Genomic DNA, 440,153 nt, shown 5'->3' with positions numbered 1-440,153 from the left:
GGTGCCCTGTTCCCTGATCAACGCGTCCAGGGACTCAACCCACTCGGCAGTCTCTTCCGGATCACGATCAGGCAGCTGGTTAGTCAACCCGCTGAGGATATGGGAGGTATCTTCTCCTGCAGCCACGTCCAACCTCTCTTTGCGCGCATGAATCGGCGCACTCAGGCCAGGCAGGGTGACTGCCCGGCGTATATACGCCGTGTGCGACGTATCGGTTACAACAGCCCGGTCATGTGTGCCGGGCAGCTTCCTAGCGCTCCTATGTCTGCACGGAGTCACAAGGTCGTCGTCCGCAGGCATAGTTGTCATCAGCCACTCTAGCCGTCACGGCAAGACGATGCGTAGCTGCGGTCCGGGTGCTGCAGTTGTATTTCGTTCGTCATACTGGTTGTGTGACGAAAAGCCCCTGTGCCGGGGCCGCTGTGGCCCGATGTGACGCAGAATATGCGCAGTCCAGGGGGCGGCAGCTTGAAGCGCAGGCACAAAGGGTGTTGGCTTGGGAGTAATGGAAATCACTATGCACACCGCATATATGAGGTATTGGAGGAACACGTGAGCGAGGCCGACGCCGCCACTTCGGTAAATGTGGCGGAAAAATTGGGTTTCAAAAATGGGGATCTGATTCAGGAGTTCGGTTACGACGACGATGTCGATTTCGACTTGCGTGACGATATTGAGGACCTCACCGGGTCCGAAATGCTTGACGAGGACGACCATGAGGTGGCGGACGCCGTCATCCTTTGGTGGCGCGACGGCGACGGGGACCTGGTGGACAGCCTGATGGATTCCCTCACCACCCTGAGCGAAAACGGCGTTGTCTGGGTGCTCACCCCCAAGTCGGGCCGGGACGGCTACGTTTCGCCGGCGGAAATCCAGGAGGCTGCTCCCACGGCGGGCCTGCATGTCACCACCTCAGCCGGGGTCTCAAAGGACTGGAGCGCCGTCCGCCTGGTCAGCAGGAAGAACAAGTGACGGCAGCGGTTGAGGCCGCGTCTGCAGCTGTTCCTTCGCTGGGCGCCGCAGCTCCCGATTTTGAGCTGGCCAACCAATACGGCGAGCCGGTGAAGCTCTCCTCTTTCCGGGGGCAAAACGTGGCGCTGGTCTTTTACCCCTTTGCGTTTTCGGGTATCTGTACCGGTGAACTTTGCGAAATCCGGGACAACCTGGGCATGTTCGAGTATTCGAATGCGGTTGTCCTGGCCGTGTCCGTGGACAGCAAGTTCAGCCTCCGGGCCTACGCGGCGCAGGAGGGCTACACCTTCGACCTTCTGGCTGATTTCTGGCCCCACGGCGCCGTGGCGAATGCCTACGGCGTGTTCGACGCCGGCAGCGGCATGGCGAAGCGGGCCACCTTCATCATTGATGGTGACGGGAGGGTCCGCTACAGCGTGGTGAACCCCCGCGGCCAGGCCCGCGACTTCAGCGAATACCGCGCCGCGCTGGCGGATCTTAAGCAGGCCTGAGGCAGCATGGCTGGGGAACGGCGGGGGACGGGCCTTACCGGCTTCGCCAGCATGCCGCCGGTAGCCCCGGCCCCGCCTTCCGGCAATGACCTCGCGGTTCTGGCACGGATCCGGGACCTTCTCGCGGGCGCCCCCTTCGCCCTGCTGACGGGCGCCGGCCTCAGTACCGACTCCGGCATTCCGGATTACCGCGGTCCGGATTCGCCGCCCCGTTCGCCCATGACGTACCAGGAATTCGTCCGGGACGCGGCCAACCGGCAGCGGTACTGGGCCAGGAACCACATCGGCTGGTCCCACATGCGGCATGCAGACCCGAACCAGGGCCACTATTCCGCCGCGGCGCTGGAGCGGCGCGGCTACCTCACCGGGCTGATAACCCAGAACGTCGACCGCCTGCACCAGGACGCCGGCAGCTCCAACGTGGTGGATCTCCACGGAAGGTATGACCAGGTGGTTTGCCTGGACTGCCGGCGCACATACTCCCGTCGCCTGCTGGCCGGTGTCTTTGAGGAACTCAACCCCGGCTTCCTGGAGCGGGCAGCGGCCGGCGGACTCGTGGAAATGGCCCCCGACGCTGACGCCACCGTGGAGGACCAGGCCCTCATCAGCAGCTTTGTGGTGGCGGTGTGTCCCGCATGCGGCGGTACCCTTAAGCCGGATTTCGTCTACTTCGGCGAGAACGTGCCCAAGGACCGCGTGGAGCGCTCGTACGCAATGGTGGACCAGGCTGCGGCGCTGGTGGTCGCCGGGTCGTCGCTGACTGTCATGAGCGGCCTGCGGTTCGTCAGGCACGCCGCCAAGGAATCCAAGCCCGTCGTCATCATCAACCGGGGCGCCACCCGTGGCGATGACAAGGCAACCATCAAGCTGGAAACCGGTGTCAGCCAGGCACTGGATTACCTGGCCGCGGAACTTCCTTCGCTGTAGGCGGGACGCTTCTTCCATGGATTCGCGTTTCCGGCCCCCAGTCGGGTAGAGTCTATGTTCGTTGGTTACGGCGGAACGGCCGGAAACCACGCAATTTGGGTCTTTAGCTCAGCTGGTAGAGCGCCACGTTTACACCGTGGATGTCATCGGTTCGATCCCGGTAGGACCCACCAGCAAAACCCCGTTGCCCCTGCCTGATGGCGGAGGCAGCGGGGTTTTTTTGTTGCGCCGCCCTCCCAGCGCCATTGTCAGTGCCTTGCCATAGCTTGCAGGAATGGAACACGTCATAGTGCACACAGACAGCGATGGAATGCCGACGGCGGTGCTGAGCCGGGGCAGGGAATGGGCCGTGGGTGCCGAGCCGGTGAGGTGGTTCGAGCGCGTCAACTGGTGGGAAACCAGCCGCCGGATGCCCAAAGGCAGCAGCGGTGTGGACGTCGAAGTCCTGCAGGTACAGGTCAGGCTGGGAAACAACTCCAGGTCGGCCCTGACCACCATGCATCTTCAGCGGGACGGGCTGGGCGGCGGCTGGCGGCTGAGGGAACCGGTGGCCGGCGCAGCGTAGGAGGTCAGGCTCCGCGCCTTTGTCCGGGCATTGGAAAACCCTCCACCGCGACTATTGGGGGATGCCGCGGTGGAGGGCCTGGGATGAATATACCGTGAACTCCCGGAAACAAAAAGTCACATGTCGCGGGTATTACACGTCTCTTCCCGGTTCCCGCTCATGCTTACTGCCGAACAGGAATAAAGACCCGCGGCTGTTCCGTCCAGGTATCGGCCATTTGGGACATCGTGCGCCGCATGATCCGGTCCGAGGCCTCACGCGCGGACACAGCGTCGCCACGGGCGATCGCTTCCGCCACATCCTCATGCCACTGCAGGGCTGCCTGGTGCGGGTGGTCGGGCATCAGTCCGTGGACGGTGCGGCCTGTCAGGGTTTCCGCCACCTGGCCCATAAGGTTGGCGAACATCTCGTTTCCTGAGCCTGAGAGCAGGAGCGAATGGAAGCGGATGTCCAGTTCCAGGAACCGGGCCACCTCGCCGTTGTTGCCGGCCTCCCGCATGGCCCGGGCCACGTCCACGAGTTCCATCCGCAGCGCTGCCGGAGCGTTCTGCGCGGCCAGTTCGGCAGCCGCAGGCTCCACTGCTGCCCGCAGTTCGGCAAGGGAGCGCAGCTGGGCGCCGCGTGCATCGCTGGCCAGTCGCCACCGGATGACCTGCGGATCAAAGGGATTCCACCGGCTGGCCGGCAGCACCCGGATACCCACCCGCTTGGTGGTTTCCACCAGGCCCAGGGACTGCAGGACCCGTACCGCTTCCCGGATCACGGACCGGGAAACCTTCAGTTCAACCTCAAGCTGCTCCGCGAGCATGACATGGCCGGCAGGAAGATCCCCCGAGATGATCCGCGTGCCCAGGTTGTCGATGGCGCGGTGGTGGAGGCTGCTGGTCATGAAGCTAAGCCTAGTTGTTGGCAGGCGTCCGGAGCTCAGGCAAGCCCACGGCCCAGGACACTGCAAGGCAGCAGCCCTAGACTGGCACCGACACAAAGGGTTCCATGACGCGGACGTTACTTTCGCGTCACCGCCAGAATATATATGCTTTATTCCGACCCCCTGATCTGGCCCGGTGACTTCCCGCCTGCGGAAGCCGGCAGCCGAGGCCACCAATGAATTGGAGTTATTGATGTCTGCACACATCGGTGTCACCGGACTCGCCGTCATGGGCGCCAACCTCGCCCGGAACCTGGCCCGCAACGGCTTCACTGTTGCGCTGCACAACAGGTCCGTGGAGAAGACGGATGCGCTGCTGGAAAAGCACGGCTCGGAGGGTGACTTCGTCCGCACCGAGACCCTGCAGGAACTGGTGGACTCCCTGGAGAAGCCCCGCCGCGTCCTCATCATGGTCAAGGCCGGCAAGCCCGTCGACTCGGTCATCGAACAGCTGGAGCCGCTGCTGGAGCCGGGCGACATCATTATCGACGCCGGCAACTCCCACTACGAGGACACCCGCCGCCGGGAAGCGGCCTTGGCCAAGAAGGACCTGCACTTCGTGGGCGTCGGCGTGTCCGGCGGCGAGGAAGGTGCGCTGAACGGGCCGTCCATCATGCCCGGCGGTTCCAAAGAGTCCTACAAGGCACTTGGCCCGCTGCTGGAAAAGATCTCCGCAAAGGTCGACGGCGAGCCCTGCTGCGCCTGGATCGGCACTGACGGCGCCGGTCACTTCGTCAAAATGGTCCACAACGGCATCGAATACGCCGACATGCAGGTCATCGGCGAGGCTTTCGACCTGCTGCGCTCCGGCGCGGGCATCGAGCCGGCCGAGCAGGCAAAGATCTTCTCCGAGTGGAACCAGGGCGAGCTGTCCTCCTTCCTGATCGAGATCTCGGCCGAAGTGCTGGGCCACGTTGACGCCAAGACCGGCAAGCCGTTCGTGGACGTCGTCGTCGACGCCGCAGGCCAAAAGGGCACCGGCCGCTGGACTGTCATCTCCGCCCTGGAACTGGGCTCGCCGGTGTCGGGGATCGCTGAGTCGGTCTTTGCCCGTGCACTGTCCTCCCAGGCCGCGCAGCGCAAGCTGGGCCAGGAACTGCTGGCCGGCAACGAGGTCACAGTGGAGATCCCGGAGACGTTCGTCGAGGACGTCCGCCAGGCGCTCTACGCCTCCAAGCTGGTCTCCTACGCCCAGGGCCTGGACATGCTCACCTCCGCGGCCAAGGAATACGGCTGGGACCTGAAGCTGGACGAAATCGCGTCCCTGTGGCGCGCTGGTTGCATCATCCGCGCCGAGCTCCTCAAGGACATCACCAAGGCGTACGCCGCCGACGAGAAGCCGGCCAACCTGCTGTTCGCGCCGGCGTTCACCAAGGCCATCGCAGACGCCCTGCCGGCCTGGCGCCGCGTTGTTGCCACCGCCGTCCAGCTCGGCATTCCGGTGCCGGTGTTCTCGTCGTCCCTGGCGTACTACGACGGCCTGCGGCGCAAGCGCGTGGCTGCCGCCCTGATCCAGGGCCAGCGCGACCTGTTCGGCGCCCACACCTACGGCCGCGTCGACGCCGAGGGGACCTTCCACACCCTCTGGGGCGAAGACAAGTCCGAGGTCGAAGCGGTGGACACGCACTAGTCCGCACCGTTTCCGGCCCGGCGGCCGGCGCTACCCGATACTCTGGGGGCGCCGGCCGCTGGTGTTTCCTGCCGGAACGACCGTCGATCCGCGCTGCCTGCCCGTCCCGCCGCACCGTCCCAAGGAGTCCCGCCCATGAGCCAGCCTGTCGTTTTTGTCACCGGCGCGTCCACGGGAATCGGCTTTGAAGCCGCAAAAAAGCTCGCGGCCCACGGTTTCACCGTCTACGCCGGCGCCCGCCGGGTGGAGAAAATGGAACCGCTCAGGGCTGACGGCGTTCGGATCCTGCCGCTGGATGTGACAGACGAGGAGTCCATGGGTGCGGCCGTGGGGGAGGTTCTCGCAGCCCACGGCAGGATCGACGTGCTGGTCAACAACGCCGGGTACGGGTCCTACGGGTCGCTGGAGGAAGTGGAGCTGGCCGAAGGCCGGCGGCAGTTTGAGGTCAACCTTTTCGGGCTGGCCCGGATGACGCAGCTCGTCCTGCCGGCCATGCGCGCCGCCGGCAGGGGCCGGATCATCAATATCTCATCGATCGGCGGAAAGATGTACGAGCCGCTGGGCGCCTGGTACCACGCCACGAAGTTCGCGGTGGAGGGCCTCAGCGATTCGCTCCGGGTGGAGCTCAAGCCGCACGGAATCGAGGTGGCCATTATCGAACCGGGCGGTACCCAGTCTGAATGGGGGGCCATCTCCTCCGAGGGCCTGTTGGCCAATTCGGGCTCGGGACCTTATGCGGTGCAGGCCAAGGTCGTGGCAGCCGCGCTGGCCTCCACCGACGGTTCGGCTATGTCCTCGCGCCCGGAGGTTATTGCGGAGGCGATTGTCCATGCCGCCACTTCGCCGCGGCCCAGGACCCGGTATCCGGTGGGTAAGGGCGCGCGGGCCATCCTGCTGTTGCGCCGGCTGCTCCCGGACCGTGCCTTCGATGCCGTTTTGTGGGCCATCTACAGGCGTTTCCCCGGTTAGCAACGCAGCGGGCCGGGCCCGAACTGCGTCCGCTAGATCCGGTACTCGATGTCGTATTCGGCCGGATCCACCGCGGGCTTGGTCTCCCGCTGGGCATCCCGGTGCCGCCACTTGGCGGGAACTCCGGTGATGATGGACTCCGGCGGCGCGTCCTTGACCACCACGGCGTTGGCTCCCACGGCACTGTCCCGGCCAATGGTGATGGGCCCCAGGATCTTGGCGCCCGCACCGATGGTCACGCGGTCGCCAATCGTGGGGTGCCGCTTGATCCTGGCCAGCGAACGGCCGCCCAGCGTCACACCGTGATAGATCATCACGTCCTCGCCGATCTCGGCAGTCTCGCCGATCACCACCCCCATGCCGTGGTCGATGAAGAAGCGGCGGCCAATGGTGGCGCCTGGATGGATCTCGATCCCGGTCCAGGACCTGCCCAGCTGCGACAGGAGCCGGGCCGGGAAACGCAGCTCCGGCTTCTGCCACATGCGGTGGGTCAGCCGGTGGATCCAGATGGCATGCAGCCCGGAATAGGCGAAAAAGTTCTCAAAAGAACCTCGAGCCGCCGGGTCGTGGGACCGGGCGGCGTCGAGGTCTTCCTTTAGTCTTGCGAAAAAGCCCACAAAGTTCTTTCTACAGGAATCGGGCGGAGAGCGGACTGATCAGCCGCGGATGTCGTCATAGAGCACGGTGGAGATGTAACGCTCACCGAAGTCGCACACCACGGCCACGATCAGCTTGCCGGCGTTTTCCGGCCGCTTGGCCAGTTCCAGGGCAGCCCAGACGATGGCTCCGGAGGAGATGCCGCCGAGGATGCCCTCCTTGATGCCCAGGTCGCGGGCGACGCGGACCGAATCTTCGAGGGTGGCGTCGATGACCTCATCGTAGACATTGGTGTCCAGCAGTTCCGGGATGAAGTTGGCGCCCAGGCCCTGGATCTTGTGCGGGCCGGGGGCGCCGCCGTTCAGGATGGGGGAGTCCTTGGGTTCCACGGCCACGATCTGCACGCCGGGCTTGCGCTCCTTCAGGACCTGTCCGACGCCGGTGATGGTTCCGCCGGTGCCGATGCCTGCCACGAAGATGTCAACGGCGCCGTCGGTGTCGGCCCAGACCTCTTCTGCCGTGGTCTTGCGGTGGATCTCCGGGTTGGCTTCGTTGGCGAACTGCTGTGCCCAGATGGAGTTCTCGGTGTTGGCCACGATTTCCTGGGCCTTCTCCACGGCGCCGCGCATACCCTCTGATCCCGGAGTCAGCACAATCTCGGCGCCGAAGGCACGCAGCATGACCCGGCGCTCTGTGGACATGGTCTCGGGCATGGTGAGGATGACCTTGTACCCGCGTGCGGCACCCACCATGGCCAGGGCAATGCCCGTGTTGCCGGAGGTGCCTTCAACGATGGTGCCGCCGGGCTTCAGGGCGCCCGACTTTTCCGCGGCGTCGATGATGGCGACACCGATGCGGTCCTTGACGCTGTTGGCCGGGTTGTAGAACTCCAGCTTCACGGCAACGGTGGCGTCCAGCCCTTCGCTGAGCCGGTTCAACCGAACCAGCGGGGTCCCGCCGACCAGCTGCGTTACATCGTCATAGATCCGTGCCATGTACATACGCCTATCTCTAAGGGGTGGATACTGAGGTCAGCCTAACGAGGCCGCGTAACGCCGGGCTAAGCGTTAAGCCATGCAGAGTAATATTTCCTGGCCTTGGCCAGCTTGGGGTTGATGATCACCTGGCAGTACCCCTGTTCCGGGTGCTTTGCGTAGTAATCCTGGTGGAATTCCTCCGCCACGTGGAACCGCGGCAGCCGGCTGACCTCGGTAACGATGGGGTGGGACCACAGGGCCTGGTTGCGGTCGATGGCTTCCTCGAACAGGATCTTTTCCTCGTCGGTTTCGTAGAACATCGAGGAGCGGTACTGGGTGCCGACGTCGTATCCCTGGCGGTTCAGCGTGGTGGGGTCATGCAGGGCGAAGAACATGTCCAGGACCACCTCCGCCGGGATGATGTCCTCATCGAACGTCACCGCCACAACTTCGGCGTGCCCGGTGGTCCCGCTGCAGACCGAGTAGTAGTCCGGGTGGGGGTCGTGCCCGCCGGTGTAGCCGGATACAACGGAGGTGACGCCCCTGGTCTTCTGGTAGACGGCGTCAAGGCACCAGAAGCACCCTCCGCCAAGAACAAAAGTTTTCATGACCTCTTCAATGGTTGACAGCGCCGGAAGATTCCCCGGGTACCCCGGCACAGCGCCGTAAACTGCGGCGGCGGGAAGCCCATGGGGTAAAACTAAGACTATGGAACCTGTGGACACCGACGTTACCGGCCAGGCAGATCACGACGGCGAGGCCTCCTCCGACACGCCGCCCGCGGCCGGTTCCGCGGACGCCCCGACTTTGGCTGAGCTGCTGCTTGCGGTTGAGGAGCTGTGGCCGGAATCCCTGGCGGAGACCTGGGATGAGGTAGGGCTCGTCGCGGGCCACCCGTCCGCCCCCGTCACAAAGGTGATGTTCGCGGTCGATCCCACCCTGGAAGTCATTGAGGAAGCGGTTGAGTGGGGAGCGGAGCTGCTCATCACCCACCACCCCCTGCTGTTGAAGGGCGTCACGTCCGTGGCAGCCACGTCGGCAAAGGGGCGGGCGGTGCACCGGCTTATTGAGTCGGGGACGGCACTGCTGACCGTGCACACCAACGGCGACTCCGCCGTCGGAGGTGTCTCCGATGTCCTGGCTGACGCCCTGGGACTCCAGGACGTCGCCCCGTTGACCGTGGCGGCCAACGGGCTGCCGGAGGAAGGCATCGGGCGCGTGGGCGACCTCGCGGATGCCATGAGCCTGGGCGACTTCGCCGCCCGCGTATTCGGGATCCTTCCCTCCGTGGCCGGGGGAGTGCGTGTTTCCGGCGATAAGGACGGGCTGGTTCGGCGCATCGCGGTGTGCGGCGGTGCCGGCGATTCGTTGTTCAACGAAGTGCGGGCCAGCAATGCCGACGTCTACGTCACCGCCGACCTTCGCCACCACCCGGCGTCGGAGGCGCGCGAGGCCGCCCTCAATGGACGGCCGTACCTGGTGGACGTGTCGCACTTTGCCAGCGAATGGCTGTGGCTGCCTGCCGCCGCCGCGGCCCTGGGCAACGTCCTGTCCGACCAGGGCCATGACGTTGAGATCCTGGTCAGCACCACCAACAGCGATCCGTGGGACTTCATCCTCACTCCCGGCTAGAGTCTAGGAAGCGCCGGTTCGGTGCCCGGCCCCGGCCGGAAGGGATCTAGCGGAGGTAAACGTGGCTAAGGCAGCACCGGCGGAACAGTTGAAGTTGCTCGAACTGCAGGGGCTTGATGCCCGGCTGAAGGGCCTCGCCAACCGCCGCCGCACGCTGGAAAACGATCCCCGGATTAAGGACCTCGAGGCCGCCCTGTCCGTCGCCAACGGTGAACTGGGCGCAGCCAAGGTGGCCGTGCACGACGCCGAGGCCGCGCTGAAGCGGGCAGAGGCCGACGTCGAACAGGTTGCCTCGCGCATCGAACGCGACGAAGCCAGGCTCAACAGCGGCACCGGCCTGTCCAAGGACCTGGTGGCACTTCAAAAGGACATCGCGTCGCTGAACAAGCGGCGCTCGGACCTTGAAGACGTGGAACTGGAAGTCATGGAGCGGCTCGACTCGCTGCGGGAGCGGCAGGCAGCCCAGCAGCAGATCGTCGATGACATCCAGGGGTCCTTTGGAACCATCAGGGCCGAGCTCGATGCGGCCCTGGCCGAAGTGGAAACGGAAGCGGCGGGCCTGCGTGCCCAGCGCGGCGAATTTGCCCAAGGCCTGGACGCGGGCCTGGTGGCGGTCTACGAGAAGACGCTGGCCAAGCGGGGAGTGGGTGCGGCCAGGCTCTTCCACGGAACGTCGGAAGCCTCGGGCATGAAGCTCAGCCCCGGCGACCTCGCCGAGATCAAGGCAGCTGCTGCCGACGACATCGTTTTCTGCCCGGACTCCGGCGCCATCCTGGTCCGTTCGGACGAGTGGTCCTAAGCAGCCCACAGGCACCCTGCCGGGCGGTCAGCCCGGCAGGATGATGTTCAGGGCGTGCGGCTTGCGTGCGGTCCCGGGCACCAGTTCGGCGTCCCACTGTTCGCGGGCAGCTCTCAGGAGGTCCGACGGCGTGGCCGGGGCTTTGCCGCGGCGCACCAGCAGGTGCCGCGCCAGTTCGCCGCGCGTGTGCTTGGCGAAGTGGCTCACTACCTTGCGGACTCCTGCACTCTCGGTGAAGACATTCACGGAGACGGTCTGTTCCGCCGGGGGCGCCCACGCCGCTGCGTACGTGCTGGACCGGCAGTCCACCACAAGGTGTCCCTGGGCTGCTGCGCCCAGGGTGTCGGCAAGCTGCGCCTTCCAGAAGGGAGCCAGCCGGCCGACGTCGGGCAAGGACGTGCCCATGGACAACCGGTAGGCAGGAACGCTGTCGCCAAAGCGCAGGGCCCCCCACAGCGCCGAGATCACCAGGACGGACTCATCGGCCTTCCGGCGCTGAACCGGCGTCAGCGTCCGGTAGCCCAGGGCGTCATACAGGACGCCCGAATAAATGCTGTGCGCCGGCGCCGCCGGTTCGGCATGCAGTCGCGTATTGCGTTCGACGTCGTCCCGCAGGGATGCTCCGACGCCCAGCAGGGCGAGGGCATCCTGATGGGCGCTGACTGTTCCCAGCGCCTCAAGGACCTTGGCGCGGTACGGGTTGAGCTCCGGGAAGCCCAGGGCGGTCCAGTCGACGGCGGGGCCGCGGAGCGCGGGTGTCTTGCCTTCGGAAGGGGGAAGCAGAATCAGCACCGTCCGATCCTACCGGCGGCAAAAGGCGGCCGGCGGCGCCGGTAGACTGGGACCCGGATGGGACAGCCAGACGGCCGCGCGCCACGCAAGTGGCTCGAGGAACGTCCGGGCTCCGCAGGGCAGGGTGGTGGGTAACGCCCACTCGGGGTAACCCGCAGGCCAGTGCCACAGAAAACAGACCGCCTGCATTTCCGGCTCCGGCCGGGGAGGGCAGGTAAGGGTGAAACGGTGGTGTAAGAGACCACCAGCTTCCCGGGTGACCGGGAAGGCTAGGTAAACCCCACCCGGAGCAAGGCCAGACAGGACACGTTCGAGGGCTGCCCGCCCGAGTGTCCGGGTAGGCCGCTGGAGGGTGCCGGCAACGGTACTCGTAGATGGATGGCCGTCGCTCCCTTTCCGGTAACGGCAGGGGAGAACAGAACCCGGCGTATCGGCTGTCCCATCCTTAAACCGCGTTTGACCACGGGCTATGCGTCGGGGATCCTGAACCGTGCCCGTAATTCCTGAAACCCGTCCCGCACCCGCAGCGGGCATTCCCGGCGTCCGTTCACAGGGTGTTGCCCTCGCCGGTTTCCTGGCCCTTTCCGCGCTGGCCTGGGTACTCGCCTCAGTTCCCATCATCCTTAACTCCAACGGCTGGTACGCGGGCTCGCTGAAAGCTCCGTGGATGCCGCCGTCGTGGATGTTCCGCACCACCTGGATGGTGCTCTATGCCGGCGTGGCGGCAGCGGCCTGGCTGGTCTGGCGCAAAGGGCGCCTGTCCGGGGGCACCCTTGCCGGCTATGTGGGGCAACTGCTGCTCAACACTGCGTGGCCGGTGACGTTCTTCGCGATGTATCCCATGCTTGGAGTGGTGGCCCTGTGGGCAGCCTTTGCTGTCATCTGCGCGCTGACCGCAACCCTGGCGTTCCTGATCCTGCGCTTCGGACCGGTGGACGCCACCGCCGGGTACCTGGTGCTGCCGTACTTTTCCTGGCTCGTGTTCTCCGCCAGCCTGAACCTGTACTCTGCCATCCACAACTGAAGGCCGGCAGTCTGCGTTGTGCGGTCCGCCCCGGGCGTGTGAGTGATTTCACGCATCCCGAGCGTGTTCCGTGGACCGTGCCAAATTAGAATGGATTCCGGACGCAGGAGTTCTACCGCCGAAAGTTGCGTCCGCAACCGGCGGTTTTTCTTTGCACGCGATCCAGGCGCCTGGGGACCATCCCCTGCGGGCGCCGGTGCCCCTGGACATCATCAGGTGGCCTACATCTGTGTACGACGACGTACACGGCTGAACCGAGGAAGGTATTTCTGTGAGCCAGACGTCTGATTCTTGTCTTGATACGTGGATGGGCCGGGAGGCCCTCGCCGAGGCCATGATCCCGGTGATCGGCAGGCTGTACCGCGAAAACAACGTGGTGACCAGCATCCACGGCCGGAGCCTGATCAACAAGTCCACCATGAACATCCTCAAGGCGCACCGCTTCGCGCGCCGGATGAGCAAGGACGAACTGCTCCTGGAGGACACGGCGCCCCTGCTGAACACGCTGGCCGGACTCGAACTGGGTGCCGCCGCGATCGACATCGCCCGCCTGAACCAGAAGTTCAAGGAAGAAGGCAACGGCGCCACGCTGGAGGAATTCCTCCGCGAAGAGCTCGCCGAAATCGTGGGCAAGCGGGGCGGCGATGACCGCACCAGCACCGACGTCGTGCTCTATGGCTTTGGCCGCATCGGCCGCCTCCTGGCCCGCCTCCTCATCGAAAAGGCCGGCGGTGGCCACGGACTGCGCCTGCGCGCCATTGTGGTGCGCCGCGGATCCGACAACGACCTCTCCAAGCGGGCCAGCCTGCTGCGCCGCGACTCCGTCCACGGGTCCTTCGAAGGCACCATCCGGATCGACGAGGCGGCCAACACCATCACTGCCAACGGTGTCCAGATCCAGGTCATCTACTCGAACGACCCCGCCACCATCGACTACACCGCCTACGGCATCAACAACGCCCTGGTGGTGGACAACACCGGCCGCTGGCGCGACGCCGAAGGCCTGTCCCAGCACCTGCAGAGCAAGGGCGTCGCGCGGGTCCTGCTGACCGCGCCGGGCAAGGGTGAACTGAAGAACATCGTCCACGGCATCAACCACCGGGACATCACCGACTCGGACAAGATCGTTTCCGCGGCGTCCTGCACCACCAACGCCATCACCCCGGTCCTGAAGGCCATCAACGACAAGTTCGGCGTGGTCCACGGCCACGTGGAAACCGTCCACTCCTTCACCAACGACCAGAACCTGATCGACAACTTCCACAAGGGCGACCGCCGCGGCCGTTCCGCTGCGCTGAACATGGTCATCACCGAAACCGGTGCGGCCAAGGCAGTGGCGAAGGCCCTGCCCGAACTCCTGGGCAAGCTCACCGGCAGCTCCATCCGGGTCCCCACCCCGGACGTTTCGCTGGCCATCCTGAACCTCACCCTTGAAAACGGCACCACCAAGGACGAGGTCAACAACTACCTGCGTGAAATGTCGCTCCACTCGGACCTGCGCAAGCAGATCGACTACATCGACTCGCCCGAGGTTGTCTCCACCGACTTCGTCGGATCCCGCCGCGCCGGGATCGTGGACGGCCTGGCGACCGTGTCCACGGACAAGAACCTGGTCCTCTACGTCTGGTACGACAACGAGTTCGGTTACAGCTGCCAGGTGGTCCGCGTCATGGAAGAGATGGCAGGCGTGAACCCGCCGTCCTTCCCTGCCAAGGAAAGCGCTGCCGCCCTGGCCGCGATCGCCGTCTAGCCACCTTCGCCCGCGTCCTGCGAATTCCCGGCTGATTCTCTGGAATCAGCCGGGAAACGGGACCACACTGGTGGCATGGACAACGAATCGACACTTCAGCACGAAACCACCCTCGAGCACGCACTGGACGTGGCCAAAGCCAACCATAAGGAAGCCGTGCGGCTCCTGGAACGCGCCCGTGCCGCCCAGAGGACCGGCGACGTCACCGACGAGCGGGTGCGCCAGCTCGAGGACCTGCTGTCCATCGCGGAAGAAGACCTGCGTAGGGTCACCAGGGAACAATAACCCGGCGGCCACCACCGGGCGCTGTGACCCATCACTCGTCCTCAACAGTGTGGATATCAGCGGACGGCCGGCCCCATTGTCCTAGGCTCTTGGGGTGCCCGACTTTCCCCTCCCGGCGTCAACCCCGTGACCGTCAGCTGGTCCGCCTACCGCCGCGCACGCCGCCGTTCCCGGCAGGCCTGGGCGCTTCTGGTGACGGCCGCGGTCTCCGTCCTTGCCGCACTGTTCTGGTTCTTCACCGCCGGACAGTTCGCGGCAGCCGGGCCCGCCACGGAGGGGCCCACGGAGGCGCCGGTCTTCGACCCCGCCTGGATGAAGCCGGTCCAGGAACCCAACCCTGTGCCGGCCGGCAGCGCCCTCGCAGCCCTTGACGGCCTGGCTGTCAAAGGGCGGGCGCCCAGCACCGATTACAGCCGGGAGGCCTTTGGCCAGGCCTGGCTCGATGTGGACCGCAACGGCTGCGACACCCGCAATGACATTCTTCGCCGGGACCTCGCCGATGTTGTGTTCTCAGAGGGTTCCTCCTGCAAGGTGACGGCCGGGCACTTCCGGGAACCCTACACGGGGCAGGATATTGATTTCCGGCGCGGTTCGGACAGCAGCCGCGCGGTCCAGATCGACCACGTCGTCGCCCTGGGTGATGCCTGGCAAAAGGGCGCCCAGCGTTTGGCGCCGAAGGAACGCCAGAGCCTGGCAAACGATCCCCTGAACCTCATCGCGGCGGACGGCGCCGCCAATCAGCAAAAAAGCGCGGGGGACGCCGCTACCTGGCTGCCCAAAAACACGGCAATCCGCTGCCATTACGTGGCCCGGCAGATTTCCGTGAAGGCCGCGTACGGGCTGTGGGTAACGGCAGCGGAAAAGGTCGCCATGAAGCGGGTCCTGGCCTCCTGCCCCCAGCAGCAGACCATTACGGCAGGCTGACCGGCATCCGCAGGGCCGGCTCGGTGGCCGGCGGCCCCGTGGCTGGACCGGTCAGTGTCCGAAGGGATCCGGGTCAACGCCGGGCATCCAGGTCAGCCCCGGCACGCCCCAGCCGTTCTTCTTGGCCTGCTTCATGGCCTTGCGGGAATACCGGTCCAACAGCCGGTTGACGTACAGCTTGCCGTCCAGGTGGTCATACTCGTGCTGGATGACCCTGGCAAACCAGCCTGTGGCCTCGAAGCGGACCGGTTCCCCGAACCCGTCAAAGCCCTCCACCCGGGCCCATTCGGCCCGCTTGAGCGGATACTGTTCGCCCGGGAAGGACAGGCAGCCCTCTTCCTCTTCATCAGGATCGGGAGCAGCACCTGAGACCTTCGACAGGGTCAGGACGGGATTCACCAGGACGCCGGTTGGGGGAGCGCCGTCGTCATTGGCGTACTTGTAAACGAAGATCCGCTTGCCGACGCCGATCTGCGGGGCGGCCAGGCCCACCCCGTTGGCGGCGTCGTTGGTTTCGAACATGTCGGCAATCAGGGTGCGCAGTTCGTCGTCGAAGACCTCCACCTCGGCGGCGCGGCGGTGCAGGACAGGCTCGCCCCAGATGGTGATCGGCAGAACGGTCATATCAGTAGTCCTTCGGCTTCGCGGTGTCCCCGGCTGCAATGCGTGTGCCCGGTGGGGCACGACAAAGGAGGCCGCACCGGATATCCGGTGCGGCCTCCTTTGTTGACGGCTGCATGTGCCGCCCCGTGAGGGTGAGCGACGGGGGTTGAACCCGCGACCTCCTGGACCACAACCAGGCGCTCTGCCAACTGAGCTACGCCCACCATGTGCCTCAGGGAATTCCACCGGAGCGGCTCCCTGGAAACGCAACTCAAATAGCTTACCTGCTCGAACAGGGTGCTTTGTCCACTTTCAGCGATTTGAGCGAAATTTCCTCAAAACGTGGCGCAGATTACTCCGCGGACTGGTTCCCGGCGTCCCCGTTGGTGATTCCCCTGGCAATCTTCTGGGCGGTGGCGCTGTCCGGCCCGGGGGCGGGGACGAACACTGCCTCGCGGTAGTAGCGGAGCTCGTCGATGGAGTCCTTGATGTCTCCCAGCGCGCGGTGGCCACCCTTCTTCGCCGGCGACTGGAAGTACGCCCGGGCGTACCAACGGCGCGAGAGCTCTTTGATGGTGCTGACGTCAATGACCCGGTAATGCAGGTGCTCCACCACGGCAGGCATGTCGCGGGACAGGAACACCCGGTCGGTTCCCACGGAGTTGCCGCCCAGAGGTGCTTTGCGCGGATCCGGGACCCACGTGGAGATGTACTCCATGACCGCGGCCTCTGCTTCTGCCATCGTCTTGCCGTGCGGCAGCTCCGCCAGCAGCCCGGACTTGGTGTGCATGTCCCGGACGAAGTCGGACATCTGGGCCACTGCGGCATCGTCGGGTTTGATGACGACGTCGACGCCCTCACCAAGGATGTTGAGCTCCGAGTCGGTGACCAGTGCTGCCACCTCGATCAGGGCGTCGTTCTTGATGTCCAGGCCGGTCATTTCGCAGTCGATCCAGACGATTCGTTCGTTAGATATAGGCACCGGACCAGCCTACCGTTACACTTCCGGGCACCCTGCCGATGCTAGGATTTCGGTACGCGGCGGGTCGCCCTTCCGCCCCTTAATCGTGTCCCGGCCGGCCCGTGCGGCCCGCCGGATCAACAGCGGAAAACGCAACAAGATTGGACGATCCTGAGATGACGGCGCCTGTGCCCGCAACGGGGGAGATGGCGGCGGCCGGTATTGCCGGAACGGGCAGTGCCGAGGTGGACAATCCGCGCTCACCCCTGCTTGCCGGTTTCCTGGGCTCCATGTTCATGATGATTGGCTCCATTGGCGTCGGCTGGCTGGCCCCGGTCTCGGAGCTGCGGCGGATGCCCGTGTTCATCTGGATGCGGACGGAGGCTCCCGGCGTGGCGCTGTCCATCGTCCTGGTGGCCATCGGCGGCATGTTGCTGGTGCGTGCCTGGCTGCGGCTGGGCCAGAAAGTCCGGGTGTGGGGTGAACAGGCACGGCGGGCAACCCTGTCCGCGGTGGTGGCATGGGGACTTCCCATGATGTTCAGCGTGCCGCTGTTCAGCCGCGACGTGTATGCGTACATCGGGCAGGGGCGCCTGATGGTGGAGGGCTTCAATCCGTACGAAAACGGCATTTCCGCGCTGTCCAACTACTTCCAGCTCGGCGCCGACAAAATGTGGACCGAGGCGCCGGTTCCCTATGGCCAGCTGTTCCTGTGGATCGAGCAGTTCGTCGTCTGGGTGACCAACGTCCAGCCGGAGGCGTGCGTCATGCTCTTCCGGCTGGTGGCGCTGGCCGGTGTGGTGCTCTGCGTCGTCTACGTGCCCCGGCTCGCCGAACTGCACGGCGTGAACCCGCACCGCGCTCTCTGGCTGACCGTGGCCAACCCGCTCTTCCTGACCAATTTCATTGCCAGTGTCCACAACGACTCCCTGATGATCGGGCTCGCCCTGGCAGGCTTGTACTACTCCGCGACCCGGCGCCAGGTCCGTGGCATCGCCCTGGTGACCCTCTCCATCGCGGTGAAGCCCATCACCATTGTCTTCCTGCCCTTCATCGGCCTCCTGTGGGCAGGCCGGAACGCGGGCTGGCTCCGGAAAGTGGCGTTTTGGGCCCTGACGGCCGGCCTGAGCCTGGCGCTGTTGACCGCCTTGAGCATGGTCAACGGGTTCGGCTTCGGCTGGATCAACGGCCTGTCCGCGCCGGGCAGTATTTCGATCTGGTACGCCCCGGTGGGCTTGATTGGCATGGTGGTCGGATCCTTGGCCACCGCTTTCGGCTTTGACGGTTCGGTCCCCGCGGGCTGGGTATTCGACGCCGGCAAGCTGCTGGCCGTGGGAATCGTCGCCTGGCAGATCTTCAAGGGTGACTACGACCGCCTGATGCGCCGCCTCACGCTCGCCCTGGCGGCCGTGGTCCTGCTGGCCCCGATCATCCAGGCCTGGTACGTCGTCTGGCTCATACCGCTCTTTGCCGTGACCGGCATCAGGAACGACTGGCAGGTCAAGGCCCTGTACTTCGTGGTGTCCTTCTTCATGATCTACGCGATTTCGGACCAGTTGGACGTTTTCCCGTACCTCCAGACCCAGGACCTCGGCTTCGCCCTCGCCCTGGCCCGCGTTGCCGCGGCGCTGACCGCCCTGCTCTTTGCCCTGTACCTGATCTTCTGGGACCCCGGCACCCGCAGGCTGTTCCGCAAATCGCACCAGCCCGTCGTCGAACGTCCCGTGATCTAGCGGCGGCTATTGCTGTGCGGCCCCGGCGCTGATCCTGCGCAGGGCCTCCCGCCGCGACAACGGACTCATGGGGTCCTTGTTGCGGGAAACGAACGCCTCCACCCACTCCGGTGCGGTCTTGGCGTACTCGCGCAGCGCCCAGCCGATGGCCTTGCGGATGAAGAACTCCCGGTCCGCCAGGTTCGGCTCGATGATGGCGGCGAGCAGTCGCGTGTCGGTGGCCTTCCCGGCGCGCAGCTGCGACGTGATGGCGGCCCTGCGGATCCAAAGGTCGGGGTCCTTGCTCCACTGCAGCAGGAGACCGGACATCTCCCGGGGGTGCGACTGCAGCAGGGTGCAGATCCGGCCGGACACGCCATCGGCAAAGTCCCACCATGCACCTGTCCGGATCATTTCTGCGTACACAGGAAGCATGTCCAGGTCGGAGGCCACCAGCCGGTGTGCTGTCAGGTCGATGGCCGCGTACTTCTCCTCCCGGAACGTGGAGGTGCGCCACAGGTCCAGCACGGTGGCGCGCAGCTGCCCGGCGGAAACCGGCGGATGCTCCCGGGCAGCCCGCTTCGCGATGCGCCGCACCTCGGGAACCCGTACGCCGAGCGAGGGGAGCTCGGACTTCATGTAGGCCTGCGCTCCCGCGGCCCGGGTAGGCTCGGCCAGCCCGTGGAGTGCACCCCTGACGGTGGCGATGAGGTCCTGGTCGGCGGCCGTATCCATGGGGCAACTGTAGCCAGTGGACAGTGCCGGTGGTGCGGTAGGCTGGTGAGCGCTAACACACTACGACGCAGAGGTAGCCATGCCCGGAACTGAAGTCCACCTCGCCCACGGACCCTACTCCGCCGTCGTCACCCTCCGCGGCGGGGCGGTTAGGGAACTCCGCCACGGGGACAGGGACTTGGTGGTGGGCTTTGGCCCCGACGGACCCGTACCCGACTACCGCGGCGTGATCTGTGCGCCCTGGCCCAACCGCCTGGCGGACGGCACCTACTCCTATGGGGGCAAGTCCTATGCCGCTGCCGTCAACGAACCGGAACGCGGCGCTGCCCTGCATGGCCTTGCCATCCACAGGCCATGGAAGGTGCTGGAAGCGGCCGCGGACCGCGCCGTCCTGGGTTGCCGCATTCCGGCCGGCCCGGATTACCCGGGTGACCTGGAGTTGTCGGTGACCTATACGCTCTCCGACGACGGGCTCCAGGGCATGGTGCGGGCGGTCAACACCGGTGCCGCTGCCGCCCCGTACGGGGTGTGCCCCCATCCCTATCTGGTGGCCGGTCCGTCCCCGCTGGATGACTGGACGCTGGATCTGCCGGCCGCTGCCTACCTGGAGGTGACCCCTGACCGGCTGCTGCCGGTGGGCATGCGGCAGGTGGACGGGGATGCCTTCGACTTCCGTTCGCCGCGGCGCCTGGGGCCGGTGAAGATCGACCATGCCTTCACGGACATCGCCCGGGACGGTGCGGGCCTGGCCCGGGTGCGGGTACTGGATCCGTCAGGTACAGGTGTGGAACTCGAATGGGGCGCCGAATGGCCCTGGGTCCAGGTGCACACCGGCGACAAGCCCGCCCGCCCGGACCGGCTGGGCCTGGCTGTTGAACCAATGACGTGTCCGCCTGATGCCCTGCATTCAGGCACGGACCTGGTGCACCTGCAGCCCGGCCAGGCCCACTCGGCGGGCTGGACCATCCGCGCTCTGGGCTAGGCCGGTCCGGCCTCGGCGGGCGCGGGGCTAGGCGGGGCCGGCCGTGGCGGCTTGGTGGACGGAGTCCGTCCATCCGGCACGCTGCAGCCAGGCTGCGCACAGTGCGGTCCACTGCCGTGGTCCGGGGTGGTCCGCGGCAAGCCCCAGCCCATGCCGTCCCTGCGGGAAGACATGCAGTTCCGCCGGAACGCCGGCGGCAAAGAGCGCCCTGGCATAGTTCAGGCTGTTGCTCACCGGAACGGCGTCGTCATCGGCTGTATGCCAGAGGAAGGCCGGCGGCGTCCGGGGAGTGACGTTCAGCTCCGGCGAGAGGGCCCTGAGGAGGTCCGACGGCGGCGCGCCGCCAAGGAGGTTTGCCACCGATCCCTGGTGCGCCTCGTGGGTCAGTGATGCAACCGGATAGCAGAGCACCGAGAGGTCGGGGACGGCTGCGGGCACATCCAGGTCCGGGTTTCCGGTGGCAGCTGCCGTGCTGAGGGTGGCCGCCAGGTGGCCGCCGGCGGAGAAGCCCAGGACGCCGATGCGCTCCGGGTCGACGGCGAACCGGTGCTGTCCCTTCCTGATGTGGAGCATGGCTTCCTTTGCGTCCTCCAGGGGAGCAGGGTGCCGGTCAGGGGCCACCCTGTAGCGGAGGACGAAGGCGTGGATTCCCAGGGAGGCCAGCCACTCTGCAACGGGCTCCGCTTCGTGGTCAGCCTGGCGGGCGTATCCTCCTCCCGGCAGGACCAGGATGGCCGGCCGGGCGCCGGCAGCCCCGGGACGGGCGGGAACTGCCGTAAGCGCACGCGCCGCCATCAGGCGGCAGCTTCGGTGCTGCGCCGCAGCGTGACCTCGCCTGTGATGTCACCGGGTGAAGCGTCGTCGGCGCCGTCGCCGTCGTCGCCGTCGTCGCCGGCAAGCCTCCGCTGGGTGGCCCGGGTGGCCACGCGCCCAATGTCCTCCAGCGGCAGGCGGACCGTGGAAAGGGCCGGCCGGAAGTCGCGGAGGGTCTCAATATCGTCGAAACCGGCGATGGCGGCGTCGCGGGGGATGCGGAGCCCCTCGGACCGCAATGCTGCGGCCGCCCCGATGGCCATCACATCGTTGACGGCGAAAATGCACAGCTTGGGTGCGCCGCCCCCCTCACCGGACGGGCCCCCTTCTCCGGACGGGCCCGCGTTGGTCCGGGCTGCCTTGATCCGGGCAGCCAGTTCAAGCCCGGCGTCATATCCACCGGACCGGTTGAACGCGCTGCGGAGCACTTCCGCCGGCCGGCGCCCGGCCCGTTCCAGTCCCTCCTGGAAACCGCGGACCCGGTCATCGGAGGTCAGGAGGCCTTCGGGACCGCCGACAATGACGAAGTCCCCGTCCCAGCTGCCCGCAAGTTCGGTGGCCAGCCGGCCGGCCAGCTCCTGGTTGGGCACTTTCACCACGTGGTACCCCTCCGGAGCAGCTGCACCCACGACGGGGTGGCCCACCACGGCCACCTGGCCGCCGTTGCGGCAATACCGGTCAAGTTCGGCTGCCAGCTCGCTGTTGCCGTCCTTGTCCTCGTCGCGGCACGAGCGGGAACCGGCGATCACGATCGAGTCTGCCCGGCGCGCCGCGAACGCAGCCACCGCTTCCTTTTCCTCCGCGGGGCCGCCGCCGGTGGTGGCAAGGAGTACCATCTTCCGCTGTTCCCGGGCGGCTTCCTGCACGCCCCTGGCAATGGCCGCGAAGTAGGGATCGGCAATGTCATGGACGATCAGGCCGATCAGGCCGGAACTGGATTTCGCCAGCCCCTGTGCCTGGGCGTTGGGGATGTAGCCGAGCGACTCAGCCGCCTGCCGGACCCGTTCGGCAATGTCCTTCCCCGGTTTGCGGGCGGATCCGTTCAGCACGCGGGAGGCCGTGGCGGGTGAAACGCCGGCAAGGCGGGCCACCTCGGTAAGGGTACTTGCAGCCACTGCATCTCCTGGTCTTGTACGGGCTCGAAGGCTAAAGCACATTATGGCAGTTCAAACTACTTCCGGAAAGCGCTTGCCACGGGGAAGCGCGCCGTGCATCATGGAAGCAGTGGGAATGCGCTTTCCCAATCAGCTTGACTACCTTGCTCACTCACCGTGGAGGACACATGGGCTTCGAAACAAAGACAATCCGCATCGCCATGAACGGCATCACCGGCCGGATGGGCTACCGTCAGCACCTGCTGCGCTCAATCCTGCCCATCCGCGATGCCGGCGGCTTCACCCTCCCGGACGGCACCAGGGTCCAGGTTGAACCCATCCTGGTGGGCCGCAACGAGGCCAAGATCCGGGAACTGGCGGAAAAGCACAAGGTGTCCGAGTGGACCACGGACCTGGACGCCGTGATCAAGGACCCCACGGTGGACGTCATCTTTGACGCCTCCATGACCAGCCTGCGCGCCGCAACCCTGAAGAAGGCGATGCTGGCCGGCAAGCACATCTTCACCGAGAAGCCCACGGCCGAGACCCTCGAAGAAGCCATTGAACTGGCCCGCATCGGCAAGGAGGCGGGCGTTACTGCCGGCGTCGTCCACGACAAGCTCTACCTCCCGGGCCTGGTCAAGCTCCGCCGCCTGGTGGACGAGGGCTTCTTCGGCCGCATCCTCTCCATCCGCGGCGAGTTCGGCTACTGGGTCTTCGAAGGCGACATCCAGGCCGCGCAGCGCCCGTCCTGGAACTACCGCAAGGAAGATGGCGGCGGAATGACCACGGACATGTTCTGCCACTGGAACTACGTCCTGGAGGGCATCATCGGCCAGGTCAAGAGCGTCAACGCCAAGACCGCCACCCACATCCCGGCGCGCTGGGACGAAGCCGGCAAGGAATACAAGGCCACGGCGGATGACGCCTCCTACGGCATCTTCGAGCTCGAGACCCCGGGCGGCGACCAGGTGGTCGGCCAGATCAACTCGTCCTGGGCAGTGCGTGTCTACCGCGATGAACTGGTGGAGTTCCAGGTTGATGGGACCCATGGCTCCGCCGTCGCAGGCCTGAACAAGTGCGTCGCCCAGCAGCGCGCCCACACCCCCAAGCCGGTCTGGAACCCGGACCTGCCCGTCACCGAGTCCTTCCGCGACCAGTGGCAGGAAGTCCCGGCCAATGCCGAGCTGGACAACGGGTTCAAGCTGCAGTGGGAAGAGTTTCTGCGCGACGTTGTGGCCGGCAGGGAACACCGTTTCGGCCTGCTGTCCGCCGCCCGCGGTGTCCAGCTCGCCGAACTTGGCCTCCGGTCCAATGACGAGCGCCGCACCATTGACATCCCGGAGATCACGCTCTGATGACTTCCCTTATCCTTCCCTCCGAGGACGGCGGCACCAGGGAGTACCGCCTCCGGGGAGCCATGCCGTGGGCCCGCCCCACCGCCCCGCTTACCGCGCGGCGCGCCTACGCCGCGGCCCACGTCATCCCCGAGGTCCTCGCCGACAACACTCCCGGAGCCCCGGCGCGCCTGGACTGGGACGCCACCATGGCGTACCGCCACGAGCTCTGGTCCTATGGTCTTGGCGTGGCCGACGCCATGGACACCGCCCAGCGCGGCATGGGCCTTGACTGGGCCGCCACGCAGCAGCTCATCAAGCGCACCGGCGTCGAGGCAGCATCGGTGGTCTCGGCCAACAACCCGGCCACCGCCGGTAAATCGGTCCGTGACCTCGTGTCCTGCGGTGCCGGTACCGACCAGCTGGACCTCGACGCCCTGCCCACGGGTGAGGCCGGCCTGAAAGCCGTCCTCGGGGCATACCGTGAGCAGATTGCCGTGATCAGCGAGGCCGGCCCCAAGGTCATCATCATGGCCTCCCGGGCACTTGCCAAGGCAGCACGTGGGCCGGAAGACTACCTGAACGTCTACTCCACACTCCTGCAGGAGGTTGACCAGCCGGTCATCCTCCACTGGCTGGGCACCATGTTCGATCCCGCCCTGGCGGGCTACTGGGGCTCGGACGACGTCGCCACTGCCACTGAAACCTTCCTGGGCCTGATCAGGGACAACGCGGCCAAGGTGGACGGGGTCAAGGTCTCCCTGCTCGACGCCGGCCACGAGGTGGCCCTGCGGGCGGCGCTGCCTGAAGGCGTCCGCCTGTACACCGGGGACGACTTCAACTACCCGGAGCTCATCGACGGCGACGGCAGCCACCACTCCGACGCCCTGCTGGGCATCTTCGCGGCCATCTACCCGGCCGCTTCCGTGGCCCTGCAGAACTATGACGCCGGAAATCCGGCCAGGGCACGGGAAATTTTGGACTCCACCCGTGAACTGGGCAAGCACATTTTCAGCGCCCCGACGTTCTACTACAAGACCGGCATCGCGTTCATGTCCTGGCTCAACGGCAAGCAGCCCGGGTTCCAGATGGTCGGCGGCCTGCACTCCGGCCGCTCCGTCTGCCACCTTGCCCGGACCTTTGAGCTGGCCGACCAGGCCGGCTTGCTGAAGGACCCGGCGCTGGCCGCCTTCCGCATGTCCGATTACCTGCGGATCAACGGGGTGGGAGTATGAGCGACTTCTCCCGCCTGTCCATCAACAGCGCCACCACCAAGAAGTGGACGCTTGCCCAGGTGGTCGAGGGCTGCGTCAACGCCGGCATCCCCGCCATCGGCCCCTGGCGCGACCGGGTGGCGGAGGCCGGTCTGGACAAGGCAGCACGCCTGATCAAGGACGCGGGCCTGCGTGTGTCCTCGCTGTGCCGCGGCGGGTTCCTCACGGCGGCGGACGCGGAAGGCCAGGCAAACGCGCTCGCCGACAACCGTGCAGCGATCCTCGAAGCCGTGGCGCTGGACACCACCGAACTGTTCCTGGTGGTGGGCGGACTCGCGTCAGGGGAGAAGGACATCGTGGACGCCCGGCAGCGTGTGGCTGACCGGCTCGCGGACCTGGTCCCTTTCGCACAGGAAAACGGCGTCCGCCTGGTGCTGGAACCGCTGCACCCGATGTACGCCGCGGACCGCGCACTGATCTCCACCCTGGGGCAGGCCCTGGACCTCGCAGCGCCCTTCGACGCATCGACAGTTGGCGTCGCCGTCGATACATTCCACGTCTGGTGGGACCCGGAACTGAAGGCGCAGATCGAACGCGCCGGCCGGGAGAACCGCATCGCCTCCTACCAGGTGTGCGACTTCAACATGCCCATCGCCGCCGATCCGCTGCTCTCCCGCGGGTACATGGGCGACGGCGTGGTGGACTTTGCCACGATCGGCACCTGGGTCCGCGACGCCGGGTACACCGGCGACATCGAAGTGGAGATTTTCAATCAGGAGATCTGGGACACGGACGGCAACACCGTCCTGGCCGCGGTCAAGGAGCGGTACGCGGAGCTTGTCCTGCCGTACGCCTGACCTGGTTCAAGACCGCGGGCTCCTGCTGCGTCACGGCAGGAGCCTGCGCCCCACATGAAAGGACCCGGACCAGGGGAGGCTTTCCCACCCTGGTTCCGGGTCCTTTTTCCTGCCCGCTGCCCTGCTGCAGCCCTATGGGTAGAGCGAGGCGAACCGGCGGTACCTTGCCAACACGCCGGCGTCGTCCTTTCCCAGCGGAAGGTCGACGGCGTCTGCCGCCCACTCGGGGAAGCGTCCGGTGAGTGCCGCCGCAGCCTGGCGCGCGGCGCCGTCGGCCACGTACTCGCCCGGCTGCGGCACCGTGACGCCGGTTCCCAGCAGGCTGGCGGCCACTTCCTGCACGGCTGCTGACTGGGCCCCGCCGCCCACCAGGAGGATCCGCCGGGCGGTCACGCCCTGGTCCTGCAGTGCCGCCAGGCCGTCCGCCAGTGAGCAGACAACGCCCTCGACGGCGGCGCGCGCCACGTTGGCGGGGGTGTAGTTGGCCCGGGTGATGCCGTGCAGGGAGCCGGTGGCGTCCGGCAGGTTGGGGGTCCTTTCCCCATCGAAGTACGGGACCAGGGTGAGGCCGCCGGCACCGGGCCCGGCGGACAACGCCAGCCGGTTGAACTCGGCCAGGTCCACGTCCAGCAGGGCGGCGGTGGCATCGAAGATGCGGGTGGCATTCAAGGTGCACACCAGCGGCAGGAAATGCCCGGCGGCGTCGGCGAATCCGGCCACCAGTCCCGAGGCGTCAGCCGCCGGTGAATCCGAGACCGCGAAGACGGTCCCGGACGTGCCCAGTGACATCACCACATCGCCCAACCGGGCCCCTGCACCAAGCGCGGCCGCCGCATTGTCCCCGGCGCCTGCCGCCAGGAGGGTGCCCGCCGGCGTCTTTCCCGCCGCTTCCAGGGGCCCGAGGACCCGGGGGAGGACCGGCACGTGGCCGAGTGCCGCGGACAGGACGTCCGGCAGGTACTTGCCTTCCGCCGTCGAGTAGTAGCCCGTACCGGATGCGTCCGAGCGGTCCGTGGCCAGGGCGGCCAGCCCTTCTTTACCGCTGCCTGGCCCGTGGCCTGCGAGCCGCCAGGTGAGCCAGTCATGCGGCAGGCAGACGGCGGCCACCCCCGCGGCGTTTTCCGGTTCATTTTCCGCCAGCCAGCGCAGCTTGGTCAGCGTCAGGGATGCGACCGGCACCGTACCGGTGGCGCGCGCCCAGTACTGCGCGCCGACGGCTGGATCGCCGCCGCCGGCGGATTCGATGAGTTCCAGGGCGGCGCCGGCGCTGCGGGTATCGTTCCACAGCAGCGCCGGCCGGATCACCGCACCGTCGCTGTCCAGGCAGACCATGCCGTGCTGCTGGCCTCCGACAGACACGGCGCTGACGTCATCCAGTCCGCCGGCGTCTGCCACCGCCTTCTGCAGTGCCGTCCACCAATGGTCCGGGTGGACCTCGGTGCCCTCAGGGTGCGGGGCCCGGCCCTGGCGGACCAATGCTCCGGTATCGGCATCGCGGATCACCACCTTGCACGACTGGGTGGAGCTGTCGATGCCTGCGACGAGCCCCATGGCCTAGTGGGCGCCCAGGAGGTGCTCGATGGCGAGCTGGTTGAGCCGGACGAACGCGAAGGAGCGCTCAGCAGCCTTGTCGGCGTCGAAGTCCTCGAAGGCTGCGGCGTCGGCCAGCAGGTCTGCGGTGCTTTCGCCGGCACTGAGGGTGGGCTCGCCGAGTTCGAAGACGCCGGAGGTCTTGAGTGCTTCCTGGACCTGCGGGTCTGCGCGGAACGCCAGCGCCCGTTCCTTCAGCAGCAGGTACATGGCCATGTTGGCCTTGGCGGACTCCCACACGCCGTCGTAGCCGTCGGTGCGGGAGGGCTTGTAGTCGAAGTGGCGCGGGCCGTCGTACTTCGGGCCGCCGCCCGGGAAGCCGTTCTCCAGCAGGTCGACCGTGAAGAAGGCGCTGGTGAGGTCGCCGTGGCCGAACACCAGGTCCTGGTCGTACTTGATGCCGCGCTGGCCGTTGAGATCGATGTGGAAGAGCTTGCCGGCCCAGAGTGCCTGCGCAATGCCGTGGGTGAAGTTCAGTCCCGCCATCTGCTCGTGGCCGGTCTCGGGGTTCAGGCCCACGATGTCCCCGTGTTCGAGCTGGGCAATGAAGGCCAGGCCATGGCCGACAGTGGGCAGGAAGATATCGCCGCGGGGTTCGTTCGGCTTGGGTTCAAGGGCGATCCGCAGGTTGTAGCCCTTGTCCTTGATGTAGCCGGCCGCGGTGTCAACGCCTTCCTTCATGCGGTCCAGGGCGGCTGCCAGGTCCTTGGAGCCGTCGTATTCGCTGCCTTCGCGGCCGCCCCACATGACGAACGTTTCAGCGCCGAGCTCTGCGGCGCGGTCAATGTTGCGCAGGACCTTGGAGAGGGCAAAGCGGCGGATGGAACGGTCGTTTGAGGTGAAGCCGCCGTCCTTGAAGACCGGGTGGCTGAACAGGTTGGTGGTCACCATGGGGACCTTCAGTCCCGTCTCGGCCAGGGCTGACCGGAAGTTTTTCAGGATCAGGTCCCGCTCTGACGCGGAGGCGTCAAAGGGAACAAGGTCATTGTCGTGGAACGTGATGCCGTAGGCGCCCAGTTCTGCCAGGCGGTGGACTGCCTCCACCGGATCCAAAGCGGCACGGGTGGCCACGCCGAACGGATCGGCGCCGGTCCAGCCGACCGTCCAGAGGCCGAAGGTGAACTTGTCAGCGGGCGTGGGGGAGAGAGTCATGATGCGTCCTTGCGATCGGGTTGCGCCGCGGAATTGCGAAGCTTTAGTTCATTGCCTGAACTATATGAGCCGACGTAGGGTGGGGTCAATAGTCCAGCGTGGAGACCGCCGAAAAACTTGGCGGAAGCGTCTAACCAAGGAGCTTTGTCATGGTGATGCCGGCGCCTGCAGCGGCGGGGTCCGGATCCCCGGCCCCCGGAAACGTGGGGGACGTGAGGCGCAGCAATCTTGCCCTGGTCCTCGGCGCGATTGCCGAGTTCCCGCCCGGCACGCATCCCAGCCGTGCCCAGGTTGCCGGCGCCACCGGATTGACCAAGGCGTCGGTGTCCAGCCTGGTGCTGGACCTCCTGGACGCCGGGGTCATCCGCGAAATCGGGCTTAACCCCCAAGGCCGCGGCCGGCCGGGCGTGGGGCTGGAGCTCAGCCCCAGCCGTGCTGTCATGGGAATGGAGGTCAACGTCGACTACATTTCCGCCGCCGTGGTTGACCTGTCAGGGAAGGTGCTGCGGCGCGAGGTACGGGAGCGCGATAACCGGAACAGCCCGGACAAGCCGGTGCTGGCCGCACTCGCAGGCCTGGCGGCCAGGGTGCGGGGTGCTGCCGGTGAACAGGGCGTCGACGTCGTGGGCGGCGGGCTGGCGGTACCCGGACTGGTGGACCCGGCCAGGGCGCGCGTGCTGACCGCTCCCAACCTGGGCTGGGTCAATGTTGACCTCGACCTTTACGCCCTGCTGCCCGAAACAGCGCTGGGGGTTGCACTGTTCAACGAGGCCAATGCCGCAGCCCTGGCCGAACTGCGGCACCGGCCGGACCGCGCAGCGAACTTCCTTTTCGTCTCCGGTGAGGTGGGCGTGGGCGGCGGGATTGTCATCGGTTCCGAGCTGTTCACCGGCCCCGGAGGCCATGCCGGCGAAGTGGGACACATCGTGGTGGATCCGGACGGCGGCCATTGTTCCTGCGGGGGGACCGGCTGCCTGGAGACGGTGGCCGGCCAGGACGCCATCTTCATTGCTGCCGGCCTGGCCCCGGACGGGAGTTCACGGTCTGCCGCGATGTCAGCGCTCCTGCAGGCACTCGAGGGCGGGGCACCCAAGGCGGTATCCGCCGTCGAACGTGCGGGCCGCTGCCTGGGCATAGCGCTTGCTTCAACGGCCCGGGTGGTGGATATCGATTCGGTAGTACTGGGCGGCCATTTCGCAGTCCTTGAGCCCTGGCTGCGTGCCCCGTTGCTGGACAGCCTGCAGAAATATGCGCCCGGAAAGTATGCGTCGGAGCAGGTAACGGTGTCCGCGGTGGGGGAGTTTGGTGCCCTGCTGGGGGCTGCCGGCAGCGTGATCCGGTCCCTTGTGGACGCGCCGCACCGGCTGCAGGCATAGCGGCGGGTGCACAACGCCCCGGTCCGAAGACCGGGGCATCAGCCACCAAGGTGCCCCAGGAGGGAATCGAACCCCCGACCGGCGGATTAGAAGGCCGCTGCTCTATCCCCTGAGCTACTGAGGCATCAGCTACCGGCCTGCAGGCCGGGCGCCTCAAAAAGTTTACATTGCCCGGCATGGCGGCGGCGTCATCCGGCCTGCACTGTTCCTCCCCATGTGGCGTGGCGGGCCCTGTTGTCCACATACGGGAACCCGTGCCTCCTGCCCGCGGGCATCCGGGGCGATGCTGGTCATGCCTGCTACAGGCGCCACCATCCAGACAGGACGTAGACATGAGCGAAACGATTACCATCCGGGGCTTCGTTGCCACTGAGATCACGAGTTCCACCACGCCGGGAGGAGTGGCAACAGCCTCCTTCCGGCTCGGTTCCACCACGCGCCGCTTTGACCGGGAATCCAAAACGTGGGGCGACGGGCACACCAACTGGTTCACCGTGCAGGGCTACCGCAACCTCGCCGGGACCCTGGGCTGCAGCATCCGGAAAGGCCAGCCGGTCATCGTCGTGGGCAAGCTGAAGATCCGCACCTGGGAAAAGGAAGGCCGGGTCTACCACTCCACCATCATCGATGCCGAGGCCGTGGGGCATGACCTTACCTTCGGCTCGGCAAACTTCATCCGGACCGCTTCAAGGCCTGCGCTTTCCCTCGTGGAGCAGCCGCAGCCCCCGGAGGATGCCCCTGCCATGGACCCGGCCCTTGACGAACCGGAGGACCGTGAGGACGACCATCCCGGGGAGCTTGGCCATGCAGCGGTCGTCATTGAGGACAACGACGGCGGACTCGCTGCCCTTGACCTGGAAACCGGGGAACTCGCCGAAGTCTAGGAAACACGCATCAGCTGTCAACGTTCCCCGTTCAGTCCCGGGCGGACGGACCGGTGGCACCCCCCGCCGCCGGCCGTCCGCCCGCCTCCATCCCACCCCCGCCACCACGCGTCCGCACCAGCGCGCGGGTGGCCACTTGCAGCCGGCCATACCGGCCTGGCGTCCGGCGCATGGCACAATGACACCATGCGTCCCACCCCTTACCGCCGGCAGATAAACCGGGCCGGTGCAGCGCTGTCATGTGCTGTCCTGGCCGCTCTCGTGTCGGGGTGTGCCGCCGGTCCCGCAGCGGACAATCCGCGGGTCGAGGGCAGCGGTGACGGATCGCTGAAGGCACCGGCAACGGCAACGGCAACGGCGGCGGCAACGGCGCCGGCGGCGCAGGAAGCTGCAGCCCAGGGTGCCAATCCAGCGGCCCCAGGCAGCGCCGCCGACGGGGAAACGTTGGCCAACACGTCAGCCGGTGCCAGCACCTCGGCCGCCGCGGCCACCGAAACCGTAAAGCGGACCGTAACCGACACCCTGGCCAAACTGGCAGCAGGAACACCCAAGCCGGCCACGGCCCAGGTCAGCGACGCCCTGACGGGAGCCGGCATCGCGCCGGCAGTGCTCCAGGTCTCGCAGAGCCGGACGCCCACCGGCCTGGAGGCGGACGCCATCGAGGCTGCCGTGCTGCAGGGCAAGGACTGCGTCATTGGACAGGTGCGCGAGGGTGCAGTGACCGTCACCGTCCTTCCGGTCCTGGCCAGCGGCAAGTGCTTCGTGGGTTCCTGATCCTGCTGACTTTCCGGCTGTAAATGTGAGATCTGCCCGCCAACCCACTAGATTTGAGACCATGGCGGAATTTATCTACACAATGACCAAGGCCCGTAAGGCCGTTGGCGAAAAACTCATTCTTGATGACGTAAGCATGTCCTTCTTCCCGGGCGCCAAGATTGGTGTTGTGGGCCCGAACGGTGCCGGTAAGTCCACCATCCTCAAGATCATGGCAGGGCTGGACACGCCCTCCAACGGTGAAGCCAGGCTCAGCCCCGGCTACAGCGTGGGCATCCTTCTCCAGGAACCGCCCCTCAACGAGGAAAAGACAGTCTTGGGCAACGTCCAGGAAGGCGTGGGCGAGATCTACGGCAAGATCCAGCGCTTCAACGAGATCTCCGAGGAAATGGCCAGCCCCGATGCTGACTACGACACCCTCCTCGAAGAAATGGGCAAGCTGCAGGAAGCCATCGATGCCGCCGACGCCTGGGACCTCGACTCCCAGCTGGAGCAGGCCATGGACGCCCTCCGCTGCCCGCCGGCCGATGCCGACGTCACCAACCTCTCCGGTGGTGAGCGCCGCCGCGTAGCCCTGTGCAAGCTCCTCCTGCAGAAGCCGGACCTGCTGCTCCTCGACGAGCCCACCAACCACCTGGACGCGGAAAGTGTCCTGTGGCTCGAGCAGCACCTTTCCAGCTACCCCGGCGCCGTCCTCGCCGTCACCCACGACCGTTACTTCCTGGACCACGTGGCGGAATGGATTGCCGAAGTGGACCGCGGCCACCTGTACCCGTACGAAGGCAACTACTCCACCTACCTGGAGAAGAAGCGCGCCCGCCTCGAGATCCAGGGCAAGAAGGATGCCAAGCAGGCCAAGCGCCTCGCCGAGGAACTCGAGTGGGTCCGCTCCAACGCCAAGGGCCGCCAGACCAAATCAAAGGCCCGCCTGGCCCGGTACGAGGAAATGGCCGCAGAAGCGGACCGCACCCGCAAGCTCGACTTCGAGGAAATCCAGATCCCGCCGGGACCGCGCCTGGGTGGCCTGGTCCTGGAGGCCAAGAACCTCCAAAAGGGCTTCGACGACCGTGTCCTGATCGACGGGCTCTCATTCAGCCTGCCGCGCAACGGCATCGTGGGTGTCATCGGTCCCAACGGTGTGGGCAAGTCCACGCTCTTCAAGACCATCGTGGGCCTGGAACCGCTCGACGGCGGCGAGCTGAAGATCGGTGACTCGGTCAAGATCTCCTACGCCGACCAGAGCCGCGGCGGCATCGACCCCAACAAGACCCTGTGGGAGGTCGTCTCCGACGGACTCGACTTCATCCAGGTGGGCAACGTCGAGATGCCGTCCCGTGCCTACGTGGCAGCCTTCGGGTTCAAGGGTCCGGACCAGCAGAAGAAGGCAGGCGTGCTCTCCGGCGGTGAGCGCAACCGCCTGAACCTGGCCCTGACCCTCAAGCAGGGCGGGAACCTGCTGCTCCTCGACGAACCCACCAACGACCTCGACGTCGAAACCCTCAGCAGCCTGGAGAACGCGCTGCTCGAGTTCCCCGGCTGCGCCGTGGTGGTCTCGCACGACCGGTGGTTCCTTGACCGGGTGGCCACGCACATCCTGGCCTACGAAGGTGACGACGAGAACCCCTCCAAGTGGTACTGGTTCGAGGGTAACTTCGAATCCTACGAGGAGAACAAGGTGGAGCGTCTGGGCCCGGACGCTGCCAAGCCGCACCGCGTCACCCACCGGCGCCTGACCCGCGACTAACAGCGCGGAACCGGGCCAAAAGCCTGACAGCACAAAAGAAGGCCGGCACCCCGACAATTTTCGGGGTGCCGGCCTTCTGCGTGCCTGCGGGGTCAGCGTGCCTGCACGGATGCGGTGCCTTCGACGTCAGGCGCCCGCGGGGTCGGTGGGAATGCGCACCATCCCCTCCTGCGCAACGGTGGCGACATGCTGGCCCCCGCGGTTGAAGATCTTGCCGGTTGCCAGGCCGCGCGCGCCGTGGGCGCTGGGGGATTCCTGGACGTAGAGCAGCCACTCATCAACCCGTGCGGGCCGGTGCCACCACATCGCGTGGTCCAGGCTGGCAACATTCATTCCAGGCGTGATCCAACTCAGTCCGTGCCGCCGAAGGATGGATTCAAGCAGCGTGTAGTCGCTGGCATAGGCCAGGGCGGCCCGGTGCAGGTTGGAGTCGTCCGGCATCGGCCCGAAGGTCTTCATCCAGACAGCGTTGCGGGCTTCCCGCGGGCCGGCCGCTGAAACGTACAGCGCCGGGTTGACGTGCCTGATGTCGAAGGGCCGCTCATACGCCCAGTGCCGTGCCACCGGATGATCGAACTTGCCCAGCAGGTCCGCCGTGCTGGGCAAAGAGTCGGGGTCCGGGATTCCTTCCGGCATAACAGACGAGTGCTCGACCCCTTCGTCCTCTCCCTGGAACGAGGCGATCATGGACAGGATGGGCACGCCGTCCTGGTAGGCGTGGACCCGCCTGGCCGAAAAAGACCGGCCGTCGCGCAGCCGCTGCACCCCGAAGGTGATGGGTTTGTTGGCGTCGCCGGGCCGCAGGAAATAGCCGTGCATGGAGTGGACGAACCGTTCGGGGTCAACTGTCCGGATCGATGCCACCAGCGACTGCGCCAGCACCTGCCCGCCGAATACCCTGTGGTGCGGCTGCTGCTGGGAGGGGCCCAGGAAAATATCCTCATCCGTGCGGGCGCCCTCAAGCTCACCAAGGTCCAGCAGTTCGATCAGCGATGAGGTGGGGTCGCCAGTGGGCGGCGCCAGCAGTCCGGCTTCGGCTTCAGTCATGGTCCGACTCTAGACGGCGGCCCGCAAACCACTCAACCGGAGTGCAGCCGGTAGTGTTCTAGATGTGTCTGAACTTCTCACCTCGTCCTTCCGTTTCGCAGACCCGCGGGATCTCGCCGACCTGAAGACCTTCGCCACCCGGGCCAAAGCCATTGATGACGGTGCCATCCGCCTGCAGGCCGCCGGCTCCGTCCTGGCCGCCTACGTGTGCGTCCTGCGGCCAAGGCTCCTGGGCGAATCCACCCCGACGATCCTGGGCCTGCGCACCATGGCACTGGCGGAACCGTCCGGAACGGATGTCACCGTTGCATTGTCATCCGTCCTGGACAGGCTGGCACGGGCAGGGGAGGGCGACGTCGAATTGCCGGTTCCACCCACCACCGTCACCGAGTCCTGGACCGGGGTAGGCGCCCCCCGGGGCGGATGGGAACTGTTGGGGTCCGTCAGCGATTCCCGCCTGCGGGCGGCAGCCGAGGCGGGCATCGCCGAGGTGGCCGGCATTGTGCCGGACAAACCGGGCGCACTCATCGTGAACAACGCACGGGCCGCGGTATGGGGGCGGGAACTGGACGACGCCGGCCTGCCCGCCGGCGCTGCCTTCGCCGCCTTCGCGCTGGGGTTCCTGGGCGACGGCGACCAGAAGCTCTACCGGGCCGGCCGCTGGTTCCGGCTTACCGGACCCCGCGGCCACGTCCTGGCGCGCACCGGCAGCGGCCTGCTCTAGGCCAGACCGCAGGGCGCCGGCCGGATAAGAGACTCAGGAACCGGAGGGGCTGTTCACCATGGACAGCGCGGCCCGCTCCATGTAGTCCCACAGTGTTCCCTCGTACAGCGGCGGCAACTCCAGGGCGTCCACGGCGGTGCGCATGTGGAACAGCCACCGGTCCTTTGCCTCCGGCGTGACCTTGAAGGGCATGTGGCGCATGCGCAGGCGCGGGTGGCCGCGCTCCTCGCCATACGTTGTGGGCCCGCCCCAGTACTGCTCAAGGAACATCAGGAAGCGGCGCTTCGCGGGCGCCAGGTCCTCTTCCGGATACATCGGCCGCAGCAGGGGATCGGTGGCCACTCCGTCGTAAAAGACGTCAATGAGCTTCACGAAGGTCTCGTGGCCGCCCACGGCGTCGTAGAAGCTGTCGGTGTAATCCGGCTTGCTGAAGGGATCATTCTGCATCAACTGGGGCCGCTGCCCGGGGCGCGGCTCAATGGGAAGCGACATGCTAGTCCCCGGCTTTCTGGTCAGTCTTCTTGGTCTCAACGTGCGCCGAGCCCTGGTCGGTGGTGCCGTCGTCGGACTCATGCAGTGGAACGTACCGTCCCTGCGACCGGTTGCCCACGCGCAGGATCTCGCCGTTGCGCAGGTACCAGATGGCGCCGTCGTCCGAGCGGACGCGGGTGATCCGCAGTCCCATGGACTCCACAACGCCCACCACTTCGCTGGTTTCGATCACATCACCGATCCCGTACTGGTCTTCAATGGTAATGAAGATCCCGGCCAGGAAGTCGCGAATCAGCTGCTGGGCGCCGAAGCCGATGGCCACACCGAGGATACCCACGCTGGTCAGCAGCGGGGCGATGTTGATGTCCAGGTTCTGCAGCACGTACATGCCGGTGATGATGACCACCAGCACGCCCACCACGCTGTTGAGCAGTGAACCGATGGTTTCGGCACGCTGGACCCGGCGTTCGTGGTCAAGGGCCCTAAAGGCCGGAGCAGCCCACCTGAACGTGGGCTTCTTGAAGAAATTGCTCCCCGACGCCACCCGCTTGGTGATGCGGGAAATGATGAACGTGGCCACGAGCCAGACGGCAACGCCGACGCCGAGGCTGATCACGATGCCTGGGAGGCTCACGCCACTCGGCTGGCTGGTGGCTGGGGGAAGGATGGACAACATGCTGACCATGGGTGGAAATAGCTCCTTGGGATATTGCGCTGTTCTCTTTCAACCCTAGCGCCGTAGCGTGGAGCAATGCGCATCCTCATCCTCGGCGGAACAGCCTTCCTCTCCCGGGAAATCGCCAGGCAGGCGGTGGCCGCGGGGCACCACGTCGCGTGCCTGGCCCGGGGAGTGTCCGGTGAGCCGCCGCCCGGCGCCGAGTGGGCCAGGGCGGACCGATCGGCGGGCCCGGCAGCGTACTCCGGCGCAGCCGGCACGTGGGACGCCGTGATCGAGGTTGCCCGGGACCCTGCACCTGCCCGGGACGCCCTTGCCGCCCTCGCTCCGAAGGCCGGCCACTGGACCTTCGTTTCCAGCTGCTCAGCCTATGCGGACCATTCCGTCCCCGGAGCGGCAGAGGACGCCGCGCTCCTGCCGGCGCTTGCCCCCGGAACTCCTTCCACCCCCGGGAACTACGGCGAGTCCAAAGTGGCCATCGAGCAGGCCACCCTGGACGCCACACGCGGCAGGGCCCACATCTGCCGCGCCGGCCTGGTCAGCGGCCCTGGCGACCCCACCGACCGCTACGGCTACTGGCCGGCCCGCTTTGACCGCAAACAGGGGCCGGTGCTGGTCCCGGACATCGGGCACCAGCCCACCCAGGTCATCGACGTCCGGGACCTGGCGGCGTGGATCCTGCGTGCAGCCGAACAGGGAACCACCGGCCCGCTGAACGCCAACGGAGACCAAGTGGCCTTCGCAGAGCTCACCAGCGCCTGCGGCGAACTCTCCACCGCCGGCACGCCCGCCACCGTCACCGCCGGTGAAGAATGGCTGGTGGCGCAGGGCGTTAACTACTGGTCAGGGCCCGATTCCCTTCCGCTCTGGCTCCCGCCCCATCACGAGGGCTTCATGGCCCGCAGCAACCAGGCAGCCAAGGCTGCGGGAATGGTGCTGCGGCCCTGGCAGGAAACCCTGGCCGACACCCTGGGAGATGAACGCGTCCGCGGGCTGGACCGGTCCCGGAAGGCCGGCCTGCAACCCGCCACGGAGCATCGGCTCGCCAAACTGCTCCAGGGCAGGGAAGCCTAGGCGGCCACCGTCACCGGTTGGTGCTCCACCGGGAAGTTCACGCTCCGGGCAATGAAACAGACCTGGTTGGCCTCATGGTGCAGCGAGGCGGCCAGTTCCGCCTGCGCGGCGTCGGCCACCGTCACGTGCGGGTGCAGGGTGACCCGCTCGAACTGGCCGCTGCCGTCCCGGTTGAGCCGCATCAGTCCGGTGGCCTCATCCCGGTAATCCGTGACCAGCACGCCGTGCTTCACCGCTACGTGCAGGTAGGACAGCATGTGGCACTGGGCCAGCGCAGCCAGGAGAAGCTGCTCCGGGTTGTACCGTTCCCGGTCTCCATGGAAGGTGGGATCTGCCGAGCCCTTGAGGACCGGCAGGCCCGGAACCAGCACGTCATGGTCCCGGGTGTAGCTCCGGTAGGACGACGTGCCGCCGCCCCGGTTGCCTGTCCACTGGACGGTCAGCGAGTACCGGTGTTCGTTGAGGCTCACGCCGGGCTGCCCTCCTGCAGGACATCGGCGGCTCGGGCACGCAGGGCGCGGGCCACGCCGTCGCGGTTCTCCAGCATCATCCGCCGCAGCGCAGCGCTTTCCGCCGGCAGCGACGCCAGGAAGGCGTCCGTCCGGTCGATGGTGGCCTGCGTGGTCAGCAGCGCCGGGTAGAGGCCGACGACGATCTGCTGGGCGAGTGCGTGCGTGCGGGTTGCCACGATGCCCGGCACAGCCGCGAAGTACAGCTCCGAGAACGGCTCCAGCAGCGAACGGTCCAGCACCCGCATGAAGCCGGTCACCGCCGATCCCTGCAGCGCGTTGGACAGTTCTCCCTTGACCACAATGGATTCCCAGGCCGCGGCCTTCGCCTCCGGGGTGGGGATGGCAGCCTTGGCCAGGGCGGCCGCGTTCTGGCCGCTGGAGGTGTTGTCCCGCTCCAGTTCGGCGTCGATGCCGTCCTGCCCCATCCGGCCGCCGGAAACCAGCGAGGCCACCAGTTCCCAACGGAGGTCCTGGTCAACGCTCAGGCCTTCCAGGACCACGGACCCATCCAGGAGGCCGGACACCCGGTCCAGCTGGGACGCGCTGCGGGCCAGCAGCGCGAAGGACTTGATGAACTGCAGCTGGCCGTCGGAGCCGCCGGGAACAGTCGAAGCCAGATCCCACAACCGGTCCACGGCCGTAACGGTGGTGGCTTCGCGGTGTTCCTCGGCCACGTAGAAGTTCAGGGTGGTGGCCAGCTGCCGCAGCTGGACCAGGATCACGGAAGAATCCGTCTCCGCAGCGACGTTGGCCAGGATCAATTCCACGTACTTCCGTGCCGGACTCTCACCGTCACGGGCAGCATCCCACGCGGAGTTCCAGACGAGGGTCCGCGGCAGGCTTGCAGCGAAGTCCTTCAGGTGCGCGGTGGCGGTGGCCAGGGACGCCGGGTCCAGCCGCACCTTGGCATAGGCAAGGTCGTCGTCGTTGATGAGGATCAGGTCCGGCCTGGCCAGGCCAGCCAGCGCCGGCACCTCCGTGCGTTCGCCGTCGACGTCGAGTTCCTCGCGGTGCACCCGGGTGAGCTTGCCGGCGTCGTCCAGGTTGTAGAACCCCACGGCAAGGCGGTGCGGGCGGATGGTGGGCCACTCCGGAACCGCGGACTGCAGGATGGCAAAGGACCGCAGCTTTCCGTCGGAATCCACCTCCACTTCGGGAGCCAGCGTGTTCACTCCCGCGGTCTCCAGCCACTGCCGGCCCCAGCGGTCCAGGTCGCGGCCGCTGGCCTTCTCCAGCTCCACCAGCAGGTCCTGCAGCTCCGTGTTGTGCCAGGAGTGCTTGGCGAAGTACTCACGGACACCCGCCATGAACTGTTCCGGCCCAACCCAGGCCACCAGCTGCCGCAGCACCGAGGCGCCCTTGGCGTAGGTAATGCCGTCGAAGTTGACCTCAACATCCTGCAGGTCGTTGATCTCCGCGAAGATCGGGTGCGTGGTGGGCAGCTGGTCCTGCCGGTACGCCCAGGACTTTTCCACGGAGGCGAAGGTGGTCCAGGCGCTGGTGAAGGACGTGGCCTCCACCGCCGCCAGGTGGGACATGTACTCGGCGAAGGACTCGTTGAGCCACAGGTCGTTCCACCACCGCATGGTCACCAGGTCCCCGAACCACATGTGCGCCAGTTCGTGCAGCACAGTGATGGCGCGCCGCTCGATCTGGGCGCCAGTGACCTTGCTGCGGAACACGTAGCCTTCCAGGATGGTCACCGCCCCGGCGTTCTCCATGGCCCCGGCGTTGAACTCGGGAACGAACAGTTGGTCGTACTTCTCAAACGGGTAGGGGCAGCCGAACTGTGCTTCGAAGAATCCGAAGCCCTGCCGCGTGAGCTCGAAGATGTTGTCCGCATCGAGGTACTGCATCAGGGATTTGCGCGCGAAGACGCCCAGCGGGATGACCCGCCCGTCAGAGCTGGTGACCTCGCTGCGGACAGACTCGTACGGGCCCGCGATCAGGGCGGTGACGTAGGAGGACAGCCGGGGCGTTGGTGCGAAGGTCCACACGGACCGGGCGCCGTCGCCGGCCTCCACGGGAGCAGGTGTGGGGGAGTTGGAAATGACATCCCAGTGGGACGGCGCAGTGACGGTGAAGGCGAACGTTGCCTTCAGGTCCGGCTGCTCGAAGACGGTGAACATCCTGCGGGAATCGGGAACCTCGAACTGGGTGTACAGGTAGACCTCGTTGTCCACCGGGTCCACGAACCGGTGCAGCCCTTCGCCGGTGTTCATGTAGGGCATGTCCGCCACGACCGTCAGCTCGTTGTGCTCCGCCAGGTCCGGCAGCTGGATCCGCACGCCGTCGGCCACGGTGGCCGGATCAAGGGACCGGCCGTTGAGGGTCACGCTGTGCACGGTGCGGGTGACGGCATCGATGAAGCTCGCCGACCCCGGCGCCGCCGTGAATTTCACGGTGGTGGTGCTGCCGAAGACCTCTCCGCCCCGGGTCAGGTCCAGGCTGACATCGTAGGACTCGACGGTGATCAGTTCGGCGCGCTCACGGGCTTCGGCGCGCGTCAGGTTCATGCCTGGCAAAAGAGGGCCTCCAGAGAAGTTTCGGCTGCCGGCCGGTGGTCCCGGTTCCGGCACTGTCATGCATTCTTTCATCCCTGGGGTCCTTGGCAAGTTGCGCAGCTCACAGCCGCCTCCGCCCGGGCGGGGCGCTTGGCCGGGCAGCCACAGGGGTAGCGTTAAATGCATGGGAAAGCTGCTGGATTCGGTGGACACCAAGGCACTGCGCTTCGCCGTCGGGTTCCCCGTCGTCCTGGCCGCCGCCTTTGCCTACTGCGCGTCGCTGCTGCGCCCGGACCTTCCGGAGCCGGTCGCCATCCGCTGGACGGACGGCGGCGGGGCCAACTTCGCGCCCTTCGGCGCCTACGTGGGGGTTGGCGCCGCCGGAATTGTCCTTGCCGGCTGGCTGGTCCTGCTCCAGGCCGTGCCCCTTGGACGGCCGGTCATGATGCGGCGGATCATGATGGGTGCCGGACTCTTCCTCAGCCTGTTCATCACCTCCGCCCTTGCCGCGGGCCTGATCGGCCAGACCGGGCTGGCCGACGCCCGGCAGTCGCATGTGGACATGACGGTGCTGGCCCTTGGCAGCGGCGCCGCGGTATCGCTCGGGGTGACCATGGCCATGGTCTACAAAGCTGACCGGCAATGGTCGCCGGATGACGACAGGGCGCTCCAGGTCGCCATCGCCAAGGAACTTGACCCCGACCTTGCCCGGGACAGCATCAGGCTCTGGGTCCACGCCCGCAGTTCCGTCTTCGTCATGATCGCCATCGCCTCCCTGTTCCCGGCGGCCCTCATCGCCGTCGTGGTGCCCTGGCTGGGGATCCTGCTCGTGGTCCTGGCCCTGGTGGGGACAGCGTTCCTGTTCGCCCGCATCAAGGCGGACCGGCGCGGACTCAAGGTCCTGCTGGCCGGGGTGGTGCCGGTCATGGACGTGCCTGCCGGGGCCATTTCCGACGCCAGTGCCGCTGAGGTGAGGGCCGCAGACTACGGCGGGTGGGGCTACCGGCACCACCACGGAACCGCAGCCATGCTGGTCAGCAGCGGCCCCGCCGTCGTCGTCAGCAAGACCGACGGCCAGCGCCTTGCCGTCAGCGGCGGCAGCCAGGCGTCGGCCGCGCGGCTTGCCGAAGTCCTGACGCGGGTGGCCGCCAGGGCCCGCCGCGGGGGCGGAACGCCGCCACCTGTGGAAGGCCAGAGCCCCGACCCCGGGCTGCCCTAGTATCCTTATCCGTGTCGTTCCGGCCCCACCCGGTGGCCGCCAGCTCCCACAACCGAACGGACTTAGCACGTGACCACTACCCCTGCCTACCCGCGGGTCCATATCGCCACCGACCATGCAGGCATGGAGCTCAGCGCCCACCTGGTGTCCCACCTGACCGGGAAGGGATACGAGGTGGTTGACCATGGCCCCAAGGTCTACGACGCCCAGGACGACTACCCCTCGTTCTGCATCAACGCGGCACTCGCCGTGGTGGCTGACCGGGAGGCCGGCGTCCATGCCCTGGGCATCGTGCTGGGCGGCTCCGGCAACGGCGAACAGATTGCCGCCAACAAGGTGAGGGGCATCCGCGCCGCCCTCGCCTGGAACCTTTCCACGGCCACCCTGGCCCGCGAGCACAATGACGCCAACGTGGTGGCCCTGGGCGGCCGCCAGCACACGGTGGAGGAAGCCACCGAGCTGGTCGAGGCATTCCTGGCCGAGCCCTTCAGCAACGATGAACGCCACATCCGCAGGATCGAAAAGATCGCTGTTTTTGAGGCCACCGGCGAGGTCATCGAGTAGTGCCCGAGGGCCATTCCGTCCGCAGGCTCGCCCGCCAGTTCGGCGACGTATTCCTCGGCGAGGCACTGGCTGTGTCCAGCCCCCAGGGCAGGTTCAGCGGGGGAGCGGCGCTGCTGGACGGCCACACCATGGTCGCTGCCGAGGCTCATGGCAAGCACTTGTTCCTGCACTTCGACAACTCGCTGGTGCTGCACGTCCACCTTGGCCTGTACGGGGCCTGGAGCTTCGGTGGTGACAGCACCTTCGCCGGCGCGTCAAGCATCGGTGCGCCGCGGCGGGTAGGGGAGCAGGAGGCGTTCTCCGACGGGGACGACGATGGCGGCGCGCCCTACGCAGGTCCGCCGGCGCCCGTCGGGGCCGTCCGGGTCCGGCTCGCCGGCAGCCACGGCTGGGCGGACCTTCGCGGGGCCACCACCTGCGAGACCATCACCGCAGCAGAGGCCGACGCCGTCCTGGCGCGGCTGGGGCCGGATCCGTTGCGGAACCTTCGCGGGGACGCCGGGCGGTTCGCCGCCAATGTCCGGACCCGGAAGACCCCGCTGGCGGCCCTGCTCATGGACCAGAAGGTGATTGCCGGCGTCGGGAACGTCTACCGTGCCGAAGTGCTGTTCCGCCGCCGCCTCGATCCGTTGCTGCCCGGCACCGCGCTGCCGGACAACGACGCCCGCAGGCTGTGGCGCGACATCGTCGCCGTCATGAACGACGGCGTGGCCGATGGGCGGATCATCACCACCCCGCCCAAATACTGGGCGCTCGATGGCACCACGGCCGCCAAGGCGGCCGCGGCAGGGGAACCGGTGCCGCCCAGGAGCGCACATTTCCCGCACCGCGACGACGTCCACTTTGTCTATAAAAGGCACGGGCTGCCCTGCAGGGTGTGCCGCACCATCGTGCTCATGGCCGACCTTGCCGGCCGGAACCTCTACTGGTGCCCTTACTGCCAGCAGCCGCAGGCGTAAAAGAACAGACGCAAAAAGGCCCCTCGGTCGAGGGGCCTTTTTGTTGTCCTGGAGGGGACGACGGGAATCGAACCCGCGTAATCAGTTTGGAAGACTGAGGCTTTACCATTAAGCTACGTCCCCGAAGGAAGATCCGATTTTCAGCGGAAACTCCGGGCTGGCTGTTCAAGCCGGATACAACTAAACCTAATCCATGGCCTACGTGTCAAATGTGCAATCGCGACGCGTATCACCGTAGACTTGCCTGTGCACTTACGGGGTGTAGCTCAGCTTGGCTAGAGCGCCTGCTTTGGGAGCAGGAAGTCGCAGGTTCAAATCCTGTCACCCCGACTCTGCGGCCAGGACCAGCAGGCCTGGACACACATTGCGTTTGCAGAAAACCCCCATCCCACAACCCAGGAGTACTTAGACCGTGAAGAGCGCTGTCGAGAACCTCACCCCCACGCGGGTCAAGCTCAATGTTGAGGTCCCCTTTGAGGAACTGAAGCCCAGCATCGACTCGGCCTACAAGACTGTTGCCTCGCAGATCCAGGTCCCCGGGTTCCGCAAGGGCAAGGTTCCCGCCAAGCTCATCGACCAGCGCGTTGGCCGTGGCTACGTCCTGGAGACCGCCATCAACGACGGCCTCAACGGCTGGTACCAGGCTGCCGTGCAGGAATCCGGCATCCGCCCCCTGAGCCGCCCCGAGGTGGAAATCACCGAGGTTCCCGACCCCTCCGCCACCGACGGTGGCCTGAAGTTCGCCGCCGAGGTTGACGTCCGCCCCGAGATCGAACTCCCGGACTACGCCGGCATCGAGGTCCAGGTTGCGGCTGCGGAATCCTCCGACGAAGACGTGGACAAGGCCCTGGACGAACTGCGCGGACGCTTCGGCACCCTGAAGTCCGTTGACCGTCCCGCTGCCGACGGTGACTTCCTCACCATCGACATCACCGCCACCATCGACGGCGAAGAGGTTGACTCCGCTGCCGGCCTGTCCTACCAGGTTGGCGCCGGCACCATGCTCGAGGGCATGGACGAAGCCGTGACCGGCCTCAGCGCCGACGAGGACGCCATCTTCGACACCACCCTGGTGGGCGGCGACCACGCCGGCGAGGCCGCCCAGGTCAAGGTCGTCGTCAAGGCCGTCAAGGAACGCGAACTGCCCGAAGCGAACGACGACTTCGCCCAGCTGGCCTCCGAGTTCGACACCCTCGCCGAACTCCGCGAAGACCTGGCCAAGCAGGCCGCAGAGTCCAAGATCGTGGAGCAGGGTGTTGAAGCCCGCGACAAGGTCCTGGACAAGCTGGTGGAACTCGTCGAGGTTCCGGTTCCGGACTCCGTCGTCGAAGAGCAGCTCGAAGCCCACTTCCAGGAGGGCAACGGCCACGGTGACGGCGAGCACGACACCGAAGAGCACCGCGAAGAGGTCCGCGCCAACACGGCCCGCGCCTTCCAGAACGAGATCATCCTCGACGCCATCGCGGAGAAGGAAGAAGTCAATGTCAGCCAGAACGAGCTGATCGACTACATCGTCACCACCGCCAGCCAGTACGGCATGGACCCCAACCAGTTCGCCCAGATCATCGATCAGAGCGGCCAGGTCCCCATGATGGTTTCCGAGGTCCGCCGCCGCAAGGCACTGGCCGTCGTGCTGGGCCAGGCCACGGTGACCGACACCGAGGGCAAGACTGTTGACCTGAGCGACTTCGTCCGCCCCGCCGGCGAAGAGGCACCTGCCGCAGAAGCTGCCGACGCCGACGCAACCGAAGCTGCCGAGGCAGAGGTTGTCGAAGCCGAGGACACCACGGCAGACGCCAAGGCATAGTCCTTTTTGAACCGCAGCAACGGCCCCCGGATCCTTTCGATCCGGGGGCCGTTCGCGTTGGACCGGAAGCGGCCCGCTGCTGATTCGCTGATCGTGCGCCGTCAGCGAACAGCCGTCGGTGCGCGAACAAAACACCCGTGAAACCGGTTAGTGTCCAAGTAGTGATTTTCAGTGATGTCACCGTCACCAGTGAGAGGTAAGTAAACATGTCACAGCACTCAGAGGCCCCCCGGATGGCGACCGTCGATCCTGCAGCCCAGGACAACTACATTTACAACCGCCTTCTCAAGGAGCGGATCATCTGGCTGGGCTCGGAGGTGCGTGACGACAACGCCAACGCGATCTGCTCGCAGCTGCTCCTGCTCTCGGCCGAGAACCCGGAAAAGGACATCTACCTCTACATCAACTCGCCCGGCGGCTCCGTCACGGCAGGCATGGCCATCTACGACACCATGCAGTTCATCCCCAACGACGTCGTGACCGTCGCCACCGGCCTTGCCGCGTCCATGGGACAGTTCCTGCTGTCCTCCGGCACCAAGGGCAAGCGGTACGCCACGCCCAACGCCCGCGTGCTGATGCACCAGCCGTCCGGCGGAATCGGCGGCACCGCTTCCGATATCAAGATCCAGGCCGAACTCATCCTGCACATGAAGAAGGTCATGGCGGAACTCACCGCCGAGCAGACCGGCCAGACCGTTGAAACCATCCTCAAGGACAACGACCGCGACAAGTGGTTCACAGCCACCGAAGCACTCGAATACGGTTTCTTCGACAAGATCGCCGCGCACGCCGGCTCCGTCTCAGGCGGCGGCGGAACGTCCAACGGTTCCTCCGGCGAGTCAGCCTCCCAGAACTAACCGGCATCCAGAACCCCTTTCGATCAGGAGCAAACACAATGAACTACAACTTCGGGTGGTCAGCCGGCAATCTTCCGTCCAGCCGCTACGTCCTGCCGCAGTTCGAGGAACGCACCCCCTACGGCTTCAAGCGCCAGGACCCCTACACCAAGCTCTTCGAGGACCGCATCATCTTCCTCGGCGTGCAGGTGGACGACGCTTCCGCTGATGACATCATGGCCCAGCTGCTGGTCCTGGAGTCCACGGATCCGGACCGCGACATTACGCTCTACATCAACTCGCCCGGCGGCTCCTTCACCGCCATGACGGCGATCTACGACACCATGCAGTACATCCGCCCCGAGATCCAGACTGTCTGCCTGGGCCAGGCCGCCAGTGCGGCTGCCGTCCTGCTGGCGGCGGGTACACCCGGCAAGCGGCTGGCACTGCCCAACGCCCGCGTCCTGATCCACCAGCCGGCACTGTCCGGCGGCCAGGGCGGCCAGGCCTCCGACCTGGAGATCCAGGCCGCAGAGGTCATGCGCATGCGCTCCTGGCTGGAGGACACCCTGGCCCAGCACTCCGGCCGCACGTCGGAGCAGGTTAACAACGACATCGAGCGCGACAAGATCCTCACCGCCGACGAGGCCCAGGCATACGGCCTCATCGACCAGGTTCTTGATTCACGCAAGATCAAGCCCCAGGCGATCACGAGGTAGCAGTACCGAAAGCCGGTGCGGTCCAGTTCATTTGGCCGCACCGGCCTTTTCATTCCACCCTTGGGGCCGAATGTGACCTAGAGTGGATGTTGTCACAAACCGTGCCGTGCCGGCCGGGAAAGATTTCAGCAATGGTGCAGGGCTGCCTGGCAGCAGGATACTAAGGGGTTCATATATGGCTCGGATTGGCGAGAGCACGGATCTGCTGAAGTGCTCTTTCTGCGGAAAGAGCCAGAAGCAGGTGCGCAAGCTCATTGCCGGCCCCGGTGTCTACATCTGCGATGAATGCATCGAGTTGTGCAACGAGATCATCGAGGAGGAGCTCGCGGAGGTCGCTGATCTCGGCAGCTTCGAACTGCCCAAGCCGCGTGAAATCTTCGACTTCCTGCAGGAATACGTCATCGGCCAGGAGCCCGCCAAGCGGTCCCTCGCCGTCGCGGTCTACAACCACTACAAGCGCATCCAGGCGGGCCATGCGCCGAAGTCCGGAAACCTGGGGGACGGCGGCCATCACGACGACGTCGAGATCGCCAAGTCGAATATCCTCCTCATCGGACCCACCGGCTGCGGCAAGACCTACCTGGCCCAGACCCTCGCCCGGCGGCTGAACGTGCCGTTCGCCGTGGCGGACGCCACCGCCCTGACCGAGGCCGGATACGTGGGTGAGGACGTGGAGAACATCCTCCTCAAGCTCATCCAGGCCGCTGACTATGACGTCAAGAAGGCCGAACAGGGCATCATCTACATCGACGAGATCGACAAGATCTCCCGCAAGAGCGAGAACCCCTCCATCACCCGCGACGTGTCCGGCGAGGGCGTGCAGCAGGCCCTCCTGAAGATCCTCGAAGGGACCGTGGCTTCGGTACCGCCGCAGGGCGGACGGAAGCACCCGCACCAGGAATTCATCCAGATCGACACCACCAACGTGCTGTTCATCGTCGCCGGTGCCTTCGCCGGCCTGGAAGAGATCATCGGTTCCCGCTCCGGCCGCAAGGGCATCGGTTTTGGCGCTCCGCTCAACGAGGCAAGCAAGAAGGTGGACTCCTACGGTGAGGTCATGCCGGAGGACCTGCTGAAGTTCGGCCTGATCCCTGAATTCATTGGCCGGCTCCCCGTGATCACCACCGTCTCCAACCTGGACCGGGATGCCCTGATCCAAATCCTTTCCACCCCCAAGAACGCCCTGGTGAAGCAGTACCAGAAGATGTTCCAGATTGACGGCGTCGAGCTGGTGTTCGACGACACCGCCCTGGAAGCCATTGCCGACCAGGCATTGGAGCGGGGCACCGGTGCCCGTGGCCTCCGCGCCATCCTGGAGGAGGTCCTGCTTCCCGTGATGTTCGATCTTCCCAGCCGCGAGGACGTGGCCAGCGTGGTGATCACCGAGGACGTGGTCCTGCGGGGAGCCGAGCCCACCATGATTCCGCACGTGGCCAAGCGCCGTAAGTCTGCCTGACCGAGAGGACTCCGTGACTTCACCTTCCAAGAACAAAGCCGACTTCTGGTTCGACCCCCTCTGCCCGTTCGCCTGGGTCACCTCCCGCTGGATCGGGGAAGTGGAAGCCGTCCGGGACATCGAGACGGAATGGCACGTCATGAGCCTGGCTGTCCTGAATGAGGGACGTGACCTGGAGCCCGGCTACCGGGAATCCATGGACAACGCGTGGGGCATGGTCCGCGTGATCATTGCCGCCCGGGAAGAGCATGGGCCGCAGGTCATCAAACCGCTGTACGACGCCATGGGAACGCTGATCCACAACCAGGGCGAAAAAGACCGGGCCGTGGTCATCACCAAAGCCCTTGCCGAGTGCGGCCTCCCCGCCTCCCTGGCCGACGCCGCTGCCACGGACGCCTACGACCAGCAGCTCCGGGCCAGCCATGAGGAAGGCATTTCGCTGGTGGGACAGGACGTTGGAACCCCGGTGGTGGCTTTCAATGGAACAGCCTTCTTCGGGCCGGTCCTGACCCGCATTCCCCGTGGTGAGGAAGCCGGCAGGATTTGGGATGCCACCACGGTTATCGCCGCGTATCCGCACTTCTTCGAGCTGAAGCGCAGCCGCACCGAAAGCCCGGAATTCGACTGAAACGCCGGACACTGACGCGCTGCAAGGGCCCCGGGATAACTACCTGAATGTAGTTATCCCGGGGCCCTTGCACGTGGTCCGGCGCAGGAGAACAATGGTTCCTACCACTTCGAAAGAAGTGGACGCAGGAACCAAAGATTCAGTGATATGTAAGTCGACGCAGCCATCGGCAAAGTTGAATGCAAGCTACCAGTGACGGGGTAGTAAGACCTGAAGTTCAGCGGATCCTGCCAGACCATCAGAGCACGTCACCGGATGGCCGAAAAAGTCGAAGCCCCACCAACGGCAAAACGCTGATGGGGCTTCCCCTTTGCCCGGAAACCGGGGCTGAGACGGATCCGGTCCGGTGTCAGGCCTTGGCGGGCTCGTCGCTCGGAGCCAGGGCGACGTCAGTGACCGTGAGGTCACCGTCGCCCACGGCCAGGGTGATCTCCCGGGCGTTGGACGCAGCCTTCAAATCACCCAGACCGGCCTGCAGCTGTGCGGTCAGCGCCTCCGGGGCAGTGATGGTGGCCGACAGCACTTCGGTGCGCTGCTTGACCTTGGCCTCGGACTTGGCCTTGCGGACACCGCTGAGTGCCACGCCCACGGTCGCAAGCATGGTGGTGTCCCCGCCGGGGATCTCCAGGGCGGCAGGCCACTGGGCCCGGTGCACCGACCCGGTACGCCACCAGCTCCATACTTCCTCGGTGGCGAAGGGCAGGAACGGCGCGAAGAGCCGCAGCAGGGTGTCCAGCGTGGTGGCCAGCGCGGCCAGCACGGAAGCCTGCTCCGCTTCGCCTGCGGCACCGTAGGCCCGGTCCTTGATCAGTTCCACGTAGTCGTCGGTGAACTGCCAGAAGAACGACTCCGTGAGCTGCAGGGCCCGGGCGTAGTCGTAGTTGTCGAATGCCTTGGTGGACTGCGCCACCACCTCGGCCAGCTGGGCCAGCAGCGCCCGGTCCAGGGGGTTCGCCAGGACGGAAAGATCGCCCGACAGTACCGAGTTCTCCGTGGCACCCAGGTTCAGGACGAACTTGGAGGCATTCAGGAGCTTGATGGCCAGGCGGCGGCCGATCTTCATCTGCGCGATCTCGTAGGCGGTGTCGGCGCCCAGGCGTGCAGAGGCAGCCCAGTAGCGGACGGCGTCCGAACCGTACTCGTTCAGCACGTCCGTGGGCACCACCACGTTGCCCTTGGACTTGGACATCTTCTTGCGGTCCGGGTCCAGGATCCAGCCGGAGATGGCCGCGTGCTTCCAGGGGGCACAGTCCTGGAGGGCGTCCGCGCGGACCACCGAGGAGAACAGCCACGTGCGGATGATGTCGTGGCCCTGGGGGCGCAGGTCGAACGGGTACACCTTGGCGAACAGGTCCTCGTCCCGGCTCCAGCCACCCACGATCTGCGGGGTCAGGGAGGACGTGGCCCAGGTGTCCAGGACGTCGGCGTCGCCGGTGAAGCCGTTGGGCTGGTCGCGCTGTGCCTCGCTGAAGCCCGGGGCGGCGTCCGCGGCGGGGTCGACGGGGAGCTGCTCGTCCGAGGGCAGGACGGGGTGGTCGTAGTCCGGGTTTCCCTGCGCGTCGAGCGGGTACCAGACGGGAATGGGCACGCCGAAGAACCGCTGGCGGGAGACCAGCCAGTCACCGTTCAGGCCGGCGATCCAGTTTTCATAGCGGGAGCGCATGAAGGACGGGTGGAAGTCGATGTCCTTGCCGCGGCCAATGAGGCGTTCGCGGCGGTCCTCGTCGCGGCCGCCGTTCCGGATGTACCACTGGCGGGACGTCACCACTTCCAGGGGCTTGTCGCCCTTTTCGAAGAAGTTCACCGGGTGCGTGATCTTCTTGGGTTCACCATCGAGCAGGCCGGCTTCCTTGAGCAGCTCCACCACGGCTTCCTTGGCGGAGAAAGCGGTCTTCCCGGCGATGGCGGCGTACGCCTCCTTGCCGGCCTCGCTGGTGATCCACTCGGGGGTTTCGGCAATGATGCGGCCGTCGCGGCCCATGATGGCGCGGGTGGGCAGCTGCAGTTCGCGCCACCACGTGACGTCGGTCAGGTCACCGAACGTGCAGACCATGGCGATGCCGGAACCCTTGTCCGCCTTTGCCAGCGGGTGGGCCTTGACCTCGAGTTCAACGTCGAACAGCGGGGACTTCACGGTCTTGCCGAACAGCGGCTGGTACCGCTCGTCGTCGGGATTCGCCACCAGCGCGGCACATGCTGCAAGGAGCTCCGGACGGGTGGTCTCGATGAAGATCTTCCCGCCGTCTTCGGTGAAGAAGGGGTAGCGGTAGTAGGCGCCCGGGACCTCGCGGTCCTCAAGCTCGGCCTGGGCCACGGCGGTACGGAACGTGACGTCCCACAGCGTGGGAGCTTCGGCCATATAGGCGTCACCGGCGGCCAGGTTTGCCAGGAAGGCGCGCTGGGACACGGCGCGGGACGTGTCATCGATGGTGCGGTAGGTCAGGTCCCAGTCGACGGACAGGCCCAGGGTCTGGAACAGGTTTTCGAAGACCTTCTCGTCCTCAACGGCCAGTTCCTCGCACAGTTCGATGAAGTTCTGCCGGGACACGACGTCGAAATCGCGCTGGTTCTTGGCCGGCTGGGCGGGCGGCCGGTAGTCGGCGTTGTAGGGGATGGCAGGATCGCAGCGGACACCGTAGTAGTTCTGGACGCGGCGTTCGGTGGGCAGGCCGTTGTCATCCCAGCCCATGGGGTAGAAGACGTTCCTGCCGGTCATGCGCATGTATCGGGCCTGGACGTCCGTCTGGGTGAAGGAGAACATGTGCCCCACGTGCAGGGATCCCGACGCGGTGGGCGGGGGAGTGTCGATCGAGTAGACCTGCTCCCGGGTGGTGTCGGGGTTGAACTTGTAGGTTCCCTCGGCCAGCCAGCGCTGGGTGAGCGCGGCTTCGAGGCCTTCGAGGGCCGGCTTGTCCGGAACATTGATGGGGGCGGTGGTGGGCGTGTCTGTACCCTGCGTGTCTTCAGCCATTTGCCAATTCTTTCATGCCCGCTTGCGTCCCACCCAACCCGTGCCGCCCGCACGGACGCGGACACGGGTAGCATGCGGGCCATGGGAGAGTTCCGGGCAACCTTCGGCGTGAAGCGCATCTACGACCCACCGGCGGACGACGACGGCTTCCGCGTGCTGGAACTGGCGCGCGCACACCCCCGGATCACCCTCCTCTACGCTGCCCGGAACACCGGGGCGAACAATGCGCACGTCCTGCTTGATTACCTCCGGGGACAGTCCGCCGGCTGATCCCGCTAGGGTGGTGCCATGACTGAGGACTTGCAGAAAAAGGCAGCATTGGTGACCGGCGCGAGCAGCGGAATCGGAGAGGCAACAGTGCGTGCGCTGCGCGCCGACGGGTGGACGGTCTTTGCCGTGGCACGCCGGGCTGACAGGCTCGCGGCGCTGGAAGGCCGGACAGGCGCCGTCGCGATTCCCGCAGACATTGCAGAGGACGACGACGTGTCCCGGCTCCTCGCCCAGGTCACCGAAGCGGGCGGCATCGACACGCTGATCAACATCGCCGGTGGTGCCCGGGGTGCTGACAAGGTAGGCGATGCCAACACCGCCGACTGGGAATGGATGTATCGCGTCAACGTCCTGGGAACCCTCAAGCTCACCCGCGCGTTCCTTCCGATGCTGCGGGCCACCGGCGCGGGAACCGTCCTGAACCTCACCTCCACAGCGGGGCTGGACGCCTACGAAGGCGGGGGCGGCTACAACGCTGCCAAGTTCGGGCAGCACGCCATGACCAACGCCCTCCGGCTCGAAGAGGCTGAGCACAACGTCCGGGTCATCGAGGTGGCGCCCGGGCTGGTGCAGACCGAGGAGTTCGCCCTCAACCGGCTCGGGGATGCGCAATCCGCAGAAAAGGTCTACCAGGGCGTGGAGAAGCCGCTCACCGCGGAGGATGTGGCAGACGTCGTCCGCTACGCCGTCAGCGCCCCACACCACGTCAACCTCGACCAGATCGTCATCCGGCCGGTGGCCCAGGCGGCTACGCACAAACTCATCCGTAAGGCCTAGGTGTACTCAGCCAGTAGGTTGGTTGCACCTGCTGATGGGTGGCTTGCCTCCAAGGCTCCCGTGGGGCCGGTGGTTGTTGTAGAAGTTTAGCCAGGGCTGCAGGGCGTCTGTCCGGGCCTGGTTTGAGGTGAATGGCTGGCGGTAGGCCCAGCCTTCCTGGAGCGTGCGGTTGAAGCGTTCTGCTTTGCCGTTCTGCCAGGGGTGGCGGGGTTTGATCAGGATGTGTTTAGCGCCCAGGGCAGCGAGTGCGTCCTGGAAGTCGCGGGAGAGCCGGTAGGCGAAGGCGTTGTCGGTCATGACGCGTTTGACGGGCGCGCCGCCGTTCGCTGCCATGGCGGCGGCGGCCCGGGTGAGGAACCCGGCGCAGGTCGGGCCTTTCTCGTCGGGCAGAACCTCGGCGTAGGCGAAGCGGGTGTAGTCGTCCACGGCGACGTGGACGTAGTCAAAGCCCATCCTTTGATGCGACTTGCGGTGGTTTGCCGCGCTCTGGGAAGGGTCGGCCCGCCAACCGCCGCCGTCAGGGATCCGGCCAAGTTTCTTGACATCGATATGGATCATGTCCCCTGGGGCGTCGCGTTCGTAGCGGCGGTCGGTAGCTTGGGAAGCGCGGATCCGTTGCCCGGTCACCGGGTCCAGATCCCACAACCTGGGCATGCCCGCCCTGGCCAAAATCCGGGAGACCGTCCGGGCGCTCGTGCCGCAGCGCAATGCCAGGTCCAGTGGCCCTTCGGGGTACTCCACGCGCTGGATCAGAACACCGGCAACGACTTCCGCCGAGGTGGCGTGGGGGCAGGATCTTGGTCGGGAGCTGCGGTCCTCGAGGCCGTCCCAGCCGTGGGTACGGTACCGGCTGAGCCAGCGGTGCGCGCAAGTCCGCGAGACGCCCATTTCCTTCGCCACGTGAGCGACGGGACGGCCGGCGAGGACGCGCTCGACGAGGATGCGCCTACCATTCCGGGTCAGGCGGGCATTACGGTGGGACATGAGGACCTCTTAGTCGTTGGCTGTGTGTGGTAACCACCAACCTAAGAGGTCCTCACCTATTCACGATGTAACCAACGTCCTGACTCAGTACACCTAGGGCACGGGGATGCGCAGGGTGGCCACCACTGCGGCATGGTCGGTTCCCTCGATCCGGTGGACTGAATAGCCGGAGGCGGTAATGTCGCGGCTGGTCACCAGATGGTCCAGCGTGATCCCGGGCAGGCGGTACCCACGCATCGGCCAGGTGGGCACCAGCCTGCTGCCCAGGGAGGCGGCCACGTCCACCAAAGTCCGGCCGCCTCCCTGGCCCGCCAGCAGCGCCCGGAATTCCCGGTGGTCGTAGGTCGCGTTGAAGTCCCCGGCCAGCAGCAGGGGACCGGACCCGCTGTCCGCCCTGGCCACCGTAGCCAGGTCCCGGCGCCACTGGCCAACGGCGTAACCCACCGGCGCCAGGGTGTGCACAGCCACCACCCGAAGGGCGGCCCCACTGCCGTCCGCCAGGTCCAAGCTGGCCACCGGCATGGTGAATTGGGTGGCCGGAAGCACCCCGCCGTCCTTCAGGCTTAGCGAGGAATAGATGGCGGTACCGCCGGCGCCGTCCCTGGGATGGGCAACCCGGTGCGGGAGCAGCCCGTCCAGGCCCGCCGCGGTGAGCCGCCGTGACAGCTGGGGCGTGTACTCCTCCACCGCCAGCAAATCCACGTGCTGTTCACGGACCAGGTCCACGATGCCGGCAGCGTCCGCATCCCCCAGCTCCGCGTTGATGCTCATCGCCACGAGGGAAACCGGCCTTCCGGCGGCCTCGGCTGCAGGCCCGCGGACGTCCACGGGGAAGAGCCAGAACGCCTGGCACGCCAGCAGGGACCCCGCCAGGACCCGCTGCCACCGGCTGCGCCCAAGGAAGGCCAGGACCAGCGCTGCCGCGGCAGGCACGGTGAGCCAGGGCGTGAAGGCCACCAGCTGGACCCCCAGGACGGGCCACTCGACGGGGACGGCGCGCACTACGGACACCGCTGCGACGGGCAGCGCAAGGGGAATGAACAGCCACCGGCATGCGGCGGCCGCGCGCCTCCGCCCGGCAGGGCGCCCGGAAGCTGTCATGAGCCGAGTCTAGGGAATGCGCGGTGGTGGCGTCAGCCCCAACGGCCCCTGGATGCTCTGAGTGGCACGGGACGCTGTGAATGGCAGGGTTGCGCTGAATGGCAGGGATGCGCTGAATGGCACAGGACGCTGCGGCGATAGTAGACTCTTTATGGCTATGACCCGGCAATCACCGGTGAGCTTCCGGAAGAACGCGCAGTGTGCCCCTGCAGGGTGGCTGTGCCAGTAGAACCGGACGGGTAAGCCCGTCACAGCAGTAATGAGAGGCCGGGGCGGCAGGTGTTCCTCACGGAAGACACGCGGCGCCGGTAAGTGAGGTGGTACCGCGGTGGGCGTGCAGTCTTTTCGGGACGGCGCGGCAGCCGTCCTCGCATCCTGAACGGAACCTCCGGCCCCGCCGGGGTTCACCACGCTCAACCCAGGATGTCGAACATGACGTTTTACCCCAAGGCCTCAGCCTCCAGCACCTCGTCCAACGGCAGTGCCGGCGTTTCCGCCTCCGTGAAGTTCCCGGAGATCGAAGAGCGCATCCTGAAGTACTGGGACCAGGACGGCACCTTCCAGGCCAGCATCGACCAGCGCAGCGCCGACGTCCCCGGCGGCGAGCCCGGCAGCAACGAATTCGTGTTCTACGACGGCCCGCCCTTCGCCAACGGCCTGCCGCACTACGGCCACCTCCTCACCGGCTACGCCAAGGACCTGGTGGGCCGCTACCAGACCCAGCGCGGCAAGCGCGTGGAGCGCCGCTTTGGCTGGGACACCCACGGCCTCCCCGCCGAACTTGAAGCCATGAAGCAGCTGGGCATGACGGACAAGACCCAGATCGAAGCCATGGGCATCGACAAGTTCAATGACGCCTGCCGCGCCTCCGTGATGAAGTACGCCGACGAATGGCGCAGCTATGTCACCCGGCAGGCGCGCTGGGTGGACTTCGACAACGACTACAAGACCCTCAACGTCGAGTACATGGAATCGGTCCTCTGGGCGTTCAAGCAGCTGCACGACAAGGGCCTGACCTACAACGGCTACCGCGTCCTCCCGTACTGCTGGAAGGACGAAACGCCGCTGTCCAACCATGAGCTGCGCATGGACGACGACGTCTACAAGAACCGCCAGGACCAGACCGTCACCGTCACGTTCCCCATCCTCGCGGGGGAGTCGGAGGTTTCCAGGGAGCTTGCCGGCGTGCAGGCCCTCGCCTGGACCACCACCCCCTGGACGCTGCCCACCAACGCCGCGCTCGCCGTCGGGCCTTCCATCACCTACGCCGTGCTGCCGGCCGGCCCCAACGGCATCAAGGCGGCCTCCGCAGACGCCCCGGTCACCGGGAGCTTCATGCTCGCAGCGGACCTGCTGGGCAGCTATGCCAAGGACCTTGGCTACGACAGCTTCGAGGACGCGGAAGCCGCAGTGGTCTCCACCCACACCGGCGCCGAGCTGGAGGGACTGGAATACCAGCGCCTCTGGGACGACTTCGCGGACAACGAGAAGTACGGCATGGAGAACGCCTGGCGCTTCGTGGTGGCCGACTACGTCACCACCACGGACGGCACCGGCATTGTGCACCAGGCGCCCGCCTACGGTGAAGACGACCAGAAAGTCTGCGAGGAGGCAGGCATCCCCGTGGTGCTCTCCGTGGATGAGGGTGCAAAGTTCCTGCCACTGTTCAAGCACGGCGACCTCCACGACATCGTGGGGCTGCAGGTCTTCGAGGCCAACAAGCCCATCACCCAGGTGCTCCGTGCCCAGGGCCGCCTGGTCCGCCAGGCCAGCTACGAGCACAGCTACCCGCACTGCTGGCGCTGCCGCAACCCGCTGATTTACCGTGCGGTGTCCTCCTGGTACGTGGAGGTCACCAAGTTCAAGGACCGGATGTCCGAACTGAACCAGGAGATCAACTGGATCCCCGGCAACGTCAAGGACGGCCAGTTCGGCAAGTGGCTGGAAAACGCCCGCGACTGGTCCATCAGCCGCAACCGCTTCTGGGGCAGCCCCATCCCGGTGTGGCAGTCAACGGACCCCGAGTACCCCCGCACCGACGTCTACGGCTCCCTGGCCGAGATCGAGGCGGACTTCGGCCGGCTGCCGCTGAACAAGGCCGGCGAGGTGGACCTGCACCGCCCGTTCATCGACGAGCTGACCCGGCCCAACCCGGACGACCCCCGCACGCCCGAAGAAGGCCAGTCCGTGATGCGCCGCGTGGAGGACGTCCTGGACGTCTGGTTCGACTCCGGATCCATGCCGTATGGCCAGGTGCATTACCCGTTCGAGAACGAGGCCTGGTTCAACACCCACAACCCGGCTGACTTCATCGTCGAATACATCGGGCAGACCCGCGGCTGGTTCTACATGCTGCACATCCTGTCCACGGCGCTGTTCGACCGGCCGGCGTTCCGCAACGTCATCAGCCACGGCATCGTGCTGGGCTCCGACGGCCAGAAGATGTCCAAGAGCCTGCGCAACTACCCGGACGTGTCCGAGGTCCTGGACCGCGACGGCTCCGACGCCATGCGCTGGTTCCTGATGTCCAGCCCGATCCTGCGCGGCGGCAACCTGATCGTCACCGAGCAGGGCATCCGCGACGGCGTCCGCCAGGTCATCCTGCCGCTGTGGAACGTGTACAGCTTCTTCACGCTCTACACCAACGCGGCAAACAGTGGCGGGGGATACGATGCGAAGCTGCGCTACGACGGCTATGCGGACACCCTGGACCAGTACCTGCTGGCCAACACCGGCGACCTGGTTCGGAACATGACCGTGCAGCTGGACACCTATGACATCTCCGGTGCGTGCGACTCCCTGCGCAGCTACCTGGACATGCTCACCAACTGGTACGTGCGCCGCAGCCGGCAGCGGTTCTTCGACGAGGACCAGGACGCCTTCGACGCCCTGTTCACCGCGCTGGAGACCGTCACCCGTGCTGCTGCGTCGCTGCTGCCCCTGGTTTCCGAGGAGATCTGGCGCGGCCTGACCGGCGGCCGCTCCGTGCACCTGGCTGACTGGCCGGACGCTGACCTCTTCCCGGCCAACCCGGCCCTGGTGGAGGCAATGGACCGGGTCCAGCAGATCTGCTCCACCGGGTCCTCGCTCCGCAAGGCAGCCAACCTGCGTGTCCGCCTGCCCTTGCAGGAACTCACCGTTGTGGCACCCGGGGCGGATGCGCTGGAAGGCTTTGCCGCCGTCGTCGCCGATGAACTCAACCTCCGGTCCGTCCGCCTGCTGGACGCGGCCACCGCTTCCCCCGAGGAATTCGGCATCCAGCAGAAGCTGGTGGTGAACGCCCGTGCTGCCGGCCCGCGCCTGGGCAAGAATGTCCAGGTTGCCATCAAGGGTTCGAAGTCCGGTGACTGGTCAGTGGACGACGACGGCGTGGTTACCTCCGGGGGCCTGCGGCTGGAGCCCCAGGAATACACGCTGGAGACCGTGGTGGCAGAGTCCGAGGGCGGCTCCGCCGCTGTCGCCGTGCTGCCCGGAGGCGGGTTCGTGGTCCTGAACACGGAAGTCACGCCCGAGCTGGAGGCCGAAGGCCTGGCACGCGACATGGTCCGCGCCATCCAGCAGGCCCGCAAGGACGCCGGGCTCAACGTCAGCGACCGGATCCGGACCACCGTCACGGCCCCGCAGAACGTGGTGGACGCCCTGCTGGCCAACGCTGAACTGGTCAAGGGCGAGACCCTGACGGTGGAGCTGGCCGCTGAGCCGGGCGATGTGCCAGAACCGGCCGTCGCGGTCGAAAGAATGGAGGCCTAGGACATGACCGACGAATTTTCCGTGGAAAGCGTCTACGCCGAACTGCTGGGCCGGGCGCCGGAAAACAAGATGGAGCCGCGCCTGGCGCCGCTGTTCCGCGCCATGGACGTGCTCGGCGAACCCAACAAGGCCTTCCCGATCATCCATGTGACCGGAACCAACGGGAAGACCTCCACCTCCCGGATGATCGAATCCGTGCTCCGCGCCCATGGCCTGAGCACGGGACGCTACACCAGCCCGCACCTGTCCAAGGTCACCGAACGGATCAGCATCGACGGCCACCCCGTCTCCGATGAGACGTTCGTCAGGATCTGGGACGAAATCCGGCCCTACCTGCAGATCGTGGACTCCGAGCTGGAAGCCGAAGGTCAGCCGCGGCTGACCTACTTCGAGTGCCTCACCATCCTGGGCTTCGCCATCTTCGCCGACCAGCCCGTCAACGTGGCCATCATCGAGGTGGGCCTTGGCGGCATCACCGACGCCACCAACGTCGGTGACGGCCAGGTGTCGGTGGTGACGCCGATTTCGCTGGACCACACCGACCTGCTGGGCGACACCACCGAGGACATCGCCTACGAAAAGGCCGGCATCATCAAGCCCGGCGGCTACCTCATCAGCGCAGCGCAGCCCCTTGATGCGGCCCAGGTGCTGCTGGAAAAGGCCAAGGAAGTGGGCGTGCCCTTCCGCTTCGAAGGCGTGGAGTTCGGCGTGGAGTCCCGGACTGTGGCCGTTGGCGGCCAGATGGTCACCATCCAGGGCATCGCCGGCCGCTACCCTGACCTCCTGGTACCGCTGCACGGCGCCCACCAGGCGCAGAACGCCGCCGTGGCGGTGGCCGCACTGGAAGCGTTCTTTGGCGGCGAAAAGGAGCTCGACTTCGAGGTCCTGCAGGAAGGCTTCGCCGCTGTGACGTCACCGGGCCGCCTCGAAGTGGTACGCACGGCACCCACCATCATTGTGGATGCCGCGCACAATCCCGACGGCATCAAGGCCTCTGCTGCAGCCCTGCAGGAAGCGTTCACGTTCACGCGCCTGGTGCCCGTGGTGGGCGTGCTCAAGGAAAAGGACGCAGAAGAAATCCTGCGGGAGCTAAGGGAATCCCTGGGGGACGTGGCCGTGGAGTACTGCTTCACCCAGTCCAACTCACCGCGCGCCGTACCGGCAGCGGAACTGGCAGAGCTTGCCATCGACCTGGGCTTCGGCGAGGACAACGTCCACGTCGCCGAGAAACTGGATGACGCCCTGGAATGGGCCGTGGAGCGGGCCGAAGCCAACGAGGACCTGTCCGGGGCCGTCCTGGTCACCGGATCGATCACCTTGGTGGCAGAGGCCCGGATCCTGCTCGGAAAAACGGAGGCGTGAGCATGGCCAGACTGACAAAAGCCCAGCGGGAATGGCGTCCCGGCATGCCCAAGAAGCGCCGTTCCACCAAGGTGATGTTTGCTTCCACGGTGCTGCTCCTGGAAGCGTTCGTCATGTTCTTCGCCACCCTGGTGGTGTTCGGCCTGCGCCGTGGGGAGTTCCCGCCGGCCCTGATCCTCGGCGTGGGCATCGCCCTCAGCGTGGTCATGATCTTCGCCTGTGCAGTCCTCAACAAACCCTGGGGCATCGGCCTGGGCTGGATCCTGCAGCTCGTCCTGATCCTCACCGGCATTTTCGAGCCGGCCATGTTCCTGGTGGGTGCACTCTTCGCCGTGGCCTGGTGGTACGGGATCCGGACCGGCATCCGGCTGGACCGGGAAGCCGCGCAGCGCGCACGCGAACAGGCGGAATGGGAAGCCGCCCACCCGGACCAGGCCACCGGTCCCGCCCAGCCCCAATCCCCGTAAGCCCGTCCCCGTAGACTTATCCCGAAACCCCACCAACGCATTGGAGCAGTTGTGACTACTGAGCGCACCCTCGTCCTGATCAAGCCCGACGGCGTCGCCCGTAACCTGACCGGCGCCATCCTGGCCCGGATTGAAGCCAAGGGCTACAGCCTTGTTGAGCTGAAGAAGGTCGACGCCACCCGTGAGCTGCTGGAGCAGCACTACGAGGAGCACGTGGGCAAGCCGTTCTACGAGCCCCTGGTGGAATTCATGCTCAGCGGCCCCGTGGTGGCGGCCATCTTCGAAGGCCACCGCGTCATCGAAGGCTTCCGCTCCCTGGCGGGCACCACGGATCCCACGACGGCGGCCCCGGGCACCATCCGCGGTGACTTTGGCCGGGACTGGGGCCTGAAGGTACAGCAGAACCTGGTGCACGGCTCCGACTCCACGGATTCCGCGGACCGCGAGATCAAGATCTGGTTCCAGTAAGCCAGGGGAGATAACAGATAAGGCCAATGTTCTTCGTGAACATTGGCCTTATCTGTTATACGTATGCGGCGCAGGGGAGCTCGGGGATTAGGGGTCTAGAACCCCGACGTTCCTGCGAAGACCTGGATGAACGCGAAGAAGATGGTGGCGATGACGGCCACGTACAGCAGCGCGGTGATGATCCAGCCGGAATCACCCAGGACCCGGGCTGCACCTGCAGGCATGGGAATGACACCGGCCGTGATGTTCCGGATGGTTGTCCACACGAAAAGCGGGATCATGGCCGCCCAGACGATCATGCAGAACGGGCACAGGATGTGGATGGCGTACAGAGCCTGGGACCACAGCCAAACGACGAACGCGAAGCCGAGCGTGACGCCCACCTGCAGTCCCAGCCAGTACCAGCGGGCGAAGGTCGCCCCGGACAGCAGGGCCATGCCCACCGTGATGGTGATGGCGAAGGCCACGATCCCGATGAACATGTTGGGGAAGCCGAACAGCGAACTTTGCCAGGTCTGCATGACCTGGCCGCAGGAGATCCAGGGATTCACGTCGCACACGGTGGTGTGGTTGGGGTCCTTGAGCACTTCGAGTTTTTCCAGGACCAGGGTCCCGGAGGCAAGCCAGCCGACGATTCCGGTGATGACCAGCAGCCAGCCGAAGGGCCGGTTCCGGGCCATGCGCGGGATGCTGCCGGCGGCGCTGGTCTGCGGATCGGCGGCGCGTTCCTCTTCATGGGCGCTGACGGGGGAGATGCTGGGCATGGGTGTTGCGTCCTTTTCGTCCGGTGCTCCTGTGCCTGATTGTAACGCCGGTGGCTGGACCCACCACACAGCAACGGGAACAGCAACGCCCGCTTCCGCGGCGATCCAGCGCGGGTATGAGAGAATGAACGTGGCTGGAAGCCGATCCACATTCGGACTCCGGTCCGGTGGTTTGTTCCCAAGACCGCCAATGATGAGCAGGGCAGGCTTTGGATTCTTCCGGCACACCCGCGACTCCATTGGGCGGCACCTGGTTGTGGCACGCAGAACAACGGGTTTTCAGAACATCCACCGGCTCCCACGGGCTGCCGCACCCCAATGACGGTGCGAACCTGGGAGTATCCACTTGACTTCTGTCAATGCCTGCGGGTGTTGACAATATGTGCCCCAATGGGTGCCGGATGTGGCGGTACGTCAGGGGCAGGAGTGTTGCCACATATGGACAATGATCAAGAGCTGGCCGTTAACGACGAAGCAGTGGCTGCCGGCGCTGCTGCCCCCAAGAGGGCTCCGCGGACCCGCCGCAAGGCGGCTTCCAGGGCCGGGGACGCCCCCACGGATGCCGTGAGCACGGCACCGGAAGTTGCCGAAGCACCCGCCGCTGAAGAAGCCGGCACTGAAGAGGCCACCACAGCGGCCAAGGCTCCCGCCCGGCGCACCCTGTCCCGGAAGAAGGCGGACGCAGCAGAACCGTTGCCCGCTTTCGCCGCCGAAGCGGAACCGGCCGCCGCTGCCCCCAGTGGCACCCCCGCCACCGCGTCGGGTGCAGCTGATGAAAGCGCCGCTGCCGTTCCTGCCCCGGACACAACGGCAGACGCCGAAACCAAGCCGGTCCGCCGCCGTCGGGTAGCTACCCGCAAGGCTGCGTCGCCGGTTTCCGCCCCGGAAGCGGCCTCCGCAGCCGCCGCCGAAGTGGCGCCGGAACCGGCCGGGCCCGAAGCCGTGGTGCCCGAAGCCGCGGACCAGGCCGCCGCGCAGAACGTGGAGCAGGCGCAGGAGCCCGCCGCCCAGGAACCCGCCGCCGCGCCCGCAGCTGCCGCCGCACCGGAGGCCGCCCGGCAGGAGCAGGCGCCTGACGCCGCCGGAACGAAGGACGGCGGCGCCGCCGCCAGCCCGTTTGGCTCCCTCTTCCTGGAACCGGCGTCGCCGACGTCCGTGCTCTTCCAGGCACCGGACCTCAGCACCGTGGTCCGGCCCGCCGCGCCCGTCGCGGAGGAGCCTGAAGAGGAAGAGACCGAAGACACCGACGATTCCTCCAGCCGCCGCCGGCGCCGCAGCCGTGGCCGCAGGGGCCGCAGCCGCATCGGCGACAGGACGGAAGAGGACAACGAGGACGGCAGCGCTGAGGCTGACGCCGAGGACGAGGCTGACGAGGATACCGCCGGCCAGCTGGAGGACGGTGTAACCTCCCGCCGCCGGCGCCGCCGCCGCCGCGGGGACCAGGACCTTGAACTCACGGGCGGCGGGGATGACGACCCGCCCAACACGGTGACCAGGGTCCGTGCGCCGCGCGCCGTCAGTGAAGCACCCGTGAGCAACCGCGTGACCAGCGTTAAGGGCTCCACCCGCCTGGAGGCCAAGAAGCAGCGCCGCCGCGAATCCCGTGACACCGGCCGCCGCCGCACGGTCATTACCGAGGCCGAGTTCCTGGCGCGCCGGGAGTCCGTGGACCGGCAGATGATCGTCCGCCAGCGCGACGACAGAATCCAGATCGCCGTCCTCGAAGACGGTGTCCTGGCCGAACACTTCGTGTCCAAGACGCAGCAGGACTCGCTGATCGGCAACGTGTACCTGGGCAAGGTCCAGAACGTGCTGCCGTCCATGGAAGCCGCATTCGTGGACATCGGGCGCGGCCGCAACGCCGTCCTGTACGCGGGCGAGGTCAACTGGGAGGCCGTCAACCTGGAGGGCAAGCAGCGGCGCATCGAAAACGCGCTGAAGTCCGGTGACACCGTCCTGGTCCAGGTGACCAAGGACCCGGTGGGCCACAAGGGTGCCCGCCTCACCAGCCAGATCTCCCTGCCCGGCCGCTACCTGGTGTACGTACCCGGCGGTTCCATGACCGGCATCTCCCGCAAGCTGCCCGACGTCGAACGCAACCGGCTCAAGCGCATCCTCAAGGACCGCCTGCCGGAGCACGCCGGTGTGATTGTCCGTACCGCGGCCGAGGGCGCTTCCGAGGAAGAGCTGACGCACGACATCAACCGGCTTCGCGCCCAGTGGGAGGGCATCGAAAGCCAGTCCACGTCCACCAAGATCCTGGCTCCCGAGCTGCTCTACGGCGAACCCGATCTGACCATCAAGGTGGTCCGCGACGTCTTCAACGAGGACTTCTCCAAGCTCATCGTTTCCGGTGAGGAAGCCTGGGACACCATCGAGGCCTACGTCACCTATGTGGCGCCGGACCTTGTGGGCCGCCTTGAGAAGTGGACCAAGGACCAGGACATCTTCGCCGCCTGGCGCATCGACGAGCAGATCCACAAGGCGCTTGAACGGAAGGTCTTCCTGCCCTCCGGCGGCTCCCTGGTGATCGACCGTACCGAGGCGATGACCGTGGTGGACGTCAACACGGGCAAGTTCACCGGCAGCGGCGGCAACCTTGAGGAGACCGTCACCAAGAACAACCTTGAGGCAGCCGAGGAAGTGGTGCGCCAGCTGAGGCTGCGCGACATCGGCGGCATCATCGTGATCGACTTCATCGACATGGTGCTCGAATCCAACCGCGACCTGGTCCTGCGCCGACTGGTGGAGTGCCTGGGCCGTGACCGGACCAAGCACCAGGTGGCCGAGGTCACCTCGCTTGGCCTGGTCCAGATGACCCGCAAGCGCATGGGCACCGGACTGCTGGAAGTCTTCGGCGAACAGTGCGAGGCCTGCGCCGGCCGTGGCGTTGTGACCCACGACGATCCCGTGGAGCACCGCCGCGCCAACATCGTTGCCGCCGAGCACCACGTCCAGCGCACCGACAACCGGCCCGAAGCCCACGCGGAAGCCCGTCCGGAAGGGCAGCGGAACGACAATACCCAGCCCGGCGTGCGTACTGAACGCAAGCGGCGGCGCGGACGCGGCGGGCAGCAGCCCGAAGCGGCCCCGGCACCTGCCGTCCACGTGCACACGGTCCAGCCGGACCCGTCGGACGCCGAGCGGCACGCCAAGGCGGAGGCCACCAGGCTTGCCCTGGCGAACATTGCCGCTGCGGCCCACGCTGCCCACCTGCATGACGATGAGGTGGCGGCAGCCCGGCAGGTGCCTTCCGTGGAGCCTGCGCCGGCGCCCGTCGAGGAGAAGCACGACGCCGATGCCCCGGCACGTCCTGCGGCTGTCCTGACGTTCGGAGGCGAGGAAGTCCCGCTTCCGTTCGTGGAGCATGCTGAGGAACAGCATCCCCTGCCCGCCCTCACCCTGGACCGGCTCGCGGAAGCGTTCGCCCACCTTGGGCAGCCGGCTTCCCCTGTGGAGAACGCGCCTGCCAAGACCGCCGAGGCCGTGAAGGTGCCGGAGGCTGCGGCGCCGGAACGGCAGCACGACGGCGGGGGAGCGGAAGCCCGCGCCGCCGCAACGGAAGCTGCAGCCGGAAAGGACTACTCCGACCACACGCTGGAGCAGTCGCGGCAGCGCAGGCCGCGGCGCCACCGTGCCGCCAGCCGTGCCCAGGGTGCCGCCAACGAGACCGCCGTCCAGCATCACGAAAACGTCCAGGCGGCAGGCGCAGGCCATTCGCACGCGGCCAAGGCTCCCGAACCCGTGAAGCCCCAGCAGGCACCGGCGGAACCGGGCAAGGCGCCCGAGGAACCCATCATCCTCGGCGTGGGTGTGCCTGCCTCGGAGCTCTAGGCGCAGGAGTTACCGGCCAAACGGCCACGCAGTAAGGAATCCCCGTCCTGCGGACGATTCACCCGGGAAGCGCCGTGGGAATCGGCCGTGTGGCGGGGATTCCTGCTGCTGCGAGGTTGTTGTTTCCTTGACCCGAGGGCTGTCATCCTTTCCTCCTGGTGCGGCCTACGGGCTAGGGTGGAAACCGACACGGGGTGCCGCGCAGAAGGCCGGCTGAGATCCAGACCCGTTGAACCTGTCCGGCTAGTACCGGCGAAGGGATGTCTCTTGTCTTCGACCCTTTCCATGCCCCTTCCTGCTGCCTCCGGCGTTCCCACCGCGCTGCCCCCGGGCCGGGACGTCCCGCGGGTCCTCTCGATCGCGGGCTCCGACCCGTCCGGTGGCGCCGGCATCCAGGCCGACCTCAAAAGCATTGCCGCCCACGGCGGATACGGTATGGCTGCCATCACCGCCCTGACGGCACAGAACACCCGTGGCGTGCAGGCTGTCCACGTTCCTCCGGCCGCTTTCCTCGCCGAACAACTGGACGCGGTCAGCGACGATATCTCCATCGACGCGGTCAAGATCGGCATGCTGGGCGACGAGAGCGTCATCCGCACTGTCCGGCATTGGCTGGAGAAGGTGCGCCCCGCCGTCGTGGTCCTCGACCCCGTGATGGTGGCCACCAGTGGTGACCGGCTGCTGAAGGAATCCGCGGAGGCTGCCCTCCGCGAACTGCTGCCCCTGGCGCACCTCATCACTCCCAACCTCCCGGAGCTTGCCATGCTGGTGGGCGGGGACCCTGCCGGGACCTGGCCGGCGGCGCTGGACCAGGGAAGGCGCCTTGCCGAAGCCACCGGAGCCACCGTGCTGGTCAAGGGTGGCCACCTCGCGGGTGCAGACTGCCCGGACGCGCTGGTCAACACGGCCGGCCTCCTGTCCCAGGAAGTGGTGGAAGTGCACGGCAAACGAATTTCCACCCGCAACAGCCATGGCACCGGCTGCTCCCTGTCCTCCGCGATGGCCACCGTCCAGGCACGCCTTGGGGACTGGGAGGCATCGCTCCTGACGGTCAAGCCATGGCTGGCCGGCGCCCTTGAGAACTCGGAGCAGCTTGAGGTGGGCCAGGGCAACGGCCCCGTGCACCATTTCCACCATGTGCGGCCGGCCCCCGCGGAAGGCGCTTTCGCTGCCCGGCTGTGGACGGAAGCCCAGCAGGACGTGGCGGACATCTACGCCCTGGACTTCATCCGCGGCCTGGCCTCCGGAGACCTTGCTGAGAAGGACTTTGCCTACTACCTGGCGCAGGATGCCCTGTACCTGAACGGCTACTCCCGCGTCCTCGCCCGGGCCAGTGCCCTGGCCCCCTCCGAAGCGGAGCAGCTGTTCTGGGCCGGTTCCTCGCAGCAATGCCTGGAGGTGGAGTCGGAGCTGCACCGCTCATGGCTCAGCACCCGCCCTGCCCAGGGCGGACTTGGCCCCGTCACCAAGGCCTACGTGGACCACCTCACTGCAGCGTCGGCGTCGGGAAGTTACGCCGTCCTGGCCGCCGCTGTTCTGCCCTGTTTCTGGCTCTACGCCGAGGTAGGGGAAAAGCTGCACGCCCAGTTCCTCGCCTCGGGAGCGCCTGACGGCCACGCCTACGCAGCCTGGCTCCGGACCTACGCCGACGAGGGCTTCGCCGAAGCCACCCGGCGGGCCATCGCCATCGTGGACGCGGCAGGGCGGAAGGCCTCCGACCATGAACAGGCGGCGATGGTGACCGCCTTCAGGCAGTCCTGCCGCCTGGAAGTGGAATTCTTCGACGCGCCGAGGCTGCATGCCTGACCCCTGCGGGCAGCACCGCCGCTATTATGGAGGGGCATGGTTGCGGTGCAGCTTGTCGGGGTGTGGTTACTACCACAGCCGGGCCGCCGGAACCAGCCTCATTTGCGGCCGTAGATGGATTTAGCGTATTCTGGATCTTCGGTGCTTACGCCAACACTTGGGTTATGACCCCACGGCGTTGAGGCACAGCGAGAACCCTGGCTTTTCCGAGTCGGTTCCGCACGCAAATTTTGTAATAAACGTCGAGAGAAGTGAGTTCCCAAGTGGTGTACGCGATTGTCCGCGCAGGCGGCCGCCAAGAGAAGGTTTCCGTTGGAGACTTCGTTACCCTGAACCGCGTCGCCGGTGGAGCCGGCAGCACCATCGAGCTGCCCGCACTGCTCCTGGTTGATGGTGACAAGGTCACCTCCGCCGCCGCTGACCTGGCCAAGGTAACTGTTACGGCTGAAATCCTCCAGGACCTGCGTGGTCCTAAGATTGTCATCCAGAAGTTCAAGAACAAGACCGGCTACAAGAAGCGCCAGGGTCACCGCCAGGAACTGACCAAGGTCAAGATCACCGGCATCAAGTAACCACCGGTTACTGTTCAGGTATTTCAACAGATTCCCCAGAATTTAGAGGCAGGCATTTCAGATGGCACATAAAAAGGGCGCGAGCTCCACTCGCAACGGTCGCGATTCCAACGCTCAGTACCTCGGCGTCAAGCGCTTCGGCGGCCAGGTAGTTTCCGCAGGCGAGATCATCGTCCGCCAGCGTGGCACCCACTTCCACCCGGGCGCCGGCGTTGGCCGTGGCGGCGACGACACGCTGTTCGCACTGACCCCGGGCGCCGTTGAGTTCGGCACCCGCCGCGGTCGTCGCGTCGTCAACATCGTTGCTGCTGCAGCTGCAGAGTAACAACCAGTTCTGAAGCGGTGGAGCGGGCCTGAGGGTCCGCTCCACTGTTCTTTTAACCGCATTACAATCGATGTGGCGTCCGCGGGCGCCCATCTAAACAGCATTTGAGGAGATCCACGTGGCCAGCTTTGTAGACCGGGTAGTCCTGCACGTATCCGGCGGAACCGGCGGCCACGGATGCGTCTCCGTCCACCGCGAGAAGTTCAAGCCGCTGGGCGGACCCGACGGCGGCAACGGCGGCAACGGCGGCGACGTCATCCTCCGGGTGGACCAGCAGACCACCACCCTCCTCGACTACCACCACGCACCCCACCGGCACGCCAGCAACGGCGGACCCGGCATGGGCGACTGGCGCGGCGGAAAGAACGGCGAGACCCTCGTGCTGCCGGTGCCGGACGGCACCGTGGTCAAGACCAAGGACGGTGAAGTCCTGGCGGACCTCGTCGGCGAAGGTACCGAGTTTGTGGCTGCCGCCGGCGGCATCGGCGGCCTGGGCAACGCGGCCCTCTCCTCCCAGAAGCGCCGTGCCCCGGGCTTCGCGCTGCTTGGCATCGAGGGGGATTCCCGGGACATCGTCCTGGAACTGAAGTCCATTGCCGATATCGCCCTGGTGGGCTTCCCGTCCGCCGGCAAGTCCAGCCTGATCGCGGCCATGTCCGCTGCGCGGCCCAAGATCGCCGACTACCCGTTCACCACCCTGGTTCCCAACCTGGGCGTGGTGCAGGCCGGCGAAGTGCGGTTCACCATCGCCGATGTTCCCGGCCTCATCGAAGGCGCCAGCGAGGGTCGGGGCCTGGGCCACAACTTCCTGCGCCACGTTGAGCGCTGCGCGGCCCTGGTCCACGTACTCGATTGCGGCACCCTGGAGTCCGACCGTGACCCGCTCACGGACCTCGCCATCATCGAAGGTGAGCTTGAGAAGTACGCCGTCGACATGAGCTACGCGGGCCAGGACGGCGAAGTGGTTCCCCTGAACCACCGCCCGCGGCTGGTCGCGCTGAACAAGGTGGACCTGCCCGACGGCAAGGACATGGCCGAGTTCGTGCGCCCGGAACTCGAGTCGCGGGGCTACCGCGTCTTCGAGGTGTCCGCCACCAGCCATGAGGGCCTGCGCCAGCTCGGTTTCGCCATGGCGGAGATCGTCAAGGCCGCCCGCGACGCGGTGGCGGCGGCCCCGCCCAAGGTACAGCCCGTGGTGCTGCGCCCGCGCGCCGTCAACGAAGCCGGGTTCAAGATCCGCCGCGAGGAAAAGAACCTGGAGCCGCTGTTCCGCGTCCTGGGCGAAAAGCCCGAGCGCTGGGTCAAGCAGACAGACTTCACCAACGAAGAGGCCATCGGCTACCTGGCGGACCGGCTTGCCCGGCTCGGTGTGGAAACCGAACTGTTCAAGCAGGGCGCCAAGCCCGGCGATACGGTGGTCATCGGTGACGATGACGGCGTCGTCTTCGACTGGGAGCCCACCATGATGGCGGGGGCTGAGCTGCTGGCCTCGCCGCGCGGCACCGACGTCCGGTTCGCCGATATCGGCGACCGCCCCACCCGCAGCCAGAAGCGCGAAGAGCAGCAGGAGCGCCGCGATGCCAAGGCTGCCGCCCGCGCCGAACTTGAGGCGGAGCGCAAGGCCGGCATCTGGACCGAGTCCGTCAGTGGCCGCCGTGCCGCCCGACCCGTCAAGGAAAGCGGACTGGAAGCGGACGATGACCTCTAGGGGCATGACCGCAGTACCGGCCGGACGTGCTGCGGACAGAAGCGCGCTGGCCGGTGCCCGCCGGATCGTGGTCAAGGTGGGATCCTCTTCCCTGACCAGCATCAAGGGCGGCATCTCGGAGGAATCGCTGACTGCCCTGGCTGACGCACTGGCTGCCAAGCGCAACGCAGGCGCCGAAATCATCCTGGTGTCCTCCGGTGCGATCGCTGCGGGGCTGGCTCCCCTCGGGCTGGCCAAGCGTCCCCGTGACCTGGCTACCCAGCAGGCCGCGGCCAGCGTGGGCCAGGGGCTCCTGATGGCCCGGTACACCCAGGCCTTCGGTGCACACGGCGTCACCGTAAGCCAGGTCCTGCTGACGGCAGAAGACCTGATGCGGCGCAGCCAGCACACCAATGCCCTCCGCGCCATGGACCGGCTGCTGAACCTCGGGGTGGTCCCCGTGGTCAACGAAAACGACACCGTGGCCACCCACGAGATCCGCTTTGGCGACAACGACCGGCTCGCGGCCCTGGTGGCGCACCTGGTGCGCGCCGATGCGCTCGTGCTGCTGTCCGACGTCGACTCCCTCTACGACGGTCCGCCCGCCCAGGGTGCCAAGCGCATCCCGCTGGTCACCGGCGCGCACGACCTCGAGGGCGTGTCCATCGGCAAAGCGGGCAAGGCCGGCGTGGGCACCGGGGGCATGATGACCAAAGTGGAAGCTGCCAGCATGGCGGCAGGATCGGGGATCCACGCCCTGGTAACCTCCACGCCCAATGCTGCCGCAGCCCTGAACGGCGAGGACGTGGGCACGTGGTTCTCGGTCAACGGATCCCGCAAACCGGTACGCCTCCTTTGGCTGGCACACGTTGCCTCGGTGCAGGGCCGGCTGGTGCTGGACGACGGTGCCGTGCGCGCCGTGCGGCACCACCGCACGTCCCTCCTGCCGGCTGGCATCTCCGCGGTCCACGGCGACTTTGAAGCGGGCGACGCCGTCGAACTGGCCGGAGCCGACGGCACCGTCGTTGCGCGCGGGCTGGTGAATTACTCGTCGGAGGAGCTGCCGCGGATGCTGGGGCGCTCCACGCACGAGCTGGGCGAGGCACTGGGCAGCGGCTATGACCGTGAAGTTGTTCATGTTGACGACCTGGTGCTGGTCTGAGCTGCCGGCTCGCCTAAACTTGGATCATGACTGAAGCCCTGATCCATACTGCTGAAAATTCCGGAACCACCGCTGCGCAGGCGCAGCCGGGTCCCGCAGCAGAACCGGCATCGGCTGAGGTGCCCGTTTCGGGTGCGGACGTATCCGCCGCGGAAGTGGAGGCGGCTGTCCACGCCATCACTGACCGGTCCCGCCACGCCGCCCGCAGGATGGCCACCGCCAACCGGGCCTGGAAAGACCGGGCCCTCCGCGCCGTGGGCGCCGCCCTGCAGGAGAACGTCCCGGCCATTCTTGCCGCCAACGCGATGGACGTGCAGCGGGGCAAGGCCAACGGCACCTCCGCCGCCCTCCTGGACCGGCTTACCCTTACCGAAACACGCGTAGCCGGGCTCGTTGCCGCCCTCGAGAACCTGGCCAACCTCCCGGACCCCGTGGGCAACGTGGTGCGCGGGCAGACGCTCCCCAACGGGCTGCGCCTCCGCCAGGTCAACGTGCCCATGGGTGTGGTGGCAGCCATCTACGAGGCACGGCCCAACGTCACCGTTGACATCGCAGGGCTGGCCCTGAAGAGCGGAAACGCCGTCATCCTCCGCGGCGGCAGCGCAGCAGAAGCCACCAACCAGGTGCTGGTCCGGATCCTGCGCGAAGCCCTGGAATCCGTGGGCCTGCCCGCTGACGCAGTCCAGACGGTGGACCAGTACGGCCGTGCGGGCGCCGCCGTCCTGATGAAGGCCCGGGGCAGGGTGGATGTCCTGATTCCCCGCGGCGGCCGGGACCTGATCCAGACCGTGGTCACCAACTCCGCCGTGCCGGTCATCGAAACGGGGGAGGGAAACGTCCACATCTTCATCGATGAGTCCGCCGACGAGAACATGGCCGTGGAGATCCTGCTCAACGCCAAGACGCAGCGGCCCAGTGTCTGCAATACCGTGGAGACGCTGCTGGTCCATTCGGGCTCAACCGTCTTGCCCGCCGTCGCGGCTGCCCTGCGCAGCGCCGGTGTCCGCCTCCATGTGGACGGGCGCATCAGCGCCGCGCTGCCTCCCGCCATCGAAACCGAGCCGGCGACGGACGTGGACTGGGGAACCGAATACATGGACCTGGACCTGGCTGTGGCCATGGTGGACAGCCTGGACGAAGCCGTCCAGCACATCCGGACCTGGTCCACCGGACACACGGAAGCGATCCTCACCAACAGCCTCGCCAACGCCGAGCGGTTCATCGCCGAGGTTGACTCCGCTGCCGTGATCGTCAACGCCTCCACCAGGTTTACCGACGGCGGGGAGCTGGGCCTGGGTGCCGAGGTGGGCATCTCCACGCAGAAGCTCCACGCCCGCGGCCCCATGGGCCTGACCGAGCTCACCACCACGAAGTGGATCGTCCAGGGCGAAGGCCAGGTCCGCGGGTAGCAACGCGGTAACATAGACCAGAACCCGGAAGGCAGTGGAAAGTTCCGCTGCCTCTAAATCCTTGAACAAAGGGAGAAAATGCTGCTCCAGCAGATTGCCACGTCCGTCGCCGCCGCAGGTGAATCAGGCCATGAGGAGCTTGCGCCGCTGTGGGCCGAGCCGTGGGTCTTTGGCGTATCCATGTTCGCCATCCTGGTCGTGCTGATGCTCATCGCCTGGTCCTACAACAACCTCGGCAACCGGCACGCCGCCACGGACGAGCACGCTGATCCGCACCGCCAGCACCCCAACAAGCACGATCGCGGGCAGGGCCACTAAGATTTCCCACAACCTGCAACGCAATGGGGCCCGGGGGAGGCTGCGGCTGGGCGTGATGGGCGGAACCTTCGATCCCATCCACCACGGCCACCTTGTGGCTGCCAGCGAAGTCGCGGCGGAGTTCGACCTCGATGAGGTGGTCTTCGTCCCCACCGGGCAGCCATGGCAAAAGTCCCATAAACAGGTCAGCGAGCCCGAGCACCGCTACCTGATGACCGTCATCGCCACGGCGTCCAATCCGCGCTTCACCGTCAGCCGTGTCGATGTTGACCGCCCGGGTCCCACCTACACCATCGACACCCTCCGCGACCTGAGGGCCCAGCGCCCCGACGCAGACCTGTTCTTCATCACCGGCGCGGACGCCCTGGCGCAGATCCTGTCCTGGAAGGACATCGACGAACTGTGGTCACTCGCGCACTTCGTGGGCGTCACCCGGCCCGGCCATGTCCTTGACGGAATGGGCCGTGATGATGTCAGCCTGCTCGAAGTGCCCGCCATGGCCATCTCGTCGACGGACTGCCGTGCCCGCGTGGCTGCGAACAACCCGGTCTGGTACCTGGTCCCGGACGGGGTAGTCCAGTACATCGCCAAGTACGGCCTGTATTCCGACGCACCCGCAGGCGCGGATGACCCAACTTCCGAAGCACGCGAACCAGCCAGTACTGAATGAGTTCTCAATGAGTCAGGAACAGCCCCCAATCCGCAGCCGCCGGGAACTCCGGAAGGCCAGGGACGCCCAACAGGCTGCCCTGCCTGCCACGGAGCAGCGCCCGCCTGCCGCAAACCGGCCGGCTGACAGCGCGCCCTCGCGGGACGGCAAGGACCCGGCGGCCCGTCCCGGTCCTGCCGGGGGAGCCGCCGCTGCAGCGCGCCCGCAGGCAGCTCCGGACCCGACGGCTACGCAGCGCTCCTCCCAGATCCGGGCCCGCGACCGCGCCGCGCTGCGCACCATCAAGGAGCTTGAGGAAAAGGAAGGGCAGCTTGCTGCGGGCGGCCCCCCTACCCGGCGCCAGCTGCGGTTGCAGCAACTCAAAGAGCAGGCGCTGACTGCCGCCAATCCCATCGTTCCGGCCGCCGCTGCTCCGGCACCCAAGGCCACGCCCGCACGTGAAGACGGTGCGGCGGGGGAGAAGGCGGAGGATGTAAAGACTGCGCCCGGAACCGCCCCAGACGGCATGACGGTGGAACAGGCCCTGGAAGCGCGCGCCCTCATCGCCGCGCAGGCCAGGAACCAGATCGCCAAGATGGAGCACATTGCCTCCCTGGATCCGGAAGTCGTGGATCCGGACATCCTGGCGGAACAGATTGCCCTTGCCGAACGGGCCGCGGTCATGAACCGCCGGGCCATGGCACGGCAGAAGCTTGCCGAACAGGCCGGCAGCCCCGCCGCCACCGGCAGCCCTGCCGCTCCGGGCAGGGACTCCGCGCCGAAGGACAAGCCCGGCCCGTCCACCGCCAGCAACCTGGCCATGGTGACGCCGCTGGAGTTCGTGCAGGTGCCCGGCGTCGAGCGGCCGGTCATGAAGCCGCCGGCCACCTCCCATGTCCCGGTCACCACCCGGCCCGGAACCAAGGTCCCCGGAACCAAAGTCCCCGGCGCTGGAAAACGGCGGCCTGCTGCCCGGCCCAAGGCACCCGCCCCGGACTCCGCGACCGGCCGCTCCCAGGTCATCGCGCGTGCCGAGGCAGCCGCCAAAGCCGCCAACCGCCCTCAACCCGTATCGCGCCCGGCAGAACAGTCGGAGGACCTCTTCGAGGACCTTCCCCGGGTTCCTGCCCGGTCCGCCTACGGACTCGATCCCCTGGACGCCGCCACGGCGGGCCTGGGCAGGGCCCGCCGGAACCGGATCCTCCAGTTCTGCATCCTCGCGTTCGGGATCCTGGCCCTCGTCGCCGGCATCATCCTGATCGTCAGCGGCATGTCCCGCTGACCCGCCGGCCGGCATCAACACTTAACCCAAACAAGGAGTCCCGTGACTGCAACAGAATCGTCCATCGCCATAGCCCGCACGGCTGCCAAAGCTGCCGCGGACAAGATCGCCCAGGACATCGTCGCCATGGATGTGAGCGAACGCCTGTCCCTCGCCGATGTCTTCCTCATCGCCTCGGCGCCCAGCGAACGCCAGGTCAACGCCATCGTCGACGGCATCGAGGAAGAACTCGCCAAGCAGGACCTTCGCCCGGTCCGCCGCGAGGGCAGGTCCGGCGGCCGGTGGGTCCTGCTGGATTACGCCGACGTCGTGATCCATGTCCAGCACGAGGAAGACCGCGTCTTCTACGCCCTGGAACGCCTCTGGAAGGACTGCCCCGTGGTGGACCTGCAGCTCGGCGACGACTCCTCCGCCAAAGCCGCTGCGGTTTCCGACAGCGAGTAGCCTCCGCCCGGCGGTGAATATTCCCGATTTGGAATTTTCGGAATTGCTGTTCTAAGATATTTGAGTTGCTTCGGGGGAGACCCCGGGGAAAGCAGCACAGAGCAGCAACAATCCGGGGCTGTGGCGCAGCTGGTAGCGCACCTGCATGGCATGCAGGGGGTCAGGGGTTCGAGTCCCCTCAGCTCCACCGGTAAGTCCGCCGGAACCACTTTGGTTCCGGCGGACTTTTTTGTGCCCACATTCCGGATGCCCGCATTGCACCTGCGCCCGGACTTTGCAACCCCCGCGTTCCCCGGTGATTTGTCCACGAGCGGGTGCATTAAGGGCCTGGGCGGCGGCAGATGGCGGCCGATTGGCGTCCAGCGGAAAAGTGCATTACTCTGGTCAGGTTGCTCCGGGGAATTCGACCGGAAGCGGCAAAAGTACGGGGCTGTGGCGCAGCTGGTAGCGCACCTGCATGGCATGCAGGGGGTCAGGGGTTCGAGTCCCCTCAGCTCCACCGATACGCCGGAAAAGGGAACCATCACCACGTGATGGTTCCCTTTTTTGTTGCCACCGGCAACCGATAGGGGCGCTAACCCTTCCGGCGCAGGTCAAAGCGCGGTACAACTGTGATTGAGGGCACATCGTCCCGCCTCCGGACTGCTTTCATCCAAGGCGGCGGCCGCGGGACGGGCTGACGAGGAGGTCGCAGATGTCCCACGCAGACGGCTACAGCCCGGACGGCGAAGCCTTTCCCGAAGAATCCCGCCTGACGCGGGACACCGCCATCCGCGGACCTGCCAGGCCCGCTCCCTACATAGGCGCCGGCATCCTGCTGGCCGCCGCCATTCTCTTTCCCCTCATGCCGCAGCTCTACGCTTTTGATGCGCCACGGCTCGGCGGGATGCCATTCTTCTACTGGTACCAGCTGCTGTGGGTGCCGGTCTCCGCGATCCTGACCGGCAGCGCGTACTGGCTGGTCACCAGGGAAGACCGACGACGGCGGGCCGAGGCCCGTGCAGGCGGCCCGCCCCAGGCAGGCGCTGCCTCCGCCGGGACCGGCTTGGGAGGGGACCGGCCATGAACACCCGCGAGATCAACTGGACAGCCCTGATCATTGTGGTGCTGCTCTTCGTCATCGTGGCCGTGATGGGCTTCCTGGCCGCCAAGTGGCGCCGCAGCACGGAAGTGGAGGGGCTGCACAGCCTGGATGAGTGGGGCCTGGGCGGGCGTGGCTTCGGCACCTGGATCACCTGGTTCCTGTTGGGCGGGGACCTCTACACCGCTTACACCTTTGTGGCAGTGCCGGCGGCAATGTGGGCCACCGGCGCCGTGAGCGGTTTCTTCGCCGTGCCGTACACGATCGTCCTGTATCCGATCATCTTCATCATCATGAGCCGGTTGTGGTCCGTCTCCCACCGCCATGGCTACGTCACCTCGGCGGACTTCGTGGGCGGCCGCTACGGCAGCCGCTGGCTGTCCCTGGCCGTCGCCGTCACCGGGATCGTGGCCACCATGCCCTACATCGCGCTGCAGCTGGTGGGCATCAAGGCGGTGCTGACCGTGCTTGGTCTGGGGAGCTCCGGCAACGTCCTGCTGACCGACCTGCCGCTGATCCTCGCCTTCGTGGTCCTGGCCGCATACACCTACACCTCGGGCCTGCGCGCCCCGGCGATGATCGCGGTCGTCAAGGACCTGCTGATCTACCTCGCCGTCATTGTGGCCGTCATCTACCTGCCCATCAAATTCGGTGGCTGGGACACCATTTTTGGCGCAGCCCAGACCAAGCTCGGCGCGGTGAACCAGGCCACGGGCAAGCCGGCAGGGGTCTTTGTCCCCGGCGCGGCCAACTACTCCGCCTACTGGTCCCTGGCACTCGGCTCGGCCATGGCGCTGTTCATGTACCCGCACTCAGTGACGGCGGTGCTGGCCTCGAAGGCCCGCAACACCATCCGCCGCAACGCCGCCATCCTGCCGCTGTACTCGCTGATGCTCGGCTTCCTGGCACTGCTGGGTTTCGTGGCCATCAAGGCGGGTACCAAGCCGATCGACCTGGACGGATCAGTCAATCCGCAGCTGGTGGTTCCCCAGCTGTTCCTTGACCACTTCCCGGCCTGGTTTGCCGGAATCGCACTGGCCGCGATCGCCATCGGGGCCCTCGTGCCGGCAGCGATCATGTCCATTGCTGCCGCAAACATGTTCACCCGGAACATCTACCGCGACTTCATCCGCCCGGACGTCGATCCAAAGACCGAGGCAAAGGTGTCCAAGATTGTCTCCCTGGTGGTGAAGGTGGGCGCCCTGGTCTTCGTGATCGCCATGGACCAGTCGGCAGCCATCAACATGCAGCTGCTGGGCGGCATCTGGATCCTGCAGACCTTCCCCGCCGTCGTGGCCGGCCTCTACACCCGGTGGTTTGACCGCTGGGCCCTCCTGGTCGGCTGGGCGGTGGGCATCATCTTCGGAACCGTCTCCGCCTACAACGTGGTCAACCCGGTGACCAAGGCGCACTTCGGCGGGTCCGTGGCTCCGATCCCCGGCACCGACTTCAGCGTCTACATCGCGGTGTCGGCGTTCGCACTGAACCTGGTGGTCGCCGCCTTGCTGACCCTGGTGATGCGGGCCCTCAAGGTCCGGACCGGCGAAGACCTCACCCGGCCCACGGACTACGCCGCCGACGAAACGGATCCTAAAGTGGTGCAGATCGAAAAGACCCAGCATTTCACCCAGCCTGGCGGACCTTCCCCGGTGGCCTAGCCGAACTGAGGCCTGGCCCCGGGGTCACCAAGCCGCCCTCCTGCCGGGTTACGTCCCGGCAGGAGGGCGGCTTCGCCACAGCGCTTTCGTCACAGCCAGGAAGTCCGGCGCAACGGCGGTTCCTCCCCGCCCGGCCGGCGGACCAGGACCTGGTTGACTCCGGTGAGTCCATTTTCGAATCCAATGGCGCTGGCTGCCATGTACAGCCGCCACACCCGTGCGCGCCCCTCCCCGGCCAGACGTATCGCTTCCGCCCAGTTCTGCTCCAGCCGCCTGACCCAGGCCCGGAGGGTCAGTGCGTAATGGGGCCGCAGCGCCTCCACGTCGAGGACTTCGAACCGGGCAGTTTCCAGGGCGGACACCATCTCGCCGAGGCTGATCATTTCACCGTCGGGGAAGACGTAGCGGGGGATGAACGAGTCGGGATCGGGGGCGGTGGGGCCGGCGTTCCAGGAGATGGCGTGGTTCAGCAGCCGTCCACCGGGGCGCAGCAGCCCGAAGAGCGCGGCGGCGTACTCGGGGGTCTGGGCCCGTCCCACGTGCTCTGACATGCCGATGGAACTGATGGCGTCGTACGGCCCGTCCTGCACGTCGCGGTAATCCTGGACCCGGATTTCGATACTGTCCGTGAGGCCGGCGTCTGCTGCACGCTTACGCGCCAGCGTGGCCTGCTCCGTTGACAGCGTCACGCCCACCACCGTGGCGCCGTACCTGGCTGCAGCGTGGAGAGCGAAGCTGCCCCATCCGCATCCCACGTCGAGGACCCGCATTCCGGGCTGGAGGCCCAGCTTGCGGCAGACAAGGTCCAGCTTGGCCTCCTGCGCGGCGTCGAGGCCATCACTCAGGCCATCATCAGGCCCAGCCTCCGCTTCCGGCCCCGACCCGGCAGCTGCGCCCCCGGTGACAGGGCCGTCCGGCCACACGGCGCATGAGTAGACCATGGACGGTCCCAGCACCAGGGCGTAGAAGTCGTTGCCGACGTCGTAATGATGCGAGATGGCGGCCGAATCCCGGCCCCGGGAGTGCGTCCGGCCCTTCTTCGCGACGCGCGCCTCTTCGGGCGGCGGAGCAGGGTTGGGTCCGATGGCGCCAAGCCGGGCTGCGGTGCGCAGCAGCAGCCAGAGCTCACCGGCGGACAGCGGGCGGAACGGACCGGGTTCCGCGAACTTGCCCGCCGAACTCAAGGCCGTAAAGGCTGCGAAGATGTCACCGGGGGCCTCGATGTCGCCTGCCACGTACGCCCGGCTCAGTCCCAGCTGCCCCGGTGACCAGAGCATGCGCCGCAGTGCCTTGCGGGACTTGAACTCCAGCACCGGCGCGTCCGGCGGCCCGGCTTCCGAGCCGTCCCAGGCCCGCAACCGAAGGGGTATCTCTCCGGTCCCCAAAACCACTCCCAGGGCCTTTTCCAGCCGGGCGGCGTGCCCAGGGGTTCCCGTTCCCGCTGATGCTGCGTCAGTGTCCATGCGCCCACCCTACGGCCGGGCTGCCCTCCACGACTATCATGGGGGAGTGATTCCTGACCCAACCGATGTGGTGGTCATCGGGGCGGGCCAGGCAGGCCTGTCGGCCGCGTACCACCTGCAGCGCCGGGGGCTGGACTTTGCCGTGCTCGACGCCGAGGAAGGTCCCGGGGGCGCCTGGCGGCACCGCTGGAAGAGCCTGCGCATGGGCACCGTCAATGGGATCAGTGACCTGCCCGGCATCGCCAAACCCGACGTGGATCCTGCCGAACCGAGCTCCGAGTTCCTGACCCGCTATTTCGGGACCTATGAGGCCGAGGTGGGCCTTAACGTCCACCGCCCCGTTAAGGTCCGGGCCGTCAGGCGTGAAGACGGCGATCCGGCGGGGCGGCTGCGGATCGAAACGTCCGACGGCGACTGGAGCGCCAAAGCACTCATCAACGCCACGGGCACGTGGACCCGTCCGTTCTGGCCCATTTATCCGGGGCAGTCAACGTTCCGCGGCAGGCAGCTGCACGTGGCCGACTACGTCTCCGCGGAGGAGTTCCGCGGCCGGCATGTGATCGTGGTGGGCGGGGGCATCTCCGCCGTGGGTCTGCTCGAGGAGATATCACGCATCACCACCACCAGTTGGTTTACCCGCAGGGAACCGGTCTGGCGCGACGCTGGGTTTGATGCCAGGGCGGGCCACGACGCCGTGGCGCTCGTGGAGGAGCGGGTCCGCCAGGGGCTTCCGCCGCAAAGCGTTGTCTCGGTGACGGGCCTTATCTGGACGCCCGCCCTGCGCGCAGCCAGGGAGCGGGGCGCCCTGGACCGGCAGCCCATGTTCACCTCCATCGAACCCGGGGGTGTCCGCCGCGCCGACGGCAGCCTGCTGAGGGCCGACGTCATCCTCTGGGCCACCGGCTTCAGGGCCGAACTGGAACACCTGGCGCCGCTTCACCTGCGGGGGCCGGGCGGCGGGATCGCCATGGACGGAACCCAGGTGGCAGCCGAGCCGCGCGTCCACCTGGTGGGTTACGGCCCGTCGTCGTCCACCATTGGCGCCAACCGGGCGGGGCGCGCAGCAGTGGCTGCGATCCTGAAGCTGCCGGGCATTGCGGCGGCAGCGGAAACGGTAACGTTGGGGTGATGCCCCGGGTCCCGGGGCCGGCAAAAGCAACAGAAGGCGGCAGGACACCGGTGGCAGTAAACACCCTGGCGGACATCTTCGACGCACTGCGCCGGCGGCCCGATGTTGAGGCGCCCAACCTGCAGGCGTGGGACGCCACCGACAGGCTGCTGCTGGAGACCGCGGTGCAGCTTGGACGGGCAGGCACTGCCGTGGCCGTCATCGGGGACCGCTACGGGGCGTTGACGCTCGGCGCCTCCGAACTGCTTGCCCCGGACTCGCTGCGCGTACACCAGGACCTGGTCACCGGGGAACGGGCGCTGCGGCTTAACGCTGCCGAACTGTCGGCCAGGCGTGAGGCTGCCGGGCTTCCGGCGGACAGCGCCGGGTCCGGTTTCGTGCAGCTGCCCCTGGGGCCCGAACTGCTGGCCGGAGCGGACACCGTCCTGCTGCAGCTCCCCAAGACCCTGGCGGAGCTGGAGGAGATCGCTGCCGCCGTGGCCGGGCACGCCGCGCCGGATGTCCGCCTGCTGGCGGGTGGCCGGGTGAAGCACATGTCACTGGGCATGAACGCGGTCCTTGAACGGTACTTCGTTTCCGTGCAGCCCCAGCTCGCACGGCAAAAATCGCGGGTTCTCCTTGCTGCCGGCCCCAAAACCGCCACGGCCGCCCCGCGCTTTCCCGTGGTGGAGCACCTTGACGGGCTGGACCTGGACGTGGCCGCGCACGGCGCTGTTTTTGCCGGCGCCCGGCTGGACATGGGCACACGCTTCCTGCTGACGTTCCTGCCCGCCATGAAGCCGGCGCAGCACGCCGTCGACCTCGGCTGCGGCACCGGCATCCTCGCCGCGATGTATGCCAGGCAGTTCCCTTCGGCCGCCGTCACGGCAACGGACCAATCGGCGGCCGCCGTGCAGTCCGCGCTGGCCACCGCCCGCCTGAATGGACTTGCGGACCGGATCACGGTGCTGCAGGACGACGCGCTCAGCACCTTCCCTGACGGCTCGGTGGACGCCGTACTCCTGAACCCGCCGTTCCACGTTGGTGCCGGTGTGCACGCCGGTGCGGGGCTGAAAATGATCGAAGCGGCGGGACGGGTCCTGGCGCCCGGCGGCGAGCTGTGGACGGTCTACAACCGGCACCTGGCCTACCTCCCGGCGCTGGAGCGGCACGTAGGACCCACGGTGGTAGAGGGCCGGAACCCAAAGTTCACGGTCACCCGCAGCACACGCAGCTCACGCTGAGCCAATCCCCGGCCTCACCGGCCAAAACATCCGCCGCGCCGCTGCCCGCGCATGTGGGCGCGGGCGCACGCTTGACGTACGATTCAAAGCATCACCACCGCCAGGTAGCCGAAGACGTTTAGGGGACACAGTGTCTGAGATCCGCCAATCCTCTCCGAGGCGCGGAACCAACTTGCCCAGGATGGGGGACTTCAACCTCACCGTCATCCTCGACGCAATCCGCAGGACGTCCGGGGGACTCAGCCGGGTGGAACTCGCCCAGATCGTCGGCCTGTCGCCCCAGACCATTTCGAACATTTCCCGCCGGCTGCTGGACCAGCACCTGATCGTCGAGGCAGGCAAGGAGGGCAGCGGCCCCGGCAAGCCGCGCACCATCCTCCGCCTCAACCCCGGTGGCATGTACGCCCTGGGGGTCCACCTGGACCCGGCCGTGACAACGTTCGTGGTGCTGGACCTCGTCGGAGCAGTGGTACGGCACTCACGGATCAAGACCCCCGGCGGAAACGATCCGGCCGCCGTCATTGCCACCATCGCCGCGGAGCTGGCCCAGCTCGTGGAGGATTCCGGCGTGGACCAGGGCCGCATCGCAGGACTCGGAGTGGCCGCTCCCGGCCCCATCGACCTCGACCACGGCACCGTGGTGGACCCGCCGCTTCTTCCCGGGTGGGACCGGGTGGAACTGCGGGACGCCCTGGCCAAGGCCACCGGCTACTCCGTGCTGGTGGACAAGGATGTGACCAGCGCCGCCGTGGCGGAAACGTGGGCCGGCGGCCCCAGCGGCGCCGGCAGTTTCGTGTTCATGTACATGGGTACCGGCATCGGCTGCGGGATCGTCCTCAACGATGAAGTGGTCCGGGGGACGTCCGGCAACGCCGGCGAAATCGGCCACATCATCGTGGACCCGGGCGGACCCCTTTGCGACTGCGGACAGCGCGGCTGCGTCAAATCCTCCGCCATTCCGCAGGTCTTGGTGGCGGAAGCGGTGGCCGCGGGAATCCTGGAGGGCGCGCAGGCCGGGAGCGCCGCCGAAATCCAGCAGAGCTTTTCCGAGCTGTGCGCCCGTGCGTACGCAGGGGACGAAGGTGCCGCCGCCATCCTGGACAAATCCGCCGTCCTGGTTGCCCGGGCGGTCTCGGTGGTCACCAACACCCTCGATGTTGAACGGGTGGTCTTCGGCGGCCCGTTCTGGACCTGCCTGTCGCAGCGCTACCTCGAACTGGTCCCGCCGCTGCTGGACGCCAACAGCGCCGCCCGCCTGATCCACCCCATCGAAGTTGTGGGCACCGGGGTGGGGGAGGACGTCGGCGCCATCGGCGCAGCCTCGCTGGTCCTTGAACATACGCTCGCGCCCCGCGCCCAACGGCTCCTGCTGGAAAGCTGACCGCGACATGTTTCGCCGGGCATCCAAGACATTATCCGTGGTGGCCGCCGCGGTCATGGTCCTCGCAGCCTGCACGCCTGCCGATCCGGCGGGCGGAAACAGGACCATCAAGGTGGCATACCAGAAGACAGACTCGTTCACCGCCCTGGACACCATGTTCCAGAACGCGAAGAAGGAGTTCGAAGCCGCAAACCAGGGCGTCACGATCGAACTGCAGCCCATCCAGGCCAATGACGACGACTACGGCACCAAGCTGGCCCTGGCGCTGCGGTCGCCCTCCACCGCCCCGGACGTCTTCTACGAGGACACGTTCAAGGTCCGCTCCGATGTGGACGCCGGCTACCTCCTGAACCTCGACAGCCGCCTGTCCGGGTGGGGGGACTGGAACACGTTTGACGCGGGCGCCAAGGAAGCAGGCAAAGCGGACGACGGCGGCACGTACGCGGTGCCGCTGGGCACCGACACGCGCGCCATCTGGTACAACAAGAAGGTTTTTGAGGCTGCCGGCATCGGCCTGCCGTGGCGCCCGTCCAGCTGGCAGGACATCCTGGACACCGCCAGGAAGATCAAAGCCTCCCAGCCGGATGTGATCCCCTTCAACATGTATGCCGGCAAGGGCACCGGTGAAGGAAGCGTGATGCAGGGTTTCTACGAGCTCCTGTACGGCACCGGTGCGGGCCTTTATGACCAGGATTCGAAAAAGTGGGTCGTTGGCTCGGCCGGCTTCAAGGATTCGCTGACCTTCCTCGAAACCCTCTATGGGGAAAAGCTCGCAGTGCCCCCGGCCCAGGCGCTGGACCCGAACATCTGGAAGAAGGTGTTCGGCGAATGGTTCCCCAAGGCAAAACTTGGCGCAACCGTGGAAGGCTCCTACGCGCCGTCGTTCTGGCAGGACGGCGGAAGCTATGCCTGGCCGGGCTACGGGCAGGACATGGCAGTGGCACCGTTCCCAACCCAGACCGGGGCCGCGCCCGGTGCAGTGAGCATGTCCGGAGGGTGGACGTTGGCCCTTGGCGCGGAAACCAAGCAGCCCGACCTCGCGTTCAATTTCCTGACCACCGCCCTGAACGCAAAGAACTCCCTGGCGTTCACGGTGGACAGCTCGCAGATCGCCGTCCGCACCGACGTCGCCGCCGACCCCGGCTACCAGTCGGCCAACCCGTTCGTGAAGGACGTGTCCAGCCTGGTCGCGGTCACCAAATACCGGCCCGCGACGTCCGACTATCCACGCATCTCCGCTGCCGTGCAGGAGGCCACCGAGGCCGTGATCACCGGCAGCAGGACGCCGGAGCAGGCGGCGGCGGATTATGACACGGCCGTGGCCGGCATTGTGGGCGGCGACAAAACCATCCGGAAGTAGCGGTGCCCGCCAGCCACCGCACACGGCAAGTGCTCCGCTACCTGCCGGTCCTGCCCGCCGTCGTGCTCCTGCTCGTGTTCCTCGCCGGCCCCGTGCTGTGGGCTTTCCACGCCTCGCTCACCAACGCCGGACTGACCGGCCGGCATGCCAGGAACCCCGAATGGGTGGGGCTGGACAACTACCAGCGGCTGCTGCAGGACCCGGTCCTTCCGCTTTCGCTGGCCCTGACCGTCCTGTTCGTCGCCGGTTCGGCGATCCTGGGCCAGAACGTACTGGGCCTCGCCCTTGCGGTCCTGATGCGGCGTGCACGGCCCGTGGTCTCCGCAACCGTTGGGACCGCCGTCGTGGCCGCCTGGGTCCTGCCGGAAATCGTGGCGGCGTTCGCGGCCTACGCCTTCTTCAGCCGCGACGGGACACTCAACCAACTCCTGGGCCGGCTGGGGGTGCCGGAAACCGACTGGCTCTATACGGTTCCCATGGCGGCCGTGATCCTGGCCAACGTGTGGCGCGGAACCGCCTTTTCCATGCTGGTATACCGGTCCGCACTCAGCGGGGTCCCCGGCGAGCTGACCGAGGCCGCGCAGATGGACGGAGCCGGCGCCTGGCAGCGGCTGGCGTTCATCACACTGCCCGTGATCCGGGGCAGCATTGCCACCAACCTGATGCTGGTCACGCTGCAGACACTCGCCGTCTTCACCCTGATTTGGGTCATGACCGCCGGGGGCCCTGCCAACGGCAGCACCACGCTGCCCGTCATGGCCTACCAGGAAGCCTTCAAATTCGGCGACATCGGCTACGGCACTGCCGTCGCTACGGTCCTGATCCTCATCGGCGCCGTGTTCGGGGCAGCCTACCTCCGCCTCCTCAGGGAGCAGAGACCGTGACCGCCCGCAACGTACGTGCCCGCAGCACCTGGGCGGACGTGGCCCTGCTGCTGACCGGCGCCTGCTTCCTGCTGCCCCTGCTCTGGCTGGTCCTCGGTTCAGTGGACCCCTCCGCCGGACACGCGGTCAAGGTCCCCCAACAGCCCGGACTGGATAACTTCGCCGCCGTCCTCACTCCTGAACTGCTCTTCCGCCCGCTGTGGAACAGCCTCCTGCTGTCCGCGGGTACCGGGCTGGTGACGCTGGCGGCGGCCGTGCTTGCCGCCTACCCCCTGTCCCGCTACCGGTCACGCTTCACGACGCCCTTCATGTACGGCATCCTGTTCGGCACCTGCCTGCCCATCACGGCCATCATGGTGCCGGTCTACGGCCTGTTCGTGCAGCTCCGGCTGCTGGATTCCCTGCCGGCCACGGTGCTGTTCCTGGCCGCCACCAGCTTGCCCATGGCGATCTGGATGACCAGGAACTTCATGGACGCCGTACCGCTGGCTCTGGAGGAAGCCGCCTGGGTGGACGGCGCCTCCAGGCTGGCCGGGCTGCGTTCAATCGTGCTTCCCCTCATGGGCCCGGGCCTGGGCGTGGTGTTCATCTTCGTGTTCATCCAGGCCTGGGGGAACTTCTTCGTCCCGTTCGTGCTGCTGCTCTCCGAGGGAAGGCAGCCGGCAGCAGTATCGATCTTCAGCTTCTTCGGCCAGCACGGGGCAGTGGCGTACGGCCAACTGGCCGCATTCTCCATCCTCTATTCGGTTCCTGTCCTGGCCCTTTACGCCATCGTGGCGCGCGGGTCCGGCAACTCACTGGCCCTGTCGGGAGCTGTCAGGGGCTAATCGATGTCCTCGAGCACCACGCCGAACGGCAGGGTGTCGTCCAGGTGGGCCTGGTGGCCGTGATGGGTGTCCACCACGCGGACGCCGTGGAGTTTATCGGCAGCGGACTGCATCAGGACGGGCCTGACAGTGTCGATCACCATCTGGCTCTTGCCGGCGAGATATTCCTTGTAACTGGCTGGGAGCTCAATCATGGCAAAAGGATAGACCTGCCGGACCCGCATGGGGAGGGGTGCCCATTGCCGGACCCGGGCTGCCCGGCTTGGATAGGATGGCGGACGGGACACAGCCGGCCCGGACCCGCGCGCCCAAAACCGTCATCAGGGGGAAACCAGTGCTTTCGACCAGCGTGCCCGCAAGAATCCAGCCTGCGGAGCTGGCCAGGGGGCAGCAAGTGGCCGCCAACATCTCACGCAGTTTCGATGCGAAGGTTGTGGGGCAGTCCCGGCTGCGGGAATCGCTGCTGGTGGGCCTGCTGACCGGCGGCCACATCCTGCTGGAGAGCGTCCCGGGACTGGCCAAGACCACCGCCGCGCAGACCCTGGCCGACGCCGTCAGCGGTGAATTCCGCCGCATCCAGTGCACCCCGGACCTGCTGCCCAGCGACATCGTGGGAACCCAGATCTACGATGCCGCGAAGGGCAGCTTCCACACCCAGCTCGGCCCGGTCCACGCCAACATCGTGCTGCTGGATGAGATCAACCGCTCCAGCGCCAAGACCCAGAGCGCCATGCTGGAGGCGATGCAGGAACGCCAGACGTCCATCGGCGGCCAGGACTACCGGCTGCCCTCCCCGTTCCTGGTCCTGGCCACCCAGAACCCCATCGAGCAGGAGGGCACGTACCAGTTGCCTGAGGCGCAGATGGACCGCTTCATGCTCAAGGACGTCCTGGACTACCCCAGTCCTGCGGAAGAGGCCGAGATCATCCGCAGGATCGACGCCGGCGTCTACACCCCTGGACAGAAGCCCGCCGCAGCCGCCTCCCTGGATGCCGTCACCGAGATCCAGGAACTGGCCACCCGCATCTACATCGATCCGGCCGTCATCAACTACATCGTCGGACTGGTGTACGTGACTCGGAACGCGTCCCAGTACATCGACGCCAGGCTTGCCGGGTTCATCGAGTTCGGCGCCAGCCCCCGTGCCAGCATCGCCTTCAGCCGGGCAGCCCGTGCGGTGGCGCTGCTGAACGGCAGGGACCACGTCATCCCCGAGGACGTCAGGTCGCTGGCCCACAGGGTGCTGCGGCACCGGCTTATCCTGAACTTCGATGCGGTGGCCGAGCAGGTTCCCGTGGAATCGGTGATCGACGCCGTCGTGGCCGCCGTCCAGACTCCCTGACCCCGCATGGCCAGCCTCCTCCAGCGTGTGAAATCGAAGATGGCCATCTTCGCGCACCGCAAAGCCCGCGTCATGCTCGACGGCGAGTACGGGTCGGTGTTCAGGGGCCGCAGCCTGGACTTCGATGACCTGCGCGCCTACGTGCCCGGCGACGAGGTCCGCGATATCGACTGGAAAGCGTCGGCGCGCCACGGCTCACCCCTGATCCGGCGTTACGTGGCTGTCCGCCGCCAGACTGTCCTCCTCGTCACCGACACGGGGCGCAACATGGCCGCGGAGGCGCTGTCCGGTGAAGTGAAAAAGGACATCGCCGTGCTGTCCCTCGGCGTCCTGGGCTACCTGGCCCACCGGCACGGCGACGTGGTGGGGCTGGTATGCGGTGACTCATCGGCCACCCGTTCCTTCCCGGCTAAAAGCGGGGAGGCCCACCTGGAACGGCTGCTGCGGCACGTGGACTCACACACCGGCCTGGAAGCGGCAGCCAGCAGGATCCAGGACCAGCTCGACTACGTGGCGCGCAACATCAAGGGCCGCCACCTGCTCTTCGTCGTCGCTGACGAACTGGCCGCGGACGATGCCACTGGCCGGCTCCTGCGCCGGCTGCGCGCCCAGCACGAGATCCTCTGGCTGACGCTCAGGGACGCGGAACTGGCGCCCTCACCCGTGGCCGGGGCAAGCCCACACATCGGCGGGGACTCCTACAGCGTGGCCGATTCCTCCCTCCTGGCCTGGCAGCCGGCCACGTCCGCGGCAGTGGCGGCCGCCTACGCCACAGCCGCCGAAGAACGCGGCGCGGGCCGCAAGGCAATGTTGCGCGCCGCCGGGATCACGGAGGGTGAAGTGGCCGGCAGCGGGGACGTCATCACCGGCCTGTTCGCCCTCCTGGAAAGGCACCGGCGTGCAGGCTGATCCCGGCTTCTACGGCCCGTTGCAGTACAACCCCGCCTGGATGTGGTGCGGCGCGGCACTCCTGGCCCTGGTGGCCGGGTGGTACGTCTTCGTGCTTGCCACCACCCGCCCGGCTGCCCGCTCCCAACCCGGCAGCGCCAGCTCCCGGTCCGCCCTGACGGAACTGCCTGCACTCAAGGCGGCGTACCTCCAGCGGATCCATGATGTGGACCGGGAAGCGGCGGCCGGAAACCTTGCCGAACGTGCCGCGCACCAGGAGATCAGCCTCCTGCTGCGCGGGTTTGTCCGGGACGCAACGGGTGTCGATGCCACCAGGATGACCCACCAGGACCTGGCCCGGCACCCGCTCCCGGCGGCCGCCGCTGTTATCGAAGCCCTTTACCCCGCCGAGTTCGGGCCCGGCCCGCTGCCATCTGTCACTGCGTCGGCGGCAAGGGCTTCCGAGGCGGTGCGGGCGTGGAACTGATCTTCTGGTGGCTGCTGCCGCCCGCCGCTGTTGCTGCCGGCGCTGCGGCATGGATCGCGTTGCGCAGGAACCGGCGCCCCAATGAACGACGACGGCCCGTGGCGCACGCCGACAGGCTCACGCGGCTCCCGGAATACCAGGCAGCCCTCAGGCGCCACCGCCGCCTGCTGGCCGCGGCCGGAACGGCCTGCGCGGTGCTGCTGGCCTCTGCGGCTGTTGCGGCAGCACGGCCGGCTGACGTGACCACCATCCGCCCGGAGCAGCACAACCGCGACATCATGCTGTGTCTGGATGCGTCCGGCTCCATGAGCAGTGCCGACGCCGCGGTAGTGGACGTCTTCGCCGGGCTGGCGAAAGACTTCGACGGCGAGCGGATCGGCCTGACCATTTTCGACAGCAGCGCCATCCAGGTCTTTCCGCTGACCGACGACTACGCCTACGCCCAGGAGCAGCTCCAGGGCGCCAAAGACGCCTTCAACGGCAAGCCCGGCAGTTCAGGATTCCTGGACGGCACCTGGAGCGGCAGGGGATCGTCACTGATTGGTGACGGCCTGGCATCCTGCCTCAACAGCTTCCCAGGCAGCACCGGCGGATCCTCCGCTGCTGCCGGGACCGCGGCAGGCGGGGACAGTACGCCCACGCGCTCGCGGTCGGTGGTGCTGGCCACGGACAACTTCCTTTCCGGCAAGCCGATCATGACCCTGGAGCAGGCTGCGCAGCTGGCCAAGGAGCGGTCCGTGCGCGTCTACGCCTTGAATCCGGGCGACCTGGACTATGGCAGCGGTTCCGACCAGCCCGGTGCCCAGCTGCGTGCTGCAGCGGAGTCCACCGGCGGTTCGTACTACGCCCTGGACAGTCCCGATGCTGTGCCGGGAATTGTCGCCGCCGTGGAGCAAACCGAAACGGCGGGAATCCAGGGGGCGCCACGCGCCGTGTTCTCGGAAGTTCCGGCACTGCCGCTGGGTGTTGCGTTGTTGTCCGGGCTGGTCCTGTGCGCAATCCTGTGGCGCCTGCAGCGGACACCCCTGCGCAGCATGGCGTGGCTGCGGCGGGGGACCATTGTCCTGTTGCTCCTGGCAGCAGCCCTGCGGCCCAGCCTGCCCGGCGGCTCCGTGCAGGCTGCCACAGCCGACCTCAACGTGTTCTTCGTGGTGGACACCACCACCAGCATGGTGGCCGAGGACTACGGCAATGGCGCTCCGCGGCTGGAGGGCGTCCGCAAGGACATTAAGGCCATCGCAGAACGGCTGCCCGGCGCCCGTTTCTCCGTGATCACCTTCGACACCAAGGCGCACGTACGGATGCCACTCAGCACCGACACGCTGGCGCTGGAAACCATCACGGACGTCATGGAACCCCAGGTGACCGCCTATGCCAGGGGCAGCAGCATCACCGCCGCCAGGCAGGTGCTCTCCGAGCGTCTGGCCGCTGCCCGGGACAGCCAGCCCGGGCGGCCCAGGCTGGTGTACTACCTGGGGGACGGTGAGCAAACCAGCGGCAAAGAGCCGGAGGCCATAAGGGTCGACGGCGGATTGGTGGCCGGGGGAGCGGTGCTGGGTTACGGGACGCCCGGCGGCGGCCGGATGAAGGAGAACACCGGCCACGCCTCCGACGGCGGGGGAACCGGGGGAGGGAACGTTCCGCGGGCGCCGGCGGAGTACGTGCAGGACACCCGGGCCGGCGGCGCAGGGGACGCGCTGTCGGTCATCGACGAAGGCCGGCTGCGGACCATTGCCTCCCAGCTGGGCGTGCCCTACGTCCACCGTGCTGCCGGCGATCCGATGGCGGCCATGATGGAACAGGCGCACCCCGGCAGGGCCGAACGTTCAGACCAGGACGGTTCGCTGGCCGCGGCCACTGAGCTTTACTGGATCTTCGCCGCCGGAGCTTTCCTGCTGGCCTTGCCGGAAGCGGTGGGCATCCTGCGGCAGCTTCGCGGGCTTCGGCCTTCTCCCGGCGAAAGGGGGGTACGGTGAACGCCACGGTCCGCAGGCGCCGGCTGCTGCTGTGGTCCGTGCTGCCGGTGCTCCTCATACTGTGCTTCGCCGCCAAGCTGCTCAGCCTGGGTATCCTCGCCCGTCAGGCCACCGCCGGTTTCGAGGCCGGAAGCGCGTCCACTGTGGGCACGGCGGCCAGCGCCCTGGGAATAGCCAACCTGGTGGAGCCGCACAAGGCGCCGTTCGCCGCGGGGGACGCTGCCGTGCTGGCCGGTGATGACGGGACTGCCAGAGCGCTGTTTGAACAGTCACTGCAGATGGTCCCGGCAGGCTCGGGCGACGAATGCCTGGTTCGGGTGAACCTGGTCCTGGTGATTGAACGGCTTGGTAACAAGCGCCTCCAGGCCGGCGACCCGGCGTCGGCCGTTCCCCTCTTCAAGCAGGCGCTGGACATTGCCGGGCAGGCGCCGGAAAGCTGCCGGTCCAACGACGCGGAGGACGGAGCGGGCAGCCGGTTGTCGGACGCTGAGGGGCGGCTGGAAGACAAACTGGGGGCTGCCGGACAAAAAGCGGCGCAGGACCCTGCGCAAGCCGGGGAGCCGTCTCCGGATCCATCCGGTGACACGCGGCAGAGCCAACTGGGCCAGCTTCAGGACAGTGCACGGCAGGCCGAGCGCGAGCGGAACAGCGGGCGCGAACGGGAGGAGTACCTGGACAGCAACGGCGGGACCGCGCCGGAGCGGCCCTGGTAGGAACGGTTGTGGGCGAAGAAAATTCTGTTGGCGGAAGAAACAACCTGTAAAACTGCGTCTTAATTCGGTGCCGACTTGTCCCCGGACCGCCTGCCCCCTAGAGTCGTAGACAAGTTACCGCGGTAACGTGTCAGCGATCCTCCGCTCCGGAGGGTGTGGGTGCCCTCATGTGGGCCTGACATTTGCTCACGGACTACTTCATTCCAGGCGTGCAGTCGCGGCTGCGTCCTCGTGGAGTCCCTCCGTGTTCCCAAACTCAAATTCATTGCCGGTTGTCCGCCCCCTTCAGGCAGGCATCCCCAATGGCCCAAAAGCCAAGGACGCAAATGTCACCACCAAGCCTTATTGACGCACATCCCCAGTTGCCCGAGACCGCCCCGGTGGCGCTCTCCTATGAACTGTTCCCGCCGCGTTCGCCCGCGGCGGCGGAAACCCTCTGGACCACGATCCGCGAGTTGGAGACCACCGAGCCCGACTACGTCTCCGTGACGTACGGCGCCAGCGGATCAAACCGGGACACCGCCCTCGAGCTCATCAACCGGCTCCTGGTCGAAACCACCCTGCGGCCCCTGGCCCACCTGACCTGTGTGGGCAACACCCCCCAGGAACTTGCGGCGATCATCGGCGACCTGCTGGACATCGGGGTGCGCGGCATTCTCGCCTTGCGCGGCGACCTCCCCCAGGACAGTGCCCAGCCGGCGGCCGGGTCCCTGCGGTACGCCCAGCACCTGATCGACCTCATCCGCCGCGTGGAGCAGCGCCGTTCGGCCCTGCTCTGTGCCGGAAAGATCGCTGTTGGCGTGGCCGCCTATCCCACCCGCCACCCGGAGTCACCCAGCGAGGACCACGACGTCGAAGTGCTTCTCGCCAAGCAGCGTTCCGGCGCCGATTTCGCCATCACCCAGGTGTTTTTCGAAGCCGCGCAGTATGAGGACCTGCTCACGCGGGCCCGCCGTGCCGGCGTGACCATTCCCATCATCCCCGGCGTCATGCCGTTCACCAGCCTCCGCCGCCTCAAGCGGCTGGGGGAGTTGGCAGGAGTGGAACCGGCGCCCAGGCTGATGGAACGCCTCGCGGCTGCGGACAACGACATTGATAGGCTCCACATCGGCGTAGACGCCACCGTCGACCTCGCCAACGCCGCCCTCGATGCCGGCGCCCCCGGAATCCACCTCTACACCTTCAACGAGCACCAGAGTGCCCTGGAAGTGCTGGACAAGCTGGCCCTGCCGCGCCACCACCGCAGCAGCCACGCCCGGGCTGCCGTTGCCCGGCCCCAGCTGGCCAGCTGAACGCCGTCCCGGCACCGCTCCATCGAGGCCGCCCGTTCCCGCATGGAGGTTGTCCACGACCTTGAGGCCACGCGGCTTTGGCCGCGGCGTCTACGACATCCACTCCCCGCGCGTTCCCGGCGAGCAGGAAGTCACTGAGCTGATCAGCACCGCCGTCCGGCATGTACCGTCCCGCCAGCTCTGGGTCAACCCTGACTGCGGCCTGAAGACCCGCGGCCACGCCGAAACTGAGGAATCCCTGCGGAACCTGGTCAAGGCCACGCAAGCCGTCCGGGCAGGACTGCTGGAAACGGCACGCTGACCGAGACGGGCCGCACGCCGGCAGGTCACCCCATGTGGCCTGCCGGCGCCGCCTCTTTCATCCTCAGGGCGCTCACCAGCAGCCACACGGTCCATGCGAGGATCGCCACGATGCCCACCAAGGTGGGCAGCGTGTTTGCCGCCGAAAATCCTGATACCCCGATGATCCAGCCCTGGGCCAGGTATGCCAGCCCGGACAGTGCCATGAGGTAGCCGATCATGCGGGAAACGTCGCGGGCCGCTGCGACAACAACACCCAGAAGCACCAGCGCGGTGCCCAGCAGGAAGTTCTGGTAGCTGCGCATTCCCCATTCCAGCCACCGGATGCCCTCTGCCGTGGCGAACCGTGCCGGTTTCTCCGGCTCGGGCGCGGCGGCCCAGGCATCCACCGCCTGCTTCAGTGCCACGCCGTCCACCGCCTGCAGGGCTGCATAGAGCGCCAGGGCGGCAGCTGCGGAGAGGACACCGAAGCGGGCAGTCCAGGACACGGCGTGCCGCTGGATGTCGACGGCGGGCCAGAGGGCAACCAGGCCGGCGCACACCAAGGCCATGCCTATGAACTGGCCCAGATGGACAGCGGTCCACACGCCGCTTTCGGCGTAGGCGGTGAATGAGGCAACGTGGTCGTTCGCGTCGTGGGATTCGGCGTGGAACACGCCGGCAAGAATCGAGGCCGCCACGCCGGCGAGAAGGAGGGACGCAGCCAGCCGCCAGGTCCTGCGCCTGCCCTGGATCCCATCCATGGACGCCCACCATCCTCTGCGCGGGGGGTTTCGTGGAGCCCTGTTTCAGGACTCCCAGACGATTTCGTCGTCCACCACGCCGTCCTGGTCCGCGGACGCCACCAGCACCTCATCGGTGAAGTGCTCCCCGAGGGTGAAATCAAGAACGAAGTAGCGCTCCGGCTGACCGGGGTAAATGGCCACGTGCCCCAGTTTCAGGGCCTTGAGGAACACCTCGTTGGTAAGCTGGCTCCGGTCCTGGACGCCGAAGACCTTGTGCAGCTGTTCTTCCTTGAGCGCGTTGCAGTGGAAGTGCAGGTACTCCTGCGGGCTGGTGCCCTCCTGCTCCAGTTCCTCCGCAATCATTTCCCGGACCTCGTCCACCAGTTCGGGCAGGAACCGCAGCCGGTACTCGACTTTGCGCAGCGCGGCTTCATCGAAGTGGTCGTGGGCGTTGATGTTCAGGTCGAGTTCCAGCGGATGGCCGCGCAGCTCATGTTTGGCGGCGAAGAGGTGATCCATGCCGTGGTTGAGCTCAATCTCCCCAAAGTGCTGGCTCGCTACCTTGTTCATATTCTCAACATAGACCCGAAGGGCAGACCATTCCAGCGTTCCGGGCTAATTCACCGCGGTGCGCATCCCCGCGAGCGTTTCGGCCAGCAGGTCAACGAAAAGCTGCACCCGGGCCGTTTTCCGGTCATTGATCAGCAGCGCAAAGACGTTCCGTGCCAGCCGGATTTCGGGGACGTCCAGCACCACCACGCCTGCGGGCTTGTTCCGCAGCGCCAGTTCCGGAACCAGGGCAGCGCCCAGGCCGGCAGCCGCCATCTCCAGGCTGGCATGGAAGTCATCGCTGTGCGCCACCACCCGCGGGTGCAGGTTGCAGCCGGCGAAGAGGCGCTCAATGACCATGGCGTCACTGGTGCCGGGATGGTGCATGATCCAGGGCATCTCGGAGAGGTGGTCGGCCGCGACCTTCGCATCGGCCCGGAAGCCCCAGCCGGCGGGAAGCACCACCCGGAAATCATCGTCGCCGATCCACTGCCGGTTGATCGTGTTGGGCCACGCGAAGCCGGTCTGGCCCACCTGGAACACCACGGCCAGGTCCAGGTCGCCTCCGGTGCGCAGCCCCTGGATGGTCTGGCCCGGTTCTGCGACGGATACCCGCAGGTCGATTCCCAGCTTCTTCCACGCGGGATTCTTGAGGATCCGCGGCAGGACGTACGTTGCCAGGCTGGGAAAGATCCCCAGCCGCAGTTCCTGGCTGCCGGTGTCCTGCGTCCGTGAGGCGGCGGCCATCAGTGCTTCGATGTCCGTGAGCACTTTGGCGGCGTGCCGGGTCATGACGACGGCGGCTTCCGTAGGGATCACGGCGCGCGCCGACCGCTGGAAGAGGGTGACTCCCGTTTCCCGCTCCAATGCTGACATCTGCTGCGAGACGGCGGAGGCCGTGTAGCCGAGTGTTGCGGCTGCCGCAGCGAACGATCCCAGCCGCGTGACCTCCAGTAAGGTCTTCAGGTGTACGGGGTTTACCACCAGTTCACAGTACTGCACCCATCCGCCGCCGCGACCGCGCCGAATAGCCGTCTGTATAACCAGCACAGCGGCAATGTTCAGCAGAGGAGCCTGAAGTGTCACTTGACCCAGCAGTAAGTGCAGGCGGCCGGCGGCGCGTAGCCGTGATCGGCAGCGGGGTGGCCGGATTGACCGCCGCCTACGTACTGAACAGGCAGGACGACGTCACCCTGTTTGAGGCCGATTCGCGGCTGGGCGGCCATGCCCACACCCACGACATGCCCCAGGCCGACGGAAGCGTCATCGGCGTGGACACCGGGTTCATCGTGCACAACGAACGGACCTATCCCACCCTGCTCCGGCTCTTCGCGGAACTTGGCGTCGAAACCCAGGACTCCGAGATGAGCATGTCCATCCGCTGCGACGGCTGCGGACTGGAATACGCCGGCGCCCGCGACGGCGCGCGCGGAATCATCGCCAAGCCCTCCAGCCTGCTGCGCGGCCGTTACCTGCTGATGCTGCTGGAGGTCACCCGCTTTTACCGGAAGGCGAGGGCACTGCTCAGGACGGCGCCGCCGTCGGCCGTCAGCGACGAAGTCGACGTGCCCGAACTGACGCTGGGGGAATTCCTGGCGCGGGAAAAGTTCAGCAGCTACTTCATTTCCCACTTCATGACCCCGGTGGTCAGCGCCGTCTGGTCCTGCGATCCCACCACCGCCCTGGCCTATCCGGCGCGGTACCTCTTCACGTTCCTTGGCCACCACGGCATGCTGGGAGTCAAGGGCTCGCCTCAGTGGCGCACCGTGACCGGCGGCTCGGCACGGTACGTCGAAAAGCTTGCCGCCACGCTCCCCGACGTGCGCCTCAACACTCCCGTGACCGCCATCCGGCGCCTGCCCGAGGGCGTGGAGCTGGCAACGGCCGGCGGGCTGGAAGGCTTTGACGCCGTCGTGATCGCCACCCATCCCGCCCAGGCACTCGGCTTCCTGGCCGACGCTACGCCGGAGGAAAAGGAGGCGCTCGCCGGCATGCCCTATTCCGTGAACCACACCGTGTTCCACCAGGACCCGGCGGTCCTGCCCGCGGCGGACAACGCCAAGGCGTCCTGGAACTACCGGCTCCCGGCCTGCGACGCCCGGCCGGACAAGGTGCTGGTGAGCTACGACCTCACCCGGCTGCAGCGGCTTGAGCCCGCGGACGGCCGCCCCTACCTGGTGAGCCTGGGCGAGTCGGAGCTGATCTCCGACGACGCCGTGCTGGAACGGATGGTGTACGAACACCCGCAGTACACTCCGGAATCCCTGAAAGCCCAGCAGGCCATCGCGGCGCTGGGCGACGGCAGGATCGCTTACGCCGGGGCGTACCTTGGCTGGGGCTTCCACGAGGACGGAGCCCTCTCCGGGGTACGCGCCGCGGAGAAGCTGGGCCGCACCTGGCCGGTGGCCCGGGCCGACGATTCCACGGACTCCACCGGCGAGGGGGAGCGGGAACTGCTGTCCGCAGAACCTGTATGACCATGGAGGCCTCGATCTACCGCACGTCCATTTCCCATGTGCGGCGCACCCCGTTGAAGAATGCTTTCACCTACCGGAGCTACAGCTGGTTCGTGGACGTCGACAACCTTCCCCGCCTGCCCGGGCTGCTCCGGCCACTCGCGGTGTTCCGCGCCGGAGACCACCTGGGCGATCCGGACGCGGACATCCGCTCCAACGTGGAGCGGTACCTGCGCACCCAGGGAATAGAGCCCGACGGCGGCGCTATCCACATGCTGACCAGTGCCAGGGTTTTTGGCTACGTCTTCAATCCGCTCACGCTGTTCTGGTGCTACCGCTCCACCGGGGAACTGCAGTGCGTGGCGGCCGAGGTCCACAACACCTATGGCGAGCGGCATTGCTACCTGCTGCACACCGATCCCGGCGGCCGTGCCTCGGTGCCGAAAGCGTTCTACGTTTCACCTTTCAACGACGTCGACGGGCAGTACCGGATGAAACTCCCTGCCCCCGGGGACAGGCTTGCGGTGTCCATCGTCCTTGAGCGCGAAGGGCACCGCCCCTTCGTGGCCACCATGGACGGCCGCCGCAGGCCAGCCACCATTTCCAACATCCTCGCGGCGGCTTTGACGGTGCCTGCCGCGCCGCTGCTGGTATCCGCCCTGATCCGGGTCCAGGGCATTAAACTCTGGGCAAGACGCCTGCCCGTCGTTGCCAGACCACATCACCCCTCACAGGAGGCAGTTCAATGACAATGACTGACGACAACGGAACTGCTTCAGCTTCCGTCCACAACAAGACCCACGGGCCGGCCGCCACCCACCCGCCCGCAGCCTGGACCGCCGTCGGGGTCCCCGCTGGGCCCGCCACCATCGATCCTGCCCTGTGGCCCGGTGTTGCCCAGCCGCCGTCGGGCCTCAAGGCCGATGTTGCAGGGAAGGCCGCGGGCCTGATGTTCAGGGGTGCAGTCAAGCGGCTTCCGCTGCGCGTTGAATACCCTGACGGTTCGGTCCTGGGGATGGGCGGACCGGACGCCCCCGTGATGACCATGCTGCGGCCCGCAGCATTCGAGGCGCGGATCGGCGACAACGGGCTGATCGGGCTGGGCGAATCCTTCATGGCCGGTGACTGGGAGGCATCCGACCTGGCCGCGGTGCTCGAAGTCTTCGCGGCCTCGGTGGACACGCTGATCCCCATGCCGCTGCAGAAGCTGCGCTCGCTGTACCTGCCGCGGACGCCCCGCCAGGAACGCAACGCCGAACAAAACACCCGCAGCAACATTTCGCGGCACTACGACCTGTCCAACGACCTGTTCTCCAACTTCCTGGACACCACCATGAGCTACTCGTCGGCGCTGTTTCCCGGCGGGGCCGGGCCGCTGTCCTCGGTGGTGTGGGATTCCCTGGCGGAGGCCCAGCAGGCCAAGATCGACCGGCTGCTGGACAAGGCCGGCGTGGGCGAGGGTACCCGCTTGCTGGAAATCGGCACCGGCTGGGGTGAGCTTGCCCTGCGTGCCGCTGCCCGCGGCGCGACCGTCTACAGCGTCACGCTGTCCAGTGAGCAGCAGGCGCTGGCGCAGGAACGCATTGCGCAGGCCGGCTTCGCGGACCGCGTGACGGTGGCCCTGCAGGACTACCGCGCCGTGGAAGGGGAGTACGACGCCGTGGTGTCCGTCGAGATGATCGAGGCCGTGGGGTACGAGTACTGGCCCATTTATTTCCAGACGATCGACCGCGTCCTGGCCCCGGGTGGAAAGGTGGCCATCCAGGCGATCACCATGCCGCACGGGCGCATGCTGGCCACCCGCAATGCCTACACCTGGGTGCACAAGTACATCTTCCCCGGCGGCTTCCTGCCGTCCGTCCGGGCCATCGAGGGCGTGACGCAGCAGCACACCACCCTGCGGGTGCGGGAACGCATGGGCATGGGCGACCACTACGCCGCCACCCTGCGGCTGTGGGAGGAACGGTTCCTTGCCCGTTCCCGCGAGGTAGGGGAGCTGGGCTTCGACGCCGTGTTCCAGCGGATGTGGCTGTTCTACCTCTGCTACTCGCGCGCCGGGTTCCAGTCCGGGTACCTGGACGTGCAGCAGATTGTGCTGGACCGCCGGGAGGCGCAGCTGTAGGTTTCACCGTGTACCCAGCGGGGACAGGAGGACGCATGAAACTGAAGACGCTCGCATGGACCACCGCGGCGACGGTGGCGACCGCCGCTGCGGGAGGTGTTGCGACGGACCCCCGGAGCAGTTGGTACCTGAAGCTGCGCAAGCCGGACTGGCAGCCGCCCGCGATTGCCTTTCCCGTGGTGTGGACGGCCCTGTATGCGGACCTTGCCGTGACGTCCGCCGCCGCACTCGACAACGCGGTGGAGCTGGACCGGGCTGCCGACACTCCGGGTCCGGTCAGGAAGGACCACAGCCGGGAACTGCGCGCTTACCGGGGTGCACTGGCCGCCAACCTGGTACTCAACGCTTCATGGAGCTGGTTCTTCTGGCGCTCCCGCCGGCCGTGGCTGGCCGCTGCCGAGGCGGCGGTACTGGCGGCCAGCAGCGCAGACCTGGTGCGCAGGACGTACCGGCTGAACCGGGTTGCCGGAGCATCGCTGGCTCCGTATGCGGCATGGTGCGGCTTCGCCACTGTGTTGTCCACCGACATTGCCCGGCTCAATCCAGCCAGGCCTTAGGCGGAAGGGCTGCCGGTTCAGCGTCCTCCGGGGGTGCTGCAGGTCCCAAGGGTCCCTGACCACTACATGTAGTGGTCAGGGACCCTTTTCCTTGTGGCCGGACGGCCGGGCGACACGCCGGGAATCACGACACGCGGACTGTGCATATGTGTTCAACCCCATCCACAGGGTGTGGACCCAGACCGCAAAAATCCCGGGATCCCGGGCATTTTTCCAGTCCCTGCCTGTGGATTAACGGTGCATTAAATGACATACTTGTAATACATCATCTTGGGGTTCCAAAGAGGCGTCTGCACTACATGTAGTATCTACATACAGCTGGACGGGGACACCGACCCAGCAGAAGAGTTCAACTAAGGGGACAGGGACAATGACCGTAACGGTTTACACGAAGCCTGCTTGTGTTCAGTGCAACGCCACTTACCGCGCGCTCGACAAGAAGGGCATCACCTACCAGAGCGTTGACATCTCCCAGGACGCCGAGGCACTCGAGCGCCTGAAGGCACTGGGCTACATGCAGGCTCCCGTTGTGGTCACCGACCAGGACCACTGGTCCGGCTTCCGCCCGGACAAGATCGAGGAACTCGCGCTGTCAGCCGTTTCCTCCGTGGCCTAGGAGCCACAGCTTTTCCTGCCGGCAACCATCAACCAGCTGAGGTGACTCCCATGGCAGCACCAACAGCACAGCGAAGCGCTTCGCAACACCACGCGGCTCAGCGCGTGGAGGTGTCCCCGCCGGCCACTTCGCACCACCACCCGGAGCAGGTCGTCACGGACAGCCCGCTCATCTACTTTTCCTCGGCATCCGAGAACACCAGCCGCTTCGTCGCGAAGCTTGGCCGGAAGGTGGCCCGGATCCCGTTGTATGCAAAGGACGCACCCCTCCTCGCCACCCGGCCCTTCGTGCTGGTGGTGCCCACCTACGGCGGCACCGGGGGAGAGGGGTCCGTTCCCAAGCAGGTCATCCGGTTCCTGAACAACCCGCAGAACAGGCAACTGCTCCGCGGCGTCATCGGCGCCGGCAACACAAACTTCGGGGAAAACTACTGCATGGCCGCGGACATCATTGCCGCCAAGTGCCAGGTACCCCACCTTTATCGATTCGAACTTATGGGAACGCCGGAAGACGTCACCCGGGTCAACCAAGGATTGGACACGTTTTGGACACGACTGTCGCAGACACAGAAGTAACCAGGGCCCAGAAGCCTGAGATGCCCGCCGCCTACAAGGGCTTGGGTTACCACGAGCTGAACGCCATGCTGAACCTCTACGGCCCGAACGGCGAAATCCAGTTCGACGCCGACCGCGAGGCCGCCCACCAGTACTTCCTGCAGCACGTTAACAACAACACCGTGTTCTTCCACGACCTGGAGGAGAAGCTCGACTACCTGGTGAAGAACCAGTACTACGAGCGCGAGACGCTGGACCAGTACACGATGAACTTCATCCGTGACCTGTTCAACCGTGCCTACAAGAAGAAGTTCCGCTTCGAGACCTTCCTGGGCGCCTTCAAGTTCTACACCTCGTACACGCTGAAGACGTTTGACGGCAAGCGCTTCCTGGAGCGCTACGAAGACCGCGTCTGCATGGTGGCCCTGCACCTGGCGCGCGGCAACGAGCAGCTCGCCCTGCAGATGGTGGATGAGATCATCGACGGCCGCTTCCAGCCGGCCACCCCCACCTTCCTCAACGCAGGCAAGAAGCAGCGCGGCGAGCTGGTCTCCTGCTTCCTGCTCCGCATCGAAGACAACATGGAGTCGATCGGCCGCTCCATCAACTCCGCACTGCAGCTGTCCAAGCGCGGTGGCGGCGTGGCGTTCGCACTGACCAACATCCGCGAGGTGGGTGCGCCCATCAAGCAGATCGAGAACCAGTCCTCCGGCGTCATCCCCGTGATGAAGCTCCTCGAAGACAGCTTCTCCTACGCCAACCAGCTCGGTGCCCGCCAGGGTGCCGGCGCCGTGTACCTGCACGCGCACCACCCGGACATCTACCGCTTCCTGGACACCAAGCGCGAGAACGCGGACGAGAAGATCCGCATCAAGACCCTCTCGCTGGGCGTCGTCATCCCGGACATCACGTTCGAGCTGGCCAAGAAGGACGAGGACATGTACCTGTTCTCGCCCTACGACGTGGAGCGCGTCTACGGCATGCCCTTCTCCGACGTCTCGGTCACCGAGAAGTACTACGAGATGGTGGACGATTCCCGGATCAAGAAGACCAAGATCAAGGCGCGGGAGTTCTTCCAGACCCTCGCCGAGATCCAGTTCGAATCCGGCTACCCGTACATCATGTTCGAGGACACCGTGAACCGGGCCAACCCGATCGACGGCAAGATCATCATGTCCAACCTGTGCTCGGAAATCCTCCAGGTTTCCCAGCCCACCACGTACAACGATGACCTGTCCTACGACGAGACCGGCAAGGACATCTCCTGCAACCTCGGTTCGCTGAACATTGCCAAGACCATGGACTCGCCGGACTTCGGCCTGACCATCGAGACGGCCATCCGGTCCCTGTCCGCAGTGTCCGACATGTCCAACATCACCTCGGTTCCGTCCATCGCCAAGGGCAACGACCAGAGCCACGCCATTGGCCTGGGCCAGATGAACCTGCACGGCTACCTGGCCCGTGAGCGGGTCCACTACGGTTCCGAAGAGGGCCTGGACTTCACCAACATCTACTTCTACTCGGTGGTGTACCACGCCGTCCGCGCCTCCAACCTGCTGGCCATCGAAACCGGCCAGACGTTCGGCGGCTTCGAGAAGTCCAAGTACGCCTCCGGCGAGTTCTTCGACAAGTACACGGAGCAGGAGTGGGTGCCGCAGACCGAGAAGGTCCGCGAGCTCTTCAAGGACGTGCACATCCCCACGCAGGCGGACTGGCTGGCGCTGAAGGCCTCCGTCATGGAGCACGGTATCTACAACCAGAACCTGCAGGCTGTTCCGCCCACCGGCTCGATCTCCTACATCAACAACTCCACCTCCTCGATCCACCCGGTGGCGTCCAAGATCGAGATCCGCAAGGAAGGCAAGCTGGGCCGCGTGTACTACCCGGCGCCGTACCTCACCAACGACAACCTGGAGTACTACCAGGACGCGTACGAAATCGGCTACGAGAAGGTCATCGACACCTACGCAGCTGCCACCCAGCACGTGGACCAGGGCCTGTCGCTGACGCTGTTCTTCAAGGACACCGCCACCACCCGCGACATCAACAAGGCCCAGATCTACGCCTGGAAGAAGGGCATCAAGACCATCTACTACATCCGTCTCCGCCAGCTCGCGCTGGAAGGGACCGAGGTCGAGGGCTGCGTCTCCTGCATGCTGTAGCCCCGCTGGTCGAGCCTGTCGAGACCAAAGGTTGAGTACGACGGCGGGTGCCCGCCCGCCGTCGTACGCTTTAACTTAGAGAAACCCACCCAACGCTTAGGGGATGACATGACCGAGAAGGTCAAGCTGCTTAGCCACGTCGAGGCCATCAACTGGAACCGGATCCAGGACGACAAGGACGTGGATGTCTGGAACCGCCTGGTGAACAACTTCTGGCTGCCGGAGAAGGTGCCGCTGTCCAACGACGTCCAGTCGTGGAACACGCTGACCCCGGTCGAGCAGCAGCTCACCATGCGCGTGTTCACGGGGCTCACCCTGCTGGACACCATCCAGGGCACTGTGGGCGCCGTTTCCCTGATCCCGGATGCGCTGACCCCGCACGAGGAAGCCGTGTACACGAACATCGCGTTCATGGAGTCCGTGCACGCCAAGAGCTACTCCTCGATCTTCTCCACGCTGGCCTCCACCAAGGAGATCGACGAGGCGTTCCGCTGGTCCACCGAGAACGAGAACCTTCAGAAGAAGGCGCAGATCGTCATGGACTACTACCAGGGCGACGACCCCCTGAAGCGGAAGGTGGCCTCCACCCTGCTGGAGAGCTTCCTGTTCTACTCGGGCTTCTACCTGCCCATGTACTGGTCCTCGCGCGCCAAGCTGACGAACACGGCTGACCTGATCCGCCTGATCATCCGCGACGAGGCCGTGCACGGCTACTACATCGGCTACAAGTTCCAGCGCGCGCTGGAGACCGTGTCCGAGGAGCGCCGCCAGGAAATCAAGGACTACACGTTCGAGCTGCTCTTCGAGCTGTACGAGAACGAGGTCCAGTACACCCACGACCTGTACGACGGTGTGGGCTTGGCTGAGGACGTCAAGAAGTTCCTGCACTACAACGCCAACAAGGCCCTGATGAACCTGGGTTACGAGGCGATGTTCCCGGCATCCGTCACCGACGTGAACCCGGCCATCCTGTCGGCCCTGTCCCCGAACGCCGACGAGAACCACGACTTCTTCTCCGGCTCCGGGTCTTCCTACGTGATCGGCAAGGCCGTGAACACCGAAGACGAGGACTGGGACTTCTAACTGGTTATTTCGATACGCAGGCCGGCGGCACATTCTGTACTGTGACAGCCGGTTTCAATGGACCCCGCATGTTTTGTGCGGGGTCCATTGCGCTTCCCGGGCGGCACGAACCGACAGCACACGTTGAGCTCACCGCGCGGCGAGGTACGCAGCCAGGCAGTCCTCGCCGAGGGACCGTGGCAGGCGGAAGTAGTCCACTGTGCCTTTGCCCGCTGGCATCATTGAGTTGCTGCCTGGTTGAGCCAGGATGCCAGCGCGCGCCTGCGGCGGCGAAGGCAACTTCGGTGGCTCCCAGTCCTGGTGCTCACTCTTGTAATTGCGCCCGGAGGGCGAAACCCAGCCGGGCGGCTCATTCATTGACGCCGCCGTCGGCCGCCACCGGCTGGTGTGCCGCAGCCGATGGTGCTTGCGACATGGCTGTCCCAGGTTGCTGATTCCAGTGGTCCCGCCCTGGTGCCAGGCGAGCAGATGATCTGCTTCGTTGTCCAAAGAACTGTTGTTGCAGCCGGGGAAGGGACACTTGCCGTCCCGCAAACGCAGCCACCGCCGCATGGCTTTTGTGAGCCGGTAGCTGGTGCGGCCTATTTCCAGCGGGGCGCCGTCCCGGGGATCCACGAGCACGCGGTAAAACGAAGCGGCTCCGTTGGCTACGAGATCCCGTGCCATGGCAGCCGGGATGGGGCCATAACCGTCCAGCATGGCGGGTTCGTCCGTGGCACCGAGGAGGGAAAATACCGGGACTGTGACCAGGACTTCGGCGCGGGGAACGGGGATGTCAGCAAGCCCCTTCGACGCGGTACCGGCGTCGTCAGTTCCCGCGGACCCGCCGCAGCAACCGGTGCAGCCGCTGCCCCCGCGGAGGGCCGTAGCGGCGAAAAGATCCGCGCGAAGTTGGGTGAGGGTGCGCTCCTCGTTGGGTCCCTGGAAGCCCCGGGCAATAGCGGTGTAGCGGTTCCAGATGGCCGTAGCCTTGTCTGCCGGCAGGTATGCGGACAAGCGTGCCATGCCGTCCTGCTCCGGAGCGAACTCGAGGCACCTCTCCGTCACGCTCTTTGCGTGCCGTATTTCGATGCTGTCCGGATGGTTGCGTTCGCGCCAGACCCGGGCCTTGCGCCGGAAGCGGTATGCGGGCATCTCCCCTGCGGGGCAACCGCGGGCAGCGTCCGGCGCGTCCGGGTCGAGGAAGTGGGCCTCCAACGCGGTCGCGGCGTCAGGGTTGAGGGTGGCGGCCTCCTCCACCATGACGCGGGCGTGCTGCCACGACATAGTTCCAGCCTTGAGTGCTTCCAAAGTCCGGGGCAGCGAGGTCGTGAGCGCGTAGGACTGTGCCAGAAGTGCACCGGCGGCACGGTCGCCGATGGCCAGGAGGCAGCCTACCTCCGCGGCGATGGCCATTTCCTGCGCCTGCACCGGGATGTCCGGGGGAGCGATAGACCGCGCTGACTCCGCGAACGTGGCCACAGCCTCGGCCTTCAGTGCGGCGACACGGGCCTCGGTCCGAGCCAGTCCGGCCAGGATGTCCAGGCATTCGTCGGCGCCGGCGGCCAAGGGATCGTTGGCTGCGGGCGCTCCGCATGCGGCTTTGGCTACCTCGCCACGGACCACGGCAAGGGCGGCGTCGATCGCCTCAAATGCCTCTGCCACCGCGTCCCGTCCCATGTACTAACGATGAAGGGAGGGTCTGACAATTTGAGCGGGTAGTGGACTGCACCGGAAGTTTTCGCTACTACCCCCGGATAGTCGTTGCCCATAGGCTATGTGAGCAGATGAAAGGGTTGCGCACAGTGGCCCACGGCGTGTGGGTCCGTTCTGCTGCAAAGGCGACGCCGTTCAGCTACGGTCAGGAGCTGCGCTGCACTTCCACGACAGGGGACACATGAGCACAGTGGACATCAAAGGCAAGGCGACGCTGGAGTTGTCCGATGGAGTCCTTCGCTTGAGCTGGAAGCAGGGAACCTACGTAGGCATCGACGTGGCCAACGCCGCCCTCGCGGCCATCTCCTCCTTGGCCCAGGGCACCAGGTTGCCGATGCTGGTCGAAATCCACGGTGTGACCCACTCTGCGGCCGCTCGAAAAGTCTTTCCCGACGCAGCCAGCATTTCGCGTATGGCATTGCTGGGTTCCTCTCCCGTTGATCGCGTCATCGGCATGTTCCGCCTCCCCCTGGCACCGACGGGATTCCCGGTCAGGTATTTCACGTCTCGGGACAAGGCAATGGCGTGGCTGCTTGAGGACTCGGAGGAGGAAGCCACGGAACTGGGCGACACCGACTGATCGCGGTTCCCATCCAGGCAACACCCGCGAGGAATGCCCGCCGATCCGCATCTACGGGCACGGGGCCGGCGGCGGATTGGGGGGTTGCATCCGGTCTCGGGATGCTCCGGCCGCCGGCCCTGGCTCGATGTGCAGACCCTGCCCCAGCGGCAGGATCTTGACCTCAACGATAGGACCCGTCACTGAACGGCAACCCACGATGGGCACAAGGTTCGCTCAAGAGTGGCTCTGGCATTACCACTGGTTTTTGGATGACGGCGGTCAGATAGGATGCGAATTCCATCAACGATAGAAAGACCCCGTGAAGCAGAGTATTTTCGCCCGCGTTGCCCAGCTCGCCAAGGCCAACCTGAACACCCTCCTGGACTCAGCCGAAAACCCGCAGAAGATGTTGGACCAGATGATCCGGGATTACTCGGAGAACATCCGCGAAGCCGAGGCCGCCGCGGCGCAGACAATCGGCAACCTCCGGATGGCCGAAGACGACTACACCCGGGCAGTGAACGACGCGAACACCTGGGGCAGCAAGGCCGTAGCCGCCTCACGCAAGGCCGATGAGTTCCGTGCCGCCGGCAACAACGCGGACGCCGACAAGTTTGACGCCCTGGCCAGGCTCGCCCTCAGCCGGCAAATGACCGCCGAATCAATGGCCAAGTCCCAGGCGCCCACCTTGGCCGCGCAGAACCAGGCTGTCGACCAACTGAAGAACGGCCTGGACCTGATGCGGGCCAAGCTCCGGGAACTGACCGTAAAGCGCAACGAACTCGTTAACCGTGCCCGGGTCGCCGCCACCCAGTCCCAGGTCAACGACGCCCTCAAAGCCCTGGGCGGTGGAGACCCGACATCGGCGATCGGCCGTTACGAAGACAGCGTCCGGCGCCAGGAAGCCACCGTCCGCGGCCAGCAGGAACTCGCATCCTCCTCCCTTGAGGCCCAGTTCGCATCACTGGAGGACCTCGGAGAGCAGACCGAAGTGGAAGCCCGGCTGGCGGCCCTCAAAGCGGGTGACCGGAAGGCCCTCGGCTCCCGGGATGGGTGAGGATGGAGCCGTAGCTGCTGGAAGATTCTGCCCCTAGGATGGCGCCATGAGGAAGTGGGGCGAGATGCATCCCGCGCTCCGTGCCGTTCTGGTTGGCGCACTCGCTTGCGCCGTCATTCTGGCAGCAGGACTTATCGCCGGGGGAAGCCTCAACGACGCCATCGCGAACGCCGTCTTCTACGCGCTGATGGTCGGTGGCGGCGTGTTCTTCCTGACGAAGCGGTTCCCGACCACGGCGGAGAAGCTTGATGAGCACGGCGACCTGGTCGTCTTCCTGCGATTCCCCGATTCATCGCCGGGCTCGTTGAGCAGCATCTGGCAGATGGGGATTGCCAGGCCGGGAGCCAGGCGGATCGATTTCCAGCCCATCGTCGACGACACGCTGATCCCCAGTGGCCGCAGCAAGGCTCTCACCGGGCTGGGGACATCAGGCGTTCCGGTGCGGAAAGTTAACCGTCACGACAATCAACAGGGCGTGCCGTTGGAATTCCGGATCCTCACCCTGGACTCAGACGGCGGCGTCATAGAAATCGCAGCCGGCCCGGCTAACCTCCAGAAACTCGAGCACGCCGTCGAGTCCGCGTCGCCGTAGCCTGTGGCTGGCAGATCGCCGGAATCATAGCTCAGGAGGAGTGCAGGCATGCCCGTCGGCGTCGATCGGGTTTCCGCAGAGCGGGCAAAGGGGCCGCCCGGCGCCCACCACTTCACGTGTGCGCTTGGTGAAGGCGCGGGCTGTCCCTACTGGCATCCGCACCAACAGCATTTCGGGAGCCTCGGCCCCGTCCTCGCCAACGGACTCGTCGTCTGGATCAACATCGGCATCGGAGAGGGGATAGGCCTCAATCACCACCTGCGCCGTCGCTGGGTCCCAGCCCAGGCCCATGGCACCGGTCCGGAACTGCTCCTCAACAGCCTCAAGCGGATCGTTGTCGACCAGCTCAATGGGCGTGCCGGTGGGGACGCTGAACGGGTTCCCTTCGAGGGTGATGAGTTGGTCGAGAATTTCATCGATCTTCTCGGCGAGCAGGGCAGATTGCTGCTTCTCCATGGCGATGCTCACCAGCTGCGCCCCCGCGCGTACCTGCAAGTAGAACGTGCGCGCACCCGGAGCTCCGACGGTGCCGATGACGACCCGATCCGGCCAGGCAAACTCGTGAACAAGTGTAGGCATGTGAGTATTTTAGGGGAGATGGCGTGCGCGGCGGGTTTGCCCTGCCGCACGGGAGTTCACGGAGCGCGCAAGTGAGCCAGCACCAGCCCGATAGGTATGCTGACGGCGATCACCACCAGCAGGGCCCGGTATCCCCACGAAAACCAACCGGACGTTGGGCCCCGGCCCTGAACGGTCCGGAACATCAATGCCAGCGAAACAACCAGCAGCGCCCCGCCGGCATCAACAACCCACGGGTTGCCGGTCAATGTCCCGCCAATGACGGCCGCAGAGGCGCCGTTCCAGGCCACCAGCTCCGCAACTGCTTTCCACCCCACAAAGCGTTGCGGGGCCAGGAAGTACTGGGCAATGCCCAAAGCACCCTGTGCCACTCCTCCGACGAGCACCAGGTACGCAGCGGCCCACGACCCATGCTCAAGACGGAGCGGACCGGTGACTGCCGCAACCAACCCGCCCGCCACAACGCACAACAGCGCGACCGCGCCGAAAGCCACGGCCCCCTTCATAGTGCCTCCCGGCATCACACGTGACGAGTCGCTCATGCGCTCCAAGCTACTGCACTGCTTCAAAGGGCACGGCGCCGGCTACTCCATCAATGAATAGGACGAGCCCGTGCGCGTGCGCTGCAAAAGGCCGAAGTCGACCAGGTAGCGGCGCAGCAGGACGACGTCGTCGGTATAGCTGAGCAGCCGCTCATTGACTTGCCGCTCCGTCAGCGTTTCGCCAGGTTCGACGATCTCGTTGGCGATCCTTGCCAGCAGGGCCCGCCGCTCGGCAACGTTCGCAGGGTATCGCTCGATCCGCCCCAGCCGCATGAACCTGTCCAGCCCAGTCCGCGGCTGCCGGCGCGGCTGCTGGGCCAGCAGGTCGCGGAAAATCGAGTCCACTGCCACCAGCCCACCCGATGTCTGCTGTTGCACCAGCCCCGACTCAGTCAGTGCTGCGAGCGCCCGCACCCGCCGCTGTTCCTTCACCCCAGGCAGGACGTCCTTGGCCGCCGCACCCAGCACAATCTGAGCGTAGGCAATCCTCGCATCGGCATTGCCCAGTGCTGCCAGCACCCGCCGCCAATGCGGGCCGTTCATTCCTGTGCCTCCGGCCACCTCGGTTTTCTCCTCTTCACGTACTCACACCCAGGCATTGGAGTGTGCCGCAAAATCCTAGCCCTGGTGCCGTGGTCCCGGGAAGCGGTGGTGAGGTGGATCTGTACCGATGCCCTGTCCGCAGGGTTCGCCCCTGGCAGCACCGAAGGAGGCACCGGAGCGGGCATCCCGGAAGCGCGTTACGCGTCCCCGTCCTTGGCGTAGAGGGCCAGGAGATCGCGGCTGAACTCGTGCGGAGATGTTTCGCACGGACTGTGCCCACCGCGGTACACCCCTATCCGCGCCCGGATTGCCTGGGCGAACAGCCGGTGCAGCCGGAGCGGCCACAGGTCATGTTCACCCACCGCCACGAACTTGGGAAGCGGCGCCTCCGCCAATGCGGCCCGAAGGTCCGGGACGTTCTGCATCAGGGTGTAGATATCGCGGACGGAGGCGCGGCGGGTGAAGCGGAAGCGGTAGTTGACGAACCGTTGCCGTCCCGGCGGTACATGGGCCACCCTGCCGCTCCGGATTCCCCAGATCAGCAGGGCAGCGCCGGCGCGGCCGTTCACCCAGGTGCTGAACCGGCCAATACGGCTCACGCCCCGGAAGCTCTGGCCCGGTTCCGGCGGGCACCCCAGGAACGTGATGGACCGGAACAGTTCGGGCCGCTGCACGTAGGCAAGCTGGGCGATGATGCCCGCGAAGGAATAGGCCACGATGTGGGCCGGGGTGGTTGTGGTTTCCAGGACGGCCAGGAAGTCATCCACGAACAACCGGTAGTCGTAATGCTTCCGGGGCGGCACCAGGTTCTCGGGGCCGGCGCCGGCTGACTGGTATTGGCCCGCCAGGTCGTAGGTCAGCGCGTAGTAGCCGGCTTCGGTGAGGTCCGGCATCATGAGCGAGAAATCCTCTTTCGAGCCCGTGGCACCGGGTATTAGTACGACGGAGGGATCTTCCGGATTTCCCAAGGCCATGGCGGCCAGCTTTCCGCTGGGAACGTCGATCGTGAACTGCACGGCGCCCAGTGGCGGGACCGACCAATCGACGTCGCCCAACCCGGCATCCAGCAGGGCGGCTGCATCTACCTGGGCAGAACCGAACTCCTCGGGGTCAACCCCGTACTCTTTCCGGCCCGGCTCCGCCATGGTCCCAAGATAGTCCAGCAACGCTACATCTGGCCGCCCTCGAGGATCCGCCGCGCATCCTCCTGCGCCCGGAGTGCCACGTCCGTGACCACCTCACCCTTCACATGCCCGGCCGCGGAGATGATGCTCCGGAGTTCGGTTACGGTCAGGGGCGGACTGGTGCTGTGTGCCACGGCATGGCAGTTGTGGCAGAGCGGAACGAGGTCGGCAACGGGGTCAAGCTGATAAGGGCCGTCAAGCATGGATGGGGGAGCCAGGTGGTGGACGCCCATCACCCCCGTCCCCGCCCCGCTGTAGGCGGACTCGAAAGAGAAGCCGCAGGAGGCGCACGACGTGCCATGGAAGGCCAGGCAGGCCCGGCGCGCATCGGGGTCCCGCTCGTAGCGGCTCACCTGGATGGTGCTGACGGCCTCCGGCGGGAGGGTCCCGCCCGCCACCTCGGCAGGGTCCGCCGTGGATGGCCCGTGGTCCCGCCACAGCCGGCGCAGTACAGGCACGGACGACGGCGGCAGGGTCACCAGGGGCGGGCCCTTCACCCTGGCACGGAGGTCATTGGGGAGGGCCCCGCCCAGGATGCCGGGACGGATCTGCTCGCCGAGCGGCAGGAGTGAATCCAAAGCGAGCGCGAAGGACCAGCCATCGGGGACGGCATCCACACCGGCGGCAGCCTGATACGGCTCGGATGTCACGAACCCGTGGCCGATCAGGCCGCTCGCGGCGTCATTGCTGCCCTCCAGGAGGAGCCAGGCCTCGGTTCCCGGACTGACGTCAGGACGGAAGCCGGTGTGCCAGCGGTCCAGGAAGATTCCGTACCCGGATACCTGCGCGACGGCGGCACGGTAGTTCCAGCGGCGCAGTGTGTTGGCGTCGCAGCCGAGAATTACAGCAGCCACTGTCCACCAAACCCCGCCATGCGTCGTCGACCCCCACGCACTGAAGGCGGGTTAGATCGGTTCCTTGGCGAGTGCCTTGGTCTTTGCGGGCGTCTCGCGCCCCAGGCGTTCATCCAGGGTGACGCGCAGCCGTGCGGCGGCAACCTGGACACGGTGCTCGGCAGGGGAGGCCTTTTTCGTGGCGGGCTTGGCAGCGCTGTTCCGGGGAGCGTGGACAAACCGGTGTTCAGGCGACGTGGCGCTCATGGTCCAACCTCCTTGGTACTGTCTTCATCCGTCGTTCCATTCTCGCCTAAGTTGCCGCGGCCGTCCACGAACGCCGGTTCCTGCCCGGAGCCGGCGTCAGCCTCAGCCTCGTCGCCGTTGTCGTCGCCGTTTTCGTCTCCGGACACGCTCTTCCAGGCAATGTCGAACAGCTCGAGCTCCTCGTTGCGGGCCAGTTCGCTCCGGGCCAGGACTTCCAGCGTCGCCAGCCCCAGCGCCTTGGTCCCTTCATCGGGGTCGAGTGCCCGGTCCAGCGCCCACTGGGTCCGTCGCCACCACTCGGCCCGGCTGTCCGACTCGGTCTTTTGCTGAAGGGCGTTGGCGTCGGCCTCGCGCTTCTGCTCCAGCGCTGTTTTGTCGGCGGCCGTGCGCTGCTTGAGCGTGCGCCAGTTGATGTAAAAGGCCAGCAACGCGGCGATGAGGACTGCCAGGGGTCCGAGGCCGGCCAGGATGACCCACCAGTCCGCCGGGCCGGAATGGACCACGACATCCAACGGGCCGGGGGAGGGAACAGGGGTCACCCGACCAGCTTAGGCCGCAGTGCGGCCGGCAGCCGGGTCGACACCCGCAGTCCGTTGCATCAGCCGCCGTGCCGTGAGATGAGGACAGGTCCGCGGGCGTGGTGCAAAACGGCGTGTGCGGTTGAACCGATGGTCTCCCTGAGGATGCCCCGGCCCTGGGACCCCACCACAACCATCCGGGCTTCCCCGGCGGCTTTGAGGATGGCGTGCGGGACCGACGTGTCCGCAAGTACCTCACCATCCACGCGCACAAGGGGCCCTTTGGCAGTTGCGCGGTTCAGTGCGGACGCCAGGACTTCCCGGGCTTCGGCGGCGTCCCGTCCTTCAGGCAGTTGATAGCCTGCGGGCTCGTGCCGGACGTGGACCACCTTGAGGGGTGCCTGCCATGCCGACGCCAGGGCGCATGCATCATCCAGTGCCGCCGGGGAACCCGAGGCATCGACGGCGGCGACGACCGGACCGTCCGGGTGGAGTTCCGGCCGGATCACGGCAACAGGGCAGGTGGCGGTGGCTGCCAGTTCCAGGCTCACGGAGCCCACCAAGAGGCCCAGGAAGCCGCCCAGGCCGCGGCTGCCCACCACGAGCATCCGTTCACCTGCGGAAATTTCGGCCAGAAGCTGCGCGGGCAATCCGTGCAGCAGGGTGCTCCTGACCTGGAGCCCGGGTACCTCCGCGGTGGCCACCGCCACGCCCTCCTCGAGGATGGACCTGGCCGACTGTTCCAGGCCGCTGCCCGACACGCCCGGGACCGGACCGAGGTGCCGGGTCAGCAGCGGCCACAGCGAACAGTGCACCACATGGAGGGAGGAGTCGGTGGCGTGTGCGCAGCGTGCCGCCCATCGGACGGCGGCGGCAGCCTCATCCGACCCGTCAAAGCCGGCCACAATGGACCCTGACTCCTGCGTCACGTCTCAGCGCTCCTGACCATCACGATCTTCACCGGCGGGACCTTCGGCCCTTTGGCGGGCCTGCTCGTTGGTTTCATCCTGATTCTAGGCAGTGGGGAGGGACATGGGCAGCATGGTGCGCCGGATCGTGTTGATGGTGCTCGCCCTGGCTGTCCTGCTGGTGGGGGCGGCCGCGCCAGGCACCGCTGTAGCGCCGGTGGCCGTCATTGTGGAGGACACGGCAGGGGTGCTCGACCAGAACACCCTGGTGCCCGCCGTCGAACGCATCCAGTTCTACGAGCCCACCCGCGTTGCCGTCTTCACCTACAACGGCAAGGCGGAGGACAACCTCAATGAAGAGGTCCTGAAATTTGCGCGGTCCAGGCATCCTGAGTGGATCAGCCCCGACGGCCAAAAATGGGCCGACGGACTGTTCATCTTCGCGCTCGACCCCGTGGGCCGGCATGTGGGAACGTACATGGGCGAGGACCGGAAGGTGTCGCTCGAGCAACGCAGTGACATCCAGGACGCCTCCAAGGAACTCTTCCGCGACGCCCAGTGGACGGACGGAACAGTGGCCGGCATCCGCCGCGGCGCAGAGCTCATCAACCAGCCCTGGTACCGCTCCGCGGCCTTTCTGGTCACCGCCTGGGTTACCGCGGGAACCGCGGCGCTGGGCGCAGCCGCATGGCTGATTGTCCGCGCCGTGACCAGGACCGGATGCCGAAAGCAGATAGAACGCGGGGACCGCAGCTACTCCAACGTGAGCATGGACCTGGACGTCACGGAACTGAATGCCGGAACCATACCCGAGTCATCCCGCTACGGCAGTCAGGTCCTGGAGAAACACCGCACGTTCCTTAGCCGCTATGCCACCGTTACGCAGCTTTCCAACCAGGTGCACGCACTGGGCAGGCGGGCCTTGAGCAGCCGGAAGAACCTCAAGCTTGCCCGGCAGTTCGCGGACAGCGCCGCCGAGCTGGATGCCCTGGATGACGTCATCGCGGACAGCAACGCCTTCCTGAACCGCGCCGACACTTGGCCAACGGCCTGGGACCGGCAGTTGGCCCCGTTCCGCAAGGACCTGGCCGGACTGGAGCAGCTCCTGGCCAAACGCCACGGGCAGGGGGACTCGGCAACGGCTGCCGCACTGCGGTCCTTCCGCGACGAAAGCCTGCGGGAGATCGAGCAGTGGACCGCCGAACTGGCCGACCGGCGGATTAGCCCGGAAGAGGCCCTGGACCGGCTCTATACGGCGCGTTCCCGGCTGTCCGAGCTGCTGGAGAACCATGCCGAAACGGTCATTCAGGGATTCGCCAGGAACGACCGCGAAGCACGCCTGATGCGCGAACAAATGGAGACGGCCCATGAGGGCACGGACCACCGCAGGCAGCGGACTTACGAACCGAGCATCCTTGGCACGGTGTACCCGTCCTACACGTTCTTCTCCGTGGCCACGTTCAACTCCGGCTTCAATACCGGGGTCAGCAGCGTCAATTCCGCCAGGGGCGGCGGCAGCACCACCGGTTATGGCAGCAGCGGTGGCAGCTTTTCCGGCTCCGGCAGCTCATCAGGCTTCTAGCGCAGCGGATACACAGCGCTGGCGGACACACAGTAGTGGGGCCCGTCGTTGGACGTGCCCCCACTGCCTGAATGCCTGGCCTGACCGGCGGGTTCCGCCGTCGGCTCTCTACGGCCCGGACCTAGGCGGCGCCGAGGGAGTTGAGCCTGCGGGTCCCGCGGCGGACGGTGTAGCGCGGGTGCGGCGGGGTAGCGAGGAGAACGTTTGGCGGAGGTGGCGCTACGTCCTGGATCAGGCCGGTACCTGCACACTCCCGTACTTCCTCGATGGCGGCCGCCGCCGCATGCTTGTCCGTGAACTGTCCGGAAACCGCCAGCACATGTCCATCGGGCATCACAAGCCGGAACCGAATCTGTGAATCATCATCGACAAACAGTTCGAACGTACCTGCCATAAGCCTTGTTCTCCTCAATCGTCCTGCCTCCATTGGTGAGGCTGCATGCCATGCCGGTAACGGCACGGCAAAACCCAGGGCGCACTACCCCATCGTGGTGCGCCTTTCGACCTAAACCACCATCTCAGAGGCCACGCGCCGGCTTTTAGGGACCAAGGTCCCTGATCACAGGTGCCCCGGGAAGTCAGGCCGTCACCCGGGACAAACGGATCAAGGCAACTCCGGTGGCAATGAACCACGCCCACAACAAGATGCCGTACCCCCAATAGAAGCCTGGGACTGCGTGGCGAAGGACCTCGCTGGCCACCCCCAGGGCACCGGTGGCGATGCCCAGCCATGCCAGATATCGGGGGAAAGATGCCTTGCCGGGCGTAAGCATCGCCAGTCCCATCAGCAGGATCCCAAGGGCGGAGAGGACGCCCACGATGGCCGGGGTGTTGTTCTCGGCGATGATTGCTTCGGCGGCGGTGGCATAGGCCCTGCGTTCCTCCTCGGTCCCGGCGGCCACGAAGCGGTCGCTGAGATAGACCAGATTGAGGGAGCCCCGGCTGCTGACCGGAACGGCAAGCAGCAGCGCCCACGGCAGTGCACCAAAGACCAGTGCTATCAAGGGCAGGCTTTTCCGGTAGGCCGAGAGGGCCACGTAGAGGGCTGCGAAAACAAGCACGGGGAAGACGTTGGGCAGGATCCACAGGATCTGCTCGGCCACATAGCTGGCCTTGTTCGACGCGATGAACTCAAGGGTGGCCGCTCCGCCGTGAACGGGCGGGGGAGCCATGAAATCGATCACCAGGGCAGTGATCAGCAGAAACACAAACAGGATCGACGACGCCCCCGCGGCGAGGAAGAGGAGCTTCCAGCCCTGCCGGTGCCCAGCGTGGCCAGTGGCGGCGCTGGCGGGACCTGGCACTATCCCTCCACGGTTCCGGCGGATTCCGGTGCGACTAATCCGGGCCTCAGGCGACCGGCCAGACCACCCTGGTTTGCCAGGTGGCAGGATCCGGCTGCTGTTCGGGATCGGTCAAGTAGTACTCCCACATGGAGTCGGCAGGGGAGGCGCCGTCGGCTTCGATGCTCTTCCTGATCGCATCGTACGTGGTGCCCAGCGTGTCGTAAGGGCCCGTGTGGATGGCTTCGAAGGCATCCGTGTCGGGAAGCGTGCTGCTGGCCACCTCACCGGTGCCGTGGAAATTTCCGGCGACCGGGAACCCGGCTTCGACGTCCACCGTTTCGCCCGGCATGCCGTGATACAGCGCGAACGGCGGCCCGGCCGGGCTGGCGCCCTGCATCTGGACCGCGGCCATCACGGCACCGAAGGCCCGGCCAAAGAAACTGGTCAGTGCATCCATGGGAACACGTTCGCGGACCACGGCGACGGGTTGTTCGGTGATGTGGATCTTTTGCGGCTGCTGGCCATTCTCAGTCATGCCATCAGCCTTGCCATCCGCGCCGGGAAGTGACAGGGCCATAGGACCCTAGGGGGCCACCCCTGATCATCCGGCTGCCTCGTACGCTTCAAGCATCCAGCCGCGGACCTCGGCATCGAGCTCCCTGCCGTCTGTGAGCTCCAGATGATGCATCCAGGTTCCGGGTGCCGGGTGGACGACCTGCTTGAAGCGCGGTGAGTCCAAGGCGCGGGGCAAGGCAAGGGACAGCACCAGTGGAACCGCGGATTTTACGTAGACCCCCGGCCGCCAGAGGTAGGCGTACCCGCGGCGCCGGCGGAAAGAGACCTGGCTCTTGCTGACCCGGACCTCATGGGGACCCAGTTCCGCTGCCATCTGCTCCGCTGCCCGGTAAAGCGCCAGGGCCACCGGGGCGCCGTCGAAAAAGCGTTCCACCGTCCAGGGCACGGCATTCATGGTGGGCTCCGGTTGTGCGTACGGATCAGGGCGCCTTCAACTCTCTCCCGGGACCCAGCGCCGGGGGAGTGCCAAAAGTCATGCCGCAGGGGTGGGCGGGGCCAAATGCCCTACCCGGGTTGACAGGATCAGGGTAGGTTCGGCTCTATGTGCGATGACCGTTTCCATCCCCTGCCGAATTGTCGCGGATGAGGAAGCAGGCCGCCCCGCCTGCGGCAACCGGTGGGAGCGCCGGCAGCTTTGACGACGAGGGACCTGCCCGCTCGCCCGTCGAAAAGGCCAGGGGCTTCGTCCGGCGGTATCCCGTCGTCGCCCTCACCTGCCTGGTGCTCGCGGCCACCCTGGTGCTGCTGCCGTTCAACCTGGAACTCCAGGTCCGCGTGCTCGCGTCGGCCTACGCGGCCGTCATTGTGGTGGTACGGGCGGCCGGCATGGTCCGGTCGTTGCGGGAAGGACGCTGGGGGATCGACCTCCTGGCCCTGATGGCGATCGCCAGCACGGTAGTGGTGGGCGAGTATCTCGCCGCGCTGGTGGTCATCTTGATGCTCACGGGCGGCGAAGCGCTGGAAAACTTTGCCCAGGGACGGGCCGCGCGTGAACTGCGGTCCCTGCTGGACCGGGCCCCGCGTTTTGCCCACCGCGAGGGGTCGGGTGCCGTACTCGAGGAGACCCCGATCGGTGATGTGGCGCCGGGAGACGTCCTTGTGGTCCGGCCTTCGGAGCTGGTGCCCGTTGACGGTGAACTCCTGTCCGATTCAGCCAGCCTCGACGAATCATCGCTCACCGGCGAAAGCCTGCCGGTGGAACGCACCAGGGGGCAGGCACTGCTCAGCGGCGCGGTAAACGGAGTGGCCGCCATCCGCATGCGTGCATCGGCCAGCGCGGCCGACTCCCAATACAGCCGGATCATCGCCTTGGTCGAGGAAGCGTCCAACAGCCGCGCGCCGGTGGTCCGCCTGGCCGACCGCTATGCCGTTCCCTTCACCCTCCTGGCGCTGGCGATGGCCGGGACAGCCTGGTTCCTGTCCGGCGAGCCGCTCCGCTTCGCCCAGGTCCTGGTGGTGGCAACGCCCTGCCCGCTCCTCATTGCCGCCCCTGTGGCCTTTCTTGCCGGCACCAGCCAGGCCGCCCACAAAGGCATCATCATCAAGAACACGCGGACGCTCGAGCAACTTGCGAAGGCACAAACGGCGGTCTTCGACAAGACCGGAACGCTCACGTCAGGGCACCCCGTCCTGGACGACATCCAGCTGGCCCCGGGCTACGGCGAAGCCCTGGGGAGCCGAAGGATCCTGCAGCTGGCCGCCTCCGCTGAGCAGTACTCCTCGCACGTGCTGGCAGGCTCCGTGATTGAAGCCGCCAAGGCCGCCGGCCTTGGACTGCTGACGGTGCAACAGGCGACGGAGAGCGCCACCCACGGCGTGGACGCCGTTTGCGACGGGCAGCGGGTGGTGGTGGGGAAAGCAGGGCTGGTGCGGAGTTCATCAACCGGATTCCGGGAGGCAGCCGTGCGCAGCGGCCAGCTGGCTGTCCACGTGGCGGTGGACGGCCAGTACGCCGGCGCACTGATCATGAAGGACCCGTTGCGCCGCAACGCCGTGGACACCCTGGCCCGCCTGTACAGCCTGGGTGTCCGGAACACCATGCTCCTGACCGGTGATGCCCACGCCACGGCTGCGCACATCGCCGAGGAAGCGGGCATCGGCCGGGTCCAAGCCGAATGCCTTCCGGAGGACAAGGTCAACACGGTGGCCGGCATCCAGGAACGGCCCGTCCTGATGGTGGGCGACGGCGTCAACGATGCCCCCGTCCTGGCTGCGGCGGACGTGGGGATCGCCATGGGCGCCAAGGGGGCCACCGCCGCAAGTGAGTCCGCTGACGTGGTGGTCATGCTCGACGACGTCTCGAAAGTTGCGCAGGCCGTCGCCATTGGAAAGCGGACAGTGGCAGTGGCCCTGGTAAGCATCTGGACAGGAATCGGACTCAGCCTGGTACTGATGGCCATCGCCATGACGGGATACATTCCAGCCGTCGCCGGCGCCCTCCTGCAGGAGCTGGTGGATTTGGCAACCATCCTGAACGGCCTGCGGGCACTGCACGGTGCCGAGCCCAAGAGATAAGGCCAAACCTAAAAGACAGGGCCAAACTTAGAAGACAACGCCGATCAGCGTGGCAGCATGCCCCCAGCGGTGCCGCCCGGCATGACCTTTGGCCCTTCCCACCGTAATTCCCAGCCGGGATCGTGGTGTCCATGAATGCAGAAACAGGGGCCAAGCCTGTCATTGTGGGTGTCGACGGTTCTGAATACTCCTCTGCCGCCCTTCGCTACGCGGGCATGCTGGCAGCCCGGCTCGGCACGAGGCTCGAAGTCATCTCATGCGTTGGGATGCCGGACTACCTGGTGATGTCGCGTCTTGAAGGGGCGGACCGGCAGTTCACCGCCAGGCTTGAGGATGCTGCAGGGCGCCTGGTCGAGGACGCGCTGGGCCGGGCCTTTACCGCGGAACGGCCGGAAAACATCGACGTCACCATCAGGTTCGGGCCGCCGGCAAAGGTGCTGGTGGAGGAGAGCCGGCGTGCGCAGATGCTGGTGGTTGGCAGGCACGGCGAGGGCGGACTGCTGAAATCGTCCATGGGCTCCGTCAGCAAGGCCTGCGCTGCCCACTCCAACTGCCCGGTGCTGCTGGTAGGGCAGGAGGCGGACGCTGTGTGAGGGCCGCGGAGGGCCTGAGCTCTGAACGGGCGGCGGAACTCCTGAGGCAGGCGGGCCCCAACCAGCTTCCGACGGAAAAACCGGTATCCCAGTGGCGGAAGCTCTGGGGGGAGATGACGCATTTCTTCGCCCTCATGCTCTGGTGCGCCGCCGGGCTGGCCTTTATTGCGGACATGCCCCAACTGGCGGTGGCGATTATCGTCGTCGTCATAGTCAATGGGGTGTTCGCCCACATCCAGCAGGAACGCGCCCAGCACGCCGCCGCAAAGCTGCGGGGACTGCTGCCCGCCGACGTGGTGGTCCGCCGGGACGGGAAAGTGCGCAAGGTCGACGCCAGTGAACTGGTGGTGGGGGATGTGGTGCTGCTGGCTGCCGGCGACCGTGTGCCGGCAGACGTGGTCCTCCTGACCGCCTCGGCCTGCGCGGTGGACGAATCGATGCTGACCGGAGAAAGCGAGCCGGTACCGAAAGCCCCAGGCGGCCAGGCGTGGGGCGGCACCTTCCTGGTTAATGGCTACGGGGAGGCGACCGTTTCCGCGACTGGTGCCGGCACCAGGCTGGCAGGAATCGCCGCCCTCACCAGCGGAGCGGTTGCACCGCCCACACCGCTGTCCATGGAACTGCGGCGGATTGTCCGGGTGACCGCCGGCATGGCATTGGGCATCGCCGCTGTCTTCTTCCTGGCATCGCTGCTGGTGGGTTTCCAGTGGCGCGATTCATTCCTGTTCTCCATTGGCGTTGCCGTAGCTCTGGTGCCGGAAGGACTCCTCCCCACCGTCACGCTGTCCCTGGCCATGGGCGCCCAACGCATGGCATCGCGCAAGGGACTGGTGCGCAACCTGGAAGCCGTGGAAACCTTGGGCTCGACCACCTTCATCTGCACCGACAAGACCGGGACCCTCACGCAGAACCGGATGAACGCCGTCGAGGTCTTCACACCGGAAGGGTCCATCCAGGTGACAGGCGAGGGGTATGCCCCGGAGGCGCAGATCGAGGGCCGGGGCGTGGAGAAGGCAGCCCAGGCTGCGCTCGCCGCCCGGACCGCCTCACAGGGCCGCGCTGAACTGCACGACGGGCAATGGCGTGCCCAGGGTGACCCGATGGAAGCGGCCATGGACGTCCTTGCCCGCAGGCTGACCGGTAGGGTGTCCGCTCCTGTACCGTCGCGGAGGCTGCCATTCGACCCGGTGCGGCGCAGGGAATCGGCAATCGTGGGTCCCGACCTGTACTGCAAAGGCGCCCCCGAAACCGTCCTTCCGGTGTGCGGATCCGTGCCCGGACCGGTCAAGGAACAGGTGGAGGTGATGGCGAGACGCGGCCTGCGGGTCATCGCGGTGGCCCGGCGGCGGCTTGGGGGAACCCCTGAAACATGGCACTCCGCGTCAGCAGCGGAGCTCGAAACGGGCATGGAACTCCTGGGCCTGATCGGGCTGCAGGACCCGCCGCGGCCGGACGTTGGGGACGTGATCCGCACCGCGCGGCAGGCAGGGCTGCGGGTAGCCATGATCACCGGCGACCATCCTGCCACCGCGGCGGCAATTGCCCGGCAGATCGGCCTGACCGGGACACCCGAATACGTTCTGGAAGGCGCAGACCTCCCGGACGACGACCAGGTGCTCGGAGCACTCCTGGACCGTGACGGAGTGGTGGTCAGCAGGGTCTCGCCCGAGCAAAAGCTTCGCGTCGCCAAGGCCCTGCAGTCCCGGGGGCACGTGGTGGCCATGACCGGCGACGGCGTCAACGACGGCCCGGCACTGCGCGAAGCCGACATCGGGGTGGCCATGGGCCTGAGCGGAACCGACGTGGCCCGCGAAGCCGCGGACCTGGTCCTCCTCGATGACCACTTCGGCACCATTGTGGCCGCCATCGAACAAGGCCGGGCAACCTACGCCAACATCCACAGGTTCCTCACCTACCACCTCACCGACAACGTGGCCGAACTGACCCCCTTCGTCATCTGGGCGCTCTCCGGCGGCCACTTCCCGCTTGCCCTGGGCGTCCTTCAAATCCTTGCCCTGGACATCGGCACCGACCTCCTGCCTGCGCTGGCCCTGGGCGCTGAGCCGCCGGGCAGACGCGTGCTGGCCCGTCCGCCTGAACGCAGGCACCTGATGGACCGGCGCTTGATCATCCGGGTCTTCTGCATCCTGGGCCCGGTGGAAGCCGCCGTGGAAATGGCAGTGTTCTCAGCTGTCCTGGCCGGTGGCGGCTGGACCCGGGGGCAGGTACCTGCGGCGCCCCTGCTGATGGCCGCGTCCGGTGCCGCCTTCACCGCCGTCGTCCTGGGACAGCTCGCCAACGCCTTCGCGTGCCGGAGCGCTACGGTGCCCCCCTGGAAGCTGGGCTGGGGCACCAACAAGCTGCTGGTGTGGGCCGTGCTGGCTGAAGCGGCCATCCTTGCCGTGTGCCTGTACGTGCCTTCCCTCGCCGCATTGCTGGGCCAGTCCCCGCCACCCCCGGAAGGCCTCCTCCTTGCACTCCTCGCAGCCCCGGCGGTCCTGCTTGCGGACTGGATCCATAAATCAGTCCGGGGGCGGCTGCGCCGCATCTAGGCGTGGCCGGCCGCCGGGACCAAAGCCTCTGACTGCCCCTGCTGCCCCGGGCAAGAATCAAGCCATGAGCGCCTCCGCAGAAACGTCCCTGGCCAACGTCAACGTGATGTGGATAGAAGACACCGGGATCGCGGACATCCCCTCGGTGGGAGGCAAGAACGCTTCCCTCGGGGAACTCAGCCGGGCACTGAAGTCCGCCGGTGTCAGGGTTCCTGAGGGGTTCGCCACCACGGCCTCCGCCTACCGCGCGTTCCTCGCCGCCAACAACCTGGAACCCCGGATCCGGAAACACATCGAGGACCAGCGGGCCGGGCGGTCGACACTTCGCCAGGCCGGGGCGGCAATCCGCGAACTGTTCCTGCAGGCCACCTTCCCGGAGGACATCGCCGGCGGCATCCAGGAACATTACCGGGCCCTGTGCCAACGCGCCGGACAGGCTGAGGCCGCTGTTGCTGTCCGCAGCAGCGCCACCGCCGAGGATCTGCCGGACGCCAGCTTCGCCGGCCAGCAGGAAACGTTCCTGAACGTGGCAGGGGAACGCGGCGTCCTGGAGGCATGCCGGCGCTGCTACGCCTCCCTGTTCACGGACCGGGCCATCAGCTACCGCGAAATGAAGGGCTATGACCACCTGGACGTTGCCCTGTCCGTGGGGGTCCAGCGGATGGTCCGATCGGACCTGGGGGCGTCCGGGGTGATGTTCTCGATCGACACGGAATCTGGTTTTCCCGGCGTGGTGGTCAACAGCGCCGCCTGGGGGCTGGGGGAGACCGTGGTCCAGGGGACCATCAACCCGGACAAGTACCAGGTGTTCAAGCCGCTCCTGGCGGATCAGCGCTTCAGCCCGGTCATCGAGCGGGAACTGGGTGCAAAGGAACGCAAGATGGTTTACAGCCAGGGAGGGGATGCGCGGACCCGGACGGTCGAGACCACCGGGCGGGAACAGCGCTCGCTGGTGCTGGACGACCGGGAGATTGTCCTGCTGGCCCGCTGGGCGGTGGCGGTGGAGGACCACTACGGGCGTCCGATGGACATGGAATGGGCCAAGGACGGGATCACCGGCGAACTCTTCATGGTCCAGGCAAGGCCGGAAACGGTCCAGGCCCGCCGCAGCACCTCCACCTTCCGGACCTACCACCTGGACCGGCCCGGCCGGGTGCTGGTGACCGGTGCCGCGATCGGTGACTCCATTGCCAGCGGCCAGGCGTGCGTAGTCAGGGATGCGAAGGACATCGAATCCTTCGTGGACGGCTCAGTCCTGGTTACCCGCATGACTGACCCGGACTGGGTGCCCGTGATGAAGCGGGCCGCGGGGATCATCACCGACCACGGCGGCCCAACCAGCCACGCCGCGATCGTCAGCCGCGAACTGGGGGTGCCCGCCGTCGTGGGGACGCGCAACGCCACCGAAGTACTTCCCGACGGCGCCCAGGTCACCTTGTCCTGCGCGGAAGGGGAGGAGGGCCACGTCTACGAGGGGCTGCTCGAATTTTCGGTGGAGGAAGTGGACATGCAGGCACTTCCCGCCACCCGCACGGCCGTGATGATCAACATCGCCAGCCCGGCTGCCGCGTTCAAATGGTGGCGCCTGCCCGCGGCCGGCGTGGGCCTGGCCCGGATGGAGTTCATCATCAACAACCTGATCCGGGTCCACCCGATGGCCCTGGTCCATCCGGAAAGGGTGGCGGACCCGGAAGAGGCGGCATTGATCCGGAAGCTCACCAGCGGCTACCAGGACCCCCAGGAGTACTTCATTGACGTCCTGGCCACCGGCATCGCCAAAATCGCCGCACCGTTCCATCCCAAGCCGGTGATTGTGCGGCTCAGCGACTTCAAGAGCAACGAGTACAGCCACCTGATCGGCGGCAGCGCGTTTGAGCGCCCGGAGGAAAACCCCATGCTGGGGTTCCGCGGGGCGTCCCGCTACTACAGCAGCCACTACCGGGAGGGGTTCGCCCTGGAGTGCAGGGCCATCAAACGGGTACGGGAACAGGCCGGGTTCAGCAACGTCATTGTCATGGTGCCCTTCTGCCGCACGGTGCGGGAAGCGGACCAGGTCATCCAGGCCATGGAAGAGCACGGTCTGGTGCGCGGCGTGGACGGGCTGCAGCTGTACATGATGTGCGAGATTCCTGCCAACGTGGTCCTGGCGGAGGAATTCGCCAAGCGCTTTGACGGCTTCTCCATCGGGTCCAACGACCTCACCCAGCTGGTGCTTGGCGTGGACCGCGACTCGGAGGAACTTGCCGGACTGTTCGATGAGCGGGATCCGGCGGTGATGTCCATGATGGGCCAGGCGATCAGCAAGGCCCACGCCGCCGGCATCAAAATCGGCATCTGCGGGCAGGGGCCAAGCAACCATCCGGACCTGGCGGAGTTCCTGGTCAGCCAGGGGATCGATTCGGTGTCCCTTAACCCTGATACCTACGTAAAAACGTTGCCCGTCATTGCAGCGGCGGAGGCCGCCGCTGACAGGGTCCGGGCGGCTGGCCGGCCGTCGCCGTGAAAGGGCCCGGCTGAAAGTGCCTGGCTGAGGTGCCTGGCACCTCAAGGGATGGTCCCCTCAGGGAGCCAGGCACCGGCGTCGTACCCTGGCTGTCCTCAACCCCTGCTGATGGGGATCTTGGACGCCGCGGCTGCCTGTCCCTGGTCCGGCATGGGCGCCCGGACTTCAAGGACGCCGTCCTTGTAGGAGGCGGTGACGTCACCCTGCTGGACGCCGCCGGGAAGGGGAATCCGCCGGACGAAGGACCCGTACCGGAACTCGGACCGGTAGCTGTCCTTGTCCTTTTGCTCCTTCTTCTCCTGCCGCTCCGCCTTGATGGACAGCACGCCGTCGGAAACCGTCACGTCGACGTCCTTTTCCGGATCGATGCCGGGCAGTTCGGCGCGCACCACGAGTGTGTTGCCGTCCACCATCTCCTCAACCCGGATGGCCGAGGAACCCACGTCGCCTTCGAAAAGCCTTTCGATGACATCCATCGGGGAACGGCGGCTTTCGAACCATTTCATCAGGTCAGTCATTGTTGCCTCCTGCTCATCTGGATACCGGACCATCGCGGTGCCCGGCATTTCCACCATCCGCTTCCCGGGATGCCGGTTCCAGAGTCAAAGGTCCCAGCCCCGGCCCATCGGCGGCGGCGGGCCGGCGGCGGGTCAGACGGCCGATGATTTCGATGGCCGCGCACCCTGCCGCGGCCACTGCAACCGCGGGCACCAGCAGCCCGGCTGGCGGCCAGTCCACGCGGAAGAACTCCTGCGTCAACGGCACGGTGAACAGCAGGACCAGGCCCGCGTACATCCCGGCGAGGATCAGGACCTTGGTCAGGTTGAGGGGACGGGATGCCATCACCAGGATCCACGCCGCCACCAGGCCCAGGGTCACGGTGGCCGCCGATTGCGCGGTTTCCTGGCTGTGGCCGCTCCAGATCTGGGCATAGCCGCTGACCGCGAGGACGCACAGGGCTCCGCAGATTCCTGCCGGTACGGCGAAGGCAAGCGAGCGCCGGAGGAATCCCGGTGCGTAACGCTGGCCGCCGGGCTGCAGGGCCAGGAAGAACGAAGGCAGGCCAATGGTCAGTCCGTCCAGCGCGGACAGTTGCCGGGGAAGGAACGGAAAGGCCAGCAACAGGATGCCGGTCACTATGGAGATGACCGTGGCGTAGACGGTCTTGCTCAGGAAGACCAGGGAGACACGCTCAATGTTGCTGATGGCCCGGCGCCCCTCATCCACCACCGCCGGCAGCCTTTCGAACCGCCCGTCCAGGAGCACAAGCCGGGCCACGGCCTTGGTCGCCGGGGAGGCCGAGTCCATGGCGATGCCCAGGTCCGCCTCCTTGAGGGCCAGGACGTCATTCACCCCGTCCCCGGTCATGGCCACCGTGTGCCCCCGCCGTTTCAGGGCCTGGATCAGGTCCCGCTTCTGGGACGGCGTCACGCTTCCAAAGAGGTCGCAGGCTTCCACTGCCTCCTCCAGCTGGAGCGGGTCCCGGGGCAGTGTGCGGGCGTCATAGGCAGCACCGGAGCCAAAACCCACCGCACCTGCCAAGGCCGCCACTGTCCGGGGATCATCACCGGAGATGATCTTGACGGAAACCCCCTGGCGCCGGAAATAGTCGAGCGTCGCGGCGGCATCACGGCGGATGCTCTCGCGGAAGGTCAGGATCATGACGGGCACCAGGTCCGTGGGCAGGCCACTGTCCGCGGCGCCGGACGGCAAAGGCGCCGGGAGGTGGGCCAGGGCCAAAGTCCGGAGGCCGGTGGAGGCGAGGGCGGCGGCCTTGCCATGGGCCCGGGCGCTTCCGGCAGAACCGAGGACCGCATCCGGTGCTCCCAGGATCCAGGTGCCGGACGCGGCTGACTCCGGCCCGAACGTTGCCGAACTCCACTTCCGGGCTGACGAAAACGGAACGGAATCCTGCTCCTGCAGCGGTCGCTGGACGGGAAAGGATGCGCCGATGGCAGCGGCGGTGCTGCTGGCGTCCGCATTGGCGCCGAACCATTCCAGTGCGGCCCGCCAGCCGGCCGCCCGGGCCGTCCCGGCATCGTGGATGGCGTCGAACACGATTGAACCGGAGGACAACGTGCCTGTCTTATCGAGGCAGAGGACGTCCACCCTGGCCAGGACCTCCACCGCGGCAAGTTCCTGGATGAGGACTTTTTGGCGGGCCAGGCGCAGGCCGCCCACGGCAAACGCCACGCTGGTCATCAGGAGCAGGCCCAGGGGAATCATGGCCATGATGCCTGCGATCGCCCCCACGGCGGCCGGTATCCACCGCCCCGACCCGAGAGCGCCAGCCCATCCGCCCTGGTCCTGCATCTGCGCATTGGTGAGGAGCAGGGCCGTGGGCAGGAGCAACCAGGTGATGACGGTAAAGACTTTTTCCAGGCCCCTGCGGATCTCAGACGTGACCAGGGAAAACCGTCGTGCTTCGGCGGCCAGCCGGTAGGCGAACGTGTCCGGCCCTACCCGCAGCACCGTGGCCCGGCCGTTGCCTGCCAGGATCAGCGACCCGGACAGCAGCACCGCGCCGCCGGTTTTGGGGACGGGCTCCGACTCGCCGGTCAGCAGGGACTCGTCCACCTCAAGCGGGCTGTCGCCCAGAAGCAACAGGTCCGCCGTGACCTGGTCTCCGGCGTTGAGGACAACGAGGTCGTCCGGCACAAGATCTTCCGAGGAAATGCTTTCCCTGGTCCCGTTCCTGACCACCGTGCTCCGGGCAGCCTGCAGAATGGCCAGCTGGTCCAGCGACCGCTTGGCCCGGTACTCCTGGACGATGCCGATCAGCGAATTGCTGATGGCTGACAGGCCGAAGAGCGCATCACGCCACTGGCCAAGGAACAGGAGCAGGATGAAGCACCCGCCCACCACGCCGTTGAAGAGGGTGAACACGTTGGCCTGGACGATTTCACGGACGCTCCTGCTGGTTGCCGTGGGCACGCTGTTGATGCGGCCGGAAGCGGTCCGTTCGCGTACTTCGGCCGTGGAGAGCCCGTCCCGGGCATGGCGCAGGTCCATTCCCGGGACCGGCGTCCCGTTTTCCCCGGCTGGTGGCATGGTGCGGCAGGCAGCAGGCCCGGTCAGCCGTTGTGCTTGTGCATGCGGGTGATCACGGTGGGGCACGGCGGCTGGGTCAGCACCGCGTGCGCCGTGGAACCCAGCACGAGTCTTTCGAAGCCGCCCTTTCCGCGGCTGCCCAGGACCAGCAGCCGGGCGCCTGCAGCGGCCCGGAGCAGGGCGTCCGCCGGCTCCAGCACGGTTTCCATCACGGTGTGCACCACCAGGTCCGGATAGTCCTGCCGGAGTCCCGCCTCGGTTTCGGAGAGCACGATCTGCTCTTCCTCGACCACATGGGTGGCAAAGCTGCTCTGCGGGAGCCCGGCCGCGATCCACCGGTTGGGGCCGGTGAAAGCGTAGAGCACCGTCAGTTCCTCACCGAGCGCATCAGCTTCGGCGGCCGCGAACGCCACTGCCTGCGTTGACTCCCGCGACCCATCCACGCCAACCAGGATGCCGCGGCCCTCCGCCTGGCCCTCACCGATGACAGCAACGGGGCACTCAGCCGTGGCAGCCGCCTGCAGCGCGCGGTCCGTCAGCGCACCGCGGTTGTGCCCGCTGGTGCCCAGGACAAGCATGGAGGCGTTCTTGGAATAGTCACCCAGTGCCGCCCCCACTCCTCCTTCGAGGAGCTGGAGCGAAATCTGCAGGCCGGGTTCGGCGGCGACGGCTTTTTCGCCGGCCTCCTTCAGGAGGCCCAGGCCTGATTCACGCAGGACTTCGAGGTAGGGAAGCACTTCCGCCGCCATCCACCGGTCGTCCACAACGTTCACGACGGCGAGGGGACACTTGAGCCGGTTGGCCCGGGCTGCTGCCCACAACAGGGCGGCATTGGACGCCGCAGTGTCTGAGATGCCGACGGCGATTGGCTTGGCAGGTGCCATGGGAAACCATCCTTTGGGGGTTCTGGTGAGGGGTGTCAGGTCGGGCTGGGTGGCTAGTCTGCGGTGGGCTCCCGCGGCGGCCACCAATGGGTGGGAGCGGCGATCACGAACCTCCGGCCGGTGATCTTCTCCGGCGTGATCCGGATCAGGATATTTTTTTGACCCGGCTGCCAGGGGGACAGGCCGGCCTCCATGGCATCCCTGGTTTCCTCTTCATCGGACACCACCATGGCATGGCCCTTCAGGACGACGCTCCAGGCGATGGTGCCGTACTGGTTCATTCCGTCCGCCTCGACGGCGACCGCTTTCCGGTCCGTCAGGGAAGCAAGCTTTGTTCCTTCGCCGGTACGCATGAGCAACGTGCCGTTGGTGGGGACAAAATTCACCGGGTAGTTCTCCACGGTGCCGCCGTCGGTGAAGGCAATCCTGCAAAGGGACGTTGACCTGAGGTATCGCCAGCAATCGTGGACGCCGAGTTCCTTGATTTCCGGTTCTGCCGCTGCGCTGTTCATGGCCGTAGCCTAGGGCGGCCGGCTTGCCAAGGATAGGGAAGAAGGTCCCGCACCCCGCATGCCCCCCATTACCAAGCTCACTGAGGGTATTTTCCCCCCGGCTCTCCTAGAATGGGAGGCGAAGCGTCTTCATGCCCAGGTGAAGGCGGCACTGGGGGCGGAGGCCGGCACTTCCGTTTCGTGCACTTAGACCGCGCCAAGGACCCGCAGCGCCGCAGGTTCCTGCCGCAGGAGGTGGGACGTGAGCACTGAGCGGCCTTGGCACTCTCCGATGAGGGATCCGGTGGAAGACCTGCAGCGGGACTTCACCGTCCGGGGAGATGGCCTGCCGGACAACCAGGAGCGGATTAACGGCCTGTTGGCCGCGGTGGTGGCCCTCGCCGAGGACCTCAGCCTGGAAACCGTCCTGGACCGCCTGGTGCGGTCCGCCTGCGCCCTGGTGGGCGCCAAGTATGGAGCCTTGGGTGTCATCGGCGAGGACCGCCGGTTGAGCCACTTCATCACTGTGGGCATCGACGAACAAGACATCCGTTCCATCGGCGAACTGCCCACGGGCAATGGCGTCCTGGGCCTGCTCATCCGTGACCCAAAGCCGTTGCGCCTGCACGACCTCGGCCGGCATCCCATCACTTCAGGCTTTCCCCCGAACCACCCGCCCATGCGGACCTTCCTGGGCGTCCCCGTCCGCGTCCGGGATGAAGTGTTCGGAAACCTCTACCTGACCGAGAAACAGGGCGGGGAGGACTTCACCGTGGAGGATGAGGACCTTGCCGTTGCCCTGGCGGCCGCGGCCGGCGTGGCAATCCAGAACGCCCGCCTCTTTGAAAACAGCAGCCGCCGGCAGAAATGGCTGGAGGCAGGCATGGAGCTGAGCAGCCGCCTGATCATGACCCCGCAACCGGGGGACGCGGGCGGCCTGGACGCCGTTGCCGAGACCGCCTTGAAGGTGTCCGATTCGGCGCTTGCGGTGATTGCCGTGCCGGCGGGCGATGGTGCGCTGCGGTGCAGGGCCTGCCTTGGCGTGCAGGGCCTCCAGACAGGCCAGGAACTGATAGCCTCCGAGGCGGTCTCCGGCGTGATCCAGAACGGCGGGTCGTTCGTGGCACAGGACCCGCGGCAGGTTTTCGAAGACAAGATGGCAGAGAAGCTCGGCTCCGTCCTTGTGTTTTCGCTGGGGCACAGCGCCGGCGACAACGGGGTCCTCCTGTTGGCCCGCGCACAAGGAGCGCCCGCATTCAACCAGGCTGAGGCGGAGTCCAGTGCCATCTTCGGGAGCCGGATTGGGCTGGCGCTGGACCTGGCGCGGGTGAATGCCCTGCGTGAACAAAACCTCCTGTTCACCGACCGGGAGCGGATCGCCCGGGACCTCCATGACCTGGTGATCCAACGCTTGTTTGCTGCCGGACTCAGCATCCAGACCCTGCGCCGCTACACCCTGGACCCGGTGGCGCACGAACGGATTGCCGCCGTGACCACCGAACTCGATGACACCATCCGAAAGCTCAGGGACACCATCTACTCGCTCAGGACCGCGGATGAGGAACGCGAACCCCTGACGGGCCGTATCCTGCGCGTGGTCCGGGAAAGCTCACGCAGTTACGCCGTCACTCCCAAGGTCTCCCTGGACGGACCGGTCGATTCGATCGGGGAAGACGTGGCTGTCCATTTGTTGTCGGTGGCGTCAGAGGGCCTCAGTAACGCTTTGCGGCATTCCGGCGGAGACGAAATCCAGGTCTCGGTCGCCGTTGGCCAGGACCAGGTGGAGCTCCTCATCAGTGACAACGGCCACGGCTTCACCGAACCTGTCCAGGTAAGCGGCCTTGCAAACATGCGCAACCGCGCCGGGCAACTGAAGGGCAGCTGCGTCATCGAGAGTGTCCCCGGCGGGGGCACCTGCGTGAAATGGTCCGTGCCGCTGGCGTAAGTCCCGGCCAGGGTGCGGTTCAGGCAGAGTCCGTGGAGCTCTTGGTAACGTACACGGCGGCTTGTGTCCGGCGCTCGAAACCCAGTTTGGCCAGGATGGACGACACGTAATTCTTGACGGTCTTCTCGGCCAGGAACAGGTCATCGCCGATCTGGCGGTTGGTCAACCCCTGGCCGATCAGGGCCAGCACCTTTTTCTCCTGCGCGCTCAGGCCGTCCAACCGGGGGTCGGTGGGCACCGTGGACAGCCCCGCAATGATCTGCTGTTCGACTCCCGGATCAAAAAGGGACTCGCCCGCAGCGGCCCGGCGGATACCCGCCAGGAGGTCATCACTCCTGATTTGCTTCAGGATGTACCCTGACGCGCCGGCCAGGACCGCCCCACGGAGGGCCTGTTCGTCGTCGTAGCTGGTGAGGATCAGGCAGCGCAGCCGGGGATCGAGTGAACGCACATCCCGGCAGACCTCGATCCCGGTGCCGTCCGGAAGCCGGCCGTCCAGTATGGCGATGTCAGGGTGCAGGGCGGGGATGCGCCGCGTGGCCTCGGCCGCGGATCCGCTCTCGCCGACCACAAGGAACCCTTCGCCTTCCAGCAGGTCCTTCAGCCCCTGCCGGACAAGTTCGTGGTCATCAAGGATGAACACGCGGACCTGCCCGGAAGATCCTGCCGCTTCATCAGCCCCAGTTTCATGCATCTGCACCGAACGCTCCCAAAATCTTCACCACCCCGTCCCGCCTGCGCGGGCCAGGCCCCGGAAGGGCCTGGGTCCCATTGTTCCCTGCCGGGCGTTGTGCCGGAAGGGACCAAAGTCCGCCGGGCACCCCATGTCGCTGCCGGTGCTGCGCATGGCACCATGGCACTGGTGCACCCGTGATGACCTTTGGCCCTGTTCGAGGCAGCGGTTCAGGGACACGCTGGGGTGGGACGGCGACAGGAGGCAACGTGGCAACAGCAGGGAACGGGGCAGCGGTGCCTGCTTCCGATCGGCGCCCCGATCGGCGCCCCAGGATCATTGTGGGGGTGGACGGTTCCGAGGCATCCGTCGCCGCGCTCCGGGTGGCCAGGGCAATGGCGGAACCCATGTCCGCGACTGTGGAGGCCTGGGCCTGCTGGGACGTTCCAGCCGGTTACGGCGTGTATTTGGCCGTAGGGATCGAGGGGTTCAAGTATGCCGCCCACCAGGTGCTGGAGCAGGCGCTGGCGGACGCTTTCGGGGAAATTCCGGCGTTTGTGCATCCACGCCTGGTGCGCGGCAAGCCCGGCCCCGCGCTGATCGACGCGAGCCGCAACGCGTCGCTGCTGATTGTCGGCAGGAGGGGGCATGGGAACTTCGTGCCAGGGTCCGTCAGTTCTGCCTGCGTGAGCCACGCGCACTGCCCTGTGCTGGTGGTACACGCCCCGGAGGCTGGAGCCGGCGACAATGCTGCCCAGGCCCAGTCTGCTGTGCTGCCCTGAGCTGCCCTGACGCCGCGGTGACCTGACGCCCACGGGCCCTGGCTCCGGGACCCGGCCCGCCGCCGTCGTCCGTGTGCCCGCGTGTCCGTGTGCCCGGTTGTCCTAGTGTCCGTGGTGGCCCTGCCCGTGGTGGTGGGCCGCACCTTCCCCCACCAGTTCGTGAAGTCCTTCGACCGCCTGGGCGAGTGACAGGCCAGGGGATGCGACGACGAAGGGCATCAGGAGCCGGTTCTCCTTGTCCAGGTGGAGGGCGAAGATCCGCTGGATGGCGCCGGCTGCCACCGCTGCAGCAACGCCATCGGCCGTCCTGAGTTCATCGACCAGGCCCACGATGACCTGATGCTCGGCCAGCATGCCGTCCACCAGCAGCCGGGCCTCCGGCATGCCGTGCGGCCCACTGTAGAGGGGTCCTTCTTCTGCCAGCGCGTGCGGCACCAGCTCCTTGTCGCACCAGTCCAGCAGGGCGGCCTGCGTTTCCTGCCCGGCGCCGGGATCGCCCGCCTCCACGGCCTCCGTGAGCAGGCCCACCAGACCGTTCAGGTGCCACAGCATGTCGGCGTGGTGCGCCTCGACTGCCTGCAGCGCCTGGGCCTCGGCGGAGGCATCCTTTCCGTTCACCGCGTTCATTCGCTGTTGCCTTCCAGTTGGGTGACATGCCGGTTCGTGGTGCGCAGGGACCAGCGGAGGTCCTTGATTGCCCAATAGGCAGCCCCGTTCATCACCGCAAAACCTGCGATGCCCAGCAAGGGGACCCGGACCACCAGCCCAAGAAGCAGGAGGCAGGCGCCCACTGCGACAAGGACGAGCCCCCGCCGGAAGCGGGTACGGAGTGTCAGCGCAAAGGCATCCTTGTTGAGCAGGGCTGCCAGCTTGGGGTCTTCCGCTTCCAGGCCGTGGCTGATCAGGTCGAGTTCGCGTTTTTCGAATTCAGAGAGCATCGCTGCACCCCACTGTCCATTGCCTGCGGGAGCCGCGGACTCAGGTACCCGGGTGGCCGCGCAGGACGGCCAGCCTGTTCTGGTACTCGGCAGCGTCGATCTCCCCGCGGGCGAAGCGCTCAGCCAGGACGTCTTCTGCCACCCGAGGGGGTTGAGGGTGGGCACCGTACGGGGAGGGTGCCCGCAGGGAACGGGCCAGCAGGACAATGCCGGTGATGATTGCTCCCCAGACCACCACCATGCTGATGCTCATCAGGACATAGCCCCACAGGCCCATGCCGTCGTTCCAGCCGTACACTTCCGCGACCTCCGGTCCACTGAAAGGCGGACGCCAGCCGTCTGCTTTCCGTTCCAGTATTGGGCTCCCGCAGGGGTCCGGGGGAGAGTCATTGGTCCTGTTTCGGCCCGCGGCTGCAGGGCTTTCCGGTGGGACCGGGTCCTAGAAGCCGCGGCGCCGGAGCCGCTTGTCCACGGCGACGGCCAGGGACGCGAGCAGGGCCAGCCCAAGGATCCGCAACCAGGCGTCGGCTCCGATGGGGGCCGTGTGGAAGAGCCCGTTCATTAGCGGTGTGTAGGTGAGGGCCAGTTGGCCGCCTGCCTGGACCAGGACGCCGACGAGGAGCCACCGGTTGCCGAATGGATGGATCCGCCAGGCCGGCCGGGTCAGGGACCGGCAACTGAAAAGGTAGAAAACTTCCACGGCCACGAACAGGTTCACGGCCGACGTGCGGGCCTGGGCAACAGAGGCGCCGGTGGCCACCTCGTGTTCAAAGAGCCACCACGTGCCGGCCACCAGGAGGGCTGAAACGAGCAGGACCCGCACTGTGAGCGCCCACGTCAGCAGGGGGCGGTCCGGTGGGCGCGGCGGGCGGGACATCAGTCCCGGTTCCTTCGGCTCGAAGGCGAGCATCAGGCCAAGGGCGACGGCGGTGGTCATGTTGATCCAGAGGATCTGGGTGGGCAGGATGGGCAGCGTCGCCCCCAGCAGGATGGCCACGAGGATCACCAGGCCTTCGGCCATGTTGGTGGGGAGGGTCCAGACGATGAATTTGGTCAGGTTGTCAAAGACGTTACGGCCTTCTTCGACAGCCGCCTCGATGGTGGCAAAGTCATCGTCCGTCAGGACAATGTCCGATGCTTCCTTGGCCACTTCCGTTCCGCTGCGCCCCATGGAGATGCCCACGTTTGCCTGGCGAAGGGCGGGTGCATCGTTGACGCCGTCCCCGGTCATGGCGGCCACGTGTCCGCGGGACTGCAGGGCACCGATGAGCCGAAGCTTCTGTTCCGGTGAAACCCGGGCGAACACCGTGGCCCGCTCTACGGCCTCCGGCAGCCGGTCCGCCGGGATGGCATCGAGGTCCGCCCCGGTCAGGGCTGTCCCCGCGGCGCTGTCAGCAGCCAGCCCCACGGCCGCTGCCACCGTGACGGCGGTGCGCACGTGGTCCCCGGTGATCATCTTCACGCCCACGCCTGCGCGCTGGCACGCCTTCACCGAGGCTGCGGCTGCTTCCCGCGGTGGGTCGTGCATCGCGTGAAGCCCGGTCAGGGTCATCCGGCCCCGCAACTCCGTGGCGGAGAGGGGGCCCGAACCGGCGGGAAGGCTCATCATGGCCGTGGCAAGGACCCGGAGCCCGTCGTCCGCGAGCGCGTGGGCTGCACCGAGCACGGCGTGCCTGCGAACGGGCCTGTCGGCGCCCTGGCCGTCCATTTCGTGGGCGCAGAGCTCCAGGACACGTTCCACGGCGCCTTTCACGAACACTGTGCCGCCGTCCTCCGGGAGCGTGGATGCGTGGAGCGTGGCCATGAACTGCCGCTCGGACGTGAAGGGCAGCTCTGCCTGCCGCGGGTTGGCAGCCAGGAAGTCCTGCACCTTGATGCCGGCCTTTCCTGCCGCCACAAGCATCGCGGCCTCCGTGGGATCACCGCGCACCTGCCAGCCGGCCCCCTCCCTGCGGATGCTGGCGTCATTGCAGGCTGCTCCGCCCAACAGCGACCACTGCAGCGCATCATCCTTGGGCAGCGCAGCATCCCCGGGCTGCGCGGCACCGCCGGGACGTGTCACACCGGCGGCCAGGTTCCGGCCGTCCGGGTGCTGTGGGGCGGGGTGCTGTCCGGCCGACGGGGTGATGTGTCCTTCCGGCCCGTAGCCGGAGCCTGTCACGTCGTACCACCCGGAGGGCGTCCACAGCGCACGGATTGTCATCTGGTTCTCGGTGAAGGTTCCCGTCTTGTCCGAGCAAATCACCGTGGTGCTGCCCAGCGTTTCCACCACGGGCAGCCGGCGCACCACGGCACGGCGCCGGGCCATGCGCCGCACGCCGATGGCAAGCGTGACCGTCACTGCGGCGGGAAGTCCCTCGGGGATGGCCCCCACGGCCAGGGCGACGGCGGCCGTGAACATCTGTCCCGGCCGTTCGCCATGTGCCAGTCCGGCGAGGAACGCCACGGCGGCGAGGGCCAGGATGGCGACGGTGAGGGTGGTGCTGAAACGTGCCAGTTTCAAGGTCAGCGGCGTGGCCACGGGCCGGACGGCACCCATGAGTCGGTGGATTTCGCCGAGTTCGGTTTCGCCGCCGATGGCCACCACGATTCCCGCACCGGTTCCCGCGGTCACCAGAGTGCCGCTGTACAGCATGTTCCGCCGGTCCGCCACGGGCGTGACCTGAGGCAGCACCACCTCGTCCTTGGCTACGGGATCGGATTCGCCCGTCAGTGCGGATTCGTCCACCCGCAGGGCGGACAGGCGTACCAGGCGGAGGTCGGCCGGTACCTTGTCGCCGGCTTCCAGCAGGACGAGGTCGCCGGGGACCAGGTCCTCGGACGGGACATGCTTCCGTTCGCCGCCGCGCATCACGGCCGCATGCGTGCGGACCAGTGAATGGAGGGCATCCAGGGCCGCCTCTGCCCGGACCTCCTGGACGAAGCCGATCAGCGTGTTGACCAGGACCACTGCAAGGATAACGGCGGAATCAAGGAATTCGCCCAGGAAGACGGTGACCACGGCAGCGGCCAACAGCACATAGACCAGCGGATTGTTGAATTGGCGTCCGAGTTTGCGCGCGATGCCTGCGCGCTGTGACCGCGGCAGCTCGTTGACGCCGAACTGGGCACGCCGGCGCGCCACCTCTTCCTGGTCAAGGCCCCTGGCGGCATCCGTCTCAAGCAGCAACACCACCTCGTGGACGGGCAATCCGTGGTGGGCCGTATCCCCGGCGTCTCCGGGTCCGGTGCCACTGCCGGACGGGTCCGGCTGCCGGGCCGTCACGTGGCTGTTCCGGGAGGGCCTGTGCTTCGCCACGGGTGCCGCCGCCCTGATCAGTGTCCCAGCACGGCGTCGAGGGTGGCGAAACCGTACCCCGCGGCCGTGATGCGGTCGATGACCTGGGGGAGGGCGTCGGCGTCCAGCGTCGTCCCGTCGTCGGGGTTGGACCCGATGTGCATGAGGACGATTTCGCCGGGCTGCAGCCCTGCCAGGACGCGGTCGGCCACCGTTTGGATGCTGGCGCCGCCGCTGGTGCCTTTCCAGCCGAGGGTGTCCACGGTCCACCTCACGGACACGTACCCCAGGGTGTTGACCGCCGCGATGGTGCGGGTGTCGCGTTCGCCGTAGGGGAACCGGAACAGCGGCCTGGGGTCGGCCCCGGCAGCCAGGATGGCCTCCTCGGCGCCGCGCACCTGCTGCGCGATCAGGTCATCTCCCAGGCTGGTGAACCCCGGATGGGTCATCGAATGGTTTGCCACACGGTGCCCGGCGGCCACGATCTGCGCCTCGGCCCGCGGGTTGTTCGCCGCCCAGTTGCCGGTCAGGAAGAAAGTCCCGGCAACGCCCCGGGCTGCAAGGGCCGACAGGATTTTTGGCAGCCCTGCCGCGTTGGCTCCTGCATCGAAGGTCAGGGCCACGACACGGCCTGCCCCTGGAATGACGGTCAGGTCCTGGCCGCGGAGGGATTCCGGAAACGGCGCCGGCCGGGCCGGTTCCGGAGGCTGGGCCGGCGCTTCAGGCGGCTCCGGTTCGGGAACCGGTGGCACTGGCACCGGCGGAACGGTCACAGGTGGCTCGACCGGAGCCTGGCCTGCTTCGGGGGTATCGGTTTCCTGCGGCTCCTCTGCCGGCGGGGAACTGCCCGGGGCCGGCGGACTTGTTGGTCCCGGCAGCGGCGATGGGAGCGCCGGTGATGGGGACGGGGAGGCCGACGGCGGCCCGGACGTGGGTGCCGGAAGGAACAGGGCCAGGATGATGGCGAGGACCGCCAGGGCGGCGGCGAGCGCTATGGCGGGCGCCCGTCGTCGTGCGTCACTGGCCGGCACCACCATCACCTGCCTTGGAAGTCAGCCGTGCCTGCCGCCGATGTTCCGTTCAGGAACCCTTGGAACCGTCGGCTTCGGTCTCCGCCGTGTGGACCACAAGGACGGGGCAATGGGCGTGCGCAACGATGGCGGAGCTGACCGAGCCAAGGAGCAGGCCGCCGAACCCGCCGTGTCCCCGGCGCCCCACCACGATCATGTCGGCGTCCCGGCTGGCATCGATCAGCGCTTCCCGGGGATGGCTGCGCACAAGGGTCGAGCTGACGTTGGCCGGTGTCTCGTCTCCGAAGGCCTGCGCCACAGCATCGTCCAGGACCTTCCGGGCCCCCTCCTCGAAGCCCTCGACGCCCATCATCACGTAACCGCTGTACATTTGCGGGTACTCCCAGCAGGCAATGGCCTGGACCTTGGCGCCAAGGGGAGTGGCCATCCGCTGGGCCTGCCGAAGCGCCTCCACGGACGCCTCCGACCCATCGACGCCTACAACGATCCTGGCTATTGGTGCCCCGGCAATGCTCATGTTTGCTCCCTCGTCGGACCCGCGGTGTCAGGCCCATCATGCCTGCAGGCGCGCGGCGGGGCTAGGGCCGAAGGTCATGGCGCACCCGCAGGCGGCACGCCCCCGGTGGGAACCACATCTCCGGGCCCCTCCGGTTCGGTGGCGCCCTGGTCCAGCCGGAACGGCGGATATTCGTCACGCATCAGCGCGGTGTACACCAGGACACGGTAAATCCAGCGGTTGATGCCCAGGATGAAGTCGAACAGCGGCCGCTGGTAGCGGCCGGTGAACAGCAGGATCACTGCCGCTATCAGCACCAGCAGCCCCAGCAGGGACGGCCCGGAGACCCGTTCGTAGGTGGCCCCAAGGACGTTGTCCTCCGACTGCCACCGCCAGACGCTTTCCGTGCTCCCTGCGAAAGCGGCCACCAGGAGCAGATGCGGGATGGACAGGAGCCACCATTTCACCAGGACCAGTCCGCGCGAGAGCCGCTGCGGGTACTCCACGTCAAAATCGGCCGGGTAATTGGCGCGCTTGAGCGTAAACGGCGGGTACAGGTCGGTGCCCACGGCGGCGTAGGCGTAGAAGGCCACACGCCAGTTCCACCGCAGGACGCCCACGTTGAAGTCGAACAGTGCCCGCGGATAACGGCCGGTAAAGAGGATGGCGAACCCCGCCACGATGGTGGTGATGGCGAACGCGAACCAGAGGAAGAAGAGGAGGATGACATGCGGTATGGCCAGGAACCATTTGACCAGCCACATCCAGCGTGAAAGCCCGGGATCGAGCTCACCAAAGAGCCGCGCGGGGTAGCCGGGGCGGCCTCCCGGTCCCGCCGCGGATGGCTGGGGCGGGGGAACGGCTTCGGGCACTGCCCGCGCTCCCGGATATGCGGTTCCCGGATATCCCGCTGCCGGATACGCGCCCGCACCCATGTCCGGACCACCCATGTCCGGACCACCCATGGGGCGCCCGCCGTCAGGGCGTGCGGCGTGCCGGCCCAGACCCGCGGCCCCGAAGATGATGAGGGGAACGCCGATCAGCAGGGCGATGATCCCGCCCACCAGCAGGCCCGTGGCTGCCGGCCGGATCAGGTCCGAACGGAAGCCGGCCTGCGCCTGGACATCAACCACGGGGGAGGCGTCGGCGTTCATCACCACCACTTCCCACGCGCCCGGCGTGATGTTCCAGGTGAGCTCCTGCTGTCCCGTTCCCGACGCGGAGGCGGTCCAGATGCGCTGGTCCGCGGGCGGTGATGCCGGGTTGCCGCCCGGTACATCGCGGTATTCGGCGCGGAACGGCCGCTGGCGGATGTTCAGCAGCTCCGAGTGGTGCACGCCTGAGAGGTACTGTTCGACGTCGGCCTGCCGGCCGATGCCAATGAACACCGGTTTGTCCGGGGTCACTGATTCAACGCGCAGCCGCAGGGTTCCGACGTCGAAGGGCAGCCTGCCGGGAACGTCGTCTCCAATGGCGTCTGCCCGCGGCGAGGTCAGGGCGAATGAACTCACGGAGAAACGCGATGAGCCGGACGTCAGGTATCCGTCCCCCTGGATGGTTCCCACCGCCGACGCCACGGCCCCGCCCGCCAGCGCGGCAAGGCCCGGAAGCGTTATCAGGATCCCGAGGATCAGCATGATGATGGCTGCGGGCTTCTTCATGGGGTGAACCTTCCGCGTTAGGTATGCGGGCAGGGCGGTGGGAGGATCAGCGGGCGGTGCTGCCTAGATGGCGTTCGTTACTGCCTGGGTCCGGGTGATGATGGTGGGGCAGGGCAGGTGCTTCAGGACCCCGTGGGCGGTGGAGCCGAGCAGGAGGCGTTTGAAGGCGCCCCGGCCGCGGCTGCCCACCACCAGGAGCCGGGCTCCTGCTGCGGCTTCGACGAGGGCGTCCACGGGGCCTTTGTCGGTTTCCAGCCGCTGGTGCACGGTGAGGTCGGGGTAGTCTTCCTTCAGCCCGGCGACGGTTTCGGAGAGGACAACCCGGTCCTCGTCCACGATGAGGTCCGCGAGGGCACCCGGCGTCAGACCGGCATCGATGATGGGATCGGGCACGCTGACGGCGTACACGACCGTGAGCTCGTCTCCCTCGCGGTCTGCTTCAGCGGCTGCGAAGGCAACGGCCTGGGTGGCCTCCGGTGACCCGTCAACGCCCACCACCACTCCCGACCTGCCCTCAAGGTCCTGGGTTCCGACGACGGCGACGGGGACCTTGGCAGCGGTGGCCACCTGGAGGGCGCGGTCGGCAAGGGCGCCGCCGAGGTGGCCGCTGCCGGACCCAATGACCATCATCGAAGTTTTCTTGGAGTACTTGGCCAGGGAGCCGCCCACGCTTCCGGTGAGCAGTTCCGTGGCGGGCGTGATGGGAACCGCTCCTTCCAGGCGCCTGGCGGCGGTCTTGAGGAGTTCCTCGCCCGCCTGCTGGAGGGTTCCGAACCACGGATAGGGTTCGGCAACCCAGCGGTCGTCCACCACATGGAGGACCACCAGTGGCAGGCCCGCCCGGTGGGCCCGGCGGGCTGCCCACAGGACCGCGGCCTGGCTTTGGGCTGAGTCGTTGGTGCCCGCAGCTATGGGTTTTTGCGATGTCATGGCCGCTCTTCCTGCTCGTCGTGAACTGGGGTTTCCTGCCTTTCAAGACTGGCCCCGGCCTTGGCGGCACTCTAGGGCCAAAAGTCACGGAAGCGCTGCTCAGGCGCTTCTACGCTCCCGGTTCTGCCGGAGCGACGGGCTCCGGGCCCGGAGTGTCCTTTTCCGCGAGGGTCTTGAAGATGGTCCAGCCGACGGCGGTGAGCGGCACTGCCAGCAGGGCCCCGATGACGCCGGCCAGGGTGGCCCCGGCGGCCAGGGCGAGGATGATTACCAGCCCGTGGATCCGCAGGACCCGGCCCATGAAGAGGGGCTGGAGGATGTGGTGCTCGAACTGGTTGGCGGCCACCAGGATCACCAGGACAATGAGGGCGGTTACCGGCCCGTTTTCCACCAGGGCCACCAGCACCGCGAGGCTGCCGGCGGCGGTTGCTCCGATGATCGGAATGAAACCGCCCAGGAAGACCACGGCGGCCAGCGGCACTGCCAGGGGGACCCGCAGGACCAGGAGTCCGATCAGGACCATCACGGCGTCAATGGCAGCGATGATGAGCGTCCCGCGGACGTAACCGCCCAGCACCACGATGCTTCGCCCGGCCGCCAGATGTGCCTTGCCCTGGCGGGTTGCCGGGAGAAACCCGATCAGGAAGGACCGGATCTTCTCGCCGTCTTTGAGGAAGAAGAACAGGATGACTGCTGTCAGCACCGAGCCGGCCGCAATCTCACCAGCCGTTCTCAGCCCTGTCAACGCGTCGGCCCCCAGGCTCCCGCCGGCAAGGAACTTCTGGAACTCCTCCCGCGCGGCATTGATCTGGTCGTTCGTCAGCGCCACGGGGCCGGTGGTAACGAACTGCTGAAGTTGGCCTATACCGGCTTCTGCCCGGGCTGCCAGGACGGAGGCCTGCTGCCTGACCAGTGTGATGATGCCTCCCACCACGCCGGCCGCCACTGCCAGGATCACCAGGAAGGAGGACAGGACGGCAAGGGCGCGGGGCCAGCCGCGGGCAGCAAGCCAGCGGACCGCGGGAGCCATGGCCGAGGCCAGGACCAAGGCCACCATCACCGGGATGGTGACCAGGGGAACCCTGGTCGCGGCCGTCACCACTGCCCAGGCGAGCGCCAGCAGGGAGAGCGTCTGGACTGCCCGTATGCTTGCCCGGCCCAGGCCGTCGGTCCACAGGAGGGACATCCGGCCGCTAAAAGACCGCGGACGGGAGCGATCTGCCGCGTCCCCGTCCAGGGGTTCATTGCCTTCCATGGGCTTTCTCCTTGCTGCCGGGTGCACCTGAGGTTCCATCAGCATTAGTTGGTCAGTATGCTTACTATTGTCTGCCCACCGCAACGAGAAAGGCACCATCATGACTGAACAGAACGTCCCGGACGATGAGCTGGAAGTCGTGGAGCAGGACGACGTGCTTCTCGACGAAACTCCCGGCGCGGCGTCGTCCCTGGAACTGGACCCCGTATCGGGGGAGCCTGACAGCTACCCGGGTGCTGCCGAAAACAACCCCGACCGCTGGCAGGAGGACCCCTTGCTGCAGGACGAGGCCCTCTCCGGTGAAGAGGAGGACTTCCTGAGCGACCAGGCGCTGCGGGATGAAAGCGCCCGGGCGCGGTACCGTTCGGGCGATGAGCAGGTATCGCCGGACACCCCCACCCTGGGGGAGGCCGCAGCGGATGTCGATTTTGGGGAAGCCCCCACCGGCCTCGAGGCTGACGGCAGCGACGACGAGGAGAATTTTGGCGGCTCGCCGCTCAGCGAGTTTGAGCCCGACGACCTGGAACGCTAGCAACCCCGCGGGCCGGGCCGGCGTGGCCCGGCCGGCAGGGGAGGGAGACCCATGCAATCCAAAGAACTGCTGCTGGAGTCCTTCGACCGGCTCCCGGGCCTGGTCCGGGAGGCCCTCGACGGGCTGGACGCGGCGCAGCTGCAGCGCCGGCCGGGTGGCAACGGCAATTCCATCGCGTGGCTGATCTGGCATACGGGCCGGGTGGAGGATGCGCAGGTAGCCTCCGCTGCGGGCCTGGAACAGGTGTGGACCGCTGAAGGTTTCGTTAAGCGTTTCGGCCTTCCGCTGGGGGAACGCGACACGGGCTACGGCCACTCCAGTGAACAGGTGGACGCCGTCAGGGCGCCGCGGGAGCTGTTGCAGGAGTACTACGAAGCCGTCCACCGGCAGACCGCCAAGGTCCTGGAAGACATTGCTGATCCGGACCTGGACCGCGTGGTTGACAGGCACTGGAATCCACCTGTGACCCTCGGAGTGCGGCTGGTCAGCATTCTGGGGGACTGCCTTCAGCACATCGGCCAGGCCGCCTACGCCAAGGGGCTGCATGGCGGAACGGCAGGCGCCGGCGGTGCGTGAACTGGTGGTATTGGGCACCGCTTCCCAGGTTCCCACCCGGACCCGGAACCACAACGGCTACTTCCTGCGCTGGGACGGCGAGGGGCTGCTTTTCGACCCCGGTGAGGGAACCCAGCGCCAGATGATCCACGCCGGCGTCGCGGCCGGCCACATCACCAGGATCTGCCTCACCCATGTGCACGGTGACCACTGCTACGGGTTGCCTGGGGTCCTGTCCCGGATGGCCCTTGACGGTGTGCCACACCCTGTCCACCTGCACTATCCGGCGTCGGGTGACCCGGTGGTGCAGGCCTTGGTGGCAGTGGGTTCGCCCGGCATCGACCTGCGGCTCCACCCGCATTCGGGCGCCGGGCCCGTGGCGGACTGCCTGGAGGTGCAGCCCCTGAGGCACCGCATCGAGACCTACGGTTACCAGCTAAGGGAGCCTGACGGACGCACGTTACTGCCGGAGCGGCTCCGGGCGGCAGGAATCGGAGGGCCGGATGTGGGCCGGCTGCAACGCGACGGCGTCCTTGGGGCAGTCAGGCTGGAGGATGTGAGCGTACCCAGGCCGGGCCAGCGCTTCGCCTTCATTATGGACACCGCGCCGTGCCCGGGCGCCGAGGACCTGGCGGACGGGGCTGACCTGCTGGTCACCGAGTCAACGTTCAGTGACGACGACGACGCCCTGGCACGGCAATACCTGCACCTCACTGCCGGGCAGGCCGGGGAGCTGGCGGCCTCCGGCAGGGCCCGCACCCTGGTGCTCACCCACTTCTCCGCACGGTACGGCGACGACGTTTCCGTGCTGGAACAACAGGCGCAGGCACGGGCTCCGGGGGTTACCGTGATCGCCGCCAACGACCTTGACCGCATCCCCGTCCCACGGCGGCGGCAACCAGCGGCAGAGGCTGCGGCCCCAACAACGGCGATAGGGTTGAACCATGACGGCAGCAGCTGAATCCACGGTCACTTTCGATGGCCGTTTCGCCCGGGAACTGGCGGAACTCGCCGTGCCCTGGCAGGCCGAGGAAGCGCCCAGCCCTGAGCTCCTCGTCCTGAACGGGAAACTGGCAACGGACCTGGGCCTCGACCCGCAGTACCTGCGCAGCCCCGAGGGTGTGCGGCTCCTTGTGGGAAACCATGTGCCGGCCGGTGCCACACCCGTGGCGCAGGCGTACGCCGGACACCAGTTTGGCGGGTATTCGCCCCTGCTCGGCGACGGACGGGCCCTGCTGCTGGGCGAGGTCACTGACCGGGCCGGCCGCCTCCTGGACGTCCATCTCAAAGGTTCGGGGCGAACGCCCTTCGCCCGCGCGGGGGACGGCCGTGCCGTGGTCGGGCCCATGCTGCGTGAGTACATAGTCAGTGAGGCCATGCACGCACTGCACATTCCCACCACCCGTTCACTCGCCGTCGTGGCCACCGGCCGGCAGGTCCGGCGCGATGACATGCTGCCCGGTGCCGTCCTGGCGCGGGTTGCGGGCAGCCATTTGCGCGTCGGCAGCTTCCAGTACGCCCGCGCCACCGAAAATATGGACCTCCTGAAGCGGCTGGCGGACCACGCCATCGGCAGGCACTACCCCCTCGCGGCGGATGCCGACAACCCTTACCTTGCGCTGTTCGCGGCGGTCGTCTCCGCCCAGGCGGAGCTGGTGGCCCGGTGGATGCTCGTTGGCTTCGTACACGGGGTCATGAACACGGACAACATGACCATCTCCGGGGAAACCATCGACTACGGCCCGTGCGCGTTCATGGATGCCTTCAACCCGGCCGCCGTTTACAGTTCCATTGACGTCGGCGGACGCTATGCCTATGCCAACCAGCCTGTCCTGGCCGAATGGAACCTGGCCCGGCTCGCCGAGGCCATGCTGCCGCTGATTGACAAGGACCAGGAGAAGGCCGTGGCCCCGGCAGTGGAGGTCCTGGGCAGTTTCCGGGGCCACTACAGCCAGGCATGGACCCGCGGGATTACGGCCAAGCTGGGACTGGACAGCGTCGATGAAAACGGCGCCGGGGCCCTGGTGGATGATGTCCTCGACCTTCTTAAGGACGGACCCGTGGACTACACCCTGTTCTTCCGCAACCTGGGCAAAGCGGCCCGCGGGGACCTTCGTCCCGTGCGCGGCATGGTCCTCGACCTGGCCGCCCTCGATGCCTGGCTGGACCGGTGGCAGGCGCTGCAACCTGACCCGGAGCTGATGGACAGCGTGAACCCGGCCTACATTCCGCGGAACCACCTGGTGGAAGAGGCGCTGTCCGCTGCCACCGCCGGAAACCTGGCTCCACTGCAGCAACTGCTGGAGGCGGTCAGCGCCCCCTTCACCGAGCGGCCCGGCCTGGAACGCTACCTGCAGGGGGCGCCCGACGACTTCGGCAGCTACATGACCTTCTGCGGCACCTGACCGCAGCGGGCCGCGGGGGCAAAACGACAGGAGGGTGGCAACCGGTATTCCCGGCTGCCACCCTCCTGCTTCGTCCGGGGCCGCCAAGGGCACCGGACAGTGCGAAGACTAGGCTACGCGCACAGCGGAGTAGCCGCCGAGCCAGCTGATGGAGTGCACCTGCGTGTCGAAGCCGTTGACGCCGCCGCTGACAACCTGGCCGTTGCCTGCGTAAACGCCCACGTGGCCGGAGGTGATGATCAGGTCGCCGGGGGCGGGAGCGCCTACAACGGTGCCGTACTGGAAGAACTGGGTGGGGGCCAGGTCGCCCACGGACTTGCCGACGGAACGCAGCGCCTTCTCGACCATGGCGGTGCAATCCTGCTTGACGCCCAGCTGGCCGTAGGCCGAGGCGAGGATCGCTGCGCCGGAGCCGGTGCCGGTGGTTGATGCCACGGGGGTTGCCGAGGCGTAAGACATGTTCATGCCGGTGTTCGCCGGAGCGGTGGCGGCTGCGGCCTGCACGGGTGCTGCTGCAGGGGCCGGCGCCGGGGCTGCGGTGTAGCCTGCGCCCGGAATCTGGATCTGGTCGCCCGGGTAGATGATCGAGGACAGTCCCAGGCCGTTGGCGGACAGCACGTCATTGAGGCTGACGCCGTAGGCTGAAGCGATGGCGCCAAGGGTGTCGCCGGAAACGACGGTGTGGACGTTGCCTGCTGCTGCAGCGGGGGCTGCGGCCGGGGCAGCGGGTGCCGAGGTGGCCTGGACGCTGGTCTGCTCAGTGGTGTCCGGGCCGGATACACCTGCATGGGCCGGGGCGCCGACTCCGAAGGCAATGCCGGACGCTGCAGCAACGGCGAGCGCCGGGCGGCCCAGCGAGCGGGCTTGGGATTTTGCTGTTACGGCGAGGCCCTCGAGCACAATGGAGCGGGCCGGAGTCGCGCGGTGACGGGCTGAAATGGAATTTTTTGACACGGTTGATCGCCTCTCCCATGCCTGCGGGGTGAGCTGTCGGGTTCGGGCTGGAGATACCCGGCCGGAAGCGGCTCCGCGGTAGGCGGAAGCGCATTCGACTTAACCCCTAGGCCACAATATGGCCGTGGAAACTTGGTTCCCCCGTCCCTGCCAACTGGAGCGGTTGGATCCCATGATCAGCGGCAGGGCTCGGCATGCTGACGGGAATGTCCCGTCTGAGAGGGACACCAGTCGACCATAACCCAGGTGCATCGCAATTGTCACATTTGGATAACATACGAGGTTCTTCTCTCGCATTGCGCAAACGTCTGGACATTCCAGGGCGTTCCTGAGCGGACCTCTGCTGATACTTTTCCTGTTGAGCACGGTAACAATGTGGAAACAGCAGCCTGCGTTGCGCGGGAATCCGGCGGTAAGCTTCCGGACTATGCCCCTGTTCGTGACCATCGCGAGGCTCCCTTGGCAGGGAGGCCTCCTGGCCCTTGCCCTGGCCGCAGGCACCATGCTGCCGGCGGCGGCCGACGAGCCGCCACCGCCCGGCGGGTATCCCTCCTGGGCGGACGTGCAGGAGGCGAAATCGTCCGAAGCGGCAAAAGCCGCAGAAATCGCCACCATTAATGGACTCCTGACGGACCTTGAGGCGGATTCGGAGGCAGCAGGCGGGATGGCCGTGCGCTCGGCCGCCGACTATGCCGCCGCAGACGCCGCGCTGCAGGCAGCCACCTCCCGCCTGGATACCCTGTCCGCCCACGCTGCCCGTGCCAACGCGGAGCTGGCCCGGCACCGGAAGGACATCGGTGCCCTGGCCGTCCAGTCCTACAAGACCGGCGGTACCAATGCAGGATTCTTCGTCGCGCTGGACGCCCTGGAAACCAACAGCGTCCAGGGGCTCAACCTGGTCAAGCTCGTGGGCGACAAGACTGCCACCCTGGTCGCCAATGCTGCCGCCGCCGAAAAGACGGCCACCGCCCTCACCGAACAGGAAAAAGCCGCCAGGAGCGAGCGGGAACGCCTGTCCGGGGAAGCGAAAGCAAAACTGGACGCCGCACGTTCCGCCCAGGATTCGCTGGCCCGGCGCGTCGCAGAGGAGCAGCGGCACGGCAGCGAGCTGACCGCCCAGCTCGCCACCCTGAAAGGTACGACGGCGGCCATGGAGGGTGAGTACCGCCAGGGCCAGGCCGCACTGGCCGCCTACGAGGCGGCCCAGGCGGCCAAACGTGCCGCCGCTGAGGAGCAGGCCCGCGGGCAGGCGGAGGCTGCAGCCAGGGCGGCCGCAGTGGCAGCCCGGCAGCCAAAGGCGCCCGCACCCGCTGCCGACCCTGGCCAGGCCAATCCGGCCCAACCCGGTCCGGCCCCCGGCGCCGTCAGCAATCCCGGCGTCAGCAACCCCGGCCCTCCCGCTCCGGAAGACCCGGCACCGGCCCCGCCAAGCCCTCCCGCCGTCGTCGTGCCTTCTGTTCCCGGCGGTGCGGTGAACGACCCCGCCGGGGCCAAAAGCTACGCGTCCGGACGCCTGCCCGCCTACGGGTGGGGCCAGGACCAGTTCCTGTGCCTGGCCCAGCTGTGGACCAAGGAGTCCAACTGGCTGACCACCGCCACCAACGCCTATTCCGGAGCCTATGGGATTCCGCAGGCCCTGCCCCCGGGGAAGTACGCCAGCGCCGGCGGTGACTGGCTCACCAGCTACCGCACCCAGATCGAATGGGGCCTGGGCTACATCCGCGACCGCTACGGTTCCCCGTGCGCGGCCTGGAACCACTCCGTATCCCTGAACTGGTACTGACTGACGCGTTAGGCTGTCAACATGCCAGATTTCGAACGGTTCCGTGCGCTGCTCGAAGAGGAGCGGGCGCGGCGCCTGGCACTATTGCCGGCGCTGCGGGCGGACATCGAGGCAGCAAACTCGGCGCGCCAGGATTCCAACGTCGACGACGAGCACGATCCCGAGGGTGCCACCATCGCCTTCGAACTCTCACAGGCCTCCGCGCTCCTGAAACAGAGTTCGGCGGGCCTGGACCAGATTGAGGCGGCCCTTGCCCGGCTGGCGGCGGGGACCTATGGCACCTGCGCCGTCTGCGGGGAGCCCATCGCCGAGGGCAGGCTGGAAGCCCGCCCCTGGACCCCGTACTGCATCCGGCATGCGGCGTCCGGGCGCGGGCGGTGACCGGCACGGCGGACGTTGTGTCCGCGGCGGCGGATTTCGTGGACCGGACCCTCCAAAACGAGGGCGCCTGGTACCGGGCGGACGACGTCGGGGCCCGGCTGGGCGGGGTACTGGCCTCTTATGGTTCGTCCGTGGGGGCCGTCCGCGGGACCGTGCGTGATGCGCTGCGGAAGTTCAAGGACCTGGACCATGACGGCACGGTCATGCTGGCGTCCGCCCTGTGGGGTCAGCCGCGGCCCGGTTCCCGGCCGGTGTTCGAGCGCCGCCTGGCAGCGGTGGTGCTGCTGCAGTCACGGGTGCGGCTGCTCCGTCACTCTGACCTGACCCGGCTGGAGGGCTTCCTTCGCTCCGCGCAGGCGGCCGACCTGACCGGGCCCCTTCTTACCGACGTCCTGGTCCCGTTGCTGGCGGGGCTGGGGAAGCGCGAGCGGCAGCGGGCAGGCGTTGTCCTGGCGCGGTGGCGGGAAGACCCGGACCCCCAGCTGCGTGAGGCGGCCGGCGCCCTTGAAAAAGACTTGTCCATTTGAAACGTACCGAGGAGATCCACATGAATGAACCGTTTGACCTTGAGCGTTTTGTTGCCGCCCAAAACACCGGCGGAACCTATGAGCAGGCGCTGGGCGAGCTGCAGGTCGGCAGGAAGTCCGGGCACTGGATGTGGTTTGTCTTCCCGCAGATTGCCGGGCTGGGACAGAGCGACACGTCCCGCAAGTACGCCATTTCCTCGCTGGCGGAGGCCCGCGCCTACCTGGACCACGAGGTGCTGGGTCCGCGGCTCCTGGAGTGCGCGCTGGTCCTGGCAAACCACGCCGACCGGTCGGCCGAAGACATTTTCGGCGGTATCGACGCCAGGAAACTCCGCTCCAGCATGACACTGTTCCTCCGGGCGGCGCCCGGAGAAACAGTGTTCAAGACCGTCCTCGCCCAGTTCTTCAACGGGGAACCGGACCCGGCCACGGACGAGCTCCTGGCCGGCCAGGACGCGGCCGGCTGACCTCCGGCGGCTGCCCCGCTGCTGCGGGGAGCCCGGGGCGCGCTACGGTGTTGGGCTGCCGCCGTTGACGTTGAGCGTCTCGCCCACGACGTAGCTGGACTCGGGCGAGGCCAGGAAGACATAGGCGGGGGCAAGCTCGGCGGGCTGGCCCGCGCGGCCCAGGGGAGTGGACTGGCCAAACTCGGGCAGTTCCTCCTTGGGCTGGCCGCTGCTGACCTGCAGGGGCGTCCAGATGGGCCCCGGGGCCACCGCGTTTACCCGGATTCCCTTGGGCGCCAGCTGCTGGGCCAGGCCCTTGGTGAAGTTGTTGATGCTGGCCTTGGTGGTGGCGTAGTCCACCAGCGTGGGGGACGGGTTGTAGGCCTGGATCGACGTGGTGTTGATGATGGTTGAGCCCGCCGGCATGTGCGGCACGGCGGCCTTGGTCACCCAGAACATGGCATAGACGTTGGTCTTCAGCGTGTGGTCGAACTGCTCGTCGCTGATGTCCTGCAGGTCCTCCTGCGCAACCTGTTTTCCGGCGTTGTTGACCAGGATGTCAACCCCGCCCAGCACGGCCACCGCCGTGTCCACCAGTTCCCGGCACACGGCGGAGTCCTTCAGGTCGCCGGGTACCTTGACGGCCTTGCGGCCCGCGGCCTCAATGAGTCCGGCAATGCGCGAGGCGTCCTCCTCTTCCTGCGGCAGGTAGGAAAGCACGACGTCGGCGCCCTCCCGTGCGAAAGCGATCGCCGTTGCTGCCCCGATGCCCGAGTCCGCGCCGGTCACGATGGCCCGGCGGCCTTCCAGTCGCCCGGTGCCGCGGTAGGTCTCTTCCCCGAGGTCGGCCTTGGGCGCCAGCTCAGCATCGAGTCCGGGCTCGGGCTGGTGCTGCTTGGGCGGGGAGATCTTTTCGTAGGCAGTCACGGGATTACGGAAGGTGTACTGGTCAGTCATGGTGGTACTCCTGTTCGTGCTGGACGCGGGCTGGTTCTTCGCCCGGATGGTGCAGCAGCCCCGGGCTGCCGGGGCAACCACTAAAACTAAGCATGCTTACGGTTCCTACCCTAGGCAGAAATCCGCCGCCCTGCCAAGCTGCTCCGCGGGCTCAGTCGCGGCGGACCTCCACCAGCCTGACCTCCGCCAACCGCCCGCCGTCCACCACGGCCTCCATGAAGGTACATGCCGGCTGGCGGCGGCGGTCGGTGGGCGATCCTGGATTCAACAGCCGCAGCCCGTTCGGCGACACCGTATCCCAGGGGATGTGGCTGTGCCCGAACACCAGGACGTCGGCGTCGGGAAACAGCGCGTCGCATCGCTGTTCCCGGCCCTTTGCCTGGCCGGTCTCGTGGACCATGGCAAAACGGACACCATCCAGGACTGCGGTGGCGGTCGCGGGCAGCCGCCTCCGCAGCTCCGGGCCGTCATTGTTGCCAAAAACCCCCAGCAGGCGCCTGCTCCTGCGTTCGAACTCGTCCAGCAGTGCCGCCTCCACCCAGTCGCCGGCGTGGAAGACCGCATCGGCGCGGTCAACCGCGTCCCACACCTGTCCGGGCAGGCTCCTGGCCCGTTTGGGCACGTGGGTATCGGCGAGCAGGACAAGGTTCAATGGCATACCCGAATCCTGCCACGGTGCCCTGTTCCCGTACGGCCGGGAGTCGTAATCTGGGGGCTTGGAGGTGATTGCCATGGAGGCAGCCCAAGGCGACCGCATCGTTGTGCACGGGAGGACGGTGGGGTCCTCGGACCGGCACGGGGTGATTCTGGAGGTCCGCGGCGAGGGCGGCAGTCCGCCGTACGTCGTCCGCTTCGACGACGGGCACGAAACCGTCATGTATCCCGGCGGCGATTTCGCCGTCGAGCACGGACACAGCACCTGACGCTCCTGCAGGACAGCACCGGCGCCGCTTCACCTGTCAGACTGGAGCAATGGATCATTTTCCGTCCGCAGGCATGTCCTCCACCCCGCCGCAGCGCACCGGTCCCCGCGACCCGGGCGACGCCTGGGTGGAAGGGGACCGCGGCAGGTACTGGGGCCGCTTCGGCGCCGCGGGCGTCCTTGCCTGGGACCCCGCCAAAGGCGTGCTCCTGCAGCACCGTGCGGTCTGGAGCCACAACGGTGGAACCTGGGGGCTGCCCGGCGGTGCCCTGCACCAGGGCGAAGAACCCGTTGACGGTGCCCTCCGCGAGGCGTACGAGGAAGCCGCCGTCCCATCGGAGAGCGTGGAAGTGCTGTTCACGTCCGTGCTGGACCACGGCTACTGGTCCTACACCACGGTGGTAGTGAGGGTGCGGGAATCCTTCGAGCCGGTGATCAGCGACCCCGAAAGCATCGCCCTGCTCTGGATCCCGGTGGCAGAGGTGGAAGCCCTGGACCTGCACCCCGGTTTCGCGGCGGCGTGGCCGGAACTGCTGGCGCAGCTGGACACCGGCGAACCCTGGTAGGCCGGCCCCGGACTCCTCCCCGGGAGCTTCCGGCTAGTAGCCTTCGCCGTACTCGGCGGTCACCAGGATGGGCAGGTGGTCTGAATTTCCGCGCGGGAGCGTCTCCACGCTGGCGATGTCCAGGCCCAGCGAGGTGGCGAAGTCGAAGTGGCCCTTGAACACCTTGTAGCGGGTGTACGTGCGCCGGTTGCTCAGGGAGAGGGCATACCCGGAGTTCTTCATGTGCATGTCCAGGTTCTTGGTGAAGAACGGGTAGTTGAAGTCACCCACCATCAGGGTCATCAGGCCCTTGCCCATGCTGAGTAGTTCCGCGTGGGCTGCGTGGATCTGCTTGCGCCGCAGCGAGTTCGACGCCGTCAGCGGGGCTGCATGGAAGGAACCGATCACCAGCTCGTGCTGCGTTTCGGTGTCCATCACCCTGGTGCCGATGAGCCGTTCATGGGCCGGAGCCAGCACCCTGTCATGCATTGATTTCTTCAACGCGAAGGACTGCGTGTCCAGTGCGGTGAAGCGGCTGGTGCGGTAGTAGATGGCCAGGCCCAGCCGGTTGCCCTTGGTGGCATCCGCCAGGTGCAGCGGGCCGAGGGTCTCCGGGAGGTCGCTGGCGTCCACTTCCTGGAGGCACAGCGCATCGATGTCATGGTTGCGGGCCAGGGCGAGAAGTTCGCCGCTGGCCTTGTGCTTGCGGAGGTTGTAGCTGATGACGCGCATGAAACACCTCTTTTGAGGGTTGCTGACAGGACCAGTTCCTTACTCTAGTCCGATTGCCACCCGCACCCTCCAACATTTCGTTGCCCGCGCCGCCGCGCCGTGCGGTGTCCACGGGGGATAGAGTTAGTGGCAATTCACTGAATTTCCGTAAGGGGCCAGCCTTGACTGCAGACCTGCCTGAACTCGCCGAAGGCAATTCCTACTACCAGGACCTGGGCGGCGGGCGGTTCCGCTCCACCATCCACGCCCAGGGTGCCTGGAACGTCCACGAACAGCACATGGCCCCGGCGTCGGGCCTCATGGCAGATGCCCTGGAACGGCACCAGCCGCGGGAAGACATGCGGATGGCCCGCCTCAGCTACGAGATCCTAGGACTGATCCCGGGCGGCGAGTTCCGGATCGAGACCACTACGCTGCGTCCCGGCAGGACCATCGAACTGGTGCAGGCGGAGCTGGTGGCCGGCGGCCGCACCGCCATCCGTGCCGCCGGGTGGCGCATGCTGACCAGTGACACCGCTGAAGTCGCCGCCGTCGAGGACGCAGCGATCCCCGGACCCGACGAATGCAAGCCGTACGACGGCGCCGCCGTCTGGCCCGGCGGCTACATCCGCTCCCTCGAAATGAGGGTGGCCGAGGGCCACCGGCCCGGAGCGGGCAAGGTGTGGCTCCGCACCGACCACCCCCTGACCGACCGCGCCGACAGCGGCGACCTGGCCCGCCTCATGGGCATGGTGGACACGGCCAACGGCATCGCGGCCAGGGTTCCGCCGGGGAAAGGCAGCTACGCGTTCCCCAACCTGGACCTGCAGATCCACATGTACCGCCGGCCCCGGGGGGAATGGCTGGGACTGGACAACGCGGTGTCGTTCGGCAGCGACGGAATTGGGCTGACATCCACCGTCCTGCACGACCGGCAGGGGCCGTTCGGGCGGGCTGAACAGATCCTGACCCTGCGCAAATCCTGATGATTCCCACTCCCTGACCTTGTGACTGGTCCTCGCCGTGCGCGGGTCCTGACCTATGGTGCGGGCATGTATCGCTGAGTATCGTTGTATATCGTTCACGATTGGCAAAGGAGTTCATGATGCGTGCTTCATACCCTGCGGGCGGATTCGGCGGGAACAATCTTGACGGTATGTGGCAGGCCGTCGAGGAACTGCGCTCCCGGTTCGAAAAGCGGGCCGGAACCCGCGCCGGGAAAGGTGAGGTCAGGACGGCGGTGCTGGCCCTGCTGGCCGAACGGCCCATGCACGGCTACCAGATCATCCGCGAGATCGAAGAACGCAGCGGGGGCAGCTGGAAACCGAGCGCGGGCTCCGTCTACCCCACCCTGCAGCTGCTGGCGGATGAAGGATCAATCACTGCCGAGGAATCCAACGGCCGCAAAATCTACTCATTGACCGAAGCCGGCCGCGAGGAAGTGGCGGCCCACCCCGGGGCTGCGCCCTGGGATCCGGCCGGCCCCCTGCCCGGCGGCGTTGCTTCCCTGCCCAAAGCCGGGATCGAGCTGGCCCAGGCCGCGGCGCAGGTTGGCCGTACCGGCACCCAGGAGCAGGTGCACCAGGCAGTGGCGGTGCTGGACGAGGCCCGCCGCCGCCTGTACGCGATCCTCGCCCAGGACTGACGGGGGTGGCGTCCACCGTCCAGGACAGGGCGAACCCCCAGCTGCCCCTGCGGGAACACCGCGGCCGCTACCGGCGGATTCTGCGCTTCGCTGCCTGGAACCTCGCCGCCACGTGGTGGTTCGAGCTGTTCCTGCCCCGGATTGGCCTCGGCCGGGTGGCCGCCAGGACGCGGTCACGGCGGATGCGGAGCTTTGCCCAGCGCTTCCATGACCTGGCCGTGGACCTCGGTGGCCTCATGATCAAGGTGGGCCAGTTCCTGTCCTCCCGGCTCGATGTCCTTCCGCCCGAGATCACCAAGGAGTTGGAGGGGCTGCAGGACGAGGTGCCGCCGGTCGACTTCCCGGCCATCTCCGCCCTGGCCGCCAGGGAATTGGGAACACCGCTGGAGCACGTTTTTGCCTCGGTGGACCCAGCGCCGATTGCGGCTGCCTCCCTGGGCCAGGCCCACCGCGGCCGCTTGAATCCTGCCGACGCCGGGGACACCGGACTCGACGCCGTGGTCCTGAAAGTGCAGCGCCCGGGCATCGGCGCAATTGTCGACGTCGACCTTGCCGCCCTGCGCAAGGTTGCCGGCTGGCTCAGCCACATCCGGCTCGTTTCCCGCCGCGCCGACATGCCGGCGCTGGTGGAGGAATTCGCCCAGACCAGCCTGCTGGAAATCGACTACCTGCACGAGGCCGTCAACGCCGAGCGGTTCGCCGCGGATTTCGCCGGGGACGACCGCGTGGAAGTCCCGGGCGTGGTGTGGGAACGGACCACCCGCCGTGTGCTCACCCTGGAGGACGTCACAGCCATCAAGATCACGGACGTCCGGGCGCTCCGTGCCGCCGGCATCGATCCCGCCGCGGTTGCACCGGTATTCGCGTCCATCATGTTCGACCAGCTGTTCACCAACGGCTTCTTCCACGCCGACCCTCATCCGGGGAACATCTTCATCACCCCGGTCCCCCCGGACGCAGGGGGACTTCCCTGGAAGCTGACGTTCATCGACTTCGGGATGATGGGCGAAGTCACGGCCTCCACGCGCAGCGGCCTGCGGAAGCTGCTGATCGCAGCCGCCGCCCGGGACGGCAAGGGGCTCGTGGCGGCCATCAATGACGTGGGCGTCCTGATGCCGTCAGCCGACAGCGTGGGCCTGGAACGCGCCATGACGCAGCTCTTCGCCCGCTTCGGCGGCATGGGATTCGCCGAACTGCGCGAGGTCGACCCGCGGGAGTTCCGTGACTTTGCCGTGGAGTTCGGCGACGTGGTCCGGTCGCTGCCGTTCCAGCTGCCGGAGAACTTCCTGCTGATCATCCGGGCCATGTCCCTGACCTCCGGGGTATGCAGTGCCCTGGATGAGCGTTTCAACCTCTGGGATTCGGTGGAGCCCTACGCCGCGCAGCTGCTGCGGAACGAACGGGGCAACGTGGTGCAGGACGTTGCCCGGCAGGCTGTCGACGCTGCCGGTGTTGCCCTCCGCCTCCCGGGCCGCCTGGATGCCCTGGCCGGGAGGCTGGAGGAAGGATCGCTGCAGGTTTCCGTCCCACGCCTGGAGCGCCAGGCTGCGCGGCTGGACCGGGCTGTGCGCCGCTCAGCCTCGGCCCTGGTCTTCGGGGCCCTGCTGCTCGCGGGAGCCATTGTCCGCCCCGACGACCTTGCGCTGGGCAATGTGCTGATGACCGCGTCGGCCCTTCCGCTGCTGCACGCGCTGTGGGTGGGGCGGCGGGGACGTTAAGGCGGCTGCCGCCGTCGGGCGTAACCTAGGGGTGGCCTGCCCGTCCGCGGGCCATGAACCGCCGCCACTGAAACCTGTCGACGTTGAAATTGTCGCCGCCACACCATGGGAGCTTCGCCACAATGCACCACACCGGTACCGGATCCAGCACGCTCACCGTGGTGCGGCAGGACGTGTCGCTCGGCGCGGGCCGGGACCTCGAATTCGGCCTGGAGCTGCTGGCAAGGGCACGGAGCGGCGCCATTGGTCCCACCCTTCGGCTGTACCGGCCGTCGCCCACCGTGGCGTTCGGGCAGCGGGATACCCGGCTGCCGGGATTCGACGCCGCAGCCCAGGCCTGCCGGGACAACGGCTTCGAACCCCTGGTCCGGAGGGCGGGCGGCCGCGCTGCCGCCTACCACCGGGGCACCCTGGTGGTGGACCACATTGAACCGGATACCGACGCCGTCGCCGGATCCAAAGCCCGGTTCGGCTACTTCGGGGACCTGTTTGCGGAGGCGCTGCGGAGCGTGGGCGTGCAGGCGGCCGTGGGTGAAATTCCCGGTGAATACTGTCCCGGCGAATTCAGTGTCCACGGTACCGACCCCGCAGACAGCTCCCGGAGGGTGAAACTGGTGGGCACCGCCCAGCGGGTTGTCTCCGGCGGCTGGCTCTTCAGCTCGGTGATTGTGGTGGAGGACTCCGCCCCGATCCGGAAGGTCCTTACCGACAGCTATGCCGCGCTCGGCCTGGACTGGGATCCCGCCACCGCCGGCGCCGCCAACGATCTGGTGCCAGGCCTGGACGTCGCCGCGGTCGAGCAGGCCATCCTTAACACGTATGCGGGCCATGCCACCCTGGAAACTGCTTCCTTCAGCAGCCTGGGGGCATGACCCGCAACAGTTGTGGTGCGGCGGCCGGTCAGGCGGCCAGGCGGCTCTTGACCTCCGCGGCGGACGGGTTGGTTGCCGCGGTGCCGTCCGGGAAGAGGACCGTGGGGACGGTGCGGTTGCCACCGTTCAGCTGCTCCACGAGTTCAGCCGTGCCGTCCACCTCTTCGATGTTGATTTCGGTGTAGCCGATGCCCTGTGCGTCCAGCTGCTTCTTCAGCCGGTTGCAGTAGCCGCACCAGGTGGTGGAAAACATGGTGATGGTGCCGGATTCGGGAGTGAAGTCCACAGGGATCTCCTATACGTCGCTTGAAAGGTTTCCTTACTGTCAACCGTAGCGTGGCCGGCGGTATTCCCCCGTGCCGGGTGGCCGCTGCGGTGCCTGGATGACAGTTTGTGGCGGGCGGTGGCAAGCTGGTGGCATGTGTGGACGCTACGTAATGGCACGCGCCGTGGGTGATCTCCTGGCCGAATTCGACGCCGGGCTGGAGGACGAGGTCACCATCCCGCCGTCCTGGAACGTGGCACCCACCGACGCGGTCCCCATCGTGCTGGAGCGGCTGGTGGATGGCGATGCCGAGCCCCGGCAGGTCCGCCAGCTGCATGTGGCGCGCTGGGGCCTGGTCCCGTCCTGGGCAAAGGATCCCGGGATCGGATCCCGCATGATCAATGCCCGGAGCGAATCCGTGCTGGAGAAGCCGGCCTTCCGGAAGGCTGTGCAGTCCCGCCGCTGCGCCGTCCCGGCGGACGGCTACTACGAATGGAAGCAGGGGCCCGGGAAATCGAAGCAGCCCTACTACGTGCACCCGGGCGGGGACCATGGGTTGGTTTTCGCCGGCCTCTACGAGTGGTGGAAGGACCCGTCCGTGCCGGAGGGGGAGCCCGGACGCTGGCTGCTGTCGACGTCGATCCTCACGGCCGACACGCCGCCGCCAGGGACGGAATCCACCATCTTCGGGAAACTGACCGAGCTGCATGACAGGGTGCCGCTGCCCATGGACAAGGCCACGATGGAGGCCTGGCTGGACCCGCAGGCGGACGATGCCGCTGCACTCGTTGACCTGGTGCGGTCAGGGGTTAAGGAGGCAGCCGCCGACTGGCAGGTGGACTCCGTGGGCAAGGAAGTGGGCAATGTCCGCAACAACGGCCCGGAACTGATCCGCCCGGTGGAAGCCCTGTTCTAGCAGCCCCGCCGGGGCCGCCGCCCGTCAGACGGTGACCGTGCCGGCGTCGTCCACTGCCCAGGTGGGGTTGTACGCCACTTCCCAGCGGAACCCGTCAGGGTCGGCAAAATATCCTGCGTAGCCGCCCCACGCCTTGGTGACGGGCTCGGCAACGATGGCAGCACCGGCCGCCGCAGCCTGTTCCATGACGCTGTCCACTTCCTGCGGGCTTCCCAGGTTGTGGCTGAGCGTGATGCCGGGGACGCCGGCGGGAGGACTGGTGCCGGCTTCGGCCTGCATCTGGGTGCTGTCCCAGAGGGAGAGCACCAGCCCATGGTTCACCTGGATGAACAGGACTTCCCCGGCAACCTCGCGGTGGACGGGCCAGCCAAGGCCGTCCACGTAGAAGGCGCGCGAGGCCTCGACACTGCGGACACCGAGGGAGATAAAGTCGACTCTGGGCTCCATGCTTCGATACTGTCAGATGATGGCGACAATTCAAGGAAACGATAGGGATGCCCGGGCCGACAGGGAACAGCTCGCTGCCGTCCGGGTTGCTGTTGACGAGGTGGATGAGCAGATTGTCACCCTCATCGCCCGCCGCGAGCGGCTGATCAGGATCGCCGGCACGCTGAAGGGTGATGACGCCGAGGTGCGCGCCCCGGGCCGGGTGGAGCGGATCATTGAACACGTGCGGGCTGCTGCCGAGAAAAAGGACATTGACCCGGACATCGTGGAGTCAACCTACCGGGCCATGATCTCCGCGTTCATTGAACTTGAACTGCGGATCCATAAAGAAAACAGCTGAGGAAGAGCTTAGAGCGCTTCCTCCACCGGCACCCCGTGCTGGAACTCCCGTCCGTCCGCCTCACTGAAGGCGGACAGGACATGCCCCTGCCCGAGCCCGTTCAACGCCGTCAGGGGAAAGCTGCCGGTGATGCTGCTCTGTGAGTGGGTGACGCCGGACAGGTCGTAATCCTCTTCGATTCCCTGGTCCCGGTTGAACGCGTAGCAGGCGATGGCCTCCCCGTTCATGAACTCAATGCACAGCCGGCGCTGCGCCGAATAATCAGGCGAGGCTCCCATCAACCCCACCACGTAGGCACCGGATACCGGTATGGTGCCGTCGATATCGAACGTGGCGACCAGGGTGGAGTCCTCGGTCTTGATGCTGGCCTGCTTCAGGAGTGCGTCATCGGTACTCATGCCAACATCCTGCTCCCTGCCGCACGCCCCGTCCACCCCCGCCTATGTTTTGATGCCATCCCGGCGTAGACTGGTTTTATTCGAATACATATTCGAATACCTGTTATGGGGAGAATCGTCCGGGAGGTGCGCATGGGCATGTTCAGCGAGTCTGTTGACGTGGTGTGCAACGAAGCCGGACAGCCGGAATCGTTGACCTGGGCCGGGGCTTCCTACACCGTCTGCGCCGAACCCCTCCGGTGGTACGAACGCCGGCAATGGTGGGCGGAGGACAGCAGGGCACCGCTGGGAAGCGGCCAGGGCGTGGTGGATCACGAAATCTGGCGCGTGCAGGTTCTGCCCTCCCGGGCAGCCTCCCGTTCCGCTGCGCCGGAAGAACCGGTCGGCGCAGAACCCCTCACCCTTGACCTGACCCGCCATCTCCGCAGCAACCGCTGGCGGCTGCTGCGGATCCATGACGCCCTCCGCCACAGAACAGCCTGACCAGTCCAGCATGAGCTTCACCCACCTTCACGTTTCCACGGCGTTCAGCGCCCATTACGGTGTTTCCTGGCCGGAGGAACTGGCCATGGCTGCCGCCGCTGACGGTGCCACAGCCCTCGCCTGTACAGACCGGGATGGCCTCTACGGAACCATCAAGCACCTCAAGGCCTGCATGGCAGCGGGCATCGACCCCATTGTGGGGGTGGACCTTGCAGTGTTTGACGACGACGGCGATCACCGAACGCAGGTGTCAGGCAGGGTGGTGGTGCTGGCCCGCGGACAAAACAACGGTGCCGGATACCGTGCGCTGTGCCGCCTGGTTTCCGACGCCCACGCAAGGACCTCGGGGAAAGCCGGGGGAGTGGTGCCCGCTGCTGTCACCCGCGCCGAACTGGCCTCCCGCACCCTGGACCCCCAAACCCTTAAGCCGGTGCTCACCGTACTGCTCGGCCCTGATTCGGATGTGGGCCGGGCCATGGGCGGACGGCGCTACCTGCGGCCCCGGACCCTCTTCAAGCAGTGGCTCGACGCCATGCCCGCCGGAACCGTGGTGGCTGAAATCGTCTCCCAACTCAGCGCACCTGGTACCCCGATGAGCACGGCGCATGCTGTGCGCATGCTCAGGCTCGCCGAGGAACACCAGGTACCGGCGGTCCTGTCCAATGCCGTTAGGTACTGCGCTGCGGACGGAGCACCAACCGCTGACGTCCTGGATTCGGCCCGGACATTGAAGTCCCTGCCCGAACTGGCAGGGGAACCACTCCTGCAGCCCACTGGCCAGGGGTGGCTGAAAACCCCGGCGCAGATGCTGGGGCTGGGCAAGGAAATCATTTCCGCTGCCGGTTATGGTGCCGCAGACCTCAAGCAGCTGATGACGCAGACGGAGGCGCTCGCCGATCTCTGCCGGATCGATCCCACCTCAGACATGGGATGGAAACAGCCCGTGGTTCCCGAAGCATCCGTTATTGGCATCAGCCAGGATCCGCACGCTGAACTCATCCAGCGTTGCCATGCAGGAATCGGCCGGAGGTTCCCGGGCGCCACTGGCAACACGGAGAAGGAGATCCTGGCCCGCCTGGACCATGAGCTGGGGATCATCGACAACCTGGGCTTCTCCTCGTACTTCCTCACTGTTGCCGAGGTGTCCCGGATGATCCAGGACATGGGGGTCAGGGCGGCAGCAAGAGGATCGGGAGCATCCAGCCTGGTCAATTACCTGATCGACGTCAGCCATGTGAATCCCCTCCAGCACGACCTGATCTTTGAACGTTTCCTCTCCAACGACCGCGCCACCCTTCCGGACATCGACATCGACGTCGAAAGCGCTGAACGCCACAACGTCTACCACCGCATCTTCGAACGCTTCGGCTCTGAACGGGTAACCCTGATGAGCATGCAGAACGGATACCGCGCCCGTGGTGCCGTGCGCGACGCCGGCCTGGCGCTGGGCATGGACGAAGACGAGGTGGGGGAGATCGCCAAGCAGCTGTGGCGGTTCTCTGCACGGAAATTCCGGGAAGCACTGCAGGAAAAACCGGAACTGCGAGAGTTTGCCGGCCGGGTGGAGCAACGCGACGCCCATGGCAACCAGCAACTGGACCTGCTGGTGGACCTGACCGAACGGCTCGACCGGCTGCCCCGCCACATATCCATGCACCCGTGCGGCGTCATCCTGGGTGATGCCACCCTCCTGGACCGCACCCCGGTCCAGCCCAGCGGTCTTGGACTGCCCATGAGCCAGTTCGATAAACATGACATGGACCCCATGGGCATGCTCAAACTCGATGTCCTGGGTGTCCGCATGCAAAGCGCCATGGCGTTTGCGGTCCGGGAGATCATCAGGATCCATCCCTCCAGGGAGGAAGTGGTCAAGGCGGGGAACCACCCTGCGGGCCCGGAAGGTTCCGGCCCCGACTACATTGCCGCCAACGGCCGGATAGACCTCAACGCCGTCCCCCTCGACGACGAAGCCACCTATGAGCTGATCAGGAGCACGCATACCCTTGGCTGCTTCCAGATCGAATCACCCGGGCAGCGGGAACTGATCGGCAAAATGGCGCCGCGGGAGTTCAACGACCTCATCATCGATATTTCACTGTTCCGCCCGGGACCGATGAAATCGGACATGGTGCGGCCCTTCCTGGAACACCGGCACGGATTCGCCCCTGAGGTCTACCCGCACCCTGACCTCAAGCCGGTGCTGCAGGAAACCCACGGGGTCACCGTCTTCCACGAGCAGATCCTGAAAACCCTCCACGTCATGACCGGCTGCGGCCTGGCAAAAGCCGACGAATTCCGCCGGGCACTCAGCAGCGAGGCCGGAGAAGCGCGGGTGGAGGAGTACTTCCGGTGCCACGCCAAGGCCAGGGGGTACGCCCCCGAGGTGGTGGACAAAGTGTGGGGGACGTTGAAGTCCTTTGCCAGCTTCGGCTTCTGCAAAGCCCACGGGGCTGCTTTCGCTGTCCCCACCTACCAGTCCGCCTGGCTCAAGACACACCACCCGGAAGCCTTCCTTGCAGGATTATGGGAGCACGACCCCGGCATGTACCCCAAACGGCTGCTCGTGGCCGAAGCCCGCCGGCTGGGCATCCCCATCCTTCCCCTGGACATTAACCGCAGCAAAGCCGAATACCGGGTGGAGCGGATCGGGACAGGCAGGGACGCCGGCAGGCTGGGAATCAGGCTCAGCCTGAACGGGATTTACGGCCTCTCTGCTGCAGAACTGAAGCGGATTGTCGCCGGCCAGCCCTATGACTCACTTGCGGATCTCCGGGCGCGCTCGCGGCTCAGCAAGCCAAGCATCAGGCGCCTTGCACAGCTGGGGGCCTTTGATTCCCTGCACCGCGAAGCCGGAGGCACCGCCAACCGCGCGGACCTGGTGCACCATTTGCAGCAGCTTGAATCAGCCAATGGCCCGCGGAAAGGCTTTGGGGTGCTGGAGGGGCAGCTGTCCCTTCCCCTGGGCGACGTCGAACTGCGCAACATCAAACCTGGACTTCCCGCCCCCACAGTGGTGGACAACGTCAGGGCGGAATTGGATCTCATGGCCGTCGATGTCAGTTCCCACCTGATGGACAGCCACAGGCCCCTGCTGGAAAGGCTGGGCGTCACCACTGCCGACAAACTCCTCAGCCTGCGCAACGGGACCGAAGTGCTGGTGGCAGGGGTACGGGTGGCCACCCAGACTCCTCCCATGCGCGGCGGCAGGCGGGTGGTGTTCATCAGCATCGACGACGGCACCGGCTGCGTGGATTCGGTCTTCTTCCACGAGGCCCAGGAAAACGCCGGTCCGCTTCTGTTTGGAACCCGCCTGCTGCTGATCCGCGGGACCACCCGAAGGACGGGTCCGCGGGGCATCAGCATCAGCGCGAGCATGGCCTGGGACCTAGGCAAAACGGACAGTTTGCCCTTGCCGGAGTCCATTGGCGGGTCCACCGGGGTGTCCGGCCCGGAGGCCTTCGGCGATGTGCCACATCCCCTGGATGGCATCAGCAGGACGCTGGCGATTACCGGGTTCAACGGGTAACCGCGGTTCCGCACCCCCGTGCGCCGCGTTGGTCGGCCCATACCGGAACCGATAGCATTGACGGTGGCTGGCTGTGGTCCCCGTATGCCACAAGCTATGAAGCCTCAACTTTGAATAGGAGACACCCGTGTCAGATGCCCAGCAGATCACCCTTCTCGTCGATGGCGAAGAGACCAAGGTGACTACCGGGACAACCGGTGCGGAACTCTTCTTTGAGCGCCGTGACGTTGTTGTTGCCCGCGTCAACGGCGAGCTGAAGGACCTGGACCAGGAACTTCCTGAAGGCGCCGAGGTGGAAGGTGTCACCATTGATTCCGCCGACGGCCTGAACGTCCTGCGGCACTCCACCGCCCATGTCATGGCCCAGGCCGTGCAGCAGCTCCGTCCCGACGCCAAACTCGGCATCGGCCCCTACATCACCGACGGCTTCTACTTCGACTTCGACGTTGCCGAGCCGTTCACTCCCGAGGACCTCAAGACCCTCGAAAAGATGATGCAGAAGATCATCAACCAGAACCAGAAGTTCGTCCGCCGCGTGGTCAATGAGGACGAGGCCCGCGAAGCCATGAAGAACGAGCCCTACAAGCTCGAGCTCCTGGGCAAAAAGAACGAAGCCGCCGAAGCCGGGGAAGGCGTGAACGTCGAAGTCGGCGCCGGCGACATCACCATCTACGACAACGTGGAACGCAAGGAAGGCACCACCGTCTGGTGCGACCTCTGCCGCGGCCCCCACCTGCCCAACACCAAGCTCATCTCCAACGCCTTCGCCCTGACCCGTTCGTCGTCGGCCTACTGGCTGGGCAACCAGAAGAACCAGCAGCTGCAGCGCATCTACGGCACCGCCTGGCCCACCAAGGACGCCCTGAAGGCCTACCAGGAACGCATCGCCGAAGCGGAGCGCCGCGACCACCGCAAGCTCGGCTCCGAACTGGACCTGTTCTCCTTCCCGGACGAACTGGGCTCCGGCCTGCCCGTCTTCCACCCCAAGGGCGGCATCATCCGCAAGGAGATGGAGGACTACTCGCGGCAGCGGCACGTCGAGGCCGGCTACGAGTTCGTCTACACCCCGCACATCACCAAGGGCCACCTGTACGAGGTCTCGGGGCACCTGGACTGGTACAAGGACGGCATGTTCCCTGCCATGCACGTCGACGCTGAACTCAATGAGGACGGCACCGTGCGCAAGCCCGGCCAGGACTACTACCTGAAGCCGATGAACTGCCCCATGCACAACCTCATTTTCCGCTCCCGCGGCCGGTCCTACCGTGAGCTGCCCCTGCGGCTGTTCGAATTCGGCTCCGTGTACCGGTACGAGAAGTCCGGTGTGGTGCACGGCCTCACCCGTGTCCGGGGCATGACACAGGACGACGCCCACATCTACTGCACCCGCGAGCAGATGAAGGACGAACTCACCAAGACCCTCACCTTCGTCCTGGACCTGCTCAAGGACTACGGGCTGAACGACTTCTACCTCGAGCTGTCCACCAAGGACCCCGAGAAGTACGTCGGCGACGACGCCACCTGGGAGGAAGCCACCAGGACCCTCGCCGAGGTAGCCCAGGAGTCCGGGCTGGAGCTGGTGCCCGATCCAGGCGGAGCAGCCTTCTACGGTCCCAAGATTTCGGTGCAGGCCAAGGATGCCCTGGGCCGTACCTGGCAGATGTCCACCATCCAGCTGGACTTCAACCTGCCCGAACGGTTCGAGCTGGAATTCCAGGCCGCCGACGGCAGCCGCCAGCGTCCCGTCATGATCCACCGCGCGCTCTTCGGATCGGTGGAGCGCTTCATGGGCGTCCTCACCGAGCACTACGCCGGGGCGTTCCCCGCGTGGCTGGCTCCGGTCCAAGTGGTGGGCATCCCCGTGGCGGAGGCGTTCAACGATTACATGTTCGACGTCGTTGGCCAGCTCAAGGCGGCAGGTATCCGCGCCGAGGTGGATACGTCCTCGGACCGCTTCCCCAAGAAGATCCGCACCGCCAGCAAGGACAAGATCCCGTTCGTGCTGATCGCGGGCGGAGACGATGCAGAGGCGGGCGCTGTTTCGTTCCGCTTCCGGGACGGAAGCCAGGACAACGGCGTGCCCGTCGCGGAAGCGGTCAAGCGCATCACCGAAGCCGTCCGCAACCGGACCAGCTAGCCGAACGGAAGCAGCACAGTGCAGGAGAACACAGGCGCAGGATATCCAGGCGATGCCGGCGTTACCGACGACTTTGCCCTCGCCGGTGTCCCGGACGCCTTCCAGCGCCTGTGGACTCCGCACCGCATGGCCTACATCAAGGGCGGCCAGCACCAGTTCAAGAACGAGAACGACTGCCCGTTCTGCGTAGGCCCCGGCCGCACTGACGAAGAGGCGCTCATCGTCTACCGCGGACGGACCTGCTATGTGGTGCTGAACCTGTTCCCCTACAATCCGGGCCACCTGCTGGTCTGCCCCTACCGGCACATTCCGGACTACACGGACCTTACGGTTGAAGAAACAGCGGAGTTCGCCGAGCTGACCCAGACGGCCATGCGGGTCCTGCGGAAAGTGTCCAATCCCGGCGGCTTCAACCTGGGCATGAACCAGGGCGTGGTGGGCGGTGCAGGTATCTCCGCACACCTGCACCAGCACATTGTGCCGCGCTGGGGCGGGGACGGTAATTTCTTCCCCATCATCGCCCAGACCAAAGCCATTACCCAGACCCTTGATGAGGTCCGGCAACAAGTGGCTGAGGCCTGGCCCGGGGAGTCGGATGCTGAATAGGCATGCCCGCGGTTTCTTCACCGCGCTGTTTACCCCACTGGCCCGCTGGCTCCTGAAAATTGGAGTCTCCCCGGACGCCGTCACCATCCTCGGAACCGCGGGTGTTGCCGCGGGAGCCCTCATCTTCTACCCCCTGGGTCAACTCTTTTGGGGGACCGTCTTCATCACCGCGTTCATCTTTTCCGACGTCCTGGACGGCATCATGGCCCGGATGCAGGACGTCAAGAGCCGTTGGGGAAACTTCCTCGACTCCACCCTTGACCGGGTCGCTGATGGGGCCCTCTTCGCCGGCGTGTCCGTATGGTTCTTCACCGGTGGAAACAACACCGCCATCGCCGTCAGCGCGCTGCTGTGCCTGGTCCTGGGCATGGTTGTGTCCTACGCCAGGGCCAAGGCCGAGTCGCTGGGGTTCACCGCCAACGTCGGGATCGCAGAACGGGCCGAACGCCTGGTCTCCGTGCTGGTGGTCACCGGCCTGACCGGTTTGGGACTGCCACCGGTGGTGCTCCTGGCCACCCTGGTCCTCCTGGCTGCGGCGAGCCTCATCACCGTCGTGCAGCGCGTCGTTTCCGTGCGCCGGCAGTCACTGGCGGAACCCACGCCCGCTGATTAAGCATGATTAAGCCGGCCGTGCGGCGGGGGACTAGTATATAAGTGCCCGGTCAAGCGACCCGGCAATCCGTGCGTGCACCTCCGGCAGCTGCCGCCGCATGCCCGGCGAAGATCATCTGTCTACCCATAGGGGTTTTTGTGTCTACACCTGATGTAAGCAACGAGGCCGGTTCGTCCGCGAACAGCGTCACGGGCAGCAGCCGCGTGAAGCGTGGCATGGCCGAGATGCTCAAGGGCGGCGTCATCATGGACGTCGTCAACGTCGAGCAGGCCCGCATCGCCGAAGACGCCGGTGCCGTGGCAGTCATGGCGCTGGAGCGTGTTCCGGCCGATATCCGCGCCCAGGGCGGCGTGTCCCGCATGTCCGATCCCGACATGATCGACCAGATCATCGACGCCGTGTCCATCCCGGTGATGGCCAAGGCCCGCATCGGCCACTTCGTGGAAGCCCAGGTCCTGCAGTCCCTCGGTGTCGACTACATCGACGAGTCCGAGGTCCTGACCCCGGCCGACTACGTCAACCACATCGACAAGTGGAACTTCAAGGTTCCCTTCGTCTGCGGTGCCACCAACCTCGGTGAGGCCCTGCGCCGCATCAACGAGGGCGCGGCCATGATCCGCTCCAAGGGCGAGGCCGGCACCGGCGACGTCTCCAACGCCACCGGACACATGCGCAAGATCCGCTCGGAGATCGCCAAGCTCTCCTCGCTGCCCGAGGACGAGCTGTACGTCGCCGCCAAGGAACTCCAGGCCCCGTACGAACTGGTCAAGGAAGTTGCCGCTGCCGGCAAGCTTCCCGTGGTCCTGTTCACCGCAGGCGGCATCGCCACCCCCGCTGACGCTGCCATGATGATGCAGCTCGGCGCCGACGGCGTGTTCGTCGGCTCCGGCATCTTCAAGTCCGGCAACCCCGCCCAGCGCGCCGCCGCCGTCGTCAAGGCCACCACCTTCTTCGACGACCCCGACGTCATCGCCAAGGCCTCCCGCGGACTCGGCGAAGCCATGGTGGGCATCAACGTCGACGAGATCCCCCAGCCGCACCGCCTCGCCGAGCGCGGCTGGTAATTTCCGCGTTCTGTGACGCGCCGGACGGCGCGATCCTCGGTGTGCTATTCCCCGCCTCCCGCTGCCGCCATATTGGTGGTGGTTGGGGGCGGGGGCCCTTTTACGCACGCTGCCGGACCGCACCGTCCGGCGCTTCGGGTCGGGTTTACTGACCTAACTTACGACGCCGGTTCCCTCACCTTTTCTGGTGGGGGAACCGGCGTCGTCCGTTTTTAGGTCTTTTCTTGAACCGTCGATTGCTCCGTACTTGTCGTTTTCCGGGCTCAAAACGACAAGTGCTCAGCAATCGATGGGGGTTACTCCAGGCCGCGGCGCTTGAGCAGCGGGTCCAGTCCTGCTTCGCGGCCCCTCAGGATCCGGAAGGACTCCAGGGGGTCCCGGCTGTTGCCGCGGCTGAGGAGTTCTTGCCGGAAGCGTTCGCCGTTTGCGCGGGACAGGCCGCCGTTCTCCTTGAACCAGTCCACGGTCTCCGCGTCCAGGACCTCGCTCCAGATGTAGGAGTAATAGCCTGCGGCGTAGCCGGCGCCGGCGAAGATGTGCTGGAAGTAGCCTGTGCGGTACCGGGGCGGGATCAGGGGGTGCGCAATCCCTGCCGCAGCCAGGGCCTTAGCCTCGAACTCCACGGCATCGTCCGGAACGTCGCCTGGCTCCAGCGTGTGCCATGCCAGGTCCAGGAGGGCTGCGCCCAGGTACTCGGTGGTGGCAAACCCTTCGCCCCAGAGCCGGGATTCCTCCAGCCTGTCCACAACGTCCTGCGGAAGAGGTTCGCCGGTGACGTGGTGGCGCGCATAATGGGACAGCACTTCCGGCCACATAATCCACATCTCGTTCACCTGCGACGGATACTCCACAAAGTCCCGGGGCACGGCAGTGCCGGAAAAGCGGGGATAGGTGACGTCGGAAAACAAGCCGTGCAGGGCGTGGCCAAACTCGTGGAAAAGCGTGCGCAGCTCGTCCAGGGTGAGGAGCGTCGGCTCACCCGCAGGCGGCTTCGAAATGTTGAGCGTATTGATCACCACCGGCCGGGTGCCCAGCAGACCCGACTGGTCCACGAGCGAGTTCATCCACGCACCGCCGCGCTTGGATTCACGTGCATAGTAGTCGCCAAGGAACAACCCCAGGCCGGTTCCGTCCCCGTTCCGGACCTCCCAGATGCGAACGTCCGGATGATAGGCGCCGAGGTCGTGCCGCTCGTGGAACGTGATCCCGTACAGCGCAGTGGCTGCAAAAAACACTCCATCCGTGATCACCCGGTCCAGCTCAAAATACGGACGCAGGGCCTGCTCATCAACGTCGTACTTCTCCCGCCGCACCCTTGCCGAATAGTAGGCCCAGTCCCAGGCCTCCAGCGGATGCCCGGCGGCGTCGGCCAGGGCTGCCGCCTCGGCGTCGGCATTGCGGACGGCCGCCGGCGCCATCCGGCCCAGCATCGTCCGGACGGCCTCGAAGTCCGGCGCCGTCTGCCGGTCGGCCACCAGTTCGGCGTAGTTGGCGAAACCCAGCAGTTGGGCCTTTTCCGCCCGCAGCCCGGCCATCTCCCGGGCCAGGTCCAGGACATCCAGGCTCCCGCCGCCACTGCCCCTGGCCACGGATGCTTCGAACAGACGACGGCGGACGTCCCGGTTCTCGAGCGAGGCCAGCGCCGGCTGGTTGCCGGGCTGGATCAGGGTAAGCAGGAATTTGCCGTCGTGCCCGGTGGCGCGTGCCGCTTCCGCGGCACTGGCGACGTCGTCCGCCGGCAGGCCCGCCAGGTCGCCGGCGTCCTCCAGCAGCAGCGCCGCGGACTTCATCCCCTCCTTGACCCGCTGTCCGAACTCCGTGCCCAACCGGGCCAGTTCAGCGTTGATGGCACGCAGCCGCTCCTGGCCAGGCGCATCGAGCTGGATCCCGGACTGGCGGAACTCCTTGAGGTACTCCTCCACCAGGCGGGCTGACTCGGGATCGAGGCTGTCCGTATCTATGCCGGCAAAGCGCCCATACAGTGCACTGTTGAGGAAAACTTCGTCCTGGTGGGCCTGGAAGCGCGGCGAAAGCTCTGTTTCAAGTTCCCGGATTTCCGCGGAGGCATCCGCCGACACCAAGGTGAAAAATGCCGCAGCCGCCCTGTTGAGGAGCTGCCCGGAGCGTTCCATGGCCAGTGCCGTGTTTTCAAACGTGGCCGGTGCGGCGTTGCTGCTGATGGCCCGGATCTCGTCCAGGTGGGCAGCCAGTCCTGATTCGATGGCGGCGCCGTACTGGCCTGCTGTGAGGGCCTCGAAAGGCGGAAGACCGTAGGGCAGGGGACTGGCGGCAAGGAGGGGGTTGGTCATGGGGTAAACCTTTCACAGCAGGGCGCGGTTCTCAATTGATGGAAATGGTGCTGCCTCCCAGGTCACATCCCTAGAATTGCCGCTATGGTGTCCGTTCCGGGCCCCATTCCGCACGTGCTGGAAGGCGTACACGGGTTCGGCTATACGAGGGGGCCACCGGTCCATGAGCAAAAGTGCCACGACGCAGGCGGCTGCATCCCTGGGTGTGCCCGTACGGTGGGTGGGCCCGGGCGCCGTCACGGTCCTGGCCCTGGCCTACGGCATCTTCTGGTACTTCGCGCGCCCGGAAGGTGAACCCGTACTCCGCCATGTGGGCCAGCTGTTCGGCGGCGAATCCGTGCTGCTGTACTCCATCGCCCTGGTCCTGGTCAGCACACTCCCGCACGTTGAGCCGGTGTTCGGCGGCATAGACCATGCCGCGATCTGGCACCGCAGGGCCGCCGTTACGGCTACTGTCCTGTTGCTGCCGCACATAGAACTTGCGTCCAACCCGGAGGCAACCAGCGTGGGAAAGACACTGGCCGTGGTGGCCATTTCCGGCCTTGCGGCACTGGTGGTGTGGGCGGTGCTGCCGCGTTGGCGGACCATGCTGCCGGCGCCCGTCCGCCGCGTGGTGCTCGCCGCACTGCAGACCAAGGGGGTCCGCCTGGTGGTGCGTCTGCTGGGTGGCTATGAGCGCTGGCGCGGCTTCCACCGCCTCACAGGCTTGTTTGTGGCTGCCGGATTCCTGCATGGACTGCTCGATGCCAGTGCGTTTGAAGCGGCGCCCGTCCTGCGGTGGAGCTATGTGGCCATCGGCGGAACGGGGCTGGCGTTCTACGTCTACCGGGAGCTGCTGGCGCGCCGTTTCCTGCCCCATCACGACTACCAGGTCGCAGGGGTCCGCCCGGTCGCGGCGGACCTGTTGGAGGTTGCGCTCCGTCCCTTGGGCCGCCCCCTGGTGTTCAAACCCGGTCAGTTCGCCATGGTTTACCTCGAAACAGCGGATGGCTGGCAGCGGCACCCCTTTTCCATTTCCGGGCCCGCGCAGGAGGGCGGCATCAGCATCACGGTCAAGGCGCTGGGTGACCACACCACAAGGCTTCCCGACGTGGTTCAGCCTGGGATGCCGGCCGTGGTGGGCGGCCCCTACGGCCGCTTTGACCGGCACAAGGGCACTGCCCACCAAGTTTGGATCGCCGGCGGGGTGGGGATCACGCCCTTCCTGAGCTGGCTGCGGTCGCTGGACGCAGACCCGGGTGCCGGGCTGCAGGAAGATGTCGACTTCTTCGTTACCTCGGCGGGCCCGTCGCCTTTTGCCGAGGAAATCATCGCCATCGCCAGGAACCACCCGCGGCTCAAGGTCCATGTGGTTGACACCGAAAGGGACGGGCGGCTGACCCCGGCCGCGGTCATGGCCGCGGTGGGCACGGAACCGCGCCTGCTGTCAGTTTTCATGGGTGGGCCCGACGCCATGCTCCGGCAGTTCCGCAAAGCCTTCCGGGCAGCGGGTGTCCGCAGGCTCAACATCCACCGGGAGTACTTCCAGTGGCGGTGATCCAGGCGGTCGCAGTTCAGCGGGGCCGGCGGGCGGCGTGCTCCCGTGCCAGGACCGCGTAGGCGTCGTCAGGGGTGCCGGGGGAGAAGCTGCCGAACTTGCGCTCCGCGGCTGTGCGGATGAGGTAGTCGGCAATGGCAGGGTTCTTGGGAAGCAGCGAGCCGTGCAGGTAGCTGGCAACGATGTTTCGGTACCGCGCCCCCTCATGGCCGTCGTTGCTGTTGTTCCCCGTTCCCTTGGCCACCGTCCCGAGCGGCCGCATCCCGCTGCCCAGGGTGGTTTGGCCGCTGTGGTTCTCGTAACCGAGGACTTCGCCGAACTCGGTGGTTGAGACCTTGACGTTGCCGATCAGGCGCTCGTCGGTACCGTGGGTTTCCACGTCCAGGACGCCGATGCCCGGGATGACAGTTCCCGTCCGCGTCTTGAAGAAACGGCCAAAAAGCTGGTAGAGGCCGCAGATGACCAGCATGGGTGCGCCGTCCTCGGCCAACTCCTTCAGCTGGCCGGCCCGGGCCTGCAGGTCGTCCTGGATGACCAGCTGGCCGCTGTCCTGGCCGCCGCCGCCCACAATGATGTCCACGCCTTCGGGAAAGGGATCGCCCACGTTGTACTCAAGCAGTTCGGGGGTGTACCCGTGCCATTGGATGCGGCGCTGCAGGACCAGGGCATTGCCCCAGTCGCCATAGATGTTCATGTCCCGCGGGTACAGCTGGACCACGCGCAGCGTGCCCTTGGACTGGGCGCCAGCTTCTGCTGCTTCTGCCGGACTCAAGAGACAACCTCCACGGTGGTGATTTTGGACAGCTCGCGGCGGATGGCAAGCATGGCGGTGTAGGTGCAGAAGATCCGTTTGGGTTTGCCCCGGCCTTCCCGGATGAAGGCGGCAAGGGCGGCGGGAATGTCGGTGTCCACGGCGCCAACGGGGACTTCGTCGTACTGCAGCCGCAGCGCCATGTCGTAGGCACGCGATCCGGTCAGCACCTCCACCCCGCCCCCGCGAAGCGAATCGAATTCCACGTCCCACAGCCAGGACATGTCCCGGCCGTCGGCGTAGTTGTCGTTGATGGCGATCATCGTGGCGTAACCGGCAGCGGGGAAGGATTTCAGGCCCAGCCGGAAGCCGCTGGGGTTCTTGACCAGCACCAGGTCCAGGGGCTGGCCGTCCACGGTCAGGCTTTCGCCGCGGCCGAAGGCCGGCGCCACCTGGGACAGCGCCTGCAGCAGGGTCTCGTGGTTCGCGGTGGCGGCCCCGCCGCCGCAAATGCTGCGGGCGAGGGTAAGAGCAGCGGCTGCGTTGAAGATGTTGTACACGCCGCGCAGCTTCATCGCCGTGGTGACCGTGCCGCCGTCGTACTCGAATTCGGCGCTGTCTGCGCCCACCTTGCGGAGGACGACGTCGGCCTGCGGCTTGGCGGGCAGGCCCGCCGGGGCGGGGCTGCCCGGAGCGGCGCGCATGTCGTCATCGTTCGGGAAGGTGCCCAGCAGGGAGTCGTCCAGGCCGAAGTACCTGACGTCCTGTCCCGTCAGCGTGTCGGCGATCCGGGCAACCCGCGGGTCCTCGCGGTTCAGGACCACTGTTCCCGTGGTCTTGGCGGCGATGTGCTGCAGGAGCTGTGCGGTCTTGTCGATCTCGCCAAAACGGTCCAGCTGGTCGCGAAGCACGTTCAGCAGGAGGCAGTACCGGGGCGGAACGCTGTTCACGAAATGGACGGCGTGGGCTTCATCGAGTTCCAGGACGGCAACGTCCGCGTCCAGCCTGCCGCGCCAGTCCACCTCGCCCAGGAGGGCCGCTGCCACGCCCCGCGTGAAGTTGCTGCCGGTCCGGTTGGTGAAAACCTTCAGGCCCTGGCTTTCCAGGAGTTCGACCACCATTTTGGTGGTGGTGGTCTTTCCGTTGGTGCCGCTGACCACAGCCACGCCGTGGGGCAGGGTGGTGAGCGTCCGCCGCATGAAGCCGGGATCGATTTTCTCGACCACCAGGCCCGGAAGTGCGGACCCGCCGCCCCGCAGCCGGGATACCCTGCGGACCAGCTTGCCGAGCGGAACACTGAAGAAGACCATGTTTCGAATATATCCCAGCAGCGGCATGCAACCTTTGCCGGCCCCGGCCCCGCCGCACCGGGCGGAGGGCCGGGGCCGTATGCTGGAGGGATGACAAACCCCCCTTCTGCTGATCCTGCGCGCGTGGGCTCAGGCCTGCGGATCGGTGTCCTGGCCCTCCAGGGAGACTTTCGCGAGCACCTGCGTGCCGCAGAGGCCACCGGCGCGCAGGGCGTTGCCGTCCGCCGCCCGGAGGAGCTCGATGGCCTGGACGGCCTCATCATTCCCGGCGGCGAATCCACGACGATCGATAAGCTGGCGCGGGCCTTCGACCTTGCCGACCCGCTGCGCAAGTACATCGCCGAGGGCCTGCCCGTCTACGGCTCCTGCGCGGGGATGATCCTGCTCGCGTCGGACATCGCCGACCCGGCAACCGACCTGTCCGGCGCCCCCCAACAGACGTTCGGCGGCCTGGACATCACCGTCCGCCGCAATGCCTTCGGCCGGCAGCGCGAATCCTTCGAAACCGACCTGGACTTCAAGGGGCTGGACTTCAGTGCCACCGAATCGGGCGTGGAACCGGTGCACGCTGTCTTCATTCGCGGGCCCTGGGTGGAACGCGTGGGGCCGGACGTGGAGGTCCTGGCCCAGGTGGAACCGGCAGATCCCGGACAGGCCTCGCACGCCGTACCGCTGCCCGGGGCGGCTAGAATTGTCGCAGTGCGTTCCGGCCAGCTGCTGGCCACCTCCTTCCATCCGGAAGTGACCGGCGAGAAACGCGTACACGAACTTTTTATCCGCATGATCAGAGGAGAAGCGTAAAGCATGTCAGGCCACTCCAAATGGGCAACGACCAAGCACAAAAAGGCGATCATTGACAGCCGCCGCGCAAAGTCGTTTGCCAAGCTGATCAAGAACATTGAAGTTGCCGCCCGGATGGGCGGACCGGACCTCGCCGGCAACCCCGGCCTGGAACTTGCGGTGACCAAGGCCAAGAAGACCTCGGTTCCCAACGACAATATCGACCGCGCCATTAAACGCGGCGCCGGCCTCACCGGCGAAGTGGTGGACTACACCGAGATCATGTACGAGGCCCGCGGCCCCCAGGGCTCGGCCCTGCTGATCGAGTGCCTCACGGACAACAAGAACCGGGCAGCCTCCGAAGTCCGCCTGGCCATCTCCCGCAACGGCGGCACCATCGCCGACCCCGGTTCCGTGAGCTACCTCTTCACCCGCAAGGGCGTAGTGAACCTGCCCAAGAACGGCCTGAGCGAGGACGACGTCCTGATGGCCGTCCTGGATGCGGGCGCGGAGGAAGTCAAGGACAACGGCGAGACCTTCGAGATCCACTCGGAGCCGGGCGATCTCCAGGCCATCCGGGAGGCCCTGGCGGAAGCCGGCATTGAGTACGACACGGACGAAGTTGAATTCGTGCCGTCCATGCAGGTGGAACTCGACGTCGACGGCGCCCGCAAGTTCCTGAAGCTGGCGGACGCTCTTGAAGACCTCGACGACGTCCAGAACGTGTACAGCAATGCCGACCTCAGCGACGAAGTCCAGGCCGCCCTGGAATCCGAGTGACGTCCGGCCTTGCCAGCTAGACCGCAGCGGGAGCTCCAGTCGTCCCTGTCGCCCGCAGCGGGGCAGAAGTGACGCTCCGCGTCCTGGGCGTTGACCCCGGCCTGACCCGCTGCGGCATCGGCGTGGTGGATGTTGAACGCAACCGCCGGGCCAGCATGGTGGCGGTAGGGGTTGTCGGCACCTCGCCGGACGAGACCCTTGACCGCCGCCTGCTGGTGATCGCCACGGCCATCGACGAGTGGCTGGATCGTTACGAGCCCGAGGTCCTCGCCGTCGAACGCGTCTTCTCGCAGCTCAACGTCAGCACGGTGATGGGCGTCGCCCAGGCGTCCGGCGTGGTGATCGCGGCGGCGGCCCGCCGGGGAATCCCGGTGGCGCTGCATACGCCGTCGGAAGTTAAAGCCGCGGTGACCGGCAGCGGGTCCTCGAATAAGGACGCCGTGACCAAACTGGTCACCAAGATCCTCCGGCTTGACGCCCCGCCGCGGCCCGCCGACGCGGCCGATGCGCTGGCGCTGGCGATCACCCATGCGTGGCGCGCCGGGAGTGGCGCTGCCGTGGCCACCACCGGTCCCGGCAGCTCTTCCCTGACGCCGGCCCAGCGGGCATGGGCGGAAGCAGAGGCGAAAGCGCGCCGTGCACGATGATTGTCCCTGCCGCTTGCTAGGGTATTCGTAGATATGTTCGGATAGCCGGGCTCCCAGAGTGGAGGCCCGCAGTACAACGGGAGCCCGGCCTTGATCAGTTTCCTCCGCGGAACCGTAGCGCACGTTGGCCTGTCAACGGCCGTGATTGACCTCAACGGTGCCGGGATGAGCGTCAACGCCACCCCGCAGACCCTGAGCCGGCTGCGCGTGGGGGAAGAGGGCAAGCTGTTTACGTCCCTGATTGTCCGGGAGGATTCGCTCACCCTTTTTGGTTTTGCATCCGACGACGAACGTGAGGTTTTCGACGTCCTGCTGAGTGTCAGCGGGGTCGGTCCCCGTCTTGCCCTCGCAGTCCTGGCGGTCCACGACCCCGAAGCAATCAGGGTTGCGGCCCATACGGAGGACAGCAAGACCTTCACCAAGGTTCCCGGCATCGGGCCCAAGGTCGCGGGCCGGATCGTGCTGGAGCTGGCCGGAAAGCTGGTACCGCACGGAACGGCCGCACCCGCTGGCGCCGCCACTCCTGCCGAGGCCGCATGGAAGCCGCAGGTGGTGGCCGCCATGACCAGCTTGGGCTGGTCCGAGAAGGATGCCTCCGCCAGCATCGACAAAGCCCTGGCTGACGAGCCGGAAGTGTCCTTCCGCGGCAATGTGGCCGAAATCCTCCGTACCACCCTCCGGTGGCTGGGGCAGGACGGCGCGCGCGCCGGCAACCGCGTAGGCAGCCGTGGCTGAACCTTCATTGGTTGCCGCGGGGGAGGAACCGGAGGAGCGGGCCATCGAGGCGGCGCTCCGGCCGAAGAACCTCGACGATTTCGTGGGCCAGCACCGGGTGCGCAAGCAGCTTTCGCTCGTGCTCCAGGCCTCCCGGATGCGCGGGCGCACAGCGGACCACGTGCTGTTCTCCGGGCCGCCGGGCCTCGGCAAAACCACCCTCGCCATGATCGTGGCCGCGGAAATGAACGCTCCGCTGCGCCTTAGCAGCGGGCCCGCCATCCAGCACGCGGGTGACCTTGCGGCCATCCTGTCCTCGCTGTCCGAGGGCGAGGTCCTGTTCCTCGACGAGATCCACCGCATGTCCCGGCCCGCCGAGGAAATGCTGTACATGGCCATGGAGGACTTCCGCGTCGACATCGTGGTGGGCAAGGGCGCCGGTGCCACCGCCATTCCACTGGAATTGCCGCCGTTCACCCTGGTGGGCGCCACCACCCGCGCCGGGCTGCTTCCGGGCCCGCTGCGCGACCGGTTCGGCTTCACTGGGCACCTCGAGTTCTATTCCGTTCCGGAACTGGAACTGGTCCTGCGCCGGTCAGCCGGGCTGCTGGACCTGAAGGTCAACTCCGCCGGATTCGCTGAAATCGCCGGCCGTTCACGCGGGACCCCCCGTATCGCCAACCGCCTGTTGCGCCGGGTCCGGGACTGGGCGCTGGTGCATGGTGTCGAACAAATCGATGCCAGGGCTGCGTCCGCCGCCCTGGACATGTACGAAGTGGACAAGAAAGGCCTTGACCGGCTGGACCGTGCTGTCCTCGATGCCCTCATCACCAAATTCGGCGGAGGCCCCGTCGGCCTGTCAACCCTGGCCATCGCCGTTGGCGAGGAAACCGAAACAGTGGAAACCGTGGCGGAACCCTTCCTGGTCCGGGAAGGGCTGCTGGGCCGGACGCCCCGCGGAAGGATTGCCATGGCGCCGGCGTGGACGCACCTCGGATACGCCATTCCATCCGGGGTCTTCGCCCAGGAGCAGTTGGACCTTTTCGAGCCCGGCGGGGACGCCCCCGCGGCGGGGGACTGGGCCCCGGAGAGCCAATAGCAGGCTCCGTTCAGCTTTTCCCTTTAGACTGGTATGACGCCCGGCACGTTCGGGTCTTTGTTTCGCGGGTGGCCCTGACGCCCCCGTCGCTTGGGGAAGGAAATGTCAGGCGTTCTGCCTGTGCCACCAACCGCCCCGGCTGAAGCGAAGCCGACGTCGCTGGAAAACCAGCAGCACCACGCAAAAGAACGGAATTCCCCCTTGGATCCAATGTCAATTCTCCTGTTCGTCATGCTCGGCGTGTTCATCTTCATGATGTTCCGCCGCAACAAGAAGACGCAGCAGCAGCAGGCAGAGCTCCAGTCGAAGTTCGCCCCGGGCGTGGAGGTCATGACCAGCTTTGGCCTTTTCGGCCGGATCGTGGACATCGACGACGCCGACAACAAGGTCACCCTTGAACTTTCCCCCGGCAACCTGGCCACCGTGCACCGCCAGGCGGTCACCAAGGTTGTCGAGCCTGCCGCGGAAGCCACGGTCGAGCCCGCCGCTGCCTCACCCGTGGTGCCGGATGACGCATCCTCACTGACCACGCCGGAAGCCGGAAGCACTGCAACGGGCACCGAGACTCCGGAAGAAACCCTGAAGCGCCTCAACGACGAGGGCAAGAAGGACAGCTAGGCCCGCTGGCCCCTTTCCTCCCTCTACCGCTGCGGACCACCGCCGGCGCAGGTAACAACCCGCGCCGGCGGTTCTTCCGCGAATAAGAGAAAGATCGACAATGGCACGAACTGGCCGCAAGAAACCAGGGCTCCGCGTCCTGGTCTGGCTTGGCGTACTCCTGGCAGCGCTGACAGCCGTCCTGGCCGGCGGCACCGTCGCCGGGCAGGCCAGCTGGGCACCCAAACTGGCCCTGGACCTCGAGGGCGGCACCCAGATGATCCTGGCGCCGAAGGTGGAGGGCGGTTCGGACATCAACGAACAGCAGCTCAACCAGGCCGTGGCGATCATCCGGCAGCGCGTTGACGGCTCCGGCGTCTCCGAAGCGGAAATCAGCACCCAGTCCGGGCGCAACGTGGTGGTCAGCCTTCCCGGCACCCCCTCCGCCGAAACCCGGAACCTCATCCAGGCTTCCGCGGACATGAACTTCCGCCCCGTCCTCCTCAACGGTGACGGCGCCCCCGTGCCGCCGGAGTCGCAGACCCCGGAGGACCAGCTGCCCAAACCCACAGCTGAGCCGGCCAACAGCAGTGACACCAACTGGATCACCCCGGAGATCTACAAGCAGTTCGAGGCGCTGGACTGCAACAGCCCCGCAGCCGAGAAATCCAAGCGGTCAGATCCCACCAAGCCGCTGGTGACCTGCGAGCCTGCCACCGACAAGTCTCCTGCCATCAAGTACATCCTGGGTCCCGTGGAGGTGAAGGGCAGCAACATCGTCACCTCGTCCTTCCAGCTGCAGCAGGGTGCGCAGGGTGCGGTGACCAACGACTGGGCCGTCAACATCCAGTTCGACGCCGACGGCACGGCCAAGTTCAAATCCGTCACCGAACGCCTCAACCAGTTCTACGTGGCCGCCGGCGGCGAGTCCGGCACCGACCCCAAGTCCCAGTTCGCCATTGTGCTGGATGACCAGGTCATCTCCGCCCCGCGGTCGCTGGCTGTCATCACCGACGGACGTCCGCAGATCACCGGCGGCTTCACCGAGAAGACCGCCAAGGCGCTGTCCGACCAGTTGAAGTTCGGTGCCCTCCCCATCAGCTTCGACATCCAGAGCGAGCAGCAGATCTCCGCCACGCTTGGTGGCGAACAGCTGCGCATGGGCCTGCTGGCGGGCCTGATCGGGCTCCTGCTCGTGGTGGTCTACTCCCTGTTCCAGTACCGCGCCCTGGGCTTCGTCACGATCGCCTCGCTGGTGGTGGCCGGTGCCCTGACGTACCTGGCCATCGCGATCCTGGGCTGGACGGAGAACTACCGGCTGTCCCTTGCAGGTGTTGCAGGCATCATCGTGGCCATCGGCCAGACTGCCGACTCCTTCATCGTCTACTTCGAACGCATCCGCGACGAACTGCGCGAAGGGCGCGGCCTGGTGTCCGCCGTGGAAAACGGCTGGAAGCGGGCCAAGCGCACGGTTCTTGCCTCCAAGGCCGTCAACCTCCTGGCCGCTCTGGTCCTGTACTTCGTGGCCGTGGGCAACGTCCGTGGCTTTGCGTTCACGCTGGGCTTGACGGCCATCGCCGACCTCATCGTGGTGTTCATGTTCACCCACCCCACGCTGCAGCTGCTGGCCCGTACCCGGTTCTTCGGTGAAGGCCACAAGTTCTCCGGCCTGGACCCCGAACGTCTGGGCGCCGTGCCGCTGTACCGCGGTGCCGGCCGGGTCCGCACTCCCGAGGACAAGCCCGCGGTGGTCCGTACCAAGAACACCGGCGCAGCGGCCGAGGCCGAACGCCGCATGACCATCGCTGAACGGCGCCTGGCAGAGAAGCAGGAACAGCTGGCCGGCTCGTCCAAGACCTCCGCGAAGGAGAACAAGTAATGTCAGGCTTCGCTACGTTCGGCAACGAGCTCTACACCGGAAAGCGTTCCTACGACTTTGTAGGGGCCAAGAAGATATGGTTCATCATCGCCGCGGTGGGAGTGGCGCTGTCCATCATCATCCCGGCGGCCAAGGGTGGCTTCAACCTCGGCATCGAATTCCGTGGGGGCTCCGAATTCACGGTCTCGAACGTCAAGACCACGGACGCCACCATCGGCGAAAAGGCCGTGACTGACGTGGTTGCCGGCAGTGTTCCGCGCGTTGCGAACGTGGCCGGCAACACCATGCGCATCCAGACGGACAAGCTGACCGACGACGAGACCCTTCGGATCAAGCAGGGCCTCACCGGCGCCTACGGTGTCACCGACAACGAGGTGACCTCCACGTTCGTTGGCCCCACCTGGGGCGCTGACGTGACCAAGCAGGCGCTGATCGGCCTGGTGGTGTTCGTGCTGCTGGCGGCCCTGCTGATGGCCCTCTATTTCCGGACCTGGAAGATGTCCCTGTCGGCGCTTGCCGGCATGGCCGTGACCATGTTCATCACGGCCGGTGTGTATGCGCTCAGTGATTTTGAGGTCACACCGTCGGCCATCATCGGATTCCTGACCGTCCTGAGCTACTCCCTCTACGACACCGTGGTGGTCTTCGACAAAATCCGGGAAAACACCACCGGAATCGACGCCTCCACACGCCGGACGTTCGGTGAGGAAGTAAACCTCGCCGTCAACCAGACCCTGGTGCGTTCCATCAACACCATGATGGTGGCGATCCTCCCCGTGGGCGCCATCCTGTTCATCGGTGCAGGGCTCCTGGGTGCCGGAACGCTGCGCGACCTGTCCCTGGCCCTGTTCGTCGGGATCCTCATCGGCACCGCCGCGACCATCTTCGTCGCAGCTCCGATGTACGCCTGGCTCCGACAGGGTGAACCGGACCTGGTCAAGCAGGCGCGGCGCGTCCAGCAGCGGCGGGCCGGTTCAACCGAACGGGCAGTTCCGGCATCGCCGGCTAAAGCCTGACCTGCCAGCTACAGGCACCCGCGATTCCCTCAAAGGCCGGGCAACGCACACCGTGCGCTGCCCGGCCTTTGGCTGTCCGCGCTCGGTTATAAAAGTGGCTGCCCGGGGGAATAGACTGGAGTAATTAAACGGTGGTGAGGGGTGCTTCATTGGAAGAACGTTCGGCGTCGGTGCCAACGGCAGAGGAAGAAAAAAGTCCTGCCGGTGTACAAGCCGGTGCGGCATCCTCTGCGCGCCCAGGGTCCTTGGTTCCTGTTGACAATTCGGGATCACGGGCAACGTTTCCCGGCCGAAGGGAGCGCACCCGGTCGCGCCTTGCCCGCCTGACCGGTCGTGGAGCAGCCACCTATTCGCCCATCCTAGAGCCGCTGTTGCGCACTGTCCGGGCCAACAATCCCAAAGAGGACTTCGACCTCATCCAGCGCGCCTTCGACGTAGCTGAGCGGAGCCACCGCGGACAGAAGCGCAAGAGCGGGGACCCGTACATTACCCATCCGGTGGCTGTGGCCACCATCCTCGCCGAGCTAGGCCTCAGCGGCACAACCCTGGCGGCGGCCCTGCTGCACGACACCGTCGAGGACACCCCGTACACCCTCGCGGACCTGAAGCGGGACTTCGGGCCGGAAGTGGCCATGCTGGTGGACGGCGTGACCAAACTGGACAAGGTCAGTTTCGGCGAGGCCGCCCAGTCGGAAACGGTCCGCAAGATGGTTGTGGCCATGGCCAAGGACATCCGCGTCCTCATGATCAAGCTGGCCGACCGGCTCCACAACGCCCGTACCTGGCGCTTCGTATCAGCCGAATCGTCCGCCCGCAAAGCCCGTGAAACCCTCGAAATCTTCGCCCCGCTGGCGCACCGGCTGGGCATGAACACCATCAAGTGGGAGCTCGAGGACCTGTCCTTCGCGGCCCTCTACCCCAAGGTGTACGAGGAAATCGTCAGGATGGTGGGGGACCGGACCCCCGAGCGGGAAAAGAGCCTGGGCGTCATCCGGGACCAGATCACCGAGGACCTGCGCGCGGCCAAGATCAAAGCAACTATTACCGGCCGGCCCAAGCACTACTACTCCATCTACCAAAAGATGATTGTCCGCGACAAGGACTTCGACGACATCAACGACCTCATGGGTGTCCGTGTCCTGGTGGACTCCGTCCGGGACTGCTACGCCGCCCTGGGCACCATGCATTCGCGCTGGAACCCCCTGCCCGGCAGGTTCAAGGACTACATCGCGATGCCCAAGTTCAACATGTACCAGTCCCTGCACACCACCGTGATCGGCCCCGGCGGTAAACCGGTGGAGATCCAGATCCGCACGCACGAGATGCACCGCCGGGCCGAGTATGGCGTGGCGGCCCACTGGAAGTACAAGGACCAGCCCAACCGCACCGCGGTGGGCCCCGGAAGCCCCCGCGACGGCGACATGGGATGGCTGCGCTCCCTGGTGGACTGGCAGCAGGAAACCTCGGATCCCGGCGAGTTCCTGGACTCGTTGCGCTTTGAAATCAACGCCCGCGAAGTGTTCGTCTTCACACCCAAGGGCGAAGTCATGGCGCTGCCGGCAGGATCAACGCCCGTGGACTTTGCCTACGCCGTGCACACGGAGGTAGGCCACCGCACCATTGGCGCCCGGGTCAACGGCAAGCTGGTCCCGCTTAACAGCGAGCTGAACCACGGCGACTGGGTGGAAATCTTTACCTCCAAAGCCGAGGGGGCCGGACCCAGCCAGGACTGGCAGCACTTCGTCAAGAGTGCCAGGGCACGCAACAAGATCCGCCAGTGGTTCAGCAAGGAACGCCGCGAGGAGGCGATTGACCGCGGCAAGGAGCTGTTGACCCGTGCCATGCGGAAACAGAACCTGCCACTGCAGCGGCTGATGACGCACGAGGCCCTGGCCGCCGTGGCCGAGGAATTCAAATACACGGACATCTCCGGCCTCTACGCCGGCGTGGGCGACGGGCACACATCTGCCCAGTCGGTCATGGAAAAGCTGATCGAAAGCCTGGGCGGCAACGAGAGTGCCGATGATGACGTCGAAGAGGTCAGCATCCCCACCCAGGTCAGCAAGGCCCGCTTCTCCGACTCCGGTGTTGTGGTCCGCGGCGTGGGCGACGTCTGGGTGAAGCTGGCCCGCTGCTGCACGCCCGTTCCACCGGACCCTATCCTGGGCTTTGTGACCAGGGGATCCGGCGTCTCCGTGCACCGCACCGACTGCACCAACATCTCGGACCTGAAGGACCAGCCGGACCGGATCGTGGACGTGGACTGGGCGCCAACCCAGTCGAGCGTTTTCCTGGTGGAAATCCAGGTGGAGGCCCTGGACCGCAAATCACTGCTGTCTGACGTGACGCGGGTCCTTTCCGACAACCACGTCAATATCCTCGCGGCCAGCGTCCACACCTCCACGGACCGGGTGGCCATCTCAAAGTTCGCGTTCGAGATGGGCGACCCCAAGTACCTCAGCCACGTCCTCAGCGCCGTGCGCAGGATCGACGGGGTCTTCGACGTCTACCGCACCACCGGCAACAAACGCCGGAGCTAAAAGGGCGAGCTTTTCCAAAGCAGCCCGCTTGTGCGGCACCCTGGGTGTTGCTTCGATGGCGCGCACCAGCAGCCGCAACCGCACGTCCTGCTGCGGGCGGGCCAGCAAGCCGGCGAGGGCCGGTACGGCACGTTCCGGTTCCACGTGCAGGGCGATGTCAAGGGCGGTCCGCAAGGGGCTGGAAACCATCAGGCCGCCCAGGCTGATCACGTCGAACGGCCCCAGCCTCACCTCGTGGAGCGTGCAGCCGCGGGTATTCCGCAGGCTGGATACCCGCCGCTTGGCATCAACCAGGAGTGCCAGCCTGTCCGGTTCCGCCGCGCAGCCGTAGATCCACGCCGCAGTCATCCGCCCCGCGACGACCCGCTGCCGGATGGCCGCCGGCACAGCACCCGCGGCCGCCCTTGCCCGCAACTGCGGGGACGCCGGCAACCCCGGAAGCGTGTAACCGTGTTGGTGGAACCGGGCCAGCAGTCCGTCGGCGGCCAGGGACTGGAGTTCCGGACCGGCGAAGGGGACCCCGGGTGCGTACAGTTCGGGAAAGCGTGGCGCCGCGGCCGCCTCTGCTCCGCCTGCCGGGCACCCTGGCCCCGGTGGGGAAGCGGAGGGGTCCCTGCCCGGTCCGGCGTCGGAGGATGCTGGTGGTGTGGCCATACCCCCATCCTGCCCGGACCGTGGTTAACGGGCACAGGCCCGGTCCGGGTTATGTGGATAACCGGGACCGGGCCTGTGACTTTCAGCCCAAGCCAGAGAAGCTCGGCGCGAGAAGCCTAGGACAGCTCGCTGGCGGAGCGCTGGATCTGGTCAAGCCAGGCCTGGCGGGCTTCGAGGGCCTCCCGGGCAGCCTTGATCTTGCGCTGGTCACCGCTCTTTTCGGCCTTGGCGAGGTCTTCCTGGAGTCCGGCAATGGCGGATTCCAGCTGCGAGAGTGCGCTGTTGGTGCGTGCCTTGCGTTCGGGGTTGGACCGCTGCCACTGCTCTTCCTCGGCGTGGCGGACGGCGTCTTCAACCTTCCGGAGCCCGGCTTCGATCCGGCCCATGTCCGCCCGGGGTACCTTGCCGGCCTCTTCCCAACGGTCACGGACGGACTGGAGCGCCTTCTTGGCGGCTGCCAGGTCCTTCACCGGAAGGATGCCGTTGGCCTCGGCCAGCAACGCCTCCTTCACTGTAAGGTTCGCCGCGTACTCCTGGTCGATTTCGTCGTTGGCCGCCTGGCGGGAGGTGAAGAAGACGTCCTGGGCGGCGCGGAACCGTGCCCACAGGGCGTCGTCATCCTTCCGGCTGGCGCGCGGTGATGCCTTCCACTGGTCCATCAGCCGGCGGTATTCGCCCGCGGCATAGCCCCAGTCGGTTGACGTGGATAGGGCTTCGGCCTCGGCGATCAGCTTCTCCTTGGCAGCCTTGGCTGCGGAATTGTTGCTGTCCAGCTGGGAGAAATAGGCCCGGCGGTGGCGGTCGAAGACGGTGCGGGCGGCGCGGAAGCGCTTCCAGAGGGCGTCCTCGTTGCTGCGGCCCAGCCGCACGCCGCTCTTCTGGGCTGCCTTCCAGTTCTCGAACAGCTCGTTCATCCGGGCGCTGGAGGTCTTCCACTGCGTCTGGGCGGGATCCTGGCCGGAAATCTGCTCCGCCTCGGTGACGATGGCCTCACGCGCTGCAAGCTCGGATGCTCGCACGGCATCGTGCTCGGCCTTCTCGGCCTTCTCCAGCTCCGTGATTTCGACGGCGAGCTTGTCCAGTCGCGCTTCGGCTGCCCGCAGGTCGCCCACCATGTTCCGTTCGGCGAGCTGTTCACGCAGGTGCGTCACCGTCTTTTGCATGTCCGTGCTGGGAGCCTTGGAGCTGACACGCTGTTCGAGGAGGACGATCTGCGCCACGACGTCGTCGTACTTCCGCGCAAAGTAGATCAGCGCCTCGTCACCGCTCACGCCGGGGTACTGTCCCACGGGGTGCTCGCCGCCGTCGATATTCAGGTAGACGTGGCCGTCCCCTTCCACTCGGCCCCACTTGGAGGCCTCGGCGACAGACGTGCTGGGCGCAGCGGGCACCGGTGCGGCAGCGGGAGCGGCGGCAGCGGGCTTGGGACGCGATGCGAAGGCAGCAGGCGACGGTGCTGACGGCCGGGGGCCGGGTGCGGCAGCAGGCACAGACGGCTCCGCGGCAGTGGCTACCCCGGACTGGCCCACTGCATCCTGCCCACTGGCCGCGTCAACACTGGCCGCGTCAGCAGTGCCCTCCTCTGAAGCGGTTGCTTCGGGGGCCGCAGGTGCGTGCCCGGCCTGTGCAGCAGTATCGGCCGCGTCCTCGGCCGGAGCCGTTGGTTCGGTTACGCCTGTTGCTGTTTCGTCGGATTTCTGACTGTCTGTCACCGCTAAAAGTCTTTCGCTTGGAGGGAAATACTCACGTACTGCACCGCGGCCTTGCCGGCCCGGCTCCTACTTCAGAGAAAACGAGTCTATCGTGACTGGTTGTTTTGGTGCGCCGTCCGTGTCGCTGGCACCTGGCGTGATACCGGCGGCAGCAATGTTGGACACCACATCAAGCCCCGAGGTCACCTTTCCCACCACGGTATAGCCCCCCGCTGCGTCTGCCGGAATCGCGGTGTCCTTATAGACAATGAAGAACTGTGTCCCGTTGCCGTAGGCGTTGTTGCCGGTACGGGCCACGGCGATGGTGCCGGCGGGGTACATGTTGTCCGCCGGGGTGTTCTCCAGCGGACCCCACGTGTAGTTGGGGTCTCCCTGGCCGTCGCCCGTGGGCGAACCGCACTGCAGCACGCCGAACTGGTCTGCGGTGGTGAGCCGGTGGCACGTCTTGCCGTTGAAATAGCCTTCGTCGCTGAGGGACTTGAAGACCGCCGCGGCCTGGGGAGCCTTGGTTCCGTCCACCTCCACGCCCAGAGGACTGCCGTTCAGCAGCAGTTGGCCCGTGAAAGTCTTGCCGGCCGCCGAGTCTGCGGCCGGGATGTTCGGCCCGTTGGTTGCAGCAGCGGATGGAGTGGGGGAGGCGCTGGCCGAGGCCGATGGCTCGGTCAGGCCTGCCTGCGCGGCAGCATACTCGTCCTCGGTCGGGTTTCCGGCGAACGCCGTGAGCTGGAGGACGACGGCGAGCAGTACGGCGGCGGTTCCCGCGCCGGCGGCCACGAGGTTGTCGCGCTTGCGCCGCCTTTCCTGGTCGCGCCGGAGGTCACGCTTGGCTTCCATTTGCTGGATGCGCCGTTTCGTTTCGCGGGCACTGCGTGAACTGGCCGGCAAGGGTCCTCCTCATCCTCGGGCTGCTGGTGTGCCGCGGTTGGCCGCGGCGCGAAGAATTCAGCGGCCAGTCCGTGCCGTCCGCCGTATTAGAGATGCACACGGATGAACGCATAAACTGGCTGCCGCACATAGTTTATGCATGGCCGGCTGTGCTGCCGCCGTACGCCGTCCCTGAACGGTGTGGCCGGCAGTGCGCCGCGCCTTCCATCCCTAAGGAGAACCTTCCCCATGGCACGCACCGCCTCCCTGTCCGGATTCCCCGAGTGGCTTCCCGAGGAGCGGCTGGTGGAGCTGCATGTGCTCGATACCCTGCGCAGGGTCTTTGAGCTGCATGGTTTTGCCTCGATCGAAACCCGGGCTGTGGAGACGGTGGGCCAGCTGCTCCGCAAGGGCGAGATCGACAAGGAAGTGTATGGACTCAGCCGGCTCCAGGAGGATGAGAGCGACAACCCGGTAAAGGGCGGCAAAGCGGATCCCCACGCGCTGGCCCTGCATTTTGACCTGACGGTGCCGTTTGCCCGCTACGTCGTTGAAAACGCCGGCTACCTCGCCTTCCCGTTCCGCCGCTACCAGATCCAGAAAGTGTGGCGCGGCGAGCGGCCCCAGGAAGGCCGGGCCCGTGAGTTTACCCAGGCGGACATCGATGTGGTGGGCGACGGCGAGCTTCCGTTCCGTTACGACGTCGAGATTGCACTGGTCATCGCCGAGGCCCTCAGTGCCCTGCCCATCCCCGACTTCCGCCTCCGGATCAACAACCGCAAGCTCGCCGAAGGCTTCTACCGCGGCATCGGCCTCGATGACACCGCAGGCGTGCTGCGCAGCATCGACAAGCTTGAAAAGATCGGTCCCGCCAAGGTGGCTGAGCTGCTGAAGTCCGAGCTGGGCGCTTCCGATGACCAGGCCGCCAAGGCGCTGCAGCTGGCAGCAATCCGCACGGACGACACATCCTTCGTGGCGCAGGTCCGTGCCCTCGGCGTCACCAACGAGCTCCTGGATGAAGGCCTCGACGAACTGGAGCAGGTTATCGATGCCGCCGTGCAGCGGGCTCCCGGCAAGGTGCTGGCCGACCTCAGCATCGCCCGCGGCCTGGACTACTACACCGGCACCGTGGTGGAAACCGTGCTGGTGGGCCACGAGCAGCTCGGGTCCATCTGCTCCGGCGGCCGCTACGACGCCCTGGCGTCCAAGGGAAACCGGAAGTTCCCGGGCGTCGGGCTGTCCATCGGCGTGACCCGGTTGGTCTCCCGGATCCTGAGCCAGGACCTGGCCAAGGCCTCCCGTTCGGTTCCCACGGCGGTGCTGGTGGCCCTGAACCACGACGACAGCTGGGGCGGTGCGCAGGACGTCGCCGCGCTCCTGCGCAGCAGGGGTATCCCCACGGAAGTGGCGGCCAAGGCAGAAAAGTTCGGTAAGCAGATCAAGTTCGCGGACCGGCGCGGCATCCCGTTCGTCTGGTTCACCGACGAGGACGGCACCCACCAGGTCAAGGACATCCGTACTGGCGAACAGGTGCTGGCCGCGCCCGAAACCTGGATGCCGCCGCTGGAGGACCTGACGGTTCAGGTTGAAACCACCGCCCCCGCAGCAGCCTCCGTGTAGCCCGGCAAGTCAGGACTGGTGCTGCCGGAGGCGCAGCGCCAGCCAGCGCCCGGCCACCCCGGCTGCGAGGACCGCGGCCATGGTCAGCACGGGCGCCGGCGGCAGGGTGAAGGCGAGGACGACACAGCCCAGGAATCCCACGGCGTTCAGCCAGCGGCGGGCATAGCCGGGATGGGCCGTGAGGGTGAAGGCGGACGCGTTCGCCACGGCGTAATACACCAGTACGCCGAAGCTTGAGAAGCCCACCACCGTCATCACGTTGGTGGTCAGCAGGAGCAGGATGACGACGACGGCCACAGCCAGTTCCGCAACGAACGGGACGGTGTGGGTGCCGCCCACCTTTGCCAGCGGACCCGGCAGGTCGCGTTCCCGTGCCATGGCCAGGGTGGTCCGCCCCACGCCCGTGATGAGGGCGAGGAGGGCACCCAGGCATGCAGCGGCTGCGCCCGCCTGCACCAGCGGCGCGGCAGGGGCAAGGCGGGAATCCAATACTGCGTCCAGCAGGGGAGTTCCGGACGCGGCAAGCCGCTCTCCGAGGTGGTTCAGCAGGAGCAGTGCCAGCAGCAGGTAGATGGCGAAAGCGGCTGCCAGGGCCGCCAGGATGGCCCGCGGGATGGCCCGTGTGGGGTCTTTGACCTCTTCGCCCAGCGTGGCGATCCGGGCGTAGCCGGCGAAAGCGAAAAACATGAGCCCTGCTGCCGGCAGGACTCCCGCCGGGTTGCCCGACGGCGGCCCGGCCAGTACCGCCGCGGTGTGCGGGCCCAGCCACGCGGCCACGGCGACGAACACCAGCGTCGCCAGGACCATGCACAGCAGGATGCGTGTCAGCAGGGCGGTCCGGGTAATGCCGAGCAGGTTGACTCCGGTGAGCGCCACGACGGCGGCCACAGCCACCGGGACCGCATAATCCCGCGCTACGTAGCTGCCGAACGTCAACGCCATGGCCGCGCACGACGCCGTCTTGCCTGTCACGAAACCCCAGCCGGCCAGGAAACCCGGCCACTCGCCGAGCTGGTTCCGCCCGTACACGTAAGTACCGCCGCTGGTGGGGTATTTGGCGGCGAGGGCGGCAGAGGCCACGGCGTTGCAGTACGCCACTACTCCCGCGATGAGCACCGACAGGACCAGGAGATTCCCTGCCAGCGCGGCGGCCGGAGCGAAGACCACAAACACGCCGGCACCCAGCATGGAACCCAGTCCGATCGCGGTGGCGTCAAAGGTCCCGAGCCTGCGCTGCAGCTGCTGCGGTTCGCTCATGCGGCGGCATTCCCTTTCCAGCGGGTAAACTCGGACGGGATCGTTCCCGCAACGATCATATTGAAACTTCCCACTGTTTTCCCGCAGAAAGGCGTGCTGTGCTGCGCACACATGACCTCGGATCCCTTCGTTCCGAGCACATTGGACAAACCGTAACCCTGGCCGGCTGGGTGGGCCGCCGTCGTGATCACGGTGGTGTGGCATTCGTTGACCTTCGCGACGCTTCCGGCGTGGCCCAGGTGGTGGTCCGCGAGGAAGAAGTGTTCCACGGACTGCGCAACGAGTACGTCCTGCAGGTCACGGGCACCGTGTCCAAGCGTCCGGAGGGGAACGAGAATCCCGCCCTCGCGACCGGAGAGATCGAGGTCATCGCCGAGGATGTCACCATCCTCAACACCTCCGACCCCCTGCCGTTCCAAATTGACGAACACGTGGAAGTCGGCGAGGAAGCCCGCCTCAAGCACCGCTACCTGGACCTTCGCCGCCCCGGCCCCAGCCGCAACCTGCGCCTGCGCTCCGAGGCCAACCGGGTGGCGCGCGACCTGCTCCACCAGGAGGGCTTCGTGGAGATTGAGACGCCCACGCTGACGCGTTCGACGCCGGAAGGCGCCCGTGACTTCCTGGTTCCGGCACGCCTGGCCCCGGGTTCCTGGTACGCGCTCCCGCAGTCCCCGCAGCTTTTCAAGCAGCTGCTGCAGGTGGGCGGGTTCGAGAAGTACTACCAGATTGCACGCTGCTACCGCGATGAGGACTTCCGTGCGGACAGGCAGCCGGAATTCACCCAGCTGGACATCGAGGCCAGCTTCGTCGACCAGGACGACATCATCCGGCTGGGCGAAAACATCGTTAAGGCAGTGTGGCAGCTCATCGGAGCGGACATCCCGACGCCCATCCAGCGCATCACCTACGCCGACGCCATGGCCCGGTACGGCTCCGACAAGCCGGACCTTCGCTTCGGGCTGGAACTGACCGAGCTCACCGATTTCTTCAAGGACACCAACTTCGGCGTGTTCAAGGCTCCCTACGTGGGTGCCGTGGTCATGCCCGGCGGCGCTTCCCAGGCACGCCGTGCCCTGGACGCGTGGCAGGAATGGGCCAAGCAGCGCGGCGCCAAGGGCCTTGCCTACGTCCTGTACAAGGAGGACGGCGAACTCGCCGGCCCCGTGGCGAAGAACCTCACCGAGTTCGAGCGTGCCGGCCTGGCCGACGCTGTGGGCGCGAAGCCCGGCGACTGCATCTTCTTCGCCGCTGGTGAAAAGACTCCCTCGCGCGCCCTGCTGGGTGCCGCCCGCGTGGAAATCGGCCACCGCACCGGCCTGATCGACCCCACGGACTGGGCTTTCTGCTGGGTTGTGGACGCGCCCATGTTTGAGCCCGCCGCCGCTGCCGTTGCCTCCGGCGACGTTGCTGTCGGCGGAGGCCAGTGGACTGCCGTGCACCACGCCTTCACCTCACCCAAGCCGGAATTCCTTGACACGTTCGACAAGGATCCCGAGTCGGCGCTCTCCTACGCCTACGACATCGTCTGCAACGGCAACGAAATTGGTGGCGGCTCCATCCGTATCCACCAGCGCGACGTGCAGGAGCGCGTCTTCGAACTGATGGGCCTGGACAAGGAGGACGCCCAGACCAAGTTCGGGTTCCTGCTGGAGGGCTTCAAGTACGGCGCGCCTCCGCACGGCGGCATCGCCTTCGGCTGGGACCGCGTGGTCTCGCTGCTGGCAGGAGTCGAGTCCATCCGCGACGTCATCGCCTTCCCGAAGTCCGGCGGTGGACACGACCCCCTCACCGAGGCCCCGGCCCCCATCACGCCGCAGCAGCGCAAGGAAGCAGGGGTGGACTTCAAGCCCGAGGCCAAAAAGCCCGAAGTGAAGAAGCCCGAAGACAAGCAGTAGTGCACGGTTAGTGGCTCCAGGCCGCAATCATTGGAGGTTCCCCGGTTCGCCCGGGGGACCTCCTGCCGTTAAGGAAGGAACAGCCCCGTGACCACACCGAGCCCGGTCCAACCCGCACCCCCGGGCCTTGAAGCCGCCATGGACGCAGCATGGCCAGCACCGGACCGCCATGATGCCGGCAGCTGGACGCTTCGTGCGGCCGCAGGCGTCACCCAACGGGCCAACTCCATCTGGCCACGCAGTGAAGAGTACGGTGTCGACCGGTGCAGCGACGACCTCCCGGGCCTGCTCAGGGAGGCCAGGGCCTGGTACCGCAGCCGCCGCTTGCCGGTCATCTTCCAAGTCTTCGACACCCCGGCAGCGTCCGGTCTCCATGAGCTGCTGGACGCGGAGGGCTTCACCCGCCAGTCCGAGACCCTGGTCATGACCCGCAGCGCGATGGATGCCCGGATTCCCGCAGGCGCCACGCCGGCGGTGGAACTCGCCACGGAGCCGTCAGGGGAGTGGCTGCGGGTCTGGTGGGAGGTGGACGGCCGCGGCGGGGAGGACTCCCCGGCCGTCGCGGAAACCATCCTCAGGGGCTGTCCCTCCGTGTATGCCCTGGTGCGGGACCGTGGTGGCAGGGCTGCCGCCGTCGGGCGCCTTGCCCTCCCGCGCGGCAGCGGGCAGGGCGGCCTCTACTGCATGGCTACCCTTCCGGACGCGCGCCGCCAGGGCTTCGCGGCCGTCATCCTGCAATCCCTGCTGCGGGCAGGCAACGAGCGGGGATTGGACGGCTTCTGGCTTCTGGTCACAGCGGCGAACCGTGGGGCGCAGCAACTCTACGGGAAAGCCGGGTTCCGTGAGGCCGGCCGATACCTGTACCGGCAGGAACGCCCGCAGCGCGCCCAGACTGGTTGCTAGGGCTGCATTAGGGGCCCGCGGGATCAGTGGATCCGGGTGCCCGCTGTTGGTGCGTCCTGCAGTTCATGCCTGCTTGCCTGCAGCAGATCACGGCGCTGTGCGGATCCCTTGAGGTAGGAGGCGCCCAGTTCGGCAATAGGTGTCCTGAAGGTCTCCGGGGAGTAGAAGGCCGATGCTGCCGCGATAAGCATGCAGACCGTGGCGAAGACAGCCACCGGAATCCAACCGGTTATACCGGGGGCAAGGAGCATGCCGGCAATCATTGGTGCGAATCCGGCGAGAACCAGTCCGAGCTGGTTCCCCAGTGCCATTCCGGTGTAACGGACGGGGGCGGCGAACTGTTCCGCGAAGAATGCCGGCCAAATGCCGTTGAAGCCCGAATAGAGCACCGTCATGTTGAGGAAGGCGGACAGGAAGACCAGCGCGAGGTTGCCGGAGGACAGGGCGAGGAAGTAGAGGAAGATCGTAACCGAGCAGCCGATGGCGGCCGTAAGCAGCAAGGGGCGTCGTCCTATCCGGTCCGAAAGCCTGGCCGCGAGCGGCATGGCCACCATCGACAGTCCGATGGCCACAGCATTGACGGTCAGGATGGACGCTCGGTCAAAGCCGGCAGTAGTGGTGGCATAGGCCAATCCGAACACGGTGAAAACGGTCTGCATGACGGACATGATGGACATCCCCACGACGCGCATAACGTCAGCCCCCTGGAACCTGAGCACTTCCTTAATCGGCATCGGGGCCACCTGGTCCGTTGCCTGGGCTTCCTCAAAAACGGGGGTCTCGTCCAAGTGCGTCCGCACCCAATAAGCGATCCCGAGGACCACGATGGAGAGCCAGAAGGGAATGCGCCATCCCCAAGCCATCATGGCTTCTTGTGGCAGGGCTGCCACGGGAATAAAGACGAGGGTGGCAAGCACCATGCCGGAGGCGTAGCCGGTCATCACGAAGCTGGTGAAGAAGCCCCTTTTTCCTTCCGGTGAATGTTCGAGGGTCAGGGTCGAGGCGCCCGCCGATTCCGCGCCGGCGGAAAACCCCTGGGCCAGGCGGCCGGCCACCAGGAGGATCGGGGCCCAGATGCCCACCTGTTCGTAACCGGGCAGGAACCCGATACCCAATGACGACAGGCCCATGATGCCGAGGGTGAGCAGCAGGATTTTCTTGCGGCCCAGTTTGTCCCCGAAGTGGCCCATGACCAGGCCTCCAACCGGACGGGCGACGTAGGCTACGCCGAACGTGGCAAATGCACTGATCAACCCGACCGCCGGGTCTGCGGTCGGAAAGAAGATGTGCGGAAAGACCAGGGCGGCGGCCGTCCCGTAGATGAAGAAATCGTAGTACTCAAGCGTGCTGCCGAGGAAGGACGCCAACGCCGCTTTGCCCGGAGTTTTACGCTGGGCAGTATCTGGTGCCGATTGGGATGGGGACATGGACTGCATGGTTCTCCTCAAGACGTCGGTGTCTCAGTGGGAGCCTGCTGGGAATCCGCCAGGTGGAAGTCCACCGAGAGGATTTGCTGGCTGTTGGGAAATGAGTAGGACTTAAGCGGCTCGTGCAGGCGATGGGTGTTGTAGACCGCAATGTCCTCGACCGATTCGAAATCGGCCACAATGGCGTAGTCGAAAGAGCGCTCGGTCCCGAGCACGTTAGCGCCGTGGGTCAGGCTGAGCATGCCCGGAATGTTCCCGGCCATCCTGTCGAGTCCGGTGATCCAGGCATGCTTGTCAGCGGGCGGAAAATCCGGTTTGAACTTGAAGAGCACGGTATGGCGGATCATCTCAGGCACCCACCAGTTCCGCGCCTGCTCCGTTTCGTTCAGCCGCGCAATACTCCGGCCGCAGCCCGGCGATGGTGCGGCCTGCCAGGTAGCCCATAGTCATGATTGGCCCAAGGGTTGCTCCGGCGCCGGGGTATCCGGCTGCGTAGGCGTTTTCGGTCGTGTTTCCTGCGGCGAACAGGCCCTTGATGGGCTGGTTGTCGACGTCGAGCACGCGGGCCAGCCCGTCGGTTGCAACGCCGCCGTTGGTGCCGAAAGCGCCATTGACCACTTCCATGGCGTAGAACGGCCCGGTCTGCAGCGGACCGAGAGAGGGGTTCGGGTACGGGTTCTCCTCGTCGCCCCAGTACTTGTCGTAGGCGCTTTCACCGCGGCCGAAGTCGGGGTCTTCGCCCTTGACCGCGTATTCGTTGAACCGTGCCACGGTTGCGCGGAGGTCTTCCGCAGGCACGTCGATCTTGGCCGCGAGTTCTTCTAATGTGTCCGCCTCGATCAGGTAGCCGGGAGTGGGCTGGCCGGCGCGGTGGGCCAGGATGCCATAGCGCTCCATGTACGTGTGGTCGACGATTACGTGGACAGGGGTATTGAGGGTCTGGTTTTTGGGGGAGTCCCAGGACTGCAGGCTCCGGGCGAGGTCGTTGTAGTTCTGGGATTCGTTCGCGAAACGGTGGCCGTGGCGGTTCACCATGATCGATCCAGGGCCCTGGCGTTCGAAGCGCAGCAGGGTGCCGATCGGCTGGCCGTCCCGGGTGTCCCCGGTGACGGACATTGGGGCCCACCAGGCTTCCCTGGTGCCGCGGGTCTGGCCGCCGATCCGCTGGGCCATCCGCAGGCCGTCGCCGGTGTTCGAGGGCGGCGAGCACATCGTGTAAAGCCGCGAGGCCAGCATCGAGTCGGCGAGTGCCTTGTCCCATTCGAAGCCGCCGGTGGCCAGTACTACGGCATCGTTTGCGTGGAAGGCCTGACCGGATTCGACCTCGACGCCGGTTACCCGGGTGCCGTCTGTCAGCAGCCGACGGCCCCGTGCTTCGGTGACTAGTGCGGCACCGTCGCGGACCAGGCTGGCAAGGAGCATGGACACCAGGGCCTGGCCCTTGGCCACGAGCCCGTCAGCCTGGCGCTGGTTGAGGTCGTCCCAGGGGAACATGGTGAAGGCGCCCCAGTTTTCGTATTCCTGCATTGTGAACGGGGCCCGGCCGTCAGTGCGGACGTGCGCGGTGAGCTTGCCGAGGGCTTCCTTGCTGTTGAACAGCTCGGGTTCCACTGTGCGGCCGCCCTCCACGGCGCCGGGGAGGTCCTGGCGGTAGTCCGGGAAGTTGTTGAGGAAGATGAAGCGGACGCCGCATTCCTCCTCAACGAAGCGGAGCATCTGGTCCCCGTAGTCCAGGGCGGCGTCCAGGAGCTCCTCCCGTCCGCGTCCCCGGGCCACGGCACGCACGTACTTTGCGGCCGCTTCCTTCGAATCGGTCATGCCGGCTTCCCGGGCGTGGTGGTTATCCGCCACCCACAGCATGCCGCCGGAGACGGCGGACGTGCCGCCCAGCAGGGGGCTCTTTTCCAGGACGACGACGGACTTGCCGGCGCGCGCTGCGGTGGCCGCCGCGGTGAGTGCGCCGGCGCCGGATCCGACGATGACGACGTCGTAGCTTTCGGCTGCGGTTCCATTGACGAATTTCATGGGTGTTGCCTTTCAGGAGGAGGAAATGGTTGCGCAGATGCCTGCGCCAACGGCTCTATCAAGCGGCTGCCAGGGCCGGGAACCCGGCGCCCGGTTAGATGGCGGTGTAGCCGCCGTCGATAACCAGCTCGGAACCGGTGGTGAAGCGGGACTCGTCGGAGGCCAGGTACAGCACCCCGTAGGCGATCTCGTCCGGTTTGCCCTGCCGGGGAAGGGGATTGGAGCCCACCAGCTGCTTGTAGTAGGCATCAGCGCCGATGTCCGACTGCTCGGCCGAGCGGCGGCTCATCCGGGTGTCCATGGAGCCGGGGTGGATGGAATTCACCCGGATGCCGTGGGCACCGTACGCCGCCGCATCGGACTTGCTCAGGAGCCGGACTGCACCCTTGGTCGCGTGGTACAGCGGCACGTTCCGTCCGCCCGTGATTCCGTGGATGGAGGAGAAGTTGACGATACTGCCGGCGCCCTTTTCGATCATGCCGGGGACCACGTGCTTGGTCATGAGCCAAACGCCCTTGACGTTGACGTTGAAGATCGTGTCGAAGTCGGACACCGAGGCGGTGTGCGAGGCTCCGGCCGGCCCAATTATTCCGGCGGCGTTGACCAGGATGTCCGGCGTCCCGAGATCCTCGCGGACCTGGCGGATGGCTTCTGCGACGCTCTCCTCGCTGGTGACATCGACGTCGTACTCTTTGACGTTGGTGTGGGAGGTTGCGGCGGGGATGCCGGCAACGTCCAGGCTGGCGACTGCTGCGCCGTGTTCTGCCAGCAGGGCGGCGGTGGCCCTGCCCAGGTCACCGCGGCCGCCTGTGACGACTGCAGTCTTGCCTGCCACGCGGTTCGCTGTGGTGTTCATGCGGTCTGCTCCTCGTAACTCCAGCAGCCTCGTTGCTGCATCCCAGCCAGAGTGGCAGGGGAGCTGTGACTGGAACCACATGTTTACCGATCAACGGCAAAAGTTGGTTCCTGCGGCTTTGCCTAGTGGCTCTGGCGAAGGGTGCCCTTCAACTCGCCCCGCCAGCCGAGGGCCCGCGAGATCCCGCGGGCCGATGCCATCAGCAGGGGCACCCGGGCGACTGCATTCTCCTCGTTGCGCGGGACCACCACGCTGAGCGCCGCGCGGATGGAGTTGTCCGGTCCGAACACGGGAACGGCGATGCCGCTGGATTCGGGAACAATCACGCCCGGCATGGCTGCAAAGCCCCGCTGCCTGATCGCGGCCAGATGGCGGCGCAGCTCGGACGGGTCGGTCAGCGTCGTTTCGGTGAATTTCGTCAGGGGCCGGGCCAAGAACCTGTCCTGGTAGGCCGCGGGGGAGTGTGCCAGGAGGACAAGGCCCGACGACGTCGCGTGGAGCGGCAGCCGGCCCGCAACTTTGGTGATGTCCACGATGGTCTTATCCGAGCCCAGGCGCTCGATGTACAGCACTTCGTCCGAATCCAGGATGCCCAGCGTGGTGGAGTGCTGCACCACGGACTGGACGTCCTCCATGAAAGGCAGCGCGGCTTCCCTCAGGCTGAGCGTCTTGGACCCCCGGGAGGCCAGTTCCCACATCCGGGTGCCTATATGGATGTCGCCGCCGGGCTCACGTTCGAGCAGCCGTTCGTGGAGCAGATCGTTGACCAGCCGGTAGGTGGTGGTGACCGGCAGCCCGGTCCTGCGCCCAAGTTCGGCGACGCTCATAGAACTATGGCGGTCGTCGAATGCACTCACGATCTTCACGAAGCGGCCGATGATCGACTCGCCCGACGCGGAATTGGCCACATTGCTCCTTCGGATTCCCGCTCAATGGTAATCCTCCTCCTGTGCCGCCCCCTGTTCCCGTCAGGCTCAGCCTGGCGGATCGGTCACTGTCACCCTTACGGAGCAGGCATCTGCCGCGGCCTTCTTCAGCACGGCGGCCCGGGGCTCGGCAACGTCCAGGTAGGGCAGGCGCGGCAGGCGCGCGTAATCACGCAGGGCGGGGTCCTGGAGGACCAGGTCAGCCAGGGCCCGGTCGCCGCCGGGCACCACATATTCGAAGGCGGCCGCGCGGAACACCTCCGCCGCCTGCTGCGCCACGGCCGCCACCAGGGCATCCGCCTGGTTGGAACGGCGGCGGGCAAACCGTTGCTGGGACTGGCCGCCAGCCGCCGTTCGGGCCTGGACGTACCGGGTGCCGGCTTTGGACGCGAGCAGGGTGCCTTCGCTTGCCACCCCGATGCCGTATCCACCCCGCCGCACCAGCAGCAGTCCCAGCCGGCGTGGTTGCGAGGCCAATGCAGCCAGCCGCTCCAGCGGGCCGGCGCCGCGTCCCGGACGCCCATCAGCCGGCCACGGCGCCTGCAGGAGTGCCTCCGTGCCGTCGGCCGCCACAAGGAGCAGGCCGTCGTCGCCATCCTGCAGCCGGTAGCCGCCGTGGGAGGTGCCGAAGCGTTCCGCCCAGCCCGCCAGCCGCGGACCGGACACGAATGCTGTCCTCACGGACGGCGGGGCACCGGTTGGACCTGGGGCGGGCATGGCGGTTCCTTGGGTTTGGGGGAGGGGGAAAAGCAGGTGCTGGACTGGAAGTAGCCTATCTATGTGGATGATCTCTTCGGGAACGGGCCAGAAAACGACGACGACGATCGTCCCGTCGCGGGGGAAAGCGTAGGTTCCCGGGGACAGGGTTCGCCGCGCAGCCCGCTGGCCGTCCGCATGCGGCCCCGCACCCTGGACGAAGTGGTGGGCCAGCAGCACCTGCTCGGCCAGGGGTCGCCGCTGCGCCAGCTGGCAGCCGGGGCGGGCGCGGATGCCGCCGGTCCGGCCGGACCCAGCTCCCTGATCCTCTGGGGCCCTCCGGGTACCGGCAAGACCACGCTGGCGCATGTGATTGCGCGCGGACCCGGCCGCAAGTTCGTGGAGCTGTCCGCCATCACCGCAGGCGTCAAGGACGTCCGGCGTGTCATGGACGACGCCCTGACGGCCCGCGACCTGTACAAGACCACCACGGTGCTGTTCCTCGATGAGATCCACCGCTTCAACAAAGCCCAGCAGGACGCCCTGCTGCCCGGCGTCGAAAACCGCTGGGTGGTCCTGGTGGCTGCCACCACGGAGAACCCCTCCTTCTCGGTGGTCTCGCCCCTGCTCTCCCGTTCCCTACTCCTCACGCTCAAGCCCCTGACCGATGCGGACATCGAGGGCCTCCTGGTCCGGGCCGTGGAGGATCCGCGGGGGCTGGGCGGCAAGGTCCGGCTCAGCGATGAAGCGCTGGAACACCTGGTCCGGCTGTCCGGCGGCGACGCCCGCCGCGCCCTTACGGCCCTGGAGGCCGCGGCCGGCGTCGCGTTCGGTGACGCGGACGACGTCGAACGTTCCGTGGGGGAGGAAGGCGCACCTTCCGCGCCTGCCGCCGAAGAGCCGGTCACCGTGGAGCTGCGCCACACCGAGCGCGCCCTCGATGCGGCCGCCGTCCGGTATGACCGCGCCGGCGACCAGCACTACGACGTAACCAGCGCCTTCATCAAATCCATCAGGGGGTCCGACGTGGACGCGGCCCTGCACTACCTCGCCCGGATGCTCGAGGCGGGGGAGGACCCCCGGTTCGTCGCCCGGCGGATCGTCATCTCCGCGGCGGAGGACGTGGGCATGGCAGACCCCACCGCGCTGCAGACCGCCGTGGCAGCAGCACAGGCGGTCCAGCTGATCGGTATGCCCGAGGGCCGGATCATCCTGGCCGAGGCCGTGGTCCACCTCGCCACCGCACCAAAGTCGAACGCCGCCTACATGGGCATCAACAAAGCGATCGCGGACGTGCGGGCGGGCCTCGGCGTCGGAATTCCCGCGCACCTGCGCGATGCCCACTATCCGGGCTCCAAGCAGCTGGGCCACGGCGTTGGCTACAAATACGCCCACGATGCGCCGCACGCAGTGGCCACCCAGCAGTACCCGCCGGATGACCTGGTGGGCCGCGACTACTACCAGCCCACCGGCAACGGTGCCGAACGGGATATCGCCCAACGGCTGGAACGCCTGCGGAGGATTGTCCGGGGCACGTAATGCCGTGGTAAGCTGAATCTTTGTCTGGCAAGGCGCGGACGCACAATCTCCCCAATTCAGGTTGGCAAGGTTATGCCCTGCGCCCAGTAGCAAAAGGCAGCGGTTGGCCGATGCTCTCCATCGTGGAGGCCAGTAACACTGACACACCGCAGATATTGGAAGGACACAAGTGGCTAACAACACTCGTGCTCGCCGTCAGGCCCGCCTCTCGCGGTCCCTCGGCATTGCTCTGACCCCCAAGGCCGCCAAGTACATGGAGCGCCGCCCGTACGGCCCCGGTGAGCATGGCCGTGCCCGCAAGAAGCAGGACTCCGACTACGCCGTACGTCTGCGCGAAAAGCAGCGCCTGCGCGCCCAGTACGGCATCCGCGAAGCACAGATGACCCGTGCCTTCGAAGAAGCCCGCCGCACCAAGGGCCTGACCGGTGAGAACCTCATCGAACTGCTCGAAATGCGCCTTGACGCCCTGGTCCTGCGTGCCGGCTTTGCCCGCACCATCGCCCAGGCCCGCCAGCTGGTTGTGCACCGCCACATCATGGTTGACGGCGTCCGCGTTGACCGCCCGTCGTTCCGCGTCGGCGAGGGCCAGCTGGTCCACGTCCACAGCCGCAGCGAAACCATGGTTCCGCTCCAGGTTGCCGCCGCCGGTGCCCACCGCGACGTCCTGCCTGCCGTTCCGGCCTACCTGGACGTCAAGCTGGAAGCCCTCCAGGCCCGCCTGGTGCGCCGCCCCAAGCGTTCCGAAATCCCGGTGACCTGCGAAGAGCAGCTCGTCGTCGAATTCTACGCACGCTAAATCCCAGCAGCGTACCCAAAGAAGCCCGTGGCAAGCGCCGCGGGCTTCTTTGTATGTAAGGTACTTGGGGGACATCTGCGCGGCGCCCCCTCCGGGCGCCTGCAGGATGGGACCCACCCACGGAATTTCGAGGAGATGAACGTCTATGTCTGGTGGCGATATTGCCGGCCTGATCGCTGCCGGGGTGTTCGCGCTCCTGGTCCTGCTGCTGGCGGTGCCCATCCTGAAGCTGGGAAAAGTCTTCGATGAGGTGCGGACCACCATCAGGTCCCTTAGCGACGGCGCCACCCCCCTGATGGACGAGGTCACGGCCACCGTTTCCACCACCAACCAGCAGCTGAAGAAGGTTGACGGCATCTCGTCGAACGTCTCGGATGCGTCCGCCAACATCTCAGCGCTGTCCTCGCTGGTGGCCGCAACGGTTGGTTCCCCGCTCATCAAGGTTGCCGCCTTCAGCTACGGCGTCCGCAGCGCCTTCGCCAACCGCCGGAAGCCCGCCGCCGGGCGCCGCAGCCGCTAGATCCGAAAAGAACAAACATGAAAAGAATTGTCTGGATGGGAATCGGCGTGGCCATTGGCGTCATTGCCTTCCGAAAAGTGAGCCAGGCCCAGTCCAGCCTCGGGCCGGAGGGCCTCAACCGCACCGTGGGACGGCTGGCCGACGGAGTTTACGACTTCGCCGACGCCGTCCGCGCAGGGATGCATGAACGGGAAACCGACCTGAGGACCGCCCTGGGCATCGAGTCCGCTGAAGTGGTTCGCCGCTAAGGCCCTCAGGGGCTTCACGCAGGCAGCCAGCCAACAACCGGCAGGTCCCCGTTGAGGGAGGACCCGCCACTTGAACGAAATACCCGTGCCACCCTCGGCGCGGACAAGAAGGGTAAGAAAACAGCTCATGAAGTCGCAGGAGATCACAAAGCGCTGGGTGGACTTTTTTGTCAGCAAGGGCCACACCGCGGTTCCCTCCGCATCGCTGGTCTCCAGCGACCCCTCGCTGCTGTTCACGGTGGCCGGCATGGTCCCGTTCATTCCCTACCTCACCGCCCGCGAGGAAGCGCCCTACTCCCGCGCCACCAGCGTCCAGAAGTGCATCCGCACCGGCGACATCGAGGAAGTGGGCAAGACGGCCCGCCACGGCACGTTCTTCCAGATGTGCGGCAACTTCTCCTTCGGCGACTACTTCAAGGAAGACGCCATCAAGTTCGCCTGGGAGCTGCTCACCAAGAGCGTTGACGACGGCGGCTACGGACTTCCGCCCGAGAAACTGTGGGTGACGGTCTACGAGGAGGATGACGAAGCCGAGGAACTGTGGCTGAAGAACACCGGCGTGCCCGCTGAGCGCATCCAGCGCATGGGCAAGTCGGACAACTACTGGTCGACGGGCCAGCCCGGGCCGGCCGGTCCCTGCTCCGAGATCTACTATGACCGCGGACCGGCCTACGGCATCGAAGGCGGACCGCTGGCTGACGAGACCCGCTACATCGAGATCTGGAACCTCGTGTTCATGCAGTACCAGATCGAAAACGTCCGCTCCAAGGTCGACTTCGACATTGTCGGTGAGCTGCCCAAGAAGAACATCGATACCGGCCTGGGCATGGAACGCCTCGCGATGATCCTGCAGGGCGTCGAGAACATGTACGAGACCGACCAGGTCCGTCCGGTGATCGACAAAGCCGCGGAACTCTCCGGCAAGGAGTACACCTCCGCCGAGTCCGAGGACGATCCCCACCACACGGACGACGTCCGCATGCGCGTCGTGGCGGACCACGTCCGGTCGGCCCTGATGCTGATCTCCGACGGCGTGACCCCCTCCAACGAGGGCCGCGGCTACGTCCTGCGCCGCCTGATCCGCCGGGCCGTCCGCTCCATGCGCCTGCTCGGCGTCGAACAGGCCTGCCTGCCTGACCTGCTGCCCGCCTCACGCGACGCCATGAAGGGCGTGTACCCCGTGGTGGCCACCGACTTTGACCGGATCAGCCGCATCGCTTACGCCGAGGAGAAGGCCTTCCTGCGCACCATCGCCTCCGGCACGGCCCGGCTCGAGGACGCCGTCAAGGAATCCAAGGCAGCCAACAAGCCGCTGTCCGGCGAGGACGCCTTCGCGCTGCACGACACCTACGGCTTCCCCATCGACCTCACCCTCGAAATGGCCGAAGAGGCCGGGTTGAAAGTGGATGAGGCGGCCTTCCGCAGCCTGATGCAGGAACAGCGCCAGCGCGCCCAGGCCGATGCCAAGGGCAAGAAGGGCGGCCACGCGGACGTCAGCGTCTTCCAGGAACTCCTGGGCCAGGGCGAGACCGTCTTCACCGGCTACACCGAGCTCGAAGGCGAGTCGCGCGTCCGCGGCCTGCTCAGCGCCGGCCGCCAGGTCCAGCAGGCAGCCACCGGAGACGAGATTGAACTGGTCCTTGCGGAAACGCCGTTCTACGCCGAGGCCGGCGGCCAGGCCGCGGACACGGGCCTGATCACCGGCGACGGCTTCGTCGTCGAGGTCCTCGACGTCCAGCGCCCCATCAAGGGCCTGAGCGTGCACAAGGCGATTGTCCGCGAGGGCGAAATCGGCGCCGACTCGCTGGTGCGCGCCGCCGTCGACCGTGAACGCCGCCATGCCGCCGAGCAGGCCCACACCGGCACGCACATCGTACACGCCGCCCTGCACCAGATCCTTGGCCCGGAAGCCACCCAGCGCGGTTCCTTCAACAAGGCCGGCTACCTGCGCTTCGACTTTGCCTGGGGCGAGGGCCTGAGCACAGCCACACGGTCCGAGATCGAAGAGGTTTCCAACCTCGCGATCCGCAACAACTACTCCGTGGAAACGAAGATCATGGGCCTGGCCGAAGCCAAGGCCATGGGCGCCATGGCCCTCTTCGGCGAGAACTACGGCAGCGAAGTGCGCGTCGTGGAAATCGACGGCGCCTGGTCCCGCGAACTGTGCGGCGGCACCCACGTCGCCAACACCTCGCTGATCGGCAGCCTGTCCCTCCTGGGCGAACAGTCCGTGGGTTCAGGCAACCGGCGCGTGGAAGCGTTTGTGGGCATGGAAGCGTTCCGCCACCTCGCGGCGGAGCGCGCCCTGGTCACCGAGCTCACGGACTTGCTGAAGGTGCCCTCCGGCCAGCTCGCCGACAGGATCTCCGCCACACTGGCCAAGCTGAAGGCTACCGAGAAGGAACTGGACCGGCTCCGCAAGGAACAACTGACCGCTGTTGCCGCGCAGCTGGTTGACACCGCCAAGGATGCCGCCGGCGTCCGGGTGGTGGCCCACGATGCAGGAACCGTCAGCGGTGCCGACGACCTCCGCGGCCTGGCCCTTGACCTGCGCAACCGCCTCGGCTCCACGGCTGCCGCGGTTGCCGTGGCAGGCGTCGCCAACGACCGCCCGCTGATCCTGGTCGCCACCAACGAAGCGGCCAGGGAGGCCGGCGTCAAGGCCGGCGCCCTGGTGCGCGTCGCTGCCGGCGTGCTCGGCGGCGGAGGCGGCGGCAAGGACGATGTTGCCCAGGGTGGCGGTACCGATGCCGGTAAGGTCGGCGCTGCCCTGACCGCCGTCGTCGACGCCATCGCGGGGCGATAACCCAGCCATGACCGATGCTGTTGCTGCCGGCGGCTACCCCCAGGGCGTGAAACTGGGGGTGGACGTCGGCACCGTCCGCGTAGGGGTGGCCATCTGCGACCGGGACTCCATCCTGGCCACGCCCTACAAAACCCTCGACCGGAATGCCAGGAAAAACTCCGACGTACGCGTCATCGCCAAACTGGCGGAGGAGTTGGGAGCCGTGCAGGTCATCGTTGGCCTGCCGCGGACCATGAAGGGCGAGGAACACTCCTCGGCGAGGATGGCCACGGACTACGCCCTGCTCCTGGCGGCCGAGCTCGCCGCCCGCGGCCTGGCAGTCCCGGTCAACCTGGTGGACGAACGCCTCAGCAGTGTCTCGGCCCACCGCAACCTGCACGAAGCTGGCATGAGCAGCAGGGACCACCGTAAAGTAGTTGATCAGGTCGCGGCGGCGGGGATTCTCCAGCACGCCATCGACATGCAGAAAGCCAGGGGAGCGGATGTCGGCTCACGCGTGACAGCGCCATCCCCGTCCGTGGACCTGGGGGCCGGTGGGGCGGACCAGCCCGTCCGCGCCATGCCCGCAGACACGGCCCAATCTTCACATAATGGAAGGCAACAGTGAGCCCTGCCAACATTGACGACACCTCCGGTCCGCTGGACCCCGGGGCCGCGAGGCCGCTGACCCGCAAGGAACTGCGGGCCCGGGAGAAGAGCCTCAACACCGGAGGCCACGACGCCGTACCCGAGCAGGCCTACGAAACCGGTGACGTCCCGCCGCCGCCCGCAGCTCCTCCCGCGGCCGCGTCTCCCGCGGCCGAATCCACCTTCGCTCCGCTCCCCGCCGCCGGAGACGTTCCGGCTGTTCCGGAGACACCGCCGTCCATCCAGGAAGACCAGCCTGCGCCCGGTTCCTTCGGCAACGATGCCGGCCCCGGTGTGCCGGCCCCTCTCCAGCACCACGACGCCGTCCCCGGGCACGAGGACGCTGCGCACCACGCCACCCCGGACGCCGTCGGGTACCATCCGGACGACGTCCACCATGCCGGGGCGGACTTCGATGACCCCGCGCACCGCGACGACGTTTCGCACCCACTGGACAACCACCACTTCGACGCGCACGAGCACCACTTCGACGCGCACGAGGCGGACCTGCACCACGAGGCCGTCGTGCACGGCCACCAGGAAGGCGTGCACGATGACCATGCGTACCACTCCGCCGGATACCACGAGGACCCCCACGCGGACGTCCCGCACCAGGACGCAGGCCACGAACTGCTGCCAGGCTCATCGGCCGCCCAGGTAGTGCGGCCGTCCAAAAAGGTCCGGCGCCGCCGCAGGCTGCTGGCGCTGTTCCTGACCCTCGCTGTCTTTGTAACGGCGGTCGCCGTGGGCGCCCAGTTCCTCAAACCCCTCCTGGGCAGCGGCAAGCCCTCGGATTTCCCCGGCCCAGGATCGGGTGAGGTCCAGGTGACCGTCGCCAGCGGTGAAGGGACGCGCTCTGTCGCCACCGAGCTGGAAAACCAGCGCGTGGTCGCCAACGCGGATACATTTATGCAGGCGTTCCACGCCTCCGGCGGGACCCTGTCACCGGGGGACTACACCTTCAAGACCGAGATGAAGAACGCGGACGCCGTCAATGTGCTGCTGGGCAAGGACAAGACCAAAGTCATCTACTTCGCCCTGAGCGCGGGCCTGCGGGTCAACGAGTCCCTGCAGGCAATTTCGGAGGGCTCCGGAGTGTCCATGCAGACCCTGCAGGCGCTCAGCAACCAGCCTGCCCAGTTCGGCCTGCCTGCCAACGCGAAAAACCTTGAAGGCTACCTGGCCCCCGGCGAGTACCGCTTCCCGCTGGGCACGCAAGCCAAGGACATCCTGCAGGCACTGGTCAAGGCCACCACCGACGAACTGGTATCGCAGGGCATCACGGACCCCGCCAAGCAGTACGAGGCCGTCATTGTGGCCAGCATCGTCCAGGCGGAGGGCGGGCAGGCCGACTACGGCGACGTGGCCGGTGCCATCTACAACCGCCTCAAGCCCAACGACCAGACCGGCGGTTTCCTGCAGGTTGACTCTGCCGTCACGTACGGCCTTGGCACCCGAAGCTTCAACTTCACGGATGAGCAGCGGCAGGACAAGTCCAACCCGTACAACACCTACGCGAATCCCGGATTGCCGCCAGGACCCATCGGCTCACCCGGCAAGACCGCCATTGATGCGGCCGCCCGGCCGAAGGCGAATGACTACCTGTACTGGGTGACCATCAACCTGGACACCAAGGAGACGAAGTTCGCCAAGACACTGGCCGAACACAACGCCTACGTCGAGCAGTACAACGCGTGGTGCCAGGCCAACGCGGGCCGCTGCACATGAGCCTGCGGGCTGCCGTCCTGGGCCACCCGATCAGCCACTCGAAGTCCCCGGCGCTGCACCTGTCCGCCTATGAGCGGCTGGGTGCGGGCATCAGCTACACGGCCATCGACGTCACGGAGGCCTTGCTGCCGTCCTTCATGCGCCAGATCCGGAACCAGCCGGGCTGGCGCGGGCTCTCGGTGACCATGCCGCTGAAGACGGCCATGCTCAGCGAGGTGGACGAAGTGCGGGGCGTGGCACGCACCCTCGGAGTGGTGAACACTGTCACCTTCGAGGAATCCGCCGGTGGAGTGAAGACTGTGGGCTCCAATACGGACGTGACCGGCATCGTCAACGCCCTGCGCCACGCCGGTACCCGGGCAGCACCGTCCGCCGTCATCCTCGGCGGCGGCGGAACAGCGGCATCCGCGGTCGCGGCCCTGAAGGAACTGGGCACCGGCAGCGTGCAGGTCTTTGTCCGTGATGCGTCGCGGACAGCAGACGTCCGCTCCGCCGCGGACAGCCTGGGCGTGGCCCTTGAGGTGCGCCCGATGGTGGGTGCGGCCCGCCCCACGGCGGATGCCGACGTCGTCATTTCCACCCTGCCGCCCCGCGCCGCAGATGGACTCGCCGCCGACATTGCGGCGCTGAAGACCAGGACGCCCGGCGTCCTGCTGGACGTTGCCTACGATCCGTGGCCCAGCCTCATCGCCTCGGTGTGGCAGGCCGGCGGGGGCGCCGTAGTGCCAGGCCTGGAGATGCTGCTGTACCAGGCCGTGGAACAGGTGCGGCTCTTCACCCGCCGCGGGGAAGACGTTAACGCACCTGTCATAGATGTGATGTGTGACGCAGTCGGCCTTGCCCGACGGGCGTTGTGACCGCCCTACGTGGCAGGATGGAAATTATGCGTTGGTTGACTGCCGGTGAATCCCATGGCCCGGCTCTGATGGGAATTATTGAAGGCGTCCCCGCCGGTGTTGAAATCACCGGCGGACACATCGCAGACTCCCTGGCCCGCCGCCGGCTTGGCTACGGACGCGGCGCCCGGATGAAGTTCGAACAGGACGTGGTCACTATCCTTGGCGGCGTCCGCCACGGCCTGACCCAGGGCGGTCCCGTCGCCATCCAGGTGGCGAACACCGAATGGCCCAAGTGGGAGCAGATCATGTCCGCCGACCCCGTGGACCCCGAACTCCTCGCCGACCAGGCACGCAACGCACCCCTGACACGCCCCCGCCCGGGCCATGCCGATTTCACGGGCATGCAGAAATACGGCTTCGATGAGGCCCGTCCCGTGCTGGAGCGTGCAAGCGCCCGCGAAACCGCCACCCGCGTGGCGCTGGGCACGGTGGCCGCGCAGTTCCTCAAGCACCTCGGCATCGAACTTGTCAGCCACACCGTGTCCATTGCCAGCGTGACGGTGCCCGAAGGCCGCCCGCTGCCCGTGCCCGGCGACGTTATTGCCCTGGACACAGACCCCTTGCGCTGCTTCGACCGCGAAACCTCCGACGCCATGGTGGCCGAGGTGGACGCTGCGCACAAGGAAGGCGAAACCCTGGGCGGCGTAGTGGAGGTCCTGGCATACGGACTCCCGCCCGGACTGGGCAGCTACGTGCACTGGGACCGCCGGCTCGACGCCAGGCTGGCCGCGGCACTCATGGGCATCCAGGCCATCAAGGGCGTGGAGGTCGGTGACGGCTTCCTGACCGCTGCCCGCCGCGGCTCCGCCGCCCACGACGAAATCGTCCGCGACGGTGACGGCCGGATTGTCCGCGCCAGCAACCGTGCCGGCGGCATCGAAGGCGGCATGAGCATCGGTGATGTCCTCCGCGTCCGCGCAGCCATGAAGCCCATCGCCACGGTTCCGCGCGCCCTGCGGACCATCGACGTCAGCACCGGCGAACCGGCCAAGGCACACCACCAGCGTTCGGACGTTTGTGCAGTACCGGCCGCCGGAGTGGTGGCCGAGGCAATGGTGGCCCTGGTCCTCGCCGAGGCCGTCATCGAAAAGTTCGGCGGTGACTCAGTGGCGGAAACCGCGCGCAACATCAAGGGTTACCTGGACAACATCCCGGCATCCCTGGACTCGATCGGCCAGTAGTGCTCCACCGCAGCAGTCCCGCACCCCTCGGCGGCCGGCCGATAGTGCTCATCGGTCCCATGGCGGTGGGCAAATCGGCCATCGGCCAGCAGCTTGCCCAGCAGCTGGGGGCCCGGTTCATTGACACCGACGCGGTCATCGTCGCCGGCCACGGCTCCATCGCCGATATCTTCGCGGGCCGCGGCGAGCACGCGTTCCGGGAGATCGAAGCCCGCACCGTCGCTGACGCCGTGGAGGAAGCCGAAGGGACCCTGACCGTCATTTCGCTGGGCGGCGGTGCGGTGCTCGACTCGGGCACGCAGCAGCTGATCAGCCGCTGCACGGTTGTCTACCTGGAGTGCGACGCCGATACCGTGGCGGACAGGATCGCCCGGAACTCCGGCCGCCCGCTCCTCGCCGGCGACGCCATGGGCCGCTGGACAGCAATGTTCGCCACCCGCAGGCCGGTCTACGAGAGGCTGGCCGACATCACCCTGGACGTCCGCCACGGCTCGGTACCCGAGCTTGGCGGCCGGCTGGAAGCAGCACTGCGGAACCACGCAGCTGCCAAACAGGAAGTTGAAAAGTGAACACGCAATCAACAGTCATCAACGTCACCGGCGAAGGTGCCGGCAACAACTACGGCGTCGTCGTCGGGCGCGGCCTGCTTGGTGACCTTCCCGGGCTGCTCGGAGAGCGGGTCCGCCGGGTCCTGGTGATCCACCCCCGCGCCCTGCGCCTCACCGGTGACACCGTCCGCGACGAACTCGCAGCCGCCGGCTTCACGTCCCTCACCGCCGAAATCCCGGACGCTGAAGAAGGCAAGCACATCCAGGTGGCCGCCTTCTGCTGGCAGGTCCTTGGCCAGAACGATTTCACCCGTTCGGATGCCATTGTCGCCGTGGGCGGGGGAGCAGTGACCGACCTCGCAGGCTTCGTCGCCGCCACCTGGCTGCGCGGAGTCAAGGTCATCCACATGCCCACCAGCCTGCTGGGCATGGTGGACGCCTCCGTGGGCGGCAAGACCGGCATCAACACCGCCGAAGGAAAGAACCTCGTAGGCTCCTTCCACCCGCCCGCCGCCGTCCTGGCGGACCTGGACACCCTGGACACCCTGCCGAAGAACGAGATCATTTCAGGCCTGGCCGAGGTCATCAAGTGCGGTTTCATCGCCGATCCCGCCATCCTTGACCTGGTGGAAAAGGACCCCGCCGCAGTGGTGGACCCCCGCTCCGACGCGCTCCGCGAGCTGATCGAGCGGGCTATCGCCGTCAAAGCCAAGGTGGTCTCCGAGGACCTCAAAGAGTCCGGGCTGCGGGAAATCCTGAACTACGGCCACACCCTGGGCCACGCCATCGAACTGGTGGAACGCTACTCCTGGCGGCACGGGGCCGCGGTCTCCGTGGGCATGATGTTCGCGGCGGAACTTGCCCGCAGCGTGGGGCGGCTCAGCGATACCGACGCCGACCGGCACCGGAGCATCCTGGACGGGCTTGGGCTTCCGGTCACCTACCGGCGGGACCGGTGGCAGGGCCTGCTGGACGGGATGCGCCGCGACAAGAAGTCCCGTGGGGACCTGCTGCGCTTCGTTGTCCTGGACGGCATCGCCAAGCCGGGAATCCTCGACGTCCCGGACACGTCGCTGCTGTTTGCGGCCTACCAGGAAATTGCTTCCTGATGAAGGGCGACATGAGCGGCACCGGAGACTGGCCCGAGGCAGGGTTCCCGGGTATCCGGATCAACCCGGACACCCTGCGGCCGCAGATCGTGAACGAGGACGCTGTCCGCGACGCCCTGGCCGCCTCCACCGATCCCGCAGACCCGATTTTCGTGCTGCTGGTTGAGGGCCACGCGTCCGACGCCGCCGAACTGCTGGCCGAAGCCCGCTTCAAGGACCCGGAGTCGTTCCGGCTGCGCGTTTTCGAGGCCGAGGTGCTGAGCGTCTCCCACCGGATGGACCGTGCCATCGAACTGTTCCGCCAGCTTGTGGCGGAGGTGCATGGCACCTCCCGTGAAGCGCTGGCCCTGCAATACCTGGGACGGACGCAGTATGCGGCCGGGCACACGTCCGCGGCCGTTGAATCCTTCTCCAAGGCACTTGACCTGCGGGTGGCGCAGTCCGCCGATGCCGCCCAGATCTACTCCTCCACGGTGGCCCTGCAGCGCGCCCGGGACGTCCTGGACCTGGCCTGCTGATCCGGGGCCCGGTGGCCGCGGAAAGGCTGCCCGGGATTTACCGGTAGAATGGTTGTGGAATTTTTGCATCCACGCGATTTTTGACAAACACGTGCAGGCGGGCCGTTGTGGCGTGCCCGCCCGGCATACAGCATCTGACCACGCGGCCAGACAAAGAAACCAGAGGAAACCAGTGGCAACCACTAACGACATTAAGAACGGAACGGTCCTGAAGCTCGAGGGCCAGCTCTGGAACGTCATCGAATTCCAGCACGTCAAGCCCGGCAAGGGCGGCGCCTTTGTCCGGACCAAGATGCGCAACGTGATGTCCGGCAAGGTTGTCGACAAGACGTTCAACGCCGGGCTCAAGATCGAAACGGCAACCGTTGACCGCCGCGATTACCAGTACCTGTACCAGGACGGCGCAGACTTCGTCTTCATGGACACCTCGGACTACGACCAGATCACCGTGTCCGGCGCCACCGTTGGTGACGCCACCAACTTCATGCTCGAGAACCAGATGGTCAACATCGCCATCCACGACGGCAACCCCCTCTACATCGAACTGCCGCCGAGCGTTGTCCTGGAAATCACCTACACGGAGCCGGGCCTGCAGGGCGACCGCTCCTCCGCAGGCACCAAGCCCGCCACCCTGGAGACCGGTTACGAAATCCAGGTCCCGCTGTTCATCGAGAACAACACCAAGGTCAAGGTGGACACCCGCGACGGCAGCTACCTGGGCCGGGTTTCTGAGTAGTGAGCGCCCGCGGTAAAGCCCGCAGCAGGGCACTGGATGTTCTTTTCGAAGCGGAGCAGCGCTCTGTTTCGGCGTTCGACGTGCTTCGCGCACGCCGGGAAAAGACCGACCAGGTGGTCAACCCCTACACCTTGGAAATTGTCGAAGGGGTAGTGTCCCAGCAGGCCGCCATCGATGAGTTCCTGGAGACGTACTCGCAGGGCTGGACCCTGGAGCGCATGCCGTCCGTGGACCGCATCATCCTGCGCATCGGCACCTGGGAGCTCCTGTACAACGACGACGTCCCCGATGGCGTGGCGGTCAGCGAGGCTGTTGCGCTGGCCAAGACACTGTCAACGGACGAGTCTCCGCAGTTCATCAATGGCCTTTTGGGCCGGCTGCAGCAGCTGAAGCCTTCGCTGCTCGCCTAGCCTCCCCGCAGGACAACGCGAAAGGGCCCCGCCACAGGCGGGGCCCTTTCGCGTTCCCACGGGTGCAGGTTCAGCCGGCCACGGCCGCGCGCAGGGCGAGGATCCGCTGCAGCTGCTGCCGCTCCTCGGCCTGGTGGAGCGGCACGTCCCGCCCGCTGAGGATGCGCTGCCGGGTATTGGCAAGCTGGGTGGCGGCTTTCATGAACTGCTTCATCTGCGGCTTCCGGCCGGAGTTCGCAGCCCAGGCCAGGGCAGTCCGCCGGCCGCCCAACGTGGCCAGCAACTGGACCTCGGCCGGGGTGAACCAGCCCGCCGCCGAGTACTCCATCAGCCGCTGGCGCGTCAGCCTCTTTTCGGCCACCCGCAGGAAGATGATGCCGCCCACGGCCAGGACGAAGATCGGCACCTGGACCACGATGTAGTCCAGCAGGAAGCCCTGGCCCATGCTGTTCCACCTGTTGTGCAGGAACATGGCCGGCAGCAGGCCCACGAAGAAGGCGCCAATGGACGCGCCGGTGTGCCAGCGCCGTGCGGCGAAGCCCATGACAAGTCCGGTGGTGCCGGTGAAGATGGCATGCGCGAACGGGGACATGACTCCGCGGAGGAAGAAGACCTGCGCAAAGTCACTGGCCGGTGACGCCGACTCCGCGATGGCCCGGCCGAAATAGAGGATGTTCTCGGTGAACGCGAACCCGCCGGCGATGGTGAAGGCAAACACCACGCCGTCCACGGGGCCGTCGAAATGCCGCCGCGCCGCGAGCAGGAGGATCAGCAGGCCAAGGGACTTGGCGAATTCCTCCACGATGGGCGCCTGCACCGTTGCCATATAGGTCTGCAGGTCAGGCTGGTCGGTGAACTGGAATGCGATGACGAAAAACGGCTGGATCAGCAGGGTGACCGCCACGGACACCGCCGCGCCCCACGTAAAGGCGAAGAACAGCAGGCGTTTCGGCTCCGGCTCCCACCTGTCGATGATGTGAACCGCCGTTAGGACCACAGCCAGCGGAACCAGGGACGCCAGGAAACCGATCAGGAATCCGGCGGCGCCCGTGTTGGACAAAAGGAACGGCACCACCAGGAACAGGCTCAGGAAAGCGAGCACGCCGCCGGCAACCGACAACCCCACCAGCCCGCCACGGGCCCGCGTCGCATGCAGCACCGTCCCCTGGGCCTGGGCCGGCACCATCACGGCCAGCGGCTGGCCCTGGTGGCCCGGGGCAGCCCGGTAGTGTTCCGGCTGCACATGGCCCATCCAGCTGGGGTTGGCCTGCTGGGGCAGCGGACGGTAGCCGCCGCGGTAGTGGTCGTCGGGGAGGCCGGAAGGAGGCTGCTGCGGGTACGTCGGCATACCCGAAAGCCTAAGCGGGTGCTGCCGCACCACAAAGGACCCGGCCTCCAGGGCCGCTGGAATGTGATCAGCGCCGCGTTGTCCGGGCACCGGCCCGGCAGGGACCGTGTGGTAATTTTGAACAGCAAACATTCCTTTTTTAATTCCGTCCTGTGAGGCGGGGAAAGGGGAGACGAGCGTTGACATCTGTCACCAGCGCACCGGTTCCAGCCAGGGTTGTCCTCAGCCAGGCGGACATTGACCGGGCCCTCACTCGTATCGCCCACGAGATCCTCGAAGCCAACAAGGGATCCCGGGACTTGGTCCTGTTGGGCATTCCCCGCCGCGGTTACCCGCTGGCTGTCCGGCTGGCCGAAAAGATCGCCGCCGCGGACAACACCGTTGACGCCGCTGCCATTGTGGGCCAGCTGGACGTCACCATGTTCCGTGACGACCTCTCCCACCAAGGGACCCGGCCGCCGTACCCCACCAGGCTGCCCCACACCGGCATCGACAACAAAGTCGTGGTGCTGATCGACGACGTCCTGTACTCGGGCCGCACCATCCGCGCCGCCCTTGACGCCCTCGTCGACCTCGGCCGCCCCCGTATTGTCCGGCTCGCGGTCCTGATTGACCGGGGCCACCGCGAACTTCCCATCCGCGCAGACCATGTAGGCAAGAACCTGCCCACCTCCTCCGCCGAGAAGGTCCGGGTCCGGCTGGAGGAAACGGACACGTCCGACGCCGGAGCGCCCGTCAACGAAGTCGTGATTGAGGGCGGCGCATGAAACACCTCCTGTCCACCGGGGACCTCAGCCTTTCGAACGCCATCCGCATCCTGGACACTGCCGAGGAAATGTCGGCCGTGGGGGAGCGGGAAGTGAAGAAGCTTCCGGCATTGCGCGGCCGCACGGTCGTCAACCTCTTCTTCGAGGACTCCACCCGCACCCGCATCTCCTTCGAAGCCGCGGCCAAGCGGCTGTCGGCGGACGTCATCAACTTCGCCGCCAAGGGATCGTCCGTTTCCAAGGGCGAGTCCCTCAAGGACACTGCCCAGACCCTGTCCGCCATGGGGGCGGACGCCGTCGTCATCAGGCACTGGGCTTCCGGCGCGCCGCACCGGCTGGCTGCCACCGACTGGATCGACGCCGCCGTCATCAACGCCGGCGACGGCACCCATGAGCACCCCACCCAGGCCCTCCTCGACGCCTTCACCATGCGCCGGCACTGGGCCCGCCTGGCCGGGACCGATTCCCAGGGAACAGACCTCAAAGGCATGCGGGTCGCCATCGCAGGCGATGTCCTGCACTCCCGCGTGGCGCGTTCGAACGTGTGGCTGCTCCGTACCCTTGGCGCGGAGGTCACACTGGTGGCGCCCCCCACCCTGCTGCCGGTCGGCGTCGACAAATGGCCCTGCAGCGTCAGCTACGACCTGGACCAAACCCTCGCAAACGGCGTTGACGCCGTCATGATGCTCCGGGTCCAGGGCGAACGCATGAACGCATCGTTCTTCCCGAGCACCCGCGAATACTCGCGCCGCTGGGGCTTCGACGACAACCGGCTCCGGGCCCTCGATGACCTCGGCATGACGGACACCATCATCATGCACCCGGGCCCCATGAACCGTGGCCTGGAGATCAGCGCAGCCGCCGCGGATTCACCCCGCTCCACCGTCCTTGCCCAGGTCCGCAATGGCGTGTCCGTGCGGATGGCCGCACTGTACCTGCTGCTCTCCGGGGACACCCGGGAACCAGCCGCAACCCGGGCGCCGGCCTACGCCGCCGCCCTGTCCACCAAGGAGAGCAACTGATGGCAGGCAACACCGGAACGTACCTCATCCAGGGCGCCGCCATCCTGGGCGGCGACCCCACGGACCTGCTGGTCCGCGACGGCATCATCGCCGAGATCGGCCACGGGCTCTCCGCTGACGGTGCCACCGTCATCGACGCCGCCGGCCTGGTGGCCCTGCCCGGCATGGTTGACGTCCACACGCACCTCCGCGAACCCGGCCGTGAAGATGCCGAAACCGTGGAAACCGGAACGCGTGCCGCGGCGCTGGGCGGTTACACCGCGGTTCACGCGATGGCCAACAGCACGCCCGTCGCCGACACCGCGGGCGTCGTGGAACAGGTCTACACGCTGGGCCGCGCCGCCGGATGGGTGGACGTGCGCCCGGTGGGCGCCGTCACCGTTGGCCTGGCGGGGGAGCAGCTGGCTGAACTGGGCGCCATGGCCGATTCCCGCGCCCGAGTGCGCATGTTCTCCGACGACGGCATCTGCGTCCACGACCCCGTGCTGATGCGCCGCGCGCTGGAATACGTCAAAGCGTTCGACGGCGTGGTGGCCCAGCACGCGCAGGAACCCCGCCTGACCGCCGGGGCCCAGATGAACGAGGGCGACGTCTCCGCCGTCCTCGGCCTCACCGGCTGGCCAGCCGTCGCCGAGGAAAGCATCATCGCCCGCGATGTCCTCCTTGCCCAGCACGTCGGTTCCCGCCTGCACGTGTGCCACGTGTCCACGGCAGGCTCGGTGGAAATCATCCGCTGGGCCAAGGAACGCGGCATCGACGTCACGGCTGAGGTCACCCCGCACCACCTGCTGCTGACCGACGACCTGGTCCGCAGCTACGACCCCGTCTTCAAGGTCAACCCGCCGCTGCGCACCGACGCCGACGTCCAGGCATTGCGCGCAGGCCTGGCAGACGGCACGATCGACGTTGTGGGTACCGACCACGCACCGCATCCCAGCGAGCACAAAGAATGCGAGTGGGCGCAGGCCGCCATGGGCATGACCGGACTGGAAACGGCCCTGTCCGTCGTCCAGCACGCCATGATCGAGACCGGCCTGATGACGTGGGCGGACTTCGCACGGGTCACCTCCACCGCGGCTGCGAAGATCGGCCGGTTGAGCGACCAGGGCAGGCCCATCGAAGCCGGGGAACCCGCCAACCTCATCCTGGTGGATCCGGCCGCGCGCTGGACGGTGGACCCGTTCCAGATGGCCACCATGGGCCGCAACTCGCCCTTCAAGGGCAGGGAGCTTCCGGGCAAGGTGGTGGCAACCTTCTTCAGGGGGCACGCCACCGTCCTCGACGGCGCGCTCAACACGCCCCACCCGGATGCCGCCGCAACCCCTGCAGGCGCTGCCTGATGGACAAGATCCTTCCCGGCCTTGCCATGCTGGCGGTGGTCGCCGTCGTGTTTGTCCTCCTCGCAGTGGGGTGGCGCAACCGCCTGAAGCGCCAGTCCGACGTCGGACAACTGCCCCAGGTGCCCGCCGCGCCGGGCCAGCCCACCGCCGCTGCCGAGGGGCAGTACGTGGCCACCACAACGGCCGGTGACTGGCTTGACCGGATCGCCGTGCACGGGCTCGGCATCCGCACCAACGCCACCCTCGAGGTCTACCCGCACGGCGTCCTCTATGAGCGATCCGGTGCCCCTGCCCTGTACATCCCCGCCGCCTCCCTCACGGAAGTCCGGCAGGACAGCGGCATGGCCGGGAAGTTCGTGGAAAAGGACGGCCTCCTGGTGCTCGGATGGACGCACGGCACGCATGACCTGGACACCGGCTTCCGAACCCGCCGCGCCGCGGACAAGGACGTGCTGTACCAGGCCCTTCAGGATTTGATTTCGTCAGCCCCCGCGGCTGGTGCCACCAGTGGAAAGTAAGACAGTGAAAGCGAATACATTGACAGCAACCACCTCCGCTCCTGTATCGGCCCCGGCTGCGCTGGTTCTCGAAGACGGACGCATCTTCCGCGGCACCAGCTACGGCGCCACCGGCACCGCCCTGGGCGAGGCCGTCTTCGCGACCGGCATGACCGGTTACCAGGAAACCATCACCGATCCCTCGTACGCCCGCCAGCTGGTGGTGCAGACCGCCCCGCACATCGGCAACACCGGCGTGAATGATGACGACGCCGAGTCCCGGCGCATCTGGGTGGCCGGCTACATTGTCCGCGACGCAGCGCGCCGGCCCTCCAACTGGCGTTCCGAGCGGTCGCTGGATGAGGAACTGGTGGCCCAGGGCATCGTCGGCATCCAGGGTGTGGACACCCGCGCCATCACCCGGCACCTGCGTGAGCACAAGACCATGCGCGCCGGCATCTTCTCCGGCGAGGCGGCGCAGGGCACCGACAAGGAGCTGCTCGACGCCGTCCTGGCCAGCGCCCCCATGGAGGGTTCGCGCCTGGCCGAGGAAGTCAGCGTCGACGAAGCCTACGTGGTGGAACCGAAGGACCACGGCTGGGAGGGCGAACCCCGCTTCAGCATCGCGGCGATCGACCTCGGCATCAAGGCCATGACCCCGGTACGGTTCGCCGAGCGCGGCGTCCGCGTCCACGTACTGCCTGCCACCGCCACCCTGGAGGATGTCAATGCCGTCAACCCGGACGGCTTCTTCATGTCCAACGGCCCGGGCGACCCCGCCACGGCCGACGCCCAGGTGAAGCTCCTGCGCTCCGTCCTGGATGAGAAGCTGCCCTACTTCGGCATCTGCTTCGGCAACCAGATCCTGGGCCGGGCCCTGGGCTTCGGCACCTACAAGCTCCGCTACGGCCACCGCGGCATCAACCAGCCCGTGATGGACCGACGCACCGGCAAGGTGGAAATAACCTCCCAGAACCACGGCTTCGCCGTGGACGCCCCGCTCGACGGCGCCACCCAGGCTCCGGAGGCACGCTACGGCCGGGTGGAAGTCAGCCACATCAGCCTGAACGACGACGTCGTGGAAGGCCTCGCCTGCCTGGACATCCCGGCCTTCTCCGTCCAGTACCACCCGGAGGCTGCCGCCGGACCCCACGATGCCGCGTACCTGTTCGACCGGTTCATCGACCTCATGGGCGACGCCAAGAACGCTGACACCAAGACCGCCACCGACAACAAGACTGAGGACAAGAAGTAATGCCGAAACGTACAGACCTCAAAAGCGTCCTCGTCATTGGTTCCGGCCCGATCGTCATCGGCCAGGCCGCCGAGTTCGACTACTCCGGCACCCAGGCCCTGCGGGTCCTCAAGGAGGAAGGCCTCCGCGTCATCCTCGTGAACTCCAACCCGGCCACCATCATGACCGACCCCGAGTTCGCCGACGCCACCTACGTTGAGCCCATCACCCCCGAGGTGGTGGAGAAGATCATCGCCAAGGAACGCCCCGACGCCGTACTGCCCACCCTGGGCGGCCAGACCGCGCTGAACACCGCCATCGCCCTGGACAAGAACGGTGTACTGGAGAAGTACAACGTGGAGCTGATCGGTGCCAACATCGCCGCGATCGAGCTCGGCGAGGACCGCGAGAAGTTCAAGGGCGTCGTTGAGCGCTGCGGTGCCGAATCCGCCCGCAGCCACATCATCCACACCATGGACGAGGCGTTCGCGGCAGCACAGGACCTGGGCTACCCGATGGTGGTCCGCCCGTCCTTCACCATGGGCGGCCTGGGCTCCGGCCTGGCCTACAACGAGGATGACCTGCGCCGCATCGTCGGCCAGGGCCTGCAGTACAGCCCCACCAGCGAGGTCCTGCTCGAAGAGAGCATCCTGGGCTGGAAGGAATACGAGCTCGAAATGATGCGGGACAAGAACGACAACGTGGTTGTCGTCTGCTCCATCGAAAACTTCGACCCCGTGGGCGTGCACACCGGCGACTCCATCACCGTGGCCCCGGCGCTGACCCTCACCGACCGCGAATACCAGAAGCTGCGCGACGTTGCCATCGCCGTCATCCGCGAGGTGGGTGTCGACACCGGCGGCTGCAACATCCAGTTCGCCATCGACCCGGCCACCGGCCGCGTGGTGGTCATCGAGATGAACCCGCGCGTATCCCGTTCTTCGGCACTGGCGTCAAAGGCCACCGGCTTCGCCATCGCCAAGATTGCCACCAAGCTATCGCTCGGCTACACCCTGGACGAGATCCCCAACGACATCACGCAGAAGACCCCTGCGTCCTTCGAACCCACTTTGGACTACGTAGTGGTCAAGGTCCCGCGGTTCGCCTTCGAGAAGTTCCCGGCGGCGGACAACACCCTCACCACCACCATGAAGTCCGTCGGCGAAGCCATGGCCATGGGCCGCAACTTCACCGAGGCCCTGCAGAAGGCCCTGCGCTCCCTGGAGCAGAAGGGCTCGCAGCTGGACTTCAGCAGCGTCCCGGAATGGGAAGTCGCCGAACTCATCGAGAAGGCGAAGCGCCCCACTACGGAGCGCCTCCACCAGGTCCAGCGCGCCCTCCTGGGCGGCGCCACCGTGGAACAGCTTTTCGAAGCCACCAAGATCGACCCCTGGTTCCTGGACCAGCTCCAGCTGCTCAATGAGATCTCCCACGAAATCCGCCAGGCCGGCGCCTTGACCGCCGACATGCTTAAGCGCGCCAAGCGCCACGGCTTCTCGGATGAGCAGATCGGTGCCCTGACCCACAACTCCGAGGCAGTGGTCCGCGGCGTCCGGCAGGCCCTGGGTATCCGCCCCGTCTACAAGACCGTGGACACCTGCGCCGCGGAGTTCGCCGCCTACACGCCGTACCACTACTCGGCCTACGACGAGGAGGACGAGGTCGCGCTGCACTCCAAGCCGTCCATCATCATCCTCGGCTCCGGCCCCAACCGCATCGGCCAGGGCATCGAGTTCGACTACTCCTGCGTCCACGCCTCCATGGCGCTGCGCAAGGCCGGCTACGAGACCGTCATGGTCAACTGCAACCCGGAAACCGTCTCCACCGACTACGACGTCTCCACCCGCCTGTACTTCGAGCCGCTGACGCTCGAGGACGTGCTGGAGGTCATCGCGGCCGAGGAACGCACCGGCGGCGTCATGGGCGTGTTCGTCCAGCTCGGCGGCCAGACCCCGCTGAAGCTCGCGCAGCAGCTCGCCGATGCCGGAGTGCCGATCCTGGGCACCTCACCGGAGGCCATCGACCTCGCCGAGCACCGCGGCGCGTTCTCCCGCGTCCTGGACAAGGCCGGCCTGGTGTCGCCCAAGAACGGCACCGCCGTCTCCTTCGAGGACGCCAAGAAGATCGCCGACGAGATCGGCTACCCCGTCCTGGTCCGCCCGTCCTACGTTCTGGGGGGCCGCGGCATGGAAATCGTCTACGACGAGCCCAACCTCTCCCGCTACATCGCCAACGCCACCGAGATCACCCCGGACCACCCGGTGCTGATCGACCGGTTCCTGGAGGACGCCGTCGAGATCGACGTCGACGCCCTCTACGACGGCACGGACATGTACCTGGGCGGCATCATGGAGCACATCGAGGAAGCCGGCATCCACTCCGGCGACTCCGCCTGCGTCCTGCCGCCCATCACGCTGGGCAGCAATGTCATCGAGCGCGTCCGCGTGGCCACCCGCGCCATCGCCGAGGGCGTGGGCGTGCGCGGGCTGATCAACATCCAGTTCGCGCTGGCCTCGGACGTGCTGTACGTCCTGGAAGCCAACCCCCGCGCCTCGCGCACCGTGCCGTTCGTGTCCAAGGCCACCGGCGTCCAGATGGCCAAGGCCGCTGCCCTCATCGGCACCGGCGTGACCATCAACCAGCTCCGCAGCGCCTACAAGATGCTGCCGGAAACCGGTGACGGCTCGACCCTGCCGCTCGACGCCCCCGTTGCCGTCAAGGAAGCAGTGCTGCCGTTCAGCCGGTTCCGCACCCTTGAAGGCAAGGTGGTGGACTCCCTGCTCGGCCCGGAAATGCGCTCCACCGGCGAAGTCATGGGCATCGACAAGCACTTCGACACCGCCTTCGCGAAGAGCCAGGCCGGCGCCAACAACGCCCTGCCCACCGAAGGCAAGGTGTTCGTCTCCGTGGCCAACCGCGACAAGCGTTCCGTGATCATGGGCGTCAAGCGGCTCTCCGACCTCGGCTTCGAGATCGTCTCCACCGGCGGGACCGCCGACGTCCTGCGCCGCAACGGAATCCAGGCCACCCCGGTGCGTAAGGTTGCCGAGGGCAGCAGCGCCGAGGGGGAGGGCACCATTGCCGACCTCATCGTGGCCGGCGAGATCGACATGGTCTTCAACACGCCCTCCGGCGGCGAAGCCCGCAGCGACGGCTACGAGCTCCGCGCCGCGGCAACGTCCATCGGCATTCCGTGCATCACCACGGTGGCCGAGTTCAACGCCGCCGTCCAGGCCATCGAAGCCATGCGCACCTACGAGTGGTCTGTCACCAGCCTGCAGGAGCACGCTGCAGCGCTGGCCGATTCGCAGAAGGCGGCCCTGCAGCATGCCTGAGCAGGCAGCCACTGCCGGCCGGGAGTCCTTTGGCTCCCGGCTCGGCGCGGCCATGGCCGCCCGTGGTCCCCTTTGCGTTGGCATTGATCCGCACCCGGCGCTGCTGAAGAGCTGGGGACTGGACGACGACGCCGCGGGGCTTCGGCGGTTCTCGCTGACGGTCCTGGAGGCAGTGGCTTCGCTCGCTGCCGCCGTGAAGCCCCAGGTGGCACTTTACGAACGCCACGGTTCTGCCGGCATGGCGGTGCTGGAGGAGGTCCTGGCCACGGCCCGGGACGAATCCGTGCTCAGCATCGCCGACGCCAAGCGCGGCGACATCGGATCCACCATGGCCGCCTATGCGGACGCGTGGCTGCGCGACGAGTCTCCGCTCGCGGCGGACTCCGTCACGCTGAGCCCCTACCTCGGCTTCGAGTCCCTTCGCCCCGCGCTGGACCTCGCGGCGGAAACCGGGCGGGGCGTATTCGTGCTGGCACTGACGTCCAACCCCGAGGGCGCTTCCGTCCAGCACGTGGGCGGAAAGGATTCCGTGGCCCGCAGGATCACGGAGTCCGCGGCAGCGGAGAACTCCCGGTATCCCGGAAGCCTCGGTTCCGTTGGCCTGGTGGTCGGCGCTACGGTCGGCGGCGCCCTGGAAGACCTGGGACTGGACCTTGCTGCGGTCCGCGGCCCCGTCCTGGCGCCCGGCCTCGGGGCCCAGGGGGCAACACCGGCTGACCTGCGGGCCACCTTCGGCGCTGCCTACCCGCTGGTCCTGGGAACGTCCAGCCGCGACATCCTGTCGGCGGGACCGGAAACCCGGGGCCTGCGCGAGGCCGCGCTGCGGACGCTGGACGGACTGCGGGGCGAATAGGCCTGCAATTGTCCGGATGCATTGATTCAGGCTGCACCAGAGGGTAGTTTCAGGACAGGTCCAAGGGCGGCCGCCCTTGGATGAATCCGCCGACTTCGGGGGTGTCCGTGATGGTCCTGCGACCTCTATCTGCGTCTGAACGGGCCGACGCCCTGGGCAAGGCGGCAGCAGCCAGGGCAACCCGTGCCGCCGCCAAGGAAAGCCTCCGGAATGGCGACAGGTCGGCGGCGGACATCATCAGCTCCGCGCTGGAGGACGACGCCCTGGCCCGCATGCGGGTTTCTGAACTGCTCGAAGCGCTGCCCGGCATCGGAAAGGTGCGTGCCGCAGCCATCATGCAGCAGCTGGGGATCGCAGCGTCCCGCAGGGTCCGGGGCCTGGGCGTCCACCAGCGCCGGGCGCTGGTAGATTTTATAGACGAGCACTGAGGCAGGCGGCGCCTGCCCTTCCCCAACCGTGGCAAAAGGAATACGTGAGCAAGAAACCTGGACTGACAGTCCTCGCAGGTCCGACGGCTGTTGGCAAAGGCACCGTGTCCACCTATATCCGGGACAATTATCCGGAGGTTTGGCTTTCCGTCTCAGCCACCACCCGGGCGCCCCGGCCGGGCGAGGTGGACGGTGTCCACTACTTCTTCAAGAGCAAGGAGGAGTTCGAGCAGCTCATTGCCGAGGGTGAACTCCTGGAGTGGGCTGTTGTGCACGGCCAGAACACTTACGGCACGCTGAAGAGCACCGTGAATGCGGCCATCGCGGAAGGCCGGTCCGTGCTGCTGGAGATCGATCTGCAGGGTGCACGCCAGGTCAAGGCAGCCGTTCCGGACGCCCAGTTCGTCTTCCTGGCCCCGCCCACCTGGGACGAGATGGTGCGCCGGCTGGTGGGCCGTGGCACCGAAACTCCCGAAGAACAGCAGCGGCGCCTGGAAACCGCTAAACTGGAACTTGCTGCTGAACCGGAGTTCGACCATACCGTCATCAATGACGACGTCCGCCGGGCAGCGGACGAGCTTGTTTCACTCATGGGGCTGACACCGCATCCACACCTGCCGGAACCGTCAGCCCGCTAGGAATTTGGAGAATTCGTGTCCACGAACCTTGAAGGCATCATCAACCCGCCGATCGACGATCTGCTGAAGGTAGCTGATTCCAAGTACGGCCTGGTGATCTTCGGTGCTAAGCGCGCTCGTCAGATCAACGCTTATTACGCCCAGCTGCACGAGGGCCTGTTCGAATACGTCGGCCCCCTGGTCGACACCAAGTTGAACGAAAAGTCGCTCTCGATCGCACTGCGCGAGATCAACGAAGGCAAGCTGGTTTCCACGCCGATCGAAGCCGCAGAGTAATCCTGCCGCTGAACTGACTTGCTGTTGACGGAGGTCACGTGCGCATAGTCCTCGGAGTCGGGGGAGGGATTGCCGCCTATAAGGTGGCATCGCTCCTCCGGCTTTTTACTGAAGCCGGCCATGACGTCACGGTGATCCCCACGGAGGCGTCCACCCGCTTCATCGGCACCGCCACCTGGGAGGCGCTGTCCGGAAACCCGGTCAGCAACAGCGTCTTCGATGACGTGCACCTGGTCAACCACGTCCGCCTGGGCCATGAGGCAGACCTGGTGGTTGTGGCACCGGCCACGGCGGACCTCCTGGCAAAAGCTGCCACCGGCCAGGCCGGGGACCTGCTGACCAACACGCTGCTGATGGCGCACGGGCCCGTGCTGTTCGCCCCCGCGATGCACACCGAAATGTGGCAGCACGCGGCAACGCGCGCCAACGTCGAGACGCTCCGCGGCCGCGGCGCCGCTGTCCTGGAGCCGGCCTCCGGCAGATTGACCGGCGCAGACTCGGGCCCGGGCAGGCTCCCGGAACCGCAGGTGATCTTCGACGCAGCCATGGCGCTGGTCCAGGGACAGTCCGATTACCAGCTGCCGCTTGCGGGCCGCACCGTAACCATCAGCGCTGGCGGTACCCGCGAACCGCTGGACCCCGTGCGGTTCCTGGGCAACCGCTCTTCCGGCAAGCAGGGCGTGGCCCTGGCGGTCGCTGCCCGGAACGCCGGCGCCACCGTGCGGTTGCTGGCGGCCCACATGGACGTTGCGCCCCCGGCCGGGGTGGAGGTGGTCCGCGTGGAGACCGCCCTGCAGCTCCGCGAAGCTGCGCTGGACGCCGCTGCGGACTCCGACGTCGTCATTATGTCCGCCGCCGTGGCCGACTTCCGCCCGGCCGATGTCTCGGACACCAAGATCAAAAAGCGGGACGATACCGCAGATCCCGTCATCACCCTGCTCCGCAACCCGGACATCCTGCAGGAGCTCGTGGAACAGCGCAATGCCGCTGCGTCGGCAGCCGGGCAACTCATCGTCGGCTTCGCCGCGGAAACCGGGGACAGCGAGGGCGACGTCCTGGAGTATGCGGAGGCAAAACTGCAGCGGAAGGGCTGCGACCTGCTGGTGGTCAACCACGTGGGGACGGACAAGGTCTTCGGGCAGGACTCAAACTCCGTGGTCATCCTCTCCCGCTCCGGCTCCGAACCACAGGAAGCGTCGGGAACCAAGACTGAGGTTGCCGAGGCCATCATTACCCGCATCAGCTTTGAACTGAACCGGGTTTCACCCCGGACCTGAGTGTTCCGCACCACGTTTGCTTCGCGGGAAGACATCTCCCGCAGGGCCGGCGTGCTCCAACCAGTAAGGTAGTTGAGTGACTTTACCGCTGCACCTTCCCCAGTCCCATGGGGCCACGCCCTCCGCGCTCCGGCTCTTCACGTCCGAGTCGGTCACCGAAGGCCACCCGGACAAGATCTGCGACCAGATCAGCGACGCCATCCTGGACGCGCTCCTGGCCGCGGACCCAGAATCCCGTGTAGCCGTGGAAACCATGGCGACCACCGGCCTGGTGCACGTGGCAGGCGAAGTCACCACCGACGCCTACGTCGAAATCCCGCAGATCGTCCGCGAGACCATCCTCGGCATCGGCTACGACTCTTCAGCCAACGGTTTTGACGGTGCCCGCTGCGGCGTGTCCGTCTCCATCGGCCAACAGTCGAATGACATCGCCGGCGGCGTTTTCAACTCTCTGGAAGCCCGCGAAGGCCGCCAGGAAGACGATTATGACCTCCAGGGTGCGGGCGACCAGGGCCTGATGTTCGGGTACGCCAGCGACGAGACCCCTTCCTACATGCCCACGCCCATCTGGCTGGCCCACCGGCTCTCCGAACGCCTCACCGACGTCCGGAAGACGGGCCAACTGGCCTACCTCCGCCCGGACGGCAAGACCCAGGTCACCGTGGGCTACGACAAAGACGTTCCGGTATCCGTTGAAACCGTGGTGATCTCCAGCCAGCACGCCGAGGGTGCAAGCCTTGAGCAGCTGCGCGCCGACCTCGCCGCCATCGTCATTGAGCCGGTCCTCGCCGCCGCCAACCTGGACATTTCCCGCACCGCGAACATCCTCAACCCTGCCGGTGAGTTCGTTATCGGCGGCCCCGTGGGAGACGCCGGCCTCACCGGCCGCAAGATCATCGTCGACACGTACGGCGGCATGGCCCGCCACGGCGGCGGCGCCTTCTCCGGCAAGGACCCGTCCAAGGTGGACCGCTCGGCCGCATACGCCATGCGCTGGGTAGCCAAGAACGTGGTGGCCGCAGGACTGGCGAAGCGTGCCGAGATCCAGATCGCCTACGCCATCGGCCAGGCCCGGCCCGTGGGAACCTACGTGGAGACGTTCGGCACCGAGACCGTGGACCCGGCCCGCATCAGCGAAGCCATCGCGGAAATCTTCGATCTCCGTCCGAGGGCGATCATCGACGCCCTCGACCTGAAGCGGCCCATCTACGCCAAGACGGCTGCCCACGGGCACTTCGGCCGCGACGAACCCGACTTCACGTGGGAACGCCTTGACCGGGTGGATGATTTGAAGGCGTTCTTCAACGCATAGCCGCGCTGCAGCTGCAGTCCCACGGCGCAGGCAGGAATCCCATTGGGGCAGGCTGGAAGCCCACTGTCAGTGCCCCGTGTTTTGCTGTCCCTGTCCAACCCGGCAGCTGAACGGAGGTAACCGCAGTGGTTGCTGACAGTTCCGTGCAGCCGTCCCTGCTGCAGGGCTTCCCGGCACGCACCCTGCCCACTGGCGTTGCCGTGGCAGGGCACCTTCCCGTGGCCCGGGTCCTTGTTGAGTCTTCGCTGCCCCATCTGGACCGGCCCTTTGACTATGCGGTCCCGGCCGCGCTGGACCAGGCAGCCCAGCCAGGTGTCAGAGTCAAGGTCAAGTTCAACGGCCAGGACCTCAACGGATTCCTCCTTGAACGGGCCGCTGAGTCCGACGCCGGACACACCCTGGTGCCGCTGGCAAAAGTGGTGTCGCCGGTTCCGGTCCTCACGCCTGCCGTCAAGGACCTCGCTGCTGCCGTTGCTGCACGGTATGCCGGCACCGTCAGCGACGTCCTCCGCCTTGCGGTGCCGCCCCGGGTTGCCAGGCTGGAGAAGGACTACCCTGCGTCCCTGGACACCGGGGAAGCGGAAGGCGTCCCCGCTCTGCCAGGTGCCCCCGGTGTTTCATCGTGGGCACCGTACCGCACCGGCGCTGCCTTCCTCAGGCACCTGGCCGCAGGGGGCGCCCCCCGCGCCGTTATCAATCCGCTGCACGGGTACGGGCCCACCGGTTGGCCGGACCTGCTGGCGCAGGCCGCAGCTGCCGCTTATGCCTCAGGCCGGGGCGCGCTCCTGGTGGTGCCCGACTACAGGGACCTGGACCGCGTCGAGGATGCCCTGAAGGGCCTGGTGCCGGAGGAGGCCGTGGCCAGGCTCACGGCCGACGACGGTCCCACGCCGCGCTACCGGAACTTCCTGCGCCTGCTGGCCGGCCGGGCCAAAATTGCAATCGGAACGCGGTCGGCGGCCTTCGCCCCGGTGCAGGACCTGGGGCTGGTTGCCTGCTGGGACGACGGCGACGACCTCCACATCGAGCAGCGCGCACCGTATGCCCACGCCCGGGAGGTCCTGCTCCTGCGGGCAGAACAGGAGGGTACGTCCTGCCTCCTTGCCGGACACGCCCGCAGCACCGAAGTCCAGCGCCTGGTGGAGGCCGGCTGGGCCGTCCCCGTGGAGGCCGGGCGGTCCACTGTCCGTGCGTCGGTTCCGCGCGTCGTCAGCACTGCCGACAGCTTCGAGCAGGGCCGGGACCCGTTGGCCACCATCGCCCGCCTGCCGCATGCCGCGTGGCAGGCGGCCAAGGAGGGGCTGGAGCGTGGTCCCGTCCTGGTCCAGGTCGCCAGGGCGGGCTATGCACCTTCCCTTGTGTGTGAGACGTGCCGTGAACCCGCCCGGTGCGCGCACTGCCAGGGGCCCCTGGCTTTGGCCGGCACCTCCGTTTTGCCCCAATGCCGCTGGTGTTCCACCCCCGCCCCGGACTGGAAGTGCTCGCACTGCAGTGGCAGGCGGCTGCGAAAAGGTGCCACCGGCGTCCTGCGAACCGCCGAAGAGCTTGGCCGCGCGTTTCCCGGGACGACGGTCATCACGTCCTCGGGGGACCAGGTGAAGGCCACAGTGGGTGCCGGCAAGGCCCTGGTGGTGGCCACGGTGGGGGCCGAACCCGTTGCAGACGGCGGGTACGCTGCCGCACTGCTGCTGGACGGCGATTCCCTGTTGCGCCGCGAAACCCTCCGCGCGGGCGAGGACACCGTGCGCCGCTGGTTCAACGCAGCCGCCCTGGTACGTCCCGCCCCGGACAAAGGACTGGTGGTGGTCACGGCTACGGACACCGCTGCCACGGGGGCGCTGCTGCGGTGGGATCCGGCCGGCTACGCCCACCGTGAACTGTCCCTGCGGATGGAACTCCAGCTTCCACCGGCGGTGCGCATCGCATCGGTGACAGGGCCGCGGGCCGCCGTCGAACACTACACGGGTGCGGTGGAAGCGGACCTGGCTGGCTCGGGCATCACGGTGCGTACGGCTGGCCCCGCGCCGCTGCTGCTCACCGCACCGCCCTCCGGCAGGCGCACGGCCGAGGACGTCCGGACCCTGTTGTTCTTCCCGTACGGCCAGGCTGCCGCCGTCGTCCGCGTCCTGCGGGTTACCCGGGCAGCCGTGGCTGCAAAGCGAACCTTGGACCCCGTGCAGCTGCGGCTCGATGGCGTGGACGTCCTCTAGGCCCGGCGCCTTTTCGCCACGACCTCATGCGCGGCAGCCACCAGCTGGCGCGCCGATTCATCCCAGCTGAACTCCGCCGCGCGCGCAATCGAACGCCGGGACATGTCCTGCCAGTGCACGTCGTCCTGGAGCTGACCCACAGCGTCCGCGAACTGCCCGGGGGACTCCGGATCCACGTACAGCGCGGCGTCCGCCCCGACTTCGCGGAAGATGGGAATCTCGCTGGCGATCACGGGCGTACCCACCGCCATCGCCTCCACCAGCGGAAGGCCGTACCCCTCCGCTTTGGACAGGCTCACCAGGGCAGTGGCCCGTCGCAGGAGCCCGTCATACTCAGCATCGGTCACACCGTTATGGAACATCACCGAGGCGCCCGCAGGCACGATGGCTTCGAGTTCAGCCCGCCGTTGCGGCGTGATCCGGCTGAGCAGGTGAAGGGTGTAGCCGGGCAGCCCGGCCATGCCGGCCACCATGGTTTCCACGTTCTTGTACGGCATGAACGACCCCATGTAGATGATCGTTTTGTCCGCGCCGGCGGCGGGGTCGCGGGGTTCCTGCGCCGGCTGCGGTGCGTTGGCGATGATGCGCACGGGCCTGCGCGTCAGCCGGTATTTGGCCATCAGCGCCGCCGTGGTCTGGCTGATCGTTGCCACGGTATCGGCCCGGTTGAGGAGCACGCGCTGGGGCCAGAAAGCCTTGTGGTAGAGGCGCCACAGCAGCCGGACCGGGGCCGGCAAGAACCCCGGGGGAGCGGGGTGCTCGTAATAGATGAGGTCGTGCAGGGTCAGGATCAGCCCGTATTTCCGGCCCCAGGTGCCCATGGTCTGCATGGGGCAGACCACCACGTCCGCTCCTGTGGCGTTGACTTGCCGGGCAACGAACAGTTCCAGCGGCGAGAGCGGGCTGCTGATGAGCGTGTAGGGAACGTCCGGCAGCAGGGCAAGCTGCCGCTCGTCGGACACCAGCATGGAGACGTCCGCGATCTTTGCCGTGGCAGCAATCAGGCTGGCTCCATAGCGGCTGATGCCGTCGTGGTGGTCGGTACGGGTGAACCGTGCATCAATGACGATCTTCACGCGGGATGGTCCTTCAGGAAGCTGCGGATGTAACGGGCGGCCGGCTCAGGCGTCTCGTAGTGGATCAGGTGCCCGACGCCGGGAATCACCTTCAGCTCCCCGTCGGGAAGCAGCTCCAGGAGGCGGTGCTGGTTGGGGAGGGTGGCGATTTCATCCTTTTCGCCGGCGACCAGCAGCACGGGCAGGTCCAGTCGGCCGGCTACCTCCGCCACATGGTTGCTGACGGAGGCGGTGAAGGACTCCAGGAGGCTGTCCCGGTCGGCAAAGGAACTGAAGTAGGCGTAGTGCTGGCCGTGGATGAAGGCCCGCAACTCCCGGTCGCGGGTCTTGGCCATGGTCTCGCTCATGACCCGGACGATCAGCGGATTGCGCAGCAGAGCCAGTCCCGGGCCGCGGGGAAGCCGTGCCGCGAGCTGGTAGTACAGCACGGCCAGGCGGGTCATGACGCCCTTTGGACCCTCCAAAGCCGGAGCTGCGATGGGGTTGATCAGGATCAGGGGACGCACGGCCTGCGGGTTGTTGGCCACGAAGTGCGACGCCACGATGGACCCGAACGAGTGTCCCAGCAGCACGGTGTCCGGCCCCAGGCCCTGGCTGGCCATGAAGCCGCTGATGAACTGTCCGTAGCGCTCCACGGAGTGGGGGCCCCGGGCAAATGCGTCCGAACTGCCGAAGCCCGGAAGGTCCGGCATGATGATGCGCATGTCCGGAAGCTGGTCGGCCACGCGCAGGAGTCCGTGGTGGTCGCCGCGGAATCCGTGGACCACCAGGATGGTGCGGGTTTCCGGGGTCTCCTCGACGGGCTCATAGGTCCAAAAAGCCACTGTGCTGCCGTCAAGGCTCACGGTGGACGCGGAGGTGCGGGCGGCAAGGCCGGCACTCAGGTACGCAGGCGCAGGGGAAGGCCCCGGGTTCACGGTATCCATGGCGGAGGCCTAGTTGACGTTGTCCGGATGCGACCCGGTCCGCTGCCCGCGGTCCAGCGCCTTAATGGCAGCCAGGTCGCGCCCGGAGAGCTCGAAACCGAACACGTCGAGGTTCTCCCGGATCCGGGCTTCAGAGCTGGCCTTGGGGATGGCAATATGTCCCAGCTGCATGTGCCAGCGGAGGATCACCTGCGCGGGGGTCCGGCCGTGCTCGGCGGCGCAGGCCTGGATGACGGGATCGGCCAGCACCTGCCCGCGGCCCAGCGGGCTCCACGCTTCGGTCCGGATGCCCAGTTCCGCATGCTTGCTGCGCAGTTCCTCCTGCTGCAGCCATGGGTGGAGTTCGATCTGGTTGACGGCGGGGACCACCTCGGCGCTTTGCAGCAGGCGGTCAAGGTGGGCGGGCTGGAAATTGCTGACGCCGATGGCGCGGACCCTGCCCTCCCGGTAGAGCGTCTCCAGGGCGCGGTAGGTTTCGGGGAACAGGCCCCGCCGGGGGCACGGCCAGTGGATGAGGTACATGTCCACATAATCCAGGCCAAGGTTGACCATGGAATCGTCGAAGGCGCGCAGCGTCGCATCGTAGCCGTGGTGGTCATTCCACACCTTTGTGGTGATGAACACGTCTTCGCGGGTCAGGGACGGAAAGAGTTCGCCTGAGCCGCCGCTGCCGGTCCCCGCGTCCAGCTGGGAACTGATGCCGCGCGCCACGCCGGTTTCGTTGCCATACATGGCGGCGGTATCGAAGTGCCGGTAGCCGGCGGCGAGCGCGGTGGCCACCAGCCCTTCCGCGTCTGCTGCCGGCACCTTGTACAGCCCAAAGCCGAGCTGGTCTATCAGCACGCCGTTGTTCAGGCTGAGCCGGGGTGAGGTTCTCATGGCAACGACTCTACCCACTTCAGCTGGTGAGGCCCTCGTAATCCACCAGGCGGCGTGCGGTGGCTTCGTCGAGGATCAGGTCCGTGGCGAGCCGTGCTGCCAGTGCCCCGCGCAGGCCGTTGATCTTTGAGACCCCTGACACCACGCAGATCCTCCGGCGCACCTCCCGGAGCTGGGCGAGGGACGGGCCGGTGGACCGTTCGTTCAGGACGATCCCGTCAGAGGACCCATCGGCCCGGAAGAACACTGTGGCAACGTCGCCCACCACGTCTGAGTTGGCCAGGGCATTGAGGTCGTCTTCGTCGAGGTACCCGCCGGCGTACACGTGGCTGGGATAGTCGGCGTGCACGGATCCGACGCCGAATATGGCGATGCTCATCTTTGCCTGCAGTTCCAGGACGCGCTGCACGCTGCGCTCGTTCCACATGGCTGTCTTGGTGGCGGCATGGTCGAAGAACGCCGGGACGGGGAACTGCTCCACCCGTGCCCCGTAGGCGCTGCCGAACCGGCGCATGATGTCGCTCGCGTAGGTAATGCCCGTGGTGTGCATGTTCCCGGCCCCGTTGAGCTGGACGATCACACTGTCGTGGGTGATCTTCCGGGTGAGGTGCCGGCTCACCGCGCTGAGCGTCGATCCCCAGGCCACGCCGATGATGGCGTTGGAGTCCACCAGGGGTCCGATGGTCCGCGCAGCCTGCATGGCCACCCGGTCCAGGGTCTCAGCCTCATTAAGTGTTCCGAGGATGGGAACCACGTGGACATCCAGGTTGTACCGGCGCCGGATCATGCCCTCCAGCTCGGGTCCGGTGTCCAGCGGGTTGCGGATCTGGATCTGCACCAGTCCCGACTCCCGTGCCGAGGACAGAAGCCGGGAAACGGTGGACCGGGACGTCCGCAGCTCGCGGGCGATCGCATCCATGGTGAGGTCCTGCAGGTAATACATTTGTGCAGCTCGGAGGGCATCCTGGTCCCGGGAAAGTGCCATCTCACTTCCGTTCTGCACGTTTGTGCATAGTGCTTGACTCCATTTTCCATTTCTCCAAACAATAGAGCAGAACGGCGGCGCCACCCAGCGGTGACCGCATCACACAAAGCCCCAAGGGAGTCGTTTTGGGACCCAAGGATTCAACTGTCCGACCATCTGTCAGTGCGCCCCGGCCAGGAGCCGAACGCGCATCGGTCCACAGCCTGCGGCGCCGGCCGCACGCAAAAGTCCTGGTGGTTGGCGGCGGCATCAACGGAGTGGGCACGTTCCGTGACCTGGCACTGCAGGGCGTCGATGTGGCGCTCGTGGAGCGCGGTGACTACTGCCAGGGCGCAAGCGGCGCGTCCTCACACATGATCCACGGTGGCATCCGCTACCTCGAAAACGGGGAGTTCCGCCTGGTCCGGGAATCCGTGGTGGAGCGTAACCGCCTGCTGAAGATCGCCCCGCACTACGTCAAGCCGCTGCAGACCACCATCCCGATCTTCAGCACCTTCTCCGGCATCCTCTCCGCGCCGCTGCGCTTCCTTACCCACAAGCAGCAGGGCAAGCCCAAGGAGCGCGGCGCGTTCCTCATCAAGGCGGGCCTCAGCCTCTACGATTCGTTTTCCCGCGACGGCGGCACGGTGCCCCGGCACCAGTTCCGCACCCACAAGGCAGCCCTTCAGGAACTGCCCGCCCTCCGGCCCGACGTCAAGTACACCGCCACCTACTTCGACGCCTCGGTGCACAACCCTGAGCGGCTGACCCTCGACGTCCTGCAGGATGGCGAGAAGGCGGGCCGGGCAGGCAACGCGCAGGGAACCAGCACGCAGGGTGACACGGCCCGTGCCAGCAACTACCTCTCGCTGCAGTCCATGTCTTCCACCCCGAACCCGGGCACCGGCCGGGGGAGTACTGTCCGGCTCCGCGACGAACTCACCGGGGAAGAGTTCGATTTCACGGCGGACATCATCGTGAACACCACCGGGGCGTGGGTGGACCTGACCAATGGGGCCATGGGCGCAGCCTCCGCCTTCATGGGCGGAACCAAGGGCTCCCACATCGTGCTGGACCACCCGGGCCTGCTCGCCGCCTGCCGGGGCCGGGAAATCTTCTTCGAACACACCGACGGCCGGATTGTCCTCATCTACCCCATGGGTGACCGGGTGCTTGTGGGCACCACGGACGTCGACGCGGACATGTCAGAGGACGCCATCTGCACGGACGAGGAAATCGAATACTTCTTCGACCTCATCGGCCACGTCTTCCCGTCCATCGACGTGACCCCTGACGACATCGTCTATACGTTCTCGGGCGTCCGCCCCCTGCCGAGCCATGACGCCACCCAGCCGGGATTTGTCTCCCGGGACTACCGCATCGAACGCCGCGCGTCCGGAACAAACGGAACCGGCGCCGTCGTGCTGAGCCTGGTGGGCGGCAAGTGGACCACCTTCCGCGCCCTCGCAGAACACCTGACCAACGATGTCCTCTCCGAACTCGGCGTGCAGCGCAGGCTTTCGACCGCGCAGCTTCCCATCGGCGGCGGTGCGGGCTTCCCTGCCGACGAAGCAGGCGTTCAGAAGTGGATCAAGGCCCACATGGCCGCCGGCCGCGACGCAGACCGCGCGGCCGGGCTGCTGACGCGTTACGGGACCCGGGCCGAAGCCGTCATCGAATACCTTGATGCCGAGCCTGACCAGGCCCTGCGGTCCACACGGGAACTCAGCGTCCGCGAACTGGAATTCATGGCGGCAAACGAGCAGGTGGGGCACCTGGTGGATGTCCTCGTCCGGCGCACCTCCCTTGCATTCCGGGGGCTCGTGACCGGAGAGCTGCTCAACGAAGTGGCGGAGGTGCTGTCCGTCCCGCTCAAGTGGGACAGCGCAACCCGCGCCGCTGAGATCAAGCACGCCCAGGACGTGCTGCAGCGTTTCCACCGCGTGGAAACGCACAGCCTGGTCTCCTAAGGCCAGGCGGCCGGCCGGGGCGTGCCAGCGTCCCGGCCCCACGGTCCTTCACCCGCGGAGGACCGACAACTAAACAAAGAAGGAGTCAAAGATGTCTCTAGGAATAGTCTTCCTCTCCGAAGTCTTTGGCACGGGCATGCTGACCCTGTTGGGTTGCGGCGTCGTTGCCAACGTGGCTTTGCAGGGGACAAAAGGCAACAACGGCGGTTTCCTGATGGTCACATGGGGGTGGGGAATCGCCGTCTTCGCGGGTGTCTTCGTCGCCGCCAAGTCGGGCGCGCACCTCAACCCTGCCGTCACCCTCGGCCTGCTGCTCAACGGCAAGCCGGAATACGCTCCGGGAGTCGCCGTCGACTTCGCCTCCACCCTGACCTACTTCGGGGGCGAGCTTCTGGGCGCCTTCCTCGGCGCCGTGGTCTGCTGGCTGGCCTACAAGCAGCACTTCGATGACGAGCCGGAGCCTGCCGGCAAGCTCGGGACCTTTTCCACCGGCCCGGCCATCCGGTCCACCCCCTGGAACCTGATCACCGAGATCATCGGCACTTTTGTCCTGGTCTTCGTCATCCTCACCCTCGGTGGCACCCCCTCGGGGCTCGGCCCGCTGGCCGTTGCACTGCTCGTGGTTGGCATCGGTGTATCCCTCGGCGGCCCCACCGGCTACGCCATCAACCCCGCCCGTGACCTCGGACCCCGCATTGCCCACGCAGTGCTTCCCATCAAGGGCAAGGGCTCCAGTGACTGGAGCTACTCCTGGATTCCGGTGGTGGGGCCGCTTGTCGGCGGCGCCCTGGCCGGAGTTGTTGCCCGGATCGCCCCGATCATCGTCACCGCCGCTTCCTAAACCCCCGGCACCCAGTTCGAACAACAAGACAAGGACGTCATTATGAACCAGTACGTAATCGCCATTGACCAGGGCACCACCAGCACCCGCGCCATCATCTTCGACCACAGCGGCGCGATCGTCTCTTCCGGCCAGATGGAACACGAGCAGATCTTCCCGCAGGCCGGCTGGGTGGAGCACGATGCCGCGGAGATTTGGAACAACACCCGTGAGGTCATCGGTTCGGCCCTCTCAAAGGCGAACCTGACGCGGCACGATATTGCCGCCGTCGGCATCACCAACCAGCGCGAAACCGCCGTGGTGTGGGACAAGACCACGGGCAAGCCGGTCTACAACGCCATCGTGTGGCAGGACACCCGCACCCAGGACATCGTGGACCAGCTGGCCAAGGACGGCGGGGCAGACCGCTTTAAACAGAAGGTGGGCCTGCCCCTGGCCACCTACTTCTCCGGCACCAAGATCAAGTGGATCCTGGACAACGTTGACGGCGCCAGGGAAAAGGCAGAGGCCGGGGACCTGGTCTTCGGCAACACCGACGCCTGGGTCCTGTGGAACCTGACCGGCGGTGTCGACGGCGGCGTCCACGTCACCGACGTCACCAACGCGTCCCGCACCCTGTTCATGGATCTGGAAACCCTGCAGTGGGACGACGAGATCCTCGGCATCTTTGGCGTACCGCGCAGCATGATGCCGGAGATCAAGTCCTCCTCTGAGGTGTACGGCGCCGTGCACAGCTCCCAGCTGCTCCGCGAGACACCGGTTGCGGGCATCCTGGGCGACCAGCAGGCCGCAACCTTCGGCCAGGCCGCTTTTGACGCCGGCGAAGCGAAGAACACCTACGGCACGGGCTGCTTCCTGATCTTCAACACGGGCGAGGAAATCGTCCACTCGAAGAACGGGCTCCTCACCACGGTGGGCTACAAGCTGGGCGACGCCAAACCGCACTATGCCCTGGAAGGGTCCATCGCCGTCACCGGTTCACTGGTCCAGTGGCTGCGTGACAACCTGGGCATGATCAGCAGCGCCCCCGAGGTGGAAACCCTTGCCGCGTCGGTCAAGGATAACGGCGGCGTGTATATCGTCCCGGCGTTCTCCGGCCTGTTCGCCCCGTACTGGCGCTCCGATGCGCGGGGTGCGATTGTGGGCCTGACCCGGTTCGTCAACAAGAACCACATCGCCCGCGCAGCGCTGGAGGCCACCGCGTTCCAGACCCGCGAGGTGCTGGACGCGGTCAACGCTGACTCGGGCGTGCCGCTGAGCGAGCTGAAGGTCGACGGCGGCATGGTTGCCAATGACGCCCTGATGCAGTTCCAGGCGGACATCCTTGGCGTCCCGGTCATCCGTCCCAAGGTCATTGAGACCACGGCGCTGGGGGCTGCCTACGCGGCAGGCCTGGCCGTCGGGTTCTGGAAGGACCTGGGCGAGTGCTCGGCCAACTGGTCCGAGGACAAGCGCTGGGAGCCGCAGATGGACAAGGCCGAACAGGAACGCCAGATGCGTCTCTGGAAGAAGGCCGTCACCAAGTCCATGGAGTGGGTGGACGAGGACGTCAGGTAACGTCCTTCACACCTCGGGGCCGCCCTGCCTGGAAAGGCAGGGCGGCCCCTGCCGTGTCCGGCGGACCTTTCCGGGATTTGTGCCAGGCCGGGTTCGGCCGGCAGCGTGCGGGCACGTCACGGCGCAGGGCGCCCCGGCAGGTCCTCGGTGGCCGGCCCCTGGATGACTTTGCCGTCCACATCGAAGCGGGAGCCATGGCAGGGGCAGTCCCACGTGCGGTCTTCCCGGTTGAATCCGACAGTGCAGCCAAGATGGGTGCAGGTCGCGGACACCGCGTGGACCTGTCCTGCAGGATCCCGGTAGCACGCGGTGCTGGTCCCGTCCGTTTCAATGACAGTGCCGTCGCCGGGAGCAAGGTCCGCTGTCCGGCGTGCGGCCTTTTGCCGGGGAACGGTGTCCCCCGGCGCTGCTGGTGGCCCTGGGGCCGTGGCGGCCCGCGACGTCGCACGGTTGGTGTCAAACAGGGCCGCCCACTCATTGGGCGTGCCGTTGAGCAGATCCGCCAGCATCAGCGCCGCGGCCGTACCGTTGGTCAGGCCCCACTTACGCAGGCCCGTGATGACGAACGCGTGCCGGCTGTCCGGGTTCAGGGGCCCGGCGTAGGGCACGCCGTCGAGGGGCAGCGCGTCCTGGGTGGACCAACGGTAGGCCACGCCGCCGGCCCCGAACTGGACGCGCGCATAACGGGCCAGGCTCGCCTGGCGCGGTGCCGGGTCTACCTGCGTGCCCGCGGGATGGCCCTCGCCGCCCGTCAGCAGGTACGTCACCCCGTTGAGGCGGACCGTCAGCAGCGAACGCATGGGCTCATCCGCGCTGATGAAGGTGGCGTCCAGGGGAGGGGTATCGATCGGCGCGGTGACGATGTAGGAGCGGTGCGGCCGGCAGAGTGCTTCGAATCGGCCGTGGTCGGCGAAGGGAACATTCGTGGCCACAATCGCATCCCGGGCGAGCACGGTGCCGTCGGCGGCGGCCACCGTGACGGGACGGCCCTCGCGCAGCTCCAGTGCACGGGTGCGTTCGAAGACGAAGCTGCCGTTTCCGTCCACCCGTCCGGCGAGCCCCTGGAGGTACTGGACGGCATGGATCTGGGCCTGGCCGTCAAACCGTACGGCACCGGCTACGGGAAACGGCAGGGGAACGTCGACGGTGAACGTTGACGGAAGGCCGAGGTCCGCCGCAAGCCCGGCTTCGGCCCGCACCTGTGGCAGCGCGTCAGGGCCTGCGGCAAAGGTGTAGTTGGCGACCCGGCGGAAACCGCAGGAAATGTTCTCAGCGTCCACCACCGCACCGATGTACTCCACCGCCGCCTGGTTCGCCAATCCATAGCTCCTGGCCGCTGCAACGCCGTGACTGCGCTGCAGGTCCGTGTAGGCGAGGCGGTGCAGTGAGGTCACCTTGCCGGTGGTGTGGCCAGTGACGCCCGTGCCGATCCGGCCGGCCTCCAGGACTGCCACCGAGTGTCCCGAACGTTTCAGGGCCAGTGCTGCGGTCAGCCCGGCGATGCCTCCGCCGATGACTGCCACGTCCACTTCCACGGTGCCATGAAGTTGCGGGAAATCGGTGGCGCCGGCGGTTGCCAGCCACAGGGAGAGGGGCTGTCCTTCAGCAGGCCCGGCGGTGGTTTCCTCTGACATGGTGTGCCGCCTCCCAACGTTGTGGGACGATCATGCGCACTTGCCCCGGCCAATGCAAAGGGCCGTTCGGCCTGGCTGAGGCGGGGGACGTGCCGGTGCGCTAAAGTAGATCCATGCGTGCGATCCTTCTGCTTAGTTAGCCGCCGGCTCCGATTATCGGACAGCTGAGCGGCAGCCCCTCCATGGAGAGGGGCTTTTGTGTGTCCGGGGCATGGCGCCGGGCCGGCAGCAGGAGGATCAGGCCGTTATGGCAGCACAGATGCCGTAACAGAACAGAAGAGGGCAGCAGTGGGCGTTCAGCCGGAGACAGAGACCGGAACAGCAACAACAGTATCGGCGGAGCCTGAAGAGGGCACCTACAGTTTCGCCGCCATGGAGGCCAAATGGCCCCAGGTGTGGGACGACCTCAAGGTCTTCACCCCGGTGGACGACGGGTCGCGGGAGCGCCGCTACGTGCTTGACATGTTCCCGTACCCGTCGGGCGATCTGCACATGGGCCACGCCGAGGCGTTCGCCATGGGCGACGTGGTGGCCCGCTACCTGCGTCAGAAGGGCTACGACGTCCTGCATCCCATCGGCTGGGACTCCTTTGGCCTGCCTGCGGAGAACGCTGCCATCAAGCGCAACGCCCACCCCAGCGAGTGGACGTACGCCAACATCGACACCCAGGCAGCCTCCTTCAAGCGGTACGCCATCTCCGCCGACTGGTCGCGCCGCCTGCACACTTCCGATCCCGGGTACTACCGCTGGACGCAGTGGCTGTTCAAGCGCTTCTACGAGCGTGGCCTGGCATACCGGAAGAACTCCCCGGTCAACTGGTGCCCCAAGGACCAGACCGTCCTGGCCAACGAGCAGGTTGTCAACGGCGCCTGCGAGCGCTGCGGCACCACCGTCACCAAGAAGTCCCTGAACCAGTGGTACTTCAAGATCACCGACTACGCGGACCGCCTGCTGGATGACATGGACGAGCTCCGCGGCCATTGGCCCGAACGCGTCCTGGCCATGCAGAAGAACTGGATCGGCCGCTCCGAGGGTGCGCACGTGAACTTCGTGATCGAGGCCGATGGCGGCAGGCCCGCCAAGGACGTCACGGTCTTCACCACCCGCCCGGACACCCTGTACGGGGCAACGTTCTTCGTGGTCGCTGCGGACGCGCCGCTCGCCGTCGAACTTGTCACGGACGAACACGCCGCGGCCCTGGACGAATACCGTGAACGGGTCAAGGCACTCTCGGAAATCGAACGCCAGTCGACGGAACGCGAGAAGACCGGCGTCTTCACCGGCCGCTACGCCATCAACCCGCTGAACGGGGAGAAGCTGCCCGTGTGGGCCGCCGACTACGTCCTGGCGGACTACGGTACGGGCGCCATCATGGCCGTCCCGGCCCACGACCAGCGCGACCTCGACTTCGCCAAGACCTTCGACCTGCCGGTCCGCGCTGTCCTGGACACCGGCGAAGAAGACCCGGCCGTCTCCGGCACCGCGACAGCGGGCGAGGGCACCCTGATCAACTCCGGCGCGCTGGACGGCCTGCCCAAGGCTGAGGCCATTCCTGCCGCCATTGCCATGCTGGAACAGCAGGGTACCGGCGAGAAGTTCGTGAACTTCCGGCTCCGCGACTGGCTGCTGAGCCGCCAGCGCTTCTGGGGCACCCCCATCCCCATCATCCACTGCCCGTCCTGCGGTGAAGTCCCCGTGCCCGATGAGCAGCTGCCCGTTACCCTGCCCGCGGACCTCCGTGGTGAGGACCTGGCACCGAAGGGCACCTCGCCGCTGGCTGCGGCGGAGTCCTGGGTCAATGTGGAATGCCCCACCTGCCACGGGCCCGCCAAGCGGGACACCGACACCATGGACACGTTCGTGGACTCGTCCTGGTACTTCCTGCGCTTCGTCTCCCCGCATTACACCGAGGGGCCCTTCGATCCGCAGAAGATCAATGACTGGATGCCGGTGGGCCAGTACGTGGGCGGCGTGGAGCACGCCATCCTCCACCTGCTCTACGCACGCTTCTTCACCAAGGTCATCCACGACCTCGGCATGATCGATGCCGACGAACCGTTCAGTGCGCTGCTGAACCAGGGCCAGGTGCTCAACGGCGGCAAGGCCATGAGCAAATCCCTGGGCAACGGCGTTGACCTCGGCGAGCAGTTGGACAAATACGGCGTGGACGCTGTCCGCCTGACCATGGTGTTCGCGTCCCCGCCCGAGGACGACGTGGACTGGGCCGACGTGTCGCCGTCCGGTTCCGCCAAGTTCCTGGCCAGGGCCTGGCGCCTGGCACAGGACGTCACCAGTGAACCTGGAGTGGATGCCGCCGCCGGAGACCGCGGGCTGCGTTCGGTAACGCACCGCACCATCGCCGATGCCGCCGAACTGCTGGACGCCAACAAGTTCAACGTGGTGGTGGCCAAGCTCATGGAGCTGGTCAACGCCACCCGCAAGGCGATCGACTCCGGTGCGGGCGCAGCGGATCCCGCAGTCCGCGAGGCCGCGGAGGCGGTTTCCGTAATCCTCAGCCTGTTCGCGCCGTACACCGCAGAGGACATGTGGAACCTGCTGGGCCACCCTGCATCGGTTGCCAACGCCGGCTGGCCGTCCCACGACCCCGCCCTGCTGGTCCAGGACACGGTCACCGCCGTCGTCCAGGTCCAGGGCAAGGTCCGCGACCGGCTGGAGGTGTCCCCGGACGTCTCCGAAGACCAGCTGCGCGAACTGGCCTTGGCGTCGGAGAACGTCCAGCGCGCCATGGACGGCCGGGGCATCCGCACGGTGATCGTCCGGGCGCCTAAGCTGGTCAACATCGTTCCGGCCTAGTTGCTGCACCCGCAGTGATGCACCGGCCGCCGGAAACTTTCCGGCGGCCGGTGCCGGTTGAGCCGGACAGCGTCTCCAGGAGGCCCCTTGCCCGACAGTAACGCCGCCGCCTGGCCTTGGGTCCGTGCCCGGCTGTCGGGCCTCCGTCCTGCGGCCCGGCCGGGAACACGGCGTCCGGGTGGCAGCCCTGTCGCCCGCACCGCCGTCGTCACGGACTCTGCTGCTGCCCTGCCCGCGGACTACGTTGCCGGACTGCCGCGGGACGGGATCCTGACGGTGACTCCGATGCCGGTCATGGTCGGCGCTGAAATCTACGGTGAGGGCGAAGACGACATCCTGGAGACCATCGCGGTGGCCCTGGCCGCGGGCACGCCGGTCAAGACGTCCAGGCCGTCACCGGGGCAGTTCGAGCAGGCCTACCGGGCCGCTGAACTCCGGGGATACGAAGGGATCGTTTCGGTCCACATCTCGGGCGGACTTTCCGGCACCGCGGACGCCGCGCGCCTGGCTGCGGCCAGGGTGGGGATTCCTGTGGACGTGGTGGACACGGGAACCGTGGGCATGGCGCAGGGCATGGCCGTACAGGCAGCGGTGGAAGCAGCGTCAGCCGGCGGTGACCGGTCCGCGGTGGCCGCGGCGGCAACGGCCCAGGCAGCACGCACCAAGGTCTTCTTCTACGTGCCCACCCTTGAGCAGTTGCGCCGCGGCGGGCGGATCGGGGCGGCGGCGTCGCTCCTGGGGACCATGCTCGCCATCAAACCAATTCTGGCGGTCGACGGCGGCAGGATAGTTCCGCTGGAAAAGGTGCGCTCGGGTGCCAGGGCTGTGGCCCGGCTTGAGGAAATCGTCGTGGCGGAGGCGGAGGCGCATCCCGGCGAATCCGTGGTCCTGGCCGTCCACCACTTTGGCAATCCTGAGGAAGCGGAGAGCCTGGCGGTGCGGCTGGAGGCGGCCCTTCCACAGTGCCCTCCGGCCCAGATCAGTTCCCTTCCTGCCGTCCTGGCAGCGCACGCCGGCCTTGGGGTCCTTGCGGTGATTGTTGGCAGGACCGCCGGCCTCCACGCAGGCTGAGCGCCCGCAGGTCTTTCGCCGGGTCCTTGGCCTCTGGTGGGAGTTCACCGGGATCCGTAGCGTTCGCATCAGCGCCGTTCCGGTTCGGGACGGCAGTTTGAGGGCCGGAGGACCAGCATGCGTGTTCACGGAATTCGCACTTTCCGGGCCGTCCTTGCGCTCCCGGTTCTACTGGCTCTCGTCCTGGCCGGATGCGGACAGGAAAGCCGCCAGCCATCGCCCACCCAAGCCCCGTCAAGCGGATCGCCGAACCCGGCCTGCGACCTGATCACTCCTGCCATCGCTGCCAAGGTCGATCCCGGGCTGGTCCAGATGGGGCAAAACGGGAAACCGGCGGGAAGTCCGGCTTATCTGTGCAGCTACATGAGCAAGTACGAAAAGGTCCTTGCGCTCTCCGTCTCGCTCATCTCGCCCGCATCGGCCGCCGACATCACCGACGCGAAAAAGGCCCCCGACTGCTCTGTGGTGGATGGCATTGGGGACTTCGCCTGCATGCAGTGGACGGGATGGTTCCGCGGCGAGCCCGGCGGGGCCTCGGCGAACACCGTGCTCAAGGCCGTCAAGGGCAAGGAATCCCTTGACCTCCGCATCGTGGCCATGCCGCCCATCGCAGCAGGAACCCCGGTACCGGACGGCAACGTGTCCGCACACGCCCTGGCGCAGGCAGCTGTCGAGGCCGGGTGGGGCAACGGTACTGAACTTCGGGTTCCGCCGGCGCCATCTACCGGTCCGCAGACGTCCACAAACAGCCCCGTATGCGCCCTGGTCAGTGCTGATGCCCTCAAGCAGGCCTTTGGTACCACCACCCAGGCGCAAGTTCTCCCGGGGGAGGGCAGCTGCCGGTACCGCTTTGGCGCGTTGGGCACACCCGGTCCGGACTCGCTCGTGTTCGCCATCGAACTGCACCAGGGAGGTGCGGGTGCGCTCTCGGGGCCGTTGCCGCCGGATGGCCACAACATCCAGGGCGTTGGCGACAAAGCAACTCTCATCATCCGTTCGGAACCAGGCGGACCGAAGTCCCTGAGGCCCCCCAGCGATGTTCCGGTTACGACCATGTCCCTCATGGTCGCCCGTGGGCAAAACATGGCAATCTTCACCGCACAGCTCCTGATTTCACCGCAGGGGCCCACCGAAGAGCAGGTCAAGGAACAGTTCGTCACGCTGGTCAAGGGCATCGACTTCTAAGCCAGCCTGTGCCTGTTGCGCCAACAAACTCCAGGGCGGTACACGCAGGAGGGGATCCGGATGGCCAGGGAAGCCAGCTCCGTGTAATAGCCCACGTGCGCCGGTCGGTTCCGAAGCGTTGGAGTGCTAACCGCTGCGCTGTTGATCCTCACCGCATGCGGGTCCGGCCAGCCAGCTGACATGGCCATGGCACGCAAGTCGTACGCGTTGATGACCCAGCCACCTGCGTCCGGGTCGTCCCCTCTGGGTCCCACCGAACCAGCAGAATGCAACGTAGTCCACAGGTCGTGGCAGCACGAGGCACAGCTGGACCTCTCCATGGGCTTTGCGCTGGGGGAAGTGTCCAACCTTGGCGATCATGGATTCGGCATGATCCTCTTCGATGTGCGAAGCGCGCCCCGGGACACCCTCGCCAAAGCCGACTTTGATTACAGCCAGGAGCTGATGGCTCGCTGCGCCACGTTCGACCAGACAGTGACCGGCGCCACCGCACCCGATAAGCTCACCATTCAACTTCTTCCGGGTCCGGACATCGGCGAGAAGGCCTACGCGACCAGGCAATCCTTCAACGGGAACATCACCGGCGTCGGGCTCCGCGTCCTTGCCGGAACAGTGTCACTCGACATGGGATCCAGCACCGGGATGGCGATAAGCGAGGACGAGGCCCTTAGCGTGATGACGCAGATTGCGAAGGAGTTTATCGACGCGGCAAGGAACCAGTAGCCGCCACTGCCGGACGTGTACGGCGTGCGCAGCTTTCCACATAGCGGCCTTGAGTGTGTCGCGCAGCGGGGGAGGTTCCTAGGGTGGAGCTATGTCACGCCGGGATGCTGGAGCAGCACGTCAGCAGGCCCGGCATGCGAGGGACCGGCTGCAAGCCACTCTGGGGGACGCGCCCCCCGGGCTCCTGGAGGACGGGCCCTGCCCCGGCGGTTTCGAGTACAGCGGCCCCGGCGAAACAGGCACGGTAGCGGGCGGATCCGAAACCGGCAGCGGCCTTGAGGGCGGATCCGGGAGCTGTTCCGTTGGTGTGCCGTCGCTCCGGTGGCGGGTGGGACTGCGGGTTGCCGTGCTGCTGGGTGTCCTGGCAGTGGCTGCGGGAGCCTGGTTCTGGTGGCAGGCCGGGGCGGCATCCCCGGAGGTCCTGCCCCTGAGCGGCGCCAGTTCCGGCGGCAAGGCCACGGGCAGCGGAGGAGCCGCCGCGGACAGCACTACGCCGGTGGATCAAGACGGCGGGGGACCGGGCGGCGGGGAATCCGGGCGCGGCCCGGGGCAGCCCGCGTCCGACGGCCTTGTAGTGGTGCACGTGGCCGGGGCTGTAGCCGCGCCCGGCGTCATCAGGCTCCAGCAGGGCAGCCGGGTTGATGACGCCATTGCTGCCGCGGGCGGGGCTGCCCCGGACGCGGACGTGAACCGACTCAACCTTGCCCTGGCGGTGGAGGACGGGCAGAAGATCTACGTCCCGCGGCAAGGGGAGCCGGCGTCCTCCGCAGCCGAATCCTCCGGTTCCGGGGGAACGGGCCCGGGTGGCATGGACCCGGGCGGCGTTGGGTCCACCGGCACCGGCCAGGCAGGAGGGGCAGCCGGCGGGAAGATCAACCTCAATACCGCCGGCGCCGCGGAACTGGACACACTACCAAAGGTCGGGCCGGTACTCGCTCAGCGGATCGTGGATTGGCGAAAAGACCATGGACCTTTCAAAAGCGTCGAGGAACTGGACGCGGTGGATGGCGTCGGACCGAAGATGCTCGAGGCCCTGCTGCCCCTGGTGACGGTCTAAGGCATCCCGGATGGCGACGGAGAGGGGCAGGCCAGGCAGGGCCGACGGCCCGCAAAGGCCTGGAGGCCCCGCTGGCGGAGAGGGAGCCACGAGCCCTTGGAGCCGGTTCGTGGAATCCGCGGTTCAGGGGCCCGGCCGAAGGCCAAACACCGGGGCTCCCGCACGGACGGTGCACCCATCGACAACGCAACCGTCGACAACGCACCCGCCCGGAACACGTTCGCGTCCCGGAGCAGTCCCACCGTCCCTGGGACGGGCACGCCTGCAAGCGCCAGGTCTGCCGGCACGCCGCCGCGGGACCCCAAAAGACCGGACCCCAAAAGGCCGGACCCCGAAGGGCCGCGCCCTCAAAGCCGGGGCTCTGACCTGCCGGGCTCTGACCTTTGGGGACATGAAAGGGTATTGGGCGCAGTGCCTGGGCCGCGTTCGCCAGCGGCTGGTTGAAAGCGGCCACGAGCGGGAGGAAAGCGACTCCGGCCATGTTGGACCGCGGCGCCGCACGGACCTCCGGCTTGCCCTCCCCGCAGTTTCGGTGTGGGCTGCCTCGGTGGCAGGGCTCTGGCTGCCGCCCCCGTGGCTGGCTACTGTGTGCTGCGCGCTGACGGTGCTTGGAGGCCTTTTCCTGGCCCGTGCCGCGAAGGGAGGACGGAGGGGAAGCCTGCATGCCGCCGCCCGCGCCTCGGGTCCGGGACGGAGACATGGTGCCCGGGGCCGAAGCTTCCGGGCAGCACTGGGCGTCTCCCTGATGCTGGCCGGCGCGGCGGCAGCCCATTCCGCGACCTCCTCAAGCCAGCGGTCCGAGGGGCCGCTCGCTGAGGCCATCGCGGGCGGAAAGTCGGCCGTCGTCATTGTCGAGGTAGCCGGAAACCCGCGGGCCCTGGCCGGACCCGGAGGGGCGGCGGAGAGGTGGTCGGTCCCGGTGTGGACGCAGGAAGTGACAGCGGGTGGCATCCTGGTTCGCACCCGCGCCCGGCTGGTGGTGATGGGCGGGCAGGGGTGGGGCGGCGTGGTGCCGGGGCAGACGCTGCGCGCTGCCGGCAAGCTGCGGCCGGCAGACCCCGGTGGGCAGGAGGCGGGAAACCTGGCCGCATCGACGGCTCCAGGCAAGCCCTCGGGTGGCTCACTGCTGGAAGAGTCAGCCAGGGAGCTCCGCGGGCGATTCGTTTCCGCCTCGGCTTTCCTCGAACCGGATGCCCGCGGGCTCCTCCCCGGGATGGTCACCGGTGACACCAGTGCGCTGGATGAGGGGTTGAACAACGCCATGAAGGCCGTTGGCATGACGCACCTGACGGCAGTCAGCGGGGCAAACTGCAGCCTGGTGCTGGGGGCGCTGCTGCTGCTGTGCCGGTGGTTCCGGATGCCGCGTGCCCCTGCCGCAGCTGCGGCCCTTGGCGGCCTGGCCCTGTTCGTGGTCCTGGTGGGGCCTGATGCCAGCGTTCTGCGGGCAGCGCTGATGGGAGCCATCGGCATCGCCTCGCTGGCGGGTGGACGTTCAGGGCGTGGACTGAGCTTCCTTTGCCTGGCTGTCCTGGGGCTGCTGTTGGCGGATCCAGCCCTTGGCACGAGTTTTGGCTTCCTGCTTTCTGTCCTGGCCACACTGGGAATCGTTCTTATAGGCCGGCGGATCATCAGCTGGATTCCCGCGGCGGTCCCACGGTGGCTCGCTGCCGCGGTAGCGGTTCCGTTGTCCGCCCAGCTGCTGTGCGGGCCCGTCATCGTGCTTCTGCAGCCCCAGTTTTCAACCTATTCCCTGGCAGCCAATGTCGTCGCCTCGCCCCTGGTGGCTCCCGTGACCCTGCTGGGAACAGCAGCGGTGCCCCTGGTGGTCGTCCTGCCGTGGGCCGCCGCAGCGCTGATAGCCGTTGCCGGGACTTTCAGCGGGGGCGTCGCGGCTGCGGCAAGGACCGCGGCCCAGCTGCCGGGATCCGCGCTCCCATGGCCGGAAGGGGTGCCCGGGATGCTGTCCATGGTGCTGCTGTCGGTCCTGTCGCTGGCTGGCGTCGGGGCGGCGGCAAGGCCGCTCCGCCTCATCCGGTGGGTCCGGTCGGCGCACGCAGGAACTGTCGTATTCCTGGAGTTGCTGGAGTCGCGCCTGCATCGCTTCCGGGGTGTCCGCAGCTTGGACCCCGGGCACAGACGTGGCAGGCTGGGATCCTGCAATAAAACCTCCGGAAGGAACTCTCGATGGCCGCTGCGCAAAAGCGAGCACCCCGCTCCCCGGCGTCGAACACAGCCTCCTGGCGGGACGTAACCCCGGCCCGGATCGTACTGGTGAGCGGTCCCGAAGAGTACCTGGGTATCAGGGCGATGGACAGGATCCGGTCCCAGGTCAGGGCGGCCGAACCGGACGTGGAGGTCAGCCGCATCAACGCGGCGGCATATGAGGCCGGCACCCTGACCATGCAGGTGAGTCCATCCCTCTTTGGCGAGAGCAAGCTGATCGAGGTGGAGGCTGTGGAAGGAATGAATGACGCCTTCCTTGCCGATGCCCTCGGCTACCTGCAGCACCCGGAGGAGGACGCCGTCGTCGTGCTGCGCCACGCAGGCGGGGTCCGCGGCAAGAAGCTCCTCGACGCCGTCAGGAAAGGGGGCTGGCCGGTAGTGGAGTGTCAGCCGCTGAAGAAGGATGCGGACAAGGTCCAGTTCGTCGCCGCGGAATTCAAGGCGGCCGGACGCCGGATCAACCAGGACGCCGTGCAGGCCCTGGTGAATGCCGTGGGAGCAGATCTGTCAGAACTCGCTGCCGCCTGCTCCCAGCTGATCGCCGATGCAGGGAGCACGGTCAGCACTGACACCGTCGACAAGTATTACGGCGGACGGGTCGAAGCCACCGCGTTCAAGGTGGCCGACGCCGCCATGGCCGGAAACGCCCCCCTTGCACTGTCGACGCTGCGCCACGCCCTCGCCACTGGTGCTGATCCGGTACCGCTGGTCGCTGCACTTGCCTCGAAGCTGCGGACGGTGGCGCGGGTGGCGGGCGCCTCCGGGCCGTCCGCGCAGATCGCTGCGGAATTGGGCATGCAGCGGTGGCTGGTGGAGCAGGCGCAGCGCGACGTGCGGCGCTGGACCCCTGAAGGCCTGGTGCGGTCAATCCAGGCCACGGCGGAAGCCGACGCGCAGGTCAAAGGCTTGTCCCGGGATCCGGTGTACGCCGTGGAGCACGCCGTCACCGTGATTGCCATGTCCGTCCAGGGCAGATAGCCCCCCCGCAGCGCCCAGCAGGCCCGGCCGCTCCTGACGTCCGGGTCCGGCACGTCCCGGACGCTCCTGGCGTCGAGCTGCCGCGACTCGCGGACTGGCGGCTTAAAGGCGTGTGGCCGGCACCCGAGGGTACCGGCCACACCATCAGTTCGTGGGAACTGGAAACCTTAGAGTGCGTTGACCTTCTTGGAGATCGCCGACTTACGGTTCGCTGCGTTGTTCTTGTGCAGAACACCCTTGCTGACAGCCTTGTCCAGCTTACGGCTGGCAGAAACGAGCGCAGTAGTAGCAGCTTCCTTGTCAGCGGACTCAACAGCGGTGTTGACGGCGCGGATGGCCGTCTTCAGCTCGGACTTGACTGCGTTGTTGCGCAGGCGGGCCTTCTCGTTGGTCAGGATGCGCTTCTTCTGGGACTTGATATTCGCCACGTGTGAACTCTCTTTGTAATGCGGAAATGGTCTAGAGGGCTTTCAGGCTGGCCTTGACTGAGCGGCGTGGGGATACCTATGGCGGCCAACCATCAGTGACCGTCGACCTGCACGGACACACAGCAATAAAGACTAGCAGGTCAGCGGCGGCTCTGGCCATTTCAGCGGGTCAGGCCCAGCCGTGTCGCCGCCGAAGCCCGGACGCCACCTTCTCGAACCGCGCCTTGTCCAATACCGCGCCTTCGCGCCGGATGCTGTCCGGGCGGATCTGCAGGATGCGGTCCAGCCGCACCTCACTTGCCCGGCCCTGCCTGTCCCAACCCCCGGAGCCGAGATCCACGTAGTCCCCGGACGACGTCCCGGCAGGAATCCTGTCCCTGCTGGTCAGCATCAGCCCCAGGAGGAAGGGGCCGTTGTGCCCCACCAGCAGCACCGGCCGGTCCTTCCCCTTGCCGTGATCCTCCTCATAGGGCACCCAGGCCCACACCACCTCGCCCGGATCGGGGTCGCCGTCGGGCTGCGGAGCGTAGCGGACAGAGGCGCGGCCACGGTAATCGCCGGGATAGGCCGCCGCTTCGCCGGGAACACCTTGGCCGTCGGCGCGCCGATTGCCGCCGGGGCGCTGGTCCTGGACCGGCCGCGGGGCGATGGACCGTTTCTGCAGCATGCGCAGGCCGCGGCAGACGGCGTTTCCCAGGGAGCGGAGATCTATGGCCATCCCGACAGCCTATCGGCGGGGCTGCCGTTGAAACAGCGTGCATGGGCCAGCCAGGATGCGGTGGCGGGGTCGCGGACGTGGGACACTGGACGTTAACGATGTGCGGCTGGACCGCAGGCGCCTTTCGCGTGCCTGGCGGATGGCTGCAGAAAAGCCAACAGTAAGGACCCTGCGTGTCTCCCATGGCCCGCACCGCACCGGTGCCCGCCGCGACAGATCCGGCAATTATTCGGAACTTTTGCATCATCGCGCATATCGACCACGGCAAGTCCACCCTGGCTGACCGTATGCTGCAGTCCACCGGGGTGGTCCAGGCGCGCGACATGAAGGCCCAGTACCTGGACCGCATGGACATCGAGCGCGAACGCGGCATCACCATCAAGTCCCAGGCCGTCCGCATGCCGTGGGAGGTGGACGGTGTCAGTTACGCGCTGAACATGATCGACACCCCGGGGCACGTGGACTTCACTTATGAGGTCTCCAGGTCACTGGCCGCCTGCGAGGGCGCAATCCTGCTGGTGGACGCAGCCCAGGGCATTGAGGCCCAGACGCTCGCGAACCTGTACCTGGCGATGGAGAACAACCTCGCCATCATCCCGGTCCTGAACAAAATCGACCTGCCGGCCGCGCAGCCTGAAAAGTACGCCGCCGAGCTCGCCAGCCTGATCGGCGGCGACCCCGAGGATGTGCTGCGGGTGTCCGGCAAGACCGGCGTTGGCGTGGAAGCCCTCCTGGACAAGATCGTCCGCGACCTCCCGGCGCCAAAGGGCGACCCCGACGCGCCGGCCCGTGCCATGATCTTCGACTCGGTCTACGACACCTACCGCGGCGTGGTGACCTATGTGCGCGTGGTGGACGGGATGCTCCACCCGCGTGAACGCATCCAGATGATGTCCACCAGGGCCTCGCACGAACTCCTGGAAATCGGCGTCAGCTCCCCGGAACCCACACCCTCCAAGGGCCTCGGTGTTGGCGAAGTGGGCTACCTGATCACCGGTGTGAAGGACGTCCGCCAGTCCAAAGTGGGCGACACCGTCACCAACCTGGCCAAGCCGGCCGCCGAGTCCCTGCCCGGCTACGCCGATGCCAAACCCATGGTGTTCTCCGGCCTCTACCCCCTGGACGGCGCCGACTACCCGGTGCTGCGCGACGCCCTCGAAAAGCTCATGCTCAACGACGCCGCACTGGTGTACGAACCGGAGACCTCCGCTGCGCTGGGCTTCGGCTTCCGTGTGGGTTTCCTGGGCCTGCTGCACCTTGAGATCACCCGCGAACGCCTGGAACGCGAATACAACCTGGACCTCATCTCCACGGCACCCAACGTGGAATACGAGGTGACCCTGGAGGATAAGAAGGTGGTCCGCGTGACCAACCCCAGCGAGTACCCCACGGGCAAAATCGCCGAGGTCCGCGAACCCATGGTTTCGGCCACCATCCTGGCGCCCAACGAATTCGTCGGCGCCATCATGGAACTGTGCCAGTCCCGCCGCGGCGTGATGGGCGGCATGGACTACCTCTCCGAGGACCGGGTGGAAATCCGCTACCGGCTGCCGCTGGCCGAAATCGTCTTCGACTTCTTCGACATCCTGAAGTCAAAGACCCGTGGCTACGGCTCTCTGGACTGGAAGGCCGACGGCGAGCAGGTTGCCGACCTGGTGAAGGTGGACATCATGCTCCAGGGCGAGCAAGTGGACGCCTTCAGCGCCATCACCCACCGGGACAAGGCCTACGCCTACGGCGTGATGATGACCGGAAAGCTCCGCGAACTCATCCCGCGGCAACAGTTCGAGGTGCCCATCCAGGCGGCCATCGGATCCAGGATCATCGCCCGCGAAAGCATCCGGGCCATCCGCAAGGACGTGCTGGCCAAGTGCTACGGCGGTGACATCTCACGAAAGCGCAAGCTGCTGGAAAAGCAAAAAGAAGGCAAGAAGCGCATGAAGATGGTGGGAACGGTGGAGGTGCCGCAGGAAGCGTTCATTGCGGCCCTCACCACCGACGAATCAAAGGACAAGGCCAAGAAGAAGTGACCACTGCGCAGCAGGGGACCCGCTGATGCCCAGCGTTCTTCCCCTCGGCGACCCGGCGCCGTCGGACGGTCTGCTGCCTGCGCAGGCAGCAGACGGTGCGGCGGCCCGGGCCTTTGGCCTGTACGTCCACATCCCGTTCTGCGCCGTGCGCTGCGGGTACTGCGATTTCAACACCTACACCGCCACGGAACTGGGCGGCGGCGCGTCACAGGATGCCTACGCCCAAACCGCCGTGTCGGAAGTGTCCCTGGCCGGCACCGTGATGGCACGGTCAGGGCTGCCGGAGCGGAAGCTCGGCACTGTCTTTTTCGGCGGCGGCACGCCCACCCTGCTGCCGGCAGATGACCTCGCCCTGATCCTTCGCGCTGCCATTGACCAGTGGGGCATCGAGGACGGAGCCGAGGTCACCACCGAAGCCAACCCCGATTCGGTCACCCCCGAATCCCTCGCCGTCCTCAAGGAGGCGGGCTTCACCAGGATTTCTTTCGGCATGCAGTCCGCCGTTCCGCATGTGCTCAAGGTCCTGGACCGCACCCACACGCCCAGCCGCGTTCCGCAGGTGGTGCAGTGGGCGCGGGAGGCCGGGCTGGATGTCAGCCTGGACCTGATTTACGGCACGCCGGGGGAGTCGCTGGCGGACTGGCGCCACTCCCTGGAGACTGCCCTCTCCTACCAGCCGGACCACATCAGCGCCTACGCCCTGATTGTCGAGGACGGGACCAAGCTGGCCGCGCAGATGCGCCGCGGCGAGGTGCCGGGAATTGACGACGACGACCACGCCGACAAGTACGAACTCGCCGACCAGCTCATCACCGAAGCCGGGCTCGGCTGGTATGAGGTCAGCAACTGGGCGCGGAGCCCGGAGCACGCGTGCCGCCACAACCTGGCCTACTGGCGTGGCGACGACTGGTGGGGCATCGGCCCCGGCGCGCACTCCCACGTGGGCGGGGTGCGCTGGTGGAACGTGAAGCACCCGTCCGCTTACGCGAACCGCCTGTCCCAGGGCCTGTCGCCTGCGGCGGGCAGGGAGACCCTGGATGCCGACACCAGGAACCTGGAGCGGGTGATGCTGGAGGCGCGCCTGCAGTTAGGGCTTGAAGTCTCCACTCTAAGCGCAGCCGGACGGCACCAAATAGCCGGCCTGATTGCGGACGGCCTGGTGGAACCTGCCGCTGCCTTCCAGGGCCGCCTGGTCCTCACGCTCAAGGGCAGGCTCCTGGCGGACGCGGTAGTCCGCCGTATCCTGCCCGACTGACTGTACCCACGTCCGTCGGGCCCGTACCGCGGGGCCGGTGGCCCCGCGGGGAGGCGCGGCTACTTAATCCAGCGCAGGTTGTACTGGTAGCGGTGCGGCTGGCCCTTGTTGACGTGGATCCCTGCTGCCACGGAGAAGCAGGTGAGCGCCACCCAGATCAGGGTGGCGATGACCGCGAAGATGTTTCCCACATAAGGGATGAACACCAGGATGTTGGCCAGCACGGCGGCGATGGTGGGCGGCAGGCTGAAGTTCAGCGCTTCTTTGGATTCCTGCGCGGTGAACGGGCCGCGGTCACGGAAGATCAGGTAGATCAGCAGCGAGGGGACGCACCCCAGTATCCCGCCGAAATGCGCGAGCGTGGCCCATTGGCGGTCTTCGCTGGCCGTGAGCGGCAGCGCATTGGCGGGGACGCCATGGTACTCGGAACGGCCCTGGCCGTCCCTGTGATCACGTGCGTTTTCTGCCACAGTCTGTTCCTTCGGAGGTGCAAGTGGTGCTGACTTCATGTACGGGCGCGGTGTGCAGCGGCCTTCGGAAAAGGCGCTGCACTACCAAGAATACTGGCTCCCGGGCCGGGGCCCGGCCTTCAGGGGACGGTGAGGAAGTCGATGACTTCCTCAACCCGCCCCAGCAGCGACGCTTCCAGGTCCGCATAGGTACGGACCGCGCCCAGCAGTTTCTGCCACCCCAGCCCGATGTCCTCCTTGGTGGCGTGCGGCCAGCCAAAGGCCTTCAGGATTCCGGTCTTCCAATCCTGTCCGCGCGGCACGGCAGGCCATTTGTCGATCCCGAGGACCGCGGGCCGGATTGCCTGCCAGACGTCCACATAGGGATGGCCCACGATCAGGACATTTCCGGCCGCGCCGGGGGATGCCATGACGGCGTCGGCTATCCGGGACTCTTTGGAGTCAGGGACGAGGTGGTCAACGAGCACGCCGAGGCGACGGCCCGGCCCCGGTTTGAAGGCGGCAACTGCAGCGGTGAGGTCGTCAATGCCGTGCAGGGGTTCGACGACGATGCCTTCCACCCGAAGGTCGTCTCCCCAGACCTTTTCCACCAGTTCGGCGTCGTGCTTGCCTTCCACCCAGATTCGGCTTGCCTTGGCGACCTGGGCCCGCTGGCCGGCGACCCGGACGGAGCCTGAGGCTGTCCTGCCGGCGGCGGGGCCGGAGGCTGCCGGCCGGGCGGCGGGAGGCATCAGCCGGATGGGGCGGCCCTCAAGGAGGAAACCGAAGCCGAGCTTGAAGGACCGGGACTTCCCTCGGCGGTCCTCCAGCGCCACGACGTGCATGCCGCCGGACTTTTCCACCCGGGTGACGGCGCCTACCCAGCCCGACTGGACATCCTCGAGCACCATGCCCCGCTCCACCGGCACCTCGGGCAATTCCGCCTTGGCCGGGGCGGAAATGCCGCGGGGCCCCCAGTTTTGGTAATCCATGGATTCAATCCGCCTAGCGCTAGGTCCTCCGCACCGGAATTTCGCCCGGAGCGGTACCAATGCTAACAACGGGCCGAGGCATAATAGACTGTTAGCACTTAGGCATGTCGAGTGCTAACAGTGGTGGCGCCTGGCGGGGCATGCGCCCCGGACCATGGATGGAGGTGGAGAGTGAGCGAGCCACGCAAACTGGAAGTGCTGCGGGCCATCGTGGAGGACTACGTCCACTCCCGCGAACCGGTCGGGTCAAAGGCATTGGTCGAACGGCATCATCTTGGCGTTTCGAGTGCAACCATCCGCAATGACATGGCGGCCCTTGAAGACGAGGGATTGATCACGGCCCCGCACACCAGTGCAGGCCGGATTCCCACGGACAAGGGCTACCGGCTCTTTGTCGACCAGATCTCGGCCGTCAAGCCCCTGTCGGCAGCGGAGCGCCGGGCCATCCAGTCCCTCCTGGAAGGCGCAGACGACCTCGACGACGTCCTGGACCGCACCGTCCGGCTGCTGTCGCAGCTGACCAACCAGGTGGCTGTGGTCCAGTATCCGCACCTCAGCAAGGCACTGGTGCGCCACATCGAGTTCGTGCTCCTGGCCCCCCGTAAGGTGCTGGTGGTGCTGATTGCCAACAGCGGCAAGGTGGAGCAGCGGGTCATCGACGTCGGCCAGGACCTTGGCGACGACGCCCTGGCCGCGCTCCGTACCCGCTTCCTTGCCGCACTCGCCGGAACTCCGCTCAGCCAGCTGGCCAAGGCGCTCCCCGCCGTCGTGGCCGGCACCGCGCACGGCCAGTGCCAGGCCGCGCACGCCCTGGCACTTGGCCTCGAGGGGCTGGCGCAAAACACCAGGGAGGACCGGATGGTCATGGCCGGGACAGCGAACCTGGCCAGGTCCAACGTGGACTTCCCCCTCAGCATCGGCCCCGTGCTCGAGGCACTGGAGGAACAGGTGGTGATGCTGCGGCTGTTGAGCGAAATGGCCCAGGACCACCGCGGAGTCGCCGTCAGTATCGGAAGGGAAAACCCTTATGACGGCCTTGCCGAAGCCTCCGTCGTGGCCACCGGCTACGGCCCGGACAGCGCCGCGAAGGTAGGGATCCTCGGCCCAACCAGGATGGACTATCCCACCACCATGGCCGCCGTCAGGGCTGTGGCCCGCTACCTTTCCAGGATTTTGGGGCCCTGACTCTTCGCCGCCGGAGCCTTTTCCGGACCGGAACACAGAGCGGGGCCGCCCAAACTGAACGCAGTACAACAAGGAAGAGATACGAACTTTGAGCAGCCACTATGACGTCCTTGGAGTCTCACCCGAAGCTACGGGCGAAGAGATCAAAAAGGCCTACCGCAAACTGGCCCGCACCCTTCACCCGGATGTAAACCCCGGTGCGGACGCTTCAGAACGCTTCAAGGCAGTAACTCACGCCTACGAGGTCCTTTCCGACCCCCAAAAGCGGAGGATCTACGACACCACAGGCAACGAGAACGGCACGGACAACGGCTTCGGCGGTGCCGGTTACGCGGGCCAGGGCTTTGCTTTCCAGGACATCTTCGACACCTTCTTCGGCGCCGGTGGCACCTCCGGCCCGGCTTCCCGCGTCCGCCGCGGCCAGGACGCCCTCATCAGCGTCCGGATCGACCTCCGCGACGCCGTGTTCGGCGTGAACAAGAAGCTCGAAGTGGATACTGCCGTGGTCTGCCCCACCTGTGACGGATCCTGCTGCCGGCCCGGCACCCACCCCGAGCGCTGCGACATCTGCGGCGGCAGCGGCCAGGTCCAGCGGGCCGTGCGTTCCATCCTGGGCCAGGTCATGACGGCCGCCCCCTGCGGCACCTGCGAAGGTTTCGGCACGGTCATCAAGGATCCCTGCAACGAGTGCAGCGGCCAGGGCCGTATCCGCAGCCGGCGGTCGCTGACCATCAAGGTTCCCGCCGGTGTGGCCACCGGAACCCGGATCCAGCTCGCCGGGCAGGGCGAAGCCGGACCTGCAGGCGGACCGACCGGTGACCTGTATGTGGAAATCCGCGTCAACAATGACGCCACCTACGTGCGGGAAGGCGATGACCTCCACGCCACCCTGCACATCCCCATGACGGCGGCTGCACTGGGCACGGACGTCAGCCTGGAAACGTTCGACGGTACCCAGGACATCGACGTCAAGCCCGGAACACAGTCCGGCGAGATCATCACCCTGCGTGGCCTGGGTGTCACGCACCTGCGGGGATACGGCCGCGGGGACCTGAAGGTCCACCTCCAGGTGGACACTCCGGCCAAGCTCGACCCGGCACAGGAGGACCTCCTCCGGCAGCTCGCCAAGCTCCGCGGCGAACAGATCACCGAGGGCAAGCTCGCCGCCAGCGGCGGCATGTTCGCCAAGCTCCGGGACCGGCTCGGTAACCTGTAGCGGTGAGCAACCCCGTCTTCTTCACCTCCGCCGGTTCACTGGCGGGCATGGTGCCCGGCCAGCTCTTTGTCCTCGAAGGGGCGGAGGCCCGGCATGCAGTCACCGTCAAACGCCTGTCTCCGGGCGAGGCGGTGGACATTGTCGACGGCGCCGGCGCGCGCATGAGCGGCACGGTCTCCTCCGCCGCGCCCACGGGACTTGAAGTGGAGTGCGGCGCACTGGCAATGGAAGACAGGCCGGACGTCCGTCTGGTGCTGGTTCAGGCCCTGGCCAAGGGCGACCGCGACGAACTGGCCATTGAAACGGCCACCGAGCTGGGCATCGATGCTGTCATACCCTGGCAGTCGGAGCGGTCCATTGTGCGCTGGAAAGGTGACAGGGCCGCCCGCGCCCACGCCAAGTGGGAGTCCACCGTGGCCGCCGCCGCCAAGCAGGCGCGGCGCGCCTGGATCCCCGAGGTCCGGGCCGCCGTCGATACTGCCGGGCTTTCCGCCGCCGTGGAGGGTGCAGACCTGGCCGTCATCCTCCACGAAGATGCCGTGCGTCCGCTGCGCACCGTCCTGGAAGCGTGGCAGGGGAGTGGGCACGACGGAATCCGGGAAGTCCTGCTGATCGTCGGCCCGGAGGGCGGAATCAGCCCGCGGGAAGTAACGAAACTCTGCGACAAAGGCGCTGTGACCGCCCTGTTGGGGCACCACGTCCTGCGGTCCTCCACGGCCGGGCCTGCCGCCGTCGTGCTTGCAAGCGACATCCTTGGCCGGTGGACGGCTACCTGACCTTGAAGGACCTGGTGTCCTCGTTGCGGTCCGGCTCCCCGCCGGACCCTGCCTGCGCCACCCGGAGCTCATAGTCGCCGGCCGGCAAGGTCAGTGCCAGCGTAAAGACGCCCGCCTGCCCCTGCCCGGCGCCGGCCGTGGTTTCACCGGTCAGGAACGGGGCCTTGCTGCCGCCGTCCCCGGACTGCAGGATCTGCCAGCGGAGCTTTGCTCCCGGCGACGTGCTGCGCCCGGTGATCTTTACGCTGCCGGCAGGTTCCTCGGTGCTTTCCTGCGGATCAATGATCCACACCGGCGCCACCAGCCCGGCTGCCCGGGTCATCAGTGCGCCCAGCTGGACTTTTCCGAACGCGACATAGTCCGTGTGGCCGTCCACGAGGATCCGCACCCGGACCTGCTGCCCTGTGTCGATCAGGCCCGAACTGGCAGCGGCAGCGGTTGCCGTGTAGATCAGCTGTTGGATGGCGCGGGCGGCCATGTCGGCGTCGAGGTTGCTGTTGAAGGCGTCGGCCGAGACGTCGACCGTGATGATGTCCTTGCCCGAGATGGAGGTGGCAAGTTTGTCCGGGTTCTGCCACGGCGTAAAGAAGTCGGGGTCCAGCGGCTTCTCCGACATCATGGCGCGCAGTGCCCGTGTCACCGGGTTCTCCTGTTCCGGAACGTCCCGGAACTCACGGTAGAGGAAGATGTTCCCTCCGCTGCGGCCAATCCAGTACACCGGGGCCTTATTGGAGGACTGGGTGGTTTCCAGCGGGGCGCTGGTGGCTGGCGCGTCCGGCATGGTGCCGCCTGTGGCCGGTACTGAGGCGGAGGTGACGGAGGGCGTTGGTCCGTTCTCGGCGGTGCAGGCTGCAAGGGCGGGAACGAGCACCAGGATTCCTGCGAGGACGGCAGGGCGCACTCGGCCCATCGGTCGTCCTGCCCGTTCGGGCACAGAGGTTTCCGGCACTGTCCTGCCTAGTCCTTTCCTGGCGTGGCGGGCCGATCCCCCTGGCGGCCTGGCGTTCCAGCAGACGCTGGATTTCCAGCATTGCACAGGGGAGGGTGCCTCCAGCCGCTCTTTGGCCTCCCCGGCCGCAACTGCAACGGGAACGATATGAGGCCGATATGAAGTTGATACCTAACGCGGCATTCTTACCCGTTTGCGGGTCCACTTCCCTGGCTGAGGGGCCGGTGCCGCGCGCAGCGGGGTGACCCGCCTGGTCTGCGTTCCAGTGCCCAGTCGGGGCGGCTGCTGGCGTAAGATAAAGGGATCGCTGGGCAAGGAGCACCGTGCAAGGGGCGCCGGCATCAGCCGAAGCAAACAAATGATGTCGATCTTCGAGGGGACCACGGGCCTGCGGGCCAGCACCATGACTGAATCAGCAAATGGTAAGCGCCGGCTCAACACGGGCGACGGCAGTCCGGGGGAATTCCCGCACTCCCTGCCTGGCATCCGGACCGAAGTAGTCCTCTTTGAGAACTCCGACCAAATGGTTCAGTCGCTCGGCAGCCATGACGAGGCGCTGCGGTTCATCGAAGAGCAGTTCCCGGACGTCAACTTCCATGCCCGTGGCAACGAACTGTCCATCAGCGGCCCCGTCAGTGACGTTCCCCGCATCATGCGGCTCCTCCAGGAAGTCCGTGGCCTGGTGGCCCGGGGCACGGTCATCACGCCCGCGGTGCTGCAGCAGCTGGTTGCCCTCCTGCGCACCCAGTCACTCCAGAATCCCGTGGATGTGCTCACCCACGACATCCTCTCCAGCCGTGGCAGGACCATCAGGCCCAAGACGCTGAACCAAAAGAACTACGTTGACGCCATCGATGCCAACACGGTCATCTTCGGCATCGGCCCGGCCGGCACCGGCAAGACCTATCTCGCCATGGCGAAAGCCGTCCAGGCACTCCAGCAGAAAGAGGTCAGCCGGATCATCCTGACGCGCCCTGCGGTGGAGGCGGGGGAGCGGCTCGGGTTCCTGCCCGGCACGCTCAGCGACAAGATCGATCCCTACCTGCGCCCGCTCTACGACGCCCTGCACGACATGATGGACCCGGAATCCATCCCGCGGCTCATGGCGGCCGGCACCATCGAGGTGGCGCCCCTTGCCTACATGCGCGGCCGCACCCTCAACGACGCCTTCATCATCCTTGACGAGGCCCAGAACACCACGCCGGAACAGATGAAGATGTTCCTCACCCGGCTCGGGTTCGGATCCAGGATGGTGGTCACCGGAGACGTCACCCAGGTGGACCTGCCCTTCGGAACGCGTTCCGGGCTGCGGATCGTCGAAGAAATCCTGCAGGGCATCGAGGGCGTCAACTTCTCTGTTCTGGATGCCGCCGACGTTGTGCGGCACAGGCTTGTTGGCGACATCGTCAACGCCTACAGCATCTGGGATGAAGCCCAGCGGAACCGCGTCAAACATTCAGCAAGCCGCGAAAAACGGGGGGAACACGCGTGAGCATAGAGGTGAACAACGAGTCCGGCGTCCAGGTGGATGAGTCGGGGCTCGTGGCCCTGTCGCGGTACATTTTTGAGCAGCTCTACATCCATCCGCAGGCTGAACTCTCCATCCTCCTGGTGGATGAACCGGCCATGGAGAAGCTGCACATCGAGCTGATGGACGAACCGGGAGCCACGGACGTGCTCTCGGTTCCCATGGACGAGCTGACTCCAGGGACCCCTGACCGGCCCACGCCCCAGGGCATGCTGGGCGACATCGCCATTTGCCCGCAGGTGGCCACGGTGCAGGCCCGGAACGCGGGCCACTCGCTGCAGGACGAGATGCTGCTGCTCACCACGCATGGAATCCTTCACCTGCTGGGCTACGACCATGCCGAACCGGAAGAGAAGGCGGAGATGTTCGGGCTCCAGCGGGAACTCCTGTCCGGCTTCACCGGCAAAGAAGCACCTGCCGAGACGACCCAGTGACGCAACTGCTCCTGGTCGCGGTGGCACTGGTTTTCCTTGCCGTCGCGGCCCTGCTGACAGCGGCCGAGGCCGCCTTCAGTTTCCTTCCCCGGCACGACGCTGAACAGGCGCTCCACAGGAGCCGCGGCACCGCCATGCGCCGCATCCTTGCGGAACCTGTTGCCCACACCCGGGCCCTCCGCTTCTGGCGCGTCTGGTTTGAGATGGCCTCGGCCGTTGCCGTCGCCGTCCTGATCGCCAGCCTGCTGGACAACGTCTGGGTCGCCGGCCTGGTGGCCACCGGCATCATGGCCCTCCTGGGGTTCGTGATCGTGGGTGTTTCACCCAGGCAGCTCGGCAGGCTGCACTCCACCGCGGTGGTCCGCTTCACCGCACCGATGGTCCGGTTCCTCACCAGCGTGCTGGGGCCCATTCCAGGATGGCTCGTGGCCCTGGGGAGCTCCGCGGCTCCCGGTGCGCCCGGAGGTGACGACGCGTTCTTCAGTGAACAGGAGTTCCGGGAACTCGTGGACCGGGCCAGTGAGTCCGACATGATCGAGGACACCGAAGCCGAGATGATCCAGTCGGTCTTCGACTTTGGGGACACCCTGGTGCGCGCCGTCATGGTTCCCAGGACGGACATCGTCAGCATCGACGCCGGCTCAAGCCTCCACCAGGCCATGTCCCTGTTCCTGCGCTCGGGATACTCGCGGATCCCGGTCATCAACGAGAACACCGACCACATCCTCGGCATCGTCTACCTCAAGGACGTTGCGGCCGTCATCCACCAGCTGGGAGCGGACCAGGCGCCGCCCCTGGTGGAGTCGCTGGCCCGCGAGGTCCGCTACGTGCCGGAGTCGAAACCCGTCAGCGACCTCCTGCGCGAACTGCAAAAGGAGTCCACGCACGTAGCCATCGTGATCGACGAGTACGGCGGCACTGCCGGCCTGGTGACCCTCGAAGACCTGATCGAGGAGATCGTGGGCGAGATCGTGGACGAATACGATACCGAGAGCGCCGAAGCCGTGGCCCTGGGAGACGGCTCCTACCGGGTCAGCGCCCGGATGGGCATCGACGACCTGGGCGAGCTGTTCGACCTGGAGATCGACGACGACGAGGTGGACACCGTGGGTGGCCTCCTCGCCAAGGCGCTGGGCCGCGTTCCCATCGTGGGCAGCAGCGTGGACGTGCAGGGCGTATCGCTGCGGGCGGACCGGCTGGAAGGCCGGCGGAACCGGGTCAGCCACATCATTGCGGCACCCGTACCAAGAGTAGAGACTGACCTTGAAGGCTTCCTGGAAGAGGCCGAAGCAACCCAGCAGGGAGTTCCACGTGAGCAAGAAAAATAAGGCTGCCGAACCGGACGACTTTGGCGGTTTCCGCGCCGGTTTTTCCGTCCTGGTCGGCAGGCCCAACGCGGGCAAGTCCACCCTGACCAACGCACTGGTGGGCAAGAAGGTGGCCATCACCTCGGCCAAACCGCAGACCACGCGGCACACCATCCGCGGCATCGTCCACCGCGACGACGCCCAGCTGATCCTGGTGGACACACCGGGCCTGCACCGTCCCCGGACCCTGCTCGGCAAGCGCCTGAACGACCTCGTGGCAGACACCCTCGCCGAGGTGGACGCCATCGGATTCTGCCTGCCTGCCAACGAGAAGATCGGACCCGGTGACAAGTTCATCGCCGCGCAGCTTGCCGCCGTCGGCCGCAAACCTGTGATCGCCATCGTCACCAAGGCTGACCTGGTGGACAAGCAGGCGCTCACCGAACAGCTCCTTGCCGTGGCGGCGCTCGGCCGCGAGGTGATGGGCGAGGACGGCTGGAAGGACATCGTTCCCGTTTCCGCTGCCGACGGTTTCCAGGTGGAAACGGTCGCCGACGTGCTGATCAGCCACATGCCGCCGTCGCCTCCCCTGTATCCGGACGGGGAACTGACCGACGAACCCGAAGCCGTAATGGTGGCTGAACTGATCCGCGAAGCAGCCCTGGAAGGGGTCCGGGACGAGCTCCCGCACTCCCTCGCCGTCGTGGTGGAGGAAATTGTCCCCCGGGAGGACCGGCCGGACGACAACCCCCTCCTGGACGTGCGCGTCAACCTCTACGTCGAGCGTCCCTCCCAGAAAGCCATCATCATTGGCAAGGGCGGGGCCCGGCTGCGGGAAGTCGGCACCAACGCCCGCAAGGGCATCGAAGCCCTCCTGGGCACGCGCATCTACCTCGACCTCCACGTCAAGGTGGCAAAGGACTGGCAGCGCGACCCGAAACAGCTGGTCAAACTGGGTTTCTGACCCGTACAAACGCTCCGCCCTGGGGCGTTCCCGGCATGTTCTCCAGACTGGACCACTAAAATGGACCGGATTTCGTTTTTAGAGGAAGGTTCACCACGTGGGTCGAGGCCGCGATAACCGCGACAACGAGGCTGACTTGTCAGCCGGACCGGGACCGGCGTCCCGTCACGCGGACAGCCATGACGTCGGTGCCGCACGGCACCTTGGCCCCCTGCGCAGCATGCCCCTGTGGCTGAAGGCCGTCACCGGCGTGGTGGCCCTGGTCCTGGTGGCGGCTGCCGCGTTCGCCGGGTTCTGGTTCTTCCGGCTCCAGAACAACATCTCCAAGGCCCCGCTGAACGCCGGCGGCGAAAGCACCGAGTCCCCGGGGAACGATGCCACCGGACGCCTGCAGATCCTGATCCTCGGCTCGGACACCCGGGACGGGAAGAACTCAGAGTACGGAACCGCCGACGATTCCACCGGCTACGGCAAGTCGGACGTCATGATGCTGATGGACATCTCCGAGGACAACAAGCGGGTCAACGTCATCAGCTTTCCCCGGGACCTCCTGGTGGACATTCCGGACTGCAAGGACAGGAAGACCAACAAGGACTACCCTGCCCGCACCGGCGTGATGATCAATGAGGCCATGAGCGAGGCCGGCATCGGCTGCGCCGTGGACACGGTCAACAAGCTCACCGGCATGCAGGTTGACCACTTCATGATGGCCGACTTCAACGCCGTGAAGGAACTGTCCAACGCCGTGGGCGGGGTGGATGTGTGCATCAGCGACGCGGTGTACGATCCCGACTCCCGGCTGCGGCTGCCTGCCGGAACGTCGTCCGTCCAGGGCGAAATGGCACTTGCCTACCTGCGCACACGTCATGCCTTTGCCGACGGCGGCGACCTGGGCCGCATCAAGGCGCAGCAGGGCTTCCTCTCATCGTTGACCCGAAAGATCAAGGACGACGGGACCCTCTCCGACCCCGCGAAAATGCTGAAGATCGCCGACGTCGTGACCCAGAACCTGACAGTGGACAACGGTCTTGCGTCCGTTCCCACGCTGCTGACCATCGGCAACCGGCTCAAGGACATCGACATCAGCAAGGTGGCATTTGTCGCGGTGCCCACCACACCGGCGCCCGTGGACCCCAACAGGCTGGTCATCGCAGAACCCGCAGGTGCGCAGCTCTTTTCGGCAATGCGCAAGAATGTGGACCTGACGGATCCCACCGCGCCCACCACACCGTCGCCCAGCGAAACGGCAGCACCTCCTGCCCCCACTGAGACGGCGACGCCCGTGCCGCCCTACAACAAAGCGATCCAGCCCGTGACCGTCGCCAACGGAAGTGGCATCAACGGCCGTGCCCAGGAGCTTGTCCAGGCGCTGGTCGCAGGCGGCTTCGCCCAGACCGGCCAGTTCCTCGCGCAGCCGGTGGCCAAGACCGCGGTGTATTACGGCAATGGCTTTGCCGACGTTGCTGCCGATGTGGCGGCGCTGCTGGGAATTCCGGCCACCCTCATGATCCCTGCTCCGGGCGTGGCAGGCGTGCAGGTGTACGTCGGCAGCGACTTCACCACCGGCACTGCCTTTGGGGCAGGAGGCGGAGCCGCCGCGGCTTTGCCCCAGGACATTGTGAACCAGACGGCAGGGGACAAGGTGTGCCAGCAGGCGAATCCTGACCTGATCGTGCGGCAGTAACAGCCGGTCTTCCCTGCACGGACAAATCTGTTCCGCAACAAAATGGGCCCCGCCAATGGCGGGGCCCATTTTTGCTGTTCAGCTACCAGATGCTCACGCGCTCAGCGGGGGGCATCCACATTCCGTCGTCCTCGGTAACATCGAATGCCTCGTGGAACGGGTCGAGGTTTTTCGCGATGGCGTTGGTCCGGAATTCGTTGGGGGAGTGGGGATCGGTGGCAAGCCGCCGGATGGCCTCCTCCTGCCGGATGACCTGCCGCCACCCAGCTGCCCAGGACGCGAAAAAGCGCTGTTCCCCGGTCAGGCCGTCAAGAACCTCCGGCTCCTTGCCGTCCAGGCTGATCCGGTATGCCTTGTAGGCGATGGTCAGCCCTGCCAGGTCGCCGATGTTCTCGCCGAGCGTGAGCCGGCCGTTGACGTGGTGCCCGGGCGCGGCCGTGGGGGAGAGCGCATCGAACTGTGCCACCAGGCGGGCCGTCAGCGCCTCGAAGGCCTGGCGGTCCTGCTCCGTCCACCAGTTGCGAAGGGCCCCGCCGCCGTCGAACTGTGAACCCTGGTCATCAAAGCCGTGTCCGATCTCGTGGCCGATCACGGCCCCAATCCCACCGTAGTTCACGGCGTCGTCGGCGTCGGCGGTGAAGAACGGCGGCTGCAGGATGGCCGCGGGGAACACAATTTCATTCATCATGGGGTGGTAATAGGCGTTGACCGTCTGCGGCGTCATCAGCCACTTGTTCCGGTCCACCGGCTTGCCCACCTCCTCAAGGTGACGGTCGACGTCGGCATTGTGCGCGCGCTCCACATTGCCCAGCAGGTCGTCGGGGTCGATCTCCACGGCCGAGTAATCGATCCACTCGTCCGGGTAGCCGATCTTCGCGCGGAACGCCTCCAGCTTGCGCAGGGCCTCGGCTTTGGTGTCCTGGCCCATCCAGCTGACGTCATTGATGCTGCGGCGGTACGCCTCGATGAGGTTCGCCACCAGGGTCTGCATCCGTGCCTTGTGGGACTCGGGGAAGTGCCGGGCCACGTAGATCTGGCCGACGGCCTCCCCGAGTCCGGCCTCGACGACAGCCACTCCGCGCTTCCACCGGTCCTTGTTGCGGGGCGTGCCGCTGATGGTGGTGCCGTAGAACGCGAAGTTGGCATCCACGAACCCGGAGGACAGGTACGGCGCCGCCGCGCTGACGACGCGCATGGCCAGCCACTCCTGCCAGGTGGCCACCGGTACTTCGTCCAGGAGCCCGGCGGCGCCGGCAAAGAAGTCGGGGGTGCTGACGACGATTTCCGTGCGCTTGCCAGCGTCGATTCCCGCGGCCTCGAACCAGGTGGCGAAGAGGGGGAAGAGTGCGGTGGCTTCGTCTGCCGTCTTCAGGTTGTAGGTCTTCTGCGGATCCCGGAGGGTGACGTTGTCCCAGTGGTGGGATGCGAGCCTTGTCTCCAGCCCGACCACGCGCTCCGCGGCGCCCTTCGGATCCGCCAGGCCGGCCAGTTCAAACATCTTCTCCACGTGCGCCGTGTAGGCGGCGACGATCGGGGCGAACTTCTCTTCCCGGTAGTAGGACTCGTCGGGCAGGCCCAGGCCGCCCTGCCCGGTGTACAGCAGGACCCGGTCGGGGTTGCCCGCATCAGGGGCGGGATAGATATAGAACAACCCGCCCACGTCCGCGCGGAACAACCGGCCCGCCAGGGCAATGAGTTCCGGGACCGAGGCCGTGGCAAAAACCTCCGCGAGCCGCCCGCGGATGGGCTCCATGCCCTTGCCCTCAACGGTGGCTTCGTCCATGAAGCTGTTGTACAGCCCGCCGATCTTCCGCTCGATCCCCGTGGCGTCGTCGCCTTTGGCCGACGCTTCATAGATGATGTCCCGGACGGCGATCTCGGACCCGTCACGCAGGGCGGTGAAGGTGCCCTCCAAGGGCCGGTCATCCGGAATCTCGGTGGCCTTCAGCCACGCGCCGTTGACGTGCTGGTAGAGGTCATCCTGCGGCCGGACTGTGTGATCAATGGTGGAAAGATCGATCCCCGAAATGGGCACTGCAACTCCTTTGCTGGGACGCTGCTGCCGGGCGGAACACCGGAAGGCGTCTGCATGCTGGACTTTACGGACGGTAGTGCCCTTTCATCTTACGCACCCGTGTTACCCTCAAAGTGTGCGTGCAGAGCTCCTTCTCCTTAGCTGCCGCGGCGAGGCCACAGACGCTATCTAGCGCACGGCCCACCCTCGCTGCGGAGTTTGTGTTGCCCGGCCACCCTTTCACTGAAGATCGATAGAAAAGGCCACGAACATCATGCGAAACGCACAGAAGCCCTCAGGAATGCCCGCCCACCGGTACACGCCGTTCCAGGACCAGATCAAAGTCGAGCTGCCGGACCGCACCTGGCCGGACAAGGTGATTACCAAGGCCCCGCGCTGGTGTGCCGTTGACCTGCGCGACGGCAACCAGGCACTGATCGACCCCATGAGCCCCGCCCGCAAGATGAAGATGTTCGACCTGCTGGTCCGCATGGGCTACAAGGAGATCGAGGTCGGGTTCCCGTCGGCATCGCAGACGGACTTCGACTTTGTCCGCCAGCTCATCGAGGGCAACCACATCCCGGATGACGTCACGATCCAGGTCCTGACCCAGGCCCGGGAACACCTGATCGAGCGGACCTACGAGTCCCTCGTCGGCGCCAAGCAGGCCATCGTCCACCTCTACAACTCCACGTCCGTGTTGCAGCGGCGCGTCGTGTTCAACCAGGACGAAGACGGCATCCTGGACATCGCCCTGCAGGGTGCCCGCCTGTGCAAGAAGTATGAGGAAACGCTCGCGGACACCCACGTGACCTACGAGTACTCGCCGGAGTCCTTTACCGGTACCGAACTCGAGTACGCCGTCCGGGTCTGCAACGCGGTGGCCGATGTGTTCGAAGCCTCCGCCGACCGCCAGGTGATCATCAACCTGCCGGCCACAGTGGAAATGGCCACCCCCAACGTCTACGCCGATTCCATCGAGTGGATGAGCCGGCACCTGCACCCGCGCGAAGGCATCATCCTCTCGCTGCACCCGCACAACGACCGCGGAACCGGGGTGGCTGCCGCCGAGCTGGGCTACATGGCCGGCGCCGACCGCATTGAAGGCTGCCTGTTCGGAAACGGTGAACGGACCGGAAACGTGGACCTGGTCACCCTGGGCCTGAACATGTTCGTCCAGGGCATCGATCCCATGATCGACTTCTCCAACATCGACGACGTCCGCCGGACCGTTGAGTACTGCAACCAGCTGCCGGTACCGGAGCGTTCGCCGTACGGTGGCGACCTGGTATTCACCGCATTCTCGGGTTCCCACCAGGATGCGATCAAGAAGGGCTTCGAAGCCCTGGAGCGCGACGCCGCCGCTGCAGGCAAGGCCGTGGACGACTTCACTTGGCAGGTTCCGTACCTGCCGGTTGACCCCAAGGACCTGGGCCGCAGCTATGAGGCCGTCATCCGCGTGAACTCGCAGTCCGGCAAGGGCGGTGTGGCCTACCTGCTCAAGAACGAGCACAGCCTGGACCTGCCGCGCCGCGCACAAATCGAGTTCTCCGGCGTTATCCAGCGCCGCACCGACACCGTGGGCGGCGAGGTCAGCGGAGCACAGCTGTGGCAGATCTTCCAGGACGAATACCTGCCGTCCGGCCAGTCCGAAGGGCAGTGGGGACGCTACTCCCTGGGCGGGGTCAAGACGGAAACGGACGCCGACGGCGGCATGACGCTTCACGCCGCACTCACCATCGACGGTGCCCAGGTCAGCCGTACCGGCACGGGCAACGGTCCCATCGCCGCACTGCTGAACATCCTCCACGAGGACGGCGTGGACGTGCGGGTGCTGGACTACAGCGAGCACGCGCTGTCTGAAGGCGGCAACGCCGCGGCGGCTGCTTATGTCGAATGCGCCGTGGGGGAGCGGGTCCTGTGGGGTGTCGGCATCGACGCGAACACCAGCATGTCGTCCCTCAAGGCCGTCATCTCGGCGGTCAACCGTGCCATCCGGGATGCCCGGGCCTGATACCTGCAGGTGGTGCCGCCGGGACCAACCGGCGGCACCCCCGTGGCGTGGCAGCGCGCCGCCGGGCAGGATGGGAAGATAGAACGTGGTCCAACAGTCTTTTGCCTCCCGGGCCTACCGGGACGACGCCGTGGTGCTCCGTACCCACAAGCTGGGCGAGGCGGACAGGATCATCACCCTCCTGACGAAGCACCATGGACAGGTCCGCGCCGTCGCCAAGGGTGTGCGCCGCACCAGCAGCCGCTTCGGTGCCCGGCTTGAACCCTTCATGGTGGCAGACCTGCAACTGGTCTCCGGCCGCACGCTGGACATCGTCACGCAGGCCGTCGCCAAAGGCGCCTACGGCGGAAGCATCGCCGCGGATTACGGCAGGTACACGGTTGCCGCCGCCATGACGGAGACCGCCGAGAAACTGACGGACGTGGACGGCGAGGCCGGCACCGCGCAGTACAACCTGCTGGTGGGAGCCCTCGCTGCGCTGAGCCGTGACGAGCATGCGGCGGGCCTCATTCTGGACTCCTACCTGCTGCGCGCCCTGGCCACCGGCGGCTGGGCCCCCAGCTTCACCGACTGCTCCCGCTGCGGCATGCCGGGCCCGCACACGGCGTTCTCCGCGCCTCTGGGCGGCATGGTCTGTGCACAGTGCCGGCCGCCCGGGTCACCGGCCCCCGCAGCCGAAACCGTGGTCCTGCTGGCGGCCCTGCTGACCGGGGACTGGAGCACCGCGGACGCGTCCTTGCCGCAGCACCGCAAGGAGGCCGCCGGCCTGGTGGCCGCTTACCTGCAGTGGCATCTGGAACGAGTATTGAAGTCCCTCAAACATGTGGAGCGTAGCTGACAGTGGCCCTGGGAAAAAAGAACAACGCCCCCCGGAAGCGTACCCACCCCGTGGTGGCCCCTTACCCGCATCCTTCCGGTGCGGTGGCACCGTCCATCCCGGCTGAGTTCATCCCCCGGCATGTGGCAATCGTCATGGACGGCAACGGCCGCTGGGCCAACCAGCGCGGGCTGCCGCGGATCGAGGGGCACAAGGCGGGGGAGCCCGCGCTGCTCGATGTCATGGCAGGAGCCATCGAACTGGGCATCGAATATGTCAGCGTCTATGCGTTCTCCACGGAAAACTGGCGGCGTTCACCGGAGGAGGTGCGCTTCCTGATGGGATTTAACAAGGACGTGCTTCGAAGGCAGCGGAACCAGCTGGACGACTGGGGTGTCCGGGTACGCTGGGCCGGTCGCCGGCCGCGCCTCTGGGGTTCAGTCATCCGGGAGCTGGAGGAGGCCGAGCAGTTCACGGTGGCAAATACCACCTGTAATTTGACCATGTGTGTTAATTACGGCGGCCGGGCCGAGATCACCGACGCCGTGTCCGCGATTGCCGAAGACGTGGCGGCCGGCAGGCTGAAGCCGGGCGCCATCACCGAGCGGACCATCCAGAAGTACCTGGATGAGCCCGATCTTCCCGACGTCGACCTTTTCCTGCGCAGTTCGGGGGAGCAGAGGCTGTCCAACTTCCTGCTCTGGCAGTCCGCGTATGCGGAGTTCGTCTTCATGGACACGCTGTGGCCGGATGTTGACCGGCGGACCCTCTGGGCCGCCGTCGAAGAATATGCCAGGCGGGACCGCCGGTATGGCGGTGCCGTTGATGCAGCCGCTGCACCGGCGGATCCCCAGGCGGGTTAGCCCTGCCCATAGGCCCGCAGCCACCGGGCCAGCCGCGAATAGGCATCGGTGCGGATCGGCTCCGGCGAGAGGAAGACGTCGTGCAGGGCACCGTCAATCCGCTCGATGGTCACCGTGCGGCCCAGCGTGAGTGCGCGGGTACCGATGATATTCACATCCAGGACGGCATCGGTGCGGCGCATTTCCTCGGACCAGAGCAGGCCGTTCGCGCTTCCCTTGGAGAGCAGGACCAGAATCGGCGCCTCGATTTCCAGGCCGCGGGCCACCCGGGCATGCCCGGCGAGTACCGCCCGCAGCCAGCCTGCGCGCACCGGGAATGCCATGCGGGGCCGGTACCGCTCATCAACCGGCCACTCGCCGTCGGCCGCGCTGCTGATGGTGCGCCAGTAGTGGCCTCGCTCCGGGAGCCGGAGAACCGCCTGCGGGCGGAAGCGGGCCACGGGACGGACCATGCTGGACGCGGCGCGCCGCACCAGCGAACTCCCGTGCATCTCCAGCCAGGGGCTGTTCAGGATCAGCAGTGAAACGGCTTCCGGATGCCCGCTGCTCCACAGGGCCGCCACCAGCCCGCCGGTGGAATGGCCCATCAGCGCCAAAGGTCCGGGCGCGCCCTCCAGGCGGATGATGCGGGCTGCTTCTTCGATTTCGGCGTCGTAGGCGGCGAGGTCCGCCACATAACCGCCCGGAGCCTCCGGGCGCAGGCTCCGTCCGTGGTTGTGCATGTCCAGTGCGTAGAAGTCGTAACCGGCCGAGGCCCAAAACCGCGCCAGGTCCACGTTGAAGAAATAATCGCTCCAGCCGTGCAGGAAAAGCACGGCACGGCGGTGGCCGTCGGCGACGCGGCTGTCCGGATCCGGCCGGAGCCGGACCAGGGTTGCCGTCCGTGCCACCCCGTCGGGGCCGGCGGCCGCGAAGGTGTGGGACTCGAAATCCGCGCCCAGGATGTCCTGCTGCCACTGCATGACCTCATGCTAGACCGGCGCGCCGGGGCACGCCGCCCGTGGGGCAGCTTCTCCGTTTTGGTGTGGCGCCCCCGGAGACGGGAAACTGGAGGCATGCGCGTTTATCCCACTTTCTTCAGGCTGGCCTTTTCATGGATGGACGCCGAGCGCGCCCACAAGATCGGATTCAAGGGCATCCGTCTCGCGCATGCGTCGGGCGCCGGACGGGTCCTGCAGAAGCTGACCGCCCCTGCTCCGTCCCTGCAGACCACCGCTTTTGGCGTCACTTTCCCGTCGCCGTTCGGGTTGGCTGCCGGCTTTGACAAGGAAGGGCACGGTATCGAGGCGCTCACCGATCTTGGATTCGGGCACATTGAAGTGGGCACCATCACCGGGCAGGCACAGCCGGGCAATGAAAAGCCGCGGCTGTTCCGCCTGGTCCAGGACCGGGCCGTCATCAACCGGATGGGCTTCAATAACGACGGCGCGTCGGCCGTTGCGCCCAGGCTTAAGGCCGCGCGGGCCGCGCTTCAGCGCCGCTACCCGGCGGTGCGTCCGGTCATCGGCGTCAACATCGGCAAAACCAAGGTGGTGGAACTTGCCGACGCCGTGGACGACTACCTGGTGAGCGCCCGCAGCCTGGCGCCTGCCGCCGACTACCTGGTGGTCAACGTCAGTTCTCCCAACACCCCGGGACTGCGGTTGCTCCAGGACGTGGAAACGCTCCGTCCGCTGCTGACCGCCGTTGGACAGGAAGCTGACCGCGCCGCCGGACGCCACGTACCGCTGCTGGTAAAGATCGCACCCGACCTCAGCGACGAGGACATCGACGACGTGGCGCGCCTTGCCCTGGACCTGAAACTGGACGGCATCATTGCCACCAACACCACGATCGCCCGCGCAGGACTGTCCTCGCCGGCCGAAGAGGTGGAGAAATGCGGCGCAGGCGGCTTGTCCGGCGCTCCCCTGAAGGAGCGTTCCCTCGAGGTGCTGAAGCGGCTCAAGCACGCCACCGGCGACGCCCTGGCCCTCGTGTCGGTGGGCGGCGTGGAGTCGGCCCGGGATGTCCAGGACAGGCTCGACGCCGGCGCGACCCTGGTGCAGGGTTACACCGCTTTCCTCTACGAGGGCCCGTTCTGGGCAGCCCGGATCAACAAGCAGCTTGCGCGGACGTGGCGGTCCTGACGCGCCCTGCCGGATGCCTCCCGTGACGGGGAAGGCGCTTTAAACCAGACACCCCGGCGGTATTTCCGCCGGGGTGTCTGTTGTTTAATTTTGTGGGGTCAGGCCGGGTACTGTCCGCGCTGGACCTGGGGCTTGGGCAGCCGCAGCTTCCGGAACTGCAGGGACCGCATGGAACCGTACCAGACGGTGCCGCCCTCCACCTGCCCGAACTTTTCCGCCAGGCGCTTGCGGAGCTTGCGGGACAGAATGAAGACGTCCACGAAGACCGCCAGGAACATGACCCAGAAAGCGCCAAGGACGTAGATCATCATGTCGCTGGAAGCCGGGACCACCAGGGACACCAGCACGAACACCAACGCACCGAACATCAGGTATTCCCCGAGATTGAAACGCGCGTCCACGAAGTCGCGGGCGAAGCGTTTCTGGGGCCCCTTGTCGCGCAGCGGCAGGAACTTCTCGTCACCGGTGTCCAGGGCCCGGCGCATCTTAAGGCGCTGGTCCTGCACGGCCTGGCGTTCGGCGGCCTTGGAGGCCTTGCGGTCCTCGGGCACCAGCGGCCGCTTGCGGGCGGCCTCCTGGGCCTTCCGCGTGGGGGTCGGGGCGCCCTTGCCCGCCACACTGTTCTGCCGCGCCGCTGCCTCCGCTGCCTGCTGGTCTATGGTTTCCTGCGCCGAGGGCGCTTCTTTTCTACGTCCGAACACCTGACCAGAATACCTTGCAGCGGCGTGCCCGCTGCTTGCTTCCGCGCCTGCCCCGGCCGGCACCCGAATGTGACGGGGGTAATGTTTTGGCCATGACTCCATCACCCGCGGCAACCCCGCACAGCACCACCACCACCACGGCAGGACCAGGCCCTGAAGCTACCGGAAGGACGGAAGATCTTCGTTCAGCGGTAGACCGTTCCTTCGACCAGACACTTGCACGGCTCAAGGAGCTCGTTGCCATCCCCGGGATTGCCTGGCCCAGCTTTGAGCGCACCCCCCTGGAGCGAAGCGCCGAGGCCGTCGCGGAACTCCTTCGGGGTGCCGGGATCGGAGAGGTCCAGGTGCTGACCGTGGACAAAGCCGACGGTACGCCCGGTGGGCCGGCCGTCGTCGCCCGCCGTCCTGCCGCCGAAGGAAAACCCACCGTCCTGCTGTACGCCCATCATGACGTCCAGCCGGTGGGCGACGAATCCCTGTGGGAAACGGAGCCCTTCACCGCCGTCGAAAAAGACGGACGCCTTTACGGCCGGGGCGCCGCGGACGACAAGGCCGGGATCATGGCCCACGTCGCCGCATACGCCGCCGTTGCCGAGGTCGTCGCCGGCTCGTTGGGGCTGGGCGTGACGTTCTTCATCGAAGGCGAGGAAGAAGCGGGGTCACCCACATTCCGGACGTTCCTGGAGGCGAACCGTGAACTGCTGCGGGCCGACGTCATTGTGGTGGCTGACTCCAGCAACTGGAAAGTCGGGATACCGGCCCTGACCACCAGCCTTCGCGGCCTGGTGGACGGCACCATCGAGGTGCAGGTACTTGACCATGCGGTGCACTCCGGCATGTACGGAGGGCCGGTCCTGGATGCGCCCACCCTGCTGTCCCGCCTGATTGCCACACTTCACGACGCCGACGGAAACGTTGCCATCGAAGGGCTGGTGGCCACCGACACGGCTGCCGTCGAGATGCCGGAGGCGGACTACCGGGCCGACGCGTCCGTACTCGACGGCGTCCGCCTTGCCGGAACGGGAAGTATCGCCTCGCGGCTGTGGACCAAGCCGGCGCTGTCAATCATCGGCTTCGATGCCCCCGCCGTGGACGTGGCATCCAACACACTGCTTCCACGTGCGCGGGCAAAGTTCAGCCTGCGGCTGGCGCCGGGCCAGGTTCCCGCCGAGGCCATGGAAGCGGTGCGCAGGCACGTCGAGGCCAACGCGCCCTTCGGTGCAAAGGTGGTCTTCACGCCGGGGGAGGCGGGCAACCCCTTCCAGACCGATACGTCATCCGCCGCGGCAACGGTGGCCATGTGGGCACTGGGGGAGGCCTGGGGGGTTCCGGCCGTGGAAACCGGCATTGGCGGGTCCATCCCCTTCATTGCCGACCTCACCGACCTGTATCCCAACGCGCAGATCCTGGTTACAGGCGTGGAGGACCCGGACTCGCGGGCCCACAGTGCCAATGAGTCGCTGCACATCGGTGACTTCCGCAATGCCATTCTGGCGGAGGCGCTCATGCTGGCCCGGTTGAACAGCGAGGGCCTCACCGCAGGGGAGTGAGCAGCTTTCGGCGTGCGGGCGGCCGCCCTGCTTCCAGGGAACAACCGGCGTGCTTTGACGGTTACGCCAGGAGTTAGAGCTACAGGACTGCCGCGCGTAGCATGTAGCTATAGCCCATACCGTATTTGTAGGGGCAGGCGCCGTTACGGCGACGCCGCCAGACCGTCCTAAGAAGGTAGGCCAATGAGCACCTCAACCAACGAAAACAGCACCGCCACCACCGTGGCCAGCGACGAACTGCCCGTTCACGAGGTCAACCTGACCGACGTCGCCGCCGGCAAGGTCCGCAGCCTCCTCGAGCAGGAAGGCCGCACGGACCTGCGCCTGCGCGTGGCCGTGCAGCCCGGCGGATGCTCAGGGTTGATCTACCAGCTCTACTTCGACGAGCGGCTCCTTGACGGAGACGCCGTCCGCGACTTTGACGGAGTCGAGGTCGTCATCGACAAAATGAGCGTGCCGTACCTGAGCGGCGCAAGCATCGACTTCGAGGACACCATCTCGAAGCAGGGCTTCACCATCGACAATCCGAACGCCGGCGGCTCGTGCGCCTGCGGCGATTCATTCCACTAGGCCGGTTATTTCGCCTGATGTCGGCGCCGGGCTTCCTGCCGCATAAAACGGCACGGGGGCTCGGCGCCGACATGTGGGCGAAACGCCCGGGGGAGCGGTAAGCTCTACACCGAGTAGTAAAACTTTTTTGTGCCCGGAGCGCCGATGGCTGCCCGGACAACAGCAACAAGTAGGAAGGGCCGTCTGTGAGTTCGCAGAACCGAACCGGCAGCCGACGCAAAACGATCACCACGATCTCAAGCTTGGCTATAGCCGGCGCGTTGGTTTTGACCGGATGTTCGCCAGAGGTAGAGAAAGGGTGGATGCCCACTGAACGTGGCACCACCAGCAACACCGACCGCATCATGGACCTCTGGGTCAACTCATGGATTGCTGCGCTCGTGGTCGGCGCCATCACGTGGGGCCTGATCATCTGGTGCGTGGTCGCTTACCGGCGTCGCAAGGGAACCGTGGGCTTCCCGCGGCAGACCAGCTTCAACCTTCCGCTGGAAGTCTTCTACCTCACCATCCCGATCTTCATGGTCCTGGTGTTCTTCTACTTCACGGACCGTGACCAGCAGGCCATCGATGACCGCTCACAGCCTGCCGACGTCGTCGTGGACGTCCGCGGCAAGCAGTGGGCCTGGGACTTCAACTACAAGTCCGGCGATGTCATCCAGGAAGACCTCCACGAGGCCGGCGTCCAGGCGCACCTCACCGGCAACACCATCGACAAGGAACAGCTCCCCACGCTGTACCTGCCGGTGAACAAGTCCGTTGACCTCGAGCTCAACGCCCGCGATGTCATCCACTCCTTCTGGGTTCCCGCCTTCCTGCAGAAGCGCGACATGATTCCCGGCAAGACCAACTACATCCGGTTCACCCCCACTAAAGAGGGCACCTACGACGGTAAGTGTGCCGAACTCTGCGGCGAGTACCACTCCGAAATGCTGTTCCGCGTCAAGGTGGTGTCGGAATCTGAATTCCAGGCCCACATGGACCAGCTCAAGGCTGAAGGCAACACCGGCCTGCTCGGCGTGGAGTACGACCGCAACCCGAACCTGAACGAAACCAAGTAAGGGGAGCGACGTGGCTACGTACACCCAATCCGCACCCACGGGGGTCCTGTCGGCTCCCGTGGTACCCAAATCCAAGGGGCGCATCGTCGTCAACTGGATCACCTCCACTGACCACAAGACCATCGGGTACATGTACCTGATCGCGTCCTTCGTGTTCTTCTGCCTCGGCGGCGTCATGGCCCTGCTGATCCGTGCGGAACTCTTCGAGCCCGGCATGCAGATCCTGCAGACCAAGGAACAGTACAACCAGCTGTTCACCATGCACGGCACCGTAATGCTCCTGATGTTCGCCACCCCGCTGTTCGCCGGGTTCGCCAACGTGATCATGCCGCTACAGATCGGCGCGCCCGATGTCGCGTTCCCGCGTCTGAACGCACTGGCGTTCTGGTTCTTCCTGTTCGGCTCCACCATCGCCGTCTCCGGCTTCATTACGCCGCAGGGCGCTGCGTCCTTCGGCTGGTTCGCCTACGCACCGCTGTCCAACACCACGTTCACCCCGGGCATTGGTGGAGACCTGTGGGTCTTCGGCCTGGCCCTGTCGGGCTTCGGCACCATCCTCGGTGCGGTCAACTTCATCACCACCATCATCTGCATGCGTGCTCCGGGCATGACCATGTGGCGTATGCCGATCTTCACCTGGAACACCCTGATCACCGCGATCCTGGTTCTGATGGCCTTCCCGCCGCTGGCCGCCGCCCTGTTCGCCCTCGGCGCGGACCGCAAGTTCGGTGCACACATCTTCGATCCTGAGAACGGCGGTGCCGTCCTCTGGCAGCACCTGTTCTGGTTCTTCGGACACCCCGAGGTGTACATCATCGCGCTGCCGTTCTTCGGCATCGTCTCGGAGATCTTCCCGGTGTTCAGCCGCAAGCCGATCTTCGGCTACAAGGGCCTGGTCTACGCCACCATCGCCATCGCGGCCCTCTCGGTCACGGTGTGGGCCCACCACATGTACGTCACCGGCGCCGTCCTGCTGCCGTTCTTCTCGTTCATGACCATGCTCATCGCAGTGCCCACCGGCGTGAAGTTCTTCAACTGGATCGGCACCATGTGGCGCGGGTCGCTGACCTTCGAGACGCCGATGCTGTGGAGCCTCGGCTTCATGATCACCTTCCTCTTCGGTGGTCTTACCGGCATCATCCTGGCCTCGCCGCCGCTTGACTTCCACGTTTCGGACTCCTACTTCGTGGTGGCGCACTTCCACTACGTGGTGTTCGGCACCGTGGTGTTCGCCATGTTCGCCGGGTTCTACTTCTGGTGGCCCAAGTGGACCGGCAAGATGCTCAACGAGCGCCTGGGCAAGATCCACTTCTGGCTGCTGTTCCTGGGCTTCCACGGCACCTTCCTGATCCAGCACTGGCTGGGCGTCGAGGGCATGCCGCGCCGGTACGCGGACTACCTCGTGGAGGACAACTTCACGTGGATGAACCAGTTCTCCACCGTCGCATCCTTCGTGCTGGGCGCGTCCCTCATCCCGTTCTTCTGGAACGTCTACATCACCTGGCGCAAGGCCGAAAAGGTCCAGGTCGATGATCCGTGGGGCTTCGGTGCTTCGCTCGAGTGGGCCACGTCCTGCCCGCCGCCGCGCCACAACTTCACGTCCCTGCCCCGGATCCGTTCCGAACGTCCCGCCCTGGACCTGCACCACCCGGAACTCCGCCAAGTCCACACCGTTGACTCGCCGGCTCCCGCAGCGGCAGTACTCGGCAACGCCGACCAGAAGGACACCGCACAGTGAAAATCGAATCCTGGATCTTTGGCTCCGGAGTCTTCTTTTTCGTTCCCGTCTCGCTGGTCTACGGATTCCTGACCAACTGGAGCGAATGGGTGGGCATCCTGGGCATCCTGCTCGTGGCCGGCCTGGCCGGCATGATCGGCGCCTACCTGGGCTTCACCGGCAAGCGCGTAGGCCTTCGTCCCGAGGACCGCAGCGATGCGGAAATCCACGAGGGCGCCGGCGAACAGGGGCACTTCAGCCCTTGGAGCTGGTGGCCCCTGGTCCTGGGTATCGCCTGCGCCACTGGCTTCCTGGGCCTGGCAGTTGGCGCCTGGGTCATCTTCATCGCCGGCGGGATCGCCATCGTAGCCCTCGTCGGCTGGGTGTACGAATACAGCCGCGGAGACCACGCACACTAGGCAAGCAATAAGAATAACGACGTCGGGCCCCACCAATATGGTGGGGCCCGACGTCGTTAGGGGGTTTTTACGGCTCTCAGCCGGCCCCCTGGGACTCCAAAAGTACGCGAAGGTCCCGAAGGGCCGCCTCCACGGTTTCACGTCCCAGGTCGTCCTCGAGCGCGGCTTCGCTGACGGACAGCTCCACCTCACACCCCTGTGCAAAGTCGGCGGCCATCACCTGGAGCAGGGACCGGGCGTCCACCTTCGCCGCGCCCGCCTTGCTGATGGTGACCGGAAGCCCTGTATCGGTGACAGCCCGGACAAATACCGCGGCGGAACGTGCATGCAGGCCTACCGGCGCTGCCACCACGGCCTTCTGTGTTGGCAAAGGGACTCCTTATACGAAAGACGGCCCCATCCGTCTGCTGGCAAAATTTCCAGACCAAATATAGCGGCCGCCATGCCTGCCGCGCGAAAGAGCGTCCGCGTCCCGGGACTGGTCTAGACCGTCCTAAAATTGAGGGGAAACCAACGGCAGGAGAAGATCATGGCAGCTGGCGCCACGGCAATCACGGGTGAAATAGACCGCACCAGCGGAACGGCCATCTACGTGCAACTTCGGGAGATCCTGCGGAGCTACATCGCACAGTCGTGCCCGCCCGGATCGGCGCTGCCATCAGAACGTGACCTTGCCGAACGGTTTGGACTGGCAAGGATGACGGTCCGGCAGGCCATCGACGCCCTGGTAGGGGAGGAGGTCATCGAGCGCGTAGTGGGCCTGGGCACCTTTGTCCGGCGCCCGAAACTCGACCTGCAGGTGAAGCTCACGTCCTACAGCGAAGAGATGCAGAGGCGCGGCATGGTGCCCGCTGCCAAGGTGCTGAGCTTTGAGCAGATCGGCGCCAGCGCGTTCCTGGCCCGTGAACTCCAGCTGGACGAGGGCACACCCCTGGTCCGGTTCCGCAGGCTCCTGCTGGCCGACGGGGAACCGATGAGCGTGGACGAGAACTTCATCCCGGCCCACCGCGTCCCGGGCCTGCTCGACGGCGAGCCACCCACGTCGCTCTACAACGTCCTGAGCGAACAGTTTGGCCTGGTGATGGAGTGGGGCGAGGACATGATTGAGGCGACCGCCGCCTCCCCGTCGACGGCACGCCTGCTCAACGTGGAGGTGGGTGCGCCCTTGCTGAAGATCCAGCGGCACGCCTTTGTGGCAAGGGCGATGGTTGACTATTCAGTGTCCTACTACAGGGCCGACCGGTACAAGCTGTGGGTGCCACTGCAGCGGCCGGGAGCGCGCCGCGCCCGCAACCACTGACAGCACGCCGGCAGGCCACAGCCATGGGCCGTTGGCGGCGCACGCAGGAGAACTTTTAAAGCAGGAAGGGCCCGATCCATAGGATCGGGCCCTTCCTGTATCAATCGTCGCTTAGTGCGTCAGGCTCTTGGAACCCTCTGCTGCTTCAACTGCCTCGTGGCCGTGGCCGTGGGCTGCTTCAAGCTCTGCAGGGGTAGCAGGAGCAACGCGGTCCTCGAAGAACCAGCGGGAGAGGAACGCGCGGCGCTTCTCCTTGCGGGTCACGACACCGTGCTCGTTGGGCAGGGCCGGGATGACCTCGGGTGATTCAAAGCCAACCAGCTTGTAGCGCTTGTACTCATCCAGCGGGGCGTGCACCTCGATGAATTCGCCGTGCGGGAGCCTGACGATACGGCCAGTCTCGCGGCCGTGCAGGGCGATTTCCCGGTCCTTGCGCTGCAGTGCAAGGGCAACACGCTTGGCAACGATGAAGCCGATGATCGGTCCGACGAAGAACAGGGCACGGAGCCAGTACGTGACGTCGTTCAGGGACACGTGGAAGTGGGTGGCAATGAGGTCGGAACCTGCAGCTGCCCACATCACGCAGTACCAGATGAATCCGGCAACACCAATGCCCGTACGGGTCGGGGCGTTGCGCGGGCGGTCCAGGACGTGGTGCTCGCGGTCATCCTTGGTGATCCAGCGCTCGATCCACGGGTAGGTGAACATCACAGTGAACAGGATGCCAGCGGGGACCAGGGCCGGGAGGAGCACGTTGAACGTGAACACGTGACCGAAGAAGATCTGTTCCACGTGCCAGTTGCCGAGTGTGCCGGGCATGAGTCGCAGGGCACCGTCGACGAAACCGATGTACCAGTCAGGCTGGGTACCGGCCGACACCGGGGAGGGGTCGTACGGACCGTAGTTCCAGATCGGGTTGATGGTGAAGAATGCCGCCATCAGGGCGATCACGCCGAAGACGATGAAGAAGAATCCACCGGCCTTCGCTGCGTAAACAGGACCCAGGGGGTAACCGACAACATTGTTGTCGTTGCGGCCGGGACCGGGGTACTGCGTGTGCTTGTGCACCACGACCATGAACAGGTGCAGGACGATCATCAGCAGGATCAACGCCGGCACCAGCAGGATGTGCAGCATGTAGAGGCGGCTGATTATGGCCGTGCCGGGGAATTCCCCGCCGAACAGGAAGAACGAGATGTACGTTCCGATGACCGGGATGGACTTGATGACGCCGTCGATGATGCGCAGGCCGTTGCCGGACAGCAGGTCATCGGGAAGCGAGTACCCGGTGAAGCCTGCAGCCATGGCCAGGATCAGCAGGACGCTGCCCACCACCCAGTTCATTTCACGCGGGCGGCGGAATGCGCCGGTGAAGAAGACCCTCAGCATGTGGACTGCGATGGATGCCACGAACAGCAGGGCTGCCCAGTGGTGCACCTGGCGCATGAACAATCCGCCGCGGATGTCGAAGGAGATGTTCAGCGAGGAGCTGTACGCCACCGACATTTCCACTCCCTTAAGGGGAATGTAGCCGCCGTCGTAGTGGGTCTCCGCCATGGACGGATCAAAGAAGAGCGTCAGGAACGTTCCGGACAGCAGCAGGATGACGAAGGAGTACAGCGCCACTTCACCGAACATGAAAGACCAGTGGTCGGGGAAGACCTTGCGGCCGAACTCGCGGAGGATCCCGGAGCCGCCAACTCGTGAGTCGACAAAGTCGGTGATCCGGCCTGCCTTGGTTTTGGCGACGAATGCCGGCTCAGCTGTTGATGCTGCGCTCATGCGAATCACGCTCCCAGTAACTTGGTCCTACGGGTTCATGGAAGTCGCTGGTAGCGACGAGGTAGCCCTCGTCATCAACTGCGATGGGCAGCTGGGGGAGAGGACGGCTGGCGGGGCCGAAGATCACCTTGCACTCTTGCGTGAGGTCGAAGGTGGACTGGTGGCACGGGCACAGCAGGTGGTGCGTCTGCTGCTCGTACAGAGCAACGGGGCAGCCAACGTGGGTGCAGATCTTGGAGTAGGCAACGATTCCGTTGTAACCCCATTCTTCGCGGCCCTTGGAGGGGTTCAGCGACGCGGGATCGAGGCGCATGAGGAGCACAACGGACTTTGCCTTCTCGTTGAGCTTGCCCTCCTGCAGTTCGTTCAGGCCCTCGGGAATGACGTGGAAGGCCGAACCGATGGTGACGTCCGAGGCCTTGATGGGGGTTCCATCGGGGTCGCGGGTAAGGCGCTTGCGCTTTCCGTCCTGGGGAGCCCACATGGTGTGCGCGAGCTTGTCGTCGGGACGGGGTCCGAGGTCACCGAAGATGGCGACGGCGGGAAGCGGGGCAAGTGCGACCGCACCCAGGAGGGTGTTGCGGATCAGCGGGCGGCGCTTGATGCCGGTCTCTTCCACGATGTCGTCAACGATGCGCACCGCAGCCTGGCGGTCCTCTTCGTAACGGATGGCGTGGCGTTCCTCGGAGACTTCGTGGTCGGGCATCAGGGCCTTGGCCCAGTGCACGATACCGGTACCGATACCCAGCATTGCGAAGGCAGTGCCAACGCCGAGCAGGGCGTTCTGGAGCCGGATGGTGGCGATGCTGGAGTCATCACCCAGATCAATGGCGAAGTACGCCACCAGGAAGATCAGGGTTCCAACAACAGAAATGCCAAATAGTAAGGCGACCTGCCGTTCTGCCCGCTTTGCGGCCTTCGGGTCCGTGTCAGCCAGGCGCAAACGATGCGGGGGAATTCCAGGATCCTGGAACTTCTCCACCTCATTCTGACCAGCCGTAGCTACGGTGCCCGAGTGGTTCGGACTGCCGTCACTATGGTTGCCCATAATTCGCCTCATCCTTCTCTCGTCCCGGCATTTGCCGGGTTAGTTTCTAATTTCAAGCTGCTGACAGGGCAGCAGAAGTTGTGTGTTCCTGCGGAACGTCAGGACGTCCTGGAGGTGAGCCAGATGGTGAAGGCGATGATGACGCCAAGACCGGCAACCCAAACGAACAGGCCTTCAGCAACCGGACCCAGCGAGCCGAGGTCGGCACCGCCCGGTGAACCGGTGGTCTCGATCTGCTTCAGGAAGGTGATGATGTCCTTCTTGCCTTCAGGAGTGATGTTCGCGTCGTTGAAGACCGGCATGTTCTGCGGGCCCGTGACCATGGCCTCGTAGATGTGCTTGCCGGATACATCGGCAAGGGCGGGTGCGAACTTGCCGCGGGTCAGCGCGCCACCGGCAGCGGCGGCGTTGTGGCACATGGCGCAGTTGGTCCGGAAGAGCTCACCGCCGGCAGCTGCATCGCCGCCGCCGTTTGTCAGGTCTTCTGCAGGAACTGCCGGGCCGGCTCCCAGGGAGGCGACGTAGGCTGCAAGCTGGTGGGTCTGCTCGTCATTGAACTGGACGGGCTTCTTCATGGCCTGGGGGCCGTTCATCTGCATCGGCATGCGGCCGGTGCCCACCTGGAAATCAACAGCGGCTGCACCAACACCCACCAGCGAGGGGCCGTCCTTGGAACCACTGGCGCCCATGCCGTGGCAGGTGGCGCAGTTGGCGGCGAAGAGCTTGCCGCCCTCCTCTGTGTCGCTTGCGCTGAACGTGGTGGTCGAAGCCTTGGCCTGGTTGACGGTGGTTGCCACGGCGTACAGCCCACCCGTGATGAGGAGCCCCATCAGAAGCAGCGCTATTGCTGCAAGTGGGTGACGCCGCTTTTGTGAGAGTGCCTTCACGTGGTGGTTCCTTTATTCGATCCTGCGCCGGCTCCGGGAGCCGCTACCTGAAATTCTGCCTCTTGTAGAAAAAGAATCAAAGCTGGCTACTTGAGTACGTAGATGACCAGGAAGAGGCCAATCCACACGACGTCAACGAAGTGCCAGTAGTAAGAGGTGACGATCGCGGACGTTGCTTCGAAATGCCCGAACTTCTTCGCGGCGAAGGACCGGCCCATGATGAGCAGGAAGGCAATCAGGCCGCCGATGACGTGGAGGCCGTGGAAGCCGGTGGTCATGTAGAAGGCCGAGCCATAAGCGTTGGAGGAGAGCGAGACGTGCTCGGAAACCAGCATTGCGTACTCGGTGGTCTGGCCGGCAACGAAGAACGCGCCCATGAGGAACGTCAGGGTGAACCATTCGTTCATTCCCCAGCGGGCGAACTGCAGTGCACCTCCGGTGCGCCGCGGCTGCAGCCGCTCTGCGGCGAAGACGCCCATCTGGCAAGTAAAGGAACTGGCCACGAGGACGATCGTGTTTACGAGCGCAAAGGGGAAGTTGAGCTTGGCTGTCTCTTCCGCCCACATCTGCCCACTGGTGGAGCGCAGAGTGAAGTACATGGCGAAGAGACCGGCGAAGAACATCAACTCGCTGGACAGCCACACAACGGTTCCAACAGAAACCATATTGGGGCGGTTCAGCGTGGGGTGCGCCGGGGTACTGGGGGCATGGGTCGCAGATGTCACATAGACATTATGTCTGTAAAAGTCCGTGCTGCCCAACGCAAACCGCCTTTTCGGGGGACTTTTTCTACAAAGACGCGAAATCGCCGGGAAAAGTTCCCGCAACCGTTCACATTGGTCAGTGGCCGCCGTCGGTCGATAGCATCAGCAAGTGACTTCTCAGGCAACTACAGCGTCCGGCAACACCTGGCCCCGGTTGATCTCGGCCCTGATCAAGGGCAATGACCTCACTGCGGAGAACACCTCCTGGGCCATGGACACCATCATGTCCGGTGAAGCCACGCCTGCACAGATTGCCGGATTCCTTGTGGCCCTCAGTGCCAAAGGCGAGACGGTGGACGAGCTTTCCGGCCTGGTTGAGGCAATGCTCGCCCACGCCAACCCCGTGGCAATCACCGGGGAGAAACTGGACATCGTCGGCACGGGTGGTGACCAACTTAACACCATCAACATCTCCACCATGGCCGCCCTGGTCGCTGCCGGGGCCGGCGCGAAGGTGGTTAAGCACGGCAACCGGGCGTCGTCGTCGTCGTCCGGGTCTGCTGACGTTCTTGAAGCGCTCGGTGTCCGGCTTGACCTGCCGATCGCCCGGGTGGCCCGGAACGCTGAAGAGGCGGGAATCACGTTCTGCTTCGCGCAGGTGTTCCACCCGTCATTCCGCCACACCGCCGTGCCCCGGCGGGAGCTGGCAGTGCCCACTGCGTTCAATTTCCTGGGACCGCTGACCAATCCCGCCAATGTCCAGGCTTCGGCGGTGGGCGTTGCGAACGCGCGGATGGCGCCGCTGGTGGCGGGCGTCCTGGCCCGCCGGGGGAGCAGGGGACTGGTCTTCCGTGGCAACGACGGCCTGGACGAGCTGACCACCACTGGCCCATCAACCGTGTGGGAAATCCGGCACGGAGCCGTCAATGAACTGCACTTCTCGCCGCAGGACCTCGGCATCAGCCTGGCTACTGTTGAACAGCTTCGCGGCGGCAATGCGGCGGCCAACGCGGGAGTCGTCCGCGACGTCCTTGCCGGCAGCCAGGGTCCGGCGCGGGATGCGGTCCTGCTGAACGCCGCGGCCGGCCTTGTTGCGTTCGACCTCGAAGCACAGGGCCCGTTCCTGACACGGATGCAGGAGGCTTTCGCGCGTGCAGCGCATTCGATCGACTCCGGTGCTGCCGCTGCCGTCCTGGACCGTTGGGTGTCCCTCTCCCGCGCCTAACGGCCGGGTTGCCGGATTACTGTTCGAAACCCAGCGAAAAGGCGGCGTCGAGGTCGTGCTGTGAGTACGCCCGGAAGGCGATGTGGGTGGTGGTGTGGACCACGGCGGGAACTTTCGAGAGCCTGTCCGCAATGACGTCCGCGAGGTCTTCATGCCTGCGGACCCTGGCTACCGCAATGAGGTCCCATTCGCCGGTGACGGAATACACTTCGCTGATGCCTTCGATGGCCGAAATTTCTTCCGCCGTCTCCGGAATGCGGGCGGCGTCGGTCTTGATCAGAACAAATGCGGTAACCACGTTTGTACCCCTTCAATCGGTGCCGCCGCACTGGGGAACGGCAGGCTTTTCTCTCCAGCCAGCCTATTACACGGGTGCCGTTTCCCCTGCCGCCACCCTGCCGCCCAACTTCTGGTGCCCGCTACCTGCCCGGCCTGCGGCGGAGGCGTGAGGCGCCTGCCAGCAGGAGGCGGCAGCCCACAAGGAACACCGCCAGGGCAATCGTGGCAACGATGATGAAGGGCAGGACAACTGTCTGGCCGGTCAATGCCCGCAGGAGCATGCCGCCCACCAGGCTTCCGAGCCAGACTGGAACCCCTGCCCGGGTGATGGAGAAGGGGCTCCGCCATACGCGGGCGATCATCCATCCGGCGGCCGCGCCGGCGAGGAACGGCCAGGCAGTCAACAGCACACCGAGGATGGGCTCCTCACGGTGGTGTGCATCGCGGCCAATCGCGGCGAAAACGAGGATCAGCACCATATCCACCGCTGCCGCCACCACTGCTGCCCGTGCCGGTGATGTCTGTGGAGGCTTGGTTTTCAACGAACTCATGGTTCGAGCTTAGCCGCCGACGGGAGGCTGCCATGTTGGGACGTCCCGGTGCCCGGGGTGGGGGAGCGGGCGGTCAGACCGCTTCCTGGAGGTGGCGGTCTTTGTGTGCTGCCTGTACCCGGTGGACAAGCCAGCTTGCCTCCCACCGCAGGTGGTAATCCATGTCCGCGTCCCACTCAATGAGGACATCGGTCACGGTGTAGGCCAAGGCGTTTGCCGGCATGGAACGCACCGTGACGGGTGCGGGGCGCAGCAGAATAATGGGTTTGCCGGGAGCCTGCCGCAGGGCTTCGTCGCGCATCTCGGAACGGCAAGCCGGGCAGGTAGCCGTGGAATGCGGGCAGGTGTGGGGGCGGGGGAGTTCGCGCATGGGGGCGTCCTGGGGAGTAAAAGGAGTACCGGGCGCCGCCGCCGTCTGCATGACTAAAGGAGGATCCAGGGACCGCCCCATCGCGCGCCCGCGGTGGGCCGGGTGGGCCTGCCGCCATGTCCAAAAGGTTAGGACGCCCAAGGCCGGTGGCGCATGGGTGGGAGCTACCCAATTTCGATGCGGATCTCCCCGTTTTTAGGCATGTACCGGATAGGGATGAAGTAAGGTCGCTGCAGTAGTTGAGCCCACCCGCCCATAACGGAGAGATCGTGAACAAAGCCTTATGGATTTGCAGCCTGGTGGGCGCAGCCTTGGGAATCAGCCTGGGGCTGGCGATTTTCCACACACCATTCTGGGGCTTTGCGTTGGGGCTCGGAGTCGGAGCTGTGGTCGGGGCCTCGATGCAAAGGCGTCATTGACCACCACTGCGGGGGACCACGCCGGAATGGCTTCTACCAGGGGACGTTCGAAACACTACTTGACATAATGTAGATTATCGGCGCAACGTATAGAGTCCTGGAGCGGGGCAGGATGCGAAGCAATCCAGGCCCTGCAATCCGGGACAATTACGCCTGCATCCCGCGACAACTACGTGGCGAAACCGCTGTTCCTACCGCCAAGACCATTGTCTTTATCAAAGCGCACGTCAAGAATGACGTGATGACGGTCTACGTGCGTTCACTTGAAACTGCAGTTCCGACGACAAAACTGATCCAGTCCGAAGCCCGTGATGTATTCGCCGCGCAGCCGGGTCTTTCCCGGCTTGGTTCACGCCTGGTCACCACCTGCTTTGACGGCGCAGCCATAGACACGAGATTCACGGCAGTCAGCGAACTCACCAACACCTCACGCTCGGACAATCCTCAGTTCTATGACCCGGACACCGGGCTCCTGCTGAATCCCAGCACCAAGGTCCGCAACGACATCTTCGCCCGGGAAGCCACCAAGCTGTTCGTTGAGGCTGCCCGCGCTGCCCTGCAGGCGGCTCCCGAACTGGATTTACTTGACATAACTCACCTCGTGACGGTGTCGTGCACGGGCTTTTTCAATCCGGGCCCGGACTACAAGGTGGTGCGCGAGCTCGGGCTTAGTCCTTCCGTCCAGCGGTATCACCTGGGCTTCATGGGCTGCTACGCGGCGTTTCCGGCGCTCCGCGCTGCGAAGTTGTTCTGTGAATCCGACCCGGACGCGGTGGTCCTGGTGGTCTGCGCCGAACTCTGCTCCCTGCACGTACGCACGTCCAATGATCCGGACACCATCATGGGTTCGGCCCTTTTCGCCGATGGCGCCGCCGCCGCCGTCGTGACCGCACGCCCCGGCGCGGAAGAAGCCGCGCTGCTGAAGCTGGACCACTTCGAAACAGTCCTGACCCCGGTCGGTGAGGACTCCATGGCATGGAACATCGGCGACCATGGGTTCGAGATGGTCCTGGGCACCTATGTGCCCCACATCATCGATGACCACATCGTGGGTGCCCTGCAGCCACTGCTGGCAAAGGACCCGGAATTGGCGGCACTCCCCTACACCGCGATCCCCCACTGGGCCATCCACCCTGGTGGCCGCAGCATCCTGGACAAGGTCCAGTCCCGGCTTGGCCTCAGCGACGCGCAACTGGTTCCGGCGCGGGACATCCTCCGGAACTACGGCAACATGAGCAGTGCCACGGTGCTCTTTGTCCTCAAATACATCCTGGAACAGCCGCTGCTGCCCGGGGATTCCAACGGTGGCGGGCGTATCTGTTCCATGGCTTTCGGCCCGGGATTGACCGTGGAAACGGGGCTGTTCACCAAGCTCCGGCAGTCCATCGCCGCAAACCAGGACCTCGTCCGGCAGGACCACGCTGCCGGATTCGCCCCGGAGGCGCGCCAGGACCGGACGCCCGCAGAAGCACCCGTGGCCTAACAAGGACACCAGGGCATGGGGATTCTGCTGCGAACGCGCGCCGCCGGGGACATCGAGCAGATGGACCGCACGGACTGCGATGAAAAGCTCCTGGACAATACCTACCGGCAGTTTTGGGTCATCAACCGGGTGTTGTCCGGCTGGCGGGGCCTGTACAACAGGGAGCTGCGCACCATGGTCAAACCGGACCAAAGCCCCGTGACCGTCCTGGACATCGGGTCCGGCGGTGGCGACCTCGCCGTCATGCTGGCCCGCTGGGCAGACCGGGACGGCATGACCATGCACGTGACCGGCATTGATCCGGATCCCCGCGCTGCCGCCTTCGCCGGCCGGCGCGCCCCCATGCCCGGCGTCGAATTCCGCCAGGCGCACAGCGGCGACCTGGTCCGCGAAGGTGCCAGGTTCGACGTCGTGATCTCCAACCACGTGCTGCACCACCTCCAGTCACGGGAGCTCAAGCAACTGCTGGCAGATTCGGAATCCCTCGCCGGACACAAGGCGCTGCACAACGATCTCATCCGCAGCACCATCGCATTCTCCCTCTTCGGTGTGGCCGCCCTCCCGTTCCGGAAATCCTTCATCCGGGAAGACGGGCTGACGTCCATCCGCCGCAGCTACACCCGTGCCGAGCTTGCCGCAGCCGCTCCCCCGGGCTGGTCCGTGGAGCACTCATCGGTCTTCCACCAGGTCCTGGCCTGCCGGAAGGGCTGAAATGGATGCCGATGTCCTGATCGCCGGCGGCGGTCCCGTGGGCCTGTACCTGGCGGCCGCGCTGCTGCAGGAAGGCGTTTCGGTAAGGGTCTTTGAGCAGCGGCAGCAGCGGGACCGGCATACCCGGGCCATCGGCATCCACCCGCCGGCCCTGGAGGCCCTGGCCGCCGTGCACGTGGCCTCTGCCATGGTTCAGGAGGGTGTCCGCATCCGGTCCGGCATGGCGGTCAGCCGCGGGAAGACGGTGGGCACCATGGCGTTCGACGACGTCTCCAGGGACTTTCCGTTCGTGCTGGCACTCCCGCAGTACAGGACGGAGCAGCTCCTGGAAGAGCGCGTCCTCGCCCTGGACCCCGGGGCAATTGTCAGGGGTGCGAAAGTCACCGGTGTCAGGGACGACGCCGGTACGGTCACCGTCGCGGTGGATGCCGGCGCGGGTGCCACGGCTCCCGGCCGCAGTGCGACGGGGGCTTTGCTGGTCCTGGCCGACGGTGCCCGGTCACGGCTGCGGGATGCGCTCGGGGTCCCGATGGTCCGGAAGACGTATCCCGACCACTACCTCATGGGGGATTTCGACGACGGCACGGACTACGGGGACAAAGCTGTCCTGTTCCTTGAACCGGACGGAATCGTTGAGTCCTTCCCGCTGCCCGGTGGCGTCCGGCGCTGGGTGGTGCGGCTGGGCGCCCCGGCCGGACCGGCGGCAGGGGCCGGCCACCTTGCGGAGCTGGTGCACCGGAGGACCGGGATTCGCCCGGATCCGGCCACGAACTCCATGCTCAGTGCCTTCAACGTGCAGTCCGGAATCGCCCAACGGACCGTCGCCGGACGGACGGTGCTGCTCGGCGATGCCGCCCATGAGATCAGCCCCATTGGTGGCCAGGGCATGAACCTCGGTTGGCTGGGCGCCCGGGACCTGGTGCCGGTGGCCTGCGCGGCACTGGCCGGTGAAGATCCGGGCACTCAACTCAGGCACTTCGAGCAGAGCCGGCGGCGGGCTGCCGTCCTGGCCCGCCGGCAGGCCGAAATCAACATGATGCTGGGCAGGCCGCTGCCGGGCCCGCTCCTGCGGATGCGTACCGCCGGTGTTGCCGCGGCCGCCGCAATTCCGGCAGTGAACCAGTGGGCCGCCAGGCGTTTCACCATGAACTAGTGGCCGCACCACCGACCGGTTTGCCGGGTTACCGGAAGTAGCAGTCGTAGCTGTCCTGGCTCACGATCACGCCGTTGCTGACCTCAAAGACGGACGAGGTCCTGGCCCGGATTGTCTCGCCGCGGTCCCAATACCGCAGATCCATCAGCACTGTGGCAGACCAATCCGCCTCCACCACCACCCGGGCGCCTTCACATGTGGTCCGCCGGACAGTGAACTGCTGGTCCTCCACCACGTCGCGGCTCTGGTCAGCACCGGCCAGCACCGCCGCCAGCGTCCGCGTGGAGCCTTCCGGGGCCAACAGGTGCGGTGCTTCCGTCAGCACGAACTCTGCAGAGAGGAACGGCCGGATGTCCGCCGCCCCGCCACCCGATTCGAGGACCCGGATGAATTCAAGGACGTGTTCCAGCGGGGACGCTGCAGGGAGCGGATCTTCAGCCATGGAGTAGACCCTACCCAACGTCCCCGCCCGCCCTCCGCCAGTAGGCTGTCCCCATGACCCAGACTGTTCCCCCAACCACCGCCGGCGCCGGCCAGATCCGTGAGATTGTCGAGCGGATCCTGGCCGCCGGATCCCTCCCGCCCATCGTCCAGGCCGGACACCCGGCGCTCCGCCAGCGTGCCGCGGACTTTGACGGCCAGCTGTCAGCGGACCAGCTGGACCGCCTGATCGGGATCATGCGGCAGGTCATGCACGAAGCGCCCGGCGTGGGCCTTGCCGCGCCGCAGCTGGGCATCCCCCTGCGGCTCGCCGTCCTGGAGGACCAGTTCGACATCGATCCCGTTGCCGCTGCCCTGCGCAACCGGAGTCCGCTGGATTTCCTGGCCATCCTCAACCCCCATTACACGCCGCTTGGGGAGGAGCACGCGTCGTTCTATGAGGGCTGTCTTTCCCTCAATGGGCTGCAGGCGGTGGTGGCGCGTCCGGAGGCCGTGCTGCTGGAGTACATAACACCCGACGGCGCGGCGAAGCGGCGTGAGTTCTCCGGCTGGCAGGCGCGCATCGTGCAGCACGAGACGGACCACCTCGACGGCATCCTGTACATAGACCGCGCCCAGCTTCGCTCTTTGAGCAGCAATGCCGAATACGCAGCGCACTGGGCAGAAGCGGGCATTGACAAGGCACGGGAAGGGCTGGGTTTCGACGACGGGCCTGCGGGGATCTCCCTCGGCTGACGGTCACCGCCTCCCTCCGCATGCAGGGCGGGCAGGGCTGCATACCCGGCCCGCCCTAAACTGGTTCCCATGCCTTCCGCGGACCTTCCCCTCCTGTGCCCCGTCTGCTCACATCCGCTGGAGTACCTGGAAGCGGAGGCCACGCGCCAGCCGCGCCTGGTGTGCCCGTCCGGGCACAGCTTCGACGCCGCGCGCCAGGGCTACTTCAACCTCCTGGTGGGCAAAGGCACACCTTTCGAACCGGACAGCGCCGCGATGGTGGCGTCACGGTACGCCTTCCTGGGGAACGGGCACTACGGGCCGCTGCAGCAGGCCCTGGCCTCCGCAGTCGTACCCGTCCTGCGGCCGGAAGGCGCGGTGGTGCTTGACTCGGGAACGGGGACCGGACACTATCTGCGGGCAATCCTCGATGCTGCAGCTGCCGGGGGGCGGAAGGCGTCCGCCATTGGCCTGGACATCTCGAAATTCGCCCTCAGGCGGGCTGCCCGCCTCAACCCGGAAGCCGTGAACCTGGTGTGGGACATCTGGCGGCCGCTGCCGGTGGCGGACAACTCGGTGGACGCGGTCACCGTGGTCTTCGCACCGCGGAACCCCGCCGAGTTCGCCCGGGTCCTGCGACCGGAGGGGGTGCTGGCGGTGGTGACACCGCGGCCCGGACACCTGGCGGGCATCGCGGCCGTGACCGGAATGCTTGGCATTGAAGAGGGCAAGGATGAGCGGCTGGCAGAGGCGCTGGCCGGGCACTTCGAGCCCGAAAAGGCCCTGGACGTGGACATACCGCTCAAGCTTGGCCGCGCGGCCGCCGCGGACCTGGCGTTCATGGGACCGGCGGGCCACCACCTTGACCGGGACAAGATCGCCGCCCGCCTCGAAGACTCACCGGAACCGGTGGAAGCCGACGCAAAATTCAGGCTGTCCGTGTTTCGGCCTACTGCCCACGGTGCCCCGTAACGACTTGGCCACTATCCCCCGGCACCCGCTGTGAACCGGCCCACAGGCCAGGTCCGCGGACTAGGATGAAAAGACAGTTGCTGGCGGGTCCGCGGACGCGGCTCCCCCGTGACGAAGGGGGAAGCAGGAATGTTCGAATGGCTTGGGGAAAACTGGTGGGCGTTGTGGCTCACGGCTTTCCTGGCGTTTGCAGTGATCGAGATGATCACCCTTGACCTGTTTTTCATCATGCTTGGCGGCGGATCGCTCGCCGCACTGGTAGCCGATTTTGCCGGCGCCGAGCCCTGGCTCCAGGTAGTCATCTTCTGCATCGTGTCGCTGCTCATGGTGGCCTTTGTCCGGCCCGTGGCACTGTCCCACCTGAAGAAGGGCCCCTCCGAGCAGCGAACCAACGTGGACCGTCTGATCGGTGAGCCGGCCGTGGTGATGGAGGCCGTGACGTCCGACGGCGGCCTGGTGAAAATCGGCGGCGATATATGGAGTGCGCGCTCCGCTGCGGGAGTGCTTCCCGCAGGACAGACGGTGGTCGTAGCGGCCATCGACGGCGCAACAGCAGTGGTTTCGGTACCGCCCACGGCGGCCACCGGGCCTGATACAGCCTGACAATTGGGGAACAAGGAGTTGTATGGAAAACGCAGGCGGAACCGCACTGGCCATCGTGCTGGTGGTTCTGATCGTCTTTGTCATCATAGTTTTGGTCCGGTCCGTCCGGATCATTCCGCAGGCCCGCGCCGGTGTTGTTGAACGGCTCGGCAAGTACCAGCGGACACTCAATCCGGGCCTGACCATCCTGATTCCTTTTGTGGACCGGCTCCTGCCGCTCCTGGACCTGCGTGAACAAGTGGTGTCATTTCCGCCGCAGCCGGTCATCACCGAGGACAACCTGGTGGTGTCCATCGACACGGTGGTCTACTTCCAGGTGACGGACCCGCGGGCGGCCACGTATGAAATCGCCAACTACATCCAGGCCGTGGAACAGCTCACCACCACCACCCTGCGCAACGTGGTGGGTGGCCTCAACCTGGAGGAAGCCCTCACGTCGCGGGACCAGATCAACGGACAGTTGCGCGGCGTCCTGGACGAGGCCACCGGCCGCTGGGGCATCCGCGTTTCTCGGGTGGAACTGAAGGCCATCGATCCGCCCCACTCCATCCAGGATTCCATGGAGAAGCAGATGCGTGCCGAACGCGACCGGCGCGCAGCAATCCTCACGGCCGAGGGCACCAAGCAGTCGGCCATCCTCACCGCCGAGGGGCAGCGCCAGGCGTCCATCCTGGCCGCAGAGGGCGAAGCCAAGGCTGCCATCCTGCGGGCGGACGGCGAATCGCAGGCCATCCAGAAGGTGTTCGACGCCATCCACAAGGGAAACCCGGACCAGAAACTGCTGGCTTACCAGTACCTGCAGACGCTGCCCAAGCTCGCAGAAGGCTCCGCCAACAAGCTCTGGATCATCCCGAGCGAAGTCGGGGAAGCCCTGAAGGGCATTGGCAACGCCCTCGGAGGCACCAATGCGGAAGGCACAGCCGGCGGCACGCTCTTCCAGGACGCACCCACCGAACGCGCCCAGCCATAAGCTGAACGGGAAACGGGGAGGGCTTGGCGGTTGACGCCAAACCCTCCCCGTTTTGTTCCAACAGTGATAACCAACGTATAATTGGGTATTTGTCCGGCAGGAGACTACCAGCTGGAACAACCAAGCTTCGCAATGCGTTGAATCCTATGATGCAGCACAGTGCACAAAGTAGTCCGGCGGTGCCACGGCGCCACCGGCTAGCGCGGAGATTTCATCCGCGAACCGACCAGAGGGAGAAATCATGAGCGATCGCAGCCTGCGGGGCATGCGCCTTGGTGCGCAGAGCATGGAGACCGAGTCCGGAGTTGAGCCGGCTCCGCGCCAGCGGGTCGAATACCGTTGCGCGGATGGCGAGCAGGTCTTCGTCACGTTCTCCTCCGAGGCGGAAATTCCTCCGGTGTGGGTCTCCAAGACCGGTAAGGAAGCGCTCCTGGTTGACGGCGAAAAGCCGGACACCAGCAACGACAAGGCAGTCCGCACCCACTGGGACATGCTGCTGGAACGCCGCTCCCTGCCTGAACTCGAACAGATCCTCGAGGACCGCCTGACCATCCTGCGCGAACGCCGCGGAGAGCGCCGCTCGGCATAAGGCCAACCGCCAAAAAAGGGGGCGGCCCCGCACCAAGGTGCGGGGCCGCCCCCTTTTTTGGCACCGCCCGGACATCGTCAGCGGCGGCAGTACCGCGAGGCTATGCCTGCTTGTTCTTCAGCTTTCCGGCCAGCGTGTTCCAACGCGCGGCCAGACCCCATCTGGTGACGTTGATCATGGCTTCGACCACGATGTTGCCGCTCATCTTGGATGCGCCGAGCTCCCGTTCGACGAAAGTGATGGGGCGTTCCTCGATGCGCAGGCCCAGTTTGGCCACGCGCCAGGCCAGGTCCACCTGGAAGCCGTAGCCCACAGAGTCCACCTGGTCCAGGTTGAGCTTTTCCAGGGTGGTCCTGCGGAACGCGCGGTATCCGCCGGTCACGTCCCGGATCGGCAGGCCCAGCATCAACCGGGCGTAGGTGCTGCCCACCCGGGAAATCGCCTGGCGGTACAGCGGCCAGTTGACCACGCTGCCGCCGGGGACCCAGCGCGAGCCCATGGCCAGGTCTGCGCCCTGTTCCACGGCTTCAAGCAGTTGGGGAAGCTGTTCCGGCTGGTGGGAACCGTCTGCATCCATTTCCACCAGGACGTCGTAGCCGGCATCCAGGCCCCACTTGAAACCGGCGATGTAGGCAGCGCCCAGGCCTTCCTTGCCCTTGCGGTGCAGGACGTGGACTTGGGAGTCCTCGGCAGCGAAGCCGTCGGCAAGTTGGCCGGTGCCGTCAGGGCTGTTGTCATCGACCACCAGCACGTCCGACGCCGGAACGGCCTTCCGCAGGCGCTGGAGCGTCTTGGGCAGCGATTCCAGTTCGTTGTAGGTGGGAATGATCGTAAGGACGCGCACAGAGGGCCTTTCCTGGTGGAAGTGGTCGGTGCACCTGGTGCCGGGCATGCCGGCCGCAGGCGCAACTCCCCATTATAGGGCGGAGGATTCCCGGGTCAGGAACGCAGGGCCGGGCTGGCGAACAGTTCGGCACCGTCTTTTACGGTTTGCAGGCATACCGGGTCTGAGCCCGTGTCCAGCGCCGGCAGCAAGGGGGTCCTGGCGCGCGGATCGGTGCTCCAGGACTGAACGCGCCCGTCAGCCACCTGGACCATCAGTTCCTCCACCTCCCATACGGCAAAACTCGCGGGAGCCCCGGGCACCAGTTGCCCGGCCATGGGGTTCGGGTGCCGCGCGGCCCGCCAGCCGGCCCGGGTGTGGCCCAGGAAGGCTGCCCGCGCAGAAATACGCTGGTCCGGGTTGTGGTGTTCCACGCAGGCGCGCACGCTGGACCAGGGACGCAGGGGCGTGACGGGGCTGTCGCTGCCGAAACAGACGGGAACTCCGGCCGAGTAGAACGCGGCGAACGGATTCATCGACCGGCTTCGGTCCCCCAGCCGCTGCTCGTAGAGGCCACCGGGGCCGCCCCAGGCAGCGTCGAAGGAGGGCTGTGCGCTGACGGTCACGGAGTAGTGCGCCAGTCTGGCCACGGCTTCGGCATCGGCCATCTCCACGTGCTCAAACCGGTGGCCTGCGGCGCGCACCCGCTGCTCCCCCACTTCCCTGGCGGCAAGGTCCAGCGCTTCGAGCGCAGCATCCAGTCCGGCGTCACCAATCACGTGGAACCCGCCCTGGATCCCGGCAAGGGAGCAGGCGGCAAGGTGGGCTGCTGCCTGGTCCACGCTCAGGTACAAGGTGCCGCGCTCCTGTCCGGCATCGCTGTAACCGGCGCGCAGGGCGGCGGTGCGCGAGCCCAGGGAACCATCGATGTTCAGGTCTCCTGCAAGGCCCCGGACTCCCGCCCCCAGCTCTGCCACCAGCGCGCGGGCCTGTTCCTCGGAGGAGACCAGCCCGCCCCAGTACGGCATGACTTCGGGAAAAAGGGGCTCCCCGGTTCCGGCGGCGTTCCATGCTGCCGCGAGCCGCAGGTCTTGGGCGCCGCCGATGTGCGGTGCACCCATTTCGGCCAGGGCGACGTAGCCGTTGGCGGCCGCTTCCGCCAGGGCCCGGGCCTGGAGCCGCTTCAGCTCATCCTGCGGCAGTTGCCGGGTCGCCAGCCGTGCTGCCTCGTGGGCGGCCCGCGTCACCCGGGCGCCGCCGTCGTACCCGTCCCGGTTCTGAAGGTCCGCGGACTGTGCCAGCGACGTTGACACCAGCGCCGAGTGCACGTCCACACGGGAGAGATAGACCGGCCTGCCTCCAGCGGCCCGGTCGAGTTCTTCTGCACTGGGCAGGGCCGGGTCCGCCCAGGTGGCCTCGTCCCAGCCGTGGCCGAGCACCGGTCCATTCCCGGCGGCCCCGGCGACTGCGTCCAGCACTTCCCGGGCCGACTTGAGCGTTCCCAGCTGGAGTGACTCCAGGGCCATTCCGGTTTCGGTCAGGTGCATGTGTGAGTCAACGAAGCCCGGCGCAACCAGGGCGCCGCGGAGGTCGATGACTTCCATGGAGCTGTCGGCAATGGACGAGGCCGCCTGCTCCGATCCGACCCAGGCAACAGTGTCCCCATCCACAAGCATTGCCGTGGCGAACGGGTCAGCCGCGGTGTACACGGATCCGTTGCGGTACAGCACCGGGGCGGGACGGTCGGCGTTGCGGGGTGCGGGATCAGGGCGGGGCATAAAGGCAGGACTCCTGGGATAGTGCAGGCCAGTTGCAGCCGGCAAGAGGTGAGGTGTGACTAGAGGACGGACGAGTAGGCCACGACGCCGCGGCGGATGAGGTTGATCGCTTCGGCGCAGAGCCGTGCCAGGCGCGGATCGAGGCCGGGGATCTTGGCGAGCTGGTCCAGCAGGTCCACCACCTGCTTGACCCAGCGGACAAAGTCACCGGCGGCAAGGTCAGTGCCGCTCAGGACGTCCTGGAGGTGGCGTCCGCGGGCCCACTTGTACAGGGGCCAGACAAGTCCGAGTTCAGGTTCGCCGGTCAGCGGAAGCTTGTTCTCCTCCTCCACGTCTTCAAGGACGGACCATTCCTTGACCACGATGTCCACGGAGGTCTCCAGGGAGACGCTGGGCATGCGCGGCCGCAGGCCCCGGTCTTCGCGTTTGGCCTGGTAGACCAGCACGCTGGCCAGGGCAGCAACTTCGGCGGCGTCCAGGTCATCGAACGCGCCCAGCCGCAGCGACTGTGAGATCAGCAGGTCCTTCTCGCCGTAGATCCGGCGCAGCCGCTGGCCGTCCGGGCTGATGTTCAGGCGGCCGTCGCCGGTGTCCTCCAGGTATCCGTAGGCGGACAGGACATCGCACACGCGGTCGAAGGTTTTGGCGATCGTGTTGGTGCGGCCCTGGATCTGGCGGACCAGGCCATCCGTTTCACGCCGCAGCTTCCACCACCGCTCCGACCACCGGGCATGGTCTTCGCGTTCGCTGCATCCGTGGCAGGGGTGTGCCTTGAGGGCCCGGCGCAGTTCGGCGATGCGCCGCTCCTGGTTTGGAAAGGCGGCTCCGCGGCCGAAATCGTGGTTGCGGTTCTGCCCGGGAGCAGGCGGCCGGTTCTCGCGCAGGGCGTTCCGTGCGCTGGAGGCAAGGTCCCGCCGGGACTTGGGCACCTTGGCATTGAAGGATTTGGGAATGCGGATTCGGGTAACCGGCGCGATGGGTCCTTCCAGGTCGTCGGTTCCTATCCGGCGCAGCTGGTTGTCCAGGGTGAGCACGGCAGGCCGGGGTTCGCGGCTGCTGTGGTCAGAGCTGAGGACGACGGCGGGCCCCGGGGCGCGCCCGCCGGGAACGTTGACCACGTCCCCGGGCAGGAGGCGCGCCAGGGAGTCGTCACTGAGTGACTTCTGGACCCGTGACTTGGTCCGGGAGGTGGCACTTTCGGCATCGGAAAGTTCCCGGCGCAGCCGGGCATATTCCGTGAAGTCGCCCAGGTGGCAGGTCATGGACTTGGCGTAGCCCGCAAGGGACTCCTCCCGGCTCCGCACTTGCCTGGCAAGCCCAACCACCGAGCGGTCGGCCTGGAACTGGGCGAAGGACGATTCGAGGATTTCCCGGGCCCTGGCACGCCCAAACTGTGCCAGGAGGTTGATGCTCATGTTGTAGGTGGGCCGGAAACTGGAGTTCAGCGGATAGGTTCGCCGCGACGCCAGGCCTGCCACCCCCGTCGGGTCCGTCCCCGGCTGCCACAGCACCACGGCGTGGCCCTCGACGTCGATGCCGCGCCGCCCGGCCCGGCCGGTGAGCTGGGTGTACTCGCCCGCGGTGATGTCCACGTGGGCTTCCCCGTTGAACTTGTCCAGCTTTTCCAGGACCACCGAGCGGGCGGGCATGTTGACGCCCAGGGCGAGGGTCTCAGTGGCGAAAACAGCCTTGACCAGGCCGTCGGCGAAAAGCTTTTCCACCACCTCCTTGAAGGTGGGCAGCATGCCGGCATGGTGGGCTGCGAAACCCCGGAGCAGGCCGTCCCGCCATGTCCAAAAACCCAGGACGTCGAGGTCGTCCGGCGGGATGTCCTGCCCGGCCTCGTCCACCCGCTGGGCGATGATCCGCTGCTCCTTCTCTGTGGTGAGCCACAGGCCCGAACCGACGCACTGCGCCACGGCCGCTTCACAGCCGGCACGGGAGAAGATGAAGGTGATGGCAGGCAACAGGTCCATCCGGTCCAGGCTGGCGATCACCTGCGGACGGCTGGCGGGGCGGACCCCGGTTTGTTCGCTCCTGCCCGGGCGGTCATAACCGTTGCGGCCGCGCTGGCCGCGGCGGCCGGCGCCGGGACGGCTGCGGAAGCTTTGCTGGCTTTCGCTGCGCGCAACGGTGAGGAGGTCCGGGTTGACGTCAAAGCCGCGGCCCTTGGCGGTGTCGACGGATTTGCCGGCCGTGGCAGGCTGCCGGTCCTCTTCCTCGACGGGCGGGGCGATCTCGTCGAAGGTGGTCTCCCCGGCGAACAGGTCCATGATCTGCCGGCCCACCATGACGTGCTGCCACAGCGGCACCGGCCGGTGCTCGGAGACGATGATGTCGGTGTCCCCGCGGACGGTGTCCAGCCAGGCGCCGAACTCCTCGGCGTTGGAGACGGTTGCACTGAGCGAGGCGACCTGGACCTCGCTGGGCAGGTGGATGATGACTTCCTCCCACACTGCCCCGCGGAACCTGTCGGCGAGGTAGTGGACCTCGTCCATGACTACGTAGCCGAGGTCCTCCAGGGTGGCAGAATCCGCGTACAGCATGTTCCGGAGGACTTCGGTGGTCATCACCACCACCTGCGCGTCGCCGTTGATGCTGGTGTCGCCGGTCAGGAGGCCCACATTTTCTGCACCGTACTTTTCGCTGAGTTCAGTGAATTTCTGGTTGCTGAGGGCTTTGATGGGGGTGGTGTAGAAGGCCTTCAGGCCCCGCTGCAGGGCGAGGTAGATGGCGAACTCCCCCACGATGGTCTTCCCGGCTCCGGTCGGGGCCGCCACCAGGACTCCCCTGCCTTCCTGAAGCGAACGGCACGCCTGCCGTTGAAAGTCGTCGAGTTCGAACTCCAGGGTCCGGATAAAGGACCCAAGGTACGTGGCCGCCTCTGCCCGGCGCTCGGCGCTGGCACGGTATCTCTCGGCTGGAGAAAGTTCTTCAGGATCGACGGGGCCGGTGGAGAAGGGTCCGGTGGTGGAGGACATACCCCAAGCCTAGCGGCACGCTACAGCTTCTTGAGTTCACTGCCGGGGGTGGCGATATCGGCTGTGGCCTCGGTCTCTTCGACCTGCCGGGCCTGCCGGCGTTCGCGGCGTTTGTCGTTCATGATGCAGATGCCGATCGCTGCAAAAAAGAGCGCCAACAGCGGTCCGGCCAGCATGAACATCGAAATGGCATCAGCACCCGGCGCTGCGATTGCTGCCAGGACAAACACCAGGAAGACCGTGATGCGCCAGGCCTTCAAGATGGTGCGGCCCGAAACGATACCCGCCATGTTGATGCCAACCAGCACCACGGGGACCAGGAAGGCCAGTCCCAGCATCAGCACCATGCGGGTGACGAATTCGATGTAGGTCCTGGCGTCGATGACGCTGGAGGACCCCTCCGGAGTGAACTGGGTCAAGGCGTGGACCACCTGGGGAACCACCAGCCACCCCACCCAGATTCCGGCAAGGAACAGGGGGATGGCAGCAGCCATGTAGCCCAGGGTGTAGCGGCGTTCCTTGGACGTCAGCCCGGGCGTGATGAACGCCCAGAGCTGGTAGATCCAGATGGGGCTGGAGATGACCGCCCCGATGAGGAGCGACATCTGCAGCTTGAAGTCGAAGGGCGACGCGATGGTGCCGAAGTTGATGGCCGCCAGGCCCCCGGTCTCACTCGAAATCCGGTTTACCGGTTCGGCCAGCGCCTTCAACAGCGGATCGTAAAGTATCCAGCCCCCAATACCGCCGATGACGACGCCGATGGCCGACTTGATCAGCCGGTTCTTCAGCTCCTTGAGGTGCTCCCAGAGGGACATCCGCCCCTCGGGATTGGCTTTACGGGCCCGCGACAGTGCCACGGGAGGTCAGGCGCGGTTTGACGGCGGAACGTCAGTGCCGTCTGTCGGCTCACCGGGCTTCGCCTTGGGGTGGTTCACGATGGTGCCTTCCATCGGGCCGGTGGCCTCGGTGGAGTCGGCTTTGCCGTCGTTCTTCATTTCCTTGACCTCGGACTTGATGATCCGCATTGACTGTCCCAGGCTGCGGGCCATGGCCGGAAGCTTGGGGGCGGCGAAGAGAAGCAAAGCAACGACGATAATGATTACGATCGGCCAGGGGCCATCAAAGAGTCTTCCCACGGGAAATCCTTTCCTCTAAATACATCCTACTTCTATGTGAAGTCGAGATCTCCGAGCGCCTGCGGCTGGCCCCGGTCCTTTTTGCGCTGCACTCGCCGGCGGCGGCGGTCTTCGCGCCGGGCCAATTTGGATGCCTCGTAATCATGTCGCATCACGGCGGGTGAGGCAAAAACGGCGGAACCCGGGAGCGGCCGTTCCGGGTCCGGGGATTCCTGCGCTTCGACCGGATTCAGGTGCCCCAGCTTCTCACCGGCAGCGCTGAGGTCCTTAACGGTCGCCATGAACTGGCGGAAGAGACGGATGCCCAGCAGGACATAGAACAGCAGGGACACTGCGACGAGCGCAACCCATATGAGAATCCAGGACCACCAAGGCATGCTGAGAAGTCTATCCGGCGTACCTGTCCAGTGATGCCGCCAGCCAGTCCCGCGCGGCGTCAGCCAGCCCGGCAGGAGCCAGTATCCGGGCCGAACCGCCGTGCTGGGCCACGAACATCGGCAGCCACGCGGTGCTGCCGAACCTGATCTGGGCCACCAGCCCGCCGTCGGGCAACTCTGCGGTGCGCTCGGCGTAGTAGTCGTCCGCCAGCCCCCTCCCCTGCCGGGTGAGCTGGACGGTGACTGTTGTGTCGTCGTCGTTCGCTGTGAAGAGTTTGGCCGGAACGCCGCCATCGGGCGGCCCGTGCACGGTGGCGGGCCGGCCATTGGGGCGCACGTCCTGGACCCGGTCCAGCCGGAAATTCCGGAGCCCGTCCACCAGGTGGCACCAGGCTTCGAAGTACCAGGTGTTGTCCAGGGAGTACAGCCGCAACGGGTCGACGTCGCGCTCGGTAACCTCGTCACGCTGGGGTGAGAGGTAGCTCAGGTGGAGCTGCGCGCCGGTCCCGATTGCCTGGCGGACCGTGGCATGGGTCGCGGCGTCCGCGGGAGCCACCTGCGGCCCCGCGATGGAGGCGGCGCGGAGTCCTTCCTCCCCGGCCGCGGCCAGCAGCTTCAACGTGACCGATTCGAGGGCGCCGCCGCCGGGCAGGTCCGGCAGCCCATTGAGCGTCTCAAGGCCGGTCAGCAGGGCGCACGCCTCCGCCACCGTGAACCGGACCGGCTTCTTCAGGTCAAGGTCCTGGGTGATGAAGACGTGGTCGTCCTCCCACTGGATATCGAGCAGATCATCCGGGTACCCCTCGGGCAATCCGGAGCAAATGAGGATCCGGAGGTCTGCCTCCAGCTCTTCCCGGGTGACGCCGAAGTGCTTCGCCACGTCCTGGATGTGCAGGCCCTGGTTGTGGACCAGGAACGGGACCAGCTGCAGCATGCGCTTGAGCTGGTCCTCCGAGGTCCCCTTCCGGGCTGCCCGGGGACGGGTATCGGAGAAGGCGTAGGCGGGGACGGGCGCGGCGGTGAAGTCCGCTGCAGCCTGCAGGCGGCGCCGCACTGCCCCTGCCAGCTCTGCGGGCTCCACTGCCAGGGCGTCGGGTCCGTAGCTGGCCAGCTCTTCGGCGAGGACTTCCGGATCGCGGTATTCCACGACCAGCCGGTCGTCGCCGTCGGCGGGCCGGCCGGGAACCTGGTGCCGGCCGCCTTCAACGGCCCGGCTGCGCAGCGCCAGCAGGCGCCCCTGCCTGACGTCCACGACGGCGGTGCGCAGCGGCAGTTCAGGCAACCGGTCCAGTTCGGCGCGGATGCTGAAGTTGGCGGGCGGAACGTACTGCTCCCTGTCGAGGGTTGTCACGGCGCTCGTGAAGCGGGACAGGCGGAAATGCCTGGGCGCGTTTCGGCCGCGGTCGTAGCCCATGAGGTACCACTGGCCGAACCGGCTGCCCAATCCCCAGGGCTCTACAGACCGTTGCTCCTCCTTGCCGGTGCTTCCGGCGAGGTACGTGAAGGTGACTGGATGGCGGGCGTGCATGGCCGCGACGATGTCATCGAAGGCCTGTCCGGCCGGTTTGATCCGTGGCTGGACGCCGGCCGGGAGTTCCACCTCGGCCAGCCTTCCTGAGGCCTGGAGCTTGCGGAGGGCGCTTTGGGCAGCGGTCCCCAATGCGGCGCGCTCCCAAAGTTGGGAAGCGAGCAGGAGGACCGTCCATTCGTCCGGGCCCAGCTGGACGTCCGGGAGGCGGCTGGACTCCTTGCCGATGCGGTACCTGGTGGTGGCCGGGTCATCCTCGCTCCAGCCCAGGTCCGTCAGGGTTTCCACCTCGAAGCCCATGGCCCTCAGGTCGTTTTTGTCCCGCTCGAACATCCGCCCGAAGGCGACGTCATTGCTGGAGGTGTCGTGGTAGACCTTCTCGCGCAGTTCGCTGCGGCGCAACCCGTAGCGGGTGTTGAGCAGCGCAATAAGCAGGTTGAGGAGTCGTTCAGTGCGGGATACGGACACCTTGGTTACGTTACTAAACTCCCCCGGTGAAAGCAGAAAGCGCGGCAGCGCGGGAGGTTGTCCTCCCTGCTGCCGCGCTTCACGGTGCGATCAGTTTCCGCGTGTGCCGTCGACTTAGCGGACGGCGACGAGGTCCACGACGAAGATCAGTGCCTCGTTGGGGGCGATGGCTCCGCCGGCACCGCGCGAGCCGTAGGCCAGCTCGGAGGGGATCTCCAGGCGGCGGCGGCCGCCGACCTTCATGCCCAGGAGGCCCTGGTCCCAGCCCTGGATGACCTGGCCGACGCCGACCCGGAAGTCCAGCGGTGCGCCGCGGCCCCAGGAGGCGTCGAATTCTTCGCCTGTGGACCAGGCAACGCCGACATAGTGGGTGGAGACGGTGTCCCCTGCCTTGGCTTCCTTGCCGTCACCCTCGATGAGGTCCGTGATGACGAGTTCCGTGGGGACGTCGCCTTCCGGGAAGTCGATCTCGGGCTTCTGGCGGTCGAATTCCCGCTGTCCAAACGACATGCTTGCTCCTATTGAGTGAGTGGTGATGTGTGCCGCGAAGGACGCGGCGTCCCTGTAAGTCTTGCTACTTGACCCCGAGGATGTCCACTACGAAGACCAGGTCGCCCTTCGCCTGGCCCTGGCCGGCGTCTCCGTAGGCCAGGTCCTTGGGGATGACCAGCAGGACGCGGGAGCCCACGGTTTTACCCGCGAGGCCCTGGGTCCAGCCCTTGATGACGCCCGAGAGCGGGAAGGTGGCGGGCTGGCCGCGGTCGAAGCTGGAATCGAACTTGGTGCCGTCGGAGAGATTGACGCCAACGTAGTTCACAGTCAGCGTGTCGGATTCCTTGACGGTGGCGCCCGTGCCCTTGATCAGGTCCTGCGACACGAGTGCCGTGGGGGCGGGTGCACCTGCAACGTTGATCTCAGGTACGCCGTCTTTTTCCGTCACAGTCGGCAGGCCGGCCGGCGGCGTCACGGCGTCGCCCTGCGGCTTGTCCAGGACCGGAGTGGGGTCCGAAGCGGAGAGTACCTTGATGATCAGCAGCTGGGTGGGTGCAGCTGCGGCACTGGGGCTGGGGCTGGCGCCGTCGGAGGGGCTGGGGCTTGCCGAAGGAGCACTCTGCTGGCCGGGGACGGCCAGGGCAAGGCTTGAACCTACTTTGGCACCTACGAAAGCGTTGTAGATGACGGCGCTGCCGGTTTTGAGCTCATCGTTCAGCTCAAGGCTTTCAGGCTCGTTGGGGAAAGTGTCCTCCAGCTGGGAACCGTCCGTACCGTTCAAGGCAAGGATGGAGATCTTGGCCACCTGGTTTGCCTTGACGGTGTCGCCGCTGCCTTCAGAGACCACTTTGATGGTCGGCTGGGAAACGGCCAGGGGCTTGTCGAAATCCACACCCGGGGCCTTCTTGTCCCCGTTGTCGGTCAGCTTGAGGGAGTCGAACTTTGCAGTCTCCCCGGCGGACTGGCTGCTCGGCTGGGGCTGCGGGGCTGTACCGCCGCAGGCGGTCAGGAGCAGCAGGCCGGGAAGGAGGATTGCTAGTAGTCGGCGCACGTAGTAAAACTTTCGTCGGGGCAGGGTGGAGACGGCTTTCCGCCAGGCGGCGGACAATGCCGTGGGAGGCCCCCTTAAAAGGGACCTTATCAAGAATAGACCCTGAAGCTGGACGTCAGCCCGGAGCCGATCAACCCATGGAGTCCAGCAGCGCATCCACCCGCTCGTCGACGCTGCGGAAGGGGTCCTTGCACAGGATTGTCTGGTGGGCACGGTCGTTGAGTTTCAGGTGCACCCAGTCCACGGTGTAGTCCCGCCCCAGTTCCTGGGCACGCCGGACAAAGTCCCCGCGCAGTTTGGCGCGGGTGGTCTGTGGCGGCGCATCGACGGCACCCTTGATGACGGTGTCGTCGACAATGCGGCGCACCGCACCCCGGGACTGCAGGAGATAGAAAAGCCCCCGGCTGCGCGAAATGTCGTGGTACGTCAGATCAAGCTGGGCGATCCGCGGCGCCTCCAGGCCCAGGCCGTGGCGTTCGCGGTAGTTGTCCATCAGCTTCTTCTTGATGGCCCAGTCGATTTCGGTGTCGATCCCCCGGGTATCGCCGGACTCGATCGCATGGAGCGTCCGCTCCCACAAGTCCAGGATCACGGGAACGTGCGGGTTGTGGGCGCCATGCTCCTTGACGAAGGCGGTCACCTTGGTAAAGTACTCCTGCTGGATTTCCAGGGCGGTGAGCTGACGTCCGTTGGCCAGGCGGACCAACGCGCGGCCGCTGAGGTCGTGGGAGATTTCCCGGATGCTGCGGATGGGGTTTTCCATCCGCATGTCCCGCATGATCACGCCAGCCTCGATCATCCGGAGGACCAGGTCCACGGTGCCGACCTTCATCAGCGCGGTGGCCTCGGACATGTTCGAGTCCCCCACGATGACGTGGAGCCGCCGGTAGAACTCGGCGTCGGCATGCGGCTCATCCCGGGTGTTGATGATGGGCCGGGAACGGGTGGTGGCGGAAGAGACGCCTTCCCAGATGTGGTCGGCCCGCTGGGAGAAGGCATAGGTGGCACCGTGGGGCGTCTTCAGGATCTTCCCTGCGCCGGCGATGAGCTGCCGGGTGACCAGGAAGGGAATCAGGATTTCAGCCAGGCGGGAAAATTCCCCGCGCCGCGGAATCAAGTAATTTTCATGGCTGCCGTACGAGTTCCCTGCGGAATCGGTGTTGTTCTTGAACAGGTACACGGTGCCGTTGAAGCCTTCAGCAGCAAGGCGCGCCTGGGCCTCATCCACCAGGTCGTCAAGGATGAGTTCGCCGGCACGGTCGTGGGCGATCAGCTGCGCAAGGTCATCGCACTCCGCCGTCGCGTACTCGGGGTGGGATCCGACGTCGAGGTACAGCCGGGAACCGTTGGTGAGGAACACATTGGAGGAACGCCCCCAGCTGACCACCTTCCGGAACAGGTACCGCGCCACCTCCTCCGGGGCAAGAGGCCTCGAGTCGGGGCTCGAGTAGGAGATCCCAAACTCGGTTTCGATGCCGAAGATTCTCTTGTCCATGTGGTCCTCCTAGGCCAGCAGTGCTGTGATGTCCGCGTCGTTCAGCCTGCGGAAGGCACGCCGGGTGCCGCGGGAGCTTTCGGACAGCCGGTCCAGGACGGCCACTTCCAATGCACTGGGCGGCAACGGCGCCGCGGGCTGCTCACCCTCCTGGACGGGCGTAAGTCCCTTGATGGCCAGCCGGACGGCGTCGGCGAAGCCCAGCGAAGCCTGCCATCCTGCATCGATGGCCGATGACACTTTCTCAGCTTGTCCACCCATGACGACAAAGCTGTGCTCGTCGGCGATCGAGCCGTCGAACGTCAGCCGGTAGAGGTGGTCCTCGGCCTGCGAGGACCCTACTTCGGCAACGGCGAGTTCCACCTCGAAGGGCTTTTGCTCGGCGGTGAAGACAGCGCCCAGGCTTTGGGCGTACACACTGGCCAGGCCGCGGGCGGTGACGTCCTCGCGGTCGTACGAGTATCCGCGGACGTCGGCGTAGCGGACGCCGGCCTGGCGGAGGCTTTCGAATTCGTTGTACTTGCCGACGGCGGCGAACGCGATTTTGTCGTAGATCTCGCCGATCTTGTGCAGGGATGGCGAAGGGTTCTCGGCTACGAGGGCGATCCCGTCGGCGCAGCTGATGACAACCACTGAGCGGCCGCGGGCGATGCCTTTCCGCGCGAAATCCGCGCGGTCCTTCATCAGTTGTTCTGGTGAGACATAGAACTGCTGGGTCATCTCAGGCCTCCCGTCCGGCGATGGTGCGCGCTTCGATCACGCTGCGCGACGCAGCCGCGAGTTCCGGCTCGGGCACCCGCCGGGCGCCTGTCCTGTCCACCGTATAGACCACCGGCCACAACTGCCGGACCGTGTCCGGGCCGCCCGTTGCGGAATCGTCGTCGGCAGCGTCATACAGCGATTCGACCGCAACGGAAAGGGCCTGCTCGGCCGTGAGATTGGGCCGCCAAAGCTTCTTCAGCGCACCGCGCGCGAAGACGGAGCCGGAGCCGACGGTGTGGTGTTCGTGTTCCTCGTACCTGCCGCCGGTGACGTCATAGGAAAACAGCCGGCCGACGCCTGCGCTGGTGTCGAAACCGGCGAACAGGGGCACCACTGCAAGGCCCTGCAGGGCCAAGGGAAGGTTGCCCCTGATCATGGCACCCAGCCGGTTTGCCTTGCCTTCAAGGCTGAGCTGGGTTCCTTCTATCTTTTCGTAGTGCTCAAGTTCAACCTGGAAAAGCCGGGTCAGGTCAATTGCTATGCCGGCTGTTCCGGCAATGCCGAGGACGGAGAAGTGGTCAGCCGGGAAGACCTTCTCGATGTGCCTGCTCGCAATGACGTTCCCCATGGTTGCCCGCCGGTCGCCCGCCATCAGGACGCCGCCGCCGTAGCTCATGGCAACGATGGTGGTGGCATGGGGAACCTGAACCGGGGCAGCCACCGACGCACCACCCTGGAGGGACCGGCTGAAAGGCAGTAGCTCAGGCCGGTCCCGCTGCAGGTGCTCGGTAAAGGACGAGGTGGCGTTGGCGGCTACCTGGTTGGCGGTTGATTCCTGCACTCATCACTCCTTGAACGTGGTACTTCAACGTCGGTACAGATCCCGGCCGTCCGCGGCTTCCGCCACCCAGCCGTCCGGGTTATTGGCCGCCCTTTTGGACGAATGCCCGGACGAACTCCTCGGCGTTGGATTCCAGGACGCCGTCGATCTCGTCGAGAAGGTCGTCCACGCCTTCGGTCGATGCCGATGCCTGTGCCTCGGGCGGTGCCGGGGGTGCCTCGGGGATGTCTTCGTCGACCTGGCTGTCCCGTGACTGCGGCTGCTGCTGCTCCTGGCCTGCCATTGGTTTCCCTCCTTCTTCCGTCGGTGGATCCGGCGGATCCTCCGATATGCCCATCCTGCCACGGGACGGGCGTTCCGGCGCGGTTTACGCCGCAGGCGGAGTGCTGTTGTGTCCCAGCAGTTCGCCGAGGAACGGTCCCGCTTCCCGGTAGCGTTCGAACAACGCTCCGGTCAGTGCTTTGGTTCCCCTCAGTGGCTCCCTGGTGGGCACGCGCTGGAGCCTCCCGTAGCCGGGCACGTCGAAGATCACCGAGTCCCAGCTGGCGCCTACAACGTCCTTGCCAAAGCTGCTGATGCACTTTCCCCGGAAGAACGCCCGGGTATCGGCCGGAGGCTCCGCGACGGCAGCGGCAATGGCGGAATCATCAACGACGCGCTGCATCCGGTTCCGGGACAGGAGCCGGTAGTAGAGGCCCTTCTCGGGCCTGATGTCGGCCCACTGGAGGTCAACCAGGCCCAGCCGGGCGTCGCTCCACTCCAGTCCGTCGCGCTGGCGGTAGCCGTCCAACAGGGAAAGTTTGGCCAGCCACTCCACGGAGGTGGCGGCCGCAGCCCTGTCACTGTCGAGCTGGGTCAGAACCGACGCCCACCGTTCCAGGACCTCATGGGTATGGCCGTCGCCGTCCACGGCGTCACCCACTCCGGTGTCCTGGGCGAGCTTTGCTGCGGCCTCGTGGTACATCCACTGAAGGTCCAGGGCCGTCACGCGCCTGCCGTCCAGCAGGCGAAGCCTGGCGGTCAATGAGGTGTCGTGGCTTACCGTCTTGAGTGCTGCGACGGGCTCGTAGACCTCGATCTTGGGAGCGAGCCCGGCCTCGATGAGGCTGAGGACAAGGGCGGTAGTGCCGAATTTGAGGTAATTGGACACCTGGCTGAGGTTGGCGTCCCCGATGATCACGTGCAGGCGCCGGTATTTGTCCGCTGTGGCGTGGGGCTCGTCCCTGGTGTTAATGATGGGCCTGCGGATGGTGGTCTCCAAGCCCACCTCGGCCTCAAAGAAGTCGGCCCGCTGGCTGATCTGGAAGCCCGGGGTGGAGCTGTCCTGGCCTATTCCCAACCGGCCGGCCCCGCACACCACCTGGCGGCTGACGAAGAACGGTGTCAGCCCCCGCACGATGTCTCCGAACGGTACTGACCTGGGCATCAGGTAGTTCTCGTGCGAACCGTACGACACGGATTTGTTGTCCGTGTTGTTTTTGTAAAGGTTGACCGGCGGCAGCGCCGGATCCGCGGCCAGCCGGCGAACGGCGGCGAGACCCACCAGATCGCCGGCAGCGTCCCAGGTCACCGCGTCACGGGGATTGGTGACCTCCGGGCTGGAGTACTCGGGATGGGCGTGGTCGACATACAGCCGGGCCCCATTGCCGAGGACCATGTTCATCAGGAGGGTCCCCGATTCATCCTGCCCGTCGAGCTCCAACTCCTCGCGGCCGTATGCAAGGGCCACCGCCTCCGCGTCGAGCACCGGAGGCTGGTCGGTCAGCTGGCTGGGATGGGCGGCACCGCGGTCCACGGTCCAGCCCCGGGCATCGTGCAGCGGCTCTTCATCCGTGTAGTCCCACCGGGTCTCCGCTCCGCCGGCCGCCCGCTGGCGGGTGACCTGGGCGTAGGCCTGGACCACCCGGGCGCTCATCATAGTGGCGTTGGCGGAAGGGGCGGACGGAGCGTGGATGCCGTACTCGGTTTCGGCTCCCATGACCCGCATGGCCCCGCCCGCGGGGAGGGCTTCCCCGCCGGCGGATCCGTGTGAACCCGTCACAGATACTGTCCTGTGGTGGGCATGGTTTCGATGGACTTGCCGGGCTCCTGGCCGGCTTTGCCCTGCACAATGGTCCGGATATAGGTGATCCGTTCACCCTTCTTACCGGAGATGCGTGCCCAGTCGTCAGGGTTGGTGGTGTTGGGCATGTCTTCATGCTCACGGAACTCGTCCACCACCGCCCGCAGCAGGTGCTCGATCCGGAGCCCCTTCTGGTGTGAGGTCAGCAGGTCCTTGATGGCGTACTTCTTGGCCCGGTCCACCACGTTCTGCACCACGGCGCCGGAGTTGAAGTCCTTGAAGTACAGCATCTCGGTGTCACCGTTGGCGTAGGTGACCTCCAGGAACTCATTGGACTTGTCCGTGGAGTACATGGCTTCCACGGTGCGCTGGACCATGGCGTCAACGGTGGCCTGGACGTCACCGTTGTGTTCGGCGAGGTCCGATTCGTGGAACGGCAGGTCCGGCGTGATGTATTTGTTGAAAATATCGGCCGCTGCCTCCGCGTCAGGCCGCTGGATCTTGACCTTCACGTCCAGCCGTCCCGGACGGAGGATTGCGGGGTCGATCATGTCCTCGCGGTTGGACGCGCCGATGACGATCACGTTGTCCAGGCGTTCCACACCGTCAATCTCACTGAGGAGCTGGGGCACGATGGTGGTTTCGACGTCGGACGAGATGCCGGTGCCGCGGGTGCGGAACAGCGAGTCCATTTCATCGAAGAACACCACCACGGGGCTGCCGTCGGAGGCTTTTTCCCGGGCGCGGGAGAAGATCAGGCGGATGTGCCGCTCCGTTTCACCGACATACTTGTCCAGGAGTTCGGGCCCCTTGATGTTCAGGAAGTAGCTCTTGAGGTCCACGTTCCCGGAGCGCTCGGCGGCGCGGGCAGCGAGGGAGTTGGCAACGGCCTTGGCAATGAGCGTCTTGCCGCAGCCCGGAGGGCCGTACAGGAGGATGCCCTTGGGGGCTTTGAGGCCATGCTCCCGGTAAAGGTCCGGGTGCAGGAAGGGCAGTTCCACGGCGTCGCGGATCTGCTCGATCTGGGGGCCGAGGCCACCGATGTCCTCGTAGGTGATGTCCGGAACTTCCTCGAGGACCAGGTTCTCCACCTCTGAGCGGGGCACCTTCTCCAGCGCGTATCCGGTCCGTGAATCCACGGACAGGGCATCGCCAACCCGGAGCTTCTCGGACAGGAGGGCACCGGAAAGCCGCACCACGCGTTCTTCGTCCGCGCGGCCCACCACCAGGGCGCGGTCACGCCCCAGCATTTCCTTCAGGGTGGCCAGTTCACCGGCGCGTTCGTAGCCCAGGCCCGCGACGATCAGGAGGGCTTCGTTCAGCAGCACTTCCTGGCCCACGGAAAGCTGGTTGATGTTCACCAGCGGGCTGATGCCCACGCGCATCTTTCGGCCCGCGTTGAAGATGTCCACCGACTCCTCCGTGGCGGCCTGGCCGCTGTTGCCCGGAGCCGGCTGCCGTTTCGGGTTGATCTGGAGGATGGTGCCGAAGCTGTAGGGCGGCTGCCCTTCCTGGTCCAGGGCATTTTTCAGCCGGAGGATCTCCGCCTTTGCGGTTTCGAGCATGCTGACCAGCTTGGAGTTGTTCTGCGTTGCCGCTGCCAACTGGCGGTCGATGTGCCTGAGCTTGTCCCGAAGTATGTTGACCTGGCGGTCAGCAACCGAGAGGTCGTTGGCGGCAGACTGCTCTGCCGGTGTACGTCCGGAGTCCTGGTTTGGTGTCTCCATGATGTATCAGCCCCTTCCTGCGCTTCTCTTAAGACATTAGTCCCAAGAGGGCGGGTAGGGATGGAGACTCCCGAAATGTGGACTAGTTCGTAACCTCGGGGTTGTCCACCACGTTGGTCCCGGCGATGGCGTCCCGGGCGGCGCGCCGGAGTTTCTTGTCCGAGACAGCCCGCTCCCCTACCGCGCCGGGAGTCCAGGCGTTGACGTCCTCTTCGTTGAACTCTGTCTTTGACGGGCGGCGCTTGACCGAGATGCCGGTGACGCCGTCTGCGAGCCGCCGAGTGACCAGGAGGAATCCCGTGTGGGCCACCATGCGGTGGTCCGGGCGCACGGCGAGCCCTTCGAGGTGCCAGCCGCGGACCATCGACTCCCAGGCGTCGGGCTCGGTGAAACGGCCGTCGGCCCGGATGGCTTCCGCGGTACGGGAGAGCTGGGTGACCGTGGCGACGTAGTTGATCCAGACGCCGCCGGGGGCAAGCACCGTGGCGACGGCGTCGAGGCACTCCCAGGGTGCCAGCATGTCCAGGACGACGCGGTCCACGGAGCCCGGTTCCTCGGCCTTGACCACTTCGTCCTGGAAGTCGCCGAGGGAAATCTGCCAGGCGGGGTGCGGGCCGCCAAAGATGGTTTCAACGTTGCCGCGGGCGATGTCAGCGAACTCTTCACGCCGCTCAAAGGAGTGCAGGTAGCCGTTGTCCCCCACCGCGCGGAGCAGGGAAATGGACAGGGCACCGGAGCCCACGCCGGCTTCCACTACGCGTGCGCCGGGGAAGATGTCCGCCATGGTGACAATCTGGCCGGCGTCCTTGGGATAGACGACGGCGGCACCGCGCGGCATGGAGAGCACGAAATCAGACAGCAGGGGCCGGAGGGTCTGGTACTGCTGGCCCACGTTGTTCACCACGACCGAGCCGTCAACCTTGCCGATGATTTCGTCGTGGTTCAGGAAACCGCGGTGGGTGTGGAAGGCACCCCCGCGTTCCAGCGTGATGGTGTTCATGCGGCCGCGTTCGTCCGTCAGCTGGACGCGTTCGCCCTCCCGGAAAGGGCCCCGGCGACGGGCAGCGCCCACCGGCTGCGAGCCGCTGGCGGCAGCACCGGCTTGCGCTGCTCCCTTGGCGTCGTTGACGGCAGTTTCGCTGCTCATGATTCTTCCTCGCTCCTGTAAACCTGTTGTGCCGCGGCCCTGATGGTCCCTGGGGACGCTGGGCTTCCGCGGCAATGCACGACCGGCAGGTAACTCTACCGGGTCTGGCCCTGCGGGTGCCTATCGTTGCGGGGGCGCTTTCCGGTGATGGCTGCGAGGACAGCCTCCTGCGTCAGCAGCCCGGTGACCGTTCCGTTGTGGTCCACAACAGCGTAATGGCGTCCCTCAAGCTGGGAAAGGAACTGGATCAGCTCCTGCCCTTTGGACCATTCCGGAATGTAGGCTCCGGCAGCCAGGGGGAACGAAATGGCGGTGACGGGCGTGGTATCCGCCGCAGCGCCGGGTACGGATGCGAGGGCTCCCGGGTCCACCACGCCCTGCGGCCGTCCGTCCGGTCCGCAGACCACCACGGACTTTGTTCCCGCTGCGCCCAGGCGGAGGGCGTCCCGGACCGTGCCGGTGGAAGGAACGCCGGCAGCCGGCGTCGCCAGGGCTGCGGCGCTGACCAGCGGCAGCCGGCCGCGCAGCGTGCCCTGCTGGATGGACGCCGACGCGCCCATCCACAGGAACCCGCCCACCAGGATGGTGATCATGAGGAGGCTGAAGTCCGGCTGGTCACCGGCGAGGAACGGACGCAGGAGGAACCAGTAGGCAATGGCGAGGACGATAATCCGGCCGCCCCAGCCGGCCGCGACGGTTCCCTTTGCCTGGCTGCCGGTGGCCTTCCAGACGATGGATTCGACCAGCCGGCCGCCATCCAGCGGCAGGCCGGGCAGAACGTTGAAGACACCGATGAGGAAGTTGGCCCACATGAAGATGTTCGTGAGGATTTCGGCGACGCTTCCCAGGCTGTTCGTGCCGAGCAGCAGCCAGGCTCCGCCGGCCAGGACGAAGTTGGCGGCCGGCCCGGCCAGCGCAACCAGCACAGACCGTCCCGGTGAAGAGGTGAAGCTTTCGAACTGGGTGTGGCCGCCCCAAAGGTTCAGGACGATCTTTTGGGTCGGCCAGCCGTAGATTTTCGCCGTCAGGGCGTGGGCGAGCTCGTGGACGAGGACAGAGATGAGGAGCAGGACGGCGTAGGCAAAGGCCACGAGGTAGGCGCTCACGCCCAGCATGGGGTTGTTCCGCGCCAGAACCGGCCCATAGACGATCACCGTGAAGGCCGCGATCACGAACCACGAGTACGCGAGGACAATAGGCACGCCGGCGATGCGGCCCAGCGGAATGCCTTCACGCCGCGCCGGGCTGTCGGGTTTGGCGCTTTGCCGGGCATCCGGTTCAGCCACGGGCGTCACCGGTGGAAGCCGCGGGAGCGCCCGCGGCGCCGGGCTGCGGAAGCAAGGCCTCCAGTTCGGTGAGGCTGCGGCCCGAAAGGGTGTCCCAGAGCTCGTAGCTGTGGTGCTCAGGCAGCGGGACAATATGAGGCACGGCAACCGTGGCGACGCCGGAGGCTACGGCCGCAGCCACGCCGGGTACGGAGTCTTCGAGGGCTACGCAGTGGTGGATTCCGAGGTCGGGATCGTTCTCCTGCAGGAGCTCGACGGCGGTCAGGTACGCCTCCGGGTGCGGCTTGCCCTGGCTCACGGTGTCACCGGTGACTACGACGTCGAAGTACGGCCGGGGAAGGTTCGCCACCACCTCGCGGGCCAGCGGGCCCTCGGACATGGTGACCAGGGCGCAGCGCACGCCGGCGACGTGCAGTTCCTCAAGGAGTTCGCGGGCGCCAGGACGCCACGGCACTTCCTGCTGGACGCTGCTGATGACCTGCGCAGTCAGGGTGTCGATGATTTCGCGGATTTCCAGTTCGACGCCGGCCCGCTGGAGCAGGCCCGCGGAGAATGTCAGTGACTGGCCAACCAGCTGCATTGCCTGGTCATGGCTCCATGTTCCCCCGTGCGCCTCCACCAGCGCGTGCTCCGCGGCAATCCAGTATGGCTCGGTGTCCACGATGGTCCCGTCCATGTCCCACAGGACGGCTTTGAGCGGGGAACTGGCGGCAGGAAATGGCATAACGCCAGTCTACGGTGCGTGGCTGGGCGGAGGCTGTGGGCTACGCCCTTGGCGAATATGCCATGGACCGGGCCTGCTGTGGACGGGTTTCAGGGGATTTGCGGCGCTTCATTCCATGCGCGGGCAAGCACCTTGGACGTAGGGTGAAGAAATGAATAGCTTCGAGGGAGACACCGCCGAACAGGGTGCCGGACCCGAGCGGGAACGGTTCCTGCAGCCAGTGGCTGACGGACAGCGCGTAACTGTGATGCTTGCCGCCTTTGAGGGGTGGAACGATGCCGGAGAAGCAGCCAGCGATTCGCTGCGCTACCTGAACAAACTGTGGGGCGGCAAGAAGGTCGCTTCCATTGATGCAGACGAGTACTACGACTTTCAGTTCACGCGGCCCACGGTGCGCAGGAATGCTGCCGGTGAGCGCAAGATCAAATGGCCTTCCACCCGGATCTACAAGGCCAGTGCACCCAACTCCAATGTGGACGTCATCTTTGTGCAGGGGACGGAGCCGTCCTATAAGTGGCGGGCCTATACGGCGGAACTGCTGGTCCATGCCGAGGCGCTGAATGTCGACTATGTGGTGCTGGTGGGCGCGCTGCTGGCGGATGTTCCGCACAGCCGCCCGATTCCGGTGAGCACGTCCTCGGATGACGCTCCGCTCCGGGAGCGCATGAACCTGGAAGCGTCGCAGTATGAGGGCCCGGTGGGGATTGTGGGTGTCCTGTCCGAGGTGGCACTCCTGGCGGGACTCCCTACTGTGTCGTTGTGGGCCGCCGTACCGCACTATGTGGCCCAGGCGCCCTCCCCCAAGGCGCAGCTTGCCCTCCTGCACCGCATCGAGGAGCTGCTGCAGGTGCCGCTGGACACCCACGAGCTGGCCGAGGAAGCGGATGCCTGGGAGCGCGGCGTGGACGAACTCGCTACCGAAGACCCGGAGATTGCTGCCTACGTGCGGCAGTTGGAGGAAGCAAAGGACACTGCCGACCTCCCTGAAGCCAGTGGCGAGTCCATTGCCCGTGAATTTGAGCGGTACCTGAAGCGGCGGGGCCAGGACCGCCCCTGACGTTAACGCACTAACATGCCTTAACAGGAAGGGCCCGGCTGGGAGCAATCCCGGCCGGGCCCTTCCCGTCTGCCGAAATGCGGACGCGTTAGAGCCGGATGCCCAGGAGGGCGTCCACCGCGTCCTTTACCAGGGCCGCGTCAGCGGGGCTGGCGGCATCACCGGCGTCGTTCGCGTTCCGTGCCCAACGCGAGACCGCGGCCACCGCTGCCGGCGCATTCAGGTCGGCTGCCAGCGCCTCCCGCATCTCGGCCAGCAGCTGCTGGCCCGAGCCCTCGGGAGCGTGGTCAATGGCTTTCCGCCACGCCGCAAGGTCGGCCTTGGCGGCATGGAAGCCTTCGTCGGTCCAGGACCAATCGGAGCGGTAGTGGTGGGCCAGGATCGCCAGCCGTATTGCTGCCGGGTCCTCGCCGGCTGCGCGGAGCCTGGAGACCAGCACCAGGTTGCCCTTGGACTTGCTCATCTTTTCGCCGTCGAGGCCCACCATCCCCGCGTGCGCGTAGTGCTTGGCCAGCGGGACCCCGGCCAGGGAGTAAGCGTGGCCGGCGCCCATTTCGTGGTGCGGGAAGATCAGGTCCGATCCGCCGCCCTGCACGGTGAAGGGTGCGGGCAGGTACTTCTGCGCGATCACGGTGCACTCAATGTGCCAGCCGGGCCGTCCCGGTCCCAGGCTTCCACCGGGCCAGCTCGGCTCACCCTCGCGTTCCACCCGCCACAGCAACGGGTCAAGAGCCTGCCGCTTTCCGGCGCGGCCCGGATCCCCGCCGCGCTCGGCGAAGAGCTCCAGCATGGCGCTTTCGCCAAGGTGGGAAATGGATCCCAGGGCCCAGGCGTCAGGTGCCGTTGACTGCTTGCCGGCGGCTTCGACGTCGTAATAGACATCCCCGTCAGGTTCGCCGTTGGTGCCGGCCACCCTATATGCCAGCCCCATGCTGACCAGGCGTTCCACTTCGGGGACGATCAGGCCAATGGATTCGACGGCGCCGACGTAGTTGTCCGGCGCCAGGACGTTCAGCGCCTCCATATCGGTCTGGAAGAGTTCCACCTGTTCCGCGGCGAGGTCGCGCCAGTCGACGCCGGTGGCGGTGGCACGTTCCAGCAGGGGGTCATCCACGTCAGTGACGTTCTGTACGTAGGAGACCTCGCTGCCGGCATCGCGCCAGGCGCGGTTCAGGAGGTCAAAGGCGACATAGCTGGCCGCGTGCCCCATGTGGGTTGCGTCATAAGGAGTGATGCCGCAGACATACATGGAAGGCCTGGCCTCCCGTTCCAGGGCCACCTCTCGGCCCGCCGCAGTATCGAACAACCGGATGGCGGGGATGTTTCCGGGCAGGGCAGGCACAGGGCGGGAAGTCCAGGATTTCACATGCCAAGCCTAGTCCTAGGCGCTGATGACGCCGAAACCGAGCAGCAGGTACAGCGCGAGTCCAAGGAAGATCCGGTACCAGACAAAGAGCCGGTAGCTGCGGGTGGACACGAACTTCAGGAACCAGCCGATGATGACGTAGCCCACCACCAGGGCGATCACGGTGGCAAGCGCGGTCTCCGGCAGGCCGAAGGGCCCGGAGATCCCTTCCTTGGTGACCACCTTGTACAGCTGGTACAGCCCGCTGCCGAAGACCGCGGGGATGGCCAGCAGGAAGGAGTACCGTGCCGCGGCCTCACGGGTGTAACCCATCAGCAGGCCCGCGGTGATGGTGCCGCCGGATCGGGAGACGCCGGGAATAAGGGCCAGGGCCTGCGCCAGGCCGTACAGCATGCCGTGCTTGTAGGTCAGGTGGGCAAGGTCCCGCTTTTGGGCGCCGATTGCGTCTGCCACGGCAAGGATGAGGCCGAAGACGATGAGCATGGTGGCCACGATCCACATGCTGCGGAGCACGGACTCGATCTGGTCCTGGAAGAGGAGCCCCAGGACGATGATGGGCAGGCTGCCCAGAATCACCAGCCAGCCCATCCGGGCGTCAGGGTCCTGCCGGGGCACGCGGCCGGTAAGCGAGCCGGCCCAGGCCTTGACGATGCGGACGATGTCACGCCAGAAGAAGATCAGTACCGCGGTCTCCGTGCCGAGCTGGGTGATGGCCGTGAAGGCTGCCCCCGGGTCCTCTGCGTTGGGGAGGAATTCGCCCACGATCCGCAGGTGTGCGCTTGATGAAATCGGTAGAAATTCGGTCAGTCCCTGCACTAGGCCCAGCAGGGCCGCTTCAAACCAGTTCACGCTAAGACCCTACGGCATGGCAGCGCCGCTCCTGGCCGTAAGCTTGCTGCTATGCAGCAGCGTTACGTCGGCAACAGTGGATTGCGAGTTTCAGCCCTCTCCCTTGGCACCCGGTCCTGGGGTGGCGACACTGACGAACAGGACGCCTCGGAACTGCTGCGCACTTTCCTTGATGCCGGCGGCCGGCACGTGGACACGTCGGCGTCCTACGCGGGCGGCGGCTCGGAAGCGATCCTTGGCTCACTCCTGGGCGATGTGGTGTCCCGCACGGAGATTTCCATCTCCACGAAAGCGGGTATGACGACGCCGGATGGCCGGCGTGCGGTGGACGCCTCACGCAATGCGATGCTCACCGGGCTGGATGCAAGCCTGGCCAGGCTGGGCACCGACTATGTGGACCTGTGGTTCGCCGAAGCGTGGGATGGCAACGTTCCCCTCGATGAAACCCTGGCGGCACTGGAATTCGCCGTCCGCACCGGCCGGGCCAGGTACGCGGGCATCTCAAACTACAGGGGCTGGCAGGCCGCCAAGGCCGCCGCCACGAGCAGTGTGCCACTGGTGGCCATCCAGGCCGAATACTCGTTCCTTAACCGAAGGGCGGAAGCGGAACTGATCCCCGCCGTTGAGGATGCCGGACTGGGGCTGATGGCGTGGGCTCCGCTGGGCCGGGGGGTGCTCACGGGGAAGTACCGTGGCAGCATCCCCGCCGGTTCCCGGGGCGCCTCGGTCAGCGAAGCCGCCTACGTGGAGCCGTATCTGGAGGAGAAGCCGTCGCGGATCGTGGATGCGGTGTGCATGGCTGCCAACGGGCTGGGCCGGACTCCGCAGGATGTTTCGCTCGCCTGGCTGCTGTCACAGCACGGAGTTGCCACGGCGATCGTTGGCGCCCGGACACCGGTGCAGTTGAAGGAGATCCTCGATTCCCAGCTGGCGCCCCTGCCGCCGCAGATTGCACGCGCGCTGGAGGATGTTTCCGCAGTGTCCTAGCTTCCGCGCTGGAACTTCCCTGTACCTGGGGCGGTTCGGGCGGCCCTGCTATTCGTCGACGATTTCCAGGTCTTCGTCCTCGTCCACGTCGGTTTCTTCGTCCTCTTCATCCTCGTCGTCAAAGACCTGCAGGGGCGTTACTTCGTTGTAGGCCTCGTAGAGAGCGTCCTCGTAAACTTCGAAAGCATCGGCAACTGCGAAAAACGCTGCCTCAACGGAGGGATCACCGTCCCCGCGGCGGTTCGATGCTGCTATAAGGTGTTCTTCCAAAGCGGTGGTCAGGGACGAAAGCGCGACACGCGGATCGATGCTCATGACTTCACGTTAGCCGGAAAAGGACGAAAATGGAGAGCAAATGAAGGAACAATTTCTCACCAGCTCGGTCCAGCGGGAGCGGGATTATTTGCGGCAGTACGAGTACCTCGTACTGACCGTCAGCCCTGATGATTCCTTGCCGGAGGCTCGGCGCCGGCTCGTTGAACACTCCGAATACGGCAAGTGGGAGCTGGAGCGCAGCAAGCTGTACGTGGGTGGCGGCAGGCGCTTTTGGCTGCGGCGCCGGGTGATGCAGGTCCAGCGGACCGTTTAGAAATGCGCGGTCCAGCGGACCGTTTAGAAATGTGCGGTCCAGCGGACCGTCTAGTCTTCCAACGGTCCCAGCCACGCGTTGGCTACGGTGTTGTGGGCTGATTCGTCGTCGGAGGGGTGGAACATCCCGGCCAGCACGTCCCGGTAGAGCCGTTCCAGTTCCGAGCCCCGGAAGTAGCTTGATCCCCCGCTGACCCGGATGGCCAGGTCCACCACGCGGCGGGCTGTTTCGGTGGCGTTCACTTTCAGTCCCACCAGTTTGGGAAACCACTGGCTTCCGTGGTCAGCCAGGGCGTCGACGTCGGCGGTGACGGTCCTGAGCTGCGGGTATAGGACGTCCATGGCCATGGCGGCGTCTGCCACCTTCCAGCGGATGTCGGGGTCCTGGGCGTAGCTTCGCCCGCCGTTCTTGAAGGATGTGCGCCGCTTCACGTTCTCCACGCCCACGGCCAGGGCGCGTTCGCCGAGACCTGTGTAGACGGCGGCCAGGAGGCTCTCGAAGCAGGCGAAGATCGCGAAGATCAGGGGGTCGGCGTTGGGGCCGACGGGCAGCTTGCGGAAGATGCGGTCGGCTGGCGCTTTGACGGCTTCCAGGACCGTGGTGGCGGACTGGCTGGCCCGCATGCCCAGGGTGTCCCAGTCGTCCAGGATCCGGTAGCCGGAAGTTTCCCGCGTGATGAATCCGTGGACCAGTTCCCCGGCACCGTCCCGGGCTGCAGCATCTTTCCCGAAGATGCCCAGACGGGTCCAGGCCGGCGACAGGCTGGTGAAAATCTTGGTACCGGTGAAGGAATAGCCGCCATCCTGTTCCGGTGTGGCGGTGGTCCGTGAATCGAAGAGGACAGAGTCGTTCCCGGCTTCCGAGTTGCCGAAGGCGAAGACCTCGCCCTGGGCAGCTTCCTTGAGGACGAAATCGAGCGAGTTGTCGCCCCGCGCCGCCAGGACGTGCGCGACGCCGGTCCAGACCAGGTGCATGTTGACGGCCAAAGCGGTGGCCGGGGCAGCCGTCGCCAGCCTGCGCTGGCACTGCGCCGCCGCTTCGAGCCCAAGCCCTGCGCCGCCGTCGGACGCTGGTACGAAAAGCTTCAAGTAGCCTGCCGCTGCCAACTCCTCCAGGTCCTCGTGGAAGAAGGCGTTGTCACGGTCATATCCGGCGGCGCGGCTGCGGATGCGCTCCAGGAGCTCATCCGGCAGCAGTTCCTCTGGACTCACGGCGGACTCCTCTTAGTAGTTGGTGAGCAGGGTGTCCAGGACCCGGGCACCGAACTTCAGGGAATCCGCCGGGACGCGCTCGTCCACCCCGTGGAACATGCCGGTGAAGTCCAGCTCATCCGGCAGCATGAGGGGCGCAAACCCGTAGCCGGTGATGCCCAGGCGGCTGAGCGACTTGTTGTCCGTACCGCCGGAGAGCGTGTAGGGCAGCACCTTGGCGCCGGGGTCCTCCTTGTGGAGAGCGTCGATCATCGAGTCCACCAGGTTGCCGGCGAACGGGACCTCCAGCGAGACGTCGTTGTGGACGTAGCTGACGTCCACGCCGTTGCCGGCGAGTTCGCGCACGATTTCGAGGACCTGCTGTTCCTGGCCCGGGAGGGTCCGGCAGTCAACCAGTGCTTCGGCGGACTCGGGAATGACGTTGTGCTTGTAGCCGCCCTTGAGGAGGGTGGGATTCGTGGTGTTCTGCAGGGTCGCGCCGACGAACCGTGCCACCGTACCCAACTGGTTGAGCAGCAGGTCGGGGTTGTCGGCGTCGAACTCAACTCCGGTGAGTTCAGTCACCCCGTCAAGGAATTGCCGGGTGGTGGGAGTGAGCTCGATGGGCCACTTGTATTCGCCAATCCTGGTCACGGCAGCGGCCAGGCGGGTCACGGCATTGTCGGTGTTGATCTGCGAACCGTGGCCGGCACGTCCGTGCGCAACGAGGCGGAGCCAGGAGATGCCCTTTTCCGCGGTCTGCAGCAGGTAGGTCCGCTGGCCGCCGATAGTGGCCGAGAAGCCGCCCACCTCGGAGATGGCTTCGGTGGCGCCTTCGAAAAGTTCGGGCCGGTTGTCGACGGCGTAGCGGGCGCCATACACGCCACCGGCCTCCTCATCCGCGAAGAAAGCGAAGATGATGTCCCGCTTGGGCTTCCGGCCCTCCCTGGCAAAACTCCTCAGCACCGAAAGGATCATGGCGTCCATGTCCTTCATGTCGACGGCGCCGCGTCCCCAAATGAGGCCATCTTTCAGTTCTGCCCCGAACGGGTCAACGGACCACTGGTCCCGGAGCGCTGGAACGACGTCCAGGTGGCCGTGGACCACCAGCGCACTGGCCGAGGGGTCCTCCCCCGTCATCCTGGTGACAACGTTCGCACGGCCGGGAGCCGACTCGAAGATCTCGGCGTCCAGCCCCACTTCCTCGATTAGCCCGGCGGCATATTCTGCCGCAGCCCGCTCCCCCGGCCCCGATCCGTCGCCGTAGTTGGAAGTGTCGATCCGGATGAGTTCCTGGCAGATCCGGACAACTTCATCCTCGGGCAGGACGTCAGGCATTGGTGGCTCCTTGGTAGGGAATGACTGGTTGGCACGAGCTGAATCGCTGCCCTCAGCCTACCTACTTGGCCCGATTCGTTGTTCCCGGAAAGTTCGTGTTAGAGTTTTTCTCGCTGCTTCGGAGAGGCGCGAAACGCTGAAAGGCGGAGACGCTTCCCGAAATACCACCTGCGCGGGTGGCGGAATGGCAGACGCGCTAGCTTGAGGTGCTAGTCCTCGAAAGGGGGTGGGGGTTCAAGTCCCCCTCCGCGCACAATGGGAAGCCCCGGAACATCAATGATGTTCCGGGGCTTTTTTGTGTCTCCAACCACGTCGCAACCGGAATCCAACCGTGGCCCCGTTCCTGATTCTCTACACGAGCGGAGCATCGAACCGGAGGTCTCCAGGAACATAGTTTCGCCTTGGTTTTCGTTAGGGTGGGAGCTACGCGTGCGGCAGCAAAATGCTTTCTCACCGGAAGCCAGGGGTGACGGCCCCTGTGGGCCGCACGCGTCAGAGTTCGCAGCCCGCACTTAACGCGGGCCCTCGGGACGGAAGCAGGGGGAATGATGGCCGGCACCCGGAACACCAGGGACGGTCAGCTCCCCAAGTACTTCTACGCAACAGGTGGGTGGGGCAGGGAAACGGTCATCTACGCCTATACCCAGGAAGAGTGGGGGCTTGGCGGCTCCCTGCCCAGCGGAGGCAACTACCAGGCAAGGACATTCACCGGCCTGGCCATCGTCGCCCTGATTGCAACCATCCCAGCAATCCTCGCTCCACTCTTCATCCTGGTCAGCATCTACGCGATCATCACCTCCACCCCTGACCTGGGCGACATGGGCATGGGACTGATCTGGTTCGTCATGTCCGTTGTCTGCACGGTCCTGTTCACCGGCGGCTGGCTGCTGAGTCTCCACGCCCTCCGGCGAGAGCTCAAGGCCCGAAAGCTCCGCAAGGGCAGGGGCCTGCCCAAGCCAACGCACGGTGTCACCGACGACCAGGCCCGGCGCTGGTTCGAGGAGCACCCAGGAACCCTGGAGATCAGCCGGGAAAACTTCCCGCTCAGCACCCGCCCGTTCCCGGATGAACCCGAGTACCTGCCCAGCCAAGAGAAACGAGCCTGACGATGGTTTACGACCGGGAACGGTTTGCACGCGAGGACGCCGTCTACGCCGAACACAAGCAGGCGGTCGCCGCCGGCGAGAAGCGCGTCCTGCGCAAGACCAGCACGGGCGAGCTGCACAGCTACCCGGCCGACGAGATCGGGTTCACGCCCGGCCGCGGGCACGCCCAGGTCAGCACCTGGTGGGGCATGGGAATCCTGATGGTCGTCATGGTTCTTATCCTGGCCACCGGCGTGTGGCTGTTCCAGCGTCCGCTGTGGGATGGCGACTTGCCGGAGTGGGGCGCTCTGTGGCTGATCGGTTTCGCCGGGTTCCTGACGCTCTATACGTTTTACCTCGCCCGTGACGAGTACCGGGCCACCCAGCTGCGCAAGCTCCGTGGGTCCCCGAAGCCGAGCTCCAGCGGCAGCGTCGACATCAACCTCCTGGAACTCGGCCAGAACCGCGGCGACCAGCCCGGCGCGTCCCGATAGGATTCGACCCGTGTTCAACCAGGACAAGCAGTTCCGCCGCCCTGACGGCACGCTCTACGACCCGAGCAGCTTCAACGTGCGCCAGTACGAGGAACAGTACGGTCCCGGCGGTGTCCCCGAGGGATGGTCAATGGCTGCCACCACACCCGTCCAGAGCCCGGCCCTCATCGTGGGCATTGCTGTCTTCACCACGCTCCTGAGCGGTGGAATGCTGGCGGCGGGGATTCTCGTCATCGGGCATGGCGGCGAACTGCGCACCGCCCTTCCAGGCCTTGGCGTGGGGGCCGGCGGTCTGGTGATGTCTGCCTTTGCGTTCAGAACCGCCGTGAAGCGCCGGCGCTGGCTGCGCGAACGGCAAACCGCCAACGGGCAGGAGAACTGATGGAGTACCTCTACGGCTTCCTTGCCGTCATTCTTGCCGTGGTGGTGCTGCGGCTGCTGACGCCCACTGGCAACGCAAGCATTGGCGTACCCGGCCGCCCAGGCACCGGGGCAATGCGCAGTCCCAACGAGGCCGGGTGTACAAGGACCCGCCGCCCACGAACTACAACGCCGATCCCTACAGCGGTTGGCCCTAGGCACCGGTAGCGACAGGCTCGTCGCCATCCGTAGTCCACACCCGGGGCCAATTCGGCGAGCGCCGCAAGCGCCAGGCAGATGGCCTAAAGCGAGCCTGATGTCCTGCCTCATCAGCACAACGGTGGACAGCGCGGGCCGACTCGCTCGTGCGCTTGTCCACACTTGGTGCCGTGGGTTGCGCAATTAGCCCGGTAGCCTAGGGGCAGCCGCGCCAGATCCGGCATCGTCCCACGTCAACTCGGGTTTTATGTCCTGGCATGGACTATTTGTCACCAAGGCGCCATGCTGCGCCTTCCAGGAAGAAGGACCCGTGAAGAGGACCAGGCCACTATCACTCGCCTTGGCGGTGATCGCAGTCGCGGGCAGTGCCTTCCTTGGCACCGGCAGTGCCCAGGCTGGACCCCAGGAGAACAACCCCTGCCAGCGGCTGTCTGCGGGACAGGTGAAGTACAACAGCTTCGGTGCTAACCGGGTAACGTTCGCTACCGCCACCGGCCGTGAATCCAACGTCGTCACCATCACCGGGTGCGTTCGTTCCGGCAATGGCTATGTCCAGGAATGGCAGGACTGGGGCTACGCGGGGCTAAAAGGCTTCGCTCCGCCGGGACTGACCTGGGAGGACACATTCAAGTCACCCACCGGTTCGTACAGCGTCACCGAGGCATTGGGCCGCTCCAACCCGGGCACGGCCCTTGCCTACCATACGGTCAACGCAAACTCCCGCTGGGGCGGTGAGTACGGACCTACCTACAACCAGTACTTCGAAGGCAGCGGCGGTCCCTCTGACGAGAACCTCTACACCTACATGAATCAGGGGTATTACGAACAGGCGGCGGTCATCAACTACAACCGCCAGCCGGACATGAATACCGTGCAGGGGGCCTCCTACGCAATCTTCCTGCACGCCGGCCGCACCACGTCCGCCGGCTGCCTGTCCACCAGCCTTGAGACGGTCAACAGATTCCTGCGCAGCAGCCGCCCCGGCGATCGAATCATCATGGGCGCAGTCGATGACATCTTCACCCCGTATTCAGCGGATCCCTTTGGCGCCATCACGCAGAAATACAGCCAGGGCGGAGGGCCGGCCGGCCAGCTTGGCAGCCCGGTCTCCAACGAGGTGGGTGGACTGAGGGACGGTGGCGCCTTCCAGAACTACCAGGGAGGAGCCATCATCTGGTCTCCCCTCTCCGGAGCCCATTTCTCGTGGGGAGCCACCCGCGGCAAGTGGGCCTCCCTCGGTTATGAAAACGGCCCCCTCGGCTACCCGGTCACGGACGAAGTTGGAGGCCTGCGTGGCGGTGGCGTCTACCAGGTGTACCAGGGCGGCGTCATCATGTTTTCCCCCGCCAGCGGCGCTTACCTTTCGTCTTTCGGGCCAATCCGGGACAAGTGGGCAGAAACCGGATTCGAATACGGCGCCTTGGGATACCCCGTCAGTGACGTCATCACCGGCCTGAAGGACGGCGGCTCCTATCAGGCGTACCAGAATGGCGCGATCTTCTCCTCACCCGCTGCGGGAACGCACGCCGTCACAGCCGGCATCTACGGCAAGTGGCGCTCCCAGGGGGCCGAAGGTGGCCCCCTGGGATACCCAACAACCGATGAGTTCCGCGGGCTCCGCAATGGCGGCTCCTGGCAGGGGTTCCAGGGCGGGGCGATCATGTTTTCCCCAGCGTCCGGAGCCGCAGTCAGCGCCGGCCCGATCCGTGACAAATGGGCCTCCACGGGTTTTGAGTGGGGCAGCCTGGGCTACCCGGTCACCGATGTGATCACCGGCCTAAAAGAAGGAGGTGCCTTCCAGAACTACCAGGGAGGCTCCATCCTGTGGACCCCGGCAAACGGCGCCATCATCTCCGTGGGAGCCATCCGCAACGTCTGGGCCGGACAGAACTTCGAGCACGGTGTCCTCGGCTACCCCACCACGGATGAGTACGGCACGCCAGGAGGCGCTGTTGCCCAGAACTACCAGGGCGGCGTCATCTACTTCGTGCCCAACGTCGGAACTTACGCGGTATCCGGGGCCATCTTCACAAAGCATGAGGCAATGGGCCGCTCACTCGGCGCTGCCGTCAGTCCCCAGGTGGCCATCAAGAACGGCGGGCTGTACCAGAACTTCCAGAACGGCTCCATCCTCTGGTCCCCTGCCACCGGCGCCCACGTGTCCATTGGTGCCACCCGCGGAGCCTGGGCCCAGGCCGGCTACGAGAACGGGTTCCTCGGCTACCCCACGAGTGACGAAATACCGGTCAGCGGTGGCGTCAAACAGACCTACCAGGGCGGATCCATCTACTGGACCGCAGCCCTCGGAGCCTTCTCCATGCCGTCAGAGTTCAGCGCCGCATTCGATGCTGTGAACGGTCCAGCCACCCTGGGGTTTCCCGGAACCAACCGGGTGACCGGGCTGAAGGACGGTGGCTCCTTCATCAACTTCCAGAAGGGCGCCCTGATCTCCAGCCCGGCCACCGGAGTTCGCCTCTCCGTCGGCAAGACCCGCGACGCCTGGGCAGGGACCGGTTTCGAGTGGGGCAGGCTTGGTTACCCGACCACGGATAACTACGTGACGGCAGACGGCAGCACCGTCCAGGATTTCCAGGGCGGACGGATCACCGTTCCCAAGGACGGCACGGCCAGGATCGATTACGGCACCTCCTGAACCCCCGTCACGGGGATGCGATCCCTGCGCGGACTGGGCGGCTAGGGGGTAATTGTCAGCGGCCTCGTCCTTGCAGCGCACGAGGCCCGGCTGAAACCTTCCGCATGGCGAACACGGTTGTTCGTCCCGGTATCGTCACACCAATCCACGCCGAAAGGGTAGGCCTCAACACTGGCCTCCCCCGGCGCTGCCGCCAGCGGCACGTCGAACTGGTAAGAAAACCCGCCGGCATCGTTCATCGCGGCAGTCGTGCTGAAGACGGTGTGGCCGGCGGCGTCGGTGACCGAGACGTAAATCCGGGCGTCCTGGCCGTACCGGGGATTGCAGTCAGCGTCGGCCGCGTGGACTGTGACGGCGTCACCGGGTTTCGCGACGGCCGGGGTTACGGCATAGCTTGGGGGCAAACAGGGCGGCTCCCCTTGCCACGACCCGCCGCAGGCAGACGACAGACACGACACAATCACACCGGCAGTGGCCATCACTGCCAAGCTTTTCCGCGACTGATCGGCTCGGTGAGCCCGGAACCCCATGGCCTCATTATGCGCAGGTCGGCATTATGCGCAGGTCGGCGGGAAATCCGTCAGGCCCGCACTGCATTGTCGCCCTGTCGTCAGGCCAGGCGTTCCTTGACGATCTCGCTGACGGCTTTGCCGTCGAAGCGTCCGCCGATTTTGGGGGTTACGGACTTCATGACCGTACCCATGGAACGCATGGTCAGGGCGGTGCCCCCGGCTCCCAATTCAGCGATGACCCCGTCGATGATGGCTTCAGCTTCCTCGCGGGTCAAGGCCTTGGGCAGGTAGGCCTCGATGACCTCAGCCTCGGCGATCTCGGCCTGTGCCCGGTCGTCGTGCCCGGCGGCGGTATAGGTGGCGGCCGTGTCACGGCGCTTGGCGGCCTCTTTCTGCAGCAACGCCGTGACCTGGAGGTCATCGAGCTCAACCGGGGTCTTTCCTGATTTCTCCCGCGTTTCGATCTCACCAAGGACGTTGCGCACCGTGGTGAGGGCGACCTTGTTGCCGGCTTTCATGTGGGCGACGACGTCGCCCTTCAGCTTTTCCTTCAATGACATGTTCTGCCTCATTCTTCAGGGGTGTGGAAGCGGCTTTGGACAAGCCTATTCCCACTTGGCCGGACTACTGCCGCATCGTGGCTTCTTCGGCCCCCCGGGGAACAGACAGTTTGCGCGCGGCCATAGGCTAGTTTGGAATCCGCAGCGGCCTGGTCCCCCGGGCCCCGAAAGGAGCACCGAGTGGACAGCACTGTTGGCAAGTGGTTCCTGAACCGGGCCGAGCGCGGAAACCCGGCCTCCTTGATCCATGCCGGCGGTGCAGAATCTCCACCCTGGTCGGAAGGCAACCTGGTCAGGCCCTTGGTGCATGGAGCTGCCTATTTCTCCAGGCTGCACGCGGAACTGTCCGGCCTGAAGGCCGGAGACCGGGTATGGTTCACCGACTGGCGCGGCGACGGTGACGAGCAGTTGGAACCGGGTGGCACGACGATTGGCGGGTTGCTCGCGGAACTGGCCCGGTCCGGCGTCGAGGTACGCGGCCTTGTCTGGAGGTCACACGGCGAACGCGTGTCAGCCCCCATCAGTGGACGCTCAAACGAGCTCCTCAGCCGCCAAATCAACGACGCCGGCGGGGAGGCGCTGTTGGATCAGCGCGTCCGGATCTTCGGTTCCCACCATCAGAAACTGGTGGTCATCCGCCGTCGTGACGACCCCTCCCGCGACGTAGCCTTCGTCGGGGGAATCGACCTCTCACACAGCCGCCGCGATGATGCCGGCCATGCCGGAGACCCGCAGGCAGTTAAGATGGATTCCCGCTACGGGCAGCGGCCTCCGTGGCACGATGCCGCCCTTGAACTGCGCGGCCCCATCGTTGCCGACGTGCTCGACGTGTTCGCAGAACGGTGGAACGACCCCCACCCGCTGGACCGCAAAACCCCTTACCGGATGCTGTTGCAGCGCCTGGCACGCATGCCGAGGCACCCCAAGCCGTTGCCGGAGGCTGCTCCGCCCCCGCCGCCGGCCGGCCCTCACGCCGTCCAACTGCTGCGCACCTACGGTGTAAAGCACCCGCCTTTCCCGTTCGCCCCCAATGGAGAACGAAGCATAGCCAGGGCGTACGCGAAGGCCTTCGCCCAGGCCCGCTCGCTCATCTACATCGAGGACCAGTACCTGTGGTCAACGGAAGTCGCCGCCGGCATTGCAGACGCCCTAAAGCGCAACCACAGCCTCAAGGTCATCATCGTGGTGCCCCGGTACCCGGACTCTGACGGTTTCCTTGGCGGACCGCCCAGGCGCCTGGGGCAACTGCGTGCCATCAGCATGCTCCGCCGGGCCGCACCGGACCGGGTGGGGGTGTTCGACCTGGAGAACAGCGACGGGACGCCGATCTACGTCCACGCCAAGATCTGCATCATCGACGACACCTGGTTCACCTGCGGATCGGACAACTTCAACCGCCGGTCCTGGACAACCGACAGCGAGCTCACCTGTGCAGTGATCGACACATCGGCCGGCGGAACGCCCGGCGATACCAAGGGCGGACCGGGGACCCACCCGCTCGCGGGGAAGCTGCGGCTCCAGCTCTGGGCCGAGCATTTGGGCCTTGACCAGGACGACCCCCGTCTCCTGGCGGACGGGGGCGAACTGGAGCTGTGGAACAGCGCGGCCGATGCCCTGGACCAGTGGCACCGCACCGGCCGTTCCACACCCCGCCCGGCCGGGCAGGTGCGTCACCACACACCCCAGCCCGTCCCGCCGTTCCACCGCCTGTGGGCCGAGCCCATCTACCGGTTCATTGTGGACCCGGATGGCCGGCCGCGCCCGCTGCGTGGCACGACCCGGTTCTAGGAAGACGGGAATAAATCATTGGGGGAAAAATGAAGGCGATACAGTCCGCGGCGCTCTCGGTGGTGCTGGCGGCCGGCCTGGCCGGCTGCACTGATTCCGGGCCGGCGCCCGGGCCGCAGCAGCAAGGCCCCACGGTGGAACCTGCTCCCGGTGTTCCCTCCTCTGCGGGGCCCGTGACTCTGAGGGGACAGTTCCAGTCCCAGGGAGCAGTCACGACGGGAACGGTGACGATCCACGTCACCCAAGCCGGTGCTGTCCTGCAGCTGGAGAACCTTGCAACCGGCGCCGACGACGATCTCCGCCTGATGTTGAGCCCGGGCACACTGGTCCCAGGGACGGGCGGCGGCGCTGGACTGTCCTCCACCAAGCTGATCGAACTGGGGCCGCTCACGGGCGCGGGCCAGCGGGTGGAAATGGACGCCGGCAGGTGGGCCGCCCTGCGGGAACCCATTCGCAGCGTAGTCATCTATGACTACGCCGGGAAGACCGCCCTGGGCACCGCCAACCTGCAGGAAGACTGAACGCCCATGGACTGGGGCGCTGCTCCCGTGCTGCGCTTTCGGTAGGTTGGAGCGGTAGGGCATCCGCAACCGGACAGGGGAGACAACATGAAGGCAATCGTGTACGAGGCAACAGGGCCCGCATCCGTGCTGAAGCTCCGGGACAGGCCATTAGCGGAGCCAGGAGCGGGAGAAGTCCGCGTCCGGGTGGTGGTGTCCGGAGTGAACCCCACCGACTGGAAGTCGCGGTCCGGAAGCGGAAGCAGGAAGCTGGATGCCCCGAAGGTTCCAAACCAGGACGGAGCCGGAGTCATCGACCAGCTGGGTGCCGGAGTGGCCGGCTTCACCGTGGGCGATCGCGTCTGGCTGTGGGACGTCGCCTGGGGCGGCAACGAAGGTACCGCCCAGGAATACGTGGTGGTGCCGAGCCACAAAGCAGTGGCCCTTCCCGACGCCGAGTCCTTCGATACCGGCGCCTCGTTGGGGATCCCGGCCCTGACGGCGCACCGGGCCCTGACCTCGAACGAGGACGGGCCGGCCCGGCTCTCCCCCGGTGCCCTGGCGGGGCGCACCGTCCTGGTCACGGGAGGCGCCGGAGCCGTAGGCCATGCGGCCATCCAGCTTGCCCGATGGGCCGGTGCCGCCGTCATCACGACCGTCAGCGGGGACCGCAAGGCTGAGCTTGCCCGCCGTGCCGGAGCCGGAACGGTCATCAACTACCGGACGGACGACGTTGTCGACGCCGTCCACCAGGTGGCCGCGGACGGCGTCGACATCATTGTGGACGTCAACGCGCCCGCCAACATCGAAACGGACCTGCAGATCCTCAAACCGGGCGGAACCATCTCCATCTACGCCGCGAACCCCGGAGAATCACTCACGGTCCCCATCCGCGAAAGCATGACCAAGAACGTCCGCTACCAGTTCATCCTCACGTACACAGTCACCGACGAACAGAAGCAGCACGCCGTGGCCGCCGTCGCCGAAGCGCTCGCCGCCGGTGCGCTCCGGGTGGGTGAAGAACACGGGCTGCCACTGACGCGGTTCCCGCTGGAGCAGACTTCCGCAGCCCATGATGCTGTGGAACAAGAGACCATCGGAAAGGTGCTTATCGACGTCACGCCGGCCACCTGAGGCCTTACCGCGAATCAACGCGAGAGGCGGTCCCTGGCTGCGTGCTCAACCAGGACCGGTATGAACGCCCGGACCCTGCCCGTGTCCAGGAGGCTGTGTTCCTGCTGCACTACATCCTCAATGTGCTCCCTGGACAGGGCGGGAAACTTCGCCGCGAGCCTGTCCACCACATCGCCCAGAGCCCGCAACTCTTCGCTTACTCCCATTGGGGAAGTGTCAGGGATCCGGCCAACCCCGTCAAGACTTGACTAACGGGGGCAGGGACGTCGAGCGCGCCCACCACAGGGCAGAGTACGACGACGGCCGGGCGGCCGCGCGCGGAGGTCCGGGCCCGCGCTCCACGCCGGCCCACCCGCGACAGTCACGTCGTCGGTCAGTGCGGGTGGAGCCTCCGGGACCGCGGGTGCCGGTTCCGTCCCTGGGCATGCGGCCCCGCCGCCACTGGACGGTACTCAATCCGCCGCTTTTCCGTCCGGATGTCGCGCCGTTCCTGCCGCCGCGCCTTCCTTTCGGGCCGGTCGATGGCGGACAGGATGGTCAGCGTCACGGTGACCCACAGGAACGCCGTCCCCAACACCAAAGCGATTTCCAGCTCAGTGCTCATGCATCAATTTTAGGCCCGCGGCGCAGGATCCAACCCCTGCAGACCCACAGCATGGACGCGTAAACCCACAGGGTTCAGAGCAACCCCAGTCCTTTGACAGCAGCCATGACATCGGAGACCTGGACAGCCAGCAGGGCAGGGTCCGGCTGGGCTGCGAAGGTGTCCCCGCGCCGCAGTTCGGCCCGGGTCAGGACAACATGGGGCCCCGGCGGCGGTCCCCAGATCTCAGGCGGGGCCGGACCAAAGAGCACCACGGATGGGGTACCGTACGCAGATGCCAGGTGTGCAGCCCCTGTGTCGGCCGAGACCACCAGGCGCGCGGCGGCAATCGTGGCAGCGAACTCCCCCAGGCCCAGCACCCCTGCCAGTACGGCCGTGCCCGGCAGTCCTGCAAGGCGGCACACTTCCCCGGCGCGCTCCCTCTCGGACGTACCTCCGGTGAAGACCACCTGGTGTCCGGTTTCGGTCAGTGCCGTCGCTACCGCGGCAAAGCGCTCCGCCGGCCACAGCCTGCTGCCGTAGGCGGCTCCCACATGCAGGACTGTTGCGCCGGGGACGGGACTGGGAACGTGCGGTGTGTTCAACTGCACATCCAGCGGATCGGCTTCCACTCCATGCCATTCGAGGAGCCGGACCCAGCGCTCGCGCTCATGCAGCTCCGGCCGCCAGGGCGGCCCGTCCCGGTAGGCGCTTCTGTGGCCCAAGGTCTGGCGGGCCCTCAACGCCTCGATCCTCCCCTGGCTCTCCGGGCCGCTGCCGTGCAGGTTGATGGCCACGTCCACCACGCCGGGATCCATCGCCAGCGGTTCGTCGAGGCCGTGCGTAGGCAGCAGCTCATAGCCACCCACCAGTCCCAGGGCCTCCGACAGCCACCCCTGCGCGGCGTAGCGGAGCCGGTGCCCGGGAAAAGCGCGTTGGATGCCCTTCAGCGCCGGTACGGCCACCAACAGGTCGCCCAGCTTCAAGGCACGCAGGACCAAAAGCTCCGGTTTGCCGTCTGAGGGTATCGGAGCACCGGCCTCCTCCGCCATAACCGCGCCGCTCATGCGTCCTGCTTCGCGAACGTGGTGGCGGTGAGGCTGCGGACGTCCTCATAGACTTCCGTGACGCCTATACCGGCCACCGCCGAGTCGTCGTGGACGCAGCGCGGTGCTGTCCAGCCCACCTGGGTGACGTCGATGCCGCAGGTGGGGCAGGCCGTGACCCATGAGGCGTGGACGCGGTGAAGGCTCCGCCCCAGCGCCCCCGCATTAATCACGTTGCCCGCCCAAAAGATGCCGACCGTCGGCACACCGAGGGCCTGCGCCAGATGCCTCGGTCCGCTGTCATTGGCCACCACAACGCCGGCTTCCGCCAGCAGCGCCACCAGGCCTGCCATCTCCAGTTCGCCTGCCGCGGAATGAACTGCCGCGGAGGCCGCCCGGGAGGCAACTTCCGCTGCCAGCTCCTGTTCACTGGAATCGCCGATAATGACCACCCGCGAACCATCAGCCGCGCAGGCAGCGGCAAGTTCCGCGAACTTGGCTGCGGGCCAACGACGGCGGGGGTCGGTGGCGCCGGGGTGGATCACCACGAGCGGCTGGTCGCCGTCGCCGCCGTCGACTTGGGAGGGTGCTGCCGGCGGGGAGGGTTCAAGCCGCGCCTCAAGGTCCACGGGGAACGCGCCGGCGAACCCGGCCACCTCCAAGGCCCTGAGGGGTTCGTGCTGGTAATAGAGGTACGGGACGGTGCGCTCAAGGCTTGCGGCGTCGGCCGTCCGGGTCCCCACCGTGTGGCGTGCCCCCAGCCGCAGCAGGAAGGGGTTCGAGTACCGTCCCCCGCCGTGGAGCTGGACGGCCACATCAAAGTGGCGCGCGCGCATATCAGCAAAGAAACGGTCCAGTTCGCCGGCGTCCTCTTCCCCGGGCCGTACGCCTTCCGCGAACGGCAGGACAACGACCTCGTCCACCGGGCTTTCCACCGCTCCGAGCAGCGCCTTGTGGATCGGCGTGCCCAACAAGGTGATCCTCGATGCAGGATAGGCCGCCTTCAACGCAGCCATTGCCGGAACCGCGAAGAGCAGGTCCCCCAGGCCGCCTCCGCGCAGGACAACGATCCTGGACACATCATCAAACTTTTCCAGCACGGGACCGACGCCCACACCAATTTGTTCGGCACCGCCAAACTCTGCAGTGAGTTGCTCCACAAACCGCCCCTTCCGTCACCGGGAGGGAACAGCCCGGCCGCCCCTCCACTGCCCATGCAGCCGCACAGCGGTTCTAAACCCGCGGCCGCTCCTTAGAACCTTTACCCAATCGGCAGTGGATCTACGCTCCCTGTTGGGGAATACCGGCTTGATGCTGTACGTTTCATACCCGACAGCCAATCAAAGAAAAGAGAAGCACCCAAAGTGGCAACCGATTACGATGAACTGCGTTCCGACGTCAAGGAATCGCAGGACAACTCACTCGAGCAGCTCCAGTCAGCGAATGCTCCCGACGCCCGCAGTGTTGTGCAGGAGTTGGACGAGGCTGACGGGCTGGACGGCGCCGGGGTCCCTGGCGGCGAATTCGTCGCTGAGGAGCTCGTAGTCCAGGTCATCCCCCAGGCTGAGGATGAATTCACCTGCTACTCCTGCTTCCTGGTCCGCCACCGGTCCCAGATTGCCCGGCAAAAAGACGGCCACAGCTACTGCACCGAGTGCGAAGGCTAGTCCAGAAGCTTTCCGAGGGGCAGGTTCGCCCGGTCCCGCCCGAAAGGCACGCCGCATCAGGCGTGCCTTTCGGTTTTAAACGCTGGCCCGGCCGCAGGTCCCCGGGCCCATTAAGCCTTCACCCAGCTCAGCTGGGTAGCGTTGGGGACAGTACAGACGACGTCGACACCAACCATGCCTACCCGGCAGCCAGGAGGCAACGGTGGCCAGCCCCGCCAGCTTATGGGAGACGTTCGCCACGGCATTCACCCAGGCGAACGTTCCCACTGTCACTTGGGTGGAGATGCTGCTGTCGGTGGCGGCCGCCGTCGGGCTGTCCATCCCCCGGCGCAGTTGGCGCTACTTCGGCCTCCTCGCCACGGTGACGCACGAGCTTGGCCATGCTTTTGCTGCCCTGACCTCCGGACAGCGGCTGTCCGGTATCCGCGTCCGGCTTGACCACTCCGGAACCACCACCACCTACAGCAGAAGCAGGCTGGCCGCCGCCTGGTCCTGCTTCTGGGGGTACCCCGTGCCTGCCCTGGCGGGCGCCGCCTTTGTTTGGTGCGGGCTGAACGGGTGGGGACCCGCCGCCATGGCCGTCAGTGCGCTGGTGCTGGCTGCTTCGCTCCTGTTCCTCCGCAACCTTGCCGGATTCGTCATTACCGGCGCTGCCATCGGCGGAGCAGGCGCGCTCACCTTCCTCGCGCCGCCTCCCGCCGTGGGGCATGTGGCCGTCATTTTCGGCCTTGCGCTGCTCGTCGCCGCGGTGCGGGACCTGCTCAAACTTACCCACGTCCACCTCCGTCGCCGGGACCGTCTCAGCAGTTCGGACGCGTATCTCCTGTACCGTGCCACGTCTGTTCCGTCCGGAATCTGGATTGGCCTGTTCACGCTCCTGGTCGCCGGCGCATGGCTGGTCGCCTGGCAGCCCATCTCGGTAATCCTGCTGCAGGGCGCCTCGGGCGCAGGGGTGGCGCATAGGCTTGTGGCATGAGCCAGGAAACGGAAAGCACCACCGCAGCGACCGACCACACCAACGGGCACAGCACCCGCGGCGCCTATGTGACAGGCGGAGCCGAATTCACCCGGGACACCAACTACATAGAGGACCGCATCACCAGGGATGCTTCTCCCGGCAGCAACGGCGAGCCGGGGTGGCCAGTGGAAGCAGGGCGCTACCGCCTGATTGCCGCCAGGGCCTGCCCGTGGGCGAACCGGACGGTCATTGTCCGCAGGCTGCTGGGGCTCGAAGAAGCCATTTCGCTGGGCCAGCCCGGGCCAACCCACGACGCGCGTTCCTGGACCTTCGACCTGGATCCGGGCGGCGTGGATCCAGTCCTGGGCATAGAGCGCCTGCAGGAGGCCTACTTTAAGCGCTTCCCGGGGTACCCGAGGGGAATCACCGTGCCCGCCATCGTCGACGTGCACAGTGGTGAAGTGGTGACCAACAATTTCCCCCAAATCACCCTCGATTTCTCCACCGAGTGGACAGAGTTCCACCGGCCGGGTGCCCCGCAGCTCTACCCCGTGCATCTCCGCGAAGAAATCGACCAAGTGAACAAGCGGGTGTTCACCGAGGTCAACAACGGCGTCTACCGCTGCGGCTTCGCCGGATCGCAGGAGGCCTACGATTCGGCGTACCAGCGGCTGTGGACCGCTTTGGACTGGCTGGAGGAGCGCCTCTCGCAGCAGCGCTACCTGGTGGGCGACACCATCACGGAAGCAGACGTGCGGCTGTTCACCACGCTGGCACGGTTTGATCCCGTGTACCACGGTCATTTCAAGTGCAACCGCCAGAAGCTGAGCGAGATGCCCAACCTGTGGGGATATGCACGGGACCTGTTCCAGACACCCGGCTTCGGAGACACCATCGACTTCGTGCAGATCAAGCGGCACTACTACGTCGTGCATGAGGACATCAACCCTACGGGGATCGTCCCGGCCGGCCCGGACCTATTCGGATGGTTGACGGACCACGGGCGGGAGTCGCTGGGCGGGCGGCCGTTTGGCGGGGGCACGCCGCCGGGGCCGGTCCGGCCGGGCGAGGATGTCGCTGCGGGACACGGCGCGGCCGCCTGAGCAAAACCCTGAAGGAAACCGCATTCCTCCTACACTGGAAGGCATGCAGACTTCTCTGGGTTTCGTGGCGCCGGGGTACGAGGGCGTCCTGGCACTGTTTGAGTCCTTCCTCGCGGAGGACTCCCGGTACAGCGCGCAGTTGGCCGCCTACCGGAACGGGGTGCCGGTGGTACGCCTGACCGGGGGCCCGGACATGGCACCGGATACGTTGACCGGCGCCTACTCCTGCTCCAAGGGTGTCGCCGCACTGGTCATCGCCCTGCTGGTCCAGGACGGCGTCCTTGACCTGGACCAGACCGTGGCGCATTACTGGCCCGGGTTTGCCGCGCACGGAAAGGACAGGCTCCTGGTCAGGGAGGCGTTGTCGCACCAGGCGGGGCTGCTGGGTGTCGAGGGCGGCTTTGGCCTGGACGAATTCACCACGTCCAGGGCTGCCGCCCGGCTCGCGGATGCCGCTCCCTCCTGGGAGCCCGGCCGCCAGTTCGGCTACCACGCGCTCACCATCGGCATCCTCATGGAGGAACTGTGCCGGCGGACTACGGGTGAGGCCCTGCAGGACATCTATGACCAAAGAATCCGGAAGCCGCAGGACGTGGATTTCTTCCTGGGGCTGCCGGAGGACCAGGACGCCAGATACCGGGATGTCCTCTATGAAGCAGACCCGTCGGAGGCGTGGGTCGACCCGCTCAGCCTCGATGGCATGAACGGCAACGCCCCGGTCAGCACCATCATGGAGCTGCCCAACATCCGCTCGGTGCGCGCCGCGGGCATGTCCGCGGCGGGCGGGGTAGGGTCCGCCGACGGGCTGGCGCGGTTGTATGCGGCAGCGACCACCGGCGTGGAGGGCAGTGAGCCGTTCCTCACAGCGGGGACCGTCGCGGCAATGACCCGGGAGCAGGTGTGGGGCCTGGACCGGTCCTCCGGCCTGGACAATGCCTTCGCGGTCGTCTTCATGAAGCCCCACCCCTCGCGGAACTTCGGCAGCCACCGTGCCTTCGGCCACGAGGGGGCCAACGCGGCCCTTGGTTTTGCGGATCCGTCCTATGGCCTGGGCTTCGGTTACATCCCCCGGCGCGCGGAAGAGGGGCGCACTCCGGGCCGTGCCCACCGTCTGGCCGCTGCGGTACGGCGTTCAGCAGCCGGTTTGTCCTGACGCACCCCCGGCCCTACTGTTGTCCGGATGGGCAATACTCAGGCACGGCCGGATGCACGGTGGGCTCGGGGGACCCAACTTCTTAGACAATCAGTGGCGGGGCTTTCTGCTGCCTTCGCGGCGCAGCGGCTGCAACTGGCGGGGAAAGCGGCCATAGCCGCAGGGCTGGCGTTCGCCATTGCACCCCTTATGCCGGGCGCCGCCTCGCACTACGCGTACTACGCGCCGCTGGGCGCCCTGGTGGCGATGTATCACAATGTCGCCGGGTCCGTGAAGCAGGGGGCGCAGGCCCTGGCGGGGCTGGCGATGGGAATCGGCCTTGCCTTCGTCCTGGTGAGCATCGGTGCGCCCTCGCCCCTGACGGTCGCCGTGTTCATGGGGGTGGGAGTCCTGCTGGGCGGCTTGCCGGGCATCGGTTCAGGCAGTGACTGGATTCCGACGGCGGCCCTGCTGGTTCTGCTGGTCGGCGGCAGTAACGCCGAAGATTTCTCCTACGGATACCTCGTGCAGATGGCAGCCGGAGTGGCGGTGGGCATTGCGGTGAACTTCCTGATTTTCCCACCCCTGCACCTCAACGCGGCGGCGTCGAGCCTGGCCGACCTCAGGGTCGCCCTGGGCAAGCAGTTGCTGGATATGGGCGCCGCCCTGAAGGAAAAGTGGCCCCCAGAGCACGAAGACTGGTCGCGCAGGTCGGACGAACTGGCAGAGGCCGCAAGATCCGTGCGCCACCTGGTCAAGGAAGCCGATGCCAGCCGCAGGGCCAACCCCCGCCGGAAGCTGCACCCGCGTGACATGGACCAGGACTTTCGCGACCTGCAGGACCTGGAGCGGGTCACGTTCCATATCCAGGACATGACGGATGTGCTGTCTGACGTGATCTGGGAAGACGACGTGCCGTATGCCATCCCGTTGCAGGACAACGAGCCCCTGGCCGACGCCATCACCGCAACCGGACAACTGGTGTCCACGGATACCGACGGCAACGAGCAGGGCCGGAGGGACCGCTATGACGCCGCCAAGGCGGCGGTAGAAGCCTGTATGGCTGCCACCGCCCGCAGGCCGGCAGACCAGGGAACGGTCCCTGCGTCAGAATCGGTCCTCCTCAGCCTCCACCGGATCCTCCGGGCGGTCCGTCCCCAGGACCAGGCCGGCCGCCCGCGTCCCGGAGACGAAGCCCAAGCTCCCCGGCCGTGATTACAGGGCCGAAACTGTCCCGCTGAAGTGGCGCCGCCCCGACCGCGGACTCCAGGCGACAAAGCTGGATCGCTTCCATGCTCCGGCCCCGCCCTGTTCCGTCGCGATCTCCAGGGCGACCCGGGAGGGCAGGAAGACCGGGGCCTCGAACTCCACGTCCCACCTGAACGAGTCGCCCCGGGCGGGGCCAGCGTCCGCGAGCGCCCGGGACGCCAGGTACATGCCGTGCGCTATCGACCGCCGCATGCCCAGGGCTTTGGCCGAGAGCACACTCAGGTGGATGGGGTTGAAGTCCCCCGAGACCGCTGCATACGCACGGCCGGTGTCCACGCCCAGGTGCCACAGGGCCGTTGGGTCAGGTGCCGTGAAATCCGCCTTGGGCGCGGTGGCGGTGGGCTTGTCGATCCCCGGCAGGAACACTCCCTTGGCCAGGTACGTGGAAACCCCGCACCAATGCACATCGCTGGAGCCGGCACGCCGCACTTCCGCCACGACGTCCACCTGTGTCCCAGCACGGTGGCCGCGGAGGTTTTCCACCCGGGCGGTTATGTCAAGGACATCGGTGAACACCAGCGGTGATCTTTGCTCAACACTGTTGCGCAGGTGGATCATCCCCAGCAGGGGCAGCGGGAAGTCGTCCCTGTTCATGACGCTCATGGCCAACGGGAACGCGATCGCGTGGATGAAGCCGGCAGGGAGGACGTCACTGGCCGTTTCGCCGATCAGGTGCTGATACGCGGTAAGGTTCTCGACCCCCACCGTGACGCCCCTGACTTCATGGCTCTCCGCCGGAAGGACTGACGAGTCGTGCGTGCCCAGGAGCCTGCGCCGTGCCGCCTGCGCGGCGGCATTGACGTAAAGCTTGGACAATGACGGCATTTCGGCCAGGACCACCGGTTGCTGGACCGTCATGCCCCCACCAGGTTCTGCCCGCACACCCGCAGCACCTCCCCGTTGATCCCACCGGCGGCTTCGCTGGCCAGGAACGCGATGGTCTCCGCGACATCGGACGGCAGGCCCCCCTGCTGCAGGGAGTTCAGCCGCCGTGCCACCTCGCGGACGGCAAAGGGGATGCGCGCCGTCATCTCGGTTTCGATGAATCCGGGAGCCACGGCATTGATGGTGCCTCCGTGGGACGCGAGCAGGGGGGCGGTGGCACGCACCATTCCCATCACTCCTGCCTTGGACGCCGCGTAATTGGTTTGTCCCCGGTTTCCGGCGATGCCGCTGGTGGAAGCAACCGAAACAATACGCGGTGCCGACCGGAAGTGTGCGGAGGCCAGCAGTGCCTCATTGATGCGGAGCTGGGCGGCAATGTTGATGTTGATCACCGCGTTCCACCGTGCCTGGTCCATGTTGGCCAGGAGTTTGTCCCGCGTGACGCCGGCGTTATGCACCACGATGTCCAGCCGCCCGTGCCGCTGCACGGCATGGTCGATGATCCGCTGGCCCGCATCCGCGCCGGTGATGTCGAGCTGCAGCGCGGTGCCGCGCACCGCGTTTGCCACTGCGGCCAGCTGGTCCCCCGCCGCAGGAATGTCCACCAGGATCAAGGTGGCACCGTCGCGGTGCAGCGTCCTGGCGATCTGGGCACCGATGCCGCGGGCCGCGCCGGTGACAACTGCCACTTTGCCTGCCAGCGGCTGCTCCGGGTCTGTGGGAAGACTGCCGTCCTCCGTTGACACGGTGAGGAACTGTCCGTCAACGAACGCTGACCGGCCGGAGAGGAAGAACCTTAAGGCGCCCAGGGCACTGGGGCTGGTGGCGGTGGTACCGCCAGAAAGGACGACGCCGTTGCCTGTTGCACCTGCCCGCAGTTCCTTGGCCAGGGACCGCAGAAAGCCATCCACCCCCTGCCGCGCTGCCGCGGTTTCGGGCGAGGAGGCTTCCGACGCCGGGCGGGACAAGGTGATGACCCGGCCGCCGGCCCGCAGGTCCCGGAGGGACCCTGCCGCCGCCAGGACGGGCTTCTCCAGGTCTGCCGGATGAGCGAGCTCATCAAGGACCAGGATGATGGCACCCAGCTTTTCGGCCGGCACGGCGTGCCGCCGGACGTCGAGGTCCCAGGACAGCAGTTCTGCAGCGAGCTTGTCCGCCCCCGGAGTATCACCGAGGACGACGACGGGTCCGGTCACCAGTGGCTGCCCGGGCTGGTAACGGCGAAGGACCGCAGGTTGCGGGAGGCCGAGCTTCTTTGCCACGTTGCGGCCCAGGCCGCTGTTGACCAGTTGTGTGTACGTGTCCGCCATAGCCGCCTCCTACAGGGATTCCAGGATCGCGACGACGCCCTGGCCGCCGGCCGCGCATACGGACACCAGGCCCCGCGCCGGCCGCCCCGTGGAAGCAGCCTTGGCGTGGAGCATCTTGGCCAGGGTGCCTACGATGCGGCCACCGGTGGCAGCAAAGGGGTGGCCTGCTGCCAGCGAAGACCCGTTGACGTTGAGGCGGGAACGGTCGATGCTGCCCAACGCACCCTCAAGGCCGAGGCGGGTGCGTCCGAACTCGTCGTCCTCCCATGCTGCAAGGGTACTGAGGACGGTGGCGGCAAATGCTTCATGGATCTCGAAGTAATCGAAGTCGGCCAGCGTCAGGTTTTGCCGGGCGAGGAGCCTGGGCACGGCGAACACGGGAGCCATGAGAAGCCCGTCCTTGCCGTGGACAAAATCAACCGCGGCAGCTTCGGCGTCCACCACGGCTGCCAGCTTGGGCAGGTCGCGCGCATCAGCCCATTCGTCGGAGGCCAGCAGCACCGTGGAAGCACCGTCGGTCAGAGGAGTGGAGTTCCCCGCTGTCATGGTGGCGTCTGCGCCAAGGTTGCGGCCGAAGACCGGCTTCAGCGAGGCGAGTTTCTCCAGTGAAGTGTCGGCCCGCAGGTTCCCGTCGCGCGTCAGTCCCCGGTAGGGGGTCATCAGGTCGTCGAAGAACCCGGAGTCGTAGGCGGCAGCAAGGTTGTGGTGGCTGTTCAATGCCAGCTCGTCCTGCGCTTCCCGGGAGATCTTCCACTGTGCAGTGGTCAGGGCCTGGTGCTCGCCCATGGACAGGCCGGTCCGCGGCTCCCCTGTGCCCGGGGCCAAAGGGGCCAGGTCCTTGGGTCGGAGCCGGCTGAGGATCTGGAGTCGCTGGGGAAGGGTTTTGGCCCGGTGAAGGTCCAGGACGACCTCGCGGAGCCCCTCGCTGACCACCACGGGCGCATCGGACGCGGAGTCGACGCCGCCGGCAATGGCGGAATCAATCTGTCCAAGCTTGATCTTGTTGGCCAGGCCAACCACGGTTTCAAGGCCTGTGGCGCACGCCTGCTGGAGGTCGTACACGGGAGTTTCGGCAGAGAGCGCCGATCCCAAAACGGCTTCGCGGGTGAGGTTGAAGTCACGCGAGTGCTTGAGTACCGCGCCCGCCGCCACCTGGCCAATGCGTTCGTCCTGGAGGCCGAAGCGGGCGATCAGGCCATCGAGGGCCGCCGTCAGCATGTCCTGGTTGGAGGATTTGGCGTACGCTCCCCCGGCCCGGGCGAACGGGATCCTGTTGCCGCCGACGATCACCGCCCTGCGGGTTGAAGGCACGGCAGGCGTGGCTGATCCGCCTGCGGGGATGGACTGTCCTTCTGTGGACATGGAGGGCTCCTCTGGTCACAAGTGGTTACCGATACCCAGCGTACCTGATACGCTGGGTATCGTGAACCTTCAGGACACGCACTCCCCCCTGACCATCGAACTGCCCACGCCGGCGAGCTCCGACGGGCGTTCATCCCGCTGGCAGAGCCACCGGGAGGAACGGCGCAGGGAACTTATCAAGCAGGCCCGCCGCGCGGTGCACGTCCTGGGCAGCGACGCTTCCATGGAGGACATCGCCACAGCGGCCGGAACGTCGAAGTCGGTCTTCTACCGTTACTTCGGGGACAAGGCAGGGCTGCAGCAGGCGGTGGGTGAGGTGGTGCTCAGCCAGATGCAGCACCGCATCCAGGAGGCCGCCCAAAGCGCCCTCACGCCCCGGGAGGGCCTGCTCGCCATGGTTTCGGCCTACCTCCAGATGGCCGATACCAGCCCCAACGTCTACACCTTTGTCACCAGCTACGCGCCAGGTGATACCGCCGCCCCCGCGCACCCTGCTGCGCCCGGCGGACCGCTAGGCCCCTTTTTCGACGCCATCGCGGACATGATCGCCACCCCCATGCGGTCACACCTCGGCGATGTCAGGGAAACCGTCATCGGCTATTGGCCAAAGGCGGCAATCGGCCTGGTCCGGAATGCCGGCGAACAATGGCTAAGCACCCCGGACTCCCCTGCCAAACCAGACCAGGAGACCATGGCCCGCCAGATCACCGCATGGCTGTGCGTGGGCATCGTCCCCGAACTCACCCCCGCTTCACCGACCACCAAGTTATCCGCCAAAGAAGGACTGTGACATGACTGACGTAGTGGACCGCCCCGCGCGCAAGGGTCTCCGCCCCGCCGCAACCCCTGCAGCCAAGCCCCTGGACGAAAGCCCCGAGCCCGCCGTCGACGTCGAGGCATTGGGCCGGCAACTCCTGGGCAAGTGGGCCGATGTCCGGCTGCAGGCACGGGATCTGGCCGCCAGGCCCGAACTGCACAAGATCGAAGGCCTGACGCACACCGAACACCGTGCCCGCGTCTTCGGCCAACTCAAGTACCTCGTGGACAATGAAGCCGTGCACCGCGCCTTCCCGTCGGAGCTCGGCGGCTCCGACGACCACGGCGGCAACATCGCCGGCTTCGAGGAGCTGGTGGTGGCAGACCCGTCCCTGCAGATCAAGGCGGGGGTCCAGTGGGGACTTTTCGGATCCGCCGTGATGCACCTGGGGACCGCAGAACACCACACCAAGTGGTTGCCCGGAATCATGAGCCTGGAAATCCCCGGCTGCTTCGCCATGACCGAGACCGGCCACGGCTCCGATGTGGCAAGCATTGCCACCACTGCAACCTACGAGCCCGCCTCCGAAGAGTTCATCATCCACACCCCGTTCCGCGCCGCCTGGAAGGACTACATCGGCAACGCGGCCAATGACGGACTCGGCGCCGTTGTCTTCGCCCAGCTGGTCACCCGCGGTGTCAACCACGGCGTCCACGCCTTCTACGTGGACCTGCGGGATCCGGAGACCAAGGAGTTCCTGCCCGGCATCGGCGGGGAGGACGACGGCGTCAAGGGCGGCCTGAACGGCATCGACAACGGCCGGCTGCACTTCGACAACGTCCGCGTCCCCCGGACCAACCTCCTGAACCGGTACGGCAACGTCGACGCAGACGGAACCTACACATCGCCCATCGCCAGCCCCGGCCGGCGCTTCTTCACGATGCTGGGCACCCTGGTCCAGGGCCGCGTGTCGCTGGACGGCGCAGCCGTGGCCGCCTCCAAGGTGGCACTGAAAGCCGCCATCCAGTACGCCACCGAACGCCGCCAGTTCAACGCGTCCTCGCACACCGAGGAAGAAGTCCTGCTCGACTACCAGCGGCACCAGCGGCGCCTGTTCACCCGCCTGGCCGCCACCTACGCGGCCAGCTTTGCGCACGAGCAGCTGCTGCAGAAGTTCGACGACGTCTTCTCCGGCGCCCACGACACTGACGCAGACCGCCAGGACCTGGAAACCCTGGCCGCAGCGCTGAAGCCCCTCAGTACCTGGCACGCCCTGGACACCCTGCAGGAATGCCGCGAAGCCTGCGGCGGTGCCGGCTTCCTGATCGAAAACAGGTTCGCCTCGTTGCGCGCCGACCTCGACGTGTACGTCACCTTCGAGGGAGACAACACCGTGCTGCTCCAGTTGGTGGCCAAGCGCCTGCTGGCCGACTACGCCAAGGAGTTCCGGAACGTCGACTTCGGAGTGCTGGCCCGTTATGTGGTGAACCAGGCCGCGGGCGCCGCCGTGCACCGCACCGGCCTGCGCCAGGTGGCCCAGTTCATGGCTGACACTGGGTCGGTCCAGAAGGCCGCAATCGCCCTCCGCGACGAGGAAGGCCAGCGCGCCCTGCTCACGGACCGGGTGCAGACCATGGTGGCTGAGGCCGGTGCTGCTTTGAAGGGCAGCAAGCGCCTGTCGCAGGACAAGGGCGCGGCCCTGTTCAACCGACACCAGAATGAACTCATCGACGCCGCCCAGGCGCACGCTGAACTGCTGCAGTGGGAGGCGTTCACGGAAGCCCTTCGGGAGGTGGAAGATTCGGGAACCAGGACGGTCCTTACCTGGCTGCGTGACCTCTTCGGCCTGTCCCTGATCGAGAAGAATCTTTCCTGGTACCTCATGAACGGCCGCCTCTCCATGCAGCGGGCCCGCACGGTGGGCGGCTACATCAACAGGTTGCTGGAGAAGATCCGCCCGCACGCCCTGGACCTGGTGGAGGCCTTCGGGTACGGCGAGGAACACGTCCGGGCGGCCATCGCCACGGGCGCCGAAAAGAGCCGCCAGGACGAGGCGCGTGCGCACTTCCGCAGCCAGCGGGCCAGCGGTCAGGCGCCGGTGGACGAGAAAGTCCTGATCGCCAGGACGGCGGGCCGCAAGGCCTAACCCGGCTGAAACCACCAACCGGGTAAACAACGACGGCGGCGCTCCCCCACCAGGGGGAGCGCCGCCGTCGTTGTTTCTACTGCCGGGACGCTCAGGCTCCGGCAGGCAACACCGATCGGTACACCTCGAGGGTGGTTTCGGTGATCGATTCCCACGAGAAGTGCTTTTCGGCGCGCTCGCGGCCTGCCTGCCCCATAGCCCGGGCGCGTGCGGGATCGGACACCACTTCGGTGAGGGCGGCTGCGAACTCCGCGACGAACTTCTCCGGGTCCAGGGGCGTACCCGTACCATCGGTGACCTGTTCCAGATCCACCAGCAGGCCGGTTTCACCGTGCTGGACCACCTCGGGGATGCCGCCGGTGGCACTGGCCACCACCGCGGCGCCGCAGGCCATGGCTTCGAGGTTGACGATGCCGAGCGGCTCGTAGATGGAGGGGCAGGCGAAGGCGGTGGCGTGGCTGAGGACCTGGATCAGCTCGTGGCGCGGCAGCATCCGTTCAATCAGCACCACGCCCGTGCGCTGCTTCTGCAGTTCCTCAATGAGCGCGGCGGTTTCGGCCGCCAGTTCCGGGGTGTCCGCGGCGCCCAGGCACAGGACCAGCTGGACGTCAGCCGGAAGTTTCGCTGCCGCCCGCAGGAGGTAGGGAACGCCCTTTTGGCGTGTGTTTCTTCCCACAAAGACGACGCTCGGTTTGGCGGGGTCGATGCCCAGGGCGCGGACGGCGTCGTCGTTTTCATCACGCTGCCACAGCTCTACGTCGATGCCGTTGTGGACCACGCGGACCTTGTCCGGGTCAACGTTGGGGTAGCTGCGCAGGATGTCCTGGCGCATGCCCTCGGACACGGCGATGATCGCCGCCGCGGCTTCATATGCCGTCTTCTCCACCCAGGAGGAGAGGGCGTAGCCGCCGCCCAGCTGCTCGGCCTTCCAGGGCCGCAGCGGCTCGAGGCTGTGGGCACTGAGAACGTGCGGAATTCCGTGCAGCAGGGAGGCCAGGTGGCCGGCCATGTTGGCGTACCAGGTATGCGAATGGACCAGGTCGGCGCCCTGGACATCCGGCACAATGCGCAGGTCCACACCCAGGGTCTGCACCGCGGCATTGGCCCCGCCCAGATCCTCGGGAACCTGGTAGGAGGTCACGGTTGCTCCGTGGTAGTCAGCATCGCGGGGAGCACCGAAAGCGCGAACCTGCAGGTCAACGTGCTTACTAAGCACCCTGCTCAATTCGGCTACATGCACCCCGGCGCCACCGTAGATCTCCGGCGGGAACTCTTTAGTCACAATGTCTATTCGCACAAGACCCAAGGTAGTCGTTCACGGATAACTGTTCTAGTGTGAAGGAGTCCGGGCCTACCGGACTGTCTTGGGGAGTTACGAAGGCGTACAGGAGCGACCATTATGCCGTTGACCAAAAAAGTCCTGGCCATTGTCCTCGCAGGTGGCGAGGGAAACAGACTGATGCCACTGACGGCAGACCGGGCCAAGCCCGCCGTGCCCTTCGCCGGCAGTTACCGCCTGATCGATTTTGCGATTTCCAACCTGGTGAATTCGCGTTACCTGCAGATTGTGGTCCTCACCCAATACAAATCCCATAGCCTCGACCGGCATATTTCCGAAGCATGGCGGATGTCCACCCAGCTCGGCAACTACGTCGCCTCCGTCCCCGCACAGCAGCGCGTCGGCAAGAGCTGGTTCCTGGGCAGCGCCAACGCCATCTACCAGTCCCTGAACCTGATCCATGACGCCAACCCCGACATCGTCGTCGTGGTGGGCGCGGACCACGTGTACCGCATGGACTTCGCCCAGATGGTGGACCAGCACGTCCGGAGCGGCGCCAAGGCCACCGTGGCGGCCGTCCGGCAGCCGCTGCACATGGCCGACCAGTTCGGCGTGATCGAAGTGGACCAGAACGACTCCCAGAAGATCGCCGCGTTCGTGGAAAAGCCCTCCAGCACGCCCGGGCTCGCTGCCGACCCCTCCCAGTTCCTGGCCTCCATGGGCAATTATGTCTTCGACGCCGATGCGTTGGTTGCTGCGCTGCATGTGGATGCCGAGCGCCTGGACACCAAGCACGACATGGGCGGGGACATCATCCCCTACTTCGTCAACAGGGGCGAGGCCGGCGTCTACGACTTCACGCTCAACGACATCCCGGGCTCCACCGAGCGCGACCGCACCTATTGGCGCGACGTGGGCACCATCGACTCGTTCTACGACGCCCACATGGACCTCATCTCCCCGCTGCCGGTCTTCAACCTCTACAACTCCGAGTGGCCCATCTACACCCGGCAGAGCATTTCCCCGCCGGCCAAGTTCGTCCGCGGCAAGAACAACACCGTCGGCACGGCGCTGGACTCCATCGTGGCCAACGGCGTGGTGATCTCCGGCGGCGTGGTGGAGGGCTCGGTCCTGTCCAACGACGTCTACGTCGCCACGAGCGGCCGGGTCATCGATTCTGTCCTGATGGACAAGGTGCAGGTGGGTGAAGGGGCAGTCATCAACCGCGCCATCCTGGACAAGAACGTCAAGGTCCCTGCCGGTGCGGCCATCGGCCTGGACCCTGACCTGGACAGGGCGCGCGGGTTCAAGGTCACCGAGTCCGGCATCACCGTCCTGGCCAAGGGCCAGGAAGTCCCGGAACCGGGCGAGGAGGAACGCAAGCTCGCCGCCAGCCACCTGAGCGTCCTGCCGAACGCCATCAAGGCTGCTGCGGAGCAGTACGCCGGCGTCCGCGAGGCTGCGGACAAGGTGGCCGGCACGCATGCCGCCGCCGCGGCTGAGGCCGCACCGGCCGCCCGGCTGCGGTGATCCGCAGGTAGCCATACCCCACACCACCCGCAGGCCGGGGCGCCACCCATGGTGCCCCGGCCTGCGGCGTACGCTGTAAAATTTTCCCAATGAGCTCCCCCGATCTGACCCCTGAGGACATCCAGGCCTGCCTCAAGGTCCTGAACACCATCCATGCCTACGACGAGGAGCACCCGGACTATGTCGCGGTGCGCCGCGCCACGGGGAAGATGTTCAAGGCCGTCAAGCGCCACCGCAGGGTAACGAAGCGTGATTCCATCGCCGAGGCTGACCGCGCAGTGATTGCCCAGACCGCCACCGCCGCCCCTGACCGGATCGATGACGAGACCCGCGGCAACAAGCTGGCACCGTCCGCCACCGGAAAGATCGCCGGACACCTCCTCCGGTCCCGCCCCTGCTACATCTGCAAGCAGCACTACACCCAGGTGGATGCCTTCTATCACCAGCTGTGCCCGGAATGCGCGGCCTTCAGCCACAGCAAGCGTGACGCCCGGACCGACCTCACCGGCCGCCGGGCCCTGCTGACCGGAGGGCGGGCCAAGATCGGGATGTACATCGCACTCCGGCTGCTGCGCGACGGAGCCCACACCACCATCACCACCCGCTTCCCCAAGGACGCTGCCCGGCGCTTCGCGGCGATGGAAGACAGCGGGGACTGGCTGCACCGGCTCCGCATCGTGGGGATCGACCTGCGTGATCCCGCCCAGGTCATGGCCCTGACCGACTCACTCGACCAGGCCGGCCCGCTGGACATCATCATCAACAACGCGGCCCAGACCGTGCGCCGGTCCGGCAACGCCTACAAGCCGCTGGTGGACGCAGAGGACGAGCCGCTTCCGGCGGCCCTGGAGCAGGCCAACGGCGGCCCTGAGCTCCTGACGTTTGGCCATGCCCATGACAAGCACCCCTTGGCCCTTGCCGGCAGCGTCACCGAACACCCGGTCCTGGCCGGCGATGCGATCACCTCTCTGGCGCTGTCCACCGGGTCTGCGTCGCTGGAGCGCATCGCCTCCGGAACCGCGATTGACGCGGGTGGCCTGGTCCCGGACCTTGCCACGATCAACAGCTGGACGCAGGTGCTGGACGAAGTGGATCCCCTGGAGATGCTCGAGGTGCAGCTCTGCAACGTCACCGCCCCCTTCCTGCTGGTCAGCCGGCTCCGGGGCGCCATGAAGCGGTCCACGGCGCGGCGCAAGTACATCGTGAACGTCTCCGCCATGGAGGGACAGTTCTCCCGCGCCTACAAGGGCCCCGGCCACCCGCACACCAACATGGCCAAGGCGGCGCTGAACATGATGACCCGCACCAGCGCCCAGGAGATGCTGGACACGGACGGCATCCTGATGACGGCGGTGGATACCGGCTGGATCACGGACGAGCGCCCGCACTTCACCAAGGTCCGGCTCATGGAGGAAGGCTTCCACGCGCCCCTCGACCTGGTGGACGGTGCGGCGCGGGTCTACGATCCGATCGTCATGGGTGAAAAGGGCGAGGACCAGTACGGCGTCTTCCTGAAGGATTACAAGCCCAGCCCCTGGTGATGCGGGTATGCTCACGGCATGAGCAACGAGTCATCCACCCAAGTGCAGAATCTCGAACACCACGAATGCTGGGCGTTGCTACGGACGGTGTCCGTGGGCAGGCTGGCGGTCCTCGTTGACGGCCGGCCGGACATCTTCCCGGTGAACTTCACCGTGGACGGCGGCACGCTGGTCTTCCGCACCAGCCAGGGAACCAAGCTATCGGCGGCCTCCGGCGACGCCCCCGTGGCGGTGGAGGCGGACGGCGTCGACCCTGGCACGGGCCTGGCGTGGAGCGTGGTCATCAAGGGCACCGCTGCCCTGGTCAAGAGCACTGAGGAAGTGCTGGAGACTTCCCGGCTGTACCTCTTCCCCTGGCAGGCAGGACGGAAGGATGCGTTCGTGCGCATCACCCCGGACAGCGTCACGGGCCGCCGCTTCAAGGTCACGGACCCCATGACCTGGTGGACCCAGATCAGCGGCTCCGCCAAAGCGTCCCAGGAATAGGCCGACGGCGGGTTCCCCGGCCACGGAGGCCGGGGAACCCGGCGCGTCAGGCGAGCTGGGTGATCTCCACGCTGACTTTCAGGGCGGAGCCGCCGCCGCCGGACAGGATGCCCTTCAGCGGGGGCACATCCCGGTAGTCGCGGCCCCTGGCCACCGTGACATGGAAGTCACCGGCGGGTTTGTGGTTGGTGGGGTCCCAGCTGCGCCAGTCCCCGTCCCACCATTCAAGCCACGCGTGCGACTGCCCGGCCACGGTCTCGCCGATTCCGGCGCTGGAGCGCGGGTGCAGGTAGCCGGAGACATAGCGCGCCGGAATGCCGCAGCTGCGCAGTGCACCGATGGCCAGGTGCGCCAGGTCCTGGCACACCCCCTTGCGCTGGCCCCAGGCTTCCTCCGCGTTGGTGGTGACGGCAGTGGACCCGGACATGTAGGTCATCTCCCCGCGCATCCAGGCGAAGACCGCCATGGCAGCCTCATGCGGATTCTTCCCTGCCACGACGCCGGGGATGATGCCCAGTACCTCGTCGCCCGGACCGCTCAGCCGGGACTGCGGCAACCAGTCGCTGAACGCGTCAAGCGTCTCCGGCGATGCCAGTTCATCCCAGCCCACGATGTCTGCCTCCGCGGGGATCTTCTCCGCCCGGTGCACCTCGACGGTGATGTTGGAGACCACCTCAAGGTTTTCGTGCGGCATCTGCATGTCAAAGGCCGTGACCCTTGTCCCCCAGTAGTCGCGGTAGGTGCTCACTGCTGCCTGCGATGGGGAGACCTTCACCACGGACTCCAGGACCACCTGCTGTGAATCCGTCAGCGGGGTCATCCGTGCCTCATTGTAGGACAGCGTTACCCGCTTGTTGTACTTGTAGGCCGTCCTGTGGACGATGCTCAACCGGGTCATGACACTTCTCCCACCCAGGCAAGTTCGTCCGCCTGATTGAAGTACTTACGGGAAATGGCGTCCGAGGCCTGGGACACCGCCTTCTGCACCCGCTCCATGTGCTCCGGCAGTTCGGACATGAGGTCATCCGTGCGGTGGAACTCGAGGAAGGTCCGGGCCTGGCCCACGATGCGGCGGGCATCGTTGATGAAACCCACGCGCTGGGCGGACGGGTCGAGTTTGGCCAGGCACTCATCCGCGTCCCGCAGGGCATAGACGATGGACCGCGGGAACAGCCGGTCCAGGAGCAGGAACTCTGCAGCGTGCTGGTCTCCGAACGCAGCGCGGCGGGTGCGGAGGAAGGATTCATACGCGCCGGCGCACCGGAGCATGTTCACCCAGGACATGCCTGCGGAGAGGACGTCCCTGGTGGAGAGCATCCGGGCCGTCATGTCGGCACGTTCCAGCGAGCGGCCCAGGACCAGGAAGAGCCAGCTCTCGTCATGGCTCACGGTGGTGTCGGCAAGGCCGCTGACCATGGCGGTGCGCTCCAGGGTCCAGTTGCAAAACCGGTAGGTGCCCACCACGTCCTTGCGGTGCTGGCTCAGCCCGTAGTAGGTGGTGTTCAGGCTTTCCCACAGCCCGGAGGACACAGTCTCGCGGGCACGGCGGGCGTTCTCACGGGCGGCACCCAGGGAACCGGCGATGGACGTGGCGCTGGTCTTGTCATAGGCCAGGGCGTGAAGCAGTTCCGGAAGCCCGAAATCCTCGCTCTGCGGCTTGGCGCCCATGACCGCCAGGAGTTCCTGCGCCACGCTCTTCCGCTCCTCCATGGGGAGGTGGTTCAGGCGTTCCAGGTGGACATCCAAAATGCGGGCGGTACCGTCCGCCCGCTCCACATAGCGGCCGATCCAAAAAAGGGACTCGGCAATACGGCTAAGCATTCGCGGCTACCTCCTGCGCGCCCGGAACGTTGTCAAAGAAAGGTGCGACGGCGGCGACGTCTTCACGTGCCGGGCTCACTGCTGCTGCTCCGACTGGCGGTCGCGCCAGTTGCTTTCCACCGGCCACACCGAGACACGTTCCCTGACCGTGACGGACTGGCGCGGAACGGTCTCCACCGGCATCTGGGGTGAGTCGGCAAGGACCCAGGTGTCCTTGGATCCGCCGCCCTGGCTGGAGTTCACAATCAGGGACCCTTCCTTCAGCGCAACGCGGGTCAGGCCGCCTGGAAGCACCCAGACGTCGTCGCCGTCGTTCACGGCGAAGGGCCGCAGGTCCACGTGGCGCGGACCGAACTTGTCACCACCCAGCGTGGGAACCGTGGAGAGCTGCAGCACCGGCTGGGCGATCCAGCCGCGGGCATCGGAGATGATCCGCTGGCGGAGGGCATCCAACTCGTCCCTGGAGGCATCCGGGCCGATGACCAGGCCCTTGCCGCCGGAGCCGTCCACCGGCTTGACCACCAGTTCCGCCAGGTTGTCCAGGGTGTACTCCCGGGCCTCCTTCTCCTCGAGGCGGAAGGTGTCCACGTTGGCGATAATGGGCTCCTCGCTGAGGTAGTAGCGGATCAGGTCAGGCACGTAACTGTAAACCAGTTTGTCGTCTGCCACGCCATTGCCCACCGCGTTGGCGATGGTGACACCGCCGGCTCGGGCGGCGTTGACCAGCCCGGGGCAGCCAAGCATCGAGTCGGACCGGAACTGCAGCGGGTCCAGGAAGTCGTCGTCGATCCGCTTGTAGATGACGTCCACGCGCTGCTCGCCGGCCGTCGTGCGCATGTACACGCGGTTTCCACGGCAGATGAGGTCGCGGCCCTCCACCAGTTCCACGCCCATGAGGCCGGCCAGCAGGGTGTGCTCGAAGTAGGCGCTGTTGAACACGCCGGGGGTCAGGACGACGACGGTGGGATCGTCCACGCCGGCAGGCGCGGTTTTGCGCAGGGCCGAGAGCAGCCGCCGGGGGTACTCTTCCACGGGCCGGATGAGCTGCTGGCCGAATGCCTCAGGCAGGCCCTTCGCCATGGCGCGCCTGTTCTCCAGCACGTAGCTGACGCCGGAGGGGACGCGGACGTTGTCCTCCAGGACCCGGAAGGTGCCGGCGGCGTCGCGGACGACGTCGATGCCGGAGATGTGGACCCGCACCCCGCCGGCGGGTTCAAAGCCGTGGACCTGCCGGTGGAAATGGGCGCTGGTGGTCACGAGCTGGCGGGGAATCACGCCGTCGGAGACCACGGTCATCTTGTCGTAGACGTCGTTCAGGAACGCTTCCAGGGCGCGGACGCGCTGCGCCACGCCGCGTTCCAGGACATCCCACTCAGCTGCCGGGATGACACGGGGCACGATGTCGAGGGGGAAGGGCCGTTCCTCGCCCGCGTAGTCGAACGTCACCCCGCGGTCCAGGAAGGTGCGGGCCATGGAGTCGGCGCGTGCGCTCACATCCGCCAGGGAGAGCTTCCGGAGCGCCTCCGCCACCTGCCCGTACGAGTCCCTGGCCTGTTGCCCGGGGGCAAACATCTCGTCGTAGGCTCCGGTGCGGCCCGCGGCCTCGGAGTAATCCTGGAATAGGTCTGACATGTCCAATAGCCAACCATCTTTTTGTTTCGAGTTCATTACTGCCATCCATTCTGGCGTGTTGTCGCCGGCAGCCCGGTTCGTACTTTACTGGCCTCTTCGGGCACAGTAGGTGAGTGCCAAGCAGCAGAAGCCTCCCCGTGCCGGGCCACGGCAGTTTCCGGGCCCATGTGGCGCGGTTGGTTCCGGGCCTGTTGACGGCGGCGGCCGCCGTGGCAGGGGCCTTCCTGGTGCACGGGCTCCTGCCGGCATTGCCTGCGATGACCATGGCCGTGGTGCTGGGCGTCCTGACTGCCAACCTGCCCGGCGCCGGCAGCTGGACCGGGGGCCGGGCCCGTGCAGGACTCGACTTCGCGGGCAAGCATCTGATGCGCGGCGGGATCGTGCTGCTGGGCCTGAAAGTCAGCGTCATGGATGTCCTCAACCTCGGGTGGCCGGCCCTGGTCCTGATCGTGGGCGTCGTCGCGGCCAGCTTCGGCGGTACCTATGCAATCTCGCGGCTGTTCCGCCTCCCGCCGGTGACCTCGCTCCTGGTGGCCACAGGGTTCTCCATCTGCGGCGCGTCGGCCATCGGCGCCATGGCCGCCGTCCGCCGCATCCGGCACGCCGAAACTGTCCTGCCGGTGGCCTTGGTAACGCTCTGCGGAACGCTCGCCATCGGCGTCCTGCCCCTCCTCGCGCACCCCCTGGGCCTCACGGCCACGGTGTTCGGTGCCTGGACCGGCGCGTCCGTGCACGACGTGGGCCAGGTGGTGGCCACGGCGCAAACCGCCGGGACCGCTGCCCTGGCGATCGCCGTCGTCGTCAAGCTCACCCGGGTGCTGCTGCTGGCGCCCGTTGTTGCCGCAGCCGGCGCGCACCACAGGAACGGAGCGCGCGCCCCGGGCGCCGCCAACGGCACCACGTCCAAAATGCCGCCCGTGGTGCCCCTGTTCGTGCTGGGCTTCGTGGCCATGGTGGCCCTGCGCTCCACCGGCTGGCTGGCCCCGGCCTGGCTGGATACCGGCGCCACGCTGCAGGACATCCTCCTGGGGGCTGCCCTGTTCGGGCTGGGCTCGGCCGTCAGGATCAGAACACTGCTCCATACAGGTGGGCAGGCGCTCCTGGCGGCGCTGGCATCCTGGCTCCTGATTGCCGTGCTGGGCCTGGCGGCCGCCTTCCTGATCGCGGGCTGAGCGGACGCACCGGCCGCGTGATTAGATAGCCGGGTGTCACATGAGAATCTGCAGCGCAGCGAAGCCTCCGAACGTTCAGCCCTGATCAGCACCACCAGCTACGACGTCTCGCTCGATGTGCGGCAGGCAGCAGATCCGGCGGTTCCCGGCTACACCAGCCGCAGTGTCATCACCTTCACCGCAGAACCCGGCTCCAGCACCTTCCTGGACTTCATCGGCGGCAGCGTCCACAGCGTGATCCTCAACGGCAAGAGCCTGCCCGTGGGGGACGTGGTGGACGGCGCGCGGATCAGGCTGGACAACCTCGGGGTCGAAAACCAGGTGGCCGTGACCGGTACGGCGCTGTATAGCCGCTCCGGCGAGGGCATGCACCGGTTCGTGGACCCTGCCGACGGCCAGACCTACCTGTACACCCAGTACGAGCCAGCTGACGCGCGCCGGGTCTTCGCCAACTTCGAACAGCCCGACCTGAAGGCAACCTACACCTTCCACGTGATGGCTCCGGCGGAATGGAAGGTGGCCTCGAACGGCGCAGAGGTGAGCCGTACCCTGCTGACCAGCGATCCTGCCACTGCCTGCTGGGACTTTGCCACCACCCTGCCGATGTCCACCTACATCACCAGCATCCTGGCAGGGCCCTACTTCAGGGCTGAGGACCGGTGGCAGGCAATGCTCGACGACGGCACTCAGCTGGACGTCCCGCTGGCCCTCTACTGCCGCGCCTCGATGGCAGGCTCCTTCGACACGGAAGAGCTCTTTGCCCTCACCAAGAAGGGCCTGGACTTCTTTAACCGCCTCTTCGACTACCCCTACCCGTGGGGCAAGTACGACCAGGCGTTCGTGCCCGAGTACAACCTGGGCGCCATGGAGAACCCGGGGCTGGTGACGTTCACCGAGAGCTACGTGTTCACCTCCCGCGCCACGGACGCGCAGTACCAGGCGCGCGCCAACACCCTGATGCACGAGATGGCGCACATGTGGTTCGGCGACCTGGTGACCATGCAGTGGTGGGACGACCTCTGGCTCAAGGAGTCCTTCGCCGATTACATGGGAACCCTCGGCGTGGACCGGGCAACGGACTGGGATACCGCCTGGGTCAACTTCGCCAACAAACGCAAGGCCTGGGCCTACGTGCAGGACCAGCTCCCCACCACCCATCCCATCGTGGCTGACATCCCCGACCTTGAAGCGGCCAAGCAGAACTTCGACGGCATCACCTACGCCAAGGGCGCCTCGGTCCTCAAGCAGCTGGTGGCCTACGTGGGGTTTGATTCGTTCATCGCAGGATCCCGGGAGTACTTCCGGAAGCACGCCTATGGGAACACGTCGCTGGCCGACCTCCTGGCGGCACTGAATGCGGCCTCGGGCCGTGACCTGTCCGGCTGGGCCCGGCAGTGGCTGCAGACGTCCGGCATCTCGATGCTGTCCCTGGATATTTCTGCCGTGGACGGTTCGTCCAAGGACCCGGCCGTGGCGGGAGCAGCAACGGGCGACGCCAGCGTGCTGGGACAGGTGGCGCTCGTCCAGGAGGCGGTGGACCCGGTCACCGGACGGGAAGAGCTGCGTCCGCACCGCCTCCGCGTCGGTTCCTACGACTTCGACGCCGGCGGGGCCCTGGTGCAGACCGGAACCATCGAAACCGACGTGACCGGTGCCCGGACTGAGCTCCCCCAGCTTGCCGGCCAGCCGCGGCCCGCGCTCCTACTGGTCAACGATGACGATCTGACCTACGCCAAAGTGCGGCTGGATCCGGTGTCCGAGGCTGCCGTACGTGCATCGCTGGACCGCATCACCGATCCTATGGCCCGGGCCCTGTGCTGGACGGCGCTGTGGAACTCGGCGCGGGACGGCGAAAGCCCCGCGTCCATGTACGTGGACGCCGTGATGGCCTTCGCCGCGACTGAGACGGGCATCGGCGTACTCCTGAACGTCCTCGACAACGCCACCACCGCCGTCGAACGGTACACACCCGCCGCCACCCGCGGGAGGGTGCGCGCGTCCTTCCTGGCAGCTGCCGCCGCAGAACTGGACCGGGCCGCCCCGGGTTCGGACCAGCAGCTCGCCTGGGCCCGCACCCTCGGCACACTTAGCAGGCAGGACGGTGCCCTGCTCCCCCGGCTCCGTGGCCTGCTGGACGGAGCGTACGCCGTCGAGGGGCTGGCGGTGGACGCCGAGCTCCGCTGGCACCTCTGGCATGCCTTGGCAGCCAATGGCCAAGCGTCCGCAGCCGAGCTCGACGCCGAGCTTGCCCGGGACACCACCGCCTCCGGCCGGGCGGGGCATGCAACAGCCATGGCGTCCCGTCCCGACCGCGACGTCAAGGTTGCCGCCTGGGATGCGGCCGTCCACGGGACCGGGCTGTCCAACCAGCTTCTGACCGCCACCATCAGCGGCTTCACTACCGCGCCGCCGGCGCTGCTGGAACCCTACGTGGAGCCCTACTTCGACTGCCTGCGCGCTGTGTGGGACGCGCGGAGTATCGAGATCGCCAGCCGGATTGTCCGGGGCTTCTACCCGGCAGCCCAGGACCTCCCGGACGGCGGGGAGCCCAAAGACCACCCCGTCGTCCGGCGGACGGATGCCTGGCTGGACGCCAACCCGGACGCCCCGCACGCACTGCGCCGGATCATCGTGGAGCAGCGCAGCCACCTCCTGCGCGCACTCACGGCGCAGGCCGCCGTCGTTCCCCACCGGCCCCCTAACCTCGCTGCACTCGGCTAGGGTACCCTGCCGGCGTGGGCCCACTCATCGGTTGCTGAGTAACTGCCGTTTTGAGGCACCAAAACGGCAGCTGCTCAGCAGTGGATGGAGCTAGGGGACGCGGTGGAGCCATTCCGGGGTGCCGAACTTGGCCGCCACCTTGTCCTCGGCGGCTGCCAGCTCATGTCCCGCGAGCGTTGATGGTGTGGCCCCGTAACGCTCGCTGAAGACCTCGATCATCGCCTCGATGATGGCCGTGCGGGCCAGGCCGGTCTGGCGGCGCAGCGGATCCACCCGCTTCTTGGCGCTGCGGGTGCCCTTGTCGGACAGTTTCTCCTTGCCGATCCGGAGGACCTCCACCATCTTGTCGGCGTCGATGTCGTAGCTCATGGTGACGTGGTGCAGCATGCCGCCGTTGGCGAGGCGCTTCTGCGCGGCGCCGCCGATCTTTCCCTGGTCCGTGGCGATGTCGTTCAGCGGGATGTAGAAGGCGTTGATGCCGATCTTTTCCAGCGCGGCCATGACCCAGGCGTCAAGGAACGGGTAGGAGTCGGCGAAGCTCAGTCCGTCCACCAGGGTTTGGGGCAGGTAGAGCGAGTAGGTAATGCAGTTGCCGGCCTCCATGAACATCGCTCCCCCGCCGCTGATCCGGCGGACCACATTGATGCCGTGCCTGGCCACGCCCTCGGGATCCACCTCGTTCTGCACCGACTGGAAGCTGCCGATGACGACCGACGGTTCCTGCCAGTCCCAGAACCGCAGGGTGGGCGTCCGCGCCCCCGAGCCCACGGCCTCGGTGAGCACCTCGTCGAGGGCAACGTTGATTTCCGTGGGAAGCACGGTGGGCGCGATGACGTTCCACTCGTGGTCTCCCCAGGAGGTCGCCTTGGCCAGGGCACGCCGGACCGTCACGGCAACGGCATCCGCGGAGAAGCCGAACAGCACGGCTCCGGCCGGCAGGGCGGCTGTGACGGCGGCTGCGAGGTCTGCGGCAGGTGTGATGTCCGGAAGCCCGGTCAGCGCACGGTTGATGTCCTCCAGGGCCTCGTCCGGCTCCAGGAAGAAGTCGCCGCTGACGGAGACGTCCGCCAGTGCGCCGTCCACCACCGCCAGGTCCACCACCACCAGCTTGCCGCCGGGAACCTTGTACTCCCCGTGCAGGCGCTGGTTGCTGTCGGCGTTATTGGCAGGAAATCCGGACTCGCTCATGCTTTCCATCCTGCCCCAGAAAGCAGGTGCGCGGTTAACGCAGAAGGCCCGCACCGTTTCCGGTGCGGGCCTTCTGCAAACAAGCTTGGCGAAGGAATTACTTCTTGCCGCCGAAGCCCTTGAAGCGAGCGTTGAAGCGCTCGACGCGGCCTGCAGAGTCCATGATGCGCTGCTTGCCCGTGTAGAACGGGTGGGACTCGGAAGAGATTTCGACGTCGATGACCGGGTAGGTGTTGCCGTCTTCCCACTCGATGGTCTTGTTGGAAGACACGGTGGAGCGGGTCAGGAACTTTGTGCCGGAGGCCAGGTCGTTGAAGACAACAGCTTCGTACTTCGGGTGGGTATCAGACTTCATAATGGGACCTTTGTTCGCGCAACTGGATTTTGCCAGCTGCCAGGTATGAATGGGATGGCTGCGGTCTGTCGCATCAGCCGAAGCTGAAAAAGCAGGACAACCAGCTATCAATCATAGCCGATCCGCCAGGGGCTGACGAACCGGCGCCCCTGGCGGCAGGTGGTGGCGCCGCAGGTCAGTCCCGTGCGCGCAACTCCCAGAAGGCGACGGCCGAGGCAGCAGCAACGTTCAGTGAATCCACCCCGTTGCGCATGGGGATTTTGACGGCAAGGTCGACGGCGGCGAGCGTCTCCGGGCTCATGCCGGCACCCTCGGTGCCAAGCACCAGGGCGAGCTTGTCCACGTTGCGGGAGGCGACGGCGTCGACATCCTCTGCATCCGGTGTCAGTTCCAGGGCCGCGACGGTGAAGTCGTGGTCCTTGAGCACCCGGAGGTCCCCGGGCCAGTCCTGCAGGCGGGCCCAGGGAACCTGGAACACGGTGCCCATGCTGACGCGCACGCTGCGGCGGTACAGCGGGTCGCCACAGCGTGGCGAGACCAGCACCGCGTCGATGTCCAGCGCCGCTGCGGAGCGGAAAATTGCGCCCACGTTGGTGTGGTCCACGATGTCTTCCAGCACAGCCACGCGGCGCGCCCCGGCGAGGAGGTCGGGCAGCGGCACCGGAGCCGGGCGCTGCATGGCCGCCATGGCCCCGCGGTGCAGGTGGAACCCGGTGATTTCCTCCAGCAGGGCAGCCGAACCGATGAACGCCGGAACGTCCGGGTACGCCTGGAAGACGTCGTCGAGGTCCGCCATCCACTTCTCGGCGAGGAAGAATGACCGGGGCCGGTGCCCGGCTGCAAGGGCCCGGCGCAGGACGCGCGAGGACTCGGCGATGTACATGCCCTCGGCGGGTTCACGGAGCTTGCGCAGGTGCACGTCGGTCAGGGTGGTGTAATCGCTGACGCGCGGGTCATCGGCCGATTCGAGGTAGTGGAAGGTCACCGGGTGATTATTTCAGCAGGTTGGCGATCATCACGCCGAGGGCCACGATGCCCAGGCTGAAGATCACAGCGCGCAGGACGCGGGGCGAGAGCTTCCGGCCTACCTTCGAGCCCAGGAGGCCGCCGATGGTGGAGCTGATGGCGATCAGCAGCACCACCAGCCAGTTGATCCGGTCGAACGCGAACAGGAGGTAGGAGATGGCGGCCACCATGTTCACGCCGAGGACCAGGATGTTCTTCATGGCGTTGGCGTTCTGGATGGTGCCGGTAAGGAACACGCCCAGGATGCCGACCAGCAGGATTCCCTGTGCCGCGACGAAGTAACCCCCGTAGACACCGGCCAGGTAGACCAGGACCACCAGGAGGACGCCGTGGCGTTTGTCCCGGACGGCGTGTTCGGGGTTGGCCTCGCGGTTGCGCACCCAGTCCTGGAGCCGAGGCTGGAACACCACCATCAGCAGTGCCAGGACCAGGAGGACCGGGGCGACGTAGTGGAAGACCTTCTCCGGCAGGTGCAGCAGGAGCCAGGCGCCGGTGACGCCGCCCAGGACCGAGGCGGGAAGGAGGCGGAGCACCTGCCGTCCCCGGCCGGCCAGCTCTCGGCGGTAGCCGAAGGCCCCGGCGCCCGTTCCGAAGACCAGGCCCATGGCATTGCTCATGGAGGCGGTGACGGGTGCAACGCCCAGGGCGATGAGCACCGGAAAGGTCACAAGCGTGCCGGAGCCCACCACCGCGTTGATGGTTCCGGCCCACAGGCCGGCGATGAACACAATGATGCTGCTGAAGAGTTCCAAGGTAGTAGCGCAGGCCCCGTCTAGCGGCGTGCTGTGGCGGTGTAGCGTCCCGCGTTCTCGGAGACATCCAGAGGAAGCCCGAAGGTGGTGCTCAGGTGCTCTTCGGTCAGGACCTCGGTGATGGGGCCGGCGGCCACCACGCCGCCGTCGCGCAGCAGCATGGCATGGGTGAAGCCCGGCGGGACTTCTTCAAGGTGGTGCGTGACCAGGACCATGGCTGGGGCCGATTCGTCCCGGGCCAGCTCGCCCAGCTTGTGGACCAGTTCCTCGCGGCCGCCCAGGTCCAGCCCGGCACCGGGCTCATCCAGGAGCAGCAGTTCGGGGTCCGTCATGAGCGCGCGGGCGATCTGGACCCGTTTGCGCTCCCCCTCGGAGAGGGTGGCGAACGTCCTGTTCAGCAGCGGACCCATGCCCCAGTCGTTCAGGAGCCGGAAGGCGCGCCGTTCGTCGTCGCGCTCGTAGCCCTCCCGCCAACGGCCCGTGACGCCATAGGCGGCCGTGACCACGACGTTGAGGACGTTCTCGTGCTCCGGAATCTGGGTGGCAAGGGCTGCCGAGGAAAGGCCGATGCGGGGCCGGAGTTCGAAGACGTCAACACGGCCCAGGACTTCGTCGAGGATGCCGGCGGTGCCGCTGCTGGGGTGGAGGCGTGCCGCCGCGATCTGGAGAAGGGTGGTCTTGCCGGCCCCGTTGGGTCCCAGGATGACCCAGCGTTCGCCCTCGTTGACCTGCCAGTCAACCTTGTCCAGCAGGGTCTTCTTACCACGGACAACGCTGACGGAGTCCAGTTCCAGAACATCACTCATAGGAGTAGACACTAGGACAAAAAAGAAGATGACTGATAACCGGTGTGAAGGCTCCCTAAAGGGTCTCGCCGCGGCCGCCCGCAACGAATTCAGGACACCCCACCCGCGCTGACTAAGATTGCAGGCATGACTTCGAACGTGACTGCGGTCAGCTATGGCCTGAATATGACCCCCGCCGGGCTGGAGCAGCTGCGTTCCGTCCTTTCGTCACACGGCGCAGAGCTGCTGTCTGAATCCTCCGCCGGTGACAGCCGGTATGGGGTCCAGGTTCTTGACCTGGCCCTTCCCGACGCCACCGCGGCCGGCCTGGCCGCCCTCCGCCGGGCTGTGGCGGATGCCGCAACCGATGGTTTTGACACGGCCCTGGTGCCCTCCGGGCTCCGCTCTGCGGCCCGCAAGCTGCTGATCATGGATGTGGACTCCACCCTGATCCAGCAGGAGGTCATCGAACTCCTGGCCGCGTACGCCGGCAAGCGCGAGGAAGTGGCGGCCGTAACGGAAGCTGCCATGCGCGGCGAACTCGATTTTGCCCAAAGCCTCCACGCCCGGGTGGCGGTGCTCGCGGGGCTGCCCGCCGACGTCGTCCATTCCGTCCGCAAAGAAGTGAAGCTCAGCGAAGGTGCCGATCAGCTCGTGGCCACTTTCAAAGCCGCCGGCCACACGGTGGCTGTGGTGTCCGGCGGCTTCAACCAGATCCTGGAGCCTATTGCCGGGGACCTGGGCCTGGACTACTGGCAGGCCAACGAGCTGGAAATCGTCGACGGCGCGCTGACCGGCAAGGTGCTGGGCGCGGTCGTGGACAGGGCAGCCAAGGAAAAGTACCTGCGGGAGTGGGCTGCCGCCGAGGGCATCGCGCTGGAGCATACCATCGCCGTGGGCGACGGCGCCAACGACCTGGACATGCTGGGCGCCGCCGGGATCGGGGTGGCCTTCAACGCCAAGCCCGCTGTCCGCGCCGTGGCCGACGCCGCCCTGAACATGCCATACCTGGACGCCGTCCGCCACATCGCCGGGGTCTGAGCCCCCGCAACGCCCCATAACAAAGCGGCCCCCGCCGCCGGATTACCCGGCGGCGGGGGCCATCTGCCCGCTGCTGCTTAGCTGGAAGCCTGCCCGGCGCTCTTGCCGAAGTAGTCGGCACCGCCGGCGTACTCCGTGTGGCCGGACTCGACGTCGGCCGTTGCCATTCCGGCAACAACCTGCGCGAACTCCTCCACCGAGTACAGCTTCCCGGCTTCGGCGCGGCGCGCTTCGATGGCGCCCGGGGTGGAGCGGTCCAGGAGCGTGGCGGTGACCGTGCCCTCGATCATGTCGCCGGACACCACCACCAGGGAGATGCCCTTCTCCGCCAGGTTGGGGATCAGGTCCCGGAGTGCGTCCTCGCCGGCGCGCTTGCTGCGGGCCACCGGCTCGTAGGCCGGCATGGTGGGGACGGTGTTGATGAAGTGGGCCTGGTGGCTGGTCACGAAGACCACGCGCGAGCCTTCCTTCATCAGCGGCACCGCCGCGTTGAGCATGTTCACCTGGGCGTCGCGGTTCAGCTTGAGCGCGTAGTCCTCCCCCATCCCGGTCTCCATGCCGCCGGAGGCGTTCAGGACCAGGATGTCCAGGGACCCGAAGTTCTCCATGGCGGCGCTGGCCAGGGCCTGCACACCCTCCTGGGTGGTGAGGTCCGCGCCGACCGCGACGGCCCGGCCGCCGTCGGCCTCGATGCCCTGCACCACTTTGTTGGCGCGGGGTGCCTTCTGGCGGTAGTTGACCACGACGGCGGCACCCTCCGAGGCGAGGATCTTGGCTACGTCGGCGCCAATGCCCCGCGATGATCCGGTGACGATCGCCGTCTTGTTGTCCAGCAGTCCCATACGAGCTTCCTTTGTTCGAAACATCTAAATCGTTGTGGCCTGCAGTCCATCATGCCAGCGGCCATGGTCAATATCCGTTGTCTGACTTCGACAAATAAGGACCGCGGGGCTAGTTTGCTGCAGCGGCGGAGGCCGAAGGGTCAGTGGCCCATGCCCAGGCCGCCGTCCACGGGGATGACGGCACCGGAGATGTACGCGGCTTCGTCGCTGGCGATCCAGCGGACCACGTTGGCCACCTCGGCCGCCTCAGCGAAACGGCCGGCGGGGATGCTGGCCAGGTAATCCTTTTGGGTGGCCTCGGGGAGTTCTGCGGTCATGTCCGTGTTGATGAAGCCGGGTGCGACCACGTTGGCGGTGATGCCGCGTGAGCCCAGTTCGCGCGTGAGGGAGCGGGCGATGCCCACCAGGCCGGCCTTTGAGGCGGAGTAGTTGATCTGTCCCGGCGCCCCGTACAGGCCCGAGACCGAGGAAATGAGGACCACGCGGCCCTTGCGCAGCCGGATCATGCCTTTTGACGCACGCTTGATCACGCGGAAGGCGCCGGTCAGGTTGGTGTCGATCACTGAGGTGAAGTCATCCTCGCTCATGCGCAGCAGCAGGGTGTCCTTGGTGATGCCGGCGTTGGCCACGAGGACTTCCACCGGACCGTGGGCCGCTTCCACTTCCTTGAAGGCGGCATCCACGGAAGCCTCGTCGGTGACGTCCGCCTTGACGCCGAGGATGCCCTCCGGCAGCTGGGTTTCGCTGCGGTAGGTCACAGCCACCTTGTCGCCGTTGGCGAGGAACGCCTGCGCGATGGCCAGCCCGATACCGCGGTTGCCGCCGGTGATGAGGACGCTGCGCGGTGCGGTAACTGCTTCAGTCATGGAGGTGCTCCGGAATTCTGCGGCAGGCTGCGCCGCGGTAGAGGGTGTGGTTTGGCTGGAACCGATCTTAGCGGCAGCCCTGCCGCGGGTTTGGGCAGCACTGCCGATGGTGCGAGAATTAAGGGAAGCCTTTGGAGCGTGATCATTCACCGTGACCCTTGAAAACCATGCGGGACGTCCGGCGCCCGAAGAACCGGGCCGGTTCTCCGGCGACACCGAGGTCCACAACATTACGGATGCCGCCGCCGCGCATTCGGAGGATATGCGCCAGCGGATGATTAAGTACGCCCTGGCTATGGGCATCCGCATGGTCTGCCTGATCCTCATTTTCGTGGTGGACGGCTGGTTCAAGATCATTGCGGTGGCGGGCGCGGTCTTCCTGCCGTGGTTCGCCGTGGTGATTGCCAACGGCAGCGACAAGGCAGAAACGCCCAGTGACCTGCTGCTGGATTCCGCGCCGCTGGCCGAGCTGGAAAGCCCTGCCCCTCCAGTGGCGGATGAGGAACCGGGAAGCGCCGTGCTGCAGGGCGAACTGGTGAAGGACGAGGACCCGGAGCAAGGGGAGGAGCGGCAGGCATCATGAGCATTTTCGATTTCGCAGCGGGAACGGACGTGGCATCGGAGGCTGCCGCCGTCTGCTCCAGGAAGGCGTGCAGGGCCCAGGCGTCCTGGCAGCTTCTCTGGAACAACCCGAAAATCCATGCTCCTGAGCGGCGCAAAACCTGGCTGGCCTGCGCCGACCACCGGGACTGGCTGGAGGACTACCTGCAGACGCGTGGCCTCTGGAAGGAAACGCTCCCGCTGGAAGCCGCCGGGGACGCCCCCCTGGAGCAGGACATCTGAATGTACCGTTTCCTCTTTTCCAGCAAGTGGCTGGGCTATCTCCTGCTGGCCGCCATCTTTGCCACCGCGTGCGTTTTCCTGGGCCGCTGGCAGATGGACCGGCGCGCCGAGACCCTGGCCGAAATCAACCGCGTCGTCAGCAATTACTCGGCGGCTCCCATTCCGTTCGCCCAGGCACGGGACCAGTTCACCCAGCTGGACCCGGCCAAGGAATGGACCCAGGTCGAGCTGAAAGGCTCCTACGATGCCGCCGGGCAGCGGGTTGTGCGCAACCGGCCGCTCAATGGGCAGCCCGGGTACGAGGTGGTGGTCCCGTTCCGCCTCACCACGGGCGAAACCGTTGTCATCGACCGCGGCTGGCTGCCCATCGGCAACAAGAATCCAGGCAGCCCTGACTCCGTGCCCGCCCCGCCCTCCGGTGACGTGACCGCCGTCGTCCGTTTGAAGCATGGTGAGCCGGAGCTGCAGCGCGGGGCGCCCGAGGGGCAGCTGGCATCCATTGACCTTCCCACCTACTCAGCGCAGCTGGGTTATCCCCTGATGACGGGTGCGTACGGCCAGCTGGCCTCGGAAACGCCGGCGCCGGCGGAGATGCCGGTTGCCTTCCCCAAACCGTCCACTGACGAGGGGACGCACTTGTCCTACTCGCTGCAGTGGTTCGCTTTCGGGGTCCTGATGTTCGTGGGCTTCGGCTACGCGGCCCGGCAGCAGGCGCGTAACGCAGCGATCGACGCCGAGGACCAGGACGAGCCGGAACTGGACGGAGCGGTCCACTCCGCCGTCCAGGCCGCCCGGCGCCAGCCCGCACCGCCGCGCAAGCGGAAGAAGGCGACGGCCGAGGAGGAAGAAGACGCCCTCCTGGACGCGCAGGGGTACTAGGACGTGGAGAAGCACGACGGCGGTCCGGTCGCCTTGGTGCGCGCCGCGCTGGTCGAGGCCGGAGTCGGCGACACCGTGCGGACTTTTTCCGCGGGGGTGCCCACGGCAGCCGCCGCGGCCCAGGCGCTGGAATGCGATCTTGCCGCCATCACCAACAGCCTCATTTTCGACGTCGGCGGCGAACCCCTGCTGATCCTCGCCAGCGGTGCGGCCCGTGTTGATACGGCGCTGGTTGCGGCCCGGCTCGGGGCCGGCAAAATCCGCCGGGCCTCCCCCGCATTCGTCCTGGACCACACCGGACAGAAGGTCGGCGGGGTCGCCCCGGTGGGCCACCCGAAGAGAATCAGGACACTTTTGGATGAAACCCTGCAGGCCCACGGGCTGCTGTGGGCCGGGGCAGGTGACCACAACTCGATGTTCAGCATCACCTACCAGGACCTGCTCCGCATCACCGGGGCACTGGAACTGACGGTGCGCTAGGCCAGGGTGATCAGGTCCAGGTAGTCCTCGTTCCAGAGGTCTTCCACGCCGTCCGGAAGCATGACGACCCGTTCGGGGTTCAGGGCCTCGACAGCACCTTCGTCGTGGCTGACCAGCACGACGGCGCCGGTGTAGTTCCGGAGCGCCCCGAGGATTTCCGCGCGGCTGGCGGGGTCGAGGTTGTTGGTGGGCTCGTCGAGGAGGAGGACGTTGGCGCTTGAGGCCACGATGGTGGCCAGGGCCAGGCGTGTCTTCTCACCGCCGGAGAGTACGCCTGCGGGCTTGTCCACGTCGTCGCCGGAGAACAGGAATGAGCCCAGGATGCCGCGGACCTCGGCGTCCTTCATGTCCGGCGCGGACGAGCGCATGTTCTCCAGCACGGTGCGGTTGTGGTCCAGGGTTTCGTGCTCCTGGGCGTAGTAGCCCACCTTCAGGCCGTGGCCCGGGATGACCTCGCCGGTGTCAGGGGTGTCCACACCGGCGAGCATGCGCAGCAGGGTGGTCTTGCCGGCACCGTTGAGGCCAAGGATGACCACCTTGGACCCGCGGTCGATGGCCAGGTCCACGTCGGTGAAGATCTCCAGCGACCCATAGGACTTGCTGAGCCCGTCCGCGGTGAGCGGGGTCTTGCCGCAGGGTGAGGGGTCGGGGAACCGCAGGGCTGCCACGCGGTCCTGCTCACGGACAGCTTCCAGTCCGCTGAGGAGCCGTTCGGCACGCTTGGCCATGTTCTGCGCGGCAACAGCCTTGGTGGCCTTGGCCCGCATCTTGTTGGCCTGGTCCATGAGGACCTGCGCCTTCTTTTCGGCATTGGCCCGTTCACGCTTCCGGGCCCGCTCGTCAGTTTCCCGCTGCAGGAGGTAGCGCTTCCAGTCCATGTTGTAAAAGTCGATCTGGGCGCGGTTCGCGTCCAGCAGGAACACCTTGTTGACGGTGGCTTCAAGCAGGTCGGTGTCGTGGCTGATCACGATCAGGCCGCCCTGGTGGTTCTTCAGGAAGTCCCGCAGCCAGGCGATGGAGTCGGCGTCGAGGTGGTTCGTCGGTTCGTCCAGGAGCATGGTCTCGGCATCCGAGTACAGGATGCGGGCCAGCTCCACGCGGCGCCGCTGGCCGCCGGAGAGCGTCTTGAGCGGCTGGTTCAGCAGCCGGTCCGGGAGGGCAAGGTTGGAACAGATCGAGGCTGCTTCGGCCTCGGCCGCGTAGCCGCCCGCGGCGAGGAACTCGGATTCCAGCCGGTCGTACCGGTTCATGGCCTTGCGCTGGACGTCGGCGTCCTCGCTCGCCATTTCGTCGTGCGCCTTGCGCAGTTTGCCGACGACGATGTCCAGGCCGCGGGCGGAAAGGATCCGGTCACGCGCCAGCTGTTCCATGTCGGGGGTCCGCGGGTCCTGGGGCAGGTACCCGATTTCTCCGCTGCGGGTCACCTTGCCGGCGGCGGGCAGGCCTTCGCCCGCGAGGACACGGGTCAGCGTGGTCTTGCCTGCGCCGTTCCGGCCCACCAGGCCGATCTTGTCCCCTTTGTCGATGCGGAAGCTCACCTGGTCCATGAGGAGCCGGGCACCGGCGCGCAGTTCAAGATCCTGGACAGTAATCACAGCAGGTAAGGCCTTTCACAACAGGGAACGCCACGGTCCGCGCACTGTGTGCGAAGGGACGCTGGGGCAGAGTGGCCGGAGAACGGCACAATCCAGTCTACCGTCCGGCGGGCCACGCCAGTTTCAGCAGCAGAAACTTCCGGCCGTCCGGTGATGGCGCCGTGGGCTTAACTGCCGGCTGCGCCCCGGAGGTTCAAGCAGAATGGGGTCATGGAATTCGATCGGCTGCTCCAGATCCGGCGTATTTACGCACAGCCAGCCGCCCTGGAGCTGCCCCGTGGCCAGCAGATTGTCGCGCGCTGGCCTGACGCCGACGTCGTACTGGTAGACAGCCATTGGAACATCCCGGACCTGCACGGTGACGAAACCAACGTGCCGCGCTGGTCCCGGATCAAAACGGAAGCGCTGGTCCTGGGGATCAAAAAGTCGCTGACCGTCAAACCCAATGGGCGCTCGGCGGACTTCATTGCACCTTCCACTGCGAACGGCTGCGCCATGGCGTGCGCCTACTGCTACGTTCCGCGGCACAAGGGCTACAGCAATCCAATAACGATGTTCGCCAACATCGACCAGATCGCTGCGACGCTGGAGCGGCACGCCACCCGCCAGGGGCTCAAGCTGGAGCCCAACCAGTGCGACCCGGAACTGTGGGTCTATGACATCGGCGAAAACAGCGACTGTTCAGTGGATGCGCTGCTCAGCCCCAACGTCGAGGAACTTGTGGGGCTTTTCCGCGAACTGCCCAACGCCAAGCTGTCCTTCGCCACCAAATTCGTCAACCGGGAAATGCTGGCGTGGGACCATGGCGGCCACACCCGGATCCGCTTCTCCCTGATGCCGGCGGACCTGGCCAAGTCCATTGACGTCCGGACGTCGCCGGTCGCGGAACGGCTGGCCGCGATCAATGACTTTGTCGACGCAGGCTACGAAGTGCATGTGAACTTCTCCCCCGTCGTCATCACCGACACCTGGCTGGCCGACTGGGAAGCGCTGCTCCGCCAACTCGATGCGACGTTGACGGAGGCAGCCAAGGCCCAGCTCGCGGCGGAGGTCATCTTCCTGACCCACAACGAGCAGCTGCACGAGGTCAACCTGGGCTGGCATCCGCAGGCTGAGAACGTCCTGTGGCGCCCAGACCTCCAGGAATCAAAAACCTCGTCCAACGGTTTCAACAACGTCCGCTACCGGTCACGGGCCAAGGCCGGTTACGTGCGGCAGCTGACCGGGCTGATCCAGGACATCGCACCGTACTGCCGCATCCGCTACGCGTTCTGAAACGCGCGGCCGGTGCGGCACCTGTCAGCCTGTTGGCTCGGCGGGCCCGTGGCCGCCATTCCCGGCAGACGCGGCCGCCTCATTGTGGCCGCCCTTGGCCTTGCCGAACGGCAGCACTTTCAGAAGCGGGCCCACCACCGCCAGGACGATGAGGCCCCAGACCAGCCCGACGACCGTTGAGCACAGGGTGTTGACGAGCCAAGCCAAAAGACCGCCGACAACCGCGACCCCTGCCACCGGGTGCTCCAGCGCGTGGACCAGGTCGTAGGGTGCGTGCCAGCCGAGGTCATGCGCGCCCTGCAGCATGATGTGGCCGCCAACCCACAGCATGGCGATCGTTCCGACGAAGGTGATGGTGGCCAGCACGGCGGGCATGCCCGTGACCAGCAACCTCCCGAAGCGCTTGGAGCGGGGAGAGTCCTTGGCAGCCAAGTGCACACCGATGTCGTCCATCTTGACGATGAGCGCGACGGCGCCGTACACGAGCACGGTGATGGCGAACGCCACCAGGACCAGGATGAACGCACGGACCCAGATGGATTCTGTGGCCACCTCGTTCATGGAGATGACCATGATCTCGCAGGACAGGATGAAGTCGGTCGTGATGGCGCCCTTGACGACCTTGGCCTCGGCGTCGTGCCCGCGTTCCACCGCCGGCGCTTCGTCCTCCTCGTGGTGGCCGCCGCGGAGCTTGTGCCAGACCTTCTCGGCGCCCTCGTAGCAGAGGTAAGTGCCGCCGAGCATGAGGATGAACGGGATGATCCAGGGGATGAAGGCGCTGATGAGCAGCAGGGCGGGCAGGATGATCAGGAGCTTGTTCCGGATGGAGCCCCAGAAGATCTTCTTGATCATCGGCAGTTCGCGTGACGGGTCCGCACCTGAGACGTACTGCGGTGTGACCGCGGCGTCGTCGATGACTACCCCGGCGGCCTTGGCCCCTGCCTTGGCTGCACCGGCGGCGACGTCATCCACTGATGCTGCCGCGATGCGGGCCAGGGCTGCGACGTCATCCAGCAGGGCTACGAGGCCGCCGCTCACAGCTGGCCCCCGCGAATCTTGTGGTCAGGGCGTTGAGCATTGGGGGCTGGGTGCGTGATGGGCATATTCGGAGTATATTGCAGCCCGCCTGCAGGCTCAGCCCTTCGTCAGGTCCTCCGCGAACATCACAATGATGCCGCTGGGGCCCCGGACATAGCTGAGCTTGTAGGCGTTTTCGTATGTTGCCACGCCACGCAGGGGATGGCAGCCGTGCCTTGCGGCGATCTCAAGTGCGTTGCCAATGTCGTCAACGGAGAAGGCAACGCGGTGCATGCCGATCTCGTTGGGCAGGGTGGGCTCAGTCTCGATCGCGTCGGGGTGGATGTATTCGAAGAGCTCGAGGCGGCCCTTGCCATCCGGTGTTTGGAGCATGGCTATCCGGGCGTGGTTGCCGTCGAGTCCGACGGCGGTATCGGCCCATTCCCCGCTCACAGTCTGCCGGCCCAGGACAGTGAGCCCCAGGTCGGTAAAGAAAGCGATCGCCTCTTCCAAATCGCGGACCGCGATGCCTACATTCTCGAGTTTGATGGGCATGGGCCACACGGTACCAAGCCCGCATTGTCCGGGTCGAGGCCTGCCCACCACCGGACGCGGGCGCGGTGCGGCACCCTGGCGTTGGACTTTTTGCTTGCCACCCTAAATACTAGGCAGGCTAGTTAAGTGGGACTTCGACGAAGAGGTGGGCATGGAGCGCGGTGAGGAACAACAAGCACTGATATCCGTCATCAACACGCTTGCGGGCAGGTTTCCCGGACGTTCCCGGACGGACGTCGAAGACGCCGTCTGCGAGGAATACTCCGCCTTCAACGCCGGCCCCGTGCGGAGCTTGGTACCCATCCTTGTGGAACGCGCTGCCACCAAGCGTCTGGAAGGCGGACTGCTGTAAAGGTGATTTCGGGACGTCCCAATCCATCCGGGGAACTCAGCGCGTGGCCTGGTACCTGGTCAGGACCACGCCACCGGGAAATGTCCGGGTCTCTACCAAGCCCAGGTTCATCCTTCCTTCCAGGGCCGTGAAGTACGGTGTGCCGCCTCCCAGCAGGACCGGATGCGTGACGGTCACGTACTCGTCGATCAGCCCGGCCCGCATGGCCGCCGCGGCGAGTGTGGCACCGACGATGTCCATGGGACCGCCCTCGCCGGCCTTGAGGCGGATGATTTCGGCGACCGGATCGCCGGTGACCAGGCGTGCATTCCAGTCGACAGTGCTGATCGTCGAGGAGAACACCACCTTTGGCATGTCGCGCCAGCGGTGGGCGAACTCGATCTGCGCCGGTGTGGCGCCAGGCTGCTGGTCGGCGGTCGGCCAGTGCGAGCTCATGGTCTCCCAGAGTTTGCGGCCGTACAGTGCCAGGCCCGTCGCTGCGACCCGGTCGGACCACCATTGGAACAGCTCATCGCTCGGTACGCTCCAGCCAAGGTCGTCGCCGGGCGCTGCGATGTACCCGTCAACGCTCACATTCATGGCGTAGGTCAGTTTCCGCATGGCGCCAGTCTCCCGTGCGCCGGCAGCCTCTGTACAGACCAGCAGAGTTCGTGTTCGGTTGGGCCGTCGCTCCGGGGATCAAGCCCAGCCGGCAGCCCGCCGAACAGCCACTGCCAGCTCTACGGCAGGAATGTCGGACGACGGCACGCTCACCGTCCACGTCAGTCCAGGCTTCCGGGCCGTGCTCCGCTCCATGACAAGGGACGGATAGCGCGGCGCGGCCCGCTTGTGCCCACCCGAAAGCACTCACACGCTCCCTTAGTAGGACCCCTACAAAATGGTCCCTGTTCCGCCCCGGTAGCGTCGGCTGTACATTAGATTCCGCTTGTACAACCCCGACAGGACCATCATGGGCAACACCGAGACCACCACAGAAACCAGCAAACGGACGGAGCGCCGCCGCTGGAACGGCACCGATCTGGGACTGATCGCCGTCTTCGCCGCCCTCGTTGCCGGCGCAGCCCTGGTGCCGGGACTGGCCCTGAACGGCTTCGGCGTCCCCATCACCTTCCAGACCCTTGCCGTGATGCTCACCGGCCTGGTGCTGGGCCCCGCCCGCGGATTCGCCGCCGTCGGACTTTACACCCTCCTGGGCCTGGCCGGCCTGCCCATCTTCAGCCAGGGCCGCAGTGGCCTGGCCATCCTTGCCGGGCCCTCGGCCGGCTACATCATCGCCTTCCCCATCGCCGCCGCCGTGGTGGGTTGGCTGGCCACTGTGGTCATCCGGCGGACCACGAAGGCACGCGCCCTGTGGTTCTTCCTGGCCGCCACGGTCACGAGCGTTGTCTTCGTGCACACGCTGGGCGTCCTGGGAATTGCCCTCAACTCCAAGGCCACCCTGGAGCAGGCCTTCCTCAGCGACCTGGTCTTCTACCCGGGAGACATCATCAAGAATCTCCTCGCCGCCGCCGTCGCCGTCGCCCTGCACCGGGCCTTCCCCGACGTGCTGGTCCGCCGCGTGCGCCGCCGCACCCAGCCCACCCAAAGCGCCTAGGGACAACGCATGCCGGCAGTAACGTTTGAACAGGTGGGTGTCGCCGTCGACAGTGAAGACTCCCCGCAGCCCAAGGTCCTCCTGGACGCAGTCAGCCTTAGGCTGGACGAAGCCCGGGTGGGCGTCATCGGCGCCAACGGATCCGGCAAATCCACGCTGCTGCGCCTCATCAACGGACTCGTCCAGCCCACCAGCGGCACCGTCACGGTCGACGGCGACGACACAGTAGGTGCCGTCCGGAAGGTCAGGCGCAACGTGGGGTTCGTCTTCACCGATCCCATCTCCCAGCTGGTGATGCCCACCGGACGGGAAGACGTGGAACTGTCCCTCCGCCGTTCAACGAAGAACGGTGTGGAGCGGCGGCGGCTGACAGATAAAGCCCTCGAACGCCTCGGCCTGCTGCACCTGGCGGACCAAAGCATCTACGAGCTGTCCGGCGGCGAACGGCAGCTGATGGCGCTCGCCGCCGTGCTTGCCGTTCAACCCCGGGTGCTGGTGCTGGACGAGCCCTCAACCCTCCTTGACCTGCGCAACCGCGAGCTGCTCCGCAGGACCCTGGCGGACCTGGACCAGCAGATCATCATGTCCACCCACGACCTTGACCTGGCGCTGGACATGGACCGGGTCCTGGTCATCGACCAGGGCCGCGTCGCCTTCGACGGCGCCCCGGCGGATGCGGTGGCGGCCTACCGCTCATGGTGCCTGCAGGGACTCGACGCCACAGTGCGGGATTCCACATGAGGGGCCACGGCTTCCTCCTGGCAAACTACGTGCCCGGCACCTCACTGGTACACCGGGCGCCGCTGGCCCTGAAGTTCCTCCTGGTTATCGGTTCTGGCCTGCTTTCCTTCCTCATCGTGGATTGGCGGATCTCCGGGCTGATCCTGGCCGTCCTTTGCGGCCTGTTCCTCGCAACAGGCGCGGGGGTGAAGCGGCTGTGGCACGCCGTCCGCCCGCTGGCCCCCGTGCTCCTGGTCATCGGACTCTTCCAGTGGTGGCAGCTTGGCGGCCCCACGGCGGGCCGAATCGTGCTGAACATCATGGTCTGCGTCGTGGCAGCTTCCCTGCTCACAGCCACCACGCCGATCCAGCGGCTCCTGGACGGTGTGGTCCACCTGGCGCGGCCCTTCAAAAGGTTCGGCGCCGATCCCGAACGCTTCGCGTTGACCATCGGCATCATGCTCCGCAGCATTCCCTTCATCGCCGGCACCTTCGCCGACGTGCGCGACTCAGCCAAAGCCCGGGGACTGGAGCGCAACCCGCGCGCGCTGGTCCTGCCGGTCTTCATCACGTCCGTGGCCTACGCCCGCCAAACAGGGGAGGCACTGGCCGCCCGCGGCCTGGGCGAAGCGGAAGACTGACCGGCTGGGACGCCAGGCGGCGTTACAGCCGCCGGTATTCCAGGAGCGCCGCCGTGCCCATGCCACCGGCCATGCTGATCATCGCCAGACCCAGGGCACCCTCGGTGTCCGCCCGCCGCGCCTGGGCCAGCAGCCGGGTCACCAGCACGGCACCTGACGCCCCGTAGGCGTGCCCCAGCGCCAGCGCCCCGCCGTCGAGGTTTGCCCGGCCGGGAGCGATGCCCAGCTGGTCGAGGCACGCGAGTGTCTGCGAAGCGAACGCCTCGTTGAATTCCACCAGGTCCACCTCGTCCGCTTTCACGCCTGCAGCAGCCAACACACCCCGCGCAGCCGGAACAGCGCCCATCCCGAGCACCTGCGGAGCCACCCCGGCGGTACCCGTGCCGCGCACCAGCAGGCCATCAGGCACCCCCATTTGGCGCGCCCGTGCAAGGGACGTTACGACGACGGCGGAGGCAGCATCGGCGTCAAAGCAGGAGTTTCCGGCGGTGACAGTTCCTCCTGGCACAAAGGCGGCAGGGAACCGTGCCATGACTGCAGGGGTCAGGCCGGCCCGCGGGCCGCCGTCCGACGAGACGGTCCCCGCGGGGGTCTCCAGCGGCACGAGTTCGTCCATGAAGCGTCCGTCCCGGATGGCAGCGAGGGCTTTCCGGTGGCTGGCCAGCGCGAAGTCATCCTGGCGTTCGCGGGCAACACCGTACTCTTCGGCCACCGTTTCCGCGGCCACGCCCATGTCAGGGTCCCCGAAGCTGTCCGGCACGAACTGGGCGCGGCGGTAAAACTCCGGGCCGCCGTCGTCCTTCCTGTGCGCCCGCAGTGGCGCGGTACTGGTGCTCTCCACTCCACCGGCTAAATACAGTGGTCCGCCGCCGGCCGCCACCAGTCGGGCGGCAAGGACGATTGCATCCAGGCCTGAACCGCACTGCCGGTCAACGGTGATCCCAGGCACGCCGGCCGGCAGTCCCGCCTCCAGCAGGGCAAGCCGCGCGACGTTCCCGCCCCCGCCCACGGCGTTGCCGATAACGACGTCGGTGACGGACGTGGGATCCAGCGGCACTTCGGCCACCAGCTTCCGGAGGACCGGAGCCAGGAGTTCGTGGGCGCGCAGGTTCCGCAGGGCGCCGTTGACGGGGCACACGGGGGTCCGGCGCGCGGCGATGATGACCGGCTGGCGTTCGGGCGGCAGGAGGTCAGGCGGCAGCAGGTCAGGCGCCAAGGGCACGCACCCTGGGGTCGCGGGCGTTGATCCACTCCAGCAGGAGGTTCCGGCTGACCTTTCCGCGGTCCGTGGTGGGAAGCTCCTGGAGCAGGTAGTACTGCAAGGGCCGCTTGTGCCGGGACAGGATGTCCTCCAGTCCGGCCCGCAGCTGGGTGGCAGAAATTCCGCCGTGGGACGGCACCACACCAGCCACCACACGCTGGCCGCGCAAGTCATCGGCCATCCCGGCGGCGACAGCTGCCGCAACCCCGGGAACGGCGGCCAGCGCCAGTTCCACCTCGTGCGGGTAGACGTTCCTCCCCGCTGTAAGGATCATGTCGGCACGCCGGCCAAGGATGTGCAGCTCACCGTCCGCCAGGTAGCCCTGGTCCCCCACCGTGTACCAGTCGCCGAAGGACCGCAGCGCTTCGCCGTCGTCACCCCACAGGTAGCCGTTGCTCACCATGCCGCTGCGGACGCAGATGTTGCCGTAGCCGCCGTCGGGGACGGGTGCGCCGTCGTCATCGAGGATCCGGACGTCGACCCCTGGAAACGGCCGGCCGATACCGGTGCCGCCGGCGGTCGCAGCCTGGCCGGGGGCCAGGCCCAGGCCGGAGACGAAACTCAGTTCGGAGGCGCCGTAGTACTCGTAGATGGTGGCATTGGGAGCCCAGCGCCTGGCCGCTTCGAGGGTGCGGGCATCAAGCTTGGAACCGGCGCAGATGATGGTCCGCACGCCGGAGGCATCGACGCATCCGGTCATTCCGCGTTCGCTGAGCATCCGCAGCATGGTGGGCACCAGGACCAGCCGGGTGACCCGGTCGTGGGTGATGGCCGCATGGACGTCGCCGACGTCGAACGTCTCCAGCGTCTGGAACTCCGAACCGGCGTACAGGCACTCAGCCAGGGCGTAGAGGTTCAGGCTGGCCGCCAGCGGACCGGGTGCCAGGGTGACGTCATCCTGCCGAAGCCCGAAGAACTCGATCGAGGCGTCGAAGGATTGCTGCCAGGACTGCCGGGAGCGGGTGAACGCCTTGGGTACGGCCGTGGTCCCGGAGGTGAGGCCGATCAGGAAGCTGGAGTCCGGCGGCCCGTCCGCCAACTGGTCATCCGGGGACACCGGGGCCGGACCGGCGCATGCTTCCACCCGCCGGATGATGTCTTCCTGCAGCGGGGCGGACCACGCCGGATCCAGGACGGCGCATTGCCGGCCGCCCGCCACGGCGGCCGCGAATTTCACGGCAAAGTCCACGGAATTGGCCTCGCACAGCGCCGTGACGGACGTGGTCCCGGCCACCAGTTCAGCGGCGGCGTCCCGCAGCTGCTCCCAGTCCAGGCGGCGTCCGGCGATCACGACGGCGGTGTCGTGCGGCCGCTGCCCGGCCCAGCGCTGGAGCTTGTCGAGGAAAGGCACGGATCAACTTTACCGGCCGGGCGGATTGAGGGCCCGGCCCGCGGGTAATGTGACGTTATGAGTTTCAATGACAACGTTCAGCTGGATCCCTCGCAGGTCCAGGACCGCCGGGGCATGGGCACCGGGGTGAAAGTGGGCGGCGGCATCGGCGGCGGCCTGGTCCTGCTGGTTGCCCTCCTCCTGGGCATCAACCCCAACCTGCTCGGGGGCCTGACCGACGGCGGCAACGCCGGGCAGTCACAGGGTACGGCGCCGGCCTGCAGCACCGGCGCTGACGCCGACGCGAGGCTGGACTGCCGGATCACGGGCACCGTCAACAGCCTTAACGCCTTCTGGCCCGGCTACCTGAAGCAGTACAACGTGCAGTACCCCCGGCCTGAAGCGGTCATCTTCAGCGGCGGCACCAACACCGCATGCGGTTCCGCGACCTCCGAGGTGGGCCCCTTCTACTGCCCCACGGACACCACGGCGTACTTCGACCCCGGGTTCTTCCAGGAACTCGTGGACCGCTTCGGGTCCTCCGGCGGCCCCCTGGCGCAGGAGTATGTGGTGGCGCACGAGTTCGGCCACCACGTCCAGAACCTGCTCGGTGACCTGAAGCGGGCGCAGCAGGATCCGCAGGGACCCGAGTCCGGTTCCGTCCGCACCGAACTGCAGGCTGACTGCTACGCGGGACTGTGGGCCAAGTACGCCTCCACCACGCCGGACCCGGCCACGGGACAGCCGTACCTGGAGCCCCTCACCCCGCAGGATGTGAACGACGCATTGTCCGCCGCCGCGTCCGTGGGTGACGACCGCATCCAGAAGGCCGCCACCGGCCGCGTCTCCCCCGAAGGCTGGACGCACGGCTCCAGCGAGGAACGCCAGCGCTGGTTCTCGCGGGGCTACCAGTCCGGCGACATCAACCAGTGCGACACGTTCAGCGCCGCAACCCTCTAACCCGGCTCACCCCCCATCGATTGCTGGGTAATTGCCGTTTTGAGAGGTCATAACGACATTTACGGAGCAATCGATGAGCCAACGACGACGGCCGGTCACCTTCGTGGAGAAGATGACCGGCCGTCGTCGTACTTCAGGTTTGTCAGATGTTGAAGCCGAGGGCCCGCATCTGGTCCTTGCCGTCATCGGTGATCCGCTCGGGACCCCATGGCGGCATCCATACCCAGTTCAGGCGCCAGTCGTCCACAACGCCGTCCAGGGCCTGGCCCACCTGCTCCTCGAGCACATCGGTGAGCGGGCAGGCGGCGGTGGTGAGCGTCATGTCGATCAGGAGCGCGCCGTCCTCATCGGAGTACTTCAGGCCGTACAGCAGCCCGAGGTCCACCACGTTAACGCCAAGCTCAGGATCGATGACGTCCTTGAGCGCCTCTTCGACGTCCTCCAGGGCCGTACGGCCCGGCTTGATTTCGGTCATGACAAGTCCTAACTAGGCCTGTACTGCGGCCTCGGCCGCGATGGTAGCTGCGCCGGCGCCCTTTGCGTAACGGTCGTAGCCTTCTTCCTCGAGACGGTCGGCCAGCTCGGGGCCGCCCTCCTCGACAACCTGGCCATCAACGAACACGTGGACGAATTCAGGCTTGATGTAGCGCAGGATACGCGTGTAGTGCGTGATGAGCAGCGTGCCCATGTTTCCTTCGGAGTGTGCGCGGTTGACGCCCTCGGAGACGATCTTCAGCGCGTCGACATCCAGGCCGGAGTCGGTCTCGTCCAGGACGGCGAACTTGGGCTTGAAGAGTTCCAGCTGGAGGATCTCCACGCGCTTCTTCTCGCCGCCGGAGAAGCCTTCGTTGACGTTGCGCTGGGCGAAGTCGGCATCGATGCGCAGCTTCTCCATGGCATCCTTGACGTCCTTGGTCCAGGTACGAAGCTTGGGTGCTTCGCCGTCAATTGCGGTCTTGGCGGTGCGCAGGAAGTTGGTCATGGTGACACCCGGAACCTCTACCGGGTACTGCATGGCCAGGAAGACGCCTGCACGGGCGCGCTCGTCAACGCTCATGGCCAGCACGTCCTCGCCATCCAGCGTGATGGTGCCGCTGGTGACGGTGTAGCGGGGGTGGCCGGCGATGGTGGAGGCCAGGGTGGACTTGCCGGAGCCGTTGGGGCCCATGATGGCGTGCGTCTCGCCGGTCCTGATGGTCAGGCTGACGCCCTTCAGGATCTCCTTGGTGCCCTGCTCCGTCTCAATGCTGACGTGCAGGTCCTTGATCTCAAGAGTTGACATGCTCTTCTTTCTTTTCGCTCGTAAGTCTGATGCTGCGGGCGCTCAGTAGTTGTCTACTGCTGCGCCGTTCAAAACGTTGGTGACGTCCACGTAGACGTCGTCTCCGTCGAGTTCGACGGCGAACACCGGAACAGGATCGTAGGCGGGGAGCTGCAGTGGCTGGCCGCTGCGCAGGTCGAACTGGGAGCCGTGGCCCCAGCACTCGATGGCGCAGCCTTCCACGTCGCCCTCGGACAGGGAAATGTCCGCGTGCGAGCAGGTGTCTCCAATGGCGTGGATGTCCCCCATTGAATCCCGCACGACGGCTACGGGGTAGCCGTCGATCAGGATCCGCAGCGCCTGCTTGACCTGGATGTCATTGGCGCTGCAAACCAGCTCGCCCTTGGGTGTGCCGCTCATACGTTCCTGCCTGCCTGTCCCTAGTAGTCGATTGCCGCGAGTTCGCGTTCCACAGCCTCGGTCAGGCACTCTTCGAGGGCCGGGACCTTGATCTGCTGGATGATCTCGTTTAGGAAGCCGCGGACCACCAGGCGGCGGGCAACATCCTCGGGGATGCCGCGGGCCATCAGGTAGAACAGGTGCTCGTCGTCGAACCGGCCGGTGGCACTTGCGTGGCCGGCGCCCTCGATCAGGCCGGTCTCGATCTCGAGGTTGGGCACGGAGTCCGCGCGGCAACCGTCGGTGAGGACCAGGTTCTGGTTCTTCTCGTAGGAGTCGGTTCCCTCAGCCTGCTTCTGGATCAGCACGTCGCCAACCCACACCGTGTGCGCACCCTTGCCCTGCAGCGCGCCCTTGTACAGGACGTTGGACTTGCAGTTGGCCACGTTGTGGTCCACGAAGGAGCGGTGCTCGAGGTGCTGGCCCGCATCGGCGTAGTACAGGCCCAGGAGCTGCGTCTCGGCACCTTCCCCGGCGAAGCGGACGTTGGAGTTCAGGCGCACGATCTTGCCGCCAAGCGTTACGGCAATGTGCTTGTATACGGCGTCCTTGGCAACCTCGGCATCGTGTTGTGCCAGGTGCTTGGCGTCGTCCCCCCACAGCTGCAGGGAAACCACCGTGAGGTGGGCGCCTTCGCCGACCAGGACCTCAACGTTGCCGTTGTGGTCTGCCGTGCCGTCGTGCTCAATGATCACGACGGAGCGGCTGTTGACTCCGGCTTGGATCACCACGTGGGAGTTGGTACGGCGTCCTGCAGCGTTGCCTGTCAGGACCAGTCGCACAGGCTCGTCCAACTCGGCGTTCGCAGGGATGGAGATGAGCTGGGCGTCGCCGGCGTTCGCGGAAGCCACGACGGCGGCCCGATCGGCGGGGACGAGGGTGGAGCCACGGGGGGCCTCACCTTCGCGAAGGGTCCGCTGGACCACGGATGCGGGCGCCTCGACCGAAAGGCTCAGGGCGCCGGCCTCCGACGGGGTATCGGACAGCAGGTTGGCCAGTTCGCGCACCGGGGTGAAGCGCCATTCCTCTTCCCGGCCGTTGGGCAGGGCGAAGTCGGCCACGTCATGGCTGGTGAGCCGCTCGGCGCGGGAGGCCATGACCTGGGTGCCGTGGCTGTGGTGGCGGTCAACCTTGGAGGCGACCAGGTGCTCGCCTTCCTCGGTGAAACCGGCGATCGACGGTGCGCCGATGCGCGCCTTCTCGGTAGTTGCTTCGGCAGTCATTAACCGACGGATCCTTCCATCTGGAGTTCGATGAGGCGGTTCAGCTCAAGGGCGTATTCCATGGGCAGCTCGCGGGCGATCGGCTCAATGAAGCCGCGCACGATCATGGCCATGGCCTCGTCCTCGGGCATGCCGCGGGACATGAGGTAGAAGAGCTGCTCCTCGCTGACGCGGGAAACGGTGGCCTCGTGTCCCAGCTGCACATCGTCCTCGCGGATGTCGATGTACGGGTAGGTGTCCGAGCGGGAAATGGTGTCCACCAGGAGCGCGTCGCAGCGCACGGTGTTGGCGGAGTGCTTGGCTCCTTCCCGGACCTGGACCAGGCCGCGGTAGGCGGCGCGGCCGCCACCACGGGCAACGGACTTGGAGATGATGGAGCTCTTGGTGTTCGGCGCAATGTGCACCATCTTGGAGCCGGTGTCCTGGTGCTGGCCCTCGCCGGCGAACGCGATGGACAGGGTCTCGCCCTTGGCCCCTTCGCCTACGAGGTACACGGCCGGGTACTTCATGGTGACCTTGGAGCCGATGTTGCCGTCCACCCATTCCATGGTGGCGCCGGCTTCGCAGACCGCGCGCTTGGTCACCAGGTTGTACACGTTGTTGGACCAGTTCTGGATGGTGGTGTAGCGGACGCGGGCGCCCTTCTTCACGATGATTTCCACCACGGCGGAGTGCAGCGAGTCCGAGGTGTAGATCGGCGCCGTGCAGCCTTCGATGTAGTGGACGTAGGAGTCCTCGTCGGCGATGATCAGGGTCCGCTCGAACTGGCCCATGTTCTCGGTGTTGATGCGGAAGTACGCCTGCAGCGGGATGTCGACGTGGACGCCCTTGGGTACGTATACGAAGGAACCGCCGGACCACACTGAGGTGTTCAGCGACGCGAACTTGTTGTCGCCCACCGGGATCACGGTGCCGAAGTACTCCTGGAAGATCTCCGGGTGTTCCTTCAAAGCGGTGTCGGTGTCCAGGAAGATGACGCCCTGGGCCTCGAGGTCCTCACGGATCTGGTGGTACACCACCTCGGACTCGTACTGGGCGGCAACGCCGGAAACGAGGCGGCTGCGCTCGGCTTCCGGGATGCCCAGCTTCTCGTACGTGTTGCGGATGTCCTCCGGGAGATCTTCCCAGGTGGCAGCCTGCTTCTCGGTGGAGCGGACAAAGTACTTGATGTTGTCGAAGTCGATGCCGGAGAGGTCTGCACCCCAGGTGGGCATGGGCTTGCGGTCGAAGTACTTCAGGCCCTTGAGGCGGAGGTCGAGCATCCATTCCGGCTCGCTCTTCTTGGCCGAGATGTCCCGGACTACCTCTTCATCGAGACCACGCCGTGCATTGGCGCCGACGTCGTTCTTGTCAGCCCAGCCGTACTCGTAGTTGCCGATGCCGTGGAGCTCGGGATTCTTCTCCAGAATCTCCGAGATCACAGTGTTTTCGGCTACTGCTTTCTCTGATAGTTGGTCCGTCATCACGGCCTTTCTTGCTGATGGTTGGTTACTTCGTCCAGGCGGGCGGGGGCTGCCGCCGGCGCGGTGGCCGGTCTGGCAGACAGCCTGCCTGTGGGAATGTGGGTGGTGCAGACGTGGCCACCACGGGCCAGGGTGGAAAGCCGGCGTACGTCCACTCCCACCAGCCTCGAGAAGACTTCCGTTTCGACGTCGCAGAACACCGGGAAGCGGGCGGCGAGCTGCTGGATGGGGCAGTGGCCCTGGCAGAGCTGCACGCTGGAAAGCGCCGCGGGCAGGGGTGCCTTGGCCTCGATGGAGGCGGCGGATGCCACGAAGTTGTCGCGGCTGAGGGCGGCCGACAGGGCGGTGGCGCGGTCCCTGATGTCCGGACCGGCTTTTTCCATTTCGGGCGCGTAGCGCCGTTCCATGTCCGCGAACCGCTCCTCGGCGAACGCCCGTACGGCGTCGGGGCCGGCCACCTTCTGCAGCTGCTGGAGGGCAAGTGCTGCAATGTCCAGGTAGTCATTGCCCAGGCTGGACTGGCCCTGCGAGCTGAGAACGTAGCGGCGTGCGGGCCGGCCGGCACCTGCTCCCGGCTTGGCAACCCGCTTGACCTCGATAATGCCGGCCCGGGACAGGTGGTCGAGGTGGCGCCGGACAGCGGCCGGGGTGAACCCCAGCATGTCCCCCAACTCGGCCGCACTGACGGGACCGTGTTCCAGGACGGCAGCAAGGACCCGGTCCCGGGTGCGCTCGTCGGCGTCCGCCACAGGACCGGACGCAGCGGGAGCCGGCCCGGCAACAGGCACAGCGGTAGCGTTGGTCATGGAATACACAACACAATCATGTCGTAATTTAGTCCCGTGCTCCAGTAAGGGCAGGCTGACCTTGGCCGGCTGCACGCAAAACTCCAAGGATAGGGGACCTTCCTGACGGACGGCTCCATATACTACATCCCGTAGAATACTGTGGTGCGATCCCCCCAGTCCCCCGTCCTGTCCATCCATGGGCTCATCAAGGACGTAGGCCCCCTTTCCAGCCTGGACGGAAAGATGCTCAGGGTTGTCAGCGGCGTCTCCCTCACCGCGGAGCGCGGGCAGGTCACCGCCCTGCTGGGCGCGAACGGCGCCGGAAAGACGACGACCCTTGAGTGCGCCCAGGGCCTCCAGAAGCGCAGCGGCGGCAGCATCTCGCTGCTGGGCCAGGACCCCGCCACGGCAGGCGCCGACCTGCGCTCCCGCGTCGGTGTGATGCTGCAGGACGGCGGGCTTCCGCCGTCGGCCAGGCCACTGCCACTGTTGCGGCATATCGCCGGGCTGTACGCCCGCCCCTGGCCGTTGCAGGACCTGGTGGGCCGGCTCGGCATCGATACTTTCAGCCGCACCAGCGTCCGCCGGCTGTCCGGCGGCCAGAAGCAGCGCCTGGCACTTGCGGCAGCCCTGATCGGCAGGCCCGAAGTCCTGTTCCTGGACGAGCCCAGCGCCGGCCTGGACCCGCAGTCCCGCCAGCTGGTGTTCGACCTGATTGCCGAACTGCGCGACGGCGGCATGGGAATCATCCTCACCACCCACCTCATGGACGACGCCCAGCGCCTTGCGGACTATGTGTACATCATCGACGGCGGCCGCAACGTCGCCGAAGGAACCGTCCATGAGCTGCTGCAGCGCAGCCCCGTGGCGGACCATGCCGGCGAGCACGTCCGGACCCTGGTGTTCGAAGCACCCGCCGGGCTGGACCTGGCTGCCGTGCTGCCGGACGGCGTCGACGTCTCCGAAACCCGCGCGGGCAGCTACGCCGTCACCGGCGCCCTCACGCCCCGCCACCTCTCTGCGCTTGCCCAGTGGTGGGAAGCAAAGGACATCATGCCGGCGTCGATGAGCCTCCAGGCGCGTAGCCTTGAAGACGTCTTTTTGGATATCTCGGGAAAGGACATCCGATGAGTACCGCAGCGATCCGGGAGACGCAACAGCCCGCGTCCCTGCTGCGCCGCGTCCTCCTGCAGGGCAAATACGAGGCACTGACCATGCTGCGCAACGGCGAACAGCTGATCCTGGCTGTGGTGCTGCCCCTGCTGGCACTGGTCGGCCTGACGGTGACGCCCTTCCTGGACGGAATGGGCTCCAGCCGCATCAACGTGGCCGTTCCGGGCATCCTGGCCCTGTGCGCCATGTCCACGGCTTTCACCGGCCAGGGCATCGCCACCGGCTTCGACCGCCGCTACGGGGTGCTCCGGTTCCTGTCCACGACGCCCCTTGGGCGCGGCGGCCTGATCGCCGGCAAAGTTCTCTCGGTGCTGGCCGTCCTCTGCCTCCAGGTAGTGGTGGTGGGCCTTGTTGCCCTGGCGCTGGGGTGGCAGCCGACGGCGGCCGGCTGGCTCCCCGGGCTTGCGCTGCTGGCACTGGGCGCAGCGGCTTTCACTGCCCTGGGGCTGCTGGTGGCCGGAACCGTCCGGCCGGAAGCGACGCTGGCGATCACTAACCTGCTGTGGATCCTCCTCGGTGCCATGGGCGGGATCGTCATCCCGGCCGAACGGCTGCCCGCCGCGGCGCAGGCCGTCGTCCATTTCCTGCCTTCCGGCGCCCTCGGTGAATCGATGCGCGCCGCTTTCCTGGGCGGGGCCGTGAACGGCGGCGCCGCCCTGATCCTGCTGCTCTGGACAGTCATTGCCGGAGCCGCAGCCATCCGTTGGTTCAAGTGGAATTGAGATAATCGTGACCACGGCTTCACGCCTTCCCCAGCTTGCCGGCCGCCTGGCGTCGCGGCTCCCCCGCACGGTGGACGTCCGCATCCGCCGCCTCGCCGTCGCATCCCTGATCGGCCAGACGCTTCTGGTGGTCACGGGCGGCGCTGTCCGCCTCACGGCCTCAGGCCTTGGCTGCCCCACCTGGCCCCGCTGCACCTCGGACTCGATCGTGAACACTCCCGAGATGGGCATCCACGGCTTCATCGAGTTCGGCAACCGGCTCCTGACCTTCGCGCTGGCCGCCGTGGCCGCGCTCATGCTGGTCTACTTGTGGAACCTGCGGAAGGAACGCAAGGACCTCTTCCTGCTGGCCCTCGGACTGCTCGCCAGCATCCCCGCACAGGCCGTCATCGGCGGCGTTACCGTGCTCACCAACCTCAACCCGTGGGTGGTGGGCCTGCACTTCCTGGTGTCGATGGCCCTGGTGGTGTTCTCCACCCTGCTGGTGAACCGCGCCTTCGGCCGGACCGGCCGCTTCCCCGCAGGCCGCCCCGCGGAACTGCCGGCCGTGCTGCGTCCGGTGACGGCCGCCGTCGCACTCTTCTCCGCCGTGGCCGTGATGCTCGGTGTGGTGGTCACGGGTGCAGGTCCCCACGCAGGTGACGCCGACGCTCCCCGCAACGACCTCGACTGGGACCTGTTCTCCCACATCCACGCAGTGCCGGCATACCTGGTCACCGCCGGCACCGTGGTGGCCTTGGTGCTGGTCATTCGCCGCCGCATTTCGGGCCCGTTCCGGACGGCAGTCCTGATGCTCCTGGGCGTTACCGTGCTGCAGGCCATCATCGGGTTCACGCAGTACTACAACGGCATTCCGGCGTTGCTGGTGGCAGCGCACATGCTCGGCGCGGCGCTGCTCATGGCAGCCTCGACCAATGCCTGGGACATCGCGCGGTCCAGCAAGGTGAAATAGCCTCCAGCGCATCTGGCGCCAGGCGCCCCGGTCCACGTCAGGACCGGGGCGCCTCCTTTTAAGTCCGCTGGCTAGCGGCCGGCTGCGGCGACGCTGCCCTGGCGGCCGGCGTCGAAGGCAGGATCCAGGTTCTCGATGCCGTCGGAGGAAACCTGGAGGACCCGGGCCGTGGCAATGTCATAGAAGAGTCCCGTGGCCTGGACCGTCCCATCGGCCAGTGCGGGGCCGGCCACCGGATGGTCCTGGAGCTTTGCCAGCTGGACGGCCACGTTGACCATCGAGAGCTGGTCAACGGTCCCGTAGCCCGCTGCGGCGGCCTGCCTGCCCACCGGGTGCCCAGCCAGCAGTGCCGCATAGCTGGGCCGGGCATGGTCCAGCCACTGGTTGAACGCCGGGCCCAGGGAACTGTTGTCTCCGCTGTCGGCTTCCGCAAGGAGCGCGTTCATGGCACCGCAGTTGGAGTGCCCGCAAATGACCAGGGACTGCACCCGCAGGCCGTTGACGGCAAAGGACAGGGCCGAATCAATCGAGGCGTCCCGCCCGTGGCTGCACACCACGTTGCCGATGTTCCGCAGCGTGAGCAGATCTCCGGGGCCGCTGCTGGTGATCAGGTTCGGGTTGACGCGGGAATCGACGCAGGCCACGAACAGGCTGTCAGGGTTCTGGCCTTCCGTCAGGTCATGGACCAGCGGACGGACCTGGTGGGCAAACCGGCGGTGGTACTTGTTGACCCCCACCAGCAGGGGTTCCTTCCGCGGCGGGAGCGGCAGTTCGGTGGCTTCCTCGCGCCTGGGTGCCTGGTGACCGGCATCCTGGAAAACGGTGTTGCCGTGTTCCTCAAGGCGCACGGTTCCACCGGTGGCCTGGTGCTGCAGCTGCCAGGCGAGCAGGGCTTCACGGAAAGAGTGGTCGACGTAGTCCGCGTTCAGCTCCACCACCACGTTCCTGCCGGCCGGTACAACCTGGAGAACGGGGTTGAGCTTTGGCAGCGCGAAGAAGCTGCACGAACCGGCGATCGTCACGCGCCAGGGCGACGACGGGGCGGCCGGCGGGTGGGCATGGATCTGGGCCCGCAGGACACGCCAGAGGACGTTGGCGGCGGCAAGCGCAAGGCCGATCATGACGCCCTCAAGCAGGTTCAGGAACACCACGCAGACCAGGGTCACCGCATAGATCGGGAGATCCCCGGTCCGCAGGCTGGTGCGGATGTCCGCCACTTTGATCAGGCGGGCACCGATCACCACCAGCAGGCCGGCCAGGACAGCCAACGGAATCAGCTGGATCAGACCGGAGAAGAGGGCCGAGAACGCAAGGATCCACACCCCATGCAGCACCGCGGACGTGCGCGTGGCCGCGCCCGCTTCCACATTGGTGGCGCTGCGCACGATCACACCCGTCACCGGCAGGCCGCCCAGCGACCCGGAGAGGATGTTTGCCGTGCCCTGCCCAATAAGCTCCCGGTTGAGGTTTGTCCGCGGACCGGTTTGCATCTTGTCCACGGCCACAGCGGACAGAAGGGACTCGATACTGGCGATCAGCGCCATGGTCATGACGGCGAATGCGAAGGCGCGCCAGTTTCCGTCTGGGAGCTGCGGCAGGGCGATGGCGTCGAAGATGGACCCGTCCAGGGATATGCGTTCAACGCCGGGCGCAAAAGCCACGGCCAGTGCGGTTCCTGCCGCGACGGCGGCCAAGGGCCCGGGAATCCGCCGGACAGCGGCGGGCAGGAACTTCCAGCAGAGCAGGATCGCCACGACGGCCAGCCCCAGCAGGGCCGCGTGCAGCTCGAGGTTGGTAATGGCCGCCGGGAGTCCGGCGAGGTTCTCCAGGGCGGATCCGGCGGGCCGGGACCCGAGAATCACGTGCAGTTGTTGCAGGATGATGGTGACGCCGATGCCGGCGAGCATGGCCTTGACCACTACCGGCGACACCGCCAGGGCGGCCCTTCCCACCCGGCTGAAACCCAGCAAAAGCTGGACGACGCCGGCGGCCGCGGTGATGGCGCAGGTCACCTGCCAGCCGAATTCCTGGACGAGGCCGGCCACGACGACGGTCAGTCCGGCCGCCGGTCCACTCACCTGGAGGGGTGAGCCGCCGAGGCTTCCGGCCACGATCCCCCCGATGGTGGCGGCGATAAGTCCCGCCATGATGGGCGCCCCGGAGGCCGCTGCAATCCCCAGCGAGAGCGGGAGTGCCACCAGGAACACCACCAGCGATGCCGGCACGTCGGCTCCAAGGTGGGCGAAGAACGGAGGGCGGGACAGGAACCGGCGGGGGCCTCCGCCGCCTCCTCCGGGCGGGCTGTGGCTGGGGGCGGTGACGGCAGGGGGACGGGCTTCCATGGGGATTTCCTTTGGTCGCGGGAAGGGTCCGCTCCACCGTAAGCGTCCGGTCACCGGCAATGACAGTTAATGTGATAGATATGACAAACTTGTCACATGTGTCCTGTCGACGGTTAAAGCACAACGGCGGCTCCTGCCTGAAGCAGGAACCGCCGTTGTGCCAGGCCGCAGTGGCTAGCCGGGCATGACAGCACTTCCAACGAAGGGGTCCACCGCGAGGGCGATAAACAGCAGCGTCAGGTAGCTGATGGAACCGTGGAACACCTTCATGGCGCGCTTGTCGGAAATATCCTCGCGGTGGGCGCGGGAGTACAGCGCATGGGACTCATAGAGGAACCAGGCGCCCGCGACGACGGCCGTCACCGTGTACACCCAGCCCGCCCCGCCGGCCGGGATCATCAGCAAGGAGGAGGCCACCATGGCCCAGGCGTACAGCACCACCTGGACAGAGACGACCTTGGCCCCGGCGATGGCTCCAAGCATGGGGACGTTGGCGTTCCGGTAGTCCTCGCCATAGCGCATGGACAGGGGCCAGTAGTGCGGCGGCGTCCAAAGGAAGATCACCATGAAGAGGATGACGGCGGGCCACTCCACCGAGTTGGTCACGGCAGCCCACGCGATCAGCACCGGGAAGCAGCCTGCGGCACCGCCCCATACGATGTTCTGCGCCGTGCGGCGCTTGAGGATCATGGTGTAGATGACCACGTAGAAGAAGATGGCACCCAGGCCCAGCCAGGCAGAGAGCGGATTGGCGCCGAACCACAGGATCACGATGGCGGCTGCGCCCAGCAGCCAGGAAAAGACCAGGGCTTCCCGCGGGGTGACTTCGCCGGTAACCAGCGGCCTGTTCTCCGTCCGGTGCATCAGCTTGTCGATGTCCCGGTCGATGTAGCAGTTGAAGGCTCCGGCGCTGCCGGCAGCAAAGGCGCCGCCCACCAGTGTGGCAAGGATCAGCCCGATGGACGGGAAGCCCCGCTCGGCGTAAATCATGGTGGGCAGGGTGCTCACCAGGAGCAGCTCGATCACGCGCGGCTTGGTGAGGGCGAGATACGCCTTGGCCTTACGGGCAAACCCGATGCCGGAGGCCCGGGATGCGTTCAGCGGCGTATCTGTTGTGCTCACGGTGGCAGTCACCCGTTCTGTGTGGCAGTTGAGGCTGGCAGGCAGCTCCGGTCGTGCGGCCCGGACCCGGGCACGGCACTTAAGGAAGGAAACGCTTCACGTGCGTGCAACAGCCGGGACACCCCGGGCGGCGATAGGGATGCGCGCCCGGCGTTGGCCTCCGATTATCATACCGCGCCAACGGCCCTGCCCCCGCCCCGCACTATGCGCAATTGATCGCTCGCAGGCCCATTCGAGCAGATTAACTCAACCCTCCGTGAAGGTCATTCACAAAAGGGGAAATTGCGTCCAAAACGTGAGATTTGCGCCGCCCGCAGTATGGATAAGAGCTAAGCTGTCACCAGATCAGCACGCAGCAAGAAAGCGGTGGAAAACGCATTCCCGCTTGCTGTCCGTGACTGAATGCAAGGATCAACGTTTCGATGGTGAACGGCTGGTACACACCGCAGCGGGCGCCAAACAGCGCGCCCTTGGACGGATCCGGTGTACCGCCGCCATCAGCACAGAGAGGGGCCCGGTTTTCGTGCCACATTTGGAAGAGCAAGAACTGTCATGGACCAGCTTGGACCAGCGCGCCGTGGACACCATCCGTGTCCTCGCCGCGGACGCGGTGGAGAAGGTGGGCAACGGCCACCCCGGCACTGCCATGAGCCTGGCCCCCGCCGCATACCTTCTCTTCCAGAAGCTGATGCGCCATGACCCGCGCGATCCGCAGTGGCTTGGCCGTGACCGGTTCATCCTGTCCCCCGGCCACACGTCCCTGACGCTCTACATCCAGCTTTTCCTTTCCGGCTATGGCCTGGAACTCAAGGACCTTGAGGCCCTGCGCACCTGGGGCTCGCTGACTCCCGGCCACCCCGAGTACAAGCACACCGCCGGCGTGGAGATCACCACGGGCCCGCTGGGCCAGGGCCTGGCGTCCTCGGTGGGATTCGCCTACTCCCAGCGCCGGCAGCGTGGCCTGTTCGACGCCGATGCTCCCGCCGGCGAGTCGCCGTTTGACCACACCATCTGGGTCATCGCCTCCGACGGCGACCTCCAGGAAGGTGTCACGTCCGAGGCGTCCTCACTGGCAGGACACCAGGAACTGGGCAACCTCGTGGTGATCTACGACGAGAACCACATCTCCATCGAAGACGACACCGACATCGCGTTCACCGAGGATGTCCTGAAGCGTTACGAGGCCTACGGCTGGCACACCCAGCGCGTGGACTGGACCCGGACCGGCGAATACAAGGAAGACGTCCAGGAGCTCTACAGCGCCCTGCTCGCCGCCAAGGCCGAAACCTCCAAGCCGTCCATCATCTCGCTGCGCACCATCATCGGCTACCCGGCCCCCAAGAAGCAGAACACCGGCAAGATCCACGGTTCCGCCCTTGGCGCCGAAGAGGTGGCCGCACTGAAGGAGGTGCTGGGCTTCGACCCCGCCAAGTCCTTCGAGGTGGACCAGGAAGTCCTGGACCACGCCCGCGCAGTGGTGGAACGCGGCGCCGCAGAACACAAGGCCTGGGAAGAATCCTTCAACGCCTGGCGCGAAGCCAACCCGGAGGGCGCCGCCCTCCTCCAGCGCATCGAGGCGCAGGAACTCCCTGCCGACGTCGACGCCGCGCTTCCGGTCTTCCCGGCCGGCAAGGATGTCTCCACCCGCGCAGCCTCCGGCAAGGTCCTGAACGCCCTCGGCCCGGTCCTGCCCGAGCTGTGGGGCGGCTCCGCCGACCTCGCTGAGTCCAACAACACCACCATCGAGGGTTCCCCGTCCTTCGTGCCTGCCTCCAAGCAGACCGGTGCTTGGTCCGGCAACCCGTATGGCCGGGTGCTGCACTTTGGTATCCGCGAGCACGCCGCAGCGTCGATCGTGAACGGAATCAGCCTGGCGGGCAACACCCGTGCATTCTCCGGAACCTTCCTGATCTTCAGCGACTACCAGCGCCCCGCCATCCGCCTCGGCGCCCTGATGGGTGTCCCGTCCCTGTACGTCTGGACGCACGACTCCATCGGCCTGGGTGAGGACGGCCCCACCCACCAGCCCGTGGAACAGCTCGCATCGCTGCGCGCCATCGTGGGCCTGGACGTGGTCCGCCCCGGTGACGCGAACGAAGTGGCAGCAGCCTGGAAGACCATGCTGGAGAACCACTCCAACCCGGCAGGCATCGTGCTGACCCGCCAGAACATTCCCACGTGGGAACGCGGTACGGGCGACGCCGACGGCGACACTTTCGCATCCACGGCAGGCGTGGCCAAGGGCGGCTACGTGCTGGCCGAGGCATCGAAAGACGGCGCCACCGTTCCGGCTGATGTGATCCTGATTGCCACCGGCTCCGAGGTCCAGCTGGCCGTCCAGGCCCGCGAAGCCCTCCAGGCCGACGGCATCGCCGCCCGCGTGGTGTCCATGCCCTGCGTTGAGTGGTTCAAGAAGCAGGACGCCGCCTACCGCGAATCCGTGCTGCCGGCCGCCGTCAGGGCACGCGTCTCGGTCGAGGCCGGACTGGCCCTGGGCTGGCGCGAATTCGTCGGCGACGCCGGACGCTCCGTCAGCCTCGAACACTACGGCGCTTCCGCTGACTACAAGCGCCTCTTCCAGGAGTTCGGCATCACGGCAGAAGCTGTCGCCGCCGCCGCCAAGGACTCCCTCTCCAGCCTCCAGCCCTGAAACCTAAACTTTTAGGAGATATAACAATGACTACTCCCACCCAGCAGCTTTCCGACGCCGGTGTCTCCATCTGGCTCGACGACCTTTCCCGCGGACGCCTGGAAACCGGCACCCTCCGCAAGCTCATCGAAGAAAAGAACGTGGTTGGTGTGACCACCAACCCGTCCATCTTCCACGCCGCCATCACCTCCGGCACCGACTACGACCACATCATCGCCGGCAAGGCAGCAGAAGGCGCCAGCGTGGAGGACACGATCTTCGAGATCACCACCACCGACGTCGCCGATGCCTGCGACCTGTTCGCCCCGGTCGCTGCGGCAACGAAGGGCGTCGACGGCCGGGTCTCCATCGAGGTCGACCCGCGCCTTGCCTGGGACACCGCAGGAACCATCGCCGAGGCCAAGCACCTCTACCAGCGCGTCAACAAGGACAACGTCCACATCAAGATCCCTGCCACCCTCGAAGGCCTCGAAGCCATCACGGCAACCCTGGCCGAGGGCATCAGCGTCAACGTGACCCTGATCTTCTCCCTGGAGCGCTACCGCGCCGTCATCAACGCCTTCCAGTCCGGCCTGGAGCGGGCCAAGGAAAACGGCCACGACCTGTCGAAGATCCATTCCGTTGCGTCCTTCTTCGTTTCCCGCGTGGACACCGAGATCGACAAGCGCCTCGACAAGATCGGCACCGACGAGGCCAAGGCCCTCAAGGGCAAGGCCGGTGTGGCCAACGCCCGCCTGGCCTACCAGGTCTACGAGGAACTGTTCGCCACCGAACGCTGGGCCCTGCTGGCCGACGCCGGCGCACTCCCCCAGCGCCCCCTGTGGGCCTCCACCGGCGTGAAGGACCCGGCGTACCCGGACACCCTGTACGTCACCGAACTCGTGGCCCCCGGCGTCGTGAACACCATGCCGGAAAAGACCCTGGACGCCACCTTCGACCACGGCGTGGTCACCGGTGACACCGTCACCGGCACCTATGATGAGGCGAACGCAACCCTCGACGCCCTGGAAAAGCTCGGCGTCTCCTACAACGAGGTCGTCGCGCTCCTTGAAACCGAAGGCCTGGACAAGTTCGTGGCCAGCTGGAAGGAACTGCTGGCCGACGTCGAAGGCGCCCTCGCCTCTGCACGAAAGGCTTCCTAACACCTATGAGCACTCTCAGCTACGACGCCACCGGCGCTGCCCAGCAGGCGCTTGAACAGCACCTTCCCGCCCTCGTCGAGGACCGGATCGCCACCCGGATCTTCGCCAAGGACCACACGTTGTGGGGTCCGGACGCCGAATCCGAGTCCGCAGTCCGCCTGGGCTGGGTGGAAGCCGCCACCGTTTCACAGCCGCTGGTCAAGGACATCCTGGAACTCCGTGACGCCCTGCGCGCCGAAGGCGTCAGCCGGATCGTGCTTTGCGGCATGGGCGGATCATCGCTGGCTCCCGAGGTCATCGCCGGCACGGCCGGCGTCGAGCTGACAGTGCTGGACAGCACGGACCCGGACCAGGTCCGTGCTGCCCTCGCAGACCGGCTGGCCGCCACCGCCATCGTGGTCTCATCCAAGTCCGGTTCCACCCTGGAAACGGATTCCCAGCGGCGGATCTTCGAGCAGGCCTTCACCGAGGCCGGCGTGGACGCCAAGAGCCGGATCATCATCGTGACCGACCCCGGCTCACCGCTGGACAAGGCCTCACGCGAAGCCGGCTACCGGGCTGTCTTCAATGCCGATCCCAACGTCGGCGGCCGCTACTCGGCGCTGACCGCGTTCGGCCTTGTACCCTCCGGCCTGGCCGGGGTGGACATCCAGGCGTTCCTGGACGAGGCAGAAGAAGCTGCCGAAATCCTCAACGATGATGCACCTGAAAACATCGGGCTCGCCCTGGGTACGGCACTGGGCGGGACCAACCCGCTGCGGAACAAGATTGTCATCGCCGAGGACGGCTCCGGCATTGTTGGATTTGCTGACTGGGCTGAGCAGCTCATCGCCGAATCCACCGGCAAGCTGGGCACGGGCATCCTGCCGGTCGTCGCAGGCCCGCAGTCCCCGGAGGTCACTTCCGGCGCGGCTGACGTGCTGGTGGTGCGGCTTGTGGCCGCGGATGCCGACATCGAACTCGGCGACAACCAGGTGGCCATCGCCGGCGGCCTTGCCACCCAAATGATGGTGTGGGAGTTCGCCACCGCCGTGGCCGGCCGCCTGCTGGGGATCAACCCCTTCGACCAGCCCGACGTCGAGGCCGCCAAGGTAGCGGCACGCGGACTGCTGGACGCCCAGCCGGAGCCTACGCCGGCGGCATTCGTTGACGGCGCCATCGAGGTGCGCGGCGGCGACTGGCTTGGCGAGGCCGCTACCGCAGAGGGTGCCGTCAAGGCCCTGCTGGGCACCTTGTCCGCCGACAGCTACCTGAGCGTCCAGGCGTACTTCGACCGGTTGGCCTTCGCCGGGCTCGAAGGCATCCGTGACGAACTGGCTGCTGCCACCGGCCGTCCCGTGACGTTCGGCTGGGGCCCGCGCTTCCTGCACTCCACCGGCCAGTTCCACAAGGGCGGCCCTGCCATCGGCGTGTTCCTCCAGGTCACTGCCGCCCCTGCGGAGGACCTGGGCATCCCGGACCGGCCGTTCACCTTTGGTGAGCTCATCGCTGCCCAGGCTGCAGGCGACGCCCAGGTCCTGGGTGAGCATGGCCGTCCCGTGCTGCGCCTCCACCTCACCGACCGTGCCGCCGGCGTGGCCCAGCTGCAGGACGTCGTCGCTGCACTGTCCACCCGCGCATCCGCAACCGAAAGCTAAGGCGCAAAAGTAACCATGCCAGAAACTGAATACGGCAGGAAGGGCGCGGGCCGCGGGCGTAATCCGTTGCGCGATCCGCGTGACCGCCGTTTGAACCGGATCGCCGGTCCGTCGTCGTTGGTCCTTTTCGGGGTCACGGGGGATCTTGCCCGGAAGAAGCTGATGCCGGCGGTGTATGACCTGGCCAACCGTGGGTTGTTGCCGCCGAGTTTTGCGTTGGTGGGTTTCGCCCGCCGGGAGTGGGACAAGGAGGATTTCGCCGCCGAGGTGAAGGCCTCGGTGCAGGCCCATGCCCGCACCCCGTTTGATGAGGCGGTGTGGAACCAGCTCTCTGAGGGCATCAGGTTTGTCCAGGGCGAGTTCGACGACGACGCGGCCTTTGAGCGGCTCGGCGAAACGATCAAGGAACTTGATGATGTCCGGGGCACCCGGGGCAACCACGCGTTCTACCTGTCGATCCCGCCGAAGGCGTTCGAGCAGGTCTGCCGTCAGCTCTCCAAGCATGGCCTGGCGCAGGCGGACGGGGATAAGTGGCGGCGGGTGGTGATCGAGAAGCCGTTCGGCCATGACCTGGAATCGGCCCGGCAGCTCAATGACATTGTGGAGTCGGTGTTCCCGCCGGACGCGGTGTTCCGGATTGACCACTACCTGGGCAAGGAAACGGTGCAGAACATCCTGGCGCTGCGTTTCGCGAACCAGCTGTTCGAGCCACTGTGGAACGCGAACTACGTGGACCACGTCCAGATCACCATGGCCGAGGACATCGGGACCGGTGGCCGGGCGGGGTATTACGACGGTGTCGGTGCCGCCCGCGACGTGATCCAGAACCACCTGCTGCAGCTGCTCGCGCTCACCGCGATGGAGGAACCCATCTCGTTCAACGCCGATGACCTGCGGGCGGAGAAGGAAAAGGTCCTGGCAGCGGTGAAGCTCCCGGAGGATTTGTCGACGCATTCGGCGCGGGGGCAGTTCACCGGCGGCTGGCAGGGCGGCGAGCAGGTCCTGGGCTACCTGGAGGAAGAAGGCATCCCCGTCGATTCCACCACGGAAACCTACGCTGCGGTGCGCGTGGACATCCACACCCGCCGCTGGTCCGGGGTGCCGTTCTACCTGCGCGCGGGCAAGCGACTGGGCCGGCGGGTGACGGAGATCGCGGTGGTGTTCAAGCGCGCCCCGAACCTGCTCTTCCGGGACCACGGCGAGGACGACTTCGGCCAGAACGCCGTGGTGATCCGTGTCCAGCCCGACGAAGGTGTGACCATCCGGTTCGGGTCCAAGGTCCCCGGCACGCAGATGGAAGTCCGGGATGTGACCATGGACTTCGGCTACGGGCACTCGTTCACCGAGTCCTCCCCGGAAGCCTACGAGCGTTTGATCCTGGACGTGCTGCTGGGTGAGCCGCCGCTGTTCCCCCGTCATGAGGAAGTGGAGCTCTCCTGGAAGATCCTTGACCCGTTCGAGGAATACTGGGCATCACTGTCCGAACAGCCCGAACCCTACGCCCCCGGCTCCTGGGGCCCGGCCTCTGCTGACGAGCTGCTGGCCCGCGACGGACGAACCTGGAGAAGGCCATGATCGTTAACCTGCCGGACACCACCACCTCGAAGGTGTCCAAGAAACTCATGGCCCTGCGCGAGCAGGGCGGCGTGATCGCCCTGGGCCGGGTCCTGACCCTCGTGGTCGTGACGAAGTCCGGGCTCGAGGAAGAAGCGATTGAGGCCGCCAACGACGCCTCCCGGGAACACCCCTGCCGGATCATCGTGCTGGCCGACGCCGGGAAGGACAACGAGGACCGGCTCGACGCCCAGATCCGGGTCGGCGGGGACGCCGGCGCCTCCGAGGTCATCGTGCTGCGCGGCTACGGCCAGCTCGCCCGCGAAAGTGAGTCCCTGGTCGCCGCGCTGCTGCTCCCGGACGCGCCGATCGTGGCCTGGTGGCCGCACGGCGCCCCCGAGAACGCCTGCGAAACGTCCATCGGTGCGATCGCCCACCGCAGGATCACCGACTCCGCGAACGAACCCGACCCCCAGGCCGCCCTGGAACGCATCCACCGGACCTACAAAGCCGGCGACACCGACCTCGCCTGGACGCGCCTGACCAACTGGCGCATCCAGCTCGCGGCCGCCCTGGACGAGGTGGACTCCTCGCCCGTGACGGCGGTAGCGGTCGAAGGTGCCTCGGACTCCCCCTCCACCATCCTGCTCGCAGCCTGGCTGACCCTGACCCTGGACGCCCCGGTGACCATCGTCGCGGACCCCGCCGGGACCGGCATCCGCCGCGTGCGGCTGACCCGCCCAGGCGGGGACGTCCAACTCTTCCGGCCGGGACTGTCCATCGCCGAGCTCACCCAGCCGGGCCAGCCCGCCCAGCGGATCTCCCTCCCGCGCCGCAGCCTCCGCGACTGCCTCGCCGAAGAACTGCGCCGCCTGGACCCCGACGAAGTATTTGGCGAAGTGATTACTATTGGACTGCCACGTACCAATCTAAGGAGCGTCCGACCCAGTGAGCGTTGACCCACGAGTAAGCATCCATCCTGATTCGTCCGTCCTCATGGCCGCCATAGCGGCACGCCTGATCACCAAGCTCGTTGATGTCCAGGACAAGTACGGCGAAGCCACGGTGGTGCTCACCGGGGGAACCGTGGGGATCGGCACGCTGAAGGCTGTTGCGGACTCCCCGGCGGCGCCCGCCGTCGACTGGTCCAAGGTCAACTTCTGGTGGGGTGACGAACGCTTCGTCGGTGCCGCGGATCCGGACCGGAATACCAAGCAGGCGTTTGACGCGCTGCTGTCCCACATTCCGGTGGACCCGGAACGGATCCACTCTCCGGGTTCTGCCGATGAGTTCGGCACACCCGAAGAAGCGGCTGAGGACTATGCACGCCAGTTGCGGGATGCCGCGGCAGCCGAGCACGCGGCGGACATGTCCGACGACAGGCCTGAGGAACCGTCCGCACTCCCCCGCCTGGACGTGGTGCTGCTGGGGGTTGGTCCGGACGCCCACATTGCATCGCTGTTCCCGGAGCAGGCCGGAGTCCGCGAGAAGGCGCTAACAGTGGTTGGGGTGCGGAACTCCCCCAAGCCGCCACCGCTGCGGATTTCCCTGACCCTGCCTGCCATCAATACGGCGGCGGAGGTCTGGATGGTTGTGGCAGGCGAGGACAAGGCCGGAGCCGTCGGACTCGCCCTGGCCGGGGCCAACCCGGTGCAGGTGCCTGCGTCGGGCCCACGGGGAACGTCCCGGACCCTGTGGCTTATCGACGAGAACGCAGCCTCACGTGTCCCCGAGCAGCTGGTCCGGAAGGACGCCGCGGGAGCGTAGCTTTTCCAGCGCTCCGGCCAGGACGTCCTCGGCGTCCTGGCCGGAGCGCCGTTCTTTAACGTATTCCAGGTGGCTCTTGTAGCCGTCGTCGAATGGGTCATCCGGCGCCGCCGCCTGGCCGTCCCGGGAAGCGGTCGCGCCGCACCGCCGGCAGTCCCACGTCTGCGGAATCTGGTCGTCAGGCATTTTCAGGAACACCGGCTGGGTCTCATGGCCCTTCGCGCACCAGTAGGACACCCGGATGCGCGGGAGGGGCCGGGAGGACGAGTCATTGTTCTGCAGGCTCGATCCGGAGCCTGCGACCACCCCGGCACGGGTGCCTCGGAAGCCTGATGCTGGATGGACCATGGAAACTCCTGCCTCGAAGCGGACGCCGGAGCCCTGCAGCTTAAACAAAAACTGTGGCTGCCGGGTAAACCGACAGCCACAGTTTAGATGCCAGGGCGGGGCGGCGGGAGTGCCGCAGGACCCTATCCAGCGGACCCTTTAGGAGTCGCCGGCGCCGCTGAAGCGCATGATCAGGCCAAGCCCTATGATCACCACACCCCAGGTGACGCCCAGGATGATGGTGAAGCGGTTGAGGTTGCGTTCTGCCACGCCCGAGGAGCTGAGGCCTGAGCTCATGCCGCCGCCGAACATATCTGACAGTCCGCCGCCGCGTCCCTTGTGCAGGAGGATCAGCAGCGTCAGCAGGAGGCTGGTGATACCCAGGAGGATCTGCAGAATGACATGAAGAACGTCCACGACGGCCTTTCGGAAGTTGGAATTGCGGGAGTATGCGCTGGCTACGGACTAGTCCGTGACCAGGTGGCTCTCGAACCTGACAATATTAGCAAACTCAGCCGGGTCAAGGCTGGCGCCACCCACCAGGAGGCCGTCCACATCGCGCTCCTGCAGGATGGCGGCAGCGTTGTTGGCCTTGACTGAGCCGCCGTACAGCAGCCGGGTCTTGGCTGCCACGTCGGCACCGAAAAGGCTCTCGAGTTCTGCACGGATGGCGGCACACATTTCCTGTGCGTCCTCCGGTCCGGCCACTTCACCGGTGCCGATGGCCCAGACGGGCTCATACGCAACCACCAGTTCGGCTGCCTGCTCGTTGGTCAGGCCCGCCACTCCGGCACGGAGCTGCTGGAGCGTGTGCTCGACGTGGGTCCCGGCCTGGCGGATTTCCAGTCCTTCCCCCACGCAAAGGACGGGGGTGACGCCGTGCTTGAACGCTGCCTTGACCTTGGCGTTGAGGACGTCGTCGGACTCGTTGTGGATGGTCCGGCGTTCGCTGTGGCCCACCAGCACGTACTTGCAGCCGAGCTTGTTCAGGAACTGCCCGGAGATGTCGCCGGTGTAGGCGCCTGAGTCGAACTGCGACAGGTCCTGGCCACCATACGCGACCTGCAGGTCGTCGCCCTGCACCAGGGTCTGGACCCCGCGGAGGTCGGTGAACGGCGGGAAGACGGCAACCTCGACGCGGCTGTAGTCATGCTTTGCGTCGGACAGCGTCCAGGCGAGTTTCTGCAGGAGGGTGATGCCCTGCACGTGGTCCATGTTCATTTTCCAGTTGCCCGCGATGAAGGGCTTGCGGTCGAAAGCGCCGTTCGTTGACGTAGTCACGTAATCTCCAAAAAGTTCTTGATATGTAATCGGCCGGCAGGCTGCCATGGGCAACCTGCCGGCCGGAGGACTGCGAGGTCCGTTACTGGCGGACAGCAGCGGTGATTCTGCCGTCCCGCTTTACCGGTCCGGTTCTAGCGGTCCAGGACGCTGAGGCCGGGGAGTTCCTTGCCTTCGAGGTACTCCAGGCTGGCGCCGCCGCCGGTGGAAATGTGGCCGAACTGGTCATCGCTGAATCCCAGGGTGCGTACTGCCGCGGCCGAATCTCCGCCGCCCACCACCGTGAACCCATCGGTGCCGGTCAGGGCCTGCGCGATGGCGCGGGTGCCTGCAGAGAAGGCTTCGAATTCGAAGACGCCCATGGGGCCGTTCCAGAAGACCGTACGGGCTCCCTTGATCCGCTCAGCGAAGGCGGCAGCGGTATCAGGACCAATGTCCAGGCCGATGCCCTGGGCACCAAAGCTGCTGTCCTCAATCGCGTCGGCTGCAACCGTTTCGTGCGCAGCGTCGGCGGCGAACTTCTCTGCCACCACCACGTCCGTGGGAACCACGAACTCAGTGCCGGCGTCCGCGGCGCGCTTCAGGTAGTCCTGGACCACCGGGATCTGGTCCTCTTCAAGGAGGCTTGAGGCAACCTTGTGGCCCTGTGCCGCCAGGAAGGTGAAGAGCATGCCGCCGCCCACCAGGATGGTGTCAGCCTTGCCGATCAGGTTGTTGATCACCGCGAGCTTGTCCGAGACCTTGGAACCGCCCAGAACCACCACGTAGGGGCGCTGGGTGTCGGCGGTCAGCTTCCGCAGGACCTCAACCTCGGTGTGCACCAGGTCGCCCTGGTACGACGGCAGCCGGGTGGCGACGTCGTAGACGCTGGCGTGCTTGCGGTGGACGGCACCGAAGGCATCGTCCACGTAGGCGCCGTTGCTGCCGGTGAGTGCCACCAGCTCGTCGGCGAAGGCGCCGCGTTCGGCGTCGTCCTTGCTGGTCTCCCGGGCGTCGAAGCGGACGTTCTCCAGAACGAGTGCTTCACCGTCCTGCAGGGATGCGGCGGCAGCCTTGGCGGCGTCGCCGACAGTATCGGCCGCCAGGGTTACCTTGAAGCCCGCCAGCTCGGCGAGGCGGTCCACTGCGGGGCGAAGGGAGTATTTGTCCTCCGGGGCGCCCTTGGGGCGTCCGAGGTGGGCTGTTACCAGCACGCGGGCACCGGCGTCCGTGAGCTTTGCCAGCACTGGGAGTGAGGCCTTGATGCGGCCGTCGTCAGTGACTGTAGAGCCGTCGAGCGGCACATTCAGGTCACTTCGAACCAGAATGTACCGCCCGCGGACACCTTCAGCGATCAGTTCGTTGAGGGTGTGTGATGTCATGTGTCTAACCCTAGCCCAGCTTGGCTGCTACAAGCTCCGTGAGGTCGACGAGGCGGTTGGAGTAGCCCCATTCGTTGTCATACCAGGAAACAACCTTGACCTGGTTGCCAATGACCTTCGTCAGGCCGGCGTCGAAGATCGACGACGCGGGGTCACCAACGATGTCGGAGGACACGATCGGCTCTTCCGTGTAGGTCAGGAAGCCCTGCAGCTCGTCGGACTCGGAAGCACGCTTGAGGGCTGCGTTGACTTCCTCGACGGTGGTTTCGCGGGAGACGGTGACGGTGAGGTCGGTGGCGGAGCCGGTGGGCACGGGAACGCGGATGGCGTAGCCGTCCAGCTTGCCCTTGAGCTCAGGCAGGACCAGGCCAATGGCCTTGGCGGCACCGGTGGAGGTGGGAACCATGTTGATGGCTGCGGCACGTGCACGGCGCAGGTCCTTGTGCGGGCCGTCCTGGAGGTTCTGGTCGGCGGTGTAGGCGTGCACGGTGGTCATGAGCCCGCGCTCGATGCCGAACTCGTCGTTGACGACCTTTGCCAGCGGGCCGAGGCAGTTGGTGGTGCAGGACGCGTTGGAAATGATGTTGTGCTTGGCGTTGTCGTAGAGGTTGTGGTTAACACCCATGACGATGGTGATGTCCTCGTCCGAAGCCGGAGCGGAGATCAGGACCTTCTTGGCGCCGGCATCGATGTGCTTCTTGGCGTCGGCAGCCTTGGTGAAGAACCCGGTGGATTCGATCACGATGTCAACGCCCAGCTCACCCCAGGGGAGGTTGGCGGGATCGCGCTCGGCCAGGACCTTGACCACGTTGCCGTTGACGACGATGTTGCCGTCCTTGACCTCGATGGTTTCCTTCAGCCGGCCGCCGACAGAGTCGTACTTGAACAGGTGGGCCAGGGCTTCGGGGCTGGTGAGGTCGTTGACGGCAACGATCTCGAGGTCTGCGCCTTGGGCAAGCGCTGCGCGGAAGTAGTTGCGGCCAATGCGGCCAAAGCCGTTGATACCAATACGGGTCGTCACTTTTACAGTCTCCTTGGTGCTTTGAAAAGCACTACTAGTTGAGCGGGCGTTGAAGCCAACTAACAGATCCCGCACGCCATTGGGCAGAGATGATTTACACGGAGGGCGACCAGCCTCATTGCTGAAGGCTAACCGCCTTCCGTGACCTATCTTACGTTTAACTGGGTCCGCCCCCGCAAGTGCGGGGGCGGACGGTCCACATCCCGGCCGGTTTAAGTCAGAATGTGAAGTTTGTTACAGCGATGTATATCGCACGTCACTACGGAAGAGTGATGAGTCCCGTGGCGTTGGTGCGTGCTGCCTCGAAGCGCTGGGCGACGTCGGCCCAGTTGACGATGTTCCAGAACGCCTTAACGTAGTCGGCCTTGACGTTGACGTAGTCCAGGTAGAAGGCGTGCTCCCACATGTCCAGCATCAGCAGCGGGGTGGTGCCCAGCGCAACGTTGCCCTGCTGGTCGTAGAGCTGCTCGATGACCAGGTTCCCGCCGATGGGCTCGTAGGCCAGGAAGCCCCAGCCCGAACCCTGCAGGCCCAGGGCCGCGGCGGAGAACTGGGCGCGGAACGCGTCGAAGGAGCCGAAGGCGTCATCGATCGCTGCAGCCAGTTCGCCCTCGGGCTTGTCGCCGCCGTCCGGGGACAGGTTCTTCCAGAACACGGAGTGGTTGATGTGGCCGCCGGTGTGGAACGCGAGGTCCTTGGAGAGCCGGTTGATGTTGGCGAAGTCGCCCTTTTCGCGGGCCTCGGCCAGCTGGGCCAGGGCGTTGTTGGCGCCTGCCACGTAGGTGGCGTGGTGCTTGCTGTGGTGCAGCTCCATGATCCGCGCAGAGATGTGCGGTTCGAGGGCGGCGTAATCGTAGCTGAGTTCCGGCAATACGTACTCGGTCACAAAATCCTCCAATATCGTGGACCAGGAAGGCCCGGTTGGTAACTCTTGGATTGTGCATCCGGGCAGCTGGTGCCCGGAATTATTTCTGATTCTATGGGGCGCCTACTCGTCCAGCATTTCAGGCGTCACATTGGCGTCCGTTCCGGGAATGCCCAGGTCAAGCGCACGCTTGTCCGCCATGGCCAGCAGGCGGCGGATCCGGCCGGCGATCGCGTCCTTGGTCATCACGGGGTCGGCGAGCCGGCCCAGCTCGTCAAGGCTGGCCTGTTTGTGCGCCACCCGCAGCTCGCCGGCGTACTTCAGGTGGTCCGGGACGTCGTCGCCCAGGATTTCCAGGGCCCGGTCCACGCGTGCGCCGGCAGCCACGGCTGCCTGGGCGGAGCGGCGCAGGTTGGCGTCATCGAAGTTCGCGAGCCGGTTGGCTGTGGCCCTGACTTCCTTGCGCATCCGGCGTTCCTCCCACACCATCAGTGCGTCGTGGGCGCCCATGCGCGTCAGGAGCGCGGCGATGGTGTCGCCGTCGCGGATGACCACGCGGTCCACTCCCCTGACCTCACGGGCCTTGGCCTGGATGTCCAGGCGGCGGGCGGCGCCCACCAGGGCCAGGGCCGATTCCGGACCCGGGCAGGTGACTTCCAGCGATGACGACCGGCCGGGTTCGGTGAGCGAACCATGCGCCAGGAACGCCCCGCGCCACACGGCTTCGGCGTCTGCGGCCGAGCCGTTGACGACGGCGGACGGCAGGCCGCGCACGGGGCGGCCGCGGCCATCCAGCAGGCCGGTCTGGCGGGCCAGCGCCTCGCCGTCGCGGACCACGCGGACCACGTAGCGGCTGGCGCGGCGGAGTCCGCCGGCGGAGACCACGATGATTTCGCTCTGGTGTCCGTAGACCTCGGCGATGGCGGCGCGGAGCCGGCGTGCAGTGGACGCGAGGTCAACTTCCGCCTCGATGACGATCCTGCCCGAAATGATGTGCAGTCCCCCGGCGAACCGGAGCATTGCGGAGACTTCAGCCTTGCGCACTGATGACTTCTTGATGTCCAGACGGGACAGTTCTTCCTTGACCGATGCTGTCAGTGCCATGGCACCTTCCTAACTGTTCCCAAAAATGTCCTGGTACGCCGTGGCCAGCCGGAGCGGCTCATGGACGGGGCGGCGTCCCGACGCCCCTACTTTACCCAAGACCACCTCCGCGCCGATCATGCCCGCGGCCTTCTCGAACTCCTGCCGGTCCGGTACCGACGCGGGATCGGCCAGGACCACGTCCACACTGAACTCGGGGGCGTAGCGCCGGAGGACGTGGAGGTGGTCGGCCGCCGACATGCCGCTGGTTTCCTTGGTGTCCGTGGCGAGGTTCATGGTGAGGCAGCGTTTGGCAGGGGTGCTGCACAGTGCCTGCCGCATCTCCGGCAGGAGCAGGTGCGGAAGGACTGACGTGTACCAGGAGCCGGGGCCCAGGACCACCCAGTCCGCCAGTTCGATGGCCGTCAGCGCGTCGGTGCAGGCAGGCGCGGCCTCGGGCAGGAGCCGGACCTCCTCCAGCGAGCCGGCCACGGCACAGCGTGCCTGGCCGTGGATGGTGTGGAGGGCGGTTCCGCCGTCGGGTGCGGTGACGCGGACGTCGCCTTCGATGGTGAGCGGGACCGTGGACATGGGCAGCACCTGGCCGCGGGCGCCCAGCAGCGCACCCGCCCACTTGAGTCCCGCGACGGCGTCGCCCAGCAGCTCCCACAGGGTGACGATCAGGAGGTTGCCCATCGCGTGCTCGTCCAGGGATCCCCCGGGGCTTTTCCCGGCGCGGAACCGGTGCTGCATGACGTCCCGCCAGGTGCGTCCCCAGTCGGTGTCGTCGCACAGCGCGGACAGTGCCATGCGGAGGTCTCCCGGCGGGAGGACGCCGTACTCTTCGCGCAGGCGCCCGGACGAGCCGCCGTCGTCCGCCACCGTCACCACTGCGGTGAGCTCGGAGGTGAGCAGGCGCAAAGCCGACAGCGAGGCCGCCAGGCCGTGCCCGCCACCCAGGGCCACGACGTTGGGGCCCTTGTCCTGCTGGCCCGAGCCCTTACCAGCGGCCGGCGGCACCAGGGGCAGGGCTCCGGTGAACAGCGCCATTACTCGCGGCCCAGATCCCGGTGCGCGGTGGTCACCGTGACCCGCGGATACTGCGCGAGTTTCTTCGAGAGTTCAACCGCGACGGCGACGGAGCGGTGCTTGCCGCCCGTGCAGCCGACGGCGATGGTGGCGTAGTGCTTGTTCTCCCTGCGGTATCCCTCCAGGACCGGTTCCAGGGCCAGGACGTAGCGGTCCACGAAGTTCTTCACGCCCTCGGCCTCCAGGACGTAGTCGCTGACGTCCTTGTCCAGGCCGGTCTGCGGGCGCAGCTGGGGCACCCAGTGGGGGTTGGGGATGAACCTGACGTCGGCCACATAGTTGGCATCGACCGGGAGGCCGTACTTGAAGCCGAAGCTCATGACGTTGAGCCGCAGGGCCACCGGGCCGGTTTCACTGAACAGTTCGGTGATGGCCGTGGCCAGCCCGTGGACGTTGTAGTTGGAGGTGTCGAGGACGACGTCGGAGCTGTCGCGCAGTTCCTGCAGCAGCTCACGTTCGGCGGCGATGCCGTCAAGGATGCGTCCGCCTCCCTGCAGCGGGTGCGGGCGCCGGCCCTGTTCGAACCTCCGGACCAGGACGTTGTCGCTGGCGTCGAGGAACAGGACGCGGAAGGTCACACCGCTGGCCGCCAAGGCCCCCAGGGCTGCACGGATATCCGCGAAGAGTCCCTTGCTGCGGACATCGATCACCACGGCCAGCCGTGGAATCGACTGCGGGGCGTGGGAGACCAGCTCCGCGAGCGTGCCCAGCATCTGCGGCGGCAGGTTCTCCACGACGTACCAGCCGTGGTCCTCCAGCGCGTCCGCGGCGGTGCTCCGTCCGGCGCCGGACATCCCGGTGACCACCAGCAGTTCCGCTTCGAGCGGCTTGACGGGCTCCAGCCCGTCGTGGCCCGCTCCGGATCCCGCGGTCGTGTCTGCCATGAAGCCTGCCCCGTTTCCTCGTTGTTCCCGGGGCCGCCGCTGTGGCACTGCCCCGTCCTTTACCCTAGCTAAGTTTCAATGATTTCGCCGGTGGTCATGTTGATCGCGGGCACGGTCACGGCCTCGGTCCCCTCCGCCGCGAAGTGGTTGACGATGGCCCCGGCCAGGGCAGGGCCAATGCCCTTCGCCTCTGCGAGCTCCTCCACCGTGGCGGCCTTCACGCCCTTGACCGATCCAAAGTGCGCCAGCAGGGCTTTCCGCTTGGAGGCGCCCAGGCCCGGGACGGCGTCCAGTGCCGACACCGTCATTGCCTTGCCGCGCTTCTGCCGGTGGAAGGTGATGGCAAAGCGGTGGGCCTCGTCGCGGATCCGCTGGAGCAGGTAGAGACCCTGCGAGGTCCGGGGAAGGATCACCGGGAAGTCGCTGTCCGGAAGCCAGACTTCCTCCAGGCGTTTGGCGAGCCCCACGACGTAGACGTCGTCGATCCCGAGGTCCTTGAGTGCACGGGCGGCCGCGTTCACCTGCGGTTGGCCGCCGTCCACCACCACCAGGTTGGGCGGGTAGGCGAACTTGGCCTTTGGCGCCGGCGTGGTGCTGTCCAGCACCTCCGCGCCCGGTGCCGCCTCCGGGCCGTCAGCTTCCAGCACGGATTCGTCCACCTGCGCCGACTTGTCCTGGAGGTAGTGGCGGAACCTGCGCGTCAGGACGTCGTGCATGGCGGCGGTGTCATCAGCGGCCGCGGGGCCGGTGATGGAGAACTTGCGGTAGTCGGACTTCTTGGGCAGCCCGTCCTCCACCACCACCATGGAAGCCACGACGTTGGTGCCCTGGACGTGGGAGACGTCGAAGCATTCGATCCGGAGCAGGGGATCCGGAAGGTCCAGGGCTTCCTGCAGCTCCTGGAGGGCCTGCGACCTGACAGTGATGTCACCTGCCCGCCGTGTCTTGTGAAGCTTCAGAGCGTGTTCGGCATTCTCGCGCACAGTGGACATCAGTGCCGCCTTGTCACCGCGTTGCGGCACCCGGATGTCCACTTTGGCGCCGCGGATCCCGCCCAGCCAATTGGCCAGGTCTTCCTGGTTGCTGGGGGCCACCGGCACCAGGACTTCGCGGGGCAGCCGGCCGTGCGTGTCGCCGTCCTCCCCGTAGACCTGCTGCAGCAGGTGCTCCACCAGGTCCGGGGTGGTGAAGTCCTCCACTTTTTCCACCACCCAGCCGCGCTGGCCTCGGATCCTGCCGCCGCGGACGTGGAACACCTGGACGGCGGCTTCGAGCTCGTCTTCGTGCAGGGCGAAGACGTCGGCATCGGTGTCCTCGGAGAGCACCACGGCGTTGCGTTCGAATACCTTCCGCAGCGCGGTGATGTCGTCACGCAGGCGGGCTGCGTGCTCGTAGTCGAGCTTCGCCACGGCGTCGCCCATCTGCTTTTCCAGCTTGTTGATGAAGCGTTTGGCTTCGCCGCCCATGAAGGCACAGAAATCGTCGGCCAGTGCCCGGTGGTCCTCCGGCGAAATCCGCCCGACGCACGGCGCGGAGCACTTGTCGATGTAGCCCAGCAGGCAGGGCCGGCCGCTTGCCTCGGCCCGCTTGAAGACGCCGGCGCTGCAGCTCCGGACGGGGAAGACCCGGAGCAGGGTGTCCATGGTCTCCCGGATGGCGCCGGCGGTGTAGGGGCCGAAATAGCGGGTCCCTTTGCGCTTGTCGCCCCGCATGACCTGCACCCGCGGGTACTTTTCGCCCATGGTCACGGCCAGGTAGGGATACGTCTTGTCATCCCGGAACACCACGTTGAAGCGCGGCTTGAATTCCTTGATCCAGGTGTATTCCAGCTGCAGCGATTCGAGTTCGCTGCCCACCACGGTCCACTCGACGCTGCTGGCCGCGTGGACCATCGCATAGGTCTTGGGCAGCAGCCCCGCCGGGTTGGCGAAGTAGGAGTTCAGCCGGGACCGGAGGCTTTTGGCTTTGCCCACGTAGATGACCCGGCCGTGCGGATCACGGAACCGGTAGACGCCCGGGTTGGTGGGGATTTCACCGGTTTTGGGCCGGTAACTTGCTGGATTTGCCACCTATCAAGTCTACTGAGTCGCGCCGGCTCTCCATGCCAACCGGAGCATCCGGTCCCAGCCCGGGCGTGCCTGCGGCGGTTTCCGGTTACTCGGCGGACTTGCTCTGGTTGTAACTGGCGGAGCGCTCCTGGCCGCTGAGTCCGGCGATTGCGTCCATGATCCGGTCCGTGACCTCGCGGCGGGCCGGCAGTGAGTGGTCCGGTCCTGTCTTGTCGAAGTACAGCGGCTCCCCCACCTTCATGGTGAAGTGCTGCGGCTTGACCCCTTTTTCGCCGGCACGCTGAAGCTTTTCGGTCCCGATCAGCCCGACGGGGATCACGGGCGCCCCGGTGGTGAGGGCCAGCCAGCCGACGCCGGTGCGTCCCCGGTAGAGGATGCCGTCACGGGAGCGCGTGCCCTCAGGGTAGATGCCGATGCCGCGGCCGGACTCCAGGATGTCCAGCAGGGTTTTCAGTGCCTGGACGCTGGCTGCCTGCTCACCCCGCTCCACCGGGATGGAGCCGACGGATTCGAAAAAGGCTTTCATGACCTTGCCCTTGACGCCGCCCGTGGTGAAGTACTCGGCCTTGGCAAAGAAGGCAACCGGCCGCGGCATCAGGGCCTGGACGATCACGCTGTCGAAGAAGGACAGGTGGTTGGGTGCCACGATAAAGGGGCCATCGGAAGGGACGTTTTCGAGTCCGACGACGGTGGGCCGGCAGGTGCCGGCGATCAGGTTGCGCGTGGTCCAGCGGACGGCATCAAACATTTCCATCGTTGACCACCCCGCTCATGGCCGCGGTGTGGACCGCCTGCAGCCGCTCGATGACCGCTACCAGTTCCTCGCCCGTGCTGACGACCGCCACGGATCCGGCTTCCTCCAGCTCCCCGTCGGGCGCGAATCCCCAGACAACTCCAATGCAGTCCAGCCCGTTGGCGATGGCACCGGACACGTCCTGGGCGCGGTCGCCCACCATAATGGCGTGCTGGGTGTCCAGGTCCCTCAGGGCGGCGGCGATGATCTGGGTCTTGCCCAGGGGGACGCCTTCCACCAGCGTTTCGTCGTCGGCAGAGCCGTGGATGCCGTGGAAGAGGCCGTCGATGCCGTGGTGTGCCAGGACTTTATGCGCCAGCCGCTGGGGTTTTTGCGTTGCCACAGCAACGGGGCGTCCCGCCGCCGCGAAGGATTCCAGGATTTCCCGGATACCGGGGTAGAGCCGGCTCTGGGCAATTCCCCTGGCGACGTAGTGTTCGCGGTACCGGTGGACCACCTCTTCCAGGCGTTCCGCGGGCACATTTGCCACGTTGAGCAGGGAATCGCTCAGCTTGGGGCCAATCATCGAATCGAGCAGGTCCTGGCCGGGAACCGGGAGCCCCAGCCCGCGGAGGGCTGAGGCAATCCCTTCAGTTATTCCACCGGCCGGATCGACAAGAGTGCCGTCCAGGTCAAAGATCACGGGCACTGTTGTTGAAGTCACCGGGTTAGTTTCTCACGACAGCAGGAATGCCTGAAACTCGCATTCCCGTCCAGGAATACTTCCGTGCGGTTTCCGTCGGTCAGCCGAGTATTTCGGCCAGGAACTTTCCGGTGTGGCTGGTGGAGGACTTGGCCACCTGCTCCGGCGTTCCCGCCGCGACGATCTGGCCGCCGCCGGAGCCGCCGTCCGGCCCGAGGTCCACCAGCCAGTCGGCGCTCTTGATGACGTCCAGGTTGTGTTCGATGGTAATCACCGTGTTGCCCTTGTCCACCAGCCCCTGCAGGACCATGAGCAGCTTCCGGATGTCCTCGAAGTGCAGGCCTGTGGTTGGCTCGTCCAGGACGTAGATGCTGCGGCCGTTGGACCGCTTCTGCAGTTCTGCCGCAAGCTTGACCCGTTGCGCCTCACCGCCGGAGAGGGTGGTGGCAGGCTGGCCCAGGCGGACGTAGCCCAGTCCCACGTCCACCAGGGTGTTCAGGTGGCGTGCGATGGGTGAGAACGCCGCAAAGAACTCCGCGCCCTCCTCGATGGGCATGTTGAGGACGTCGGCGATGGTCTTGCCCTTGTAATGCACCTCCAAAGTTTCCCGGTTGTAGCGGGCACCGTGGCACACCTCGCACGGCACGTAGACGTCCGGCAGGAAGTTCATCTCGATCTTCAGGGTGCCGTCACCGGAGCATGCCTCGCAGCGGCCGCCCTTGACGTTGAAGGAGAACCGCCCGGGAAGGTAGCCGCGCACCTTGGCCTCGGTGGTCTCGGCGAAGAGCTTGCGAATGTTGTCGAATACGCCCGTGTACGTGGCCGGGTTGGACCGCGGGGTACGGCCGATGGGGCTTTGGTCCACGTGGACCACCTTGTCCAGGTGCTCCAGGCCCTGGACGGTCTTGTGCCGGCCCGCCACCTGCTTGGCCCCGTTGAGTTTGTTCGCCAGCACCTTGTAGAGGATCTCGTTGACGAGCGTGGACTTGCCCGAACCACTGACGCCGGTGACCGCGGTGAAGAGTCCCAGCGGGAAGGCGGCGTCGACGTTCACGAGGTTGTTCTCGCGGGCACCGACAACCTTGATCTCACGCTTTTTGTCGTATTTACGGCGCTTCTTCGGTACCTCGATGGCCTTGCGGCCGGACAGGTAGTCGCCGGTCAGCGATTTCTTGTTGTCCAGCAGCTCCTTGTAGGTCCCGGAGTGGACAACCTGGCCGCCGTGCTCGCCGGCGCCCGGTCCGATGTCCACGATCCAGTCGGCAACGTGGATGGTGTCTTCGTCATGCTCCACGACGATGAGGGTGTTCCCCATGTCGCGGAGCCGGGTGAGGGTTTCGATCAGCCGGCGGTTGTCCCGCTGGTGCAGGCCGATGGAGGGTTCGTCCAGGACGTAGAGGACACCCACCAGGCCGGAGCCGATCTGGGTGGCGAGCCTGATGCGCTGCGCTTCGCCGCCGGAGAGGGTGGCGGACGGACGCTCGAGGTTGAGGTACTCCAGGCCAACGTCCAGGAGGAATGTCAGCCGGGCCTGGATCTCCTTGAGGACCTGGTGGGCGATCTGGGCTTCGCGCCCGGTCAACACCAGGTTGTTCAGGAACTCCGCGCAGTCCCGCATGGGCAAAGCGGCTACCTCGGCGATGGACTTGCCGTTGATCAGCACCGACAAGGATGCGGGGTTGAGGCGTGCGCCGTTGCAGGCGGGGCAGGGAACCTGCCGCATGTATTCCTCGTAGCGGTCGCGGGCCCAGTCCGAATCGGTCTCGCCATGCTTGCGGTGGACGTACTGGATGGCGCCTTCGAACCCGGTGCTGTACTTGCGTTCGCGGCCAAAGCGGTTGCGGTACTGCACCACCACCTTGTGGTCCTTGCCGTGCAGGATGGTCTGGCGTACATCCTTGCCCAGCTTCTCCCACGGCGTGGCCATGGAGAAGCCCACTTCCTTGGCCAGGCCTTCCAGGAGCCGGTTCCAGTACTCGGTGGTGGCGGTGCCCAGCGACCATGGTGCGATGGCGCCCTCCGACAGGGACAGCTCCGGGTTGGGCACGATGAGTTCCTCATCAACCTCAAGCCGGGTGCCGATTCCGCTGCAGGCGGCGCAGGCGCCGAACGGGTTGTTGAACGAGAAGGAGCGGGGCTCGATCTCATCGATGGCAAGCGGGTGCTCGTTGGGGCATGCAAGGTTTTCGGAGAACGCCCGGATCCGTCCGGGCGCATCGGCTTCGAGGTCCACGAATTCAGCCAGGACCCGGCCCTCGGACAGCCCAAGGGCCGTTTCGATGGAGTCCGTGAGCCGCTGGCTGATGCCTTCCTTGACCACCAGGCGGTCCACCACTACTTCGATGGTGTGCTTGAACTGTTTGCCCAGCTTGGGAGGATCGCTCAGCTGGACCAGGTTGCCGTCCACCCGTGCCCGCGAGTATCCCTTGGCCGTCAGTTCCTTGAAGAGGTCCACGAACTCGCCCTTGCGTCCGCGCACCACCGGTGCCAGGACCTGGAAGCGCGTGCCCTCGTCGAGTTCAAGGAGCTGGTCCACGATCTGCTGCGGGGTCTGCTTGGACACCGGCTCGCCGCACACCGGGCAGTGCGGCCTGCCGACACGGGCCCACAACAGGCGCATGTAGTCGTAGATTTCGGTGATGGTGCCCACCGTTGACCGCGGGTTCTTGCTGGTGGATTTCTGGTCGATGGAGACCGCCGGAGAGAGGCCTTCGATGAAATCGACGTCGGGCTTATCCACCTGGCCCAGGAACTGGCGTGCGTAAGCGGAGAGGGATTCAACGTAGCGCCGCTGGCCTTCGGCGAAGATGGTATCGAATGCCAGCGAGGACTTCCCGGAGCCCGAGAGGCCGGTGAAGACGATCATGGCATCACGCGGCAGGTCGAGGTCCACGTTGCGCAGGTTGTGCTCCCGCGCGCCCTTCACCACGAGGCGGGAGAGGTCCGGACGCTGCGGGGAAGCAGCAGGGGGGACTGCGAGGGAAGTGGCGGGGGCAGGGGTTTCTTCAGCTAAGGCTTTAGGCACCCCATAATGCTAATCGAAAACTTTTTCGAACACCGACGGTTCCGCCCTCAGGGAACATCGTAGGCGGCAGCGAGGATCTTCACGGCCTCGGCGAAGCTGGCGCCCTGGGATTTGGCGACCGCGGCATAGGCGGCAGCGGCCTCGGACAGGCCTCCCAGCCTTTCGTCGCGTGCCGAGACCACGGTCCCGTTGCGTCCCCGGGTGGCAACGATGCCCGCCGCCTCCAGTTCCTTGTACGCCCTTGCCACGGTGTGCGGGGCGACGTCGAGTTTCTCTGCAAGGGCCCGCACCGCAGGGAGCCGGGTGCCTGGCGCCAGTGCGCCGTTGTCCGCCAGATGGATGACCTGGAGCCGCAGCTGTTCGAACAGCGCCACGCTGCTGGCCGGATTGGGCCGCCAGGAACCGGGAAACTCTCCTGCGGCGCTCACAGGCCGCCCTCCAGGACCTCTGCCCTGCCGTCCCGTTCGGCGAACTGGGCGTTGTACAGCTTGGCGTAGTAACTGTTGGCGGCGAGCAGGCTTGCGTGCGTACCCTGCTCGACGATGCGTCCGTGGTCCATGACGAGAATTAGATCAGCGTTGCGGATAGTGGACAAACGGTGGGCGATCATGAAGCTCGTCCGTCCGTGGCGGAGCCTCTGCATCGCCTGGCGGATGAGCAGTTCTGTCCTGGAGTCCACGGAACTGGTTGCTTCATCCAGGACCAGGACGGCCCGCCCGGCAAGCTGCGCCCTGGCTATGGTGAGCAGTTGCCGCTGGCCCTGGCTGAGCGGTTCCCCGCCGTTTTCCAGCACCGTGCCGTATCCGTGCGGCAGCGACCTGATGAAGCGGTCCGCGTGGGTGGCCTCCGCGGCGGCGACGATGGCAGCATCCGGCGCGCCCGGCAGGCCGTAGGAGATGTTTTCGCGGATGCTGCCGTCGAAGAGCCAGGAATCCTGGAGGACCACACCGAACTGCGCCCGCAACTGGTCCCGGGGAATTGCCGCAATGTCCTGCCCGCCCATGGTGATCACGCCGGATGAGGGTTCCAGGAACCGCATGAGGAGATTCACCACGGTGCTCTTGCCTGCGCCCGTGTGTCCCACGATGGCGACAGCCTGCCCCGGCTCCACGGTGAAGGTGAGGTTGCGGACGGCGGGCACAGATCCGGGGTAGCCGAAGGTGACGTCATGGAAGGTGATGCGGCCGCCTGCCAGCGTGGCGGCGCCCTGCCCGCCCGGCTCCGGTGGGTGTTCGCCGGCGTCCAGGAGCACAAATACCCTGGCGGCCGACGCCGCGCAGGACTGCATGACGTTCAACAGCCCGCCTATCTGGCCCACCGGCTGGGTGAACAGCCGGCTGAACTGGATGAAGGCCTGGACTCCCCCGATGGTCATGACGCCCGCGATGACCTGCAAGGCCCCCACCACGGCAACCGCGATGTAGTTGAGGTTGGACATCAGCACCATCAGTGGCTGGACCACCCCGGCTGAGTACTGGGCCTTGGCTGCCGCCCGCGCCAGGCGTCCGTTGCTGCGGGTGAAGACGTCCGCCGCCTGTTCCTGCCGGCCGAAAGCCTTGATGACTTCGTGGCCACTGATGAATTCCTCCACGTGGCTGTTCAGTTCCCCGGTCTCCTTCCACTGCCGGGCGAAATGCTCCTGGGACCGCCTGGCCACCAGGACGGTGATCAATGTGGAGACGGGAACGGTGGCAATGGCGATGGCCGCGAGCAGCGGTGAGATCCACAGCATCATGGCCAGCGAGCCGCACAGCATCAGGACCGACACGATGAGCTGGGTCAGGACCTGGTTCAGGGCCTGGGCGATGTTGTCGATGTCGTTGGTGGCACGGCTCAGCACGTCACCGCGGGAGCGTTCGCGGAAGTAGGTGGAGGGCAGCCGGTGCAGCTTGTCCTCCACGGATGCGCGCAGGCCGTACATGAGTCCCTGCACGGCCTGGGCGGTCAATGCGCCCTGGACCCAGTTGAACAGGGAAGCGAAGACGTACATCATGGCCACCGCTGCCAGGAGGACTCCGAGGCGTTGGTCCAGGCTGCCCTGGAGGACGCCCTCCACCACCTCGTCGGTGGCATCACCGAGGTACTTGGGTGCCGCGACGTTGAGGACGGCAAAGGCACAGGTGGATCCCACGGCTCCGAGCATCTGGAGCCGGAAGGGGCGCAGGAGGCCCAGGAGCCTGCCGGCCGTCGGCCAGAACCTGTACGCCGTTTCCCCGGCTTCTTTCCCTGCGGTCACAGCGTGCCGTCCAGCGCCAGCTGGGATTCGGCAATCTCGCGGTAGGTGGCGGACGTTTCCAGCAACTCCCGGTGCGTTCCCTGCGCAACGAGGCGGCCGTCGTCGAGCACCAGGATCAGGTCCGCGTCCTCCACGGCTGAAATGCGCTCGGCCACGATGACCACCGTCGCGGCGGCGAGCGCCTGCCCCAGGGCCTGCCGCAGCCTGGTGTCCGTGTCGTAGTCGAGGGCGGAGAAGCTGTCGTCAAAAAGGTAGAGGGGTGCCTTGCGCAACAGCGCCCTGGCGATGCACAGCCTTTGCCGCTGCCCGCCTGACAGGCTGGCGCCTCCCTGGCCTACGGGGGTGGCAAGCCCCAGCGGGAGGTCACCCATGAACCGCATGGTCTGCGCCGTTTCCAGGGCCGCCCAAAGTTCCCCGTCCGTGGCCCCGGGCGCGGCCATCCGCAGGTTGTCGGCGATGGTGCCGGTGAACAGGTGGGAATGCTGGGGCACGATGGCCATCGCTGCACGCAGCTGGTCCAGGGGCACGTCCCTGATGTCATGGCCGGCCAGGGAGATGCGGCCTTTTGTGGGGTCGAGGAACCGTGGAATCAGGTTCAGCAGCGTGGTCTTGCCGCTCCCGGTCGCGCCCACGATTGCGGTGGTGGTACCGGGAGCGGCGGTAAAGCTGATGTCCGCAAGCACGGGAGCCTCTGCTCCCGGGTAGGAGAAGCCAACGCCGTGGAAGGCCAGGGTTGCCGGCTGCGAAAGGTCCGGCTGGAACTGCTGCGGGCCGGCCGGGCTGCTGACGGAGGGCTCGGTGTCCAGCACGGCCTGGATACGTTCGGCGCAGACGGCGGCCCGCGGCGCCGTCATCAGCACATACATGGACATCATGATTGCCAGCAGGATCTGCATGATGTAGGCGATGAAAGCCGTGAGCGCTCCAAGGTTCATGAGTCCCGACTGGATGCGGTGGCCGCCGAACCACACCACGGCAACCGAACTGGTGTTGACCACCAGCATGATCATTGGCAGCATCCCGGCGACCAGGAGCGCCGACCGGAGATTGTTGGCGGTCAGCCGGGCGTTGACCGCCGCGAAACGCCGCCCTTCATGGCCCTGGCGGACAAAGGCACGGATCACATCCACACCGATGATCTGTTCGCGCAGGATTCCCCCGGACCGGTCCAGCAGTTCCTGGCCCTCCCGGTAGAGCGGAATGAGCCGGCGGACGATCAGGTACATGATCAGCAGCAGCAGGGGCACGATGACGATGACGACGACGGACAGCACCACGTCCTGCTGGACAGCCAGCACTATCCCGCCGATGCCCATGGCCGGGCCTGCGAAGAGCATGGTGAAAACCAGCAGGGCGAACGCCTGGATCTGCTGGACATCGTTCGTGGCGCGGGTGGTCAGGCTTTGGGTTCCGAACAGGGCCACGTCCTGGGAGGACAGCGTCTGGATCCGGCTGAACACCTCCGCCCGCAGGCGGTGCCCGATACTCATGGCAACGACGGCGCCGAGGTAGCCCGCCGCGATGGCGGACGCTGCCTGGACCACGGCAATGGCGGCCATGAGCATGCCGAGCCGTGAGATCACGCCGGGCTCGCCCGCCACGATCCCGTCATCGATGATGGCCGCGTTCACGGTGGGCAGCAACAGGTTCGCCCCCGCCTGGACCAGCTGGAGCACAACGATCGCCCACAACTGCGCGTGTTTGCCGGCAAGCTGCCGCTTTAAGAGTCCGACCAGCAAAATACCCCCTGCAGATGCCTACGGCCGAAGAGGGGGCCAGCGGCTTGACCCCTGAAGCACAGTGGCCATTGTAAGCCAGATCACTTTCGGGCGCTGTCACGCCGTGTGACGTGCTGGAAAACATGGCGTCCGGGCCCCTATTCCTCCTTGCGGCCGACGGCAAAGATCCGCCGGAATGGATAGACCGTGCCGTGCGCGCCCTGGGGGTAGGCCGCCCGCAGGGCGGCTGCGTACTCCTCCTCGAAATGCCTGGCGTCGTCGTCGCCGAGGACCGCCATAACCGGACGCAGTGCCGTGCCGCGGACCCACTCCAGGACGGGGTCCGGCCCCTGCAGGACCTGCTGGTAGCTCGTTTCCCAGGCATCCGCCGCGCAGCCGGCGTCGAGCAGGATGCCCAGGTAGTCCGCGGGCTCCCCCACCGACTCCCCGCCGCGGAGCACGCCGCCCAGCCTGGCCGCCCAACGGCCGGACGCCGCGAGTTCCCGCATCAGGGAATGCGAGGGGGCGTTGAAGTTGCCCGGCACCTGCATGGCGAACCAGGATCCCGGGCGGAGGGCCTTCAGCCACCTGCGCATCAGGTCCTGGTGGCCGGGGACCCACTGCAGGGCTGCGTTGCTCACCACGACGTCCGTCTCCCCAGTGGGCATCCATTCGGCTATGTCGGCATGTTCGAACCTCAGGGCGGGGACAGCCTGCGCCAGCGGCGCGGCCTTTGCCAACATCTCCGCGGAGGAATCCAGGCCAACCACCTGGGCGCCGGGCCAGCGTTCGGCCAGGGCAGCTGTCAGGTTCCCCGGCCCGCAGCCAAGGTCGACCACCCGCGCGGGGCGGTCAGCATGGATCCGGCCAGTCAGGTCGAAGAACGGCCTGTTCCGGTGGTCATCGAATTTGACGTACTTTGCGGGGTCCCATTTCATGATCTTCTCCAGGTTCTGGCATGCACGGCGGCCAGGCGTAGCCTAACCCGGCCCGACCGCCTGATCCGCCCGCAACGTGGCACTAAGGTTTAAGTCAATGAAACTCGTTGACCAGCTGAACGATCTGTCCGTCCCCAACGCCGCCGCCGTCGACCCCGACGCCCTTTACACCCGGTTCGTGGAGTGGACGGAAACCCGTGGCCTGTCGCTGTACCCGGCCCAGGACGAGGCCATCATGGAGCTGGCGACGGGCGCGAACGTCATCCTGGCCACGCCAACGGGGTCCGGAAAGTCGCTGGTGGCCATCGCCGCGCACTTCCAGGCCATGGCCCAGGGACGGCGGAGCTACTACACCGCCCCGATCAAGGCGCTGGTGTCCGAAAAGTTCTTTGCGCTCTGCGACATCTTCGGCGCCGAGAACGTGGGCATGATCACCGGTGACTCCGGGGTCAACCAGGATGCACCCATCATCTGCTGCACCGCGGAGATCCTGGCCAACATCGCATTGCGGGAGGGCGCTGCAGCCGAACTCGGCGCAGTGATCATGGACGAGTTCCATTTCTACTCCGACCCGCAGCGCGGCTGGGCATGGCAGGTCCCGCTCCTGGAGCTTCCGCAGGCACAGTTCCTGCTGATGTCCGCCACCCTGGGCGACGTCACCCGGTTCGAGGAGGGGCTGACGGCGCTGACGGGCCGGCCCACCACCACGGTCAGTTCTGCCGAGCGGCCCATTCCGCTGCACTACTACTACCACCAGACCCCGGTCCACGAGACGCTGGAGGAACTGCTCTCCACCAGGCAGGTGCCGGTCTACGTAGTGCACTTCAGCCAGCTCGAGGCGATCGACCGAGCCCAGAACCTGATGAGCATCAACGTGTGCACCCGGGAGGAAAAGGACAGGATCGCAGAGCTCATTGCCAATTTCCGGTTCGCCGCCGGGTTCGGCAAGACGCTGAACCGGCTGGTGCGCCACGGCATCGGCGTACACCACGCCGGCATGCTGCCCAAGTACCGCCGGCTGGTGGAGCAGCTGGCCCAGGCGGGACTTTTGAAGGTGATCTGCGGGACGGACACGCTGGGCGTGGGTATCAACGTCCCCATCCGCACCGTGCTGCTCACCGCCCTGAGCAAGTACGACGGCGTCCGCACCCGCCCGCTTAACCCACGTGAGTTCCACCAGATTGCGGGCCGGGCCGGCAGGGCGGGCTATGACACCGCCGGGACGGTGGTGGTGCAGGCACCCGAGCACGTGGTCGAGAACGTCAAGGCCATGGCGAAGGCCACGGCCAAGTTCGGTGACGACCAGAAGAAACTCCGCCAGGTGGTCAAGAAAAAGCCGCCCGAGGGTTTTGTTTCCTGGGGTGAGCCCACGTTCAAGCGGCTGGTGGAATCTGTCCCCGACCCCCTGACGTCAAGCTTCACGGTGACGCACGCCATGCTGATGAACCTGATGGAACGGCCCGGCGACCCTTTCGCCGCGGCCAGGCGGCTGCTCACCGAAAACCACGAGCCACGCTCCTCCCAGCTGCGGCTCATGAAGAAGGCGCTGGGCATCTACCGCGAACTCCTCGCCGCCGAAGTCATCGAGCGGATCCCGCCGGAGGAGCAGGGGCCGGACGGCCGCACGGTCCGCCTGACCGTGCACCTGCAGGCCAACTTCGCGCTGAACCAGCCGCTCTCCCCCTTCGCACTTGCCGCGCTGGACCTCCTTGACCCGGAGTCGCCGTCGTACGCCCTGGACGTGGTGTCCGTCATCGAGGCGACCCTGGAGAAACCGCGGCAGATCCTGTCGGCGCAGCAAAAGAAGGCCCGCGGCGAGGCAGTGGCGGCCATGAAGGCCGACGGCATCGAGTATGACCAGCGGATGGCCATGCTGGACGAGGTCACCTACCCCCAGCCGCTCGCAGACATCCTGGGCGAAGCGTTCGAGGTGTACCGCAAGGCCGCACCGTGGGTGGGCGACTTTGAGCTCGCCCCAAAGTCCGTGGTCCGCGACATGTACGAGCGCGCCATGAACTTTGGCGAATTCGTCCAGTTCTACGGCCTGGCCAGGTCCGAAGGCATCGTGCTGCGGTACCTCGCGGATGCCTTCAAAGCGCTGCGCCAAACCGTTCCCCAGGACATGCTCCGTGAGGACCTCGAAGACCTTGTTGCATGGCTGGGTGAGCTGGTCCGGCAGGTGGACTCCAGCCTGCTGGACGAGTGGGAGGAGCTGACGTCCGGTGCGGCGCCGACCCCCCACGACGCGCCGCCGCCCCCGCCGCCGTCGCTCACCTCGAACATCCGCGCGTTCCGGGTGATGGTGCGCAACGAGATGTTCCGCCGCGTGGAACTTTTCGCCGACGAGGACGCCACCGCGCTGGGAGAGCTCGACGCCGGCTCCGGCTGGGGTGCCGAGCGCTGGGAAGATGCACTGGACGACTACTTCGACGAACACGACGACATCGGGACGGGACCGGATGCGCGGGGTCCGGGCCTGCTCATCATCACCGAAGAACCGGGGACCTGGAAGGTCCGCCAGATCTTCGACGACCCGGCGGGCAACCACGACTGGGGCATCTCGGCGGAGGTGGACCTGGCGGACTCCGACGCGACAGGAACGGCCGTGGTGAGGGTGACGGATGTGAACCGGCTCTAGCCCCGGACCGGCCCTTCGCTTGCCCTGCGGCGGTACCGCCGGACCCGGCGGTAAGCTCGAACAATGAGTGTAATCCGCCCCGCAACCCGGCACGACGTTCCCGCCGTCCTCCGCATGATCCACGAGCTGGCGCATTACGAGAAGGAACCCGACGCCGTCCGGAACACACCGGAATTGCTGGAGCAGGCCCTCTTCGGCGACAACCCGCGGATCTTCGCTGCCATGGCTGAGGACGCGGCGGGCAGCGTGCAGGGCTTTGCGCTGTGGTTCCTGAACTACTCCACTTGGGAAGGCGTCCACGGGATCTACCTGGAAGACCTTTACGTCAGCCCGGAAGCGCGGGGCGAGGGGCATGGCAAGGCCCTGCTGCAGCACCTTGCCGCCATCGCCGTGGAGAACGGCTACGCGCGCGTGGAATGGAGCGTGCTGGACTGGAACGAGCCCTCCATCAATTTCTACCGCCGCCTTGGTGCCCGCCCCATGGACGGGTGGTCCACCTTCCGGCTCACCGGCGAGGCGCTGGACCAGTTTGGAAGTGCAGCCTCCCGCGGCTCCCTTTCCGCCCATGCCCAGGGCTGACGCGCGCCGGGCAGCAGTCCCCGCTGCCGGCCATGAGGTCAGGGCGACGCACGAATTCCGTGGCATGCGCACCGTGGAGCACTACTTCACGGTCCCCCTGGACCATTCCGCACCGTCCGACGGCTCCGCAGAGACCATCACGGTATTCGCCCGCGAGTATGTCTCGGCGGCGCACAGCGCGGAAGCGGCCGCACAGCTGCCCTGGCTCCTCTTCCTGCAGGGCGGCCCGGGCGGCCGCGGCAACAGGTGGGGCTCCCTGGGCGGCTGGAGCAAAGCCGCCGCCCAGGACTTCCGCATCCTGATGCTGGACCAGCGCGGCACGGGGCTCTCAACGCCCATCGACCGCAGGACCTTGCCCGCCCGCGGGTCCGCTGCCGAACAGGCGGCCTACCTGGAGCATTTCAGGGCCGATTCGATCGTGGCGGACGCGGAGCTGATCCGCCGTGCCCTGGAATCACCTGCCTGGACCATCTACGGCCAAAGCTATGGCGGCTTCTGCGCCCTGACGTACCTGTCCTTCGCCCCCGAAGGACTGCGCGAAGCCCTCATCACCGGCGGCCTGGCACCTCTCACGGGCAGCGCGGACGACGTCTACCGGGCCACCTTCCAGCGCGTAGCGGCACGGAACGACGAATACTTCGGCTGGTATCCGGAGGACCGGGACGCGGTGGAGCGGATAGCGCGCCACCTGCGCTGCACACCGGAACTCCTGCCCGACGGCAGTCCCCTCACCGTGGAGCGGTTCCAGATGGCCGGCGCATTCCTGGGCGGCAACACCCGGGTGGACAGCCTGCATTACCTGCTGGAGGACGCGTTCGTGGAAACCCCCGGTGGTCCCAGGCTGTCCGACACTTTCCTGGAGCAGCTCACCAGTGTGGTGTCCCGCCGCTCCAACCCGCTGTACGCCCTGATGCATGAATCCATCTACGGCCAGGAGCAGGCCACCAACTGGTCAGCTTGGCGGATGCTCGGCGAGAATCCCTGGTTCAGGCCCGACGCCGAACCACTGCTGCTGACCGGCGAAATGGTGTACCCGTGGTACTTCGGGCAGGACCCCGCCCTCCAGCCGCTGCGGGAGGTGGCTGACCTGTTGGCCGCAAAGCAGGATTGGAAGCCGCTGTACGACCCGGAGGTCCTGGCCGCCAACACCGTTCCCGTGGCAGCGGCGGTCTACTCGGACGACATCTACGTTGACCGGGACCTTTCCCTGCGCACGGCAGCTGCGGTGCGCGGGCTGCAGGTCTGGGAGACGGCCGACTTCCACCATGACGGGATCGCCGACGACGGCGAGAGGATCTTCGCCCGCCTCCTGGGCATGGCCCGCTCAGACGGCCGCTGACCGCCGGTGTGACGTGCGGGTGACGACAGCGGCGGCCAGGACGGCCGCCCCGATGGTACCGCCCAGCAGGTTGAGGCCGAGGTAGCCGGCAAAGCCCAGGACCAGTCCGGACACGGCGCCTCCCAGGGCACCTGCGGCGCCCATCAGCATGTCGGAGACGCCTTGGACAGCCACCCGGGCGTCCTGGCCAACGCTCTCGGCGAGCAGGGTGGAGCCGGAAATCGTGGCCGCGGACCAGCCCATGCCCAGCAGGACCAGTCCTGCGGCCACTGCGCCGGTCGAGGCCTGGCCGAACCCGGCAACGGCGACGGCGGCGATCAGCAGCGCGAAGCCGATCATGATGGTCTCTATCCGGCCCGCCCTGTCAGTCAGCCAACCCATGACCGGGGAGAGCGCGAACATGCCTGCGATGTGCAGCGAGATGGTGAAGCCGATGATGACCAGCACGTCCCCCTCGGCGATGTGGCCGGCATGCGGGCCCGGTCCTTCCACCAGGTGCTGCAGGTGCAGCGGGGTCATGGACATGACACCCACCATGACTGCGTGCGCTGCCACAACGCCGGCGACGGCCAGCAGTGCCATCCGGGAGCTGCGGATAGCCCGCAGTCCACGGTCCAGCGAGCCCCGCGCGGCCGCTGCGGCGGGCTGGGTCCTTGCCGGTGGGGAGCCTTCCGGTTGGGCGCCTTCCATTTCGGCACCTTCCGGGGCCGTGCCGGCGGCAGGGGTGGTGGAAGGCGCGCCGCTTCCCCGTTCCGCCGTGGGGGCGTTGTTGGCCGCGGCGAGGCGGCGTGCCAGCAGCAGCGGGTCCGGGCGAAGACCGGCGAACAGCAGCACGGCGGCGATGAGGAGCCCGGCCCCGGAGATCACGAACGGTCCCGCGATTGGCGGCAGCCCCAGCGCAGTTCCCACCGCCGTTCCGGGCTGGATCAGGTTGGGGCCTGCCACGGCACCGACTGTTACCGCCCAGACCACGGTGGACAAGGCCCGCCCGCGGTGCTCGGGGGCAGCGAGATCCACCGCGGCAAACCGAGCCTGCAGGGTCGCTGCCGTGCCGATGCCGATGCCTGCCGAGCCCACGACCAGCAGGACGAAGAGCCCGGTGACAACGGCCAGGACCATGAGGACCGCCCCTGCCAGCGCCGCCGAAAGGCCGGCCACCTGGCCCGCCCGGCGCCCACGCCGTTCCGCCAGCGATGCCAACGGCAGGGCTGCGGCCGCCGCCCCGAGGGTCATCACCGTGGCCACGGAGCCCGCCCAGGCACTGGAGCCGGACAGCTCGACGGCCAGGATGGAACCAATGGACACGGTCGATCCCGTCCCGAGTCCACCGAACACCTGGGCCACGCTCAAGAGCAAAACGGTACGTCGCTGCACCTGGCGCGCGCCCTGATCCATCACAAGCGTGCGGGCCATGATCTGAGCATAGTCCTGCGCCGGCTAGACCCACAGGGGTGCGGAACCCGTCCGTCCTGCGGAGGCTTAAAGGGGTAATCCCGGCCGCTCAGGCGGCCGGGATTACCGGAGGGGAATGCGCCGGGGCGCGCCTACTCGGCGTCGCTGTGGCTCTTCCGGGCGTCCTCTTCAAGCCGCGGATCCACCGTGGCAGCCTGGGCTTTGGAGCTGAGCAGGCTGGCGACGACGGCGACGATGATGGTGCCCACAATCACGGCGAGGGAGACGAAGGTGGGGATCTCAGGTGCCCACTCGATGTGCTGTCCGCCGTTGATGAAGGGAAGCTCGTTGACGTGCATGGCGTGCAGGACAAGCTTGACGCCGATGAACGCAAGGATGAAGGACAGGGCGTGCTTGAGGTAGATGAGCCGGTTCATCAGGCCACCCAGCAGGAAGTACAGCTGCCGCAGGCCCATCAGCGCGAACAGGTTGGCGGTGAAGACAATGAAGGGGCTTTGGGTCAGGCCGAAGATCGCGGGGATGGAGTCAACTGCGAACAGCAGGTCCGTGAGGCCGATGGTGACGAAGACGATCACCATGGGGGTGAAGACCTTCTTGCCGTTGACCACGGTACGCAGCTTGCCGCCATCGAACTTCTCCGACATCGGGATGACCTTGCGGATCTTCGCTATCAGCGGGTTCTCCCGGTCCTCTTCCTCTTCACCCTCGTCCTGGGCCTGCTTCCAGGCCGTCCACAGCAGGAATGCGCCGAAGATGTAGAACACCCAGCTGAACTGTTCGATGACGATGGCGCCCAGCAGGATGAAGATGCCGCGCAGGATGAGCGCGATGATGATGCCCACCATCAACACTTCCTGCTGGTACTTCCGGGGCACGGAGAACCTGGCCATGATGATGATGAAGACGAACAGGTTGTCGATGCTGAGGCTGTACTCGGTCACCCAGCCGGCGACGAACTGGCTGCCGAATTCGGGCCCGGTAAAAGCGAACATGGCACCGGCGAAGGCCAGGGCAAGGGTGACGTAGAAGGCCACCCACAGACCGGCCTCCTTCATGGACGGCTCATGCGGGCGCCGCACCACCAGAAGGAGATCGATCAGGAGAATCAGGCCGAGGACGGCAAATGAGCCAACCTCGAACCATACGGGCAAGTCGAGCACAGGGCAGCCTTTCGCAGGGTACACAAAATGGTGTAAGTCTCTCCGGCCTGCCTGTGCACTTGGTGCTGATGTGGCGGCCCGCTACGCCCGGCGGGGCAGCTGTGCCCTGCGTGTTGACGATCGTAGCGCTTGGGATACTCCCCTACGTGCTTTAACTGTACCCCAGCCGGATGCCCGGCCGCGGACGTCAGGCGTGGCCTGCCGCCTGCATCTGCCTCAGCTCCTTCTTCAGCTCGCTGACCTCGTCCCGGATCCGCGCCGCCACCTCGAACTGGAGGTCTGCCGCCGCGCCATGCATCTGTTCCGTGAGCTGTGCGATCAGGCCCACCAGGTCCTCGGCCGGAGCCGCCGCCAGGCCGTCCGCACGGACCTGGGCCGCGCCCTTCTTGGCGCCGGCCTTATTGGATCCGGTGATGCCGCGCTTGCCCTTGCCGTAATCGAAGCTGCCCAGCAGCGCATCGGTATCGGCATCTTCCTTGGCCAACTGGTCCGTGATGTCGGCGATCTTCTTCCGCAGCGGCTGCGGATCGACGCCGTGTTCCTTGTTGTACGCCACCTGGATGGCGCGGCGACGGTTGGTTTCGTCAATGGCGTTGGCCATGGAGTCGGTGATCCGGTCCGCGTACATGTGCACCTGGCCGGAGACGTTGCGGGCGGCACGTCCGATGGTCTGGATCAGCGAGGTGGACGAGCGCAGGAACCCCTCCTTGTCCGCGTCCAGGATGCTGACCAGGGACACCTCGGGGAGGTCCAGGCCCTCACGGAGAAGGTTGATGCCCACCAGGACGTCAAAGGATCCCAACCGCAGTTCACGCAGGAGCTCCACCCGGCGCAGCGTGTCCACGTCCGAGTGCAGGTATTCCACCTTGACGCCGTGGCCCAGCAGGTAGTCGGTGAGGTCCTCTGCCATCCGCTTGGTCAGCGTGGTCACCAGGACGCGCTCGTTCTTTTCCACCCGGGTCTTGATCTCGCCGAGGAGGTCGTCGATCTGTCCCTTGGTGGGCTTGACCACCACCTCGGGATCCACCAGGCCGGTGGGACGGATGATCTGCTGGACGTAGCCGTCTGCCTTGCCCAGCTCATACTTGCCGGGGGTAGCCGAGAGGTAGACGGTCTGGCCCACGCGTTCGAGGAACTCGTCCCACTTCAGCGGCCGGTTGTCCATGGCGGACGGCAACCGGAAGCCGAAGTCCACCAGGTTCCGTTTGCGGGACATGTCACCTTCGTACATGGCCCCGATCTGGGGAATGGTCACGTGGGACTCGTCCACCACCAGCAGGAAGTCGTCCGGGAAGTAGTCCAGGAGGCAGTGGGGTGCAGTACCCGGCTCCCGCCCGTCAATGTGCGCCGAGTAGTTCTCGATGCCGTTGCAGAAACCCATCTGCTGCATCATCTCGAGGTCGTAGGTGGTGCGCATCCGCAGCCGTTGGGCTTCGACGAGCTTGTTCTGGCCCTCCAGCACCTTCAGCCGGTCCGCCAGCTCATCCTCGATCCGCTTGATGGCCCGCGCCATCCGTTCCGGCCCGGCCACGTAGTGCGAGGCCGGGAAGACGTACATCTCTTCCTCGTCGCGGATGACTTCGCCGGTAAGCGGGTGGAGGGTTTGGATGCTCTCAATCTCATCACCGAAGAACTCGATCCTGATGGCCAGTTCCTCGTACATGGGAATGATTTCCACGGTGTCGCCGCGCACCCGGAAGGTGCCGCGGTGAAAGTCCATGTCGTTGCGGGCGTACTGCATGAAGACGAACTTGCGGAGGAGGTCGTCCCGGTTCATCTCGGCGCCGCGGCGGAGGGTCACCATGCCGGAAATGTATTCCTCAGGGGTTCCCAGGCCGTAGATGCAGGACACCGTGGCCACCACGATCACATCGCGGCGGGTCAGCAGCGCGTTGGTGGCGGAGTGGCGGAGCCGTTCCACTTCCTCGTTGATGGAGGAATCCTTCTCGATGAAGGTGTCCGTCTGGGCCACGTACGCTTCGGGCTGGTAGTAGTCGTAGTAGGAAACGAAGTATTCCACCGCGTTGTTGGGCAGCAGTTCGCGGAACTCGTTGGCCAGCTGGGCGGCAAGGGTCTTGTTCTGCACCATCACCAGGGTGGGGCGCTGCACCTGTTCAATAAGCCAGGCGGTGGTGGCACTTTTACCGGTACCGGTGGCGCCAAGCAGCACCACATCCTTCTCGCCGTTGTTGATGCGCTCCGTCAGCTCAGCGATGGCGGCCGGCTGGTCTCCGGCAGGTTTGAACTCGCTGATGACTTCGAAGGGCGCTACAACACGGTTGATTTCCTGCGCAAGGCTCATGAATCTAATTTACAGCCGGGCACCGACACTGGACGGCCCCGTCCGTTACCGGCGAACATCCACCACGGCGCGGGCCGGTGTCAGGACGCGTACGACGGCGGTTCCCACCCGGTTGCCTCGGCCCACGCGGCCATGAGGGGCCACGCGACGTCCGTGAACCACGGTTCCTTCGCCTCCGCGTAGGAGCCGGTGGTGCCCGAATCGGCGTGCCGGGCGGCGAGGTCAGCCTTGTGCGCCGCGTACAGCCGGAGCGCGGAGGGATCGTTCTGCAGCCAGTCGCGGAACATCAACGCGAAGCGCCATCCGGCCGAACCGGCCGCCCGGACATGGACGTTGACGGCACGGCACGGGTCCGCGTTGGCGTGGAACCGCTTCAACCATGCTGCCGGGTTCGGAGCATTGGGCTTTGGAGTGTCGGATTCGACGTCCCGTACCGCCGGAAAGCCTGCTGCGGCCAGGAGAGGTGCGATGGTGGCCGCAACCGCGAGGTCAGGCACCGTCACCTGCAGGTCGATAACGTCCTTCGCGGGCAGGCCGGGAACAGCGGTGGAGCCAATGTGGTCCACGGCCAGGATGAGGTCGGGTGCTGCCGCCACCAGCCGGGCCGCTATCCTGGCCGCCTCCTGCGCCCACTCCGTCCGGTGCGGTTCCAGGACCGGACCGCCGTTCCGCGGTGCGCGTTTCCCCGCCACCAGGTTGCGGGCGAAGGGAACCAGGCGCTCATCCCACAGCCGGTCCACCTGGCCCAGCAGGTGCTGCACGGTACCGGAGTTGTCCAGGACCGCGTCGGCCGCGGCCAGCCGGTCCTGTCGCGGGGCCTGGGCGTCCATCCGGGCACGCGCCGCTTCCGCGGTCATTCCCCGGTGCTCGAGCATGCGCTGCAGCCGCACGTCGTCCGGCGCATCCACCACCACCACCAAGTGGAAAGCGGACCCCTGGCCGGTCTCCACCAGGAGGGGAATGTCCTGGACCACCACGGCGTCAGCCGGGGCTGCTGCCGTGATGGCGGCGGCGCGGGCGCGCACCAGGGGATGGACGATGGCGTTCAAGGCGGCGAGGCGCTCAGGATTGCCGAACACCGCCGCCCCGAGACGCGCGCGGTCAAGCCGTCCGCCGTCGTCGAGCATTCCTTCGCCAAACTCCCCCACGATGCGTTCCAGGCCTTCGGTGCCGGGCTCCACCACCTCCCTGGCCAGCGCATCCGCATCCACCAGCACGGCGCCGCGTTCCTGCAGCCGCGCGGCCACCACCGACTTCCCTGAGGCGATCCCGCCCGTCAACCCGATCTTCAGCACACCCCCACCCTACTGAACCGGGCCGGCCAGCTGAACCAGCCGGGCCACGCCCCCCATGGCGGCACTAGACTGGGCCGGATGCAAGAGCAAGAAAGCCGGGCCACCTCCTACACCACGCTGGCAGCGGGCGGGGACTTCCGGCATGAACTTGAGATCAAGCGCTCCAGGTTCATCACGGTTCTCCGGAGGGCAGGCACGGAAGACGCAGCCCGCGACCTGGTGGCCGGCCTTCGCCGTGAATTCCACGACGCCCGCCACCACTGCTCCGCGTTCGTCATCGGGCCGGACCGGACCGTCCAGCGCTCCAGCGACGACGGCGAACCCGCCGGGACCGCCGGCATCCCCATGCTCGAAGCCCTGCTGAAAAGGGAAACCGCGCCGGGGGTGACCGACCTCAGCGACGTCAGCGCCGTCGTCGTCCGCTATTTCGGCGGCGTCCTGCTCGGCGCGGGTGGCCTGGTCCGTGCGTATTCCGAATCAGTCTCGGCCGCCCTTGACCTGGCACCCCTTGCCCGGCGCAGCAGGCGGCGGATCTGTTCCACGGCGGTGCCGCACGCGGCAGCGGGGCGGCTGGAGAACGATCTGCGCGCCGCAGGCATGGTCATGGCGGACACCAGCTACCAGGACCGGCACACGGTGCTGCGGATTGCGGTGGCTGACAATGCTGCCGCCATCGCCGCTGCGTCCGATCGCGTGCTGCAGCTGACGGCAGGGTCCGCCGAGCTCAATCCCGACGGAACGGAATGGATTGATGAGCGGCTCGACTGATGTGACCCTGGCGGACGTGGACGAGGCCGTGGCGGACCGGCTGCTCCAATTGGCCAAGCGCGACGCCTCCCCCGATGAAGTGGCGCCCCCGCTGGGTGGACCGGGCTGGAACCTCGAGCGCACCGCCTGGTTCTACGGCTACCACCGCGCTGCGGCCGCAGGGCTGGACGGACCTGCGGCGGAAAAGTCCTGGGCTGTCTTCAAGGGCACCCACATTGCCGGCTCCGTCCGGCTCAAGCGCGACCCCGCGGCTGGAATCCCCTCTGCGGAAACCGGCATCTGGCTTGGCCGTAGCTTCCGTTCCCGGGGAATCGGCGGTGCCGCCCTGGACCTCGTCCTGGCAGAGGCCCGCCGGGCGGGCCTGAAACGCGTCACCGCGCGTACCCTGTCCGGGAACCTCAGCGCCCAGCGGCTGCTCACGGCGGCAGGCGCGGCACTGACGCACGACGACGACGGGACGGTCCTCGCCGTCGTCGACCTTTAGCCCCTTCAGCAGGGAAATCCGGCCACCAGGCGGGTCTCTTACGGCCTGACGCCTGCCGCTTAAAGCACAGTGGGCCCCCGCTTTCGCGGGGGCCCACTGTGTCAGCCCGGAAGTCCGGGCCGGCGGCAATTAGTTGCCGGTCAGCTTCTCGCGCAGGGCAGCAAGTGCCTCGTCCGAAGCCAGGGTGCCGGCACCGGAATCGGTGGCAGCAGGCTCGGAGGAGTAGCTGGTGGTGCCGGAGTCGCTGTCGCCGGACGTTGCAGCTGCAGCGTCGTCGGCAGCGTGCTGGGCAACCTGCTTCTTGTGGGCTTCCCAACGGGTCTGGGCGTCAGCGTACTGCTGCTCCCAGGCTGCGCGCTGGTTCTCGTAGCCCTCGAGCCATTCGTTGGACTCGGGGTCGAAGCCCTCGGGGTACTTGTAGTTGCCCTCTTCGTCGTACTCTGCGGCCATGCCGTACAGAGCGGGATCGAATTCGGTGCTGTCGGCGTCGACGCCCTCGTTGGCCTGCTTGAGGGACAGCGAGATGCGGCGGCGTTCCAGGTCGATGTCGATGACCTTGACGAACAGTTCGTCGCCAACGGAGACAACCTGCTCGGCCAGCTCCACGTGGCGGACAGCCAGCTCGGAGATGTGGACCAGGCCTTCGATGCCGTCTTCGACGCGGACGAACGCACCGAACGGAACCAGCTTGGTGACCTTACCCGGAACAACCTGGCCCAGGGCGTGGGTGCGGGCGAAGGTCTGCCACGGATCTTCCTGCGTAGCCTTGAGCGACAGGGAAACGCGCTCGCGGTCCAGGTCGACCTCGAGAACCTCGACGGTGACTTCCTGGCCAACTTCGACAACCTCGGACGGGTGGTCGATGTGCTTCCAGGAGAGCTCGGAAACGTGGACGAGGCCGTCTACGCCGCCCAGGTCCACGAATGCACCGAAGTTGACGATGGAGGAAACGACGCCGGGACGGACCTGGCCCTTTTCCAGCTTGTTGAGGAACGTGGAGCGGACCTCGGACTGGGTCTGCTCGAGCCATGCACGGCGGGACAGCACAACGTTGTTGCGGTTCTTGTCCAGCTCGATGATCTTGGCTTCGATCTGCTGGCCGATGTACGGAGCAAGGTCGCGCACACGGCGCATCTCGACGAGGGATGCGGGCAGGAAGCCGCGCAGGCCGATGTCGAGGATAAGACCACCCTTGACAACCTCGATGACGGTACCGGTGACGACACCGTCTTCTTCCTTGACCTTCTCGATGTCGCCCCAGGCACGCTCGTACTGAGCACGCTTCTTGGAGAGGATCAGACGGCCTTCTTTGTCTTCCTTGGTGAGCACCAGGGCTTCGACCTGATCGCCAACGGAGACAACGTCCCCGGGATCAACGTCGTGCTTGATGGACAGCTCGCGGGAGGGGATGACACCTTCGGTCTTGTAACCGATGTCGAGCAGGACTTCATCGCGGTCGACCTTGACGACGGTACCTTCGACGAGATCTCCGTCGTTGAAGTACTTGATGGTGGCGTCGACAGCTGCGAGGAAGTCCTCAGCGGTACCGATGTCGTTAATCGCGACTACGGGGGTACCGGGCTTCTCGGTGGAGGTGATGGTCATGTAGTAGGGGCTCCGTTGTGGATAGTTAGTCGGTCAGGCAAACCGGCGCGCCCGCGTTATGGAACGCAGGCGCGATTCTCGGTGAATCCGATGGATTCCCCGGGTCATCCTGATTTGTGGATTGCTTTTCAATGCAGTCCTCAGAGGACCGCAAGCGCGTGCACGTGGTACACGCCCGTTTATTCTAGTCGCTGCCGGCAATTGGGGTCAAAGCGGCAGCGGAGAGGGAACGTGCAGCCGGCACGCGGTATCAGAAGTGGGTCAGGCAGTGCGTGGCCCGTTCCACAGCGAACATCTGCCGTGCCCTGAAGGCGGCGCCTTTGGCGTGTTCGGAAATTTTCCCCGCAGCCGCCAGCGTCACCGGGCAGACGCCGCCGAGGTAGATCGAGGACAGCGCGGAGACATCCATGGCCAGGTCCGGCTGCTCCCCTGCGTCGACACGTTCGACGGCGGCCTGGCCGCCGTCGACTTCGAGCGCGAACGTTCCTGCCGTGAAGCCCAACGGGTCCCCCACCTCCAGGACGAGCCTTCCATCCGAGGGGTAGTGCCGGGCCGCCAGGGCCCCGCGGACGTCCAGGATCCGCAGCCAGAGCATGTCCCGGGGCTCGGACGCTTCAACGCAGCGGGAGTCCTCGAGCGCCCATGGCAGCGGATCATCGACCATCGCTTCTTCCCACGTGACGTTCTCGACCAGGTCGATGGCGCCAAGGTACTGCCAGAGCTCCAGGTAGGCGTGGTCGGTTGCTGCCACCAGGTCCACCACTTCCATGGTGTACGGCCGGGCGTCCCACCCGGCGAACTTGTAGGAGACGTAGCCGTCGACCGCGCCGTCGGGTCCGTAGTGCAGCGCAACTTTGACCTTGGGGTCCTCGTCCTCGGCCCGGCTGATGGATCCGGACGCGAGCTGGCGGTAGAACTCGTGCCGCCCGATCGAACCGGGAGTGAGGCCGTGCAGCTGCTCGAAGACCTTCGGCGCCAGGTGGAGGAGGACCTTGGGATCGGCCACCTCCACCCGGCCCGTGGCATGGTGGTTGAGGACAAAGCGGCGGCTGGTGTCGACCTTGATGGACTGTTCCCGGGTGGCCACCCCGAACCCGAACCTGCTGTAAATCGAGGCCTCCGACGCGGTTAATGCCGCCATCGCCAGCCCCTCCCGGCCGGCCAGATCCAGCTCCTCTGCCATCATCCGGCGCAGCAGTCCCCTCCGCCGGTGTGACGTCCGGACCGTCACGGCGGTGACCAGGCGGGTGTCGAGCATCCGGCCGAAGCCGATGTTCAGTGTCTTGGTGAAGGTACCGAAGGTTGCCACCGGGACGTTGGCTCCCAGGGCGTGGTCGGCCACCGGCCCTGCCTGGTAGGCGCCGGTCATCACCCGCCCGTCGGCGCGCTGCATCCCGATGCCCCGGTCCACCCGTTCGTCGCTGCGGCGTGCGTCATGGAACCCGAAGGCAACGGCCCGCATCCAGTCGACGGTCTGCGGGTAGGCAGGATCTTCCTTGGCAGCCGGCTTGAAGCGCCGGATTTCATAGTTTCCGCTCAGATCACCCATTTACCCGAGCCTAGTTATGAATCCGGCGCCTGACCAGCACAAACATTCCTGCTGGTGGCGTGCCCCGGACGCCTAGTGTCCGGCGTCGTACCAGCTGGGCCCGACGCCGATCTGGACTTCCAGCGGCACGCTGAGGTCCGCGGCGGCACCCATCTGCTCGGTGACCAGCTTCTCAACGGCGGCGCGTTCGCCCGCGGCGACTTCGAGGACCAGTTCGTCATGGACCTGGAGCAGCATCCGGGATTTCAGGCCCTGGGCCTGGAGTTCAGCGTGGACTCCCAGCATGGCGCGCTTGATGATGTCCGCTGCGGAGCCCTGGATGGGGCTGTTGAGTGCGATGCGCTCGGCATTCTCGCGCAGCTGGCGGTCCGTGCTGGTGAGGTCCGGCAGGTAGCGGCGGCGGCCCTCGATGGTGGCCGTGTAGCCATCCACCCGGGCCTGGTCCACCACGCCCCGGAGGTAGTCGCGGACAGCGCCGAAGCGGTCGAAGTAGTCCTTCATGAGGGTGCGGGCTTCATCGACGGAAATCTCGAGCTGCTTGGACAGGCCGAAGGACGTCAGGCCGTAGGCAAGGCCGTAGGACATGGCCTTGACCTTGGAGCGCATGGCGCTGGTGACCTGGTCCGTGGGGACGTGGAAGATGTTGGAGCCGACGAACCGGTGCAGGTCCTCGCCGTCCCTGTACGCCTGGATCAGGCCTTCGTCGCCGGAGAGGTGCGCCATGATGCGCATCTCGATTTGCGAGTAGTCCGCGGAGAGCAAGCACTCGTAACCGTCGCTGACCACGAAGATGCCGCGCACGCGCCGGCCCTCCTCGCTGCGGATGGGGATGTTCTGCAGGTTGGGGTTGTTGGACGAGATCCGGCCGGTGGCCGCGACGTTCTGGGCGTAGGTGGTGTGGATACGGCCGTCTTCCGCCACGGACTTCTTCAGCGACTCGATCATCTGCCGCAGCTTGGCGGCCTCCCGGTGCGCCATGAGCTGCACCAGGAACTCGTGCCCGGTCTTCTCCAGCAGGTTCTTCAGGGACGCGGCGTCGGTGGTGTAGCCGGACTTGATCTTCTTGGTCTTGGGGAGCTGCAGTTCCTCGAACAGGACGGTTTGCAGCTGCTTGGGCGAGCCAAGGTTGACCTCGTGGCCGATCGCGGCGAACGCCTGTTCCTGGGCCTGGTCGATGACCCGCGCAAGATCGGCAAGCTGGTCGTCCATCTTGTCCATGTCAATCGCAATGCCGGCGAGTTCCATGTCCGCCAGCACGCGGCTGACAGGCAGCTCAAGGGTGGACAGCAGTTCCTCTGCCCGGCGGTCCTTGAGTTCGTCCTCGAAGTAGCGGCTCAGGGCCAGCACCACGGCGCCGGCCTGGACCAGGGCGTCGGCGGCGGCGGTGTCATCGCCGTCGAAGGACAACTCAAGCTGCCCCGCTTTGGCCGTGGCTGCGGGTATGCCCACGTTGAGGTGGTGCTGGGCGAGTTCGGCGAGTTCGTAGGTGCGGCGGTCAGGCTGGATGAGGTAGCCGGAGATGGAGGTGTCATCCACCACGCCCTCCAGTTCCAGGCCGCGGGCCGTGAGCGCCTTGAGCGCGGCCTTGAAGCCGTGCATCACCTTGGGTGCTTCAGGATCGCGCAGCCACGCGGCCAGCACGTTCTCGGTTTCCGCGTCCTGGCCGGAGAGCTCCACGTAGACTGCGGCGTCGCCGCGAACGATGGCCAGTGCGTCGGCGTCCTCACCGATCCGGCCGGGGACGAGGTCCACGGCGAGGGCGGACCGCTGCCCGGCACCGGCAGCCAGGAAGGCGGCCAGCCCGGCGGCGTTGGCGGGGGTGTTGTATTCCGGCGTTTCGATGCTTTCCCGTTCAGCGGCCGGGGTGTCGGCGTCGCCATACAGGGCGAACAGCCGGCCGCGAATGGCCTTGAACTCAAGCTGGTCGAAGAGGTCCTCGATGGCGGCCTGGTCCGGGCGCGGCTGGTAGAGGTCATCCAGGGTGACGGGGAGCTCGAGGTCGGTGTGGAGCTGGTTCAGCCGGCGGTTGCGCTTGACGGCGTCGACGTTCTCCCGCAGGGCGTCGCCCACCTTGCCGCCGATGGAATCGAGGTGCTCCAGGACGCCCTCGAGGCCGCCGTAGAGGTTGATCCATTTGGCCGCCGTCTTGGGTCCGACGCCGGGTACGCCGGGAAGGTTGTCCGCCGTCTCCCCCACGAGTGCGGCGAGATCGGAGTAGCGGGACGGGCTGACGAAGTACTTTGCCTCGATGGCGGCGGCATCCATCCGTGGGATGTCACTGACACCCTTGCGCGGGTACAGCACGAAGACGTTGTCCGTGATCAGCTGGAAGGCGTCCCGGTCTCCGGAGACAAGCAAAACCTCGAAGCCTGCCTTCTCGCCCATCGCGGCGAGGGTGGCAAGGATGTCATCGGCCTCGTAGCCGGGCATCTTGATGGTCTTGATCCCCCAGGCCTCCATGACCTGGCCGATGAGGTCGATCTGGCCGCTCATTTCGCGGGGTGTTTCGTTCCGGCCGCCCTTGTACTCGCTGTACTCGGTCTTGCGGTGGGTGGATTCGTCAGAGACGTCGAACGCCACTGCGATGTGGGTGGGCTGCTGTTCCTTGATGAGGTTGATCAGCATGGAGGTGAAGCCGTGGATGGCGTTGGTGTGCTGGCCGTTGGAGGTGGAGAACTTGTCCGCCGGCAGGGCGAAGAAGGCCCGGAATGCCATCGAGTGGCCGTCGAGGACCAGCAGCCGGGGCTGGTCGGTGATGGGAATGACCGGCGCTTCGGTAGCTGAAACAGACCCACCGGCGGCGGGGGCGGCGGCCTTTGCGGCAGGCCTGCGGGCGGGGGACGAAGGCTGCGCGGCAGCACCGTCGTCGATGGCCTGGGACGGGAAGGGGGCCGGTTTGGTTGTTTCACTCACAGGTGCCAGCCTAGTTGCCATGACAGACAATTTCACGCCGGGCGCTTTCGCCGAAGAGCTGGCAGCCGCCGGGATTCCCGACCATATGCATGACTGGCTGGGCGCGTTCGGTGTCGGCGCACTGGTGGTCAAGATGGGAATCCATTTCCTGGAAATGAGCCCGGAACGCACCGTCGCCACCATGCCGGTTGAGGGCAATACGCAGGTGGCGGGGATCCTGCATGGCGGCGCGCACGTGGTGCTGGCGGAAACCCTTGGCTCGTTCGCCGCAGGCATGCATGCAGGACCGGGACGCCACGCCGTCGGCATTGAGGTCAACGCCACACATCACCGGTCCATCGCCGAGGGCCTGGTGACGGGGACCTGCACGGCGATCCACCTGGGCAGGACCCTGGCCACCCATGAGATCGTCATGACGGATGCCCGGGGGCGGCGCCTTTCGACCGCCCGGATCACCAACATGCTCCGCGACAACGCCGGCTGAGGCGGGCGCGTCAGGACTGCGGATCCGCCCCGGGTCGCAGCAGGTAGCGCAGTTCGACGATGCCCCGGCCCAGCGTGCGGGAAGCAGCCAGTTCCAGCGGCGGGGTGGGGCCCTTCATCGGCAGCAGCCGTTTCCCCTCACCCAGCACCACGGGGATGACGGAGAGGATGATCTCGTCCAAAAGGCCTGCATCGGCGAACTGTGCCGCAAGGTTGCCGCCGCCCACCACCCAGATGTTCAGGCCTCCCGCGGCCTGCCGGAAGTCTGCGATGAACTCCCGCACGTCGCCGCGGATAAACGTGATGTCAGCGCCGTCCGGCGCCCGGTGTTCGTGGTGTGTGAAGACGCAGCACGGCGTGCCGGAATACGGCCACCTGCCGGGCTCGTGCTCCATCAGCCAGGCGTAGGTTTCCCCGCCCATAACGATGCAGCCCACCGCTGCCATGAAGTCGTTGTAGCTGTCAGCTCCGCCCTCGAAGCCGTCGAACTGCAGCAGCCAGCCGAGGTCGTCCGTGGGCGTGGCGATGAAGCCGTCAAGGGATGCGGCCACAAAGTACTGGATGCGCTGCATGGCCCCAGCCTAACCGGTGGGCGCGGCTACTTGGAGAAGTACGGAATGATCAGGTACAGCCCAAAAAGCACAGCGAGGCCGCACAGCCCGAAGCACAGGTAGGCGATGGAGCGCTTGACCCCGGGGGACGACTGCTGGGCATCACCAGCGATGGCCGTGAACCGGACTCCAAGCGAGTAGAGGGTCACCACAATTGCCGCTGACACGAGCGTGGTGCCTGCAACGGTCAGGAGTTCCAACCACTTCATCGCTGATTCTCCTTGGGATTGTTGGCCTTGGCGTCGGCCTGCGCTTTGGCTTTTGCTTCGGCCCGGGCACGCGCCAGGGCCTTTTTCTTGGCGAACCGGACAGCCTGGCCGGCCTCCTCGACCTCCACGGCGTTCTGGTGGCTCACGGAGGACTTGCGTGAGTAGAAGAACATGAACAGTACCGCCCCGGTGCCGGCGATGGCGGCGATAAGGACACCCACGACGCCGGTCTGCACCACCAGGGCGGTCAGGGCGCCGACGATGCCGGCGGCCGGAAGGGTGAAGAGCCATCCCAGCGCGATCTTTCCCACCATGTTCCAGCGGACGGTGGTGCCGCGGCGTCCCATTCCGGAGCCAATGACGGAGCCGGAAGCCACCTGCGTGGTGGAGAGGGCGAAGCCAAGGTGGGAGGAGGCGAGGATGGCGGACGCGGTGCTGGTCTCCGCGGCGAAGCCCTGGGCCGGCTTAACCTCGGTCAGGCCCGAACCCATGGTGCGGATGATGCGCCAGCCGCCGGCGTAGGTTCCGATGGCGATGGCCAGGGCGCAGGCGGTAATCACCCAAAGCTGGGGACCGGAGCCGGGCGCCTGGCTGCCGGCAGCGATGAGGACCAGGGTGATGATGCCCATGGTCTTTTGGGCGTCGTTGGTGCCGTGGGCCAGGGCCACCAGGCTGGAGGTGAAGATCTGGCCGGTGCGGAAGCCACCGCGCTTCTGGGTGAGCTTGGTGCCTGTCTCGGGATCGTGGCGTGCCGTGAGGGCATAGGCCAGGCGGGTGCAGACATAGGCGGCGAGGCCTGCAATCACGGGGGCGAAGACCGCCGGAAGGATGACCTTCTGCAGCAGGCTCTCGAAATTGACCGAGCTGAATCCTGCCCCGACAACCGCCGCGCCGATCAGGCCGCCGAAGAGGGCGTGCGATGAGCTGGACGGCAGGCCCTTCAACCAGGTGATCATGTTCCACAGAACAGCGCCCATCAAGCCGGCAAAGATGATCTCCGGCGTGATCTGCACTCCCCCGGAGCCCTCGCGGATAATGCCGCCGGACACTGTCTTGGCCACTTCGGTGGACAGGAAGGCACCCACCAGGTTCAAGACGGCGGCCAGGGCCACCGCTGTGCGGGGCTTGATGGCACCCGTTGCGATGGGCGTTGCCATGGCGTTCGCGGTGTCGTGGAAGCCGTTCGTGAAGTCGAAAAATAGTGCCAGTCCGATGACCAGCGCCACCATGAAGGTGATAGCCACCTGTTGCCCAATCTGCAGAGTCGACGTTCAGCAGTTTCTCGTACCAGGCTGCCTTGGACAGCATAGTTCACCAGCTGTTTGCGTGGAATGACTTGCGGTGTTGGCACAACCGGCGGGAAACCTTATCGATCGTACGCGTCCCCGGCATGAGGTCAAAACACGGGCTGCGCCAAGAAAGAACGGATCCGGTCCAGTTCGGCGGGCGTGATTCCGCGCCGGGGATGGGGCGAGACGGTAAGGATCCGCCGGCCCAGGAACCGTGCCCAGCGCTGCGCTTCCGCCTCGAACGCCAACTGGTCATCCACCCAGGCGACGGCTTCGGGCCCGGTGCTTTCGACGTCGTCCTGGATGGCGCGGAGTTTCCACCAGCCGGTCCCTCCGGCTGCCCCGTCCGCGGTCAGGTACGGCCAGCGGCTGCCCTTCAGTCCGACGGCGGGACACAGGTATTGGGGCGCCAGTTCCTCCCAGCTGGTGAGCCAGACACAGCGCAGCCCGGGCGTCCGGGCCAGGGTGTTCAGCCCCGCCATGAGTTCGGCGGCGAACGTGACGGGCAACAGCCCGGCGTCGGCCTGCTGCCAGGGGGAACCCCAACCGGTGGTTCCCTGGGGGCCGAACGGGCAGACCACGCCGTCGACGTCCAGGTAAAGCGTGCAGCCCACGCCGCAACCCCGCGGCAGCTTCAGCCCTGGTGGAACTGTGCCGGGCGGGGGCCCGCATCCAGTTCCGGGGCGTCCAGCTCACGCCGGGCCCGTTTGTAGGCTGTTCGTTCTCCCGCGCGCCGCCAGCCGCCTGCCCACTGGCCGGCGAACGCCATCAGCGGAAACATCCACCATTTGTCGGACAGGAACTCCATGAAGGACCTCACCCGTTAATCCTCGCAGTCGCGGGCCTCTCCCTCAAGGAGTGGGCCCGGCCTTGACGGACGGGGACCGGCGCGGGAAAGCAAGTGACGGCCCGGCGGGCGGTCAGGCGGCCGTCCGGCCAGCCCGCCCGGGGGTCAGGGTGCCGCCGTCGGCTGCGCTGCGTTGACGTTGACCAGCCAGGCGACGCCGAACCGGTCCGTGCACATGCCAAAAACGTCACCCCACGGCGCCTTCTCCATGGGGACGGTCACCGCTCCCCCGTCGCCGCTCAGCTTCTCGTAGTAGCCGCGGAGCTCCACCTCGTTATCGCCGCTGAGCGAGATGGAAATGGAGGACCCCGGGTGGTACTCCATGCTGTTCGGGGTGTCAGCGCCCATGAGCACCAGGCCCTGGGTGGTGGTCAGCATGCCGTGCATGATCTTTTGCGCTTCCGTGGGGTCCTCGCTGGCCTGGAAGTCGGCGAACGTGCTGAGCGTGAGTTCGCCGCCGAAGACGGACTGGTAGAAGTTCATGGCATCGCGGGCGTTGTCACGGAAGCTGATGTAGGGATTGAGGATTGTGGGCATGGCAGGATCTCCTTCACAGGGGCCGGGACTGCTTCGGCCGGGAC

At 66.5% G+C, this 440,153-nt stretch carries 412 protein-coding genes, 8 tRNA genes, 1 other RNA gene, 1 pseudogene and 2 riboswitches; of the genes and pseudogenes, 236 read left to right on the top strand and 186 right to left on the bottom strand.

Features of this window, described 5'->3' with window-relative positions; genetic code table 11:
* Positions 1 to 552 precede the first annotated feature (552 nt).
* From PUN51_RS06445 to PUN51_RS06425, 5 genes are all read left to right on the top strand, one after another.
* A complete protein-coding gene (locus PUN51_RS06445) occupies positions 553 to 972 on the top strand; it encodes a DUF3052 domain-containing protein (protein WP_141160169.1) in 420 nt (139 codons plus the stop codon).
* Complete coding sequence (locus PUN51_RS06440) at positions 969 to 1,463, top strand: peroxiredoxin (RefSeq protein WP_224026385.1); 495 nt, start codon at positions 969 to 971, stop codon at positions 1,461 to 1,463. Before PUN51_RS06445 ends, PUN51_RS06440 begins: the two co-directional genes overlap by 4 nt.
* A gap of 6 nt (positions 1,464 to 1,469) precedes the next feature.
* Entirely contained in the window at positions 1,470 to 2,390 is a 921-nt protein-coding gene (locus PUN51_RS06435; protein ID WP_275180274.1) for an NAD-dependent protein deacetylase, read from the top strand.
* A gap of 97 nt (positions 2,391 to 2,487) precedes the next feature.
* Positions 2,488 to 2,563, top strand: a tRNA-Val gene (locus tag PUN51_RS06430).
* A 101-nt stretch (positions 2,564 to 2,664) separates the two neighbouring features.
* Complete coding sequence (locus PUN51_RS06425) at positions 2,665 to 2,955, top strand: hypothetical protein (RefSeq protein ID WP_275180273.1); 291 nt, start codon at positions 2,665 to 2,667, stop codon at positions 2,953 to 2,955.
* Between the two features lie 163 nt (positions 2,956 to 3,118).
* Here the strand turns inward: PUN51_RS06425 and PUN51_RS06420 are convergent, their stop codons facing one another.
* Entirely contained in the window at positions 3,119 to 3,844 is a 726-nt protein-coding gene (locus tag PUN51_RS06420; RefSeq protein WP_159631758.1) for a FadR/GntR family transcriptional regulator, read from the bottom strand.
* Positions 3,845 to 4,076: 232 nt separating this feature from the next.
* On the opposite strand from PUN51_RS06420, the gene gndA reads away from it, so the two are divergent.
* Both gndA and PUN51_RS06410 read left to right on the top strand, forming a co-directional pair.
* Entirely contained in the window at positions 4,077 to 5,513 is a 1,437-nt protein-coding gene (gndA, locus tag PUN51_RS06415) for an NADP-dependent phosphogluconate dehydrogenase (RefSeq protein WP_224026383.1), read from the top strand.
* A 135-nt stretch (positions 5,514 to 5,648) separates the two neighbouring features.
* Positions 5,649 to 6,482 carry an oxidoreductase gene (locus PUN51_RS06410; protein ID WP_275180272.1) on the top strand — a complete coding sequence of 278 codons (834 nt, stop codon included), beginning with the start codon at positions 5,649 to 5,651 and terminating at the stop codon, positions 6,480 to 6,482.
* A 32-nt stretch (positions 6,483 to 6,514) separates the two neighbouring features.
* Here the strand turns inward: PUN51_RS06410 and epsC are convergent, their stop codons facing one another.
* The 3 genes from epsC to msrA form a co-directional block, all read right to left on the bottom strand.
* Positions 6,515 to 7,099 (bottom strand): serine O-acetyltransferase EpsC, encoded by a 585-nt coding sequence (gene epsC, locus PUN51_RS06405; RefSeq protein WP_159631761.1) that lies wholly within the window; start codon positions 7,097 to 7,099, stop codon positions 6,515 to 6,517.
* 39 nt (positions 7,100 to 7,138) lie between these two features.
* Complete coding sequence (gene cysK, locus PUN51_RS06400) at positions 7,139 to 8,074, bottom strand: cysteine synthase A (RefSeq protein WP_159631762.1); 936 nt, start codon at positions 8,072 to 8,074, stop codon at positions 7,139 to 7,141.
* Positions 8,075 to 8,139: 65 nt separating this feature from the next.
* On the bottom strand, positions 8,140 to 8,664 hold the full coding sequence (gene msrA / locus PUN51_RS06395; protein ID WP_224026381.1) for a peptide-methionine (S)-S-oxide reductase MsrA: 525 nt from the start codon (positions 8,662 to 8,664) through the stop codon (positions 8,140 to 8,142).
* Between the two features lie 100 nt (positions 8,665 to 8,764).
* Between msrA and PUN51_RS06390 the strand changes: the two genes are divergently transcribed.
* Complete coding sequence (locus PUN51_RS06390) at positions 8,765 to 9,688, top strand: Nif3-like dinuclear metal center hexameric protein (RefSeq protein WP_201302414.1); 924 nt, start codon at positions 8,765 to 8,767, stop codon at positions 9,686 to 9,688.
* A gap of 61 nt (positions 9,689 to 9,749) precedes the next feature.
* Entirely contained in the window at positions 9,750 to 10,487 is a 738-nt protein-coding gene (locus PUN51_RS06385; protein WP_159631764.1) for a zinc ribbon domain-containing protein, read from the top strand.
* Positions 10,488 to 10,514: 27 nt separating this feature from the next.
* Here the strand turns inward: PUN51_RS06385 and PUN51_RS06380 are convergent, their stop codons facing one another.
* Entirely contained in the window at positions 10,515 to 11,279 is a 765-nt protein-coding gene (locus PUN51_RS06380; RefSeq protein WP_224026379.1) for a YaaA family protein, read from the bottom strand.
* Between the two features lie 58 nt (positions 11,280 to 11,337).
* Here PUN51_RS06380 and rnpB point away from each other — a divergent pair.
* The 5 genes from rnpB to PUN51_RS06355 all read left to right on the top strand — a co-directional run bounded on the left by rnpB (position 11,338) and on the right by PUN51_RS06355 (position 15,262).
* Positions 11,338 to 11,725: RNase P RNA component class A (gene rnpB / locus PUN51_RS06375), an RNA gene on the top strand.
* A 44-nt stretch (positions 11,726 to 11,769) separates the two neighbouring features.
* The gene (locus PUN51_RS06370; RefSeq protein ID WP_201302415.1) at positions 11,770 to 12,303 is read left to right on the top strand and encodes a TspO/MBR family protein; all 534 of its coding nucleotides are present in this window, start codon (positions 11,770 to 11,772) and stop codon (positions 12,301 to 12,303) included.
* A 271-nt stretch (positions 12,304 to 12,574) separates the two neighbouring features.
* A complete protein-coding gene (locus tag PUN51_RS06365) occupies positions 12,575 to 14,053 on the top strand; it encodes a glyceraldehyde-3-phosphate dehydrogenase (RefSeq protein ID WP_159631766.1) in 1,479 nt (492 codons plus the stop codon).
* A gap of 75 nt (positions 14,054 to 14,128) precedes the next feature.
* A complete protein-coding gene (locus PUN51_RS06360; RefSeq protein ID WP_159631767.1) occupies positions 14,129 to 14,338 on the top strand; it encodes a hypothetical protein in 210 nt (69 codons plus the stop codon).
* Between the two features lie 126 nt (positions 14,339 to 14,464).
* Positions 14,465 to 15,262, top strand: a complete 798-nt coding sequence (locus PUN51_RS06355) for an HNH endonuclease family protein (RefSeq protein ID WP_275180271.1) — start codon at positions 14,465 to 14,467, stop codon at positions 15,260 to 15,262.
* 51 nt (positions 15,263 to 15,313) lie between these two features.
* Here the strand turns inward: PUN51_RS06355 and def are convergent, their stop codons facing one another.
* From def to orn, 3 genes are all read right to left on the bottom strand, one after another.
* Positions 15,314 to 15,886, bottom strand: coding sequence for a peptide deformylase (gene def, locus PUN51_RS06350; protein ID WP_224026377.1), 573 nt, complete (start codon positions 15,884 to 15,886; stop codon positions 15,314 to 15,316).
* 130 nt (positions 15,887 to 16,016) lie between these two features.
* A tRNA-His gene (locus PUN51_RS06345) sits at positions 16,017 to 16,089 on the bottom strand.
* A 128-nt stretch (positions 16,090 to 16,217) separates the two neighbouring features.
* Complete coding sequence (gene orn, locus PUN51_RS06340; RefSeq protein ID WP_224026376.1) at positions 16,218 to 16,847, bottom strand: oligoribonuclease; 630 nt, start codon at positions 16,845 to 16,847, stop codon at positions 16,218 to 16,220.
* A 155-nt stretch (positions 16,848 to 17,002) separates the two neighbouring features.
* On the opposite strand from orn, the gene mptB reads away from it, so the two are divergent.
* Positions 17,003 to 18,559 (top strand): polyprenol phosphomannose-dependent alpha 1,6 mannosyltransferase MptB, encoded by a 1,557-nt coding sequence (gene mptB, locus PUN51_RS06335; RefSeq protein ID WP_201302416.1) that lies wholly within the window; start codon positions 17,003 to 17,005, stop codon positions 18,557 to 18,559.
* 6 nt (positions 18,560 to 18,565) lie between these two features.
* Here mptB and PUN51_RS06330 read toward each other — a convergent pair whose 3' ends face one another.
* Positions 18,566 to 19,273 carry a DNA alkylation repair protein gene (locus tag PUN51_RS06330; RefSeq protein WP_275180270.1) on the bottom strand — a complete coding sequence of 236 codons (708 nt, stop codon included), beginning with the start codon at positions 19,271 to 19,273 and terminating at the stop codon, positions 18,566 to 18,568.
* A 79-nt stretch (positions 19,274 to 19,352) separates the two neighbouring features.
* On the opposite strand from PUN51_RS06330, the gene PUN51_RS06325 reads away from it, so the two are divergent.
* Positions 19,353 to 20,255 (top strand): aldose 1-epimerase family protein, encoded by a 903-nt coding sequence (locus tag PUN51_RS06325; RefSeq protein ID WP_275180269.1) that lies wholly within the window; start codon positions 19,353 to 19,355, stop codon positions 20,253 to 20,255.
* Positions 20,256 to 20,282: 27 nt separating this feature from the next.
* On the opposite strand, the gene PUN51_RS06320 is transcribed toward PUN51_RS06325, so the two are convergent.
* Both PUN51_RS06320 and PUN51_RS06315 read right to left on the bottom strand, forming a co-directional pair.
* On the bottom strand, positions 20,283 to 21,050 hold the full coding sequence (locus tag PUN51_RS06320) for an alpha/beta hydrolase (protein ID WP_275180268.1): 768 nt from the start codon (positions 21,048 to 21,050) through the stop codon (positions 20,283 to 20,285).
* On the bottom strand, positions 21,050 to 22,183 hold the full coding sequence (locus tag PUN51_RS06315; RefSeq protein WP_275180267.1) for a LacI family DNA-binding transcriptional regulator: 1,134 nt from the start codon (positions 22,181 to 22,183) through the stop codon (positions 21,050 to 21,052). Before PUN51_RS06315 ends, PUN51_RS06320 begins: the two co-directional genes overlap by 1 nt.
* Before the next feature lie 167 nt (positions 22,184 to 22,350).
* Between PUN51_RS06315 and PUN51_RS06310 the strand changes: the two genes are divergently transcribed.
* The 3 genes from PUN51_RS06310 to PUN51_RS06300 are packed head-to-tail and all read left to right on the top strand — an operon-like array spanning position 22,351 to position 25,570.
* Positions 22,351 to 23,520 carry a Gfo/Idh/MocA family protein gene (locus tag PUN51_RS06310; RefSeq protein WP_275180266.1) on the top strand — a complete coding sequence of 390 codons (1,170 nt, stop codon included), beginning with the start codon at positions 22,351 to 22,353 and terminating at the stop codon, positions 23,518 to 23,520.
* The gene (locus PUN51_RS06305) at positions 23,520 to 24,734 is read left to right on the top strand and encodes a dihydrodipicolinate synthase family protein (RefSeq protein WP_275180265.1); all 1,215 of its coding nucleotides are present in this window, start codon (positions 23,520 to 23,522) and stop codon (positions 24,732 to 24,734) included. Before PUN51_RS06310 ends, PUN51_RS06305 begins: the two co-directional genes overlap by 1 nt.
* Entirely contained in the window at positions 24,731 to 25,570 is an 840-nt protein-coding gene (locus PUN51_RS06300; protein ID WP_275180264.1) for a sugar phosphate isomerase/epimerase family protein, read from the top strand. The genes PUN51_RS06305 and PUN51_RS06300 overlap by 4 nt, the downstream gene beginning before the upstream one ends.
* A gap of 132 nt (positions 25,571 to 25,702) precedes the next feature.
* On the opposite strand, the gene xylB is transcribed toward PUN51_RS06300, so the two are convergent.
* Positions 25,703 to 27,121 (bottom strand): xylulokinase, encoded by a 1,419-nt coding sequence (gene xylB / locus PUN51_RS06295; protein ID WP_275180263.1) that lies wholly within the window; start codon positions 27,119 to 27,121, stop codon positions 25,703 to 25,705.
* 3 nt (positions 27,122 to 27,124) lie between these two features.
* Complete coding sequence (gene xylA, locus PUN51_RS06290) at positions 27,125 to 28,312, bottom strand: xylose isomerase (RefSeq protein ID WP_224026366.1); 1,188 nt, start codon at positions 28,310 to 28,312, stop codon at positions 27,125 to 27,127.
* A 149-nt stretch (positions 28,313 to 28,461) separates the two neighbouring features.
* Between xylA and PUN51_RS06285 the strand changes: the two genes are divergently transcribed.
* The gene (locus tag PUN51_RS06285) at positions 28,462 to 29,688 is read left to right on the top strand and encodes an ROK family protein (protein ID WP_224026365.1); all 1,227 of its coding nucleotides are present in this window, start codon (positions 28,462 to 28,464) and stop codon (positions 29,686 to 29,688) included.
* A gap of 51 nt (positions 29,689 to 29,739) precedes the next feature.
* Here the strand turns inward: PUN51_RS06285 and PUN51_RS06280 are convergent.
* A tRNA-Arg gene (locus PUN51_RS06280) sits at positions 29,740 to 29,812 on the bottom strand.
* Positions 29,813 to 30,020: 208 nt separating this feature from the next.
* Between PUN51_RS06280 and PUN51_RS06275 the strand changes: the two genes are divergently transcribed.
* The 3 genes from PUN51_RS06275 to ettA all read left to right on the top strand — a co-directional run bounded on the left by PUN51_RS06275 (position 30,021) and on the right by ettA (position 33,090).
* Positions 30,021 to 30,572 (top strand): single-stranded DNA-binding protein, encoded by a 552-nt coding sequence (locus tag PUN51_RS06275; RefSeq protein WP_275180262.1) that lies wholly within the window; start codon positions 30,021 to 30,023, stop codon positions 30,570 to 30,572.
* 186 nt (positions 30,573 to 30,758) lie between these two features.
* On the top strand, positions 30,759 to 31,346 hold the full coding sequence (locus tag PUN51_RS06270) for a DUF6993 domain-containing protein (protein WP_275180261.1): 588 nt from the start codon (positions 30,759 to 30,761) through the stop codon (positions 31,344 to 31,346).
* A 61-nt stretch (positions 31,347 to 31,407) separates the two neighbouring features.
* Positions 31,408 to 33,090, top strand: coding sequence for an energy-dependent translational throttle protein EttA (gene ettA, locus PUN51_RS06265; protein ID WP_159631783.1), 1,683 nt, complete (start codon positions 31,408 to 31,410; stop codon positions 33,088 to 33,090).
* A 126-nt stretch (positions 33,091 to 33,216) separates the two neighbouring features.
* On the opposite strand, the gene PUN51_RS06260 is transcribed toward ettA, so the two are convergent.
* A complete protein-coding gene (locus PUN51_RS06260) occupies positions 33,217 to 34,137 on the bottom strand; it encodes an acyl-CoA thioesterase (RefSeq protein WP_224026317.1) in 921 nt (306 codons plus the stop codon).
* Between the two features lie 64 nt (positions 34,138 to 34,201).
* Between PUN51_RS06260 and PUN51_RS06255 the strand changes: the two genes are divergently transcribed.
* Positions 34,202 to 34,861: a hypothetical protein gene (locus tag PUN51_RS06255; RefSeq protein ID WP_224026316.1), complete on the top strand. Its 660-nt coding sequence runs from the start codon at positions 34,202 to 34,204 to the stop codon at positions 34,859 to 34,861.
* 33 nt (positions 34,862 to 34,894) lie between these two features.
* Here the strand turns inward: PUN51_RS06255 and PUN51_RS06250 are convergent, their stop codons facing one another.
* Together PUN51_RS06250 and PUN51_RS06245 are read right to left on the bottom strand one after the other, a co-directional pair.
* The gene (locus tag PUN51_RS06250) at positions 34,895 to 35,353 is read right to left on the bottom strand and encodes a globin (RefSeq protein WP_275180260.1); all 459 of its coding nucleotides are present in this window, start codon (positions 35,351 to 35,353) and stop codon (positions 34,895 to 34,897) included.
* 1 nt (position 35,354) lies between these two features.
* Complete coding sequence (locus tag PUN51_RS06245; protein WP_159631787.1) at positions 35,355 to 36,038, bottom strand: mechanosensitive ion channel family protein; 684 nt, start codon at positions 36,036 to 36,038, stop codon at positions 35,355 to 35,357.
* Positions 36,039 to 36,104: 66 nt separating this feature from the next.
* Here PUN51_RS06245 and PUN51_RS06240 point away from each other — a divergent pair, with 66 nt between their 5' ends.
* Entirely contained in the window at positions 36,105 to 37,103 is a 999-nt protein-coding gene (locus PUN51_RS06240) for an NAD-dependent epimerase/dehydratase family protein (protein ID WP_224026315.1), read from the top strand.
* Here PUN51_RS06240 and PUN51_RS06235 read toward each other — a convergent pair.
* Positions 37,100 to 37,573 (bottom strand): OsmC family protein, encoded by a 474-nt coding sequence (locus tag PUN51_RS06235; protein WP_275180259.1) that lies wholly within the window; start codon positions 37,571 to 37,573, stop codon positions 37,100 to 37,102. The two genes, PUN51_RS06240 and PUN51_RS06235, sit on opposite strands and share 4 nt — an antisense overlap.
* Positions 37,570 to 40,131, bottom strand: coding sequence for an aminopeptidase N (gene pepN, locus PUN51_RS06230; RefSeq protein ID WP_275180258.1), 2,562 nt, complete (start codon positions 40,129 to 40,131; stop codon positions 37,570 to 37,572). The genes PUN51_RS06235 and pepN (PUN51_RS06230) overlap by 4 nt, the downstream gene beginning before the upstream one ends.
* A 172-nt stretch (positions 40,132 to 40,303) precedes the next feature.
* Here pepN (PUN51_RS06230) and PUN51_RS06225 point away from each other — a divergent pair, with 172 nt between their 5' ends.
* The 3 genes from PUN51_RS06225 (at position 40,304) to PUN51_RS06215 (ending at position 42,861) form a co-directional block, all read left to right on the top strand.
* Positions 40,304 to 41,338 (top strand): hypothetical protein, encoded by a 1,035-nt coding sequence (locus PUN51_RS06225; RefSeq protein ID WP_275180257.1) that lies wholly within the window; start codon positions 40,304 to 40,306, stop codon positions 41,336 to 41,338.
* A 69-nt stretch (positions 41,339 to 41,407) separates the two neighbouring features.
* Positions 41,408 to 41,902 carry a ribose-5-phosphate isomerase gene (locus tag PUN51_RS06220; protein ID WP_159631792.1) on the top strand — a complete coding sequence of 165 codons (495 nt, stop codon included), beginning with the start codon at positions 41,408 to 41,410 and terminating at the stop codon, positions 41,900 to 41,902.
* Positions 41,902 to 42,861 (top strand): Fpg/Nei family DNA glycosylase, encoded by a 960-nt coding sequence (locus PUN51_RS06215; protein ID WP_275180256.1) that lies wholly within the window; start codon positions 41,902 to 41,904, stop codon positions 42,859 to 42,861. Before PUN51_RS06220 ends, PUN51_RS06215 begins: the two co-directional genes overlap by 1 nt.
* 49 nt (positions 42,862 to 42,910) lie before the next feature.
* On the opposite strand, the gene PUN51_RS06210 is transcribed toward PUN51_RS06215, so the two are convergent.
* A tRNA-Gly gene (locus PUN51_RS06210) sits at positions 42,911 to 42,984 on the bottom strand.
* A gap of 132 nt (positions 42,985 to 43,116) precedes the next feature.
* Between PUN51_RS06210 and PUN51_RS06205 the strand changes: the two genes are divergently transcribed.
* From PUN51_RS06205 to PUN51_RS06180, 6 genes are all read left to right on the top strand, one after another.
* Positions 43,117 to 43,191 (top strand) — tRNA-Pro (locus PUN51_RS06205).
* 82 nt (positions 43,192 to 43,273) lie between these two features.
* Complete coding sequence (gene tig, locus PUN51_RS06200; protein WP_275180255.1) at positions 43,274 to 44,668, top strand: trigger factor; 1,395 nt, start codon at positions 43,274 to 43,276, stop codon at positions 44,666 to 44,668.
* Positions 44,669 to 44,901: 233 nt separating this feature from the next.
* Positions 44,902 to 45,525, top strand: coding sequence for an ATP-dependent Clp protease proteolytic subunit (locus PUN51_RS06195; protein WP_018761581.1), 624 nt, complete (start codon positions 44,902 to 44,904; stop codon positions 45,523 to 45,525).
* Positions 45,526 to 45,563: 38 nt separating this feature from the next.
* Positions 45,564 to 46,223, top strand: a complete 660-nt coding sequence (locus PUN51_RS06190) for an ATP-dependent Clp protease proteolytic subunit (protein ID WP_138606612.1) — start codon at positions 45,564 to 45,566, stop codon at positions 46,221 to 46,223.
* A gap of 175 nt (positions 46,224 to 46,398) precedes the next feature.
* Entirely contained in the window at positions 46,399 to 47,679 is a 1,281-nt protein-coding gene (gene clpX, locus PUN51_RS06185; protein WP_224026309.1) for an ATP-dependent Clp protease ATP-binding subunit ClpX, read from the top strand.
* Between the two features lie 13 nt (positions 47,680 to 47,692).
* Entirely contained in the window at positions 47,693 to 48,307 is a 615-nt protein-coding gene (locus tag PUN51_RS06180; RefSeq protein WP_159631796.1) for a mycothiol-dependent nitroreductase Rv2466c family protein, read from the top strand.
* 349 nt (positions 48,308 to 48,656) lie between these two features.
* On the opposite strand, the gene valS is transcribed toward PUN51_RS06180, so the two are convergent.
* Positions 48,657 to 51,278: a valine--tRNA ligase gene (gene valS / locus PUN51_RS06175; protein WP_275180254.1), complete on the bottom strand. Its 2,622-nt coding sequence runs from the start codon at positions 51,276 to 51,278 to the stop codon at positions 48,657 to 48,659.
* An 81-nt stretch (positions 51,279 to 51,359) separates the two neighbouring features.
* Here valS and PUN51_RS06170 point away from each other — a divergent pair, with 81 nt between their 5' ends.
* Positions 51,360 to 51,548, top strand: coding sequence for a hypothetical protein (locus PUN51_RS06170; protein WP_275180253.1), 189 nt, complete (start codon positions 51,360 to 51,362; stop codon positions 51,546 to 51,548).
* A gap of 18 nt (positions 51,549 to 51,566) precedes the next feature.
* Positions 51,567 to 52,325 (top strand): SDR family oxidoreductase, encoded by a 759-nt coding sequence (locus tag PUN51_RS06165; protein ID WP_224026307.1) that lies wholly within the window; start codon positions 51,567 to 51,569, stop codon positions 52,323 to 52,325.
* A gap of 6 nt (positions 52,326 to 52,331) precedes the next feature.
* Here the strand turns inward: PUN51_RS06165 and PUN51_RS06160 are convergent, their stop codons facing one another.
* Both PUN51_RS06160 and PUN51_RS06155 read right to left on the bottom strand, forming a co-directional pair.
* On the bottom strand, positions 52,332 to 53,309 hold the full coding sequence (locus tag PUN51_RS06160) for an IS481 family transposase (protein ID WP_275180252.1): 978 nt from the start codon (positions 53,307 to 53,309) through the stop codon (positions 52,332 to 52,334).
* 93 nt (positions 53,310 to 53,402) lie between these two features.
* Entirely contained in the window at positions 53,403 to 54,410 is a 1,008-nt protein-coding gene (locus PUN51_RS06155; RefSeq protein ID WP_275180251.1) for an endonuclease/exonuclease/phosphatase family protein, read from the bottom strand.
* A gap of 432 nt (positions 54,411 to 54,842) precedes the next feature.
* Here PUN51_RS06155 and ileS point away from each other — a divergent pair, with 432 nt between their 5' ends.
* From ileS to ndk, 4 genes are read left to right on the top strand one after another with little or no spacing between them, the layout of a single operon-like run.
* A complete protein-coding gene (ileS, locus tag PUN51_RS06150) occupies positions 54,843 to 58,160 on the top strand; it encodes an isoleucine--tRNA ligase (protein WP_275180250.1) in 3,318 nt (1,105 codons plus the stop codon).
* 3 nt (positions 58,161 to 58,163) lie between these two features.
* Positions 58,164 to 59,522, top strand: coding sequence for a bifunctional folylpolyglutamate synthase/dihydrofolate synthase (locus tag PUN51_RS06145; RefSeq protein ID WP_224026304.1), 1,359 nt, complete (start codon positions 58,164 to 58,166; stop codon positions 59,520 to 59,522).
* A gap of 2 nt (positions 59,523 to 59,524) precedes the next feature.
* Positions 59,525 to 59,989, top strand: a complete 465-nt coding sequence (locus PUN51_RS06140) for a DUF4233 domain-containing protein (protein WP_275180249.1) — start codon at positions 59,525 to 59,527, stop codon at positions 59,987 to 59,989.
* 51 nt (positions 59,990 to 60,040) lie between these two features.
* On the top strand, positions 60,041 to 60,457 hold the full coding sequence (gene ndk / locus PUN51_RS06135; RefSeq protein WP_159631802.1) for a nucleoside-diphosphate kinase: 417 nt from the start codon (positions 60,041 to 60,043) through the stop codon (positions 60,455 to 60,457).
* A 95-nt stretch (positions 60,458 to 60,552) separates the two neighbouring features.
* On the opposite strand, the gene PUN51_RS06130 is transcribed toward ndk, so the two are convergent.
* A complete protein-coding gene (locus PUN51_RS06130) occupies positions 60,553 to 61,221 on the bottom strand; it encodes a vitamin K epoxide reductase family protein (RefSeq protein WP_159631803.1) in 669 nt (222 codons plus the stop codon).
* A 438-nt stretch (positions 61,222 to 61,659) separates the two neighbouring features.
* Between PUN51_RS06130 and PUN51_RS06125 the strand changes: the two genes are divergently transcribed.
* The 15 genes from PUN51_RS06125 (at position 61,660) to mctP (ending at position 77,448) form a co-directional block, all read left to right on the top strand.
* Positions 61,660 to 65,055 (top strand): Rne/Rng family ribonuclease, encoded by a 3,396-nt coding sequence (locus PUN51_RS06125; RefSeq protein ID WP_275180248.1) that lies wholly within the window; start codon positions 61,660 to 61,662, stop codon positions 65,053 to 65,055.
* A gap of 180 nt (positions 65,056 to 65,235) precedes the next feature.
* A riboswitch (TPP riboswitch) is annotated at positions 65,236 to 65,333 on the top strand.
* 7 nt (positions 65,334 to 65,340) lie between these two features.
* Complete coding sequence (gene thiD, locus PUN51_RS06120) at positions 65,341 to 66,861, top strand: bifunctional hydroxymethylpyrimidine kinase/phosphomethylpyrimidine kinase (protein ID WP_275180284.1); 1,521 nt, start codon at positions 65,341 to 65,343, stop codon at positions 66,859 to 66,861.
* A gap of 263 nt (positions 66,862 to 67,124) precedes the next feature.
* Positions 67,125 to 67,433, top strand: coding sequence for a 50S ribosomal protein L21 (rplU, locus tag PUN51_RS06115; RefSeq protein WP_003803420.1), 309 nt, complete (start codon positions 67,125 to 67,127; stop codon positions 67,431 to 67,433).
* A gap of 61 nt (positions 67,434 to 67,494) precedes the next feature.
* Positions 67,495 to 67,758 carry a 50S ribosomal protein L27 gene (rpmA, locus tag PUN51_RS06110; RefSeq protein ID WP_009372867.1) on the top strand — a complete coding sequence of 88 codons (264 nt, stop codon included), beginning with the start codon at positions 67,495 to 67,497 and terminating at the stop codon, positions 67,756 to 67,758.
* A gap of 118 nt (positions 67,759 to 67,876) precedes the next feature.
* Complete coding sequence (obgE, locus tag PUN51_RS06105) at positions 67,877 to 69,466, top strand: GTPase ObgE (RefSeq protein WP_275180247.1); 1,590 nt, start codon at positions 67,877 to 67,879, stop codon at positions 69,464 to 69,466.
* 4 nt (positions 69,467 to 69,470) lie between these two features.
* The gene (gene proB / locus PUN51_RS06100; protein WP_275180246.1) at positions 69,471 to 70,607 is read left to right on the top strand and encodes a glutamate 5-kinase; all 1,137 of its coding nucleotides are present in this window, start codon (positions 69,471 to 69,473) and stop codon (positions 70,605 to 70,607) included.
* A gap of 26 nt (positions 70,608 to 70,633) precedes the next feature.
* Complete coding sequence (locus PUN51_RS06095) at positions 70,634 to 72,016, top strand: glutamate-5-semialdehyde dehydrogenase (RefSeq protein ID WP_275180245.1); 1,383 nt, start codon at positions 70,634 to 70,636, stop codon at positions 72,014 to 72,016.
* Between the two features lie 78 nt (positions 72,017 to 72,094).
* Positions 72,095 to 72,334, top strand: a complete 240-nt coding sequence (locus PUN51_RS06090) for a hypothetical protein (protein WP_159631808.1) — start codon at positions 72,095 to 72,097, stop codon at positions 72,332 to 72,334.
* Position 72,335: 1 nt separating this feature from the next.
* Positions 72,336 to 73,004, top strand: coding sequence for a nicotinate-nucleotide adenylyltransferase (gene nadD, locus PUN51_RS06085; protein WP_370871783.1), 669 nt, complete (start codon positions 72,336 to 72,338; stop codon positions 73,002 to 73,004).
* Positions 73,005 to 73,011: 7 nt separating this feature from the next.
* Positions 73,012 to 74,265 carry a hypothetical protein gene (locus PUN51_RS06080; protein WP_275180244.1) on the top strand — a complete coding sequence of 418 codons (1,254 nt, stop codon included), beginning with the start codon at positions 73,012 to 73,014 and terminating at the stop codon, positions 74,263 to 74,265.
* A 42-nt stretch (positions 74,266 to 74,307) separates the two neighbouring features.
* The gene (rsfS, locus tag PUN51_RS06075; RefSeq protein WP_275180243.1) at positions 74,308 to 74,709 is read left to right on the top strand and encodes a ribosome silencing factor; all 402 of its coding nucleotides are present in this window, start codon (positions 74,308 to 74,310) and stop codon (positions 74,707 to 74,709) included.
* 114 nt (positions 74,710 to 74,823) lie between these two features.
* Positions 74,824 to 74,896 (top strand) — tRNA-Ala (locus PUN51_RS06070).
* 239 nt (positions 74,897 to 75,135) lie between these two features.
* Positions 75,136 to 75,208: transfer RNA gene (locus tag PUN51_RS06065), tRNA-Ala, on the top strand.
* 195 nt (positions 75,209 to 75,403) lie between these two features.
* On the top strand, positions 75,404 to 75,775 hold the full coding sequence (locus PUN51_RS06060) for a DUF3311 domain-containing protein (RefSeq protein WP_275180242.1): 372 nt from the start codon (positions 75,404 to 75,406) through the stop codon (positions 75,773 to 75,775).
* On the top strand, positions 75,772 to 77,448 hold the full coding sequence (gene mctP / locus PUN51_RS06055; RefSeq protein ID WP_224026295.1) for a monocarboxylate uptake permease MctP: 1,677 nt from the start codon (positions 75,772 to 75,774) through the stop codon (positions 77,446 to 77,448). Before PUN51_RS06060 ends, mctP begins: the two co-directional genes overlap by 4 nt.
* 89 nt (positions 77,449 to 77,537) lie before the next feature.
* Here mctP and PUN51_RS06050 read toward each other — a convergent pair whose 3' ends face one another.
* Complete coding sequence (locus PUN51_RS06050; protein WP_275180241.1) at positions 77,538 to 78,911, bottom strand: SAM-dependent methyltransferase; 1,374 nt, start codon at positions 78,909 to 78,911, stop codon at positions 77,538 to 77,540.
* A 46-nt stretch (positions 78,912 to 78,957) separates the two neighbouring features.
* Between PUN51_RS06050 and PUN51_RS06045 the strand changes: the two genes are divergently transcribed.
* From PUN51_RS06045 to PUN51_RS06020, 6 genes are all read left to right on the top strand, one after another.
* Positions 78,958 to 80,040 carry an FAD-dependent oxidoreductase gene (locus tag PUN51_RS06045; protein ID WP_224026293.1) on the top strand — a complete coding sequence of 361 codons (1,083 nt, stop codon included), beginning with the start codon at positions 78,958 to 78,960 and terminating at the stop codon, positions 80,038 to 80,040.
* Between the two features lie 50 nt (positions 80,041 to 80,090).
* Positions 80,091 to 81,263 carry a class I SAM-dependent methyltransferase gene (locus tag PUN51_RS06040; RefSeq protein ID WP_275180240.1) on the top strand — a complete coding sequence of 391 codons (1,173 nt, stop codon included), beginning with the start codon at positions 80,091 to 80,093 and terminating at the stop codon, positions 81,261 to 81,263.
* Between the two features lie 181 nt (positions 81,264 to 81,444).
* Positions 81,445 to 82,644, top strand: a complete 1,200-nt coding sequence (locus PUN51_RS06035) for an ROK family transcriptional regulator (RefSeq protein ID WP_159631815.1) — start codon at positions 81,445 to 81,447, stop codon at positions 82,642 to 82,644.
* Positions 82,645 to 82,651: 7 nt separating this feature from the next.
* Positions 82,652 to 84,004, top strand: coding sequence for an extracellular solute-binding protein (locus tag PUN51_RS06030; protein ID WP_275180239.1), 1,353 nt, complete (start codon positions 82,652 to 82,654; stop codon positions 84,002 to 84,004).
* Between the two features lie 2 nt (positions 84,005 to 84,006).
* Entirely contained in the window at positions 84,007 to 84,888 is an 882-nt protein-coding gene (locus PUN51_RS06025) for a carbohydrate ABC transporter permease (RefSeq protein WP_159631817.1), read from the top strand.
* A complete protein-coding gene (locus PUN51_RS06020) occupies positions 84,885 to 85,715 on the top strand; it encodes a carbohydrate ABC transporter permease (protein ID WP_275180238.1) in 831 nt (276 codons plus the stop codon). Before PUN51_RS06025 ends, PUN51_RS06020 begins: the two co-directional genes overlap by 4 nt.
* Here PUN51_RS06020 and PUN51_RS06015 read toward each other — a convergent pair.
* Entirely contained in the window at positions 85,712 to 85,939 is a 228-nt protein-coding gene (locus tag PUN51_RS06015) for a hypothetical protein (protein ID WP_275180237.1), read from the bottom strand. The genes PUN51_RS06020 and PUN51_RS06015 overlap by 4 nt on opposite strands.
* Positions 85,940 to 86,049: 110 nt before the next feature.
* On the opposite strand from PUN51_RS06015, the gene PUN51_RS06010 reads away from it, so the two are divergent.
* The 7 genes and pseudogenes from PUN51_RS06010 to PUN51_RS05980 form a co-directional block, all read left to right on the top strand.
* Positions 86,050 to 87,057, top strand: a complete 1,008-nt coding sequence (locus tag PUN51_RS06010; RefSeq protein WP_275180236.1) for an AAA family ATPase — start codon at positions 86,050 to 86,052, stop codon at positions 87,055 to 87,057.
* Positions 87,058 to 87,063: 6 nt separating this feature from the next.
* On the top strand, positions 87,064 to 87,966 hold the full coding sequence (locus tag PUN51_RS06005) for a DUF58 domain-containing protein (protein WP_275180235.1): 903 nt from the start codon (positions 87,064 to 87,066) through the stop codon (positions 87,964 to 87,966).
* Positions 87,956 to 88,432, top strand: a complete 477-nt coding sequence (locus PUN51_RS06000) for a hypothetical protein (RefSeq protein ID WP_275180234.1) — start codon at positions 87,956 to 87,958, stop codon at positions 88,430 to 88,432. Before PUN51_RS06005 ends, PUN51_RS06000 begins: the two co-directional genes overlap by 11 nt.
* On the top strand, positions 88,423 to 90,408 hold the full coding sequence (locus PUN51_RS05995; protein ID WP_275180233.1) for a vWA domain-containing protein: 1,986 nt from the start codon (positions 88,423 to 88,425) through the stop codon (positions 90,406 to 90,408). The genes PUN51_RS06000 and PUN51_RS05995 overlap by 10 nt, the downstream gene beginning before the upstream one ends.
* Positions 90,405 to 91,121: a hypothetical protein gene (locus tag PUN51_RS05990; RefSeq protein WP_275180232.1), complete on the top strand. Its 717-nt coding sequence runs from the start codon at positions 90,405 to 90,407 to the stop codon at positions 91,119 to 91,121. Before PUN51_RS05995 ends, PUN51_RS05990 begins: the two co-directional genes overlap by 4 nt.
* A 326-nt stretch (positions 91,122 to 91,447) precedes the next feature.
* Positions 91,448 to 92,413: a methylenetetrahydrofolate reductase gene (locus PUN51_RS05985; protein WP_275180231.1), complete on the top strand. Its 966-nt coding sequence runs from the start codon at positions 91,448 to 91,450 to the stop codon at positions 92,411 to 92,413.
* 18 nt (positions 92,414 to 92,431) lie between these two features.
* Positions 92,432 to 92,714, top strand: a pseudogene (locus PUN51_RS05980) (5-methyltetrahydropteroyltriglutamate--homocysteine S-methyltransferase); the annotation flags it as partial.
* Between the two features lie 25 nt (positions 92,715 to 92,739).
* Here PUN51_RS05980 and PUN51_RS05975 read toward each other — a convergent pair.
* Genes PUN51_RS05975 through PUN51_RS05965 form a run of 3 tightly spaced genes read right to left on the bottom strand, consistent with a single transcriptional unit; the run spans position 92,740 to position 94,971 of the window.
* Entirely contained in the window at positions 92,740 to 93,456 is a 717-nt protein-coding gene (locus PUN51_RS05975) for a DUF4386 family protein (RefSeq protein ID WP_224026282.1), read from the bottom strand.
* Positions 93,457 to 93,501: 45 nt separating this feature from the next.
* Positions 93,502 to 94,008: a DUF2004 domain-containing protein gene (locus PUN51_RS05970; RefSeq protein ID WP_224026281.1), complete on the bottom strand. Its 507-nt coding sequence runs from the start codon at positions 94,006 to 94,008 to the stop codon at positions 93,502 to 93,504.
* Between the two features lie 45 nt (positions 94,009 to 94,053).
* Positions 94,054 to 94,971, bottom strand: coding sequence for a LysR family transcriptional regulator (locus PUN51_RS05965; RefSeq protein ID WP_224026280.1), 918 nt, complete (start codon positions 94,969 to 94,971; stop codon positions 94,054 to 94,056).
* 95 nt (positions 94,972 to 95,066) lie between these two features.
* Here PUN51_RS05965 and PUN51_RS05960 point away from each other — a divergent pair, with 95 nt between their 5' ends.
* From PUN51_RS05960 to nrdF, 8 genes are all read left to right on the top strand, one after another.
* Positions 95,067 to 96,464: an NAD(P)/FAD-dependent oxidoreductase gene (locus PUN51_RS05960; protein WP_224026279.1), complete on the top strand. Its 1,398-nt coding sequence runs from the start codon at positions 95,067 to 95,069 to the stop codon at positions 96,462 to 96,464.
* Positions 96,461 to 97,192, top strand: coding sequence for a DUF1365 domain-containing protein (locus PUN51_RS05955; protein ID WP_275180230.1), 732 nt, complete (start codon positions 96,461 to 96,463; stop codon positions 97,190 to 97,192). Before PUN51_RS05960 ends, PUN51_RS05955 begins: the two co-directional genes overlap by 4 nt.
* Positions 97,189 to 98,565: a class I SAM-dependent methyltransferase gene (locus PUN51_RS05950; RefSeq protein ID WP_275180229.1), complete on the top strand. Its 1,377-nt coding sequence runs from the start codon at positions 97,189 to 97,191 to the stop codon at positions 98,563 to 98,565. The genes PUN51_RS05955 and PUN51_RS05950 overlap by 4 nt, the downstream gene beginning before the upstream one ends.
* A gap of 35 nt (positions 98,566 to 98,600) precedes the next feature.
* A complete protein-coding gene (locus PUN51_RS05945; protein ID WP_275180228.1) occupies positions 98,601 to 99,122 on the top strand; it encodes a TspO/MBR family protein in 522 nt (173 codons plus the stop codon).
* Positions 99,123 to 99,492: 370 nt separating this feature from the next.
* On the top strand, positions 99,493 to 99,738 hold the full coding sequence (gene nrdH / locus PUN51_RS05940; protein ID WP_013601222.1) for a glutaredoxin-like protein NrdH: 246 nt from the start codon (positions 99,493 to 99,495) through the stop codon (positions 99,736 to 99,738).
* Between the two features lie 104 nt (positions 99,739 to 99,842).
* A complete protein-coding gene (gene nrdI / locus PUN51_RS05935; RefSeq protein ID WP_275180283.1) occupies positions 99,843 to 100,313 on the top strand; it encodes a class Ib ribonucleoside-diphosphate reductase assembly flavoprotein NrdI in 471 nt (156 codons plus the stop codon).
* 20 nt (positions 100,314 to 100,333) lie between these two features.
* Positions 100,334 to 102,454 carry a class 1b ribonucleoside-diphosphate reductase subunit alpha gene (gene nrdE / locus PUN51_RS05930; protein WP_275180282.1) on the top strand — a complete coding sequence of 707 codons (2,121 nt, stop codon included), beginning with the start codon at positions 100,334 to 100,336 and terminating at the stop codon, positions 102,452 to 102,454.
* Between the two features lie 108 nt (positions 102,455 to 102,562).
* Positions 102,563 to 103,537, top strand: coding sequence for a class 1b ribonucleoside-diphosphate reductase subunit beta (gene nrdF / locus PUN51_RS05925; RefSeq protein ID WP_015937302.1), 975 nt, complete (start codon positions 102,563 to 102,565; stop codon positions 103,535 to 103,537).
* A 129-nt stretch (positions 103,538 to 103,666) separates the two neighbouring features.
* On the opposite strand, the gene PUN51_RS05920 is transcribed toward nrdF, so the two are convergent.
* A complete protein-coding gene (locus PUN51_RS05920; RefSeq protein ID WP_275180227.1) occupies positions 103,667 to 105,196 on the bottom strand; it encodes an HNH endonuclease signature motif containing protein in 1,530 nt (509 codons plus the stop codon).
* A 217-nt stretch (positions 105,197 to 105,413) separates the two neighbouring features.
* Between PUN51_RS05920 and PUN51_RS05915 the strand changes: the two genes are divergently transcribed.
* The 3 genes from PUN51_RS05915 (at position 105,414) to PUN51_RS05905 (ending at position 107,443) form a co-directional block, all read left to right on the top strand.
* Positions 105,414 to 105,812, top strand: coding sequence for a DUF7793 family protein (locus tag PUN51_RS05915; RefSeq protein WP_159631832.1), 399 nt, complete (start codon positions 105,414 to 105,416; stop codon positions 105,810 to 105,812).
* Positions 105,813 to 106,113: 301 nt separating this feature from the next.
* Positions 106,114 to 106,851, top strand: a complete 738-nt coding sequence (locus PUN51_RS05910) for a PspA/IM30 family protein (RefSeq protein WP_275180226.1) — start codon at positions 106,114 to 106,116, stop codon at positions 106,849 to 106,851.
* Positions 106,852 to 106,897: 46 nt separating this feature from the next.
* Positions 106,898 to 107,443 (top strand): hypothetical protein, encoded by a 546-nt coding sequence (locus PUN51_RS05905; RefSeq protein ID WP_275180225.1) that lies wholly within the window; start codon positions 106,898 to 106,900, stop codon positions 107,441 to 107,443.
* Between the two features lie 24 nt (positions 107,444 to 107,467).
* Here PUN51_RS05905 and PUN51_RS05900 read toward each other — a convergent pair whose 3' ends face one another.
* From PUN51_RS05900 to PUN51_RS05865, 8 genes are all read right to left on the bottom strand, one after another.
* Positions 107,468 to 108,022: a DUF3090 domain-containing protein gene (locus PUN51_RS05900; protein WP_159631835.1), complete on the bottom strand. Its 555-nt coding sequence runs from the start codon at positions 108,020 to 108,022 to the stop codon at positions 107,468 to 107,470.
* A 56-nt stretch (positions 108,023 to 108,078) separates the two neighbouring features.
* On the bottom strand, positions 108,079 to 108,564 hold the full coding sequence (locus tag PUN51_RS05895) for a hypothetical protein (protein ID WP_224026214.1): 486 nt from the start codon (positions 108,562 to 108,564) through the stop codon (positions 108,079 to 108,081).
* Positions 108,565 to 108,606: 42 nt separating this feature from the next.
* Positions 108,607 to 109,125, bottom strand: a complete 519-nt coding sequence (locus tag PUN51_RS05890) for a DUF2087 domain-containing protein (RefSeq protein ID WP_275180224.1) — start codon at positions 109,123 to 109,125, stop codon at positions 108,607 to 108,609.
* Between the two features lie 179 nt (positions 109,126 to 109,304).
* Complete coding sequence (locus tag PUN51_RS05885) at positions 109,305 to 110,252, bottom strand: alpha/beta fold hydrolase (protein WP_159631837.1); 948 nt, start codon at positions 110,250 to 110,252, stop codon at positions 109,305 to 109,307.
* A gap of 23 nt (positions 110,253 to 110,275) precedes the next feature.
* Positions 110,276 to 111,145: an HNH endonuclease gene (locus PUN51_RS05880; protein WP_275180223.1), complete on the bottom strand. Its 870-nt coding sequence runs from the start codon at positions 111,143 to 111,145 to the stop codon at positions 110,276 to 110,278.
* Between the two features lie 51 nt (positions 111,146 to 111,196).
* The gene (locus PUN51_RS05875) at positions 111,197 to 111,391 is read right to left on the bottom strand and encodes a hypothetical protein (protein WP_159631839.1); all 195 of its coding nucleotides are present in this window, start codon (positions 111,389 to 111,391) and stop codon (positions 111,197 to 111,199) included.
* Positions 111,388 to 111,930 (bottom strand): hypothetical protein, encoded by a 543-nt coding sequence (locus PUN51_RS05870; RefSeq protein WP_275180222.1) that lies wholly within the window; start codon positions 111,928 to 111,930, stop codon positions 111,388 to 111,390. Before PUN51_RS05870 ends, PUN51_RS05875 begins: the two co-directional genes overlap by 4 nt.
* Positions 111,931 to 111,989: 59 nt before the next feature.
* The gene (locus tag PUN51_RS05865; protein ID WP_275180221.1) at positions 111,990 to 112,838 is read right to left on the bottom strand and encodes a universal stress protein; all 849 of its coding nucleotides are present in this window, start codon (positions 112,836 to 112,838) and stop codon (positions 111,990 to 111,992) included.
* A 103-nt stretch (positions 112,839 to 112,941) separates the two neighbouring features.
* Between PUN51_RS05865 and PUN51_RS05860 the strand changes: the two genes are divergently transcribed.
* A complete protein-coding gene (locus PUN51_RS05860; protein ID WP_275180220.1) occupies positions 112,942 to 114,399 on the top strand; it encodes a DUF5129 domain-containing protein in 1,458 nt (485 codons plus the stop codon).
* Between the two features lie 121 nt (positions 114,400 to 114,520).
* On the opposite strand, the gene PUN51_RS05855 is transcribed toward PUN51_RS05860, so the two are convergent.
* The 4 genes from PUN51_RS05855 to PUN51_RS05840 all read right to left on the bottom strand — a co-directional run bounded on the left by PUN51_RS05855 (position 114,521) and on the right by PUN51_RS05840 (position 116,655).
* A complete protein-coding gene (locus PUN51_RS05855; RefSeq protein WP_159631842.1) occupies positions 114,521 to 114,793 on the bottom strand; it encodes a YegP family protein in 273 nt (90 codons plus the stop codon).
* A gap of 184 nt (positions 114,794 to 114,977) precedes the next feature.
* The gene (locus PUN51_RS05850) at positions 114,978 to 115,703 is read right to left on the bottom strand and encodes a DUF4386 family protein (protein ID WP_275180219.1); all 726 of its coding nucleotides are present in this window, start codon (positions 115,701 to 115,703) and stop codon (positions 114,978 to 114,980) included.
* 46 nt (positions 115,704 to 115,749) lie between these two features.
* The gene (locus tag PUN51_RS05845) at positions 115,750 to 116,220 is read right to left on the bottom strand and encodes a GyrI-like domain-containing protein (RefSeq protein ID WP_275180218.1); all 471 of its coding nucleotides are present in this window, start codon (positions 116,218 to 116,220) and stop codon (positions 115,750 to 115,752) included.
* A gap of 66 nt (positions 116,221 to 116,286) precedes the next feature.
* Complete coding sequence (locus PUN51_RS05840) at positions 116,287 to 116,655, bottom strand: DUF5655 domain-containing protein (RefSeq protein WP_224026207.1); 369 nt, start codon at positions 116,653 to 116,655, stop codon at positions 116,287 to 116,289.
* A 188-nt stretch (positions 116,656 to 116,843) separates the two neighbouring features.
* On the opposite strand from PUN51_RS05840, the gene PUN51_RS05835 reads away from it, so the two are divergent.
* From PUN51_RS05835 to ppsA, 4 genes are all read left to right on the top strand, one after another.
* Positions 116,844 to 118,775, top strand: coding sequence for a heavy metal translocating P-type ATPase (locus PUN51_RS05835; RefSeq protein WP_224026206.1), 1,932 nt, complete (start codon positions 116,844 to 116,846; stop codon positions 118,773 to 118,775).
* 131 nt (positions 118,776 to 118,906) lie between these two features.
* On the top strand, positions 118,907 to 119,368 hold the full coding sequence (locus PUN51_RS05830) for a universal stress protein (RefSeq protein WP_224026205.1): 462 nt from the start codon (positions 118,907 to 118,909) through the stop codon (positions 119,366 to 119,368).
* Positions 119,365 to 121,920, top strand: a complete 2,556-nt coding sequence (locus PUN51_RS05825; RefSeq protein ID WP_275180217.1) for a cation-translocating P-type ATPase — start codon at positions 119,365 to 119,367, stop codon at positions 121,918 to 121,920. The genes PUN51_RS05830 and PUN51_RS05825 overlap by 4 nt, the downstream gene beginning before the upstream one ends.
* A gap of 64 nt (positions 121,921 to 121,984) precedes the next feature.
* Positions 121,985 to 124,423 (top strand): phosphoenolpyruvate synthase, encoded by a 2,439-nt coding sequence (gene ppsA, locus PUN51_RS05820; RefSeq protein WP_275180216.1) that lies wholly within the window; start codon positions 121,985 to 121,987, stop codon positions 124,421 to 124,423.
* Between the two features lie 95 nt (positions 124,424 to 124,518).
* On the opposite strand, the gene PUN51_RS05815 is transcribed toward ppsA, so the two are convergent.
* From PUN51_RS05815 to PUN51_RS05800, 4 genes are all read right to left on the bottom strand, one after another.
* The gene (locus PUN51_RS05815) at positions 124,519 to 124,941 is read right to left on the bottom strand and encodes an Hsp20/alpha crystallin family protein (RefSeq protein ID WP_275180215.1); all 423 of its coding nucleotides are present in this window, start codon (positions 124,939 to 124,941) and stop codon (positions 124,519 to 124,521) included.
* A gap of 13 nt (positions 124,942 to 124,954) precedes the next feature.
* Positions 124,955 to 127,435, bottom strand: a complete 2,481-nt coding sequence (locus tag PUN51_RS05810) for an HAD-IC family P-type ATPase (protein WP_275180214.1) — start codon at positions 127,433 to 127,435, stop codon at positions 124,955 to 124,957.
* A 62-nt stretch (positions 127,436 to 127,497) separates the two neighbouring features.
* Entirely contained in the window at positions 127,498 to 128,358 is an 861-nt protein-coding gene (locus tag PUN51_RS05805; protein ID WP_275180213.1) for a universal stress protein, read from the bottom strand.
* A gap of 53 nt (positions 128,359 to 128,411) precedes the next feature.
* A complete protein-coding gene (locus PUN51_RS05800; RefSeq protein ID WP_224026199.1) occupies positions 128,412 to 128,870 on the bottom strand; it encodes a pyridoxamine 5'-phosphate oxidase family protein in 459 nt (152 codons plus the stop codon).
* 271 nt (positions 128,871 to 129,141) lie between these two features.
* On the opposite strand from PUN51_RS05800, the gene PUN51_RS05795 reads away from it, so the two are divergent.
* The gene (locus PUN51_RS05795; RefSeq protein ID WP_275180281.1) at positions 129,142 to 130,794 is read left to right on the top strand and encodes a GAF domain-containing sensor histidine kinase; all 1,653 of its coding nucleotides are present in this window, start codon (positions 129,142 to 129,144) and stop codon (positions 130,792 to 130,794) included.
* Between the two features lie 19 nt (positions 130,795 to 130,813).
* Here PUN51_RS05795 and PUN51_RS05790 read toward each other — a convergent pair whose 3' ends face one another.
* Positions 130,814 to 131,488, bottom strand: coding sequence for a response regulator (locus PUN51_RS05790; RefSeq protein ID WP_159631855.1), 675 nt, complete (start codon positions 131,486 to 131,488; stop codon positions 130,814 to 130,816).
* Between the two features lie 248 nt (positions 131,489 to 131,736).
* Here PUN51_RS05790 and PUN51_RS05785 point away from each other — a divergent pair, with 248 nt between their 5' ends.
* On the top strand, positions 131,737 to 132,249 hold the full coding sequence (locus tag PUN51_RS05785; protein WP_275180212.1) for a universal stress protein: 513 nt from the start codon (positions 131,737 to 131,739) through the stop codon (positions 132,247 to 132,249).
* A gap of 102 nt (positions 132,250 to 132,351) precedes the next feature.
* Here PUN51_RS05785 and PUN51_RS05780 read toward each other — a convergent pair whose 3' ends face one another.
* The 9 genes from PUN51_RS05780 to PUN51_RS05740 all read right to left on the bottom strand — a co-directional run bounded on the left by PUN51_RS05780 (position 132,352) and on the right by PUN51_RS05740 (position 141,837).
* A complete protein-coding gene (locus tag PUN51_RS05780) occupies positions 132,352 to 132,876 on the bottom strand; it encodes a hemerythrin domain-containing protein (RefSeq protein ID WP_275180211.1) in 525 nt (174 codons plus the stop codon).
* Complete coding sequence (locus PUN51_RS05775; RefSeq protein ID WP_159635445.1) at positions 132,873 to 133,187, bottom strand: DUF3040 domain-containing protein; 315 nt, start codon at positions 133,185 to 133,187, stop codon at positions 132,873 to 132,875. The genes PUN51_RS05780 and PUN51_RS05775 overlap by 4 nt, the downstream gene beginning before the upstream one ends.
* A gap of 40 nt (positions 133,188 to 133,227) precedes the next feature.
* Positions 133,228 to 133,485 (bottom strand): SHOCT domain-containing protein, encoded by a 258-nt coding sequence (locus PUN51_RS05770; RefSeq protein WP_275180210.1) that lies wholly within the window; start codon positions 133,483 to 133,485, stop codon positions 133,228 to 133,230.
* Between the two features lie 141 nt (positions 133,486 to 133,626).
* Entirely contained in the window at positions 133,627 to 136,485 is a 2,859-nt protein-coding gene (locus PUN51_RS05765; RefSeq protein WP_275180209.1) for a cation-translocating P-type ATPase, read from the bottom strand.
* Positions 136,486 to 136,502: 17 nt separating this feature from the next.
* Positions 136,503 to 137,501, bottom strand: coding sequence for a polysaccharide deacetylase family protein (locus PUN51_RS05760; protein ID WP_224026194.1), 999 nt, complete (start codon positions 137,499 to 137,501; stop codon positions 136,503 to 136,505).
* Between the two features lie 43 nt (positions 137,502 to 137,544).
* Complete coding sequence (locus tag PUN51_RS05755; protein WP_224026193.1) at positions 137,545 to 138,012, bottom strand: universal stress protein; 468 nt, start codon at positions 138,010 to 138,012, stop codon at positions 137,545 to 137,547.
* 74 nt (positions 138,013 to 138,086) lie between these two features.
* Positions 138,087 to 139,652 (bottom strand): DUF4389 domain-containing protein, encoded by a 1,566-nt coding sequence (locus PUN51_RS05750; RefSeq protein ID WP_275180208.1) that lies wholly within the window; start codon positions 139,650 to 139,652, stop codon positions 138,087 to 138,089.
* A gap of 63 nt (positions 139,653 to 139,715) precedes the next feature.
* Positions 139,716 to 140,582, bottom strand: a complete 867-nt coding sequence (locus PUN51_RS05745) for a universal stress protein (RefSeq protein WP_224026191.1) — start codon at positions 140,580 to 140,582, stop codon at positions 139,716 to 139,718.
* Positions 140,583 to 140,691: 109 nt separating this feature from the next.
* On the bottom strand, positions 140,692 to 141,837 hold the full coding sequence (locus PUN51_RS05740; RefSeq protein ID WP_275180207.1) for an AI-2E family transporter: 1,146 nt from the start codon (positions 141,835 to 141,837) through the stop codon (positions 140,692 to 140,694).
* A gap of 100 nt (positions 141,838 to 141,937) precedes the next feature.
* Here PUN51_RS05740 and PUN51_RS05735 point away from each other — a divergent pair, with 100 nt between their 5' ends.
* From PUN51_RS05735 to PUN51_RS05720, 4 genes are read left to right on the top strand one after another with little or no spacing between them, the layout of a single operon-like run.
* Positions 141,938 to 142,369, top strand: coding sequence for a hypothetical protein (locus PUN51_RS05735; RefSeq protein WP_224026189.1), 432 nt, complete (start codon positions 141,938 to 141,940; stop codon positions 142,367 to 142,369).
* A gap of 51 nt (positions 142,370 to 142,420) precedes the next feature.
* Positions 142,421 to 142,945, top strand: a complete 525-nt coding sequence (locus tag PUN51_RS05730; RefSeq protein ID WP_159631863.1) for a mycothiol transferase — start codon at positions 142,421 to 142,423, stop codon at positions 142,943 to 142,945.
* On the top strand, positions 142,938 to 143,885 hold the full coding sequence (locus PUN51_RS05725; protein ID WP_275180280.1) for a ribonuclease Z: 948 nt from the start codon (positions 142,938 to 142,940) through the stop codon (positions 143,883 to 143,885). Before PUN51_RS05730 ends, PUN51_RS05725 begins: the two co-directional genes overlap by 8 nt.
* On the top strand, positions 143,869 to 145,329 hold the full coding sequence (locus PUN51_RS05720; RefSeq protein ID WP_275180206.1) for a protein adenylyltransferase SelO: 1,461 nt from the start codon (positions 143,869 to 143,871) through the stop codon (positions 145,327 to 145,329). Before PUN51_RS05725 ends, PUN51_RS05720 begins: the two co-directional genes overlap by 17 nt.
* A 108-nt stretch (positions 145,330 to 145,437) precedes the next feature.
* Here PUN51_RS05720 and PUN51_RS05715 read toward each other — a convergent pair whose 3' ends face one another.
* The gene (locus tag PUN51_RS05715) at positions 145,438 to 146,283 is read right to left on the bottom strand and encodes a C40 family peptidase (RefSeq protein WP_275180205.1); all 846 of its coding nucleotides are present in this window, start codon (positions 146,281 to 146,283) and stop codon (positions 145,438 to 145,440) included.
* A gap of 3 nt (positions 146,284 to 146,286) precedes the next feature.
* Positions 146,287 to 146,458: riboswitch (cyclic di-AMP (ydaO/yuaA leader) on the bottom strand.
* A gap of 252 nt (positions 146,459 to 146,710) precedes the next feature.
* On the opposite strand from PUN51_RS05715, the gene PUN51_RS05710 reads away from it, so the two are divergent.
* From PUN51_RS05710 to PUN51_RS05695, 4 genes are read left to right on the top strand one after another with little or no spacing between them, the layout of a single operon-like run.
* Positions 146,711 to 148,066, top strand: a complete 1,356-nt coding sequence (locus PUN51_RS05710) for a coiled-coil domain-containing protein (protein ID WP_224026187.1) — start codon at positions 146,711 to 146,713, stop codon at positions 148,064 to 148,066.
* Positions 148,067 to 148,087: 21 nt separating this feature from the next.
* A complete protein-coding gene (locus PUN51_RS05705; protein WP_275180204.1) occupies positions 148,088 to 148,447 on the top strand; it encodes a TraR/DksA family transcriptional regulator in 360 nt (119 codons plus the stop codon).
* Positions 148,444 to 148,974 (top strand): DNA alkylation repair protein, encoded by a 531-nt coding sequence (locus PUN51_RS05700; RefSeq protein WP_275180203.1) that lies wholly within the window; start codon positions 148,444 to 148,446, stop codon positions 148,972 to 148,974. Before PUN51_RS05705 ends, PUN51_RS05700 begins: the two co-directional genes overlap by 4 nt.
* A gap of 20 nt (positions 148,975 to 148,994) precedes the next feature.
* Positions 148,995 to 149,441: a DUF1810 domain-containing protein gene (locus PUN51_RS05695; RefSeq protein ID WP_275180202.1), complete on the top strand. Its 447-nt coding sequence runs from the start codon at positions 148,995 to 148,997 to the stop codon at positions 149,439 to 149,441.
* Between the two features lie 42 nt (positions 149,442 to 149,483).
* Here PUN51_RS05695 and PUN51_RS05690 read toward each other — a convergent pair whose 3' ends face one another.
* Both PUN51_RS05690 and PUN51_RS05685 read right to left on the bottom strand, forming a co-directional pair.
* Positions 149,484 to 150,377, bottom strand: coding sequence for a glucose 1-dehydrogenase (locus PUN51_RS05690; protein WP_159631869.1), 894 nt, complete (start codon positions 150,375 to 150,377; stop codon positions 149,484 to 149,486).
* A gap of 151 nt (positions 150,378 to 150,528) precedes the next feature.
* Positions 150,529 to 151,035, bottom strand: a complete 507-nt coding sequence (locus PUN51_RS05685; RefSeq protein WP_275180201.1) for a metallophosphoesterase family protein — start codon at positions 151,033 to 151,035, stop codon at positions 150,529 to 150,531.
* Between the two features lie 73 nt (positions 151,036 to 151,108).
* Here PUN51_RS05685 and PUN51_RS05680 point away from each other — a divergent pair, with 73 nt between their 5' ends.
* Together PUN51_RS05680 and PUN51_RS05675 are read left to right on the top strand one after the other, a co-directional pair.
* Entirely contained in the window at positions 151,109 to 151,300 is a 192-nt protein-coding gene (locus tag PUN51_RS05680; RefSeq protein WP_275180200.1) for a DUF1918 domain-containing protein, read from the top strand.
* A 49-nt stretch (positions 151,301 to 151,349) separates the two neighbouring features.
* Complete coding sequence (locus tag PUN51_RS05675) at positions 151,350 to 151,865, top strand: NUDIX domain-containing protein (protein WP_159631870.1); 516 nt, start codon at positions 151,350 to 151,352, stop codon at positions 151,863 to 151,865.
* A gap of 33 nt (positions 151,866 to 151,898) precedes the next feature.
* On the opposite strand, the gene PUN51_RS05670 is transcribed toward PUN51_RS05675, so the two are convergent.
* Positions 151,899 to 152,576, bottom strand: coding sequence for an endonuclease/exonuclease/phosphatase family protein (locus PUN51_RS05670; RefSeq protein ID WP_224026180.1), 678 nt, complete (start codon positions 152,574 to 152,576; stop codon positions 151,899 to 151,901).
* A gap of 161 nt (positions 152,577 to 152,737) precedes the next feature.
* On the opposite strand from PUN51_RS05670, the gene PUN51_RS05665 reads away from it, so the two are divergent.
* The 4 genes from PUN51_RS05665 (at position 152,738) to PUN51_RS05650 (ending at position 156,790) form a co-directional block, all read left to right on the top strand.
* Positions 152,738 to 153,541: a thioesterase family protein gene (locus PUN51_RS05665; protein WP_275180199.1), complete on the top strand. Its 804-nt coding sequence runs from the start codon at positions 152,738 to 152,740 to the stop codon at positions 153,539 to 153,541.
* A 119-nt stretch (positions 153,542 to 153,660) separates the two neighbouring features.
* Entirely contained in the window at positions 153,661 to 154,200 is a 540-nt protein-coding gene (locus tag PUN51_RS05660; protein WP_159635460.1) for a PadR family transcriptional regulator, read from the top strand.
* A 5-nt stretch (positions 154,201 to 154,205) separates the two neighbouring features.
* On the top strand, positions 154,206 to 155,918 hold the full coding sequence (locus PUN51_RS05655; protein ID WP_275180198.1) for an ABC1 kinase family protein: 1,713 nt from the start codon (positions 154,206 to 154,208) through the stop codon (positions 155,916 to 155,918).
* A 122-nt stretch (positions 155,919 to 156,040) separates the two neighbouring features.
* The gene (locus tag PUN51_RS05650; protein ID WP_224026177.1) at positions 156,041 to 156,790 is read left to right on the top strand and encodes a lipoate--protein ligase family protein; all 750 of its coding nucleotides are present in this window, start codon (positions 156,041 to 156,043) and stop codon (positions 156,788 to 156,790) included.
* 28 nt (positions 156,791 to 156,818) lie between these two features.
* Here PUN51_RS05650 and PUN51_RS05645 read toward each other — a convergent pair whose 3' ends face one another.
* On the bottom strand, positions 156,819 to 157,076 hold the full coding sequence (locus PUN51_RS05645; protein WP_141941622.1) for a mycoredoxin: 258 nt from the start codon (positions 157,074 to 157,076) through the stop codon (positions 156,819 to 156,821).
* Between the two features lie 133 nt (positions 157,077 to 157,209).
* On the opposite strand from PUN51_RS05645, the gene PUN51_RS05640 reads away from it, so the two are divergent.
* The gene (locus PUN51_RS05640) at positions 157,210 to 157,971 is read left to right on the top strand and encodes an SOS response-associated peptidase (RefSeq protein ID WP_159631875.1); all 762 of its coding nucleotides are present in this window, start codon (positions 157,210 to 157,212) and stop codon (positions 157,969 to 157,971) included.
* Between the two features lie 24 nt (positions 157,972 to 157,995).
* On the opposite strand, the gene PUN51_RS05635 is transcribed toward PUN51_RS05640, so the two are convergent.
* Complete coding sequence (locus tag PUN51_RS05635) at positions 157,996 to 158,418, bottom strand: VOC family protein (RefSeq protein WP_159631876.1); 423 nt, start codon at positions 158,416 to 158,418, stop codon at positions 157,996 to 157,998.
* Between the two features lie 16 nt (positions 158,419 to 158,434).
* Here PUN51_RS05635 and PUN51_RS05630 point away from each other — a divergent pair, with 16 nt between their 5' ends.
* The gene (locus PUN51_RS05630) at positions 158,435 to 158,758 is read left to right on the top strand and encodes a chorismate mutase (protein WP_159631877.1); all 324 of its coding nucleotides are present in this window, start codon (positions 158,435 to 158,437) and stop codon (positions 158,756 to 158,758) included.
* An 8-nt stretch (positions 158,759 to 158,766) separates the two neighbouring features.
* Here PUN51_RS05630 and PUN51_RS05625 read toward each other — a convergent pair whose 3' ends face one another.
* A complete protein-coding gene (locus PUN51_RS05625; protein ID WP_159631878.1) occupies positions 158,767 to 159,156 on the bottom strand; it encodes a hypothetical protein in 390 nt (129 codons plus the stop codon).
* 132 nt (positions 159,157 to 159,288) lie between these two features.
* On the opposite strand from PUN51_RS05625, the gene PUN51_RS05620 reads away from it, so the two are divergent.
* The 6 genes from PUN51_RS05620 to pdxS all read left to right on the top strand — a co-directional run bounded on the left by PUN51_RS05620 (position 159,289) and on the right by pdxS (position 167,585).
* Positions 159,289 to 159,639 (top strand): DUF6504 family protein, encoded by a 351-nt coding sequence (locus PUN51_RS05620; RefSeq protein WP_275180279.1) that lies wholly within the window; start codon positions 159,289 to 159,291, stop codon positions 159,637 to 159,639.
* 10 nt (positions 159,640 to 159,649) lie between these two features.
* Positions 159,650 to 163,165, top strand: a complete 3,516-nt coding sequence (locus tag PUN51_RS05615; RefSeq protein WP_275180197.1) for a DNA polymerase III subunit alpha — start codon at positions 159,650 to 159,652, stop codon at positions 163,163 to 163,165.
* Between the two features lie 127 nt (positions 163,166 to 163,292).
* Positions 163,293 to 165,302: a threonine--tRNA ligase gene (gene thrS, locus PUN51_RS05610; protein ID WP_275180196.1), complete on the top strand. Its 2,010-nt coding sequence runs from the start codon at positions 163,293 to 163,295 to the stop codon at positions 165,300 to 165,302.
* Positions 165,303 to 165,320: 18 nt separating this feature from the next.
* Positions 165,321 to 165,908 (top strand): HIT family protein, encoded by a 588-nt coding sequence (locus PUN51_RS05605; RefSeq protein ID WP_159631881.1) that lies wholly within the window; start codon positions 165,321 to 165,323, stop codon positions 165,906 to 165,908.
* On the top strand, positions 165,898 to 166,521 hold the full coding sequence (pgsA, locus tag PUN51_RS05600; protein ID WP_275180195.1) for a phosphatidylinositol phosphate synthase: 624 nt from the start codon (positions 165,898 to 165,900) through the stop codon (positions 166,519 to 166,521). Before PUN51_RS05605 ends, pgsA begins: the two co-directional genes overlap by 11 nt.
* Positions 166,522 to 166,658: 137 nt before the next feature.
* Positions 166,659 to 167,585 (top strand): pyridoxal 5'-phosphate synthase lyase subunit PdxS, encoded by a 927-nt coding sequence (gene pdxS / locus PUN51_RS05595; protein WP_159631883.1) that lies wholly within the window; start codon positions 166,659 to 166,661, stop codon positions 167,583 to 167,585.
* 296 nt (positions 167,586 to 167,881) lie between these two features.
* Here pdxS and PUN51_RS05590 read toward each other — a convergent pair whose 3' ends face one another.
* On the bottom strand, positions 167,882 to 169,894 hold the full coding sequence (locus PUN51_RS05590; protein WP_275180194.1) for a M3 family metallopeptidase: 2,013 nt from the start codon (positions 169,892 to 169,894) through the stop codon (positions 167,882 to 167,884).
* A gap of 163 nt (positions 169,895 to 170,057) precedes the next feature.
* Between PUN51_RS05590 and PUN51_RS05585 the strand changes: the two genes are divergently transcribed.
* Positions 170,058 to 171,431, top strand: coding sequence for a ferredoxin reductase family protein (locus tag PUN51_RS05585; RefSeq protein ID WP_275180193.1), 1,374 nt, complete (start codon positions 170,058 to 170,060; stop codon positions 171,429 to 171,431).
* A gap of 16 nt (positions 171,432 to 171,447) precedes the next feature.
* Here the strand turns inward: PUN51_RS05585 and PUN51_RS05580 are convergent, their stop codons facing one another.
* The gene (locus PUN51_RS05580) at positions 171,448 to 172,203 is read right to left on the bottom strand and encodes a type 1 glutamine amidotransferase (protein ID WP_275180192.1); all 756 of its coding nucleotides are present in this window, start codon (positions 172,201 to 172,203) and stop codon (positions 171,448 to 171,450) included.
* The gene (locus PUN51_RS05575) at positions 172,200 to 173,492 is read right to left on the bottom strand and encodes a Mur ligase family protein (RefSeq protein ID WP_275180191.1); all 1,293 of its coding nucleotides are present in this window, start codon (positions 173,490 to 173,492) and stop codon (positions 172,200 to 172,202) included. The genes PUN51_RS05580 and PUN51_RS05575 overlap by 4 nt, the downstream gene beginning before the upstream one ends.
* Before the next feature lie 90 nt (positions 173,493 to 173,582).
* On the opposite strand from PUN51_RS05575, the gene pdxT reads away from it, so the two are divergent.
* From pdxT to PUN51_RS05530, 9 genes are all read left to right on the top strand, one after another.
* Entirely contained in the window at positions 173,583 to 174,293 is a 711-nt protein-coding gene (gene pdxT, locus PUN51_RS05570; protein WP_159631888.1) for a pyridoxal 5'-phosphate synthase glutaminase subunit PdxT, read from the top strand.
* Between the two features lie 3 nt (positions 174,294 to 174,296).
* The gene (locus tag PUN51_RS05565) at positions 174,297 to 175,052 is read left to right on the top strand and encodes a YebC/PmpR family DNA-binding transcriptional regulator (protein WP_159631889.1); all 756 of its coding nucleotides are present in this window, start codon (positions 174,297 to 174,299) and stop codon (positions 175,050 to 175,052) included.
* Between the two features lie 68 nt (positions 175,053 to 175,120).
* Complete coding sequence (ruvC, locus tag PUN51_RS05560) at positions 175,121 to 175,699, top strand: crossover junction endodeoxyribonuclease RuvC (RefSeq protein ID WP_159631890.1); 579 nt, start codon at positions 175,121 to 175,123, stop codon at positions 175,697 to 175,699.
* A 90-nt stretch (positions 175,700 to 175,789) separates the two neighbouring features.
* Entirely contained in the window at positions 175,790 to 176,434 is a 645-nt protein-coding gene (gene ruvA / locus PUN51_RS05555) for a Holliday junction branch migration protein RuvA (protein WP_159631891.1), read from the top strand.
* Entirely contained in the window at positions 176,427 to 177,512 is a 1,086-nt protein-coding gene (gene ruvB, locus PUN51_RS05550) for a Holliday junction branch migration DNA helicase RuvB (RefSeq protein WP_159631892.1), read from the top strand. Before ruvA ends, ruvB begins: the two co-directional genes overlap by 8 nt.
* 210 nt (positions 177,513 to 177,722) lie before the next feature.
* Positions 177,723 to 178,130, top strand: coding sequence for a preprotein translocase subunit YajC (gene yajC / locus PUN51_RS05545; RefSeq protein WP_159631893.1), 408 nt, complete (start codon positions 177,723 to 177,725; stop codon positions 178,128 to 178,130).
* A gap of 100 nt (positions 178,131 to 178,230) precedes the next feature.
* Positions 178,231 to 179,988: a protein translocase subunit SecD gene (gene secD / locus PUN51_RS05540; RefSeq protein ID WP_159631894.1), complete on the top strand. Its 1,758-nt coding sequence runs from the start codon at positions 178,231 to 178,233 to the stop codon at positions 179,986 to 179,988.
* A complete protein-coding gene (gene secF / locus PUN51_RS05535) occupies positions 179,988 to 181,004 on the top strand; it encodes a protein translocase subunit SecF (protein ID WP_159631895.1) in 1,017 nt (338 codons plus the stop codon). The genes secD and secF overlap by 1 nt, the downstream gene beginning before the upstream one ends.
* Before the next feature lie 149 nt (positions 181,005 to 181,153).
* Positions 181,154 to 183,544, top strand: a complete 2,391-nt coding sequence (locus PUN51_RS05530; RefSeq protein WP_224026167.1) for a RelA/SpoT family protein — start codon at positions 181,154 to 181,156, stop codon at positions 183,542 to 183,544.
* Here the strand turns inward: PUN51_RS05530 and PUN51_RS05525 are convergent.
* The 3 genes from PUN51_RS05525 to PUN51_RS05515 all read right to left on the bottom strand — a co-directional run bounded on the left by PUN51_RS05525 (position 183,425) and on the right by PUN51_RS05515 (position 186,795).
* Complete coding sequence (locus PUN51_RS05525; protein WP_275180190.1) at positions 183,425 to 184,198, bottom strand: hypothetical protein; 774 nt, start codon at positions 184,196 to 184,198, stop codon at positions 183,425 to 183,427. The genes PUN51_RS05530 and PUN51_RS05525 overlap by 120 nt on opposite strands.
* Before the next feature lie 116 nt (positions 184,199 to 184,314).
* A complete protein-coding gene (locus PUN51_RS05520) occupies positions 184,315 to 185,910 on the bottom strand; it encodes a DUF349 domain-containing protein (protein ID WP_275180189.1) in 1,596 nt (531 codons plus the stop codon).
* Between the two features lie 66 nt (positions 185,911 to 185,976).
* Complete coding sequence (locus PUN51_RS05515) at positions 185,977 to 186,795, bottom strand: peptidylprolyl isomerase (RefSeq protein WP_159631899.1); 819 nt, start codon at positions 186,793 to 186,795, stop codon at positions 185,977 to 185,979.
* A 228-nt stretch (positions 186,796 to 187,023) separates the two neighbouring features.
* Between PUN51_RS05515 and hisS the strand changes: the two genes are divergently transcribed.
* On the top strand, positions 187,024 to 188,394 hold the full coding sequence (gene hisS / locus PUN51_RS05510; protein WP_159631900.1) for a histidine--tRNA ligase: 1,371 nt from the start codon (positions 187,024 to 187,026) through the stop codon (positions 188,392 to 188,394).
* Between the two features lie 9 nt (positions 188,395 to 188,403).
* Here hisS and PUN51_RS05505 read toward each other — a convergent pair whose 3' ends face one another.
* Positions 188,404 to 189,651: an APC family permease gene (locus PUN51_RS05505; RefSeq protein ID WP_224026164.1), complete on the bottom strand. Its 1,248-nt coding sequence runs from the start codon at positions 189,649 to 189,651 to the stop codon at positions 188,404 to 188,406.
* A 98-nt stretch (positions 189,652 to 189,749) separates the two neighbouring features.
* Between PUN51_RS05505 and aspS the strand changes: the two genes are divergently transcribed.
* Positions 189,750 to 191,546 carry an aspartate--tRNA ligase gene (gene aspS / locus PUN51_RS05500; RefSeq protein WP_224026163.1) on the top strand — a complete coding sequence of 599 codons (1,797 nt, stop codon included), beginning with the start codon at positions 189,750 to 189,752 and terminating at the stop codon, positions 191,544 to 191,546.
* 138 nt (positions 191,547 to 191,684) lie between these two features.
* The gene (locus PUN51_RS05495) at positions 191,685 to 192,449 is read left to right on the top strand and encodes a GNAT family N-acetyltransferase (protein WP_224027153.1); all 765 of its coding nucleotides are present in this window, start codon (positions 191,685 to 191,687) and stop codon (positions 192,447 to 192,449) included.
* A gap of 23 nt (positions 192,450 to 192,472) precedes the next feature.
* On the opposite strand, the gene PUN51_RS05490 is transcribed toward PUN51_RS05495, so the two are convergent.
* The 6 genes from PUN51_RS05490 to PUN51_RS05465 form a co-directional block, all read right to left on the bottom strand.
* Positions 192,473 to 193,876 carry an MFS transporter gene (locus tag PUN51_RS05490; protein WP_224026162.1) on the bottom strand — a complete coding sequence of 468 codons (1,404 nt, stop codon included), beginning with the start codon at positions 193,874 to 193,876 and terminating at the stop codon, positions 192,473 to 192,475.
* 17 nt (positions 193,877 to 193,893) lie between these two features.
* Entirely contained in the window at positions 193,894 to 194,223 is a 330-nt protein-coding gene (locus PUN51_RS05485) for a Dabb family protein (RefSeq protein ID WP_224027152.1), read from the bottom strand.
* Position 194,224: 1 nt separating this feature from the next.
* The gene (locus PUN51_RS05480; protein WP_275180188.1) at positions 194,225 to 195,901 is read right to left on the bottom strand and encodes an FAD-dependent oxidoreductase; all 1,677 of its coding nucleotides are present in this window, start codon (positions 195,899 to 195,901) and stop codon (positions 194,225 to 194,227) included.
* 94 nt (positions 195,902 to 195,995) lie between these two features.
* Positions 195,996 to 196,757: an SDR family NAD(P)-dependent oxidoreductase gene (locus tag PUN51_RS05475; protein ID WP_275180187.1), complete on the bottom strand. Its 762-nt coding sequence runs from the start codon at positions 196,755 to 196,757 to the stop codon at positions 195,996 to 195,998.
* Between the two features lie 122 nt (positions 196,758 to 196,879).
* On the bottom strand, positions 196,880 to 197,665 hold the full coding sequence (locus PUN51_RS05470; RefSeq protein WP_275180186.1) for an IclR family transcriptional regulator: 786 nt from the start codon (positions 197,663 to 197,665) through the stop codon (positions 196,880 to 196,882).
* Positions 197,666 to 197,731: 66 nt separating this feature from the next.
* Complete coding sequence (locus PUN51_RS05465; RefSeq protein ID WP_275180185.1) at positions 197,732 to 198,400, bottom strand: acVLRF1 family peptidyl-tRNA hydrolase; 669 nt, start codon at positions 198,398 to 198,400, stop codon at positions 197,732 to 197,734.
* A gap of 63 nt (positions 198,401 to 198,463) precedes the next feature.
* Here PUN51_RS05465 and PUN51_RS05460 point away from each other — a divergent pair, with 63 nt between their 5' ends.
* The 14 genes from PUN51_RS05460 to nusB all read left to right on the top strand — a co-directional run bounded on the left by PUN51_RS05460 (position 198,464) and on the right by nusB (position 212,044).
* Positions 198,464 to 199,918: a replication-associated recombination protein A gene (locus tag PUN51_RS05460; protein ID WP_275180184.1), complete on the top strand. Its 1,455-nt coding sequence runs from the start codon at positions 198,464 to 198,466 to the stop codon at positions 199,916 to 199,918.
* A gap of 169 nt (positions 199,919 to 200,087) precedes the next feature.
* The gene (rpsD, locus tag PUN51_RS05455) at positions 200,088 to 200,714 is read left to right on the top strand and encodes a 30S ribosomal protein S4 (protein ID WP_009357431.1); all 627 of its coding nucleotides are present in this window, start codon (positions 200,088 to 200,090) and stop codon (positions 200,712 to 200,714) included.
* Positions 200,715 to 200,859: 145 nt separating this feature from the next.
* Positions 200,860 to 201,234: a DUF948 domain-containing protein gene (locus tag PUN51_RS05450; protein WP_141160339.1), complete on the top strand. Its 375-nt coding sequence runs from the start codon at positions 200,860 to 200,862 to the stop codon at positions 201,232 to 201,234.
* Positions 201,235 to 201,251: 17 nt separating this feature from the next.
* The gene (locus tag PUN51_RS05445) at positions 201,252 to 201,482 is read left to right on the top strand and encodes a DUF6167 family protein (RefSeq protein WP_224026156.1); all 231 of its coding nucleotides are present in this window, start codon (positions 201,252 to 201,254) and stop codon (positions 201,480 to 201,482) included.
* Positions 201,483 to 201,609: 127 nt separating this feature from the next.
* Positions 201,610 to 204,288 carry an alanine--tRNA ligase gene (gene alaS, locus PUN51_RS05440; protein WP_159631907.1) on the top strand — a complete coding sequence of 893 codons (2,679 nt, stop codon included), beginning with the start codon at positions 201,610 to 201,612 and terminating at the stop codon, positions 204,286 to 204,288.
* Positions 204,289 to 204,295: 7 nt separating this feature from the next.
* On the top strand, positions 204,296 to 204,895 hold the full coding sequence (ruvX, locus tag PUN51_RS05435) for a Holliday junction resolvase RuvX (RefSeq protein ID WP_159631908.1): 600 nt from the start codon (positions 204,296 to 204,298) through the stop codon (positions 204,893 to 204,895).
* Positions 204,892 to 206,643, top strand: coding sequence for an endolytic transglycosylase MltG (gene mltG, locus PUN51_RS05430; RefSeq protein WP_275180183.1), 1,752 nt, complete (start codon positions 204,892 to 204,894; stop codon positions 206,641 to 206,643). Before ruvX ends, mltG begins: the two co-directional genes overlap by 4 nt.
* The gene (locus tag PUN51_RS05425; protein ID WP_275180182.1) at positions 206,640 to 207,500 is read left to right on the top strand and encodes a shikimate dehydrogenase; all 861 of its coding nucleotides are present in this window, start codon (positions 206,640 to 206,642) and stop codon (positions 207,498 to 207,500) included. Before mltG ends, PUN51_RS05425 begins: the two co-directional genes overlap by 4 nt.
* A gap of 23 nt (positions 207,501 to 207,523) precedes the next feature.
* Positions 207,524 to 208,723, top strand: a complete 1,200-nt coding sequence (gene aroC, locus PUN51_RS05420; RefSeq protein WP_224027151.1) for a chorismate synthase — start codon at positions 207,524 to 207,526, stop codon at positions 208,721 to 208,723.
* Positions 208,723 to 209,292 (top strand): shikimate kinase, encoded by a 570-nt coding sequence (locus PUN51_RS05415; protein ID WP_159631911.1) that lies wholly within the window; start codon positions 208,723 to 208,725, stop codon positions 209,290 to 209,292. Before aroC ends, PUN51_RS05415 begins: the two co-directional genes overlap by 1 nt.
* Positions 209,289 to 210,380, top strand: coding sequence for a 3-dehydroquinate synthase (gene aroB / locus PUN51_RS05410; protein WP_275180181.1), 1,092 nt, complete (start codon positions 209,289 to 209,291; stop codon positions 210,378 to 210,380). Before PUN51_RS05415 ends, aroB begins: the two co-directional genes overlap by 4 nt.
* Complete coding sequence (locus PUN51_RS05405) at positions 210,380 to 210,898, top strand: tetratricopeptide repeat protein (protein WP_159631913.1); 519 nt, start codon at positions 210,380 to 210,382, stop codon at positions 210,896 to 210,898. Before aroB ends, PUN51_RS05405 begins: the two co-directional genes overlap by 1 nt.
* 172 nt (positions 210,899 to 211,070) lie before the next feature.
* Complete coding sequence (efp, locus tag PUN51_RS05400; RefSeq protein WP_141160347.1) at positions 211,071 to 211,634, top strand: elongation factor P; 564 nt, start codon at positions 211,071 to 211,073, stop codon at positions 211,632 to 211,634.
* Entirely contained in the window at positions 211,634 to 212,044 is a 411-nt protein-coding gene (nusB, locus tag PUN51_RS05395) for a transcription antitermination factor NusB (RefSeq protein ID WP_141160348.1), read from the top strand. The genes efp and nusB overlap by 1 nt, the downstream gene beginning before the upstream one ends.
* Before the next feature lie 70 nt (positions 212,045 to 212,114).
* On the opposite strand, the gene PUN51_RS05390 is transcribed toward nusB, so the two are convergent.
* A complete protein-coding gene (locus PUN51_RS05390; protein ID WP_224026152.1) occupies positions 212,115 to 213,392 on the bottom strand; it encodes a PrsW family intramembrane metalloprotease in 1,278 nt (425 codons plus the stop codon).
* 179 nt (positions 213,393 to 213,571) lie between these two features.
* On the opposite strand from PUN51_RS05390, the gene pyrR reads away from it, so the two are divergent.
* From pyrR to PUN51_RS05325, 13 genes are all read left to right on the top strand, one after another.
* Positions 213,572 to 214,159 (top strand): bifunctional pyr operon transcriptional regulator/uracil phosphoribosyltransferase PyrR, encoded by a 588-nt coding sequence (pyrR, locus tag PUN51_RS05385; protein WP_275180179.1) that lies wholly within the window; start codon positions 213,572 to 213,574, stop codon positions 214,157 to 214,159.
* Positions 214,156 to 215,181, top strand: coding sequence for an aspartate carbamoyltransferase catalytic subunit (locus tag PUN51_RS05380; RefSeq protein ID WP_159631915.1), 1,026 nt, complete (start codon positions 214,156 to 214,158; stop codon positions 215,179 to 215,181). Before pyrR ends, PUN51_RS05380 begins: the two co-directional genes overlap by 4 nt.
* Positions 215,181 to 216,521: a dihydroorotase gene (locus PUN51_RS05375; RefSeq protein WP_275180178.1), complete on the top strand. Its 1,341-nt coding sequence runs from the start codon at positions 215,181 to 215,183 to the stop codon at positions 216,519 to 216,521. Before PUN51_RS05380 ends, PUN51_RS05375 begins: the two co-directional genes overlap by 1 nt.
* Positions 216,521 to 217,039, top strand: coding sequence for a PH-like domain-containing protein (locus tag PUN51_RS05370; protein ID WP_159631917.1), 519 nt, complete (start codon positions 216,521 to 216,523; stop codon positions 217,037 to 217,039). Before PUN51_RS05375 ends, PUN51_RS05370 begins: the two co-directional genes overlap by 1 nt.
* The gene (carA, locus tag PUN51_RS05365) at positions 217,020 to 218,273 is read left to right on the top strand and encodes a glutamine-hydrolyzing carbamoyl-phosphate synthase small subunit (RefSeq protein ID WP_307490609.1); all 1,254 of its coding nucleotides are present in this window, start codon (positions 217,020 to 217,022) and stop codon (positions 218,271 to 218,273) included. Before PUN51_RS05370 ends, carA begins: the two co-directional genes overlap by 20 nt.
* Positions 218,273 to 221,587 carry a carbamoyl-phosphate synthase large subunit gene (gene carB, locus PUN51_RS05360; protein WP_275180177.1) on the top strand — a complete coding sequence of 1,105 codons (3,315 nt, stop codon included), beginning with the start codon at positions 218,273 to 218,275 and terminating at the stop codon, positions 221,585 to 221,587. The genes carA and carB overlap by 1 nt, the downstream gene beginning before the upstream one ends.
* Positions 221,580 to 222,440 (top strand): orotidine-5'-phosphate decarboxylase, encoded by an 861-nt coding sequence (gene pyrF, locus PUN51_RS05355; RefSeq protein WP_275180176.1) that lies wholly within the window; start codon positions 221,580 to 221,582, stop codon positions 222,438 to 222,440. Before carB ends, pyrF begins: the two co-directional genes overlap by 8 nt.
* Before the next feature lie 110 nt (positions 222,441 to 222,550).
* Complete coding sequence (gene mihF / locus PUN51_RS05350) at positions 222,551 to 222,868, top strand: integration host factor, actinobacterial type (RefSeq protein ID WP_201302514.1); 318 nt, start codon at positions 222,551 to 222,553, stop codon at positions 222,866 to 222,868.
* A 44-nt stretch (positions 222,869 to 222,912) separates the two neighbouring features.
* Positions 222,913 to 223,506 (top strand): guanylate kinase, encoded by a 594-nt coding sequence (gene gmk / locus PUN51_RS05345; protein WP_159631921.1) that lies wholly within the window; start codon positions 222,913 to 222,915, stop codon positions 223,504 to 223,506.
* Positions 223,507 to 223,521: 15 nt separating this feature from the next.
* Positions 223,522 to 223,782: a DNA-directed RNA polymerase subunit omega gene (rpoZ, locus tag PUN51_RS05340; protein WP_026264487.1), complete on the top strand. Its 261-nt coding sequence runs from the start codon at positions 223,522 to 223,524 to the stop codon at positions 223,780 to 223,782.
* Between the two features lie 38 nt (positions 223,783 to 223,820).
* A complete protein-coding gene (gene coaBC, locus PUN51_RS05335; RefSeq protein ID WP_224026146.1) occupies positions 223,821 to 225,059 on the top strand; it encodes a bifunctional phosphopantothenoylcysteine decarboxylase/phosphopantothenate--cysteine ligase CoaBC in 1,239 nt (412 codons plus the stop codon).
* A gap of 76 nt (positions 225,060 to 225,135) precedes the next feature.
* Complete coding sequence (metK, locus tag PUN51_RS05330) at positions 225,136 to 226,371, top strand: methionine adenosyltransferase (protein ID WP_159631923.1); 1,236 nt, start codon at positions 225,136 to 225,138, stop codon at positions 226,369 to 226,371.
* Between the two features lie 125 nt (positions 226,372 to 226,496).
* Positions 226,497 to 228,581 carry a primosomal protein N' gene (locus tag PUN51_RS05325; protein WP_275180175.1) on the top strand — a complete coding sequence of 695 codons (2,085 nt, stop codon included), beginning with the start codon at positions 226,497 to 226,499 and terminating at the stop codon, positions 228,579 to 228,581.
* Here the strand turns inward: PUN51_RS05325 and PUN51_RS05320 are convergent.
* The 4 genes from PUN51_RS05320 to PUN51_RS05305 are packed head-to-tail and all read right to left on the bottom strand — an operon-like array spanning position 228,578 to position 232,447.
* A complete protein-coding gene (locus PUN51_RS05320) occupies positions 228,578 to 229,657 on the bottom strand; it encodes a glycosyltransferase family 4 protein (protein ID WP_275180174.1) in 1,080 nt (359 codons plus the stop codon). The two genes, PUN51_RS05325 and PUN51_RS05320, sit on opposite strands and share 4 nt — an antisense overlap.
* Entirely contained in the window at positions 229,654 to 230,583 is a 930-nt protein-coding gene (locus PUN51_RS05315) for an alpha/beta fold hydrolase (RefSeq protein ID WP_275180173.1), read from the bottom strand. The genes PUN51_RS05320 and PUN51_RS05315 overlap by 4 nt, the downstream gene beginning before the upstream one ends.
* A 9-nt stretch (positions 230,584 to 230,592) precedes the next feature.
* Entirely contained in the window at positions 230,593 to 231,462 is an 870-nt protein-coding gene (locus PUN51_RS05310; protein ID WP_275180172.1) for an aldo/keto reductase, read from the bottom strand.
* A 19-nt stretch (positions 231,463 to 231,481) separates the two neighbouring features.
* Positions 231,482 to 232,447 (bottom strand): sugar-binding transcriptional regulator, encoded by a 966-nt coding sequence (locus PUN51_RS05305; RefSeq protein WP_159631928.1) that lies wholly within the window; start codon positions 232,445 to 232,447, stop codon positions 231,482 to 231,484.
* A gap of 125 nt (positions 232,448 to 232,572) precedes the next feature.
* Between PUN51_RS05305 and PUN51_RS05300 the strand changes: the two genes are divergently transcribed.
* The 3 genes from PUN51_RS05300 to glpK all read left to right on the top strand — a co-directional run bounded on the left by PUN51_RS05300 (position 232,573) and on the right by glpK (position 236,794).
* Entirely contained in the window at positions 232,573 to 234,396 is a 1,824-nt protein-coding gene (locus tag PUN51_RS05300) for a glycerol-3-phosphate dehydrogenase/oxidase (RefSeq protein WP_275180171.1), read from the top strand.
* A gap of 91 nt (positions 234,397 to 234,487) precedes the next feature.
* The gene (locus PUN51_RS05295; RefSeq protein ID WP_275180170.1) at positions 234,488 to 235,237 is read left to right on the top strand and encodes an MIP/aquaporin family protein; all 750 of its coding nucleotides are present in this window, start codon (positions 234,488 to 234,490) and stop codon (positions 235,235 to 235,237) included.
* A 42-nt stretch (positions 235,238 to 235,279) separates the two neighbouring features.
* A complete protein-coding gene (gene glpK, locus PUN51_RS05290; RefSeq protein WP_275180169.1) occupies positions 235,280 to 236,794 on the top strand; it encodes a glycerol kinase GlpK in 1,515 nt (504 codons plus the stop codon).
* 116 nt (positions 236,795 to 236,910) lie between these two features.
* Here glpK and PUN51_RS05285 read toward each other — a convergent pair whose 3' ends face one another.
* On the bottom strand, positions 236,911 to 238,428 hold the full coding sequence (locus tag PUN51_RS05285; RefSeq protein ID WP_275180168.1) for an FAD-dependent oxidoreductase: 1,518 nt from the start codon (positions 238,426 to 238,428) through the stop codon (positions 236,911 to 236,913).
* Between the two features lie 288 nt (positions 238,429 to 238,716).
* Between PUN51_RS05285 and leuS the strand changes: the two genes are divergently transcribed.
* The 7 genes from leuS (at position 238,717) to holA (ending at position 248,479) form a co-directional block, all read left to right on the top strand.
* Complete coding sequence (leuS, locus tag PUN51_RS05280; protein ID WP_275180166.1) at positions 238,717 to 241,242, top strand: leucine--tRNA ligase; 2,526 nt, start codon at positions 238,717 to 238,719, stop codon at positions 241,240 to 241,242.
* Positions 241,243 to 241,329: 87 nt separating this feature from the next.
* Positions 241,330 to 242,313 carry a DegV family protein gene (locus PUN51_RS05275; protein WP_275180165.1) on the top strand — a complete coding sequence of 328 codons (984 nt, stop codon included), beginning with the start codon at positions 241,330 to 241,332 and terminating at the stop codon, positions 242,311 to 242,313.
* Positions 242,314 to 242,676: 363 nt separating this feature from the next.
* Positions 242,677 to 243,498, top strand: a complete 822-nt coding sequence (locus tag PUN51_RS05270) for a hypothetical protein (protein ID WP_275180164.1) — start codon at positions 242,677 to 242,679, stop codon at positions 243,496 to 243,498.
* 180 nt (positions 243,499 to 243,678) lie between these two features.
* Positions 243,679 to 244,221 (top strand): hypothetical protein, encoded by a 543-nt coding sequence (locus tag PUN51_RS05265; protein WP_275180163.1) that lies wholly within the window; start codon positions 243,679 to 243,681, stop codon positions 244,219 to 244,221.
* 91 nt (positions 244,222 to 244,312) lie between these two features.
* Positions 244,313 to 245,278, top strand: coding sequence for a ComEA family DNA-binding protein (locus PUN51_RS05260; RefSeq protein ID WP_275180162.1), 966 nt, complete (start codon positions 244,313 to 244,315; stop codon positions 245,276 to 245,278).
* Between the two features lie 391 nt (positions 245,279 to 245,669).
* Positions 245,670 to 247,529, top strand: a complete 1,860-nt coding sequence (locus PUN51_RS05255; protein ID WP_275180161.1) for a ComEC/Rec2 family competence protein — start codon at positions 245,670 to 245,672, stop codon at positions 247,527 to 247,529.
* A complete protein-coding gene (gene holA / locus PUN51_RS05250; RefSeq protein ID WP_275180159.1) occupies positions 247,463 to 248,479 on the top strand; it encodes a DNA polymerase III subunit delta in 1,017 nt (338 codons plus the stop codon). Before PUN51_RS05255 ends, holA begins: the two co-directional genes overlap by 67 nt.
* Before the next feature lie 167 nt (positions 248,480 to 248,646).
* Here the strand turns inward: holA and rpsT are convergent, their stop codons facing one another.
* Both rpsT and PUN51_RS05240 read right to left on the bottom strand, forming a co-directional pair.
* The gene (gene rpsT / locus PUN51_RS05245) at positions 248,647 to 248,907 is read right to left on the bottom strand and encodes a 30S ribosomal protein S20 (RefSeq protein WP_018761400.1); all 261 of its coding nucleotides are present in this window, start codon (positions 248,905 to 248,907) and stop codon (positions 248,647 to 248,649) included.
* 169 nt (positions 248,908 to 249,076) lie between these two features.
* On the bottom strand, positions 249,077 to 249,625 hold the full coding sequence (locus PUN51_RS05240) for a type II toxin-antitoxin system PemK/MazF family toxin (protein ID WP_275180156.1): 549 nt from the start codon (positions 249,623 to 249,625) through the stop codon (positions 249,077 to 249,079).
* A 173-nt stretch (positions 249,626 to 249,798) separates the two neighbouring features.
* Between PUN51_RS05240 and lepA the strand changes: the two genes are divergently transcribed.
* The gene (gene lepA / locus PUN51_RS05235; protein WP_043454334.1) at positions 249,799 to 251,655 is read left to right on the top strand and encodes a translation elongation factor 4; all 1,857 of its coding nucleotides are present in this window, start codon (positions 249,799 to 249,801) and stop codon (positions 251,653 to 251,655) included.
* A gap of 25 nt (positions 251,656 to 251,680) precedes the next feature.
* Positions 251,681 to 252,910, top strand: coding sequence for a radical SAM family heme chaperone HemW (gene hemW, locus PUN51_RS05230; protein ID WP_275180154.1), 1,230 nt, complete (start codon positions 251,681 to 251,683; stop codon positions 252,908 to 252,910).
* A 59-nt stretch (positions 252,911 to 252,969) separates the two neighbouring features.
* Here hemW and PUN51_RS05225 read toward each other — a convergent pair whose 3' ends face one another.
* Positions 252,970 to 253,380: a DUF4870 domain-containing protein gene (locus PUN51_RS05225; RefSeq protein WP_141941485.1), complete on the bottom strand. Its 411-nt coding sequence runs from the start codon at positions 253,378 to 253,380 to the stop codon at positions 252,970 to 252,972.
* A 119-nt stretch (positions 253,381 to 253,499) separates the two neighbouring features.
* Positions 253,500 to 254,351 (bottom strand): DUF3097 domain-containing protein, encoded by an 852-nt coding sequence (locus PUN51_RS05220; RefSeq protein ID WP_159631939.1) that lies wholly within the window; start codon positions 254,349 to 254,351, stop codon positions 253,500 to 253,502.
* A gap of 171 nt (positions 254,352 to 254,522) precedes the next feature.
* Here PUN51_RS05220 and hrcA point away from each other — a divergent pair, with 171 nt between their 5' ends.
* The 3 genes from hrcA (at position 254,523) to PUN51_RS05205 (ending at position 257,528) form a co-directional block, all read left to right on the top strand.
* Positions 254,523 to 255,536, top strand: a complete 1,014-nt coding sequence (gene hrcA / locus PUN51_RS05215; RefSeq protein WP_224026129.1) for a heat-inducible transcriptional repressor HrcA — start codon at positions 254,523 to 254,525, stop codon at positions 255,534 to 255,536.
* An 88-nt stretch (positions 255,537 to 255,624) separates the two neighbouring features.
* Complete coding sequence (gene dnaJ, locus PUN51_RS05210) at positions 255,625 to 256,752, top strand: molecular chaperone DnaJ (protein WP_224026128.1); 1,128 nt, start codon at positions 255,625 to 255,627, stop codon at positions 256,750 to 256,752.
* Positions 256,753 to 256,754: 2 nt separating this feature from the next.
* Positions 256,755 to 257,528, top strand: coding sequence for a 16S rRNA (uracil(1498)-N(3))-methyltransferase (locus PUN51_RS05205; RefSeq protein ID WP_275180153.1), 774 nt, complete (start codon positions 256,755 to 256,757; stop codon positions 257,526 to 257,528).
* Here the strand turns inward: PUN51_RS05205 and PUN51_RS05200 are convergent.
* Entirely contained in the window at positions 257,521 to 258,438 is a 918-nt protein-coding gene (locus PUN51_RS05200; protein ID WP_275180152.1) for a GerMN domain-containing protein, read from the bottom strand. The genes PUN51_RS05205 and PUN51_RS05200 overlap by 8 nt on opposite strands.
* 442 nt (positions 258,439 to 258,880) lie before the next feature.
* Between PUN51_RS05200 and PUN51_RS05195 the strand changes: the two genes are divergently transcribed.
* The 5 genes from PUN51_RS05195 (at position 258,881) to PUN51_RS05175 (ending at position 264,394) form a co-directional block, all read left to right on the top strand.
* Positions 258,881 to 259,969 (top strand): PhoH family protein, encoded by a 1,089-nt coding sequence (locus PUN51_RS05195; protein WP_159635493.1) that lies wholly within the window; start codon positions 258,881 to 258,883, stop codon positions 259,967 to 259,969.
* Positions 259,966 to 260,439 carry an rRNA maturation RNase YbeY gene (gene ybeY / locus PUN51_RS05190; RefSeq protein WP_159631944.1) on the top strand — a complete coding sequence of 158 codons (474 nt, stop codon included), beginning with the start codon at positions 259,966 to 259,968 and terminating at the stop codon, positions 260,437 to 260,439. The genes PUN51_RS05195 and ybeY overlap by 4 nt, the downstream gene beginning before the upstream one ends.
* Complete coding sequence (locus tag PUN51_RS05185) at positions 260,436 to 261,767, top strand: hemolysin family protein (RefSeq protein WP_275180149.1); 1,332 nt, start codon at positions 260,436 to 260,438, stop codon at positions 261,765 to 261,767. Before ybeY ends, PUN51_RS05185 begins: the two co-directional genes overlap by 4 nt.
* Positions 261,751 to 262,710 (top strand): GTPase Era, encoded by a 960-nt coding sequence (gene era / locus PUN51_RS05180; RefSeq protein WP_159631946.1) that lies wholly within the window; start codon positions 261,751 to 261,753, stop codon positions 262,708 to 262,710. Before PUN51_RS05185 ends, era begins: the two co-directional genes overlap by 17 nt.
* Before the next feature lie 97 nt (positions 262,711 to 262,807).
* Positions 262,808 to 264,394 (top strand): LCP family protein, encoded by a 1,587-nt coding sequence (locus PUN51_RS05175; RefSeq protein WP_224026124.1) that lies wholly within the window; start codon positions 262,808 to 262,810, stop codon positions 264,392 to 264,394.
* Positions 264,395 to 264,476: 82 nt separating this feature from the next.
* On the opposite strand, the gene PUN51_RS05170 is transcribed toward PUN51_RS05175, so the two are convergent.
* A complete protein-coding gene (locus tag PUN51_RS05170; protein WP_275180148.1) occupies positions 264,477 to 266,429 on the bottom strand; it encodes a M13 family metallopeptidase in 1,953 nt (650 codons plus the stop codon).
* 253 nt (positions 266,430 to 266,682) lie between these two features.
* Here PUN51_RS05170 and leuA point away from each other — a divergent pair, with 253 nt between their 5' ends.
* The 3 genes from leuA (at position 266,683) to PUN51_RS05155 (ending at position 270,102) form a co-directional block, all read left to right on the top strand.
* On the top strand, positions 266,683 to 268,422 hold the full coding sequence (gene leuA, locus PUN51_RS05165) for a 2-isopropylmalate synthase (RefSeq protein ID WP_275180147.1): 1,740 nt from the start codon (positions 266,683 to 266,685) through the stop codon (positions 268,420 to 268,422).
* 85 nt (positions 268,423 to 268,507) lie between these two features.
* Complete coding sequence (gene recO, locus PUN51_RS05160; RefSeq protein ID WP_159631950.1) at positions 268,508 to 269,260, top strand: DNA repair protein RecO; 753 nt, start codon at positions 268,508 to 268,510, stop codon at positions 269,258 to 269,260.
* Between the two features lie 2 nt (positions 269,261 to 269,262).
* The gene (locus tag PUN51_RS05155; protein WP_275180145.1) at positions 269,263 to 270,102 is read left to right on the top strand and encodes an isoprenyl transferase; all 840 of its coding nucleotides are present in this window, start codon (positions 269,263 to 269,265) and stop codon (positions 270,100 to 270,102) included.
* On the opposite strand, the gene PUN51_RS05150 is transcribed toward PUN51_RS05155, so the two are convergent.
* Positions 270,099 to 271,064: an alpha/beta hydrolase gene (locus tag PUN51_RS05150; RefSeq protein ID WP_275180144.1), complete on the bottom strand. Its 966-nt coding sequence runs from the start codon at positions 271,062 to 271,064 to the stop codon at positions 270,099 to 270,101. The two genes, PUN51_RS05155 and PUN51_RS05150, sit on opposite strands and share 4 nt — an antisense overlap.
* A gap of 93 nt (positions 271,065 to 271,157) precedes the next feature.
* On the opposite strand from PUN51_RS05150, the gene PUN51_RS05145 reads away from it, so the two are divergent.
* Entirely contained in the window at positions 271,158 to 272,228 is a 1,071-nt protein-coding gene (locus PUN51_RS05145) for a quinone-dependent dihydroorotate dehydrogenase (RefSeq protein ID WP_275180143.1), read from the top strand.
* 98 nt (positions 272,229 to 272,326) lie between these two features.
* Here PUN51_RS05145 and PUN51_RS05140 read toward each other — a convergent pair whose 3' ends face one another.
* Complete coding sequence (locus tag PUN51_RS05140; RefSeq protein ID WP_159631954.1) at positions 272,327 to 272,929, bottom strand: DUF3043 domain-containing protein; 603 nt, start codon at positions 272,927 to 272,929, stop codon at positions 272,327 to 272,329.
* A 92-nt stretch (positions 272,930 to 273,021) separates the two neighbouring features.
* On the opposite strand from PUN51_RS05140, the gene PUN51_RS05135 reads away from it, so the two are divergent.
* The 5 genes from PUN51_RS05135 to PUN51_RS05115 all read left to right on the top strand — a co-directional run bounded on the left by PUN51_RS05135 (position 273,022) and on the right by PUN51_RS05115 (position 278,243).
* On the top strand, positions 273,022 to 274,479 hold the full coding sequence (locus tag PUN51_RS05135; protein ID WP_275180142.1) for a dipeptidase: 1,458 nt from the start codon (positions 273,022 to 273,024) through the stop codon (positions 274,477 to 274,479).
* Positions 274,480 to 274,662: 183 nt separating this feature from the next.
* Entirely contained in the window at positions 274,663 to 275,049 is a 387-nt protein-coding gene (locus PUN51_RS05130) for a HesB/IscA family protein (protein ID WP_275180141.1), read from the top strand.
* A 185-nt stretch (positions 275,050 to 275,234) separates the two neighbouring features.
* Positions 275,235 to 276,107 (top strand): aa3-type cytochrome oxidase subunit II, encoded by an 873-nt coding sequence (ctaC, locus tag PUN51_RS05125; protein ID WP_159631957.1) that lies wholly within the window; start codon positions 275,235 to 275,237, stop codon positions 276,105 to 276,107.
* Between the two features lie 10 nt (positions 276,108 to 276,117).
* Positions 276,118 to 277,845 carry an aa3-type cytochrome oxidase subunit I gene (gene ctaD, locus PUN51_RS05120; RefSeq protein WP_159631958.1) on the top strand — a complete coding sequence of 576 codons (1,728 nt, stop codon included), beginning with the start codon at positions 276,118 to 276,120 and terminating at the stop codon, positions 277,843 to 277,845.
* Complete coding sequence (locus tag PUN51_RS05115; RefSeq protein ID WP_159631959.1) at positions 277,842 to 278,243, top strand: cytochrome c oxidase subunit 4; 402 nt, start codon at positions 277,842 to 277,844, stop codon at positions 278,241 to 278,243. The genes ctaD and PUN51_RS05115 overlap by 4 nt, the downstream gene beginning before the upstream one ends.
* Before the next feature lie 76 nt (positions 278,244 to 278,319).
* Here PUN51_RS05115 and PUN51_RS05110 read toward each other — a convergent pair whose 3' ends face one another.
* Positions 278,320 to 278,613 carry an HPr family phosphocarrier protein gene (locus tag PUN51_RS05110; RefSeq protein ID WP_159631960.1) on the bottom strand — a complete coding sequence of 98 codons (294 nt, stop codon included), beginning with the start codon at positions 278,611 to 278,613 and terminating at the stop codon, positions 278,320 to 278,322.
* A 159-nt stretch (positions 278,614 to 278,772) separates the two neighbouring features.
* On the opposite strand from PUN51_RS05110, the gene PUN51_RS05105 reads away from it, so the two are divergent.
* Positions 278,773 to 279,543, top strand: coding sequence for a GntR family transcriptional regulator (locus PUN51_RS05105; RefSeq protein WP_159631961.1), 771 nt, complete (start codon positions 278,773 to 278,775; stop codon positions 279,541 to 279,543).
* Between the two features lie 111 nt (positions 279,544 to 279,654).
* On the opposite strand, the gene qcrB is transcribed toward PUN51_RS05105, so the two are convergent.
* From qcrB to ctaE, 4 genes are all read right to left on the bottom strand, one after another.
* The gene (gene qcrB, locus PUN51_RS05100; RefSeq protein ID WP_275180140.1) at positions 279,655 to 281,325 is read right to left on the bottom strand and encodes a cytochrome bc1 complex cytochrome b subunit; all 1,671 of its coding nucleotides are present in this window, start codon (positions 281,323 to 281,325) and stop codon (positions 279,655 to 279,657) included.
* Positions 281,303 to 282,373, bottom strand: a complete 1,071-nt coding sequence (gene qcrA / locus PUN51_RS05095; RefSeq protein ID WP_159631963.1) for a cytochrome bc1 complex Rieske iron-sulfur subunit — start codon at positions 282,371 to 282,373, stop codon at positions 281,303 to 281,305. The genes qcrB and qcrA overlap by 23 nt, the downstream gene beginning before the upstream one ends.
* A 98-nt stretch (positions 282,374 to 282,471) precedes the next feature.
* Positions 282,472 to 283,260, bottom strand: a complete 789-nt coding sequence (gene qcrC / locus PUN51_RS05090) for a cytochrome bc1 complex diheme cytochrome c subunit (RefSeq protein ID WP_224026114.1) — start codon at positions 283,258 to 283,260, stop codon at positions 282,472 to 282,474.
* Positions 283,261 to 283,346: 86 nt separating this feature from the next.
* A complete protein-coding gene (ctaE, locus tag PUN51_RS05085) occupies positions 283,347 to 283,985 on the bottom strand; it encodes an aa3-type cytochrome oxidase subunit III (RefSeq protein ID WP_175318541.1) in 639 nt (212 codons plus the stop codon).
* Positions 283,986 to 284,133: 148 nt separating this feature from the next.
* Between ctaE and trpD the strand changes: the two genes are divergently transcribed.
* Positions 284,134 to 285,189 carry an anthranilate phosphoribosyltransferase gene (gene trpD, locus PUN51_RS05080; RefSeq protein ID WP_224026113.1) on the top strand — a complete coding sequence of 352 codons (1,056 nt, stop codon included), beginning with the start codon at positions 284,134 to 284,136 and terminating at the stop codon, positions 285,187 to 285,189.
* Between the two features lie 16 nt (positions 285,190 to 285,205).
* Here the strand turns inward: trpD and PUN51_RS05075 are convergent, their stop codons facing one another.
* The 3 genes from PUN51_RS05075 to PUN51_RS05065 all read right to left on the bottom strand — a co-directional run bounded on the left by PUN51_RS05075 (position 285,206) and on the right by PUN51_RS05065 (position 286,320).
* Positions 285,206 to 285,487 (bottom strand): Lrp/AsnC family transcriptional regulator, encoded by a 282-nt coding sequence (locus PUN51_RS05075; protein ID WP_141160402.1) that lies wholly within the window; start codon positions 285,485 to 285,487, stop codon positions 285,206 to 285,208.
* Between the two features lie 121 nt (positions 285,488 to 285,608).
* A complete protein-coding gene (locus PUN51_RS05070) occupies positions 285,609 to 286,019 on the bottom strand; it encodes a DUF3054 domain-containing protein (RefSeq protein ID WP_275180139.1) in 411 nt (136 codons plus the stop codon).
* Between the two features lie 73 nt (positions 286,020 to 286,092).
* A complete protein-coding gene (locus PUN51_RS05065; RefSeq protein WP_275180138.1) occupies positions 286,093 to 286,320 on the bottom strand; it encodes a hypothetical protein in 228 nt (75 codons plus the stop codon).
* Between the two features lie 729 nt (positions 286,321 to 287,049).
* Here PUN51_RS05065 and PUN51_RS05060 point away from each other — a divergent pair.
* The 3 genes from PUN51_RS05060 to PUN51_RS05050 are packed head-to-tail and all read left to right on the top strand — an operon-like array spanning position 287,050 to position 290,155.
* Positions 287,050 to 288,291: a type III polyketide synthase gene (locus PUN51_RS05060; RefSeq protein WP_275180137.1), complete on the top strand. Its 1,242-nt coding sequence runs from the start codon at positions 287,050 to 287,052 to the stop codon at positions 288,289 to 288,291.
* Positions 288,292 to 288,306: 15 nt separating this feature from the next.
* The gene (locus tag PUN51_RS05055) at positions 288,307 to 289,002 is read left to right on the top strand and encodes a class I SAM-dependent methyltransferase (RefSeq protein ID WP_275180136.1); all 696 of its coding nucleotides are present in this window, start codon (positions 288,307 to 288,309) and stop codon (positions 289,000 to 289,002) included.
* A 1-nt stretch (position 289,003) separates the two neighbouring features.
* Positions 289,004 to 290,155, top strand: coding sequence for an FAD-dependent oxidoreductase (locus tag PUN51_RS05050; RefSeq protein ID WP_275180135.1), 1,152 nt, complete (start codon positions 289,004 to 289,006; stop codon positions 290,153 to 290,155).
* Between the two features lie 28 nt (positions 290,156 to 290,183).
* On the opposite strand, the gene PUN51_RS05045 is transcribed toward PUN51_RS05050, so the two are convergent.
* A complete protein-coding gene (locus PUN51_RS05045; protein WP_275180134.1) occupies positions 290,184 to 290,597 on the bottom strand; it encodes a nuclear transport factor 2 family protein in 414 nt (137 codons plus the stop codon).
* A gap of 53 nt (positions 290,598 to 290,650) precedes the next feature.
* Here PUN51_RS05045 and PUN51_RS05040 point away from each other — a divergent pair, with 53 nt between their 5' ends.
* The 5 genes from PUN51_RS05040 to PUN51_RS05020 all read left to right on the top strand — a co-directional run bounded on the left by PUN51_RS05040 (position 290,651) and on the right by PUN51_RS05020 (position 294,444).
* Entirely contained in the window at positions 290,651 to 291,331 is a 681-nt protein-coding gene (locus PUN51_RS05040; RefSeq protein ID WP_275180133.1) for a peptide deformylase, read from the top strand.
* A gap of 69 nt (positions 291,332 to 291,400) precedes the next feature.
* On the top strand, positions 291,401 to 292,282 hold the full coding sequence (locus tag PUN51_RS05035; RefSeq protein WP_159631971.1) for a methyltransferase domain-containing protein: 882 nt from the start codon (positions 291,401 to 291,403) through the stop codon (positions 292,280 to 292,282).
* A gap of 129 nt (positions 292,283 to 292,411) precedes the next feature.
* Positions 292,412 to 292,885: an NfeD family protein gene (locus PUN51_RS05030; protein WP_141160411.1), complete on the top strand. Its 474-nt coding sequence runs from the start codon at positions 292,412 to 292,414 to the stop codon at positions 292,883 to 292,885.
* A gap of 22 nt (positions 292,886 to 292,907) precedes the next feature.
* Positions 292,908 to 293,855 (top strand): SPFH domain-containing protein, encoded by a 948-nt coding sequence (locus tag PUN51_RS05025; protein WP_275180132.1) that lies wholly within the window; start codon positions 292,908 to 292,910, stop codon positions 293,853 to 293,855.
* Between the two features lie 241 nt (positions 293,856 to 294,096).
* On the top strand, positions 294,097 to 294,444 hold the full coding sequence (locus PUN51_RS05020) for an RNA polymerase-binding protein RbpA (RefSeq protein WP_026266052.1): 348 nt from the start codon (positions 294,097 to 294,099) through the stop codon (positions 294,442 to 294,444).
* 100 nt (positions 294,445 to 294,544) lie between these two features.
* On the opposite strand, the gene PUN51_RS05015 is transcribed toward PUN51_RS05020, so the two are convergent.
* The 18 genes from PUN51_RS05015 to PUN51_RS04930 all read right to left on the bottom strand — a co-directional run bounded on the left by PUN51_RS05015 (position 294,545) and on the right by PUN51_RS04930 (position 315,062).
* Entirely contained in the window at positions 294,545 to 295,288 is a 744-nt protein-coding gene (locus PUN51_RS05015; RefSeq protein ID WP_275180131.1) for a polyprenol monophosphomannose synthase, read from the bottom strand.
* A 95-nt stretch (positions 295,289 to 295,383) separates the two neighbouring features.
* Positions 295,384 to 297,045, bottom strand: coding sequence for an amidohydrolase (locus PUN51_RS05010; protein ID WP_275180130.1), 1,662 nt, complete (start codon positions 297,043 to 297,045; stop codon positions 295,384 to 295,386).
* Positions 297,046 to 297,104: 59 nt separating this feature from the next.
* Positions 297,105 to 300,026, bottom strand: coding sequence for a DEAD/DEAH box helicase (locus PUN51_RS05005; RefSeq protein ID WP_275180129.1), 2,922 nt, complete (start codon positions 300,024 to 300,026; stop codon positions 297,105 to 297,107).
* Positions 300,027 to 300,046: 20 nt separating this feature from the next.
* Positions 300,047 to 300,841, bottom strand: a complete 795-nt coding sequence (gene tatC / locus PUN51_RS05000; protein WP_224026104.1) for a twin-arginine translocase subunit TatC — start codon at positions 300,839 to 300,841, stop codon at positions 300,047 to 300,049.
* A 48-nt stretch (positions 300,842 to 300,889) separates the two neighbouring features.
* Positions 300,890 to 301,162 carry a Sec-independent protein translocase subunit TatA gene (gene tatA, locus PUN51_RS04995; protein WP_275180128.1) on the bottom strand — a complete coding sequence of 91 codons (273 nt, stop codon included), beginning with the start codon at positions 301,160 to 301,162 and terminating at the stop codon, positions 300,890 to 300,892.
* A gap of 32 nt (positions 301,163 to 301,194) precedes the next feature.
* Positions 301,195 to 301,539, bottom strand: coding sequence for a hypothetical protein (locus PUN51_RS04990; protein ID WP_159631978.1), 345 nt, complete (start codon positions 301,537 to 301,539; stop codon positions 301,195 to 301,197).
* Between the two features lie 10 nt (positions 301,540 to 301,549).
* A complete protein-coding gene (locus PUN51_RS04985) occupies positions 301,550 to 303,535 on the bottom strand; it encodes a helix-turn-helix transcriptional regulator (RefSeq protein ID WP_275180127.1) in 1,986 nt (661 codons plus the stop codon).
* A gap of 114 nt (positions 303,536 to 303,649) precedes the next feature.
* Positions 303,650 to 304,045, bottom strand: a complete 396-nt coding sequence (locus PUN51_RS04980; protein WP_159631980.1) for an FKBP-type peptidyl-prolyl cis-trans isomerase — start codon at positions 304,043 to 304,045, stop codon at positions 303,650 to 303,652.
* A gap of 64 nt (positions 304,046 to 304,109) precedes the next feature.
* A complete protein-coding gene (locus tag PUN51_RS04975; protein ID WP_275180126.1) occupies positions 304,110 to 305,078 on the bottom strand; it encodes an FKBP-type peptidyl-prolyl cis-trans isomerase in 969 nt (322 codons plus the stop codon).
* A 130-nt stretch (positions 305,079 to 305,208) separates the two neighbouring features.
* Positions 305,209 to 306,573 carry a Pup--protein ligase gene (pafA, locus tag PUN51_RS04970; RefSeq protein ID WP_275180125.1) on the bottom strand — a complete coding sequence of 455 codons (1,365 nt, stop codon included), beginning with the start codon at positions 306,571 to 306,573 and terminating at the stop codon, positions 305,209 to 305,211.
* Between the two features lie 9 nt (positions 306,574 to 306,582).
* Entirely contained in the window at positions 306,583 to 307,293 is a 711-nt protein-coding gene (gene prcA, locus PUN51_RS04965) for a proteasome subunit alpha (RefSeq protein ID WP_224026100.1), read from the bottom strand.
* A gap of 1 nt (position 307,294) precedes the next feature.
* The gene (gene prcB / locus PUN51_RS04960; RefSeq protein ID WP_224026099.1) at positions 307,295 to 308,116 is read right to left on the bottom strand and encodes a proteasome subunit beta; all 822 of its coding nucleotides are present in this window, start codon (positions 308,114 to 308,116) and stop codon (positions 307,295 to 307,297) included.
* A 79-nt stretch (positions 308,117 to 308,195) separates the two neighbouring features.
* A complete protein-coding gene (locus PUN51_RS04955; RefSeq protein ID WP_015937113.1) occupies positions 308,196 to 308,399 on the bottom strand; it encodes a ubiquitin-like protein Pup in 204 nt (67 codons plus the stop codon).
* 84 nt (positions 308,400 to 308,483) lie between these two features.
* Positions 308,484 to 310,103 carry a depupylase/deamidase Dop gene (gene dop, locus PUN51_RS04950; protein ID WP_275180278.1) on the bottom strand — a complete coding sequence of 540 codons (1,620 nt, stop codon included), beginning with the start codon at positions 310,101 to 310,103 and terminating at the stop codon, positions 308,484 to 308,486.
* A gap of 50 nt (positions 310,104 to 310,153) precedes the next feature.
* Complete coding sequence (gene arc / locus PUN51_RS04945; protein ID WP_159631983.1) at positions 310,154 to 311,905, bottom strand: proteasome ATPase; 1,752 nt, start codon at positions 311,903 to 311,905, stop codon at positions 310,154 to 310,156.
* Positions 311,906 to 311,987: 82 nt separating this feature from the next.
* Entirely contained in the window at positions 311,988 to 313,052 is a 1,065-nt protein-coding gene (locus PUN51_RS04940; RefSeq protein WP_275180124.1) for a tRNA (adenine-N1)-methyltransferase, read from the bottom strand.
* Between the two features lie 95 nt (positions 313,053 to 313,147).
* Positions 313,148 to 314,338: a site-2 protease family protein gene (locus PUN51_RS04935; RefSeq protein ID WP_224026098.1), complete on the bottom strand. Its 1,191-nt coding sequence runs from the start codon at positions 314,336 to 314,338 to the stop codon at positions 313,148 to 313,150.
* Positions 314,331 to 315,062 (bottom strand): HAD family hydrolase, encoded by a 732-nt coding sequence (locus tag PUN51_RS04930; RefSeq protein ID WP_370871774.1) that lies wholly within the window; start codon positions 315,060 to 315,062, stop codon positions 314,331 to 314,333. Before PUN51_RS04930 ends, PUN51_RS04935 begins: the two co-directional genes overlap by 8 nt.
* 151 nt (positions 315,063 to 315,213) lie before the next feature.
* On the opposite strand from PUN51_RS04930, the gene PUN51_RS04925 reads away from it, so the two are divergent.
* Complete coding sequence (locus PUN51_RS04925; protein ID WP_159631987.1) at positions 315,214 to 316,119, top strand: PAC2 family protein; 906 nt, start codon at positions 315,214 to 315,216, stop codon at positions 316,117 to 316,119.
* An 88-nt stretch (positions 316,120 to 316,207) separates the two neighbouring features.
* Here the strand turns inward: PUN51_RS04925 and mshC are convergent, their stop codons facing one another.
* Positions 316,208 to 317,485, bottom strand: coding sequence for a cysteine--1-D-myo-inosityl 2-amino-2-deoxy-alpha-D-glucopyranoside ligase (gene mshC / locus PUN51_RS04920; RefSeq protein WP_275180123.1), 1,278 nt, complete (start codon positions 317,483 to 317,485; stop codon positions 316,208 to 316,210).
* Between the two features lie 15 nt (positions 317,486 to 317,500).
* Positions 317,501 to 318,334, bottom strand: coding sequence for an undecaprenyl-diphosphate phosphatase (locus PUN51_RS04915; protein ID WP_224026095.1), 834 nt, complete (start codon positions 318,332 to 318,334; stop codon positions 317,501 to 317,503).
* 51 nt (positions 318,335 to 318,385) lie between these two features.
* Here PUN51_RS04915 and PUN51_RS04910 point away from each other — a divergent pair, with 51 nt between their 5' ends.
* Positions 318,386 to 319,321, top strand: a complete 936-nt coding sequence (locus PUN51_RS04910; RefSeq protein ID WP_159631990.1) for an aldo/keto reductase — start codon at positions 318,386 to 318,388, stop codon at positions 319,319 to 319,321.
* A 48-nt stretch (positions 319,322 to 319,369) separates the two neighbouring features.
* Here PUN51_RS04910 and PUN51_RS04905 read toward each other — a convergent pair whose 3' ends face one another.
* On the bottom strand, positions 319,370 to 319,636 hold the full coding sequence (locus PUN51_RS04905; protein WP_159631991.1) for a hypothetical protein: 267 nt from the start codon (positions 319,634 to 319,636) through the stop codon (positions 319,370 to 319,372).
* 40 nt (positions 319,637 to 319,676) lie between these two features.
* On the opposite strand from PUN51_RS04905, the gene PUN51_RS04900 reads away from it, so the two are divergent.
* The gene (locus PUN51_RS04900) at positions 319,677 to 319,910 is read left to right on the top strand and encodes a DUF5703 family protein (RefSeq protein ID WP_018771130.1); all 234 of its coding nucleotides are present in this window, start codon (positions 319,677 to 319,679) and stop codon (positions 319,908 to 319,910) included.
* A gap of 50 nt (positions 319,911 to 319,960) precedes the next feature.
* Here PUN51_RS04900 and PUN51_RS04895 read toward each other — a convergent pair whose 3' ends face one another.
* Together PUN51_RS04895 and PUN51_RS04890 are read right to left on the bottom strand one after the other, a co-directional pair.
* Positions 319,961 to 321,121 carry an acyl-CoA dehydrogenase family protein gene (locus PUN51_RS04895; protein ID WP_275180122.1) on the bottom strand — a complete coding sequence of 387 codons (1,161 nt, stop codon included), beginning with the start codon at positions 321,119 to 321,121 and terminating at the stop codon, positions 319,961 to 319,963.
* A gap of 12 nt (positions 321,122 to 321,133) precedes the next feature.
* The gene (locus PUN51_RS04890) at positions 321,134 to 322,438 is read right to left on the bottom strand and encodes a M20/M25/M40 family metallo-hydrolase (RefSeq protein ID WP_275180121.1); all 1,305 of its coding nucleotides are present in this window, start codon (positions 322,436 to 322,438) and stop codon (positions 321,134 to 321,136) included.
* Between the two features lie 170 nt (positions 322,439 to 322,608).
* Between PUN51_RS04890 and PUN51_RS04885 the strand changes: the two genes are divergently transcribed.
* The 5 genes from PUN51_RS04885 (at position 322,609) to PUN51_RS04865 (ending at position 327,249) form a co-directional block, all read left to right on the top strand.
* Positions 322,609 to 322,691: transfer RNA gene (locus PUN51_RS04885), tRNA-Leu, on the top strand.
* A gap of 292 nt (positions 322,692 to 322,983) precedes the next feature.
* A complete protein-coding gene (locus tag PUN51_RS04880; RefSeq protein WP_275180120.1) occupies positions 322,984 to 323,544 on the top strand; it encodes a hypothetical protein in 561 nt (186 codons plus the stop codon).
* Between the two features lie 2 nt (positions 323,545 to 323,546).
* A complete protein-coding gene (locus PUN51_RS04875) occupies positions 323,547 to 324,017 on the top strand; it encodes a hypothetical protein (RefSeq protein WP_275180119.1) in 471 nt (156 codons plus the stop codon).
* A gap of 10 nt (positions 324,018 to 324,027) precedes the next feature.
* Positions 324,028 to 324,399 (top strand): hypothetical protein, encoded by a 372-nt coding sequence (locus PUN51_RS04870; protein WP_275180118.1) that lies wholly within the window; start codon positions 324,028 to 324,030, stop codon positions 324,397 to 324,399.
* 507 nt (positions 324,400 to 324,906) lie between these two features.
* Positions 324,907 to 327,249, top strand: a complete 2,343-nt coding sequence (locus PUN51_RS04865; RefSeq protein ID WP_275180117.1) for a hypothetical protein — start codon at positions 324,907 to 324,909, stop codon at positions 327,247 to 327,249.
* Positions 327,250 to 327,290: 41 nt separating this feature from the next.
* On the opposite strand, the gene PUN51_RS04860 is transcribed toward PUN51_RS04865, so the two are convergent.
* Both PUN51_RS04860 and PUN51_RS04855 read right to left on the bottom strand, forming a co-directional pair.
* The gene (locus tag PUN51_RS04860) at positions 327,291 to 327,728 is read right to left on the bottom strand and encodes a hypothetical protein (RefSeq protein WP_275180116.1); all 438 of its coding nucleotides are present in this window, start codon (positions 327,726 to 327,728) and stop codon (positions 327,291 to 327,293) included.
* A gap of 131 nt (positions 327,729 to 327,859) precedes the next feature.
* Complete coding sequence (locus PUN51_RS04855; protein WP_275180115.1) at positions 327,860 to 328,321, bottom strand: GatB/YqeY domain-containing protein; 462 nt, start codon at positions 328,319 to 328,321, stop codon at positions 327,860 to 327,862.
* A gap of 180 nt (positions 328,322 to 328,501) precedes the next feature.
* Here PUN51_RS04855 and PUN51_RS04850 point away from each other — a divergent pair, with 180 nt between their 5' ends.
* From PUN51_RS04850 to PUN51_RS04840, 3 genes are all read left to right on the top strand, one after another.
* Positions 328,502 to 330,109 (top strand): phospholipase D family protein, encoded by a 1,608-nt coding sequence (locus tag PUN51_RS04850; protein ID WP_275180114.1) that lies wholly within the window; start codon positions 328,502 to 328,504, stop codon positions 330,107 to 330,109.
* Between the two features lie 29 nt (positions 330,110 to 330,138).
* Positions 330,139 to 330,630 (top strand): DM13 domain-containing protein, encoded by a 492-nt coding sequence (locus PUN51_RS04845; RefSeq protein WP_275180113.1) that lies wholly within the window; start codon positions 330,139 to 330,141, stop codon positions 330,628 to 330,630.
* A gap of 87 nt (positions 330,631 to 330,717) precedes the next feature.
* Positions 330,718 to 331,743, top strand: a complete 1,026-nt coding sequence (locus PUN51_RS04840) for an NADPH:quinone reductase (RefSeq protein WP_275180112.1) — start codon at positions 330,718 to 330,720, stop codon at positions 331,741 to 331,743.
* A gap of 14 nt (positions 331,744 to 331,757) precedes the next feature.
* Here PUN51_RS04840 and PUN51_RS04835 read toward each other — a convergent pair whose 3' ends face one another.
* The 4 genes from PUN51_RS04835 to PUN51_RS04820 form a co-directional block, all read right to left on the bottom strand.
* Entirely contained in the window at positions 331,758 to 331,949 is a 192-nt protein-coding gene (locus PUN51_RS04835; RefSeq protein ID WP_142133845.1) for a three-helix bundle dimerization domain-containing protein, read from the bottom strand.
* A gap of 167 nt (positions 331,950 to 332,116) precedes the next feature.
* Complete coding sequence (locus PUN51_RS04830; protein ID WP_159632003.1) at positions 332,117 to 332,347, bottom strand: hypothetical protein; 231 nt, start codon at positions 332,345 to 332,347, stop codon at positions 332,117 to 332,119.
* Positions 332,348 to 332,421: 74 nt separating this feature from the next.
* Positions 332,422 to 333,393 carry a glycosyltransferase family 9 protein gene (locus PUN51_RS04825; RefSeq protein WP_275180111.1) on the bottom strand — a complete coding sequence of 324 codons (972 nt, stop codon included), beginning with the start codon at positions 333,391 to 333,393 and terminating at the stop codon, positions 332,422 to 332,424.
* The gene (locus PUN51_RS04820; RefSeq protein WP_275180110.1) at positions 333,390 to 334,532 is read right to left on the bottom strand and encodes a glycosyltransferase family 9 protein; all 1,143 of its coding nucleotides are present in this window, start codon (positions 334,530 to 334,532) and stop codon (positions 333,390 to 333,392) included. The genes PUN51_RS04825 and PUN51_RS04820 overlap by 4 nt, the downstream gene beginning before the upstream one ends.
* A gap of 204 nt (positions 334,533 to 334,736) precedes the next feature.
* Here PUN51_RS04820 and PUN51_RS04815 point away from each other — a divergent pair, with 204 nt between their 5' ends.
* The 5 genes from PUN51_RS04815 to PUN51_RS04795 all read left to right on the top strand — a co-directional run bounded on the left by PUN51_RS04815 (position 334,737) and on the right by PUN51_RS04795 (position 339,447).
* Positions 334,737 to 335,039, top strand: a complete 303-nt coding sequence (locus PUN51_RS04815) for a DUF4193 domain-containing protein (RefSeq protein ID WP_018761323.1) — start codon at positions 334,737 to 334,739, stop codon at positions 335,037 to 335,039.
* A 202-nt stretch (positions 335,040 to 335,241) separates the two neighbouring features.
* On the top strand, positions 335,242 to 336,015 hold the full coding sequence (locus tag PUN51_RS04810) for a M50 family metallopeptidase (protein ID WP_275180109.1): 774 nt from the start codon (positions 335,242 to 335,244) through the stop codon (positions 336,013 to 336,015).
* Positions 336,012 to 337,100 (top strand): glutathione S-transferase family protein, encoded by a 1,089-nt coding sequence (locus tag PUN51_RS04805; RefSeq protein ID WP_275180108.1) that lies wholly within the window; start codon positions 336,012 to 336,014, stop codon positions 337,098 to 337,100. Before PUN51_RS04810 ends, PUN51_RS04805 begins: the two co-directional genes overlap by 4 nt.
* Positions 337,101 to 337,143: 43 nt before the next feature.
* The gene (locus tag PUN51_RS04800; RefSeq protein ID WP_275180107.1) at positions 337,144 to 338,253 is read left to right on the top strand and encodes a serine hydrolase domain-containing protein; all 1,110 of its coding nucleotides are present in this window, start codon (positions 337,144 to 337,146) and stop codon (positions 338,251 to 338,253) included.
* Positions 338,254 to 338,346: 93 nt separating this feature from the next.
* Complete coding sequence (locus PUN51_RS04795) at positions 338,347 to 339,447, top strand: FUSC family protein (protein ID WP_159632008.1); 1,101 nt, start codon at positions 338,347 to 338,349, stop codon at positions 339,445 to 339,447.
* On the opposite strand, the gene PUN51_RS04790 is transcribed toward PUN51_RS04795, so the two are convergent.
* The 3 genes from PUN51_RS04790 to PUN51_RS04780 are packed head-to-tail and all read right to left on the bottom strand — an operon-like array spanning position 339,448 to position 343,058.
* Entirely contained in the window at positions 339,448 to 340,359 is a 912-nt protein-coding gene (locus PUN51_RS04790) for a MaoC family dehydratase (protein ID WP_224026078.1), read from the bottom strand.
* Positions 340,356 to 341,696, bottom strand: a complete 1,341-nt coding sequence (locus PUN51_RS04785; protein WP_224026077.1) for a 3-oxoacyl-ACP reductase — start codon at positions 341,694 to 341,696, stop codon at positions 340,356 to 340,358. Before PUN51_RS04785 ends, PUN51_RS04790 begins: the two co-directional genes overlap by 4 nt.
* A gap of 9 nt (positions 341,697 to 341,705) precedes the next feature.
* Complete coding sequence (locus tag PUN51_RS04780; protein WP_275180106.1) at positions 341,706 to 343,058, bottom strand: acetyl-CoA C-acetyltransferase; 1,353 nt, start codon at positions 343,056 to 343,058, stop codon at positions 341,706 to 341,708.
* Positions 343,059 to 343,119: 61 nt separating this feature from the next.
* On the opposite strand from PUN51_RS04780, the gene PUN51_RS04775 reads away from it, so the two are divergent.
* Both PUN51_RS04775 and PUN51_RS04770 read left to right on the top strand, forming a co-directional pair.
* Positions 343,120 to 343,848, top strand: a complete 729-nt coding sequence (locus PUN51_RS04775) for a TetR/AcrR family transcriptional regulator (RefSeq protein ID WP_224026075.1) — start codon at positions 343,120 to 343,122, stop codon at positions 343,846 to 343,848.
* Between the two features lies 1 nt (position 343,849).
* Positions 343,850 to 345,961: an acyl-CoA dehydrogenase family protein gene (locus tag PUN51_RS04770; RefSeq protein ID WP_275180105.1), complete on the top strand. Its 2,112-nt coding sequence runs from the start codon at positions 343,850 to 343,852 to the stop codon at positions 345,959 to 345,961.
* Between the two features lie 91 nt (positions 345,962 to 346,052).
* On the opposite strand, the gene glgA is transcribed toward PUN51_RS04770, so the two are convergent.
* Positions 346,053 to 347,258, bottom strand: a complete 1,206-nt coding sequence (glgA, locus tag PUN51_RS04765; RefSeq protein ID WP_275180104.1) for a glycogen synthase — start codon at positions 347,256 to 347,258, stop codon at positions 346,053 to 346,055.
* 102 nt (positions 347,259 to 347,360) lie between these two features.
* Between glgA and glgC the strand changes: the two genes are divergently transcribed.
* From glgC to PUN51_RS04750, 3 genes are all read left to right on the top strand, one after another.
* A complete protein-coding gene (gene glgC / locus PUN51_RS04760) occupies positions 347,361 to 348,770 on the top strand; it encodes a glucose-1-phosphate adenylyltransferase (RefSeq protein ID WP_159632014.1) in 1,410 nt (469 codons plus the stop codon).
* Positions 348,771 to 348,859: 89 nt separating this feature from the next.
* Positions 348,860 to 350,311 carry an SDR family NAD(P)-dependent oxidoreductase gene (locus PUN51_RS04755; RefSeq protein ID WP_159632015.1) on the top strand — a complete coding sequence of 484 codons (1,452 nt, stop codon included), beginning with the start codon at positions 348,860 to 348,862 and terminating at the stop codon, positions 350,309 to 350,311.
* An 18-nt stretch (positions 350,312 to 350,329) separates the two neighbouring features.
* Positions 350,330 to 350,797: a pyridoxamine 5'-phosphate oxidase family protein gene (locus PUN51_RS04750; protein ID WP_275180103.1), complete on the top strand. Its 468-nt coding sequence runs from the start codon at positions 350,330 to 350,332 to the stop codon at positions 350,795 to 350,797.
* A 46-nt stretch (positions 350,798 to 350,843) separates the two neighbouring features.
* Here the strand turns inward: PUN51_RS04750 and PUN51_RS04745 are convergent, their stop codons facing one another.
* From PUN51_RS04745 to PUN51_RS04735, 3 genes are all read right to left on the bottom strand, one after another.
* Complete coding sequence (locus PUN51_RS04745; RefSeq protein ID WP_159632016.1) at positions 350,844 to 351,695, bottom strand: transglutaminase family protein; 852 nt, start codon at positions 351,693 to 351,695, stop codon at positions 350,844 to 350,846.
* Positions 351,692 to 352,618, bottom strand: a complete 927-nt coding sequence (locus tag PUN51_RS04740; RefSeq protein ID WP_141160461.1) for an alpha-E domain-containing protein — start codon at positions 352,616 to 352,618, stop codon at positions 351,692 to 351,694. The genes PUN51_RS04745 and PUN51_RS04740 overlap by 4 nt, the downstream gene beginning before the upstream one ends.
* 75 nt (positions 352,619 to 352,693) lie before the next feature.
* Complete coding sequence (locus PUN51_RS04735; RefSeq protein ID WP_275180102.1) at positions 352,694 to 354,250, bottom strand: circularly permuted type 2 ATP-grasp protein; 1,557 nt, start codon at positions 354,248 to 354,250, stop codon at positions 352,694 to 352,696.
* A gap of 113 nt (positions 354,251 to 354,363) precedes the next feature.
* On the opposite strand from PUN51_RS04735, the gene PUN51_RS04730 reads away from it, so the two are divergent.
* Positions 354,364 to 355,422 (top strand): YeiH family protein, encoded by a 1,059-nt coding sequence (locus PUN51_RS04730; protein WP_275180101.1) that lies wholly within the window; start codon positions 354,364 to 354,366, stop codon positions 355,420 to 355,422.
* A 33-nt stretch (positions 355,423 to 355,455) separates the two neighbouring features.
* Entirely contained in the window at positions 355,456 to 358,143 is a 2,688-nt protein-coding gene (gene pepN, locus PUN51_RS04725) for an aminopeptidase N (protein WP_275180100.1), read from the top strand.
* Positions 358,144 to 358,233: 90 nt separating this feature from the next.
* Here the strand turns inward: pepN (PUN51_RS04725) and PUN51_RS04720 are convergent, their stop codons facing one another.
* The 5 genes from PUN51_RS04720 to PUN51_RS04700 form a co-directional block, all read right to left on the bottom strand.
* Positions 358,234 to 359,331 (bottom strand): lipoate--protein ligase family protein, encoded by a 1,098-nt coding sequence (locus PUN51_RS04720; protein ID WP_275180099.1) that lies wholly within the window; start codon positions 359,329 to 359,331, stop codon positions 358,234 to 358,236.
* Positions 359,332 to 359,428: 97 nt separating this feature from the next.
* A complete protein-coding gene (locus PUN51_RS04715) occupies positions 359,429 to 359,686 on the bottom strand; it encodes a type B 50S ribosomal protein L31 (protein WP_018771158.1) in 258 nt (85 codons plus the stop codon).
* Positions 359,687 to 359,861: 175 nt separating this feature from the next.
* A complete protein-coding gene (locus PUN51_RS04710) occupies positions 359,862 to 360,671 on the bottom strand; it encodes a TrmH family RNA methyltransferase (RefSeq protein WP_275180098.1) in 810 nt (269 codons plus the stop codon).
* A 7-nt stretch (positions 360,672 to 360,678) separates the two neighbouring features.
* The gene (locus PUN51_RS04705; protein WP_224026066.1) at positions 360,679 to 361,464 is read right to left on the bottom strand and encodes a sulfite exporter TauE/SafE family protein; all 786 of its coding nucleotides are present in this window, start codon (positions 361,462 to 361,464) and stop codon (positions 360,679 to 360,681) included.
* A gap of 20 nt (positions 361,465 to 361,484) precedes the next feature.
* Entirely contained in the window at positions 361,485 to 362,270 is a 786-nt protein-coding gene (locus tag PUN51_RS04700) for an ABC transporter ATP-binding protein (RefSeq protein WP_159632023.1), read from the bottom strand.
* A gap of 126 nt (positions 362,271 to 362,396) precedes the next feature.
* Here PUN51_RS04700 and serB point away from each other — a divergent pair, with 126 nt between their 5' ends.
* Complete coding sequence (gene serB / locus PUN51_RS04695; protein ID WP_275180097.1) at positions 362,397 to 363,290, top strand: phosphoserine phosphatase SerB; 894 nt, start codon at positions 362,397 to 362,399, stop codon at positions 363,288 to 363,290.
* Between the two features lie 77 nt (positions 363,291 to 363,367).
* Here the strand turns inward: serB and PUN51_RS04690 are convergent, their stop codons facing one another.
* Together PUN51_RS04690 and PUN51_RS04685 are read right to left on the bottom strand one after the other, a co-directional pair.
* Entirely contained in the window at positions 363,368 to 364,132 is a 765-nt protein-coding gene (locus tag PUN51_RS04690) for an SDR family oxidoreductase (RefSeq protein WP_159632025.1), read from the bottom strand.
* A 140-nt stretch (positions 364,133 to 364,272) separates the two neighbouring features.
* Positions 364,273 to 364,998 carry a beta-ketoacyl-ACP reductase gene (locus PUN51_RS04685; RefSeq protein WP_159632026.1) on the bottom strand — a complete coding sequence of 242 codons (726 nt, stop codon included), beginning with the start codon at positions 364,996 to 364,998 and terminating at the stop codon, positions 364,273 to 364,275.
* A 151-nt stretch (positions 364,999 to 365,149) separates the two neighbouring features.
* On the opposite strand from PUN51_RS04685, the gene PUN51_RS04680 reads away from it, so the two are divergent.
* The 4 genes from PUN51_RS04680 to PUN51_RS04665 are packed head-to-tail and all read left to right on the top strand — an operon-like array spanning position 365,150 to position 367,200.
* A complete protein-coding gene (locus tag PUN51_RS04680) occupies positions 365,150 to 365,581 on the top strand; it encodes a DUF3099 domain-containing protein (protein WP_275180096.1) in 432 nt (143 codons plus the stop codon).
* Positions 365,578 to 365,841, top strand: coding sequence for a hypothetical protein (locus PUN51_RS04675; protein ID WP_159632028.1), 264 nt, complete (start codon positions 365,578 to 365,580; stop codon positions 365,839 to 365,841). Before PUN51_RS04680 ends, PUN51_RS04675 begins: the two co-directional genes overlap by 4 nt.
* Positions 365,842 to 366,720: an SURF1 family cytochrome oxidase biogenesis protein gene (locus PUN51_RS04670; protein ID WP_224026063.1), complete on the top strand. Its 879-nt coding sequence runs from the start codon at positions 365,842 to 365,844 to the stop codon at positions 366,718 to 366,720.
* A 3-nt stretch (positions 366,721 to 366,723) separates the two neighbouring features.
* The gene (locus PUN51_RS04665; RefSeq protein WP_275180095.1) at positions 366,724 to 367,200 is read left to right on the top strand and encodes a YbaK/EbsC family protein; all 477 of its coding nucleotides are present in this window, start codon (positions 366,724 to 366,726) and stop codon (positions 367,198 to 367,200) included.
* Here the strand turns inward: PUN51_RS04665 and PUN51_RS04660 are convergent.
* Positions 367,197 to 368,795 (bottom strand): ABC-F family ATP-binding cassette domain-containing protein, encoded by a 1,599-nt coding sequence (locus PUN51_RS04660; RefSeq protein ID WP_159632029.1) that lies wholly within the window; start codon positions 368,793 to 368,795, stop codon positions 367,197 to 367,199. The genes PUN51_RS04665 and PUN51_RS04660 overlap by 4 nt on opposite strands.
* Before the next feature lie 210 nt (positions 368,796 to 369,005).
* Between PUN51_RS04660 and PUN51_RS04655 the strand changes: the two genes are divergently transcribed.
* Positions 369,006 to 370,070 carry a spore photoproduct lyase family protein gene (locus PUN51_RS04655; RefSeq protein ID WP_275180094.1) on the top strand — a complete coding sequence of 355 codons (1,065 nt, stop codon included), beginning with the start codon at positions 369,006 to 369,008 and terminating at the stop codon, positions 370,068 to 370,070.
* A gap of 24 nt (positions 370,071 to 370,094) precedes the next feature.
* On the opposite strand, the gene PUN51_RS04650 is transcribed toward PUN51_RS04655, so the two are convergent.
* Positions 370,095 to 371,108, bottom strand: a complete 1,014-nt coding sequence (locus PUN51_RS04650) for a DUF808 domain-containing protein (protein WP_275180093.1) — start codon at positions 371,106 to 371,108, stop codon at positions 370,095 to 370,097.
* Between the two features lie 96 nt (positions 371,109 to 371,204).
* On the bottom strand, positions 371,205 to 371,642 hold the full coding sequence (locus tag PUN51_RS04645) for a VOC family protein (protein WP_275180092.1): 438 nt from the start codon (positions 371,640 to 371,642) through the stop codon (positions 371,205 to 371,207).
* 151 nt (positions 371,643 to 371,793) lie between these two features.
* On the opposite strand from PUN51_RS04645, the gene PUN51_RS04640 reads away from it, so the two are divergent.
* The gene (locus PUN51_RS04640) at positions 371,794 to 371,994 is read left to right on the top strand and encodes a three-helix bundle dimerization domain-containing protein (RefSeq protein ID WP_224026058.1); all 201 of its coding nucleotides are present in this window, start codon (positions 371,794 to 371,796) and stop codon (positions 371,992 to 371,994) included.
* Between the two features lie 36 nt (positions 371,995 to 372,030).
* Here the strand turns inward: PUN51_RS04640 and PUN51_RS04635 are convergent, their stop codons facing one another.
* Entirely contained in the window at positions 372,031 to 372,594 is a 564-nt protein-coding gene (locus PUN51_RS04635; protein ID WP_275180091.1) for a dihydrofolate reductase family protein, read from the bottom strand.
* Positions 372,595 to 372,943: 349 nt separating this feature from the next.
* Here PUN51_RS04635 and PUN51_RS04630 point away from each other — a divergent pair, with 349 nt between their 5' ends.
* The 3 genes from PUN51_RS04630 to PUN51_RS04620 are packed head-to-tail and all read left to right on the top strand — an operon-like array spanning position 372,944 to position 374,949.
* Complete coding sequence (locus PUN51_RS04630) at positions 372,944 to 373,588, top strand: biotin transporter BioY (protein ID WP_159635519.1); 645 nt, start codon at positions 372,944 to 372,946, stop codon at positions 373,586 to 373,588.
* A gap of 9 nt (positions 373,589 to 373,597) precedes the next feature.
* A complete protein-coding gene (locus PUN51_RS04625) occupies positions 373,598 to 374,329 on the top strand; it encodes an energy-coupling factor ABC transporter ATP-binding protein (protein ID WP_275180090.1) in 732 nt (243 codons plus the stop codon).
* Positions 374,326 to 374,949, top strand: coding sequence for an energy-coupling factor transporter transmembrane component T family protein (locus tag PUN51_RS04620; protein ID WP_275180089.1), 624 nt, complete (start codon positions 374,326 to 374,328; stop codon positions 374,947 to 374,949). Before PUN51_RS04625 ends, PUN51_RS04620 begins: the two co-directional genes overlap by 4 nt.
* Before the next feature lie 22 nt (positions 374,950 to 374,971).
* On the opposite strand, the gene PUN51_RS04615 is transcribed toward PUN51_RS04620, so the two are convergent.
* Positions 374,972 to 376,150, bottom strand: coding sequence for a thiolase family protein (locus tag PUN51_RS04615; protein WP_275180276.1), 1,179 nt, complete (start codon positions 376,148 to 376,150; stop codon positions 374,972 to 374,974).
* Positions 376,151 to 376,154: 4 nt separating this feature from the next.
* Positions 376,155 to 377,561, bottom strand: coding sequence for a class I adenylate-forming enzyme family protein (locus PUN51_RS04610; RefSeq protein ID WP_275180088.1), 1,407 nt, complete (start codon positions 377,559 to 377,561; stop codon positions 376,155 to 376,157).
* 57 nt (positions 377,562 to 377,618) lie between these two features.
* On the opposite strand from PUN51_RS04610, the gene ypfJ reads away from it, so the two are divergent.
* Positions 377,619 to 378,500 (top strand): KPN_02809 family neutral zinc metallopeptidase, encoded by an 882-nt coding sequence (ypfJ, locus tag PUN51_RS04605; RefSeq protein WP_159632040.1) that lies wholly within the window; start codon positions 377,619 to 377,621, stop codon positions 378,498 to 378,500.
* A 142-nt stretch (positions 378,501 to 378,642) separates the two neighbouring features.
* On the opposite strand, the gene PUN51_RS04600 is transcribed toward ypfJ, so the two are convergent.
* From PUN51_RS04600 to PUN51_RS04575, 6 genes are read right to left on the bottom strand one after another with little or no spacing between them, the layout of a single operon-like run.
* Complete coding sequence (locus tag PUN51_RS04600) at positions 378,643 to 378,975, bottom strand: metal-sulfur cluster assembly factor (RefSeq protein WP_110543073.1); 333 nt, start codon at positions 378,973 to 378,975, stop codon at positions 378,643 to 378,645.
* Positions 378,976 to 378,987: 12 nt separating this feature from the next.
* Positions 378,988 to 379,782, bottom strand: a complete 795-nt coding sequence (sufC, locus tag PUN51_RS04595; protein WP_224026050.1) for a Fe-S cluster assembly ATPase SufC — start codon at positions 379,780 to 379,782, stop codon at positions 378,988 to 378,990.
* A gap of 42 nt (positions 379,783 to 379,824) precedes the next feature.
* Positions 379,825 to 380,181 (bottom strand): non-heme iron oxygenase ferredoxin subunit, encoded by a 357-nt coding sequence (locus tag PUN51_RS04590; protein WP_159632042.1) that lies wholly within the window; start codon positions 380,179 to 380,181, stop codon positions 379,825 to 379,827.
* A 20-nt stretch (positions 380,182 to 380,201) separates the two neighbouring features.
* Positions 380,202 to 381,443 (bottom strand): Fe-S cluster assembly protein SufD, encoded by a 1,242-nt coding sequence (sufD, locus tag PUN51_RS04585; RefSeq protein WP_275180087.1) that lies wholly within the window; start codon positions 381,441 to 381,443, stop codon positions 380,202 to 380,204.
* Entirely contained in the window at positions 381,443 to 382,906 is a 1,464-nt protein-coding gene (sufB, locus tag PUN51_RS04580) for a Fe-S cluster assembly protein SufB (RefSeq protein ID WP_275180086.1), read from the bottom strand. The genes sufD and sufB overlap by 1 nt, the downstream gene beginning before the upstream one ends.
* Positions 382,906 to 383,712: a helix-turn-helix transcriptional regulator gene (locus tag PUN51_RS04575; RefSeq protein ID WP_275180085.1), complete on the bottom strand. Its 807-nt coding sequence runs from the start codon at positions 383,710 to 383,712 to the stop codon at positions 382,906 to 382,908. The genes sufB and PUN51_RS04575 overlap by 1 nt, the downstream gene beginning before the upstream one ends.
* A 144-nt stretch (positions 383,713 to 383,856) precedes the next feature.
* Here PUN51_RS04575 and PUN51_RS04570 point away from each other — a divergent pair, with 144 nt between their 5' ends.
* Genes PUN51_RS04570 through PUN51_RS04560 form a run of 3 tightly spaced genes read left to right on the top strand, consistent with a single transcriptional unit; the run spans position 383,857 to position 386,541 of the window.
* A complete protein-coding gene (locus tag PUN51_RS04570) occupies positions 383,857 to 384,825 on the top strand; it encodes an ABC transporter ATP-binding protein (protein WP_224026047.1) in 969 nt (322 codons plus the stop codon).
* Positions 384,822 to 385,589 (top strand): ABC transporter permease, encoded by a 768-nt coding sequence (locus PUN51_RS04565; RefSeq protein WP_275180084.1) that lies wholly within the window; start codon positions 384,822 to 384,824, stop codon positions 385,587 to 385,589. Before PUN51_RS04570 ends, PUN51_RS04565 begins: the two co-directional genes overlap by 4 nt.
* Before the next feature lie 7 nt (positions 385,590 to 385,596).
* Positions 385,597 to 386,541 carry a COX15/CtaA family protein gene (locus tag PUN51_RS04560; RefSeq protein WP_224026045.1) on the top strand — a complete coding sequence of 315 codons (945 nt, stop codon included), beginning with the start codon at positions 385,597 to 385,599 and terminating at the stop codon, positions 386,539 to 386,541.
* A 71-nt stretch (positions 386,542 to 386,612) separates the two neighbouring features.
* Here the strand turns inward: PUN51_RS04560 and PUN51_RS04555 are convergent, their stop codons facing one another.
* Positions 386,613 to 388,883, bottom strand: a complete 2,271-nt coding sequence (locus PUN51_RS04555) for a bifunctional SulP family inorganic anion transporter/carbonic anhydrase (RefSeq protein WP_275180083.1) — start codon at positions 388,881 to 388,883, stop codon at positions 386,613 to 386,615.
* A gap of 174 nt (positions 388,884 to 389,057) precedes the next feature.
* Complete coding sequence (locus tag PUN51_RS04550) at positions 389,058 to 390,017, bottom strand: heme o synthase (RefSeq protein ID WP_159632050.1); 960 nt, start codon at positions 390,015 to 390,017, stop codon at positions 389,058 to 389,060.
* 520 nt (positions 390,018 to 390,537) lie between these two features.
* Between PUN51_RS04550 and tkt the strand changes: the two genes are divergently transcribed.
* From tkt to pgl, 6 genes are read left to right on the top strand one after another with little or no spacing between them, the layout of a single operon-like run.
* Positions 390,538 to 392,655, top strand: a complete 2,118-nt coding sequence (gene tkt, locus PUN51_RS04545; protein ID WP_275180082.1) for a transketolase — start codon at positions 390,538 to 390,540, stop codon at positions 392,653 to 392,655.
* 26 nt (positions 392,656 to 392,681) lie between these two features.
* Positions 392,682 to 393,797 (top strand): transaldolase, encoded by a 1,116-nt coding sequence (gene tal / locus PUN51_RS04540; RefSeq protein WP_159632052.1) that lies wholly within the window; start codon positions 392,682 to 392,684, stop codon positions 393,795 to 393,797.
* A gap of 5 nt (positions 393,798 to 393,802) precedes the next feature.
* Positions 393,803 to 395,434: a glucose-6-phosphate isomerase gene (locus PUN51_RS04535; protein WP_224026042.1), complete on the top strand. Its 1,632-nt coding sequence runs from the start codon at positions 393,803 to 393,805 to the stop codon at positions 395,432 to 395,434.
* Between the two features lie 15 nt (positions 395,435 to 395,449).
* On the top strand, positions 395,450 to 397,009 hold the full coding sequence (zwf, locus tag PUN51_RS04530) for a glucose-6-phosphate dehydrogenase (RefSeq protein WP_275180081.1): 1,560 nt from the start codon (positions 395,450 to 395,452) through the stop codon (positions 397,007 to 397,009).
* On the top strand, positions 397,006 to 397,947 hold the full coding sequence (locus PUN51_RS04525; protein WP_159632055.1) for a glucose-6-phosphate dehydrogenase assembly protein OpcA: 942 nt from the start codon (positions 397,006 to 397,008) through the stop codon (positions 397,945 to 397,947). The genes zwf and PUN51_RS04525 overlap by 4 nt, the downstream gene beginning before the upstream one ends.
* Entirely contained in the window at positions 397,937 to 398,755 is an 819-nt protein-coding gene (pgl, locus tag PUN51_RS04520) for a 6-phosphogluconolactonase (RefSeq protein WP_275180080.1), read from the top strand. The genes PUN51_RS04525 and pgl overlap by 11 nt, the downstream gene beginning before the upstream one ends.
* On the opposite strand, the gene PUN51_RS04515 is transcribed toward pgl, so the two are convergent.
* From PUN51_RS04515 to PUN51_RS04435, 17 genes are all read right to left on the bottom strand, one after another.
* Entirely contained in the window at positions 398,708 to 399,103 is a 396-nt protein-coding gene (locus PUN51_RS04515; RefSeq protein WP_159632057.1) for an RNA polymerase-binding protein RbpA, read from the bottom strand. The genes pgl and PUN51_RS04515 overlap by 48 nt on opposite strands.
* A gap of 138 nt (positions 399,104 to 399,241) precedes the next feature.
* Positions 399,242 to 399,499, bottom strand: coding sequence for a preprotein translocase subunit SecG (gene secG / locus PUN51_RS04510; RefSeq protein WP_159632058.1), 258 nt, complete (start codon positions 399,497 to 399,499; stop codon positions 399,242 to 399,244).
* Positions 399,500 to 399,547: 48 nt separating this feature from the next.
* Complete coding sequence (gene tpiA / locus PUN51_RS04505) at positions 399,548 to 400,363, bottom strand: triose-phosphate isomerase (RefSeq protein ID WP_275180079.1); 816 nt, start codon at positions 400,361 to 400,363, stop codon at positions 399,548 to 399,550.
* 134 nt (positions 400,364 to 400,497) lie between these two features.
* Positions 400,498 to 401,724, bottom strand: a complete 1,227-nt coding sequence (locus PUN51_RS04500) for a phosphoglycerate kinase (protein ID WP_275180078.1) — start codon at positions 401,722 to 401,724, stop codon at positions 400,498 to 400,500.
* Between the two features lie 10 nt (positions 401,725 to 401,734).
* A complete protein-coding gene (gene gap / locus PUN51_RS04495; protein ID WP_224026039.1) occupies positions 401,735 to 402,745 on the bottom strand; it encodes a type I glyceraldehyde-3-phosphate dehydrogenase in 1,011 nt (336 codons plus the stop codon).
* A 259-nt stretch (positions 402,746 to 403,004) separates the two neighbouring features.
* Positions 403,005 to 403,631, bottom strand: a complete 627-nt coding sequence (locus PUN51_RS04490) for a superoxide dismutase (protein WP_159632062.1) — start codon at positions 403,629 to 403,631, stop codon at positions 403,005 to 403,007.
* A gap of 102 nt (positions 403,632 to 403,733) precedes the next feature.
* Positions 403,734 to 404,714: a DNA-binding protein WhiA gene (gene whiA, locus PUN51_RS04485; protein WP_015937022.1), complete on the bottom strand. Its 981-nt coding sequence runs from the start codon at positions 404,712 to 404,714 to the stop codon at positions 403,734 to 403,736.
* Positions 404,715 to 404,723: 9 nt separating this feature from the next.
* The gene (locus PUN51_RS04480) at positions 404,724 to 405,743 is read right to left on the bottom strand and encodes a gluconeogenesis factor YvcK family protein (protein ID WP_275180077.1); all 1,020 of its coding nucleotides are present in this window, start codon (positions 405,741 to 405,743) and stop codon (positions 404,724 to 404,726) included.
* Complete coding sequence (gene rapZ, locus PUN51_RS04475) at positions 405,743 to 406,666, bottom strand: RNase adapter RapZ (protein WP_159632064.1); 924 nt, start codon at positions 406,664 to 406,666, stop codon at positions 405,743 to 405,745. The genes PUN51_RS04480 and rapZ overlap by 1 nt, the downstream gene beginning before the upstream one ends.
* 68 nt (positions 406,667 to 406,734) lie before the next feature.
* Positions 406,735 to 408,735 (bottom strand): excinuclease ABC subunit UvrC, encoded by a 2,001-nt coding sequence (gene uvrC, locus PUN51_RS04470; protein ID WP_275180076.1) that lies wholly within the window; start codon positions 408,733 to 408,735, stop codon positions 406,735 to 406,737.
* A gap of 85 nt (positions 408,736 to 408,820) precedes the next feature.
* The gene (locus tag PUN51_RS04465; RefSeq protein ID WP_159632066.1) at positions 408,821 to 409,489 is read right to left on the bottom strand and encodes a lysophospholipid acyltransferase family protein; all 669 of its coding nucleotides are present in this window, start codon (positions 409,487 to 409,489) and stop codon (positions 408,821 to 408,823) included.
* The gene (locus tag PUN51_RS04460) at positions 409,476 to 410,192 is read right to left on the bottom strand and encodes an HAD hydrolase-like protein (RefSeq protein WP_224026035.1); all 717 of its coding nucleotides are present in this window, start codon (positions 410,190 to 410,192) and stop codon (positions 409,476 to 409,478) included. Before PUN51_RS04460 ends, PUN51_RS04465 begins: the two co-directional genes overlap by 14 nt.
* Positions 410,193 to 410,271: 79 nt before the next feature.
* The gene (gene uvrA / locus PUN51_RS04455; protein WP_275180075.1) at positions 410,272 to 413,196 is read right to left on the bottom strand and encodes an excinuclease ABC subunit UvrA; all 2,925 of its coding nucleotides are present in this window, start codon (positions 413,194 to 413,196) and stop codon (positions 410,272 to 410,274) included.
* Positions 413,197 to 413,243: 47 nt separating this feature from the next.
* The gene (locus PUN51_RS04450; RefSeq protein WP_159632068.1) at positions 413,244 to 413,624 is read right to left on the bottom strand and encodes a GntR family transcriptional regulator; all 381 of its coding nucleotides are present in this window, start codon (positions 413,622 to 413,624) and stop codon (positions 413,244 to 413,246) included.
* Positions 413,621 to 415,432, bottom strand: a complete 1,812-nt coding sequence (locus tag PUN51_RS04445) for an ABC transporter ATP-binding protein (RefSeq protein WP_275180074.1) — start codon at positions 415,430 to 415,432, stop codon at positions 413,621 to 413,623. The genes PUN51_RS04450 and PUN51_RS04445 overlap by 4 nt, the downstream gene beginning before the upstream one ends.
* Positions 415,429 to 417,171 carry an ABC transporter ATP-binding protein gene (locus PUN51_RS04440; RefSeq protein ID WP_275180073.1) on the bottom strand — a complete coding sequence of 581 codons (1,743 nt, stop codon included), beginning with the start codon at positions 417,169 to 417,171 and terminating at the stop codon, positions 415,429 to 415,431. The genes PUN51_RS04445 and PUN51_RS04440 overlap by 4 nt, the downstream gene beginning before the upstream one ends.
* Before the next feature lie 137 nt (positions 417,172 to 417,308).
* Positions 417,309 to 418,088: a trans-aconitate 2-methyltransferase gene (locus PUN51_RS04435; RefSeq protein ID WP_275180072.1), complete on the bottom strand. Its 780-nt coding sequence runs from the start codon at positions 418,086 to 418,088 to the stop codon at positions 417,309 to 417,311.
* A gap of 97 nt (positions 418,089 to 418,185) precedes the next feature.
* On the opposite strand from PUN51_RS04435, the gene PUN51_RS04430 reads away from it, so the two are divergent.
* The 3 genes from PUN51_RS04430 (at position 418,186) to PUN51_RS04420 (ending at position 422,644) form a co-directional block, all read left to right on the top strand.
* Positions 418,186 to 420,726, top strand: coding sequence for a DEAD/DEAH box helicase (locus PUN51_RS04430; protein ID WP_275180071.1), 2,541 nt, complete (start codon positions 418,186 to 418,188; stop codon positions 420,724 to 420,726).
* Positions 420,727 to 420,789: 63 nt separating this feature from the next.
* Complete coding sequence (locus PUN51_RS04425) at positions 420,790 to 421,305, top strand: GNAT family N-acetyltransferase (protein WP_275180070.1); 516 nt, start codon at positions 420,790 to 420,792, stop codon at positions 421,303 to 421,305.
* Positions 421,292 to 422,644 (top strand): alpha/beta fold hydrolase, encoded by a 1,353-nt coding sequence (locus tag PUN51_RS04420; RefSeq protein WP_275180069.1) that lies wholly within the window; start codon positions 421,292 to 421,294, stop codon positions 422,642 to 422,644. The genes PUN51_RS04425 and PUN51_RS04420 overlap by 14 nt, the downstream gene beginning before the upstream one ends.
* On the opposite strand, the gene PUN51_RS04415 is transcribed toward PUN51_RS04420, so the two are convergent.
* The 4 genes from PUN51_RS04415 to coaE form a co-directional block, all read right to left on the bottom strand.
* The gene (locus PUN51_RS04415) at positions 422,630 to 424,057 is read right to left on the bottom strand and encodes an MFS transporter (protein WP_275180068.1); all 1,428 of its coding nucleotides are present in this window, start codon (positions 424,055 to 424,057) and stop codon (positions 422,630 to 422,632) included. The genes PUN51_RS04420 and PUN51_RS04415 overlap by 15 nt on opposite strands.
* A gap of 131 nt (positions 424,058 to 424,188) precedes the next feature.
* The gene (locus PUN51_RS04410) at positions 424,189 to 425,217 is read right to left on the bottom strand and encodes a TerC family protein (protein WP_159632075.1); all 1,029 of its coding nucleotides are present in this window, start codon (positions 425,215 to 425,217) and stop codon (positions 424,189 to 424,191) included.
* A gap of 187 nt (positions 425,218 to 425,404) precedes the next feature.
* Entirely contained in the window at positions 425,405 to 427,519 is a 2,115-nt protein-coding gene (gene uvrB / locus PUN51_RS04405; protein ID WP_275180067.1) for an excinuclease ABC subunit UvrB, read from the bottom strand.
* An 80-nt stretch (positions 427,520 to 427,599) separates the two neighbouring features.
* Complete coding sequence (gene coaE, locus PUN51_RS04400; protein ID WP_275180066.1) at positions 427,600 to 428,814, bottom strand: dephospho-CoA kinase; 1,215 nt, start codon at positions 428,812 to 428,814, stop codon at positions 427,600 to 427,602.
* A 78-nt stretch (positions 428,815 to 428,892) separates the two neighbouring features.
* Here coaE and PUN51_RS04395 point away from each other — a divergent pair, with 78 nt between their 5' ends.
* Positions 428,893 to 429,582 (top strand): IMPACT family protein, encoded by a 690-nt coding sequence (locus PUN51_RS04395; protein WP_275180065.1) that lies wholly within the window; start codon positions 428,893 to 428,895, stop codon positions 429,580 to 429,582.
* On the top strand, positions 429,566 to 430,066 hold the full coding sequence (locus PUN51_RS04390; RefSeq protein ID WP_275180064.1) for a GNAT family N-acetyltransferase: 501 nt from the start codon (positions 429,566 to 429,568) through the stop codon (positions 430,064 to 430,066). The genes PUN51_RS04395 and PUN51_RS04390 overlap by 17 nt, the downstream gene beginning before the upstream one ends.
* 129 nt (positions 430,067 to 430,195) lie before the next feature.
* On the opposite strand, the gene rpsA is transcribed toward PUN51_RS04390, so the two are convergent.
* The 3 genes from rpsA to polA form a co-directional block, all read right to left on the bottom strand.
* The gene (gene rpsA / locus PUN51_RS04385; protein ID WP_159632080.1) at positions 430,196 to 431,671 is read right to left on the bottom strand and encodes a 30S ribosomal protein S1; all 1,476 of its coding nucleotides are present in this window, start codon (positions 431,669 to 431,671) and stop codon (positions 430,196 to 430,198) included.
* Positions 431,672 to 431,921: 250 nt separating this feature from the next.
* Positions 431,922 to 433,220 carry a GNAT family N-acetyltransferase gene (locus PUN51_RS04380; protein ID WP_275180063.1) on the bottom strand — a complete coding sequence of 433 codons (1,299 nt, stop codon included), beginning with the start codon at positions 433,218 to 433,220 and terminating at the stop codon, positions 431,922 to 431,924.
* Between the two features lie 72 nt (positions 433,221 to 433,292).
* Positions 433,293 to 435,935, bottom strand: a complete 2,643-nt coding sequence (gene polA, locus PUN51_RS04375; RefSeq protein ID WP_374114916.1) for a DNA polymerase I — start codon at positions 435,933 to 435,935, stop codon at positions 433,293 to 433,295.
* A 217-nt stretch (positions 435,936 to 436,152) separates the two neighbouring features.
* Here polA and PUN51_RS04370 point away from each other — a divergent pair, with 217 nt between their 5' ends.
* Complete coding sequence (locus tag PUN51_RS04370; protein ID WP_275180061.1) at positions 436,153 to 436,617, top strand: hotdog fold thioesterase; 465 nt, start codon at positions 436,153 to 436,155, stop codon at positions 436,615 to 436,617.
* Between the two features lie 10 nt (positions 436,618 to 436,627).
* On the opposite strand, the gene PUN51_RS04365 is transcribed toward PUN51_RS04370, so the two are convergent.
* From PUN51_RS04365 to PUN51_RS04340, 6 genes are all read right to left on the bottom strand, one after another.
* The gene (locus PUN51_RS04365) at positions 436,628 to 437,188 is read right to left on the bottom strand and encodes a dihydrofolate reductase family protein (RefSeq protein ID WP_275180060.1); all 561 of its coding nucleotides are present in this window, start codon (positions 437,186 to 437,188) and stop codon (positions 436,628 to 436,630) included.
* A 26-nt stretch (positions 437,189 to 437,214) separates the two neighbouring features.
* Positions 437,215 to 437,436, bottom strand: a complete 222-nt coding sequence (locus tag PUN51_RS04360) for a hypothetical protein (protein WP_275180059.1) — start codon at positions 437,434 to 437,436, stop codon at positions 437,215 to 437,217.
* Positions 437,433 to 438,680: an inorganic phosphate transporter gene (locus PUN51_RS04355; protein WP_275180058.1), complete on the bottom strand. Its 1,248-nt coding sequence runs from the start codon at positions 438,678 to 438,680 to the stop codon at positions 437,433 to 437,435. The genes PUN51_RS04360 and PUN51_RS04355 overlap by 4 nt, the downstream gene beginning before the upstream one ends.
* A gap of 152 nt (positions 438,681 to 438,832) precedes the next feature.
* Positions 438,833 to 439,339, bottom strand: a complete 507-nt coding sequence (locus tag PUN51_RS04350; RefSeq protein WP_275180057.1) for an HAD domain-containing protein — start codon at positions 439,337 to 439,339, stop codon at positions 438,833 to 438,835.
* Positions 439,340 to 439,359: 20 nt separating this feature from the next.
* On the bottom strand, positions 439,360 to 439,545 hold the full coding sequence (locus PUN51_RS04345; RefSeq protein WP_275180056.1) for a hypothetical protein: 186 nt from the start codon (positions 439,543 to 439,545) through the stop codon (positions 439,360 to 439,362).
* A 132-nt stretch (positions 439,546 to 439,677) separates the two neighbouring features.
* Positions 439,678 to 440,109, bottom strand: a complete 432-nt coding sequence (locus PUN51_RS04340; protein ID WP_159632087.1) for a VOC family protein — start codon at positions 440,107 to 440,109, stop codon at positions 439,678 to 439,680.
* Positions 440,110 to 440,153 lie beyond the last annotated feature (44 nt).

Origin of the sequence: Arthrobacter sp. NQ4, assembly GCF_029077345.1 — a bacterium.
In the GTDB taxonomy this organism is placed as follows: Bacteria; Actinomycetota; Actinomycetes; order Actinomycetales; family Micrococcaceae; genus Arthrobacter.
The sequence above is the reverse complement of the archived record's forward strand: the minus strand, read 5'-3'. Positions and strand labels throughout refer to the sequence as shown.

Excerpts from the sequence above, each read along its gene's own strand:
- PUN51_RS05705 (WP_275180204.1), top strand. The coding sequence starts at position 148,088 with ATGCCAGATTTCGAACGGTTCCGTGCGCTGCTCGAAGAGGAGCGGGCG.
- msrA (WP_224026381.1), bottom strand. The coding sequence starts at position 8,664 with ATGAAAACTTTTGTTCTTGGCGGAGGGTGCTTCTGGTGCCTTGACGCC.
- PUN51_RS04670 (WP_224026063.1), top strand. The coding sequence starts at position 365,842 with ATGTACCGTTTCCTCTTTTCCAGCAAGTGGCTGGGCTATCTCCTGCTG.
- PUN51_RS05950 (WP_275180229.1), top strand. The coding sequence starts at position 97,189 with ATGACAATGACTGACGACAACGGAACTGCTTCAGCTTCCGTCCACAAC.
- PUN51_RS05790 (WP_159631855.1), bottom strand. The coding sequence starts at position 131,488 with ATGCATGAAACTGGGGCTGATGAAGCGGCAGGATCTTCCGGGCAGGTC.
- PUN51_RS05955 (WP_275180230.1), top strand. The coding sequence starts at position 96,461 with ATGACCATGGAGGCCTCGATCTACCGCACGTCCATTTCCCATGTGCGG.
- nrdF (WP_015937302.1), top strand. The coding sequence starts at position 102,563 with ATGACCGAGAAGGTCAAGCTGCTTAGCCACGTCGAGGCCATCAACTGG.
- mctP (WP_224026295.1), top strand. The coding sequence starts at position 75,772 with ATGAACACCCGCGAGATCAACTGGACAGCCCTGATCATTGTGGTGCTG.
- PUN51_RS04790 (WP_224026078.1), bottom strand. The coding sequence starts at position 340,359 with ATGACGGTCCAGCAACCGGTGGTCCTGGCCGAAATGCCGTCATTGTCC.
- PUN51_RS05450 (WP_141160339.1), top strand. The coding sequence starts at position 200,860 with ATGTCTGGTGGCGATATTGCCGGCCTGATCGCTGCCGGGGTGTTCGCG.
- PUN51_RS04625 (WP_275180090.1), top strand. The coding sequence starts at position 373,598 with ATGCCGGCAGTAACGTTTGAACAGGTGGGTGTCGCCGTCGACAGTGAA.
- PUN51_RS04340 (WP_159632087.1), bottom strand. The coding sequence starts at position 440,109 with ATGCCCACAATCCTCAATCCCTACATCAGCTTCCGTGACAACGCCCGC.
- PUN51_RS06095 (WP_275180245.1), top strand. The coding sequence starts at position 70,634 with ATGACTGAAGCCCTGATCCATACTGCTGAAAATTCCGGAACCACCGCT.
- PUN51_RS05445 (WP_224026156.1), top strand. The coding sequence starts at position 201,252 with ATGAAAAGAATTGTCTGGATGGGAATCGGCGTGGCCATTGGCGTCATT.
- PUN51_RS05690 (WP_159631869.1), bottom strand. The coding sequence starts at position 150,377 with ATGACTGACCAGTACACCTTCCGTAATCCCGTGACTGCCTACGAAAAG.
- PUN51_RS06195 (WP_018761581.1), top strand. The coding sequence starts at position 44,902 with ATGGCGACCGTCGATCCTGCAGCCCAGGACAACTACATTTACAACCGC.
- PUN51_RS04465 (WP_159632066.1), bottom strand. The coding sequence starts at position 409,489 with ATGGAAATGTTTGATGCCGTCCGCTGGACCACGCGCAACCTGATCGCC.
- PUN51_RS05200 (WP_275180152.1), bottom strand. The coding sequence starts at position 258,438 with ATGGGCCGAGTGCGCCCTGCCGTCCTCGCAGGAATCCTGGTGCTCGTT.
- PUN51_RS05720 (WP_275180206.1), top strand. The coding sequence starts at position 143,869 with ATGACGGCAGCAGCTGAATCCACGGTCACTTTCGATGGCCGTTTCGCC.
- PUN51_RS05060 (WP_275180137.1), top strand. The coding sequence starts at position 287,050 with ATGACGGTCTACGTGCGTTCACTTGAAACTGCAGTTCCGACGACAAAA.
- PUN51_RS04685 (WP_159632026.1), bottom strand. The coding sequence starts at position 364,998 with ATGACTGAAGCAGTTACCGCACCGCGCAGCGTCCTCATCACCGGCGGC.
- PUN51_RS06285 (WP_224026365.1), top strand. The coding sequence starts at position 28,462 with ATGGTGATGCCGGCGCCTGCAGCGGCGGGGTCCGGATCCCCGGCCCCC.
- uvrB (WP_275180067.1), bottom strand. The coding sequence starts at position 427,519 with ATGAGCCTTGCGCAGGAAATCAACCGTGTTGTAGCGCCCTTCGAAGTC.
- PUN51_RS05780 (WP_275180211.1), bottom strand. The coding sequence starts at position 132,876 with ATGAACGCGGTGAACGGAAAGGATGCCTCCGCCGAGGCCCAGGCGCTG.
- PUN51_RS05685 (WP_275180201.1), bottom strand. The coding sequence starts at position 151,035 with ATGCCATTGAACCTTGTCCTGCTCGCCGATACCCACGTGCCCAAACGG.
- PUN51_RS05775 (WP_159635445.1), bottom strand. The coding sequence starts at position 133,187 with ATGCTCTCTGAATTCGAAAAACGCGAACTCGACCTGATCAGCCACGGC.
- PUN51_RS05380 (WP_159631915.1), top strand. The coding sequence starts at position 214,156 with ATGAAACACCTCCTGTCCACCGGGGACCTCAGCCTTTCGAACGCCATC.
- PUN51_RS04890 (WP_275180121.1), bottom strand. The coding sequence starts at position 322,438 with ATGCCTGACGTCCTGCCCGAGGATGAAGTTGTCCGGATCTGCCAGGAA.
- PUN51_RS05885 (WP_159631837.1), bottom strand. The coding sequence starts at position 110,252 with ATGGCGGAGCCGGGCCGGAAAGAGTACGGGGTTGACCCCGAGGAGTTC.
- ettA (WP_159631783.1), top strand. The coding sequence starts at position 31,408 with ATGGCGGAATTTATCTACACAATGACCAAGGCCCGTAAGGCCGTTGGC.
- zwf (WP_275180081.1), top strand. The coding sequence starts at position 395,450 with ATGCCAGAAACTGAATACGGCAGGAAGGGCGCGGGCCGCGGGCGTAAT.
- PUN51_RS05485 (WP_224027152.1), bottom strand. The coding sequence starts at position 194,223 with ATGATCCGCCATACCGTGCTCTTCAAGTTCAAACCGGATTTTCCGCCC.
- valS (WP_275180254.1), bottom strand. The coding sequence starts at position 51,278 with ATGGCTGAAGACACGCAGGGTACAGACACGCCCACCACCGCCCCCATC.
- PUN51_RS04555 (WP_275180083.1), bottom strand. The coding sequence starts at position 388,883 with ATGGAAGCCCGTCCCCCTGCCGTCACCGCCCCCAGCCACAGCCCGCCC.
- xylB (WP_275180263.1), bottom strand. The coding sequence starts at position 27,121 with ATGGGGCTCGTCGCAGGCATCGACAGCTCCACCCAGTCGTGCAAGGTG.
- pdxT (WP_159631888.1), top strand. The coding sequence starts at position 173,583 with ATGACAAACCCCCCTTCTGCTGATCCTGCGCGCGTGGGCTCAGGCCTG.
- PUN51_RS06245 (WP_159631787.1), bottom strand. The coding sequence starts at position 36,038 with ATGGTCAGCATGTTGTCCATCCTTCCCCCAGCCACCAGCCAGCCGAGT.
- PUN51_RS05830 (WP_224026205.1), top strand. The coding sequence starts at position 118,907 with ATGAATGCAGAAACAGGGGCCAAGCCTGTCATTGTGGGTGTCGACGGT.
- PUN51_RS05575 (WP_275180191.1), bottom strand. The coding sequence starts at position 173,492 with ATGGTCTTCTTCAGTGTTCCGCTCGGCAAGCTGGTCCGCAGGGTATCC.
- PUN51_RS04840 (WP_275180112.1), top strand. The coding sequence starts at position 330,718 with ATGAAGGCAATCGTGTACGAGGCAACAGGGCCCGCATCCGTGCTGAAG.
- PUN51_RS05305 (WP_159631928.1), bottom strand. The coding sequence starts at position 232,447 with ATGGCACTTTCCCGGGACCAGGATGCCCTCCGAGCTGCACAAATGTAT.
- PUN51_RS05135 (WP_275180142.1), top strand. The coding sequence starts at position 273,022 with ATGACTCCATCACCCGCGGCAACCCCGCACAGCACCACCACCACCACG.
- glpK (WP_275180169.1), top strand. The coding sequence starts at position 235,280 with ATGAACCAGTACGTAATCGCCATTGACCAGGGCACCACCAGCACCCGC.
- PUN51_RS05670 (WP_224026180.1), bottom strand. The coding sequence starts at position 152,576 with ATGCGCGTCATCAGCTACAACCTCCGCAAGCACAAGGCCAGCGGCGAA.
- PUN51_RS05465 (WP_275180185.1), bottom strand. The coding sequence starts at position 198,400 with ATGCCCGCCCCAGGTCCAACCGGTGCCCCGCCGTCCGTGAGGACAGCA.
- PUN51_RS05065 (WP_275180138.1), bottom strand. The coding sequence starts at position 286,320 with ATGCGCGACGAAGCCCTGCGGCAGGCTCCCGGCAAACCCATTATTCTG.
- ypfJ (WP_159632040.1), top strand. The coding sequence starts at position 377,619 with ATGAGTTTCAATGACAACGTTCAGCTGGATCCCTCGCAGGTCCAGGAC.
- PUN51_RS04910 (WP_159631990.1), top strand. The coding sequence starts at position 318,386 with ATGCAGCAGCGTTACGTCGGCAACAGTGGATTGCGAGTTTCAGCCCTC.
- PUN51_RS04830 (WP_159632003.1), bottom strand. The coding sequence starts at position 332,347 with ATGAGCACTGAGCTGGAAATCGCTTTGGTGTTGGGGACGGCGTTCCTG.
- hemW (WP_275180154.1), top strand. The coding sequence starts at position 251,681 with ATGCCCAGCGTTCTTCCCCTCGGCGACCCGGCGCCGTCGGACGGTCTG.
- PUN51_RS05255 (WP_275180161.1), top strand. The coding sequence starts at position 245,670 with ATGAAAGGGTATTGGGCGCAGTGCCTGGGCCGCGTTCGCCAGCGGCTG.
- PUN51_RS05730 (WP_159631863.1), top strand. The coding sequence starts at position 142,421 with ATGCAATCCAAAGAACTGCTGCTGGAGTCCTTCGACCGGCTCCCGGGC.
- PUN51_RS05005 (WP_275180129.1), bottom strand. The coding sequence starts at position 300,026 with ATGTCCTCCACCACCGGACCCTTCTCCACCGGCCCCGTCGATCCTGAA.
- PUN51_RS05920 (WP_275180227.1), bottom strand. The coding sequence starts at position 105,196 with ATGGGACGGGACGCGGTGGCAGAGGCATTTGAGGCGATCGACGCCGCC.
- clpX (WP_224026309.1), top strand. The coding sequence starts at position 46,399 with ATGGCTCGGATTGGCGAGAGCACGGATCTGCTGAAGTGCTCTTTCTGC.
- PUN51_RS04525 (WP_159632055.1), top strand. The coding sequence starts at position 397,006 with ATGATCGTTAACCTGCCGGACACCACCACCTCGAAGGTGTCCAAGAAA.
- PUN51_RS05375 (WP_275180178.1), top strand. The coding sequence starts at position 215,181 with ATGGCAGGCAACACCGGAACGTACCTCATCCAGGGCGCCGCCATCCTG.
- pepN (WP_275180258.1), bottom strand. The coding sequence starts at position 40,131 with ATGAACCTGACGCGCGCCGAAGCCCGTGAGCGCGCCGAACTGATCACC.
- PUN51_RS06300 (WP_275180264.1), top strand. The coding sequence starts at position 24,731 with ATGAGCGACTTCTCCCGCCTGTCCATCAACAGCGCCACCACCAAGAAG.
- PUN51_RS04900 (WP_018771130.1), top strand. The coding sequence starts at position 319,677 with ATGAAGGAACAATTTCTCACCAGCTCGGTCCAGCGGGAGCGGGATTAT.
- PUN51_RS05565 (WP_159631889.1), top strand. The coding sequence starts at position 174,297 with ATGTCAGGCCACTCCAAATGGGCAACGACCAAGCACAAAAAGGCGATC.
- PUN51_RS06360 (WP_159631767.1), top strand. The coding sequence starts at position 14,129 with ATGGACAACGAATCGACACTTCAGCACGAAACCACCCTCGAGCACGCA.
- PUN51_RS05895 (WP_224026214.1), bottom strand. The coding sequence starts at position 108,564 with ATGAGCGACTCGTCACGTGTGATGCCGGGAGGCACTATGAAGGGGGCC.
- PUN51_RS05505 (WP_224026164.1), bottom strand. The coding sequence starts at position 189,651 with ATGAGCGAACCGCAGCAGCTGCAGCGCAGGCTCGGGACCTTTGACGCC.
- whiA (WP_015937022.1), bottom strand. The coding sequence starts at position 404,714 with ATGGCACTGACAGCATCGGTCAAGGAAGAACTGTCCCGTCTGGACATC.
- PUN51_RS05615 (WP_275180197.1), top strand. The coding sequence starts at position 159,650 with ATGAGCTTCACCCACCTTCACGTTTCCACGGCGTTCAGCGCCCATTAC.
- PUN51_RS06155 (WP_275180251.1), bottom strand. The coding sequence starts at position 54,410 with ATGACAGCTTCCGGGCGCCCTGCCGGGCGGAGGCGCGCGGCCGCCGCA.
- PUN51_RS04750 (WP_275180103.1), top strand. The coding sequence starts at position 350,330 with ATGAGCAACGAGTCATCCACCCAAGTGCAGAATCTCGAACACCACGAA.
- PUN51_RS05845 (WP_275180218.1), bottom strand. The coding sequence starts at position 116,220 with ATGACTGAGAATGGCCAGCAGCCGCAAAAGATCCACATCACCGAACAA.
- PUN51_RS05265 (WP_275180163.1), top strand. The coding sequence starts at position 243,679 with ATGGCCATGGCACGCAAGTCGTACGCGTTGATGACCCAGCCACCTGCG.
- PUN51_RS05875 (WP_159631839.1), bottom strand. The coding sequence starts at position 111,391 with ATGAGCGCCACGTCGCCTGAACACCGGTTTGTCCACGCTCCCCGGAAC.
- PUN51_RS04745 (WP_159632016.1), bottom strand. The coding sequence starts at position 351,695 with ATGACCCGGTTGAGCATCGTCCACAGGACGGCCTACAAGTACAACAAG.
- PUN51_RS05105 (WP_159631961.1), top strand. The coding sequence starts at position 278,773 with ATGGCAGCTGGCGCCACGGCAATCACGGGTGAAATAGACCGCACCAGC.
- PUN51_RS05150 (WP_275180144.1), bottom strand. The coding sequence starts at position 271,064 with ATGCAGTGGCAGCAGGACATCCTGGGCGCGGATTTCGAGTCCCACACC.
- rpsA (WP_159632080.1), bottom strand. The coding sequence starts at position 431,671 with ATGACCATCACCTCCACCGAGAAGCCCGGTACCCCCGTAGTCGCGATT.
- PUN51_RS06080 (WP_275180244.1), top strand. The coding sequence starts at position 73,012 with ATGAGTCAGGAACAGCCCCCAATCCGCAGCCGCCGGGAACTCCGGAAG.
- PUN51_RS06225 (WP_275180257.1), top strand. The coding sequence starts at position 40,304 with ATGGGAAAGCTGCTGGATTCGGTGGACACCAAGGCACTGCGCTTCGCC.
- PUN51_RS04925 (WP_159631987.1), top strand. The coding sequence starts at position 315,214 with ATGAATAGCTTCGAGGGAGACACCGCCGAACAGGGTGCCGGACCCGAG.
- PUN51_RS04700 (WP_159632023.1), bottom strand. The coding sequence starts at position 362,270 with ATGAGTGATGTTCTGGAACTGGACTCCGTCAGCGTTGTCCGTGGTAAG.
- PUN51_RS04635 (WP_275180091.1), bottom strand. The coding sequence starts at position 372,594 with ATGCGGAAACTGACCTACGCCATGAATGTGAGCGTTGACGGGTACATC.
- PUN51_RS04930 (WP_370871774.1), bottom strand. The coding sequence starts at position 315,062 with ATGCCATTTCCTGCCGCCAGTTCCCCGCTCAAAGCCGTCCTGTGGGAC.
- rpmA (WP_009372867.1), top strand. The coding sequence starts at position 67,495 with ATGGCACATAAAAAGGGCGCGAGCTCCACTCGCAACGGTCGCGATTCC.
- qcrB (WP_275180140.1), bottom strand. The coding sequence starts at position 281,325 with ATGAGCGCAGCATCAACAGCTGAGCCGGCATTCGTCGCCAAAACCAAG.
- PUN51_RS05900 (WP_159631835.1), bottom strand. The coding sequence starts at position 108,022 with ATGCCTACACTTGTTCACGAGTTTGCCTGGCCGGATCGGGTCGTCATC.
- PUN51_RS05755 (WP_224026193.1), bottom strand. The coding sequence starts at position 138,012 with ATGAGCATTGCCGGGGCACCAATAGCCAGGATCGTTGTAGGCGTCGAT.
- PUN51_RS04715 (WP_018771158.1), bottom strand. The coding sequence starts at position 359,686 with ATGAAGTCTGATACCCACCCGAAGTACGAAGCTGTTGTCTTCAACGAC.
- PUN51_RS04480 (WP_275180077.1), bottom strand. The coding sequence starts at position 405,743 with ATGGCGCTGTTCACCGGAGCCCTGCCCCTGGTGCCGCCGGCCGCTGGT.
- PUN51_RS05585 (WP_275180193.1), top strand. The coding sequence starts at position 170,058 with ATGAGCAAAAGTGCCACGACGCAGGCGGCTGCATCCCTGGGTGTGCCC.
- thiD (WP_275180284.1), top strand. The coding sequence starts at position 65,341 with ATGCCCCTTCCTGCTGCCTCCGGCGTTCCCACCGCGCTGCCCCCGGGC.
- PUN51_RS05635 (WP_159631876.1), bottom strand. The coding sequence starts at position 158,418 with ATGGAGCCCAGAGTCGACTTTATCTCCCTCGGTGTCCGCAGTGTCGAG.
- PUN51_RS06160 (WP_275180252.1), bottom strand. The coding sequence starts at position 53,309 with ATGTCCCACCGTAATGCCCGCCTGACCCGGAATGGTAGGCGCATCCTC.
- PUN51_RS06260 (WP_224026317.1), bottom strand. The coding sequence starts at position 34,137 with ATGACTGAAGCCGAAGCCGGACTGCTGGCGCCGCCCACTGGCGACCCC.
- PUN51_RS06090 (WP_159631808.1), top strand. The coding sequence starts at position 72,095 with ATGCTGCTCCAGCAGATTGCCACGTCCGTCGCCGCCGCAGGTGAATCA.
- PUN51_RS05975 (WP_224026282.1), bottom strand. The coding sequence starts at position 93,456 with ATGGATGGGATCCAGGGCAGGCGCAGGACCTGGCGGCTGGCTGCGTCC.
- PUN51_RS06005 (WP_275180235.1), top strand. The coding sequence starts at position 87,064 with ATGGCCAGCCTCCTCCAGCGTGTGAAATCGAAGATGGCCATCTTCGCG.
- PUN51_RS05740 (WP_275180207.1), bottom strand. The coding sequence starts at position 141,837 with ATGGAAGGCAATGAACCCCTGGACGGGGACGCGGCAGATCGCTCCCGT.
- PUN51_RS04430 (WP_275180071.1), top strand. The coding sequence starts at position 418,186 with ATGAAACTCGTTGACCAGCTGAACGATCTGTCCGTCCCCAACGCCGCC.
- PUN51_RS05795 (WP_275180281.1), top strand. The coding sequence starts at position 129,142 with ATGAGGGATCCGGTGGAAGACCTGCAGCGGGACTTCACCGTCCGGGGA.
- PUN51_RS05800 (WP_224026199.1), bottom strand. The coding sequence starts at position 128,870 with ATGAACAGCGCAGCGGCAGAACCGGAAATCAAGGAACTCGGCGTCCAC.
- proB (WP_275180246.1), top strand. The coding sequence starts at position 69,471 with ATGACCGCAGTACCGGCCGGACGTGCTGCGGACAGAAGCGCGCTGGCC.
- PUN51_RS04785 (WP_224026077.1), bottom strand. The coding sequence starts at position 341,696 with ATGGCGGACACGTACACACAACTGGTCAACAGCGGCCTGGGCCGCAAC.
- PUN51_RS04770 (WP_275180105.1), top strand. The coding sequence starts at position 343,850 with ATGACTGACGTAGTGGACCGCCCCGCGCGCAAGGGTCTCCGCCCCGCC.
- PUN51_RS06030 (WP_275180239.1), top strand. The coding sequence starts at position 82,652 with ATGTTTCGCCGGGCATCCAAGACATTATCCGTGGTGGCCGCCGCGGTC.
- PUN51_RS05220 (WP_159631939.1), bottom strand. The coding sequence starts at position 254,351 with ATGGATTACCAAAACTGGGGGCCCCGCGGCATTTCCGCCCCGGCCAAG.
- PUN51_RS04420 (WP_275180069.1), top strand. The coding sequence starts at position 421,292 with ATGCCCAGGGCTGACGCGCGCCGGGCAGCAGTCCCCGCTGCCGGCCAT.
- PUN51_RS05285 (WP_275180168.1), bottom strand. The coding sequence starts at position 238,428 with ATGTCAGAGGAAACCACCGCCGGGCCTGCTGAAGGACAGCCCCTCTCC.
- PUN51_RS06240 (WP_224026315.1), top strand. The coding sequence starts at position 36,105 with ATGCGCATCCTCATCCTCGGCGGAACAGCCTTCCTCTCCCGGGAAATC.
- PUN51_RS04380 (WP_275180063.1), bottom strand. The coding sequence starts at position 433,220 with ATGGGTGATCTGAGCGGAAACTATGAAATCCGGCGCTTCAAGCCGGCT.
- PUN51_RS04735 (WP_275180102.1), bottom strand. The coding sequence starts at position 354,250 with ATGTCAGACCTATTCCAGGATTACTCCGAGGCCGCGGGCCGCACCGGA.
- PUN51_RS04690 (WP_159632025.1), bottom strand. The coding sequence starts at position 364,132 with ATGGGACTGCTGGACAACAAGACGGCGATCGTCACCGGATCATCGCGG.
- PUN51_RS05425 (WP_275180182.1), top strand. The coding sequence starts at position 206,640 with ATGAGCCTGCGGGCTGCCGTCCTGGGCCACCCGATCAGCCACTCGAAG.
- PUN51_RS05680 (WP_275180200.1), top strand. The coding sequence starts at position 151,109 with ATGGAGGCAGCCCAAGGCGACCGCATCGTTGTGCACGGGAGGACGGTG.
- PUN51_RS06330 (WP_275180270.1), bottom strand. The coding sequence starts at position 19,273 with ATGGATACGGCCGCCGACCAGGACCTCATCGCCACCGTCAGGGGTGCA.
- PUN51_RS06390 (WP_201302414.1), top strand. The coding sequence starts at position 8,765 with ATGGAACCTGTGGACACCGACGTTACCGGCCAGGCAGATCACGACGGC.
- PUN51_RS05745 (WP_224026191.1), bottom strand. The coding sequence starts at position 140,582 with ATGACATCGCAAAAACCCATAGCTGCGGGCACCAACGACTCAGCCCAA.
- arc (WP_159631983.1), bottom strand. The coding sequence starts at position 311,905 with ATGGAGACACCAAACCAGGACTCCGGACGTACACCGGCAGAGCAGTCT.
- PUN51_RS05260 (WP_275180162.1), top strand. The coding sequence starts at position 244,313 with ATGTCACGCCGGGATGCTGGAGCAGCACGTCAGCAGGCCCGGCATGCG.
- PUN51_RS04855 (WP_275180115.1), bottom strand. The coding sequence starts at position 328,321 with ATGTCATTGAAGGAAAAGCTGAAGGGCGACGTCGTCGCCCACATGAAA.
- PUN51_RS04875 (WP_275180119.1), top strand. The coding sequence starts at position 323,547 with ATGGTTTACGACCGGGAACGGTTTGCACGCGAGGACGCCGTCTACGCC.
- PUN51_RS06275 (WP_275180262.1), top strand. The coding sequence starts at position 30,021 with ATGAGCGAAACGATTACCATCCGGGGCTTCGTTGCCACTGAGATCACG.
- leuA (WP_275180147.1), top strand. The coding sequence starts at position 266,683 with ATGCGAAACGCACAGAAGCCCTCAGGAATGCCCGCCCACCGGTACACG.
- PUN51_RS05010 (WP_275180130.1), bottom strand. The coding sequence starts at position 297,045 with ATGCCCCGCCCTGATCCCGCACCCCGCAACGCCGACCGTCCCGCCCCG.
- PUN51_RS05760 (WP_224026194.1), bottom strand. The coding sequence starts at position 137,501 with ATGGTGGTGCCGGCCAGTGACGCACGACGACGGGCGCCCGCCATAGCG.
- xylA (WP_224026366.1), bottom strand. The coding sequence starts at position 28,312 with ATGACTCTCTCCCCCACGCCCGCTGACAAGTTCACCTTCGGCCTCTGG.
- PUN51_RS06165 (WP_224026307.1), top strand. The coding sequence starts at position 51,567 with ATGACTGAGGACTTGCAGAAAAAGGCAGCATTGGTGACCGGCGCGAGC.
- PUN51_RS06250 (WP_275180260.1), bottom strand. The coding sequence starts at position 35,353 with ATGTCGCTTCCCATTGAGCCGCGCCCCGGGCAGCGGCCCCAGTTGATG.
- PUN51_RS06310 (WP_275180266.1), top strand. The coding sequence starts at position 22,351 with ATGGGCTTCGAAACAAAGACAATCCGCATCGCCATGAACGGCATCACC.
- PUN51_RS06050 (WP_275180241.1), bottom strand. The coding sequence starts at position 78,911 with ATGGACACTGACGCAGCATCAGCGGGAACGGGAACCCCTGGGCACGCC.
- PUN51_RS06130 (WP_159631803.1), bottom strand. The coding sequence starts at position 61,221 with ATGCCCAGCATCTCCCCCGTCAGCGCCCATGAAGAGGAACGCGCCGCC.
- PUN51_RS06305 (WP_275180265.1), top strand. The coding sequence starts at position 23,520 with ATGACTTCCCTTATCCTTCCCTCCGAGGACGGCGGCACCAGGGAGTAC.
- PUN51_RS06425 (WP_275180273.1), top strand. The coding sequence starts at position 2,665 with ATGGAACACGTCATAGTGCACACAGACAGCGATGGAATGCCGACGGCG.
- PUN51_RS04630 (WP_159635519.1), top strand. The coding sequence starts at position 372,944 with ATGGGCAACACCGAGACCACCACAGAAACCAGCAAACGGACGGAGCGC.
- PUN51_RS04515 (WP_159632057.1), bottom strand. The coding sequence starts at position 399,103 with ATGGTCCATCCAGCATCAGGCTTCCGAGGCACCCGTGCCGGGGTGGTC.
- PUN51_RS05835 (WP_224026206.1), top strand. The coding sequence starts at position 116,844 with ATGAGGAAGCAGGCCGCCCCGCCTGCGGCAACCGGTGGGAGCGCCGGC.
- PUN51_RS05240 (WP_275180156.1), bottom strand. The coding sequence starts at position 249,625 with ATGGCCATAGATCTCCGCTCCCTGGGAAACGCCGTCTGCCGCGGCCTG.
- PUN51_RS05195 (WP_159635493.1), top strand. The coding sequence starts at position 258,881 with ATGACTGAATCAGCAAATGGTAAGCGCCGGCTCAACACGGGCGACGGC.
- rapZ (WP_159632064.1), bottom strand. The coding sequence starts at position 406,666 with ATGGCAGACACGACCGCGGGATCCGGAGCGGGCCACGACGGGCTGGAG.
- PUN51_RS05130 (WP_275180141.1), top strand. The coding sequence starts at position 274,663 with ATGAGCACCTCAACCAACGAAAACAGCACCGCCACCACCGTGGCCAGC.
- PUN51_RS05620 (WP_275180279.1), top strand. The coding sequence starts at position 159,289 with ATGGGCATGTTCAGCGAGTCTGTTGACGTGGTGTGCAACGAAGCCGGA.
- PUN51_RS05735 (WP_224026189.1), top strand. The coding sequence starts at position 141,938 with ATGACTGAACAGAACGTCCCGGACGATGAGCTGGAAGTCGTGGAGCAG.
- PUN51_RS05805 (WP_275180213.1), bottom strand. The coding sequence starts at position 128,358 with ATGGCACCTGCCAAGCCAATCGCCGTCGGCATCTCAGACACTGCGGCG.
- PUN51_RS05050 (WP_275180135.1), top strand. The coding sequence starts at position 289,004 with ATGGATGCCGATGTCCTGATCGCCGGCGGCGGTCCCGTGGGCCTGTAC.
- cysK (WP_159631762.1), bottom strand. The coding sequence starts at position 8,074 with ATGGCACGGATCTATGACGATGTAACGCAGCTGGTCGGCGGGACCCCG.
- PUN51_RS04425 (WP_275180070.1), top strand. The coding sequence starts at position 420,790 with ATGAGTGTAATCCGCCCCGCAACCCGGCACGACGTTCCCGCCGTCCTC.
- pafA (WP_275180125.1), bottom strand. The coding sequence starts at position 306,573 with ATGGACAAGAGAATCTTCGGCATCGAAACCGAGTTTGGGATCTCCTAC.
- glgC (WP_159632014.1), top strand. The coding sequence starts at position 347,361 with ATGCCGTTGACCAAAAAAGTCCTGGCCATTGTCCTCGCAGGTGGCGAG.
- holA (WP_275180159.1), top strand. The coding sequence starts at position 247,463 with ATGGCCGCTGCGCAAAAGCGAGCACCCCGCTCCCCGGCGTCGAACACA.
- tatC (WP_224026104.1), bottom strand. The coding sequence starts at position 300,841 with ATGTCCCTCTGGGAGCACCTCAAGGAGCTGAAGAACCGGCTGATCAAG.
- nrdE (WP_275180282.1), top strand. The coding sequence starts at position 100,334 with ATGCCCGCCGCCTACAAGGGCTTGGGTTACCACGAGCTGAACGCCATG.
- PUN51_RS06170 (WP_275180253.1), top strand. The coding sequence starts at position 51,360 with ATGGGAGAGTTCCGGGCAACCTTCGGCGTGAAGCGCATCTACGACCCA.
- PUN51_RS05650 (WP_224026177.1), top strand. The coding sequence starts at position 156,041 with ATGCACCACACCGGTACCGGATCCAGCACGCTCACCGTGGTGCGGCAG.
- PUN51_RS04675 (WP_159632028.1), top strand. The coding sequence starts at position 365,578 with ATGAGCATTTTCGATTTCGCAGCGGGAACGGACGTGGCATCGGAGGCT.
- mihF (WP_201302514.1), top strand. The coding sequence starts at position 222,551 with ATGGTCCTGCGACCTCTATCTGCGTCTGAACGGGCCGACGCCCTGGGC.
- PUN51_RS04780 (WP_275180106.1), bottom strand. The coding sequence starts at position 343,058 with ATGTCCACAGAAGGACAGTCCATCCCCGCAGGCGGATCAGCCACGCCT.
- PUN51_RS06270 (WP_275180261.1), top strand. The coding sequence starts at position 30,759 with ATGCGTCCCACCCCTTACCGCCGGCAGATAAACCGGGCCGGTGCAGCG.
- PUN51_RS05945 (WP_275180228.1), top strand. The coding sequence starts at position 98,601 with ATGAAACTGAAGACGCTCGCATGGACCACCGCGGCGACGGTGGCGACC.
- PUN51_RS05750 (WP_275180208.1), bottom strand. The coding sequence starts at position 139,652 with ATGAAGAAGCCCGCAGCCATCATCATGCTGATCCTCGGGATCCTGATA.
- PUN51_RS05035 (WP_159631971.1), top strand. The coding sequence starts at position 291,401 with ATGCCTTCCGCGGACCTTCCCCTCCTGTGCCCCGTCTGCTCACATCCG.
- PUN51_RS04655 (WP_275180094.1), top strand. The coding sequence starts at position 369,006 with ATGGAATTCGATCGGCTGCTCCAGATCCGGCGTATTTACGCACAGCCA.
- PUN51_RS04640 (WP_224026058.1), top strand. The coding sequence starts at position 371,794 with ATGGAGCGCGGTGAGGAACAACAAGCACTGATATCCGTCATCAACACG.
- PUN51_RS04825 (WP_275180111.1), bottom strand. The coding sequence starts at position 333,393 with ATGAGCGGCGCGGTTATGGCGGAGGAGGCCGGTGCTCCGATACCCTCA.
- PUN51_RS05815 (WP_275180215.1), bottom strand. The coding sequence starts at position 124,941 with ATGACTGACCTGATGAAATGGTTCGAAAGCCGCCGTTCCCCGATGGAT.
- PUN51_RS05490 (WP_224026162.1), bottom strand. The coding sequence starts at position 193,876 with ATGTCCCCATCCCAATCGGCACCAGATACTGCCCAGCGTAAAACTCCG.
- secD (WP_159631894.1), top strand. The coding sequence starts at position 178,231 with ATGGCACGAACTGGCCGCAAGAAACCAGGGCTCCGCGTCCTGGTCTGG.
- PUN51_RS04955 (WP_015937113.1), bottom strand. The coding sequence starts at position 308,399 with ATGGCAGGCCAGGAGCAGCAGCAGCCGCAGTCACGGGACAGCCAGGTC.
- PUN51_RS06035 (WP_159631815.1), top strand. The coding sequence starts at position 81,445 with ATGGGGGACTTCAACCTCACCGTCATCCTCGACGCAATCCGCAGGACG.
- PUN51_RS05495 (WP_224027153.1), top strand. The coding sequence starts at position 191,685 with ATGGACGCAGCATGGCCAGCACCGGACCGCCATGATGCCGGCAGCTGG.
- secF (WP_159631895.1), top strand. The coding sequence starts at position 179,988 with ATGTCAGGCTTCGCTACGTTCGGCAACGAGCTCTACACCGGAAAGCGT.
- PUN51_RS04360 (WP_275180059.1), bottom strand. The coding sequence starts at position 437,436 with ATGAAGTGGTTGGAACTCCTGACCGTTGCAGGCACCACGCTCGTGTCA.
- hisS (WP_159631900.1), top strand. The coding sequence starts at position 187,024 with ATGGCACGCACCGCCTCCCTGTCCGGATTCCCCGAGTGGCTTCCCGAG.
- qcrA (WP_159631963.1), bottom strand. The coding sequence starts at position 282,373 with ATGGGCAACCATAGTGACGGCAGTCCGAACCACTCGGGCACCGTAGCT.
- PUN51_RS05070 (WP_275180139.1), bottom strand. The coding sequence starts at position 286,019 with ATGAGTTCGTTGAAAACCAAGCCTCCACAGACATCACCGGCACGGGCA.
- PUN51_RS05310 (WP_275180172.1), bottom strand. The coding sequence starts at position 231,462 with ATGAGAACCTCACCCCGGCTCAGCCTGAACAACGGCGTGCTGATAGAC.
- PUN51_RS05370 (WP_159631917.1), top strand. The coding sequence starts at position 216,521 with ATGGACAAGATCCTTCCCGGCCTTGCCATGCTGGCGGTGGTCGCCGTC.
- PUN51_RS05640 (WP_159631875.1), top strand. The coding sequence starts at position 157,210 with ATGTGTGGACGCTACGTAATGGCACGCGCCGTGGGTGATCTCCTGGCC.
- PUN51_RS04370 (WP_275180061.1), top strand. The coding sequence starts at position 436,153 with ATGACAGACAATTTCACGCCGGGCGCTTTCGCCGAAGAGCTGGCAGCC.
- PUN51_RS05295 (WP_275180170.1), top strand. The coding sequence starts at position 234,488 with ATGTCTCTAGGAATAGTCTTCCTCTCCGAAGTCTTTGGCACGGGCATG.
- PUN51_RS04905 (WP_159631991.1), bottom strand. The coding sequence starts at position 319,636 with ATGAGCATCGATCCGCGTGTCGCGCTTTCGTCCCTGACCACCGCTTTG.
- PUN51_RS05475 (WP_275180187.1), bottom strand. The coding sequence starts at position 196,757 with ATGAACACCACAGCGAACCGCGTGGCAGGCAAGACTGCAGTCGTCACA.
- PUN51_RS04600 (WP_110543073.1), bottom strand. The coding sequence starts at position 378,975 with ATGACCGAAATCAAGCCGGGCCGTACGGCCCTGGAGGACGTCGAAGAG.
- PUN51_RS05020 (WP_026266052.1), top strand. The coding sequence starts at position 294,097 with ATGAGCGATCGCAGCCTGCGGGGCATGCGCCTTGGTGCGCAGAGCATG.
- polA (WP_374114916.1), bottom strand. The coding sequence starts at position 435,935 with ATGGCATTCCGGGCCTTCTTCGCCCTGCCGGCGGACAAGTTCTCCACC.
- PUN51_RS06190 (WP_138606612.1), top strand. The coding sequence starts at position 45,564 with ATGAACTACAACTTCGGGTGGTCAGCCGGCAATCTTCCGTCCAGCCGC.
- PUN51_RS05480 (WP_275180188.1), bottom strand. The coding sequence starts at position 195,901 with ATGAAATTCGTCAATGGAACCGCAGCCGAAAGCTACGACGTCGTCATC.
- PUN51_RS06015 (WP_275180237.1), bottom strand. The coding sequence starts at position 85,939 with ATGCGGGTCCGGCAGGTCTATCCTTTTGCCATGATTGAGCTCCCAGCC.
- PUN51_RS05045 (WP_275180134.1), bottom strand. The coding sequence starts at position 290,597 with ATGGCTGAAGATCCGCTCCCTGCAGCGTCCCCGCTGGAACACGTCCTT.
- sufC (WP_224026050.1), bottom strand. The coding sequence starts at position 379,782 with ATGTCAACTCTTGAGATCAAGGACCTGCACGTCAGCATTGAGACGGAG.
- def (WP_224026377.1), bottom strand. The coding sequence starts at position 15,886 with ATGACCGTTCTGCCGATCACCATCTGGGGCGAGCCTGTCCTGCACCGC.
- PUN51_RS05055 (WP_275180136.1), top strand. The coding sequence starts at position 288,307 with ATGGGGATTCTGCTGCGAACGCGCGCCGCCGGGGACATCGAGCAGATG.
- PUN51_RS05970 (WP_224026281.1), bottom strand. The coding sequence starts at position 94,008 with ATGAACAAGGTAGCGAGCCAGCACTTTGGGGAGATTGAGCTCAACCAC.
- PUN51_RS04755 (WP_159632015.1), top strand. The coding sequence starts at position 348,860 with ATGAGCTCCCCCGATCTGACCCCTGAGGACATCCAGGCCTGCCTCAAG.
- PUN51_RS05040 (WP_275180133.1), top strand. The coding sequence starts at position 290,651 with ATGACCCAGACTGTTCCCCCAACCACCGCCGGCGCCGGCCAGATCCGT.
- ruvX (WP_159631908.1), top strand. The coding sequence starts at position 204,296 with ATGACCGATGCTGTTGCTGCCGGCGGCTACCCCCAGGGCGTGAAACTG.
- PUN51_RS05855 (WP_159631842.1), bottom strand. The coding sequence starts at position 114,793 with ATGGCAGGTACGTTCGAACTGTTTGTCGATGATGATTCACAGATTCGG.
- PUN51_RS05025 (WP_275180132.1), top strand. The coding sequence starts at position 292,908 with ATGGAAAACGCAGGCGGAACCGCACTGGCCATCGTGCTGGTGGTTCTG.
- prcA (WP_224026100.1), bottom strand. The coding sequence starts at position 307,293 with ATGACCCAGCAGTTCTATGTCTCACCAGAACAACTGATGAAGGACCGC.
- PUN51_RS04415 (WP_275180068.1), bottom strand. The coding sequence starts at position 424,057 with ATGGCCCGCACGCTTGTGATGGATCAGGGCGCGCGCCAGGTGCAGCGA.
- PUN51_RS04835 (WP_142133845.1), bottom strand. The coding sequence starts at position 331,949 with ATGGGAGTAAGCGAAGAGTTGCGGGCTCTGGGCGATGTGGTGGACAGG.
- pgsA (WP_275180195.1), top strand. The coding sequence starts at position 165,898 with ATGCTGAATAGGCATGCCCGCGGTTTCTTCACCGCGCTGTTTACCCCA.
- dop (WP_275180278.1), bottom strand. The coding sequence starts at position 310,103 with ATGCGGGTCATGGGAGCCGAAACCGAGTACGGCATCCACGCTCCGTCC.
- PUN51_RS05390 (WP_224026152.1), bottom strand. The coding sequence starts at position 213,392 with ATGCCGACGTACCCGCAGCAGCCTCCTTCCGGCCTCCCCGACGACCAC.
- tal (WP_159632052.1), top strand. The coding sequence starts at position 392,682 with ATGACTACTCCCACCCAGCAGCTTTCCGACGCCGGTGTCTCCATCTGG.
- PUN51_RS06125 (WP_275180248.1), top strand. The coding sequence starts at position 61,660 with ATGGACAATGATCAAGAGCTGGCCGTTAACGACGAAGCAGTGGCTGCC.
- PUN51_RS05810 (WP_275180214.1), bottom strand. The coding sequence starts at position 127,435 with ATGGACCTGCGCCATGCCCGGGACGGGCTCTCCACGGCCGAAGTACGC.
- PUN51_RS05985 (WP_275180231.1), top strand. The coding sequence starts at position 91,448 with ATGTCACCACCAAGCCTTATTGACGCACATCCCCAGTTGCCCGAGACC.
- PUN51_RS05905 (WP_275180225.1), top strand. The coding sequence starts at position 106,898 with ATGAGGAAGTGGGGCGAGATGCATCCCGCGCTCCGTGCCGTTCTGGTT.
- PUN51_RS05840 (WP_224026207.1), bottom strand. The coding sequence starts at position 116,655 with ATGAATGCCGTGCCCTGGACGGTGGAACGCTTTTTCGACGGCGCCCCG.
- PUN51_RS04880 (WP_275180120.1), top strand. The coding sequence starts at position 322,984 with ATGATGGCCGGCACCCGGAACACCAGGGACGGTCAGCTCCCCAAGTAC.
- PUN51_RS04365 (WP_275180060.1), bottom strand. The coding sequence starts at position 437,188 with ATGCAGCGCATCCAGTACTTTGTGGCCGCATCCCTTGACGGCTTCATC.
- PUN51_RS05695 (WP_275180202.1), top strand. The coding sequence starts at position 148,995 with ATGAATGAACCGTTTGACCTTGAGCGTTTTGTTGCCGCCCAAAACACC.
- PUN51_RS04645 (WP_275180092.1), bottom strand. The coding sequence starts at position 371,642 with ATGCCCATCAAACTCGAGAATGTAGGCATCGCGGTCCGCGATTTGGAA.
- PUN51_RS04980 (WP_159631980.1), bottom strand. The coding sequence starts at position 304,045 with ATGTCGTTTGGACAGCGGGAATTCGACCGCCAGAAGCCCGAGATCGAC.
- gndA (WP_224026383.1), top strand. The coding sequence starts at position 4,077 with ATGTCTGCACACATCGGTGTCACCGGACTCGCCGTCATGGGCGCCAAC.
- yajC (WP_159631893.1), top strand. The coding sequence starts at position 177,723 with ATGTCAATTCTCCTGTTCGTCATGCTCGGCGTGTTCATCTTCATGATG.
- PUN51_RS04740 (WP_141160461.1), bottom strand. The coding sequence starts at position 352,618 with ATGCTTAGCCGTATTGCCGAGTCCCTTTTTTGGATCGGCCGCTATGTG.
- PUN51_RS04500 (WP_275180078.1), bottom strand. The coding sequence starts at position 401,724 with ATGACATCACACACCCTCAACGAACTGATCGCTGAAGGTGTCCGCGGG.
- sufD (WP_275180087.1), bottom strand. The coding sequence starts at position 381,443 with ATGACTGCCGAAGCAACTACCGAGAAGGCGCGCATCGGCGCACCGTCG.
- PUN51_RS06060 (WP_275180242.1), top strand. The coding sequence starts at position 75,404 with ATGTCCCACGCAGACGGCTACAGCCCGGACGGCGAAGCCTTTCCCGAA.
- alaS (WP_159631907.1), top strand. The coding sequence starts at position 201,610 with ATGAAGTCGCAGGAGATCACAAAGCGCTGGGTGGACTTTTTTGTCAGC.
- PUN51_RS05270 (WP_275180164.1), top strand. The coding sequence starts at position 242,677 with ATGAGCAAGTACGAAAAGGTCCTTGCGCTCTCCGTCTCGCTCATCTCG.
- PUN51_RS04620 (WP_275180089.1), top strand. The coding sequence starts at position 374,326 with ATGAGGGGCCACGGCTTCCTCCTGGCAAACTACGTGCCCGGCACCTCA.
- PUN51_RS04800 (WP_275180107.1), top strand. The coding sequence starts at position 337,144 with ATGCAGACTTCTCTGGGTTTCGTGGCGCCGGGGTACGAGGGCGTCCTG.
- PUN51_RS04395 (WP_275180065.1), top strand. The coding sequence starts at position 428,893 with ATGCAAGAGCAAGAAAGCCGGGCCACCTCCTACACCACGCTGGCAGCG.
- mptB (WP_201302416.1), top strand. The coding sequence starts at position 17,003 with ATGACGGCGCCTGTGCCCGCAACGGGGGAGATGGCGGCGGCCGGTATT.
- ileS (WP_275180250.1), top strand. The coding sequence starts at position 54,843 with ATGACGTTTTACCCCAAGGCCTCAGCCTCCAGCACCTCGTCCAACGGC.
- PUN51_RS04805 (WP_275180108.1), top strand. The coding sequence starts at position 336,012 with ATGAGCCAGGAAACGGAAAGCACCACCGCAGCGACCGACCACACCAAC.
- PUN51_RS05405 (WP_159631913.1), top strand. The coding sequence starts at position 210,380 with ATGAAGGGCGACATGAGCGGCACCGGAGACTGGCCCGAGGCAGGGTTC.
- PUN51_RS06435 (WP_275180274.1), top strand. The coding sequence starts at position 1,470 with ATGGCTGGGGAACGGCGGGGGACGGGCCTTACCGGCTTCGCCAGCATG.
- PUN51_RS04845 (WP_275180113.1), top strand. The coding sequence starts at position 330,139 with ATGAAGGCGATACAGTCCGCGGCGCTCTCGGTGGTGCTGGCGGCCGGC.
- PUN51_RS04390 (WP_275180064.1), top strand. The coding sequence starts at position 429,566 with ATGAGCGGCTCGACTGATGTGACCCTGGCGGACGTGGACGAGGCCGTG.
- PUN51_RS05675 (WP_159631870.1), top strand. The coding sequence starts at position 151,350 with ATGGATCATTTTCCGTCCGCAGGCATGTCCTCCACCCCGCCGCAGCGC.
- PUN51_RS05030 (WP_141160411.1), top strand. The coding sequence starts at position 292,412 with ATGTTCGAATGGCTTGGGGAAAACTGGTGGGCGTTGTGGCTCACGGCT.
- PUN51_RS04565 (WP_275180084.1), top strand. The coding sequence starts at position 384,822 with ATGAGTACCGCAGCGATCCGGGAGACGCAACAGCCCGCGTCCCTGCTG.
- nrdH (WP_013601222.1), top strand. The coding sequence starts at position 99,493 with ATGACCGTAACGGTTTACACGAAGCCTGCTTGTGTTCAGTGCAACGCC.
- PUN51_RS04535 (WP_224026042.1), top strand. The coding sequence starts at position 393,803 with ATGAGCACTCTCAGCTACGACGCCACCGGCGCTGCCCAGCAGGCGCTT.
- PUN51_RS05860 (WP_275180220.1), top strand. The coding sequence starts at position 112,942 with ATGGGCAGCATGGTGCGCCGGATCGTGTTGATGGTGCTCGCCCTGGCT.
- PUN51_RS04990 (WP_159631978.1), bottom strand. The coding sequence starts at position 301,539 with ATGCCTTGGTGGTCCTGGATTCTCATATGGGTTGCGCTCGTCGCAGTG.
- carB (WP_275180177.1), top strand. The coding sequence starts at position 218,273 with ATGCCGAAACGTACAGACCTCAAAAGCGTCCTCGTCATTGGTTCCGGC.
- PUN51_RS06320 (WP_275180268.1), bottom strand. The coding sequence starts at position 21,050 with ATGGCGGCGCGTGCGCTTACGGCAGTTCCCGCCCGTCCCGGGGCTGCC.
- sufB (WP_275180086.1), bottom strand. The coding sequence starts at position 382,906 with ATGACGGACCAACTATCAGAGAAAGCAGTAGCCGAAAACACTGTGATC.
- PUN51_RS05590 (WP_275180194.1), bottom strand. The coding sequence starts at position 169,894 with ATGACCAACCCCCTCCTTGCCGCCAGTCCCCTGCCCTACGGTCTTCCG.
- pyrF (WP_275180176.1), top strand. The coding sequence starts at position 221,580 with ATGCCTGAGCAGGCAGCCACTGCCGGCCGGGAGTCCTTTGGCTCCCGG.
- PUN51_RS04720 (WP_275180099.1), bottom strand. The coding sequence starts at position 359,331 with ATGAGCGAGTCCGGATTTCCTGCCAATAACGCCGACAGCAACCAGCGC.
- PUN51_RS05625 (WP_159631878.1), bottom strand. The coding sequence starts at position 159,156 with ATGAGTACCGATGACGCACTCCTGAAGCAGGCCAGCATCAAGACCGAG.
- PUN51_RS04575 (WP_275180085.1), bottom strand. The coding sequence starts at position 383,712 with ATGACCAACGCTACCGCTGTGCCTGTTGCCGGGCCGGCTCCCGCTGCG.
- PUN51_RS05710 (WP_224026187.1), top strand. The coding sequence starts at position 146,711 with ATGCCCCTGTTCGTGACCATCGCGAGGCTCCCTTGGCAGGGAGGCCTC.
- PUN51_RS05630 (WP_159631877.1), top strand. The coding sequence starts at position 158,435 with ATGATGGCGACAATTCAAGGAAACGATAGGGATGCCCGGGCCGACAGG.
- PUN51_RS05915 (WP_159631832.1), top strand. The coding sequence starts at position 105,414 with ATGAGCACAGTGGACATCAAAGGCAAGGCGACGCTGGAGTTGTCCGAT.
- serB (WP_275180097.1), top strand. The coding sequence starts at position 362,397 with ATGACTTCGAACGTGACTGCGGTCAGCTATGGCCTGAATATGACCCCC.
- PUN51_RS04940 (WP_275180124.1), bottom strand. The coding sequence starts at position 313,052 with ATGAGCAGCGAAACTGCCGTCAACGACGCCAAGGGAGCAGCGCAAGCC.
- PUN51_RS05660 (WP_159635460.1), top strand. The coding sequence starts at position 153,661 with ATGCGTGCTTCATACCCTGCGGGCGGATTCGGCGGGAACAATCTTGAC.
- PUN51_RS06145 (WP_224026304.1), top strand. The coding sequence starts at position 58,164 with ATGACCGACGAATTTTCCGTGGAAAGCGTCTACGCCGAACTGCTGGGC.
- PUN51_RS04435 (WP_275180072.1), bottom strand. The coding sequence starts at position 418,088 with ATGAAATGGGACCCCGCAAAGTACGTCAAATTCGATGACCACCGGAAC.
- PUN51_RS06140 (WP_275180249.1), top strand. The coding sequence starts at position 59,525 with ATGGCCAGACTGACAAAAGCCCAGCGGGAATGGCGTCCCGGCATGCCC.
- PUN51_RS06420 (WP_159631758.1), bottom strand. The coding sequence starts at position 3,844 with ATGACCAGCAGCCTCCACCACCGCGCCATCGACAACCTGGGCACGCGG.
- PUN51_RS04860 (WP_275180116.1), bottom strand. The coding sequence starts at position 327,728 with ATGGCCACTGCCGGTGTGATTGTGTCGTGTCTGTCGTCTGCCTGCGGC.
- PUN51_RS05315 (WP_275180173.1), bottom strand. The coding sequence starts at position 230,583 with ATGGATACCGTGAACCCGGGGCCTTCCCCTGCGCCTGCGTACCTGAGT.
- PUN51_RS05525 (WP_275180190.1), bottom strand. The coding sequence starts at position 184,198 with ATGGCCACACCACCAGCATCCTCCGACGCCGGACCGGGCAGGGACCCC.
- PUN51_RS06325 (WP_275180269.1), top strand. The coding sequence starts at position 19,353 with ATGCCCGGAACTGAAGTCCACCTCGCCCACGGACCCTACTCCGCCGTC.
- PUN51_RS04590 (WP_159632042.1), bottom strand. The coding sequence starts at position 380,181 with ATGAGCGGCACACCCAAGGGCGAGCTGGTTTGCAGCGCCAATGACATC.
- ppsA (WP_275180216.1), top strand. The coding sequence starts at position 121,985 with ATGAGCGCCTCCGCAGAAACGTCCCTGGCCAACGTCAACGTGATGTGG.
- PUN51_RS06410 (WP_275180272.1), top strand. The coding sequence starts at position 5,649 with ATGAGCCAGCCTGTCGTTTTTGTCACCGGCGCGTCCACGGGAATCGGC.
- PUN51_RS05145 (WP_275180143.1), top strand. The coding sequence starts at position 271,158 with ATGCGCGTTTATCCCACTTTCTTCAGGCTGGCCTTTTCATGGATGGAC.